Genomic DNA, 402,774 nt, shown 5'->3' with positions numbered 1-402,774 from the left:
GGGGGTGTGACGAAGGGAGGGCGTAGCCCGACCGGAGTTACACTCCCGCCGCGGCGCAATTTTTAGGCGTCTCATGATCGCGGTCGGCCCGCTACGGTGGCGGTTTTCTGGAATGGAGAACCACCTTTGTGCCGGGTCGCCATGTAACCGATCATCAGATGAGATTATTCATGAAGTATCGACAAACGCATTCTGTTGAGGTCGCCGCCGCGAAGGCGTCGATCAGCCGGGCGACGGCGTTCCGTGTGGAGAAAGAGCAACGGCTTCCGTCGCAAAWCAAGCCGCCGCGCGGTCGGCGTCGCCCCGATCCGCTTGCGCATATCTTTGATGCGGAGGTCGTTCCGCTCCTCAAAGCCGCTCCCGGCATTCGTGCGGTCGCCGTTTATGACGAGATGCTGCGGCGTCATCCGGAACTGCCCGAAAGCATTCGCCGCACACTTGAGCGGCGCATTCGGTCATGGCGGGCCGTTCACGGTGAGGCACAGGAGGTGATCTTTCGCCAGACGCACGAACCCGGCCGGTTGGGGCTGTCGGATTTTACCGACATGGGCAGCCTCAGCGTGACGATCGCCGGCCAGCCGCTCGACCATCTGCTTTATCACTTCCGGCTGGTTTGGTCGGGCTTCGAACACGCCCATGTCATCCTTGGCGGCGAAAGCTTCGTCGCCTTGGCGGAGGGCCTGCAGAACGCCCTGTGGTCGGTCGGCGGTTCGCCGCTCTATCACCGCAGCGACAGCCTGTCGGCCGCCTTCCGCAACCTCGATGCCGATGCCMAGGTCGATCTCACCAACCGCTATGAGGACCTGTGCGCTCATTACCGGATGACGCCAACCCGTAACAACAAGGGCATCGCCCACGAGAACGGTTCGATCGAAAGTTCCCACGGCCATCTCAAGARCGCCGTCCGCGATGCACTCCTGATGCGCGGCACCCGAGACTTCAACGATCTCCGCTCCTACCGCRCCTTCATCGACGAGATCGTCAGCCGCCGCAATGCCGCGCATGGCAAGCGCATCGATGCCGAGCGCCCGCATCTGCAGGCACTTCCCGCTCGCCGCACCACCGACTTCGAGGAGGTGGTCGTCACCGTGTCGCGCACCGGCGGCTTCGCCTTGCGCAARGTCTTCTACACCGTCCCCTCCCRTTTGATCGGCCAYCGGCTGCGTGTGCGTTTGTTYGACGATCGYCTCGACGTCTTCATCGGCGGCACGCATCTGCTGACGTTGCCGCGAGGTCGCGCCCATGCGAGCGGCAAGCACGATCAGGTCGTCAACTATCACCACGTCATTCATTCCCTGCGCAAAAAGCCGATGGCGCTTCTCAACCTGGTCTATCGCGACAAGCTCTTCCCTCGGCCGGAATACCGAAGGGCTTTCGACACTCTCATCGAGCAACTGCCTGACCGGCAGGCTTGCAAGGTCACCGTCGAACTGCTGGCCCTGGCTCATGATCGYGGWTGCGAGCGTGAACTGGCCGAGGAGCTTGCCAGAACGCTCGACGCCCGCAAACTGCCCGACCTGATGGCCTTGAGAGCCATCTTCGGYCCGGACCCGGATCAGTTGCCGACTGTGCATGTGCAGCTCGCATCGCTCAATAGCTATGAAGCCCTGATGGGGCCTGCTTAKGCGGGAGAGGCCGCATGAAAAATGTCCACAACACCATCGACGAAGCCCGCCTCGGCATCATGCTCAATGACCTGAGGCTGCCGACGATCAAAACGCYGTGGCCGCAATTTGCCGAACAGGCCGATCGTGAAGGGTGGCCTGCGGCGCGTTTCCTTTCGGCCATCGCCGAGCATGAACTGGCTGAACGGGCGCATCGCAGGATCGAACGTCACCTCGCCGAGGCGCATCTGCCGCCCGGAAAGACGCTCGAGAGCTTCGCCTTCGACGCCGTGCCCATGGTCTCCAAGGCCCAGGTTATGGCCATTGCCGCCGGCGATAGCTGGCTCGCCAAGGGTGCCAATATCCTGTTGTTCGGCCCGCCCGGCGGCGGAAAGAGCCATCTCGCCGCCGCCATCGGCCTCGCGCTGATCGAAAACGGTTGGCGAGTGCTGTTCACGCGCACGACCGACCTCGTTCAGAAGCTTCAGGTCGCACGGCGTGAACTCCAGCTCGAATCCGCCATCGCCAAGCTCGACAAGTTCGATCTGCTCATCCTCGACGATCTGGCCTACGTCACCAAGGACCAGGCCGAAACCAGCGTGCTCTTCGAACTCATCTCCGCAAGATATGAGCGGCGTTCCATCATGATCACCGCCAATCAGCCCTTCGGAGAATGGAACCGCGTCTTTCCGGACCCGGCCATGACGCTTGCGGCGGTGGACCGACTTGTTCATCACGCAACGATCTTCGAAATGAACGTCGAAAGCTACCGGCGACGTTCCGCCATGGAAGCCAAACGCCAGCGCGGCAGACCTGCCGCCTTCGCGACAATTAAAAGTGCTTCCCAGATTGTCGCGGAGCGGCAATCAGAACACGACGAGACTCTTGCCAGCGACAATCAGCATGATACTTTCATCCCGACCGCGACATAAGAGTCTCATCCAGATTGTCGCCGCCGTCTCATCCTGATCGCCGCGCTATANCTTCGCGACAATTAAAAGTGCTTCCCAGATTGTCGCGGAGAGGCAATCAGAACACGACGAGACTCTTGCCAGCGACAATCAGCATGATACTTTCATCCCGACCGCGACATAAGAGTCTCATCCAGATTGTCGCCGCCGTCTCATCCTGATCGCCGCGCTATAGACCACCCAGCCCCAGGCGCCGGACTTGCCCCTGGAGAGCTTGCCGGTGGCGTAGCCTTGCTTGGTGAGCGTCGCGTAACTCTCGGCCTGTGCAATACCGGGAACAAAGGCAAGAGCTACCACGGCGACCACCGCCAGGCGTTTGAAAGAAATAGACATCGAGATTCACCCCTCTGAAGAAACAATAACGCAGCCTTCTAGGCGGGCGCCAACGGTCTATGCAACCATAACATGCAGTCGTCCTTAACGGCATCCGGACGGCCAGACACTCTGCCAGCCAGACAGGTGGAACGCAGGAATGAATGTTGACATCATCACGCTCTGCATCTGAAGTTCGTCCGATGGATAGGGAGCTGCCTTGCACGACACAGCCGATTGAAATCTGCGATTGGTCCTCCGATTGGGCGGAGCGGTTTGCCACCAAGGCGAAGACGATCCGCCAGGTTTTGGGCGATCATGCCTTGCGTATCGACCATATCGGCTCCACCGCAATCCGTGGTCTGGCTGCCAAGCCGATCATCGATGTTCAGATTTCCGTTGCCGATCTGGAGTCCCTCGACGTGCTGGCGGAAAAAATGGCGGCGATCGGCTACCTGTGGCGGCCGCAGAATACCGATCTGGCGAAACGCTACTTTCGTGAGCGCCCTGGCGACGAACGCACGCACATCCACGTGCGCCGAGCGGGAAGCTGGCAGGAACAATGGTCGCTGCTGTTTCGCGACTACATGCGCGCCCATGCCGAGGAACACGGCCCATACGTCGAGCTGAAGCGGGCATTGGCAAGCCGACATCGCCACGACCGGGCAGCCTATACCGAGGGCAAGTCGGAACACTTATGGCAGGTCATTCGACGCGCGGATCGGTGGGCTGCGGCAAGCGGCTGGAGACCAGGTCCTTCCGATGCGTAGGCCGGTCTTCCGCTGCCCGGCACAGCCTTAATCCGAGATCGGTGCGGTGGCCAATGATCGGCCGAATACGGTAGCTGCTGTCTGCATCGCAAGCCTGTCCTGCGAGCGACTGGTGTTTAGCCGCCTGCCCTTCGCCAAAGGAATGCGTGAAGCATCGCGAACTTGCTGCAGGTCCGGCCAAATTCCTCGCCCAAGGTCAACGGTGTCGGGATGCACGGTGGCAAACGAAAAAGGCCCCGGACGAACCGGGGCCTTTTTCGTTGGGTCTTGGTCGTACCGGCCTGAGCCGGAGCCGATCAATGTTCCTTGTTGGCGTAGACCGACTTCTTGGTGAGGTACACCAGGCCGGTGAAGATCAGCAGGAACACCATGACCATGAAGCCGGTGCGCTTGCGCTCTTCGAGGTGCGGCTCGGCGGCCCACATCAGGAACGCCGAAACGTCCTTTGCGTACTGGTCGACCGTCTGCGGCGTGCCATCGTCATAGGTGACCTGGTCGGCGGAGATCGGCTGAGCCATCGCCAGCGCGGCAGCGTTGGCGAAGTACGGGTTGTAGTGCGTGCCTTCAGCCACTTCGACGCCCTGCGGCGGATCCTGGTAGCCGGTCAGCAGCGCGTGGATGTAGTCCGGGCCGCCTTCCTGGTAGGGCCAGAACATGTCGAAGATGAACTGCGGGAAGCCGCGCTCGATGCCGCGAGCCTTGGCGATCAGCGAGAAGTCCGGTGGAGCTGCACCGTTGTTCGATGCGGCAGCCGCTTCCTTGTTCGCGTAAGGCGACGGGAAGTGGTCGGAGGCGACAGCCTTGCGGGTGAACATCTCGCCGTCGGCGTTCGGGCCGTCCTGAACTTCGTAGTTCGCCGCAAAGGCCTTTACCTGGCCTTCCGAATAGCCCAGGCCTTCCAGCGTGCGGAAGGACACCAGGTTCATCGAGTGGCAGGCAGAACAGACTTCGGCGTAGACCTTCAGGCCGCGCTGAAGCTGACCCTTGTCGTAGTGACCGAAGGGACCGGCAAAGCTCCAGTCCTGCTGTTCCGGCTTGTGGATCGGATAGTGGGGCGTACCGCCGCCATGCTCCTCGCCGCCCTTCGCCTCTTCGGCAACAGCCGTACCGAGACCGAGACCAGCGACGACAGCGAGTGACAGAATGCCTGTAACAAGCTTTTTCATTGTTGTGGGTTCCTTATCAATCGCTGTTCTGATCAGGCGCGCGCGGCAGCCGGCTGCGCCTTGGCATTCTGCTTTTCCAGCACCGCTTCGGTGATGGAGTTCGGAATGCGCTTCGGCGTCTCGATCAGACCGAGGACCGGCAAGATGACGAGGAAGAAGCCGAAGTAGTACAGCGTGCCGATCTGCGACATCACGACGTACAGGCCTTCCGCCGGACGCGAGCCGAGCCAGCCGAGCAGGATGGCGTTGGCCACGAAGACCCAGAAGAACAGCTTGTACCACGGACGGTAGACGGCCGAGCGGACCTTGGACGTGTCGAGCCAGGGCAGGAAGAACAGGATGATGATCGAGCCGAACATCACCAGAACGCCGCCGAGCTTGGAGTCGATCGGGCCGACATTGAAGGTGATGGCGCGCAGCATCGCGTAGAACGGCAGGTAGTACCATTCCGGAACGATGTGAGCGGGCGTCTTCAGCGCGTCAGCCGGAATGTAGTTGTCCGGGTGGCCGAGGAAGTTCGGCTGGTAGAAGACGAACCAGGCATAGATGATCAGGAAGACGGAAACGCCGAGCGCATCCTTCAGCGTCGCATAGGGCGTGAAGGGCACGGTGTCGGTCTTGGACTTGACTTCAACGCCGGTCGGGTTGGTCTGACCCGTTACGTGCAGCGCCCAGATGTGCAGGACGACGACGCCGGCGATCATGAAGGGCAGCAGGTAGTGCAGCGAGAAGAAGCGGTTCAGCGTCGGCTGATCAACGGCGAAGCCGCCGAGCAGGAACTGCTGGATCCACTCACCCACCAGCGGGAAGGCGGTGAAGAAGCCGGTGATAACGGTCGCGCCCCAGAAGGACATCTGACCCCAGGGCAGAACGTAGCCCATGAAGCCGGTCGCCATCATCAGGAGGTAGATGACCACGCCGAGGATCCAGAGGATTTCGCGCGGAGCCTTGTACGAGCCGTAGTAGAGACCACGGGCGATGTGCAGGTAGACGGCGATGAAGAAGAAGGATGCGCCGTTGGCGTGCATGTAGCGCAGCAGCCATCCGTGATTGACGTCGCGCATGATCTTCTCGACCGAGTTAAAGGCGACGGTCGTTTCAGCGGCGTAGTGCATGGCCAGCACGATACCGGTCAGGATCTGTACGATCAGCATGACCGAGAGCATGGCACCGAAGGTGTAGGCGTAGTTCAGGTTCCGGGGAACCGGGTAGCTGATGAAGCTATCGTGAACGAGACGCGGCAACGGCAGACGGGAATCAACCCATTTCTCAATGCCAGTCGTCGGCGTGTAGGTTGAATGTTCAGCACTCATTATCAGTAGTCCCCTCAACCGATCTTGATAACTGTGTCGGATACGAACGAGAAGGTCGGCACGTGAAGGTTCTCCGGCGCCGGACCCTTACGGATGCGGCCGGCCGTATCGTAGTGCGAACCGTGGCAGGGACAGAACCAGCCACCGAAATCACCGGCCTGGCCAAGCGGCACGCAACCGAGATGGGTGCAGGAACCGATCATGACGATCCAGTTTTCCTTGCCTTCGCCGGCGGAACGATCGAGGTCGCTCGCGGAAGCGTCGGCCGGAAGGTTGGCGTTGCGCGCAACCTGGTCCTTAAGCTCGTCCAGCTTGACGGCCTTTGCCTCCTCGACTTCCTTCTCCGTACGGTTGCGGATGAAGATCGGCTTGCCGCGCCATTTCGCCGTCAGCGACATACCGGGCTGAAGGCTCGATACGTCAACCTCGATCGAGGCGAGCGCGAGCGTCGATGCGTCCGGACGCATCTGGTCGATGAACGGCCAGGCGACGGCACCAGCGCCGACGACGCCTGCCATACCGGTAGCCAGATAAAGGAAGTCGCGGCGAGTGGGCTCGCCCAAGGCCTCGCTTGAAGTGTCGTGTTCGCTCACGGCTAAACCATCCTCTCACGCAATATTGCGGAAACCGCATCCGCCCCCGGCGAAATTCCTGCCCCTTGCGGTTTGATCCAGGTCAAGGAACCACGCCCTATTCATAGTGCTGTCGCCCCATCGCCTTGCGGTTGCAAATGCGACATCGGCACAGAATCCGAAAAGAATCGGCGCGCGCACAGCACGCAGAATCCCCGTCAATCCGGCGCGTTCTATGCTTGATCGCAAATTATGTCCAGCCTTGACAAGGGCATGTGGGCAGATTGTCGCGGGGAAAAGCGCGGCCAATTGGCACAAGGACTTGACGGCCATCAGTTGGGCGGAATTTACGCCCGCCGGATGGGCTTGAAGGCGTCCGTAAAGCGCCCTACTCCGCCGCCTCTTCCCGGGCGAGAAATCCGCCGGACTGGCGTGACCAGAGCCCGGCGTAAAGCCCGCCGCGGGCGACAAGTTCGGCGTGCGTTCCCTGTTCGACGATCCGCCCCTTGTCCATCACCACCAGCCGGTCGAGCGCGGCGATCGTCGACAGCCGATGCGCGATCGCGAGCACCGTCTTGCCCTGCATCAGGCGGTCGAGATTGGACTGGATCGCCGCTTCGACTTCGGAATCGAGCGCCGAGGTCGCCTCGTCGAGCACGAGGATCGGCGCATCCTTCAGCATCACCCGGGCGATCGCGATGCGCTGCCGCTGTCCGCCCGAAAGCTTGACGCCGCGCTCGCCCACATGGGCGTCGAGCCCCTTGTGGCCGCGCTGGTCCTGAAGGTCGGCGATGAAGTCGTAGGCTTCGGCTTTCCGCGCCGCAGCGATCAGTTGCTCCTCGTTCGCGTCGGGACGGCCGAAGAGGATGTTGTCGCGGATCGAGCGATGCAGAAGTGAAGTATCCTGGCTGACCATGCCGACCTGGGCGCGCAGCGACTCTTGCCTGACGGACGCGATATCCTGGCCGTCGATCAGGATGCGCCCGCTTTCAAGATCGTAGAAGCGCAGCAGCAGGTTGACGAGCGTCGACTTGCCGGCGCCCGAGCGACCGACGATGCCCACCTTCTCGCCCGGGCGCACCACGAGCGAGAAATCGTCGATGACGCGGTCGCCCTTGCCGTAGTGGAAGCGGACGTGCTCGAAGCGGATTTCCGGCTTGCTCACGGCCAGTTCCGTCGCGTCGGGCCGATCGACGAGACCGATCGGCTGAGAGACCAGTTCGGCCGAGTTCTGGATCGTGCCGATGTTGCGCATGATCGAGTTGAACTGCGTCATCATGCGGCCAAGCAGCATGTTGAGCCGGAGCACCAGTGCCAGCGTGAAGGCGACCGCGCCGGAACTGATCGAGCCTGCGAGCCAGAGATGGATGGCGTAGACCGCGATCGCCGTGATCATCAGGCCGGAAAGCAGTGCCAGCGAGGCGCGCACGGCCGTCAAGAGCCGCGTGAACGGGATGACCGCGCGCTGGAACCGGTCGAAGCCGCCGCGGATATAGCGGTCGTTCTCCTCGTCGCGCCCGAAGAGCTTCAATGTCTGGATGTTGGAATAGGCATCGACCATGCGGCCGTTCAGCATCGACGCCATTTCGGCGGTATCGCGGGCGTGCTTGCGGATGCGTGGAACGAAAAAGCGCGCCAGCACCAGGAAGACGACGATCCAGAAGCCGACCATCGCGGCCAGACGCCAGTCGAGCTGCGCCACCAGCGCCATGGTGGACGCCGTGTAGATGACGATGAACCAGACGACCTGCAGCAGCGAGACGAGCAGGTCGCTCGTTGCTTGAGCGCCGGCCCAGACCTTGGTGACGATGCGGCCGGAAAAGTCGTTCTGAAAGAAGGTCAGCGACTGCCTGGCGACGTGCACGTAGGATTGCCAACGCACCAGGTTCAAAAAGCCTGTCGTGATCGCCTGTTCTTCGACGAGCGCCGCCAACGACACCGCGATGAAACGGAAGACCATGACTGTCAGGAGCATGAACAGAAGCTCCGGGCCATTGGCGGCGATCAACCCGCTCCAGCCAGCTTCCGGCTTCACGGTGTCGAGCAGATCGACGAGCCGCCCGACGAAGTAGAATAGACCCGCCTCCAGCATGGCGACGAGGCCGCCCAAGACGGCCATAGCGATGAACGGTCCCTTGGCCTGTCTGGCGTAGAACCAGGCAAACCCCCAGAGCGATTTCGGCGGCTGCAGGCGCTCGCGCGGTGCGAAGGGCTTGATCCAGTTCTCGAAGAGGCTGACGATGGCGCTGAGCATGGTTCCGATATAGGCGGTTCGGCAGGAACAGCAATCGGTTTCGACACAATTGCAGATTACAAATGCGTAACGTCTAACAAAGAGGCCCGCCGCTCTTTCGAACGGCGGGCCTCAGGTTGCTTACTCTGCGGCCTCTTCCTTCTCGACGTCGTCGGCGATGAAGCCGCCCGACTGGCGAGACCAGAGGTCAGCGTAGAGACCGCCATGGGCAACGAGCTCGGCATGCGAGCCGGTCTCGACGATGCGGCCGGCCTCGAGGATCACCAGCCGGTCCATCTCCGTCAGCGTCGACAGGCGGTGGGCGATCGCGATCACCGTCTTGCCGGCCATCAGCGCGAACAGGTTCTCCTGGATCGCCTGTTCGACTTCGGAATCGAGCGCCGAGGTCGCCTCGTCGAGGATCAGGATCGGCGCGTCCTTCAAGAACACGCGCGCGATCGCGATACGCTGGCGCTGGCCGCCGGAGAGCTTGACGCCGCGTTCCCCGACCTGCGCGTCCAGGCCCTTGCGGCCCTGGTTATCCTCGAGCCCCTGGACGAAGTCCCAGGCGTTCGCCTTCTTGGCCGCCGCAATGATCGCCTCGTCGTCCGCTTCCGGATGGCCATAGGCGATGTTGTCGCGAATGGAGCGGTGCAAGAGCGAGGTGTCTTGCGTCACGACGCCGATCTGCGAGCGCAGGCTGTCCTGCGTGACGGTGGAGATATCCTTGCCGTCGATCCGGATCGCACCGTCCTCCAGGTCGTAGAAGCGCAACAGCAGGTTCATCAGCGTCGTCTTGCCCGCACCCGAGCGACCGACGAGGCCGATCTTCTCACCCGGCTTGATATCGAGCGACAGGTGATCGATGACACCCTTGGCCTTGCCGTAGTGGAAGCGGATGTTGTCGAAGGCAATCGCCCCCTTGTCCGCTGTCAGCGTCTTGGCGTCCGGCTCGTCGACGATGTCGTGCGCCTTGGTCATCATGCCGATGCCGTCATAGACCGTGCCGATATTCTCGAACAGCGCCGAGACTTCCCACATGATCCACTGCGACATGCCGTTGATGCGCATCGCAAGGCCGACGGCGATCGCGATCGCGCCGACGGAGATCGCACTCGTCAGCCACAGATGGATGCCAAGCGCTGCGATCGCAAAGAGCGCGATACTGTTGTTGGCATAGACCAGCACGTGGAACAGCGTCACCTTGCGCATCTGGCGATGCACGGTGTCGAGGAAGCCGTCCATGCCGTCGCGCGCATAGCCTTCCTCGCGGCCGGCATGCGAGAACAGCTTGACCGTACCGATATTGGTGTAGCTGTCGACGATCCGGCCGGTCATCATCGAGCGCGCGTCCGCCTGCTCCTTGGAGATCTTCTGCAGCCGCGGCACAAAATAGCTGACGATGCAGATGTAGATCGCCAGCCAGATGCCGAGCGGGATCACCAGCCGCCAGTCGGCGGTGGCGACGACGGCGAGCATCGTGACGAAGTAGCTGACGACATAGACGAAGACGTCGAGGATCTTCATCACGGTTTCGCGCACGGCTAGTGACGTCTGCATGACTTTCGTTGCCACGCGTCCGGCGAACTCGTTGGCAAAGAAGGTCATGCTCTGGCGCAGCAGGTAGCGGTGCATCTGCCAGCGGGCGATCATCGGATAGTTGCCGAGCAGCACCTGATGCATGATCAGCGAATCGATCGCCACGAGGCCCGGCAGGCCGATGAGGACGAGCGCACCCATCCAGAACAGCCGTCCGCTTTCGGCGGCGAGGAAGCTCTCGCGGTCGGCGCTCGACAGCCAGTCCACCATGTTGCCGAGGAACTGGAACAGCGCCACTTCGCCAATGGCGATCAGCGCCGTACAGACGGACATGATGATGAGCCACGGCGCAGCCGGCTTGGAGTAGTGCCAGCAGAAGCCGAACAGAGTCTTCGGCGGAACCGTCGGCTCCTCCGGCGGATAGGGATTGAGGCGGGATTCAAACCAGCCAAACATAACATTGCTCCTTCAGAGTATTTTGAAGGAAAGCGGGATTTCGCCCCGCATTCTTATGATGAAAAAGTCAGTCCGGAAATGCAGCCCGCAAAGGGCTTCGTCTTCCGGAGTCCCGGAAGCGCGTCGATCTCGGTTAAAAGATAGGTCGCGGAACCGGTCAGGCCAAACGGTGGCCCACTACTCCAGGAAGGCGTGTCAACATCAATACATTCATGTTTGCCTCCGTCGGTTCGCGTTGAAGAGGTCCGATCTCTACCCTTATTCGCGCTCGCATGCCAGATTGTCGCAGGCACTTTCTTGCCCAATTTTTCATCGCTCCGACCGCTGTTGCCGTTTCGGCACAGATTAGCGCAGGCAATATGAGCGACCTCAAAAGCAAGCAGCGCCGGACGTTTCGCGGCGGAGAACAAGGATGATCGCTTCATCGGACACGCCTCCTGACCTTCAAAGTGTCGGCTTTCTCCTGCGGCGCCCCCGCGAGGGTGACGCAGACGTGCGCCTGAGGCTCGGCCGCCATCCGGATATCTACCGGATGTTCGGTGCGGGCAGGTCGTTTCCCGGCCTCTTCGGCCACGGTGAAGCGGACGCCTGGGTAACGCGCATCGCCGAACATCCGGCCGCCTGGATCATCGATCAGGACGGCCTCGTCGGCGAAGTGCGGCTCGACAACATCAACCGCGCCGATCGCCGCGCGAACTTCGCCATCGGCATTTTCGATCCGGATCGCCTTGGCAAGGGTCTTGGCACGGCGGTCATCAAGCGGGTATTGGCCTATGCCTTCGACGAACTTGCCCTTCATCGGGTCTCGCTGAGGGTCCTCGCCTTCAACGAGCGGGCGATTGCGGCCTATCTCAAGTCCGGTTTCTCGATCGAGGGCCGCGAACGCGAATCGGCGCTGATCGACGGTGAGTGGCACGACGACATCATGATGGGCATCCTGGCTGCGGATTTCGATACGCGGCGCAACGCCCCCGGAAACGAGTAACCTGACGTGAGCAATCTGCGCATCGCCCTCTACCAGCCCGATATTCCCGGCAATACCGGCACGATCCTGCGCATGGCCGCCTGTCTCGGGCTTTCGGTCGATGTGATCGAGCCGGCCGGCTTCGACCTCTCCGACCGAAACCTGAAGCGCGCCGGCATGGACTACATCGCGTCGGTGGCGCTCACTCGTCACGTCAACTGGGAGCGCTTCGAAGAGTGGCGCTCGGCGAGCGGACGTCGGCTGGTGCTCGCCTCCACCAAGGCTGCCCTGCCCTATACGCGCTATGATTTCCGCCCAGACGACATCCTGCTTTTCGGGCGGGAAAGCGCCGGCGTGCCCGATCACGTGCACGAGCGCGCCGATGGCCGCATCCTCATTCCGATGGCCGACGGCCAGCGCTCGCTGAACATCGCGATCTCCGCCGCGATGATTGCGGGCGAAGCGATCCGGCAGGTTTCGCCGATTTGATACCGTCTGCATAGCCGTCTCCTTGGCGGCAGGCCGAGCTCTTTGAGAGCCCGGCCGAGAGCCCTCGTTTCCAACGTTACGCCGCGACTTCGTTGTAAGGTTTGCTCTTGCGCGCCTGCTTCAGCACCCGCGCCCACCAGGTCAGGCGATCCATCATCAAAAACAGCGGCGCGCGGAGCTCCTCCGGTTTATAGAGGTTGCCGGCAGCATCGAACTTCGACCACGCCTTCGGGAAGGCCACGCCGTCGCGCAGTGTCACCGTGTGCAACTCTCCAAACACCTGGCGCAATTGCTCGACCGCGCGAATGCCGCCCGAGGCGCCGCCGTAAGAGACGAAGGCGACCGGCTTTGCGTGCCAGGGCTCGTAGACAGAGTCGATCAGTTCCTTCAGCGCCGCCGGGTAGCCGTGGTTGTATTCGGGTGTAACGACGATGAAGGCATCCGCCTCGGCGATCTTGCGCTCCAGCCATTCGCCCGGATTGACCGCCGCGCCAAGGCCGCGCGACGTTCTGAGCCGCGCCGGGTCGATGATCGTCAGGGAGAAGGTGTCGGAAGCCGATAGTTCCCGGATCAGCCAATTGGCGACTGTGTCGCAGAAGCGACCCTGCCGCGCGCTGCCATAGATCACGGCGAGGGTCATTTTCTCAGTCATGGGGATCAAGCTCCTGTTGTCTCAGTCATGGAGCCAATGCTATAAAACCTCAAGATTAGTTGAGGTCAATAGCCGTTATGACGATTGTGAAACAAAGCGAATTGCGCCGCGAACTGACCGTGGGCGAAGTGGCGGAGCGCAGCGGCGTCGCCGTCTCCACCCTGCATTTCTACGAGGCCAAGGGGCTGATCCGCAGCAACCGCACCCGCGGCAACCAGCGCCGCTATCCGCGCGGCGTGCTCAGGCGCGTCGCCGTCATCAAGGTGGCGCAGCGCACCGGCATTCCATTGTCGGAAATCCAGGACGCTTTGTCGGTTTTGCCGGACGATCGTCCGCTGACGGTCGAGGATTGGGGCAGATTGTCCGAAAACTGGCGCGAACAGCTGAACGAACGCATCGCCAGCCTGATGGCGTTGCGCGACCATCTGACGAGCTGCATCGGCTGCGGCTGCCTGTCGCTGCGCGAATGTCCTCTGCGCAATCCGCACGACGTGCTGTCGATGGAAGGCGCCGGCCCAAGGCTCATGGATGAAGACAGCCACCCTTGAGCGGCCGCCACGACCAAAGGTGCCTACGCATGGTCATTGTGCGGAAAAGAAGATGAAGTCAGAACTAAGAGGCCGAGTTGCGATAGTCCTTCCTCTTCTCGCTCTCATCCTGTTCTCATGGTTCTATTATCTTGACGATCGCGCATGCGCCGCAGGGGATCAGCAATGCGCCGTCAATACATTCCTGGCGCTTGCCCTGGGGACCGTGATACTCGGGCTGGTAGCCATCATTAATCTATTGATTCTTCTCGGAAAAACTCTGATTTATATTCAGGATCGAAATCGAGGTTGAGCGCTGTGCTACCTTGGCTCGCAGGGAATCTGGCGCGTTTGTTGACGTGACCGGTGATCTCAGAAAAAGCGGCAGGGGCGATGGATCAATCCGCGGTCGGCAGGCGGCGCATCGTAAACTCGATCTCGTCGCCCTCGAGCTGGCGCCAGCTTTCCACCTCGGTCCAGTAGGCGGCCTTCGGCCAGGTGTCGAACCATTCCCGCGCTTTTGCACGGGCAGCACTGCGGTCGAGCCGAAAGGTTTCCCGCACGAAAAGGCCGTCGCCTCGTGTCGGATTTTCCCGGCGATGCCGGGCGATCTGCCGCCGCAATCCATCGAGCGGCGGGCCTGCAGGTATTCTTGCCATGGGCTATACCTCTGGATTGTAAGATAGTGAGGCAAGCCTGCCTTTGCCAGAGCTTTGTGTAGGCGGGTTTCGCCGGGGCCAAGGACACGCCGCGACCGAGTGGCCGAAGCGCTGGACCGCCGTTGCCATCAGCGCCAAAGTGTGAACTGTGGCGACTTCAATCGAATCGGCGGCATCTCATCGGGAAATCCCGCCAACAGGACGTAATTTCATGGAACGACCGCAGCTACCCCAGGGGCTCCCCGCAGACATCGAAGATAAGAAGGCGGAGGCGCGTGCATGGTTCGAAGGGCTGCGCGACACCATCTGCGCCGCCTTCGAGGCGGTGGAGGATGAGCTGACCGGGCCGCTATCTGACCGCGCCCCCGGCCGCTTCGTTGCCAAGGACTGGAGCCGTGAGGATGGCAAGGGCGGCGGTGGCCGCATGTCGATGATGGAAGGCCGCGTCTTCGAAAAGGTCGGCGCGCACACCTCGACCGTCTACGGCGAGTTCTCGCCCGAATTCCGCAGCCAGATCCCGGGTGCAGCCGAAGATCCCCGTTTCTGGGCTTCGGGCATTTCGCTGATCGCCCATCCGGTCAATCCCAACGTGCCGGCCGTTCACATGAACACCCGCATGGTGGTGACGACCAGCAACTGGTTCGGCGGCGGCGCCGACCTCACTCCGGTGCTCGATCGCCGTCGCGTCATGACGGATCCCGACACGCAGCTCTTCCACCGCGCGATGGAGATCACTTGCGGGCGCCATGCGGTCGCCGACCATGCCAAGTTCAAGAAGTGGTGTGACGACTACTTCTTCCTGCCCCATCGCAACGAGGCGCGCGGAACCGGTGGCATCTTCTACGACTGGCTGCATTCCTCGGAAGAGCAAGGCGGCTGGGACGCCGATTTCGCCTTCACCCGTGATGTCGGCAAGGCGTTCGCCATCGTCTATCCGAAGATCGTGCGCACCAATTTCAATGCGCCCTGGACCGAAAACGACCGCGACGAACAGCTGGTGCGCCGCGGCCGCTATGTCGAGTTCAACCTGCTCTACGATCGCGGCACCATCTTCGGCCTGAAGACCGGCGGCAATGTCGAGTCGATCCTGTCGTCCCTGCCCCCGGTCGTGCGCTGGCCGTAAACTCAGCAGCTTAGACAGGCAGAGAGAAGCGCTCGCACCGCGCAGATGCGCTTCTTCTCCGGGACCGCGTCATAGCGCGATCGAGCCGATGAATGGCCCGCTGACCAATGCCGTCGCGGGCCGCTTCGGAATTCCTGACGTCACTTGCAGATCCGCACCTTCTTCCAGAAGACCTTACCGTCGGCGCCATAAGCCCGTTCGGTTTTGACGACGCAGCTCGGTTTGCAGCCGTAGCTATAGTTCGCGGCCTTCGCCGGCATGGCCAAGGCAAGTGCCATCGTCGTCGCCAGAGCCATGGCGAAGCAAGAACTGCGCATTTTGTATATCCCCGTGTAATCCGACCGCGACGGAGCCGCCCGTCGCCTGAAACGAGCCATCGCACGGATCAGTCCCACCCCGCTGTTTCGAATGAAACAGGCGAACAAAGCCCGCTATCAGGCGTTTCACCTTCGTCGAGCGAGGTGAAAACAATGATCTTCAAGAAACGGACATTTTACGGCGATGAACCGGAGCGGCAGGTGGCCGATCACCCGGCCGAACTGGAGCGCCGCGTCGCCCATCTCCTGGCTGTCACGCCCGGCCTCGATGCAGCCGATGTCACTGTTACCGCCAAAGGCAACACCATTGTGCTTGCCGGTTTCGTGGCGACCGAAGGCGAGGTTTTCCGCGCCGAAGAGGCGGCAAAACAGGTGCAAGGCGTCGCGGAAGTGATCAACCGGATCGAGACGGTCGCCGCAAGATAGAAGCGTTCTCGGTTCCTCAGATGGAGCCGAGCGTCCAGCTGACGATTTCTGCCGAAACATTGGCGAAGGCCTGATCCATGGCCTTGATGAAGGCCGTGTTGCCCGTGCCCCTGACCGCGGCCGTGGCGCGAAACGCCTTTTGCGCCAGCACCGTGCCGTTGCGATCGTTGAGGATCTTGGCGAAGATTTCGACATTGGCCGTGTCGGCGCCCTCGGTCGAAATCTCGAAGGCGCGGATTTCGGTGATGACCTGGTAGTCGATCGCCAGGCCCTGGCCGGGCTTGCCGACGCCGCCGATCTTGCCTGTGTCCTCGAAGGCCTGCACGAGCTTCGCCTGTACCAGCTTCGGCAGGCGGTCGCTCCACTGAGCCTTGGCGAGATATTGCAGTTCCGCGCCGGAGAGGCGGATGACGACCTGATCGCTGTCGAGTGCCTTCAGAGCCGTCGGCTCCGGCACGAGGATCTGCTTGCCGGTCGATGCGCGACCTTCGACGGCCGGCCTTGCCGAAAGACTGTAGGTGTCGTTGACCGCTTTGGTACCGCAGCCAGCAAGTCCTGCTGCCAGCATGATCATCAGGGCGGAGCGCCACGCTCCCGCTACTCGCACGCCCACCAGCCCTGGAAAACTCATACTGCCGTTACCTTTGTCCCACACAACTTCGGCGCATTCCCGATCGAAACACACCACCCGGCCCCACGCCGGCTGTGCCCACCGACTCAGCGTCGGGTGCGGCCATCATATTGCTTTACCGTCTCGCCGCCAAAGAGAAGGCGTTGCGGATCCTTGTCGAACGTCGAGATCGTGTTCTCGAGGCTCTGCACCGTGCGGCGCGTATCTGTGACGAGCGCCTCGACGTCGCGCAGCCCCGAATTCGAGAAGCGCTTGAGGTTCTCCGCAATCGGGCCGATCTGGGCGTTCAGGTTGTCCGCCATCTTGCGGAACGAGGCGAGCGTCGCGCGGGCGTCAGCCGAAAGCGACGGCGCGTCCGCATCGCCGAGGAAACCGTCGACCTTGACGAGAATGCTGTCGACCCGGTTGGCCGAAGCGTTCAACTTGCTTGCCAGCTGCGTGACGTCGGTGATCGTGCGGTCGATGTCCTGCTGGCGCGCCGTGATCTTGTCGGCGAACTGCGAGATGTTGGCCACCGTCTTGCGGGCGTCCGCCGTCGCCGCTGTGATGTCGTTGACGACGAGCTCCACCTTCTGCTTGTCGACCGAGGCGACCAGCGTATCGACCCGCTCCAGCGTCTTCTGGGCGTTCTTGCCGAATTGCTCGTAGGTTTCGACCGTGCGCCGGAAGGCAGCGATGGTTTCGGAAACGCCGCCCGACGCAGCCTTCAGGTCGGTGCTGATCTGCTCGACGTTCGAGACGATCTGATCGATCTTCTTCGGATCCACCGATTTCACCAGAGTTTCGGCAGATTCCAGAGTCGAATCGAGCTTCTTGGACGCAGCACTCACCGAACCGGAGAGTTCCGTCACGCTCTTCAGGAAGTCATCGATCGCGCCGGAATTGTTCGCGAGCGCATTCGAAAACGTCTCGGCATTGCCGATCGTCTTGGTCAGCGGACCGCGCACGTCAGTGACGAAGCCCTGGATGTCGGTGATGGCGCTGTTGGCGCGGTCCATAATCTGGTCGGCCGTCGCGAGCAGGCTGGTGACGCTCGACTGGTCCGCAAGGATACGCGCCTGCGTACCCTTCTCGATCGCAGTCTTCAGGATGTTTTCGTCGCCCTTGTGGCCACCGCTGAGTTCGATATAGGCCGCACCGGTCAGGCCTTGCACTTCCAGCGTCGCCTTGGTCGACTTGAGCACCGGCGCGTCGACCGAAACCTCGGTCAGCGCGATCGAATAACGCGGATCGTTGGCATCGATCGCGAGGTTGCGAACCGTGCCGACGGGAATGCCGTTGAAGCGCACCGGAGAGCCGACCGAAAGGCCGTTGGCCGACCCCGGAATGTTGATCACCAGCTCGATCATCTCGCCGCTACGGCCATACTGCGACATCCAGTAGACGAAGCCGAATGCGGCTGCGACCACGAACACCGTGAAGAAACCGACAATGGCGTAGTTCGCTTTCGTTTCCATTCGTACCGACTACCTTCGTGGCCGCTTCACCGGCTCTACCTCCGATCTCGACGCCTGGGCATCAAAATCGGCTTCTCAAGATTCATTGATCGTTCCGCACGATCGATCGTGCCCGCTTGCCACGGAAATAGGACTGCACCCACGAATCGTCGCAGGCCAGCATGTCTTCCACCGTGCCTTCGACCAGGACCTTCTTCTTGCCGAGAACCGCGATGCGGTCGCAGACCGAAAAGAGGCTGTCGAGGTCGTGAGTCACCATATACACGGTCAATCCCAGCGTGTCGCGCAGCTTGGCGATCAACTCGTCGAACTCCGCCGCCCCGATCGGATCGAGCCCCGAGGTCGGCTCGTCGAGGAAGACCAGGTCCGGATCGAGCGCCAGCGCGCGCGCAAGTGCGGCGCGCTTGATCATGCCGCCCGAAAGCTCCGACGGGTACTTTTCCGCCGCCTCCGGCGCAAGGCCGACCAGCTCGATCTTCACCCGCGCCAGCTCGTCCATGAGGCTCTGCGGCAGGTCGAGATATTCGCGCATGGGCACCTGGATGTTCTCGCGCACCGTCAGCGCCGAAAACAGCGCTCCGTGCTGGAAGAGAACGCCAAGACGCATGTCGAGCGCGATGCGTTCGCCCTCGGTGATGTTGTCGTAGTCCGCGCCGAGGATTTCGATCTTGCCGGACCGCTTCGCAAGCAACCTCAGAACCGTGCGCATCAGCACCGACTTGCCGGTGCCGGACGCTCCGACGAAGCCGAGGATTTCGCCGCGGTAGATCTCGAGGTTCAGCTTGTCGAGCACGATGTTGGAGCCGAAACCGACCGTCAGGTCGCGAACGGAAAGCACGGCCTCGCGCCCGTTCGCCTCGGTCGGCTGGTACCCCTCGTGACTCTTTTCGATTGGGTTCACGCTGTTCTCCGCATCAGAAATCAATGGCCGCGTAGAACATGGCGAAGAGCCCGTCGATCAGGATCACGACGAAGATCGACTTGACCACCGAAGACGTCACGTGGCGGCCGAGCGACTCCGCGCTGCCGCCAACCTTCAAGCCCTCGACGGCTGCCACGACCCCGATGATGAGCGCCATGAAAGGCGCCTTGATCATGCCGGCGGCGATCGACGAAAAATCGATGGCTTCCTGCAATCGGGCGAGGAAGGTTGGGATCGTGATGCCGGAATAGCCCCAGGCAACGAGCGCCGCACCGACGAGCGCCGCGAAGTTTGCGATGATCGTCAAGAGCGGCAGCGCGACGGTCAGCGCCACGAGGCGCGGAAATACGAGTACGCCGACCGGGCTCAGCCCCATCACCTTCAGCGCATCCACCTCTTCACGCATCTTCATCGAGCCGATTTCGGCGGTGATCGCGCTGCCGGAGCGGCCAGCGATCATGATCGCGGTCAGCAGCACCCCGATTTCACGGAGCTGCAGGATGCCGACGAGATCGACGACGAAGACCTCGGCGCCGAAATAGCGCAGCTGGAACGCGCCCTGCTGGGCGATGATGGCGCCGATCAGGAACGACATCAGCGTGATGATCGGTACGGCTTTCACGCCCATGCGGTCGATCTGGTGGACAATCGCCGCCGGCGAGACGCCGCTGTGCCGTCCAAGCTTAAGCTGGGCGCCGCGCACCGCGGACCCCAGGATGTACATCGCAGCGACGATATCTTCCCACGTCGCCGCCATGACCTCGCCGACCGGGGCGAAGATGCGCTGAAACAGCGGCAGCCGTTCGCCGTTCTTTTCCGGCGAACGCAGTTCAGCCGGCAGGGCGTCGATCAGCTCGACATAGCGCTGTCCGCCTTCGGCGAAATGAACGTTGTCGCGCGACGGGCCGACGACACGGGTCATGAAGCGGCGGATGATCCAGGCGCCTGCGGTATCCATCGCCGCCACGCCGGACAGATCGAACTGCGCGGCCCCGTCGCCCTTGCGCGCAAGGCCGTCGAGCTTTGCCGCCATCGCTTCGGCCGTCTCGTGCCGCCAGGTGCCGGTAAAGACATAGCTTCGCCCGCCGCCACTCTCGGACAGCGCGACATCGGCGGTCATCTTGCGGGCGGCTTGCGACACGTGTCTTCTGTTATCCCGATTTGCCTCTGCAAAACTCGTCCAATCTCGATAGATTTGAGGACAAGATTGTGCAGCAGACCTAAAGTGTTACCACGTCTGTTGCGCGTCCGACCGGAGGCAACGACTGTGTAAAGATTCGTAAATCCTTCCACCGTCATAACGGCTCGCACCTTTGCTGTCACCCGAACGTTGCGGCGCTATGACGCCGGGCCAACAGATTACCTGCCGGAGACGCTTTCATGTCACTTTCCCTCGATGCCACCGTGGAACATTTCCCGATTGCGGGCACGTTTACGATCTCGCGCGGCTCCAAGACGACGGCAAGCGTCGTCACTTGCCGCATCGGAGACGGTGTCCATACGGGCTCCGGCGAATGCGTTCCCTACGGCCGCTACGGCGAGACGATCGACACGGTGCTCGCCGAAATCGCCGCCATCCGCCACCACATCGAGGCCGGGCTCAGCCGCGCCGATCTGCAGCGCGCGATGAAGCCGGGTGCTGCCCGCAACGCCGTCGATTGCGCGCTGTGGGATCTGGAAGCAAAGCAGAAAAACAAGTCGGCCCATGTTCTTGCCGGCATTTCTTCACCGGAAGCATTGACCACGGCCTATACGCTTTCGCTTGCCGAGCCCGACGCGATGCGCGAGCAGGCCGCCAAATATGCCCACCGCGCGCTCCTCAAGGTCAAGGTCGGCACGTCGGATGATGCTGCCCGCATCCGTGCGGTGCGCGCCGGCGCACCGGAAAGCCGCATCATCCTCGACGCCAACGAGGGCTGGACGCCCGAAACGCTTGCCTATCACTTTGCGATCTGCGCCGAGGAACGGATCGACCTGATCGAGCAGCCGCTTCCCGCCGGCCGCGACGAGGCGTTGGCAACGATCGCCCGTCCCGTTCCGATCTGCGCTGATGAAAGCGTGCACGCGACCGGCGACCTCGCTGCTCTCGTCGGGCGTTACGACGCCGTCAACATCAAGCTCGACAAGACCGGCGGCCTGACCGAGGCACTGCGCATGCGCGATGAGGCGGTCTCGCTCGGGCTCAAGGTCATGGTCGGCTGCATGGTCGGCAGTTCGCTCGCGATGGCGCCGGCGATCCTGGTGGCGCAAGGCGCGGATTTCGTCGATCTCGACGGGCCGCTGCTGCTGGCGCAGGATCGCGAGCCCGGCCTGCGCTACGAGGCCTCGCTTGTCTTCCCGCCGGAGCCGCGCCTCTGGGGTTGAAGATACCAGGCGGTGACGGCAAAGCAGCAGCCGGCAAAGGCGACGACCGACATTGAATAGAAGCCGTTCACCCCGTACCAGGCGTAGAAATAGCCGGACAGGAACGTGAAGATCGCGGTGAAGATACCGGTATAGAAGAAGTAGAGCCCCTGCGCCGACGCTTCCTGTGATTCCACCACCCGCTCGACCAGCTTGTGCTGCATGCCGGTGTGCATGATCGCATAGGTGAAAGCGTGGAAGCACTGCAGGATGAAATAGCCGCTGAAGCCGATATCCATCGGGAAGATGATCCAGCGCACCACGGCGAGAAAGCAGCCGGACAGGATCATCACCCAGACGCTGAAACGGCGGCTGATCGCCTTGGCGAAGATGAACATCGTCACTTCCGCCGCGACGCCCGCGCTCCAGAGCAGGCCGATCTCGGTGCCGCTGTAGCCGATGTGCTGCCAATAGATCGCCGAGAAGGCAAAGAGCATCGCGTGGCTGGCGTTGACCAGCGTCACCCCGATCAGCAGCAACTGCAGGTCGAGCTGCCGCAGCGACTTCGGCGGCGGCTCCGTCAATGCCGTGATCGGTGACGGCCGCCGCGGCTTGCCGACTCGTGGCGCGGCATAGGCCATGATGATCGTCAGGCCGAAGCCGATCGCCATCGCCGGCAGCACCATGTCGCTGCCGAAGATGCCCACCATCCAGCCGCCGAGCATCGTCGCGCCGATGAAGGCGACCGAGCCCCAGAGCCGCATATGGGCGTAGTCGAAGCCCCAGCGCCGCACGCCTGAAAGCGCGATCGCCTCAACGATCGGCACATAGGGAGAATAGACGGCCGACTGCAGCGTATAGATCACGAGCACCGGCCAGAATTCGCGGAAATAGAACAGAACCACGGCCGTTGCGAGCGACAGGAAACCGGACCAGATCAGGACGATCGCCCGCTCGCCGAGCCTATCGGCAATGACGCCGGCGATCGGCGCCGTGATGACGCGCACGAACATCGGCAACGCCAGAACGACGCCGATCTCGAAGTCGCTCATCGACAGCGTGCTCAGCCACATCGGGAAATATGGCATCGCGAAGCCGTTGACGATCAGCGGCGCACAGAAGAGCAAAGCAATGCGAAGCGCAAAATGGCGCGGCGGAGGGCCCACATAGGCGGGCGCTTGGAAGGGAATCATCGTCTGACCTGATGGCTGTGCCCAATCTCTAGCACGAGCCGGGCGCCCCTCGCCATAACCTAGTTTTCGCGACAGGAATATCGCTGCGCCGCGAAGGTCAGGCCGCGCGCTGGGTCAGCAGTTGGGCGAGCAGTTTGTCCGCTTCGCCAGAGGCTTCGCCTTCGCTGGCGCCACCGCGCATCTGGTGCCAGGTGATCAGTTCCATCGTGCCGTCGTGGTGCTCGGCAATCGCCGTGCAGCTTTCCACCCAGTCGCCGGTGTTGATGTAGCGGATGTCGCCGATCTCCTCGATGACAGCATGGTGGATATGACCACAGATCACGCCCTGCGCATCGTGACGGCGCGCCTCCTCGGCGACCACCTTCTGGAACTCGCCGATGAAGTTGACGGCGTGCTTGACCTGGAGCTTCGCCCAGGACGAGAACGACCAATAGGGCATGCCGAGACGTCGGCGGACCGCAGCAAGCCCGATATTGATGGCGATCGCCGTGTCGTAGGCCCAATCGCCGAGATAGGCGAGCACGCGGGCGTTGCGCACGACGACGTCGAATTCGTCGCCGTGCAGCACGAGATATTTACGGCCGTCGGCCCCCTCGTGCATGTAGCGTTGCGCCACCTCGATGCCGCCGAAATGCACGCCCGGAAAGTCGCGCAGGAATTCATCGTGATTGCCGGGGATGTAAACGATGCGGGCGCCCTTGCGCGCCTTGCGCAGGAGCTTTTGCACCACGTCGTTGCAGTTCTGCGGCCAGTACCAGCTGCGCTTCAGCCGCCAGCCGTCGACGATGTCGCCGACCAGAACGATCGTCTCCGCTTCATGATGCCGCAGGAAGTCGAGCAGGTAGTCGGTCTTGGCGGCCTTCGAGCCGAGATGGACGTCCGAGATGAACAACGTCCTGAGCTTTCGTACGGAGTTGTCTTGCTGCGCCGCCATCATGCGAGCCTCGTCTTCAGGTTATGCTTTCTGCCTTCGTGAAACCAGACTCGTGTTTCAGGAAGATGACATCAACATTGCGTCACCGGTCCCCCCGCTGAAATCAGCACTGCAAAACTGTACCTCGCTTCGAATTCATGCCAAAAGGCACGACCACGAATGAGGAATGTGAGAGCATGAATACGGGCGACAAGACGAAATCCCATACCGGTCCGGCCAGCGGCGACATCGACCAGCAGGCCCTTTTCTTCCACCGTTACCCACGCCCGGGAAAGCTCGAAATCCAGCCCACCAAGCCGCTCGGCAACCAGCGCGACCTGGCGCTTGCCTATTCGCCAGGGGTTGCAGCCCCCTGCATCGCCATTCGTGACAATCCGGAAACAGCCGCCGATTACACAGCGCGCGCCAACCTGGTCGCGGTCATCTCCAACGGCACGGCCGTCCTCGGTCTCGGCAATATCGGTCCGCTGGCTTCCAAGCCCGTCATGGAGGGCAAGGCCGTCCTCTTCAAGAAATTTGCCGGCATCGACGTCTTCGACATCGAAATCGACGCGTCGAGCATCGAGCGCATGGTCGACGTAATCTCGGCGCTCGAGCCGACCTTCGGCGGCATCAACCTTGAAGACATCAAGGCGCCCGAATGTTTCGAGGTGGAGCGGCGCCTGCGTGAAAAGATGCAGATCCCGGTCTTCCACGACGACCAGCACGGAACTGCGATCATCGTCGCCGCCGCCATCCTCAACGGCCTCGAACTCGCCGGCAAGGACATCGCGACCGCCAAGATCGTCACCTCGGGCGCAGGTGCCGCCGCACTCGCCTGTCTCAACCTTCTCGTGACGCTCGGCGCCAAGCGCGAAAACATCTGGGTCCATGACCTCGAAGGCCTCGTCTACAAGGGCCGCGAGGTACTGATGGACGAATGGAAGTCCGTCTACGAGCAGGATAGCAGCAACCGCGTGCTTGCCGACAGCATCGGCGGCGCTGACGTCTTCCTCGGCCTTTCCGCCGCCGGCGTCCTGAAGCCGGAACTGCTGGCGCAGATGGCCGAAAAGCCGCTGATCATGGCGCTCGCCAATCCGACGCCGGAAATCATGCCGGAAGCCGCCCGCCAAGCCCGTCCGGACGCGATGATCTGCACCGGCCGCTCGGACTTCCCGAACCAGGTCAACAACGTTCTCTGCTTCCCGCATATCTTCCGCGGCGCGCTCGACTGCGGCGCAAGCACGATCAACGAAGAAATGAAGATGGCGGCCGTACGCGCCATCGCCGGTCTTGCCCGCGAAGAGCCTTCCGATGTTGCCGCCCGCGCCTATTCCGGCGAGACCCCGGTCTTCGGCCCGGACTACCTGATCCCCTCGCCGTTCGATCAGCGCCTTATCCTGCGTATCGCGCCGGCGGTTGCGAAGGCAGCCGAGGAAAGCGGCGTCGCCACCCGTCCGATCCAGGACTATGACGCCTATCTCGACAAGCTGAACCGCTTCGTCTTCCGCTCGGGCTTCATCATGAAGCCCGTCTTTGCCGCCGCCAAGAACGCCCAGAAGAACCGGGTTATCTTTGCCGAAGGCGAAGACGAACGCGTGCTGCGCGCCGCCCAGGTGTTGCTCGAAGAAGGCACGGCCCGCCCGATCCTGATCGGCCGTCCGCAGATCATCGAGACGCGCCTGCGTCGCTATGGCCTGCGCATCCGTCCGGATGTCGATTTCGAGGTGGTCAACCCCGAAGGCGATCCGCGCTACCGCGACTATGTCGAGGACTATTTTGCCCTCGTCGGCCGTCTCGGCGTCATCCCGGAAGCCGCCCGCACGATCGTGCGCACCAACACGACCGTCATCGGCGCGCTCTCGGTCAAGCGCGGCGAAGCCGATGCGTTGATCTGCGGCGTCGAAGGGCGCTACAGCAAGCACCTGCGCGACGTATCGCAGATCATCGGCAAGCGCGACGGCGTGCTCGATTTCTCGGCCTTGAGCCTGCTGATCTCGCAGCGCGGCGCAACTTTCTTCACCGACACCTATGTGAGCTACTGCCCGAGCGCCGAAGAGATCGCCCAGACGACGGTCATGGCGGCACAGGAAATCCGCCGCTTCGGCATCACCCCGCGCGCCGCCCTCGTCTCGCATTCGAACTTCGGTTCGCGTGATTCGGAGAGCGCCACCAAGATGCGCACGGCGCTGCAGCTCGTGCGGGAACTCGCGCCCGATCTCGAGGTCGACGGCGAAATGCACGGCGATGCGGCGATCTCGGAAGCGTTGCGCCAGCGCGTCATGCCGGACAGCAGCCTGTCGAGCGAAGCCAACCTGCTGGTCTTCCCCAATCTCGATGCCGCCAACATCACGCTCGGTGTCGTCAAGACCATGACCGACAGCCTGCATGTCGGCCCGATCCTGCTCGGCTCGGCGCTTCCCGCCCATATCCTGTCGCCGTCCGTCACCTCACGCGGCGTCGTCAACATGGCGGCTCTGGCGGTGGTCGAAGCCAGCCATCCGGGTTGAGATGGCAACGCGGAGATCGCCACCGGTCTTCGCTGCATTCGGGCGCCATGCCGGCGCCGGCAAAACCGTATCCGGATGTCGCGCCTGCTTCAGGCGCGGCATCGCTGGTTTTGCAGATCACCCGCGAATCAGCCCCTGTCACGCGGCCGATCGACGACTACAATCAAGGCGTGCACAATTGGTATTACACACCAATCGGGAAAGTTTGCGCTGGACAAAAGGTGAACCTCTAACCATGCTGGGGCCTCGGACGAGATTCGGTGTTGTGGCATGACTGAGCAGCAGGCTGCCCTCGACATGCTGGAAATCCTGGAATGTGGCGGCTGTGTCGAGCCCGCTCATTTCTTCACATTGATGCGTCGAACCTTCCGCATTGCCCATCTTCTCTATCTCGAAGCGGAGCCCTATGCGGACGAGCTCAAGGTTTGCCGGCTGCATCACACCTTCGGCGCCTACGCTGCCGAGATCTACCATGCCCGCAGCCTTCACCGGATCGATCCGATCCTGAAGCTGGCGCTTGGCGGCGTGCGGCCGGTGGAATGGACGATGGCACGGCATCGCTTCCCGGAATGCGAACCGTTGTTCCAGGCAGCCCAGGAAATCGGCATATCCACTGAGGGCGTCGCCTTGCCATTGCCCTCGCCCGCCGGGCGCATGGCGTTGCTCGCAATCAACGTCAACATGACAGCCGGCGAATGGACGACCTATCGCCGCCATCACCTGCGCGATTTCCAGCTGGCCGCCAATCTCTTCCATGCCGCCATGCTGGAGCACGGCGCCATGGCCGGCAGCATTTCGACCCGAGAGATGCGGTTGACCGGCCGCGAGACCGAGGTCCTGACCTGGGCCGCCGCCGGCAAGAGCTATTGGGAAATCGCCACGATCCTCGGCATTTCCGAGCGCACCGTGCGCTTCTTCATGACCAATGCGCGACGCAAGCTGAATGTCGTTTCCAACACTCAGGCTGTGGCACAGGCCGTACGACACGCTCTGATACCCTCCGTTTGACACCCGACAATACGCCTCCACCGAAACCCCTCGAAATCTAGTGGCAAATATCGCGCATTTGAACTGTCGCTAGCGACAGTTACGCAACCGCCGCGAGCCTGACAGCATCGCCCCATCCCCAAACTCGGATGGAGAAAACGATGATCAGGATCCTGAACGGAAAGACCCGCGCACAACACCCGGCGGCCGTCGACGACATGTTCCGGTTGCGCAAGCGCGTCTTCCACGACTTCCTGAAATGGGACGTGCAGACCGAAGGCGACTGGGAAATCGACAACTACGACCAGGCAAACCCGCTCTACGTCCTGTCCTATGCGCCCGATACCGGCCGGCTGCGCGGCGCGCTTCGCCTCCTGCCGACACTCGGCCCAAACATGCTGGACGATACCTTCCCGATCCTGCTTGGCGATAATCCGGAAATCCGCAGCGCTTCGGTCTGGGAATCCAGCCGCTTCTGCATCGAGCCCGAGATCTCGCAGGACCGCGCCTCGAACCAGGTGACGGTCGCGGCCGCCGAACTGATGTGCGGCGTCGGCGAGCTGGGCCTTGCTTCCGGCATCAGCCACATCGTCACGGTGACGGATGTGTTCCTGGAGCGCATGTTCCGGCGCATGGGATGCCCGGGCGAGCGTATCGCCGAACCGCATCGCATCGGCTCCGTTTTCGCGGTTGCCGTCGCCTGGGAAGTAACGCCGGATCTGCTCACGCGGATGAAGGCGGTCGCTGCCATCGAAGGTACCGTGCTCGAACGTCCGATGTCGCTGGAAACCGCCCGCGCCGCCTAAGCGCGTCAGTCGATCTGCGCTGTTAACGCAAACCGTCGCTTGTCGTTGCACGATCACCGACAAGCTCTATGATGGAGGCGAAACAGGAATGCCGCTGGCAGCCACCCGCAGAAGGTCGGCGCCGACCTGGCAACAGGAAGAGACTTTCGCCCGTGTTCACGCGCATGAAACACGTCGCTGCGGCCCTTGTGCCTCTGGTTCTGATCGGTGCCGGTCCGTCACTGGCATCGACGGCCTGCGACCGACTGAACGCGCGGCTCGCGCAACTGCCTGACTACGTCGCCAGCAATGCCGATGCGCGCGACTACGCAAGCGCGATCTCGCGGCAGAATATCGAGCTGCGGCGGGCAAAGAACGACCGCCGCCGCGCGGGTTGCGGTGGCGGCAACGCCATTGGCTTCGACGGCGGCGACCCCGACACCTGCTACGGCCTCAACAGCCTGATCGCCGAGATGGAAGACAATCTGCGCATGCTGAAGTCCGAGCGCGAGCAGATCGTCGCCGGCGGCAGCGACGACAGCCGGCGCCGCATCCTCGCCGCGCTGGAGATCAACGGTTGCTATGGTGACCGCGAGGAGTTCGCAAGCGTGGAACCGGACGTGCCGGAAAGCCACCGCAACATCGTTGCCGACCTGCCGCCGGAAGACGCCTACGGCCCGATGCTCGGCCGAGGCGAAGACGGCTACGCACCGCAGGAGCGCTACTATAGCGGCACGCTCAGAACCATGTGCGTGCGTACCTGCGACGGCGCCTTTTTCCCGGTTTCTTCAGATGCGACGCCGGCCGATTTCCCGCGCGACGAGCAGGCCTGTCGGGCGCGCTGTCCGGGGGCTGAGACCGAGCTCTATTTTCACGACCTCAACACGGAAGAGAGCGACAAGATGGTCTCGGCCGTGACCGGCCGTCCCTATACCGAAATGCCCAACGCCTTTGCCTATCGCACCCGCGCTGTCGGAAAACCCGGCCAGTGCGGCTGCCAGATACCGCAGACCGCCTCGACCACACCGAAGGCAAACGGAACGAAGATCGGTGACGACCAGTCGTCGATCATCGTCATCGAGACCAAGAAGCCGGAAGCGGCGAGCAATACCGCCAAGGCGCCGGCCGAAGAGCGGCCTTATGATCCGTCGAAGAACAAGGTTCGCGTCGTCGGCCCGACCTACCTGCCGCAGGAAGAAACCGCCATCGACCTCAAGCATCCGAAGGGACCGGCCTATCAGCCGGTCCAGAATTGATCGGACGAGGCCTTACGCCTTCTCCTTGCTGCGTCCCCATCCGTCTTCGAAAACCAGCTCGTCGAGCGGCAGGCGCTGGCGCCAGCCCTTCACAGCGAGTTCCGGCTGCTGATAGAGGCGATCGACATAGCCGAGGCAGAGCCAGGCAACGATCTCGATATGATCTGGGATGCCGAGAATCGCCTTGATCTCGGCCTCGTGGAAAATGCTCACCCAGCCGACGCCCACCCCTTCGGCCCGCGCAGCAAGCCAGAGGTTTTGCACGGCGCAGACGGTGGAATAGACGTCCATCTGCGGATTGTGGGTGCGCCCGAGTACGACGGCACCGCCGCGCGTGCGGTCGCAGGTGACACAGATGCTGAGCGGCGCCTTGCGGATGCCTTCCAGCTTCAGCGCACGGTACTTGGCCTGTTGTTCCGCCTCGAACATCAGCGCGGCCTCGTCATTGGCGCGGCGAAACGCATGCCAGACGCGCTCACGCGTTTCTTCCGCCCGCACCAGCACGAAGTTCCACGGCTGCATGAAGCCCACGGACGGGGCGCTGTGCGCAGCGGCCAGCAGGCGCCCGATCAGATCTTCCGGCAATGGCGCGGGCAGGAATTCATCGCGCACGTCGCGACGTGTCTCGATGGCACGGTAGACGGCCTCCCGCTCTGGCAACGAAAAGGCGCCGGCAGCCGCAAGGCCGCCCTTCGGTTCAGTCAGCATCGTTCGATCCCCAACAATGCGAAACCTCCCGCCGTCCACGCGGGGTTCGGTCTATCTCGCCAGGCCGGTCTTCTGACTTCGGTTCAACCGATCACCTCGCCTTCCCAGATCGATTGAAGATCCAGTGGCAAAACCTTGAATCAATTCAAGGCTCTCTTAGACGCGATCGTCCCCGTCACAGCGTTGGGCACGTTCCGGAATGACACCGGATTCCCGATTCTCCCGCTTTCGCGGGCACCTGACGACGGCACTAAGTGCACAGCCGTTTGAGAAAGACAAGCGGCGCCAACCCGGTCGAGACATGGCGCGCCACTTTCCGCCGGCTACTGTCGAGCTTAGTCGTTTGCCTCCGCCTCAAAGCGGAGCGACCGGATGCGGCGAGCCGTCATAGGCGCCCCAGACCGACTGATCGAAGCAAATCACCGATCCGGTCATCAGCCCGGACTCGGCCGACGACAGATAGGCGCAGGCCCGCGCCACTTCGGCCGGATCGACGAGCCGACCGAAAGGCTGGCCGGCCGCCGCCTTTTCAAGCCAATCGGCAGCCGCGCCATGAAACTCGCGCTGGATGCGGTCTTCGCCTTCGGACGCCATCCAGCCGATATTCAGGCCGTTGACGCGAATGCGGTTGCGAAGAAGCGCATAAGCCGTGTTTTTGGTCAGCGTTTCGAGGGCGCCTTTCGACGAACAATAGGCGGCAATGAACGGCTGGCCGGCCATCGCCGACATCGAGCCGATGTTGACGATCGTGCCCTCGGTCTTCTCCCGCCGCATGATCTTCACCGCCTCCTGCATCAGGAAGAACGGCGCGCGCACATTGATCGCGAACATGCGGTCGAAGAGTTCGGGCGTGGTGTCGAGGATCGTGCCACGGTCGGTGATAGCTGCGGCGTTGACCAGCGCATCGACCCGGCCGAATTCCGCGTCGCAAGCGGCGACCACCTTGCGGGCGTCCTCTACTTTTTCAAGATCGGCCTCGACATAGACGACTTTCGCGCCGCTTGCCTTGCCGATCTGCTCGGCCTTCGCCCGCCCCTTGGCGGCGTTGCGGCCGCAGATGACGATGCCTTCAGCGCCGCGCTCGGCGAAAAGGCCAGCAATCGTCGCGCCCAGTCCCTGCGTACCACCGGTGACGATGGCGATCTTGCCTTGCAATTGTCCACTCATCGAATTCCTCCCTTGGAAATGATCGTTTGAAACGGCTGCGGCTCCCGGCTGAAACACACCGGGAGCCTGTCAAATTGTAACTCGCTCGTCAGCTCAGCTTGCGCTTCGCCTGCGCCTCCAGCACCGAGAGAAACTCTTGTTCGCCCGTCCCCGCAGTGAGAGCCTCGCGCATCAACTGCGCCTGCGTCTTCGGCGCCAACCCGCCGAGTGGCGGATCCCGGTCGAGATTGGTGGGGAACGAATAGCCCTCGGCACAGGAGGAGATCGCGTTGGCCGCTTCCGCCTGCGTCAGCGTCCCGCCCGCCAGCAAGGCCCGCAAGGCCGGATAGAGCGTCGCGCTCATGGTCAGTCGGTCAACGGTTTCCATTGCGCGACCGAAGGCCGAAGACACCTGCAGCAGGTTGGCCACGCGGCGGATATCCCGGGAGCGGTTGGTGCCGGCGGCATGGAAGAGCGCCGGGTTGAAGAAGACAACGTCGCCCTTTTCGAGCGGAAGCTGCACATGGTGTGCGTCGAAATAGGCGCGGAATTCCGGCCGGTTGAGCGCCAGATAGCCCGGCACATAGGTTTGGCTATAGGGCAAGAACAGCGTCGGTCCGCTTTCGAGCGGCATGTCGCGATGGGCAACCGCCCCCTGCAGCGTCAGCACCGGTGAAAGCCTGTGCACATGCGCCGGATACTGCTCGATCACGGCCGCGGTCTGGAAGCCGAGGTGATAATCCCGGTGCGCCGATTGCGCCGCACCGCCAGGATTGACGCGATTGACCTGCGCCGTCATCTGGTAGTTCGGCCCGAGCCAAGCCTCGCTGACGAGCGCTATGACGGCATTGCCGTAATAGGAGGCGAAATTCTCCGGCGCGTTCAGGCAGTGCTTTTCCAGCGAGTTCCAGATGCGGTCATTGGCACCGGGTTTGGCGAAGTGATCGCCGCCGCCGCTGTTGCTTCGATGTTGCTCTTCGATGATGGCGTCAAAGACCCCGCTTGCGACGTCGATTGCTGTCGTATCGGCAAAGGCGCGCTTGAAGACCGCCACGCCAGGCCCGGTCGCCAGTACCTCGCAGATCTCCGCCAGAACAGAACGCCGCGCCTCGGCATCGCCGCACGCCGCAATCAGCGCGGCGCTGTCATATATCAGGATATTCTTTTCGCAGCCGGAAGCATGGGGGTAGTCGGACAGACTGGTTTGGCGTTCGACTTCCGCCCGGAACGCTTCGAGATCGCATGCCTCTTCGGTGAGCCAGACGCGGTCGATTCGCTGGCGCGCTTTGTTGTCGGTCTTCATCGCGTTTCCTCCTCTGGAACATCCTGATGAACACGACTATAGGCGGCGGCAAAACATGATATAGAGCAAGAATCCATCAAAAATCCATCAGGAGAGCAAGGCGATGGCCCATCCGTTTCTGGTCAAGGACATCGCCTTTCAGGCCGGGCTCAGCACCGCGACCGTCGATCGCGTGCTCAACGAGCGGCCGGGCGTGCGCCGCCAGACGGAGGCCCGGGTTCGCGCAGCCATCGAGGAATTGGAGAAGCAGCAGGCCGGCCTCGACATCCAGGGGCGCAAGTTTGCGATCGATATCGTCATGGAGTCGCCACAGCGCTTCACCGATGCGGTGCGTCGCGCCTTCGAGAGCGAGGCGATGACCTTCGCGCCCACCGTCTTTCGCTGCCGGTTCCACTTCGCCGAGACGATGCGCCCGCAGGAGATCGTGCAACTGCTCGACCGAATCCGGCTGCGCGGGACCGACGGCCTGGTGTTGAAGGCGCCGGACGTGCCCGAGATCGTCGCCGCAGTCGCCCGTTTCGAGATGGGCGGTACGCCCGTCGTGACGCTGGTAACCGACCTGCCCCATTCCCAGCGGACGGCCTATGCCGGCGCCGACAACCGGGCGGCGGGCGAAACGGCCGCCTACCTCCTCGGGGAGCGCTTTTCCGGCGCGCCGGCAACTGTGCTGGTGACCCTTTCGAGCGGCCGCTTTCGTGGTGAGGAGGAACGCGAGATCGGCTTTCGCCGGGTGTTGCGCGAGCGCTATCCGGCAATCCGGATCGTCGAGATCAGCGAAGGCCACGGCCGCGACAGCGAAACCGGCCGCCTGGCTCACGCGGCGCTCTCGGCCAATCCCGATATCAACGCGGCCTATTCGATCGGTGGCGGCAACCGCTCCGTCCTTGCAGCCTTCGAGCGCCTCGAACGTCACTGCGCGCTCTACATCGCCCATGATCTCGACGAGGACAATCTGGCGCTGTTGCGGGAACGGCGCATTCACTTCGTGCTGCATCACGACCTCAGGACCGATGCGCGCACCGCCTTTCGCACGATGATGCTGCGGCCCGGCGCCCAGGCGCCGGCAATCGGCCCGCAGCTTTCCGCCGTGGTGGTGATCACGCCCTACAATGTTCCGGAGTAACGCTGCTGACGATCAGCGGGTAACGTTCAGGCCGCCGACTGGCCGTCGTTCTTTTCGGCTGGCAACACCATGTCGTCCGCCGTCTCGAAGCGGTTGCGACCGCGCCGCTTGGCCAGATAGAGCGCTTCGTCCGCAGCCAGCAGCAACTGGCGTGCCGTCAGGCCATGCCGCGGCGCAAAGGCGATGCCGGCGCTGCCGCCGACAACGAGCATTTGGCCGTCGAAAGCGACCGGCGTCTGCGCGTCGGCGATCAGGCCGGCCGTCAGGCTGCGGGCGTCGGCCTCGCTGCAATCGCCGAGAATGACCGCGAATTCGTCACCCCCAAGCCGCGCGACCGTGCCCTTCGGGCCAGCCCGGTTGCGAAAGCGCTCGGCCATGGCCACCAGCACGGCATCGCCGGCGGCGTGGCCGTGGCGATCGTTGACCTCCTTGAATTCATCGAGGTCGGCATAGACGAGCGTGAACGGATGCGTCGATGCCCGCAACAGGGCTGCCGCCAGCATGTCGTCGAAGCCGCTGCGGTTCATCAGCCCCGTCAGGCGATCGTGCTTGGCAAGATGCCGGTTCAGCGCCTCGCTCTGCTGCAGAGCGGCAAAGAGCGTCGAGAACCGCAGCGCCACGAAGGCCATCAGCAGTGCTGCGACGATCGCCATGATAATGACGCTCGGCAACAGCTCCGCGCGGACGAACCCACCGGGCGATTTCGGCACCCAGGCGGCCACGAGACAGGACGAATCGGAGCAGCGCCCGACAGACGCATAGGCACTGCCTGCAGGCCGCTCGTTGAGCGGAACAAAGGCCAGCCCGCGAATACCCAGCCGTGCCGCGATCTCGCGCGTCATTTTCGGCGTGACCGGCCGAACGGCGACCATCAGCACCGGATCGCGCCGTCCCGCCGGAACCACCAATGTCTCGGGGATGACCGCCTGCACCACGGCAACGCTCATGCGCCCGCCGATCTCGCGCAGGTCCACCGCGTGGATGCCGGGCACGGCCGGCATCACGGACTGCGCATCCGGCGTCGTGACATCGAGATTGTAGGTGCCGTCGTTGTTCCTGAGCGCATTGTCGTAGCGGCGCTTGGCTTCGTCTACGAGATCGTCGACCTCGTCGAGCGGCACGCGGGCCACCTCTGCCGGAACCGATGCGCCGTCCTTGAGCGCCGTCGAGACGGTGCGGGCCGGATCCGTGAAGATGATCCAGGAGAAGCCGTAGTCTTCCCAAAGCCAGCCCGAAAGCTCGTCGGCGACGAAACTGTCGCTGACATGCCCCGTCGCCAGCTCCTCGTAGGTCTTGTCCCAGAAGGACACCTGCGCCTGGAACTGAACGACCGCATCCATCTGGTGGCGCAGCTCGTTTGCGACAAGCCGACGCTCGGCCGAAAGGCCGAAGCGATCGGCCTCCGTGACGGATCGGTCGAGGACATAGATGAGGCTTGCAATGATCAGGACCGCGACCAAGGTACAGGCGGCATGGATCGCCCAGACCGTCTTGTCCCGTTTTGCCTGCCGCAACGCCTTTTCCACCACGCCAGTCCCCCTCGTCCGTACCGGCCCTGCCGGGCATACTAGCACTTGTGGAGGTGCGATGCGCAACGATGGCAGCCGATACTGCCGGCACCCTAGCGACCAAAATCGAAGTTTGGCTTAAATAAGCTGGTGATAAAATACTTAACGATTTCAACCGACTGAATCGCCCGACAATCAGCGGTCGCAGCGGGGATCAGGAGAACGCGGGCGACTGCCCGCGCCTCCCTCTGCGTATCCTATTGCGGGGCGGCCGCCGAAGCGCGCAGCAAGGCGACGATCTCCGCATTGCCCTGCTCCAGGGCAAGATCGCGTATCGACGGGCCGGCGGCGCCATCGCGCACGCGTGCATTCGCGCCCCTTTCGAGAAGCAGCCGCACCGTTCCCGCCTGCCCGTTGATCACGGCAAAGGCAAGCGGTGTCATCCAGTCGTGCTGTGGCTCCGGCCTGCCGCGCCCGCGGAACGTGCCGAACGGCGTTTCGATCAGATCCGGCTGCCGGTCGAGGATGTCGGAGAGGCGCGCGGCCACGCCAAAGGACGCAGCTGCGAAGATGTCGAGCGGCTGATCCTTCAGGAAAGTGACCATCGCGTCCTTGCCGTTGTATTTGGCCCAGCCGATCGGCGGTGCATGATGGTAGGGGTCGCGGGCCAAGGGATCGGCGCCGTGATCGAGCAGGCGCCTCGCCATCGCGACATGCCCATGCAGCGCCGCCTCGTGCAACGGCGTGCGCGAGGTCATGCGGTTGACGTCGAAGCCGAGCGCGAGCATCAGCGCCACGGCGTCATGCCGGTCCTCACCCGCCGCCTCGTGCAGGATGGCGGGGTGTGCAGCCTGGGTTCGAGCGACAAGTGTCGGATCCCTATCGACAAGTTCCCTCGCCTCGTCGGCCTTCACTTCCCCAACGGCACGGGCCAGCCGGTCGACATCCTCCAGCGGTGCTTCGGTCGCGCCGCGCGACACGAGGTATTGTGCCAGTGCCGGATCGCCGCCGAGCTCCGCCCATTGATAGGGCGTGCGCCCCTTGATCGGGCGATTGACGTCGGCGCCGTGCGCAACAAGCAGCCGGACGCGATCGGACATGCGTTTTTCCAGTGCCCAGGCAAGCTGATAGTCGAAGACGCGTTCGCCATTTTCGACCAGGCCGCCATCGTTGCGCACCAGCCAGTTGTTGCGGTCGTCGGCATTGAGGCCATGGTCGAGAAGCAGCTGGAGGCAGGAATTGTCCGGTTCGAACATCCGGTTGTAGAGCGCCTGGCTGTCATTGACTCGGGCACCGGCATTAAGCAGCAGCCGCGCAAAGGCAAGGCAATCCGGGTGCGGTGGCTGCCGCTCCGGCCCCGCCTCGCCCTCGCCGAAGACGCCGGTCAAAGCCGTGAAACGATACTGGCCGTCGTCGAGCCAGTAAGCGTTCGGATCGGCCCCGCGCGCAATCAGGCGGGCGCCCGCCGGCAGCGACGAGCGGCCGGGAACGCGGGCATATGCGGCGTAGAGCAACGGCTCCCAGTCGAACGGACCGCCGCGCTTCTCTGCGAGTTTCGGGTCGCGATCGAGAAAGCGGTCGATCGCCGCGGCGTCGCCGAGCGCAGCGGCCACGTGAATGTTGTCCCCGGCAATCTCAGGATGGTCCTTGAGAAGGTCGAGTGCCTGAGCGAACCGCTCGGGATCGGCAGCGACGTCGCCGAAATAGGAGACTGTCGCCAGAGCGAGAAAGCGGTTTGCGACCTGTTCGGTCGACGGCGTGCCGGCCTCGGCTTTCTCCAGATGCCGCTTCAGCCGCGTCCAGCTGGCAAAGCCGAATTCGCGGGCAAGCACCAGCTGGGCATCCTGAAGGCCCATTGCGGTCGGTTCGGAGAAATAGGGAAGCGCCCGCTGTCTTGCACTGGCATCGCCAGCCTTGACGGCCTTCAAAAAGGCCTTGGCCTGCTTGCGGATCGTATCGAGGGTAATATTCGCGGAAAGATCGCGCGTGATCATGAAAGACCTCCTTTCATTCACGTCCGGTATCCGCGCCCACAGACTGAAAAGAGGTGTGGCAACCAAGTTCAGTGAGACAGGTGGGCCTTGCCCTTCCCGCGGATCGGATGCGCCCTGCGAACGACCTCATCGCTAGCATGGCCTCGATATACTTGTCCAGCGCGGTCAGCTTTCCCGTTCGTAGCGGACGAAGGCGAAACGATCGCCCGTGGGCGCCCAGTTGGGAACGTTGATCGTCCCCTGCCCGCCGAAGAGCTCGAACAGGATGCGGGCATTGCCCCCGTCCAGGTCCATCAGCCTCAACCGGACATCGAGATCCCTCGGATGATCGAAGACGTCGCCGTCATAGGAAAGCACAAGCAGATGCTTACCGTCAGGCGACGGATGCGGAAACCAGTCGCCATAGGGGCTGTCGGTGATGCGCGTGACGTCGCTACCGTCCGGGCGGATCCGCCAGATCTGCATCTGGCCGGTACGGCTCGAGTTGAAATAGATCCATTCGCCGTCTGCCGACCAATCGGGCCCGTCGTTGCGGCCCTCCCCATGGGTGAGCCGCCGCTCCTCGCCGCCGTCGACGGAGATCGTATAGATGTCGAAGACCTGGTCGCGGATGCCGCAATAGGTCACCGTGTTCCCGTCGGGCGACCAGCCGTGCCAATAGGAAGGCAGGTTGCGGGTGACGAGCCGCGGCGTGCCGCCTTCGGCCGGCAGCAGGTAGATCGCCGATTTCCCGAACTCGGTCTTGTCGCTGATCGCGATCGTCGTGCCATCCGGGGAGAGGCCGTGGTCGTTGTTGCAGAGCGTCGCAAAACCGGTATCGATCTCCACCGGTTCGGAACCATCGAGGCCAAGCCGATAGAGCCTGCCGTCACCGTTGATGATCAGATGTGAGCCGTCCCGCGACCAGTTCGGTGCCTCGACCAGCCGGTCCGTCTGCCAGACAACCCGCGTTTCACCTGTTGCGATGTCATGGATTTCGACGGAACTGCGCATGCTCTTCTCTCCCGGACGAGGCCGCTATTTCTTGTCTTCACCCGCCGGCAGGGTCGCCAGAACCTTGGAACAGACCGATTGCATCAGAACGGAATTGCGTCGGTCCCGCCAGTCGGTGACCAGACCCCAGGCCAGCAGGAGCAGGATACAGATGAAGGCAACGCCGACGACGGTGAGGCTTCCGGTCGCAAGGCCATAGACCCCAAAGATCGCAGGCGTCGCGAAATAGCCGATCTGCGCCGATAGCTGCCGGCCGGCGGAAACGTCGCTTGCCGACCACAGTCGCAGGAGCCGGATTTCCTCGTCCGTAAAATCTGGACGGCCCTGTCGGCCGTCCGTCTCTTCGGAGAGGATATCCATCGCCTAGCCCCGGTCGCGGAAGCGGTTGGTGATCGGGTAGCGGCGGTCGCGTCCGAAGTTCTTCTTGGTGATCTTGACGCCCGGCGCCGATTGCCGGCGCTTGTATTCGGCGATGTAGAGCAGATGCTCGACCCGGTGTACGGTCACCTCGTCATGGCCGCGGGCGACGATCTCGTCCGTCCCCATTTCCTTTTCCACCAGGCATTCGAGAATGTCGTCGAGCACCGGATAGGGCGGCAGCGAATCCTGGTCCGTCTGGTTGGGACGAAGCTCGGCCGAAGGCGCCTTGTCGATAATGTTCTGCGGAATGACGATGCCGGAAGGACCAAGCGCGCCCGGAGGAACCGTGGTATTGCGCCAGCTCGAGATGGCATAGACCTGCATCTTGTAGAGGTCCTTGATCGGGTTGAAGCCGCCGTTCATGTCGCCATAGAGCGTGGCATAGCCGACCGACATCTCCGACTTGTTGCCCGTGGTCACAACCATCGAGCCGAACTTGTTGGAGATCGCCATCAGGATCGTGCCGCGGGTGCGGCTCTGCAGGTTCTCCTCGGTGATGCCTGATTCCGTGCCTTCGAACGTATCGGAGAGTGCGCTGAGGAACCCTTCGACCGGCTCGGAGATCGGCACGATGTCGTAACGGCAGCCGAGGGCCTCGGCGCATTCCTTGGCGTCCTTCAGCGATTCCTGCGAGGTGTAGCGGTAGGGCAGCATGACCGTGCGCACCCGCTCCTCGCCGAGCGCATCGACGGCGAGCGCTGCGCAAATGGCGGAATCGATACCGCCGGAGAGGCCAAGCACGACATTCTTGAAGCCGTTCTTGTTCACATAGTCGCGGAAGCCGAGCATGCAGGCGCGGTAATCCGCCTCCTCCCGCTCCGGCAGGCGCGACTTCAGGCCGTGCTCGCAATGCCAGCCGCTCTCGCCCTTCTTCCACTCCACGATCGAGATAGCCTCTTCGAACTGGCTCATCTGGAAGGCGAGCGACTTGTCGGTGTTGAAGGCGAAGCTGGCGCCGTCGAAGACCAATTCGTCCTGGCCGCCGAGCTGGTTGGCATAGATCATCGGCAGGCCGGTCTCGATCACCTGCTTCAGCACGACCTGATGGCGCACGTCGACCTTGCCGCGATAATAGGGCGAACCATTCGGCGACAGCAGGATTTCAGCACCGCTTTCGGCCAGCGTCTCGCAGACGCCGAGATCGCCCCAGATGTCCTCGCAGATCGGAATGCCGATGCGCACACCGCGGAAATTGACCGGTCCCGGCATCTCGCCCGGATCGAAGACGCGCTTCTCGTCGAACTCGCCATAGTTCGGCAGATCGACCTTGTCGCGGATCGCGATCACCTTGCCATCGTCGAGTACTGCCACGGCGTTATGTCGGCCGGTCTTCGACAGGCGCGGGAAGCCGATGATGACGCCCGGGCCGCCATCGGCCGTCTCGGCGGCCAGCTTTTCGACGGCCTGGAGGCAGGCCTTGAGAAAGGCCGGCTTCAGAACAAGGTCTTCCGGCGGATAGCCCGAAATGAACAGCTCCGTCAAAAGCAGGAGATCGGCGCCCTGTCGCGCCGCATCGGCGCGCGCCTCACGCGCCTTGGCCAGGTTTCCGGCGATGTCGCCCACGGTCGGATTGAGCTGGGCTACGGCGATACGAAGGAGCGAGGGGGCGTTTTTATGGGCGGTCATGAGCGGGCCTGTCGGTCTGTCCTGAACGATTGCATCTGACTTTCGCAATGTTCTTTAGCGCAATCTGCGGAAAAATACCCACAGCCAATCGCAGCCACGCGAAAAAAACCGAAAACTTCTGTTTTTCCCGGTCCTTATACTGGGCCGTTCGTGCGGCTTCACGCCACGAAAAGCCACCCTCCATTCCCGTTAAGAAACCATTCATCCCCTGTTCAAAATGACGGGCGTATGACAGTTACACGACGCATTTATGAAATTGGAGAATATGTTGGCCAGTATCGATTCCGCTGTCGCGCGAGGCTCACGTGTCTATGCCGATCGACCCGGCTTCGCCGCACGGCACGCCAAGACGCTCGCTTCCACGCGCAGCGCCCTGTTCTCCCTGTTCGTTGCAACTGCCCTTGTCTTCGCCGTTGAACTGATCGTCCGTCAGTCGCTGACCGATACCCTATCCTATGTCCTCGACCCGACGCGCCCGGCGCTGACGACCATCGGCATATTCTTTCTCATTCTGCTCGCTGTCGACGGTATTTTCGGCCGCGAGCACAAGTCCGCCGTGGTGATCGCGCCGCTGGCACTTCTGCCGGCCGTCATCTGCCAGCAGAAGCAGGTGTTCCTGTCCGATCCGCTCTATCCGACCGACTTCCTGTTCGGCCGCCAGATCATGGAGCTGATGCCCGTGCTGGTAAAGGACCGTCCGTGGACGGCGGTCGGCATCGCGGTCGGCCTGGTTGCCACCGTCGTCGCCATCGCCCTCCTGTTGCGCTTTGCCTGGCGGACCTTCCCGAAGCTGACGACCCGCGAGCGTGTCGCCCGCCTCGCCTTCGCGCTGCCGCTGCTCGTCGCCTTCTGGAACATCATGGATTACAACCAGTTCTCCTGGATCCGTGATCGCCTGAAGGTCATCCCGATCATGTGGGACCAGACCGAGAACTATAAGCACAACGGCTTTGCGCTCGCCTTTGCGATCAACCTGCCGATGGCCAATGTCAGCGCGCCCGCCGGCTACATGGCCGACGCGATCGACCGCATTCCGGTGAAGCCGCTTCCCGCCGGCACCTCGCACCGCGGCAAGCCCGACGTCATCGTGCTGATGAGCGAATCCTTCTGGGATCCGACCCGCCTGCCGAACGTCAAGCTGTCGCCCGATCCGATGCCGACGATCCGCGAAATGCAGTCGGGCAACGTCTTCTCGCCGGAGTTCGGCGGCATGACCGCCAATGTCGAGTTCGAGGCGCTGACCGGCTTCTCGAACGCGTTCCTGCCCTACGGCAGCATCCCGTACCAGCAGTACATCCGCAATCCGATCCCGTCGCTTGCCACCTTCTTCCGTGGCGAAGGTTACGTCTCGCGCGCCATCCATCCGTTCCAGAGCTGGTTCTGGAACCGCACCGCCGTCTACAAGGCATTCGGCTTCGACATGTTCAAGTCGGAAGAGAACATGCCGCCGATGCAGAAGCGCGGGATCTTCGCCTCGGACGACTCGCTGACCAACGAGATCATCCGCCAGGCCGACGCGATGGACGACCCGTTCTTCTTCTTCGCCGTCACACTCCAGGGCCATGGCCCCTATGAGGCCAACCGCTACGCCAACAACACCATCAAGGTCGAAGGCGACCTGCCCGAGGCCGACCGCCAGGTGCTTGCCACCTACGCGCAGGGCATCAAGGAGGCTGACGACAGCCTGAAGAAGCTGATGGACTGGGCCAAGAACCGCGATCGCGAAACGGTTATCGTGCTTTTTGGCGACCATCTGCCGCCGCTTAACACCGTCTATACCAGCACCGGTTTCATGAAGGGTGTGACGGCGGAGCGCAAAGGTTCGAAGGAGCAGATGAAGGCGCAGCATGAAACGCCGCTCGTCGTCTGGTCGAACAAGACTGGCCCGAAGAAGAACGTCGGCACCATCAGCCCGGCCTTCCTCTCCTACCAGATCCTCAAGCAGTCCGGTTACGAGCATCCCTACTACACCGGCTTCCTCGGCAAGGTGTATGACCAGTACCGCGTCGTCGACCGCTACATGCTGATCCGCAAGAATGGCAAGGAAGTCGCCGAGTGGTCGCGCCAGCCGAAGGTGCCGGCACTCCTGCGTGACTACCGCTTCCTGCAACACGACATGATGTTCGGCGACCGCTTCTCGACCGACCGGTTCTTCAAGTCACACGCTGATCTCTTCGCCAGCGTCGAAACCCACTGATCGAAGACCGGAGCGGCCAGCAACCGCTCCGGTCCTTGCGGCATTTTCGCGTACCGCCTGATTTCCTTGCGGCGCTGACGCGCTAGATTGTCTCCGGCCAACTCCGGAGATCGCCATGCCGCACTTCAATGACATATCGAAACAGCTTTTCGGCAAGCCGCTCAGCGAGCTCGGAGAGATCGAGCGCCGCATTCTTACCCATGCCCGGGACCGACGCACGCTCGCCACCGATTCACATGCCGCCTTCACGGCACGGCTCTCCTTCGGCGACAGGCTCGCAGACAACATCGCCCGCGTCGGCGGCTCCTGGAGCTTCATCATCGGCTTCTGCGGCTTTCTCGTCTTCTGGGTTTTGCTGAACACCATTCTGCTCGCCACCGGCGCCTTCGATCCCTACCCCTATATCTTCCTCAACCTGATGCTTTCGATGCTCGCCGCGCTGCAGGCGCCGGTCATCATGATGTCGCAGAACCGCCAGGCGGAGCGCGACCGCTTCGCTGCCTCGAAGGACTACGAAGTCAATCTCAAGTCGGAAGTCGAATTGATCGCACTGCATCACAAGGTCGACGACGTGTTGCTGCGCGAGATCTCCGAATTGCGCGCGGACCTGGCGACGCTCAACCGGCAGCTCGAACGCTATCGCACGCCCCCCGGACAGGAGTGACCGGACCCCGGCCGAACCGGGACGATGCGCTGACGATAGGCAAGCCGGCCCTCGCGCAGATTTCGGCGCCCGGACGCGGACGCGCGCAGCCGCCGCGACAGGGCGAAAACTAGCTCATTATCATAAATACTAATTCAACTGTGAATACACATTTTGCAACATTCGCGAAATGCATTGGGATTCAACAACTTATCGGAGTATGAAAAAATTAATATTTGAGGATCACGTTATGGGTGCAGGGACATTCGAGAAATACAGCAACGTGGGTACGCGGAGATGCTGCAATGTCCAACTTCAAGCGCCTGTTAGGCGGCCGGGACGGGGCCGCTGCGATCGAATTTGCAATAATAGCACCACTCTTCTTCATGTGCGTGCTGACCCTGATCGCCTATGGCGTCTATCTCAGTGCCGCCCATTCCATTCAGCAGATTGCTGCCGATGCCGCCCGCACAGCCATCGCCGGCCTCTCCCAAACCGAGCGTGAACGGCTCGCGACCGACTATATCCGTCGCACGACGATGGATCAGGCCTTCATCAAGTCGTCGCGCATGACCGTCACCGTCAGGGACGACGCCAACAACGCAAACCAGTTCACCGTCCGGATCAAATACGACGCCGGCGACCTGCCGATCTTCAACCTGTTCACATTCGCCATGCCGAGCGAACAGATCGAGCGCTTCGCAACCATCCGCATCGGAGGGGTCTGATATGCTGTGGAAACCCATGCGCTCCCTCGCCCGAGCCCGTAGCGGCAATATCGGTATCTCGGCCGCCCTGGCCATGCCGTTGGTGATCACGTCCATGGCCCTTGCGATCGACTACGGCTACCTGACCGTCCAGAAGCGTGAAATGCAGTCTTCGGTCGATCTCGCTGCGATCGCGGCAGCGGCCAACGTCTCCGCCGCCGAGAAGGCCGTGCTCAACCACTTCGCCAACAATGGCCTGAACTACGGCGTATCGACGCCGAACGGTTTGTTGACCATCGACGGCAAGACCCTGCCGCCCGGTGACATCAGCACCGCCAAGCTTGATGGCGTCGCGACCGTAGCGCGCGGGCGCTACGTCCCCGATCCGTCGGTCGATGCCGGCCAGCGCTTTATCAAGGACGCCACGCCCACGGACGCCGTGCAGGTGATGCTCGAAAGGAAGGGCGACATCTTCCTCGCCTCGATCTTCAGCGCCCCGCCGGACCTCAGCGTCTACGGCACGGCGGCGAGTTCGAAAATCGCGGCCTTCTCCGTCGGCTCCCGTCTTGCAAGCCTCAATGATGGGCTGCTCAACTCCATCCTCGGGCAGATGCTCGGAACGACGATCTCGCTCAAGATCATGGATTACCAGGCGCTCATCGACGCCGACATCGATATCCAGCCGTTCCTGAAGATCATTGCGACCAGGCTCAACCTGACGGCGGCGTCCTATGAAGACGTACTCAAGGCAAACCTGACGATGCCGCAGCTGCTTGCCTCCATGCGGCTCGTCCAGGGCCTGTCCGGAACGGTCACGGCCGCACTCAAGAGCATCGAGCTTTCGACCTCGAACGACAAGCGCACCTTCACCTTGGCGCAAATCCTCAACCTCGATCCGAAGAAGAGCCTGCAGGTCGACGCTGGCTCCGATTGGGCGATGCGCGTAAGCGCGCTGCAGATCGTGTCGGCGGCTGCAGCCATCGCCAATGGCGAAAACCAGATCGCCCTCAATGCCGTGGCCGGCCTTCCGGGGATCGCATCTGCCAAGGTCAAGCTTGCGATCGGCGAGCCGCCCGTCGAAACGCCAAGCCACCGCCTCGGCACGCCTGGCGCAGCAATACGCACCGCCCAGACCCGCCTTGCCGTCGAAGTCAACGTCGATGGCCTGGCCGCCCTTGCCGGCATTCGCATCCGACTGCCGATCTATGTCGAACTCGCCTATGCGGAAGCCAAGCTCGCCGACATCAGGTGCTATGGCGGCACGCCCGAAAATGCTTCGGTCAGCGTCGATGCCGTGCCCGGCATTGCCGAAATCGCCATCGGCGACGTCGATCCGGCGGTCCTGTCCAACTTCTCGTCAGACGCGCGGGTACAAAGAGCCAAACTCGTGGACGCCCTGGTGGTCAAGATCGATGCGCTGGCCCATGTCGAGGCGCAAAACCTCAAGCCGACGCGCCTGAGCTTCAGCCCGTCCGAGGTCGCGGCCCGGTCGATCAAGACGGTCTCGACCAAGGACATCCTGACCTCGACGACGCAAACGCTCCTCAACAATCTCGACCTGAACATACAGGTCCTGTTCCTGACGCTCGGCAGCCCGACCATCGTGCAGCAGGCATTGGCCCAAACGCTCGGAGCCGTCACCAAGCCGGTCGACGATCTGCTCTACAACCTTTTGCTGCTCGTCGGCGTACGGGTCGGCGAGGCCGATGTCCGCGTCACCGGCGTCAAGTGCCAGTCTCCGGTCCTCGTGCAGTAGACCCGTTCAAACGGGGCGTTCGACGGCCACCGTCAACGCCCCGTTGAACAAATTCGGTTGCTGACACGTTATGCACAAGGTAGCCCTAGTAAAAGGAATGCAGCTGAGCGCGGCTGGCCGGCGGGGCACCGAGAGTGCCCTTCACTTGGCGGGCCGCGCAAGCATTGGGGGTATGCGCAGCAGATGCATGTGATGGCAGAGCAGGAAGGCGCAGCGCGGGATGGCTCGCTCGCCTTCACCGCGGAAGGTTTTCTTTGTCATCCGGAGTTACGCAACGTGCTCCAGGCGAGCGCGCGCGATCTGATGGCGGCCTACGACATGTTTCCCCGCATCGCTCGCCTTGTCGCCTCCCACCAGAAATGGACGCTCAGCCAGGCCGTCTACGCCCTGCACCTCGAGCGTGAGCCCGGCAACCCCGAAACGGGAGTTACGACCGCCCGCCTTCTCAAGTTCATCCATGAGACCGGCGGCGCCAGCCGCAATACCGCCGCTGCCTTCATCGCCGAACTGCTGACCTACAAGCTTTTGCGCGACGCGGAGGGCGGCCGGGGTCGCAAGAAGATCCGTCCGCTAGAGCCGACCGAAATCAGCGAAGGCGCCATGCTGCGCTGGTTCATGAGCCAGATGGGAACGCTCGATCGCTTCGACGGCCAAGGCCGTGTCGCCCGCGTCGAAGCCGACCGCACGGTTTTCGAACGGGCTCAGCCGATCGCCGCCCGCCTGCTGCTTTCGGATCGCCGGTGGACCCAGCCGCCGGAAGGTGTCGCGGCTTTCGTCTGGACCGAGTGCGGTGGCCTCCTGCTCGACGATCTCATGGCGCGGCCGAAGAGCCTTGAGCCTGTTAATGGTAAAGTCTGGCTGGAGGCGAACCTCTCGGATCTCGCCACGCATTACATGATCTCGAACACCCATATCCGGCGCATCTTCACGCGGGCCCAGGATCTCGGCTTGCTTGGAAGAGCCGATGAGGGGCAGCGCGGCCTGTTCTGGTTGAGTGAGCGGCTGATCGAGGAATATTGCCAATGGCAGGCAGTTAAGCTTGCCGGCCTTGCCAACGGCTTCGAGCAGGCCGAGCGACAGGCGGCAAACCCGCCGGCCTGAACCTCAGACGCGGCCGGCTGCGAATTTCGGCAGGTCGTCCTTGATCTCGTAGAAATCGCCCTGATCTTCGCAGAAGATATGGTAGCCCGGCTTCAGCACCGTCGGCTTGTCAAAGGCGCCCGCGAGGATCGACGTGTAATCCGAACCGTCCGCCTTCCAGAACAGCGCTGACCCGCATTGCCGGCAAAAGCCCCGGCTGGCGCTGTCACTGGCCCTGTACCAGGTTACGTTTTCCGCGCCCTTCAGCTCGAAGTCCTGGTCCTGCACGTTGGTGGCGGCGTAATAGAGCCCGGTCTGCTTCCGGCATTGGCTGCAGTGGCAGAAGATCAGCTCGCGCAGCTCGCCGCGCGCTTTGAAGCGAATGGTGCCACAAAGGCAGCCCCCGTGATGAATGTCCTGCATTGCCCCTCCCCAAGTTCATGACCCCTCGATCCTGCCATGGAGCGTGCCGACGCAAGCCACAGCCCGCGCCGCGCCCTGCTCCAGACACGAAAATGCCGGGCCAGCTTCCAGAGCCGGCCCGGCATTGTCAAATTCAAAGCATCCAAGCGACGTTCAGAAAACCTGAACAATGCCAGAGATTTAGATCAGCCGTTGACGACCATCTTCTTCTCGTCGCGGCCGCCCTTCATGCGTTCGGCGAGCAGGAAGGCGAGTTCCAGCGCCTGGTCCGCGTTGAGGCGCGGATCGCAATGGGTGTGGTAACGGTCGGCGAGATCGTCGCCCGAAAGCGCACGCGCACCGCCGGTGCATTCCGTCACGTCGTTGCCGGTCATCTCGATATGGATGCCGCCCGGGTGCGAACCCTCGGCGCGGTGGATCTGGAAGAAGCTCTCCACTTCCGACAGGATCCGCTCGAACGGACGGGTCTTGTAGTTGTTGAGCGTGATCGTGTTGCCGTGCATCGGGTCGCAGGACCAGACCACCTTCTTGCCTTCGCGCTCGACCGCACGGATGAGGCGCGGCAGATGCTCGGCCACCTTGTCATGGCCGAAACGGCAGATGAGCGTCAGGCGGCCGGCTTCGTTGGCCGGGTTCAGAAGGTCGATCAGCTCCAGCAGGCCATCGGCCGTCAGCGACGGACCGCACTTGAGGCCGAGCGGGTTCTTGATGCCGCGGCAGTATTCGATATGCGCATGGTCAGGCTGGCGGGTACGGTCGCCGATCCAGATCATGTGGCCGGACGTGGCGTACCAGTCGCCCGAGGTCGAGTCGACGCGCGTCAACGCCTGCTCGTAGCCGAGCAGCAGCGCCTCGTGGCTGGTGAAGAAATCGGTCTCGCGCAGGCTCGGGTGGTTTTCCGAGGTGATGCCGATCGCCTTCATGAAGTCCATGGTCTCGGAGATGCGGTCCGCAAGCTTGCGGTAGCGTTCCGCCTGCGGGCTGTCCTTGACGAAGCCGAGCATCCACTGGTGCACGTTGTCGAGGTTGGCATAGCCGCCCATCGCAAACGCGCGCAGAAGGTTCAGCGTCGCAGCCGACTGGCGGTAAGCCATGATCTGGCGCTCCGGGTTCGGAATGCGCGCTTCCTCGGTGAACTCGATGCCGTTGATGATGTCGCCGCGGTAGGACGGAAGCGTCACGTCACCCTGCTTCTCGATACCCGAGGAGCGGGGCTTGGCGAACTGGCCGGCGATACGGCCGACCTTGACCACCGGCTGCTGTGCACCGAACGTCAGAACGACGGCCATCTGCAGGAAGGCGCGGAAAAAGTCGCGGATCGTGTCAGCGCCGTGCTCGGCAAAGCTCTCGGCGCAGTCGCCGCCCTGCAGCAGGAAGCCGCGGCCTTCGGCGACATTGGCGAGGGCACTCTTCAGACGACGGGCTTCGCCCGCAAACACCAGCGGCGGATACTTCGCGAGGCGCGCTTCGGTCGCCTCAAGCGCTGCCAGGTCCGGATATTCCGGCACCTGCTGGATGGGTTTCTGCCGCCAGCTGTTTGGAGTCCAAGTCTGTGCCATTTCGATCACCTGTTGTCTGCCGCGGATCCAACCGCGCGGGTCACGCCCTGACGGCCAATGGCGGCCGCCCGGTATTCTGAAATTTCACTCAACATCCGCTCGCCCTGCCCCGGTCACTTGGCCAAGCCTCGTGCCCGCCCAGCCGGAAACGCCGCGGAATGCGGGCTTATAGACGTTAAGGAAACGCTTGGAAAGCCATCCTACCAGAATTCATTGCTTTGCAGGGCGCCCGGGGCGCAACGATATTTCCGCGGAGCGCACGATCCCGAAAGTCCTGCTCCCTATATCGAAAGAACGCTGCGCAGTTTCAATGGGATAGTGGCATCCCTGATGCTACAGCCGCCGCCAAGATAGGCGACAGATTGTTCAGCGATCGTGCCCGGCGGCTTGCGGCCGGCAATGGCTGGCCCTCACGTCCCAGCGCGCGCGTGTGCGTTCGGTGAGTGGCGCATCGGAACGCGTCAAGCGCGCGTCCGATCTGCGCCGGTTAAGCAGAAAAGAGAAGGCCGGCAGCACCCAGTGCAGGCCACGCCACTCCGGTCCGTCGAGCGGATCATCCAAGCCGTTGCGTGACCCGCGGCGACGTTCACGCTGCAGAACCGTCCACATGACCGCCCAATGTTCAAACATGGTCTCGCCTCCTTTGCCTTGAGACAATCGGAGACCTAATGTCTTCGCCGGCAGCGTTGTAGGCGCACCGTTGAAAGACGTCTTTCATCCGCGAACGGAAGTCAGGGCGGACGACCCGCGCTACTACGAGACAATGACCGCCATGGAGTGCTTATGGCCGAGGCAGCCTGGGACGATTTGAAACTCTTTTATCACGTTGCGACCGAGGGTGGCTTGAGCGGGGCTGCCACGCGAACGGGGTTGAGCGCGCCGACCATCGGCCGCCGCATGCTCGCGCTCGAGCGAGCGACCGGCAGGGCACTCTTCATCCGCAGCCAGCAAGGCTACCGCCTCGCCCACGATGGCCAGATCCTGCTCGAACATGTCCGTGCCATGCGGAATGCCGCCGCAAATATCTCCGATTGGCACCGCGACGCCTTCGCGCTGCCGATCGTCTCAGTCGCAAGCGACGCCTGGGTCGCGGGCTTCGTGGCCGATCATTCAACCGACATCCGCGGCTCGGGCGACGGCTTTCGCTTTTGCTGCAAACATGCGCACCGCGGCCTCGACCTGACCTTCAGAGAGGCCGATGTGGCCGTCCTGTACGAACAGCCCCGCTCCGGCAACGTGGCAGTGCGCCGCTCGGTGAACATCGCCTATGCCGTCTATCGCGCTGGCAACATGCCGGAGCGCGAGGACTTTCCCTGGATATCGATTGGCACCGAAGTTGCCAGCTCGCCGGCTGAAAAATGGGTCTTTGAAAACCGCGAGCAGCAGATCCATACGTGGACCGACAGTGCCGCTCTTCTCGTGCGGCTGATCCGCAATGGCGCCGGCCGCGGCGTCCTGCCCGCCTTCGTCGGCGAAGGTGATCCATTCCTGAAGCGCGAAGGCGAATTGATCGAGGGCCTGACGCATCCGTTGTGGATCGCGGCAAACGACGACGACCGGCGCCGTCCGGAGGTCCGGACGGTCATCGATCGTCTCGCCGATCTTTTCAAACGCGAGGAGGCGCGGTTTGCAGGAGCTTCCGCCTGAGGCGGCTCAGACCCGCTCGCCCTTGCGGATGCGATAGGACGGCGAATACATCGTTACCAATTCTTCCGCCGCCGTCGGGTGCACCGCCATCGTCCGGTCGAAATCGTCCTTGGTGCAGCCGGCCTTCAGCGAAATGCCGAGCAGCTGCGCCATTTCGCCGGCGTCGTGACCGAGGATATGGGCGCCGAGCACCTTGCGGTCGGCGGCATTGACGATCAGTTTCATGATCATCTTTTCCTTGCGGCCCGAAAGCGTCGCCTTCATCGGCCTGAACTCGGCGCGGTAGACTTCGAGTTCGTCGAACCGGCGCGTCGCTTCCTCTTCGGTCAGGCCGACGGTACCGATTTCCGGCTGCGAGAAGACGGCAGTTGCGATCAAGTCGTGGTCCGGCGACACCGGATTGTTCTTGTACTCGGTCTCGATGAAGCACATCGCCTCATGGATCGCGACCGGCGTCAGCTGAACGCGGTCCGTCACATCGCCAAGCGCATAGATGCCGGGCGCGCTGGTGCGCGAGAAGGCGTCGACGATGATGGCGCCGCGCTCGTCCGTCTTGACGCCGGCGGCCTCCAGGCCGAGACCTCTGGTGTTCGGCACACGCCCGAGCGCCAGCATGACCTGGTCGGCGACGATGTCGCCGTGCTTCATCGTGTGCGCGACGCGCTTGCCGTCGGCGTCGAGCGCAACGGACTGGATGATGTCCTCGCAAAGGATGCGGATGCCCTTCTCCTCCATCGCGACGTGCAGCCCGCGGCGCAGGTCATGGTCGAACCGCGAGAGAATTTCCTTGCCGCGATAGATCAGCGTCGTCTCGACGCCGAGGCCGTGGAAGACATTGGCGAACTCGACGGCGATGTAGCCGCCGCCGGCGATCAGGATCGACTTCGGCAGTTCCGCAAGGTCGAAGGCTTCGTTGGAGGAAATGCAGTGCTCGTGGCCGGGCAGCGCGTCATGCGGGGTCGGATGACCTCCGACGGCAATGACGATGCGTTCGGCCGTTACCGTCCTGCCGCTGTCGAGCAGGCGAACCGTGTTCGGGCCGACGAGCTCGGCGCGCGTATGCAGGATTTCGGCGCCCGCATTGTTGAGGCCCTTCTGGTAGAGCCCTTCGAGCCGGGTGATTTCCTGCTCCTTGGCGGCGACCAGCTTCTTCCAGTCGAACGTGCTTTCGCCGACCGTCCAGCCGAAGCCCGCTGCATCTTCGAAGTGCTCGGAAAACTGCGACGCGTAGACATAAAGCTTCTTCGGAACGCAGCCGCGGATAACGCAGGTGCCGCCATAGCGAAACTCTTCCGCGATCGCGACCTTCTTGCCGAGGCTTGCTGCAAGGCGCCCGCTGCGCACGCCGCCCGAACCGCCGCCGATTACGAAAAGGTCATAGTCGAAAGCGGGCATGGGCAGTCTCCTGAAAGCAAGCGGGCCGAAATGGCGATCTGAAAAGCGCGCCGAACGATCCTGGGCCGACACGCAACCGGGCGCAGCCGATGGCCGCGTCGCAGGCACATATAGTGGAGCCTCCGGGCAAAAGAAAAGCCCGGATCGCTCCGGGCTCCTCGAAACGTGATGAAGGCGCTCGGCGCCGCAGCTTATTGTGCCGGCGCCTGAACTGCACCTTCGGCTGCTGCCGGCTGGGTGGAGCCGACCTTCTCGTCGAGCGACTTGGTCGCTTCCTGGGTCAGGTCGCGCGATACGCCCGATGCCCAGATGTCGGCGGCCTTCAGGAGTTCGCGGGACGCGATCGGGCCGTCGTTCAGGAGCTTCTTGCCGGCGGCGGAGTTGTAGAACTCGGTGATCGCGTTCAGCTCTTCGAGCGAAAAGGTCTTGGCGTAGATCGTCGCGGCTTCGTTCTCGAGATCGGCGCGGCGGGCGGCAAGGCTCAGCGCCTTATCGTCGACGGTCGCGGTGATCAGTTCCTGATGGTTCGGCGATGCCTGGATCAGCGTGTTCTTCAGGCGCTCGGCAAGGTTCGGCAGAATGTTGTCGAAGCTGTTGGTTACGCCGAGAGCAGCGATCGTCGCGCGCGCCGCCTTGATCTGGTCTTCGGAGACGTCCTGGGCCTTAACCGCCGGAACGGACGCAGACAGCAGAACCGCGGTGGCAGCGAAAGTGCGGACAAGACCTGCGAGTTTGTTCATTTTTACCCTTGCTCCTGTGTTTGTCGCATGCTGCCCGGGCGATTGCCGCCGCCAGGCCCGCATGTATGGAAACCTGTTGTCTTCACCGCTCCTGCCCCTGACGGGGCAGCGAAGCCGGCTCAGGACGCAGTCAGCGTGCGTGCCCCTTGCGGCCCGGCAATGATTGCCAGCGAAGCGATGCCGATGAAAAGCCCGTGCTCGACGACGCCGGGAATGGCATTCAGCTCCCCGGCGAGCGCATCTGCATCAGGAATACGGCCAAAAGATGCATCGAGAATGAGGTGCCCGCCGTCCGTCAGAAAGGCGCCGTCATGGGACTGGCGGACAGTGATGTCGCCGGAAAGTCCGAGGCGCGAGGCAACCTTTTCGATCGCGATCCGGGTTGCCACCTGACCGAAAGGATTGACCTCGATCGGAAGCTTGAAGGCGCCGAGAACGTCGACCACTTTCGTCTCGTCGGCAATCACGATCATGCGCTTGGACGCAGCCGCAACGATCTTTTCGCGCAGCAGCGCGCCGCCGCCGCCCTTAATCAGACGCAGCTGACCATCGACCTCGTCGGCGCCGTCGATCGTCAGGTCCAGTTCGGGCAGCTCGTCGAGCGACTTCAGCGAAACACCGAGTTCGAGGCAGAGCCGCGCCGTGCGCTCCGAGGTGGGAACGCCTTCGATGCGAAAGCCCGCTGCAACCTTCTCGGCCAGGAGCCGCACAAACTCCTCGGCCGTGGAACCCGTGCCGATGCCGAGACGCATGCCGTCTTCGACATATTCCAGCGCCGCGGCCGCGGCTTTGATCTTCATTTCGCGGGCGTCCATGCGCCGGTCGCTCCCTTGTGATTCGCACGGGCAGCAGGCCGCAATCAGCGAACGGCCGCCCGTTTTTCCGCTGTGACACTTACACGCCCGACGACGCAAACAAAAGTCAAAATGAAATCGGCACTCAGGATTCCGTGTGCTTGCCGGCACCGCTTGCCATTGCAATCGCCGATGAGTTCGCCTACCCGATCAACAACGGTTTTCAGCGCCAAGAGGTTTTCTCCTTGTCTTCTCCCATTGTCGTCTTCGACCTCGACGGAACGCTCGTCGACACGGCCCCAGACCTGGTCGCCAGCCTCAACCATGCGGTTACCCAGGCCGGCGTCGAGCCGGTCACCTACGGCGACCTCACCCATCTCGTCGGCCACGGTGCCCGCGCCATGATCGAGCGCACCTTTGCGATGCGGCAAAAGCCGCTGGCCGAAGACATGCTGGAATGGCAGCTGAAGGAGTTCGTCGATTTCTACCACGGCTCGATGCCGGGCGATTCGCTGCCCTATCCGGGCCTGGTCGACGCGCTCGACCGCCTATCCGGCGCCGGCTTCAAGCTCGCGGTCTGCACCAACAAGCCGGAAAAGCTCGCCACGCGTCTGCTCGAACGGCTCGGCCTGATCGAGCGCTTCGCCGCGATATCGGGCGGCGATACCTTCGAAGTGCGCAAACCGGATGCTGCCCACCTGCTGCGCACGGTCTCCAATGCCGGGGGCCTGGCAACCCGCGCCGTGATGGTCGGCGACAGCCTCAACGACTTCCTCGTCGCCCGCAATGCTCAGGTGCCCTCGATCGCCGTTCCCTTCGGCTATTCCGATGTGCCGGTCGAAAGCCTCGACCCCACCGTTGTCATCAGCCACTTCGACGAACTGACCCCGGATCTGGTCTCGGGCCTGTTTTCCAAATAGAAGACAAGAAAAAGGCCGCTCGAAGCGGCCTTTTTCTTGCTTATCCTTCCGCCCGGCGTGCGCCGCGCGTCGCCTCGAAGGCCCGGTTCATATACATGTCGCGCTCATAGACGTCGTTGAAGTACTCGACCACGCCGTCCTTGTTCGGCCAAGCCGTGAAGTAGGCGACGTAGACGGGAACCTTCACCGGGACCTGCAGCGCCTTGTTGCGGCCGCCGGCGATCTCCTTGCCGACATCGTCGACGCTCGTGCCGAGCACGGCTGCCGCCATCAGGCGAGGATCGGCAAGCCGCACGCAGCCATGGCTGAGCGCGCGATTGTCACGCTTGAAGAAGCTCTTCGACGGCGTGTCGTGCATGTAGATCGCGTGACTGTTGGGGAACAGGATCTTCAACTCGCCAAGCGCATTGTCGCTGCTCGGCGGCTGACGCACGGCAACCGATGCGGTCGAGCCGTTCCAGTTGACCGATGCGGACGGGACCGGGCGACCGCCGACCTCGACCTGGTAGCCCATCCGGTCGAGATAGTTCGGGTCGCTCCTGAGCTTCGGCAGCATCTCGTTGACGATGATCGACTGCGGCACGCCCCAGTAGGGGTTGACCTCGACCGTCTGGATCTCGTCCTGGAAGAAGTAGGTCTGGTTCGCCTTGGACCCGACGACGACGCGCATGGAGAACTGCTCGGCGCCCTTGTCGGCGTAGGTGGCGGTAAAGGCCGGCTGGTTGATGAAGACGTAGCGGTCGCCGAGACCATCCGGCAGCCAGCGCGCCTGCTCCATGGCGATTTCGAGCTTGTTGATCTTGGAGGCGACCGTGTCGCCGCCCGTCAGGATGCGAAGCGACGCCTGGCCGACGACACCGTCGGCCTTGAGCCCGTGCTCCTGCTGAAAGGCCTCCACCACAGCAACCAGCTCCGGCGTGTATTCCGGCGTGCCCTGGTAGGCGGCAAGAACCGTGGCATGATCGGCCTTCAGCTTCTCCGAGCCCTTGAGGCGGATACCTGCGATGACGTTGGCGAGCTCGGGATTGCTCTGCCCCGGCTTCAGCAGCGTGCCGGGCGCGATTTCGACGCGCTGCTCGACGCTCTGCTCGGAGCGCAGCTTCACCAGTTCGGCAGAAAGAGCGGCAAATTGCGCGCTCTTCGGGTTCTGCTCATTGAGAAGCGCGGTCATGTCGCTGCTTGCCGACATCTTGTCGAGAAGCGGTAGCAGATCCACCGTCTTGCGCTTGAAGTCGTGATAGCCGGAGATCTTGTTCGGGTCGATGCGACCGCGCACCGTGTCCTGCACGTAGCTGAGCGTCGCTGCCGAAAGCGCGATCTCGAACTGCACGAGCTCTTTCTCGCGGGCGATCATGTCGCCGCGATCGAACGTATCGGAGGGCACGCTGACGGCATAATCCTGCGGATCGAGGCCGACCTTGGCGGCGTCGGCAAGAACGGCAACCGCCGCCTTCGCCTTGGCGTTGACGCCTTCGGCGCCAATCCAGATGTAATCCATGCGGGCGCCGTAATGGGCTTCGACCGCCTTTGCGACGTCACCCGAGGCGCGCACATTGATGCCGGGAAGGAACTGCCGCGCGTCAGCCAGCGGCATGCGCAGCACCGGCGGCAGCGCGTCGTTGCGCACGGAGCCGGTGACCAAGGGATCGAGCAGCTTGTCGGTTGCGATCCGACGCAGCGGCTCCGCCTTGTAGGTATAGTATTTCGGGCCGGTGATCTTCGGCAGCGGCTTGGCCGCCTGCTGCGGGTCAGCCATCGTGCCGACGCCGGGGAGCGGCTGGGTCGGTTGCACCTGCTGCGCCTCGGGCTTCTTTCTGCCTGCCCGAATGAAATCGCCGAACGTGAAGGCCGAAGCCGGCCGCGCGTCCATGGTCGCGATCGCACAGCCGCTCATGAGCGCCACGATCGCTGCCGTCTTAAGAACTCTCATATGAAACTACGTCCCCGTATCGCGTTGTCGCCGAATTCGGCTGAAGCCAGATTCTCGCCACGCCCTCGTGCGCTAAAAGTTATAGAAAAGGATGGTGAATGAAAAGGAAACGCGCCGATAACGATCGTCCTCGAACCTCCGTTTAGAATCTCCCCAACGCCTCATTTGCAGGACGTTCAGCGAGCGATAAAAATTTGATCCCACTGGATTTTATTTCGGTGCGCGCGTTGGCACGGGCGGCGGCCGGCGATCGGCGCTGGAAAAGAAGATGGCGTCTGTGACCGAAACATCACAACGCCGCCAAACGCCCGGCAAGGACCGAATCACGGTGACGCGACATGCACCCGCCACGCCCAAGGGGTTTCAAACGATTGTAGCATGGCCAGCCATGGACCGCCCCTTTACAAGCTCCAGCCGTCGGGGCAGAGAGAGGCCCGGCACCCTGGAGAGATCGGCCACACGGCCCCTCGCCCAGGCTTGATGAACCGCATGATCAAGGCAGGTATCACGATGACATCGACGCGCACGGAAACAGATACGTTCGGCCCCATCGAAGTGGCAAATGACCGCTATTGGGGCGCCCAGGCCCAGCGTTCGCTCGGCAACTTCAAGATCGGCTGGGAAAAACAGCCGGCCTCGATCGTCCGGGCGCTCGGCATCGTCAAGCAGGCGGCCGCCCGCACCAACCAGGCGCTCGGCCGGCTGGATTCGACCGTCGCCGACGCCATCGTCAAGGCTTCGCAGGAAGTGATCGACGGCAAGCTCAACGACCACTTCCCGCTCGTCGTCTGGCAGACCGGCTCCGGCACGCAGTCGAACATGAACGCCAACGAGGTGATCTCGAACCGAGCCATCGAACTGCTCGGCGGCGTCATGGGCTCGAAGAAGCCGGTGCATCCGAACGACCACGTCAATATGAGCCAGTCGTCGAACGACACCTATCCGACGGCCATGCACATCGCCTGCGCCGAGCGCGTCATCCATGACCTGCTGCCGGCGCTGAAGCACCTGCACAAGGCGCTCGAAGCCAAGGTCAAGGCGTTCGACCACATCATCAAGATCGGCCGCACCCACACCCAGGACGCAACGCCGCTGACGCTCGGCCAGGAGTTCTCCGGCTACGCGGCGCAGGTCGCCTCCTCGATCAAGCGCATCGAAATGACGCTGCCGGGCCTTTGCGAACTCGCCCAGGGCGGCACGGCCGTCGGTACCGGCCTCAATGCGCCTGTCGGCTTTGCCGAAAAGGTCGCTGAAGAGATCGCCAAGATCACCGGGATCGCGTTTACCTCGGCGCCGAACAAGTTCGAAGCGCTCGCCGCCCATGATTCCATGGTCTTCAGCCATGGCGCGATCAATGCGACAGCCGCCGCCCTCTTCAAGATCGCCAACGACATCCGCTTCCTCGGCTCCGGCCCGCGCTCGGGTCTTGGCGAACTGTCGCTGCCCGAAAACGAGCCTGGCTCGTCGATCATGCCCGGCAAGGTCAACCCGACCCAGTGCGAAGCCCTGACCCAGGTCTGCGTCCAGGTGTTCGGCAACCACGCCGCACTCACCTTCGCCGGCAGCCAGGGCCATTTCGAGCTCAACGTCTTCAACCCGCTGATGGCCTACAACTTCCTGCAGTCGGTACAGCTGCTGGCCGATGCGGCCGTATCCTTCACCGACAATTGCGTCGTCGGCATCGAGGCACGCGAAGACAACATCAAGGCGGCACTCGACCGCTCGCTGATGCTGGTGACGGCGCTTGCTCCGAAGATCGGCTACGACAACGCCGCCAAGATCGCCAAGACCGCCCACAAGAACGGCACGACGCTGCGCGAAGAAGCAGTCGGCGGCGGCTATGTGACGAACGAAGAGTTCGACGCGGTCGTTCGTCCGGAAACAATGATCAGCCCGGCCTGATCCATTTTGATACACCACGGCGCCTCCAAGGCGCCGTGGCTTTGATGTCGCGAACGCACTGTCGATCGGCAAAATCTGCCGTGATCGGTCATGATGCGGCGGCGCGACGGCGGCAAATATTAAGACTTCGCAAATCATTTGCCCCTAAAAATAATGACCGATAAGCAGCGTTTCATATTAGGGGGTTTGCAGATGCAAACGGCAAGCTCGGGCAAGGCTCAGACGCCCGATATCGCAGCGCAGGTAACCCATGCGATGCGCATGATGGGCGTGGCGCCCATCCCCCGCAACTACGAGCTCTATTACGAAGCCTATCTCGGCTCCAACCCGCAATTGTCGAAGGAGCTGGCAGCGCTCGGCAGCCGCGCGACCCAGGAAGAACTGGATGCAATCGGCGCGCAGTACTTCAGCCACATCCATCGCTCCACCGGCATCGAACGCGCCCACACCACGCTTGCGGCCAAGCTTGCCGAACTCGTCACCCTGTTGCGCGACGAGCAATATGCGCTCGAGAACTACAACAAGGTTCTCGACGAGGCCTATGTCAACATCGTCAGCAAGAGCGCGTCGAGCGCCGATATCCTGCGCCACGCAATCGGCATCCTGACCGACGCCACGGCCGAGACGATGAGCCAGGGCAAGGAACGCGTCGAGACTGTCGTGCAGAAGTCCTTCGAGATGGAGGTCATTCGGCAGGAACTCGACGAGTACAAGCGTATCGCCAACACCGACTCGCTGACGCGGCTCGCCAACCGCCGTGCCTTCGACGACAATCTGGCGGCCGTCTACAACAACGAGCACCTGCGAAACTTCACCGGCCTGCTCGTTGCCGACATCGACCATTTCAAGAAGGTCAACGACACCTTCGGCCATCCGGTCGGCGACAAGATCCTTGCGACCGTCGGCGGCGTGCTGCGCGCCAACCTGCGCCGCGAAGCCTTCGTCGCGCGCACCGGCGGTGAGGAGTTCGCCATCATCCTCGGCGACAGCAGCCAGGAAGAATGCCTCCAGATCGCCGACCGCATCCGCACTGTGCTGGCCGCAACGCCCTTCCGCAACTCCAAGACCGGCGTCAATTACGGCCCGATCACGCTGTCCGTCGGCGTCTGCATGGCGACGGCCGCCGAAGACCCGGTCGACCTCTACAACAAGGCCGACATCGCGCTCTACTCGGCCAAGAACGCCGGCCGCAACAAGACGGTTCTCTTCGAAGACGGCATGCGCAAGGAATCCGGCCGCAACTGGCTGATCTACCGCCGCTGAGACAGCAGCGCCTACCTGAAACGAAACCGACAACGGGCGCCTTCACGGGCGCCTTTTGCGTTTCATGGGCAACGAGCCCGCTTTCCGCTCAAATGCGTTACCGGCGGCAGGAATCGGCGCCTGCGGCGCGAGCGATTGCGATGATCTCCGGCCGGTACTCGAAGTGCATCGTGTCGAAGTGATACCAGCGGCCGCCCCAGATGAAGCCGTGTTTCTCGAAGGCTTGGACGATGTCCAGCGGATAGCGGTTGCGATAGCCGCCCCTGGCTTTTCCCGCCCAACGCCAATAGTCGGCAAAGCGCGTGTTGATATCGATGGCCGCACCGAAGCTGTGGACCGACAGCGTCGCAGCGCCGGCAATTGGCCGCCAGTTGAAGGTACCGGCACTCGGGCTGAGATAGCGCTTGAGTTCGGCTTGCCGCGAAAGGTCAGCAGCAACAGCCTTCAGCGCCGCCGCCATCCCGTGCTTCCTCGTCACTTGCAGCCATTCGCCGAACCAGTCCACGCTCACGAGATCCCGCCGGACGGCTGCAGCGCTGCCGCCATAGAGCCGTTTCAGCAGCGCTTCGCTGCGGATGCGCCCCGGGTCGAAATCGACCGCCGGTGGCGTCGCACAGGCGCCGAGCGGATAGATCTGCGACAGGCTGTCCTCGACGTCTCCTGCCGCGAGTTTCTCGGCATGGCTTTTCGCTCGGCCGTCGTCGATGATGATCGGCGGTCCGCCATCCCTGAGGACCAGGGCATTATTCTCGATGCGCTCGATGGCATCAGGGTAGCGGGCTGCCAGCAGCCTGAGCTTCTCCGACAGCAACGGCTCGGTGGCAGACGCCTTGCCGATTAGGAGAGCGAGCAGGAGTGCACCTGTCATAGCTTGCCGCAGCACCCTCGCCTCCAGCCTCTGTGCTTGGCCAATCGTGCCGATCAGCCGGGACGCAGCCTACCACATGGTCTTGGCGGCGCGCTCCGGCCATTCTCGGTCATAGGTGTCACGGTCGAAATCCGCCTTGGCGGCCTTCAGAAGCGTGCCAGGCGTCGGCAGCGATGCCGGATCGAGGAAGCGGTCTGGGTTCCAGAGCTGGGCGCGCATGACGGCGCGGGCGCATTGGAAATAGACCTCACCGATCGTCACGACGATAACGCTGCGCGGATGTTTGCCGTCGACCTCGAAGCTTTCCGTCAAGCCAGGATCGACACTGAGGACCGCCGTGCCGTTGATGCGCATCGTCGTGTTCGAGCCGGGGATCAGGAACATCAGCGCCACGCGCGGATCGCGCACGATATTGGCGAGCGAATCGACGCGGTTGTTGCCGCGCCAGTCCGGAATCAGCACCGTCCTGTCGTCGGCGATCCGCACGACGCAATCATCGTCCCCGCGCGGCGAGCAATCCAGGCCCTCCGGACCGACGGTCGCGAGCGCGCAGAAAGGCGATGCCTCGATCATCAGCCGGTATTCAGCCGTCAGCGTCTTGGTGACCTTGGCCACCGATGCTTCGCTGACGCCGCCATAGAGCGCGTTGAGTTCCTCGACCGAGGCGATGATCGACATACCGTCCCCCAATGCTGCCAGATTTCCCCGGGGAACGATCAGGGCGCTGATCTGCGCGCCGAATCCCGGGCCAGTGACCCTTCGGCCGATAGCATGACAGACTGATGACGAGGTCAACGAAAAATAGTCAGGCGACGGCTTTTTGATCTTCCGCGTGTATGAAGGCGTTGATCCGCGCAATCACCGGTGCGGCCGAAACAATGCGCCTGTGGCCAAAACCGTTTGCCCAGTGCATCTCGACATTCGGCCCGGCCGCCGCATAACGGCGCGCATGGTCGGCGGAGACTTCCTTGTCGTCTTCCGCATGGATGATGAGCGTCGGCACGGCACGCGCCTGGATCACGCGCGCGGCATCGAAATCATCAAGGCGCCGTCCGGACAGACGCTCGACCACGCCTTCGAAAGCCGCCTGCGCCTTTGGCGACAGGCGAAGGATTTTTCCGAACCCTTTGAAAAGCCAGGTCATCTCGCTCGGCGCGCCGATCAGCACCAGCTTTCTCGGCATATGGCTGTGCACGTCGCAGACGATGCCGCCGGCCGCACAGGCCAGGCTGCCGCCGCCGAAGGAATGGCCGACACAGACGTCGAAATTGCCGAAATGCCGCCAGGCCGCGTCGATCGCTCGAACCGCCGCCGGCATCGTCAGCGTGCGCCCCGGCGAAGCGCCGTGCCCTGGCCAATCGAGCGTCACCACCTCGGCGCCGCCCTTGACCAGGCCGTCGATCATCGCCGCCAGATAGTCGCTGCGCGATCCCCAGCCGTGCACGAGGAGAATGCGCTTGGTGTTGGCAGCCTCGCGCGGTGCGGCGAACTTGCGCGCCAGCACCCAGCCACCGGCATAGGAGAGCGTCACCGGCTGCCCCCTGGCGATCACCGGGGCTGCAGCCGCAAGCGCCGCCCTTTCCTTGGCATTCTTCGGCCTTCTGCCGGGCGTGAGGGTGAACAGCCTGAAAGCGAGCCGCCCGGCCGCCTCGGGTGAAAACGCGTCGACGCCTTTCAGCGCGTTGCGGATGACCTTGATCGCAAAGGATGCCATAGTGGGAATCTCTAAAAATGTTCAATGCTGAACATAATTGTACAACGATGAACAAAAATCAAGTGACCACAGAACATCATTTTCCCTGGGACCACCCCCGCTTCCGCAGCTGGATCGCGGTTGCCCGTGCCTGCCAATTGATGCAGCAGACGGTAACCCGCGAGATCGCCCATCTCGATATCAAGCCCCCGCATCTCGACATCCTGATCAATCTCTACCGGTTCGACGGCATCTCGCAGCAGGAACTGGCACGCAAGCTGCTGGTCGGCCGCTCCAACATGAGCATGCTGCTGCCGCATCTGGAAAAACGCGGCCTGATCCTGCGTCGCGGTGACGAGAAGGACAAACGGGTGCTCAGGCTATCGCTGACGCCCGAGGGCCGCACGCTGACGGAGGCCGCGATGGAGATCCACACGGCGCTGATCGAAAGATTGCTCGACGATGAGTCGATCGATGACTGCTTGGTGGTCACCCGCTCCATGGAGCGGCTGATCGGCCTGCTCTTGCGGGAGGAAGGCGAATTGGCCTGAGGTGGGCGCCACGCGGGCGCCGCATGCATGAAACCACGCGAGAGCGCACGGCCGTCGTCAGCGCGGCTTCTCGGCCTTGTCCCGTGACATGCCCTTCTCCACGAGCTCCTGCTCGTAGCCGGCAAACAGCTCCGCACCCTTTTCGCCGAGTTCGCGCAGGTAGTTCCAGGTGAAGATGCCGGTGTCGTGGAAGTCGTCAAAGCCGATGCGCACCGCATAGTTGCCGGTCGGCTGCACCGAAATGATCTGCACGTTGCGCTTGCCGGGCACGGTCACCCGCTGACCGGGACCATGGCCCTGCACTTCGGCCGACGGCGAAAGCACCCGCAGCATCTCGGCCGAGAGATCGAAGGAGGCTCCGTCGTTGAACGTCACCACAAGCCGGTGGCGATCCTTCGACACTCGCAATTCCGTCGGCCAGACTTCGCTCATTTCGCTGCTTCCTTTCGCGTACGACAAACCGGATGCCGGCCATTCGCCGTAACCTGCGTCCCCCGATGCGGCATTGCTCTGAAGGACAACAATGCACTAGCGCAGAAATCGGCGCGCGAGAATTACCCGTCTCTTCCGATCAACACTTTGCGACAGTATGCGCCTTGACGCGACGATCTTCGACGACGACATTGAAGGGGCTGGGAGAAAGACGCTTGAACACAGCAACGATAGACAGATCTGGCGCTCTGCCGCTGGAGCAGAAGACAGCCCCGATGATCGACCCCTTCGGCCGGGCGATCACCTATCTGCGCGTGTCCGTTACCGACCGCTGCGATTTCCGCTGCACCTATTGCATGGCCGAGCACATGACCTTCCTGCCGAAGAAGGATCTGCTGACGCTCGAAGAATTGCAGCGTCTCTGTTCCGCCTTCATCGAGAAGGGTGTCCGCAAGCTCAGGCTCACCGGCGGCGAGCCGCTGGTGCGCAAGAACATCATGTTTCTGGTGCGCGAACTCGGTCGCGAGATCGAGGCCGGCCGGCTCGACGAGCTGACGCTGACGACCAACGGCTCGCAGCTTGCGAAATATGCCGCCGAGCTTGCAGACTGCGGCGTCAAGCGCATCAACGTCTCGCTCGACACGCTCGACCCGGCAAAGTTTCATCAGATCACCCGCTGGGGCGATCTCTCCAAGGTTCTGGAAGGCATCGACGCAGCCCAGGCCGCCGGCCTGAAGATCAAGATCAATGCCGTTGCGTTGAAAGGCTTCAACGACGCAGAGATTCCCGATCTCATGCGCTGGGCCCATGGCCGCGGCATGGACCTGACCTTGATCGAGACCATGCCGATGGGCGAGATCGAAGAAGACCGGACCGACCACTACATGCCGCTGTCGGAAATGCGCCGGCAACTGGAAGAGCAGTTCACCTTCTCGGAGATTCCCTATCGCACCGGCGGCCCTGCCCGTTACCTCGAGGTGGCGGAAACCGGCGGAAGGCTCGGCCTGATCACGCCGATGACGCATAATTTCTGCGAGAGCTGCAACCGCGTCCGTCTCACCTGCACCGGCACGCTCTATATGTGCCTCGGGCAGAACGACGCGGCCGACCTGCGCACAGCGCTGCGCGCTTCCGAAGACGATGCCTATCTCAGCCAGGTGATCGACGAGGCGATCGGCCGCAAGCCGAAGGGCCACGACTTCATCATCGACCGCGAGCACAACCGCCCGGCGGTTGCCCGCCACATGAGCGTCACCGGCGGCTGATCTTTCATCAGGATACCAATTTGGAAGAACAACCGGCAGGCGGCCCCTCAACCGCCTGCCGGCACCTTCTCCGCGCAGGTGGGGAGAAGGGAATGTGGGGCACATCTTCGTGTCCCCACGTATTCCGCGTGTAAGTGGATAGCGCCTGTATGGGCGCGCTTGACCGTCCGGCACGTTCCCTCGCCCCGCCTGCGGGGAGAGGTTTGGTCAGCGGGTGCCCAAGCCGCCCGCCCGGACACTCAAGCCGCGTAGCTTCGATGCCCCTGTCCGCGGGCGCCGATACCGTCCGTCCCGGTACGGAAGCGTTCGATCTTGTCGTTGAGCGCTTCCACCTGCCGGCGCAGGCCATGGATCTCGGCGGTGTTTTCCTCGACCATCGCGGCGTTCTGCTGGGTGATCATCTCGACCTGATGCACCGCCGAGTTCACCTCGTTGAGACCGGTGTACTGGTCGGCGGCCGAAGCCTCGATGTTGCTGACGAGGTCGTGGATCGTGCCTATGTGGCTGTTGATCACTGTCAGCGCGTCGCCGGTTTCCTGGACGAGAGCGACGCCGCTTCTCACCTGTGCCGAGCTTTCGGAAATCAGCCCCTTGATCTCGCGGGCAGCCCCGGCACAGCGCTGGGCGAGTTCGCGCACCTCCTGCGCCACCACCGCAAAGCCGCGGCCCGCCTCGCCTGCCCGCGCCGCCTCGACGCCGGCGTTGAGCGCAAGCAGGTTCGTTTGGAACGCGATCTCGTCGATGACGCCGATGATCGTGCTGATCTTCTCCGAGGAGCGGTTGATCTCGGCCATGGCATCGATCGCCTTGGCGACCACTTCGCCGGAATGCTTGGCGTAGGAGTTGGTTTCACCGACCGAAACCGTTGTCTTGCGGGCGCTTTCGGCCGTCGCGCGGACGATATCGGTCAATTGACGCAGGGCCCGCGAGCTTTCCTCGAGGGCTGCCGCCTGCTGCTCGGTCCGGCGCGCCAGATCGTCAGCCGACGCGGCGAGATTGCCGGTGCCGCCGGTGATCTCGCCGGTGACAACGCGCACGTCGGCAAGCGTCGCCCGCAGCGCCTCGACCGCATTGTTGTAGGTGCGGGCCATGATCACGTAATCGGCGGGCAGATCCTCGGACATGCCCTCTTCGAGATCGCCATCGGCAAGTGCTGCGAGCACGTCGGAGAGCGCGTTCAGCGCCTGCATCTGCTCGGCCTCGATGCGGGCGCGCTCAGCAGCCCGGCGCGTTTCCTCTTCTGCAGAAAGCGCGCGCGCGGCCTCGGCCTCACGACCAAGCCGGACATTCTCGACCGCATTGTCGCGGAAGACGGCAACCGAGCGCACCATGTCGCCGATCTCGTCGCCGCGGTTGCGGCCTTCGATGGCAACGTCGAGGTCACCATTGGCAAGCCGCGTCATCGTTTCGGTCACGCGCTTCAGCGGACCGCGCAGCGTCTCGACCAGCATCAGGCCACCGATGATGGCGAGCAGCGTGCCGGCGATCATCGCCACGATCGAAACGTCGGCCGAACGCTGGCTGTCGACCTTGCCGGCCTCCTGGGCGCTGCTGACGAAGCTTTCGAGCGTCGTGCTGGCGGCTGCGACCATCGTCGCCGCTTCGCTCTTTGCCGTTTGCCAGCGGCCGCCGACGTCGATCAATGCAGCGGTGTCCTTGTCGATGTTGTCGAGCGACGGGCCGAGCTTACCCGGAAGGTCGCGAAGGGCAGCGTTCTTGCCGCCGAGTTCGCCGAGCTTGGCTGAGGTTTCGCGAACCGCCAGGATGTCGGCCATGACCGGCTCGCGGCCGGCGGCATCGAGCTTGCGATGCAGTTCGCTGATGTGCAGCCGCGTGCTGTCGAGGCCCTTGAAGGTGTCGCCCATCAGCGCGATCAGGGTCTTCAGCTGCGAGATCTCGGCATCCATGCCGACGAAGCGCTTGGCGGCCGTGTCGGAATTCTTTGCGGCCTCCTTGGCAAAGTCCGCTTCGTATTTCGAGAACTTGCTGAGGATCGGCACCAGCGCGTTCTTCTTCGCCTCGTTGTCATCGCCGCCGGCAAGGGTCGCCTGCACCTTCGTTGCCTGATCCTTCAGTTCGGCAATCGGCGCCTGCACCTTTTCCGAGGCGATCTTTTCCGCCTCTTCGATCTGCTTCATGAGATGCGGCAGAAGCTTGTTCGCCTGGTCGATCTTGGCGTCGGGGTTGACGGCCATGGTTACCGGCAGGCGGAATTTCTTGATGCGCTCCGCAAGGCCCTGATAGGCGGCGGCATCGAACAGCAACGCCTTGGCAAAAGCTTCCTTCTCACCCGATTCCTTGCGGATGATGTCGATCTGCTTGTAGGCGCCATTGCCCTGTTCGGTCATGTCGGCAAGCGCCTTGTCGAGTGACGCTGTTACCTGGTCGCGCTCGAGCTTGGTCGCCCAGAGCTTGTCCGTCTGGCTGCGCATGGCTTGACCAAGCGTAAGCACCGAAGCGATTTCCGCCTTGTCCTCGGCACGGGTCAACAGGCCGTCGAGCGTCTTCACGCCGCTTTCCTGTTCGTCGATCTGGGCCGACAGTGCCGTGCGCGTCTCCTCGCTCGGCGCATCAGCAAAAGCCTGCAGCGCGCCGCGCAGCGCCTGGAAATCCGAGAGATTGTTGATGGTTTCCCGCGTCACGGTCATATGGCCGTTGAGCGTGCGGGCAGTGAAGAAGCCGATGAGACCAATGCCGGCGATAAGCGCCACGAGCGGAACCACGAAAAGCAGCACCTTGGTGACGATACGCAGCCGTTGCAGCAAGCGATCGATGAAAGACATTGCGCACCCCTGATTATTCTTATGGGAAGCAGGCCCGCGCGGCGGTTTTTCTTGGTGGAAACACCGATGGGCCATCGGCCGGAGGCTCTCCCAAGCCTCAAGCAAACGTCCCTGGAATGGCCACCCTGCAAGGTTTATTGCGGCGCCACCCCGCCGATCGCGTCATGCGAATGGATGCGGAATTGCCGCGACGATAGGCAGCGAAACTTAAGATTCCGCGAATAAGCTTATGTTCGAGCACACCGGCTTTACCGGCATGCGACAGTCTTTCCGGCAATGGTTCTCCCTCGAAGGCAATCCTTCTACTTGTCGGACAAGAAAAGTCGGAGCGGCATGCGATCCCGTTTGCACAACCCGGCAGCCAATGCTTAAACATTAGGCGATCCATTCACGGATTCGCCTCCCCATCCGCCGGCAGCGCAGGCCGCTTGCCCGGCGTCGCAGGACAGCCAGCATGCAAGCCTCCACCAATTTCCGCGGCATTCTTTTCATGTGCCTGGCGATGGTCACGTTCTCGTGCAACGACGCGCTCGTCAAATCCGTCACCGGCGCAATGAATGTGGGGCAGATCATCTTCGTGCGCGGTTTGCTGACGACGCTGATGGTCGTGCTCGCGGCCTGGCATTTTCGCGCCTTCCGGCCGATCGGAACGCTGATGCGGCCGGTGATCCTCTTGCGCATCGCCATGGAGGCGCTGGCCTCGGTCACCTATATCTCGGCCCTCGGCCAGATCCCGCTCGCCAACGCCTCGGCAATCATGCAGGCGCTTCCCCTGGCCGTCACGCTCGGCGCCGCGCTCTTCCTCGGCGAACCGGTCGGCTGGCGCCGCTGGACCGCGATCATCGCCGGCTTCATCGGCGTGCTGATCGTGCTCCGGCCGGGCCCCGAGGGCTTCACGCCGGCGGCGCTGACCGTGGTTGGGTGCGTCTTCGTCACCGCCACCCGCGACCTCTGTACCCGCCGCATCGGCCACGACGTGCCGGCGCTCTACATCACCGTATCGACTTCGCTCGTCACCACCCTCGTCGGCGCCTTGCTCATCCAGCCGATGGGCGGCTGGCAGCCGATGTCGACGACGACCATCAGCCATATCGCTGCGGCAAGCGTTCTGCTGATGCTCGGCTACCAGACGATCGTGCTGGCGATGCGGGCCGGCGACATTTCGGTGATCGCCCCCTTCCGCTACACCAGCCTGATCTGGTCGATTGCGATCGGCATCTTCTTCTTTGCCGAGGTGCCGGATCACTGGATGCTGGTCGGCGTCGCGATCATCATCGGTTCGGGTCTCTACACCTTCTATCGCGAGACGCTGCGCGGTCGCAAAGCCGTCGCCCAGCGCTCGCTGACCGGCCCACTGGAATAGGAGCCGACAATGCCCGGAAGCCGTCCCTCGCCCCTGATCAGCGCACCCCTGCCCGCCGTCGTGCTTGGCGGCGGATTGTCGCGCCGTATGGGCAGCCCGAAGTTCGGCCTTCAGCTGGGCGGCCAGACGATGTTGACGCGCATCGTCGTCCGGCTCCGGCCTCAGGTGACGAGCGTCGCCGTCAACCTCAACGTCGATCCGGCCGGCGCCATCGACAGAGGCGTGCTCGTCATCGCCGACACAGTCCCCGGTTTTCTCGGCCCGCTTGCCGGCGTGCTGACAGCCATGCGCCATGTCGCGGCGACCAATCCGGCAGCAAGCCACGTCGTCGTTGTTCCGACCGATACGCCGTTCTTTCCGGATGATCTCGTCACCCGAATGATTGCCGGCCTGACAGAGCACCAGCAGATTGCCGTTGCGGCATCCAACGGGCAGATGCATCCGTTGTTCGGGCTCTGGCCGGTCGCCCTTGCGGACGAGCTTGAGACCTTTCTGACAAGTGACCCGAAGCGCCGCGTCCGCGCCTTCATCGAACGCCACCCTTCGGTAACGGTCGATTTTCCGCTTATCGCGACGGCAGAAGGCGCATTCGATACGTTCTTCAACGTCAACACGCCCGAGGATCTGACCGACGCGGAGCAATGGTTGCGTTTCTTCGAGGATGACAAAACATGAGCGCCATGAAGATCTTCGGCATCGCCGGCTGGAAGAATTCGGGCAAGACCGGCCTGATGGTACGGCTCGTCACCGAGCTAACGCGGCGCGGCTACATCGTCTCCACCGTCAAGCACGCCCACCACGACTTCGATATCGACAAGGTCGGGGCCGACAGCTACCGTCACCGCGAGGCCGGCGCCCATGAGGTGACGATCGTCTCCGGCACGCGATTTGCCATCATGCACGAATTGCGCGGCGCCCCGGAGCCAAGCTTCAAGGAGATCCTGGCGCGGCTCGCGCCTTGCGATCTCGTCCTCATCGAAGGCTACAAGCGCGAACCGATCCCGAAGGTCGAGGCTCGTCGTCTGGAGTCAGCGAACCGCGAGCCGCTGGCGCCCACCGACCCCCACATCTGCGCAATCGCTGCCGATCATCCGGTAGAAGGCTCCGATCTGCCAGTGTTCGAGCTCGACGACACGGCGGCAATTGCCGATTTCGTCGAGAAGGTCACAGGGCTACAGCGCAAAGGCGTCTGAAATGCGCGAAGGCGCTGCAGGCTCAACGCTGTGAGGCACGGCGATACTCTTCAGGCAGCTTCGCCAGCAACTCCTGCGCTTTCTGCATCCCTTGCGCGGCCGCCTTGGCATACCACTCGGCCGCGGCTGAAAGATCCTGCTCCACCCCATCGCCTCTCGCATAGGCGATACCGAGAAAGAATTGGGCGTCCGCATTTCCTTGCTCCGCCGCCTTGCGGAACCACCTGACGGCAGCCGGAGCGTCAATCTCCACGCCGATGCCATTGAGATAGGCGATGGCGAGATTGAACTGCGCCAAGGCATAACCCTGGTCAGCCGAAAGCTTGTAGAGCCGCGCCGCCTCCTTCGCGTTCTTCTCGATACCTTGGCCATTCGCATACATGACCGCCAGGTTGAATTGCCCTTTGGGATCTCCGCGATCGGCAAGCATCAGGAACCAGCGGTGCGCCTCGGCGTAGTTTTCATCGACGCCGGCACCCGTCAGGTACATGGCGCCGACATTCATCTGCGCTTGCGGGTTTCCCTGTTCTGCCGCCTTCAGGAACAGCTCGAATGCCTGAGCCTCGTCCTTCTCGACACCGCGACCCAGCATGTAGAAGATTGCCAGATCCACCTGCGCCGAGACCATGCCCCGGTCCGCCGCCATCCGGCACCACTTCACCGCCTCCCGATCGTCGCGCCCGACGCCGAAGGCGCGCACGTAGATCGTGCAGAGGAGATTTTGTGCCTGCCCGTTTCCGGCATTCGCAGCAAGCCGCAGCCAGCGATCACCCTCCTTGGTATCGACCCGCCCCGCCTCGCTGTTGAAATAGAGCCTGCCGGCATTCACCTGCCCTTCGATGTTTCCCTGCTCGGCTGCTCGCACATACCAGTTGAGCGCCTCGGGAACGCTGCGTTCGACACCGGTGCCTCTCTCATACATAACGCCGAGATTGTACTGGGCGCGGGGTTCCCCGCCGATCGCGGCGCGCGACTCCCAGCGATAGGCCTCCGCGTCATTCCTCAGCGTACCGTTGCCCCGCAAATAGGCGACGGCAAGATTGTGCATGGCCGCAACCAGCCCCTGGTCCGCAGCCTTCCGATACCATTCGAAGGCCGCGGCCGGATCGCGCGTCGTTCCGCGCCCCTCCTGAAACATGTAGCCGAAATTGTATTGGGCCGCGGCATAGCCCTGCTCCGCTGCCAGCCGGTAGTAGGCAACGGCCTGCGCGTCATCCTTGGCGACACCCAATCCCTGTTCGTAGTGAACGCCGATATTGTACTGGGCGGCCGGCGTCTTCTGATCGGCTGAAAGCCGAAACCAGCGAAGCGCCTCGACATAGTTCTGCTTCACACCTTCGGCACCGTTGAAGTAGATCGAGCCGAGCAGGAACTGGGCTTTCGCGTTGCCCTTCGCTGCAGCCCTCCCGTACCAGCCGATGGCTTTCATGACATCGTGGGCAACACCTTCGCCGGTCTGGTAGCGCATGCCGAGATCGACCTCGGCCTCAACGTCACCGGCCTCGGCGCGCTCCAGCACCTGCTCGAATGGTGGCAGAGCCGTGCCTGCGCCATAGGCACGCGTAGGCAAGGAAGCCTCCACGAGCAGTGCGATAACGAGCCCGAAGACGACACGTTTCATCCCACCCCTCCAGAACCAGTCGCATAGGGAGAGAAGCCTAGGGGGAGGAACCGGCAACGGAAAACGGATTTCGACGGGCCGCTACTTTGCGTCGAGCAGCGGCCTCGTGGCCGACGAGACATGAACCGCCGCGGAGGGCGCGCCGCATTCACGGCCCACACTTGCGGCTTACGCCAACGGCCTCGGCGTGCGGATATTTTCCGGTATCAGCCGTTGCTGGCGGTCAGTTCGTCGCGCCGACGGTCATTTCGTCCGGAGTGTCGTTCAGTCGCACGAAGCTGTAGCCCTTCGCCTTGAGGTCGAGGATGCCGCGGGCAACGCCGGCGCCGGCGGAATGGGTCGGTTGGTTGATATGGGCGATGATGACGTCGCCGTCCTTGGCGGCGCGAATGCGCTTCTCCGCCATCGCCGCACCCAGCAGCGAGCCACCATCACCGTTCACCGAGTAGCCGGCGATGCGGTAGCCCATGGCGCGGATCTGGCTCATCGACGAATGGGTGTATTTGGCCGTCGCGCCGCGAAACCACTTCGGCGCCGGCAGGCCATGCGCCTTGATTGCGACAGCACCGCCATCGACTTCGGCGGCGACTGCCGCCTCGGAGCCGGCTGCCGCGATGCCATAGACGGAAATCTTCACGTCGATCGGCGGCACGTGCATGGCGCCGTGGTCCTCGATCTCGAATAGATCCGGATGCGCCTTCATCACCTCGACGACGAGGCCGTTGCGCTTCAGCCAGCGCGCGGTGACGAAGATCGTGGCGGGGATGCGGTTTTCGATCAGTGTGCCGAGGATGCGCATGTCGGTGGCGCCGCTGCAGGCGTCAAGCGTCAGCGCCACCCGCGGCGCTCCGCCCTTTCCCTCGGGATTGGCGGGCAGACGCAGATCCGGCTCGACGAGCCCGGGCGCGGCGATGGCCGAATGGGCGAGCGTGGTGGCGGCAACAAGCGCGAGAACGAAGGCTTTCATGGCAATCCGAGGAAGAAAAATCTGGGAAGGAATGTCAAACGACAGAAACCCGCCTTTTGCGAGGCGGGTTTCCTGCTCTTATCCGGGCAGTCCTGCCCGAAGCTTGATCCGCGCAGCGCCAATCATTTTGGCGCTGCGCGCGCCTTGTTAGCGCTGCGCGAAGCCCTGTTAGCGCTGTGCGACCGGGCGAACCAGCGGGGTCACACGGCGAATGGTGACGCGACGGTTCTGCTGTTCGGCGTCCTGGGTGCGAACCTTCAGGAAGCGCTCGCCATAGCCCTGGGTCGCCAGGTTTTCCGGCGGAATGCCGTAGACCTCGGTCAGCAGCGAGGCAACCGATTCGGCGCGCTTGTCGGAGAGCACCAGGTTTGAGCGGTCCGAGCCGACGGCATCGGTGTGGCCTTCGATGAAGAAGGTTTCACCCGGATCCTTGGCGAGGATCTTCTCCATCGCGGCTGCGACCTTGCGCATGGTCTTGGCCTGCGACATCGACACTTCGGCGCTGCCCGTCGGGAAGGTGATCGTGTCGAGGTCGACGCGGCGCACCTTGTCACGCAGGCGGGCGGAGTGGCGGACTTCGTCCATGGTGTAGACGCGCTCGACACGCTCGACCGGCGGCTCGGCCAGGAACTCGTAGTAGTCGCGATCCGGATCGTCGGAAACGTCGGCGATGTAGTCACGAACCGGGATGCGCAGGCGCATCGGCGGCAGTTCGTAGCCGACGTCGATGATCGCCGGACGCGGACCCTCGTCACGCTCGGGCGCATAGATCATCAGGTATTCGTTGCCGTCGCGGTCGACACGCGAGCGCTGCAGGATGTCGCCGTAACGGTTGTAGACGGTGACGATCCGGTAGCCGCCCGGACGCACGATGGTTTCGCGGGTACGACCGCGCGGAAGCTGATCGTAGTAAGTCTCTTCCGCATCGTAACGCAGGCGCGGACGGTCGTCGCCACGCACGAAGATCTGGTCGCCGACACCGAGGATCACCCGGTTGTCGACCTGCTCGACGATCTTTACCTCGGTGATGTTGTTGGTGATGTTGTTGACCGTCGTGTTGTTGTTGATCACCGTGTTGTTGATAACAGTGTTGTTGACGATGTTGGTCGTCTCCGGAACCACGAAGACCGGAGCCTCATCGACGCGCGTCCCCTTTTCGTTGAGGTTCGCTTCGATCTTCTGCGGTAGGTCGGCCGGCATCTCGGCAGCAATCGCAGCCTGCGCTGCGGCATCGTCGGCCGGCGGAGGGGCGTCCTCTTCCTTGGCGCGCAGTTCCTCACGCAGCTTCTGGCGCTCTTCGCGCGCCTGGTTGCCGCCGGCATTGTCGGCGTCCTTGTCGCTGTCGAGCACGGCAGCACCGTTTTCGACCGGCAGCACGACGGTTTCGTCGGTCGCGGCCGGATCATCGGCGATCTTCACCTTCTCTTCTTCCGTGCGGGTGTCGACCACTTCCGGAGCCGGCTGCTGCACCTGTGGCTGCTCGGCCGTTACCGGCTGCTCCGTGCCGGGCACGGGCTGACCTTCGCCGGTCTGCGGCTGCTCGGTACCCGGGACCGGCTGTCCCTCGCCCGTCTGTGGCTGTTCGGCACCAGGCACCGGCTGTCCCTCGCCCGTCTGCGGCTGTTCTGCACCAGGCACCGGCTGGCCCTCGCCAGTCTGCGGCTGCGGCTCGACGGCGGGAGCGGTTTCGCCACCAGCCTTCGGCTCTTCGGCAGCCTTCTGCTCTTCGGCAGCCTTCTGCTCGTCAGCAGCCTTCTGCTCGTCAGCGGCCTTCTGTTCGTCAGCAGCCTTCTGTTCGTCAGCGGCCTTCTGCTCTTCAGCGGCCTTCTGCTCGTCGGCGGCCTTCTGCTCTTCAGCGGCCTTCTGCTCTTCAGCGGCCTTCTGCTCTTCGGCGGCCTTCTGCTCTTCGGCAGCCTTCTGTTCGTCAGCGGCCTTCTGCTCGTCGGCGGCCTTCTGTTCCTCTGCAGCCTTCTGCTCTTCGGCCGCCTTCTGCTCTTCAGCAGCCTTGCGGGCAGCCTCTTCCTCAGCAGCCTTCTGCTGCTCGGCAGCCTGACGTGCCGCTTCTTCTTCAGCAGCCTTCTGCTGTTCGGCAGCTTGGCGTGCGGCTTCTTCTTCAGCAGCCTTCTGCTGTTCGGCAGCCTGGCGCGCAGCTTCTTCCTCAGCGGCCTTCTGCTGCTCGGCGGCCTGGCGCGCTGCCTCTTCTTCAGCGGCACGCTGCTGCTCGGCGGCCTGACGGGCAGCCTCTTCCTCAGCAGCACGCTGCTGCTCGGCAGCTTGGCGTGCAGCTTCTTCTTCAGCGGCGCGCTGCTGTTCGGCAGCCTGGCGCGCGGCTTCTTCTTCCGCCTGGCGCTGCTTCTGCAGCAGCAGTTCCTCGTCGGATTGGCCACCGCCCTCCTGTGCAACCTCGAATGGCTTCATCAGGCTGTCGGCCACCGCGGGCGGAACCGCCACGGACACCGACAGCACCGGCAGCGCGACGGTCGCGAACAGCTTGGATCGAATCGACATTTTGTCTTCCTTCCTCTTCCTGGGAGGTCCTGGCCCGCATCCTCTCGTCAACCTGTGACACGCTGAAGAAGAGAATGCGAACACGAATACTTACGGGGCCTTGACCCAAGGTTTCGGCTTTTTTGTGTTGGCCGCGAGACGCGCGGTCCAATGCAACGCCCAAACCGCGAACCGGTTCCTTGACAAGGGCTAGCGGAGGCAAGATTAACCGCCGCTGAACGCCCCGTTCATGTTTCTCCCGCGCGGAAAACCACAATCATCGGTCGAAACTTGATTCCCGTTGAGCGCCTTCGCTTTCCTGTTGATTTTTAGTGGAAAAGAGTACGAATATCGCCACAACCGGCGGCAGACGCCCCGGCTGAAATTGGCATCCGCGAAAAACAACAATGCCGGATGTCGACCAACAGAGAGGACTATCATGCGTATTTCCAAGCGGCTGGCAGCCGCCGCATCGGCTGCCGTTTTCGTGCTCATGGCAGGCTCGGCCATGGCCGACGGCGAAAAGGTCGTGATCGGCACGGAAGGCGCTTACCCGCCCTTCAACAACCTGGAAGCGGACGGCACGCTGACGGGCTTCGACATCGACATCGCCAAGGCGCTGTGCGTGGAAATGAAGGCCGAGTGCACTTTCGTGACGCAGGACTGGGACGGCATCATTCCGGCGCTCATCGCGAAGAAGTTCGACGCCATCATCGCGTCCATGTCGATCACCGCCGAGCGCAAGGAAAAGGTCGACTTCACCAACAAGTACTACAACACCCCGCCGGCAATCGTCGTGCCGAAGGATTCGCCGATCACCGAGGCAACCGCAGCCGCCCTTCAGGGCAAGGCGCTCGGCGCGCAAGGCTCGACCACCCATTCCAACTATGCCGAAGCGCATATGAAGGGTGCCGAAATCAAGCTTTATCCGACGGCTGATGAGTACAAGCTCGACATCGCCAACGGCCGTATCGATGCGGTCATCGACGACGTCGTCGTGCTCTCGGAATGGCTGAAGACCGCTGACGGCGCCTGCTGCAAGCTGCTCGGCACCTTGCCGATCGACCCTGTCATCAACGGCGACGGCGCCGGTATCGCGGTCCGCAAGGGCGACGATGCGCTGCGCGAGAAGTTCAACAAGGCGATCGAAGCGATCCGCGCCAACGGCAAGTACAAGGAAATCAACGAAAAGTACTTCCCATTCGACGTTTATGGCAGCTGATTGACGGTTTCCGGTGCGATTTCCTAGTGAATCATGCCGGAAAAACGTCGGTTGATGCGAAAATTGCAACGGCGGATGGCTTGCCCTTCCGCCGTTTTTGTTTGACAAGTGCCTAAAACAAAGCGCGATCGATACGCATAAAAACAGCGCAAAAGGGGAAATCTCTGACATGAGCGGGTTGTTTGCCGGCTTCTATTCCATCCTCTCCTGGATCGGATCGATCGTCGATCCATTCTGCGGCCCGGTCGGGGTCTTTACCTGGCTCGCACCTGGCACGCTTCTCGCCTGCGGTGACACCGGATGGGGCGACGATATCGCCCACGGCTTCGTCATTACCGCGAGCCTTGCCATCGCAACGCTGCCCGTCGGCCTGTTGATCGGCTTCTTCATCGCGCTGGGCAAGCAGTCCGAAGAGCGCACGGTTCGGCTCGCGTCGAACATTTACACGACGATCTTCCGCGGCCTGCCCGAACTGCTGACGCTCTTCATCGTCTATTACGGCTTGCAGATCCTCGTTCAACAACTGCTGGCATCGCTCGGCTACGACGGTCCGGTCGAGATCAATGCCTTCTTCGCCGGCATGATCGCACTCGGCGTCGTCTTCTCCGCCTATTGCTCGGAAGTGCTGCTGTCAGCCTTCAAGGCCATCCCGCATGGACAATACGAAGCCGGTGACGCCCTTGGCTTGCATCGCGGCCGCACCATGCGCCTCATCATCCTGCCGCAGCTCGTGCGCATCGCCCTGCCCGGTCTCGGCAATCTCTGGATGGCGCTGCTCAAGGATACTGCCCTCGTTTCGGTCGTCGGCCTGACCGACATCCTGCGCCAGACCGGCATTGCCGCCCGCGTGACCAAGCAGGCCTTCGAATTCTACGGTGTTGCCTGCGTGCTCTTCCTGATCCTCGCGATGATTTCCTCGATCGTCTTCTCCTACATTGAACGGCGAACCAAACGTGCGGAGATGGGCCGATGAGTGTCGTTGCAACGATGATCCCGCCGCAGGCGCCGCCGCCGGTTCCGCCGAAGCCCTACACGCTCACCCGCTTCGTCGGCAGCGTTGCGCTCGGCATCTGGCTGGCACTCGGCGTCGGTATCTTCCTGACCGTGGTCGGCGGCTGGGATCCGGACAAGTTTGCCAAATACGGCCCGCGCTTCATCAACGGCCTCGGCGTCACGTTGATGCTGGTCGGCCTTTCGATCGTCATGGGCGCCATCCTGTCGCTGCCGATCGCGTTTGCCCGCATGTCGATGAACAAGGTCCTGTCGTGGTTCGCCTACGGATACGTCTACTTCTTCCGCGGCACGCCGCTTCTGGCACAGCTCTTCCTCATCTACTACGGCCTCGGCAGCTTTCGCCCGCAGCTGGAAGCGGTCGGCCTGTGGTGGTTCTTCCGCGACGCGTGGAACTGCGCGATCTTCGCTTTCACGCTCAACACTGCGGCCTACCAGGCGGAAATCCTGCGCGGCGCGATCGAGAGCGTGCCGCGCGGCCAGCGCGAAGGCGCTGACGCGCTTGGCCTTCCCCAGCGCGTCGCCTTCTGGAAGATCATCCTGCCGCAGGCAATGATCGTGGCGCTGCGCCCCTACGGCAACGAGATCATCCTGATGATCAAGGGCTCGGCGATCGTCGCGATCGTCACCGTCTTCGATCTCATGGGCGAAACCCGCTATGCCTTCTCGCGTACCTTCGACTTCCAGATGTATATCTGGGCAGCCATTCTCTACCTCATCATGGTCGAGATCCTGCGCAACATCTGGAGCCTGCTGGAAGCGCGGCTGACCCGCCATCTGAAGCGATAGGGTTTCTACGTCGGTTTCGAACAAGCTTGGCAGCACTCCCTAAGAGAGGCTGCCAAGCTTTTGTTATTTCACGAGAAAGTTTCACTTCGGGACAAATATTAGCCCTTGATTAACAAATCAGGCGTTTCATCATAGGGACCAACCTTTGCGAGAAGTGAGGTCCACATGACGAACGAGATGGAACTTCAGCTCAAGGGCTACGGACTGACGACGGCGCAGATCCTCTATCACCTGCCCGACCATCCGGCCTTCCTGCAAACCTATATCTGGCAGCACTACGACATTGCGCCGGACTTCCCCGAAATGCGCAGCTTCCTGAAATTCTGGGAAGAGAAACTGGACGGGCCGCTGCATTCGGTGCGCTACGTGCACCGCAAGCTGATCTCGGCCACCGAATGGCGCGCACTGAAGGGCGAGCTCATTCTGCACTGAGAGCCGCCGACGGCGACCGCTCTCTGTCACCAGGAACCCTGGATCGGCGTGACGCCCGGCGCCCTCAGACATGCACCTCCCCATGCGCGAGTTCGCCTTCGCGCGGCTCCTTGTGCAGCGAGCCGTAGAGCACCAGCCCGTAAAACACGATGACACCAACAATCACCGGCCAGCCGGGCAAGGGACCGAGGGCCGCATTCTGGGCGACGTCCATCCAGGAGCGCACGTGGCCGAAGGGCTCGCCATTGGTGGAGATCTTCGGCGAGGAAATCTTCAGCGCCCAGGCAAGCAGCAGGATCAGGTACATCCAGCAGTAATTGCGCTGCAGCCGGCGGCAAAGCGCCTCGCGGTAGCTCATCAGGAAAGCGGGCTTGCGCAGGCTCTTGGCGATCGACGCCGCCCAATTGAGGTTCGGCGTGCCATCGGGCGCCAGGATCTGGGCGAAGTAGCCGCGCTCCAATTGCCGTACCCGGGCGCGATAGACGTCGAAGAAGCGATAGCGCCGGGCTTCGATCAGGAGCAAGAGCGTAATCAGCAGCATGGCGAAGAGCAGCACGCCATGATGCGACGACGGTGTGGACAGCGAGACCGAGAGCAGCGCCGCAACGACGGTGATTGCCCAGTTGGAGGTCCGGTCGATGCGGTCGCGCCAGCCGGCCATGCGCCCCATTTCGCCGCGATAATAGTGTACCACCGCGTTGATCTGCTCCTGCGACGTCTGCGGCAAGGGCGGGCCTTTCGGCTCCTTCGTTTCGGCGCTCAAGATCAGCGGCCCAAGCTCGGCGGACATCGGCATTCCTCCCGTCTTTTCTTATGCTTGCGATGATGACTCCTTTCCTGTCGCCGATAAATCCCGATGGCGCCGCATGGCGACGTTTTTCGTCCGGAAGGCCAAGGAAATCCTGCCACTGACCGCCAAAACGCCAGATCCACGCCCGCAAACCTTTCGCCGACGGCGATTGCCAAAAACCGGCTGCGGACGTAAGAAGCGCCCATGACCCAGAAAAGCACGAAAATCGACGAGGAAGCGCTGGCCGAGGCCTATAACCGCGCCCTCTCCCTGGAAAAGTCCGGCAAGTTCGATGCCGCGGCGCAAGCCTATGCCGAAGTGCTGGCGCTCGATCCGGAAGACCACGGCGGCGCTGCCGTGCGACTGGCTTCGATGGGACGCGGCGAAACGCCGGTGAAGGCGCCCGATGCCTATGTCGCCACGCTCTTCGACCAGCATGCCGAAGTCTTCGACAACGTGCTCGTCGACCAGCTCGGCTACTGCGTGCCGCTCCTCGTCCGCCAGCGCCTGCAGGCGCTTGAACTCGGGCCCTTCGACCGGGTGCTGGATCTCGGCTGTGGCACGGGCCTGACCGGCGGCGCGCTCCGCGACATGGCTGAAGACATCACCGGCGTCGACCTCTCCGAAAACATGGTCGAGATCGCCCACGAAAAAGACCTCTACGAGACGCTTTATGTTGCAGAGGCGGTCGACTTTCTCGACGACAATGACGACGAGCCCTTCGACCTGATCGTCGCCACCGACGTGCTTCCCTATATGGGCGCGCTCGAAGCGCTGTTTTTCGGCGCGGTCGACAACCTCGTCCCGGGCGGCCTGCTGATCTTCTCCAGCGAAACCCTGCCCGCAGAGACCTTCGCCGGCCGCAATTTCATGGTCGGCCCGCACCAGCGCTTTGCCCATGCCGAGAGCTACCTGCGCGACCGTCTCGCCGCCACCGGCTTCGAGATCGTCGAAGTCGGCGACATCACGGTGCGCCTGGAAGAAGGTGAGCCGATCGCCGGACATCTGGTGGTCGCACGCTTCAAGCCCTGATCGGGCCATGACAGCATCATGAGAAGGGAGCATCGCACGATGCTCCCTTCTCTCTTTTCCGCACCCGCGCCATCGGCTACACCAAGGCGAAAGCAATGGGAGTATTCGGAAAATGGCAAAGGTTGCATTCATCGGTCTCGGCGTCATGGGCTACCCCATGGCCGGTCACCTCAAGGTCCGCGGCGGTCACGAGCTGACGGTCTATAACCGCACCTTCGCCAAGGCCGAAAAGTGGGCGGCCGAGTTCGGTGGTCGCGCGGCGCGTACCCCGGCAGAGGCCGCCGATGGCGCCGATTTCGTCTTCTGCTGCGTCGGCAACGACGACGACCTGCGCTCTGTAACGACGGCCAAGGACGGCGCCTTCGAAAAGCTGGAGGCCAACGCCGTCTTCATCGACAACACCACGGCCTCCGCTGAGGTCGCCCGCGAACTCTACGAAGCGGCCAAGGCCCGCAATGCCCACTTCGTCGATGCCCCGGTCTCCGGCGGCCAGGCAGGCGCCGAAAACGGCGTTCTGACGGTGATGTGCGGCGGCGACGAAGCCGCCTTCGATCGCGCCAAGCCGGTCATTGAAGCCTTTGCCCGCATGGTCGGCCTGATGGGTCCGGCCGGTGCCGGCCAGATCACCAAGATGATCAACCAGATCTGCATTGCCGGCCTCGTCCAGGGGCTCGCCGAAGGCATCCACTTCGGCAAGAAGGCGGGTCTCGACATCGAGAAGGTCGTCGACGTCATCTCCAAGGGGGCAGCCGGCTCCTGGCAGATGGAAAACCGTCACAAGACGATGAATGCCGGCAAGTACGACTTCGGCTTCGCCGTCGACTGGATGCGCAAGGACCTCGACATCGTGCTCGCCGAAGCCCGCCGCAACGGCGCCAAGCTGCCGGTGACCGCGCTGGTCGACCAGTTCTACGGCGATGTGCAGGAAATGGGCGGCAACCGTTGGGATACGTCCTCGCTGCTCGCCCGCCTCGAAAAGTGAGCCTTAGCCCGTCCTCGACCGCGGGCGAGATCATCGCTCACCTGCGGTCTCTCGGCTCTGAAGACAATCTCGCCGGCATGGCGCGTTTCGGTATCGTCACCGACGCCGCCATCGGGCTTTCCAACGTCGAGCTTCACAAGATCACCCGGCTGGTGAAGACCGATCACCGCCGGGCGCTGGCGCTCTGGCAAACCGGCATTCGCGAGGCGCGCATCCTGGCCGCCTTCACCGCCGATCCGAAAGTACTGACGCTCGACGAGGCGCGCCTTTGGGCGGAAGATTGCAATTCCTGGGAAGTGGTCGATACCGTCGCCGACCTTTTTATTGCCGCGCGCTTCGAGCGCGAACTGATTCCGGAATTTGCCGCCGACGAACGGGAATTCGTCCGCCGCATCGCCTTTGCGATGATCGCGACGGCTGCGGTTCACCTGAAGAAAGAACCGGACGCAGCGCTTCTCGGCTGGCTGCCGTTGATCGAGCAGCATTCCGGCGACGAGCGCAACTTCGTGAAGAAAGCGGTCAACTGGGCGCTCCGGCAGATCGGCAAGCGCAACGCCGCCTGCCACGGCCCGGCCCTTGCGCTTGCGAAGCGACTGGCGGAAAGCTCGAACCGCGCCGCCCGCTGGACGGGCAAGGACGCGGTTCGCGAACTGTCGAACGACAAGATCCTGGCAAGGCTTGGCCTCGCCTGAGTCTGCTAGCTGAGGTCAGTCCTCGCTGGACTTCGCCTGGTCGATCATCATGTAGTCGAGCGGCAGCTCGGTCGTATACTTGATCTGCTCCATGGCGAAGACGGAGGAAACGTCGCGGATCTCGATCTTGGCGATCATGCGCTTGTAGAAGGCGTCATAAGCGGCGATGTCAGGCACGACGACACGCAGCAGATAGTCCACGTCGCCACTCATGCGGTAGAACTCGACGACTTCCGGAAATTCGGACACGACCTCGGAGAAGCGGCGCAACCACTCCATCGAATGGGAGTTCGTACGGATCGACACGAAGACCGTGACCTTGGTGTTGATCTTCACCGGATCGAGCAGCGCGACGCGGCGGCGGATGACGCCGTCCTCTTCCATCTTCTGGATACGCCGCCAGCACGGCGTGGTCGAAAGCCCGACCTTCTTGGCAAGGTCGGCAACGGCCAGCGTGGAATCCTCCTGCAGCAGGCGCAGGATTTTGCGGTCTAGGCGATCCATAAAAGTCCCTCTCGAATTATTTTTCCCTCTATAGCGCGAAATTGATGAAGATAAAGAAAATTGTTTCAGTTCGTGAGAACGAAAACACGTTCGCGCAAGAAGGGCAGTACGTCCGCTTCGAACCAGGGATTTCGCTTCAGCCAGCCGGTGTTGCGCCAGCTCGGATGCGGCAACGGCAGGATCGCCGGCACGGCGTTGCGCATCGCGTAGCGCCGCCAGTTCTTCACCGTCTCGGTCATCGATTTCGGACAGTCCGGGCCGATATGCCAGCGTTGCGCATAGTGGCCGATCGCCAGCACCAGCTCCACCTGCGGCATCTGCTCCATCACCCGGTGGCGCCAAAGCGGCGCGCATTCGCGCCGCGGAGGCAAGTCGCTGCCATGCGCGTCATAGCCCGGAAAGCAAAAACCCATCGGCACGATCGCGAATTTCTCCGGATCGTAGAAGCTCTCGCGATCGACAGCCAGCCATTGCCGCAGCCGATCGCCGGACGCATCGTTGAACGGCAGACCGCTGTCATGCACGCGCAGTCCGGGCGCCTGCCCGGCGATCAGGATGCGCGCCGCGGTGGAGATCACCGCCACCGGCCGCGGCTCGTGCGGCAGCCGGTCGGCCTCGCCACGCAGCGGGCTGTCGCGACAGATGCGACAGGCCGCAATTTCCGCCCGCAACCGTTCGAGGTGAGCAATGCGGTCGTCAGGCATCGGCGATACCGGAAAAAAGTGCGGTCAGGCGTTCGAGCAGCCAGCTGCGGATCGCCGCAAGCCAGCCATCGATGAGGTGCGGCCCCTCGTCGGGATGACCGTTCGTCCGGCGCCACTCCTGCGGTTTCACGAACTCGCCGGCCCAGAGCCCGCGCTGCTCCCGTTCTGCCCTTGCCTCCTCAGCCTCATAGCGCCCGTAGCTCACCGCATAGCCCGAAAGCACCATCTCGCGCCCGACATCGCGGTGGGCAGCATCGCAAACGCCGAGCTCGCGGCCGTATTTGTCCCGGCCGTGAAACCGACAGCGCACATCACCTGCCGAGACGAGCGCCCGCAATCTGTCGCGCGCCTCGCGGCCGCAGTCCCAGGCGACGCCGTCGCGCCTGCAGGTCTGGTCGAGCTCCGGCGCGTCGATACCCTCGATGCGGACGCGTTTACCGTCGATCCGCAGGCTGTCGCCGTCGCTCGCGATCGCCGCGCCCCGTGCCGAACCGGTCGCAGATCGCTCTCCGACGGGCAGCCTGTCGGCGACAAAGGCGCCGATCGCCAAGAGGATGAGAATGATCCATCCGCCGGCCATGCCGCCACGTCCGCCGGACGGCGCATGACCGCGGGACCTGCCGCGGCCCTTGGGAAACCGATATGTCGTCCGTCCGAATTTCACGCCTGCCCTAACCTCGATTGCCGCGGGACTGCCTCGCAGACCAGCGCGTCATAAACATGGTCGATTCCAAAAGATTAGAGAAGGAACCTCACACGCAGCGCGATCCATCACGACCTGAACACGGCTGCGCCACAATGGTTGTCGAATCCTTCACGCACCGCAGCAACTTCTTAAGGATTGCTCACTAGACTGCAACGCAATCGCAACCGTCGCATATGAGCATGAGTATCGCTGCCAGCACATCGACCGATAAGATTATCGTCGACAAATCGCGTAGCCATCGAAACAAGGCCGTTTCGAGGACGGTCCGCGCGACGCGTGAGCGGCTGCAGACAGGCTCGTCGGTGCCCTCGGGCTTCGAGCGCGAGATGCTCAATCTCTACATCGACAGTGCTCTGCATGGCGCGATCGCCATTCCGGTGCTTGTTACGCTGATTGCGGCGGTCGGCATCTATCTCTCCGGCAATCTCGGTTTCGTCCTCTGGGCGGTCATGACGCTCTCGGCCCATGCCGTCACGCTCTTCTTTGCGCGCAAGGCACGCCGGGAAGACATCAGCGCCGAGAAGGTTCCGGTCTGGCGCCGCCGCTTCCTGCTCGGCCAGGTGCTGATGGGCCTCTGCTGGGCGACCTTCGTCACACAGGATTGCGCGAGCTGCGGCAACGTGCGCTTCGGCTTCTTCGAGGGCACGGTGCTGCTGGTCGCGCTTGCTGCGACCGCCATGGGCACGTTCCTGCTGCGCAATGCGCTCCTTTACACTTTCGCCCCGGTCGTGGCAGCCCTCGCCTTTGCATCGCTCACGACCGGCGACGTGATCTATATGGGGCTCACCGGCGTCATCTCGCTGTCGCTGCTCTTTCTGGTGCTGATGACGGATCGCATGAACCGCGCAAGCGTGCACATCCTCTCCGTTCAATCGGAAAAGGACGACCTGATCGCGGAACTCGAAGTTGCAAAGTCGATGTCCGACGAAGCCCGCCGGCGTGCCGAAGAGGCAAACCTCGCCAAGTCGCGCTTCCTCGCATCCATGTCGCACGAGCTGCGCACGCCGCTGAACGCCATTCTCGGCTTCTCCGAGGTGATGTCGACAGAGGTTCTGGGCCCGCTCAGCAACCCGACCTACAAGGAATACACCAACGACATCCACCGCTCTGGCGAGCACCTGCTGAACCTCATCAACGAGATCCTCGACCTGTCGCGCATCGAGGCCGGCCGCTACGACCTCAACGAGGATTCGGTCAGCCTGGTCGATATTGCCGAGGATTGCATCGGCATGGTGCAACTGAAGGCCCGCGCCAAGAACATCACCATCCACCAGCAGTTCGAACACGGCATGCCCTCGGTCTGGATCGACGAAAAGTCGATGCGCCAGGTCATTCTCAATCTGCTGTCGAATGCCGTGAAGTTCACCAATACCGGCGGCGAAGTCACCTTCAAGGTCGGCTGGACCGCGGGCGGCGGCCAGTATCTCTCGATCAAGGACAACGGCCCCGGCATTCCCGAGGAAGAAATCCCGATCGTGCTCTCGGCCTTCGGCCAGGGCTCGATCGCCATCAAGAGTGCCGAACAGGGCACGGGCCTCGGCCTGCCGATCGTCCAGGCCATCCTCGCCAAGCACAATGGCGAATTCATCCTGCGCTCGAAGCTGCGCGAAGGTACAGAGGCGATCGCCATCCTGCCGGCGCGCCGCGTGCTCGAAAGCCTGCCGGCGATCGAGGATGTCGCAGCCCCGGTTCGCCGCCGCAAGAGCTTCGCCTGATCCATGCACATCGAAACGCAGCGCCTCAGGCTTCGGGCCTGGGAAGGACGCGATATCGCGCCTTTCGCTCTTGCCAATGCCGATCCCGAAGTCCGGCGCTACTATTATCCGGCCATTCTGACGCGCAACGAAACGGCAACGATGATTGCCGACTGCGCCCGCCATCTCGCCGATCGCGGATTCGGCTTCCTCGCCGTTGAACGCAAATCCGATGGTGCGCTGATCGGCGGTCTCGGCCTTTCTGAGGCTGGAGACGAAATCCCCGGCGGACCGCATGTCGAAATCGGCTGGATCCTTGCCCGCCCGTACTGGCGGCAAGGATACGCGCTGGAAGCGGCGAGCGCCTGCCTGGACCATGCATGGCGCACACTCGGCCTTGCCGAGGTTATCGGCTATACCTCGCGCATCAACCAGCCTTCGCGGGCGCTGATGGAAAGATTGGGCATGCGCTCGGATCCGGCTGATGATTTCGACGACGTCACGGTACCCGGGGGCAACCCGCTGCGTCCGCATGTGCTTTATCGGGTGAAGGCGCCGGCCCGCTAGCCGGTCAGTTCATGAAGCCGTCGAAGATCACGACATAGGCGGCATAGACACCGTTGGCGACAATCAGGCAGAGGCAGGCGAAGGAGCCGAGATCCTTGGCGTTCTTACCCATTTCCGAGATTTCGGGAGAAACGCGATCGACAATTTCCTCGATTGCCGTGTTGATCGCCTCGAAGGCCATCATCAGCAGGAACAGGATCGCCATCGCCACATATTGGAAGAAGGTTGCGCCGACGATGATGAAAGCGATCATCGCGGCGGCAAAGGCGATCAGCTCGTGGCGAAAGGCAGCCTCGCCGATCAGCCGCTTGGCGCCGCCGAGCGAATAGCTCGCAGCGGCAAAGAGATGCCGAATGCCGGTCTGCTTCTCGACAGGACCCGTCTGTCCAATGCGGTGCGTGGTGTTCTTGGCGTCCATTTCGTCTCGACAGGGCTTGAAACTGTGCTTGCTTCGACATCGTGATTGAGGCGAATGCAAGGCGGTCTCGGTTGCAGGCACCCAAGACTATAGCTAGGGCGCGCATTTGCGCTTTGGATAGGCGAGAAGGACGCATCCATCAAGGCCCGGCACGCGACAGCTTCGCGCCCGTGACAGGCCTTGGACAGAAACCGGCCGGCCTTCCTGCAAAGCCCGGCCGGAACTTCACTATTCCTTGTTGCTGACGCCGGCCTGGGCAAAGGTCGCCATGCCGCTGTGGCAAGCGGCCGCCGCCTTGACGATACCGGCGGCAAGGGCCGCGCCCGTGCCTTCGCCAAGCCGCATGCCGAGTGCCAGCAGCGGCGTCTTGCCGAGCTTCTCGATCGCGCGCAGATGCCCCGGTTCGCCCGAAACATGGCCGATCAGGCAATGGTCGAGGGCCGACGGGTTGGCCGCCTTCAGGATCGAAGCCGCAGCGGTCGCCACGTAGCCGTCGATGATGACAGGTACCTTCTGGACGCGGGCGGCCAGGATGGCGCCAGCCATGGCCGCGATCTCACGACCGCCGAGGCGACGCATCAGTTCGAGCGGATCGGACAGGTGATCGCGATGCAGCGCCACGGCCTTTTCGACCGCGGCGATCTTGCGCTTCAGCACCTCGCCCTCGGAGCCGGTACCCGGACCGACCCATTCTTCGGCCGTGCCACCATAAAGGCCGAGATTGATCGCGGCCGCGATCGTGGTGTTGCCGATGCCCATTTCGCCGATGCACAGAAGATCCGTGCCGCCGGCAATCGCCTCCATGCCAAAGGCCATGGTCGCGGCGCAATCGCGCTCGGACAGCGCGGCTTCCTCGGTGATATCACCGGTCGGGTATTCGAGTGCGAGGTCGAAGACCTTCAGCCCGAGGTCGTGGCTGACGCAGATCTGGTTGATCGCAGCGCCACCGGCGGCAAAATTCTCGACCATCTGTGCGGTGACGGATGACGGGAACGGGGTCACCCCCTGGCGGGTGACGCCGTGGTTGCCGGCAAAGATCGCCACCAGCGGCCGGTTGACCACCGGCGCCTTGCCCGTCCAGGCGGCGAGCCAGAAGGCGATTTCCTCGAGGCGGCCGAGCGCGCCCGGCGGCTTCGTCAGCTGGGCGTCCCGCTCCCGCGCGGCAACGAGGGCTGCCGCATCCGGGCCCGGCAGGTTGCGCAACAATTCGCGAAAATCATCAAACGGCAGGCCGCTGGCACTCATGGGAGGAATCCTTGCATCATCGTGAAGCTCTATCTACGCCCCTCATAGAGGGCGCCGAAAATTCGGGCAACGACATTTGCGCCAATCGGCGTCGCCGTCTCGATCCGCGAGCGGTCGCAGACGGCCTATGAAAGGTCTGGGAAAAGTGTGCGCGGCCCTCGCGGGTGCGCCCGCCCGGCTTGCGAGACTCGCCGCAGTCGGCGAGTTTGGCAGCGGCCGGGTCAATGGCCGCAACCTTGGAGGAGCCATGGGCTTCGTTGGCGATTTCTGTGACGATGTGGCGCGGTCGATCGGCTTTCTCAGCCGCATCCCGATGCCTGCGCGTCATTTCGAAGGTTATGACGGGCGCTTGAGCCGTGCCGTGCGCGCCTTCCCGTTCGCCGGCCTGGCGATCGCACTGCCATCGGCGGCCGTCGCCATGGCCCTCATGGCGCTGCAGGTGAGCTCGCTCTTTGCCGCCTTTGTCGTCGTCGCCATCCAGGCGCTTGTCACCGGCGCACTGCACGAAGACGGGCTTGGCGACACGGCCGATGGCTTTGGCGGCGGTCGCGACCGCGAAGCGGCGCTTGCGATCATGAAGGACAGCCGCATCGGCACCTATGCGGCCGTCGCCCTCATCCTCTCCTTCGGCCTGCGCGTCTCGGCGTTCGCCTCGATCCTGCCGCTCTTTTCGCCGCTGGGCGCCGCCATGGCGATCCTTGGCGCAGCGTGCCTCAGCCGCGCCGCCATGGTCTGGCACTGGTCGTCGCTTCCGCCGGCGCGCAGCAGCGGCGTCGCGGCCTCGGCTGGCGAGCCGGAACCGGCGGCCACGCGCTTCGCGCTTGCCTTCGGACTTCTTGTCGCAATGCTGCTCTTCTATCTCGCGCAGGTCCCGGCGCTCGGCGTCATCGCGGCGCTCGTCGCATTCCTTGCCACGGTCAAGGGCTTCGCTCGGCTGGCGATGCGCAAGATCGGCGGACAAACGGGCGACACGATCGGGGCGACGCAGCAACTGACCGAAATCGCCGTGCTCGGTGCCCTTGCGCTGACGGTTTGAAACATCGATATATCAAGGGAAAACTGAGCACGCCCATGGAATCTCCCTGCATTCTCGTCTGTTCGATCGATGACAAGACCGGCTACTGTTTCGGCTGCGGCCGTACCCGCGACGAAGTCGGACGCTGGACGCTCTATACCGATGCCGAACGCCGCGCGATCATGAGCGCGTTGCCTGCACGGCTTGAGACCGTCGAACGCAAGCCGCGGCGCGAAACCCGACGCACGCGCATGGCGAGGGAACGCGGCGAAGCATGACCCGTCTTGCCATCCTGCTCTCGATCCTGGCCATCGGCCTCATCCTGCTGATCATCAACCACGACACCGGCCGCACCATGGGGCTTGCCAATGACCAGTTCGGGCAACTGGTCTCGCTCGGCGCCATCGCCACGCTGATCGGCGCCGGCATCCTGCAGAGCCGCCACCGCTTCGGCGAAGGCCTGCGTCAGATCGCCATCTGGCTCTTCGTCGTTCTGGCGCTGGTCTCGGCCTATGTCTACCGCTTCGAGTTGGAGGGCTTCGGTAACCGCCTGCTCGCCGGCCTCATCCCCGGCCGCGCCACCATCATCACTGACAGCGAGGGACAGCAGGAAGTGGTGCTGCAGAAGATGCTGAACGGTCATTTCGAGACCACTGCGACGGTCGACGGCAAGGACATCAGCATGCTGGTCGATACCGGCGCCAGCAACATCGCGCTCACCTATGAAGATGCGGAAAAGATCGGCCTCGACCCGGCCAACCTCAACTTTATCGTCACGGTCATGACAGCCAATGGCCGGGCCCAGGCAGCCCCCGTGATGCTTCAGGAGATCTCGATCGGCCCGATCACCCGCCGCAACATCGGCGCAACGGTCGCAGCCAAGGGCAAGCTCGATCAGAGCCTGCTCGGCATGAGCTTCCTGTCGACGCTGGAGATGCTGCAGATGCGTACCGACGAGCTGCGTCTGCGCGACTGACCGGCATCGGCCCCGGCGCGCGGTCGTGCCACGCATAGAAGCAAGGGGAGCACGGCATGGATTTCATGCGACTGCTGAAGTCGATCGAGGAACTGCTCTATGAGCTCGTCTGCTGGCTGCTGTTTTATCCGCTCACCCTGTGGCGCACGCTGCGCCACCCGCAGGCGATGATGCGCTATGCCGACGTCGAGCTCGGCGACGACCTGCCGGAGCAGTACTCGGATGCGCTGAGCCCGCCGCTTTTTCTGCTGATCACGCTGCTCTTGGCGCATGGGCTGGAGCTCGGCCTCGTCAGCCGCGCAGTTCCCTGGGCGCCGACGTCGCTGCTTGCCTCCGACTCCAACCTGCTGATGTTTCGGGCTGTCGCCTTCAGTATTCTGCCTCTGCTGATGGCCGTGAAGCTCTTGCGCAACAAGGGTGCCAAGCTGACACGCGAGACGCTGCGTCCGCCCTTCTTCAGCCAGTGCTACGTCACGGCACCCTTCGCTTTTGCCATCAGCCTCGGTGGCCAATTGCTCTTGGCCGGGCACAACGCCTTCACCACCGTCGGCGCCGCCTTCGTGGTCGCTTCGATCGTCTGGTACATCGTTGCCGAAACGCGCTGGTTCATGGCCGACCTCGGGCTCTCCGCCGTGCGGTCGCTCCTCCACGTCGTGGTCACGATTCTTCAGGCGCTGCTCGCGATGGCCGTCGCCAGCACGATCATCGCCTATGCCAGCGGAGCCGTGCCGGCGCTAGTACCCTGACGACCGATGGAAGTCAGTTACGCAGGCGGTAGCCGGTGCGGAAGATCCAGGCGAGCACCGACATGCAGACAGTCAGGAAGGCAATGATGATCACCGCGCTGAAGATCGGGTTGACGTCCGACACCTCGAAGAAGCTCCAGCGGAAACCGCTGATGAGGTACAGCACCGGGTTGAAATGGCTGACGGCCTGCCAGAAGGGCGGCAGCATCTTCACCGAATAGAAGCTGCCGCCGAGGAAGACGAGCGGCGGGATCACCAGCATGGGGATCAGGTTCAGTTGCTCGAAATCCTTGGCCCAGATGCCGATGATGAAGCCGAACAGGCTGAAGGAAATCGCCGTCAGCACGAAGAAGAAGACCATGACGAAGGGATGAGCGATCGTCAGATCGACGAAGAGCGATGCCGTCAGGAGAATGATCGTGCCGATCATCATCCCCTTGGTCGCCGCGGCGCCGACATAGCCGAGCACGATCTCCACCATCGAGACCGGCGAGGAAAGCACCTCGTAGATCGTGCCGGTGAATTTCGGGAAATAGATGCCGAAGGACCCGTTGCCGATGCACTGGGTCAGAAGCGTCAGCATCATCAGGCCGGGCGTGATGAAGGCGCCATAGGAAACGCCGTCGATCTCCTGGATGCGGCCGCCGATCGCCGCGCCGAAGACGATGAAATAGAGCGACGTGGAGATAACGGGCGACACCACGCTCTGCAGAAGTGTGCGGCGTGTGCGGGCCATCTCGAAGAAATAAATCGATTTGATCGCTTCGATGTTCATCGCCCTGCCCCCACGATTTCGACGAAAATGTCTTCCAACGAGCTCTGTCGCGTGGAAATGTCCTTGAGCCTGATGCCGGCTTCGGCCAAGGCGGCGAGCAAGGTGGTGATCCCGGTCCGCTCGGCGCTGGTGTCATAATCGTAGATCAGACAATGGCCGTCGCCTTCGAGCGTCAGGTTGTAACCCGAGAGCACGTCAGGCACGCCGTCCAGCGGATGGGCGAGATCGACGCGCAACTGCTTGCGCCCGAGCTTCGACATCAGCGCCGCCTTGTCTTCGACCAGCAGGATCTCGCCGCCGTTGATGACGCCGATGCGGTCGGCGATTTCTTCCGCCTCTTCGATGTAGTGCGTCGTCAGGATGATCGTCACGCCCGAGGCGCGCAGCCGCTCGACCACGTCCCACATGCTCTTGCGCAGGTTGACGTCGACGCCGGCCGTCGGCTCGTCGAGGAAGAGGACCCGCGGCTCATGCGACAGCGCCTTGGCGATCAGCACGCGCCGCTTCATGCCGCCCGAAAGCTCGCGCAGCATGTTGTCCTTCTTGTCCCAGAGCGACAGGTCCTTCAGCACCTTTTCGATATGGGCGGGGTTCGGCTTCTTGCCGTGCAGCCCGCGGGAGAAGGTGACCGTGTTCCAGACGGTTTCGAAAGCGTCGGTGGTCAGCTCCTGCGGCACGAGCCCGATCATCGCGCGGGTCTCGCGGAAATCGCGCACCACGTCGTGCCCCCCGACCATCACCGTTCCGCCGCTCGGATTGACGATGCCGCAGATGATCGAGATCAGCGTCGTCTTGCCGGCGCCGTTCGGCCCGAGCAACGCCAGGATCTCGCCTTCCTCGATATCGAGGCTGACGCCCTTCAGCGCCTTGAAGCCGGAGGCATAAGTCTTCGACAGATTGGAAACGGAAACGATTGGCGCCATGAAAACTGATCCGGAAGGAGGGGCAGAGTCTTGAGGTCCCGCCCTATATGGGACAATTCATTCCGATTTGCAGCCGGCTGGAATGAAAAAACAAGATGACTGTGCGTCAACGAGGCTGAGACAGTCGCGTATCGGCGCCCGCTCCGGCCGATGTCTGCCTCGGGAGCTTGCGGTCAACCAGCCGGTCATGGACCAGCATACCGGCCAGCATTGCCACCACGAAGAGGACCGTTGCCGGCAAGCCAAGCGACAGCGAGGCGAGCGCCGGGCCCGGGCAAAGCCCGACCAACCCCCAGCCGACGCCGAAGATCGCCGAGCCGACGATCAGTCGCCGGTCGATGACCTGATTGTTGGGCAGATGAAAGGCCCCGTCGAACAGCGGATGTTTCAACCGGCGCGTCGCCAGAACTCCGAGCGCCGAAACGAAGACAGCGCCGCCGAGCACGACGGCAAGGCTTGGGTTCCAGTTGCCGGTTATGTCAAGAAAAGCCCGCACGCGGGCCGGATCGAGCATTCCCGACAGCGAAAGACCGAACCCGAATACGACGCCGGAGACGAGCGTCGCGGCAAGGCGGAGCAAGGCGCTGTTCATGCGAAGAAACCCGCAAGGAAGACCGTGACGATCGCCGCTCCCATGAAAGTGGCGACCGCGGCGATCGAGCGGCGCGACAGCCTTGCAAGCCCGACAACGCCATGACCGCTGGTGCAGCCCGAGCCCATGCGCGAACCGAAGCCCACCAGCAGGCCCCCAACCACGAGAAGCGGCCAGGAGGCCGTCACAGTCACCGACGGCCAGGCATCGAAAATGAGGCGGTACAACGCCGGTCCGGCAATCAGCCCCAGTACGAACAATGCGCCCGACGAAGCCTGTACGCCCTGCAGCAGCCGCCCTGCGATGCCACTGATGCCGGCCACCCGGCCATTGGCCACCATCAGGATCGCCGCCGACAGGCCAATCAACAGCCCGCCTACCAGCGCATTCCCGTATTCATTCATGCTTTTGAACCATCCCGACAGAAAATCTGATAGAGCGAGCCGACGAGGCGCGCCACCTTGTCGTGGCTGAGCCGATAGAAAACCTGCTTGGCCTGCCGACGGGTCGCGACAATGCCGGCATCCCGCAACACCGTCAATTGCTGTGAAAGCGTGGGCTGGCGAATGCCCAGCATTTCCTCGAGCGCCGCGACAGAATGCTCGCCTTCGAGCAGCGCGCTCACGATCAGCAACCTGTTGCGGTTGGCAAGTGTCCTGAGGATTTTAGAAACTTCGGCGGCATGCACAGCCATATCGCTGCGCATCCCCGGAAATTGCATGACCGTTCCCATTTCGTCCTCCTGTGGCGTCAAGGAGTGAGTAGGGCCCCCAATGCTTGTAGCGGCCAACCAGACACTATCCAAGATTGTTATACGAAATAATATAATATCGTATTACTTATTACAAAACCAGACGAAACGGAGAGATCGGCACGGCCTCGCCAACCCGAGGTTTTCTCATATGCAGAAAAACATATAGAAAATTCAGTCTGTTACAATTGGATCCGAAAATGCCGGGAATCGCCATATTTGGGGCAACCGTTCGGAACGCGACCCGGACGAGTAAAACCTAAAGTATAATACTACTTATTTACGGAATCAGGTCGATTTGCAGATCTTCGCCGACAGCCGGCCAGGAACGCACTCGAACGAAAGCCGGCGCAGGATTTGCTCGGCCGACCACAGCAATTACGCCCAGTTGTCACGAAACCGTGACGCTCTTCGATCAGTTTGCAACGCGCGGGCCGCAACATCGCCCTTTGATTTGCGCTCGTGATTTGCAGGCCGGAGCCTCCCCCTTTTGCTCCGGTCGTTGGGCCGGCCTCCCCGCCGGCCTCTTTTTTTTGCCGGCTTCCGAGCTTCGATAGCCGGCATCTGGAAACCACAGGTGCCAACCGGCTGAACACCTAATCGCAGTGCCGATAACCGGTCTTGCGCGTCCTCAGGTCGAAGTGGAAATGGTCCTTGTGGAACGGGTCGCTGCCCGGGCCGAGTACGGTGTTGAAGTACTTGCAGCTGTCGGAACGCACGGCCTTCAGCAACGCCTTCTCGCGGAAGGCGAAGAAGCCCTTCTTGCGCACGTCGATTTCCTTGCCGTTCTTCAGCACGAACTTGCCGACATCGATGGCGTTGCCGCGCGCATGTTCCGACATCGGATTGCCGCGACGCGAATTCATCGTACGGCAGGAGTAGCCGCCAAGCGGTTTGATCGTCTTGATGCCGGACCAGTAGCGGTAGCGTGACGACGGGGCGAGTTCGTACTTCACCCACTTCGCGAAAGCCTCGGTCACCTCGCAATTGAGCTTGACCGCCGGCTTCACACCGATGCCGCCGGACAGCCCGCTGAGTTCGATCGGATAGTCGATGCCGCAGGACGGACCGTTGCTGATGCGCGGAATGTCGCGGAAGGTGACGCCGAGCTTTTTCAGGCGCTGGCGGCAAGCAATCTCGGAACCGGGCATCGCGCCGGTATATTCGGGCGTCGACATCGGATTGTTGGCGCGCGGCAGGAAGGCGACCTGCTGCGGCTCCTGCGTGCGCTGAAGGCGCTGCTGTTCCATGGCGCGGGCGCGCTGCGCCTGTTCGGCGGCCATCTTGTCCGGCGACAGCGGCGGCAGATCCGGGTCATAGCCAAGGTTCGCTTCGGCCGGCGCGGCGCTGTTTGCGCCGCCGAGTTGGCGCACATTCTCGTCACCAATGCCGCCGACCACCGGCTGGCTGGCATTGCCCTCGGCAATGTCGTTGCTCTGCTCCTCCGCAAGCCCCACCACCGGCTGCTCCACGCCGAGCATCGCATCCATGTTGACGCCCTCTTGGGGAATAGCGCTCGAGCCGGCGCTTGCCGGCTGCGCGCCCGTCGCCACCGCCTCGTCGCTATCGAGCATCGGAAGCGCGCGGCGCGTCTGCTGAGGCGCCGCGTGCTGCGGATTGGTCTGGAAGGTCGAACGCTGCGTGGCGGCCGGATAGGCGGCCACCTCCTGTGCCGGCACGGCATCGACAGGAACCGGCCCGATCGACCCGACCCGCGCCCCGCCATCGATGCGGCCGGGCGGCGAAAGCGCGTCATCGGTCGAGCAGGTGACGAGCGAAAACGAAAGAACGAGCGCCGTCAGCGGGCGATGGAGACGAGTAACATAGGCCATACCGAACTGCGCCTTCCTCCAGGCGGCCCGAAAAAGACCACCGTCATCGCCCCGCTGCCCCTGCCGCCGCCACCGCGTTCAATTGGCACGCAATGGTTGCTACAGCACCTGCAATTGCTGCCTTTTGCCTGTGTCGCAAACCGGGCACAGCGGACAAAAAGCCTGATTTGCCTGGCATTTTATTCAAATACGGTAAACGAAGGCTTGCGCGCCAACCGCTGGAAATGGGGTGTCCGCGCTGCGAATGGTCCATCCATACCGACAAAAAAAGAGCCCGCGTCCTCGTCGGACGCGGGCTCGCATGCTGAAGGCTTGATCGCTTAGGCCTTAGCGGCACTCGCCGCGATGGACGATCTGGAAACCGGCACCACCCGCCTCGCAGGCGTTGGAGAAGGTTTCGATGCGGCTGCCACGCTGGCCGCAGACCGGGGCATATTCGCGGGTGCAGAACTGGCCCTCGGATGGACGGTCGTCCTCCCTGCGGCATTCGCCGCGGCCGATCACCTGGAAGCCCTCGGAACGCGCCTGGCAGGCGTTCGAGAAGGTCTGCGTGCGGCGGCCGCGCTGGCCACACACCGGATTGTATTCCATCGTGCAGGCCTGCGGCTCGCGATCCGGCGGGCGATAGTCCGGACGGCACTCGCCGCGGTGGATGACGTTGAAGCCGTCGGCGCGCGCCTGGCAGGAGTTCGGGAAGCTGCGCATACGATTGCCGCGCTCGCCACAAACCGGCGCATATTCCATCGTGCAGGCCTGCGGGCGCGTGGGCCTCGGCCCCGGCCGCGGCTCGTCGACGACGACGGTACAGGCGGAAAGAAACCCGAGCGCCAGCATCATGAGCGCGATCGGCCGGGTCAGAAGTAGTTTGAGAAGTGCCATGGTGTCCCCTCTGGTGCAGCGGCCGGCAACCGGAGCGACGCCCCGTCGAACACCTCCCGCTTCTCGCGTATCTATCCCCGGCGGTGCTGAGGTCAAGACGGAGAATGTCTCCGTGCACGACAACCGGTGTGACGACGGCGGCACCTAAACGCGTATCCTTGCGACAGCATTGCGGCCGACCCCGAATGAAAAACCCGCGCGGCGTAGCGCGCGGGTCGCAATCGATAAACCTGTGGCGTCAGGCGGCGCGGCCGTAACCCGCGTGCGAGCCTGAAGGCTGCAGCCGGAACTTCGTCAGCAGCGACTTCAGCTCGCGGCTTTCGGCCGCCAGCGTCTGGCTCGCCGCCGTGGTTTCCTCCACCATCGCCGCGTTCTGCTGGGTCATCTGGTCCATGCTGTTGACGGCGACATTGACCTCCTGCAGCCCGGTCGCCTGCTCCCGCGCGGCCGTGGCGATCGAGGCCACCTGCTCGTTGACCCGGTTGACCTGCGCCTCGATCTCCGCGAGCGCCTCGCCTGTGGAGCGAACCAGATCGACGCCGGCGCCGACCTCGCGCACCGAGGCGCCGATCAGTTCCTTGATCTCCTTGGCGGCTCCGGCCGAACGCTGCGCCAACTCGCGCACTTCCTGTGCGACGACGGCAAAGCCGCGGCCCGCCTCGCCGGCGCGCGCTGCCTCGACCCCGGCGTTGAGCGCCAGCAGATTCGTTTGGAAGGCGATCTCGTCGATGACGCCGATGATCTGGCCGATGCGACCGGACGAGCTTTCGATCCGCCCCATGGCGTCGATGGCATTGCGCACGATGCCGCCGGACTTTGCGGCGCTGGTCCTGGTCCGGTCGACCATCTCACGCGCTTCGTTTGCCCGTTCGGAGGCATGGCGAACCGTCGAGGTGATTTCGTCCAATGCCGCGGCCGTCTCTTCAAGGGCGGCTGCCTGCTGCTCCGTCCGGCGGGAAAGATTGTTTGCCGCTTCGGAAATATCGCCGGCGCTGGCGGTGACGATCTCGGTCGAATGCGAGATCGAGCCGATGACATCACGAAGGGCTGCGACGGCCGTGTTGAAGTCGTCCCGCAGCTTGCCGTATTCCGGCGCGATATGGCTGATCTCGGCGGTGAGGTCGCCACTCGCCAGGAGTTCGAGCGCCGCACCAACGGTTTCCATCGTCTCGGCCTGCGCCTCAGCCGTCGCCCGCTGGCGCTGCTCGTTGCCGCGCCGCTCGGAACTCAGTCGCTCCTGCTGTTCTGCCTCACGCGAGCGCAACACCAGCCGTTCGCGCACCGAGTCACGCAGGACAACGAGGACCTTGGCCATCTGGCCGATCTCGTCGCCACGGTCGGTTTCCGGCACCTCCGAAGACAGATCTTCGTCGGCGATCGCCCGCATCGAGGCCTTCAGCTTTTCGACCGGCTTGACGACGCTGCGCACGATCGCCAGTGCCGCCATCAGGATGGCAAGAGCGGCGGCGGCAAGAATGCCGGCAACCTGCCAGGCGCGGTCGCGGAACATCGCCGCCAGGTCGTCGGCATAGACGCCGGTCCCGACCACCCAGCCCCAGGGCTTGAAGCCGGCAACGTGCGAATACTTCAGCACCGGCGCGTCGGCACCGGGCTTCGGCCAGTAATAGTCGACGAAACCCTGGCCGCTCTTTTCGACGGTCTTTACGAACTCTACGAAGAGCTGCTTGCCGTTGGGATCCTTGTTTTCGGTGAGGTCCTTGCCGTCGAGCTCCGGCTTGATCGGATGCATGATCATGGTCGGATGCATGTCGTTGACCCAGAAATAGCCGCTGCCCTGGTAGCGCATCGCCTTGATCGCTTCGAGCGCGCGCTTCTGCGCCTCCTCGCGCGGCAGCGTGCCGGCCACTTCCAGCTTGTGATAGGCGTCGAACACGGCGATCGCGTTCTCGTCCATCGCCGCAAGCATCGCCTTTCGTTCGCCGACGAGCTTTTCCTGCGCCTGGAACAGACCGAAGGTCAGCGCCGCCGCCATGGTCAAAAGCGCGAATGCCACCAGCGCGTAGAGACGCGCCGAAATCCTGAATTTCTTCATTGCCAATCCCCTGCCCCTCGGCGCTCCCCGCGCCGCCCCAAATCCTGGCGCCGCGGCATAGCCGGCAGGCACTCCCAGAGCCTGCAGGTTAGGATGAGGTCTTTGCAAAGCTCCTAACGAGGAACCCCTAAATTTGGCATTCCTCATTCACCCCCTTCGAAAGTATAACGAGCCGGCACCTCAAGGACGTTGCCGGCATTTGTGCGGCAGCGGGGTCTTCCCTCCACAAGTGCGCTCGGGTTACATCTTGTCTCCAACAGGGAGACAGGCTGCATGACCGAACAGACGAGACCGACCGGCGAACTCACCTTGCGCACGCTCGCCATGCCGGGCGATGCCAATGCGGCGGGCGACATCTTCGGCGGCTGGGTGATGGCGCAGATGGACCTGTCCTGCGGCATCCGCGCGGCAGAACGCGCCCGCGGCCGCGTCGTGACGGCGGCTGTCAAGGAAATGGCCTTCGCGCTGCCCGTCAAGATCGGCGACACGCTCTGCATCTATACGGACGTGCTCAAGGTTGGCCGCACCTCGATGACGCTCAAGGTCGAAGCCTGGGCGCAGCGTTATCTCTCGCATCTGATGGAAAAGGTGACGGACGCGATCTTCGTGATGGTCGCGCTCGACGAGAACGGCAAACCGAAGCCGGTGCCGGCGGAAGAATAGGAGCGCGGCGTATGGAGCCTGCCCATACCGACCCGGAGATCTTCTCGCATATCCGCGTCGTCATGGGCATGATCGTCAGCCTGAGCCTCGCTCGGCTCTTGAGCGGCATTGCACTCTTCGTCCAGCATCCCGGCAAGACGCGCGTCTACTGGATCCACCTCGGCTGGGTCCTGTTCATGTTCGTCTTCCTCGTGCACTTCTGGTGGTGGGAGTTCCACCTGCATTCGCTGGCGGTGATCGATGTCAGCGTCTACCTCTTCGTCGTCCTCTATTGCTGCGTCTTCTTCTTTCTCTGCGTCATGCTGTTTCCAACGACGCTCGACGACTACAGCGACTACGAACACTATTTCATGTCGCGCCGGGCCTGGTTCTTTGGTGCCCTGGCGCTTGCCTTTGCCGTCGATCTCGTCGACACCGCGTTGAAGGGAAAGGCCTATTTCGCGTCCTACGGCTTTGAGTACCCGGCGCGCAACACCGCCTACATCCTGCTCTGCATTGCCGCCGCCTGGACCCCGAACCGCCGTTTTCACGCGGTCTTCGTCGTCGCAGCCGTCGCCTACCAGCTCGTCTGGATGTACCGGGCTTTCGATCTTCTCGATTGAGACGCGGCAGGGCCGTCGTTGAGGATTTCCGTCCATTGGTCTTGATCCAGCGGCACGGCAGTGCTTTATCCGTTAGTCATATCTATATCTCGCATATGCAGGTCGGGGGACTGTTGCATCATGGAAATCTTTACCGCTGCCGGCCTGGCGGCGCTTCTTCAAGTCATCGTCATTGACCTCGTTCTCGCCGGCGACAACGCCGTCGTGATTGGTCTTGCCGCCGCTGGCCTGCCGACGGACCAACGCAAGAAGGTCATTCTCGTCGGCATCATCGCCGCCACGGTGCTGCGCATCGCGCTCGCCAGCGTCACGGTGCAACTGCTCGAAATCATCGGCCTGCTGCTCGCCGGCGGCATCCTGCTGCTTTGGGTCTGCTGGAAGATGTGGCGAGAAATTCGCGAACAGCAGGCAGCAAACGCTGCGGGCGAAAGCGGACAAGGCTCCGAGGCGCCCAGGAAAACCTTCATGCAGGCGGCCATCCAGATAGTCGTCGCCGACGTCTCGATGTCGCTCGACAACGTGCTCGCTGTTGCCGGCGCTGCCCGCGAACATCCGACGATCCTGGTAATCGGCCTTGCGCTTTCGATCGCCATGATGGGCATCGCCGCCGGCTTTATCGCCCGGCTGCTCAACCGCTATCACTGGATCGCCTATATCGGTCTCGTGATCATCCTCTATGTCGCGCTCGACATGATCTATCGCGGCGCAGTCGAGGTCTGGCCGCATCTGGCCCCGGCCGTGGCGGCGGTGATGTAGTTACCGCAACGCCGACGACAAACCGCTTTTCGCTGAAAAGGCAGGGTTTACGCCCTGCCTTTTTCTTTGTGTCCGTTGGGGGTGCGTCAGCCCTTGAAGATGAAGGAAGCACCGGCCGCGATCAGCGCGAAGCCGACCAGATGGTTCCAGCCGATCGACTCCTTCAGCCAGAAGACGGAGAAGGCTGCAAAGACGATCAGCGTGATCACCTCCTGCATCGTCTTCAACTGGGCCGCCGAATAGACCTGGTGGCCGATGCGGTTTGCCGGCACCGCCAGGCAATATTCGAAGAAGGCAATGCCCCAGCTGGCGACGATCGCCATGTAAAGCGGCGACGACGTGTACTTCAGGTGCCCGTACCAGGCAAAGGTCATGAAGACGTTGGAGATCAGGAGCAGAAGAACGGGCCAGAGATAGGCCGGAGAAAGGGTGAACGACATGAAGAACCTCGGCGTGCGAATCACGTTGAGACGATGCGCCGCCGCCCCGTAAGCGCGCAAGTGCCGCCGCTTCTCCGGCGTAAAGACCTGCCTTGGAAGGCACCGACCCACTATTTTTTTGATGTCTGACGCGGCGAATCGCCGTTTCGCATCAGCTATTTCGGCGATTAGCAATCCCTGCCCTAATATTTTACGGGTTTTGCCACAATTTTGCACCGGCGCATGGTGAATGAAGCTTTGCTGCCCGACGGGGCAGACAGGGGAATACCACACTTCGAAACGGCAGTTGCCGTGAAGCTGGCTCCGCGTTCTGCCGCGGTTCGCCGGCGTGCCTGATGCGGCGTTTTCAACGCCTGCACGCGCGCGTCCGCTGATATCTCCCCGCCCAACATTGGAAACCGTTGAGCAACCGGGTGCCATGCCGGCGATTGCCAGGCCGCCCCGACCGTTCGCACCAAGCAACTTGTCAAGGAGACCTGACCATGAAGGTCCTGGCGTTTCTTGCGGCTGCCTATGTCGCGCTACTGACACCTGATTTCGCCAATGCGGGCATGCTTGCCCAGGCGCAGCAATACAAGGGCCTGCACGAGGTCAAGAACAACAAGACCCTTCGTGCAGCGCTCGGCATCAACCCGGCCCGCACCCCCTGGTGCGGCCACTTCATGGGCATGGTCGCCCGCAAGGCCGGGCGCAGTCCGCCGCAGAGCTTCGGCATCGCCCGTTCCTGGCTGCGTTTTGGCGCGCCCGTGAAGCTCTCCTATGCCCGTCCCGGCGACGTCGTCGTCGTGCGCACCGGCCGCGGCTATCACGTCGGCATCCTGTCCATGCTGTCGAAATCGACGGCCCAGCTGATCGGCGGCAACCAGTCCGGCGGCGTCAGGGTCTCGCAGTTCGCACGCGGCCAGGTGGTCGCCATCAGACGGTAGCGCGGCCACAACCGCGCCCGAGCGAGCTTCTTTCAGCGCCGGCTTTCCGGAATGCTGGCTTGCGCCCTCAAGCGAGCTTCAGCCGCATGGCACAGCGCCGCTCTGCCGGCAGCCCGTGCGCCGCCTCGTTGGCAAGGATTTCGGCAAGACGCGGATCGAGTTCGCCCGCATCGAGCGTCACAAAGCCGAGCTTGCAATAGAAGTGCTCGTTCCAGGCAAGATCGCGGAACGTCGTCAGCGTGACGGCGGCGCGTGACGTCACGCGCGCATGCGCGATTGCCGCCAGCATCAGCGTGCGCCCAAGCCCCTGCCCCTGACGTTCCGCCTCGACGGCAAGCTGCCAGATGTGCATGGCATCGTCGGCAACCGTAGCGCAAAGAAAAGCGATCGGCCGATCGGAGGCGTCGACCATTACCACCGATAGTCCGGTGCGCAGGAATTCGCGATGAGCTTCTGCCGATTGCACGTCGTCATCGGCAATCCAGGCAAGCTCGGGGACGGTGCGGAACACCTCGCCCGAGGAGCGCTCGATGGCGGGCAGAAGAGAAAGGTCGCTTTCGCGTGTGGGTCGAATCAGCGGCATGATGGCGCCATCCTACCGCCGCACTGCGCCGCGTCGACCCCGCTGCGTGTTCCCTGGCTGACCACCACGCCGCTTAAAGCGGCAACGCCATCAACATCTCGTCGAAATAGGCATCGTCAACCCGCAGCGCGCGCTGTTCCAGGCCGTATTCGACAAATCCCGCCTTCCGGTAGAGGTTGAGGGCAGCAGCGTTCGACGAGACGACAGTCAGCAACAGCCGCTCCACCTTGCCCCGCGCTTCGGCGATAATCCCGTCGACGAGCAAACGCGATAGCCCGGTTCCTCGTGCCTCTGGCAAGACATACATGCCCCAGAGGGTCCCCTTGTGCTTTGCCTTTGTCGCCGTCTGGATCGCGAGGCCAGCAACACCCATGAGCTTTTCATCGCTATCGAAGGCGCCGAGGACGAAGCCGCTATCAAGCCGTTCCGCTGTGACCTCGATCGGCCGGCTGGCCTCATCCTCGTAAGATGAACCGAAGGCTTCAGGATGCTTCAGCAGGCCGTCTAGCCGAACTGCCCGATAGGCCTCGGCATCACTGGAGGTGAGCCGGCGAATGGAAAAAGGCGCCATCACTGTTGATCCCGAGCGCGATAGAGGTTGCCGGCCTGAACCAAGCGCGGCGGCATGAAGGCCGCGAACCTTGCACAATCGGCCGCTCCGCGGAAGCACCGGCGAGTACAATCTCGCGTAGAAGCCGCGTGGAGCATTTTTACGCTTTGAGCAGCGTCTTCAGGCCCGATCAGGGCGATTTACGCTTCTCGGACTTTCTAATTTAAGTTACGCTTAATTTCCTTCTGACCAGATGCCGCAGGAGGGGCCCGCCGCCTTGGAACGGAAGCTCGCCGTGATCCTTGCTGCCGATGTCGCTGGTTACAGTCGCCTTGTCGCGACCGACGAGGAAGGCACGCTTGCGACCCTGGCCACCTACTGCGAGACGATTTCCGGCCTTGCTGCGGAGCACGGGGGCCGCGTCTTCGGCGCGGCCGGCGACAGCTTGGTCGCGGAATTCCAGAGCGCCGTGCAGGCCGTGCGGGCGGCGGTCGCCATCCAGCGAACCCTTCAGCGCCGCAATGCCGACCTACCGCCAGAAAGGCGCATGGAGTTCCGCATCGGCCTCAATCTCGGCGACGTGGTTGTCAACGGCGGCAATCTGCTCGGCGACGGGGTCAATGTCGCCGCCCGGCTCCAGCAGGTGGCGCAGCCGAACGACATCTGCATTTCCGGCGCGCTCCACGACCAGATCGAAGGCAAGCTCGAGTTTCCGATGCAGCGCCTCGGCGAGCGCGCGCTGAAGAACATACCGCGTCCGGTCCTGGTCCACCGCGTCGAGTGGCGCGAGAACCCGGCGGGCGGCGACTTGCCCGGCATGCCGCTTTCCCTGCCCGACAAGCCATCGATTGCGGTGCTGCCCTTCGTCAACATGTCCGGCGATCCCGAGCAGGATTTCTTCGCCGACGGACTGACTGAGGACATCATCACCGCACTGTCGCTTTACCGCTGGTTCTTCGTCATCGCGCGCAACTCTTCCTTCGCCTACAAGGGCCGCGCCGTCGACGTCAAACAGATCGGCCGGGATCTCGGCGTGCGCTACATCGTCGAAGGCAGCGTGCGCCGGTCCGGCTCGCGGGTGCGCGTTACCGGCCAGCTGATCGAGGCCGAGACCGGCAACCACCTCTGGGCGCAGCGCTACGAGCGTGAATTCGCCGACCTCTTCGCCATTCAGGACGAAATCACCCAGCATGTGGTCGCGGCAATCGAGCCGGAGATCCTGATCGGCGAAAACCGGCGCGCGCAATTGCGGGGCACCGACAATCTCGGCGCCTATGAATGCCACATGCGCGGCACCCTGCTGCACAACGCGCAGGATTCCGCCGTGCATTTCGACGAGGCGATCGAATGGCAGCGCCGCGCCATCGCCCTCGATCCGGAATTCGGCCGCGCGCACATGATGCTCGCCCGCTCGCTGTTTGCCCGCTGCTTCTTCGGCTTCAGCAAGGACATCGACCGCGACAGCGCCGAGTTGCAGGCGGAGGCCGCGCGCGCGGTGGTGATCGACGATCACGACCCCTATTGTCACTATGTCATGTGTCTCGCCAACTTCGCGGCCCAGCGGCCGCACGCCGCGGTCGAGGAAGCGCAACAGGCGATCGACATCAACTCCAACTTCGCGCTCGCCCACATGGCGCTCGGCTGGGCGCGCATCTATATCGGCCGCTTCGCCGAGTCGCTGGACCCGCTGCACAAGGCGCTGCGGCTGAGCCCGCACGATCCGCTCACCTATCTCTTCCTCAACCGCATGGCGCTCGCCCACTACCATCTCGGCAACTACGACGAAGCCCTGCGCTGCGCCGAACGGGCGCTGCTCTTGCGCCGCACCTATTTCAACCTGGTGATGCTGATCACCTGTCTCGGCCAGCTCGACCGCATCGATGAGGCGCGCAAGCTTCTTCCGGAAGCGATCGCCAACGCACCGAGCGACGTGCCGCGCTACTGGCGCTTCTTTACCGCCTATGTCGATCCTGCCGACCACGCGCATTTCAACGACGGGCTCGTCAAGGCGGGCCTGCCCATGGTTCCGTAGGCCGCCATGACACGATCGCAACTGTTCGGGGTTCTGATCGGCATGACGGTGGTGGCGTTCTTCACCATTCTGCGCGCCCAAGATCCGCAGTTGCTGCGCCAGGCGCGCGACGTCACCTTCGACGAATACCAGCGCATTGCGCCGCGCCGCTTCGAGCCCATGCCGGTCAAGATTATCGACATCGACGAGGCGTCGCTGCGCGAGCTCGGCCAATGGCCCTGGCCGCGCGATCGGCTGGCGAAGCTGACCGACCGCTTGAGCGAGATGGGTGCGGCCGCGATCGCCTTCGACGTGCTCTTTGCCGAGCCGGACAGATTGTCGCCGCGCACGGTGGTGCGCGATGTCGGCGGCGTCGATCCGTCCTTCCTTGCCGCCCTGCCGGACAATGACGAGATCTTCGCCGAGGCGATCCGCGACAAGCCCGTGGTTCTCGGCTTCGGCCTGACCAACGAGGGCAGCTACCTGCCGCCGGTCAAGGCCGGCTTTGCCCTGACCGGCGAAAGCGCCAACGAAGCGCCGCCGCGCCTGCGGGCCGCGACGCCGCTCAGGCCGCAGCTCGAGGCCAATGCCGCCGGCCTCGGCCACATCAGCCTCAATCCCGGCTCGTCCTCGGCGGTGGTGCGCACCGCCCCGCTATTCCTGAGCGACGGCCAGCAGTTCTATCCGAGCCTGGCCATGGAGGCCCTGCGGGTGGCCCAGGGTGCTTCGACCTATGTCCTGGCGGCCGCACCAGACGTCGCCAACACGCTGACCGCCGTCAAGATCGGCGACTTCGTCGTACCGCTGATGTCGACCGGCGAGGTCTGGCTCTTTGTCACGCCGGACACGACGGAACGCTATATCTCGGCGCGCCGCATTCTCGCCGACGGCGAGCCTTCGCCGGATATCCGCGCCGGCATCGAAGGCAGCATCGTCTTTATCGGCACTTCGGCGGCCGGACTGCAGGATGTGCGCACCACCGCGCTCGGCCAGAACGTGCCCGGTGTTTCGATCCACGCGCAGATCGTCGAGCAGATCCTGTCGGGTCGCTATCTTTCGCGCCCGGATTGGGCGAACGGGCTCGAAATCCTCTCGATCGCGCTCGCCGGAACGTTGCTGGTGCTGCTCACCACCTTCGTCAGCCCCGTGGTCGCACTCGTCTGCGGCATGGCAGTGACGGCGCTGGCGCTGGTCGCCTCCTGGATCGCCTTCTACTATGGCGGACGGCTTTTCGATCCGCTGGCGCCGATCCTCGCCGCCTCGATCACCCATTTCGCGGCCACTGCCTACCGCTTCCTGGTGACCGATCGCGAACGCCGCGAGGTGCGGCAGGCCTTCGGCCGCTATCTCTCGCCGTCGCTGCTCTACCGCATCGAGCATACGCGCAATGCCCTCAGCCTCGGCGGCGACGATCGCGAGCTCACCGTGATGTTCGTCGACGTGCGCAGCTTCACCGAAATGAGCGAGCGCATGACGCCGACCGAGGTCGTCGCCTTTCTCAACACGCTGCTCGATGCGCTGAGCCGGCATGTGCTGGCCAACGAGGGCACGCTCGACAAGTTCATCGGCGATTCGATCATGGCCTTCTGGAATGCGCCGGTCGACGTCGCCAACCATCCGCAAAAGGCAGTGCGTGCAGCGCTTGGCATGCGCGAGACGCTGGCGCGGCTGAACGCCGACAATGCCTTCGGCTTCGGCGCCGATCAGGAAGTGCGCATCGGCATCGGCATCCATACCGGGCTTGCCTGCGTCGGCAACATGGGCGCCGAGACGCGGTTCAACTATTCCGCCGTCGGCGACACCGTGAACATCGCCGCGCGCATCGAAGCGGCCTGCAAGGACGTCAACATCGACATTCTGGTGTCCGAGGCGACCGCCCAGGCTCTGCCGGACCATGCCATGCTCGACGCCGGCTCCCTCGGGCTCAAGGGCAAGACGACGCGAACGCGGGTCTATGCCGTCGCCGGCGACGAAAACCTCGCTGCCTCGCCCGCCTTCGCGGATCTGCGCGGCCTGCACGATCGGCTGGTCGCCGCACTCGGCGCTCGGACGCAGACCAGCCGCAGCATCGTCAACGCCGCCAAGCTGAAGGCAGCGGCGCTGACGCCGGCACTCGCCGGTTTCTACGCCCGGATCGGCCGCCGCGCCGACCATTTCGCGCAGACCACCGACGAGAATACCAAGCGTCCTGCCGAATGATCTTGCCCACGGCAGCCGAAAGCCACCTCGCAGAGCACATGCGGAAACGACCGCAGCCTACTGATTTAGTGCAGTTTTCAAGAAACACGGCTCGCCAGAGGAAGGCGGCAAGGCGCACCGGCTCGGCTTTGAGATCAGGCGCGCGCCAGCAAAGCCTTCGCCGCCCCTTCAATCGTGGCTTGGGGCCTGATCCTGCGTCCCCTGATCCTGGCTCGGTTGATCGCCGCCACCGCCGTCTTGCGGTCCTGGGTCGCCGGGGTTGTTCGGCTGCGGCCCGGGATCACCCGGGTTTTGCGGCTGCGGCCCGGGATCACCCGGGTTTTGCGGCTGCGGGCCGGGATCGCCCGGGTTCTGGGGCTGCGGTCCGGGATCGCCGGGGTTCTCCGGCTGCGGGCCCGGATCCCGGGGCTTTTCTTCCGGCGGCGGCTTCTCTTCACGCGGCTTTTCTTCGACGCGAGCCGGTTGCTCTGGGATGGTACGGGTGGTGCCCTCGAACTGCGCCGCGCGCAGCCCGCAACCGCCGCCCACCCAGCCGATCGCTCCGGACAGGCGTTGACCTCCGGAGAGGAACGGCAGCGCCTGGGCATTGCCGAGGGATTTCAACGTCGTGCGGCTTACCCGTTTCGGTTCGGTGGCCCTCCGGCCAGGCTTGGCGACGACGCAATCGCAGCGCTGCGTCAGCTGCCGGCAGCCGCCTGGACCGCAGAAATCCGCCGCGCCGCTGAGCAGCACCACGGCGGTGGTGCCATCCGGGCCGACAAAGAAGTCGAAGGCGGTGCCGCGCACCCCGATGGTGCCGGCCGGCGTGACGATTTCATAGGCGGAATGGCCGGATTTGCCGCTGATCCAGCGGAACGTGCCCTTGGCGGCCATGATGGTCAGCTTCTTCACCGACTTCTTGTCGTCATAGACGAACTTGTCGATGACGACGGAAGACCCCCAGCCGACGGCAAGCTTGGTGCCGTCCTCGAAGACGAACTGCCCGAGCCCGGACTTCGATGTCGATATCCGTTCGTTCTTGTAGACAGGGTCTCTGACCGCAATCGCACCCCGCGCACCGTTGACCGCTGTCCGGATCTCCACTGCCTTGCCGACCGGTTCGGCGGCAAACAGGGACATCGGACCAAGGACCACGGCACAAAGCCCAAGTGCGGCACCACGCAAGCAGAACATGGCACCCTCCAAAGAACTATTGTTATCACGCGGCAGGCTTGGCTGTCTTCTCGCCCAATCGGGGTAACGCTGCGTCAGGCCCGCAACCGTAAGGGTTACAATGCGACAGGAATCCGACCCGCCTTGGTTGAAGCCCGCGATTCAAGGCGCAAACGGCGCCGGAATCGACTTCGGCAACCGGGGCGAAATGTTGCCCTTTTGTACTCCCTCGCCCCTTCACTTTCGGCCGGACTCTCTCCATATTCCCCGCCATGACCAAAGCTCCGAAGAATGCCCCGCCGAAGCCCTCCACCCCGTCCGGTTTCGAAGAAGCGCCGCAGGCGCCTTTGTCAGGCACGCCGCTTTCCGGCAATGTTTCCGACTGGGTGAAGCAGCTTGAGGCGGACGCGGAAGCCTCGGCCTTCGAAACCCAACGCCAGATCGCCTCCAAGGCCGGCAAGCACCGCAAGACGGTGGAGATCGCCGCCTCCAAGGCGGCGCGCAAGGCAGCGGGCGCCGATGACGAGGCGCAGCCGAAGAAGGCGGGCAAGAAAGGCAAGGTCGAGATCGTTGGCAGCAAGTCGGCGCGCGGCACCTCCATGGGCGGTTCGACCGACCCGAAGACCCGCGCCGCCGCCGGCCTCAATCCGGTGGCCGGCCTCGACGTCTCGCTGGAAGATGCCGCCAAGCTGACCTCCACCTCGGGCGTCACCGCCACCGTCGAGGCGCTTTCGGCGCTGATCGAGAGCGGCAACCCGCTGTTCAAGGACGGCAAGCTCTGGACGCCGCATCGCCCTGCCCGCCCACCGAAATCCGAGGGCGGCGTCGAAATCCGCATGGCGTCGGACTACCAGCCGGCCGGCGACCAGCCAACGGCGATCGCCGATCTGGTCGAGGGCCTGAACTCCGGCGAGCGCAGCCAGGTGCTGCTCGGCGTCACCGGCTCGGGCAAGACCTTCACCATGGCCAAGGTGATCGAGGCGACGCAGCGCCCCGCCGTGATCCTCGCGCCCAACAAGACGCTCGCCGCCCAGCTCTATTCCGAGTTCAAGAACTTCTTCCCGGACAACGCGGTCGAGTACTTCGTCTCCTACTACGACTATTACCAGCCGGAAGCCTACGTGCCGCGCTCGGACACGTTTATCGAGAAGGAATCCTCGATCAACGAACAGATCGACCGCATGCGCCACTCGGCCACCCGCTCGCTGCTGGAGCGCGACGACTGCATCATCGTCGCCTCGGTCTCCTGCATCTACGGTATCGGCTCGGTCGAGACCTACACCGCCATGACCTTCCAGATGAGCGTCGGCGACCGGCTCGACCAGCGCCAGCTTCTCGCCGACCTGGTGGCGCAGCAGTACAAGCGCCGCGACATGGACTTCCAGCGCGGCTCGTTTCGGGTGCGCGGGGATACGATCGAGATCTTCCCGGCCCACCTGGAGGATGCCGCCTGGCGCATCTCCATGTTCGGCGACGAGATCGACGCCATCACCGAGTTCGATCCGCTCACCGGCCAGAAGACCGGCGACCTGAAGTCGGTGAAAATCTACGCCAACTCGCACTATGTCACCCCGCGCCCGACGCTGAACGGCGCCATCAAGGCGATCAAGGAAGAGTTGGTGCATCGCCTCGCGGAACTCGAAAAAGGCGGCCGCCTGCTCGAAGCCCAGCGACTGGAGCAACGCACCCGCTACGACATCGAGATGCTCGAGGCGACAGGCTCCTGCGCCGGCATCGAGAACTATTCGCGTTACCTCACCGGCCGCAATCCCGGCGAGCCGCCGCCGACGCTGTTCGAATATATCCCCGACAATGCGCTGCTGTTCATCGACGAGAGCCACGTCTCCGTGAGCCAGATCGGCGGCATGTATCGAGGCGACTTCCGCCGCAAGGCGACGCTTGCCGAATACGGCTTCCGCCTGCCCTCCTGCATGGACAATCGCCCCTTGCGCTTCGAGGAATGGGACGCGATGCGCCCCGACACGATCGCCGTTTCGGCGACGCCCGGCAGCTGGGAGTTGGAGCAATCCGGCGGCGTCTTTGCCGAACAGGTCATCCGCCCGACCGGCCTGATCGATCCGCCGGTGGAAGTGCGCTCGGCGAAAACCCAGGTCGACGACGTGCTCGGCGAAATCCGCGAGACGGCCGCCGCCGGCTACCGCACGCTCGTTACCGTGCTCACCAAGCGCATGGCAGAAGACCTCACCGAATACCTGCACGAACAGGGCATTCGCGTGCGCTACATGCACTCCGACATCGACACGCTGGAGCGCATCGAGATCATCCGCGACCTGCGTCTCGGCGCATTCGACGTGCTCGTCGGCATCAACCTTCTGCGCGAAGGCCTCGACATCCCCGAATGCGGCTTCGTCGCCATTCTCGACGCCGACAAGGAAGGCTTCCTGCGCTCCGAGACCTCGCTGGTGCAGACCATCGGCCGCGCCGCCCGCAACGTCGACGGCAAGGTCATCCTCTATGCCGACCAGATCACCGGCTCCATGCAGCGCGCCATGGACGAAACCAGCCGCCGCCGCGAAAAGCAGATGGCCTATAACGAGGCCAACGGCATCACCCCGGAATCGGTGAAGGCGAAGATCTCCGACATCCTCGATAGCGTCTACGAGAAGGACCACGTCCGCGCCGACATTTCCGGCGTCGCCGGCAAGGGTTTCGCCGACGGCGGCCACCTCGTCGGCAACAACCTGCAGGCGCACCTCAACGCGCTGGAAAAACAGATGCGCGACGCCGCCGGCGACCTCGACTTCGAAAAGGCCGCGCGCCTGCGCGACGAGATCAAACGCCTCAAGGCCGCCGAACTCGCCGCGATGGACGACCCGATGGCGCGGGAAGAGGCACGGTCGCAGGAGGGTGGCAAGCGGTCCGGCTCCTCGACGTCATCTTCGGGCTCGACCCGAGGATCCAAATCCACCGACGACAAATCCCTATTTCAGAAGCCGTCCCTCGACGACATGGGCCCAGGCACGGACACGGAGACCCCACTGTTCCGCAAGCCCGACCTCGACGAAATGGGCCGCGACGTCGCGACACCCGCCGGCGCGGACAAATCGCTGTTCCGCCGGAACACGCTGGACGAAATGACCGTCGGCCGCACCGAAAAGCCAGTCATCGGCCACGTCCCGGAAAAACCGATCGTCACGCGGGCGAAACCGGGTGTCGGCTCCTATGAGGATCCGGTGGATCAGAAGCGGCAGAAGGGGCGGACGAAGGGCAAGACGGGGCGGCCGGGGCGGTGAGGTAGAACTTCGATGGAGTGGTTTGCATGACGAACGCTGAGCAAGCCGGATCAATCTCCGCGAACTGATCGATGGGGAAGCGCCGCTGCCGTTGTCGGCATGTTGTCAATCGGGCCAGTCTTCGCCGGCATTGTGATATCGCGTTTCATTGCAGGTGAACTGCCCGGCCACCACACGCTTACCGTCGCCGAACACCAAATCCTGTTTTATTTGATAATCTCGGCGCTAGGTTATGGCGCCTTCAAGACGATGCAGCTCAGCCTGTTGTTCGTTGTCGCTCACTTCGGCGGCCGGTGGAAGCTTTAGAAAAAGTTGATTGAGATGACGGTCGGCCGGGCACAATAGTCCGCGATCTTCAAAACTCTCGGAGAGCGCCCCGGCCAACTCCGACGTACTCGCGGTGGCGCAGGGAACCTTGGCCTTGCCGCCTCCCCCATTCCCCGCTACAACCACCCTCATGATCAAGACCGCGCTCATCGCTGCCAACTATTATGCGACGTCTCCATAGGGAGCGGCGCGTTTCGATCATGCCTTGAAACAAGCCGCCGTCAGGCGGCTTTGTTTTGTTCAGTGCTCCCTGGCGGCATAGCCATGGAGAGTACCGATGACCCATTCCGACAATCCAACCGATGCCTTTGAGCCGCGTTCCGCGATCACCTGGACGCTGGTTGAGCGCGGTTATGTCAACCAGGTGACCGATCTTGCGGGCGTCGACGGCGCCTTTGCGGCCGGCGTCGTGCCTGTCTATGCCGGTTTCGATGCGACGGCGGACAGTCTGCATGTCGGCCATCTCATGCCGATCATGGCGCTTCGGCGTCTGCAGCAGGCCGGCCACAAGCCGATCGTTCTGATTGGCGGCGGCACCACCCGGATCGGCGATCCCAGCTTCCGTTCGGCGGCACGGCCGATGCTGTCAGAAGACGAGATTGCGGCCAATGTCGCCGGCATCCGCAAAGTGTTCGAGCGGCTGCTGACCTTTGGCGACGGGCCGTCCGACGCGGTCATGGTCAACAATGCCGACTGGCTGGACCGGATGGCCTGGATCGACATGCTCCGGGACGTCGGCAAACATTTCTCTGTCAACCGCATGCTTTCCTTTGACAGCGTGAAAACGCGGCTGGAGCAACAGGAGAACCTGAGCTTCCTCGAATTCAACTACATGATCCTGCAGGCGGTCGATTTCCTCGAGCTGTTTCGCCGCACCGGTTGCCGGCTGCAGCTCGGTGGCGGCGACCAGTGGGGCAATATCGTCGGCGGCGTCGATCTCTTGCGCCGGATCGAGGGCGCGGAAGTCTTCGGCATGACCACGCCGCTCCTGACCACCGCCTCGGGCGTCAAGATGGGCAAGACAGCGGCCGGCGCGGTCTGGGTCAACGAAGACCGCCTGTCGCCCTACGACTACTGGCAGTTCTGGCGCAACGCCGAGGATGCCGACGTGGTGCGCTTCCTCAAACTCTTCACCGAACTGCCGATCGACGAGATCGAAAGGCTCGGTCGCGCCGAGGGTGCGGAACTGAATGCGGTGAAGGAGCGGCTTGCCAACGAGGCGACGGCACTGGTGCATGGGCGGCAAGCGGCCGATCATGCACAGCAGACGGCGCGGCAGGCTTTCGGGCAAGGCGAAGCCGCCGCGGGCTTGCCGACCGTCGAACTCGACGACGCCGAGCGCACTGCCGGCGTGATGCTGATCGACCTGCTCGTCCGGGCCGGGCTGGCGGCATCGAAGAGCGAAGCGCGGCGGGCGATCTCAGGGCGCGGCGTCCGCATCGACGGCGAGGTCGTCGAGGATGGCGACGGACTGCTGACCGTCGCCGGGCGCCCGCTGCGGCTCTCGCTCGGCAAGAAGCGCCATGTGGTGGTGAAGTAGCGGTTCTCCGCTACGACCACAGCCTCACCGCCCTCGACCCGGCGCTTGTTTTGGACCCTCCTCGCGCCACATCTGCGGCGCGGGGGATGCGTCGGCAAACCAAAGCGCCTGTGTGCGCTGGCTCGGCATCTCCTGCCGCGCCGACGCGCGGCAGCTGGATCTCTGTGACGCGCACAGAGATGAGGGTGGAGATGATGCAGCCGCAGAAATCGTGGCTTGGGCGTGACGACGGTAACCGGCGGCGCTCTTATGAAATCGGCTCGCAGCGAACCACCTTGGCCGAAGAAGTGCCGGGATTACCCGACCGCCCTCATTCCTGTGCCTGTCACAGGAGTCCAGCAGCGCCGCGTCTGCGGCGCGAAGGGCCTACTGCCAAAAAGTTTGCCGGAACGAGCCGCCGCAGTTTTCCGCCGTGCGGCCGCATTGGTACGGGATCCCTGTGACGAGCAGAGATGGACGGGGCTGCAGCCGCCAAGATCGCGGCTCCAACGGCCCGGACAACACATCGGGGCTGTGGCGGGCGGCATCGTGGCGCCAACGCCGCTCGAAAGTGAGCCCGCCCACGGCCACGCCGACGTCGCGGCGACCAGCCCACCGCAACCGCCCTCGCCTCGACCTGCCCTGCGTCGTCGCCAAACTCCTCGCCCCACTTGCAGAGCGCATCCGCCGCCACGTTCAGCGCGGCACCGCGTTTGGTCAACGAATAGACCACCTTTGGCGGCGTTTCCGGATAGGTGGTGCGGCTGACGAGGCCATCGGCTTCCAGTTCGCGCAGTTGCTGCGCCAGCATCTTCTCGCTGATGGCGGGCATCGCCTGACGCAGGCGGCCGAAGCGGCGCGCGGCCTTGCCGAGTTCGCAGAGAATATCGACCTTCCACTTGCCCTCGATCGCCCGCAGCGCGGTCATGAAACCGCAGTTTTCCATGGCATCCGTCACGTCATCCTCCCTTACGCCGGGGTAACCACTTACCCGCGCGTGCGTATTGCGACCCGATTGTCCCGTCTTACGTCTCAGCCGCGACGACAAATGCGTCGCCTCGAACAAGCGAAGCGGGATGCGCGTAGCGAGCGCCGATCCCGCACCAAGGATATGGAGACTGGATATGCAACCTGCAATCAGCGTTTTGGGAATGGGGCGGATGGGGTCGGCATTGGCGCATGCGCTGCTCAAGGCCGGGCACCCGACGACGGTGTGGAACCGTACGCCGGCAAAGGCCGCGCCGCTCGCCGCAGCCGGAGCCGAAGTGGCGGCCAGCGTACGCAACGCCGTCGCAGCCTCCGACATCGTCATCGTCAATGTCAGCGACTACCAGGCGACGCAGAGCCTGCTGCGCGACCCTGACGTCACTGGCACCCTCAAGGGCAAGCTGATCATCGAGCTGACCTCCGGCACGCCCGATGGCGCCCGCGAGGTGCAGGCTTGGGCCGGGCGGCATGGCATCCGCTACCTCGACGGTGCGATCCTGGCGACGCCCGATTTCATCGGCACCGAAGCGGGCACGCTGCTCATCTCCGGCCCGGCCGCGGCGTTTGAGGAAAGCCGCGCAGTGCTCGGCGCGCTCGCCGGCAATGTGCAGCATATCGGCGCTGATCCGGGCCTTGCCAACGCGCTCGACAGCGCGGTGCTCGCCCTGATGTGGGGCGCGCTGTTCGGCGCGCTGCAATCGATCGCCGTCTGCCGCGCCGAGGCGATCGATCTCGAAACGCTTGGCAAGCAATGGTCGGCGACGGCGCCTGTCATCAATGGCCTCGTCGCCGACCTGATCAAGCGCAGCGCCGCCGGGCGCTATGCGGCCGACGACAAGACGCTTTCCTCGGTCTCGCCGCACTATGGCGCCTTCCACCATCTGGTCGAGCTGATGGCCGCCCGCGGCATCGACCGGACGATCACCGACGGCTACGAGGCGATCTTCCGCCGTGCCATCGACGCCGGCCACCTGCACGACGATTTTGCATCGTTGTCGCTGTTCATGGGGCGTCCGTAACGCGTAGGTGACGGGGCGCGCGCCGTCCGCTGTGCCGCCCCGCGCCACAATCTTTCAGATTTGCGCTTTAAGCCTTTGATCCATCGCCGCGTTCTGCGCCTGCCGCGTCCTTGCTCCGCGTGCGGCGGTGCGCACTCACTTCGCGGCCTCCGCACCGCCCCCTTCGCCTGCCGGCTTGAGTACTCCGACCAAGGTCTTGCCGTCGGTGAAGTAAGGATCGCCGCCGCCGTTGCGACCCGATGTGGTGGCGCCGACGCCGGGGATCTCATAGGTCGATGCCACCTGCCCGGCCTTGTCGAGGTCGTCGATGACCAGATTGCGTTCGGCATCGAGATCGGGGCCGATGTGGTGGGTGATCTGGCCGGTATCGTGGCTGAGGCCGACGCCGCGGTCGAAGCTGGCCGAACCGAGCCAGAGCGGGCCGCTGCCCTCCACAGGCTTGGTCGTCTGCCAAAAGCGCACATGGTTGCGCTGGTCGGCGCTGTGGCCGACCGGCTTCTCGAAGGCCAGGTCCTGCTTGCGCCCCTCATAGAACAGCGGACTGACGGGCGCGTCGAGATCCGGCCGGTCGAGCACGACGCTGAGGCCGATATCGACCGAGGACCTGAGCGTCACCTTGTCGGCGGCGTCCCATCCGGCCGCGGCGAAGGCGCGGATGATCTGCTCCTTGGAGCCGACCAGCCCGACATTGATCGGGTCGCCGGGAATACCCTGCTCCGTGGACGTTACCATGGGATTGAGCGGAACCCTGCGCCTGGAATCACGGAAGACCCAGAGTTCCGGGACGAGAAAATAGCTGACCGCGAGATAGGCGGCGAGCATGGTCGCCAGCAGGAAAACGGCTGCACGCATGTGTGAGCGGCTCATGCCACTCTCCTTCGCTCCAGACGATGGCAGAGTCCCGGCTATCGGACACAGACGAAGACTATGGCACCGATGGAGGCGACTGCACAGCGGTGCCACAAAGGCGAACGTCGGTGATATCAACGCCGCCGATCGCGCCGGCCGACAGCCAGGTGTCCGGATCACGGGTGTCGTCGTCGTCCCGGCGTACTTACCACAGGCAAAGTCGAGACGGCGCCGCCTACTCCGCCGCGTGCGCCTTCACCTCCAGCGCCTCAAGCTCGTAGGAATACCCCTCCAGCATTTCATAGGCCTGCTCGATCGTCTTGATCTGCTCGTCGGTGCTCTTGATCGCCTCGGCGATCGAGCGCGAGCGGGCGCGCAGCATCGAGCCGAGCACGTCGGTCTCCGGCCGGCGGCCGAGGCGGTCGAGGTGCTTGCGCACGCGGGCCCGGTGGCGCTCGAGTTCGAGGATATGGAAGCGGCTCTTGACGATATCGTCCGAAAGCTTGCGCCGCATCGCGGCGACAGGATCGAAGCTGCCGGGCTCGCGCTCGTCGAGGATGAACTCGTTGACCAGCGTTTCCAGCATCATCAGGCCCTTGAGATCGCGCGCGTCGGCCAGCTGCGGATCGTAACCGGTGTCGTCATAGACCTTGCGGCGCACCGGATCCTTGAGCAGCTCATAGGCCACCTGCAGTCGCGCGAACTGTTCAGGATCGCCGCCGGAATCCGGATGCGCGGATTTCGCCGCCTTGCGATAGGCGTTGCGGATCGCCTGATTGTCGGCGTCGCGTTCCAGTCCAAGCAGTTCGTAAGGGTCGATCACGCTGTCCCTCTCCGTATGTCACTCTCGCCACCAGCAAGACCTGGCCGGCGCACTCTCACCAATTCAGCCCCGGCGATACTTCGCCCGCACGGCGATACTTCGTCCGTCCTCGCGGCCGCCCGTCTGCGCCACTGGCTACGCCATCGGCGGCCAAGACGGAACCAACCTTCAGTAAAACCTGCGCGTTATCCCGGGGATGCGCAAGTGTTATGGAGAGGTGCAAGCCTTCCCCCCGGCAGTCCGCCCCCAAAACGCAAACGCCCGTTGGCGGCGCGCACGTTCGGTCGCGGTCGGGACGAAATTGTGTCCGGAAACCGGCCGTCCCCGATTTTTCTCCCTGCCCGGAAAGCGACGGTCGAGAACGGGCCAAAGCCCTGCAAAGACAGAGGCTGGACGGCTTCCCGCGGCGCACAAGGCGCTTGCCTTTTTCTGCAAATCCTGTCACTTCTTGCCCCGTTCGGGCGATTTCTATCCCGGAGACTGGACTTTCAACTGCGCCCGGCCTTGTGTCGGGACCGCCGGCAGCGGCACCGTAGACGTCTTTTCCCCGATATCGTGACCACTCGACGCCTTTCCGCTTGCAAGCGGAAGACGAGATGCCCACATCCCCCAGGGGGCGCGGGCAACGCAAATTGACTGAAGGAAAAGGACTTCTTCCATGGCCACCAAGGGCATCGTAAAATTCTTCAACCAGGACAAGGGCTTCGGCTTCATCACGCCGGATGGCGGCGCGAAGGACGTGTTCGTACACATCTCCGCCGTTCAGGCCGCTGGCCTCGCTACGCTCAAGGACGGCCAGCAGGTCACCTTCGACACCGAGCCGGATCGCATGGGCAAGGGCCCGAAGGCCGTCAACATCCAGGCTGCCTAAGCCGGATCGTCCAGTCGGACATTCATTTGGAAACGGCGCTCCGCAAGGGGCGCCGTTTTCGTTTGGGGCTTGCGCTCGACCCGAGGAGAGGCGCTATCTTCTCCCGACGCAGCAAAGCCTGCGCCGAACGCGCGGCCCAATGAGCGCTCGGGCGAACTCGAGGACGACAAACCGAGAGGTCTGCGGCACTTACCCTCGAACGCCCCGCGGGCGCCCGCACACTCGGCGACCGCCTACTCCGCCGCCTGCTTCGCCGCCGTCGCCTCGAAGACCGCGTCGAAGGCCGCGTGGATTACGTCCGGCCCCGCGCCCTGGCGGGTCGCATCGGAGGACAGGATCTGGCGATAGCGTCGCGCACCCGCCCAGCCCTGGAACAGGCCGACCATGTGGCGGGTCACATGGATCAGCCGGCCGCCATTGGCGATATGCGCGGCGGCGTAATCGGCCATGGCGTCGCGGACCTCCGCCCAGAAATCAAGATCGAGACGATGGCCGCGCTCTGAGAAGGTGGCGCCGTCTTCGACGATTGGCTTGGCGCCAGTCAGCGGATGCGAGAAATGGCGATCGGCCGCTGTCAGCATGGCGCTGTCGTGATAGGCAGCGCGGCCGAGCATGACGCCGTCCAGATGCGGAAGCTGCTCACGCGCCTGATTCAGGGTCTGAAGACCGCCGTTGATACCGATGAAAAGATTGGGATTTTCCTGCTTCAGCCGATACACGAGGCCATAGTCGAGCGGCGGGACCTCGCGGTTCTCCTTGGGGCTCAGGCCCTGTAGCCAGGCTTTGCGGGCATGCACCCAGACGGCGTCCGTGCCGGCATCGATCACCTGCGCGACGAGCGTGCGCAACGCCACTTCCGGATCCTGGTCGTCCACCCCGATACGGCACTTGACCGTAACCGGGATTTTTACCGCCGCCTTCATCGCCGCCACGCAGGCGGCCACCGTTTGCGGCTCCTGCATCAGACAGGCGCCAAACGTGCCGGATTGCACCCGGTCCGACGGGCAGCCGACATTCATGTTGATCTCGTCATAGCCGAAGCCTTCGGCGATCCGTGCCGCCTCCGCCATCTTCGCCGGATCGTTACCGCCGAGCTGCAGCGCCACCGGATGCTCGGATACGTCAAAGCCGAGCAGCCTCTGCCTGTCCCCCCGCAGGATCGCCTCGGCGACGATCATTTCCGTATAGAGCAGCGCATGCTTCGATAGCTGCCGCGCGAAAAACCGATAGTGCCTGTCCGTCCAGTCGATCATGGGCGCAACGGCGAAGACCGGTGCGTTGAAATACGCCTTAGTGCGCGCAGCTTTTCCTGCGGTCTCAGTCATCTTTCGTGCGTCTCTTGTTCAATGGCCGCGGCAAGGGCAGCGCCGAAAATTCGCGCATGCCGCCAGCAGGCATTATCTAGTGTTGCCGGGCTTATATAACGCGACGCCGAAGAAAGCGAGCTTTAGACACCTACGGCAATGAGAGGCAACGAGGAGGCCTCAGCAACGCGACCCGTCACCCAAAGGGAACGGTCGTCCAGCGGTAGCGAATGCTGCGCAAGAGGAACGGCGGCAACGCCGCCACCTGCAGTGACAGTCGCTTGCACTCGCGCCAGAGCTTCTGATGTATCTTGAGCTTCAGCTTCACGCGAGCCGCTGCTCCGGCCGGCTTGCGGATCGTGCTTCCGTGCGCCGGGTCGGCGCTGTCGAGAAGCATGCCCTGGATGCAGACGGCCGGATAGAGCTGATGAATGCGGCAGTCGTCCGGCCGCGGCACCTCATCGTCGAACATGAAATGATCGACAGGGCATGGAAACGCCCCTTCCGAAAGCTCAAGCAGTCTTTTTGCATAGTCCCGAGAGATGACATAGCCGCCCGTGCCGACATGGCATCCCCGCAATGCATGGATCGTACGCCCGGCATCGGCGAGCACACGGGCACGGCTGAGAAACACCTTCTGCCGGAAAGTTTCGATCTTCAGCAGGCCCACTTCGGCCGGGATCCAATCCGATGACGACAGCGCCTGGGTTGCGCTCGGGGAAAAGAAGACATCGTCCTCGATTACCGCGCCATAGGCATCGCTCCCTTCCGCGATGATGGCCCAGCACTTCCGATGGCTCATGAAGCAGGCGATTTCAGCCTTGTTCATCCTCTTCCACTGCTTCGACACCGGCTGCATCGCCAACACGGCGTCATCGAGCTCTCGCCCGTCAACGGCAGCCACGCGCTCAAAATTCAGGCCGAAGGTGGAAAACTGGCTTCCGATGTGGATCAGTCGCTCAGGGGAACGGTCGAGATTGATCACCAGGCAGCGCATGGATACCCCTTGCTTCCTTCCATCTTGACGTGTGTGGGCCGAAAGCGCACGCCGCTTGGTCAGCCTATCGCGCCCGATCCAAGGAACTGCGAAAAAACGCTCCGAAATCAACGGCAGGGTAACCGAACGCATCATCGGGATTCGTACAACTGCGCGACGAGCTACCACGGATCGCACCGCGTCACAACGATCAGCGCTGTAGCGACAAGCGCCTGCGTTACAACAACTCCCCTGAACTCCTCGCGATACGGCACTAACGGGGCAACCAACAAGGTGCCGGCAACACGGCCTCCGCCGATAGCCTCCTGCCGACGGCGGCTCCGCGCCGGGCATGGTTTCCACTTTGTTAAGAAGAATCGCACATCTTGCCGCCTCGACTGGATCGTCATCGGAGCGAAACATGAGCTACGATTGGAGCGGCGAACGGCGCCGACGGACAATAGCGACCGTCATCGGCGCCGCATTTCTGCTGCTGGCGCTGGCGGCCACGGTCGCTGCCGCGGTTGGCACGAGCCTTTTTTGAGCGACAGGCGCTTTTTGCGCCTTCGTTTCACAAAGGACGAAACTCGCAATTGCCAACGGAAAGAAGGCAGATGATCAGCTCGCCTCAGCCCCGCCGCTACGCACAGCACGGGGTTGACGGCGACCGCGGACAGGACTAGGGCAGCGTTCCTGTATCGTTACCGGTCACAGGAATAAGGACAGACGGCATGAAACGCGCGATCGCGGCACTTCTCACGCTTCTCTTGGCCGGGTGCCAATCGATGGAGTTGGAGGCGCCTGAAATCGCGAAGCCCCGGCCGACCGCCCCGGCCGTTCCGACGCTTTCGGGCGATGCGCTCCAGGCCTTCCTCGTCGGCAAGACGCTGCGGTACAATCTCAACGGCGTCAACTCCACCTTCTTCCCCGACGGCCGCTACGGCTATCGCGACTACGAGGTGCGCGATGGCGGCAGCTACACGATCACCGGCGACGAGGTCTGCATCACCTTCGAGGATGGCGGCCGGCGCTGCGACCAGTATGCGCAGATCGGCTCCGACTATTACCGGATCGAGGAAGGCGGTCGCCGAACCAAGGTGGACCGCGTCGTCCCGGCGGCCTGACAATCCCGACGGCAACGGGCGTGCCCGTATAACCCCTCATTCCCGAGGGGTTCAATTCGCCGGCCTTCTGCCATAGTGCGCGCGGGAATGCGGCCTTGTGGGAGGGACGGGTGGCCCCATTGCGAGCGACACAATGCCTGGCGCTGTCGAAGGCCGACATGGAGCGGTTGCAGCGCGTCTTTGACGCGCTTTGCATCGAACAGGGCTGGGCGCGAGACGGTGAGCCTGCGCGGCGGCATGCCAGGATGCTGATCGACGACTATCTCGCAGGCAATACCAGCGAAGGACGCCTGCTTATTGCCGGTCGCGCCTTCGCCGAAAGCTTGCAGCGTGGCATCCCCAGATAACGCCAATCGCGGCACTCGCGCCAGGCGGAGCGGCCGCCGGCGGCAGCCTGTCCTGCCATAACCGAAAAGCTGCTTACAAAAGCGAACTCCTGCGCTACATTAGCAAGATCGACTGCCGACCTTCTCGAGAGGAGCCAGAGGCCGGCGGTCGCAAATGCCGATGTTCATTGAGATGATCTCGAGGAGGAGACGCATGCAATTAGTCTGGAAACAGCCGATCGAACTCGACTTCGTTAGCGGCGATTGCCGCACCGTCAAAGGCCCCTCAGACGCCCTCGCCTGCCTTGCAGACCATTGGCCTCGCCGCGGACCATTCTATGTGGCCGCCCGCAGTGCCTGCCGCGCCGCCATCGACGGCCGTCGCACCGCAGAAGAGGCCCGATCGCTGTTCATCTCGGCCGCCGAAGAAGCCGAGTTGCCTACGCACTAACCCGCCTACCGGCGCTGAACGAAAGGTGCCGCTGGAAGGCGGCGAGCGTTTGCCATCGGGCAAGCGACACGATGACTTTTTTGATTGAAAGCTTCGGCCTTTGACGGCCGCGGACGATTATTCAGGCTCCGGGCATTCGCCCAGCAAACGCATCATTTCAGCACATTACTGCCCAATCTCGGGTGATTTTTCCAGAAATGGCCCGATTTCTGTCGTGAAGCATTCATTTCTTTCTACTATATTCTGAGGTGCCTCACAAAAACCAATTTCGGAGCGCCTTAGTCCCATTAAGGGAATTCAAGAAAAACGATATACGGGAGAGAACATATGAGCGAGAGCAATCTCTATCGCATCGTTGAAGTCACCGTGAAGCGTGAAGGTGGCCGTCGTGATCTCGGCATCATGACCGTGCGCCAGGCCCTTGAGCTTCCCCAGGTCCCCAGCCTCGAATACAGCCATCCTGAACTCAACTCGCGTTCGGACGGTCGGTTCCTGACCCGAGACCAGCTTCAGGCCTACGCTCATTGCGCCTGACTTTGCCGATGATGGCATCCTTTCGGATGCCGTGATCGCGCGCGCCCTGGTGGGCGCGCCTTAATCAAAATCTTCGTCCCCAATCCTTGTTCTTAATTTTTCTGCGGATCGATTCCGATTCGCGGATTTATGCAGTAACGTCCGGATTCTCTCTTGCCTCGCCTCAACCGAAATCGGCCAACGGCGAACGCCCAACAAACGCGCGGTGCTCTTCCTGTCGGTTGCGACAGGCGGACGCCCAAGACCGGACGATCATGGAAACAATCATCCCCCCACCGCTTCCCGTGCTGCTGCCGATTTCCGGCAGCCTCGTCGGCTTTCCGGTTCGCCGGGTCTATTGCGTCGGCCGCAACTATGCCGCCCACGCGATCGAAATGGGCCACGACCCGGACCGCGAGCCGCCGTTCTTCTTCCAGAAGAACCCGGACAACCTGCTTGCAGCCGGTAGCGCCTTCCCCTACCCGCCCTTGACCAACGACGTTCATCACGAGGTCGAACTGGTCGTCGCGCTGAAGCGTGGCGGCAGCAACATCGCCGTCGAGGACGCGCTCGATTGCGTCTACGGCTATGCCGTCGGCATCGATTTCACCCGCCGCGACCTGCAGGCGGAGGCGAAGAAGGCTGGCAAGCCCTGGGCTGCAGCCAAGGCGTTCGAGCATTCCGCCCCGCTCTCGGCGATCGCATCTGCCGAAACGATCGGCCATCCGCTCAACGGCAATATCTGGCTGAAGGTCAACGGCGAACTCCGCCAGCAGGGCGATCTCGACCAGATGATCTGGAAAGTGCCGGAGATCATCGCCGAACTCTCCAAACTCTTCACGCTGGCCCCCGGCGACGTCATCATGACCGGCACGCCCTCGGGCGTCGGACCGGTCGCGCGCGGTGACGAGGTCACCTGCGGCGTCGATGGGGTTGCGGCGCTCGCCGTCAGCGTCGTCTAACCTGCTCACTTCCGGCAGGCGGCCCGCCGCCTGCCGACCGGCCCCGATCGGCCATGTTGCGAAAGGACAGAATGGATGCCGCTTTACGCCCTTGGATCACTTCGCCCACAGACGCCGCCGAAGGGCAGCTATTGGGTGGCCCCGGACGCCAATGTCATCGGCCAGATCGAGATCGGCGAAGAGGTCGGCATCTGGTTCGGCGTAACCCTGCGCGGCGACAACGAGCCCATCCGGCTCGGGGCGCGCACCAACATCCAGGAAAACGTCGTCATCCATGTCGATCCCGGTTTCCCGGTGACGATCGGCGAAGGCTGCACCATCGGGCACGGCGCCATCATCCATGGCTGCACCATCGGCGAAAACTCGCTGATCGGCATGGGCGCGACCGTGCTTAACGGCGCCAAGATCGGCCGCAACTGCCTGGTCGGCGCCAATGCGCTCGTCACCGAAGGCAAGGAATTTCCGGATAATTCGTTGATCGTCGGCGCGCCGGCCAAGGCGATCCGCACGCTGGATGATGCGGCGGTCGAAGGCTTGAAACGCTCGGCAGCGCATTACGTCAAGAACTGGCGGCGTTACGCCGCCGACCTCACCCGGCTGGACTGAGCGCCAAACACCTCAAGGTAAGCTTTCCACGGGCCCTGAAGGAGTTGCCCTTATGCGCAGCTCTGGCAATGGCCGCGGATCTCGATCGTCGTCTTCTCGGTCTTGAAGTTCTGCGCCCGCGTCAGCGTCGAAAGCCGCTGCTCGATCGCCTCGTCATGAAACTCGGTCACCTGGCCACAGCCTTCGCAGATGGTGAAGGCGGTGACGCCGTGATCGTGTTCGTGGTCATGCGGGCAAGAACAGGCGACGAAGGCATTCAGGCTTTCCAGCCGATGCACGAGGCCATATTCGAGCAGTTTGTCGAGTGCGCGGTAAACCTGCAGCGGGGCGCGGAAGCCGTGATCGCGCAGCTTGTCGAGAATGGTGTAGGCGCTCATCGGCCCTTCGGAGTGGCTGAGCGCATCCATCACCAACGTCTGGTTCTTGGTCAGTTGCGGCGTAGCCATTAGTGGTGCCCTCCAGGCGTGGAATGATGCGCCGCCTCGAGCGGGCGGCGGCCGATCGGTAGCAGACTCAGAACGAAAAGCCCAACCGCGGCAACAACGATAGACGGTCCCGACGGGGTATCCCAGTGAAGCGAGCCGAAAAGTCCGCCGGTGACGGCGAGCGCGCCGATGACCGATGCGAGTACCGCCATCACTTCCGGCGAGGTCGAGAAGCGCCGTGCCGTTGCCGCCGGGATGATCAGCAGCGAGGTGATGAGCAGAATGCCGACGATCTTCATGGCGATCGCAATCACCAGCGCCATCAAGAGCATGAAAAAGAGCCGCGTGCGTTCGGGCTTCAGCCCCTCGGCTTCCGCCAGTTCCGGATTGACGGTGGAGGCCAAGAGCGGCCGCCAGAGATAGACAATCGCGAATATGACGAGGATGCCGCCACCCCAGATGATGTCGATGTCGGACTCGGAGACCGCCAGAATGTCGCCGAAGAGGAAGCCGACGAGATCGATGCGCACCCAGGTCATGAAGGCAACGATGACGAGGCCGAAGGAAAGTGCTGAATGGGAGAGGATGCCGAGCAGCGCATCCGTCGACAGCGCCCCGCGCCGCTGCAGGAAGAGAAGCAGTACCGAGACCACGGCCGCGACGATGAAGACGCTGAGCATCAGGTTGAGCTCGAGCAGCAGCGACAGCGCCACGCCGAGCAGCGCCGAATGGGCCATGGTGTCGCCGAAATAGGCCATGCGCCGCCAGATGACGAAGCAGCCGAGCGGCCCGGCCATGACGGCAATGCCGATGCCGGCGATCAGCGCGCGCACGAAGAAATCGTCAAGCATCGCGCTTCTCCTTCACGTCATAGCCGTGCAGTCGCGAATGATGGCCGCAGCCGCAATCCTCGCCGTGATCGTGCACGTTTTCCTCGTCGTCGTGGTGATGGCCGTCACCGGGGTAGCAATGTTCGGTGATCGAACCGTCCGCATGCAGCACCCGGCCGTCGGGCAAATGGGTGTGGTCGTGGTGGTGACTGTAGACCGCAAGCGTATTGGCGGCCCGCCTGCCGAAAAGCTTCTGGTATTCCGGGCTCTGGCTGACCGCCTGCGGCGTGCCGCGGCAGCAGACATGGCCGTTGAGACAAACGACCGTATCGGTCTCGGCCATGACGATATGTAGGTCGTGCGAGATCAGGAGAATGCCGCAGCCTGTGCGGTTGCGGATCTGCTTGATCAGTTCGTAGAGCGCAATCTCGCCGCTGAAATCGACGCCCTGCACCGGCTCGTCGAGCACCAGCAGGTCCGGCTTGCGGGCAATCGCGCGGGCGAGCAGCGCGCGCTGGAACTCGCCGCCGGAGAGATGCTGCACCTCGGATTTCGCCAGATGCAGCACGCCGGTCGCCGACAGCGCCTCCTCGATCTCCCGCCCCTTCAAGGGGCCGGTCAGCGTCATCAGTCGCTCGACCGTCAAAGGCAGCGTCCAGTCGACGGCAAGCTTCTGCGGCACGTAGCCTACTTTCAGGCCCGGCTTGCGCTCGACATAGCCCTCGTCCGGTTTCAGCACTCCGATCGCCGTCTTCGCGGTCGTCGATTTGCCCGAGCCGTTCGGGCCGATCAGCGTGACGATCTCGCCCGGGCTGATCGAGAATTCGACGCCACGCACCAGCCAGCGACCGTTGCGGCGCACGCCGGCATTGCTGAGATTGACCAGTGGCAGCGCTTCTGGGGAACGGAAATTCAGCATGAAAAAATTCCGGATTGCATGGTTGCCACTGGCTATCGCACACGTTATAGCATAACGCAATTGATGTAATAACATTACATGACGACTTCAAGGCCGGCAACGGCCCGTTGGAGTAACAGTTTTGCATGCCCGAAGCGCGCTTGGCCGATGTGGCAGGCACGCCAATCAAGCCCGGAGAACCCGATGAAATCGACATCCGCCCTGCTCTTTGCCTCTACCATGCTTCTTGCGGCACCCGCCGCAGCGGACAGTCCCAATGTGGTGGTTTCGATCAAGCCGATCCACTCCCTTGTCGCCTCGATCATGCAGGGTGTGGGCGAGCCGTCGCTAATCGTCGAGGGCGCCGCCTCGCCGCACACCTACAACATGAAGCCTTCGAACGCCTCGGCCCTGCAGGCGGCAAAGGTGGTCTTCTGGGTCGGTCCCGGCCTCGAAGCCTTCCTCGACAAGCCGCTCGACGCCTTGAGCAGCGGCGCAAAGGTGGTGGAGCTCAGCGAAGCGCCCGGCATCGAGAAGCTGAAATTCCGCGAAGGCGGTGCATTCGAGGCGCATGACCACGGCGACGAAGGCCACAGTGAAGAAGGCCAGAGCGAGGAAGGCCACAAGCATGCCGAGGGCGAAGCGGGGCACGATCACGGCCATGACCACGATCACGGCCACGGCGATGCCGATCTGCACATGTGGCTCGATCCCATGAATGCCAAGGCGATGGCCGCCGAGATCGAAAAGACGCTCACTGAGGCCGATCCTGCCAATGCGGGCGCCTACAAGGCCAATCTGGACGCCCTGAACAAGCGCCTGGATGCGCTTGACGCCAAGCTCACGGAAACCGTGGCACCGGTGAAGGACAAGCCCTTCGTCGTCTTCCACGACGCCTACCAGTATTTCGAGCACCGCTATAAGGTTCGCGTCGCCGGCTCGATCACCGTCAGCCCTGAGGTCCTGCCTGGCGCGGATCGGGTGTCGCAGATCCATGCCAAGATCAAGGAACTCGGTGCCACCTGCGTCTTTGCCGAGCCGCAGTTCGAGCCGAAGCTGATCAATGTGGTGATCGAGGGAACGCCGGCGAAATCCGGTACGCTGGACCCGGAAGCCGGCACGCTGGAGGCCGGCCCGGATCTCTATTTCCAGATGATGGAAGGGATCGGCACCTCGCTGAAGACCTGCCTCGCCTCGGCAAGCTGACCCGTCCTCCCAAGGCGGTATCGGTGGGCGCTCGCCTGGCTCGGCTATACGGGCGCCCGCCCCTCTCTATCATTCTCGGGAATGGCCATCCTCGGCGAGATGGTGCGGAACCGGGCCGCCTGCTGGAACCTCGGGTCAAGGGGGATTGACGGAAAGACTAGCCACAGGCGACCGAGAGATTGGAACGACGACCTGCCGGCAAGTTGGGTTCAGCCCAGAGGTCCGGTGCCAAACTTCGCACTCGTATCAGGCGAGCAATCGCGCTCGCCTTTCTTTCCGGCATTATTCGTAACGATATAACATACAGGAACCAATCGATGGAAAAGCTCCCTGTCACCGTTCTCTCCGGCTTTCTTGGCGCCGGCAAGACGACACTGCTCAACCACGTGCTTTCGAACCGCGACGGGCTGCGCGTCGCCGTCATCGTCAACGACATGAGTGAGGTCAACATCGATGCGGCACTGGTGCGTGATGGCGGTGCCGGTCTGTCGCGCACGGAAGAGCAACTGGTGGAAATGACCAATGGCTGCATCTGTTGCACGCTGCGCGACGATCTCCTGAAGGAAGTCCGCAACCTCGCCGAACAGAACCGCTTCGACTATCTGCTGATCGAATCGAGCGGCATTTCCGAGCCCCTGCCCGTCGCCACCACCTTCGATTTTCGCGACGAGGACGGTGAAAGCCTGGCCGATGTCGCGCGGCTCGACACGATGGTGACGGTGGTCGATGCCGCGAACCTGCTGGCCGACTATTCCTCGCTCGATTTCCTCGCCGACCGTGGCGAAACGGCGGGCGAAGGCGATACACGCACCCTCGTCGACCTCCTGGTCGAGCAGATCGAGTTCGCCGACGTGGTGGTCTTGAACAAGGTCGGCACTGCGACGCCCGAGCAGGTGGATGCCGCGCGCAAGATCATCGTCGGGCTCAATCCCGATGCGCGGCTGATCGAGACCGATTTCGGCAAGGTGAACCTGCGCGAGGTGCTTGGAACCGGCCGCTTCGATCTCGCCAAGGCCGAAGAACATCCGCTCTGGTACAAGGAACTGCACGGCTTCAAGGATCATATCCCGGAGACCGAGGAATACGGCATCCGCTCCTTCGTCTATCGCGCTCGACGTCCGCTCGATCCCATGCGCTTCCAGGCCTTCCTCAACCGTTCCTGGCCGGGCGTGCTTCGCGCCAAGGGCTTCTTCTGGCTCGCCACCCGACCGCATTATGTCGGCGAGATCAGCCAGGCCGGCCCGCTTGTGCGGACCGGCAAGATGGGGCTGTGGTGGTCGGCCGTGCCTCAGGAGCAATGGCCGCGCGAACCAGGTTTCCTGAAGGCGGTCGGTCCCTACCTGGACCCGGTCTGGGGTGATCGTCGCCAGGAGATCGTCTTCATCGGCGCCGACCCGATGGACGAGGCGGAGCTTCGTGCCGAACTCGATGCCTGCCTGATCGCCGACGAGCGCTTTCGTCCGGAACGTTGGCGCGATCTTGCCGACCCCTTCGCCAGCTGGTCGCCACGGGCCGCCTGATGGCAGACCCCGCGCGCGCACCGCGCCGACCACGCTTCACCTGCATGGCGCTCAACGCCGCCGGGCGGCCGGTGCCGATGTTCGATCCGTTTCTGGGAGATGAACCCGCAGATGAGGACGCGCCGGAAGCGGCAGGCGCTATCGAACTCCTGCTTTTTGGCGACCGGCAAAACCCATGCGCCGGTTACCGAAAAGGCGAAGGGGCGGCGTGAAAACGCCGCCCCTTCGCTGAACCCAGAGTGCCTTATCAGCGTGCTGCCGCCAGGCCGACAATGACGCCGGTGGCAAGGCTGATCAGCAGGAAGTCGTTGCCGGACCGTACCCATTGCTGGCCGCGCGGCGGCTGGCGAAGCTTGTAGTAACGGTAGTCGCGCACCTGCGCCATGTGGCGGCGCTCGGCCGGCGACAGGCGATGGCCGCGCGCCCAGCGCTCCTTCTTCTTGACGATCACCCGCTTTTCGATCGTGACGTGCTTGTCGACGTGACGATCCACGCGGCGGTCCATGTGACGATCGTAATCGCGATCGACGGGTCGACGCGAACGATCATAGTTCTGCGCCACCTCGAAGGATCCTGCCGGCTGGGCAAGGGCTGCGACCGGCGTAATCAGAACGGAGCTGGCGACGAGCGCGATCAGGAGACGTTTCATTCGGGTGTCCTTTCTTTGTCTGCACCCGAAAATTAGACCCCGCTTCCTGAACCGAATATGAAACTCTACATTACAAATGCGTAATGATATCCATCACTTATTCCATAATTCTAATGTTTACGGATCAACTTGCCGCAAGGCTGACGTAGCGGAAGCGGTCGAAATCGGCAGCCTTGCCCGCGCCTGAGGTGTCGAAGGCGAACATGCCGGCGAAGGCCCCGGTGAAGGATCCATGCTCGCCGCGGCCGCCCTCGTCGGAGACCACGCCCGCATCGAGAACCGGGCCGATCGGCTGCCAATCCACCGCTGCGTTCGCCCGCCAGAAGAGCTGCAGGTCATTGTCGCGAACGTCCATGGCAAGGTCGATCGGACCATCGGGAATGGCGATGCCGCTGCCGACGGGGAACTGCAGCCGGCCGTGCGGAAAATCGCCGGGGCATGAGAGGATCGTCAGCGCCCGGCCCAACGTTTCGTGCCAGGTGATGCCGAGCGCATGGAACTTGTGGCGATTGTAGTAATGCGTCACACCTGCAACCTGTTGGTAGGTTACGGCCGTGAAATCGACCGTCGTCTCGGCGCGGAAGGAATGATGCTCCTGCCGCCGCGCGACCAGCGCCTGCTCGAACCAGCTGCCGATGCTCTCTCTGCCGAACAGCCTGAGGTGGCCCGGCCGCCATTCGAGCGAGAAGATCCGCTCCGGTTCCGGCGTACGCAGCCATTGGAACTCGACGGGCAATGCCTGGCCGTCGAAATGCGTTTCCGTAACCACCGGTGTCGCCACCTGCCCCGCCGGTCCCGGCGCCGGCACGAGCACCTCCGGCACCGGGCCGCCGTTTTCGAGATAGAGCCAGCCATCATCGCGCCAGACACATTTTTGCAGGGCCGTCTCGCGACCGAGCGTACAGCGGCGTCCGGGAGGCAGCGGTCGGCCGGTCAGATGCGTATGATAGGCCTGCCCATCTGGCGTCTCGACATATTGGCCGTGGCCCGCGCGCTGCAACGGCGCTTCGGGGTGGTCCTTCGACGTGATCAGATAGATATCCGGATGCATCTCATAGGGGCCGTAGATCGCGCGTGAGCGGGCCATGGTGACGGCGTGGTCGTAGCCGGTTCCGCCTTCCGCCGTCGTCAGATAATACCAGCCGTTTCGCTTGAACAGATGCGGCCCCTCGACGAGGCCGAGTGGTGAGCCGGCAAAGATGTTCTTCACGGGGCCGACGAGCCTGCGTGTCCGTTCGTCCCATTCCTGCAGCAGGATGCCGTCAAAGGCCGGATGTTTCGGCGAGCCGCCGAAGCTTTCGGTGCGGTGGTTCCACTGCATATTGAGGAACCACTTGCGGCCGTCGTCATCATGGAAGAGCGACGGGTCGAAGCCGGAGGAATTGACGTAGACCGGATCCGACCAGGTCGCCTCGATCGCCTCAGCCGTGACGATGTAGTTGTGCGCGTCCTTGAAGTTGCCGTCGAAGCGCTTGACGTCGGTGTACACCAGCCAGAACAGACCATCGTCATAGGAAAGACACGGCGCCCATACGCCGCAGCTATCCGGGTTGCCGCGCATGTCGAGCTGGCTTGCCCGCTCCAGCGGCCGGCGGACGAGTCGCCAGTTCACCAGATCCCGCGAATGGTGGATCTGCACACCCGGGTACCATTCGAAGGTGGAGGTCGCGATGTAGTAGTCGTCTCCGACACGGCAGATCGAAGGGTCCGGGTTGAAGCCCGGCAGAATGGGGTTTCGGATCATGGCAGTCATGGTTCAGGCGTCCTCCCTTGGCGGCGCCATCCGACCTCAAAAATCATACAAATTCAAGCCTGCAACGTTGCAGTAATTCGCGCGTCGTATCGCCTGTGCCCGGCTTTCCGCATCGATTCGCTTGGCGATGTGCACCTTAAGGCGGCTGACGATCGCCGTGCCTCGCCGTCTGCAACCGGATTGCACAAACAATGGGCAAAGCGCTGGATCACCCTATTCTACTTTAGTCGGAGGCGGCCGAACTACACGGGAAAATCGCACCTCAGACTTGAACGTGCGCTTGAAATCGGCACTCTGGCTATGCTTGGCACAAGAACCATAAAAGCCATCGCGGGGAGGAAATCGATGAGAGCTTTGCTCGGCTTTAGCCGACTTATAGACACGATCACGGAATTTATCGGAAAGAGCGTTTCATGGCTGATCCTGGCCGCTGTTCTCGTCAGCGCCGGCAACGCAGTGATCCGCAAGATCTTCAACATGTCGTCGAATGCCTGGCTCGAGGCGCAATGGTATCTATTCGGCGCCGCGTTCATGTTTGCGGCCGCCTATACCCTGAGCCAGAACGAGCACATCCGCATCGACGTGGTCTACGGTCAGTTCTCGCGCCGCGTGCAGCATTGGATCGACCTTCTTGGGCACCTCCTCTTCCTGATGCCCTTCGTGCTGCTCGTGCTCTATTACCTCTTCCCCTATGTGAAGATGTCCTACGTCTCGGGCGAGGTCTCATCATCCGCCGGCGGCCTGATCATCTGGCCGGCCAAGGCCATCCTGCTCTTCGGCTTCCTGCTGCTGGCCTTCCAGGGCGTGTCGGAGATCATCAAGAAAATCGCGATCATGACCGGAAACATGGAAGACCCGACACCCTATGTGCCGACCCATGCGCCGCTTGACGATGTCGTGTCTCCGGAGACCCGTCCATGATCGAATTCATTGCTGAAAACCTGGCGCCGATCATGTTCGCGTCACTGATCGTGTTCCTGCTTTTGGGATACCCGGTCGCCTTCTCGCTCGCCGCCAACGGCCTGCTGTTCTTCATCATCGGCGTCGAACTTGCGCCGCTGTCGGATTCGATCAACCTCTCCTGGCCCCTGCTCAACGCGCTGCCTGACCGGTTCTGGGGGGTGATGTCGAACGACACATTGCTTGCCATCCCCTTCTTTACCTTCATGGGGATTGTGCTCGAGAAATCGGGCATGGCGGAAGACCTGCTCGACACGATCGGCCAGCTCTTCGGCCCGATCCGCGGCGGTCTTGCCTATGCGGTCATCTTCGTCGGCGCGCTGCTTGCAGCCACGACAGGCGTCGTTGCCGCCTCGGTCATCGCCATGGGCCTGATCTCGCTGCCGATCATGTTGCGCTACGGCTATGACCGGAAAGTCGCCTCGGGCGTCATCGCGGCTTCCGGCACGCTCGCCCAGATCATCCCGCCGTCACTCGTGCTCATCGTTCTTGCCGACCAGCTCGGCCGTTCGGTCGGCGACATGTATGCCGGCGCGCTGATCCCGGGCCTGGTGCTGACCGGACTGTACATGGTCTACATCCTGATCATGACGATCCTGAAGCGTGACTCCATGCCGGCCCTGCCGCTGGAAGCCCGCACGCTGGGCTCCGGCGTTACCTCGCTGTTCATCGCGCTCGCGGTCGCAGCCGGCATTGCCTATGCCGCCCACGTCTATCTCTACCCGACCCAGGGCGAGAACGCCGACATCCTCGGCGGCACAGTGGGCGTTGCCTTCATCTATATCGTCGCCCTGCTCGACCGCGGCCTGAAGATCAATGCGATGTCGAGGCTTGCCCAGCAGGTCATCATCGTGCTGATCCCGCCGCTGGCGCTGATCTTCCTCGTCCTCGGCACCATCTTCCTCGGCATCGCAACGCCGACCGAAGGCGGCGCCATGGGTGCAGTCGGCGCGCTGATCATGGCGGCCGCCAAGGGTCGTCTCAATCTGGACGTCGTGCGCGGCGCACTGACGGCAACGACAAGGCTTTCCGCCTTTGTGCTGTTCATCCTGATCGGTGCGCGCGTCTTCTCGCTCACCTTCTACGGCGTCAACGGCCATATCTGGGTCGAGCACCTGCTGACGGCGATGCCGGGCGGCGAGACCGGTTTCCTGATTGCCGTCAACCTGCTCGTCTTCTTCCTGGCGTTCTTCCTCGATTTCTTCGAGCTCGCCTTCATCATCGTGCCGCTGCTTGCGCCCGCTGCCGACAAGCTTGGCATCGACCTCATCTGGTTCGGCGTGCTCCTCGGCATCAACATGCAGACGAGCTTCATGCACCCGCCCTTCGGCTTCGCGCTCTTTTACCTGCGCTCGGTCGCGGCCAAGGTGCCCTATCTCGACAAGATCACCGGCAAGTCGATCCAGCCCGTTACGACCGGCCAGATCTACTGGGGTGCCGTACCCTTCGTCGGTATCCAGATCGTGATGGTGGGCCTGACGATCATGTTCCCGCAGATGGTCATGCACTACAAGGGAACCGGAACGGGCGTCGATCCGAACACCATCAAGATCGAGGTGCCCGGCTTCGGCGCCGGCGGTGGCGGTCTCGGCCTGCCCGGCGGCCTGCAGCTTCCAGGTGGTAGCCCGCTCGACCAAAAGCCGGCCGATCAGGGTGGCGCCCAGCCGCAGACCGCTCCGTCGAACGACCTCAGCCAGCCTCCGTCGTTTGGCAGCCCGGGTGCCCAGCCACAGCCGGCCCCCTCAAACGACCTCAGCCAGCCGCCGTCGTTCAAGTAGGACCGCTGGCAGACAGAAAAGCAAAGGGCGGCCGATAAGCCGCCCTTTCCATTTCTACAATCGCTGAGACGACGACCGAACTCGTTCAATCCAGCCGCTTGGCCGGATTGTCGCGGTACCAGTCGACGATCATCGGCATCGCCTCCTCGAATGGACCGCCGACATAAACGTTGAGCAGCCCGATGCGCGCTTCGCTCTCGTTCTTGAAGTCATGCATCGTCCCGCGCGGGATGACGAACAGCGAGCCCTTCGGCTTCTGGTGCCAGATGTCGCCGACGAGCACGCTCGCCGTGCCCTCGATCACGTAGAAGATCTCGTCGTTGTCGTCGTGCTTGTGGGCGCCCGGTCCCTCGTGCCTGGCCTCGAGCCACCATTCCGAGACCGAAAATCGACCAGCGGTTTCAGCGCCATCGGCTTTGAAGACGGCCTGGATGGCGCCCATGTCGTAGCGGCGGCCCTCGTCGGGACCGAGCACGACCGATTGGCCTTCGCTTGGCATAGTTCTTCCTCCGTCCTGTTGAGGCAGCAACCCTACCACGAAATGCGTTCAGTACGGCGCGCAGCAATACGCCGTGCGCGCGGCAACGAAAAAGCCGCCCGCAACGGATATCGCGAACGGCTCGTTTCAATCGGCAATGAGGGAAAAGCTTAGAGCTTGCCGCCGCGCTGCTGGATCATCATGAAGGTGTCGTAATTGTATTCGGCGATCTGGGCGTTGAGGTAGTACTCGCCGCGGAAAGCCTTGATCGAGTCCCAGATCTTCTTGAAGGTCGGGTTCGAGGCTTCCATCTCCGCGTAGACCTCGTTGGCCTTGTCGAAGCAGGCTGACAGGATTTCGGCGCTGAACGGGCTGAGCTTGGCACCCGAAGCCACCAGGCGCTTGATCGCCGAGGGGTTCAGGTAATCGTACTTCTGCAGCATGTTCGCGTCAGTGGCGTGGCAGGCGGTGCGCAGCAGCGACTGGTAGTTCTTCGGCAAGCCTTCGAAGGCCGCCTTGTTGAACATGGCGTGGACCGTCGGACCACCTTCCCACCAGCCGGGATAGTAGTAGTAGGGCGCAACCTTGTAGAAGCCAAGCTTCTCGTCGTCATAGGGGCCGACCCATTCGGCAGCGTCGATGGTGCCCTTTTCCAGCGCCGGGTAGATGTCGCCGCCGGCGATCTGCTGCGGCACGACGCCGAGCTTCTCGACGACCTTGCCGGCGAAACCACCGATGCGCATCTTCAGGCCCTGCATGTCGGCAACCGTCTTGATTTCCTTGCGAAACCAGCCGCCCATCTGCACACCGGTGTTGCCGCCCGGGAAGCCGACGAGGCCTTGCGTGCCGAGGAACTCGTTGAAGAGGTCGATACCGCCGCCATGGTAGTGCCAGGCGTTCATCCCGCGCGCGTTGAGCGCGAAGGGAACGGCTGCACCGAGCGCCCAGGTTGGGTCCTTGCCCCAGTAATAGTATGCGACCGTGTGGCAGGCTTCGACCGTACCGGCAGCAGCCGCGTCAGCGGCCTGCAGGCCTGGAACGATTTCGCCGGCAGCGAAGACCTGGATCTGGAAAGCACCGTCGGTTGCCTCCGAGACGTATTTCGACAGCACTTCGCCGCCGCCATAGATCGTGTCGAGCGACTTCGGGAACGACGACGCCAGGCGCCAGTTCACCTTCGGGTTTGCCTGCGCGATGGCCGGTGTCGCAAGCGCGGCTGCACCTGCGGCCGCCAAGCCGCCGAGGCTTGCGTTTTTAATGAATGAACGGCGATCCATGGTTCCTCCCCTAGTTCTCGCCAAAGGGCGGGCGCAGCGCGCCTCTACCCATCAATCCACCCTGCCCCTTCCCGGACAAACGGTGGCTCTCCTCCTCGTTACCCGCCGAAAGCGACTGAGATCAGCAGCGCAACCGGCAGGCATTGTCGCACCTTACAGAAACACCGGACCATGTCCAGAAGCCGCTTTCCGGCGTTTATTCGACTTTTGTCTAATACGCCGGAAAGCGATGTCCTTTGCCTAAAATGCAGGCAAATCAATATTTTCGGTCGAAATCAGAGCTCGGCCGACTTGGCCCAGAGGTTGATGTCCGCCTCGCGCGCATAGAGATCGATCTCGGCCAGTTCGTCGGCCGTGAACGTGTCGTTTTCGAGCGCCTTGACGCAATCGACGATCTGCTCGGAGCGGCTGGCGCCGATCAGTGCCGAGGTGATCCGGCCGTTGCGCAGCACCCAGGCAAGCGCCATCTGCGCCAGCGTCTGGCCGCGCTTTTCGGCGATACCGTTCAGCTTGCGGATGTTGTCGATGATCTCGGGGCGGATGAAGTCCTTCTTCAGGAAGTGGTTCTGCGCCGCGCGGCTATCAGACGGGATGCCGCCAAGATACTTCGTCGTCAGCATGCCCTGGGCGAGCGGCGAGAAAACGATCGAGCCGATGCCGAGATCTTCGAGCGTATGGATCAGCCCATCGTCCTCGATCCAGCGGTTGAGCATGGAGTAGCTCGGCTGGTGGATGAGGCAAGGCGTGCCGAGATCCTTAAGGATCGCGGCGGCTTCGCGGGTGCGCTGCGAGTTGTAGGAGGAAATCCCCACATAGAGCGCCCGGCCCGAACGCACGATATGGTCGAGCGCACCGCAGGTTTCTTCGAGCGGCGTCTCAGGGTCGAAACGGTGCGAATAGAAGATGTCGACATAGTCGAGGCCCATGCGCTTCAGGCTCTGGTCGCAGGATGCGATCATGTATTTGCGGCTGCCCCATTCGCCGTAAGGGCCGGCCCACATGTCGTAGCCAGCCTTGGACGAGATGATCAGTTCGTCGCGCAAGTGCGCGAAGTCCGTGCGCATGATTTCGCCGAAGGCAGTCTCGGCCGAGCCCGGAGGCGGGCCGTAATTGTTGGCGAGGTCGAAATGGGTGATGCCCAGATCGAACGCCGTGCGGCACATGTCGACCTTGCGGTCATGCGGTGTGTCGCCACCGAAATTGTGCCAAAGCCCCAGCGAGATCGCCGGCAGCTTCAGGCCGGAACGGCCGAGACGGTTATATTTCATGGTGTCGTAGCGGTTTTCCGCCGGTAGCCAGGTCATCGCACAATCCTCCGCGATCGATCTCCGGATGGCGAACTCGTCCGCCACCCTCAAAAATGAAACGGTTTCCGTAGCGGTTGGCCGCTACGGAAACCTCAGTTCACAAAGGTCTAAACCTCTCCGGTGTCGCTATGAAGCGGCAGCGACGCGATTTCCCGACATTTCTTCTTCGGTCTCGCGCAAGAGTGCCCGAGCTTCCTCGATGCCGAGGGCGGCCGGCTGGGTGCAGGTGGTGGAGAGTTCGACGAAACGTCCCTCCTCGCCAGATTTCAGGATCGACACCATGACGTCGACGCCGTGCAGCGCGCGGTCGAGCGAGCAGCGGGCATCGCGGCCTTCGAGGATGGCGAGCGCCATGTCGGCAAGGCCGGCGGTGCGGTAATTCGCCATCGGCCCCTGCGGATGCTCCTGGTTGGCAACACCGAAAGGATGATCCCAGGGCTCCAGCGGCTCGATTTTCTTGTCGCGGCCGCTTGCTTCCACCGTGCCGCCGAAGAAGTTCGGGTCGGGCACGTAGAGCGAGCCTTCGGTGCCGTAAAGCTCCATGTTGGCATGGCGGTGCGACCAGACATCCCAGCTGGCCGACAGCGTGATCGTCGCGCCGTTCTCAAATTCGAGCAGCGCGTGGATGTTGGTGGGCGTCCTGACCGGGATCACCTCGCCCTTGCGCGGTTCGCTGGTGATCGTGCGGGTCGGGTTGGCCATGGTGGCGAGCGCCGCCACGCGCTTCACCGGACCGATCAGGTTGATCAGGTTGGCGATGTAGTAGGGACCGAGATCGAGGATCGGGCCGCCGCCGGGCAGGAAGAAGAAGTCCGGGTTCGGATGCCACATCTCCATGCCCGGGTTCATGACGTGGCAGGTGCCCGAGGTCACCCGGCCGATCTTGCCCGCGTCAACATAGCTACGGGCAAGCTGATGCGCGCCGCCGAGGAAGGTGTCCGGCGCGCAGCCGACGGAAAGGCCCTTCGCCTTGGCGATCGCCCTCAACTCCTCGCCCTGCTCCAGGGAGAGCACCAGCGGCTTTTCCGAATAGACGTGTTTGCCGGCTTCGAGGATTGCCTTGGAGACCGGATAGTGCGCGTCCGGAATGGTCAGGTTGACGACGATGTCGACATCGGGATTGGCGAGCAGCGCCTCGATGCTCTCAGCTTTAACGCCGTATTCGGCCGCCCGCGCCTCGGCTGCCGCCGGGTTGATGTCGGCGCAGGCGACAACCTTGATGCCCCGGAAAAGCGGGGCAAGCTTGAAGTAGGTGGTGGAGATGTTGCCGCATCCGATGATGCCGACGCCAAGTTCCTTGGTCATGGATAAACCTGCTTCTCAATAGGATTGGATGGAGGCGAGCGAACGCTTGGCGAAGCGCTTGAAATCACTCGGGTTGTCGTGCTCGGCGATGAAGTAGCGGGCCTTCGTGCCGGAAAGTGCCGCAAACAGGCCTTTCCAGTCGACCGTGCCCTCGCCGACATCGGCCCAGCCGTCCTCGTCCTTCTTCTCGCCTGTCGGCGCGATGTCCTTCACATGCACGGCGGTGATGCGGTCGCCATACTTCTTGATCCAGGCGATCGGATCGGCGCCGCCGCGGATGATCCAGGCGATATCGGCCTCCCAGGAGAGATCCGGTCCGCCCGCAAAGATCAGGTCCTGCGGAATACTGCCATCCGGAAGGGCCGCGAACTCGAAGTCGTGGTTGTGCCAGCCGAAGATCAGCCCGGCATCACGATAGGGCTTGCCGGCCTTCTGCAGCCGCTCGCCGAAGGCGCGCCAGCCGGCGGCATCGGTCGGGCGCTGGTCGGGCATCAGGTAGGGGCAATAGATCGCCTTGATGCCGAGCGCCTTGGCGATTTCGAGCACGCGGGCCGGATCGCTTTCGAGCATGTCCAGGCCAAAGTGCGCGGTCGGCATGGCGAGGCCATTGTCGTCGAGACCTTCCTTGAAGCTGGCGATCTCGGCGTCGCTGAGCGCTGCGTAAAGCGCGCCGTAACCTTCGACCTGGCTGTAGCCGGCGTCGCCGAGTGCTTTCAGCACATTGGCGAAAGGCGGGAAATTGCGAGCGCTATAAAGCTGGAAACTGACGTCCTTCATGAAATCCTCCTCGATTTCGTCCTGGGGGTCTTGGGATAGTGGGATCTTGGGGTTGTTGGGGTCTCGGTATCACCTGAGCCAGGTATCGTAGTCCGACACCAAGAGGTGGGCGGGGCCTGCGTCCTCCTCGATCGCCGAGAAGCGACCGACCGGCTCGCGGAAATAGTTGTCGGTGAGATCGTCGTTGACGGTCGATACTTCGCCCATCAGCACGTCGGCGCCCTCGGCCCAGAAGGCGTGCCAGTTGCCAGGGAGAAGCGTGACGCTTTCACCGGCCTTGAGCTTCAGCAGGTCGCCAGCTTTCAGCGTGCGCAGCCGTGCATCGGTCGCGACAACGACGTCGCTCTCCTCGTCAACCGAGCCGTCCGGTTTGGAATTGTACATCTGCAGCACCAGCGAACCGCCGCCACGGTTGATGATGTCCTCGGTCTTGACCGCGTGACGGTGCAGCGGGTTGACCTGGTCCTTGGCGGTGATCATCAGCTTCTCGGCGTAAACCATGCCCTGCCCGGTCTTCAGATTGGCGGCATTGCCGTTGCGCAGCGTGAAGAGCACCAGCCCGAACTCCTCGAAGCGGCCCTTGCCATAGTCGGTAATGTCCCAGCCGAGCCGGGCATCAAAGATCGTCGGACTGTCGGAAGCGACGCGCGCCTTCAGTTGCTCCGGCGACCAGTAGGCAAAGGGTGGCAGGGTGAAGCCGAAGCTCTTCATGAAGGCATCGCTCTCGGCGATGATGTCGTTGACGTGGCTGCGTTTCATGGCGGTCAACCCTTTCCCTGGCAGGATTCGAGATCGAAGGCGGAAAAGCGCGGCAGCTCACCTGCGTCAAACGGCACCTTCGGGGTAAAACGGATGACCTTCGTCTCGCCGGCCAAGAGGTCGAAGGCGTTGTCGGAATAGCGCCCGGCCACATCCGCCTCGATCATCACATGCAGCGCCAAGCCGCTCGCCTTGACCGTGACGTCGAAGGCGCCTTCGCCTGCGGGCGCGACATCGAGTGTCAGGCCGGACGGCTTGAGGTCGAGCGCCTTGTAGGTGCCGTTGACGTGGTGCCCCTCACCGCGCATGCCGTTCGATGCCTCGAACGACCAGAACAGCAGGTCGCCTTCCGGAATGTCGAAAGCCGCGATCGTCGCCAGCGTTGCCGCCCGGTCCGGGCTGCAGGTACCGGCGACCGCCGCGAGCGGCGTGCGCTGGCCATCGAGCGAAACCAGGAAGGTCTGCAGCTCGACGGTCACCGGCTCTGCCGTATCGTTGACCATCGAGAAGGCGATTTCCTTTCCATCTGCCGATGGGATCGCTGCGACCGAGACCGGCTGGAAGAAGCGACGGACCATGTAGTGCATCGCCTTCCAGCTGCCGCCATAGTCGAGGCTCGACCAGGAGGCGACTGGCCAGGTGTCGTTGAGCTGCCAGTAGAGCGTGCCCATGCAATGGGGCTTCAGCGAGCGCCAGTAGTCGACGGCCGTGCGGATCGCCAGCCCCTGCTGCACCTGGCTGAGATAGACGAAGGCCGGAAAATCCTTGGGGAAGCGGAAGTAGCGGAACATCGTGCCGGCGATGCGCTCGTTGCCGCCGACATTCTTCTGGTGGCTCTCGATCACGGGCGACGCGATATTGAGGTCCTTCTCGGCCGAAAACTGCCGGATGACCGGCATCGACGTATAGGACTGGAAGCCGAACTCCGAGCAGAAGCGCGGCCGCACGGTGCGGTAATTGTCGAAGGACTTGTTTTCGTGCCAGACCGACCAGTAGTGCATGTCGCCGGAACCATCGGCATGCCAGGCGTCGCCGAAGTCGAGATATCCCGACGCCGGGCTCGACGGCCACCAGATCGCTTCGGGCAGCGCCGCCTTCAGCGCCACCTCGATGGTGCGGTTCAGCCGGTCATAGGAGACGAGATAACGGTCGCGATCCTTGCGCGGCTCATCGAACCAGGTGAGCGCGCCGACGAGCTCGTTGTCGCCACACCAGACCGCGATCGACGGATGCGACGACAGGCGCTTGGCCTGGTAGTCCACCTCGGCTGCGACATTCTCCAGGAAATCCGGCGTCGAAGGATAGAGGTTGCAGGCGAACATGAAGTCCTGCCAGACCATGAGGCCCAGTCGGTCGCACAGATCGTAGAACCAGTCCGGCTCGTAGAAGCCGCCGCCCCAGACGCGGATCATGTTCATGTTGGCATCGACAGCCGAGGTCAAAAGGTCTTCGACGCCTTCGCGCGTCACCCGCGACGCCAGCGCATCGGCCGGGATCCAGTTGGCGCCCTTGCAGAAGATCTCGCGGCCGTTGACGCGGAAGGCGAAGCGGCTGCCGGCCTCGTCCTTGTCGGTCAGAAGCTCGACGGTGCGGAAACCGATCTGACGCGTCACCTGCTCCTGCGGCACCTCGACGGTCAGCCGCGACAGATGCTGCTCGCCGCTTCCAGCCGGCCACCAGCGCTTGGGCTCGCTCATGGTGAAGACATGGGTGATGCGGGTCTCGCCCTTGCCGACGGCGCAATCGAGCCGTTCGCGGTCCTCATCGAGCGAGAAGTGCACCGGCACAATGCCCGGCCCATCGGCAAAGAGCGTCAGCGTCACCACCAGATCGACGCTGCCATCCTCCAGCCAGACCTGCTTGCTCGTCACATGCTCGATGCGGGCGATCTCCAGCCGGCAAAGGGCGATCTCTCCGTAGACGCCGAGCGGCGCGATCGCGAGGTTCCAGTCCCAGCCGAAATGGCACTGGGGTTTGCGCAGCATATTGCCGTTGGCGATCGGTGAATTGCCAGGGTGATAGGGCACGTAGAAGGGCTGCTCCGCCTGCCGCCGCGCGCCTTCGGCAATCGAGGAATGCAACACGATGCGGATGCGGTTCTCGCCTGCAACCAGCGTCTTCGAGACATCCGGGCGATAGCGGCGGAAGCAATTCTCCGCTTCAAGCACCAGCTTGTCATTGACGAACACCGAGGCAACCGTGTCGAGGTATTCAAGGTCGAGATACCAGTAGCCGGCAATGTCGTCGGCACCGACCGTGACCGTGCGCTCGATCACCCAGTCCTTGTGCGCCACCCACTGCACGTCGTTCTCGTTGCGCCCCACATACGGGTCGTCGATCACGCCGGCCTTCAGCAGCGCCGAATGCACATCGCCCGGCAACTCCATTGCCAGCGCATGGCTATTGTCGACGGAAGAAAGTTGCCAATCCCCTGCGAGATCGAGACGAATGGCGGTGCGGGTGAAATCCTCAGAGAGCATGCGCATGGTTCCATAGATCGACCGGCCACGCCGGCACAGTCATTGCTGGGAGGTGCCGGGCAGCGGTGGCCGCCCCGCATCCCCTTATTTCAGAGTCGGTTCTCGCTTGTCGCATCGAAGATCGAGGCGACGCCCATGTCGAAGGAAAGCGTGACCGCCGTGCCCGGCGCGTAGCGCCGCTGGCCGGCGATACGAACCGACATCGACTGTCCGGCAAGCTTCAGCCACAGCAGATTGTCGGCGCCCATCGGCTCCTCGATATCGACGACCGCCCGGTGCGAGGCCGGCGCGCCACTTGCCGCTTCGTCGACGCGCACATGCTCGGGCCTCAAGCCCAGCACCACCTTCTGGCCATGCACGAAGGGCGCGCGCGACGGATAGGCCGACACGTCGAAATCGACGCCGTTGGCGTGGACGTAGGCGCGCTGGTCGCGCAGCTGCAGTTCGCCGCGAAAGAAGTTCATCGACGGCGAGCCGATGAAGCCGGCGACGAACAGGTTTTCCGGCGCGTTGTAGATCGTCATCGGATCGGCAAGCTGCTGGATCACGCCGCTCTTCATGACCGCGATGCGGTCGGCAAGCGTCAAGGCCTCGATCTGGTCATGGGTGACGTAGATCATCGTGTTCTTCAGCGACTGGTGCAGCCGCTTGATCTCGACGCGCAGTTCCGAGCGCAGCTTGGCGTCGAGGTTGGAGAGCGGCTCGTCGAACAGGAACACGTCGACATCGCGCACCAGCGCCCGGCCGATCGCCACACGCTGGCGCTGGCCGCCCGAGAGTTCCGAAGGCTTGCGCTTCAAGAGCGGCTGGATCTGCAGGATCTCGGCGGCGCGGCTGACGCGCTTGTCGATCTCTTCCTTCGGCACCTTGGCGACCTGCAGGCCGAAGGAGAGGTTCTTCTCCACCGACATCTGCGGATAGAGCGCGTAGGACTGGAACACCATGCCGATGCCGCGGTCCTTGGGCTCCTCCCAGGTGACGTTCTTGTTCTTGATGAAGATCTGCCCGTCGCTGACATCGAGCAGCCCGGCGATGCAGTTCAGCAAGGTCGATTTGCCGCAGCCGGACGAGCCGAGCAGCACCAGGAACTCGCCGTCCTTGATGTCGAGGTTGAGCGTGTCGAGCACAGTGACGGCACCGAAGCTCAACGACAGGTCTTTGACCGATACGCTGACGTTTTGCATGTTGTTACCCTTTCACTGCGCCGGCGGCGATGCCGCGGACAAAAAGCCGTCCGGAGACGAAGTAGACGAAGAGCGGAACCGCCCCGGTCAGGATCGTCGCCGCCATGTTGACGTTGTATTCCTTCACGCCCTGGACCGAATTGACGATGTTGTTGAGCTGAACCGTCATCGGGTAGTATTCCGGCCGGGTGAACACGACGCCGAACAGGAAGTCGTTCCAGATGCCGGTGACCTGCAGGATCATCGCCACGACGAAGATCGGCAGTGACATCGGCAGCATGATCTTGAAATAGATCGTCCAGAAGCCGGCGCCATCGACGCGCGCGGCCTTGAACAGTTCCTCCGGCAGGCCGGCGAAATAGTTGCGGAAGAGCAGCGTCAGGATCGGCATGCCGAAGATGGTGTGCACGAGGATGAGGCCGGTGAGCGTGCCGTAGATGCCCATTTCCCGCAGTACGATGACGATCGGATAGATCATCACCTGATAGGGAATGAAGGCGCCGACGATCAGGATGGTGAAGAACAGCTCCGCCCCCTTGAAGCGCCAGTTGGCGAGCGCATAACCGTTGACCGAGGCGATCGCGATCGAGACGATCGTCGAAGGAACGGTGATGCGCACCGAGTTCCAAAAGCCGCGCGAAAGGCCGTCGCAGTTGAGCCCCGTGCAGGCGCTCGCCCAGGCCTTTGCCCAAGGCTCGAAGGTGATTTCAACCGGCGGGGCAAAGATGTTGCCGAGCCGGATTTCCGGCATGCCCTTGAGCGAAGTCATGACCATCACGTAGAGCGGCAGCAGGTAGTACAGCGCCACGACAATCAGCGTGCCGTAGATCATGATGTTGCGGCCAGACAACGCCCGGCGGGGCTTGGCGCCGCGGGGGCCGGCGACGACCCGGTTTGTCTGCGCCTGCAGTGCGGCCTCTTCAGTCACCGAATTGAAAGCAACGATATCAGACACGCTTGCGCCCTCCCCCGAATTCCAGATAGGCCCAAGGCACGATGATGATGGCGACGGTGATGAGCATCATCGTCGAGGCGGCAAAGCCCTGACCGAGGTTCTGCGCCTGGAACATGTAGTCGTAGACATATTTTGCAGGCACTTCCGACGCGATGCCGGGACCGCCGCTCGTCTGCGCCACCACCAGGTCGTAAACCTTGACGATGCCGCTGGCGATGATCACCAGCGTGGTGATGAAGACGCCGCGCATCATCGGAATGACGACGAAGATGTAGGTCTTCCACATGGGTATGCCGTCGACGCGCGCGGCCTTCCAGATGTCCTCGTCGATGCCGCGAAGACCTGCGAGCATCAGGCACATGACGAGCCCGGTGCCCTGCCAGAGGGCTGCGATCAGGATGCCGTAGATAACGATGTCGGCATTATAGAGCGGGTCGAAGGTGAAGCTTTCCCAGCCGAGCGAGCGCACCACCGACTGGATGCCGAATTCCGGATTGAGCAGCCATTGCCAGACCAAGCCCGTCACGATGAAGGACAGGGCGAAGGGATAGAGCATGATGGTGCGGAAGGTATTTTCGAAGCGGATCTTCTGGTCCATCAATGCGGCCAGCACGAAGCCGATCAGCAGGCTGAAGATCAGCGAGAAGATGCCGTAGATTGCCAGATTCTGCACCGAAATCAGCCAGCGCGGCGCCGCCCAGAGGCGCTCGTACTGATCGAGGCCGACGAATGAGAGCCGCGGCAACAGCTTGGAATTGGTGAAGGAATAGACGACCGTCCAGATCGTGCCGCCGAGGAAGATCACCACGGCCGTCAGAATCATCGGGACGGAGGCAATCTTCGCGTTCAGGTTCCGCAGCCACTGGTTCGGTCGGCCCGAACCTTGTGTGTAACCCGCCATGTTTCGTTCCTCCGGAACTGCATTGGGTTTCGGACGATGGGCAGCCCCGCGCACTCAGCGCGCAGCGCTCTGCCACATCAGGGCGACAACCACTCCCATGGGGCCCGCAAACGCATCACGCGCGGACGACCGGCACATCCTGCCGAATGGGAGGCTTTGACCGGCCTCGTTTTCAAAGAGGCCGGCCAAGGCAGTTGCGGTTATTCCGCGTTCGCGATGATGTCGGCGAAGCGCTTCTGCGCGTCTTCCGGCGTGATCGACGGGTTGGCGAAGAATTCGGAGAACAGGTCTTCCTTCTGCTTCTGGCTGTCGGCCGAAAGCAGCTGGTCGGTACCCTGGATCACGTTGCCCTTGGCAAGAATGTCCAGCCCCTTCTTCATGCAGTCGTTGGCAGCCGCCAGATCGACGTCGCCGCGCACCGGCAGCGAACCCTTCTTGAGGTTGAAGGCGACCTGCGTCTTCGGATCGAGCAGCGTCGAGGCCAGCGCTTCCTGCGCCTTCGACTTTTCCTCGTCCTTCAGAAGCGGGAAGTAGAAGGCGTCGCCACCGGTCGAGATGATCTCGTTGACGCCGAGGCCCGGCAGGCAGGTGTAGTCGGTTCCGGCCTTCTGGCCGGCAAGCGCGAATTCACCCTGCGCCCAGTCGCCCATGATCTGGCCGCCGGCCTTGCCGGTGATGACCATATTGGTCGCCTGGTTCCAGTCCTGGACGTTGGAGCCCTTCGACATGCGGCGGGCATCGTCGGCAGCCTTGAAGACCTTGGCGATCTCGGGGCCTGCGGCCACTTCCTCGTCCTTGTCGCCGAACACCTTCTGGAAGGTGTCCTTGCCGGCGATCGCCACCATCAGCACGTCGAAGGCGCCGGCTGCCTGCCACGGCTGACCGCCGACGGCGAGCGGCACGATGCCTGCCTTTTCGAGCGCGGGCGCCGCGGCTACGAATTCATCCCAGTTCTTCGGAACCTCGACGCCGGCCGTCTTGAAGGCCGCATTCGACAGCCACAGCCACTGCCAGGAGTGGATGTTGACCGGGGCGCAATAGATCTTGCCGTCGATCGTGCAGGAATCGAGCAGGCTCACCGGCTTGATGATGTCCTTCCACTTCTCGCGGGTTGCGACATCGGTGAGATCACGCATCAGCCCGGCCTGAACCAGTTCCTCGGCCTGGCGACCATGGTTGAACTGCGTGGCGCCCATCGGGTCGCCACCGGTGATGCGGCTGATCATGATCGGACGGGCGGTGCCGCCAGAACCGGCGATCGCGCCGTCGACCCAGTGATTGCCCGTCGCATCGAAGGCCTTGGCGAGTTCCGCGACCGCGGCAGCTTCGCCGCCCGAGGTCCACCAATGGGTCACTTCAAGATCGACAGCGTTGGCTGCGCTGAGCGGCAGGGCCACGGCGGCTGAAAGCACGGCGGCGAAAGAACGTAAATTCATGAGTCTCCTCCCTCACTGTAACGTTACCGTAAAAAACTTAGTGCAATCGATTACAGGACGCAACACCCACCACAATCGATTTAAACAGAATCTTAAAAAACACCCATTGCGTGCATACGGCAGCCGCGTTCCAAAGCGCTTTGTGCGCAATGGCGGCACCCACGCGGCCAGCAGGAATCCCTTTCATCGCGCTGAAATACATATATTTTCCGCAACAATGGCGCACCGGCATCGGAGGCGCCATCTCGCAAGCGCAAAAAACATGCGCCAAAACTTCCGATTCAACCAGTCCGCTCCATCTTTCGCAGCGCAGCAACGAAAACGCTCGACATCGCAACTGTATCGTTACAGATTTGAAGCAATTTGATCCATCCAAAGCAGCATAGCCGCCACCGACTTTTCGTATATAACGCGATGACGTGACAGGGCGACGGCGCGGCGGATGGAACTGAACCGACGCGTTTCGCTGCCGGATGGGCAATCTGGCGGCGGGCGGCAAGAGAGTGGGCGGGTGACGGCAATGGACAACAAGACGAAAAACAGGCCGCAGAGACTGCCGGATGGAGCCCGTCCGACACTGAAGACGATCGCCTTCATGACCGGGCTCGGCATCACTACGGTTTCGCGGGCGTTGAAGGATGCGCCCGATATCGGTGCGGAAACCAAGGAGCGTGTGCGGCTCGTCGCCAAACAGATCGGCTACCAGCCGAACCGCGCCGGCGTGCGCCTGAGAACCGGCAAGACCAATGTCATCAGTCTCGTATTGACGCTGGAAGAAGAGATCATGGGCATCACCAGCCCGATGGTCGTCGGCATCACCGAGATCCTTGCCGGCACGCCCTACCACCTGGTCGTCACCCCCTATAGCGCCGTCAAGGACGCGCTGGCGCCGATCCGCTATATCCTCGACACGGGTGCCGCAGACGGCGTGATCATTTCGCGCACCGAGCCGCACGATCCGCGCGTGGCGCTGCTCACCGAACGCGGACTGCCCTTCGTCACGCACGGCCGCACCGAAATGGGGATCGTTCACCCCTATCACGACTTCGACAACGAGCGTTTCGCCTACGAGGCGGTACGCAAACTGGTGGCGCGCGGCCGGCGGAAGCTGGTGCTGCTCGAGCCGCCGCCGCACCTCACCTTCTATTCACACATGCGCGCCGGTTTCGAGCGTGGGCTTCGCGATTTCCAGGCGGATGCAGTCGGCTTCCACCAGACCAACATTGACCATTCGCTGGTCGAGATCCGCGACGCCTTCGAGCCCCTGATGCGCTCGGCGGACGCGCCCGACGGCATCGTTTCGGGCAGCGGCTCCGGTGCGATCGCTTTGATTGCCGGCCTGGAAATGGCCAAGAAGAAGCTCGGCGAAGACTGCGACATGGTCTCGAAGTCACCGAGCGACTTCCTGCGCTGGCTGCGCCCGGAAGTCATGACCATGTACGAGGACATCCGCGTGGCCGGTCGGGAACTGGCCAAGGCAGTCATCGGCCACATCGACGGCCAGCCGCCAGAAACGCTGCAGAGCCTCAGCCAGCCCGAGTTCCAGCCGCCGATCACGCGTGGCTTGCGCGCCTAGGAACGGCTGAAAACAGCCCTCAAGTCTTGCTTGTGACGCAGAAACCTGCGACAGGCCGGGGCAACAATTGGGCGCGACTGCGCCCCGCTCCTCCCTTCAGGCTACCGCAGACATGATCCGTATCGAAAACATCAGCAAGCAGCTCAGCCACCGCATCCTTTTCATCGAAGCCTCCGCCGCGCTTAACCGCGGTGAAAAGGTCGGCCTCGTCGGCCCGAACGGCGCCGGCAAGTCCTCGCTCTTTCGCATGATCACCGGCGAGGAAATACCGGACGAAGGCCAGGTCGCCGTCGATAAGGGCGTCACCATCGGCTACTTCAACCAGGACGTCGGCGAGATGTCCGGCAACAGCGCTGTTTCCGAAGTGATGAACGGCGCCGGACCGGTGAGCGAAGTCGCCGCCGAGCTGCGCGAGCTCGAAGCCGCCATGGTCGATCCGGATCGCCTCGACGAGATGGACGCGATCATCGAGCGCTACGGCGAGGTGCAGGCACGCTATGAAGAGCTTGACGGCTACGCGCTGGAAGGCCGCGCCCGCGAAGTGCTGGCGGGCCTGAGCTTTTCCCAGGAAATGATGGACGGTGACGTCGGCAAGCTCTCGGGCGGCTGGAAGATGCGCGTGGCGCTTGCCCGCATTCTCCTGATGCGGCCGGACGTGATGCTGCTCGACGAACCGAGCAACCACCTGGATCTCGAAAGCCTGATCTGGCTCGAAGACTTCCTCAAGAACTATGACGGCGCGCTGATGATGACCTCGCACGACCGCGAGTTCATGAACCGCATCATCACCAAGATCATCGAGATCGACGGCGGTCAGCTCAATGCCTACTCGGGCGACTACGGCTTCTACGAGCAGCAGCGCGCTCAGAACGAGAAGCAGCAGCAGGCGCAGTTCGAGCGCCAGCAGGCGATGCTCGCCAAGGAAATCAAGTTCATCGAGCGCTTCAAGGCGCGCGCCTCGCACGCCTCCCAGGTGCAGAGCCGGGTAAAGAAGCTCGAAAAGATCGACCGGGTCGAGCCGCCGAAGCGCCGCCAGACCGTCGCCTTCGAATTCCGCCCGGCGCCGCGTTCCGGCGAAGACGTCATCAACATCAAAGGCGTGCACAAGAAATACGGCAGCCGCAGCATCTATGAAGGTCTCGACTTCATGGTGCGCCGCCGCGAGCGCTGGTGCATCATGGGCATCAATGGTGCCGGCAAGTCGACGCTTCTGAAGCTCGTCGCCGGTTCCACCGAGCCGGACGAAGGCAATGTCGCGCTCGGCGCCAGCGTCAAGATGGGCTACTTCGCCCAGCACGCCATGGACGTGCTCGATGGCGACCGCACGGTGCTGCAGCAGCTCGAAGACACCTTCCCGCAGGCGGGCCAGGCGCCGCTGCGCGCGCTTGCCGGCTGCTTCGGCTTTTCCGGGGACGATGTCGAGAAGAAGTGCCGGGTGCTTTCCGGCGGCGAGAAGGCGCGCCTGGTGATGGCGATCATGCTGTTCGACCCGCCGAATTTGCTTGTTCTCGACGAACCGACCAACCACCTCGACCTCGACACCAAGGAAATGCTGATCAAGGCGCTCGCGGACTACGAAGGCACGATGCTGTTCGTTTCGCACGACCGCCACTTCCTCGCAGCCCTTTCCAACCGTGTGCTGGAGCTGACGCCCGAGGGCATCCATCAGTATGGCGGCGGTTACACGGAATATGTCGAGCGGACCGGCCAGGAAGCGCCGGGTCTTCGCAGCTGAAGCAAAGCAAGCTGGGCGTCGCGCGCCGGCGCCCAGCATTTCGCAGTCACCGCCTTCCTCGGCGGGACCGAGGACCTGCAAGCAGAACCCAAACGCATAACGCGACCCTGCTCTAAATCGGTACTGAAAAAACTAGGTTCTTGTGGCGCTGCCGTGGCAACGCCCACCGATCCTAACTTATCGCGCCGTGAAATCGATGGGACTTTGGTCCGACTCTTGCTGCCAAAGGTCTGAGTGTCATTGCCGCGCCATGCACCGGTCACATATTGCACGGGCTGGGGCGCCATCGCAGCAAACAAAAAAGCTGCCAATCACTTCAGACAGGTGATGTTCGGCATGACATCGAGAATTGCATGGAAAGACAGGCTGACTGACCGCGCGTGGGCCTTCCTGTCCAATCCCTTGACCATCGGCATCTATCTTGCGTTCGCCATGCTTTGCGCCTTCGTCGGCAGCGCAACGACCGGTGTCCCGGCCTATCTGCTTATGGCCATCGGCTTTCTGCTGGTGATCTTTGTCGATCCGCCAATGAGGCTGGGTAGGCTGCGGCAACGGCGCCGCAGCTCGTCACCGGCAAACACGGTTACGCCATTCCCGCGTCGAGCGGATGAGCGCGAAACGATGCGGGGTTCGCAGCGCCCTGGCGAACGCAGCCGAATCCGCGACGACCGCCACGCTTCTCGGCGCTAGCCGCGCCCGCCAGGGGTCTTTAGGACAACTGGCGTCACGCGGTGCACAAGCCTCAGCCCGCAACAATCGGCCCTTTCGGCCGCTTTCCGTCTGACGTACATTCCCATGAACGGACGCATGACGTCCACGGTGCAGCCAAGCCATCCAGCATGAGATGGCGATGAAAGCGCGTGGGCACGATGAAGACGAAACACTACGTGCTGCAAATCTTTCGCGCCGCCTTCACCGACAGGCTGGTGCTGATCATCGTTGTGCTGATGATTGCCTCGCTTTTCACCGTCCTGCCGATCAAGTCCTGTTCCAATCCCACCGCGTCAGGCGGCGGGGGAACCACAGAACGATCTGTACCCGTCTCGATGACAGGCTAGCACCCCGTCCACGCAAAACGAGGCCCAAACGAAAACGGGGCGACCCGAAGGCCGCCCCGCATTGATCTGATTACCCGAACGGTCAGGCGTTGAGGCCGCTGCCCCACGGGCCATGATGGCTGTCGGCACCGTCGACGCGGTCAAAGCCATGGGCGCCGAAGAAGTCGCGCTGCGCCTGGATGACATTGGCCGTGCCGCGGCCGCGGCGGTAGCTGTCGAAGTAGCCGAGTGCGGAAGCGAGTGCCGGAACCGGCAGACCGCCGAGTACTGCGGCCGAGACGACGCGGCGCAGTGCCCCGTCGGTGTCCTTCACCATGGCGGCAAAGGCCGGCGTCACGATCAGGTTGGCGGCGTCAGGCGCCTTGGTGAAGGCGGTGGTGATCTCGTCCAGGAACTGCGAACGGATGATGCAGCCGGCGCGCCAGATCTTGGCGATCGTCGGCATCGGCAGGTTCCAGTTGAACTCCTTGGACGCCGCCGACATCACGGCAAAGCCTTGCGCATAGGCGCCGATCTTGGCGGCAAGCAGCGCGCTTTCGAGATCCTTGATGAAGGCTGCCTTGTCGGCGACCTTGAACTCGCCGACTTGGGGAAGGCCAAGGATCTTTTCGGCCGCTTCGCGCTCGTCCTTCATCGAGGAGATGCTGCGGGCTGCAACCGCCGCCTCGATGCCGGTTGCCGGCACGCCCATGTTCTGCGCCTCGATCACCGACCACTTGCCGGTGCCCTTCTGGCCAGCCTTGTCGAGGATCAGGTCGACGATCGGCTTGCCGGTCAAAGGATCGGCAGCCTTCAGCACCTTCTCGGTGATCTCGATCAGGTAGGAGTTGAGGCGGCCCTTGTTCCAGGTGCCGAAGACTTCGCCAATCTCGCTCGCCGACATCTTCAAGCCGTCGCGCAGGATGCCGTAGATTTCGGCGATCATCTGCATGTCGGCATATTCGATGCCGTTGTGGATGGTCTTGACGAAGTGGCCGGCGCCGTTTTCGCCGAGCCAGGCGACGCAAGGCACGTTGTCATACTTGGCGGCGATCGAGGTCAGCACGGTCTCGACGCGCTTCCAGGACTCTTCCTTGCCGCCGACCATGATCGACGGACCGTGGCGCGCACCTTCCTCACCGCCGGAAACACCCATGCCGATGAAGGTAAGACCCGAATCCTTCAGCGCCTCGAAGCGGCGCATCGTGTCGCGGAAGTTGGCGTTGCCGGCATCGATCATGATGTCGCCCTTGGCGAGATACGGCTTCAGGATTTCCATCTGCTGGTCGACCGGCTCACCGGCCTTGATCATGATGATGATCGGGCGCGGCGGGCGGATGGCGGCGACAAACTCTTCAATGGTGTCGCAGGGCACGATCTGGCCCTGGAGGTCGCCGGCCTCCGCGTAGAATTTGTGCGTCGCTTCGACGGTGCGGTTGAACACCGCGATCTTGTTGCCTTTTTCAGCGATGTTGAGCGCCAGGTTCGAGCCCATGACGCCGAGACCGATTAGGCCGATTTCCGCCTGTGACACGTGATTGCCTCCATTGGACAGAAGTGCCGGGCGCGATCGGGATAAACGCGTCTGTGCCGGCCCTTCGAATTGAACTTCGCCCCCTCGCGCGGGGCTCTGTCGAAGGCCCAGGCGCGAGAAGCGACGGCGGAGGTTGTTTTGGCATTCAAATCGATTAAGGACAAGTGATTACTGACGAAATCACTTCTTTTCAGGCTTGCCATCGCCATCGTCGAGCACCCGCCAGGAGGCGCCTTCGAGGTCTTCGTATTGGCCGCTCTTCAGTGCCCAAAGGAAGGCGGCGAGGCCAATCCCACCGAGAAACAGCGCTATGGGAATGAGATAGATCAGCGTGTTCATGAGGCGCTCCCGACCGGCCGCAGCGTGACAGGTGCCTTCTGTTCGGCGACCTCCGTGACATTGCCGGTCGCCGCGCGCAGGCGCAAGGCGTTGGCAACGACGATCACCGACGAGGTCGACATGGCGACGGCCGCGATCAGCGGCGTGGCATAGCCGAGGATCGCGATCGGGACGGCGATGACGTTGTAGCCGATCGCCAGGGCAAAGTTCTGGCGGATCAGCCGCCCGGCCCGGCGCGACGTATCGATCGCCATCGGCACGGCGTTCAGCCCCTGGTGCAGGAAGACGAAGTCTGCCGCCTGGCGGCCAACATCGGCGGCCGTTGCCGGCGCCATCGAGACGTGCGCGGCGCGCAGCGCCGGCGCGTCGTTGATGCCGTCGCCGACCATCAGCACCCGGTGACCGCCCTCAGCGGCGGCCGCACATTCATCGACCTTGCCGCGCGGCGTCAGTTCCGCCTTGAAGCGCTCGATGCCGGCCCGCTTGGCGAGGGCGGAGACGACCGGCGCCCGGTCGCCCGAAAGAATGCCCGTCGAAAGACCGAGCCGTCCAAGTTCCTCGATGCTCTCGCGGGCGAACGGCCTGAGCCGGTCCTCGAAGCGGAAGCAGGCGAGTTCGCGGCCATCGAGCGACAGGATCACTTCCGACTGGCCGGTCGCCTCGCCGGCATCGCCGCAGGCAAAGGCGCGGCTGCCAAGCCGGTAGAGACCGGCTTGCGTCTGAGCTTCAATGCCGGCACCGGGGATTTCGCGGATGTCGCCATTGACGACGGGCGCGATCGCCGCCGCATCATGAATGGCCATCGCCAGCGGATGGCGCGAATGCACGGCGAGCCCCGCCGCCGTCGCGAGGATCGATGGCTGAATGTCCCCGCCATTGACGAGCCGCGGCTCGCCAACCGTGAGTGTTCCGGTCTTGTCGAGCAGCACCGTATCGATCTCGGCAAGCCGCTCCATCGCCGAGCCGTCCTTGACCATGACGCCGTTCTGGAAGAGCCGTCCGGCGGCAATCACCTGCACGACAGGTACCGCAAGCCCGAGTGCGCAGGGGCAGGTGATGATCAGCACCGCGACGGCGACCAGCATCGCATGATGGAAATCGCCGTTGACGAACATCCAGCCGATGAAGCTGACCAGAGCCAGCAAATGCACCGCCGGCGAATAATATTGTGCCGCGCGGTCGGCGATGCGGCGGTAGCGCGCCCTGCCCCCTTCGGCGGCTTCCATCAGCCCCATGATCTCGGCAAGCAGCGAGTCGCGTGCCGCCGCCATCGCCTCGATCGTCAGCGGTCCGGTGAGGTTGAGCGTACCCGCCTCGACGGCGTCGCCGACCTTGACCGGCGCCGGCGCGCTCTCCCCATTGACGATCGAGCGATCGAGATCGCTGGTGCCCATGAGGATGCGGCCATCAACGGGGATGCGCTCGCCGGCAGCGATCGCCAGTTTCTCGCCTGGCTTGATCTCGTCGACAGGGCGATACTCGCGTCCGCCGTCAGCATCCACCACCATGGCGCCGCGCGGCGAAAGCCTCGCCAGGCTGCTGATCGCCGAGCGGGCGCGCCCGCGCATCATGTGGTCGAGCGTGCGGCCGATCAGCAGGAAGAAGAGCAGCATCACCGTGCCGTCGAACCAGGCATGGGTGCCGTGAGTGATCGTCTCGTAGAGCGAGATCGAATAGGAGAGCGTTATCGCCAGCGCAATCGGCACGTCCATGTTGGTACGGCCGTGCTTCAGCGCGTTCCAGGCGGACGCATAGAAGAAGCGTCCGGCATAGATCAGCGTCGGGGCGGCAATCAGCGCCGAGATCCAGTGAAAGAGATCGCGGGTCGCCGCCTCCGCCCCCGACCACACCGAGACCGAAAGCAGCATGATGTTGGCCGAGGCAAAACCCGAGACGGCAACGGCGCGCACGAGCTTCTTCAGCGTCTGATCGCCGTCTTCCTCGCCCGGCGCGAAAAGATGGGTCTCGTAGCCGCGCGAACGGATGGCCCGCGCCAGTTCCCGCGGATCGGTACGGGCGCCATTTACCTCTTCCTTCCAGATGATCGACACGCGCCGGGACGAAAGGTTCACGCGCGCCCGGTCAACCTCCGGCCGTGTCTTCAAAGCGCCCTCGAGCGTAGTAATGCAGGCGCCGCAATGCACGCCGGGCACGCTCAAATCCGTCTGGCGCAGGCCGCCGCCGAGCGACCGGCTCATCAACCACAGCTCTTCCGTTGTCGGCAGTCCCTGCCCGGCCCTGTCGACCTCCAGAGCCATTTCGGTTCCGGGAGCACAGCAGCTCATTTCGCAGCTCCCGGCACCATGAAGCGGATGGCCTGGCGGTAGACGACGGTCTCGCCGGAGGTTGCGGTGATATCGGCGATCCACTGGCCGCGCTTCAGCGCGGTTGCGGCAACGAAGACGCCCTCGCCCTGATGCGCCATCTCGACCGTGACGTCCTCATGCTCCTCGACCGGGCGTTTCAGCACAGCCACCACCTTGTCGGCAGTCATCTCCGGGTTGCCCCGGCGCGTCAACGTGTAGCGCAGCGCCTCGTTTTCGACGCTGAGCTTGCCGTCGAGGCCATCGGCGACAAAGGCCTTCGCTTCCTTCACCTTGCCGTTGAACTGCTGGCTCGCGACATAGGTGTTTTGCACCACCAATCCGCTCCAGCTATGGCTGGCGTTCCAGGCCATGATCAGATTGACGGTGATGATCGTGCCGAAGAACAGCACCATGACGCCGAGCATGTGCCAGCCGGTGAAGGGCCGCGGTGCCTTTGCCTGTTTTGCCCCTGCCTGGTTTATCGTCATTTTGCGGCTCCCGGGCTGTTGAAGTTGGCCTTGTAGACATCGCGCTCATGGCTCGACGGATCCTCGACGATCAGGCTGAAACCGTCGTCCGCCTCGCCGAGCTTGTCCTTTGGCAGCGTCACGAACACCTTGACTGCCGTCACCTTGTCCGGATCGACGCCGAGGGCGAAGGTCCGGCCGTCGCCCGCCGCCTGGCCGGCGATGCGCATGGTCGCAGAGGGCATCCCGTCGATTGCGAGCGTGATCGTGCGTTGTTCGGGGATCATGTTCAAGAGCTTGACCATGTAGCCGTTGCGCACCGAACCATCGGATTCGACGACGAACTGCGGGTTGCGGTCGTGCAGCACGTTGAGTTCCAGCCGGTCGCGCGACAGGAGCGCATAGAGCAGACCGATACCGACCAGCGTCCAGACGCCGAGATAGACGAGCACACGGGGCCGGAAGACGATCTTCCAGTTGAAGTGGCGAACCTTGTCCGAAAATGCGCCGTCGGCGTTGCGCACCCGACCCGGATCGATCGCCGCCGTACCGCCATTGGTGGCCAGCGCCATGTTGGCGGCATAGTCGTTGAGCGTCGCATAGGAAATCAGCCCGCGTTCACGGCCGAGCTTGTCCATGACACCGTCGCAGGCATCGATGCAGAGCGCGCAGGTGATGCATTCGAGTTGCTGGCCGTCGCGAATGTCGATGCCCATCGGACAGACGACGACGCAGGCGTTGCAATCGACGCAATCGCCGACGGCCTCCCCGGCAGCGACGGCCTTTTTCTGGTGGCGCGAGCGCGGCTCGCCGCGCCAGTCGTTATAGGTCACGACCAGCGAGTTTTCGTCGAGCATTGCCGCCTGGATGCGCGGCCACGGGCACATATAGGTGCAGACCTGCTCGCGCATCAGTCCACCGAAGACATAGGTCGTCGCCGTGAGAATCGCGACGGTCATGTAGGCGACCATGGGCGCTTCCAGCGAAACGAAGCTTTTCAAAAGCGTCGGCGCATCGGCGAAATAAAAGATCCAGGCGCCGCCCGTGGCGATGCCGATCATGATCCAGATCGAGTGCTTCGACACCCGCTTGACGATCTTGTCGAACGTCCAGGGACCGGCATCGAGCTTCATGCGGGCATTGCGGTCGCCTTCGATATAGCGTTCGACCACCAGGAAGAGATCGACCCATACCGTCTGCGGACAGGTATAGCCGCACCAGGCGCGGCCGACGGCAGACGTCACCAGGAACAGGCCGAAGCCGGCCATGACGAGCAGGCCTGCGACGAAGAAGAACTCCTGCGGCCAGATCTCGATGAAGAAGAAATAGAAGCGCCGGGCGGCGATATCGACGAGCACAGCCTGGTCCGGCGCATGCTCGCCACGGTCCCAGCGGATCCAGGGCGTCAGGTAGTAGATGCCGAGGGTCACCAGCATCACCAGCCACTTGAAGCGGCGGAAGCTGCCTTCGGCACGCTTCGGGAAGATCTTCTTGCGCTTTTCGTAGAGCGGCTTGCGCACATGCGCCGCATTGACCGGTTCGGCCTCGTGACGTTCGACGGAGGCTGGATTTGCGGCGGATTGTGGGCTCATTTGTGGGAAATCCCCGGATATGTCATGTATTGCACCACGTTTTGCCTGATTTGGCGGCCGAAAACGTTGATCTGTGTCAAGTTTGCGGGCTAAAGCGCCAGCATGCGGCGAAAGGTCCAGGCGCTCGAAAGAGATGCCAGGCTCAAAAGTAGTAAACGGCCTTTCCCATTCGATCCGCACCGCGGTTCGCCACATCACCACACCTTGCAATACCAATGAGGAACCGCATGGACACGATCATCGGCTTTCTGAACACGATCTTTTGGGGCTACGTGCTGATCTACGGCCTGCTCGCCGTCGGCATCTACTTCACCCTGCGGCTCGGCTTTCCACAGATCGTGCATTTCGGCGAGATGTTCCGGGTCTTAAGCAGCGGCGGCTCGAAGGATGCGGCCGGTATCAGCCCGTTCCAGGCGCTGACCGTCAGCCTCGCCTCGCGCGTCGGCACCGGCAACCTCGCCGGCGTTGCCGTTGCGCTCTATCTCGGTGGTCCCGGTGCCACCTTCTGGATGTGGATGGTGGCGCTCGTCGGCATGGCGACGGCCTATGCGGAAAGCGCGCTGGCGCAGCTCTACAAGGTGCGCAACGAAAACGGTCAATATCGCGGCGGTCCCGCCTTCTACATCGCCCGCGGCCTCAACGCGCCCTGGGCGGCGACGATCTTCTCCGTCTGCCTGATCCTCTCCTTCGGCCTCGTCTTCAACGCCGTGCAGGCCAATTCCATCGCGGACGCCGTCCAGGGTGCGTTCGGTGTGCCCAAGATCGCCGTCGGTATCGCGGTTGCGACCATCTCCGGCATCGTCATCTTCGGCGGCATCCGCCAGATCGCCCGCGTCGCCGAAATCGTCGTGCCCTTCATGGCGATCGCCTATCTCCTGACCGCGATCTACGTGCTCGTCGTCAACGCGTCGATCGTGCCGAGCGTGCTGTGGACGATCATCTCCAGCGCCTTTGGCCTGCAGGAAGCGGCAGGCGGTGTCGCCGGCGGCGTCACGGCTGCGATGATGAACGGCGTCAAGCGTGGCTTGTTTTCCAACGAAGCCGGGATGGGCTCGGCCCCGAACATCGCGGCCGTCGCCACGCCCGTGCCGCATCACCCGGCATCGCAAGGCTTTGTGCAGTCGCTCGGCGTCTTCATCGATACGATCCTGATCTGCACCGCGACCTCGGTCATGATCCTGCTGTCGGGCACCTTGGAACCCGGTTCCGGCGTCACCGGAACGCAGCTGACGCAAGCGGCCATGAACGTGCATATCGGCTGGGGCGGCAGCTACTTCATCGCCGTCGCGATCTTCTTCTTCGCCTTCACCTCGATCATCGGCAACTATTCCTATGCGGAGAATGCGCTCACCTATCTCGGCGGCGCCAATCGCGTCGGCGTTCTGGTCATGCGCTGCGCCGTGCTCGTCATGGTCGTCTGGGGCGCGTCCGAAAGCATCACCACCGTGTTCGACGCGGCAGACGCCTCGATGGGGCTGATGGCAACGATCAACCTCATTGCCATCGTGCTCCTCTCCGGTACCATTGCCAAACTGACGAAGGACTATTTCGCCCAGCGCCGGCAGGGTCTCGACCCGGTGTTCCATGCGGCCGACTATCCGGAGCTGCAGGGCCAGATCGACGGCGAGATCTGGTCGCGCCAAGAGGCGGCCGGCACGGTCCGAAGCGTGGAGGACAAGGCATGGACGGCGCCCACGGGCCGCTGAGACAGACGGAGCCGGCTCCGGCAGAGCCGACACTGGCCAAGCGGCGCGGTATCTATCGAGAGTATGCCGCGCCCGGCGCACTCGTCGGCCATGTCGAATGCCTCTGGCGCCACCAATTGCCGGAGGGGACGGCCGCACCCATCGCGGTCGTGCCCGACGGCTGTGTCGATATCCTCTGGTCCAGGCACGGCCTGGCGGTTGCCGGGCCTGACCGGGTGGCCGCTTTCCCCGTCTTCGCGCCGGGCACCGACATCATCGGCCTGCGCTTCCGCCCGGGCATCGCGGCATCCTTCCTGCACACATCGCTTTCGCAGATCATCGGCGCGGTCGTTCCGCTCGACGCCTTCTGGGGTCCAGCCGCGCGCAAACTCGAAACCAGGATTGAGGACGCGCCCGATGCGGTCCACCGCGCCGAGATGCTCACGGAAGCGGTGCTTGAGCGCCTGCCGGCCGTCTCGCCGCCATCAGGCGATATCGCCGCCACCCTCGCCCATCTGCGGCAGAGCCATGGCTCGTCCGACAACAACCCCATCCGCGCCCTCGCTACCATCACCGGCACCAGTGAAAGGACGCTGAGGCGCCGCTGCCACGAGCATTTCGGCTACGGCGCCAAGACGCTCGACCGCATCCTGCGCCTGCAGCGCTTCCTCGGGGCTTGCCAAAGGGACCCCTCCGCCACGCTCGGCCTGCTTGCGCTCGATGCCGGCTATGCCCACCAGGCGCATCTGTCGCGCGAGGCCAGGCAGCTGACCTCGCTCTCACCCGCCGAAATCCGCCGCCAGCTCGTCGGTGACCGGCGGGCGGCCTGACTGGCCGTTTCGTTCAAGACCGGTCGGGCGACCCGTGCTACTCCGTCATGCAGGAGAACAAAGCATGTCAACACTTGAAGCAAAGATCGTTCACACCACCATCGACCGCGACTGGCGCGACGTCTATGCCTTCATGGCAAAGCCCGAGAACATGCCGCGCTGGGCGTCCGGCCTGTCGTCGGGCTTGACCCGCGAGGGTGATCACTGGCTGGCGCCGGGTCCGCTCGGTAATGCCCGCGTGCGCTTTGCGCCTGACAACGCCTTCGGCGTCACCGATCATCTCGTCACGCTGGAAGACGGCACAGAGGTCCACAATGCGCTGCGCGTCGTGCCGAACGGCGACGGCGCGGAGGTGATGTTCACGCTGCTGCGGCAGCCGGGCATGAGCGCCGAACAATTTGCCGGCGATGCCGGCTGGGTGGCGAAGGATCTCGCCACCTTGAAATCGATCATGGAATCCGGAGAAGACAGGTAGAAAAATGGGTAACAAGGGCAACGACAGCCGCATCGACTATGTCGAGTTCAATGTCTCCGACATCGCCGCCACCAAGGCCTTCTACGGCAGCGCCTTCGGCTGGACCTTCACCGACTACGGCCCGGAATATTGCGAATTCCAGGACGGCCGACTGACCGGCGGCTTTACCACCACCGGCCCCGTCGGCAGCGGCGGACCGCTGATCATCCTCTATGCCGACAAGCTCGAGGATATGCTCGCCCGCGTCGAAAAGGCCGGAGGCAGGATCGTCAAGCCGATCTTCACCTTCCCTGGCGGAAGGCGCTTTCATTTCGCCGACCCGGATGGTTACGAACTGGCGGTCTGGTCTGCGCAGTAAGCAGGCCCATGAAGGCGCGGCACTGAAACGACCCTTAGACACTGGCGAACGGCCGCTCCCCTCTCGTCCCTCATCTCTGTGCTCGTCACAGAGATCAAGCGGCCGTGCGTCTGCAGGGCAGAGATGCCAAATAAAAATGCCGGCACCCGCCCTTCTCGCGCCGCCGACGCGGCGCGACCGGATTTCTGTGACGAGCACAGAAATGAGGGAGATGTTGGTGAGGCCGTCACATTGGCTGACCAGCAGCTAGTCGGTCCATTGCAACCGCACCGATTCCCTGTGGACACGCGCTCCCGCTTTACGCCGGTTTAATCTCTACACGTCAGAATTGCGCGCGACGAACACGAGGGCGCGCAAGAGCATGGCCGACACGCATGATTTTCTGAAGAACTCGGTCATCATCGGCGCCCATCCCGATGACGAGTTGCTGTGGTTCACCTCGATCCTCCGAAAAGTCGACGAGGTGATCATCCTTTACCGCGATATCTGGTCGGAGCCGCAGATGGGCGACGCACGCGCCGCTGCGATCAAGGCCTACCCCCGCGGCAACGTGCGCTTTCTGGAAATGGAAGAAACCGGCTCCTTCGATTGCGCCGACTGGACGAACCCGAAGCCCGGTCCCTTCGGAATGGAGTTCGGCACCGAAGGCACACGCCGCGAAGCCAAGCGCATCGTCAAGAAATCGCTGTCGCAGATCATGCCCGGCAGCTTCCGCCACTCCACCCGGCCGATCGCCCAGGCTTACCGGGACAATTACGAAACGCTCTATCGCACGCTGCTGCCGCTCCTGAAGCCCGACATGAACGTCTTCACCCACAATCCCTGGGGCGAATACGGCCATGAGGATCACGTCCAGGTCTTCCGGGTGCTGGACCGGCTGCGCGACGAGATCGGCTTCAAGCTCTGGATGTCGAACTATTGCACCGAGCGCTCCATGCCGCTCGCCATGCAGTATTTCAGCCGCAGGCCGCAAGACTATATCCGTCTGCCCGCCGACAAGGGCTTCGCCGAGCAGGTGGCAAACATTTATCGCCAGCACGGCTGCTGGACCTGGCGCGACGACTGGATCTGGTTCGACGACGAATGCTTCATGGAAGCGCCGTCGAGCAAGCCGGAAAGCGGCGGTTTTCACCTCCTGCCGATGAACCTTTTCAACTTCGGCACGGTCGTGAGAAAGCCGGTCAACACCTCGCTGCTGCTCGGCACGGCGCTATCGAGCGTCGTGGTCGGCGCCACCATCGCCGCAGCCCTCGAATAAGAAGGCCCGGCGCCTGCTGCTTCGGGCGTCGCCGTCAGGCAAGCGCCGGTTCGGCGAAGTAAACCACCATCCGCAGATGCCGGTGCTCGTCCACAACCAACGTCTCGTGGCGGAAACGCAGGCGCCCGCTCCCGGCATCGATCAGGGACCCGATCCCGCGACGGACCTCGTCAATGCCAGGCGCTGCCCACCAGCGCCTGAAATCGGCCGACAGGTCCTTCAGGCTTTCGACCAGGGCCAGCATCGACGGATCATCCGGCGCCACGGCAAAATCGTATCGGAACTGGGCAAGCAGCTTCGGCGCGTCCTCGCGCCAGGCGGGCATGCGCCTCCGTATCTCGGGATCGGCAAACACCATTTGCAGGATATTGCCAAGCTCCGGCTGCCGGGCGCTAAAGCCGAACAGAGCGTCTGCCGCAGCGTTCCAGGCAACGACATCCCAGCGCAGGTTGATCACATGGGCCGGCCGGACCGTGAGCTCGTCCAGCAACGTCTGGATCAGCGGCGAAACGGTGACGCGATGATGTGCCTCCGGCGGTGGCGGCCGCTTGTGGGCAAGCAGGAACAGATGGCTGCATTCGGCGTCGTCGAGCTTCAGCGCTCGCGCCACATTCAGCAGGAACGCCTCCGACACTTTGATGTCGCGCCCTTGCTCGAACCACGTGTACCAGGTGAGCCCGACACCGGCGAGCGCTGCCACCTCCTCCCGCCTGAGGCCCGGGGTGCGCCGCCGCCCGGTGAAGGCAAGGCCGGCATCGGCCGGCGTCAGCTTCGCCCTGTGTCTCGTCAAAAACTCCGACAGCTCGTTCTTGCTTCGCTCAAGACTTCGTTCGTTCACGCTATTGCTCTCAGTAATAGGATAACTACTTAAATTGTAACAGGATGACTGTGCCCTGAAGATGTGGTCTCCGCAACCAGCCCAAGCGAAGACGGAGGCCACTTTTGACAATTCTCAGCGACCGACCATCCCACCTCACCGACCATGCCGATCCGGGTGAAACGCGCGCGGGCCTGCGAGAATGGGCCGGGCTCGCCCTGCTCGCGCTCCCCACCATCCTGCTCGGGCTCGACCTGACGCTGCTGCATCTCGCTTTGCCGGCGCTCGCGGCGGATCTGAAGCCCACCAGCACCCAGGCGCTCTGGATCGTCGACGCCTACGGCTTCATGATCGCGGGCTTTCTGATCATGATGGGAACGCTCGGCGATCGCATCGGTCGCCGCAAGCTCCTGATGCTGGGCGCGGCCGCCTTCGGCGTCGCCTCGGTGCTTTCGGCCTATTCCACCAGCGCCACCATGCTGATCAGTGCACGCGCGGCACTCGGCGTTGCCGGCGCAACGCTGATGCCGCCGACCCTGGCGCTGATCAGCAACATGTTCCTGAACCCGCACCAGCGCGCGCTTGCGATCGGCGTCTGGGCGACCATGTTCGCGCTCGGCATGGCCGCGGGGCCGATCGTCGGCGGCATCCTGCTCGAACGTTACTGGTGGGGGGCTGCCTTCCTCGTCGCACTGCCGATCGTCGGGCTGCTGCTCATCGTCGCGCCGTTTCTGCTGCCGGAATATCGTGCCCCGCAATCGGACCGCCTGGACATGGCCAGTGTGGCGCTGTCGCTGGCGGGGCTGCTGCCCATCGTCTACGGCATCAAGCAGATCGCCAAGGATGGCCTTGGGCTCGGCGCCACCCTCGGCCTGACCGTCGGCCTCGTCGCCACGCTCCTCTTCATCCGGCGACAACGCCGGCTTCGAAGCCCGCTGATCGACCTCGAGCTCTTCTCCGACCGCGCCTTCCGCACCGCGCTGTTGATCCTCCTGATCGGCCTGACGGCTGTCGGCGGCACGATGCTGCTCATCACCCAGTATCTGCAGCTTGTCGTCGGGCTTTCTCCGCTGTCGGCGGGCCTGAGAATGGGCCCCTCGGCGCTCGCCATGCTTTTGGCCGGCATCACCGCACCGCTCATCGCCAGGCGCTTCGGCCCCGGCCCCGTGATCGCAGCGGCGCTGGCGCTCTCCGTGGTCGGCTACCTCCTGCTCGCCCAGCTCGGCCATACGCCATACGGGGTCGGGCTGGTAACCGCCGCATTTGCGCTCGTCTATCTCGGCCTTGGAACCATTGCCGCGCTTGGCACCGATCTCGTCGTCAGCGCAGCGCCCGCCGAAAAGGCCGGAACGGCCTCGGCCCTCTCCGAAGTGGTGCAGGAACTCGGCCTTGCCGTCGGCATCGCCACGCTCGGCAGCCTGACCACCGCCGTCTACCGCATCGAAATGGCCGGCCAGACGCTGATCCCCGGCGAGATCGGCGACAGGCTGTCGGACAGCCTCGCCGGCGCCGTATCCGTCGCGACCGAGCTACCGGCGGGCATGCTGGAGCAAGCCCAGGCCGCCTTCATGACCGGCTTCAACGCAGCCGCCGCCGTTTGCGCCGTCGCCATCGCGATCATGGCGACGCTTGCCGTGGTTTCGTTGCGAAGGCGTGTCGGCGAAAAGGCGAGATCTTGAGAGGACACGTCGGCCAATTCATTGACATCTTCCCTCAATGACGAAACGCTCCAGATGAAAAAGGCCGCGCCATTTGGCGCGGCCTTCTCGACTGGATGGATGAGAGCTGCCCCTCACTGTCCTGCCGGACATCTCTCCCCGCCTGGCGGGGAGAGAAACGCTGGGGCACCCGCCCGGCATCAAGCCTGAAAAGCCTGAGCGGTAGCCCACTCAAGAACGTGATGGGCGGCTCCATCGCCAACCTTACGTTTAACCTGGCGAGGCCAGCGCGGCTTACGCCCTTCTCCCCGCCCGGCGGGGAGAAGGGCCAGCAGGCGAATGAGGGGCGCCACCATCACCTACGGATGAGTGGCAGGTCCGCAAGCCCCTCGTTCCTCTTACTCGCCGCCACCCAGCGAATGCACGAAGATGGCGAGCTGCTTGACGGTGGTGTCGCCGAGGCGTGGTAGCCAGGCGGGCATGACGCCGTGCTTGGGCGCCTTCATCTGGGCGACGATCGCCTGTTCGCTCGAGCCGTTGAGCCACAGCGCATCGGCAAGGTTGGGCGCGCCGAACTCGCGGTTGCCCTTGGCGTCGGCACCGTGGCAGGAGGCGCAGTTTGCCTCAAACAGCGCCTTGCCCGGCTCTACCATGGAGGCATCCGACGGCGTGCCGGTGAGGCTGACGACATAGGCCGCCGTCTGCTTGATCTCTTCCGGCTGCAGGATTTCCGCGAAGGACGGCATTTCCGAGACGCGGGTGTCGTCGTCGCCGTTATAGCGGATGCCGTGGGCGATCGTCTGGTAGATCTCTTCGGGCTTCCCACCCCAGAGCCAGTCGTCGTCGTTCAGGTTCGGGAAGCCGGCAGAACCGGCCGCACCCGAGCCGTGGCACTGGGCGCAGTTGACCTTGAAGGCCGAGGCACCGCCGGAAACGGCGAAGTGCTGCAGCTGCGGATCGGCCATGATGTCGGCGAGCGAGCTCGACGCGATCTTCTCGATGTTGCCGGCCTGCGCTGCCTTGGCGCTGGCAAGCTCCGCACTCACCTCGGCGCGGCTCGAATAGCCGAGCACGCCCTTGGTGGCGTCGGTCAGAAGCGGCACGGCCGGATAGACGATCATGTAGCCGACCGCCCAGACGATGGTCGCGTAGAAGGTATAGACCCACCAGCGCGGCATCGGATTGTTAAGCTCGCGGATACCGTCCCATTCGTGGCCGGTGGTCTCGACGCCGCTGATTTCGTCGACGTGTTTGTCCGCCATTCTATTAATCCTCCTTCAGGGGGATGGCTGCGGCATCATCGGCGGCCTTCTTGGCGCCGGGCCGGAAGATGAAGGCGACGACGCCCAGGAAAAAGAGCGTCATGGCAAGGAGCGCCCAGCTATCGGCGAACTGGCGCATGGCCGTGTAGGTTTCCATGGTGCGGTCTCCTTAGCGATAGCCGGTGGTGTCGTCATAGGTGGAGAAGTCGACCAGCGTGCCGAGCATCTGCAGATAAGCGATGAGCGCGTCCATCTCCGTCAGCTTCTGCGGATCGCCGTCGAAGTCGCCGAGCTTGGCCTTCGGATAGCGGCCCTCGACGCCGGACGTGTCGGCGTTCGGATCTGCCTGCGCCTTGATGTCGGCAAGCGCGTTGTCGATCATCTCGTCCGTGTAGGGCACGCCGACCGCCTTGTTGGCCTTGAGGTTCGCGGCGATGTTGTTCACATCGAGCGGCGTCGCCTTGAGGAAGGCGTAGCTCGGCATCACCGATTCCGGCACCACCGAGCGCGGCTCGATCATGTGCTGCACGTGCCACTCGTTGGAGTAGCGGTCGCCGACGCGCGCCAGGTCCGGCCCAGTGCGCTTGGAGCCCCACTGGAACGGATGGTCGTACATGGATTCCGCCGCCAGCGAGTAGTGACCGTAGCGCTCCACTTCGTCGCGGAACGGGCGGATCATCTGGCTGTGACAGACATAGCAGCCTTCACGCACATAGATGTCGCGGCCGGCAAGCTCCAGCGGCGAATAGGGACGCATGCCCTCCACCTTCTCGATGGTGTTTTCGAGGTAGAAGAGCGGCGCGATTTCCACGATGCCGCCGACAGAGACGACGAGCAGCGAGCCGACGAGCAGCAGGGTCGCGTTGCGTTCGAGCGTCGCGTGTTTGTCGAGAATGGACATTCTCTATGCCCTCCTATTCCGCAGCCTTGAGCGCGGGCGTCGCACCGAAGATCGGGGCTTCATCGCGCACGCGGCCGAGGATGGTCATGGTTACGTTGAAGGCCATGAGCAGAGCTCCGGCGAGGAAGAGTGCGCCGCCAAGGGCACGCAGCACGTAGTAGGGAACCATGGCCGCGACCGATTCCGCGAAGGAATAGACGAGGAAGCCCTGGTCGTCGTACTCGCGCCACATCAGGCCCTGCTGGATGCCGGCAACCCACATGACCGCCGCGTAGACGACGATGCCGAGGGTGGCGAGCCAGAAGTGCCAGTTGACCATGCGCACGCTGTAGAGGCGCTCGCGGTTCCACAGCTTCGGAACGAGATAGTAGATCGCGCCGAAGGTGATGAGGCCGTTCCAGCCGAGCGCGCCGGAATGCACGTGGCCGATGGTCCAGTCGGTGTAGTGGCTGAGCGAGTTGACCGTCTTGATCGACATCATCGGACCTTCGAAGGTCGCCATGCCGTAGAAGGCAACGGCCATGACCATCATGCGGATGATCGGGTCGGTACGGATCTTGTCCCAGGCGCCCGAAAGCGTCATCAGGCCGTTGATCATGCCGCCCCAGGAGGGCATCCAGAGCATGACCGAGAACACCATGCCGAGCGTCTGCGCCCAGTCGGGCAGCGCGGTGTAGTGGAGGTGGTGCGGACCCGCCCAGATGTACATGAAGATCAGCGACCAGAAGTGGATGATCGACAGGCGGTAGGAGTAAACAGGGCGATTGGCCTGCTTCGGAATGAAGTAATACATCATGCCGAGGAAGCCGGCCGTCAGGAAGAAGCCGACGGCATTATGCCCGTACCACCATTGCGTCAGCGCATCCTGCACCCCGGCAAAGGCCGAGTAGCTCTTGGAGCCGAGGAAGGAGACCGGAACCGCCAGGTTGTTGACGATGTGCAGCATCGCGATCGTGACGATGAAGGCGAGGTAGAACCAGTTGGCCACATAGATATGCGGCTCCTTGCGCGTCAGCAGCGTGCCGAGAAAGACGGCGAGATAGGCGACCCAGACGATCGTCAGCCACAGGTCCACATACCATTCCGGCTCCGCGTATTCCTTCGACTGGGTGATGCCCAGCAGATAGCCGGTGGCGGCCATGATGATGAAGAGCTGGTAGCCCCAGAACACGAACCAGCCGAGATTGCCGCCGAAGAGGCGGGCACGGCTGGTGCGCTGGACGATGTAGAAGGACGTTGCGATCAGCGCGTTGCCGCCGAAGGCGAAGATGACCGCCGAGGTGTGCAACGGCCGCATGCGGCCGAAGTTGAACCAGGGCTCGATGTTGAGGTCCGGGAAGGCAAGCTGGAGTGCAACCACGACACCGACGAGAAAGCCGACGACGCCCCAAAAGACGGTGGCGATCACGCCGTACTTGACCACCTCGTCAAAATACTCCGACTGGGGTGGCGGCGGTGACGCCCTGCCCGCGGAAGCCGGGCTGAACTCGATGCGGCGCATCAGGAGGATGGTGCCGGCAAGAAGCGTGAAGAACAGCACCCACATATGGGCTTCGAAGTGCCGGTCCTGGGCAAACCCGGCGCCGACAAGCGCCAGGAATGCACCGACCCCGAGCAGGATCATCTCGAATGTGTATTTCATGGTTGGGTCCCCAACTTTATCCGAACGCACGCGACAACACCCCGAAACGAGGGGTGTCACCGCAGCTTGCCCGAAAGTGTCAGAATCGGGGCAGCCCGGCCTTGATTCAGATCAAGGCTTTGTCACCTCGTTTGGATCATCCTCGGCAAACAATAGGGAGCGCCGTGGGAGCTGGCGTCTGAAGCCGATGAAAAAGACTTTTGAAGACGGACGAATCCGCAGCCGGCTGGACCCGGCCCCCCGGCGGGAGTCCGTGGCCGAGCCGTTTGCCTGGCTTGCCCGCGCCCACGAGGAGCAGCTTGCGCTCTGCAATTGCCTGGAGGAAATCGCCGACAGCCTGCCTGCGGAAATCGACCGGCAGAAATGCCTCTATGCCGCAAAGGTGCTGGAGCCGCTGATCCGCGAGATGCACTCGGGCGAAGAAAACCTCGTCTTCTCCTGGATCGAACGCACCTACCGCGGCGATCCGACGCTCGGCGCGACGCTGGAGCGGCTGAAATACGAACATTGCGAGGACGAGTGCTTCGCCGAGGAGCTGACCGAAATGCTGGAGCGCCTCGGCGCTGCCGACCAGACGGTCAATGCCGAGACCGCCGGCTACATGCTGCGCGGCTTCTTCACGAGCCTCAGGCGGCACGTCGGCTTCGAGCAGGAATGTCTGCGCAGCATCACCGCGCCGGTCGGGTGAACCGGCCTTCGCGGCAGGTGGACATGCAAGGCGGCCGTTACCCGGCCGCGCTCCCCTCATGCATTTTCGATTGATACCGCCGGAACCGGCGCCTCAGGCCGCGATCGCGCGGCGGCGGTCGGCATGTTCCTGGATCACTAGAATAGCGCCGATGAGCTTGCCGGTGCTCGACATGCACGGCGTCAGCCGGCAGCGCACGACGACCGTGCGCGCGTCGACCGTCTTGGCGAAGGTGTAGTCCACCACTTCGCCGGCGAAACACCGGTCGAGATAGGATTTCACCCGGAGCTCGAACCGCTGGATGCCGATGAACTCGACGATATGCCGGCCGATCAGGTCCATCGGGCGGCTTTCCAGATGCTCGGCATTGCGCGGATTGGTGTAAAGATAGCGGTAGTCGGGCGTGATCACCGCAAGCCGGTCCGGGAAGCTGTCGAGGATCGCCTCGTTGAGCAATCCTTCGTCCGCCCTGCCCTTGTTCGGCTGCGCCGGCAGGCGCTCCAGTTGCAGGTCGGCGAGGTTCTCCGCACCGGTCGCCGCGAAGTAGCGATTGATCAGCGATTGCAGCAACTGCGAATGGCGCAGCACGCAGGAAATGTCGTCGGCTTCGACGCGCAGAATGTCGATCAGGAACTGAAACTGAAGCCGGGCATCTTCGACGCTCACCGCCTTCTCGTCGTAGACGGATCTCAAGATCGGATCCAATTCGCGATCCAGAATGCTGATCAAATGCTCGTCTGCCGTACGAACGGCATACTGCAGCTGCGAATATTTGAACCAGAACAGCTCAATCAGTTCGTTCAATTCGAAACCCCAATTCCCCCACGGCAAAACCGCTTCGATGCACTTACAAAACAGGCGTAGATGCTCAGGACACTGATCTGGTTCTTGACGTTTCCCCCACCACTTCCGCGTAAAACCGCACTGCTCGGGTCATCCAAAGCGCTTGCAGGCATTTTCTCACGCGACAGGCATAAGTTTACACTCATTGCGATAGCGTTCAACAGCAGAAAGAAAAACTTAACGTTTACGCACGTTTTCGAGGGAAGATCGGCGCCGATGCCCCCGCGTACTTGGCAAAACGCAAAGCCCGGCACACGGGGTGCCGGGCTTGCAGGAAGATCAAGCCTGCTTGCGCAAGACGCAATCTGGCTGGGGTCGCGGGCGAAGGAGAATCAGTCTTTCAGGTAGCGCTTGATGTGCCAGCGGTCGTGATACCAGAGCCATTGGCCGGGATACTCCCTCACCCAGCTTTCCACCTTGTCGTTCAGAACCTGCGCCGTAGCGGTCACGTCGACGCTGCCGTCGGCCTTGCGTGGGATGGCGATCGCCGGTTCGATCTCCAGGCGGAAACGGCCACCCGGCAAGCGGATGCAGCGGGCCGGATAGACCTCGCAGTTGAACTGGCGGACGAGCTTGGCGAGCAGCGGGTTGGTCTGCACATCCTGGCCGAAGAACTTGGTCTTTAGACCCTTGCGGAATTTCTGGTCGACGAGAACCCCGACGCCCTGGCCGCGCTCCAGCTGGCGGGCGAGCGCAAAGGACGAGCCCGCATGCGACGGCACGAGCTTGCCCATGCGTTCTGCGCGGAAGTTGAAGACCTTCTCGGCCACGTATGGGTTGTTCGGCGGCCGGAACAGCACCGTCACGTCGAGCCCGAAGGCTGAGCCGGCGACCGGCAGCATTTCGAAATTGCCGCTATGCGCGGTAAAGACGATGAAGGGGCGCGGATTGTCGCGAAGCTCGAGGAACAAGGGAATGCCCGAGACTTCGATGCGCCCGGGCGTCGTGCGCTCCGGGTCGAAATCGAAGAGACGGTCGAGGAACACGTATTCGGCCGCCATGCGGCCCATGTTGCCCCAACTTTCGAGCGCGATCTGCTCGATCTCCGCTTCGCTCTTTTCCGGGAATGCATTGCGCAGGTTCGTCAGCGTCAGCTTCTGACGGCTGGTCTTCGGGCCGATGAACCGCAGGGCGCGATCCATGAAGTTGATCGCGCCGTCAGCGGGAAACATCTTCAGGATCGTCAGAAGCAGAAACACGAACTGCGCAATCAGCCACTGGCGGAAACGATCCGCCGCCAGCACCAGCCGTGTGATCAGCATGCGCACGTCGATCAATCCATCTTCAGGATGATCTTGCCGAAGATCTGGCGCGATTCCATGCGCTCCAGCGCGCGGTCGATCTCGTCGAGGCCGATTTCGGTGTCGATGACCGGATGTACGAGGCCGCGCGCCATCTTCTGCATGGCGTTCGCCATGTTTTCCATGCGGCAGCCGAAGGAGCCGAGCAGCTTCAGCTGCTGCTGGAACAGCATCATCAGGTTCATGTCGGTGGACACGCCCGAGGTCGAGCCGCAGGTGACCAAGCGGCCGCCGCGCTTCATGCAGAGCATCGAGCCCGCCCAGGTGTCCTTGCCGACGTGTTCGAACACGACGTCGACGCCCTTCTTCTTGGTAAGCTTGCGCACCACGCCCTCGAAGCGGTCGGTGCGGTAGTTGATGACGTGATCGGCGCCGAGCGCCTTGGCCTTCTCGATCTTGTCGTCGGAGCCGACGGTGGTGATCACGGTGCAGCCGATCTTCTTGGCAAGCTGGATCGCCGCCGAGCCGATGCCGGAACCGCCAGCATGCACGAGGATGGTTTCGCCGGGCTCAAGCTTGGCGTTGTCGAACAGCATGTGCTCGACGGTACCGAAGGTGACCGGAGCAAGGGCTGCAGCGACCGCGTCGACGCCCGGAGGTGCCGGTACCAGCAGGCGCGCCGGCAGGTTGATCTTTTCCTGCGCGAAGCCGTCGAGGTGGAAGCCGTGAACGCCGCCGACATGTTCGCAGAGGTTGTCGCGGCCTTCCTTGCACGGACGGCAGAGGCCGCAGGTGCGCGCGCCGTAGATCGAGACGAGCTGGCCCGGAAGCACGCTTGAAACACCGGGACCGATGCTGTCGACGACGCCTGCTGCCTCGGCGCCGATGACGAGCGGCATCTTGCGCTTGGCGAATGCCATGCCGCGCCAGCCCCAGACGTCGATATGGTTGAGCGCAACCGCCTTGACGCGCAACGTCACCTCGCCCGGGCCGGGTGCTTCCGGTTCCGGAATGTCGGTGATTTCGAGCTTGCGGTCATCGAGCAGTTGCAGGGCGCGCATGGTTCTTCCTTTAAATGTTCAGATCGACAGGCGGCATATACACGTCTTGTGGGCATGTCGCCATTCTACAGAGAGCGGCGCGTTAGCCCCCTCTGCCCTGCCGGGCATCTCCTCCACAAGGGGGGAGATTGGATGTGGCACCCCTTTGCCCTTCACGAAAAGCACCGAAATCGGGCCTTGTTATTGGAGCGATCGGCCGGCCGCGCGTCGATCTCCCCCTTGTTGGGGGAGATGGCCGGCAGGCCAGAGGGGGGTATTTCGTTTCACCAGGTCCGGCTCAAGCCGGCTCGGCCGTCATCACCAGGCTGGCGTTCTGGCCGCCGAAACCGAAGGAGTTCGACAGCACCGCAGACACCTGCTGGCTGCGTTTCACGTTCGGCACCACGTCGAGCACGATCGCCGGATCGGGGTTCTGGTAGTTGATCGTCGGCGGCAGCGTGCCCGTCAGCATCGTCAGAATCGAGAACACCGCCTCGACCGCGCCGGCGGCCGTCAGGGTGTGGCCGATCATCGACTTGTTCGACGAGACCGGGATCGACGGCAGATGCTCACCGAAGACGGCAGACATCGACAGATATTCCATCTTGTCGTTCTCGGGCGTCGAGGTGCCGTGCGCGTTGATGTAGCCGATGCCGCCTTCGTCGATGCCGGCGTCGGCAAGGGCCGCGCGGATCGTCGCAATCGCCGGGCCGCCGTCGGGCGACGAGCGCGTGCGGTGGAAGAGATCGGCCTTCTCGCCGCAGCCCTTCAGGATGCCGTAGACACGGGCGCCGCGGGCAACGGCAGATTCAAGCGATTCCAGGACCAGGGTCGCAGCGCCTTCGGCGATGACGAAGCCGTCCCGATCCTTTGTGAAGGGCTTGGAGGCCTTCTCCGGCGGATCGTTCTGGGTGGAGAGCGCGGAAAGCAGCGCAAAGCGGATGAGTGCTTCGGCGCTGACCGAACCATCGGTCGCTACCGTCAGCGCACGATCGGTGCGGCCCTGGCGGATCGCCTCGACGCCGAGCTGGATCGCGGTCGCGCCCGAGGCACAGGCCGTCGAGAGCGTCACCGGCAGGCCGCGCGTGCCGAAGCGATCGGCAAGGCGCTCGGAGATCGAGCCGAAGAGCACGGCCTCATGGAACACCGGATCGGCCTTCTGGCGCATCGCGGCGAGGAAACGGTTGTACGCATCGCCCGGCTGTTCGGAAGGCGGCGAGCGGTCGGCAAGCTCGAAGCGCGCGCTCCATTCAGGCTCGATCGGCGGGGCGGCCAGAAACAGCGGACCGTTGAAGTCGCCGGAAAGCCCCGCCTGCGCCAGCGCTTCCAGCGTCGTCTCGCGCGCCATGGCGTAGGAGCGCTCGACGGAGTTGGCCGCCGGCACCTCGATGAAATCGACCATGCCGGAGATGCGGGTGTTGAGACCCTCCGTCGGGAAACGGGTGATCTTGCGGATGCCGGAGACGCCGCCGGTCAGCGCCGACCAGTTGTCCTCGAGCCCCTGGCCGAGCGAGGTGATGACGCCCATGCCAGTGACGGCGACGATCGGACGACCGAGATGATCCTTGTAAGCGTTGCTCATCAATCGTTCCTCTTATTCGGCCGAAAGGACCGCGACGCCTTCGCCGCGTGAATGACCGACGGTGGTCACGACCGCCGACCGGGCAGCCGCCGTCATCGGCTTTTCGAAGCTGCCGTCGAAGGCCGGTACCTTGGCGCCGTGGCCGAGCGTGAGTGCAGCAAGCGCGAGGCCCGCCGGAAACTGCGCCTCGATGCTGTGCCCGACGATGCCGCCATAGGCACGCACCGGCGCGCCGGCCAGATTGGCCTGCAGGAACGCCTTTTCGCTGGCGACGAGATCATGAAAGCCTGACGTGCCGGAAAAGACCACGGTGCCTGCAGGGTCGAGCTTTTCGGCCGGTTTCGCAAGGTCCGCAAGGCGGGCTTCGAGCTTGCCGTCAGCGCGGCTGCCGCGGTCGCTGCCGATCGCGTCGATCGTCGCATAGATACGGGCGCCACGGGCTTCGGCGTACTCGCGTGATTCCAGCACCAGGAAGGCTCCGACCGACCCGGGGATCATGCCGCCGCCGTTGTCGCGGCTGCGCGACCAGATCGGGTGCCAGTCACCGGTCGCCTGGCCCTGGATCGCCTCGATCATCAGCATGATGTCCAGGCGCTCGGCCGAAAACGCGCCGCCGACGAGCGTATGCGTCGACTGGCCGGCCTTGATCCGGGCAAAGGCGGTTTCGATCGCCGAGATGCCGGCCGCTTCCTCGCCCATGAAGGTGCGCGACGAACCGGTGACCTTGTGCACGATCGAGATGTTGCCGGCGAGCAGGTTCGAAAGCTGGGCCAGGAACAGCGTCGGGCGCAGTTCGGTCGTCAGCTTTTCATTGAGGAGCTGTTCGCGGTCGTTGCGCTTCAGCGCCTCGTCGACGATCAGCGAATCGACGTTGATGTCACGCTCGCCGCCGCCGGCAGCGACGATCATGTCCATGCTGCCGCAGGCTTCGAGATTGTCCTTGAGACCGGCGTCATCGAGCGCCAGGCCCGCGGAAAAAACGCCGAGACGCTGCCAGTTTTCCATCTGCCGCTGGTCGCCACGCTTGGCGATCTGCTGCGACCAGTCGATCTCCGGCAGCGGGTGCACCGGATAGGGGCTGAACTTTTCGGTCTCGACGCGCACGGCCGGCGACGTGCCGGCGGTAAGCAGCGCCAGATGCGGCTCGACGCCGACGCCCTGGCTGGTGACGATACCGACGCCGGTAATGACAACGTCGTTTGCAGATTTGCTCATCTTACTTCTCCGAACCGGCTGCCGCCGAAAGCGCCGCCATCAGACCCACTTCTCCAGCCCGCTTGCGCACGATATCGCCGAGCGGAACCTGATCGAACGGCATCGTTCTCAGTTTCAGCTGGGCATCGCAGACCTTCTTGCCGCCAGAGGTGATCTTCGCCTTGGTGACGGCAAAGCCCGAACCTTCATGCTCGAGGAAAGCCTCGATCTCGAGTTCGGCCGAGGGCTCGACGAAGGTCCGCATCTTGGCGCCGTCGACCGACATCAGGAAGGGCATGGCGGCGAAATTGGTGGCGGCGAGCACCAGGAAACCGGAGGCCTGCGCCATGGTCTCGATCAGAAGCACGCCGGGCACCAGCGGGTAGCCTGGGAAATGGCCTTCGAACACCGGGCTCTTCTCCGGCACGACGGACCGCGCCGTCAGCCGGCCAGCCGAAAGATCGACCGTTTCGACACGGTCGATCATCTGGAAGTATTCAAGGAGCATTGAGGCTCACCCTGTTGGTTTCGGGCTCAAGTAAAAACGCCAATGCCGCCTGTCAAGCGCGGGGCGCGACGGGCGGCATTGGAAATCGAGTGGCAAGGCTCGGGCGAAAGCCCGATCAGCCCTTGGCAGCCCGCAGTTCGTCGATCTTGGCGCAGAGGTTCTTCAGAACGAAGTATTCTTCGGTCGAAACCTTGCCTTCGTTGACTTCCTGCGTCCACTGCTCGAGCGGAATCTTGATGCCGAATTCCTTGTCGATCGCAAACACGATGTCGAGGAAGTCCAGGCTGTCGATGCCGAGATCGTCGATCGTGTGGCTTTCCGGCGTAATCGTCTCGCGATCGATCTCGCTCGTTTCCGCGATAATGTCGGCAACCTTGTCGAATGTAGCTGTCACGCGCATACCTCTAATATTTTAAGTCGAGTCTCGGCGATCCTATAGGTAAATGCGCCGCAAAAGCCAATGGCCTTGATGGCAAAGGCTTTCGAATTGGAAAACGGTGTTGCGACAGAGCATGGGGTCAGACGGCCACCGAATGCCGGCCCCGGCCGTTGCCGAGATAGGCGTCGAAGGTGGCTGCAACCGAGCGGGCAAAGGGCCTGCCGCGTTCAGTCAGGCGGAAAACCCCGTTTTCGATCGTCGTCAGCCCATCCACGTCGCGCGCCCGAAACAGCCGTGCCTCCTCGATCACAGCCCCTGCCAGCCCGGGAAACGCTTCCTCAACCTCAGCAAAGGAGAAGGCAAAACGGCACATGACGTCGGCAATCACTTTTGCTCTCAAAGTGTCGTCCGGTGTGAAGCGATAACCGCGGACCGCAGCGAGCCCCGTGTTTTCAACATGGCGCAGATACTCACCGGTCGCCGGCATGTTCTGGACATAACCTTGACGAAACTGGCCGATCGCGGAGGCGCCAAGCCCGACGAGCGTTTCGGCGGCATCGTCGGTATAGCCCTGGAAATTGCGACGGAGACGCCCTTCCCGGCTGGCCCGCGCCAGGCTGTCGTCGGGCTTCGCGAAATGGTCGATGCCGATGGACTCGTAGCCGGCGGCAGCCAGCATTTCGGCCGCGCGGCTCATCTGCGCGAAGCGCTCGACGATGCCGGGCAGGCTTTCGTCCGGGATCATCTTCTGATGCGTCTTCATCCACGGCACATGGGCGTAGCCGAAGAGTGCGACGCGATCGGGGTCGAGCGAAAGCACTGCCTCCATGGTGCGCTCAAGCGACTGGAGGCTCTGATAGGGCAAACCATAGAGCACGTCGCAATTGACCGAATGCACGCCCCTTACCCGTGATGCCTCGATCGCGTCACGCGTCTGCTCGAAGGTCTGGATGCGGTTGATCGCCTTCTGCACGACGGGGTCGAAATCCTGGATGCCGAAGCTCGCCCGCGTCATACCGATCCCCGCCAGCGCATCATGGCGCGCTTCGTCGAGATCGTTCGGATCCATCTCGACGCTGATCTCGCAATCAGCCGCGAAGGTGAAGTGATCGGTAAAGGCGCGTTTCAGCGCGATCAGGTCGTCGGGCCTGACGAGCGTCGGCGAGCCGCCGCCGAAATGCAGGGCCGTTACCTTGGCTTCGCGGCTCACCCGCCCGCCGATCTCTGCAATCTCCCGATGCAGGCCCGTGAGGTAGGTTGCCACCGGATCATACCGCAGCGTCTGCTTGGTATGGCAAGCACAGAACCAACAGAGCCGGTCGCAATAGGGCACGTGAGCATAGAGCGAGATCGCCTCATCCGGACCGATCGCCCCGAGCCAGCTTTGATAGTCAACCGGCCCCACCGCTTCGGAAAAATGCGGCGCGGTCGGGTAGCTGGTGTAGCGTGGCACGGGGTTCGCATGCTTGAGGATTAGCGCGTCGTCCATCAGTCTCTCCGCTGTCATGAAAACGGCTTAGGACGGATCGGCAATGAGGCCTTTGATTTTGATCAAGTCGGCGAATTAACACGTTAAAATTGACAATGCTCAAGCCAGCATGAGACATTGTTTCGCGCTTTCGGAATTAGCACCTGTCAACTCTTGATTTAACGACCCGCATCCTCTTTGGTCATCCAGGGAGCAATGGAATGCAGGTAGAAAGAATTGCAGATCGTGAACGAACATCGCCGCAAGGATATCCATAATTCGGACGTTCCAGCCGTCTGCTCCGCCTGCGAGGCGCGCCATGGCGGCGTTTGCGGTACGCTCTCTCCGGATCAGCTTCTCGACCTCAGCCGTCACTCCACCCGCCGCAGCATCGAGCCCGGCCGCGAGGTCATCGGCCAGGGAGAAACCACCGACAGCTACGCAAATATCATCTCCGGCGTCGTCAAGCTCAGCAAGGTGCTGGCCGACGGCCGCCAGCAGATCGTCGGCCTGCAGTTCGCCCCTGATTTCATGGGCCGGCCCTTCACCCGCGAAAGCGCGCTGACGGCGGAAGCGGCTGTCGACACCGACATCTGTTGCTTCCCGCGCAACGTCATCGAGCGGCTGGTCTCCGAGGCTCCCGGGCTGGAACACCGGCTGCACGAGCAGGCGCTGAAGGAACTGGACGAAGCGCGCGACTGGATGCTCACCCTTGGCCGCAAGACCGCGCAGGAGAAGGTCGCAAGCTTCCTCTACATCATCGCAACTCACATCGACCCGGAAAACGGCACCTCGAACGTGTTCGACCTGCCGCTGTCGCGCGCCGACATCGCCGACTATCTCGGCCTGACCATCGAGACCGTCAGCCGCCAGATCACCAAGCTCCGCAAGGAGAATGTCATCCGCATCGAAAACAGCCGCCACGTCACCGTGCCGAGCCTCGACCGGCTGATGCATGTGGCAGGCATCGACTGACGGTCGCCAGCGGCTCTTAGCTGCCTCATCAAGTGCCCGACAGAATTGCCCTCTCCTCGGGTTTACCCCGAGGAAAGCCAAGCAGTCACGTTGAAGATGGGGACGCGCATTCTACCGTTCACTTCTTACGAAACGGTCGAAGATGAAGCGGAAACGGTGCCTCGGATCTTCTCCCCTTCAAAACAGAGAGAAGGTCCCGGCAGGGGGATGAGGGGCTGGCTAGGCAGGCGTCACCGCGTAATTACGATCCGCGTGTTCTTCAGCCCATGTTCCCGCGTCAGCGCAAAAAACTCCGCCGCGTTGTTTGGATGGAGCCGCACGCAGCCGTGCGATGCCGGGCGGCCGAGGCGTTTGATGTCGTAGGTGGCGTGGATGGCGTAGCCGCCGTTGAAGAACACGGCATATGGCATCGGCGCGTCGTCGTATTTGCGTGAACGGTGATTGCGAGAGAGCCATTTGGCGCTCCAGCTGCCGCGTGGCGTCACATAGCCCTTGCGCGCCGTCGACACCTTCCAGCGATACATGACGACGCCGTATTGCCGCACGGTCATCGTCTGCGACGACAGGCTGATATCGGCAATGAGATTGGCGGCGTTCGCGGGTTGAACGGCAAACTGCAGCAGAGCGGCAATCAGCGCAGTCAGAAAGCTTTTGCGCATGCTTCTCTCTCCGGGAAGACGAACACGTACCGGTGGAACCAAACGTTCCAGGAGAATAACTGATCGAATATGATACGATCTTAATACATATGGAAAGCAGAGTCTTAATGCGAAGGTCAACTTCCGCGATCAAATCATTGCGATTGCAAGAACAAACCCGGCCATGACCGTACAGGCGCCATAAAATACAGCAATACCGGCGTCGATGTCTTCGCTTGTTGCAACCGCTCGGCCCGGACCGTTGATCATAGGTTCGCTGACCTTGACGCCGCCATAGATCCGCGGACCGGCAAGCTGCAGATCGAGCGCGCCGGCCATGGCCGCTTCCGGCCAGCCGGAGTTCGGCGAGCGGTGCAGGCCATGGTCGCGAAGGGCCACGGTCAGCGCATCCTTGGCGGCGCTGGCGCCACGATGGATCAGCGCACCGGCTGAGATCAAAAGGATCGAGAGCCTCGCTGCCGGCAGGTTGGCGAGATCGTCGAGTCGGGCCGAGGCCCAGCCGAAGTGCAGATATTTCGGCGACTTGTGGCCGATCATCGAATCGGCGGTGTTCAGCATCTTGTAGGCAAGAAGCCCCGGCAGGCCGGCAACCGCGTACCAGAAGGCCGGCGCCACGACGCCGTCGGAGAAATTCTCGGCAAGGCTTTCGATCGCGGCACGGCAGACCGCCGGCTCGTCGAGCGTCTTTGGATCGCGACCAACGATCATCGACACGGCGGCACGCCCGCCTTCCAGCCCGCCCTGTCGCAAGCCCCCGGCCACGCGACGCACGTGATCGGCGAGGCTCTTCTGTGCCAGGAAGACCGCGACCAGAACCGCCTCGAGCAGAAAGCCGAGCGGTCCGAGGACGGCGAACAGGCGATGCAGCAGATGGCCGAACCAGGCGCTGATGCCAAGCAACAAAAGGATCGCGACGACGCCACGAAATTTGCGCGCGCTATCCTCGAGGTCCTCCCGGTTCAGCCGCGCGTCGAAAAAGCCGATGGCCTTGCCGAAAAACACGACCGGATGCGGCACGCGCGCCCAGAGCCAGTCCGGATCGCCGACAACGCGGTCGATCACCAGCGCCAGCGCGAGAATGAGCAGGATCGTCTCCGACACCTCAGAGCTCCATGCGGGCAAGCGCGTCCGCCAGCCGTCGGTCACCAGCCGCGTCAGGCGCAAGACCGACCCTGAGCCAGGTCGGGGCATAGTCGAACTTGCGCGTGAGAATATGGGCCTCGCAGAGCCGCTCCTGCAGCAGAGCTGCCCTGGGATGCTCGACCAGCACGAATAGCCCCGTGCCGCCGATACGGTTGAGCCCTGCCCCATCGAGAGCCGCATCGAGGCCGGCGCGACGCTCGAGGATGCCCGCCGCGATCGCCTTCGTATCGCCCTGCATCAGCGCTTTCGAGATCGTCAACGCCGGGCCGGAGACAGCCCAGGGACCGAGCCAATCGGCAAAGGATGCAAGCACTGGCTCGGTCGCAACGACGAAGCCGAGGCGCAGGCCCGCAAGGCCGAAGAACTTGCCGAAGGAGCGGAAGACGATGAGGTTGCCTTGCCCTGACGCGTGACCAGCGACACTCAGTTGCGGCTCAAGATCGCCGAAGGCCTCATCGACCAGCAGCAGTCCGCCGCTCGCCTTCTGCCTTGCGGCGATCGCCAGAAGCTCCGCCGGCGCCAAGGCGCGGCCGGTCGGGTTGTTGGGGTTGACGACGATGACAAGCCCATGTTCGGCCGTGAGCGCGTCGGCATCCGCGACGCGATCGACAGCAAAGCCGGCCGCTTCAAGCACGCGGGCATACTCGCCATAGGTCGGCCCGAAAATCGCGACGTGCCTGTTGGCCGGAGCAAGACGTGGCAGGAGCTGGATCACCGACTGGGTGCCCGGCACCGGCAAAGGCAGCACGCCGTTGGTGCGGTAGTAGTCGGCGGCGGCGCTCCGCGCATCATCTACCGTCTGCCGATCCGGCAGCCGGTGCCAGGCGCGCTCAGGGACCGCGGGCAAGGCGACGGGGCATGGATTGATGCCGGTCGACAGATCGAGCCAGTCTTCAGGCCGGCCGCCATAGCGCGCTGCGGCCTCGGTGATGCCGCCACCATGAACGATCGGTGCGCTCATGCAGCACCTGCGACGTCGATCAGATGCATGAAGGAACCGGCGACAGGGCCGCGCCGGAGGCCCGCCTGGCCGAGATCCTCGCCGGCGGCGTCGCTGACCGCAAACAGCCGATCGGCCGCCCCTTCGGCGACGATGGTCGCATAGTGGAATTCGTGCGCCGTCATGGGTCCATCGAAGAAGGCGTTGTCGACAGGCACGACGCGGCGATAGCCGAGGTGCCGCCTGCGCTCGGCAAAACTGGTTACGAGCGGCAGCAGGCCGAGCATGTCGTAGCGTGTGCCATCGGCAGCGACAAGCCCTTCGCCGAGCACCATATAGCCGCCGCACTCGCCGAAGATGCGGGCGCCGCGTTCCGCCGCGGAATGCATGCCGGAACGGAATCGGGCGGCGGCGCTCAGCTGCCCCGCATGCAGCTCCGGATAACCCCCCGGAAGATAGACGGCATCGGCTGCCGCATCCGGCCCCTCGTCGGCGAGCGGCGAGAAGAAGGAAATCTCCGCGCCGCCTTGCCGCCAGCCGTAAAGCAGGTGCTCGTAGCAGAAGGCAAAGGCGATATCGCGCGCGACCGCGATGCGCTGACCGAGCGGCCGCAAACGCTCGGCATCGGCCGCCGCGGGCACCTGCGGGAAAATCGTCGCGATCAGGCGGATGGCGTCGAGATCGCAGGCAGCCTCGACCCGCGCGGCCGCCGCCTCGATGAAGCCCTCAAGCGCTGAGTGTTCGCCCGCCTGCACGAGCCCGAGATGGCGCTCCGGCAGTTGCAATGCGCTGTCCTGCCGGAGCACGCCGAAGACAGGCATGCGCACCTTGCCGAGCGCATCGCGCAGCATCATTTCATGCCGATCGCTGCCGACCTTGTTGAGGATGACGCCAACCACCCGGATATCGTCGCGATGATCCGCATAGCCGCGCACGAGGGCGGCAACCGACTGGGACATGCGGGCGCAATCGACCACCAGAATGACCGCAAGGTTCAGCGTCGCGGCGAGGTCCGCTGGCGTTCCCGAGCCGTCGGCAGCACCGTCATGCAGTCCCATCATCGCCTCGACGATCAATGTGCGCCCGCCGGAGGCCACATGCGACGCATTGGCAAGCAGCAGTTCCGGGCGCATCGCCCAGGGGTCGTAGTTGAAGCAGGGCTCGCCGGTCGCTGCCGCGTGGAAAGCGGGATCGATATAGTCCGGCCCCGCCTTGCCGGGCGCGATCGCCACGCCGCGCCTCTTCAGGGCGCGCATCAGCCCGAGCGTCACCGTCGTCTTGCCGGAGCCGGACGCGGGTGCGGCAATCAGCAATCCGCTCATGCCGGGTTCCTGAGAATGCGATTGGCGAACGGGTCGGCGGCAAGCTTGCGCCCGTCCAGCGCGCCGATCCAGTCGAGCGCTGCGCGCAGCCGCACCACCTCGCCGACGACGACGATCGCCGGCGGCTCCAGCCCTGCCGCCGCAACATCGGCCTCTGCACGCGCAAGCGTCGTTTCCAGCACCGCCTGCTGCGGCGTCGCGGCGTTGCAGACGAAGGCGACCGGTTCGTCCGGCGAGCGGCCGCCGGCAATGAGGTTGGCGGTGATCGCGCCGATATGTTTCATCGCCATGTACATGACGATGACAGGCGAGCCGCTGGCGATGCCCTGCCAGTTGATGCGATCCGGCACCAGGCCGGAGGAATCATGGCCAGTCAGGAAAGTGACCGCGTGGTTGACCTCGCGATGGGTCACGGGAATGCCGGCATAGGCAAGCCCGCCGATACCGGCGGTGATGCCGGGCACGATTCGGAACGGCACCTGGTGTTCGACCAGCGTCAGCGCCTCCTCGCCACCGCGACCGAAGACGAAGGGATCGCCGCCTTTGAGGCGCAGCACCCGGTTGCCGGCGCGCGCGAGTTCGACGAGGCGAAGCGAGATGTCGCGCTGCTTCGGCGACGGCTTGCCGCCACGCTTGCCCGCAAACTCCAGCACGGCGCCCGGCCGCGCGAGCTTCAGGCAATCCTCGTTGACCAGCGCATCATGCACGATCACATCCGCCTGGCGCAGCGCATTGGCCGCATGCAGCGTCAACAGGCCGGGATCGCCGGGGCCGGCGCCGACCAGCCAGACCGAACCTTTTTCGAGCGCCGGCAATCCGGCAAAGAGGTCGTCGATCATGCGTGCTGTCCCACCTGTATTTCGGCGCCACCCAACGGCACGCCTGACGCGCTCTCTAAAGAACCGGATTCCACTTGAGAGAAACCCCGGGCAAAAGATTGATTCAATTCAACAACATAAGAATGCATCAGACAGCCTCCGCCGCCTGGATGCGCTTTTCGGCGCGCAAGGTCGCCGGCCCGGCAAGTGCGGCCGTCGCATGGGCGGAGACGATCTTCTGCACAATCAGCACGGCTTCGCGACCGGCGCCGACGAGCGCTGCACCCTCGGCAACGCCATGACAACCCGTGTAGGCAAAGACGATCTCGGACGGGTTGGCGAGCCGGGAAGCTTCGGCTTCGAGCGTGGCGGCATCGTAGAACGCGGCCGGAACCGCGAAATGCTGAGCGGCCGCCAGGATCGCCGGCTCCTCGGCGCGAGCATCGAGCGAGGCGACCAGCCGCAGATCGCCGGGCGCAACACCGGCATCGGCAAGCGCACGCTCGGCAAGGGCGATCACCTCTTCGGCCGGCGTGCGACGCTCGCAGCCGAGCCCGAGCACCAGCCCGGCTCCTGCTTTCGTCGTCTGTGCAGAGTGTTGGCCCGATGGCATCGGCGGCCGGCTCCCTTCGTTGTTCTCCTTAACGAAGCGCCGGCTGGGACGATCCGTCCCGGCCGATCTGGACAGCACCGGCTGATGGCCCCCTGACTGGGTCGGCCGCACCGGACGCTCTTTCAGTCCGCCAAAGCGGACGCCGTCGCATATCCTTCATTTTTACCGGAGCGCGGAAGGCCGGTCAAACCGGATTGCGCCATCGCCATGTCGCGTTTGAGGAAGATCGTCATCCGCCTACCGTATCGCAAGGACAGCCCTTCTTCGGCACCATGCGGGCGAGAGCGCCTCCATCCAGAAAGACAGCGAGCTGGAACAAGGCTTTGAATCTTTGTCGGTTTTTCAATTTCGACACCTGCATGGACAGCAACACCGCGACAGAAGGCTTTGCAAATCGCGCCGGGCTCTGACACAAGGCGGAAAATCCCGCCTGACAGCTCTCCTCTCGAGTCCCCGCCGTGCAAGATCTCGCCTTCCACCTGCTCGCCTTCCTGTTCGTCGCCGCCTTCATCGCAGGCTTCATCGATTCGATCGCCGGCGGCGGTGGCATGATCACCATTCCGGCCATGCTCATTGCGGGCATCCCGCCCTTGCAGACGCTCGGCACCAACAAGCTGCAGGGATTGTTCGGCTCCGGCTCGGCCACGCTGTCCTATGCCCGGCGCGGCCACGTGAACCTGAAAGAGCAGCTGCCGATGGCGCTGATGTCGGCCGCCGGCGCCGTGCTCGGCGCCCTGCTCGCAACCATCGTTCCCGGCGACGTGCTGAAGGCGATCCTGCCCTTTCTGCTGATCGCCATTGCGCTTTATTTCGGCCTGAAGCCGAACATGGGCGACGTCGACCAGCACAGCCGCGTCACCCCCTTCGTCTTCACGCTGACACTGGTGCCGCTAATCGGCTTTTATGACGGCGTCTTCGGCCCCGGCACCGGCTCGTTCTTCATGCTCGGCTTCGTTACCCTCGCCGGCTTCGGCGTGTTGAAGGCGACGGCGCACACGAAGTTCCTCAACTTTGGCTCCAACGTCGGCGCCTTCGGCGTCTTCCTCTTCTTCGGCGCCGTTCTCTGGAAGGTCGGCCTGTTGATGGGCCTCGGCCAGTTCCTCGGCGCCCAGGTCGGCTCGCGCTATGCCATGGCCAAGGGCGCCAAGATCATCAAGCCGCTGCTCGTCATCGTCTCGATCGCGCTCGCGATCCGGCTGCTCGCAGATCCGACGCATCCCTTGCGGATCTGGCTGGGGCATTGAGGCGCGGCGCGGTCGGCAAATTCTGCGCTGTCCTAACGGCCGCAACCGCGCAGCCTGTGAGGCGTGGCTGGGCCACACCGGCGGGCAAAACCGCAAATGCATGTCCGTTCTGCGATCTTGGATGACCGGTTGACCGGGTCGACATGGCGCAGACATGCTTGCCGATAAACGGCGGCACTCTCATTCCGGCGCTAATGCACGGGCCTTTGCGAGAAGGGTCTCGTCGCCGTCGCCCAAGACCTCCAGCAAGCGTTTCATCTCGGCGCCGAACACTTTCCAGAAATTCGGATCGCCGGCTTTGATCGCTATCGCATTGTCGATCAGGTCGGCGAGCTTGACGGTTTTCGCCGCGGCGGGCGCCGATGCGAGGTGCTGGCGATCCAGTTCCTTGCGCACCTGTCGGTTGCCGTGGAACGGAGTGGATATGTCGGTGAGCCACGCAACCAGTGTTGCGACCTTGGGGCCGAACGCTTCCTTGATCTCCAGCAGCGTCGCGTCGGTATCTTCGACCGTATCGTGAAGCAGCGCTGCGGCGATCATTTCGGGCGTATGGGGCACGCTTCGAACAATCTCCGCCACCGCAATCGGATGAACGATATAGGGCCGACCGTCATACTTACGCTTCTGTTCGCCGTGTGCTCGGGTTGCAAACTGGAGCGCGCTGTTCTCGAGATCGATCATTATTTTGCGTTCAACGCCGGCTTCCATCACCTAAACCCAATCCCAAGCTTTCAGAACGAACCAGGCGACCCGTGATTTCTATCGCGTCAGGCGTCGCTTCGAGCGACGCACGCTTGCCTGCCCGCGCGAAGGTCGCGGGCGGTCAACGCCTGACAGTTATGCCAAGATCAGGCGCACCGGATTTCGACCAGCACGAGCACTGCTCTCCGACCGGACCTGCGCCATAGCTGCATTCGCTCTCCCGCGTCTTGCAAATCCGTGGACGGCGCGCTTCGGCGAGCGCCTTGGCCTTGGCTTCATCCGCAGCCCTTTGCTTGCGCGTCGTTTTAGTTTTCGGTTTCGCCTTCTGGGTGGTCGTCGTTTCTTGAGCTCGTGACGCCCCGCTCTTCACGGTTTGCGCCTGCCCCGCCACACCTGATGACAAGAACAGCAAGACCGATGCGACACCAACCGCAGCTCTGAGAGTATTCTTCAAGGTTCACCCGTATTTAGCCTGTCGACGGTCTAACATGGGTGCGGCCTCCTGCCTATGCAATCGCTCGACGGAAGGAGCAGCCGTCAAGAGACGAATTTTGCCGACCTTCCGACACGGCGGGGGCGACGATGACAGCCTCCAACGCTTGGCAATAAGATCCGGTAACCACGACGAAAGTCGGACAGGTCCGACGCTTGAACCTCTAGTTACTAGAGATTGCAAGGTGATCAGAATGCTTCGCCGGGTAGACGCTCATATGGGCCGCCTACCCGTCGTGCGCTCCTGTCTTGTCAGCTCGCTCCAGAGGTTTCCATGTCCACCACCCTTCCCACCATCCTGATGCTCGTCGTGGGATTGTCCACGCTCGCGCTGGCGATCCTCCGCCGCGTGCAATCCGGCCGCTCGCCGGTCGTGCTAACCTATGGCGACGATGCGGAAGGGTTTGCGGGCAGGCTTTTCCGCCTGATCGTCGCAGCGCTGGTGATCCACCTGCTGGCGGTCGCCATGCTCCCGGCCTCCGTCGATGCTGCCCTCGGCCGGATCCCGGCGCTCGACACGCCCATCCTTCACGCCGTCGGCCTGGCGCTGATGACGCTCGGCGGCGGGCTGACGATGCTGTCGCAATGGGCGATGCGTCATTCCTGGAAGATCGGCATCCCTGAAAAGCAGGACGCGCCGCTTGTGACCTCAGGCCTCTATGCCTTCTCGCGCAACCCGATCTATGTCGGCATGGTGACCGCGCTGATCGGCACGGTGATGGCGGTGCCCAACGTCATCTCGGTGGCGCTGGCGCTCTCCGCCTGGATCTCGATTTCCTACCAGATCCGCATGGAGGAAACCCACCTCGCCAAGGTCTTCGGCGACGCCTACGGTGCCTATTGCAGGCGTGTCCGCCGGTGGGTCTGAAGCAGGGCTCACCCTCAGGCTGCGACGCTTCCAGCGTCTGCCGAACTGCGCGACGTGGCCCGACGGATCAGGAAGGCGCTCGCTCCAATTGCCTTCAATCTGCATGCCGTCCTCCCGCTCGTCACAACCACTGCATGTGTCGGGATTACGGATTGATTGAGGCGAGCATTCAGTGAACAGGCACCAGAGCAGGCGCGCTCAAAACACCGCCAGCAACAGCGCCCCGGCGGCAATGAAGGCGACGCCGAGCCAGTTCATCAGGTTGAGCTTTTCACCGAGGAAGAGCACGCCGAAGATCGCGACCATGACGATCGAGAGCTTGTCGAGCGGCGCCACGCGGGCGGCGTCGCCGAGCTTCAGCGCGCGGAAATAGGCAAGCCAGGAAGCGCCAGTCGCAAGCCCTGACAGCGCCAGGAACAGCCAGGTGCGGCCCGGGATTTCCGATGGCTTCTGCCACTGCCCTGTCGCCGCCACGATGGCGGCGATCACGCAGAGGATGACGACGGTGCGGATCAGCGTTGCGAAGTCGGAGTTGATCTGCGCAACCCCGACCTTGGCAAACACCGCCGTGAGCGCAGCGAAGGCGGCCGAAAGCAGCGCCCAGAACTGCCAGCTCTGGCTCATCAGAACTCCACGCCCTGCTGCGCCTTGATGCCGGAACGGAACGGATGCTTGATCAGCTCCATCTCAGTGACGAGATCGGCGACTTCGATCAGGTCTTCTTTCGCGTTGCGGCCGGTGAGCACCACATGCGTCATGTGCGGCTTTTCTTCCTTCAGGAAGCGCACCACTTCGGCGACGTCGATGTAGTCGTAGCGCAGAGCAATGTTGATCTCGTCGAGCAGCACCATCGAGTTGCGCTCGTCACGGATCAGTTCCTTCGCCTTCTCCCAGGCCTTTTCAGCCATCGCAACATCGCGGGCGCGATCCTGCGTTTCCCAGGTGAAGCCCTCGCCGAGCGTGTAGAACTGGCAGACATCGCCGAAATGCTTCTCGATCAACTCGCGCTCGCCGGTTGCCATCGCACCCTTGATGAACTGCACGACGGCGCAGGGCATGCCGTGGGCGATATGGCGGAAGATCATGCCGAAGCCGGCGGTCGACTTGCCCTTGCCTTTGCCGGTGTTGACGATGATCAGACCCTTCTCGTCGGTCTTCGTCGCCATGATCTTTTCGCGTGCTGCCTTCTTCTTCGCCATCTTCATGGCGTGGCGGGCATCGTCCTTCTCGGCCGGGGCTTCGCCGCCTACTGTCGTCTCGTCGCTCATGATCACTCCCTCAGTTCTCAAGTTCGGGATGGGCAGACGCCCTCGTCCCGCTTCGGTTCCTTTTCGCACTTCACTGAGCAGCGAAACGGAACCAGGTCTTTGTTTCCAAGCAATTCCGGACGGATAACCGCCAGCCCGGAACCGCTCTATTCATTGCCGGCACGAAGCCGGGTTGCTGCCGTGCCGATGCCGGCAAGTTCAAACCGCGCCGAATTCGAGCGCGGCGTCCAGAGATTGCGGTCGATTGCTTCAAGCAGGCGTTCGGCAAGCTCGGCAAAGGCGGCCGGGTTCTTGTCGCGCATGAAGTCAGCCACGCGCTCGTCGACAATGAACGCCTGATAAGCGGCCTCGAAATGATGGTCGCGCACCGCACCCGTGGTCGCGGCAAAGGCGAACATGTAGTCGACCGTGGCAGCGATCTCGAAGGCGCCCTTGTATCCGTGGCGCATGACGCCATCGATCCACTTGGGATTGACGACGCGGGCCCGGACCACGCGGCCGATCTCTTCTTCGAGCGACCGGATCACAGGCTTTTCCGGACGGGAATGGTCGTTGTGGTAGATCGCCGGACGGTGACCGCCGAGCTGTTCGGCGGCAGCGCTCATGCCGCCTTCGAACTGGTAGTAGTCGTCGCTGTCGAGCAGATCGTGCTCGCGGTTGTCCTGGTTCTGCACCACCGCCTCTATCGTGCGCAGGCGCTCCTCGAAAAGATCGCGCTCGGCCTTGCCCTCCTCGCCGGCGCCATAGGCATAGGCGCCCCAGGTAAGATAGGCCTCGGCGAGATCTGCTTTGGTTTCCCAGCCCTTCTCGTCGATCAGCGCCTGCAGGCCGGCGCCATAGGCACCGGGCTTTGCGCCAAAGACGCGGTAGGAGGCGCGACGCGCGGCCTCGGCGGCTTCCACGCCTTCGGCCTCCAGCCGCCGGCTTTCCGCCCGCATGCGTGCGGCGATCATGTTGTCGGCATCGTCTTCCTCCAGCGCGCCGACGGCGCGGATCGCCTTGTCGAAGAGCGCGATCTGGTCCGGGAAGGCATCGCGGAAGAAGCCGGAAATGCGCAAGGTCACGTCGACGCGTGGGCGGCCGAGGACTGCGAGCGGCACGATCTCGTAGCCCATCACCCGGCGAGAGACCATGTCCCAGGTGGGCTTGGCGCCGATCAGCGCCAGGGCCTGGGCGATGTCGTCGCCGCCGGTGCGCATGTTCGCCGTGCCCCAGGCGGTCAGGCCAAAGGAGGACGGCCATTCGCCATGGTCCTGCAGGTAGCGGCGGATCAGAAGCTCGGCCGATTTCTTGCCAAGCTCGTAAGCCGCCGGCGTCGGCACGGCGCGGCTGTCGACCGAGTAGAAATTGCGCCCCGTCGGCAACACATCCGGCCGGCCGCGCGTCGGCGCGCCCGATGGACCGGGGGCGACGAAGCGGCCGCTGAGACCGGTGAGGAAGCCGGTCATCTCGGCGGCACCCGAGTTTGAAATCGACGGCTTCAGGCGCGTTTCGATTTCGCCGAGCACGGCGCGGGTGTTGGCCCAGTGGTCCGGGCAAGCCAGTTCACCCGACACGAGATTTGCGGCAAGCAACTCGATGCGCTCGACCGTATCGCCGGCGGTGCGCCAGGGGGCGTCCGAGAGGTCAGCGAGGATGGACGGTTTCGGGCCTGTCCAGGTGTCGGACATGACGCAGTCGAGCGGGTCGAAGGGTTGGGCGTCGCGTGCGGGGTTGCCCCCCGCCGAGGTGGGAATAGCAAACCCACGCAGCCCCGCATCCGCTGCGATCGCCCGCTGCAGGCTCTGGTCGCCGCCCTCGCCGAGACCTCGGGGCACGCGCGCCAGCGCTACGGTGAGGTCCGTCAACAACCGCCCTTCCGGCGCAACGCCGAAGATGTGCAGGCCGTCGCGGATCTGCATTTCCTTGAGGTCGCAGAGATAGGCGTCGAGCTTTTCCAGCGCCTTGTCGTCGCTGTCGCCCCTGTCGATGCCTGCGTCGCTGTCGAGGCCGATGTCGCGCACGAGATCGAGGATCTGGCGGCTGAGCAGCCTGAGGCGGCGCGGATCACCGCCGGCGGCGTCGTAATATTCGTCGACGAGCGCTTCCAGATCCTTGAGCGGGCCGTAGGATTCGGCGCGCGTCAAGGGCGGGGTCAGGTGGTCGATGATGACGGCGCTGGTGCGGCGCTTGGCCTGCGTACCTTCGCCCGGATCGTTGACGATGAAGGGATAGATGTGCGGCAGCGGCCCGAAGATCGCTTCGGGATAGCAGGTTTCCGACAGCGCCAGCGCCTTGCCCGGCAGCCATTCGAGATTGCCGTGCTTGCCCATGTGGACGATCGCCTGCGCTCCGAACTGCTGGCGCAGGAAGGCGTAGAAGGCGAGATAGCCATGCGGCGGCACGAGGTCCGGGGAATGGTAGCTTTCCTTCGGATCGATGTTGTAGCCGCGCGCCGGTTGGATGCCGACGATCACCTCGCCGAAGCGGGCGAGCGGCAGCGCGAAGGCGCCATCGAGGAAAAAGGGATCGGCCTCCGGCACGCCCCAGCGACCGGCAACTTCATCCTTTATCTGTTTCGGAAGCGAATCGAAGAACGTTTTGTAATCGTTCAGCGAAATACGCTCGCGGATTTCACGGTCATGGCTCGCCGCATTGGTCGGCCCGGCCATCAGAAAGCGGATCAGCGCGTCGCCATCGGCGGGAACCTCACCGACCGCATAGCCTTCCCGCGCCATGGCGCTAAGCACCTCGACGGTACCGGCCGGCGTGTCGAGCCCGACACCGTTGCCGAGGCGACCGTCGCGGTTCGGATAGTTGGCCATGACGATGGCAATACGGCGCTCGGCGGGCTCTGCCCGGCGCAGCTTCGCCCAGTTGACGGCAAGATCAGCGGCAAAGCGCACCCGGCCTTCGAGCGGCTCATGGCCGACGATATTGGCCTCCACCTTGGCGTCATAGATCGACGCCGCCTTGAAGGAGACGGCGCGCGCAAGGATGCGGCCATCGACTTCGGGGAGTGCCACGTTCATGGCGAGGTCGCGCGCCATCAGCCCCTGCGGCGACGTTTCCCATTGCGCCCGCGACGAGCCGGAGAAAATCACCTGCAGCACCGGCGCACCGGTCGATTCCAGCACCGTCGGCTGACGGTCGGCACCGGGCGACGAGACCGCAAAGCCAGTGGCGTTCATCACCACGTCGGGTGCGGCCTCGGAAAAAATCGCCTGCAGCGTGCCGACGGAAACGGCATCCTTGAGGCTTGAGACAAACACCGGCAGTGCCCGCACACCTTCAGCCTCCAGCGCATCGATCAGCGCCTCCACAGGCCGTGTCTCGCCACTCTGCACGAGCGCGCGGTAAAAGCAGATCCCGACCGTCGGGGGTTCGAATCCCTCCCTCGCTACCATCCGTCCCTGAACAAGGGACTGCCATTCGCTGACGCCGATCACACCAGCACCCGGCCACCAGATGCCGGCCTTCAACAGGGGCTTTGCCGGCTGCGGCTTCTCCGCACCTGTGACCAGTGCGGCCGCATAGTCGAGAAACAGCCCGGCATTGTCCGAGCCGCCTTCGGTGAAGTAAGCCCAAAGGCGCTGGCGGTCGTCGGCTGCGACGGTGGAGAAAGGCTCCAGCCCCGGATCCGGCTTGTCGTCACCCGGCAGAACCGCGATCTCGAAACGATGGGTGACGGCAGCCGCATGCAGGGCTTCCAGCAGATAACGGAAATAGCTGGCGCCACCGAGCGGCCGGACGACGATCAGCTTGGCGTGACGCGCCGTGCGCTCGACGTAAGTGTCGACCGACATCGGGTGCATCAGGCTCATCAGGCTGGCGATGCGCAGGCTCAAGCCTCCGTCGCGTCGGCCGTGAGCCGCGGCGATCGAGGAGAGCTCGGTGTCGGCGGCCGATAGGAAAAGGATATCGGCCGGCGTTTGCCCAAGGTCGATCGCCTCGTTGCCGTCGGCGATCGTTCCTTTCTGGGCGAGAAGCAGATGCATTCGTCTTGTCCGTTGGGGCAATTCCGAACGAAAACGCTAAAAGCGTTCTCCATCCGGAACTGCATCATTTCAATGCGTTAGATCATTTCATTCAAAGAACGATCTACACGAGCGCGGTGATCGCGGCGCGCACCGCCGCCTCGTCCATGTCGTGCAGGCCGATGACGACGAGGCGCGTACCGCGCTTTTCGCCAGCGCCCCAGGCGCGGTCGTAATATTGGTCGATGCGGGCGCCGACCGCCTGGATCAGGAGGCGCATCGGCTTGCCGGGCACGTCTGCAAAACCCTTGAGGCGCAGAACGTCGTGCTCCGCGATTACGCCCTTCAGGCGATCGATGAAGGCGGCCGGATCGGCGATCGAACCGAGCTCGACGACGAAGCTGTCGAACTCGTCGTGATCGTGCTCCTCACCTGCCTCGTGCTCCATCTCGTGATGCGACTTGCGGTTGGCGATATCGCTTTCCGTGCCGACACCGAGGCCAAGCAGGATGGCAGCGGCGACTTCGCCGTTTTTCGCCTCGATCATCGTGGGCTTGCGGCTGGTGCGCGAAGACACCTCGTCGCGCACGGCCTTGAGGCCGGAGGCATCGATCAGATCGGTCTTGTTGAGAACGATGAGATCGGCAGCCGTCAGTTGATCCTCGAACAGCTCCTCGATCGGGCTTTCGTGATCGAGATTGTCGTCCTCGACGCGCAGCGCATCGACCTTGTCGTGGTCGTCGGCAAAGCGGCCAGCGGCAACGGCGGCGCTGTCGACCACGGTGACGACGCCATCGACGGTCACTTCGCTGCGGATATCCGGCCAGTTGAAAGCGGCGATCAGCGGCTGCGGCAGGGCAAGGCCCGAGGTTTCGATGATGATGTGGTCAGGACGGTTTTCACGCTCGAGCAGCTTCGTCATGGTCGGGATGAAATCGTCAGCCACGGTGCAGCAGATGCAGCCATTGGTGAGCTCGATGATGTCGTCCTCGGTGCAGGCCTCGGCACCGCAGCCCTTCAAGACATCGCCGTCGACGCCAAGATCGCCGAACTCGTTGATGATCAGCGCGATGCGCTTGCCGTCGGCGTTCTGCAGCAGGTTGCGGATCATCGTCGTCTTGCCGGCGCCGAGGAAGCCGGTGATGACGGTCGCCGGGATCTTGCCCTGGTTGGCTCTCGCAGTGGTCATGGATCAACCCTTCATTTTCAGCGGCAAACCGGCCGCGACAAAGTAAACTTCAGCGGATTTCTCCGCAACGATCTGGTGAAGCCGGCCGGCATGGTCGCGAAACTCGCGGGCCATGCGGTTCTCGGGCACGATGCCGAGGCCGACCTCATTGGAAACAAAGACGAGGCGCGCCCGCGCCTCGGGCAGATACGCAACAAGGGCGGCGAACTCCGCCGTCATGTCGCGCTCTTCCAGCATGAGATTGGTGACCCATAGCGTCAGGCAGTCGATCAGGACCACATGGCTGGGATCATCGATGCGTCTGAGGATGCCGACGAGATCGAGCGGCTCCTCATGCGTCGTCCAGCCCTCGCCGCGGCGCGTCCGGTGATGGTCGATGCGCTCGCGCATTTCGTCGTCCCAGGCGCGGCCCGTGGCGACATAATGCATGGTGAAGCCGGACGCTTCGACGAGCCTCTCGGAAAAGCTGGACTTGCCGGAACGGGCGCCGCCAAGGACCAGCACGGGCCCGGCGCTGAGACTGCTCATCGTGGCTGCCTCAACATTCCCAAATCAGCCGTCGGTGGCAAAAGCCATCGGACGCGCCACGGGCGCGTTCTTGAAAACATCTGCGAGCCAAAACAACCTCCGTGATGGCGTTGGAGACAAAAGTCCCCTCGGGCGGAATGCCCATGCCGGATGGCAGGTCTCCTGGCTCACGGCGTCACGGGCCGAACATCGCCTCGCCCTTAAACGGCAAGGTTCCGATGTCAGGGCCCGAGCGGCCCGCCTCACCTTCCCGGCGTCTTTCCGGTGCCACAGCGAACCTTTGCGCGTCGTCTCCGACGCATGGGCGCTGTGAGGGACATCGTGAAAGGCGGACGATTCGTAGAAGAAGAGGCGTCCAAACCCGGCTGATCACGATGCCACGCCAGTGGCTTTTCCGGCTTGATCCCCGACCTGCCCCGATTGCCCATGCAACCGGCCGACAGCCCGGCACCAATCCCGATGGCGAACCCTGACCGTTCTACAGTCGCGGGGTCGGCTGCGATAAGGATGCCCGATTTGGGTCCATCCGTCACATTCCCAATTATTCCCCCAGATCGCCACGACAAGGGGGAACCATCCAACACCTGATGATTAGGAAGCGGGCAGCCCAAAGTCAATCGACGCATGCGACGCCTCCCCGGCCGAGTTGCGCCACGCGACGATTTGTCGGGCGTCAGGCACGACGGCAGTGTGAACGGAACCGATGTCGAAACCTAGTGCTATGGATAGCAAACTGCTGCTAACACCTGTGCCAAAGTGCCGAGGGCGAATCTCGCCAAAAAAAGTGCCGAGGGCGAATCTCGCCAGAAAGGGAACCTTTCGAGTGGATACCGACCTGCGCCGCGTCGTCCTCATCGTCTCCCTGTTGAACCTTGGCTATTTCGGGGTCGAACTCCTTGTCGCGCTTTCGATCGGCTCGGTGTCCCTCATGGCCGACAGCGTCGACTTCCTCGAAGACGCCTCCGTCAACATGCTGATTTTCTTTGCTCTGGCCTGGACGGCGCGAACCCGCGCGCGGGTCGGCATGGCGATGGCGTTCATTCTACTGGTACCGGCGCTGGCCTTCCTTTGGACGGCCTGGGCGAAGTTCATGGATCCGGTCCCGCCAGAGCCCTTTGCCCTGTCCCTGACCGGACTTGGGGCGCTGGTGGTCAACCTCTTCTGCGCCTATCTGCTCGTCGCCTACCGTCACACGAGCGGCAGCCTCACGCGGGCAGCATTTCTCTCGGCCCGCAACGATGCCTTCGCCAATGTGGCCATCATCGCCGCGGGTCTGGCGACAGCCTATCTGTGGCAGTCGGCCTGGCCGGACCTGATCGTCGGCCTGGGGATTGCCCTGATGAACCTGGATGCCGCGCGGGAAGTCTGGGAAGCCGCAAGCGAGGAGCACGATGTCGCAGCGTAGTTCCGTCGGATAAGCTCGTTGCTCCTGTTGGGCCCGACGTACCGGACCTGCTGGCTGACCGTTGCCGCGTCCCTAGTGCCTGAGCAACTCGTCCAGCCAGCGACGATCGAGCACAGCCTCCAGTTCGTTCGCGACATCGTCGAGCGCCGCATCGACCGATTGGCGGTAGTTGTTGGCGCCGCCTTCGATGCCGAAACTCTTGAGCAGCGCGCCGCGATAGGCGTCGCTGGTGAAGAGCCCATGCAGGTAGGTGCCCATCACGCGGCCATCGGCCGAAAGGGCGCCGTCGGCGCGATTGTCGATGCGCACCGACGGCCGGCCACAGTCCGCACCTTGCGTCTTGCCAAGATGGATTTCGTAGCCTTCGAGCACCACATCATGCTCCAGCGACCAGGCGCGGCTGTTGCGCACCGTCTTTTCCGGCGCCATCTCGGTCTCGACCTCGAGCAGCCCGAGGCCCTCGACCGCACGTTCGCCGCCCTCGATGCCGAGCGGATCGGTGACGCGCCGGCCGAGCATCTGGTAGCCGCCGCAGATGCCGATGACCCGGCCGCCCCGGCGCACATGACGTTCGAGGTCACGGTCCCACCCTTGCGCACGGAAATCGATGAGGTCGCCGATGGTCGATTTCGACCCGGGAATGACGACGAGGCCAGCGTCGACCGGAATGGGACTGCCAGGCCGCACGAAGACGAGATCAATCTCCGGTTCGGCGGCGAGCGGATCGAGGTCGTCGAAATTGGCGATGCGCGACAGTACCGGGACGGCAACCTTCAGCGCCCGCCCCTCGCCGCGCGTCAGCTTCTCCAGCACGACGGAATCTTCCGCCGGCAGGCGTGCCGCCGCCTTCAGCCACGGCACGACGCCGAAGCAGGGCCAGCCGGTGTAGCGGTTGACGGCAGCAATGCCGTCGTCGAACAGCGTGACGTCGCCGCGGAACTTGTTGATGAGATAGCCGGTCACCATGCGCCGGTCTTCCTCGGGCAGGATCGCATGCGTGCCGACCAGCGAGGCGATCACCCCCCCGCGGTCGATGTCGCCGACCAGCACGACCGGCACATTGGCCCGTGTCGCAAAGCCCATATTGGCGATGTCGCCGGGCCTGAGGTTGATTTCGGCCGGCGAGCCGGCGCCTTCGACCACCACGAGATCGGCACCGGCCGATATTTGTTCGAAACTCTCCATGACGGCGCCCAGCAGCTTGGGCTTGAGCGCCTGATATTCCCGCCCCCTGGCCTGCCCGGCGACCTTGCCCTGAACGACGATCTGGCTGCCCACGTCCGACTGCGGCTTCAGGAGCACCGGGTTCATGTGCACCGACGACGGCACGCGCGCGGCCAGCGCCTGCAGCCATTGCGCGCGGCCGATCTCGCCGCCGTCGTCGGAAACGGCGGCGTTGTTCGACATGTTCTGCGGCTTGAACGGCCGGACCTTCAGGCCCTGATTGGCGGCAAGCCGGCAGAGCCCCGCCACCAATACCGATTTTCCGACATCCGAGCCGGTTCCCTGCAACATGATCCTGCGTGTCATGCGGCCATCGGTAACACTGAAACGGGCAGCGGCAAAGGTCTGTTTCGACACGATTTCGCCGCAATTGACAAAGCCCTTTCACGCATTGTTTCGCGCTTTCGCAAGGCTTGTCGAAAATGTCGCGGCCGATAGCCAGAATGCGACATGGCGTGGCGAGTTTGGCATTCAATTTTTTGCAGCGCACACCTATATCAGCGGCATAGCAACACGCCCCGGAGGATAGGCCTCCGGCCTCTCAAGGTTCATGTCCATGCTGTATATTTTCAGCAAGCCCAATTTCGTTCAGATCGCCTGGAACTCGAAGGTTCCGTCCAGCCAGTCGCGCGTACGCAACCTCGTCGTCGACGCGCCCTTCGGCCCGCTCGGCGTCATCCGCACGTCGAACGTCGGCTAACGCCAGCGATCGGGGCGGAAGCCCCTTCGAGCTCTCCTCCCAGAGCCTCCTCCACCGCCCCTTCGGGGCGGTTTTTTTTATGTCCGGCATTGGCCCTGAAATGCGAAGGCCGCATCAACCTCTTCAAGAGGGATGCGGCCGCCAAAAAACGCCTGGTCACTTCGGAAAAACACACCGAAGGTTCGCTCAAAGTCCGGGACGCACAAACCTGATCCGGACCGGCGGCAGTCCCCCGCCGCGAGAAGAACAATTAGCTGGACATCGTTACCGGATGGTTATTGAGGATTTAACCAAAGATGAATTCCGGACTTTTTTGTAAATTTTTCGCGACATGCGCGCCATTTGGCGTGACGCAATCACGACAGGAAACGTCAGGATCTCGACAGGGTTCTGAGGTCCGTGGCGCCCAGCGCCATTTTTTGCGGCAAGAATTGTCGCTATTGCTTAAATTCGGGGTCTCTCACGCACAAAATACGCGCTTCGGCGATGTCGCAGACAGAACGCACGAGACCCCGTCCTTCCCGGTCAACCGATTGAAGAGGTTGATTTCTCAGCGAGAAACCTTAGGCTTGGTTTGCGGTATAAGAGGAGATTGGCTGGCGACAGGGTTCCGCGGCCAGGGCTGAATACGAACTCCCGCACCGTCCGCAGCAAGGGTGAACCTTGGCTTGTTTGATGCCGAACCCCCGGCTGCATCGTTGTTTCGGGTGACGGAGGATGTCGCGTCCGCCGTGGATTCCCGTTTGGATCTTGGCTGCAAAATAAGACTGGGAGGTCTTGCAACATGAAGAAACTCCTCGCTTCCACCATTCTCGCCGCTGGCCTCTATGCGATGGCGGGTTCCGCGCAGGCCGCGGAATGCGGTGAAGTCAGCATTGCCGAAATGAACTGGGCTTCTGCCGGCGTCGCCGCCCAGGTGGACAAGTTCATTCTGGAGAACGGCTACGGCTGCACGGTGACGCTGGTCACCGGCGACACCATGCCGACCTTCGCTTCCATGAATGAAAAGGCGCAGCCCGACATGGCGCCGGAACTCTGGGTCAACGCCGTGCGCACGCCGCTCGACGCTGCGATCAAGGAAGGCCGTCTCATCGAAGCCGCCAAGATCCTGAGCGAAGGCGGCGTCGAAGGATGGTGGATCCCGAAATTCCTCGCCGACGCGCACCCGGACATCAAGACGGTGCAGGACGCGCTGAAGCACCCGGAACTCTTCCCGGCACCGGAAGACTCGTCGAAGGCCGCCGTTCACAATTGCCCGTCCGGCTGGAACTGCCAGGTCTCGACCGCCAATCTCTATCGCGCGCTGAACGCGGAGAAGGACGGCTTCCTGCTGGTTGATACCGGCTCGGCTGCCGGCCTCGACGGCTCGATCGCCAACGCGTTCGAAAAGAAGACCGGCTGGCTCGGCTACTACTGGGCACCGACCGCCATCCTCGGCAAATACGAGATGACCCGCCTCTCCTTCGGCGTCGATCACGACAAGGCCGATTGGGACGCCTGCACCGCCGTGCCGGATTGCCCGAGCCCGAAAGTCAATTCCTACCCGGTTTCCGACGTTTACACCGTCGTGACCAAGTCCTTCGCCGACAAGGCGAGCGTCGCCATGGACTACGTCAAGGCGCGCAAGTGGGACAATGGCACCGTCAACAAGGTTCTCGCCTGGATGGACCAGAACCAGGGCACCAACGAGGACGGCGCCAAGCACTTCCTCGCCGAGTTCCCGGATATGTGGACACAGTGGGTGAGCCCGGAAGTGGCCGAAAAGGTCAAGGCAGCGCTCTGACCGAAAATGACGGCAGGCGGACCGTGGAATCGGCCGCCTGCCCGTTCCGGTTTTAATGCCGGGACAGGGAACGATGGGGCGTCCTTGCGGGTTTCGTTGAACGTTCATCGTCTCAGAGGCGGCGAACCGGGAGCCTTCGCGTCGCTATCAGGTAAGCGGGCGACACATTTCGCTGCCACAGTTTAAGTGCCGGGACCCAAAGAGGTCACCCAAGTGTGCGCCGTCATCGAGCCTTTCGATGCCGAGACGCGGCCGGCTTAAAAAAAACTTCCGGCCAAGAAGGGGAAACAAATGGCCTCCATCTGCAGTGTCTTGCCAGCGTTACTCTGCAAGTTCCCTGCCATTGACGAGAGCACGATCCGGCTCGCCCGCAAGGCTGTCGATGATAGCTTCAAGGGCTTCGTGCGATCCTATGGTAACGCCATCGACACGGTGGTCCAGCCGCTTCAATGGTTCCTGAACTACCTCGAAAGCCTGTTCGTCGGCTCCCCCTGGATCGTGATCCTGGCGGCGATGACCGCGATCGTCTATTTCGGCAGCCGCAACATCAACGTCACCATCGGCACCGCGCTGTCGATGATCGCCATCGGTCTTGTCGGGCTTTGGAATGACACCATGGTCACGCTCGCCATGGTCACCGTCTGCACACTGATCTCCATCCTCATCGGCATTCCGATCGGTATCCTGATGGCGCGCTCGGACCGGGTGCAGTCCTTCGTCAATCCGATCCTCGACGTCATGCAGACGATGCCGAGCTTCGTCTACCTGATCCCGGTCGTCATGATCTTCGGCATCGGCAAGGTGCCGGGGCTGATCGCCGTCGTCATCTACGCGGTGCCGCCGATGATCAGGCTCACCAATCTCGGCATCCGCCTCGTCGACAAGGAAGTGCTGGAAGCGGCCGACGCCTTCGGCTCCTCGACCTGGCAGAAGCTGAAGAACGTGCAGATGCCGCTGGCGTTGCCGACCATCATGGCCGGCATCAACCAGACGATCATGATGTCGCTGGCGATGGTCGTCGTCGCATCGATGATCGGCGTCGGCGGCCTCGGCAAGAACGTGCTGCAGGCGATCGCCAACCAGTTCTTCACCGTCGGCTTCCTCAACGGCTTTGCCCTTGTCGGTATCGCCATCATTTTCGACCGTACCAGCCAGGCCTTCGGCAAGCGGCTGCAAAAGCACTCGGAGGTTATCCATGGCTAGTCACGCGATCGAGGTGAAGAACCTCTACAAGATCTTCGGCCCCCGCGGCGTCGACTTCGTCGATGCAGTCAAGAAAGGCATGGGCAAGGCCGAGCTCAACGAGCAGCACGGCCACGTGCTCGGCCTGCAGGACATCAACATTTCCATGCCCGCCGGCAGCGTCATGGTGGTCATGGGTCTCTCTGGCTCCGGCAAGTCGACGCTGATCCGCCACATCAACCGGCTGATCGACCCGACCGCCGGCGAAGTGCTCTATGACGGCGTCGACGTCTGCAAGATGAACGACAACGATCTGCGCGAATTCCGCCGCCACAAGACGGCGATGGTGTTCCAGAAGTTCGCGCTGCTGCCGCACCGCACCGTGCTCGACAACACGGTCTACGGTCTCGAAATTCAGGGTGTGGAACGCAAGGAGAGCGAGAAGCGCGCCCGCGGCTGGATCGAGCGCGTCGGTCTCAAGGGCTTCGAGAACCACTATCCGAACCAGCTGTCGGGCGGCATGCAGCAGCGCGTCGGTCTCGCCCGCGCGCTGACCAACGATGCCGACATTCTCTTGATGGACGAAGCCTATTCGGCGCTCGACCCGCTGATCCGCGTCGACATGCAGACGGTGCTTCTCGACCTGCAGAAGGAACTGAAGAAGACCGTCGTCTTCATCACCCACGACCTCGACGAGGCGCTGCGCCTCGGCGACAAGATCGCGATCCTGCGCGATGGCCGCGTGGTGCAGCAGGGTACCGGCCAGGAAATCGTGCTGTCGCCGGCCGACGACTACATCACCGCCTTCGTCAAGGAAGTGAACCGCGGCCGGGTGATCAATGTCGAGACCATCATGCGGCCGATCTCCGGCAATGCCGAAGGCGTGGCGCTTGCAACCGGCACGGTACTGGAATCGGCGGCGCGCACGATGACCGCCGCCCGTGTGGGAACCGCCCACGTGGTCGATGAAAACGGCCGCCCGATCGGCGCCCTCGACCTTTCGACGGTCATCGCCGCGATGGTCACGCCGGTCAGCCACGAGGATCGCGCTGCGGCTTGAGACAAGCGATGATTGGGGCAGCGACCGACGCGGCCCCTCATCCGCCTACCGGCACCTTCTCCCCGCCCGCGGGGAGAAGGTATTTGCGGCGATGCCACGCTCCCAATCTCTGACAGGCCTGCCCGGCGGTCAGTGCCCGACGACATCCTATCGTTTTCCCGACCTCATTATGGCCGCCTCTGGCGGCGGCCAAGCAACGGACGGCGAACGTCAGCCCTCGTCCCCTCGCCCCGCCTGCGGGGAGAGGGTTAGGGTGAGGGGCAAACCTCAGAAAGTGGTCGGAGAGATCAGTTCGTGGTGGTCGTCGCCGCTGAAGCAGCCGGTTCAGTGACGCTGGCAGCGCTTGCGTCTTCCTTCGGCGGCAGGAACTTGTCGAGCAGCGCGATCATGTCGTCGTCGCGCGACTGCGCCGTCTTGCCACCCATGACGACGGCGACGAGGCGGGTGTCGCCGCGCTTGGCCGAGGTCACGAGATTGTAGCCGGAGGCGTCGGTGTAGCCGGTCTTGATGCCGTCGACGCCTTCGTAGCGCTTCATCACGCCGTTGTGGCCGCGCAGCTTCATGCCGCGAAACTCGATCGTCTTGTTGGCGAAGAGCTGGAATTCCTGCGGAAAGTCGCGCATCAGCGCGAGGCCGAGCGTCGCCATGTCGCGCGCCGTGGTTACCTGGGCCGGGTCCGGCAGGCCGTTGGCGTTCTTGAACACGGTGCTGGTCATGCCGAGTGTCCTCGCCTTGCGGGTCATCATCTGGCCAAAGGCGGTCTCGTTGCCGGCGAGCGTCTCACCGATAACGACGGCTGCGTCATTGGCCGAAAGCACGACCATGCCCATGACCGCTTCGCGCACGGTGATCTGGCGACCGGCGCCGACGGCAAGCTTGAACGGCTCCAGGCTGTTGGCGTGCTCGGAAACCGTCAGCTTCTGGTCCCATTGCAGGGTGCCGCTGCGCAGCGCTTCGAAGGCGAGATAGATCGTCATCATCTTCGTCAGCGACGCCGGGAAGTTCAGCTCGTCGGCATTGTCGGCCTCCAGGATCGAGCCGGTGTCGGCGTTGACGACAAAATGAGCCTGCCCGGCGGCGGCAAAGGATGCGCTGCCAAGCAGCAGGCTGACGGAGACCGCCGCGGACGCGACCATACGGATAAGGGACTGCATATCGTGTTTTCTCGTTTCAACGCTATCGAACGACCTCGGAACGAAAATCGAGATCGAATTATGGAAGACGGACCGCGAAATACGGCAAGGGCCGCGATTTCCACACGGCCAATATACCCTAGCCTTTTAAGGGCATGGCGACCGGGCGGCAAGCACCTGCGGCAATCGGCGCGCAAATATCGGGACCGGTAATGCCGCGCCTGCCGATCCCGCCCGGGCGGCCCGTCCACCGTTTCACCGAGGTTTAACCTGATTGCGCCAAGGTGCGGATCTCCCAAGGCCGGCCCTGTCCGAACGGCAGGACCGCCCGGGGTCATGATCACCGATGCCGAACAGCGTCCCAGTCATTCGTTTTTTAAGCCGCCATGCACCCGAACACAGCCACGGCAGACACCTCCACCGCGCGCCAGCGCGTGCCGGAGGCGTTCGATGCCGGGCTGGCGGAACTCGTCAATGGCCTTGCCGCGCTGCTTTCGGGCCTTGGTCTGTTCCTCATCGTCTTCACGCTGATCCCGTTTCAGGGCGCGGTGACGACGGATCCGAACGCGGCGAACGAAGGCAACATCATCAACCAGGTCGGCTACCTGGTGCTCGGCGCGGTCTATCTCTTCGCCATGCTGCTCACCGTCGACCGGCGGGTGCTCGCCCGCCTCGTCTCTCCGGCCTGGATCGCGATCTTCGCCATCGCCTACCTCTCCTGCCTGCAGTCCTATGACCCGGCCGCCTCCGCCCGCGGCCTGACGCTGAGCCTCGTCGCCATGATCATGGTGGCGGGCGTGCTGGTGCTGCCGAAGAGCGAGAAGGACTTCGTCAACGCCGGCGCCAATGCGATCCTACTTCTGATCCTGATCGACTACGCCGCTCTCTTCGTGGCACCCGACCGCGCCATCCATTCGGCCTTCGGCGACGAGCCCTGGCATGCCGGTTTCTGGCGCGGCCACCTCCTGCACAAGAACGTCTCGGCGCCGGTCTTTTCCATCCTCTGCATGTTCGGCATTTATTGCCTGCGCGCCGGCGCGCCGCTTCGCGGCTGGGCGATCACGCTGCTGGCGGCCAATTTCGTGCTGCACACGGGATCGAAGACGACGATCGGATTCCTGCCGATCGCGATCGGCCTCGTCTTTGCCGGCCGCGCGGTGCGCAGCCCCGGGCTGATGATCCTTGCCCATCTCGCCATGTCAGTGCTGGTCTTCGGCCTGACGCTCGGTACCATCTATTCCGACACGCTGCTTTCGATCACCAAGGGGCTGATCGACGATGCGACCTTCACGGGCCGCGACGACATCTGGAAATTCGCGAGCGCCAGCATCGCCGAGCGCCCCTGGCTCGGCCAGGGCTATGCGAGTTTCTGGCTGTCGCCCGTGATCATGGGCATGGAGGCGAATTTCGAGGCGAGCTGGGACGTGCGCGGCATCGTCACCGGCCACAACAGCTATCTCGACGCGGTGCTGATGTTCGGCCTGCCCGGCGGCATCCTCATGACCACCCTGCTTTTCGTCAAACCGCTCTTCGACTACGCACGGGCCTATCGCCGACCGCAGGGCCGCATCTTCGCCGATTTCTGCGTCATGGTGGTGATCTTCATGACCTACAACGCCATGCTCGAAAGCTTCTTCCTCAATCGCGCCGATCCGATGTGGCTGCTGACGGCACTTGCCGTCTTCGGCCTTGGGCTCGCCGGCCGCATGAGCATGCGCGCCGAACCGGAAGCCTCCCGTCGCTGAACGCTTGCCAAGACATAAAGATATCTTTATATCTTGTTGCAATCTATTCTAGCCGGGAAAAACCGATGACCGCAGCCTCCAATGCCCTCTCCGCTCTCATCGCCGAAAAAGGCGTTCTTCTCGCCGACGGCGCCACCGGCACATCGCTCTTCGCCATGGGCCTCGAAGCAGGCGAAGCGCCGGAACTCTGGAACGAAACGAAGCCGGAGAACATCACCAAGCTGCACCAGGATTTCGTCGACGCCGGCGCCGACATCATCCTCACCAACACCTTTGGCGGCACCCGTCACCGGCTGAAACTGCACCAGGCCGACGACCGCGTGCATGCGCTGAACAAGCGCGCCGCCGAGATCGCCCGTGCGGTTGCCGACAAGGCATCGCGCAAGGTCATCACCGCCGGCTCCGTCGGCCCGACCGGCGAACTGCTGATCCCCCTTGGCGCACTTTCCTATGAAGATGCAGTTACCGCCTTCGTCGAGCAGATCGAGGGGCTGAAGGCGGGCGGCGCCGAAGTCGCCTGGATCGAGACCATGTCCTCGCCGGACGAGATCCGTGCGGCCGCCGAAGCGGCCGCCAAGGTCGGCCTTCCCTACGTCTATACCGGCTCGTTCGATACCGCCGGCAAGACGATGATGGGGCTGCACCCGAAGGATATCCATGGCGTTGCCACCGAGTTCGGCGACGGCCCGGTCGCCGTTGGCGCCAATTGCGGCGTAGGTGCTTCCGACATTCTCTCCTCGCTGCTCGACATGACGGAGGCAGCACCCGAGGCAACGGTGATCGTCAAGGGCAATTGCGGCATCCCGGAATTCCGCGGCTCGGAGATTCACTATTCCGGCACGCCGCCGCTGATGGCCGAATATGTGCGCCTTGCGGCCGATGCCGGCGCCAAGATCATCGGCGGCTGCTGCGGCACCACCTGCGACCACCTCGCCGCCATGCGCGTCGCACTCGACGAACATGTGCGCCGCGAACGCCCGACGCTCGACCTGATCATCGAAAAGATCGGCCCGCTGCGCAACAAGACCGCCAACGAAACGGCGGCCGCGCCTGCCCGCGAGCGCCGCAGCCGCCGCGCCTGATCAAGCCAGGCAAGGCAAATCGACAAGCAAACGCCCCGGCATCGAAAGATCCGGGGCGTTTTCGTTTATGCGTCGATGTGGCGGCTGTCTTAAAGCGCGGCGTTGTCGAAGGCCTTGGCGTCCGTCGCCCGCTCAGCCACGGGCCTGCCCTTCGCCGCCTCGATGAAAGCTCGGTAGAAATCGAAGGCGCGTCCCATCTGGCGGGACCCTTCCTTGGAGAAGTGCCCGAAGTCCTCGAAGAGCGCGACGCCCTTGTCCTCGATCTTGCAGCTGTCGTCGTCGCAGAGATAGTCCATGAAGCTGACGACGGGATACTCGTCGGCGATATCCGCAACCACGTTCAGGACATCGCGGTCATATTCGCGAACGGTCTTTAGCACCGGCTCGCAGTGCCGGTCCGGCAGGCCGAGCAGACGCGCTCTTGCAACGCAGAGCCCGGTATCGCGGCCATCATGCGGCGTCGGCGCGACGAAGACGGGTTCGAAGCCGTTCGAGCGCAGCCAGGCAAAGGTTGCCCGCAGGCCGTCGATGAGAAGCTTCGTCTCGGTCGTCACCTCGCTGCGGCCATCGACCAGCACCTTCTCCTCCTTCAGGTACTGGCTGAGCTGCGAGGACAGAACGACGTAGCGGATCGACCGGTTGGCAAGCAGGAAACGGCGGACCTCTTCGTTGTAGCGGGCGCAATCGTCGGACCAGTCGCGACCGAGCCGCGGCATGATCGGCGACAGGTTCAAAAACGGCCCGCAATTATTCTTGGCAAGCTGCACCAGTCGCACGTCCGGCTTCGACGCGATAATGCCGTCGACGAGGTGCCGGGCGAAGGAATCCCCCCAGACCGCGACCTCGGGTTTCGGGTTAGAGGCGCAGCGCAGGTCGGCGACGGCATCGCATTTCTTGCCGAGGCCGACGCTCGGCTCCGAAAGCTGCGCAAGCTCGCGGTTCCGGGCGGCGAGACCGTCCGAACCGTCGAGCGTGAAGCCGAATGCGATCGCCGCCGATCCGGCAGCGAGCGTGGCGCCAAACACCGCGCGACGGCTGAAGCGGCCCGGCTTGCGAAAGGGCTGCTCGACGAGACGCCAACTGAGATAGGCGAGTACGAAGCAGAGCGCGATCAGGAGCGCGTAGCCTTCGGCCGGAATGTCCTCGATCGACCGCAAGCGCGCGAAGGCAAAGACCGGCTGATGCCAGAGGTAGAGGCTGTAGCTGATGAGCCCGATCGCGACCAGCGGCTTCAGCGACAGCAGCCGGCCGACGACGGTATCGCTGCGACCGAAGGCGAGAACCAGCGCCGTGCCCAGCACCACCGGCACGGTCGTCCAGCCGGGATAGAAGGCCGATTCCACCACGAACAAATAACTCGCGACGATCGCCAGCAGACCGAGGGCTGACAGAAGCTCGCGGCTGCCTTTCGAAAGATCGAGCTTTTCGACGCCGACGAGCGCAAGCAGCGCACCGACGCCGAGTTCCCAGAACCGGCTTGGCAGCAGGTAGAAATTCGCGGCCGGGTCCAGGTTCGCAAAGACCTGGGTCGCCGCAAAACTCAGGAGCACGAGCGCCGCCACCACCCTCAACAGGGTTGCCCGCGAGAAGCGGTGAAGCAGCAAAAGCAGCAGCGGGAAGACCAGATAGAACTGTTCTTCGACCGCCAGCGACCAGGTGTGCAGCAGCGGCAGCAGCGCCGTGCTCGGCGCGAAATAGCCGGTCTGGTCCCAGAAGAAGAAGTTCGAGGCGAACAGGTTCACCGAATAGAGGCTCTTGCCGAAGCTGTTGAGCTCCTCCGGCAGCATCCACATCAGCGCGAAGGGAATAGAGACGGCGCAGACCAGGAGCAGCGCCGGTGCGAGCCGACGGGCACGCCGCTCGTAGAAGTGCACGATGCTGAAGTTCCCGTCGCTGATCTCGCGGTGGATGATCGCGGTGATGAGGTAGCCGCTGATGACGAAGAAGACATCGACGCCGGCAAAGCCGCCAGAGACAAGGCCGAAACCGGCATGGAACAGGAGGACCGGGACGACGGCAAGCGCGCGCAGTCCATCGATTTCGGGTCTATATTGCATCAGCAGAGGAAACACTCGGTGGCGGGGGCCGCTCGTTAACACAATCTTGACAATGGAACCATTGTCGCGCGGTCCGTATCCACATGCGTGCGTTCCAAGGCTCCCGGGGCATACGCCCGGGAGCGGGACCTGCGGGTAACTAGCAGGCCGAAGATGGCGACACTGGGGCTATCGCCGAATATGCCGGCGCCAGGCATCGAGCCCGACCTCGATATCCTTGCGGCCGAAACCGACGCGGAAGCGATCGGTGGCGACCGGCAGCAGATCGGATACAAAGAGGCTCGACGGCAAGAGCAGCACGCCAGCCTCCTCCACCAGCCCCCGGCAATGGCTCTCGACGCCATCGGCACCGAGATAGCGGGCAAAGCCGACGCAGCCCCCGTCAGGTGCCCGCCACTCATAGAGATCCGGGAATTCCGCAAAGAAGGCGCCGAGCCTCTCGAGATTGGCGGCAACGAGCGCCCGGTTGCGATCGAGGATAACGGCACGCCCCTTGAGCGCGATTGTCGCCAGCACTTCCGACGGCCGCGAATTGCAGATCGACAGATAGTGCTTCATCTTCTCCATGCGTTCGAGAAGCGCATGGTCGCGGCAGGCGATCCAGCCGATCCTCAGGCCCGGCAGGCCATAGGCCTTGGACATGACATTCAGCGAGATTCCACGGTCAAAAAGTTCGGCCGCCTGCGGCAGGCGCAGCGAGGCGTCACGCTCCAGCCCGCGATAGACCTCGTCGCTGAAGAGATGAATGCCGCGCTCCGCGCAGAGCTTGGCGAGCGCCGCGAAGGCTTCCTGGTCGGCAATGGCGCCGGTCGGATTGTTGGGGAAATTCACACAGATCAGCTTCGTGTTGGGTTTCAACGCCGCGCGCACGTCGGCGATATCCAGCCGCCAATTGTTTTCGGGGCGAAGCGGCACGCCGGTCACCGCGCCGGCGATCGTCACCGGCAGGGTCTCCATCGACTGGTAGTTCGGCACCGTCACGATCGCGTGGTCGGCCGGCCCGAGCAGCGCCAGCATGGCGCAATAAAGCCCCTCCTCCGCGCCGGCAAAGCAGAGGATATCGGCAGCCGTCAGCCCTTCATAGGTCGCAGCGATCGCTGCCCTCAGCGCCGGTGCGCCATAGGTCTCGGTATAGCCGAGCGTGATGTTGTCCCAGGCGGCGCGGTCCTCCGCGTCGGCAAGCGCCAGAAGATCGCTCATGCTGGTCGTCTGGCTGTCGCTTGCGGTCATATGGTGGCGGGCGCTGAACTCCCAGCGGGAGAAATGGGTTTCGAGCCGGAAATCGGGCAAGGTCGTCATGGATATTTCCTCCTCTCGCGGCTGAGGCGCACGCGAACGGTTATGGGTCAGGCAAATCCGAAGAGCCGCGAAGCGGTCTCTGTCCGAAATATTGCGCGCAGCAATCAGGGCGCCTCGCCGCGGGCCGCAGCGAGATAGTTGTAGATCGACGCGCGCGAGGCGCCGATGAGGCTGGCAAGGTGATCGACCGCGTTGCGCGTCTGGAAGAGACCGCGTTCGTCGAGCGCTGCCACCAGCGCCACGCGATCGCCGCGCTTGAGCGCCGAGAGCGCCAGCCCCCGCTCCTTCAGCCAGCCATGCAGGGTCGCGTTGATCTCCTCGCGCCAGTCGCGCGAAAACAGCGCCTGCGGCTTCGGCTGCTCGGCGCCGGCGAAAGCCGAGAGCAGCTTCACCGCCTGATCGATCATCGACATGTCGAGATTGATGCAAAGCAGGCCGACCGCGTCGCCCGTCCCGTCGCGCAGAACGGCTGAGATCGACTTGAAGCGCCGGCCATCCGCACCGGTCTTCTCATAGGGCCCGAGCACCGCTTCAGTGCTGCCGAGGGCTGAAAATTCCTCTTCGATCAGCGAATCTTCGCCGACCGCGCGACCGGAGAAACAGTTCCAGATCCCCGCGATCGTACCGGTTCGGAGATCATGCAGCACAACCTCCCCATGCGGATAAAGAAGCGCGCTGATCGCAGCCGCCGTCGGCGCGTGCGTTGCAAGGATCGAGGTGAAGGCGGGTGCTATGGTCATGGCTCGCATATGCCCATAGTTGGATTAATTGTCAATATTGGACTATATGTTCAATATCTGCATATTCGCCACCGCTTGCGCACCCGTGACCGCTGGCCTATCCCCGATGAAAGAGAGATTCGCTGCTTTGCAGCGGTTCAACGTGCCACACCGCGCCTTTGCGTCCCGCAGAACGCACCGCGCGGCCGCAGACGGGAGACAGTGACATGAACGCCGGCCCAGCCTCCTTTCCCGACCGGGACACGGTCGCCGAAAAATTCGGGAGTTTCAGCGAAGCCGACCAGTCCTTCCTGCGCCTGCTGATGGAAAACCCCGAGCAGGACGAGCGCCTGATGGACGGCCTCTACCGCCACCTCGACATCGCCTCGGAGGCGAAGTTCCTGAATTCGCTGAAACTCGAAAAGCTCGGCCAGTGGCTCGGCAGCCATGCACCGGCGCGGCTGCAAATGCGCCTGATGGAAGCCGGCCGCTCCAGCCAGCATGCGGCCTACCAGGCGTTCAAGGCGGGCCTGTCGAAGGCGGGTGGGCTGGAACGCGCCTTTCCGAAGGCTTGAGGCGACAGGGGATCGACGCTCGCGCGTGACGGGTGCCCCCTCACTGTCCTGCCGGACATCTCTCCCCGCAGGCGGGGAGAGAGCCGCTAGGCGCACCCTCCGGTGCCAGGCCTCAACGTCAGCGACAATCTCAGCCTTCACGATGGGCGAAACGGTTGCCACTTGTTCGCCTCTCCCCGTCATAACGGGGAGAGGTGCCGGCAGGCGGATGAGGGGCAAACCCTGACCACGCGCGGATGAGGGGCATCCTCACCGCGTAGATGAGGGGCACCCCCTCACCGCGCGGATGAGGGCTGCCCCCCGTCGACATCACTTGCCGGAACCGCCGAGCCCCTTGGAGAGCCGCACCAGATTGACGAATTCGCTGCGATAGCCGAACGGATCGGCGCCCTTGGCGGCTGCGGCGAGATCGATGACTGCGTCATAGGAATAGTCGCCGAGCGCCGTCACGCCTGCAAGCTTCTGCCCGAAGGCCGCCACTGCCACCGAGAAGCGCACGTCATTGGACGCCTCGGCGAGCGACGGCACCGCATTCGACTCGGTCACCGGCGTGGTGATCAACTCGCTCTTGTCGCCGTCCGGCTTCTTGTAGCGGATCTTCAGGAAGGCAAGTTCGCCGCTGTTCGGGCTTGCCTCTGCCACCGACTTTTCCGCCTCTGCATAGCGCAGGTCGTCGTTGAGCACCGCCGGGCTGCCCTTCGGCGTCACCTCGTAGATCGCCGTCACGCTGTGACCGGAACCGATGTCGCCGGCGTCCACCTTGTCGTTGTTGAAGTCCTCGCGCTTCAAGGCGCGTGTCTCGTAGCCGATCAGCCGGTATTCGGCGATCGCGGCCGGATTGAACTCCACCTGCAGCTTGACGTCCTTGGCGATCGGGAAGAGCGAGGACCCCGCCTCCTCCACCAGCGTCTTCTGCGCCTCGGCCAGAGTATCGATATAGGCGGCCGTGCCGTTGCCGTTCTGGGCGATCGTCTGCATCAGCGCGTCGTTATAATTGCCGCGGCCGAAGCCGAGCACGGAGAGGAAGATGCCGCTCTTGCGCTTCTCCTCGATCAGCCGCTTCAGGTCCTCGTCGCTCGACGGGCCGACATTGAAGTCACCATCCGTCGCCAGCATGATGCGGTTGACCCCGCCCTTGACGAAGGCCTTCTCGGCAAGCCCGTAGGCCGCGTCGATCCCTTCCGCACCGGCGGTCGAGCCGCCGGGCTGCAAGGTGTCAATCGCCTGGAGGATCTTCGCCTTGTCCTTGACCGATGTCGGCTCCAGTACTGTTCCGGCGTTGCCGGCATAGGTGACGATCGAGACCGTATCCTCGGGCTTCAGCTTCTCGACCAGCAGCCGGAAAGCGCCTTTCAAGAGCGGCAGCTTGTCGGGCTCGTCCATCGAGCCCGATACGTCGATCAGGAAGACGAGGTTCGCCTTCGGCGCTTCCGCCGGCACGACGTCGTAACCCTTGATCGCCACATGCATCAGCCGCGTGCCACCATTCCACGGCGTCGGCGTCAGCGTCACCGTCGCCTTGAAGGGTTCGGCAGCGCTTGCCGGCCTCGGCCAGTCATAGGGAAAGTAGTTGACCATCTCCTCGACCCGCACGGCGTCGCGCTCGGGCATCTGCCCTTCCATCAACGAACGGCGCACGAAAGCATAGGATGCCGTGTCGACGTCGACCGAGAAGGTCGAGACCGGATCGGTCGCAACGCTCTTCACCGGATTGCTGTCGGCCTTGCCGAAGCGCTCGCGGTTTTCCACGGGTGCCGGCTGCATCTCATCCTGAATCGTGGGCGCTGGCAGGTATGTCATCTGCGGCTGCGCACCGCCGACGGCCGAGAGCGGAGCGACGCTGTCGCGCGCAACACTGTTGGCCATCGCATCGGCCTGCGCGGCAGGAGCCGCAGCCTCGCTCTCGGCCTCTACGGTCGCGGGCACCTCCACGGTTTTCGCTTCCTGCTGGCGCGCGCGTTCGTCGGCGGCCGCCTTCCTGGCGGCGACCTGGGGCTCCGGCTTTTGCCGCGCCTCTTCCTTGGTGAGTTCACCCTTCAGCGCAACCTCCTGCGCCCGCTCGCCGAAGGGCGCACCGTCGCGCGTGAGTTCAAACGTCAGGAAAGCGGCGGCGGGCACGACGAAAAGGGTTGCCAGTGCCGATCCTGCAAGCAGTTTCCGGTTCATGATGGGGCTCCATATCCGGTTGAAGATGGAGCTTTGACGAACCGGCCGAACCGATCCTTGGGTGGCATTCGAATTTTCTTGCGGCTCGTCGAAGGCCTGCATGGCCAAGGCGAGCGCACGGGCGCGCGCTTCCGCAGAAGCCTTCGGCGGGTTCATCCGGCCAAGCTTTTCGAAATCGTCGCTCATGGTCACACTGCCTCCTTGCCGAGCAATGTCTTCAGGCGCTTGCGCGCTTCATGCACATGCCAGGATATGGTTGCCTCCGAACAGCCAAGCACGTCGGCGGCCGCCGCATGGCTCAAGCCTTCGGCATAAACGAGCAGCACCGCATCGCACTGCTTTTCCGGCAGTTCCCGGACCGCGGCCCAGAGCGCCTCGCGCTGCTCTTCGTCGGGATCCTGAGGGGGCGCTGCCGTCGCCTGCTCGCTGGCATAGGCCTGCAGGCGGCTGTTATCGCGTACCTGCCGCCGCCTATGGTCGCGCGCGGCGTTCAACGTCAGCGTATAGAGCCAGGTGCGAAACCGGCTGGTGCCGCGAAAGCCGCGAATGGCGGCACCCAGCCTCAGGCAGACATCCTGGGCGATGTCCTCTGCGTCAGAGACGTTTCCGGACCATCGCCAGGCGACCGCATGGACAAAATCATAGTGTCGCTCGACCAGCTGGCCAAAAGCCTGTCGGTCTCCATCCACCGCCTTTTCGACGAGTTCAGCGTCCAAATCCGTGCCCGCCCTCACCTCATTTGAACCTTAGACGTTGCAGGCTGCCCGTTCCTTGGGTGGGCGGCACATTTTTTTCGGGGGAGGAGGAAAAGTGTGCGGTTTTCCGCCCGAATCCCGCGCCCAAGGAAAGTCAGCGTGGAAATTTTCCGACGACGGCGATGATCGGCCCCATCGGAAACAGCCGATCGTGGCGGTTGATATCAGGCGCATAGACGCTCGAAATCGTGCCGTCGAGGAAGAGCGCATTGGGGCAATCCAATGTATCGCGAAACAGCGTCGCGAAATCGTGGAACCGCACCGGCCGCTTCGAGACGACGAAAACCACCTCGCCCTCGGCCGTCACGCCGACGCCGTTGCGGGTCTTGTAACTGGTGCTGTCGGGCAGGAAGCGCGGATGCAGCTTGCCGTCGATGACCAGCATCGGCCCGGATTGCGTGGCAAATCGCGGCGTGAGCCTGGCGTCGCGATAGGCGTCCGCCGCCATTACCCCCGCTTTGCCGTCGTCGACATAAAACACCCCGTTCGGCAAAAGGTGGAAATTGCCCCAGCCGGAATTGGTGTTGAGCGGCGCCTGCTCGCGCCCCTCCTCGATATGCAGGCCGACCGGCGACAGATCGTCGTGATACATGCCGCCGTTCATGGCGAAGCTCATGTATTCTTCGCGATGGCGCAGTTCGAGCGACAGCGCCCGGAAGGAGCGGAAGGGCACGCCCGCCTGGTCCTTGTTGTAGAGGCGGATATCGGTTGTCGCCGGATCGAAGCTGCAGGCGACATAGTCCTGGCCAAGATGGCTGACATCGCGGCAGGCGGCGAGCGCAGGCCCGGCAAGACCGGCCGAAAGAACGGCACCGACGAGAAAGGGTTTTGGAAAAAGCGGCATGGCGAAAGGTCCAATCGAATCAGCCGCCAAGCATGCCTGAGATTGCGGCTTATTCTGGCGCGGGCACAGGCGAAATTATACGCTTGGCGACTAGCCGCCGACGATCGCCGCCATGGTGGTGACGAGACCGGCGATGCCGGCGAGACTTGCAAGGCCGAAGATCGCGCAAAGGCAGGCAAAGCCGCCGACGCCTGCAAGCAGATAGGATTTGGGATCGCGGTTCAGCACATCCTGCGACAGCGACAAAAGCAGCCGCTTCTCTCTGAGCGTCGTTGCCACCTTCACCGCATGGCGCCTCGCTTCTTTCTGGACCTCGCCGTAATTGTTGCCGATCGCCCAGAACGTGAGGAACAGGCCGAGCGCGCTGACGGTCAGCGCAAATTTTCTGAGGATGTCGATGGCATCGGGCAGAAGATCGCCGGTGAGAACCGAGCGGTCCACCAGCGCATCGAAGCCGGCAATGCAGGCGGTGATGACGGCCGCATGGCCGGCGCCGATCGCCAGCAGGCGCTTGAAAGCGTCCCCCAAAACCTGGCTGTTGGCCGCGTGAATACTGTCAAGCCGAGATATCTGCGCTTGCACGTCCTCGCGCGACAGGTGCGGAGGATAGTTGCTCACGGATACGACTGGGCTACCTCTCATACGATGGACTCCAACGCCACGCCGTCCAGATCGTTATAAATTCGATAATATTACCTTTCCACGACACCTCCAATTTTAGTCATTTTGGAGATTTGCACCATCTTTGCGCGCCAGAGTGGAGACCGGCGCTCACACTTCAAGCGCAGACATATGGAAGCGCAACTGCTCGGGCGGGTAGCGATATTGGCTCCCGACGGGACAGGCAGCGCGCGACAGACAGCCATTCGCAAGGCAGCCCGCCCTGCCCGCGTCCGTGCGCAGGTGGCCGCGACAACGCCCGACATCGAAGCGTTCCCCTGCAAGCGCCGACGCCGGACAGCCCGAGATGCACGGCTTTTCGAGACAGTGGTCGCAAGGGTGGCTGGCGCTCGCTTCACCTGTCTCGCCAAGCGGGATACCGAAAGCAAGTGCGCCGCGGTAACCGTGCCACAGGCCGAAACGCGAATGGATGAGAATGCCCAGCGGCGACGGTTTCAGGCCTTCGGCCCTCATCGCCCACTGCTGGAACGGCTGCCACGGGGGATCCGACGGAAAGAAGGCGGTCGCCCCCTGCTCGCCGGCGACCGGATTGATGACGGCCTTCGACCAATTGTCGAGCGGATCGGCGCCGCCGCCATCCGACCGGGCTTGCCGCCACGCGCTGAACGGCTGCCACAGCGAACCGCCGATATTGCCAATCAGCACCACGCTTGCCGCCAGGCGGCCATCGACGAGCAGCGGTGCGACCTCACCGGAGGCGAAATTCACGGTTCCGCGCAAAAAAAGACCGTGCGGCGCCAGCGCCGCACGGATCGTTTCGATTGTCTTGTCCGCTGTCGCGGAGGGCGCCGTCATTTCGGTTTCGGCCCCTGGTGTTCGTAATGCGGGCGCCAGACCTCCTTCTGGATCATGTCGGCCACCTGCGCCGCGCCGCCTTGCTCCCTGGCTCGCTCGGGACCCTTTCAGGTGAAAGCGTCCGGCATCGAGTCCTTGCGGCTGGCGATGAACGCCTTCAGCTTTTCGTCGATCTCGGGATCGAGGTAAGGCGCCTCGTAATGCTCCAGCCAACTGCGGCAAAGCGCATTGGCGCGCTGCTCGATGCGCTTTTCGCCTTCCACCTCCCACTGTTCGAAGGAATTGTTGTCGGCAAGCGGCGAACGGTAGAAGGCCGTCTGGAAGTTGGCCTGGGTGTGGGCGCAGCCGAGATAGTGGCTGCCCGGGCCGACTTCGCGGATCGCGTCGAGCGCCTGGGCGTTTTCCGAGAGGTCAACGCCTTCGGCCATCTTCTGCATCATGCCGAGCTGGTCCTGGTCGATCATGAACTTCTCGTAGGACGAGATCAGACCGCCTTCGAGCCAGCCTGCCGCATGCAGCACGAAATTGGTGCCGGCAAGAAGCGTCATGTTCAGCGTATTGGCCGATTCGTGCGCTGCCTGGGCGTCCGGAACCTTGGAGCCGCAGAGCGAGCCGCCGGTGCGGAAGGGAAGCTTCAGGCGACGGGCGAGCTGGGCGGCACCGTAGGAGACCAGCGACGGCTCCGGCGTACCGAAGGTCGGCGCGCCCGACTGCATCGAGATCGAGGCGGCGAAGGTGCCGAACAGCACCGGCGCGCCCTTGCGGATCAGCTGGGTGAAGGAGGCGCCGGCGAGAACTTCGGCGAGAATCTGCGTCAGCGTGCCGGCAACCGTCACCGGGCTCATGGCGCCCGACAGGATGAAGGGCGAGAGCACGCAGGCCTGGTTATGGCGCGCATAGACCTTCAGCGCCCCCACCATCGTCTCGTCGAAGACCATCGGCGAGTTGGCGTTGATGAGGTTCAGCGTAACGCAGTTGTTTTCGACGAAGTCGTCGCCGAAGACGATCTTCGCCATGGCGATCGTGTCTTCCGCCCGCTCCGGCGCCGTCACCGAGCCCATGAAGGGTTTGTCGGAATATTTGATATGGCTGTAGACCATATCGAGGTGGCGCTTGTTGACGGGGATGTCGACCGGCTCGCAGACCGTGCCGCCGGACGAGTGCATCGACGGCGCCATATAGGCGAGCTTCACGAAGTTGCGGAAATCCTCGATCGTCGCATAGCGGCGGTTGCCTTCCAGATCGCGCACGAAGGGCGGGCCGTAGACCGGCGCGAAGATCGTCGCCTTGCCGCCGACCTGGGCGCTGCGCTCCGGGTTGCGGGCATGCCAGGTGAATTCGGAGGGTGCCGTTTTCAGAAGCTCGCGGCAGAGACCCTTGGGGAAATGCACGCGCTGGCCGCGCACGTCGGCGCCGGCCTGCTTCCAGAGTTCGAGCGCCTCGGCGTCGTCACGGAACTCGATGCCGATTTCCTCGAGGATCGTATCGGCATTGCGCTCGATCAGCTGCAGGCCTTCCTCGTCGAGCACCTCGTATTCGCGAATCTTGCGCTGGATATAGGGCAAAGACGGCCCCGGGCCGCCGCCGGTGCGCGATGCGCGCCTTGCTGCTGCTCCCCGTCCCTCGCCGCGTGCGCGGCGACCGCCGCCTTCAACCGCGCCCTGATCTGTCACGTCGCTCATTCGCTTTTCCTCTCCCGCGCATCACTTTTTGCGCCTTCAAGCATCATTTGACCTTAATGCTACCAAGCATCGGGGGCCTTGCGGGTCTCAATGCGCCAAGGCATGGCGCAACTCGAACACTGCCGAGCGGCGACAAGGGGGCGCAAAAACCGCGTGGCGCGAATATATTGTTTTTGTTAAGAATATACAGGCGGCAAAAGAAGCCGCCCTCCCGTCGCTTTTTGTCATATGCGACGTCGCTTTCGAAAACAGATTTTTAGACATCGACCGCTATGGATTGATGGACGCGTCCGAAAATTTCGCGCGACCGTGCCAGGAACCGAGGAACCCCAATATGGCAGACGATGAAATCATTCTCGAGGACCTTTCCGACGAAGAACTCGTGCAGCAGATGCACGACGACCTCTATGACGGCCTGAAGGAGGAAATCGAGGACGGGACCAACATCCTGCTCAAGCGCGGCTGGACGCCTTACGACGTCCTGACCCAGGCGCTGGTCGAAGGCATGCGCATCGTCGGCATCGACTTCCGCGATGGCATCCTGTTCGTGCCGGAAGTGCTGCTCTCGGCCAACGCCATGAAGGCCGGCATGACCATCCTGCGCCCGCTTCTCGCCGAAACCGGCGCGCCGAAGCTCGGCAAGATGGTGATCGGCACCGTCAAGGGCGACATTCACGACATCGGCAAGAACCTCGTCGGCATGATGATGGAAGGTGCGGGCTTCGACGTCGTCGACCTCGGCATCAACAACCCGGTCGAAAACTATCTCGAAGCGATCGAGCGCGAGCAGCCGGATATTCTCGGCATGTCCGCGCTTCTGACCACCACCATGCCCTACATGAAGGTCGTCATCGACACGCTCAAGGAAAAGGGCCTGCGCGACGACTACGTCGTTCTCGTCGGCGGTGCGCCGCTGAACGAGGAATTCGGCAAGGCCGTCGGTGCCGATGCCTATTGCCGCGATGCGGCGATTGCGGTCGAAACCGCCAAGGACTTCATGAAGCGCAAGCACAACCGCCTGGCCGGCTGAGCTTTGGACAGTCCGAAATGACAAAGCCGGCCGCGTGGGTGAAATCCGCGGCCGGCTTTCCTATGTCTGGCGAGCGTGCCTGGCAGGTTTGCCGGGTTAGTTGACGGAGTTTGCCACCTTCTTGCCGGCCGACTGTGTCGCGTTGACCGTGTTTGCGGTATCCTGTCCGATCCCGCGGATGGTGTTGCCGCAGGCGGTAAGCGTCGAAAGGGCGACGAGAACGGCGCCGACGGTTGCAAGGGTCTTTACTGTCATGGTCAGGGTCCTTCCCGCTGATAGCCACATGGAATCAAGATGGAAAAAGTATCGCCCGCAATAGAACGTGCACAACCGGAAAAAGTTCACGTGATCGGTTGCGGCGCCATCGCCCGCGAAATCCTGGCGATCTGCGAGGCGAACGGGCTTGGCCATATCGACCTCAACTGTCTGCCCGCCATCTGGCACAACACGCCCGACAAGATCACCCCGGGAATTCGCGACGCCATTGCCAAGGCCCGCGCCGAAGGCTTCGAGCGCATCTTCGTCGCCTATGCCGACTGCGGCACCGGCGGCCAGCTCGACCGACTTCTGGAGGAGGAAAAGGTCGAGCGTATCCCCGGTCCGCACTGTTACTCCTTCTTTGCCGGCAACGATGATTTCGCCCGCCGTTGGGACGACGACCTCACCGCCTTCTTCCTCACCGACTTTCTCGCCCGCCAGTTCGAGGCCTTCGTCATCGAACCGCTCGGCCTCAACCGGCACCCGGAGCTCCGGGACATGTATTTCGGCCACTACCGCAAGCTCGTCTATCTCTCGCAGCAGGAGGATGAAGGCTTGCAGGAGAAGGCGAGGAAGGCCGCCGAGCGGCTCGGGCTCGAATACGAATATCGCTTTACCGGTTACGGCGATCTGACGGGGTCGCTGCTGACGGCGTGAATTAGCGACATCATCAAGCTGAAATCGCAGACCCGAAACAGAGACTTTACGTCGAATCCAATATAGGGTACCCCCCTATATAATATTGGAGGCATCGACATGGGCAATCACGACCGCGACCATCATCACCACCACGGACACCACGGGCATTCGCATGACGACGCGCGCGTGCTCGCGGCCAGCCATGATCACGTCTTCCTCGGCGGCAATCACGAGCGCAACGAGCGGCGGACCTGGATTGTCATCGCGGTGACCGCAACGATGATGGTGATCGAGATCGCAGCAGGTCAGATCTTCGGCTCGATGGCGCTGGTTGCCGATGGCTGGCACATGTCGACCCATGCGGCCGCGATGCTGATCGCAGCGCTTGCCTATCTCTATGCACGCAAGCATTCGAACAATCGCCGCTTTACCTTCGGCACGGGAAAGCTCGGGGACCTCGCCGGCTTTTCGAGCGCCATCGTGCTGGCCCTGATCGCGCTTCTGATCGGCTGGGAGAGCCTGCGCCGCCTCCACGCTCCGGTGACGATCGATTTCAGCGAGGCGATCCTCGTCGCTGTTGCCGGCCTCATCGTCAATCTCGTCTGCGCCTGGCTCTTGAAGGACGATCACGGCCATCATCACCACGATCATCACCGCCACCACCATGGGCACCATGGTGGGCAGGATCGTAACCTGCGCGCCGCCTATCTACACGTGCTTGCCGACGCGCTGACCTCGGTCCTCGCCATCGTCGCCCTTGGTCTCGGCGCAATCTATGGCTGGCTGTGGCTCGATCCCGCCATGGGCATCGTCGGCGCACTTGTCATTGCGCGCTGGTCCTTCGGCCTCATTCGCGATACAGGCGCGACATTGCTCGACTATATCCCCGATGGCGAAGACCTGCCGGACGAGATCGGCGAGATCGTCGCCAGGGAAGACGCCGAGATCGTCGATCTGCACGTCTGGCAACTCGGGCCCGGCCACCACGGTGCAATCGTCTCGCTCGTCGCCGACAACCCGCGGGCACCGTCCTATTATCGCGAAAAGCTTGCCGCCATTCACGATTTGTCGCATGTGACCGTGGAGGTGGAACCACGGGCCGCATAGCGGCGGCGCCCGAAACCGGAGTTTGCGATGACCCATACCATCCGCGAGAAGCAGAAGCTCATCAACAGGGTACGGCGCCTGCGCGGCCAGATGGAGGCGGTCGAGCGGATGCTGGAGGAGGAGAAGGGCTGCGCCGAGGTCATGCAGGTGATCGCCGGCATACGCGGCGCGGTCAACGGGCTGATGGCGGAAGTGGTCGAAGACCATATCCACATGCATGTCGCCGCAGCCGAGCTGTCGCAGAAGGACCGGGAGGAAGCGGCGGCCGAACTGGTGGATGTGGTGCGCGCCTACCTGAAATAGCGTCGCTGCCGCGCACTTTGCCAAGGTCACCGTTGCCGCCGAGAACCATGCTGTGCTCGGCGATGGCGACCGGTCATGCTTTCTGCCAGCTCACAGATTGACCGCGAAGTCCTGCCGGCCGCACGCTTCCGGCGGCAACTGATCGTCGGTGATCACGTTCCGTCAGAGGCCGACGATCCGGCTTCCGCCCGGGCCCCCTCATTGCCAGCAGGTCCCCTCCTTCGCCGTCTGAACTCTCAATTTGAAACCATGTTCGCGCCAGCCCGTTTAGCTGGCGTGACTCATCCCTGACGCTTCCTCAGCCGCCTGACAATTGGCCGTCTTTGCGCCAAGCACGGAGCCAGAACGCGGGAGCGTCCCATGACCAAGAATTTTACGCACGACAAAAAGAGACTGCTTCATGGCTGGGATGCGGTCTACGATCTCGAAGAATTCATTCTGGCCTATCACTTGGCACCGCTGGCAGCGCGCGACATCTTCGCAAAAGTCGGCCCGCGCAGGCTCGATCTGGCGCATGCGACGGATGCGCAAAGCACAGCGACGGGCGACGGGCGACGAAGCGAAACGCGCGCTCGGCCAAAACAACCTCCCGGTGCTTGAGTGAAGTTCGTTGCGCTGGCGCGACAACGCGTGCAGGGTGCTTTATCGACGGCGATTGAAGCGGGCGCCGTCGCCTACGGGCCTTCGTGCCTGGGCCCCAACCAAAGGAGGACGCAATGTCTTCCAGCAATCCAGAACATTATCTTCACTCCGACGACCTCAGCCTTCTGGTCGAGGTACTCGCCGCTGCCGGCTACTACGGAACGACCACGACGGCAGACCCGGGCGGACGGCTTGCCGCCACGCGCTTCCTGATTGCGGCACTTGAAAGCGGCGTCGACAGCCACGCCACTCCGGAGGCGGCGCTGGCCGAGCCGGGCACTGCCGCGGAGTTTCCGAGGGCCCCTTCCCGTCCGGCGCCTTATGAGCAATTCAGACAGGCTGCAGTTGATCGAAAGACCGGCAGCGTGCCCCGCTGAGCCACCATCGTGGGTTTCCAGCCCACCCATCTAACCCCTATCTTCCGGCGGCCGGGGCGGAAGCTGGATCGTGCCCCTGCGTATGCGGTCTTTGAGATTGAGAATATCGAGAAGATCATCCGCTTCGTCGCGCGGCAAGTTGGACATCAGATAACCGTCAACAACAACCGGTTGCCCGGTGAAGACATCGACAACCGCCCAAACATTGTTGGCTTCGACCTTGAGACCGTACCTTAGTGTTGTCATCAGCCCAGTCCGTAATCGGGGTTTACCGCCTGCCCTTGCTCAGCCACATGCGGCATGGCGGGGCGATCGCTCGCATTGCCCTGAGGTGGCCTGAAGGCCCAGACAAGAAAAACCGACAGGGCGACCAGAAACAGTGAGAAGACCAAACGGGAGGACATCGCGCCTCTCCTTCATCGAATGAGGCCATCGCGGCTGGGGGGTGTCACGCGGCTGGGGAAAGAAAGCGCGCAATAACCTTCTGCAGGGTCTCGGCAGCCGCTCGGTTCAGCGCGACCTCGATCTGGCCGTCGTCGCATTCCAGGCAGAGAGTGCCGATCAGCGGCGCCTTGTGCAGGGTGATGATTTCGCTCTGGTAGAGTTTGTTCGGCTCGGACATGACAGTCTCCAGTTCCAAGCGACGAGCTTAACACATCCTCGATCGGCACGTGGCTTTTATCACGCGAGCAGCGAGGAACTCGGGAGAAACACCGGCGTCGCGCCAAAAACACTTTAAATCTGCGCCGGCCGACACACGCGCCTCAATTGAAACTCAATCGACGCGCAATAGTATATCCAAGTAAATTTGGCCGATGTGGCTTTCGCGGTATCAGAATTTCTAACCGCACCTATTCTCCTAAATTTTCGAACGACACGCAAGCTTCGGATCCAGTGCTTGGTCCATGCTTCGCCTCGAAGCACATCGCGCATTGTAACGTCTGTTCGTTCCCCGAACCTTGGTTGATCGGTCGATAACCGGCTCATCGCAGCCGACCGACCGTGCCTGCCCACACCTAAAAGGACTGAGACCACTATGAACGCTTTATCTTTTACGAAACGCATCATCCGCGGCCCCCGCGACCAGTCGCCGGTTCACCGCTTCCAGGTCGGCCAGCTTGTTCGCTCGAAGGGAGCGCTGACCAGAGAGTCGACCATCGGGGACACCTACCGCATAACCGCCACGCTCCCCATCCGCGACAATGCGCTCCAGTACCGCATACGCAGCAGCGACGAATGCCATGAGCGCGTGACCGATGAAGGCAATCTCGAACTGATTCGTCCCGCCGATGAGCGAATGGCCCTGGCCGAACGGGCCTTCAAGTCCAGACACGCCCTTTAGATCCAAACCATCTTCCTAACAGATCAGCTGCAGGAGGCGATCATGAAGTACCACATACCGGCTCAGATCTATCTATTCGACTACCGCGGCCTGCTTGCCTGGATCGCCCTTTCGCTGGCGGTCGCCGTCGTCGTGACCACGATCCTTTTCGGGCGGATCCTGTGACGGCCCGTCTCTGGCCGGCCTGGCTTACCGCCAAAAGGATTACGACCATGCCGCTGACCTTTCCGAACCCATGCCGAAGCTTCGATGAAGCGCGCAAGGCCGTACGTTTCCTTGGCCACGATGGCATGTTCGAAGTGCCCTTCTACGTTGAGGCGGCCGCCCTCTCCCGTGGCGCGCCCACCCGGACGACCGAAGCAGCCTGCTTGCTGGCCTTCGATGCCGCGCGCAACGCAATCCACGAGGCCGCGACGGCAGCCTATGCCAAGGGGCGCCGGACGATCTATGTCCTCACCGCCGATGACTTTCGCTAGGTCCCGGGCCAAAACGCAGCACCCGTTCGACTAACACCCCTTGGCCTAGCAGGGGTCTCCGCCTTATGCGCAACGCGCCCCGCAGCGGCCGAAAGGGCGTGGCAATCTCAACCGCACTGTTGAAATGCGTCCTGCTCTCCTGTGGGCGACGCCATGGCGAGCGCTTGTCGCCGGCGCCTTTGCTATTATTATTCCGCCAATTCCAAACCCGTACCCGTGCATGCCACACCCGGCAGTTTCACGGACCTTCTGAAATCACCAGGCGACAGAACTTTCATGAAACTTGGATTCATCGGCACCGGCGCACTCTCCTCGGCGATCGTCACCGGCCTCAAGACGCTTCCCGGCGAGATCACCACCGTCGTCCTTTCGCCGCGCAACGAAGAGATCGCTGCGGGCCTTGCCGCCCGCTTTCCTGACGTGACTGTCGCTGCCGACAATCAGGCGGTGCTCGACGCCTCAGACACGGTCATGCTCGGCGTCCGCCCGCAGATCGCCCGCGACGTGCTGCCGACCCTGCGCTTTCGCCCGGATCACCACGTCGTCAGCCTGATTGCGACCTTCTCCTGCGCCGAGATCGCCGCCATGGTCGGCCAAGTGAAGCGCGTGACCAAGGCCTTGCCGATGCCGATGATCGCGATCCGCCAGGGCCCGACGATCATCTTCCCGCCGGATCCGGATATGGCGGCGTTTTTCGGCCGGCTCGGCACGGCGATCGAAGTAACAAGCGAGAGCGAATTCGATGCGCTAAGTGTGGCGACCGCCACCTATGCCAGCTACTTCAAGTACCTGGAAACGATCCATAGCTGGCTAAAGGACAATGGCGTCGACGAAGCCAAGGGCCGCGCCTATATCGCCAGCCTGTTTGGTGCGCTCGGCCAGGCGCCGGAAACGACCCCGGACGCGAGCTTCGCCCATCTGGCGCAGGACTACGCGACACGCGGCGGCATCAATGAGCAGGTGCTGCGGGAGTTGACGGAGCACGGCACCTTCGAAAAATTCAGGGAAAGTCTCGGCGGCATCCACCGGCGGATTACCGCAGCGTCGTGAGCCACTGGCGCAACGGAAAAGCCCCTCATCCGGCCTGCCGGCCACCTTTCTCCCCGCAAGCGGGGCGGAGGAAATTCGCGGCACCCACTCCGCCAACAATAAACACCACGATTTCCGCCTCGCTGCGGCTCCGCTCGGCGAAACTAAGATCGGGCCACGTCCCCTCTCCCCGCCTGCGTGGAGAGGGTTAGGGTGAGGGGCAATCCGGTTTGCAAGAACTCCGGCTAGCCTCGTCCACCGATGCTGACCGAAGCGCAGCGGCTTACGTGAGCGCTCGCTCCGACAACGAAAAATAAGCTCTTCCTAATCCCTATATCTGCGCTACCCTGCGTTACATCTCAGTGCGCGACTGCTGCGTCTTGGGACGGGAGGCGCCAGTGAAAATCCTCGACTATCTGCCCTACGCCATCGGCTGCGCCGCCGGGCTGCTGCTGTCGCTGGTCGTCGGCGCGGTCTGCAGCCTCTCGGATGACGTGAAGATGGTCGAATCCGTCGCCCTCGTCGTGCTCGGTGGCGGTGTCGCCGAATGGTACTGGAACCAGTTAAGCCGGCGGTAACGGGCAAGCCTTCATAACTCGGCCCTGTTCATCCGCGGGGCCGCCATGACCGACATCGCCAGCCAAAATCAAGCCGCAGGCGGACGCCCCGGCCGCGTCGTCGTGGTGACCGCGGGCGGCGAGAACCCCTGGATCATGATCAACGCGTTCTCCGCGCATTTCGCCGACGTTGCAGTCGTCGAGGAGCAGCCGGAATCGAAGGGCCTGTTCCTGCGCCGCCGCGCACGCAAGCTCGGCTGGCTGACGGCGCTGGGGCAGCTTGCGACCATGATCGCCTCGCGCTTCGGCAAGCGTTTTACCCGCAAGCGCGCGGACGAGATCTTCGCGACCTACAAAGTCTCGGGAAAACCCGATCCGTCGATCCCGGTCAAATCCATCGCCTCCATCAACGACACGGACGCCATCGCCCAAGTGCGCGCGCTCAAACCCGATGTCGTCTTCCTCATCAGCTGCCGCATGCTGAAGGCCGAAACGCTGGCCGCCTTCCCCTGCCCGGTCCTCAACTTCCACGCCGGCATCAACCCGGCCTATCGCGGCCTGATGGGCGGTTACTGGGCGCAGGTCAACAACGACCTCGAAAACTTCGGAGCGACCGTGCATCTGGTCGATGCGGGCGTCGATACCGGCGGCGTGCTCTACCAGTCGCGCCAGAAGCCTGCCCCTCACGATACGATGCACACCTATCCGCTGCTGCAGACGGCGGCTTCCACGGACATTGCGATTGCCGCCGTCGGCGATGCGCTCGCCGGAAAGCTGCAGGTCATCGATGTCGCAGGCCCGTCACGGCAATGGTATCATCCGCCGATCTGGACCTGGATATGGAACGGCCTGAAGCGCGGCATCTGGTAGGCTGACAAGCCGCCCTTACCTCCTTCCGACATCGGCTAAAAGCCTGAAACTGCGGGTAATCCTTGCCGATGGTTCCTGGCTGCAAGAAGCGCCTCAACTGCGACTTGCGCATCACCGCCAAGACGTCTGATATGGCATCCGCGCCAGCGTCGTTTTTGGACATATCCGACGTCGTGGCGAGATGAGCCCGGACGCCGGTACATGCGCATTGTCGCAGAACGAGGAGAACAACACCCCATGGCAGATCGCATTATCGTCTACTGGCGCGACATTCCGGCCCAGGTCATCATCAAGAAGGGCCGTACGACGGCGAAGCGCGAGCTGTCTCTGCGCTTCACCGAAGCGATCGACATGTGCGCCATGCGCACCGGTGCGGCTGAAACCGACGACTACCTCGCCGAATGGCGCAAGGCCGATCCGGTGCCGGTCTCCGACAATCTGGAAACGGAAGCCGACCAGGCCGCCGCCGAGCTCGAAGCCGCCTATGACCGCGAACGCCTCGTCGCCCTCGTCAAAGCCGGAGGCCGCGACAATGGCTGACGCCAAACCGCCGAGCGAGCCGAAGGTGATGAAGGGCAACGCCGCCCCGGCCGCCAAGGCCGCAACCGGCGCGTTTACGCCGTCTGGCGTTTCGCCGAGCCGCCGCTCGCGCCACAAATATACGGTCCGCCTCTGGGCGGTCCGCAACTCCCGCTTCCTCGAATGGTTCTACCACCGCTTCGCCGATCTGTTCCTGCTGCTTCACCCGCTGTGGAACGCCATCGGTTATGGCCGGGTCGAGCGTCCGGTGACCTTCGTCGAGCGCCACGTGAAAGGCTTCCTCTTCGACTGTCGCATGTGCGGCCAGTGCGCGCTGTCGTCGACGGGCATGTCCTGCCCGATGAACTGTCCGAAGCAGCTACGCAACGGCCCCTGCGGCGGCGTGCGCGCCAACGGCAATTGCGAGGTCGAGCCGGACATGCCCTGCGTCTGGGTGCAGGCCTGGAAGGGCTCGCAGAACATGGAGAAGGGCAACGCCATCATGAACGTGCAGAAGCCGGTCAACCAGTCGCTGCGCGAAACCTCGTCCTGGCTGCGCGTGACGGCGGAAGCCGCAGCGCGCCGTGAAGCGGCATCCAAGGAAGGCCAGGCATGAGCCCCGACATCAATCCCTTCGATCCCGGCGCGCCGCTCGAGCCCCTGCCCGGCCATTCCTCCCGCGGCCGTCTTGAGCGGGTTTTGCGCCGCGGCGAGTTCGCCGTCACCGCCGAACTCAACCCGCCTGACAGCGCAAACCCGCAGGATGTCTACGAGCGCGCCGCGATCTTCGACGGCTGGGTCGACGGCATCAACGCGGTCGATGCCTCCGGCGCCAACTGCCACATGTCCTCGGTCGGCATCTGCGCGCTTTTGACCCGCATGGGCTACGCCCCGATTATGCAGATCGCCTGCCGCGACAAGAACCGCATCGCCATCCAGGGCGACGTGCTCGGCGCCTCTGCCATGGGCGTTCAGAACATCATGTGCCTGACCGGCGACGGCGTGCAGGCCGGCGACCAGCCAGGCGCCAAGCCCGTCTTCGACCTCGACTGCATGTCGCTGCTCGAAACCGTCCGCATCATGCGCGACAACTCGAAGTTCCTCTCGGGCCGCAAGCTGACGACACCACCGCAGGTATTCCTCGGCGCTGCGATCAACCCCTTTGCGCCGCCCTATGATTTCCGCCCCTATCGTCTCGCCAAGAAGATCGAGGCCGGCGCCCAGTTCGTGCAGAGCCAGTACTGCTTCGACGTGCCGATGTTCCGCGAATACATGAAGAAGGTGCGCGACCTCGGTCTGCACGAGAAGTGCTATATCCTTGTCGGCGTCGGGCCGATGGCATCGGCCAAGACCGCCCGCTGGATCCGCTCCAACGTGCCGGGCATCCATATTCCGGACAGCGTGATTACCCGCCTTGAGGGCGCGCAGGACCAGAAGAAGGAAGGCAAGCAGCTCTGCATCGACATCATCAACGAGGTGAAGGAGATCGAAGGCGTCTCCGGCATTCACGTCATGGCCTACCGCCAGGAAGAATATGTCGCAGAAATCGTGCATGAATCGGGCGTCCTGAAGGGCCGCCGCCCCTGGAAGCACGAGACGCTGCCGGAGGATGCGATGGTTGCCGAGCGCCTGGAGCACATTCGCGAGGGCAAGGAAGAGAACCAGCAACAGATGGCCGAAGCCGCGGCCCATCACCCGCACTGACCGCAGACAAAACTGGCGCCGGCCACAAGGCGCCTATCATCGACTTCACGGGCGTGATTACATAGACGCCAAATGACAAAGGACCCTGCATGACCCGGACCATCGTCGCTTCCGCCACCCGCGAGATCATCATCGGCTTCGACCAGCCGTTCTGCGTCATCGGCGAACGCATCAACCCGACCGGCCGCAAGAAGCTGGCCGCCGAAATGATCGAGGGCAACTTCGACACCGTCATCAAGGATGCGCTGGAACAGGTCGCCGCCGGGGCGACGATGCTCGACGTCAACGCCGGCGTGACCGCCGTCAATCCGAACGAGACCGAGCCGCCGCTCTTGGTCAAGACACTCGAAATCGTCCAGGGCCTCGTCGACGTGCCGCTGTCGATCGACAGTTCGGTGACGGCCGCGATCGAGGCGGCACTGCGCGTCGCCAAGGGCCGCCCGCTGGTCAACTCCGTGACCGGCGAAGAGGAAAAGCTCGAAGCGATCCTGCCGCTCTGCAAGAAGTATGACGTTCCGGTCGTTGCCATCTCCAACGACGAAACCGGCATTTCCGAAGATCCGGATGTGCGTTTTGCCGTCGCCAAGAAGATCGTCGAGCGCGCCGCCGACTTCGGCATCAAGCCGCACGACATCGTCGTCGACCCGCTGGTCATGCCGATCGGCGCCATGGGCACCGCCGGCCAGCAGGTCTTCGCACTTCTGCGGCGTCTGCGCGAAGAGTTGAAGGTCAACACCACCTGCGGCCTGTCCAACATCTCCTTCGGCCTGCCGCACCGCCACGGCATCAATGCCGGCTTCATTCCGATGGTCATCGGCGCCGGCATGACGTCGGCAATCATGAACCCCTGCCGCCCGCAGGAAATGGAAGCCGTGCGTGCGGCAAACGTGCTGAACGGCACCGACCCGAACTGCACCCACTGGATCAAGACCTACCGCGACCACAAGCCGGCCGAAGGTGGCCATGTGGTTGCGGCAGCACCAGTGGCAGCCGCCGGTGGCGGACGTCGCGGTGGCCGCGCGGCCCGCACGGGTGGTGCGGCTGCCAGCGAGTAGTTCCTGGATCGGCGCTGATGCGCTCGAGGGAGAAGGACGATGAGAAGCCAGTTGCGCCTCCTTGCCGTCGTTCTCCCTCTGGTCGTTATCGCCAGGTACACACTGTTTGACGATGCGGCCGAGTTTCAGCGGTTCTACGCCGCGCTCCGCACCTATGGTGCGCCCGTGATCATCGTGACGGCTGCCGTACTTGGAACAATAATGATCGCCACCGTCACCAGGAAGGTCTATCTCGGTCCGCAGGAGCAGGTGATCAAGGCTTGCCTCTGGGGCAGCTCGGCCGTGCTGGCCGCGACTCTTGCCTATACATTCGCAGTCGTAAAACTTGCCGGGGCGCCGTAGCAACGCACGTCGGTTCATCCATCCGCCAACGCAAAGTGGAGATCACCATGACACGCAGCCTACGCCTGGATGCCGCCACCCTCTGGTTCGAGGCCCCCTTCGTCATCGCCGTCCGACTGCAGGAGATGCAGATGGCGGCGCTCACCGGCAAGACCCAGGACGTGACCGAGCTTCATCGCATGGTCTCCGAGAAGATCGCCGCCACGGCCGAAAGCGTCATGGCCGTGAACATGGCCATCTGGAAGGCCGCCTTCGACAACACCTTGCGCCTGATGACCGGCGGCACGGCGTCTGGCCACGGAACGGCGATTGCGTCCGCAGCCCTCAGGCCCTATGGCAAGCGCGTGCGCAGCAACGCCCGGCGGCTGTCGCGCAAGTAAGCCTGACGCGCCGCCGTGCCCCACACCTAACTGTTTGAAACAGAAGCTTCCATGTCGGGATTGGACAACTATCGGGCGCCGTTCCGGTGCAGTCTGAAACCGTTTACCCGTGCTTCGCTTGACCCATTGAAGCGGACCTGACGAAAGACCACAGAGCATGCGCATTGAAGGTACCTCCGAGATCGAGACCAACATGACCGAAGCCGCGCAAAAGGACCCTCTCGTGCTGTTCATGCCTTCGGGCAAGCGCGGCCGCTTCCCGGTCGGCACGCCGGTTCTCGATGCGGCGCGCAAGCTCGGCGTCTATGTCGAAAGCGTGTGCGGCGGGCGCGCCACCTGCGGACGCTGTCAGATCGTGGTGCAAGAAGGCAACTTCGCCAAGCACAAGATCGTCTCGTCCAACGACCACATTTCTGAAAAGGGCGCCAAGGAAGATCGCTACGAGAAGATCCGCGGCCTGCCCGACGGCCGCCGCCTCTCCTGTTCCGCCCAGATCCTCGGCGATCTCGTCATCGACGTGCCGCAGGATACCGTCATCAACGCCCAGGTCGTGCGCAAGGCCGCAACCGACCGGGTGATCGAGCGCAATGCCGCCGTTCAGCTCTGCTATGTCGAGGTGGACGAGCCCGACATGCACAAGCCGCTCGGCGATCTCGACCGGCTGAAGGTGATGCTGGAGAAGGACTGGGGCTGGAAGGATCTGCTGATTGCGCCGCACCTGATCCCGCAGGTGCAAGGCATCCTGCGCAAGGGCAACTGGGCCGTCACCGCCGCCATCCACCGCGACATGGATAGTTCGCGCCCCTTCATCGTCGGCCTGTGGCCGGGCCTCAAGAACGAGGCCTACGGCGTTGCCTGCGACATCGGCTCGACGACGATCGCCATGCATCTCGTGTCGCTGCTCTCGGGTCGTATCGCCGCCTCGTCCGGCGCCTCCAACCCGCAGATCCGCTTCGGCGAAGACCTGATGAGCCGCGTCTCCTATGTGATGATGAATCCTGATGGCCGCGAGGCGATGACCAAGGCCGTGCGCGAGGCGGTCAATGGTCTCATCGGCAAGGTCTGCGCCGAGGGTGAAGTCGACCGCCACGACATTCTCGACATGGTCTTCGTCGCGAACCCGATCATGCACCACCTCTTCCTCGGCATCGACCCGACGGAACTCGGCCAGGCGCCGTTCGCGCTCGCCGTGTCAGGCGCGCTGCAATATTGGGCGCATGAGATCGATATCGACGTCAATCGCGGCGCGCGCCTCTACATGCTGCCCTGCATCGCCGGCCATGTGGGCGCCGATGCGGCGGGCGCAACCCTCGCCGAAGGGCCCTATCGCCAGGACAAGATGATGCTGCTCGTCGATGTCGGCACCAATGCCGAAATCGTGCTCGGCAACAAGGACCGCGTCGTCGCCGCTTCCTCGCCCACGGGCCCGGCCTTCGAAGGTGCGGAAATTTCGTCGGGCCAGCGCGCCGCCCCCGGCGCGATCGAGCGCGTGCGCATCGATCCCGTAACGCTGGAGCCGCGCTTCCGCGTCATCGGCGTCGAAAAGTGGTCTGACGAGGAAGGCTTTGCCGAGGCGGCCGCATCAGTCGGCGTCACCGGCATCTGCGGCTCGGCGATCATCGAGATCGTCGCCGAGATGTATCTTTCCGGCATCATCTCCGAGGACGGTGTCGTCGATGGTGCCATGGCGGCAAAAAGCCCGCGCATCATCCCGAACGGCCGCACCTTCTCCTACCTCCTGCACGAGGGTGAGCAGCGCATCACCGTGACGCAGAACGACATCCGCGCCATCCAGCTCGCCAAGGCAGCGCTCTATGCCGGCATCAAGCTGCTCATGGAAAAGCAGGGCGTCGACCACGTCGACACCATCCGCTTTGCCGGCGCCTTCGGCTCCTTCATCGATCCCAAGTATGCGATGGTGCTGGGCCTCATCCCGGACTGCGATCTCGACGACGTAAAGGCCGTCGGCAACGCCGCCGGTACCGGCGCGCTGATGGCGCTCTTGAACCGCGGCCACCGCCGCGAGATCGAGCAAACTGTCAGCAAAATCGAGAAGATAGAGACGGCGCTTGAATCAAAATTTCAGGAGCATTTCGTCAACGCCATGGCGATGCCGAACAAGGTCGACAGCTTCCCGAAGCTTTCGACCGTGGTCACCTTGCCGGAGCGCAAGGTGAGTAGCGATGACGGTGAAGGCGGCGGACGGCGGAGGAGGAGGAGCCGGGAGTAGTCCGGTAACCATTCCGAGCTCTCACAAGTCTCTGCCGTGTCGAAATACGACAACCGCCGTATGTCTTCGTTCTCACAGCAGGTCTACGCCGAGGTTGGCGCGCTTTTGCGCGTGCTTTGCACCAAGGAGAGACCAATGAAAATCATCATCGCAGTCGCGGCATCGCTTGCATTTGCCGGCTCCGCCTTCGCAGTGAGTTCGCTGGGGGCCGCTGAAAATCAGCCGGCTGCCAAAGCCATTGAAGCAATCGAGTTGGCGGGCGGTAGCGGGAAACCCAACACGACGCCAGGCACGGGCAGGTCCAACCTCACGCGCGGCAAAACCTCGTACTTTGGTTGACGCAAACGAAGGGCGGCACCAGCCGCCCTCTCGCCATGAACGTGGCGGCCGACCGCACAGGCGAAAGTCCTCGTTTGGTCGCGCATCGGGCTATTATGCTGTTTGGTGAATGTGGACACCGGAGATTTCAGCTTGCCTTAATTCCGGCGGCGGGCGACGGTCTGATGAAACCTATTCCTTAAACTGGCATCCAGAACCCATGAACGACAAAATTCTCGATACCCTGACCGGCATGTACTTCACCGTCGACGATCCCGATGGCACCTATGGCACCGGTCAGATCATCCGGCTTGCCGCCGAGGGGATCTACTTCATTCGCTACGACGGCAACGAGGTGGAATTGCCGATGGAGCTCGTTTCGATCGGCGAAATGCTGCAGACCACCGAAGAAGACTACAAGCTCTGGCGGTTCTTCGACACGACCGAGGAACGGGACAAGTGGATCGAGTGGCTGGACGCCCCCTCGAAGCCGCGCGTCGTCTCGCTGGTGCGGCCGACGCCTGCTCCGACGAAATAGGGCATCGTTGGAAGGTGACCGGGGCGGCTTTGCCGCGCCGGATTGGGCTTGGCGCGGTGGCTGCCGCGCCTCCCTCAAGGCTGGATCGAGGAAGGCTTTTCCTTAAGCCGTTCCATGAACCGACCATAGTCCGGCCGGAACAGGGCATAGGCGGTGGCTGCGGCATCGAACCAGTTTCTGGTCCCGACTTCAGCGGCCACCGGAAGCCTCCTTCTCCTGACGATGGGGGCGGCCTTCAGGCGGCTCGCGAACCCTTCCCGCTCCAGCGCCGCCCCGAGCGCCTGTAGCACCGCAAGAACCGGATATCCGATTTCCAGCTCGAGGCACCGGATCGCCAGGAATGTCATCTGCCGGTGCGGCTCCAGAGTTGTCAGGAGGGCGACGCCCTTTTTCGTCAGCCGCAGGCCGGTCTTCCTGCCGTCGTCGGGGCCGCGCCGGGCAAGGAGCCCGCCCTTCAGCATCAGGCTGACCGTCTGGCTGATCGCGCCCTGGGTGAGACTGCTGTTGCTGGTGATCTCGGTGACGGTCTCGGCGCCGGCGGCAAGCGCGCGCAACAGGGGCGTATAGCGCGGCCTGTAGTCGATCTTCAGGGTTTCAGATCGCTCGGCGGCACCCCGATCGACGCGTTCGCCGACATATCGCAGGAGTTCGCCGAGGTGCCGAGGTCTGGCACTGGCAAACACCCAGGGGCTCTCCCTCACCGAAATGGCCTAACCCATTTGGATCATGACGAAATCAGCGAATGATCCTATAGGCCTAGACGGCCGTTCACCGCCCTTTGTGTTATGCTTTAAGGGAGGGAGTAGATCCATGGCACCCACACGATCCGATGTTTCCGAACGCGTAAAGGCGATCCTCGTCGAGCTGCTCGGCGTGAAGGCTTCCGAAGTGAAAGACGATGCCGAGATCGAAGAGGATCTGGGCGCCGACTCGCTCGAAGTGTCTCAATTGGCGATGTTGGTGGAGGAAGAGTTCGAGATCTATCTGACCGACGACTCTGTCGAAAAGCTCGTCACGGTCGGCGACCTGATCGACTTTGTGCTCGCGTCGAAAACGCTGAAGTGATCATCCGGCAATAAAAAAGGCCGGGGCGAAACCGCACCGACCTTCCTCATCATCGCTCTTACACCAGTGCCAGTACATCCGTGGTCAAAAGTCTAAAGCGACGCGACAGTTGCGAGCGGCGAACACATTCAGCGCTCATAAGCAAATGTCGACAGATGGGCTTATACGAAGCGATTGTGTTCGAAAGATGTCCACACGCGCTGCGCGTCGCTATTAAATAAACAGCCCTGCCAACCGCCTCGCAAGCGCGCGAGGAAGCGCGGGGCATTCCAAACACAGAAAACACCGCGCGTTCGACGGAACGCGCGGTGCTTTGGTTGAGAGGGCGAACCGACCCGGATTACTGCGGCGTCAGGTCGAAGCCGAACCACTTCTCCGACAGGCGCTTGATGGTACCATCGGCCTTGGCAGCGGCAATTGCGTCGTCGAACAGCGCCTTCAATTCGGGGTCGCTCTTGCGCAGGCCAACGGAGCTGCCGGCGCCGAGGAAGCCACCCTGGAAGCGGGGGCCGGTGATGACCATGTCGCTGTTGGCGGGCTTTTCGACGGTCGTCTTCAGGTAGCCCATGGACGCCATGACGAAATCGACGCGGCCGGCGACGAGATCGAGATCGTGCTGCTCGGTCGTCTTGTATTCGCGCACCTCGACGACGTCCTTCAGATATTCGTCGATGAAGCGCGCCGCGATCGAGGCGGTCTGGACGCCGATGGTCTTGCCTTCGATCAGCGGCTTCAGCTCGTCGACCGCCTTGCGCGCGCCGGCCTCGTTTGAGGCAAGCGAGAAGAGCTCGCCCTTCATCGGCAGGGTTTCGAGATCACCGCCCTTCAGCGTCGCGAAGGCCTGGCCGGTGCTGCCGTAGGACATCGAGAAGTCGATGACTTCCTTGCGCTTCTCGGTGGCCGACATGCCGGCCATGATCGCGTCGAACTTGCCGGCGTTGAGCGCTGGGATCATGCCATCGAAGGACTGCGCGATGACGGTGCATTCGACCTTCATGTGGTCGCAGAGGATCTTGCTGAGCTCGATCTCGTAGCCGTCGAGCGTGCCGTCCGCCTTGGTCAGGTTATAGGGCGGAAAGGCACCTTCGGTGGCGATCGTCACCTTCGTCCACTTCTTGTCTTCGGCCTGCGCCGGCATGGACATCAGCCCCGCGGCAACGGCAAGCGCCGATGCCATGATTGCGGTGGTCTTTTTCATTGCAGCATTCCCCTTTTGTGGATGTTGATTGCTTTGTTTTTCGGCCCGCCGATCACGACAGGCTTCAACTCTTGATGAACTGGCGGAAGCGTTCGGACTTCGAATGGGTGAAGACCTCGTGCGGCGGCCCCTCCTCCTCGATCGTGCCCTTGTGTACGAAGACGACGCGGCTCGAGACGTCGCGGGCAAAGCCCATCTCGTGGGTGACGACCAGCATGGTGCGCCCCTCCTCCGCCAGACCGCGCATGACGCGCAGCACCTCGCCGACCAGTTCCGGGTCGAGCGCCGAGGTCGGTTCGTCGAAGAGCATCGCCTTCGGGCGCATGGCAAGCGCACGGGCGATCGCGGCGCGCTGCTGCTGGCCGCCGGAGAGATGCGAGGGATAATGGTTGCGCTTGTCGGCGATGCCGACCTTGGCAAGCAGGGCTTCGGCCTCCTCGATCGCCTCGACGCGCGGGCGCTTCAGCACATGCACCGGCGCCTCGATGACGTTTTCAAGCACGGTCTTGTGGGACCAGAGATTGAAGCTCTGAAACACCATGCCGAGTTCGGAGCGGATGCGGTCCACCTGTTTCTGGTCGGCCGGGCGGCTGCGCCCATCGTTCGATGTCTTCAGCCGGATCGCCTCGCCGGCGACCTCGATCGTGCCCGAATTCGGAACCTCCAGCATGTTGATGCAGCGAAGCAGCGTCGACTTGCCGGAGCCGGAGGATCCGAGGATGGAAATCACCTCACCCTCGCGCGCGTCGAGCGACACGCCTTTCAGCACCTCGACCGGGCCGAAACTCTTGTGAAGGTCGTGCACGCGGATCGCGACCGGTGCGGTGACGGCGGCGGACATGTTCAATGGGCTTCTCCCTTGAGTTCGGCGGAGATCGGCAATGGCGCGCGCAGCTGCGGGTTAAACCGGTGTTCGGCAAACGCAACGAGCCGGGTCAGCGCGAAGTTGATGGCGAGATAGATGAGACCGGCGACGACGAAGACCTCGATCACCCGGTAGCTCTCCGAGATCAGCTTGGCGGCGACGCCGGTGATTTCCATCAGCGTGATGATCGAGGCGAGCGAGGTCGCCTTGACCATGGAGATCATCTCGTTGCCGTAACCGGGCAATGCCTGGCGCAGCGCCTGCGGCATGACGATGCGCCGAAAGATCATGACGCGCCCCATGCCGCAGGCCCGCGCTGCCTCGACCTGGCCGTGCGGAACCGAAAGGAGGCCGCCGCGGATGATTTCGCTCGCATAGGCGGCCGTGTTCAGCATCAGCGCCAGCACGGCGCACCAGTAGGGTTCGCGCAGAAGCGGCCAGAAGATGCTGTGGCGAACGGCGGGAAACTGGCTGAGGCCGTAATAGATCAGGAAGATCTGCACGAGCAGCGGCGTTCCGCGAAACAGGAACACGTAAGTGCGGGCAAAGAGATCGAGCGCAAGAATGCCCGACAGACGGGAGAGCGCCAGCCCAAGAGCCAGCACCGAACCAAGCGCGATCGATGTCGCGGCAAGCTCCAGCGTCAGCGGCAGCGCCGTCGCCAAGCTCCAGAAGGTTTCGAGGGCAAATTTGATATCCATCAGCCCCTCCTGACGCCGCGCGAGAACCGGCGCTCGGTAACCTGAAGAACCAGGCCCGACACGGTCGAAATCGCGAGATAGATCATGGCTGCAATGAAGAAGAAGTCGAAGGGACGGCTGGTCGATCCGGCGCCGATCTGAGCCTGACGCAAGAGTTCGACGACACCCGTGACCGAGACCAGTGCTGACTCCTTCAACACCACCTGCCAGACATTGCCGAGACCGGGCAGCGCATAACGCAGCGTCAAGGGTGCAATGATGCGGCGAGACTTGAGGAGCCGGCCCATGCCGCAGGCGGTTGCCGCCTCCAACTCGCCCGGATGCACGGCGCGGAAGGCGCCGCGATAGACCTCGGTCTGCTGGGCGCCTGAGGTGATGCCGACCGCAAGCGCACCGGCGATGAAGCCGGGGAAGCTGACGAAACCCTCCGCACCGAACAATTGGCCGACGGCCGTCACCACGGCGCTGCCGCCGAAATAGAAGAGATAGATGACCAGGAGGTCGGGAATGCCGCGAAGGACCGTCGTGTAGGCCTCGGCGCAGCCACGGACGACCGGGCCGCCGGAGATCTTCGCCCAGGCGCCGAAGGTGCCGATGAGGCCGCCGATCGCAAAACCGGCAATCGCGATCAGGATCGTCATCCAGGCGCCGGCGGCAAGCGCCGGGCCCCAGCCGTCCGGCCCGAAGCTGATGATGTCGAGGAAACCGGGCTCAGTCATCGCAGCGCCTCCCTTCGCTTGTCGATCGATGACTTAACCATGGCTCACCCCGGGGATCGGCGGGTCGACATCGTCAGGAATGGGATTGACGAAGGGCGTGCCCTCGAGCCTTACGGCATGGTCGGCCTTGGCGGCGGCAATGAGCGCGGGATCGAGGATCAGCTCCACCGCCGTGCTCGCCATCACCTTGGCCGCGTGCTCCATGCCCTTGTGGGCGGCCGGCAGCTTGCCTTGCGCCACCAGCTGCCAGGAATGGCCGGGCGTGCCGATCGCGTAGGTCGCGCCGCGCATCTGCACGGTCGGCACCACCCAGCTCACCGTTCCGACATCGGTGGAGCCGACAAGCGTGCCGGCGCCGTTTTCCGGCGGAAAGATCGTGTCGCAGAGCGAAACGCCCCGTCGCAGCTTGAGCCCGAAACGCTCGAAGGCAGAGGCGATATCCTCGCCGGTAAAGGTCTCCTGGAACTTTGCCGCCGTCCGCCGATCGTCCTCGTCGAACTGCGGCGGTCCCAGATGCTCAAGCTGGCGGTGCATCAGCGCTTCGAGCGGGGTGTTTCCGACGAGGTTGGCGTCGCCGCTGACGATCTCGTCCGTGACCGTGGTGCCGGTCATCAGCGCCGCGCCCTTGGCAACGCTGCGGACACGTTCCACGAGATCGAGCAGTTCCGGCAGGCTGCGGGCGCGCACGAGATAGCGCGCCTTGGCGCGGGCCTGCACCACGTTCGGCGCGTTGCCGCCGGTGTCCGTCACCGCATAGTGGATGCGCGCCGACGATGGCATGTGTTCGCGAAGATAGTTGACGCCGACATTCATCAGTTCGAGCGCATCGAGCGCGCTGCGGCCGAGATGGGGGGCAGCCGATGCATGCGACGCCCGGCCGCTGAAGCGGAAGTCGAGCTCGTTGCAGGCAAGCGAAATGGGGTTGTTGACGCCGGCAAAGGGTGCGGGGTGCCAGGAAATCGCGATATCTACATCGTCGAACACGCCAGCGCGCACCATGAAGCCCTTGGACGAGCCGCCCTCTTCCGCCGGGCACCCGTAATAGCGCACCCGCCCCTTGATGCCGCTGGCCGCGAGGTAATCCTTGACGGCGGTCGCCGCCATCATCGCGCCGGCGCCGAGCAGATTGTGGCCGCAGCCATGGCCATTGCCGCCGTCGACCAGAGGCCGTTCCTCGGCAATGCCGGCCTCCTGGCTGAGGCCCGGCAGCGCATCGAACTCGCCGAGAATGGCAATGACCGGTCCGCCCTCGCCCGCCTCGCCCATGACCGCCGTCGGCATGCCGGCGATGCCGCGCGACACACGGAAACCTTCGGCCTCCAGCAGCGCGGCGTGTTCGGCCGACGAGGAAAACTCCTCGTAATTGGTTTCCGGCGTATCCCAGACCCGGTCGCTGAGCACGAAGAACCGTTCGCGCTTGGCTTCGAGGAGGTCCCAGACGGCATCGGCATTTTTCATCGTTTCTTGACTTCCGCAACAATAGTAACCAGAATTGGCGCCAATTTATGATAACATTTTTGGATACACAAGAGGGTCCTGAAACATTTCGAGCGATGTGCACAACGGCGAGAGGCAGGCAGGCAACGCCGCTCTCCCGCATTGAATTGTTCACGACAGCATCATAGTTTCTCCAAAAATGGAGCCAATTCCGCTGCGGCGGGCGACGCGAGGCACGCGCCGGGGACTTGGGACATGCACCAGCAACGTGCGTCAGAGGCCGGTGACAGGCGGAAAGAGAGTGTAAGGCAGGAATGAGCGACGATCTGACGGAAATGCTGGCGCCCGAGGAAAAGCCCGAGGACAAGAAGGACGTTACCGACCTCCTGCTGCACGACATCCTGACCGGGACCCTGCCGGCCGGCGCCTGGCTGAAGCAGATCGACCTGGAGCGCCGCTACGACTGCACGCGGCCGGAGGTGCGCCGGGCGCTCGACCGGCTGTCGCAGCGCAGGCTGGTGCAGCACAATCCCAACCGCGGCTACCAGGTCTATGAACTCGACGACCAGCGCACGCAGGAAATCAGCGATATCCGCGTGATTCTCGAAACCGGCGTCGCCGACCGCATGGTTGCCAATGCAACGCCCGCCACCATCGCCGAACTGCGGCAACTCGCCCGGCAGTTCGACGAGATGTCGTTTCGCGGCTCCATCATGGAGCACTATGACGCCAACCTCGCCTTCCACCGCGCGCTTCTCATGCTCTCGGGCAATTCCGAACTCGTCGACGTCGTTGCCGAAATCCGCCAGCGCACCGTATCGGCCCCGGTATCGCAATGGCGCACCCGCGCCCGCATCGAGCAATCGGCCCGCGAGCACCACCTGATGGTCGACGCGCTGGAAGCCCGGGATCTGCCCGAACTGAAACGGCTGATCGAAATCCACATCCGCCAGGCACCGATCAAGGTGTGAGCGAACCCTCGTCGCTCAAGGGCGAAAGTTATCCGCCAAAGAGGATCGTCACCGCCACCAGAACCGCGCCGATCGCAGCCATCGCAAAGGCCATCGGCCAGGGGCTTCGGCCCATGTAGCGGCCGAGGCGCGCGCCGATGACGAAGAGCATGACGAGCGCAATGGCGTTGGAGGCGCGCATGGCGAGCGCGACATTGTCCGTCAGCAGGAAGGGAATGCTTGGCGGCAACGTCGAGGCGACGACCAGCAGGAAGATCGCGACGGCTGCCTTAAGGTCGTGCGCAGTCACCACCCTGTGCCTGGGATCGGCGGAAAGGGCCCTCACCCGGACAAGCAGCGCTTCCGTTTCCTTGGGCGAAGAGACGCGGCGCACATCGTCCGGCAGGCTTTCGAGAAACAGTTCGCGGGCGCGATCGAGCCGCTCAGACCTGAGCCTGTCGAGAAAACCGCGCCGTCGCACGCGCTCCACCACCGTCGTCAGCACATACATGACGCCGTCGACGATGCCCCAGGCGATGTTGCAGCCGAGGGCGGCGACGAGCACGGCATTGACACCGCCCTCGCCGGCCGTGACCGTGCTCATGGTTCCCGTGAAGGACAGCGCCATCAAGAGGCCGAAGATGATCTCCGACAGGCGGTCGATCGGATCGAGAACGCGCGACCGTTCGCTCATGGCCGGGCACTCGACGAAAGTGGCCAGGACGACAGGAAGGCGGTGGGCAGCGACCGGGAAGAGCGCAACCGCGATATCTCCCCTTACTGGACCTGCAGATCGGCGAACGCGTCGCGCACATGGTCGGCGACCGCCAGTACAGGCGCCGGCGCATCGCTGATCACCTGCAGGCCGATATTGTAGTGGCCGAGATCCGGCAGGCCGTCGCGCTCGCCGAGTTGCACCATTTCCCCCTGGACGAGGTAACGCGGCAGCGGCGCGATCGCGAGACCGGCAAGCACGGCGGCGCGCTGCCCGGTGGTATAGGCGCTGAGGAACGCAATGCGGAACTTGCGGCCGGCGCGCGCGAGTTTCTCTACCGCATCCGCCCGCCAGACGCAGCCGTCCTCCCACATCGACACCGGCAGCGGATCCTTCAGATGCGCGCTGCCGCACTTTGCGCCGGCCCAGACCAGCTTTTCCTGCATCAGAATTTCGCCATTGCGGGGCGTTCCCTCGGTCAGGCTGTTGAAGATGGCGATATCGAGCCGGTGCTCGTCCACCTTCTTGCGCATGGCGTTGCTCATGCCGATCGACACATCGACCGTGACGTTCGGATAGGATTCGGCGAAACGCTTCAGCACCTCGGGCAGGATGCGCTCGCCAACGTCCTCAGGCGCGCCGACGCGCACGACGCCGTTCATATCCGGCAAGAGAAAGCGGGAAACCGTTTCGTTGTTGAGCGACAGCAGGCGGCGGGCAAAGCCGAGCAGCAACTCGCCCTTCGGCGTCAAGGTGACCGAGCGGGCGTCTCGCAGGAACAGCGTACAGCCGAGCATCTCTTCGAGCTTCTTGATCTGCATCGAGACAGCCGACGGCGTGCGGTAGACGGTTTCGGCGGCGGTGGTGAAGTTGCCGGTCTCGGCAATCGCGATGAAAGTCTTCAGCACGTCCATTTCGAGAAGCGGAAGCGCATGGCGCATCAGCATGTTCATGGCGTCAACCTCATTCAAAAAAACTGAAAGATAGCTTCACTTCATTTCGTTTGATTGAACATCAGCAATGGCCGATAGTCAAGCTCAAGGACGACGCAGGAAGGAGAAACGCATGTCCACCGCAGCCCTTGTTATCGCCGCTTCGAAGAGTTCCCTCCGTAACAGCCGCCTGCCGCAGGCAGTGGTAAAAAAAGAGCATAGCAGGAGCAACGACATGGTCCTCAACGCCCTCAATCAAATGATCGCCGTCCTCGACGGTGTTGCAAGGCAACGACGCGAAAAACAGATCGCGCGGAATCGGGTGGAAGCCCGGCGCGAACTCGCCAAACTGCCACAGAGAGTCCGTGACGACGTGATGTTTGCGGACCCGCTAATCAATCACCATGTTTGATGAAAGGCATCAAACATATTCGTTGGAATGATAAGTCAGGTTAGGCCATAAATACCATCATGGTCGCGACCGGCTGAGACACTCAGAAGGAGCCATGAAATGTCCAACACTCAGTTTTCATCGGCCTCGGAACGGGCATCCTCCCACTCGTCCCTTCCGGGTCTCTTCAATCTGCAGGTTCGTGCCTGGGCAGTATGGAAGCGTTATCGCCAGGAACGGGCCCTCGAGAACCTGTCCTATGACACGCTGAAGGACATCGGCTTCCCGTCGGTGGACGATGCGGTGCATAAGACCGAACAATGAATGACGGCGTGATCTGTCCCTTCTGAGGGCGTCACGATCCGGATGAATCGAAGGGCATCGCCGACAAGGCGGTGCCCTTTTCCTTTGCGTTCGAACGTGTCGTCGCGCAATCCGAAACGCAATGCGGCCTAGGTCAGCAACTCTGCGAGAAGCGACGGCCGACTGAGGAAACAGCCGGCGACAAGCCCCACGAACCCGAGCGCCAACGACCCCACGATGCCGTGGCCCAACCATCCGGCGTGGGCACCGATGGCGGTTGTCGCGACGATGACCGAAACAGTCCACAGGGCCTTCAGCAGCGAAACGGCGCGCCTCAGAGCTGTTGGCTGATTCTGCCCCACGCAAAGTACCCTTCCAAAGAGACCGCCGCATCGCATGTAATGTCGAAAGCACGCGCCGCCAATGGTGTGTGATCATCGGCCGATTTGGCTCGCACCTCTACTCGCAGTGCCGTTAATCAGGCTAGCGATCGATCCCACGAGGTCCACTTGTCTTTTACCGACACCCGCACCAGCCGTGTGAAGCGTCGCAATCGGCAAACACAACCCTGGAGAGCGCTTTGCGAATGTTGCGTATCTCTGGCAGTTCTTGTCCGATAGCGTCAACAGCGCTGTAAAAACTGCCGCTTTCCTTACAAAAGCCTGAAAGCGGGGCCGAGCCGCCTTTCACCGCGCGATGTCGCAATGCGAAATCTCTTTGCGGTCGCTGCTATCCATGCGAATGTCGCAAACAGACAAGCCGAAGAGTATCTTCCAAGCGACGAATATACCGCATCGCCAAGCATGGGAAGCCTCATGAACAAGCCACTGACCAAAAAGCGTTCTCTCGTCTTCTTCCTGGTGCCGAACTTTTCCATGCTGCCCTTTTCGGCGGCGATCGAAACGCTCCGCATCGCCAACCGCATGCTCGGCTACGAGGCCTATTCCTGGCGCCTCGCATCGTCCGACGGCGAAAAGGTCCTGTCGTCGAGCGGTATCGCGCTCGAGGTCAACTCGTCGCTTGCAGACGAGCGCAAGTTTCTCGGCGGCGAAAACCGCCCCTCGATGGTGCTGGTCTGTTCCGGCATCTATGTCGAGGACTTCAACAACAAGTCGGTCAATGCCTGGCTGCGCGAGGTCTACAATCGCGGCGTCGCCGTCGGCAGCCTCTGTACCGGCGCCCATGTGCTGGCGTCGGCCGGTCTTCTGACCGGCAAGCGCTGCGCCATCCACTGGGAAAACCTGCCGGGCTTTTCCGAAAGCTTCCCGCAGGTCGACGTCTATGCCGACCTCTACGAAATCGACAGCAACATCTACACCTGCGCCGGCGGCACCGCCTCGCTCGACATGATGCTGAACCTGATCGACCAGGATTTCGGCGAGAGCCTCGTCAACCGCGTCTGCGAACAGGCGCTGACCGATCGCGTGCGCGGGCCCCATGACCGCCAGCGCCTGCCGCTGCGCGCCCGTCTCGGCGTGCAGAACGCCAAGGTGCTGTCCATCATCGAACTGATGGAGGCAAACCTCGCCGAGCCGCTTTCGCTGCTCGAAATCGCCGAGGGCGCCGATCTCTCCCGCCGCCAGATCGAGCGCCTCTTCCGCCAGGAAATGGGCCGCTCGCCTGCACGCTACTATCTCGAAATCCGCCTCGATCGCGCAAGGCACCTCTTGATCCAGTCGTCGATGCCGGTGGTCGAAGTGGCCGTAGCCTGCGGCTTCGTCTCCGCCTCGCACTTCTCCAAGTGTTATCGCGAACTCTACAACCGCTCGCCGCAGCAGGAGCGCGCCGACCGCAAGCTGACGCTGCAGATGGCGCGATAAGCGGCAGATCAGATGGATCAGACAAGGGCGGAGCTTCTCCGCCCTTTTTCGTTGGTGACACTTTCCGCTTGTGCCGTCCTGGCGCTTGCACGCGCCGCTGTTTTGGATTGAATGGTCGGCGTTTCAGGAGAGCGAGGAGCACGCCAAACGATGGCCCCCGTGGAGATCGATCCCGCCAAGGTTCATGAATTCAAGGACTTCCAGAGCTTTTACGACTGGCTCGCCACCCACCACCAGAGCGAAACCGAAGTGTGGATCAAGACCCACAAGGTCAGCTCCGGCCTCGCCTCGGTCACGCCCAAGGAGGCGATCGACGCGGTGCTCTGCTGGGGTTGGATCGACGGCGTGCGCAAGGGGCACGACGACAGGAGTTTCCTCCAGCGCTATTCGCCGCGCGGCAAGAAGAGCATCTGGAGCCAGATCAATGTCGACAATGTCTCGCGCCTGATTGCCGAGGGCCGTATGACCGAGCACGGGCTCAAACAGGTCGATGCCGCCAAGGCCGACGGCCGCTGGGACCGCGCCTATGCCAGCGGCAAGGACATGCAGATCCCCGACGACCTGCAGGCGGCGATCGACGCTGAGCCCGAAGCCCGCGAAATGCTTGGCAAGCTCAGCGCACAGAACCGCTTCGCGCTCGCCTTCCGCACCCACAACATGAAGACCGAAGCCGGGCGCAAAAAGAAGATCGAGACCTTCGTCGAGATGCTGAAGCGCGGCGAAACGATCTATCCGCAGAAGAGCAAGTAAAGCGATTGAGGGGCACGACCGAAAGGTCGGCCTTCGTCCTGGCGGACCGGCATAGCCCGAGACCGATCCGGCACCGGCAAGGCTCGACGCCCGACGGCCGGGGGCCCAAAGCTGTTTGCACGCTCAATCTTGGCAATATCCGGCTTGATCATGCCCGGCATCGCCACCGTCACGCGCTTGGCACGTGCAGGGGCGAAAAATGAACGCCGAAGGCGACACTCGTTCTGTCGGACGCACACAAACGTCGCCTTAGCCCTTTGACTTACAGCCCGGCGTCACTGACCGGCGCGGCCGAAGCGCGCGGCACCACCTCCGACGAAGCGTAGGACCGGCGGACCAAAGCGGTTGTCACCCTCCTCGCTCGCGAGGTAGCCCAACATGACGAGGCCCAAGAGCGGCCCGACGACCGGGACGAACAGCGCAAGGTTCCACCACCCGGAACGGCCATGGTCGTGCCAGCGCTCGGTGTTGACCGTGAAGCCGAAATAGAAACTCGCGGCGATGATGAGGATGACAAGCATATGCATAAGGCTGAAGCCCGCGGCATAATTGTCGACGCCCGAAAGCGCCAACAACGCCCCGCCGGCGAACATCGCGGCTATCGCCGCAATGCAGATAACGATCTGCGCCAACCACCAGGCCTGACGTCCGATACGGCCATCAACACTCGTAAACATCTGTAAATTCACGTCGTCTCCCCCCAACAGCCAGTGCGCTTCCAAGTGCCCCCGCGCCGGCCAGCCTTGTCATCCGATAAAAGGTTCCCTCATAAACGGGTAGATGTCTTCGCGCCAAAAAGCGCCCCATGGTTGCACAGGCAGGCGGCCTTGTGCCTGGCATCTCGAGCGTCGCTGGAGGCGGGGCATGGCCCGCCTGCCGCTTCCATAACTTGCGGGTCCTGCACCCACGAGACAACCGGCTTCTAGCCGTGAAACGCCCGCTCCAGTTCGGCGATATCGAGCTTGATCATACCGAGCATCGCCTCCGTGACGCGCTTGGCGCGCGCACGGTCGGAATGGGCGACCATGTCGCCGAGCACCCTTGGCACGATCTGCCAGCACAACCCCCAGCGGTCGCGGATCCAGCCGCATTGTTCGATCTGTCCACCGTTTTCGCTGATCGCGTTCCAAATCCGGTCGATCTCCTCCTGGGTATCGCACTGGATCATGATCGAGAAGGAATGGTTGAACGGATCGAGGGGCCCGGCTTCGAGCGCCAGGAATTCCTGGTTGCCGAGCGTGAACTCGATGGTCGTCACGCTGCCGGGCGGTCCGCTCGGGCTTTCCGCCGGCAAGGTGGTGACGCGGATGATTGCCGAATTGGGAACGAGCGAAACATAGAAGTCGACGGCCTGGCGCGCCTCCTTCGCAAACCAGAGATTTGAAACGACATTGGTCATGATTTGGTCCTCCTCGTGCCGCCTGATCATGGGCGGTAACCGAAGGACGATCGACTTCGTTCCAAGCCGACAGGTGACGGATCATTATTTCCGAGGGTGGGCCTGCCGGTCTGGCCCGGCAGTTTACGAGGCCAGCGCGTCGAGCAGCGCCAACTCGGAAATCACCCGGTTCCGGCCGGCATGCTTGGCCATGTAGAGAAACTGGTCGGCGGCATGCAGGTAGTTCTCGAAGGCCTCCGAGGTCTCGATCGTGGCAAGCCCGATCGAGACGGTAATCGTCAGCTCCTCGTCGTCGGCGACGATGCGGGATTTTGCGAGTTCCAGGCGCAGCGCGTCGCAAAAGGCGAAGGCGCGCCGCACGTCGCAGCCGTTGAAGAGGATGCCGAACTCCTCGCCGCCGAGGCGGGCGAGCAGATGGTCCTCGCCAACGAGCACGGAGAGGCGCTTGGCCACATGCTTCAGCACGATGTCGCCGATCTCGTGGCCATAGGTGTCGTTGAGGCGCTTGAAATGATCGATATCAAGCACGGCGATCGCCGTCGGCTCGCCGCGCCTGAGGCACTGCTCGACCAGCCGCGGCCCCGCCACGAAGAAGTGTCGGCGGTTGTAGAGGTCGGTGAGGTAGTCGCTGGCCGCCTGCCGCTGCAGCGTCTGCAGCCGCTTCTGCACGCCGGCCGCCTGCGCAATGCGCCCATTGAACTCCGCTTCGAGGAAGGGCTTCTGAATGAAATCCGTACCGCCCGCTTCGAGGAAACGGGCGCCGGCACGCCGGTCGCCGCTGTCGGAGAGACCGATGACCGGCACCGCACCGTCGCCCCGCCGCCGTTCCACCTCGGCAAGCAGCGCTGCGCCGGACATGTCGGAGAGATCAAGGTCGGTGACGACGAGATCGACGGCCTCGCCGCTGTCGAGCACCTGCAGCGCATCGGCGGCAGATGCGACCTCGCAGACGGAAATCCGCTTGCGCCTCAAGATGCCGGCCAGTTCGCTGCGCGAGGCGGCATCGGAATCAGCAAGCAACACCGTCGTCTTGCCGTTGGTCAGCGCCCGATCAACGGCGCCAATCAAGAGATTGATCGATTCCGGCTGGTGCTTGATGACACAATCGAGCGCGCCGCGCCTGAGGATTTCCTCGCGCGTATGGTCGTTGAAGGCCGCGGTGAAGACGACGGCCGGCACCTGGTTGTCGAGGATGAATTCGAGCGCCTCGCAATTGGGCGCATCCGGCAGGTTGAGATCGAGAACGGCGAGCGAGAAGCTCTCCGGCGCCTGCTCCAGCGCTTCCTTCAGCGCCGCCAGCGAGTTGCAATGGGTAACGCGAATGCCGTGGACGGACTCAAGCCCGTACTTCAGCGCCGTCGCAAACATCCGGGAATCTTCGACAAGCAGCATGCGCTTGTCACTGTGCTTCTGCACAGAATTCACCCGGCCTGGCGTGCGGCGCAATCTCACGTCCCTGCAACCCCTCTCGAGCCACAGGCGTGCTTCCCTCAAGGGGTGACGCTGGCTCCCGAAATCTTCAACCCGGCCACTTGCCGCGCCTGGCCTTTCGGCCGGCGTGATCCGTGTGACCGGGTTCCCCGCTCCTGCTGCGGCGGATTGAAGACCGTTCGGATTGCAATTTCGTTAATACGGCAACCTGTGCGCGGCGTTTTTGGTGCACCCACCCAATAATTCTTAGGGGTTTTTACCCATCCTGCTTTGATGGTTAAGCAGGAACCCTAACTTTTTCACTGAGTGTGCGGATCTTGGTCAGCGTATCCAGGTTCTGGTTGACGCGGCAGTAGAATTCCTCGTTGACGAAGGGACGAACGACGAAGTCGTTGCCGCCGGCCTTGAGGAAGCGCGCCGACAGAAGGCGGTTGGTCGACGACGAAACACCGATGATGCGCAGCTGGTGCGGCCCGTAGGAACTGCGAATGCGCCGCGTCAGCTCGAAGCCGTCGATATCAGGCATGTTGTAGTCGGTGATGACGAGGCCGATGTCCGGATTGTTCTTGAGGAGCTCCAGCGCCATCGCGCCGTTTTCGGCCGAGCTGGTGCGGAAGTTGTAGCGCTTGAGCTGCGTCGTCAGCAGCGCGCGTGCGGTCGGACTGTCGTCGACGATCAGCACATGGTGCTTGTGGTTGGTGAGGAACCGGCAGACCGATTCTGCCAGCATGTCGACGGCAAAGACGCTGTCCTTGATGACGTAGTCGACGATCTCCTTGGCCAGAATCTTCTCGCGCGTCGATTCCTGGAACGAGCCGGTGAAGACGACCGTCGGCACGCTCATCTCGATCAGGTAGTTGAGCGCCTCGCCGTTTTCCGCCCCCGGCAGGTTGATGTTGGAGATGGCGAGCGAGGCCGGGAATGTCGCGTTTTCGACGGCGAACTGCAGATCGTCATAGTCACGGCAGACGATGACATCGATGTCGAACAGCTCTTTCAGCCGCTTCGAGACCATCGAGGAAAAGAGGTTGGAGTCCTCGGCAAGCACGATGCGGTGCTCGGCAAGGGATTCGCCGGAATAATACATTCCGGAAACGCCAAAAAATGACATTGAACGCCTATGTGAAAGAGTGTCCCCCTACAGCTCCGCGCGTTCTTCATGCCCGCCTAGTCGCTGTAACTTGCAGGCGCCATGCTAGAGGAGAAAGGCTTTCTTCGGTGTTAATAAGCGGCCGGCGAATTAACGAGACCGGCGTGCCGGCTTGAGACGTCCGGCCGCCGTGACGCCGGCTTTTCTCATGCCTCCGGGGCTCGGCCACGCCGCGTCTCGGCGGTCCGGCGGATGACCTCGGCGATCTCCGGATTGCTGCTCGACAGCATCTGGAAATCCTCCGAATAGAGCGACAGCAAAGAGACTTCTGTGGCAGCCGTGACGGTCGCAGAGCGCGGCTCACCCGATATCAGCGCCATCTCGCCGAAGAAGCTGCCGGGGCCGAGCTCGACCGGCGTCGGTGACGGCGTTGCAATCGTCACGCGCCCCTCGACGATGAAGTACATCTGGTCGCCCGGCTCGCCCTTGCGGCAGATGATGCTACCTGCCGGCACCGCCCGCGGCCGCAATGCCCTGACGATCTCGACGAAGGCGGCCGAGCCGAGCTTTTCGAACAGCGGCACCGCCGCGACCAGCTGCCAGTTGCGCACGAAATCCTGGCGGCGCACTTCTTCGAAAAACCCGGTGGCGAGAATGCCAGCCCAGAGCGCAAAGATGCCGATACCGCTCATCATCACCAGACCGGCAAGCACCCGGCCGGCCAGCGTCTGCGGGATCTCGTCGCCATAGCCGGTGGTCGACAGCGTCACCACCGCCCACCACATGGCCTGCGGAATGCTGCCAAACTTGTCCGGCTGGATGTCGCGCTCGATCAGATAGGCGACCAGCGATGCGCCGAAGAGCACGATGCCGAAGAGCGAGGTGACGCCGACGAGATTGGGCGCGGCGCGCGCCACCACCCGGCCGAGCAGCCGGAAGAAGGTGGAATGGCGCAAGGGCTTCAAGAGCCAGACTCCGCAATAAAGGCTCTGGTCGCGCGGATCGGCGAACAGGAAGGCGGCCAGCGGAACGACGACGGCCACCATATCAATGACGAGATGCGGCATCAGCGCGCGACGATCCGCCGTGGGCCAGGCGGCGAGCGTATCGGCCAGCTGCAGCACATAGAAAAGCCAGAGGCCGCCAAGCACCAGCTCCAGCGAGAGCCGCGCCGTCGCGCCGATATTGCGCGTGGTCAGCGCCGCGACGGCGGCAAGGCCGAGCGCTGCCAGCAGTCCGTTGAGCGGCGTGGAAATTCGTAAGGAAGGCCGTGCCGACATTCACTCCCCCAGCGTCCGCTCGCCGACGACGCCTCGGCCGGACGGGGGCGGCAACGCTTTGATCTAAAGCACAATTCACTGCATGAATCGATGCTCATTTAAGGGGATTCGAATTTGTAGCGAAACAGGCCTAGTAGCGGGTGTCGGACGGCTCCTCGTCGCCTGTGCGTTCGCGATCTTCCTGGTACTGCGCGGCACCCTCCACTGGCCGCAGCCAAGGCTCCCGGCGCTTGACCCAGAGTTCGTAGCTCGGCTTCAGCGTCGTCGGCGCCTGGGACAGGATGCCGAGCTTGACCTCCGCCTCGCGCGCGTCGACTGAAAAGACACGCGAGCCGCAATGCGAACAGAAGCACCGGCCCTGGAAATCCGAAATTTCGCCCGAATATTCAAACTGTTCCGCGGGCCAGATGCCATAGAAGGTGAAGGCGGATCCGCTCTCCTTGCGGCAGTCCATGCAATGGCAGATGCCGACCCGGATCGGTTCGCCGCGCACCGAGAGCGCGACCCGACCGCAAAGGCATTTTCCCGATAGCGCCGTCATGTTCCTACCCCCTGTCCCAACCGTGATGCCAGACCAGGGAAACGACGTGGTCGGTTGTTCGGTTCCCACGCTTGTTGCCGGCATCAAGATGCGCTCTGAGATCGCCTGAACCCGACTGTCTTGGCGGAACCTTTCGCGGTTTGACGCCTTCTGCCGGTATGCCAAACGGAGGTACGAACCATGGCACATGCCGACGAACAGGAGATTATCGACCTCGAACAGGAATTCTGGCGAACCATTCTGGAGAAGGACACCGAGGCATCCGTGGCCATGCTGCCCGAACGCTCGATTGTCGTCGGCGCGCAAGGCGCAGCGGTGCTCACGCCGGACGACTATCGCAGAATGGCAGAACAGGCCGAGCGTTCCTGGAAGCTCAAGTCGTTCCGCCTCGACGACGTCAGCGTGGTCTTTCCGCGCGAGGACGTCGCCGTCATCGCCTATACGGTGACGGAAGAGATGGATGTGGACGGGCAGCCTTTGACACTGAAAGCCGCCGACGCCACCACCTGGATACGCGAGAACAGCGGTTGGCAGGCCTGTCTGCACACGGAGTCCGTGCTTGGCGATCCCTTCGGTCGCGACCGCAAGGTAGCCTGAGGAGTGCTGGCGAGGTAGAGCGTAGCGAATGACGGGAAGGCGGTCGGCCGCTTTCCCCTCGACCAATCCTCACCGATAAACCGTCTGCCCCGGCGCCCGTTTTCGGTGTAGGATGCCGGCATGAGTGAAGCCCAGCCTCTGTTCGATATGCTGCGCCAGACCGTGCAGCCTGAAATCGCCGGCGTATTGGAGCGATTTGTCCGGGAAGCGCCGGACCGCAAACTCGGCCGCATCAACGCACTCGCCTTTGCCGCCGAGCACGGGCTCGACGAGGAGAAGGCGATCGCCGCCTTCCTGCATGCTTCCCGCCTCGGGCTTTTCGAGCTTTCCTGGAATGTGCTTTGCCCCGGCTGCGGCGGCGTACTCGATGCCAACACCTCGCTGAAGACCGTGCAGAGCGACACCTATACCTGCTCTCTCTGCGCCGCCGGCTATGAGCCGACGCTGGACGAGATGGTGGAGGTGACCTTCACCGTGAACCCGCGCATACGCCACATCGAGGCCCACAGCCCGCATGAACTGACGCCGCTCGAATATTTCCGGCAGATCTACTGGGGCTCCGGCATTGAGTTGCCCGAGGAGGGCTACGAGGCCCAGGTCGACGATTTCATGATCGAGGCACTGGAATTGCCGCCCGGCGAAAAGGCGGTGATCTCGCTGCAGATGCCGGCGGAATTCATCATCATCTTCGAGCCGGTGACCCATGCTGCGCAGTTCATCGACGTCAAGGGCGAGCCGACCAAGGAGCGGCGCACGCTGTCGCTCGTCTTCGACCGCGGCCATCGCCACGACGAAGCGCTGACCATGCAACCCGGTCCCTTGCGCATCCAGGTGGAAAACCACACGGATGTCCGCACCCTGCCCTCGGTCTGCATCGCCAACGACGCGCTGCACGATATCCTCGGCCGCCGCCGGCCGTTCCTGACCGCCAAGCGGCTGCTCTCCAACCAGACCTTCCGCGACATCTACCGCACCGACACGATCGACGTAGACCAGCGGCTGAAGATCACCAGCCTCACCTTTCTCTTCTCCGACCTGCGCGGCTCGACCGAGCTCTACGAGCGGGTCGGCGACCTCGCCGCCTTCGATCTGGTGAAGACCCATTTTAGTGTCGTCAACGAGATCGTCGCGGCGGAGGCCGGCGCGGTGGTCAAGACGATCGGCGACGCCGTCATGGCCACCTTCCCGACGCCGGACCGGGCGGTTGCGGCCGCCATGCGCATGCGAGACGCCATGCGACAGCTGAACGAGGACCGCGGCTCGGAAGACCTGCTGCTGAAAATCGGCATCCACGAGGGACCGTGCATCGCCGTCAGCCTCAACGAGCGGCAGGACTATTTCGGCCAGACGGTCAACATCGCCTCTCGGGTCCAACACCTCGCCAGCTCGCGCGAAATCTTTGCGACCGGTTCGGTGCTCGACGATCCTCGCGCCTCGAGCCTGCTCAGCGATCGCGGCCTCAACCCGCAATCGCACAATGTCGCGCTCAGAGGCATCACGAACGAGATCAGCATTTTCTCGATCCCGTGAGGCTGGCCGGGAACGGAACGCCCATATCCCGCGAGCGGCGATCAGCGTTCGGGCAAGCCGGCTTGCCGTAGCGCCTCGGCCATCTGATGCTGCCACTGCGGTATCCTCTGAAACCAGGGCAGTGCCCGATACCGCTCGATCGTGAACCCCGGCTCTGCTGCCAGCAGCTTCTGCGCCGCCCATCGGGCGGTCTCCATGTCCCCGGTCATCGCCGACCAGGCCGCGAGGTGGCGATAGGACCAGGTCACGTCAGGATAGTTGTTGACGACGTCCTGGGCGATCGCGATGGCTTCGGAGAGAGCCCCTTGCATGGCCATGGAAAAAGCCATCCCCAGTTTCATGTTGAATGCGAGCGGGTCTCTCGGGCTCAGCGTCATCCCACGCCGGAACCGCTCCGTTGCGCGTGCGGGATCGTCCGTGAAGATCGCGATCCAGCCGAGCCGAGCCCATGCCCAGGCATTGTTCGGATCAAGCGCCAGCGCCTTTTCGATAAAGGTGGCGGCGCGATCCTGATCGCCGCAGATGCTCATTGCCGCGCCAGCCGCAGTCAAAGCGGTCGGATCGTCGCTGATCGAGCCTGCACCTTCGATCGCTGAACGCGCCTGATCCAGTTCCTGCTCCGGCCGGTCGGTCCATAGGTAGGAGGCGCTCGAGGCATGGCACCACGCCAGAAGCGCATGCGCGCGGCCGTAGCCGGGATCGACCAGGATCGCCTGCCGAAGCAGTTCGATCGCCTGGTTGTTGCTATCCCTGCGGCGCCCCCATAGATTGGGGAAGGCGCGCATGACGAAATCATAGGCGCGCAGACTGGCCGGCGGCTTGCGCTTGGCAAGCTCGATCTCGGCATCGCGGATGGCCGGATGAATGGCGCCTGCCACCTGCGCGGCGATCCGATCCTGGAACTCGAAAATATCCTCGATTGCGCCCTCGTAGCGATCCGACCAGGATTGGGTCCGCGTCTCGGCACGGAAATGCGCAGCCGGTCGCCACCGCGGCGCACGGTGCCTTCAACCACATAGGTGACACCGAGCTCCCTGCCGACGTCACGCACGTCGACGAAGCGCCCCTTGTAGGTGAAGGCGGACTGGCGCGCGATGACGAAGAAATCCCGGACGCGCGAGAGCGCTGCAGTGATCTCCTCCACGACACCGTCGACGAAGTACTCGTCGCCTGGACCGCTCAGATTGTCGAAGGGCATGACGACGAGCGACGGCTGGTCCTTGCTGCGACCGGCCAGCGGCGCCCCGTTGAGGACGCCACCTCCGACAGCGATCTCGTCTTGCCAGTCGACCCGGAAAACCAGAATGGGCCGGGGGATGTTCTTCAGGTTCCGCTCTCCGAGGCTGGTCAGCGCGAAGGGCACCTTGCCGTCGAGATGTTCGCGCACCGCCCCGGAAATACAGATGCCCGACGGGACGGCGATCTCCTGCAGGCGCGCGGCGATATTGACTCCGTCGCCAAGCAGATCGTCTCCCGACACGACGATGTCGCCGAGATTGACACCGATGCGAAACTGCAGGTGACGTTCGGGGGGCAGTTCCTGCGCATCGAGAAGACCGCGCTGGATTTCCACCGCGCAGCGGACGGCCTGAACAGCGCTTGGAAACTCGGCGACGAGACCATCGCCGGCACTGCCGAAGATGCGGCCGCCATGGTCATCCACCAATTCGGCAATCCGCCCCCGGCAAAGGTCGAGCGCGCGAAGCGTGTTCTCTTCGTCGAGCGCTGCGAGGCGACTGAAGCCGGCGACATCGGCCGCAAGGATGGCTGCGAGCTTTCGATCCACAACGGTGACCGCTCCTGCGGCGGAGGATTTCGTTGTGTTTAATATGCGCGAATTTTCGAATATTCACAGATACCTGTGGCAAGCGAGAGCGGATCAAGACCGCAGCCGGTCAAGAAGGGCCCCCGGCAGCCGTGCCGCGTAACAGCTTGTCTGCTGCGACCTGTCGGCCGCCTAGACCACGGGCGGTATCAAGGTCAACACGTCGCCATCATCCGGAATGAGCAGCCTGGGCAAGGCGATGCCGTGGGCGCTGGCGGCGGCGCGGAGATCACCTCGGCTGACCGTCGCATGGTCGAGCGCCTCCATGTGCGTTGCAACCACGATGCTCTTCTTGGAGGCCTCGCAGACCGCGATCGTCTGCGCCGCATCCATCACGATCAGGGCGCCGTCCCAGCGTGCGCCGCAGGAATGGGTGACGATCACATCCGGCTTCGTATCGTGGATGGTCTTTTCGATGGCCGGATAGAGCACCGTGTCGCCGGCCCAGTAAACCGTCGGCTCGCCCTTGGCCTCAAGGCTGAAACCCATGACCGGCCCCATGTCCTGAACGACAGGACCAAGGCCGTGGCTGCCGTCACGTCGGGTGAGCTTCAGGCCCTGCCACTGCGCCTTGCCGAGAAGGGGCGTGACGTCGCGAAAACCAGCGCCACGGATCGCCTCCTCGTCGCCCGGCTGGCAGAAGATCGGCAGCCCCTTCGGCAAGCGATGCTTGGCGGTGTCGTCGAAGTGGTCCTCGTGCAGATGCGAGATAATGACGAGTTCGACCCCGGCAAGAATGGTATCGGTGTCGAACGGCAGCCCGACCAGCGGATTGGGCGCCCGCCCCGCAAAGGACGGCAGGCTGTCCTTCGGCCCGAGAAAGGGATCGATCAGCACCGTGTGACCGGCATAGTCGAGCTTGAGTGTCGCATTGCGGATAAGCTGGAGCTTCATGGGGTGTCCTCCCTTGCCGGAACCGGCCTTGACCATCGCGGCGATCCTTGCGCATGCGGCAGCGAAATCAAGCCCTGAAATGACGCGCGAGGGTTGAGAAACGCCGCCGCCCTTCACGCCAACCCCGTTCGATGGCGCCAGCATGCGCTGTCCGCTTTACCGCCAGCCGCAATCCCACGGCTGGCCCCTTGCGGTGCGATGACAGGCAAAGGCCCGGCCGCAGGAATGGGTGGCGGAAATCGTCATGCGGCCCCGGCCCGAGCCGCGGGCAAACATCTGCCGGAACGCGACATCGGCATTTGCGGGGCAATTGGCAAAGCTCTTTTTCTGCAGTTCGGCCGGTGGGCTGATCGCGCGGGTGCCGGTGTTTTTCTGCGGTGCCTTGATCGTGCCTTGCGTCTCGCCTGGTTGCGGTAGCTTCGCCTCGCGCCGGATCGTGACGCAGCGCCCGTCCTTCGCCTCTTCGTTACGGCCGCAAGCAAGCGGGCAGATCCGCACCTTCTCCGACTTCAGGCGACCGAGCACGTCGCTGGAGGGTTCGAGCGTCGCAAGGTCGACCTTTGCGAACTTGCCGAAAGCTTCGAGCGCCTTGCGACTGCCGGCACCCCAGACGCCATCCTCGCTGCCGGCGCGACAGCCCAGCCGGTTGAGCTCAACCTGTACGGAACGGGCCAATGTCGTGTCGTCGGCATTGGGCGCGGCCAGCGCCGGATCGATGGCCGCCACGGCCTGGCCACCCGATCCGCCGGGCACGCCTTCGGATGTAGGCACTGAAGCCCGCTCGATGATCTTGATCTTTGCCTTGGCGAGCGATGCGAACGCACCGTCGGGATATTGCTGCAGATAGGCGTCGAAGAGGTCGCGGTCGGTCGCATCCTTGATCGTTTCCCAATAGGCAAGCTCGGCGGCCTCACCCGTCGCGGGCGCCTCGGCCGGCGCCGGCTTGCCGTCAACGGCGGGCTTCAGCACCACTTCGCCGGTCAGCGAGGAATTGTCCCAGGGCACCTGCTTGCCGCCGGTTGCCGCCAGCACGTCGCGGCGCACGTCGATCAGTTCGCGGGTGATGTCGCGCCCCGGCTGGCCGAGATGTTTCAAGAGCGCCGATGTGAACGGCGAATTGCGCCCCGATCCGTCGAGGGCAACATTGCCGGGCTGGGTGGAGAAAGCGATCAGCGTGCCGATGCCGGTGCCGACCTTGGCCAGGCCGCGGCCGACCGAGGCGGAGCGCGTGCCCATCGAGCGGGCGAGATTGACCGCTAGCGGATTGTCGCGGCAGGCGTCGAGCAGGATGATATTGACCCGCGTACTGCGCTCCATCGCCGACAGGATCAGGTTCATCGGCACTGCCTCGAATTCGAGATCGACAGAGGAAGCGAGCGTGGCATCGACGGGGGCGAGATAGTTTTCGCCGTTCACCTGCAGGCCGTGGCCGGCATAGAAGAACAGCGCGAGGTCGGCGCCGTCGAGCCGGCCGACGAAGTCCCGCACCGCCCGGCGCACACCCGAGAGGTCGAGATCAGCGCCGGTCACCACCTCGAAGCCCAGCCCTTCGAGCTTTGCCGCCATGTCGCGCGCGTCATTGCCGGGATTGGGCAAGGTGGCCACATGCTGATAGGCGGAATTGCCGATGACCAGCGCCACACGCTTTTCGGCCAGCGCCTCCGATGCGAAAAGCACCAGCAGAACGGACAAGGCGATGCGAAGGAATGGCATGGCTCCCCCCGGCAATGCGCGGATGATCGCGACCACGCGCGTCACCCCAACGCCCAAGCGTGCTACCGGCAATGCAGCCTGTCAATGCAAGGAGAGTGTCCGGCAGGCCCGACGCGGGCTTGCCCGCCCGAACGAATGAGAGCTTCGGCGCCCTCGCCCATCCCTTGGGATTAGGCTTCGAGCGAAGAGAGCACCGCGACCGTTACTAAAGGGGCTGCCGGCGCCATCAGCGACGGCACCTGCCGACCTATCGAGCGAATGGAGTGCCGCCCGACAGCGGCGCGCCTGCCGCACCGCCGTCGCGGAATGAAAGGTTACTTGACGACGACGTTGCCGTTGACGATCTCGACGTTCTCGTCGCCCTGCAGGCCGATGCGGTCACCGCTCGGCGCGGTGACGAAACAGCCGCTGGGGCAGATCATTTCGGTCGCTCCGGATGCGATCGCCACTTCCACACGGCTTTCACCCTCGACGACGATCAGAACGGCGGTCTCGCTGTCCTTGTTCGTGACAGTCGCGGCACTGGCAGCACCGGCCATCGGCGCGCCTGCCATCAGCAAACCGGAAAGCAAAGCAATCACAAATTTCTTCATCGCCCATCGACGCCAGACGCGCCGCCCTCTTGCCGAGCCGGCCGCCCCGTCGGTTACGCGACGCTGCGCCGGCCACCTCTTCAGCCGATGACCAGCGTAGTCGGTCACCAGAAGAATTGCATGCTTTTTATGGCAGGCCGGCTGAATAGTGGCTGAACGGTCCGTTTATCAGCGGTTTGGGTTTGCCCGGCGGCTGGCGCTCCGGCGGCTGCTTGCCCCCTCCACTTCGCGCTCCTCATCGAGCGGCGCCGCAGCGGCAGTTTTCTTGTCCGAAGCGGCAGACTTGGCTGCGGCCCTTTCCTCGGCGGAGGTGGCGCCCTTCGGCTCGCCGACCTCTTCCGGGTGGTGGCTTTCGATGCCGGTCTGGTCCTCGACCGGCACGTCCTCGATCTTGACCGGGAACGGCGCACCGATGCCCTCGTCGCGGAAGCGTTCGTAGATCGAGACACGCAGGTCGTTGCGCACGCCGCCGCCGGTCAGGACGTCGGCCACGTAGATGCGCAATTCGAAGGTCATGCGGTCATCGCCAAAGGCGGTGAAGCCGACGCTCGGCGACGGGTTCTTCAAGACCATGGGATGGGCGGCCGCGATCTCGGCGAGCAGCTCCATGATCCGGCGCGGCTCGCTGGCATAGGTGACGGTGATGGCGATTTCGGAGCGGCCGAGCTTGTTGCGGTGCGTCCAGTTGCCGACCGAGGCGTTGATGAGCAGCGAGTTCGGCATCATGATCGACTGGTGCTGGAAGGTCTCGATCTCGGTCGCGCGGACAGAGATGCGCTTGACGAAACCTTCGGTCGTGCCGCTGACGATCCAATCCCCCACTTTGAACGGGCGCTCGACGAGCAGGATGAGCCCCGAAACGAAGTTCGAGACGATGTTCTGCAGGCCGAAACCGACACCGAGCGAGAGAGCACCGGCAACGAGCGCGAGGTTGGAGAGGTCGATGCCGGCCGCCGACAGGCCGATCAGCCCCGCAAGCCCGACGCCGGTATAGCCGATGCCGGTGCGGATCGAGTTGCGCACGCCCGCATCGACCCGGCTGCGTGCCATGATGTTGCCGTCGATCCAGCGCTGCACGAAACGGGTGACGGCGTAGCCGAGCGCGAAGAACAGGATGCCGGCGAGGATGCCAACCAGCGAAATCGTGATCGAGCCGATCTTGATCTCGGTCACCATCCGGTAGGCCCAGGACTCGATGTCGGCGACCTGGAAGCCCCACTGCAAGAGGATCAGCGGGATGAAGAACATCACGACCAGCGCGTAGATGCTGAGGCCCGCGGCAAGGCCGATCTGGTCGAGCGCCACCTGTTCGAGATTATAGCGCCGCTCGAGATAACGCCCGGCGGCGGTCTCCGCAAAGGCGCCCTGCTTGGCAACCGCCCGGCCGGTGAGGATGCCGATATACATCGTGACAAGGATCGCGCCCGTAATGATGATCTGCGTGGCGATGAAGCGGGCAAGACCGACATAGCCCGACACAGCGGCAATGATGAGCAAGGCGCCGGTCGCGAGCAGCGCGAAAGACACCACCCGCGGCCAGGCGCGGCCATGGGCGTCGAAGGATTCATCCTTCCTGAGCGTCGGCTTGATCCAGGCCGAAGCCATGATGATCAGGCCGATGACGATGGAGGCAATGTAGCTCTTGACGACGGTCAGGACGACAGGCGAACCGAGCGCCTCGCTGACGCCGCCGAAGAGGTAGTCGAGGCCGTTGACCAGCGCCATGGCGAAGATCGCGATCATCAGCATCCGCGCGCCGCGATCGGAAACCCGGACGAGCCGCCAGCGCGAATCGCGCGGCGACAACACGGCCTGAGCGAGCCTCGTCACGAAGAAGACGACGACGGCGACCCCGAGCGTGATTGCAATGATCGGTGCGATATCGGAACGCAGCACGTTGAAGCCGCGCAGGAACAGGAAGCTCGAGACCGCGAAGGCTGCCGACGCGATGGTCGGGATCAGTGTCGACCAGAATGCGACGGAGAGCCGCCGGAAGTAGCTCGGCTCCTCATCGGTAATGTCATGCTCGATCAGCGGGCGAAAGAGCCTGCGGCTGCCGGAAAGGAACACGAGCGCCGCCAGCAGCGACAGGAATAGCGCCGTCAGGAGCGGCACGCGCTTGTAGTTCCAGGCAAAGCTCAGCCAGCTCCCGACGCTGCGCGACAGCACCCGGGTCTCGTCCGCCGTCGCCGTCAGCGCGTCGTCGAACATTCCGGTCGACACTTCGGTATTCTTCAGGAGCGTATTGGAAAACAGCGCGCGCCTTGTCGCGGTAATGGCGTTGGACAGCTTCGTCGCCTGCACCGACAGGCCTTCGGCCTCGCCGGTCAGCGCGTTGATCGCGCCGCGCTCGGCCATCAGCCGCTTGCGCTCGGCGGTCACGATGTCGGCTTCCGGCGGCTGTCCCTCGGCCGGCGGATCGCCAAGTTCGGTCAACCGCGCCTTGATCTCGTCGAGGCGCGGGCGGGTCGAGACCGAGACGCCGATGATCTGCTTGGCGAGCGCATCTACCTGCACCTTCAGTTCGGCAAGCGCTATGTCGTCGTCCTTGGCCTTCGCGACCTGGTCCGTCAGCCTATTCAGTTCCACGCCGGCCTTGGCAAGCTGCTCCGCCGTCTGGTTTTCGGCCGGCGGCGTCGCCTCGGCCTGAGCGGCATCCTGCGCCGGGGCCGGCGTGCCCTGTGCCGGTTGGGTTGCGGTTGCCGCCGGTGCGGCGGAATCCGGCGTCGTGCCGGCAGCAGCTGGCTGAGCGCCCTCCTCGGTCACCGGCTTGCCAGCCGGCTGAGAGGGGGTCTGGGTCGATTGCGCTGGCTGCGCGGACGGCCCCGACTTCTGACCCGGCTGGGCTCCATTCTGCGCGGTCGCCTGTGTCGGCTGCGCCGCCTTCTGGGCCATGACCGGGCCGCCCACGGCAAGCGCCAGCAGGCAGACGAGAATGGCGGGCAGTTTTCCGACAGAACGCAATTTCATGATCCTTGCAGATTGAGACCGTGGTCCGGAATCGCTCCGGCCGTCTTCACGTTTCGATGTGAATACGAAAGACGGCGGAAAGATGCAAAGAACGGCGATAAATCCCCGTCAGCGCCCGCTTTCCCGTTAAAAACCGGCGCCGGGCTGCGCCAGATAGGCAAGTTCGGCCTCCGTCGACGGCCGCGCCAGGAAGGCGTTGCGATGCGGGAAACGACCGAACTGCTCGATCACCTCGCGGTGCCGTATGGCATAGTCGAGATAATCGGCATCGCCGAGCTCGGTAAAGAGCTTCACCGACATGGTCTGGTCGGTAAGGTTTTCCGAATGCTCGAAGGGCAGATAGACGAAGGCGCGCCATTCCGGCTTGATCGCCATGTCGGCACCGGCGCCAACGGCGAGCTTGGCCTCGTGCAGTGCCAGGCAATCGGTGGCAAAGGCGAGCGGCGTGCCGCGAAACATGTTGCGCGGCATCTGGTCCAAAAGCACGATCGCCGCCAGCCGGTTTTCCGGGCTCGCGCGCCAGATCTCGTCGACACCACGCGCCAGCGCCAGGTGCGACGCCTGGAAGCGGCGGATACAGGCCTGGTCGAGTTCGTGGCTCGTCCCGAACCAGTCGTCATAGGTGAGTTCGCCAAACCAGAAATTCAGAACGTCCTGCGGCGTGCAGATGTCAGCTTCGTTCGCCATATGCTCCTCATGCGGGCCAATCGCCGATCCCTCGGCTGCGCTAACACATAGGCCGGAACCGGCCCTTGTCCATAACGTGTTCCTACCCGCCTTACGCGCGTCGCTTCAGGATGGCAATGAAGGCGATGCCGCCGACGAGCCCGGTGACGACGCCGATCGGCATGTCCTCCGGCGCCATGATGACGCGGGCGGCCAGATCCGCAAGGATGAGCGTCAGCGCCCCGAAGAAGGCCGAGAGCGGAATGACCCGCACGTTGTCGCTGCCGGCCAGAAGCCGCACGAAATGCGGCACCATCAGCCCGACGAAACCGATCGCGCCGGAAAAGGCGACCATCACCCCGGTCAAAAGTGCGGTGACGACGAACAGCGTCAGCCGGAAGCGGCGCACGGGAATGCCGAGCGTCATCGCGGTTTCGTCGCCCATGGCGAGCGCATTGATTTCGCGCGCCCGGATCATCAGCCAGCCGAGGGACGCGAAAAGCACCACGCCGGGATAGACGAGCTGCGACCATTGCGCCAGGCCAAGACCGCCGAGCATCCAGAAGATGACCGTATGGGTCGCCCTCGGGTCCCCAAGGAAAATCATGAGGTTGCCGACGGATGTCAAGACGAAGGCGACCGCGACGCCGGCCAGCACGAGACGGTCGGCGCTGCTCCCGAGCACGCGGGAGACGAAGGCGACGAGCACGGTTGCGAGCAGCGCGCCGGCAAAGGCAAAGAGCGGCACCGTGGCAAGACCGAGGATCATGCCGGTGTGCAGCAGCGCCACGATCGCGCCGAGCGCGCCGCCGGAGGAAACGCCGAGCAGATGCGGATCGGCAAGTGGATTGCGCGTGACCGCCTGCAGCACGGCGCCAGTCAGCCCCAGCCCGGCGCCGACGAGGCCCGCCAGCATGACGCGCGGCAGGCGCACGTCCCAGACGATGCTCTCGCGCCCCGCCGACCAGAAAGCCTCGACGCTGCCCAGAGAAATCTTGCTGGCGATGATCGACCAGACGGTCGCAACCGGGATCGGCGCCGAGCCGAGCGATACGCCGGCCGTGACGGTCAAGGCCAGCAGCAAAAGCGCCGCCATGAGACCGGCACCCGCCTTCAGCGCCCGTGCCGGCGCTAGGCGTGAAACGGCGACGGGACCAGGCGACGCATCCTCAGCCAGCATCGCTTACAGGCCCTCGCCCTGAAAGGCCTTGGCAAGCCTGGCAATGGCGTCGATGTTGCGCGGGCCTGGCGTCGCTTCGACATAATCGAGCACGACGAAGCGATCGTTCTTGACGGCATCGACATTCTTGAAGGCCGCATTGTTCTTCATGAAGGCGATCTTGTCCTCGGCCTTCACCTCGCCGTAGTTGACGATGACCACCACTTCCGGGTTGCGCTCGATCACCGGTTCCCAGGAGATTTCCACCCAGCTCTTTTCCACGTCGTCCATGATGTTGGCGCCGCCGGCGGCCTCGATCATCGCCGTCGGAATGCCGAAGCGACCGGAAGTAAACGGCTTCTCCTCGCCGGAATCATAGACGAAGACCCGCGTCGGGTTAGCCTTGCCGGCGTTCGCCTTGGTGATCTCGGCAAGCTGGCGGCGATAGCCGTCAACCAGCGTCTCGGCGCGATCCTCGACGCCGAAGATGCGGCCGAGATTGAGAAGATCGACGAACATGTCGTTCATATCAGGCTTCTGCTTGGCCATCACGTGGATGCAGGATTCGGTCAGCTCGTAGACGCCGATCTTGAAGGGCGCCAATGTCTCGGGCGTGACCTCGCCGCCGACCTTCATGCCGTAGTTCCAGCCGGCAAAGAGGAAATCGGCATCGGCGTTGAGCAGCACTTCCTTGGTCGGATATTTCTCCGAAAGCTCCGGCAGTTCCTTGACGCCTTCGCGCAGCTTCTCGTCCAGCGTCTTCCAGCCGGAAACGCCGGTATAGCCGACCATGCGGTCCTGGAGCCTCAGCGCCAGCATCATCTCCACCAGGTTGACGTCGTTGGCGATCGCCCGCTTCGGCGCCGCGTCGAAGGTCACCTCGCGGTTGCAGCTCTTGACGGTGACCGGATAGGCGAGCGCCGGCGTGGCGGCGGCAAGCACGAAAAGAAGGGAAAATGGGGCAATATTGATCTTCATGAAATCGATCCCTGTCGAGGAAGTGAAAAGGAAAAGCGGGCGCCGCCGGCAGCGGCATTGTGAACGGTGGCGGTGACGCCGAAGGCGGCCGAAAGCTCGCTGGGGCTGAGCACCTCTTCGGGCGGGCCGAAGGCCGTCAGCCGCCCGGCGGTCAAGATCGCGACATCTGTCGCAAACTCGGCGGCGAGGTTGATGTCGTGCAGCGTCGAGACGATTGTCAGTTTCAGCGTTTGCAAGAGCTCGAGGATTTCGAGCTGGTGGCGGATGTCGAGATGGTTCGTCGGCTCGTCGAGGATGATGATGCGCGGTTCCTGTGCCAGCGCGCGGGCGATCAGCACCCGCTGCTTCTCACCGCCCGAAAGCGTCGAGAACTGGCGACCGGCAAGATGGGCGAGATCGAGATGCGCGAGCGCGTGCTGCACCCGCTCGCGGTCGAAATCGTTCCAGCCGCTCAAGCCCTCCCGCCGCGGAATGCGTCCCATCATCACGACGTCGCGCACGCTGAAGGGAAAATCGCCGGGCATCTCCTGCAAGACGACGGCGATTGTCCTTGCCGCCTCGCGGGCCGAGATCGACCAGAGATCGACGCCATCGACCGAAACACGGCCGGCATTCGGCTGCACCGCCCGGTAGAGGCAGCGCAGAAGCGAGGTCTTGCCGGCGCCATTCGGCCCGAGGATCGCAAGCCGGCTGCCGGCCGCGATCGCAAAGCCGATGTCGTTGACCAGCGTCAGGCCCGAACGCGGCCCCCAGCGAAGGCCCTCGACCGTGAGGGCTGCACCCGTTGCGTTGCAGCTCATGGGTTCGTTCCTCTGCGCGACCTCATTGGAAGTGCCCGCCGAGATCTTCGGAGACGAGCATCGCCGCGGGAATGCGGGCAAGCGTCTTGCCTTTCAGCCCGCGCGGCCGTTCCGCCGCCCGCGTCATGCCATCGCCACGCTCGGCATAGGTTGTGGCAAAGCGCACGAGATCGTCGATGTCCTCTTCCGGCGAGACGTCGCCGAAGAGATAGGTCGCCTTCCCCGTCGCCTGGAAGGCGATGGTGCAGGGCCGCGTGCAGGCCGCCATGCAGACCGTTCCGGCGATCGAGAAATCGCGATCGAGCGGTGCGCCGAGCGCTGCGATGCTCAGGTTGAGCCGCTTGATCAGCTCGGCACCGGGCACGCATGGGCCGCCGGTGAAGCGGCAATCGGTGCAGACCGTTATCTTGTGCTGTCGGAAATTCGGCTCAGCCATTCCTGCCCTCCGCCGGACTGACGGCAAGAGATGGCGAAACGGCAAGAGGACGGAAAACCGTCGTATGAAAGCCAGTTCTTTTCCATCGGAACACCCCGTCCGTTGTGGTTGATCGGTTCGATGGCAGGTCTCCTGGCTCGCGGGTCGTGGCGCATCCACGTCTTCCCGGTCTTCGACCAGTGACATGGTGTGAATGCGCTTTCCGCTCACAGTTGCGGGGGCAGCCACGGTCTCGGCCCCATCAGGGTCGTCCGTTCCGTGTTCCCTTTTCAGCCGCTTCCGCATTGTCGCGGACGCAGCACCATCAACGCCTTCCTCGCATGAATCGGCGGATGAGACAACCGCACGACACAGGCGGGAGGGATCTATCAACATGCGGCGTTTCGTCATGCGAGATTTGTTATAAAATAACATTACGTAGCGCAAGTCGAAAATTGGGCGCCGGACACAATCCGACGCCCGCGATAGCGACCACGCTAAAAGACGTGCCGTGCTACCTCAGAACTCCGGCGGCAAGAGTTCGGCCGTCAGCGTCACCGCGACAGAGGCGTTGCCCGGCAGGTTGCGCACGCCGCAGACGGAGCGAACATGGCCAGCCCTTTCGCCAAAGGCGGCCGCCAGAAGCTCGGAAGCACCGTCGAGTACCTTCGGGTGCTCCAGGAAATCCTCAGTGCAGGCGACATGTCCCTCCAGCCGGACGATCTGGCGAATACGCTCGAAACGGCCGAGATGCTCATGGATCTGCGCCAGCGCGTTGAGCACTGCCAACTCTGCGGCCTTGCGCCCCTCGTCGATGGTCACATCGCGCCCGAGCAGCCCCGTATGCACGAAGCGCCCGTCCAGCAATGGCCCCTGCATCGAAACATGAAGCATCTCACCCGCCTCGATCACCGCGCGATAGGCGCCGAGCGGCCTCGGCGGCGTCGGGAGCTGAACGCCAAGTGCGCCGAGCCTTCGGATAACCTCGTCCATCATTGCTTCCCCTCCTCGTCACCTTACGAACCGGCCGCCTTGCGGAGACGACACCGCTTTTTTCTCAAGCCCACGAAATTCTGCCGCCCCTATCGCAAGCAGCAAGACGCGCCGTTCCGTGCCCAGCAACTTTTCCAAGCATAACCAAGAGAAAACGCCTCATGCCTCACGTTGGGAGATAACGTTACGAATTACAACACCAGAGTTGAAGTGCCATCGCGATCCGGGCCAGTGCCGCGGTCTTGCGATCGAATGCGACCGACACATCGCGGCGGCCTCGATCCCCAACCCCAAGTAAAAACGCTGAAATGTAACATACGTTACGCTCACGTAACCCTATGCCCGTTGAGAATTTCGACAACCGAAGCGACAATTGCCGGGATTAAGATTGGGCATCGACAAGCCTCGGAAACAAGCTCAACTTAGCCGCGCAGATCCCGAAATGAAGTGACGGCAACTCAACTTTCAGAAGGGAATAGCATCAGTGAATCCCATTGATTTCTTCGTCGACACGCTTCGGACCTATCCGCCTGTCGCCGTCTTCCTCGCCCTCGGCATCGGCTTCCTCATCGGTCCGATCAAGGTCGCGGGGTTCAACCTTGGAAATGTCACCGCCACGCTGCTTGCGGGCGTTCTCATCGGACAGCTGGGTATCCAGGTTTCCGGCGACCTGAAATCCACCCTGTTTTTGATTTTCCTCTTCGCCGTCGGCTACGGCGTCGGGCCGCAATTCGTGCGGGGCTTGAGCACCGATGGACCGAAACAGATCGCCTTTGCGCTCTCCGTGCTGGTGCTGTGCCTCGTCGTTCCCTATCTCTGCGCGCTGATTGCCGGGCTGCCGCTCGGCTATGGCGCCGGCATGTATGCCGGCTCGCAGACGATCTCGGCTGCAATCGGGGTTGCGACCGACCAGATCAATTCGCTCGGGCTGACGCCGGAGCAGGCCAAGACCTTTGCCGACCAGATCCCGATCGCCTATGCGGTGACCTATATCTGGGGCACGATCGGCTCGGCGATCATCCTCGCCCAGCTCGGTCCCAAGCTTCTTGGCATCGACCTTCCGGCGGCCTGCCGCGAATACGAGGCCAAGCTCGGCGGTGGCAGCGAAAGCAGCGAGCCCGGCATTACCCGCGCCTATCACGACTTCGGCCTCCGGGCCTATCGCGTCGACGCGGCAAGCGGGCTCACCGGAAAACCGGTCAAGGACATCCTTCCCGGGATCCGCGTCTTCGTCGAGCGCCTGCGGCGCGGCGACCAGATCATCGAGGCCGATGGCAACACCGTGCTGCAGCCGGGCGACGTCGTCGCCTTTTCGGGCCGGCGTTCGCTGCTCGTCGAAAACCTCGACAACAAGCTGCTCGAGGTCGAGGACAAGGAGCTGCTCAACGCGGAAGCCGAAGTCCTCGATGTCTACGTGACCAGCAAGGCGCTCGCCGGCAAGACGCTGGCGGAAGTCAGCACCATGGATTGGGCGCGCGGCGTCTATGCTCGCAAGATCATCCGCTCGCTGGTTGAGATCCCGGTGCTGCCCGGGACGACGGTCGAGCGCGGCGACATCGTCACCATCGGTGGCGCGAAACGCCATGTCGAAGCGGCGATCAAGGCGCTCGGCTTTGCCGACCGGCCTGTCGAGACGACCGACATCGCCTTTCTCGGCTGGGGGCTTTTCATCGGCGCGATGATCGGTGCGCTGACGATCACGATCGGCGGCATCCCGATCGGCCTTTCGACCTCCGGCGGCGCGCTTCTGGCGGGCCTCGTGCTCGGCTGGCTGCGCACCACCTACCCCGCCTTCGGCCGCATCCCGTCACCGGCGCTGTGGCTGATGAACACGCTCGGCCTCAACATCTTCATCGCCGTCGTCGGGATCGGCGCCGGCCCGGGCTTTGTCGCAGGCCTGCAGGAGGTCGGCATTTCGCTGTTCATCTGGGGCGTGGTCGCCACATCGATCCCGATGATCGCCTCGGTGCTCCTCGGCCACTATGTCTTCAAGTTCCACCCGGCGATCCTGTTTGGCGCCTGCGCCGGTGTGCGAACGACGACGGCAGCGCTCGGCATGATCCAGGAGGCGGCCAAGAGCAAGGTGCCGGCGCTCGGCTACGGCATGCCCTACGCCATCGGAAACACGCTGCTGACCATCTTCGGCCTCGTCATCGTCATCATGCTCGCCTGAGGCGAACGGGCGAAGCCGACCATCGTTCAAAATGCATAGATCACAGGGAGTGTGGACCATGTTGGACAGAAATTTCTACGACAGCCTTTCCGATCTCAGCCCGTTCGAAATCAAGGACGAACTGATCAAGCTCGCCAAGTCGAGCTCACAGAAATCCGCCAAGGCTTTCCTCAATGCCGGCCGCGGCAACCCGAACTGGACGGCGACACGCGCTCGCGAAGCCTTCTTCCTGCTCGGCCAGTTTGCGCTGACGGAAGCCAAGCGCGCCTATTACGACCCGAAGGCCGGTGTGGCCGGCATGCCGCCGAAGGACGGCGCCCACGCGCGGTTCGAAAAGTGGACGAAGAAGCTGCTGCAAAACACGGCCGACTGGGACGAAGAGGATGAAGGCATCCCGCCGGCAAAGACGCTTTCCGACGCCGTCAACTACGCCATCACCACCTTCCGCTTCGATGCGGACGCCTTCGTGCACGAGCTCACGGACTCGATCATCGGCGACAACTATCCGGTTCCCGATCGGGCGCTGCACCACAACGAGATCATCACCCACGAATACCTGATGTGGGCGATGTGCGCCGGCCACCGACCGAAGGCAAAGTTCGACCTTTACCCGGTCGAAGGCGGCACCGCCGCCATGTGCTACATCTTCAAGGCACTGAAGAACGCCCGCCTGCTTAACGCCGGCGACACGATCGCGCTCGGAACGCCGATCTTCACGCCCTATCTCGAAATGCCGGAGCTGGAGGACTACGATCTCAAGACCATCAACGTCAGCGCCGAGCAGGAGGACCGGTTCCAGTTCACCGACGAAGACATCAAGGCGCTGGAGAACCCCAAGGTGAAGGCGTTGTTCCTGGTCAACCCTGGCAACCCGTCCGCAGTGGCGATGGATCCGGATTCGATCAAGCGCCTTGTCGACCTCGTCAACGAGAAGCGCCCCGACCTGATCGTGCTGACGGACGACGTCTACGGCACCTTCGTTCCGGGCTTCCAGTCGCTGCTTGGGCATCTGCCGCGCAACACGATCGGCGTCTACTCCTATTCGAAGTACTTCGGCTGCACCGGCTGGCGCCTCGGCGTCATTGCCGTCGCCGAGGACAACATCTTCGACGAGAAGATCAAGGCCCATGGCGAACCGATCCAGAAGCTCCTCGAAAAACGCTACAAGGCGATGACGCCGAAGCCGCGCGAGGTGAAGTTCATCGACCGCATCGTCGCCGACAGCCGCGACGTGGCGCTGAACCACACCGCCGGCCTGTCGCTGCCCCAGCAGGTGATGATGACGCTCTTCGGCCTGGTCGAGCTGATGGACGTCGAGAAGGCTTACCAGAAGGCCTGCATCGCCATCTGCACCAAGCGCTTCTGGAACCTGATCGAGGGCATGGGGGTCGAGTCCAATCCGGGCATCTATTTCGACCACTATTACGGCATCATCGACTTCGAGTTCTGGCTGCGCAAATATGTCGGCGAGGATGTCGTCACCTGGGTGAAGGACAACATCCACCCGCTCGACATTCCCTTCCGGCTTGCCGAGGACCACGGCATCGTGCTGCTCAACGGCTCGGGTTTCGATGCGCCGAGCTGGTCGGCACGCGTCTCCTTCGCCAACCTCAATGACGAAGCCTATTCGCAGATCGGCCGCGCCGTGCGCTCGGTGGCGCGCGGTTACGTCCAGACCTACCAGGCCGCCAAAGGCCTGAAGATCAGCTAGCCGATCGGGCGGCCGGCAGCCATGCCGGCCGCCCTTCCCCAACGCCTGGCCAGTGTTTCCCTCGGCCGACAAGCATCCCCGCATCTCCGGCTGGCGACTTTCTTTCCGCCGGCTCAGCGACCAGCGCATCATCCAGCTGAAGCGGCTTTCTTCGGCTTGGCACCGGGAGGAACCGCCGCGTGATCGACCACCTGTTCAGCATCCTGCGGGCGCATCCGGAGCTTGCCCTGTTCCTCGCGCTCGGCATCGGCTACGCGGTCGGCAAGATCACCATCTTCGGCGTCACCATCGGCGCCGTCACCGGCTGCCTGCTGGCGGGCGTGCTGATCGGCCAGACCGGTGCTGTGCTCTCCAACGACGTCAAGCAGGCGTTCTTCCTGCTCTTCCTCTTTGCTATCGGCTACCGCACCGGCCCGCAATTCTTCCAGAGCCTCAACGCCGACGCGCTGCCGCAGATCGCCGTCACCGTCACGCTCTGCGTCGTCGCGCTTGCCGTTGCGATCGTGCTCTCGATGCTCTTCGGCTTCGATCTTGGAACGGCAGCCGGGGTGCTCGCCGGCGGCGCGACGGAATCGGCGACCGTCGGCGTGGCGATCGACACCTTCCGCAAGACGGCACCGACGCCGGAAGCGGCGAGCCAGTTCGAATCCGCCGTGGCGACCGGCTTTGCCGTCGCCTATCTCGTCGGTGTCGTGACCGCCATCCTCGTCCAGTCGCAACTGGCGCCGCGGATGTTTGGCCGCAGCCTCAAGGAGGCCTGCGCCGAGCTAGAAGCCGAACTGAAGATCGCGCCGCAGACGAGCGGCGACACCGCACGGCGCGAAATCGAGGCGCGCGCCTTCGTCATCGCCGACGCCCTCGTGGGGCTGACGGTCGCGGAAGCCGAAGCGCGCGTTCCCGAAAACCAGAAGGCCTATATCGAGCAGATCCGCCGGGGCGAGGAGATCATCACCCCAACGCCCAAGGAGCGCCTGCAGGCTGGAGACATCATCGCCGTTGCCGGTCTTCGCGGCTTCCTCGTCGAATATTCCAGTCGGATCGGCACCGAGATCGACGACCGCACGCTGCTCGATATCCCGGTTGAAGTGCTCGATATCGTGGTGACGAACAAGGAGGTTGCGGGAAAACGCCTGTGGCAGCTGAGGCAGCAGCCGGAAGCGCGCTCGGTGTTCCTGCGCGGCATCCTGCGCGCCGGCCAGCCGATCCCGATCTTTCCTGGCCTCACCGTCCGCCGTGGCGACGTGATGTCGATTGCCGGCGCCAGACGCCATGTCGAGGAGGTGGCGAAGCTGCTCGGCTATGCCGACCGTGAGACCACCGCAACCGACATGGTCTTTGTCGGCGTCTTCATCTTCCTCGGCGGCCTCATCGGCATCCCTGCCCTGAAACTCGGCGCGCTCGAAATCGGCCTCGGCGTCGCCGTCGGCGTGCTGATCGCTGGCCTTTGCGCCGGCTGGCTGCGCTCGGTCCGGCGCACCTTCGGTTTCGTGCCGGAGGCAACCCTCTGGTTCTTCGACAGCGTCGGGCTGTGCGCCTTCATCGCCTGCGTCGGAATCTCGGCCGGCCCGAGCTTTGTCGCCGGCCTCGTCCAGTCCGGCCCGGCGCTGGTCATCGCCAGTCTGCTGATCTGCCTGATCTCGCATCTGGCCGCACTTGCGCTCGGCCGCTGGGTCTTCGGCATGAACGAAGGCGTGCTCGCCGGCACCTGCTGTGGGGCAGGAACCTCAGCCCCGGCGCTTGCCGCCGTGCAGGAGGCGGCCGGAAGCAAGGTCCCGACACTCGGCTACGGTCTCGGCTACGCGATCGGCAACGTGCTGCTGGCGCTCTGGGGCGCCGTGCTCGTCACCGTTCTGGCGTAGCGCAGCGAGGCTCCGCTCGGTGTCGAACTGCGAGAAGGTGCGGTTGCGAGGGGGCCAGCCGACCGGACAACCCCGCCGCGGCGCGCCCTCTCGTTACGACACAAGAACGCGCGGCCCACAGCGGCAGCGCCCGCAAATTGTTTCGAACGCGCCCGTCCGACTGACGACCTCCAGGGGCTAGACGCCTTCCAGAAAGTGCGCTTTCTGCGCCGGATAATAGTCTGAAAATGACGGCAAAGCCTTGCCGGCGCGCGCGGCGACCAGCATATCGAGGTAATATTCCCAGCCCGGCCCGACGTCGCCTGCGAGTTTCGGGTCGCTCAGATGTTGAACCAGGCGCAGCTCCGTCGTGTCGCCCGTCTGCGTAAACGTCAACGCGATGCGCCACTCGCCGGCGTCATCCTTCATCACCACGACCAGGCGGTGCGGCGCGGCGCACTCCTCGATCAGGACATCCGTCCATGGCTGGCTTTTCTCATGGAGCAGTTGCAGCCGCACGGTCTTGCCGGGCCCCGCTACGCCTTCCCAGCGGCCGAACCAGAGCGCGGTGCTCTCGGACTTTGTCACGCTCGTCCAGACGTCGGCGACGGGTGCATGAAACGTGCGCGTCAGGATCAGGTCATTGCCACTGACGTGGCCGGTGGGCTTGGGGCTCATGCCATCTTCTCCCTGTTGTCGCTCACGGATAGGCAAATCTGTGGCGGGCGCTACCGCGCGTCTACCTGTACACGGTAGCGGCTATTTATGCGAGCATCCCTGCCGGCGAGGCGCCACTCGCACCACACCTAGCGCAGCGGCCACACCAGCATCAGTGTCGGGATGCTGACGATCACGATCACCACCGACAGCGGAAGGCCGAGGCGCGGATAGTCGCTGAACTTGTAGCCGCCCGGCCCCATGACCAGCGTGTTGCACTGGTGGCCGATGGGCGTGAGGAAATCGCAGCCGGCGCCGATGGCAACTGCCATCAGGAAGGCTTCCGGCTTGTAGCCGAGCGCGCCGGCGAAACTCGCGGCGATCGGCGCCATAACGAGCACGGTGGCGGCATTGTTGAGGAACGGCGTCACCGCCATGGCGGCAAGCAGGATGATCGTCAGCGCGCCGGCCGGCGGCAGGCCTGCGGCAACCGTGCCGAGCCAGGCCGCAATGACATCGGTGCCCCCGGTCGTGCGCAAGGAATCGCTCACCGGGATCAGCGCCGCCAGCATCACCAGGATCGGCCCATCGACCGAGCGATAAAAATCGCGCAAGGGGATGATGCGGAAGACGACCATGGCGAGGGCCGCCGCGAAAAAGGCGATCGGCACCGGCACAAGTCCAACTGCCGTTGAGCCCATCGCGGCCGCCAGAACCAGAAGCGGCAGCGGTGCCTTTCGCGTCGTGCCAAGCAGGATCTCGCGCTGCGCCAGCGGCAGGCAGCCGAACTCCTGCAGGAAGAGCGTCAGTTCGCGCCGCGCGCCCTGCAGCACAATGATGTCGCCTGCCCTCAAGCGAATGCTGCCGAGCCGCTGCTTCAGCCTCTCGCCCTGGCGGCTGACGGCGAGCAGGTTGATGTTGTGGGTGTTGAACAGCGCCAGGCGCTGTGCCGACATGCCCTCGAGCGGCGAACCGCTGCCGACGACAGCTTCGATCGCCTCGATCTCGTCCCCGGCCTTTTCCCGCCCATGCGGCGCGCGGTCGCCGGCAATCTTCAGCTTGCCTTGCGAGACGATGCGATCGAGCGCTCCCGGACCGCCTTCAAAAATCAGGATGTCCTCGGCTTCGAGGGTAACGTCGGGAAGCGGCGCCAGATGCAGGCCGCGGCGAAAGATGGCGATGACGACGGCGCCGCCGTCGCCCAGTTTCACCAGATTGCTGAGCGCCTTGCCGATCGCCGGCGAACCGGCGGCAACAACCGCCTCGGACGTATAATCGGTGATCTCGATCGCCGAATGGACGGAGACCTGGCTGCTGGAGCGCTGCGGCACCAGCTTGTAGGCAAAGAGCAGGAAGATGCAGCCGACCAGCGCCAGCGTCGCGCCGACGGGCGTGAAGTCGAACATCGTGAAGCTCTCGCCGGTCAGCTCCTGGCGCACCCGTGAGACGACGATGTTCGGCGACGTGCCGACCTGGGTCATCAGCCCACCGATCAACGAGCCGAAGGCCATCGGCATCAGGAAGACCGAAGGCTGGACATTCGACCGCCGGGCAAACTGGAAGGCGACCGGCAGCATGATTGCCAGCGCCCCGATGTTCTTGATGAAGGCGGAAAGCACTGTCACCGTGATGACCAGCAGTGCGAGCTGGGCCCGGACCGACGAGATGTTCGGCAGGAACCGCTGGATGGCGGCGTCGACGATCCCCGAGCGCGCCACCCCGGCGCTGACGATCAGGGCGCTGCCGACGATGATGACGATGTCGTCGCTGAAACCATCGAAGGCATGATCGTAAGGCACGATGCCGACGGCGACCGCCAGCATCAGCGCCGAACAGGCGATCACGTCGTATCGAAACCGCCCCCAGATAAAGAAGACCATCATGGCGCCGATGACGAGAAACGCGAGAGACTGTTCGGCGGTCATGCAATATCCGGGTTCAGCAAAGAGACTGGGCGGGACGGAACGTGCGGCCGACACAAGCCGAAACGCGCAATCCGCGCAGAAGTTCACACAAGACGTAACCCATGTTTCGGCAAATCGGAATTCATCTCAGCGACAAATCTGGGCATGAGTGCGAAGCGCATGGACCGCCGGCCGCGCCCGGCGGCGAGGCGACAGCCCCTGCCGCCCGCTACTCGATGGTCCCGAATACGGCCGTCTTCAGCGTATCGATCGCCTCGCCCCGCTTCTTGCCCTTCATCAGAAATCTAACCATCCGCCAGGCGTCTCGCCCGCGCAGCGCAATGGTTATCTCGGCGGTGGCGTCCGGTTCCTTGAGCGACTTCATCGCCAGGCGCCCCTTGGCCGTTGATCATAACCGGCGTCCAGTCCGCGCTCGCCTCGTATCCCGCCCTCGCCTGCAGTTCGGCGAGCACCTCGGCATATGGCCGTTCGTTCATTGTTGCCGGGACCTGCTCGTGCCCGCCGCTTGCTTGGTCCGCGCTGATCGCGAAGAGCATGTTGTCGCGCGCGGGATCCTCGACGTGCCAGGCGGCCTCGAACGTCGTCTGCCAGCTTATCACCGGTTTGACGAAGGTCTGCATCGGGGGCGGCGGGCCACCAAGGCAGCCGGTATGTAAAGCAGCAGCATGTCGAAAATGCGCGCCAGAAAACGGGGCCATGGCCGGGCAAGCGGATATCCGGGCACTGGCGGCGGCACGTCGGCGGACGGTCCGGGTCCTGGCGTCGCGCGGCGGAGGCCGCTTTGATTTAGGCCATGTCGCAGGCCGGGATCCGCTCCCCGTGTCCCTGCCGCCAAACCAGCAGGTGAAAGCTCGTCCCGCGCGATCATCACCAGCAAAATGTTGTCGCTCACGGGCCCGTGTCGCTCGACCCGATCACATAGTGCCACGCTGCCATTTCGCCCCCAAAGGCGCGTCCAAAAAAGCTCGGAACGCACCCGAACGCTGGGTTGCGCACAAGCCCGCCGCAACTGTCGCGATCAGGCATTCCACAACTGGGACAAGCCGTGAACATTTGCAAGCATTGCTTGCCGGAATCCGCATGACAGAACTTGGAAATTTCCGTTTAAGCGCTACACTTTAGAAGAGAGTGCTGGACCGCACCGGCAACGATCGTCCAAGGCGTTTCCGCCTGACGCTTGACGCCGTGTGGGCCAGGCTCAGCCATTCTGAGGATCGCCGACATGAAACACGCTTTTGCCGCCCTCTCCGTCGTGCTGCTGCTCAGTGGCTGCACGGCGACCACCGGCCCCGACATCAGCTACGGTTACTCGCCGAACATGCAACCGATTCCTGGCAGCATCACCTATGGCGGGCAACCGCGCACCAAGCTGAAGAAGGCACCCGTCGGCAGCATCGTCCCGCACCAGTTCATCGATTCCTACGGCCGCAAGGTCTACGAGACCTATATCATCGAGCCTGACCGTTCGTTGCGCCTCACCAGTCGCCGTTGGGCGCCGGACTTCCTCGGCTTCGACGACTGAACGAGATCACCTCACAGATCAGGCATCGCCGCTGAACTGCGCGTGCACCCAATCGCGAAGCACGCGGGTCGCTGGCCGGTCCGCCATGCGCGGACTGTAGACCAGGTCGTATCGGTCGCTTTCCAGCGTCAGGTCGAACGGCTGGACGAGAATGCCGGAGGCAAGCTCCTCGGCGACCAGCGTGAGGCTCAAGAGGGCAATTCCCTGCCCGGCGATGGCCGACTGCACGGCATGGATCTCGTCGGTAAAGGAAAGCCCCGCGCCGGCCTCGACATCGGTGGCGCCAGCCCGTTCCAGCCATTGCCGCCAGACCGGCGCGCGCGCATCGTGGCGGCGCAGCGTGCCCCAATCGTAGTGGATGAGCGTCGCGTGCTTGAGGTCCGCGGCACTGGCCGGCGCCAGTCGCGGCACGCAAACCGGGGCGAAACGATCGGCGAACAGCGGTTCGGTGACGAGGCCCGGATAATCACCGCCGCCAAGGCGGATCGCAGCATCCGCATCCACCTCCAGATCGACCATCCGGTGGGAGGCGTCCAGCCTCAGCGTCCACTCGGGATAGGCTTCGCGGAAGGAACCGGCAAGCGGCGCCAGGCGCTTGGCGACGAAGGCGACGGTGGACGTCAACCGCGCCACCTTGCTCGCCTCCTGCCGGCGCATGTCGGCGATCGCCTGCTCGAAACGGTCGAGGCCATCACGCAGCACCGGAAAGAGCACCTGTCCCGCAGTGGTCAGCCGGACCTGCCGCGTCCCTCGTTCGAAGAGCTTGGTCTCCAGCATCTCCTCCAGCTGGCGGATCTGGTGGCTGACGGCAGTGGCCGAGACGTTCAGTTCCTCGGCCGCCAGCTTGAAGCTCATCCGCCGGGCGGCCGCTTCAAAGACCCTGAGTGCGCCGAGCGGCGGCAACTTCCTCATGATTTCCTCAATGGATGAACTCAGCTCATCTGTCGGCTGAGAAATCACTCTTTGTCAGCCGCCGAATGGCCCAGCATATTGAGATCAACAGTGAAGGCAACAGCGCCAAGCTGAGAAAATCTAAAGCATGAAAGGACATCTTATGTCTCTCGAACAGGTCGTCACCCAGCCGGATCCCTACGCGCCCTTCCTGCTTTCCCAGGCGATCAAGGCCAATGGCTTCGTCTTCGTCTCCGGTCAGGCGGCAATCGGCGACGACGGCAAGCTCGTCGGCGTCGGTGACTTCGACCGCCAGGCCGAACAGGCGTTCCGCAATCTCGAGCGGGCGCTCAAGGCGGCGGACTCTGGGTTAGACAAGATCGTCAAGGTCACGATCTTCCTGCGCTCCATGGAGAATTTCGCCAAGATCATCGAGCTGCGCCGCACGTGGTTTTCCGCCCCCTATCCCGCCGACAGCATCATCGAGGTCTCCTCGCTCTATTCGCCAGACGCGCTGATCGAGATCGAAGCGATCGCGCTCGATGGAGGCAAGTGACATGAACGCACCGTTTGGCATCGCGTCCCCCGCCTTCACCGGCACCCGTCTCAAGGGGCTTGATTTCGCCAATCGCCTGTCCGTGGCGCCGATGACCCGCATCAGCGCCACGGCGGCCGGCGCGCCCGGCGAGCGCATGCAGCACTATTACCAGCGCTTCGCCCGCGGCGGCTTCAGCCTGATCACGACCGAGGGCATCTACACCGACAAGGCCTATTCCCAAACCTACAAGGACCAGCCGGGCCTGACCGATCGGGAACAGGCTCTCGCCTGGCGACCGATCGTCGAGGCCGTTCATGCGGAAGGCGGGCGCATCTTCGCGCAGCTCATGCATGGCGGCGCGCTGGCGCAGGGTAACCCGCACAGGCCCGAGACGGTAGGCCCCTCCGCCGTCCGGCCGAAGGGCAGCCAGTTGACCGGTTATCACGGCGACGGCCCCTATGCCCTGCCGCGCGAGATCAGCGATGCCGAAATCGCCGAGGCGATCGAAGGCTTCGCCTGTGCCGCCCGGCTTGCAATCGAGGTTGCCGGTTTCGACGGCATCGAGATCCACGGCGCCAACGGCTATCTGCTCGATCAGTTCTTCACGGACTTTTCGAACCGGCGGGCGGATCGCTGGGGTGGAGATATCGTTGAGCGGCTCGGCCTGTCACTCGAAGTGCTGAAGGCAGTGCGCGTGGCGATCGGCCCCGACGTCCCGTTGGGGCTGCGGCTCTCCCAGAGTAAGGTCAACGACTTCAGGCACAAATGGGCAGAACGCGAACAAGGTGCAGCCCGCGTGTTCGAGGCGCTCGCCGAAAGCCCGGCAGACTTCGTGCACGTGACCGAGTTCGAAGCCTGGAAGCCGGCCTTCGAGGGCGGCGACGCCTCGCTCGTTTCCCTCGCCCGCCGCCACGCGCCGCGCCTGTTCATCATCGCCAACGGCAGCCTGCACGATCTTGACCGCGCCGAGGAGGTGATGGAAGCCGGTGCCGACATGATCGCGCTTGGCCGCGGCGCGCTCGTCAATCCCGACTGGCCACAGCTCACCGCGAAACGCACCGCTCTGCGTCCGTTCGACCTGCCGTTCCTTGCGCCGATCAGCGATATCAAGGACAGCGAACTGGCTCGGGCGCGCCCCGCAGGAGGCGCGCCCGTCAACTGTCCTAGTGATTGCCGGCTCCAGGCGGTCACCCCGCCGCCACGAAGCGATAGGCCGCCCCGTTGCGCTCCGCCCGCCCGATCCCCGGATAGGCCCAATGATAGCCAAGCAGCGCCAGCCGCTCCGACGCGGCCCGGTCGATCAGGGCCTTGCGGTTCTTCAAGGCCAGCTCCGCATCCGTGTCGAAGCCGAAATGCCAGTCGGGGTGCTCAAAGAAGACGATGTTGCTGGTGACCGCATCGCCCGTGATCACCAAGCCCTCATGTCCGGCGCCGTCACCGCCGGAAAGCTGAAGCGAGATATGACCGGGTGTGTGGCCCCGCGTGTCGAGCACCTGCATGCCGCTGACGATTTCGTCGCCGGGCTTCACCAGGGTCAGCCGGTCCTTGACCGCAAAGAGATCGCGCTGCGCACCCTTGGCAAAGCCATGAAGCACCTGCGGCATGGTCTTTTCGAAGTTGGGATCGGTCCAGAACCGCCATTCCCCCTCCGAAACGAAGTACTGCGCATTCGGAAAGGCGAGCGTGCCGTCGGCGCCAACGGTGCCGCCCGCATGGTCAGGATGGGCATGCGTCAGCACCACCTTCGTCACCGCACTCGGGTCGATGCCGGCCGCAAGCAGATTGGCGTGAAGCTTGCCGGCGCTCTCCTGGAAACGTGTGCCCGAGCCGTCGTCGACCACGATCAGATCGTCGCCAGTGCGAATGACCGGAATATTGGTGTGAAACGGCGCCTTTTCGGGAGTGCCGCCAAGCCGGCGCATGATCTCCGGCCGCTCTTCCGCCGTTGCATCCGGCAGCACGATGCTGACCGGCAGCATGATGAAGCCGTCGCTGACGACGGAAATATCGAAGCCGCCATGCCGGAAACGTTTGATATCTGCGGCATAGGCACCTTTCGGCAGCAGGGCGGAGGCTGCAAGCGCACTGGTGCCTGCAAGGAATTCACGACGGCCGGGGCCGGAGACGTCGGTGGGATTGTGGGAAGAGGTCATGGCTCTGATCCTTGGCTGAAGCGTTTGACATAGGGTGCCGGCGCCACCTGTGAGGTGGCACCGGCGAACAACCATCAGGCCTTGGCGAAGGCGAGCAGGTCGGCGTTGAGCTGGTCCTTGTGGGTGTCGGTGATGCCGTGCGGTGCGCCGGCATAGACCTTGAGCTCCGCATGCGGCACCAGCGTCTTCGAGGCCCGTGCAGCCGCATCGATCGGCACGATCTGGTCGTCGTCGCCATGGATGATCAGCGTCGGCACGTCGAACTTCTTCAGGTCCTCGGTAAAGTCGGTCTGCGAGAAGGCGACGATCGAGTCATAGGTGTTCTTGTGTCCCCCCATCATGCCCTGCAGCCAGAAGCTGTCGATCATGCCCTGAGAGGCGACCGCGCCCGGGCGGTTGAAGCCGAAGAACGGACCGGACGCGATGTCGCGGTAGAGCTTCGAGCGATCCTTCAGGCTTGCCGCCTGCAGGCCATCGAAGACTTCCTTCGGCAGGCCGCCGGGGTTCTTGTCGGTCTTGACCATCAGCGGCGGCACGGCCGAGATCAAACCGGCCCTGGCGATCCGGCTGGTGCCGTGGCGGCCGATATAGCGGCTGATCTCACCGCCGCCAGTCGAAAACCCGGCAAGGAAGATCCCCTTCAGATCGAGCGCGTTGATCAGATCCGCGAGGTCGTCGGCATAGTGGTCCATGTCGTTGCCGTCCCAGGGCTGCGACGAGCGGCCGTGGCCGCGGCGGTCATGGGTGACGACGCGGAAGCCGTTGGCGGCAAGGTGGAAGGCCTGCGCCTCCCAGCTGTCTGACGACAGCGGCCAGCCGTGGCTGAGCACGACGACCGGGCCATCCTTCGGACCCCAGTCCTTGTAATAGATCTCGACGCCATCGCGGGTGATGATGCGGCTGCCCATGGTGTTTTNGGACGACAGCGGCCAGCCGTGGCTGAGCACGACGACCGGGCCATCCTTCGGACCCCAGTCCTTGTAATAGATCTCGACGCCATCGCGGGTGATGATGCGGCTGCCCATGGTGTTTGCTCCCTTAGTGCCGGACGCGCCGGCGGTTGTTGCGGTGTTGGATGCGGCCTTGGCCGGCGTGTTCATGGCATTGACCGCGGCTACCGTCGCGGCAGCGCCAAAGGCGGCCGAGAGAACCGTGCGGCGGGAGATGCCGTTGGAAACGCTTGCGGAAACTGCTTTTGCCTGTGTCATTGTCCTCACCTCTTTGATCTCTGTTGCTCGGGCTTCCATTCGGCGGAAGCGATGGTTGAATTGATAAATCGGTGGGCCTAACCTCTCGACCGGCAAAGCTGACAACGATGGGGGCAGAAGTGACAAAACGACCCGAAAACGAGCCGGCGGAGATCGGCATCGTCGTCTATCCCCGCGCCCTGATGTCGGCGATCCATGGGCTGACCGACATGTTCCAGGTGGCGAGCATGCAGTCGGTGGAGCAAAGCGGCAGAGACGCGCCGCAAATCCGCATCAGCCACTGGAAACTTCAGGAAGATGGCTCGGTGTCGAAATCGCGCGACACCCACGAAGGCCCCTCCTCGGGCCTTGTGGCCCTGATCCTGCCGCCGACGCTCTCCGATCTGCCGGTCGGCGATCGCATCGGTGCCCTGCCCGCCTTCGTGCGCGAACAGCATCAACGCGGCGCGACGATCTGCTCCGTCTGCGGCGGCGCCTATCTGCTGGCAGAGTCCGGCCTCGCCACCGGTCGCACCATCACCACCCATTGGTCGCATCAGGACCTGATCTCCAACCGCTACAGCGACATCCGCGTCGACACCGACAGGCTGCTGATCGACGAAGGCGACATCATCACCGCCGGCGGCATGATGGCCTGGATCGACCTCGGCCTGAAACTCGTCGACCGGTTCCTCGGAACCGACGTCATGCTGGCAACCGCACGCTACATGATCATCGACCCCGGCGCGCGCGAGCAGAGCTATTACAGCGTCTTCGCCCCGAAGCTCGATCACGGCGACACGATCATCCTGAAGATCCAGCACTGGCTGCACGGCGCCAACACCAAGGGCGTGACGCTGCAGATGATGGCCGACCGCGCCGGTCTCGGCGACCGCACCTTCCTGCGCCGTTTCCAGAAGGCGACCGGCTTCAACCCGACCGAATATTGCCAGCGGCTACGGATCGCCAAATCCCGCGATCTGCTGGAGCGCTCACATCTCTCGATCGAGCAGGTTGCCTGGCAAAGCGGCTATGACGACACCAACGCCTATCGCAAGATCTTCCGCAAGATCCTGGGTCTCTCACCGAAGGAGTATCGCCTTCGCTTCTCGGTTTCGGAGAGCGTCCGCACTTTGGGCGCTCCGGCAAATCCGATACCGGCCGTGTGATCATCGACGGGCGAAACCCTTTAGAGCACCAAACGCAAAAAGCGCCGCGCACCCTTTCGGGTGCGCGGCGCTTTGATTAAAAGACGTAGGTCAAGCAGCCCTGAGCGCTAGGCTCTTCCGGCAATCACGAACACGATCCGCCGGATCGCTTCGGCAAAACTGACACCGAGAGCCATCGCAGCAATTCCCGTCACTCCTAGTGCGCCAATACCCATGAGCTTCCACCGCCTGACGTCATCGGTCACCGGCTTCATATCGGAGATTTCGGCACCGATAGCGGAAGCCGACGCTTCCAGTTCGTTGACCCGCTCAGCGAGTTCATCCATGCGCCGGTGAACGCTGGCTTGACTGGCGGCAGATTTATCCTCCGCCCGCCTCGCGCCATCCTCGATCCGATGAATGGACTCCTGCAGGCCGCGCATGCCGGCAACCAGTTCTCCCAACTGGCGATGAACAACGATATCGATTTCAGCCAGCGACATGATGGCCTCCCCCGTGCTTCGCGCATTCGGCCTTCGTCCAGATATCCGCGGCACAAAGGCCGACGACCGTGCGATCGATCCGGCGCTGATCCGCTGGCGATGCTCCGCGCGCGCCGACAAGATCAGTTCCGACCACGGCGCGCAGCCCGGGAGCACTGGCCGGACGCGAAGTCCCACACCCTGCCAGCATCAAGGCAGGAATCGTAATCAAGGCGCTTCCCACGAGCGCGGCTATGAGCGTCATTGTTCTGCCTTTCGATGGCATTGGCGTAGGATCGTGCGCCGTCTGCGCGGATTTCATGAATGAGCCAGACGAGACCCGAGACGATGAGGCCGGCGATGAGAAGCTTCGGCCAGGCAAACATCATTTCGCCCAACCAAGGCGTCGCGCCAGCACGTACCAGCACTCCGAGAGAATGCCCGCACCAAGGCCGATACCCACCTCCATCAGCATCTGCACGTCGGGATCATCGGCAAGCACCAGCCCCGCCTCCGGCGCCAGCAGCCCTTTAGCCACGAGCAGCCCCGCGCCGTAGCGCAGCAGGATACGGATGACGACAGCACTCATTTCGTCCACCGCGCAAGAAACCCGGCAACCGCCTCAATGAGACGGCGCAGGCGATTGAATTTGGCCCCGTGCGAAGCGTTGACGCTTTCCATGTCGGGCGCCCTTTCGACCGAGCCTGGCCGCAGCACGACAACAACGGAGGGATCGGCCGAAGCGCTCTCGCGACCATATCCGGCCGCACGCAGCGCCGCCTCGAAGGCGCGGCCGTAGGCCTCGATCTTCGGCCCGTTCTGCCTGATATCGCCGTTGATAATCGCGCGTGAGGCGGCATAACGATAGCCGGTCGCCGCCGCCGAACGGCTATCGTCCGTGTCGAAATCAGTCAGTCGCTTGCCCGTGAAAAGCCCGTGCACCATGCCGTCGAAAAGAATGCGAATGGCCGTCGCCGGATCACAGGCACGATCCGGCATCTCCACCAGACCAAACTTGCCATAGTTCGCGCGACCGGTAATTTGCGCCAGCCCTCGCCCGCGAAAGACCCACCCGTCGTCGTCTTCGACATTGCCAAGCCGCCCGCCATAGACCCGGTTCGCAAGCTTGCGCGGATTGCCCGCGTAGGGTTCCGCGCTAGCAAGCGTCGGAAATCGCGCCGGCCATACTTGCATGAGCCGCCTTGCCGAGTAGTTCAGATTCTCCTCGACCGGCCGCATTGTGCCGCCGGTTTCGTGATGGACCTCGGCGAGAATTGCGGCCAGATGGCAGAGGCCTACCGCACGCCGGCGCCCCTCCAGGACGACCGCGTCCAGGCTTTCAAACTGCTTTGCAGAATAGGACTTGAATACACCCGACGCGGGATCGCGCAGGGCCGCGTAAAACGCTGCTCTGTTCATGGATTCACCTTTTGGAGATTTTCCGGTTAAAGCGCGGCGGCCGCCACCCACAGGGCATCGATCTGGGTGTCAGAAAGACCAAGCGCCGTACCAACCGTCCCGATCAGCGGGTGCAACCGGTTGAACGTGGTTGCATACTCCCACTCGATCTGAGCCTTGTCCTGATCCGAGCCAACGGGCATCCCCGCGATCGCTGCGGTCACGGTCGACGGCGAGATGTCGGCATTCACCAGTCCCAGGCGGAATTGGCGGGCGGTCAGACTGGGCATCCGCTGCCGCAATTCGTCTTCCGTCGGCGGATCGGGGGGGATGCATGGCTCGATCTGGAAGCCGGGATTATCGAGCAACCACTGGCGGATCAGGGGATTGACGCCGACGGTGTCATCCGGACGACTGCAGTAGTCGGTGTCGTAGGACGCGCCGAGATAATCCGTGATGTTGCAACGGATGTTGTAGACGTCAGCCTCTTGAGTAGCTCGAACGGCATAAACCATATTAAGTGACATCGATGTCATTATGCCGTCCTCACGAAGCAATAGGTCCATGCACCCGACCCGGGCGAATCGTAGCCGCCTCGAGCACGCCAAGTTCCAGCAAGTTGCGCCCCAGCCCCGCCAAAGGCGTAGCCGTAACTGGAACTAAGATAAATCGCATGGGCGGAATTCCTCTCTTTGATGTCCCCATTACCCGTTTCGACCAGGATGGTATGTCCGATTGGGAAATTGGTTTCATCGCGGTTTGAGCCGGTGTAGATGCCGGCCTTACCGTTCACGACGTTGCCGAGATAGTCCCCCCACATTGGCATGTACATATTGCCGTCCGACTGGATAAAGAAGCCACCGCCCCAGTATAGACGATCGCCGACGGAGCCGTTGACGCCGAGCTTGTTGCCTCCATAGCCGAACTGTATCCAACCGTTGGCCAAGTTGGTCTGACCGCGAACGGAGAGTGTGTCTGCTTGGTTGATGTCACCGAGCCACACATCGTCGCCGACCTTGATGGCTTGGCCATCACCATTCGCGGTTGCTATAAACCGAGGGGCATATACGTTGCTCGGGAACGTAGCTTCACTGATCCCGCTCCAAGAAAGCAGCGTCGGTGCATTTGATACGAAACGGTCGCTGGACCGTTGAATATACAAGCCGCCGTCGTTCACCCCAATCATACGATAGCTGTGACCGTTGTTGTTGGTGAGCAGTTGGATTTCGCCGGATGATCCGTTGCCTCCAAGTCGTGCGATGTGGCCAGACCACGAATAAAGACCAGTTTCGTGCCAACTCGCCAGCTGCTGAAACACACCGGAAGTGTTCCACACGCCGATCTGCATCGCAGCGTTCGCTTGGCTCGAAACGATCGTGCCGCGAGTTACCGACGCTGCCGACTGGAATGCAAGCACTCTATCGCTGTTGGACAAGATGTACATTGCGCCGCCGCCCCCCCCCGAAGCAACGAAATTGAGTGCCGACACGTTGCTTGAAAACGTCGCGCCTACGCCGATGATGCCACCAGTGAAGTAATGTCCACCATCCGCCTCTGGATGTCCTCGGGCGTCGGCTTGGTGAAGTAGAGGTCAGGCGATTTCAGCCCCGCCGCCTCCACGGTCTTGGCAATGCCGTTGTAGAGGTTGTCGGGCGAGACGTAAGGGTTGTCCGGCCCGAGCGTCGTCAGCAGCTTTTCCTGCAATTGCTGGATCATCTGGATCATCAGCATGTCGCGCTCGCGGGTGCCCGCACCGAGCCCGGTGTTGACGGTCGCATCCATGCCGGCGTTCCAGTGGCGCGGGTCGAAGGTCACCCATTTGCCGCGCAGACGCACCGCCCGCGGCCGGTCCTGATGCTTGATGGTAAGCCCGAGCACCCCCTTGAACACCCGCCTCAGCCCCTGCGCAAAGGTGCGCACCATCAGTTCCGTCTGGCCGATGCCCGCCTGTTCGACGAGTGCGGTCGCCTTCGCCGTCATGTTCTGCAGCGCATCCGGCGCCATGCCGCTCGACGCATCGGAAATCCCGGTCCGGTCAGTCGCCTCCTGGTCGAGATAGCCGAGCATGGAGAAGGATTCGCGCGCCACGAACGGCACCGCCGTATAGCCGACGGCGCCGCGCACATCGACGCCCTGGCCGACGCGGATCGGCTGGCCGAATTTTGGGTTCAGCACCGACTCCGGGTTCTGGATCATCCCTTCCTGCACAATCGGCTGCTGGTTGTTCTGCCAGTAGAGATTGTCGAGCGTCTGGCGCAGGAGCACGGTCTTCACCCGCTGGATCTCCGCCATGTCGTCGGTGATCGCATTGCCCTCGCGCTGGTGCGGCCGCCGCTCGGTGATGAGATCGGCAAAAGGCACCTCGTCCCATTCCGCATCCTCAAGCAGGTTGTCGGCCCCGGTGCCGCCGGCAAAGATCAGGCGGCGCAGCTCCGCAATGCCGTCATCGTCCGCATCCACCTTCACATAGAGCTCGTAGTAGTCGACCTCCTGCAGCGCCTTTGCCGTCTCCTCGCCATCGCCGAAGATGCCACGCCTTCGGGCAAATTCCTCGTCCTCGCCGTCGGTATTGCCGGCAAGGGCAAAGCCTTCGACGAGATCACGGTCATAGCCCATGGCGATCAGATCGGAGCGGCGCATCCGCCGCTTGATCCCGGCAATCGGGCTGTCGTCGATCGCGATCGCGTCCGGATGAACGAGGAATTCTTCGAGCGGCACGGCGGCCAGCCTTGTCGCCCCGCGCTCCGCCGTGCGGCGGATCTTCACGGCAAAGACCGGCTGCTCGACAGATCCCGTCGGCAGCTCGATCCGCTCGACCGATTGCGCCTGTTCCAGCACCTCCACCGTGTCGTCGGCAATGAGCTGCACCAGGGCTGCCTCGTCGAGCCCGCTATGGGTCGAAACCTCGACGCTTTTTCTCTTCTCGTACCACCAGCGGATCACCCCGTTGCCGAGCTTCAGCGCGTCGTGCGCGGCATCCTGCACCGCGTCGTAGCCGTCGCTTTCGGGAAAGACGATGTAGTTGATATAGTCGGTCGCCTGCTCGGCGCCGGCCTCGTCGCCCTGGTTGACCGGCTGGTATTCCACCACCTTGTCATTGCCGAGCACGGTGCGGATGAGCGAAGGCAGCACCTTCTTCACCGCCGCCCGCACATCGCGCGAAACCACCTTGGAGCGGTTTGCTTCCGCCGGCACGTCGGCCATCACGCCGTCGTAATATTCCATCGCCCTGATACGCGCCGCGGAAAGCTGGTCGCGATAATCCTCGCAATCCCTGACGAGCTGGCCCACGAGCTCCGTCAGTTCCGGTTTCGTCATCGCTGCCATCTGGAGAACCTTCCGATCGGTAAAGGCCCAGGCGGCATGAATGGCCTGCCCGGGCACAGCGTTCCGTCAATCGGCTCATAACGACCGAAAGAGCGTCATCACGTTGTTTTGCTTGTGAAATCAGGTGATCCGGATCGTGCCGATCTTGTAGCGCACGCCTTCGTCGGCCGTTATCACGACCGCGCTGTCACCGAGGATCGTCTTGTAGTTCTGATCCTGAGAGTTCGGATCGAAGACGCTGATGTAGTGGTTGCTGTGGTATTCGTTCGTGGCGCCGCCGCCGGCAAGGCTCACCAAACGGTGCCCGTTCGCCTCGAACTGCGGATTGGCGAGCGTATCCGAAACGCAGTAGCAGAAGCCGGGCGTCTGCAGGCCAGTGTAGCCGAACAGAACCCATTTCTGTGTGGGCACGTGGTAGCGGATGCTCTGCGCCATGCGGCCGTTCTGGTCATACATGGTGTAGGGGTTGTAGCCCGCCACCTTGAAGAAGATTTTCGGCTGCTGCGGCGCGATGTTGCCCTGGTAGTACTGGTGGTTCACCGTCTCCCACTGGTTGGCGTTGTTGTAGAACTGCCAGCCGACCGACGCGTCGAGGTTCGATGTTCGGATGATGGTGAAGCCGTTGTCGAGCAGCGTGGTGTTGCCCGGCAGATTGCGGACCTCGATGAAGGCATAATAGTAGTTGCCCTCTTGCACGATGTTCGACGGATGCAGGAAGCCATAGGCCGTGTCGATAGACTGGTAGGACCACGGCTCCGGGATCAGCACGCAGCGCACATTGTGATGGTTCTGGCCGAAATCCCCGGGATTGGGGACTGTCCAGGCCTGACCGTCATTGGTAGAGCGCACATAGCCGATGCCGTTGACCCAGCGGGTATTGAAGCCGTGGGCGTGGGAATTGAAGCCTTTGACCCCGCCGATCGTCGTCGACGATTGATAGAATTCGTGGTGGGTCAGGCCGACGACCAGAGAGCCGCGCGCGAACGGTGACACGATCCAGTGGCGGTTGGCATAGTGCCCTTCAACGGTGTCGCGCGGCGAGTTCCAGTGCCGGCCGGCATTCCAGTTGGTCCAGGTGTGGCCGTTGTGCCAATCGGAGAGGACGTTGTAGCGATACCCTTCGGAATGGCCGGTGATGAAGGTCGGCGTTCCATTGGCGTCGCGCCACGGATGCAAGGGACCGTCCACCCACAGGCCATAGGGCGTGTTACCGCCAACGTAGCCGTGCCACTGGTTCGTGCTGAAATCCATGCATGTCGTGTTTCCAGATGTGGTGACAACGCTGGTAACCATGACGACTCCTACTGTTGATATTGAAGGCAACGGGCCCCGTTCCACGGTCGTGGAAGCAGGCTCCTGGAAGGTCTGATCGATTTTCGTTCGCCGGCCCGCGGTTCGGGCCTCGAGGCCGCGACGGGCCTCGCTGGCGTTAGGTTTCACCACCGCGGCTAGAGAACCTTCCGATCGGTAAAGGCCCAGGCGGCGTTATCCGCCTTCACCCGGGCAAAGCGTTTCATCATCAGCGCGTAGCGGCTGGCCGAAATCACGTCGTCGCGTTCCTTGACGATCCGGCCGTCCTTGCGGTGGTAGAGCCTGAACTCCTCGAACCAGTCGCCACAGGTCGAAAACACCTTGAAGCGACCGGTCTGCATGCGCTGCAGCATGTCGGAGACCCCCGCCTCGACACCGTTGGTGCCGTCGTCGAAGGTCGCGCGCTCGGGCAGCATCACGAGCCCCTGCCCGCGATATTGCGCCGCAAGCTGCTCGCCCGAGCCCTTGTCGTGCTGCAGCCCGTCGTGCGGCCAGGCCCAGGGCAGCCAGGGTCCCCAGGGTTTCAGGCTTGCGGCATGGATGATCGGCGTCGCCTCGCGCTCGCGGTAGCAGCGGGTCACGTAAAAGACATCCGCATCGCGGTCCCAGGCGCAGAGCGCTGCGGCAAAGGGGTGATCCCAGCCGAAATCGAGCCCGCCGATCTGCACCCAGTGCCTGGGAACCTCGAATGGCTCGACCCGGATCTGCTCTTCCGTCACCGGGAAGATTCTTCCCGACCCGAGCGTCGGCACCCCCTTGGTGCGCGCTTCCTTCTCATGCGCGGGGTAGCTGGCGATGATCTTCGCGCGCTCCTGCGGCGTATAATGTTCGGCATCGTCGATCGTCATCGTCACCACGGTCCGGTCGTCTGATGGTTCCAGCAGATAGCGGCTGACGACCGAGCTCATGCCTTTCAGCGGCGTAAACGTCACGGCGACCGAGCCACCGGTCGCATTGGTGCGGGTGATGCCTTCGAAATAGACGTCTTCCGGCGGCTCCTCGTCGAACCAGAGATAGTCCACGGTGTTGGCCTGCCATTTCGCCCGGCCCTGCTCGTAAGCCTTCAAGAGCAGCGTCGAGGTGCCGCCCGAAGTGTGCCGCACGGTCACGCTGTCGAGCGCGCCGGAAGCGCTCGATCGTCGTGTCCAGCCGACAAGCGCCGCTTTCGGCAGATAGCCGGTGCCCCAGTCCTCCTCGCTCATTGGCGGGCCGACGAGCAGCCGCTGCACGCCATCGCGTGTCAGCTCGTGCGATTCCGAGCCGCCGATCATCGTGATCGGCCGGTCGAACCGTCGGCCCGCCCACCAAGAGGGATAGTCGCCTGTCAGATGCATCGCCGCTTCCGCGGCGCCGGCAAGCGTCTTGCCGAGCTGGTTACCGGCCATGAACAGCCGCTCGCGAAAGCTGGCCCCCGCCGCATGAAACTCGGTCTGTTTCGCATAGGGACGGTAATAGGCGAGCCTATTGGTTTTCTGCCGCCGCCCGATCTCCATCGTCAGTTCCATCCGCTCCCGAAGCAGCAAGGAAAGGCCTGATGGTCTGGTCGAGCTTGCGGATCCGCTCGAGGAGTTGTTCATCCGTCATCTCGCCCATCTGGTTTGGATTGATGGTCACGTCCTTCGGCATCAGCGCCGCTATCGTCTTCAGGAAGTCGTTTGGGTTCTTCTCGATCAGCGCGTGGATCGCGGCCGCCCCTCGGCTCTCCCAGGCCGAAAGCATGTCTTCGAGAAAGAGTTCGCCGAGCTTGGTGCGGACCGCCTTGCGCGTGCGCGTCCGGGGGACGGCCCCATCCCCTCCGGCGCGCGGCAGAAAGCGCCCGGTCTTCGGGTCCTTTGCGGGTTTCACTGTCATGGGATTTGCTCCGGGGCACGAGGCGATTGCTCCTCCTGCGCACGTTGGATCGGCCGCCGCTTGACCAAAAGTTGCATTCTGCCATCAAAGCCGACCGGTAGCGGCGGGATTTGGAGGCGATCGCAGGTGATCCGGCGTTTGTGGACGAAACTGCTTGGCATGTTCGCGAGGCCGGCTCCGGCCCTGGCCGAAGTCGACGAGCCGACATCTCCGAAGGTCTCGGCGCCCAAGCTGGGAACGCCAATGCCTGCGGGAGGCACCATCGTGTCGCCGCGGCTGTTCAAGCTAGCAAGCGTGACAGCCGATCACAGAAAAATGCGTGTGTCACGCCGGATGTCACGCTTGCAACCTTGACTTCAGGTTGCATTCGGTCATCAATACCGCTCACCGGGTTGCCCCACATCGGGTGCTTCTGGCGCAATGCATCGCAAGCGCTCCTGCTCTACCGGCAGTGGCCAGGGAAAAGTCGAATTAGTTCAAGATTTTAAGCAGTTTTTCAGCCTAGCAGTCCAGCCGCGGGAACCATGCAATGAATGCAACAGGTGCCAGATGATCCGCAACACGTTCAGCAAGTTGAAGACCATTTTCACCCCGCGGCCGTCCGCAACGAATATCTCGCCCAGGTTGCTTGAACTGGCGACGTCAGGAAATGTCGATGCCCAGGCGAAACTCGCCGAAATCTATTTCAACGATGGCGGCGCGGAACACTATGCCGCCTCGCTTCATTGGAACCGCCAGGCCGCCCGCCAGGGTCATCCGGCTGCCCAGGCCCGCCTCGTGACCATCTATCAGAGAGGCCTCGGCGTCGAGCGCGATCCGAAGGAAGCCTCGCGCTGGCTGCGCAGCATCGGGCAGCCCCGCCCGCGACATGAGACCGGCGCCTCCGTCACCGGCAAGATCGCCAAGCAGGAAGCCTAAGGCTTTTCGCGTAAAAGTGGGCAGCGGTATTGCCGCAACGACATGCATAAAAACAAGATCTTAAAGCCTGTCGCGTGAGCCCTTTCCACGCGACCAGCTTTAGGGCTTTCGCACCAGAACATGCGGCGATCTTGCGACAGCAGCATGCGGGCGCCGAAGACGTGAAGCCCAAGTTCGGATCCGAAAAATCGCGAAGCGCCGTGACGCCGTAGCGGCCGTCGTCACCCGCGTCTCAGCGGTCGCAGCCGGCGCCGGCGCGGATTTGACTTTTTTGGATATCGGCATCAGCGCCCAGGCAAGGCCGCGCCAATCCGCCGGAATCAAAAAGGCCGCTTCAATGACGAAACGGCCAGCCTGTAATATCCTTAGCCCGCTTCCGGTCGCTTGGCAAGCCCCTTTGCCAAAATTTGTTTCCGTTTTGTTCGTTTTTTCCTTTACCCCCGCCCCGCCTCTTTGCCAGCCCATGTGCGCGATCGGTGGTACAATCGCGAGCGCCATGCAAGGCCGCTGGCGCCATGTCTCCTTCCTCAACGGATCCGGGGCCGGCGGCGGCATGGTTGATCCGTTTCGATGCGGAAGCGGTTGATGCCGCTCCCACGACCACGGGAGATACCCATGACACGACAATACCTGATCGCCGCTCTTTGCGCGGCGCTTCTTGCGGCTGCCGGCTGCACCACCGACCAGGCGAGCCGCACCAGCACTCCTGCTCCGAGCCCCAGTTACCAGGGCATGCAAGGCGTCCAGGGCATGAGTCAGGGCGGCGGCGGTGCTGGCGGTTATTGAGGTCGCTGATGCTTCGTAGACGGCGAAGCTGGCGGGGCTCGACGTTGTCCAGATCGCCCGCCCGCAGTGTCGCTCCCGTGCAAAGCCTCGGCCGAACGCACCGCGCACCGAAGCCAATCGGATTGAACATCTTGGGCCGACATGCGTTGAGTAACCATGACGCGCATTCTCGCTGCCGCGCCATTTGTTTGCGCGCATTCTGTGTTAAGCTTCCCCTTGGGAGGAAAATGCCATGGAGAATTTCTTCGCACTCGCCGCCATCGTCGTCGGCTCCGCAATCCTGGGGCTCGCGCTCGCCTACGGGTTTCGTCGCAAGGACGCGCACCGCCCTCCCGAACATGACGACGCCCGGTTGAAGTTCTAGAAGACGTTGAAGTTCTAGAAGACCGGGCTTTTCCGACCTCGCCGGTCCGCGGCCGCTCCGCTTGTCTGCCTCTTCGCGGGGTTGCCGCAATGAGCGATTCCTAGCAGACGCCTCCCCTGCAAACGCGCGACGCGGCAGAGTTCGCCCCGATATCATCGACAGGATGTCTGGCTCGATAGCGCGTGCTTGGGATGCCGATTGCATCGCGGACCAAGACTTGGAAAACGACAGGAGCCGGATGCGATGTCCCCCAATCCGCACGGCCACGCCCCGTCATTGATCCACCTTCAATCTTGAGATCTTGAACGTCCAGACCGGAACCTTTTCCGCTCGCCTCGGCTTATTCCTGGCAAACCGCCAGCAAGGAGATGCGACGATGAACAAGGCAAACCCGAAATCCCGCGACCGAGAGACACCGGAAGACGTGCCCCCGTCTGGCGAAACACGCGCAGTGCCGATCGGTAAGATCCCGCCGCTCCCCGTCGACCAGCTTCCCGCGGGAGACCATCCGACGCCGGTCGATCAGGGTCGCGTGTCGCCCGTTCCGAGCCGCGACGAAGCCAATGTCGATCCGGACGATGCACTGCCTGACGACCGCGAAGAGAAAATCCTCGAGGATGATCCGGGGCGCGAGAAAACCCGCTTCGACGAGGAGATGCCGCGCAGCAGTCGATAGAGGCTGCGTTCCCACCCATGCCGGGCCGCGTTCCCTCAGCGCATGTGAATGCCAGAAAACAAAAAAGAGGCCCGCCGGTCAGCGACCGGCGGCCTCCTTAAAACACGCTCGCCTCAGAAGTAGGGCGAATAGCACTGCTGGCGCGGGCCACCATAGGGTTGGAACGAGTTGTCCCAGGCGCGGTAGGAGCGATAGCGCGCATAGCACCAGTCGGCATGGCGCGGGTTGACGCCGGTCTCGTAGCGACGCGCTGGCGGAGCGGCGATCGCGCCACCGATGATGACTCCGGTGCCGAAGGCCGCCAGCGGATACCACCAGCCGTCATTGTGGCGGCGATAGCCGTAGCGCTCGTAGCGATAGCCGCGGTGGCCGTTATAGTAGCCATAGCGGTAGCCGCCGTCCCAACCCGGACGCGGACGATAGCCGCCATGCCAGCCTGGCCGCGGGCGGTAACCGCCATCCCAGCCGGGGCGCGGGCGATAGCCGCCGTGCCAGCCCGGCGGACGCCGGCGATGGTGACCGCCGTTCCATTCCCGGTGCTGCACCAGTTGAACGTCGCTCTTCTGCACCCGCTCGATGGCAACAGCCGGCAGGGCGTTTGCCGGCGTGATGCCCGAAAGAGCCGTTATCGCCGCAAGCACGACGATGCCAATCTTCTTCATTTCATCACCTGTCCGTTTGTAACAGGTGCGAGTTTTGGCCGGGGCGACGTGAACCCACAATGAATGCGACAATCCTAATATGGACCGCAACTCATAGGTAGCATCGCAATACTCCAGGGTGACACTGCCGCCCGGCAAGCCCGCCATCCCCGGCGATGGCCTGCCATACCCGGGTTGCCCCTGTCATCCCCTCAGGTGCGCGCGCCCGCCTTGCCGCGCAGCTTCAGCGCATGGGCGATCAGCGTCTCCACCACCTGGCCGTAGGCGATGCCGTCGGCTGCCAGCGCCTTGGCATACATGCTGATATTGGTGAAGCCGGGAATGGTGTTGATTTCGTTGATCATGAGGCTTCCATCGGCGCGCAGGAAGAAGTCCACCCGCGCCATCCCCGCGCAGTCAAGCGCCCGGAATGCCCGCGCGGCCATGTCCTTGGCCTCTGCGATCACCTCCTCGGAGAGTTTGGCGGGCGCCTCGACGACTGCGCCGCCGGCATCGACATATTTGGCGTCGTAGCTGTAGAAGCCGTGGCTCGCAGCCGGAATGATTTCGCCCGGTCGCGAGACGGTGAGCTGTCCCTTCGCATCCTCCAGCACCGAGCACTCGATCTCGCGGGCCTGGACGAACTCCTCGATCAGCACCTTGTCGTCGTGCCGGAACGCCTCGTTAAGCGCCGCCTGAAGCGCGTCCAGACTGTCGACGCGGCTGACGCCGACGGAAGATCCCTGCCGCGCCGGCTTGACGAAAACCGGCAGTCCCAGGCTTTCGAGGATGGTCTCGCTTGAATAGGCGTCGCCCGCATGAAGGCCGATCGCCCGCGCAACGGCAATGCCTTCGGCGACCAGCAGGCGCTTGGCGAGCGCCTTGTCCATGGCGACCGCCGAAGCCGCGACACCGCAGCCGACATAGGCGACATCGGCAGTTTCCGCATAGCCTTGCACCGTCCCGTCTTCGCCGAAGGGACCATGCAGAACCGGAAAGATCAGGTCGATCGCCGGCAGCAACCCTTGGCGGCCGTCGGCCGCGATGGTGACCGCCCGCCCCCGTCCGCCGGGGATCAGCGCCACCTGCGTTCCCGACACGGGGATCGCCTTCGGCAGTTCCCCGTCTTCGAGATCGACCAGCATCCAGCGGCCATCCCTGGCGATCCCGATCGGCACGATCTCGTAGCGCGTCCGATCGAGCGCCGCGACGGCGTTGCGCGCCGACATCAGCGAAACCTCATGCTCCGCCGACCGGCCACCGAACAGCACGGCAATGCGCAACTTACCTGTCATGATCCTTTTCCCTCCAGAATCGTGGTGCATCGTGCGCAACCAAGCGAGCGAAGATGGCAAGAAAAGGTCGAGAGACGCGGCATCAGCGCGGGAGGAATATTTTCCTTAAGGGCAGCCTTGCCGCTTGAATTCCGCCGAACGAAATACAATTGATGCGCGAACACTGGTTTGAAGGAGAAGCTGCCGATGGCCGAAGTCCTCGTATTCCACCATGCCCAGGGGCTGACACCCGGCGTGCACGCTTTTGCCGACGACCTGCGCGCGGCCGGGCACGTCGTCCACCTGCCCGATCTCTTCGAAGGACGTACATTTGCGAGCATCGAGGAGGGCGTTGCCCATATCGAGGCGGTCGGCTTTGAAGAGATGCGCGAGCGCGGCGTGCGCCTCGCCGATGCCCTCCCCGAAAACCTCGTCTATGCCGGCTTCTCCTTCGGTGTCCTGCCGGCTCAGAAACTCGCCCAGACCCGCCCCGGCGCCCGCGGCGCCCTGCTCTTTTACTCCTGCATCCCGATCAGTGGCCAGTGGTCCTTCGGCCCCTGGCCGGCAGGCGTACCCGTTCAAATCCACGGCATGGACAACGACCCGATCTTCGTCGGCGAAGGCGATATCGACGCCGCCCGCGAGATCGTCGAGAAGGCAGAGGACGCCGAACTGTTCCTCTATCCGGGCGACCAGCACTACTTCGCCGACAGCTCGCTGCCCTCCTATGACGCGGCGGCAACTGCGCTGGCGATGAAACGGGTACTTGCCTTCCTCGAGCGGATCTGACCGGCGCCTCGAAAGCCCGACGGTCGAGCGGCGCTGCCGTGATCAGACAGCGCCGCTTCTCATTTTCCGGTTCAGTTGCCGGTCGGCATCGGCAGACTGAAGCCTTCCTTGCCGAGCTCATCGCGCAGCCACTGGAACTGCTGATACTTCGAGATTTCGATCGGACCGGTATAGGTCCCGCTTTGAAGCTTGCGCGGTGGATATTTGACGTAGGTCATCATCAATTGCTTGATGGAGTCGCTGATGGTCACCATCGTCCAGGTGCGCTCGGTGTAGTTGTTCATGAAGATGTCGTAGCGCTCCTGCGGGTCCTGCCAGAGGTCGAAGATCTGCGGCACCGTCGCCACATATTTGTTCGGACCCTTCCAGCCCTGATTGCTGTCGACGGCAAGGCCGCCGGTCGCCTGTCCATTGTCGCCACGCAGGTTGAACACCGCCTTGTAATTGCCGACGCGGGCAGCGCCGGGAGACAGTTCGTTCTCGGTGAAATAGAACCATGAGTTCCGTTCCGACTTGCCGGTTCCAAGCAGGACCGGCGACATGTCGAAGCTGTCGAAGATGATCGGCTGGCCCTCGCGGTCCTTGTCCGGCAGAGCGACACCGGCAACCGAAGCAAATGTCGCCATCAGGTCGAGGCCGCCGACGATGTCATGGTTCTTGGAGCCGGCCTTGATCTTGCCCGGCCAGACGGCGATGGCGGGAACGCGGTTGCCACCCTCGCGCACCGTGCCCTTGGTGCCACGAAACGGCGTATAGCCGGCGTCGGGATAGACATCCTGCCAGGCGCCATTGTCCGTCGTGTAGAAGACCAGCGTATTCTTGTCGAGGCCGGTCTCGCGCAGCTTGTCCATGATGCGGCCGATGCGGGTGTCCAGCTCCACGATGCTGTCGGCATATTTCGACTTCGACAGCGATTTATGCTCGAACTCGGGCGCCGGCATGTTCGGCTGGTGCACCTTCATGAAGTTGACGTCGATGAAGAACGGCTTGTCGGATTTCGCCGCGTCGTCGAGAAACTCGATGGCCGCCTTTTCGACGTAGCTGTCGAAATAGGGGATGCCGACGACCCCTGCCGCGCCATTGACCGTGGGCGTGTCGATATACTGGCCGTTGATCTTGAAGTCCTCGACCGCCGTTTCGCCGGCCTTACCGGAGAGCGCGCCCTTGGTGACCTTCTGGAACATGGCCCTGAGCTTGGGGTCCATATCCGGGAACCAGGTCGGGTCGGCGTAGGTGTAGGCGTTGAGGTGGTAAAGGCCGCAATACTTCATGACGTCGAAGCCATGGGCGTTCGGCAAGGCATAGTCCGCCTCGCCCAAATGCCATTTGCCGGTGAAATAGGTCTGGTACCCGCCGAGCTTCAAGACGGAGGCGAGCGTCCATTCGGCCGCCGGAAGACCGCCGCCTTCCCCCTGGAATGCAACCGTCGTCATGCCGCTGCGGTTGGGAATACGCCCGGTGATCATGGCGGCGCGACCCGGCGTGCAACTCGGCTGGGCATAGAAATCATAAAACAGCATGCCCTGTTCGGCCAGCTTGTCGATGTTGGGTGTCGGCATGCCTCGTCCTTCACCGCCGCCATAGGGGCCGAGGTCTCCGTAGCCGGTGTCATCGGAAACGATCAGAAGGATGTTGGGTTTTGGTGTTGCTTGCTGCGCACGCGCCGGGGTTGACAGGCCAGCGACAATGCTCAGCCCTGCCACGCACGACGCCAGAAGTTTCATCGGAAAAGTCCTCGACACGCAGCGGGACGAAGTTGAATGATCAGATGCCTTTATCATTGTCAGGTTCCTTCCTGCGATGAGCCATCGCGCGAAAAACTGATCTGGGAAGAAGCACGTCTCCATTGAGGTTCGACGCGCAAAGCCATGCCTGAATTTTCAAACAAATTTCGGCTGCCAAAACGGCAACTCACGACCGATTGCGAAAGGCCGTTGCCGTCTGCGCGGGCATGCTGCTCCTTTCGCGCGGGCAATCAAGTACGTAACTGTAACGAACGCCATAAACGTGGGCGCTCAACCGGTGGCGCAGTGACCGCATCGGGCCGAAATCGACCGGAAACGAGCCTCCCTTGAGCCGCGACCTCATTATTGGATTTGCCTTGCAGAAAGATCCAGGCACTGGAAATCTGATACAAATACGCAATACTGAAGAAATCCGAGGTGACCGCAAATCATTCTCGAACTTTCAAATAATATTGCTGCAAGAATTGAAATTGTTTTGGAGTAACCGTGCTGATCTACTCGGACGAAAATCTTGAAGTCATCCATCGACCGGGTTCATCCCCCTATCTGCTGGTGACCTTCAACGAGATGGAGATCCAGGCAAACGGCAGCCGCTACTGGGGCCAGCGCTTTTGCGAGAAGGCCGACATCTCAGCCCTCGGCTTCATCAGTAGGCGGCCCAACTGGTTTCCGGCGGCAAGCGTGGTCAAGGCGGTCGAAGCCGCAGCACCCATTCTGAATGCAGCTCCCGAGCGCATTCTGTACGGCCATTCGCAGGGTGGTTATGCGGCGCTTCGCTATCGCCGGCGCTTCAATGCCACCACGGCCATCGCCTTTTGCCCGCAGGTCTCGATCGACCCGAAATCCGTCCCCTACGACAATCGCTTCCTCCGGCATTTTTCGCCCGATCTGCACGCCAATATGGGCATTTCGGCCGATCAGGCCGCCGGCCGCGCCTTCATTTTTTATGATCCCTTCCACGCGATAGATCGCCGCCACGCCGAGCGCATCGCAGCACTTCAGGCCGAAACGCATCTCGTGCGCGTTCACATGACCGGCCACGGCACCGTCCGTGTCTTTACCGGCACCGAGCGTGCCCTTTCGCTGATCGCCGCCTGCAGAACCCATGACGTTTCGCGCCTACGGGGTCTTGCCCGCGCCGCCCGGGTCGATGCGCCCATGCGTCCCTATCAGGTCGCCGTCGCCGCCATGGCCCGGCATCCCGCCTGGTCCGACGCGCTCGACGCCCGCTTCGGCGACCGTTTTGCGCCAACGGAGCGGGTCAACTTCCTTTATCACCGCGCCAATCGCCACATCCGCGACGGCGATCTCGTCACCGCACGCAATATGCTGGCGAAGGCTCTCGCCCTCCTGCCCGGCGATCCCGCCCTCACGCACCGGCTGAAGGAACTCGACGCTCGCATCCTGCGCGAACGGAAGGTTGCGAGGAGCCTCGTAGGGTAGGATAGGCGATGTTATTCGGCCGGCTGCGCGTTGCTTAGCTTTCCTCGTGGGGCGGAGCGCGTCGGAGATAGACCTCATCGACGGCTGCCAGGAGAGAGCTTTCGGTTGAGGTAGACAAATTGAACTCGAACATAAGAAACCGGGCAAGATGTTCGGCGCAGCTTCCCTCCCGCGGTATCTGGTGCTCCGCGCAGGTCGCCTCGAACACACACCGCAGCAGCTCGATTTCCGCGACGCTCATCAAGACATTTCCATTCGCGTCAGACACGGGCGTTTACCTCGTCTTCTTCAGGCCCGCTGTGGTGCGTTGAGAAGCACAGCGGAGGCCAAATTGCTGGTCGAGGCCGGCCATAGTCCAGGAGCCGATATACAACCGCGCTCCCGTCCAGGACCCGTCACGTTCCACACGCCTGCCATATTGATCGAGTTCGCCCGTGTTGCCGGTTGCCCCACCGTTTCGCAGCCAAAGCGTAAGGCCAATCTGATGTGTGCGATGGAGCGGTTTCATCGGCGTCTATCTCCTTGTCTTGACGCAGATCAGTTGCTCTACAAAAGCCGGTGGCGCTCCTGCGTATCCCGGCTGCGCTTCAATATGCCGGAGCTGTCATGACGTTCCTGCGGCCTTTCGCGTGCCTTTTGACTGGCCGGCTTTGCGACTGTCAGCACAAGACCAACGTGACGGATTTCAGGTTTAACCCGGAATAGTCGCTTCAATGTTTCGACATAGCGCATGGCATTCCTCAGTGGCTGCGGGTCATTCCCCAGTCGATCGGTTCCAGATTGCTTTCAGCGCTGACCCGCTCCTGTCCGAGTTCATCGTTGCGAATTCGATATTGAGGGGCGTTGTCGCGTAGCGGCATCTTTGCGGTGATGCGATAGGTTTCGGCGGTTCTCGGTGAGAGGTTATGACGGTCTCGCAGGCGAACGGACAGCCCGACGGGATAGCGATGTTGGGACATGGTTTTATCCTCACTGTCCGGGCGCATCTGATATCTCGGCGCCGCTGAGCGCGACCAAACGCGCCAACTCGTCGGGTTCGATTTGTATCAACCGCATTCGGTAGTGGTTCTCGACTGTCGCGGGCAACTTGATGAAGGTGGCAACACGGCGGTAGGCGAGCCAGGAAAGCCCTTCGATCGGCACCTCGTCGTCATCGATTTCGTAGGCGCCGGCGACGATCGTCTCATCGACGCCCGGCAATCTGAACGGTCGGTCGAAATGGATTGTCCGGTGAATCGTTCGGTCGAACATGACATCTCCTCCCGATACCGGCAGTCGCCGGCACGCGATCTCGTTTGATACCGCTGCGTGCGGCAGCGCTACGACGCGGCGATCTAAGGGGGAAATGGCGGGTCGAGGTTCTGACGCCGCGAGAAGCCAAGCAGGCTTAAATCGATTTAATCAGGGTGCGCGTCAATTGAGGTCTATTCAAGGCCAAGATGAGGCAGACCCTTCGTGGCCTGGATACCCGGGCGCAGTCGGCTGGCGACCGCTGACGAAGCAATCGGCCGCATCAATGACCCGAAAGTCTGGCATGCGGTCAACGAAAAAGCCCGGGGCGAAATCGCACCGACCTTCCTCATCATCGCTCTTACACCAGTGCCAGTACATTCGTGGTCAAAAGTCTAAAGCGACACGGCAATTGCGAGCGGCGAAACGTTCAGCGCTCACCTGCATGATGTTTTCCTACGAACCGGAGGTGGCCGCCACGACCGAGGGAAGAGCCTTCCGCGGATAATCGTTACCGTGCCTGAGAGACCGCCGCGCGCCCCATCCACACGGCTCCGGTCGCGTCCGCCCGCCCCTCAGGCCGGTTCGAGCGTCGCGTGTTCAGCCGAACATGCGACGCTCGTCGCGGTGCGCAGCCGCGCTGACGCGAAGGCATTCGAACCCGCCATCGCGGCAAGCGGCGCGGCGAAGCGCGAGCCGGCTTGAAACCGCGCCACTGGCAGCGGCCGATCCGCGCCGCTCGCTTTCACGCCCCTTCCTTCTCCCGCGAAAGCCCCAGCTGCCAGTGCAGCTCCATCAGCCCGCGCTTCAGCCAGGCGAGCTGCGGTTCCGGCATGGTGCGTAGCATCTCGTAGTCCATGATGCAGACGTTGAAGACAGTGGTCTTCACCTGCGGCCCGTCCGGCAGTTTCAAGAGCACGCCTTCCAGCTCCATCATCCGGTTCGCCGCCTGGCGGGCGCCGCGGGCGCGCTCGGCGCTCGTCTCGCCGGCAAAACCCTTCACGTCGAACAGCGATTGGGCCCGCACGCTCGGGAAAGGAATGCCGGTGAGGCTGTAGTAACGCGCCATCTGCCGGCTGTATTCGTCGCCCGCCTCGCGCTCATGCGCCGTCAGCTTGCCGTCGAGGAACATGCGACCGAGCGTGTAGCCGGCAAAGGGGCTGGCAACATCGGCGTCGCGTCGGCCGGAAAAATGCATGCGCCGGCGCGCGTCCAGCGCCACGGAGCAGACCTCGCGCTCGCTTTCGCCATGCTTGATCTGCCCGCCCGGATAGCGCGCCACATTGGCCTTGCGCGGCCTGCCCGCCCGGCTGGCGCGCTTGATGCGGATGCGCTCTGCCTTGGATTTCATGGTCTCTTCTCCTTTTGCAATCTGCATGTGCCCTCGCCCGCTGCATGTGTCTGCGGCCGCGGGCGGGACTGAAATTCGTCGGAAAATCAAAATGCCGGCGCGCCGATCCCGTCGGCACCGGCATTCGCGGGCAAGCGGCCCGGCTGCTGGGTCCGTCCGCGCCGCCGCGCATTGCCGGGCTCGCGCTTGTTGACGGCGTGCAGCACCGAGGTGTGGTCGCGCCGAAAGATCCGCCCGAGCGCCGGCAGCGATAGATCCGGACGCTCGTCGTAAACAGCGGTCATGCAGCGGTGCCGCGGCTCGACCAGCCGTCGCTCGCGGCCAACCCCGATGATGTCCTCGAAGCTGATCCCAGGATAGGCGCCAAGCACCTCCTCGATGATCGCCCGCACCGGCCGGCGGTTGAACAGATCGCTGTTTGCCGCGGCCGTGGCACCGCAGATCAGCCGCGCCTGCGAGAGGATGCGCGCCTCGGCATCGGCGAGCGCCAGTTCCAACTCCTGGATCCGGCTCGCCTGCGCCCGCACCTGAACGGCGACGATGCCGACGAGATCGTCGAGCGTCGCCGGTTTTGCAGCCGCGCTCCCCGCTTCGTCCCCCGAGAGCATCCTTTCCGCCGACCCTTCCGCTGCGCGGCCCGGTGCCTGTCCTGTCGTCAATTCAGTGCCTTCAGACCGCATGGAAAGCCTCCCTCGAAACGGCTGGATTGAGATTTGCACGCTCGACGCCGGACACGAGCCAGTCGCGAAACGCATTCCGCGCCGCCGGATTTTGCGGGGCCGTATCATCCGGCTGCCTATCAGCTGCGCTTTCGGTCGGGACGTTCGCGCCTTGCGCCCGCCCGTCGGAGGAAACTGCATCCCGCCCGGCCTTCGCTGCCGCATGCGCCTGACGGAAGCTTTCGACCATCGCCCGCACCCGGCTGCGGCTTGCCGGCGATCGCCGATCGCGCGGCGTCAGCGCCGCAACCATCTCGCGTTTGCGGGCAAGATCCGCCCTGAGACCCAGCGCCTCCGCCTTGGCGAGCGCTGCCAGCACCGGCGGCTTGGGTATCGTGCCGAGAAGCACGTTGGGATTGGCGGCATAGTCGCCGCGGATCAGTTTCTGCGTCGCCGCCGAAAGCCCCGAGGCCGGCACGCCCGAAAGCGCGTAGTGGTAGACCGCAATGATCTTCCTCGGCTCGATCGTCGGGGGCATGGTCATGCCGGCCGTCTGCATCGCATCGAGGCTGCGCAGCACCGCCGCCTCGTTGACGCAAGCCAGCCGCTCAGTGAGCGCGGTAATCTCCCGGCCCAAGGTCGAAAGCCGGGCCTCCGCCGGCGAAATCATCATCTCTGAATAGGTCATTGTTCTCGTTTCCGTTCAGTTGGTTTTCGATTGTCTGCCTGCATTCCCGCTGATGGCGGGCAAAGGCGGTCTCGTGTGGCGGCGCTTGGGGGTGATGGCCGCGACGGGCCTGTCCGCCACCGCGCAACCCGCGGCCGCCGGCATTGCGCATCCAGTTTCGCCAGGTGGCGGCCCAGTCGAGCTTGGTCGCATCGCGTCCGGATTTGGCGCGCCAGTAGTCGCGGAACTTGTCGAACTCGACGCCGGCCTCGGCCCGGCCGAAGCCGAGGCCGGCGGCAAAGTCCCAGTCGGGCTCGAAATCTTCAGGCAGCCGCATCGCCCGGCCGCTCCCGTTGCGCCGCGAGCCTGCCGCATCCGGAACGGCTGCAGCCGGAACCGGCCGGTCGGCGTCCCCACCCGGATTCGGGTCGGGAGAGTTAGTTTCTTTAGGGGGTGTGGGGGAGCTTTCTTTATCAGAGAGGGCACCGTCGGCCGTCACCGTGACATCGCGTGACGTCACGCGGGCCCGACGGCGCTGCTGCCTTTCGCGGTCGCCCGCCCGGCGGCGCTCGATCTCGGATACGTGCCCCGCCTCGGCAGCGCGCACGGCAGAAAGGATTATCTCGGGCGACGCGCCCGATTGAACCAGGGCTTCGACGATTGCGGTAATGCGCATGCGCTCAAGCCCTCGCCGGCCGGGGGAAAGGAGAACGCACCACCTGGCGGGAGAAGACGCCCGCCACCCGGCTTGGACGACGAAGCCCGGCCTTGGAACCGACGTCCCCGGTCGCCAGCCGCCCCGGAGTTTCGCGCGTCGGCAAAACCCCGCGCCCTCCCGGCGCCTTCCCTGTCAAATCATTGTCAGCCATGCAGCTTCCCATGCCTTCCCCTTTGGCCGTGCCCATTGGCACGGCCATTCGTCGCGCCTGCCGCGCGCCCGCTTCCGATTGTTCTTCCCGTCACCGGCCAGTCGCCTCGCCGCCCACCGTCAGGCAAGCAGCCGGTCGCCTTCGCCGTCCCCTCCCGGTGTCAGGGGGGCCACGCCTCCGCCGAAGGAGGCACTGCAACGGCCGAAACCCGTGACCTTGGCGCCGCCGGCACGCACTGGCTGCGCGCCGGCTGCTCTCCACCGACGTGGCGCACGTCACCGACCACGGACCGTCATCGGCCCGCGTGGCAACCATGCGCCGGCGCGCCGGCATCGATTGGAAAAGCGAGAGGTCGCCGGGGAGGAAACGACGGCCTCTCGCCTGGACCACCGCACAAGATGCGGCGATCGATGCTGAATGCGCCCCCTGGTCGGCATCGGCTGAGACGGATCGATCATCCGCATCCAGTCCGCTTGCTGGCCCACTGGGCGCCGTGACGGTTGCTGCAGCGGTTTCTGCCGCTCATTTCCGTTGACATCCTATTCATAGTAGGATTTCTTATTGCCATCAAGAGGAAAAATCCTATTGGACGACGGAAACGGAATCTGGGATGCCAGTGCCATGGACGAATTGCGCCACCTCATCCGGGAAGCAGTCGACGCGAAGAAGACGACCTACAAGGATCTGTCGATCGCGATCGGGAAGAACCATGCCTATATCCAGCAGTTCGTGGAGCGGGAGACGCCGCGGGAACTGCGCGAGCGCGACGCCCGCGCGATCGTCGAGCTGATCCAGGGGGCTGCCGCCGCCGGCGAAGCCGCGCCCAGACGCGCGCCGGGTTTTGCGCCGCAGATCGTGCCCGGCGAGCAGCTCGTCGGCCATCGCGACCTGCCGATCTTTGCGGCCGCGCAAGGCGGCGACGGCCATGTGATCGTCACCTTCGATGCGGTCGAATATGTCAAGCGCCCGTCCGTGCTCGAGGGCGTCAAGGGCGCCTACGGTATCTACCTCACCGGCAGCTCGATGATCCCGGCCTATGAGCCGGGCGACATGGCGCTCGTCCACCCGCACCTGCCACCTACGCGCGACAAGGACGTGGTGCTCTACCACGTTCCCCCCGCCAACGATGCCGAGGCAATCATCAAGCGGCTCGTCTCGTTCAACGACCGCGAATGGACGCTGAGGCAATACAACCCCTTCCTGGAGTTCACCGAAAGCCGGGTCGAATGGTCCTTCTGCCACCGTGTCGTCGGCAAATACAGCGCGCGGTAAGCGGGGCGAGCACCACAAACAATCACAGGATTTTAAAGAGATTGAGCGGCAATCCGGTCGGGATCGCCGAGCAGCCGCCGCTTAGGTACGCCGCAATTTTTCAGCCCGCTCGTCGCGCTTTAAGTCTTTGATTTCTCGCCCATCGCCGCCGCAAACAGCACAAATAAGCGAGTTGCCTTAGTCGGAACACCGATCGACCAAGGCCTGAAAAGCAGCGTCAACCGCTGTCCGAGGGCTGGTTGCGACCACCCAGATCGGATCGGCCGCAGCGACGACCCTATCACCGGAACCACCAAGGTCAGCCGCCCGAACCGCCTCGAAAATGGCGCAGGCGCGCTTGCTCCTGCGATTGTACGCAAGCTCGAACATGGCCTCCGGAGGCCCGGCAGGATCGGCAAACACCTGCACGACATAGGCCCGAAATCCGCGCCTGTCGTCGCAAAAATTGATCTGTCGCAGGAGAACGGGGCTCAACTCGGCCTCGTCAACCGGAATGGGCGAAGACCAATATTGACCGGTAGACGGCTCGCCGCTTGCACGACTGTCGACGGACATCATTTCACGCCTCCCAACGTTGCGCGACGACATTACCACGGCGCACCCGGCTCGTAACCAATGAACATTGAGTGGCGCCCAAGCGGTGAGCGCCTTCTCGACCGCTCACGGATGTGACCGTTACGGGCCACCCCTGCCCGGCGACAGCCGTCACGCCGCCATCGCCTCCTCGATCTCCGTGGGCAGGTCGCCGATCGTAAAGAGCACCCTGGCATCCTCGAACTCACCGGTCGCCAGGTCGCCCGAGCGGCTGAAGGCAATCACCCCCACCTTGGTCGCCGCGAGCCTTTCGGCCAGCCGCTGGGCATGCTCGGGTCCGGTCGCCTGCACCGGATCGTCGGCGAGAAATGCGCCGCGGCTCCCCAGTGTGAAGCTCTGAACGACGAAGTAGGTGATCATCCCATGCTCCTTTTCCGCCACCTGGAATGGCGGCCCCACAGTGGCGCAATCACGCGAACAAAACAAGAACAAACAGGGCGTCATCGACAACTTGAACAAGGCAATTCCTGCCGGCAGTGTTTTTCCTATTGACTGGCAGATAGGATTTTTCCTATATCTACATCAGAAACACAGCCGGAGGGGCCGACAGGGAACCCGCGAAGGGTGTTCCAGTGCGCACCTCGAACAGACGAGGTGAACGATGTCGGATGCGATCTCCGTGGACGCCGCAACGGCGATGAGCGCAGCACCCTTTCTAAAGCGCCGAGAAATCATTCTCGCCATGATGACGCTCGGTGCCGGCACCTTCTGCAACGAGACCGACACGACGGGCACCACCTACCGAACCGCAGCCGACTGGCTCGATGTGCATGACGGCGAGCATGTGGAGCGGCTAATCCGCTTCGATCTCGACGCGCTTCACGGCGAAGATGTTACCGAGACCGTCGCCGATGCCTGGCTGAACGGTTTCGAGCAGAGCCCCGAGCAGGAACACAGACTGCCCGCTTTCGTGCGAACGTCGCAGGCATGGGAACGCTGGTGCGCCGATTTCAGCGCGCAGTGCGCGCCTTTCGGCCAAACCGCCCACGGCACCCTCAACCACCGCCAGCAGTTCGGAACCAGCCTGCGATGACCGTCACGCTCGACAGATCCGCCCTCTTTGCAGCCATCGAAGCCTTCTGGGAAACCGAAGGCGGCAACGATCGCGGCATCGAGGCGGCGATTTCGGCTTACCTGCAGCGCCAGGGGCTCACCACCTTCGACGGCATGGCGACGCGCAAACGCGCCACGCTCGCCGCCACCACCGCCCGGCCCGCCTGACCTTCGCCTGCCCGGACGCCCCCACACGCCCAATATTGGCAATCTCCAATCATTTGCGAACATGCTAATAGACAGCAAAGGCATCGCGGAGGAGACAGTCCATGCCAAGGCTTGCGCAACTCTATTTCAAGACCGCAATCATCTTTCTGATCATCGGCCTCTGCATGGGCCTGCACATGGCGATCAGCCAGGACCATGCAGCAACGCCGGCCCATGCCCATACGAACCTGCTCGGCTGGGTGACGATGGCGATCTTCGGCATCTATTACGCGCTCAACCCGGCCAAGGCCGAGCGGCGGCTCGCGCTGATCCAGTATTATGTCTACACGTCAGGCGTCGCGGTGCTCGTGCCCTCGCTCTATCTGATGACGACAGGCAGGCCCGAGATCGAGCCCATCGTTGCCGCCGCGTCGATCGTCGCCTTCCTCGGCGTGCTGCTATTTGCCGTGGTGATCTTCAGCAGCGCTGAAAGTCCCGCGCGCGCCAGCACCGCCCCATCGCGGTAGGTAGGCCGCTGCAGCCCGGGGCACCTCGTATCGCGTCACTTCGATGTCGATTTCAGCACGCGATGGGTCGCATCGTCCAGCGCATGGCCGGTTTCGACACCGTCCTGCCGAAAGCCGCGCGCCGTGTTGGCGCAAGCCGAAAGCACAAGCACCGCCAGGCACAGGAACGTCAGCATCGCCTTTGACATGATCGTCTCCGTCTTTTCCCCAATCGGAAATGAAGCTCCGACCGGCAAAGTCAATCGATAGCCTTGAAAACCGACCCGTGAAGCGACCACAGGGGCGCGCCTGCCCGCCCGTGCGCGGGCCACTTTATTTTGGCAACCGTACCAGAATCAGCGAATCCGGCCTTTCCCGCTCCGGCGGATGCACGTTAGCTTCCGTACCGCGCAGTACGTTCTTTCTGGACTGCGCTTCCCCGCACCCCGAGCCATTTTGGGTGCCTGCTTGCCCCGCCCTCGTGCGGGGCTCTTTCTTTCTAGGGGCCTGCCGGGTCGTTACCAACCGGTCTCAATCAACCTTGAACACTGCGTCGCCGACGAAGACGATGACATATTGTCCGCCCTCACCCTCACGCGCCCAGCCCTGCAGCACCGCTGCATAGGGTGCGCGCTTCCAGGCGTCCGGATGATCCGGATCGACGAGAACCGTGACCTGCGGTCCCTGACGATAGATCATCATATGCGAACGCGCCGGATCCCACGCCTCGCCCAACTTCTCGTCCGTACGCCAGAGACAGAGAAAGTCACGGCAAAGCTGCGGCCGGTCCTCATAGATCCGGCATCCCGCACCCGTGCAATGCCGACACCAGGCATTGGCCGGCTTCTCCAGCGCATCGATATCCGGCAGGCGGCAGCAGAGCGTGCAGGTGCCGCAGGCGCGCTCGGCGAGCGGGGTGGCGTTGAAATCGGAAAGTGCGGTCATGCGGCGAGGTCTATCACCGTGCCCGGCCGCAAGGAAACCCGCAAAACTTCGACGTTACCCGACCGCCGACGCCGAACGATTGCCGACGCCGGCCTATGTGAGAGAACGATCGCGATCGTCATGCGACCGCCCAGCCGTTATCCGATGCGCGGACAGCCGCTGCGGTTCGCCAGATAGATCCGGGCATATTGGCCGCGCCGGGTTTCGCCTTCAACGACGATCCGGTTGCGGCTCATGGCGGCAATTTCTGGATCGCGCAGCCCGGCGCGATAGGCCCGGCGCAACGCCTGACCGGTGCTGCAGCCGCGCGGGCGAACGTAATCTTCGTCGTCATAGCGCCGCTCGCGACGGAAGTCGTCGCCGTAATAATCCCGGTCCCGGCCGATATAGAGGTCGAGTGATTGCGCCGGCGAGACGGCCGGCATTGCAGTGACCGATCCCGCGGCCACCAGGGCCGCCATCAATAGCTTGCTCATCACGCTTGTCATGTCTGCCTCCTCCACTTCTTGGCGCATCAGCGCGAACGTGGATGAAGGAGAAACAGGATAGCGGCCAAAAAGTTTCGCAGAAAACGCTTTGACGTCAGGCTGCGCACCAGTGCCGACCCGCTTGAATGCCGCCTTTTGCGATTGAAGGATACCCGCAGAAACTGTAGCAGCCGGGCGCACTCCACGTGTGCGAGCCACTCGACACAGCGATTTTCGCTCCCCATATCCGTGCGATCGTATGGATTGCCACGCCTGTGCTTTTGATTTAGTCCGGGTTCATATTGTTTATGACAAATGTCGGAATGAGCATGACGGATATCGCGTATCCCTTCAAGAATCGATCCGATGCCGAGTCGATCACGGATCGAAGCTTGTTTGATCGCATCGCGACCTGGTACGAGACGACCAAGGTCGAGCGGCGCGAGCGCAGGATGAACCACGCGGTCGATCTGCGCTGCGTCAGCCCCCAAGGGCAGACGTCGCTCTATCCCGATGACCTGCCGCTGATCTTCCTGACCCGCAACGACGCCAAGCTCATGCCGGGCTTCCTCGCCCATTACCGGTCACTCGGGATCACCCGCTTCATCTGCGTCGACGATGCCTCGACCGACGGCACCCGCGAATATCTGCTCTGTCAGCCGGATGTCGACCTGTGGGCATCCTCGGTCCGCTACAAGGATGCGCGGCGCGGACGCGCCTGGAGAGAGTCGCTGTTCGCACTGTATGGTGGCGAACGCTGGTACGTGAACGTCGATTCCGACGAATTCCTGATCTATGACGATTGCGAAAACCGCACGCTCTGGTCGGTCATCCACGCGCTCGAGGGCCTGAAGATCTCGCGCCTCCCGGCACCGATGCTGGACATGTATCCGGTCGATCTCGGGGCCGCCGACATCGACCAGTTGCAGACCAGTGCCCCCTGGGAAGTCGCCGATCATTTCGACAGCCGCGGCTACACGCTGACGACGACGAAGCGGGCGATCACCATCAAGGGCGGCGCTCGCCACCGCGAGTTCGACTCGGACCTGGAAATGATCAAGTACCCGCTGATCTATTGGGACGAAGACTGTCGCTTCGGCCCTAGCATCCACCAGCCGCTCCCCTATCAGCGCAATTTCTCGTCTATTCTTGGCACGCTGCTGCACTTCAAGTTCTTTGCCGACTACCAGAAGGTCATCAACGACGCGGTGGCCGATGGGCAATATTTCGACGGCTCGGCGGCCTACGCCAAGATGACGGATGCACTCTCCAGCACTGGCGCCCTGCAGCTCTTTTCCGAGTCTTCGATGAAGTTCGACGGATCGAAGCAATTGCTGCGGCTCGGCTTCATTACCGCGGTCCCGAAGGCTCCCGACGAAGGCACCCGCTAAGGCGGGTTTGTCGGTTCGCGCTTTCGCTTAGCCGGCTGTCGATGGGGAAAACCACCCGGCTCATGTTTACACTTCAGGGACAGCCGCACACGTCGGGGCGGTCACAGCCGCCCCACGCCACGTTTGGCATGTGTTTTTCAACCGACCCGCGAACCGGCCCGTTGATAATTCGACCAACCGCTCCATTTACAGCTTCAAGGCACTTAACCTGAGGAGAAGCCTTGATGAATCGAAACACCATCATCGGTATCGTGGTTGTGGTCGTGCTCATTGTACTTGCTGTGATGTTCCTGAAACCGGGGGCGAACCAGCAGGCAACCGAGACAGCGCCGACAACGACGACGACACAGCCGGCAACGACCGAGCAGCCAGCAACGACCCAGCAGCCCGCAACGACAGACCAGTCGGCGACGCCGCCAGCAACAACCACGCAGCCGGCCACGACGCAGCCCGCGACGACCCCGTAAACGCCCGCGAGCACCCGGCGCCAAAAACGCAATCACCCACGGGCGTCGCCCGTGGGTGATCCTTCATCGGAATTTTAAAGGCGAAGCGGCGACGGACGTCGCCCAAGCCGCGGGCGGGCCCGCGCTATTTCCTCACCACGGCCTGGATATTGGAAGGCATCATCGAATCGATCTTGTGATCGTCGGTGTATTTCCACGTCGTATCGTACTGCTGGGTAATGAAGACGTCGAAGAACCGGGCCGAGCGCGCCATGAGTTCGATGAACGGGCGCGCCAGCGGAAACACGTCGCACTGCAGCAGAATGCGCTGCATCAGAATGCCGATCGTTTCGAACGGCATGCTCGAGCCACGCAGGTCCTCGATCTCGCTCCAGTCCTTGAACAGCATCTTGAAGGAGAAGGGCGTGAAGTGGAAATAGTTCTCGGGCCCCTCGTGGAAGGAGAACACCGCCGAGGCGGAGATGATCAGCTTGCCGTTCGGCTTCAGGATGCGGCGCATGTCGTCGATCAGCCGCTGCGGATCGGGAACATGTTCGAGCAGGCCGGTGCAGAGCACGATGTCGTAGCTTTCGCTCTCGATGGCATCGAGATGGTAATGCGTGTCGACGACGAGATCGGCCTTCTTGCGATCGGACTTCGAGACCAGGAACGAGTTCGGGAAAAACTCAGTATAGTCAACGTCTTCGGTGTGAACGATGATCGTGCGCTTGTTCGAAGCATTTTCCTGGCATAGCCGGACCAGGTTCTTCGTCGAAAGCTTGCCCCCGAAGTAGTTCTTTCGCGAGAGCTTTTGCCAGCGCGTGCGTTTCGCCCGCTGTTCCTTGCCGCTAAGTTCCGGGGAAGTCATTTCCGTCATGGATTACCCGCCTTTGTTTTGTGGCGCTGGCATATCTTATCGGCGGTAAGCATTGCAAGCGCCATGACTGTCAGTACTGGATTGGCGTAGCCGTAGGAGGTGAAGACCGACGCGCCTGCCGCGTAGAGGTTGTCGACCCCGTGCACCCGGCCATCGCGATCGATGACGGACATGTCGGCCGAGCGGCCCATACGCGTCGTGCCCATGAAATGGGAATGGATGCCGGTGATGTCCCAGGGCTTGCCTGCCGGCGGCAGCGTCGAGATCAGCTTGCCGATATTGTGGCGCAGCAGCAGCCCGGAAAGCTCGTCCAGAAATTCGCGGATCGACGCCTGGTCATCTTCTGTCAGCGACCAGCGCACGACGCCCTTCGGCAGCCCATGGGGATCGCGCGCCTCGCTCAACTCGACCCTGTGCTCGGCATTGGGATGTTGGTCGAAGAAGCCGCGCACCACGAGGATCGAGCCGCCCGGCCCGAGCAACCCCATCTTGCCGATGACGTTGAAGGCGACCTGGCCGACAACCGCCAGAGCCGAGGTCAGGCGACGACGCAAGGTCGATTGCGGGCGATCGCCGCCCTCGCCGGCAGCCACCACGTGCTGCGCATGTTCGAGGAGCTTGAGCCCGATTGATTCAAAGCGCGGCGAAAACTGAACATAATGGTTCAGCTGCTCTCTCTTCTGACCCTTGCGCACGCCGACACCGAAGCGCAGCGAGCTGCTGCCGCTCTTGTGATCGCTGAACAGCGGCCCTGCCGTCTTCACCGTCTTGAACAGGTGAATGCGCCCGACATTCGCCTTCGGATGGGTGGAAAAGAAGCGGCCGATATTGTCGTTTACCAAAAACCCGCCTTGGCGGCTGTTCAGCATGATGCGCGGGTTTTCGAGCCCCCCCGCGCAAAGCACGAATTCCGGGGCGGAAAGCTCCACGGTTCGCCCCTCGCCGATCGCCGCCCGCACCGCACCGACGCGATCGCCGGCGGCGGTCGGGATCACCTGCAGCACGCGGCAATTATAGACGATGGTGAGATCAGGGTTCTTGCCCGCAAGCGCCTTCAGATAATCCTGACCGTTGAAGGCCGGACGGCTCCACTGGAACCGCTTGACCGAGACGGCCGGGTCGGAGACAAAATCCCGCCAAGGCGCCGAGCCGCCGTCATAGGCTGGCACCTGGTCGATGGCGCCGATCGGCTTCAGCTGCAGGAGTTCGATCGCCTGCTGGTAATATCCATCGAGTTCAGCGCGCTCCAGCGGCCAGTCGTTGCCGGACGTCAGGTCGACATCTTCCAGCGGCGCGACACGCCCGGACCAAAGATTGGTCGCGCCGCCGATCTGGAATGAAAGCCCGAACGGCTCCTGGTTGGCGATCTCGAAGAAGGGCGAGCTGTCGGAGTTGACGAGGTTGTCGCCGGTTTCAAGCAACGTGACCTTCAAGCCCTCCGCCAAGAGCCGCGTCGCCATGGCGCAGGCCGCAGCCCCCGACCCAACAATCAGCACATCGGAACCGATCGCCTGCAGGGCCTCGTCGCTGCACGCACGCGCGTCAATAATATTCCTGGTGTCCGTCATCGCTACTGCACTTCCACCCGCGGTTTCAAATGCCGGATGTCCCGACCTCGTCACCGTCATAGCTAATTGAGCAAACCGGGCAAGCGCGCTCGTCGATATAATCAGGGAAAACCGGCCCGGGTAGCAGACGGGAGGCGGCGTTCACACGCCAGAATAGAAGGTTTGTGATCAGGACATGAGTGACGTTTTCGATACCCAGCCTTCCCGCAACCAGTGCTATGAATGAGCCCTTGCCCCCACGGAGCCCCGAATGCGCGTCGTCTTCCTCTCTTCGCTGCTCTTTCTTTCATCCTGCATACCGCACATCCCGGAGGACGTTCTCGACGCCGGCTGGTGCAGGGAGATGGCGGCAGCAAGGGCGAAGGCGACAGGCAAAGGGCGGGAAAACCTTGCCGCGGCGATGATCAAGCATGACTGCGCGGCCAAGCTCGCCGCGCCAGTCCCCCAGTGAGCCGATTGCCCTCTGAGCCGTTGTTCATCGGCCACCGGTTGCTGCGGGAAAAGAGGCCCGCTTGACGCGGGCCTCAGTTGTGTCTCGTCACCGGATAGCCGACCGGCATCTGCCAGAGCGAGATGTCGGCGATCTCCGGCTTCTTCACGCCCTCTCCCGTCTCTGCGCCGATATCGCGCAGCATACGGTCGGAGAGGTGGCTGAGCTGGTTGAGCGTCCGCTGACGCCTCCAGGCAGCAAGCAGGAAAGCGCCGACCGTGCGGCGGAAGCCGAACGTTCGAAAAAGGTCGTCCATGATCGCCGGCAAGGCGCCAGCGGTGGTCAGTTGCAATTCGCGCATGATTTTTCCCGCCGCGCAAAGCGGTCGGGTCCTCTAGATTATGGATGCGCGCGGACACGGAACTACGTTCCGGAAGCCGGTCACATCAAGTCAAAATGGAAGATACGAAAAGGCGGAACTCAGGACGCAATTATGCGCCGAAGTAATACACAGGATTACGGCACACTCGTCGTGACGGGTGAACCATTCCACCAGAGGCGCGCATCTGAACAAAATTGATATTCATCGTATGCCTCCTCTAGTTTGAGCTCCGATTTGGGGAAAATTACACAGGATTACTTTGTCGGCAAGAGGACAATCTGCAGACGCAGGATTGAAGATGCGCCTGTTGCATGACGGCAACACCAGCAATGCGGCGGGCTTTGTGAGCCTTTCGACCACCCCTGGTTCGGGCGTGACCGTCATCAACGGAAACGATCCCAATTGCACCGTCAATTGAACGGAGCCTGCTGATCTCGAAAACATAGGGGCGGCCGACGCCGAACGGTGCCGGCGGCACAACCGGCCGAGGGTCGGTCGCGCCGGCCGCGACGCCTTGTGGCCCGCACTTGAGGATCGGTGATCCAGCCCTTATGGAACAGACATCAATTCGGCTCAGACCAGACGGATGTTTCCATGAATTTCGACGTTCAGGACCTCAACGGCGCCTGCCACTGCAAAACGGTTCGCTTCAATGTTCGGCTGAAGAATGGCCTCCATACGGCCCGCCGCTGCACCTGCTCATACTGCCAGCTGAAGGGCGCGGTTGCCGTCTCGGCGGCCAAAGACGGCGTGACTGTGCTTTCGGGCGGCGAGGCGCTGACCAAGTATCAGTTCAACACAAATGCAGCAGAACACTTCTTTTGCTCGAAATGCGGCATCTACACCTTTCACAAGCCGCGCTCCAACCCCGATTTCTACGGCGTCAACGCAGCCTGTCTGGAGGGCGTGAGCCCCTTTGATTTTGAAGATTTGCCGGTCAACGACGGCATCAATCATCCGATGGACACCAAGGGCTCAACCGGCCCCCGGCTCGCCGGAACCCTGCGATATTTTCCGGCCAAGTGATTCACGAGCCCTGCAAGACACGGCGCGACGGCGGCCCGGCCGTCGCGCGTGCTTGGCGACTGATCGCCGGAAGACCGATCATGCTGGCCCAGCCCTGTCTTTGCGATCCTCATCCGCCGCCCGTCCCACGGGTCAGCGGAATGCGCGCCACCCACTGGGGTCGCAACATCGAAACGGTAGATTTTGCAACGGAAACGGGCCGTGACTTCTGCCCAGAAGCCCGGACACATGCGATCGACGTAAATATAGGAATTGTAATCTAATCAGCGCTTTAGGAGAAGTTTTGGTGGGTGATCACGGGCTCGAACCGTGGACCCGCTGATTAAGAGTCAGCTGCTCTACCAACTGAGCTAATCACCCATCCGCGACCGCTGCGGTGTGTCCCGCTGCTGTCGTGAGGGGGCGTATAAAGGCGTTCGGTTTGGTTGTCCAGCGCCTTTGTGAAAATCTTTTGAAAAATCTCGTGGGGCTAGAGCACCCCCTGTGGAGAACTCGCCCGCTATCAACCGGGCGCGTTCCGGCCACCCCTCGCGCCTCCCTTCGGGTACAGGCCACAGGGGAAACGCGACGAAAGACCCGTTTGACGCGAGGCGCATGCTCGGCATACTGCAGTGAAGCGGGCACACGAAACGAGCGATGATTGGAGAGGTATCCCCATGCGCAGCACGATCGCCACAGGAATGCTCGTCGGTATCCTTGCCGGCTTCGCCACCGAGGCGAAGGCCGAAGTGCCGTTCTTCAACGCCACCTGCCCCGGCCGTATCGAGGTCCACGCCGATCAGGGCGGTCCCGTCTTCATCAATGGCAGCCAGGCCCGTCTGAAGCGGTTCAGCAGCGATTATTACGAGGCGAGCCAGGGACGAACCACGATCTCGATCAGCGTCAACCGCGATGGTTCGCCTTCAATCAGCTATACGCGCCGGGGCGCCGGCAACGGCGTCTGCCGTGTCACGTCTGCCGGCGGCAACACACGGCCACGCCCGGAACGCCCGCCGCAATACGACGACACGCAGCAGCCGGATCGTGTCGACGCAAGAATGATGCCGCGCTTCTGCCAGGGCGAAGCGTCTGCCGCCTTCGGCGTGCGTCCCAACCGGATCACCGTCAATATGGCCTTCCGAAGCGGCCGCTACTATTGGGTGCAGGGCAACTACGATGGCGGCCGCGGCGTCACCTTCTTCAACTGCCGCTTCGACCTCAGGGGCAACTTCATCGACGTGCGCTGACGACGGGGATGATTGAAGGCAAGAATCTAGCCGTTTCTGACCGCTCCGGCGGAAACGGCTGTGAGTTTATCATTGCGAGATGCAAATACCCTCTTGAGTGTGATGAGGTCGTGCGCTAAAGCGACGCCACGGATGGGTGATTAGCTCAGTTGGTAGAGCAGCTGACTCTTAATCAGCGGGTCCACGGTTCGAGCCCGTGATCACCCACCAAAACTTCTCTTAAGACGCTGATTAAGCTGAATTTCCCAAGTCTTATGCCGACGCCTCAGACGTAGAGTTCGCCGGCCGCAATCTTCACCGCATGGCCGCCGATGCGGGCGTTGCTGATTTCGCCGCCCGAGATGTCGAGATGCAGATGGATGAAGGACGGCCGTCCCATTTCCACGCCCTGCTCGACCAGCACCGGATGATGGCCGTCGACGAACTGGTCGAAATAGTGGATCGCGCCGGAAAGGGCGGCAACGGCCGAGCCGGTTGCCGGATCCTCCAGATTGCCGGCACCAGGGCCGAACTTGCGGGCGTGAAAGCGCGCCGTGTGGTTCACGCCGCCGCGACAATAGACGTAAGCCGCGGCCAGCCGTCCCTCGGCCATCGGCGTCAGTTGCTCCCAGCGCAGCGAATCGAACTCGATCGACGAAGCCGCCGCCACATCATGCACCGGCACCATGACGAAGGGTGCGCCCGCGCTCCAGAACGACGGCACGTGATTCTCGAAACCGATCTGCGAGAGTTTCAGGCTTAGCGCATCGGCGATCGCCTGCCGGTCGAAGCGTGCGTCGAGCCTGACCGATTTTCGCGGCAGGTCGAATTCGGCAAAGCTCGCCTGCCCGGGCTTGAGCCGCACGGCGCAGCGCACCGGCCCAACCTTCTCCTCCAGCACCTGCACGAGGTCGAAGCCTTCCTCGGTCGCGCCACGCTGGGCCTCGGCGATCGCAATTGCCGCACCGACGGTCGGATGGCCGGCAAAGGGCAGTTCCTGGGCAGGCGTGAAGATCCGGAGCTTCGCCGTGTGCGCCGCACCGCCGGGCCTGCGGATAAACACCGTCTCCGACAGGTTGAATTCCTGCGCGATCGCCTGCATCGCTTCATCGTCGAGCCAGTCGGCACCGAAGACCACGGCCAGCGGATTGCCTTCCAGTCGCCTGTCGGTGAAGACGTCGTAGATCGCGTAGCTGAGCGCCATTCATGTCCCCTTGCGAATATGCGCGAACTTTGCAGCGTCGGGACGCGGGCGGCAAGGCTTAAAAGCGCCGGTACACAGCTCGGCGCGGATCACGTTTTCTTTAGCTCCGGCTCCGGCAGCACGCTTCGCCGCTCACGCGGCCAAAAACCCTCCCAGCCGTAACCGGCGCGCATCCGCCGCCGCGCGGCCGCGTGGCGACCCCCGCTAAAACGCACAAATACAAGGAGATGCGACGTCCCGTTGATTCGAAATCAGAGCGGTTTCTCGCGCCGAAACAGCCAGTCGAGGATCGGCGGTATGAAGGGTGGATAGTTGTGCGCCACGGGATCCGGGCCGAAAACCGCGATCGCCTCGTCAATCTCCGGCTCCGGGTCCGCGGCAATGTGCTCCGCCACGCGCGCAACCAGCGCTGCCGCCTTCTCCGGATAGCGATAGACGCGGATGAGCGTCACGGCGCGGCCCATATGCAGCAGGTGATAGCCGGGCTCCACCGTCGCGAGCGAAAGGTCTATGCCGGTTTCTTCCATCGCCTCGCGGCGGATATTGCCGTCGATGTCGCAGCCGCCATCGACGATATCCTCGGGCTCGAGCGAACCGGAGGGGCTGTAGACCCGGCCCGGATTGGCCGTGTGCCCGCCCATGCGCACGAGGATCAGCGCACCGTCGGAAGAAAGGATCGCCGGCATGGCAAAGAGATGAAAGGCACTCTTTGCTCGCGTCTTCCGCCACCAGAGAAAGGTCGAATAGGGCACCACATGCCCCTCGCCCCGCAGCCGGCCGTCCGCGATGCGAAGCGCCCTGAGCAACACCATCCGCCCGTCGAAGAGGTGCGGGTTGGCGGTAATCTCCCGTTGCCAGTTTTCCTGCGCGCGCTCCACCTGCTCCTGATGAAACGGATGCGCCGCGCCGGTGACGCGGACATCCACCGCATCGATCGGGATGATGACGCCTTCATCCGGCCAGGCGTCCGTGTTGCTTTCAAGCGCGCTCATGCTCACACATCCAGGGTGATGGCCACGGGGCAATGGTCGGACGCCTTCGGCCGGTCCCAGCCGGTGCGCGGATAGCGCTCCACCTCCAGATCAGGCGGAAAGATCGTGCGGAACGGCTGGCCGCCGCGAATGACCTCGGGCACCTGGTGCGCGTTGCGCTTGGCAAGCGCCGGCGAAAGCCAGATATAGTCGAGCTGGCAGAGATGCCGCTCCTGCGGCCCGCGGCTGTGGAACAGCGTCCAGCGATCCATCACCGGACGGCGCAGCATCGGGTTCTCGACAAAGCCGTCGCGGGTGAAGACGTCAAGCGAACTCGTCTCCTCCTCATGCGGCACGAACTGGTAGCCGGTGCGCCGGTCGCCGAGGATGTTCACCTTCTCCTGGTAATCGTTCATGTCGCCGCAGATCGCGAACATCTTGTCGGCCGTCTTCCCGCGGCCGAAGCGGCTTTCGATGATGTGGCGCACGGCCGAGGCTTCGGCCACGCGCAGCGGCATCGTCGCCTGCCGGCCGTCGAGCCCTTCGCGCGCCGGCCCCATCGACTTGAAATGCACCACGTAGAGCGTCAGCGGCCGCCCGCCGATCCTTAAGTCCAGCTCCAGGCAGTCGCGCTTGAAGATCCGGTCGGCCGGCCGGTTGGTAAGCGCTATTCTGTCGTTGAAGAGGTCGAGGTCCTCATAGGTCAGCCCCGCATGGCTCTTCACGTCGAGGCATTCGATCGGCTGGCCGTCGCGCGTCTCCTCGCGCATCAGCACGGCGACGTCGATCCCGCGCGAATCATTGCCCTCTATCAGGTACTTCTGGCGATAGCCGTTGCCGACCATGCGAAAAAGGTAGTTGTATTCGAAGGCCTGCAGCGAGGCCATGTTGTCGGCTTCCTGCAGGCAGAGGATATCGGCATCGCAATCGGCGATCGCCAGCGCCGACATCTGCCGCGTATCGTCCGTATGCGCAATCGTGCGCGCCTCCTCCAGCCGCTGGTACTCGGCTTCCGTCTTCACGTCGAAGAGCCGGAGCACGCGGTCCTGTTTCAGCTGGTTGCGAAAGCCGGAAAAATCGAAGCGGCTCAAAAGGTTTTCGATGTTGAAGGTGGCAAGGCGAAGCGACATTTATCAATTCCGTGGCATGAAATGCGGGGAGCTTAAGCAATTCCAGGAAAAGTGTGAAACGGTTTTCCGTTCGGAATTGCGTCATCTCAAAAAGCAATTCCAGGAAAAGTGTGAAACGGTTTTCCGTCCGGAATCGCGCCATCTCAAAAAGCAATTCCAGGAAAAGTGCGAAGCGGTTTTCCGTCCGGAATCGCGCCATCTCAAAAAGCAATTCCAGGAAAAGTGTGAAACGGTTTTCCGTTCGGAATTGCGCCATCTCAAAAAGCAATTCCAGGAAAAGTGCGAAGCGCTTGTCCGTCCGGAATCCATTGAAAACCCGTACACCCCGGCGGCCTTCAGCTTCGAGCGCGACCTATCGCGTGGGACCGCCGCCGCAAATATGATCCATGTCATCCAGAACACGAACCAATGTGCTCATATGGCATTATCGCGTTGTCTCTTGCACTTGTTGGAGGATGGGGTTGAACACGGAAATCGAAATCAAGCTCGAGCTTCTCCCTGAAGATCTCGATCGCTTCGCCGCATCCGGGCTTCTGGGTGAGCCGGCGCGCGTCGAAAGCCAGCGGTCGGTCTATTTCGATACGCGCGCCCGCGACCTGTTCCAGTCGGGTTTCACGCTGCGCATCCGCACGGTCGGTTCTGCCCGCACCCAGACGATCAAGGCGACGGGAGCGAGCGCCTCGGTTTTCGCCCGGCCGGAATGGGAGCAGCCGCTGGACAGCGACGAGCCGGTGGTCGACCACACCACGCCGCTTGCCGCCCAGTTCGACCTCGAGCCAGGCGATCTGCAGGCGCATTTTGCCGTCGATGTCGAGCGCACCACCTGGAAAGTGAAACAGGATGGCGCCGACGTCGAGGTCGTGCTCGACCGCGGCCTGATCACCGCGGGCACCCGCCAGACCGCGATCGGCGAGATCGAACTTGAGCTCAAGGACGGCGCGCCCGAGGCGCTCTTCACGCTCGCCCGCCGTATCGAGGCGATCGTTCCCATCCGCTTCGGCGTCATGTCCAAGGCGGAGCGCGGCTTCCGTCTCATCGATGCCGAGCAGATGGTCTTCAAGGCCGAGCCGGTCGAACTCGACCGCGAGATGCGGGTGGCAAAGAGCTTCCGCACGGTCGCCCTTGCCTGTCTTCGCCACCACCGCCTGAACGAAGACGTGCTGCGCGTGCGCCAGAACCCGGAGGCCCTGCACCAGGCTCGCGTTGCCCTTCGGCGCCTGCGATCGGCCTTCTCGCTCTACAGGGATTTGCTTCAGGACGACGAAAGTACGCGCCTGAAAGGCGAGCTGAAGTGGCTGGCGGGCGTCTTCGGCAAGGCCCGCGACGTCGACGTTCTCCTGGCCCGCGCATCCCAGCCGGAACTTGTCGAGTGGCTGAAGACGGCCCGCGCCGCCCGCTATCGGGAGGTGTTCGCGGCGCTCGATGACGGTCGCGGCCGCGCCCTCATGCTCGATCTCCACCAGTGGCTGCACTGCGGCGCCTATCTTTCATCGCCGCCCGCCGAACTTCACGATCGGCCCGTGACCGATTTTGCCGAGGCCGTGCTCGACCGCGAGCGCCGGAAGCTGAAGAAGCACGGCCGCGCGCTCGCCAAGATCAACGACGAGGAGCGGCACGAGGCCCGCAAGGACGCCAAGAAGCTGCGCTATGCCGCCGAATTCTTTGCGACACTGTTCGACGACAAGCGTGGCGCCAGGCGCCACAAGCGCTTCACGGCCGCAATGGCCGCACTGCAGGATGAACTCGGCACGCTCAACGATCTGGTTTCGGCGCCGAATGTGCTCGGCGAGATCGGCCTCGAAGATCACCCGGACGCCGGAACGCTCGTCGTTCAGGCCAACAAGGACAAGCTCATCGACCGCGCGCAGGCTGCGCTCGACGACGTGATCGACGTCAAGCGCTTCTGGCGTTGAGCAAGCCGGGCAAACCGACGTCGGTTTATCCCGGCACCTTGGCCCCCCTCATGCCGCAACCGTGATCTTCGGCGGCTGCCAGGTGCCGTCGAGGATCGCGTCCTTGCCCCAATAGGCGCGAATGTAGAGCGAGAAGATTCCGTGCGGCGCCGGCAGCCAGTTGCTGTCCTTTTCCCCGCCGGGGCGCTCGGCGCTCACGTAGAGCGTCAGCGAGCCGTCCGCATTGCGCTTCAGCCTGTCGCTCTTGGTGCCCAGCGAATAGCGCTTGAAGTCGTTGGTGTGGAAGAGGTGCTTGTCGTCATAAAGGGTCAGCGACCAGAAGCCGTTGACCGGCGGTTCCTGGCCGGGCGCAAAGGTGATCTCGTAGAGTTTCACGCCGGTCAGCTGGTCGCCGGCGCCGTCGAAGTCGGTATAGAAATACTGCGTCTCGCTCGGCCGGTTGTTGAACATGTTCGACTTGGCGGTGCCGGTCCGGTTGAAGTAGTCGATCCCCCATTGCGCATTGTTGACCGAGCGGTTCCAGCCATTGCCGGCCGGCAGCCCGTTGCGCTGCCATTCCAAGAAGGGGTGGATGACCTTGTTCTCGGTCTCGATCGCGGTGTCGACGAGCATGCCCCGAAGCTCGGGATCCCGCTCGGCCGCGTCGAGCAACAGGCGGAACTGGGCAAAAAGCGCCTCCTCCCCCGGCAGCGGATCGACCGCGGCGATGGCGTCGCCGAACTGGTCGAAGAACGTCTCCGGCGTCACCCATTTGGTTTCGGCGTCGGTCGCGCCGCCGTTTAAGGGCGGAGCCGGAATGTCGGTCAGCTTTGCCCATTCGATCGTCTTCGCCTCGCCGGTAAACTCTTTCAGCGGATAGAAAACCACCTGGTTGATCAGCGGCTGGACCGCCTGGTTGTCGTCGCTCACGTCGGTCTGGAAGATGCGGGGAATGGCGCTCGCAAGCGATGTCGGGGAGCGGATGATGTCGGTGATGCCGGCGGGCTTCAGCCCGTCCCAGTCGGGGCCGACAAGAAGATAGAAGCCGGGCCGCGTGCCATAGGGCTTGCCGAGCTGGCCGAACTGATCGGTGCGGGCATCGTAGAGCGAATAGAGCCAGAAGCGGTCGCCGAAGTCGGGCACCTGCGCGACGACGGGCTCATCGTCGAGCTCGAAGAAACCGAGGCCATAGACGACGTCCTGGTTGGGGCATGTGACGAAGGTTTCCGACGGCTCGATATAGTCGTGCAGCATGCCCACCTGGCCGCGCGGGGCCACCGGCGAAAGGCCACCGAGCAGACCCGCATAAGGCGCCTGGGTGACCTTGGCCCTGCGGTTCAGCATGTTGACGATCGGCCAGCCCCAGATATAGGCCATCTGCCCGATCGTACGGGCATAGCCTGGATGCATGGCAACGCCGGTCACCGGCAGCGTCGGCGCTCCCGGCCCGAGCGCTTGCTGCGCCTCGGCGGGCGTGGCCGAGGTAACGACCGAGGCGGCGGTCAAAGCCGCCGGAACGGCCGCGCCGGCACCGATCGCGGCAAGCGAGGCTGCTCCGATCCCGCCTTTCATCATGTCGCGTCGAGTGATTTCAAGATTGCTGCCGGATGTTTTCATCATCGTCTCCAGGCGTCCTGATCAATCAGCTTTCGAAAGGCACCCGCACAGGCGCCCCGTTTTTGGCACACCGTCCATCTCGCCCGGCTTCGTCCTCGCGCCGGAAAACCGGCCTTTCGCCCTCACCCGTGACGGTTCAGGACACGGATCGCTCGCAAGAATGGTTCTCTGTTTTTTTTCCTCAACTGCGGCATTTCAATGCCCAGCAGCACGGATCCGCACAGGGCCATCGGACACCGCGCGTGAGGACCGCTATCCTGCCGAAACAAGCCGTTCGGCGAAAGTACGTAACTGTTAAAATACGATGCAAACGATCACGTAAAGCAGGGCGATCTTCCTTTCACCGATCGCCCCGCCTTGAGGAACCGTCGCAGGCTCAGCGGCGGCCGTCCTGCGCCGCCATCGCCCTTTCGATCCTCAGCGCCAGGTCATCACTCACCGGCACCATCGGTAGGCGCATCTCCGGGCTGTCGATCAGCCCCGCGCGCCACAGCCAGTGCTTGATCGGTCCGGGGCTCGGCTCGGCAAAGAGCAGCCGCGGCAGGTCGGCAAGGCGCTGCCAGGCGGAAAGCGCCCCCGCCTGGTCGCCGGCAAGCAGCCTGTTGCGAACATCGGCGAAGGCTGCCGTCTGCACATGGGCGGACGCCGTGATCCCGCCTTCGGCCCCTTGCGTCAGCGCCGTGTAGAACAACGGGTCCTCGCCGGTCAGTACGGCGAAATCGCGCGGCTTGTGGCGCAGCAGATCGAAGGATTGCGTCGCATCCGCCGAACAATCCTTGACGCCGACGATGTTTCTCCGTTCCGCCAGTTGCAGCATCGTCTCGTTGCCGAGGTTGACGCCCGTCCGGTAGGGAATGTTGTAGATCAGGATCGGCCGGTCCGTGGCATCAGCAAGGGCCGAGAAATGCGCAAACAGCCCCCGCTGCGACGGCCGCGTGTAATAGGGGCAGGCAATCAGATAGCCATCGACGCCCCAAGCGGCCATCCGCTCCAGCGCCTTCACCGACTTCCGCGTATCGCTGCCGGAAAGCCCGAAATAGACCGGAATGCGCCGGCCGGATCCAGCCAGGGCCTGATTGGTGATCGCAACCACCCGCTCGCACTCCGCCTCGTCGAGCGCCATGCCCTCGCCCGTGGTCGCGCCGAGAATGAAGCCATCGATCGGCTCGGCCGCATAGTGGACGACCAGCCGGCGGAGTGAGCGCTCGTCCAGTTCACCATGGCGAAAGGGCGTGATCAGCGGCAGCCAGAGGCCGCCAAGGCCCGGCGATTGCGTTGAAGCTGTGCTTTCCATGAAATTCCATCTCCTTGAAAAAACCGGAGACGGAGAGCGCAAGCGAAAACCCCGTCCGAACCGGCGGGGTCGATCTGATCCTTGTGCTTGCTATGCTCTGCGCGCAACGACCGACAGCCCCGGGTGCGGGGCTTTTTTCACAGTCGTCAGTTTGGCGAGGCGGCAGGTCATGAGCGCGAAGGTCGAACAGTCCGGCTGCATTGTCAAGGAGGACCCGCTCCTAGCGACGACGTGCCTGCGCTCCCCGATCGTCGCAGCAACGCCTCGATCTTGCAATTTTCAGTTGTTTACAGTTACTTGGCCGCATCAAATCCAATCTTGCAGCAGGCCTGGCGAAGGCTGCTGAAGATTGCATGACGCCGTGCGCGGCACGCGCTTCGACAGGCTGATACAGCGCTCGCCGGCAATCCAATCCGCTTAGCCCAAACTTGAGCTTCCGCTCAGTCCGGACATGCGCTTGCGCTCAGTCCGGACATTCCGCGCCGGTATCCACCCAGGCTGTGATCAGCGCGGCGAACTCCGGTTGCGAACCGGGCGGCGCACTGCGGCCCTCACCCGGATGCCAGGCCCAGCCGACCAGGTGATCCTCGCCCATGTGCTTGCTGAGATCGGCATGGGAGCGGTTGCCGTTACGCTCGGTGTCCTTCACCTGTTCGCAGATCTCGCGAACGGTGAGGCCCTGCCAGGCCATGCTTTCGGGCGCCAGCTGCCAATGGGCGTTGCCGGGGATGGATTTCAGCCGGCTGCCGACGATCGCCCGGTTCTCCGCGCCGTGGCAGGTGCTGCAGGCAAGGCCGGCCGGCCCCATCGAACTGTCGGCGGCGATCATCAGTGGCACATGCGGGTGCATGTCCTCGCCCTGCGTCGGGCTGCGCGTTGCCGGGTGACAGTTGATGCAGCGCGGATGGGTGAGCACCCGGCTTGCCTCGGCAAAGATCGCCTTCGAGCGCTGGCGCGCGTCGGTGATCGAGGCAAAGTCGGCCGCGCCTTTCAAGGCGCCGCCGCTGGCGGTTTCGGCAAAACCGTTGACCGGCTCGAAAGTGGCGATGAGACCTGCGGCCACGAGCGCGGATGCAAGCGAGAGAGCAAGAGCGGGCCTGTTCATGGTCACACCCTCCTCAGGTCGCCCTGGTCGATCGGCAGGGTTCTGAGCCGCTTGCCGGTCGCCATGAAGATCGCGTTCAGAAGCGCCGGCGCCACGCCGGGCGTGCCCACCTCGCCGATGCCGCCGGGCGCCTCGGCGCTCGGCACGATATGCACCTCGATCGGCGGCGTCTCGTGAATGCGCAGGACAGGCGCATCGTCGAAATTCCCTTCGACCACCGCGCCGTTTTCGACGGTGATGCGCCCGTAAAGTGCCGCACTCAGGCCGTAGACGACGCCGCTCTGGATCTGCGCTTCGACCGTGTCCGGGTTGATCACCTGGCCGCAATCGACCGCGCAGACGATACGCTCGGTCTTGAACCTGCCGTTCCCGTCGAGGCTGACTTCGGCGACCATCGCCGCGAAGCTGCCGAAATCCTCGGCAACCGCGATACCCCGCCCCCTGCCCTTGGCAAGCGGGGTCGACCAGCCGGCCTTCTCGGCTGCAAGGTCGAGCGCGCCGAGCAGCCGCGGCTTGTGCTGCAGCAGCCGCCGCCGGTATTCGAGCGGATCGATGCCCGCCAGTTCCGCCAGTTCGTCGATTCCGCATTCGACCGGGGGAATGTTGCGGGTGGCGCCGACACCACGCCAGTTACCGGTGAGCATGCCATCCGGCGCCTCCTGGCGGGCAAAATCGGTCTGCCTGTTTTCGATCGCATAGGGCGTTTCGGCCCCCGCCATCTGGTCGAGGTCGACACCGTCCTTGGTAAAGCCCGGGAACCAGCGCGCCATGACCGACGGGCCGATGACCCGGTGCCGCCAGGAGACCGGCATGCCGTCGGCCCCGAGCGTCGCCGTCACCTTGCTGTAGTTGAGGTAACGATAGCAGTCGTGACGGATGTCCTCCTCCCGGCTCCAGGTCACTTTCACCGGGCCCTTCACCTGCTTGGCGATCTTCGTCGCGAGGATCACGCCGTCGACATCGAGCCTGCGGCCAAAGCCGCCGCCGAGCAAGTGGTTGTGCACCACCACCTTTTCGACCGGCAGGCCGGTAACGTCGGCCGCCGCCTGCCGTGCCCGGCTCATGATCTGCGTCCCCACCCAGACCTCGCAGCCATCGGGGCGCACATGCACGGTGCAATTCATCGGCTCCATGGCGGAATGGGTCAGGATCGGCATGCGGTAGACGAATTCGTGCACCGGCCCATGCTCGGCCTCGGCCTTGGCGACATCGCCTTCGCTGACATGCGGCAGGGCCTTGCCGTCGATCGCCGCATCCATGAGGTGCTCGAGTTCGGCTTGCGAAACCGAGGCGCTCGGCCCCGGATCCCATTCGATCGAAAGGGCCGCGAGCCCCTTCCGCGCAGCGCCGGTATTGTTGGCGACGACCGCGACGGCCTCCTCGATGCGGACCACCTGGCTGACGCCCTTGATCGCCATGGCCGGGGCCTCGTCGACTGAGCGCAGCTTGCCGTTGAAGTGCGGACAGATCGCGATCGCCGCATAGGAGACGCCATCCGGGCGGGCATCGATGCCGAATTTCGCCGTGCCGTTCACCTTCTCCGGGCTGTCGAGACGATGCATCGGCTTGCCGATCACCCGGTAGCTGGACGCCGGCTTCAGCGGCACCTCCTGCGGCGCGACTTCAGAGGCCGCAGCCGCAATCAGGCTGCCATAGGCGGCGCGCCGGCTGCCGGCGGTCTCGACCACATGTCCCGCCTCGGCCTTGCAGGCGTCCGGCGAAACGCCCCAGTCGCGCGCCGCAGCGCCGATGAGCATGATGCGGGCCGCCGCACCCGCCTTGCGCATCTGCTCGTAGACACCGCGGATCGCAAAGGAACCGCCGGTGATCTGGTCGCCCAGCAGCGGATTGGCATATTGCTTGGGGTCGGCCGGCGCATGTTCCAGCACCACCTGGTCGAGCCCGACCTCCAGCTCTTCGGCAAGCATCATCGCGACCGCCGTATAGATGCCCTGCCCCATTTCCACCGAGGGCATGACGAAGGTGATCTTGCCTTCCTGGGGAATGCGGATGAAGGCGTTCGGCGAAAAGGGCTCGCCCGCTGCGACGGCCGCCTGCGGCCTGAAGCCGATCACCAGCCCCGCGCCGGTCAGCGATGCGCCGATCAGAAGCTGGCGGCGCGATAAGGAAAGGTTCGTTCTGTCGAAGATGGACATGGCATCACCCCCGCGCCGCAAGCTTGATGGCTGCACGAATGCGCGGATAGGTGCCGCATCGACAGATGTTTCCGGCCATGACCGCATCGATGTCGTCGTCGGTCGGCGTGGGATTGGCGGCAATGAGCGCGGTCGCCGACATGATCTGCCCGGATTGACAGTAGCCGCACTGCACCACGTCGATGTCGAGCCAGGCCTGCTGCACCCGTTTGCCCTCTGGCGTGTCGCCGATGGCCTCGATCGTGGTGATCGGTTTCTCCGCCGCCTCTGACACCGGCATCACGCAGGAGCGCGCCGCCTGCCCGTCGACATGGACCGTGCAGGCGCCGCACATGGCGATGCCGCAGCCGAATTTGGTTCCGGTAAGCCCTATCGTGTCGCGCAGGACCCAGAGCAGAGGGATATCGCCGTCCACATCGACGGCATAGCTCTTTCCATTGACCGTGAGGTTGTAAGGCATGCGACCATCGGCCCCTCAGGGCCGCTCCCCTGTACATGCGAAGGCGCGAAAATACCAACAAGGCGGACGATCGGCCAAATTACATTCTTGTGAGGTCCCGTCGGGAAAATCCCTCCGCCGCCGCCGCCGGACGCCATGCGTAGAGGAACGAGCGCTGCTGAAACGAAATCGGGATGCGCCGCGGCTGGTGACCAGCTCAGGCACATCCCGGTGATATCAATAGGTTTTTTTAAGCCGAAATCAGAGGAGATTGGTCTCGACGTCGATGTTGCCGCGCACTGCCTTGGAGTAAGGGCAGATATCATGGGCGGCGTGGATGATGTCGTGCGCAACGTCGCGGTCGAGACCATCCAGGCGAACGTTCAGGCGGGCACGCAGGAAATAGGAGCCGTCGTTGACGTTGAGATCGATCTCGGTATCGACCTGCGGCCCGGCCGGGAGCTTCACCTTGCGCTGCAGCGCTGCGAGCTCGATCGCGCCCAGGTAACAGGCCGACCAGGCGGCGCCGAACAGGTTTTCCGCGGCCGGATGCGGCTGGGTGAGCTTGAGTTCCAAAGTGCCGTCTTGGCTGATGGTGCCGCCGTCGCGGCCGCTGGTGTTGTGGGTCTTGCCGGTGAAAAGAAGCTTCTCGGTCATGTCATTTCCTCTCTGTTTGATTTTTTATCGGATCCGATTTAATCGGATGCGATGTTTATAGATGAAGCGTGAAGTACCGTCAACACCATTGCGATTTAATCGGATACGATTTATATTAAGTGCAGACAACGAAAAGGAAAAAAGATTCCCATGTCCACGTCCAAGACTGCCAAGGACCCTGGCACTGCATCGGCCAAGGGCGGCAAGAAGCTTTCGAACTTCCTGTGCTTTGCGATCTACTCGGCAAATCTTGCCTTCGGCCGCGCCTATAAGCCCCTGCTCGACAAGCTGGGCCTCACCTATACCCAATACGTGACCCTCGTGGCGCTGTCGGAAGAGGACGACCAGACGGTGAGCACGCTTGGTGAAAAGCTCTTTCTGGAATCGAACACGCTGACGCCGATCCTGAAGAAGCTCGAGGCTGACGGTTACCTTCAGCGTCGCCGCGATCCCGCAGACGAACGCCAGGTGCGGCTGACGCTGACGCCGGCCGGCCAGGCGGTGGTGGATGCCGAGCCGGGTGCTGCGCTGACCGACGTGATCGGCCTCGGTGACGACTTTGAGACGGTGCAGCGGTCGGTGGCAAAGCTGCGCGACAACCTGCTAGGCGCTGGTCAGCCCGGAAACCGGAAATAGTGAAGGTCGCTGAAACGCCCGCCTGCCGCTGCCGCGATTATCGCTCGCGCAAAGGCCGGCACGGCGATTGGAGCGGCCAGCATCACGCGCAAGGGCGGCTCTCCGCCGCCCTTGCCGCTTGGCCGGATCAGGCACTCAAGCGCTCACGCGGCACCATCATTTCCGCCGCTTTGGCGTAACCGCCGTCCATGCCGTCGAGAAAATGCAAGTGCGCATCCGGTCGCGCCGACGGCACAAGGCAGGTCATCAGCGCGTGGCTCTGCCGGTGCAGCCCGAAGATCACCTCGCCGCGCGCCTTGGCGGCCGCAAGGATCGCCTCGATGCGGTCGATCTGCTCCGTCGTGCAATCCACCGTCAGGCGCAGGCCGTCGTCATATTTGCGAAAATCGGAACTGGCGGCCACTCCCGCCCAGCGCTCGGGCGCAACCCGCACCCGCGCGTCCTTCGGCACACCCATTTCCTCAGGCAGAGGATGCGACTGCCGCGGCCCTTGATCGAAGACAGCGATCACCGCGCGCGCCACGGCGGCAAAGCGCTCGGGCGTCACGTCGTCGGCGGGTTCGGCCAGCAGCGACAGGATCTGCCCCTGCCGGCTTGGAAACGGCCGCCATTCGCAGGCAAGGCCGGTCAGATCCGGTTCGGCTCCATGGCTTTCCGGCGAAAGCAGGTAACGCCCCTCTTTCAACTGCCGCTCCGCCCACTTAAGCCCACCGCCGGCAAACATCGCATAGGTCGCGTTTTCCGATGCGGCATAGCGGGCGATGCGCACATCCTGGCCATGGTCCCTGATATCCCGGACCGTCAGCAGGCCGACGCGCAAATCGAGACCAAACCGGTCCCTTGCGAAGGCGGCGAGCTGCCGCAGCGCCGAAGCTGCCATTGCCGCGCCACCGGGCGCCAGCGCAAAGGCCGCGCCATCGCCGCGAAACACGAAGGGAAAATCGAAATCGCCGCGCGCATTGCCGATGGCGGCAATCGCCGAAGCGCCGACATAGTTGACGTCCTCGTAGCGCCCGGCCCGGATCGCGCCGGTGGAATTCACGACGTCGGTGATGCCGATCAGCCAGTCATCCGGCAGCGGCTCGTAGACATCGGGATCGAGCACGCGGGAAAACTCGCGATAGGCGCGAACGGGCGTAGCGTCACCAGTGTTGTGCATGTCCATTCTCCGTACCGACGAACCGAGGAAACCTCTTGGCCGCCTGCCTCCGGCAAGCGCCTCCGATCATCCGGCACCGCCAAATTAGATCGGACGCGATATAAATACCGAGCAACAGCGGAATGTCAAGATGACACTATTAAATCGGATACGATAATAATGGCCACGAATCCACGCGATCAAGCCGAAACGCTAAAGGTCAGGAAATCGCCACGACCTCGAGCTCCTGGTCGCCGACCGTGACGAGGTCGCCCACTGCCTTGCCCATGAGGATGCGTGCCACCGGCGAGACATAGGAGATCGATCCCGCCTTGGGGTCTGCCTCGTCCTCGCCGACGATCCGGTATTTTTGTACCCGCCCGTCGTCCCGGCTGAAGGTCACCGTGCTGCCAAAGGCGACGATCTCGTTGGAGGCAGGTTCGGGCATCAGCTGTGCGGTGCGCAGCCGTTCGGAGAGATAGCGCACGTCCCGCAAGGGTCCCGCCTGCTGCCGCCGCTTTTCGTTCACGTCGTCGATCGTGGCTGCCGCTTCATAGGCGACCCGCGCCTCCTGCATCTGCGCCTCCAGCGCCGTCAGCCCCGCCTTTGTCACCAGGTTCGGATGCGACGAAACCGCCCGGTCCGGCAGCAACGTTTCGGCGGCGGTTTCGGCACTTTCTTCCTTGGTGAAGGCAACGCTCAATCTTCAAAACTCCGTATCGCGGGCAAGAGGCCGGCTTCATATCGGCCCCGGACCGGCCTATCAACACTATAAGCCGCTTGCCCGCCCGCCGGCCACCGGAATGTCCACCTGCTGCCGCGTGGCCGAAGCCGGGCCGCGATTGCACCACGCGTGCATCCTGCCCTCTCCTAGTCGCCGCCGGAGACCACCAGCTTTTGCTTCGCGCCGCCGCCCGAACGCGCGATCGCATCCACCACCCGCACACGGAACTCCGCGGGTTCGGCTTCCACCGCCTCGAGTGCCGCACGCACGCCCAGTTCGACGGCAGCGTGGACGGCGGCCGCATCGGCGCCTTCAAACACGGCGATCGCGATTTCCAGACCATCCGGCAGTTGCACGAACTGGAATTGCCGCACCCCGGCCGCACCCGTCAGCGGCGAGCGAAGCCGGTGGGCGTGCACATTGACCGTCCCACCACCACGCCTGGGCAGCCGCAGCGTCTCTTCCCTCCGCCCGGCAATCGACCCGATCCGCCAGAACGGCAGGCCGCAGCGGCACGGCTCGGTCGCCATCGCCACGATGTCGGAGATCTCGTAGCGCACCAGCGGCAGCGCGCGATTGGCAAGGGTCGTCACCAGCAGCTTCGCGCCCTCCACGCCGTCGGGTACCGGGCGGTCGTCTCCGTCCACCACCTCGAAGACGAAGCTGTCCTCGGCGAGATGCAGCCCGTCGCCAAGCAAGCATTCGTGGCCCATGGGTCCCGCCTCGGTGCAGACATAGCTGTCGGCGATGGCCGCCTGCCAGGTCTCGGCCGCAAGCTCGCGCACCTCCTCCGTCAGCGTCTCGGCGCTGGTTCGGAAAAGCCGCGGCCTGATCTTCAGCCGCCCCGCCTGCTGCTCGCCCACCAGGACACGCACGAAGGACGGATAGGTCGAGATCACCTCGGGCTGGTTCAGGTTGAGGCCCTCCACGATCTCCTCGATCGGCATCAGCACGTTGAACCGGGGCGCCGGCGGCCTCAACGCCCGAAGCTCCACGCCGATATGGTAGGAAATATGGACCGGCGACGAGGCGAATATGGCAACACTGCGCGTCGTCTCGTCGATGCCGACGATCGCCTGGAAACGCACCATGTTGGCGATGGCCGATAGCCAGGCTGCGGGATCGAAGACCGCGACCCCACGCTCGCCGGTCGTGCCGCCCGTGGCAACGGCTCTGTATTCACCAAGCAGAAGCGAGCCGGAAGACTGTCCGCCGAGATGCCCCTCGACCAGTTGCCGGCTCAGCCTCGGGTCGGTAACGATCCGGTCGAAATTCTCCATAAGCGCCCGCTTCGTCAGCACGGGCAGATCCTTGAGTGCGGCCCCCTGCGCCAAGCGGTCGCCAATGGTTTCGCGATAGTAGGGTGACGCATTGACCGCATGCTTCAGGGCGGATTGCAGCGCGCCGCCTTGAAACGATCGCAACTGCACCCGCGACCATTCCGAGCGCAGCAGACGCTCCTGTGCCGCCTTCAGCAGAAGGTCGCGATCGAGCGTCGGAGACGCGGCGGTGACTGGCGACATCGGATCAATCCTCGTGTCCTGCTTCAGCCTGGAACCGCGCCAACAGCAACCGGGCACGGTCAAAATGTCGGCATGCGGACGAACCGTCGCTCCGGCAGATGGAGCCGGAGCCCCTTGCCGCGGAAAGCGGAATCGGCCCGCCTGCCCGCTGCAACCGGGATTTGCGGCGAAACGTCCAATTGCACCTCAGGGCCTTGATTGTATCGCGAAAGCGGGGATCTATGCGGCTGCAACGCGAAAAAGCCGCCCCGCCCCAGTCTCGACGCAGGGCGACCAGGCTTCGGCCGGATTCGTCGCGGCGCGATCAGGAGGAGAAAAGCAATTGGCCGAGCCGTTTGTCGTCTACGGAGCCTCAGGCTCAGGATCGGTTCCGATCGAGGCCGTTTTGAGCCTCATCGGCGTGCCCTACCGCGTCGAGGAACACGCCCCCTGGGAAGGAAAGCAGGAGGCGGACAGGCTGGCGCGCATCAATCCCCTGCGCCAGGTTCCGGCCCTCGCACTCCCGACCGGCGAACTGATGACCGAAAGCGCCGCGATCCTGCTCTGGCTTGCCGACGCACACCCTCAGAGCCGTCTGGCCCCGGCGATAACCGACCCAAAACGGCCGGCGTTTCTCCGATGGATGACCTTCGTATCCGCCGCCATCTACGCGCTCTACTGGATCACCGACGACCCGTCCCGCATCGCCGAACGGGAAGAGGACCACGCAACCGTCAAGGCCCGCGTGTTCGACCGCGTCGCCCATTGCTGGCAGCGAATGGGCGCGGAACTGCAACCGGGCAAATACCTTCTCGGCGATGAACTGTCGGTCCTCGACCTCTACGTCGCCACCGCCTCGCGCTGGTCACCCGGCCGCCGCCGCTTCTACGAGGTCGCCCCGACCCTTGCCGACATCGTCCGCCGCGTCGATACCGATCCGAAGCTCGCGACGCTCTGGGCGGAACGCTTTCCGTTTACCGAGGGCTGGGAGCGTTGAGGGCAGGAAACCTCGTTGATGTCGTCGCTGCAGCCGCAGCGCGATGGACATCCGGCCGATCGCTCAGAGCGGCATTCTGCCCTCCACGATGGCCCTGAAATAGGCCACGCCGAAAGGAATGGCATCGTCATTGAAATCGAACCGCGCGTCATGCACCGACGCGCTGTCGCCATTACCGATCAGCATGATGTTGCCGGGGCGCGCTTCGAGCATGAAGGCAAAGTCCTCCGAGCCCATCAGCGGCTCCAGGGCGTCGTTGACGTGCGCGTCTCCGACCAGGGATCGCGCCACGCTGACGGCAAAGGCGGTCTCTCTTCCATGGTTCACGGTCGGCGGAAACATGCGTTTGTAGGTGACCGTGGCGCTGGCTCCGTAGGCCTCGGCAATCCGTTGCGCGATGGAGGTAACGCGCGCCTCTATCAGGTCTCTCGTGCCGGGATCGTAGGTCCTGGCCGTCCCGCCCATCTCGGCCGATTGGGGGATGACGTTGCCGGCCTTGCCTCCTGCCATCCAGCCGACCGTGACCACGGCGCACTGACGCGGATGGACGTTGCGGGAGACGATCGTCTGCAAGGCCAGAAGTACATTGGCGCCGACCACCAGCGGATCGACGCTGACGTGCGGGGAAGCGCCATGTGCGCCCTTGCCGTCGATCCTGATCCTAAAGCCATCGGCGGAAGCGGCCAGAGGTCCACAAGCGGTGGCAAACTGCCCGATCGGCAAACCGGGCTCCGTGTGCATGGCATAGATCTCGTTGATTCCGAAACGCTCCATAAGGCCATCGTCGACCATGGCCTTGCCACCGCCGCCGCCCTCTTCGGCCGGCTGAAAGACGACCACGGCCGTGCCGTCAAATGCTCGCGCCTCGGCCAATTCCCGCGCGGCCCCCAGCAACATCGCCGTGTGGCCGTCATGACCGCAGGCGTGCATGACGCCCGTTGTCCTTGACGCCCAGGCGGCCCCGGTCGCCTCCTCGATTGGCAAGGCATCCATATCCGCCCGCAGGCCAATCACCCTGCCGCTCGACCGCTTCTGGCCGTGGATAACGCCCACGACGCCCGTCCGACCGATGCCGGTCACGACCTCGTCGCATCCGAACGCGGCGAGTTTGGAACGCACGAACTCCGCCGTCCAACTCCGGATGGGCATGAATGTCGCGCCGCCAGGCAACGACATCGCCATAATCGGAACCGACGGCCGGCATGGAGCCTCCCTTTTCCTGAGTTTGCGGCTGCAAATGGCTCGGCGGTGAAAGATATGGCGTTTATGAAGGGATGCAACCTGCGCCCTCTATACAACCGATCGGCTTGTCACGTGGCGACCGCATGATATGCATTCGGCCTGTTCACCATGAGCACCCCATGACCGACGAAGCCCCACCACCGCTCCTGACCGAAGACGACCTGCGCCATATTACCCGCTGGGCGGTCCTGTGCGCCGCGCGCGCGCTGCCGGTCTTCGAGGCGGCGGTGCCGGGCGATACCCGGCCGCGCGAGGCGATCGCCGCGGCTGTCGCCTTTGCCGAGGGTGGTCCGCGCACGGCCGTCTTGCGCAAAGCCGCCTGGGGCGCCCAGGCAGCGACGCGCGCGGTTGACGATCCCGCCGCCAAGGCTGCCGCCCGCGCGGCCATTGCTGCGGCCGGTGCGCCCTATACCCACCCGATCGAGACGCCGCACCAGATCAACCATGTGCTCGGCCCCGCCGCCTACGCCATCCAGGCGCTGTCGATCGGAACAGCCGACGAGGCAGCCGCCACCGAAACGGAACTCCGGCAGCTGATCGCGCTCGCATCGACGGAAATCCGAGGCATCGTCGGCAAGTTGCCGGGACGAAAGCCCAGCAAAGGCGCGTTTCACGCCCTGCTCTACCGGCTCGACACGGCGCTGCGTCGCTGATCGCGGATCAGGAACCCTCGCTCCGCCACCCATTTGCAGGATCCCGATCGGTCGGGCCTCCCCGCTCCTTTTTCGCCTCGTCACTGAGCCAGGCGATCACAGTTTGAAGGCTGAGCGACTTTCGGTAGCGCGGCCAGACCAGATAGAAGTCCGAGGGCCCAGTCATCGAGCCCTCGAACAGCCGGATGAGCCGCCCTTCGGCGAGATCGCGCGCGACGAAATCGCGGTTGGCAAGAACGATCCCCTGGCCTGCCGTCGCCGCCTCGATCGCGTGCGAGGTCTGGTTGAAGCTGATGCCCTTGAACGAGGCCTGCCGGCTGCCGCCGAAATGCCGCTCGATGAACTCCGGCCAGAAATTATGGGCGTCGTGCAGCAGCGTGTAGCTGGCCAGTTCCTCGGCGGTTTTCGGCGCCGGCCGCCCGGCAAGCAGCATCGGGCTGCAGACCGCGACGATCTCCTGCTCGAACAGCAGTTCCACCGCAAGCCCCGGCCCGAAGGGTGGCCGCCCATAGCGCACGGCGAGATCAACGCCATCGGCCTGGAAGCTCGACATGCGGTCGGTCGCCAGAATATGCAGGTCGAGATCCGGATGCCGCGCGGTGAAATCCGGCAGGCGCGGGATCAGCCAGCGCGACGCGAAGGACGGCGTGGTGCTGATCGTCAGCCGCACCGGCTGGGGCTTCAGCCCGTCGGTCGCCCGCGCGATGATCTCCAGCGCCCGCCTGACATCGGCGATATAGGCGCGCCCCTCGCCGGTCAGCGCCAGCGCGCGCGGCAACCGCTCGAAGAGCTTGACCCCAAGCTCGGCCTCGAGCCCGCGGATCTGCTGGGCGACGGCCCCTTGCGTCACGCCCAGTTCCTCGGCTGCGAGGCGAAAGTTCAGGTGGCGCGCGGCCACCTCGAACACTTTCACCCCATTCAGCGAAGGGAGCTTTCCCGGTGCATCACTCATCGGATAGTTTTTCTACTGCCATATGAAAGCGAAATTGCTTCGTCGTCGCATGGAGGAGATGGTATTTCAATGGCAGCACCCGCGAAAGCGGCATTCCACGAATATGGATGAGGAGATTGGTAAAATGGCAGTCGAAAAAGTGGCCGTAATCACCGCCGGCGGCTCAGGCATGGGTGCCGAGAGCGCCAGGCGTCTGGCAGCCGACGGCTACAAGGTTGCGATCCTCTCCTCCTCCGGCAAGGGCGAGGCGCTCGCCGCCGAGCTCGGCGGCATCGGTATCACCGGCTCCAACCAGTCGAACGACGACCTGAAGCGTCTTGTCGATGCGGCCATGGAAAAATGGGGCCGGATCGACGTGCTGGTCAACAGCGCCGGCCATGGCCCGCGCGCCCAGATCCTCGAAATCACCGACGAGCAGTGGCACACCGGCCTCGACGTCTACCTGATGAACGTCATCCGCCCGGTCCGCCTCGTCACGCCGATCATGCAGAAGCAGAAGGCGGGCGCGATCATCAACATCTCCACCGCCTGGGCCTTCGAGCCCTCGCCGATGTTCCCGACCTCCGCCGTCTTCCGCGCCGGTCTTGCCTCCTACACCAAGATCTTCGCCGACACCTATGCGGCCGACAATGTGCGCATGAACAACGTTTTGCCCGGCTGGATCGACAGCCTGCCGGCGACCGAAGAGCGCCGCGATGCCGTGCCGATGAAGCGCTACGGCACCAGCGCCGAGATCGCCGCCACCGTCGCCTTCCTCGCCTCTGATGGTGCCGCCTACATCACCGGCCAGAACCTGAAGGTGGATGGCGGCCTGACGCGTTCGGTCTGAACGCGAGCCACCCCTGTTACTCCCGTCGCGCGCCTCCCAGGGGCGCGCGCCAGCCATTGTCGCACCCCGTTCAGGCCGTCACGGCCGGCGCGGCGTTGATGGCAGCATCGGCAAGCCGATCGGCGGCGGGTGCCCTCAACGGCATGGTCAGGGTCACGCGGAAATGGGCCGGGGAGACCGGTCCGGCGATGAGCGAACCGCCCTCGGGGAAGCGCGCCTTGACACGCTCTTCGACATTCGCAAGCCCCACACCGAGCCCGGATCGATTGACCATCGGCAGGACTTCGCCGGCATCGGACACGTTGTCGACCGAAAGCTGCAGCCGGTCCTCCTCCTGCGACGCGCTGATCGTGATCTTCAGATCGCCGGACGAGCGCCCGAGCCCATGCTTCACGGCATTCTCGACGAGCGGCTGCAGGATCAGGCTCGGCACCAGCGCCGTTCTCAGCTCCTGCGGAATGTCGAGCGTGACGCTGATGCGATCGGAGAACCGCTCTTTCTCGATCGCCAGATATTCCGATTGCAGCGCCAGCTCCTCCGAAAGCGCCAGATCCCGCAGAGGATCCATCTCCAGCGTCTTTCGCAGAAACGACGACAGCGAAAGCACCACGCGGCTCGCCTGAGAGGAGGCGCCCTCCTCGATCAGACCGACGATCGAGTTCAGCGTGTTGAACAGGAAGTGCGGATTGATCTGGTAGTAGAGCGCCTGCATCTTCGCGGTCAGCGCCTCTTCGCGCGAGATCGCCAGCCGGCGCTCCTGCGCGCTGACCTTCAGATTGTACATGTAGGCGATGAAGAAGCAGGACCAGCCGAAGAACAGCGAGACGCCGTAAAACAGCGTGTAGCAGAAGTTCTCGATTGTATAGTCGACACCGACTGCGGGCTTCACATAGGTGAACAGGTGATAGTCGATGGTGGTTGCAACCGTCGACGCCAGAATGGACAGGACGGCCGACACGAAAACCTGGGCTGCGATGTTCCGCGCGCGCATCATCGCCACGATGTGCGAAATCATCAGCGTGATCAGCACGCAAACCAGCGACACGACGAGCTTGATCGGCGCGTAGTCGACCGGATTGACGCCCAGCACCACCCAGAGCCCGCCGGTCATGAAGAACTCGGCCGCCCAGAAGGAGAGCACGAGCTTGATCACGCGTGAGAAGAACGCCGCGGCGCTCGTGTCCGAATGGTCCATGTCGAAGGTTTTTCGGTAGAAACTTCCAAGCACCATTATTCCGGCCACCATCCGCATTCGGTCATTCGCGTCGTTCAATCTATTTGCCTCAATTAGCGAAAATCAACCAATGCAGGCAAATCAACCTTTGTACGCCACAGGAATAGAAGGCGCTGCGGGCGCGCTGAGGTTCCCCTGCGCGGCCACACAGACGCCAGCATAGTGGTCAAATCGGCCCCCTCAGTCGCTTGGCCGGGCCACCCTCCGTGCGCATGTTCGTCGCTATCCCGTTGTCTTTCCTTGAGAAGCTCCTATTTCCCTGACGAAACCGCGAAAAAGGAGTTCCGCATGAACCGAAACGGCCTCTATCTCGTCATCGCCCTGCTTGCCGTCGCCGTCGTCGGCCTCGGCATCTATGTCTACCAGGAAGAGACGAAGCCGGGCGTCGAGATCAAGATCGGCCAGGACGGCGTTTCGGTTCAGGAAAACTAGGACGCAGGCAACAGGCGCGAACGACGAAGCGGGAACGGACCTCAACCGGCCGCCGCGTGAACGCGTTGCGCTACCAGAGCCGCCTGTTGACCATGGCAAAGGCCTGGCCCTATACCGAACCTGCTCGCCTGAACTGAGCAGAGGAATTGTCGATGCTGGAGCTTGTTCTCACCCACTGAGCGTCTCGATCGGTCGAGACGCGAAACCGCGCCACCGGCGAACGATATCCGTCGTTCGCGGTCGACAGCGCGCGACTGAAGGGTTTCAAGAACAGGTTTTTGACAATGACCACCATCGACATACGCTCCGAACGAGCGACTGACATCGCAACCATCCGGCAGATCACCAAGGCCGCTTTTGCGCCGATGGCCTATAGCAGCCAGACGGAGGCCGAAATCATCGACGCGCTGCGCAACGCCGGCGCCTTGACGATCTCGCTGGTCGCCCTCGACCAGGGCGAAATCATCGGTCACGTCGCCTTCTCCCCGGTCACGATCGACGGGAAGGACAAGGGCTGGTTCGGTCTCGGCCCCGTCTCCGTCAGGCCCGACCACCAGAAGAGCGGCACCGGCGGCAGGCTGATCCGCGAAGGCCTTGCGCGCCTTGCAAAGACCGGCGCCAAGGGCTGCGTCGTTCTCGGCGAGCCCGACTACTACAAACGCTTCGGCTTCGAGAACCACGCCGCCCTGCGCCTTGAAGGCGTTCCGGCCGAATACTTCATGGCAAAGGCGTTCGAAGGTCCGGTACCGTCAGGGCGCGTCAGCTTTCACGCGGGCTTTGATGCAAGCTGATTGACCTGACGACATGCCTCGGAGCGCGATGTGGAAGCACATCGCGCTCCGATACTCGCCTGCTTCCTCGTCGCCGAGAAGGGACGCCTGTTCGGCGACGCCAGCGTCAGAACCGCGCCGGCGCTGGACGCATGAGCATCTTGATTTTGCATCCCGAATGACTGTCCATGACGACAACCGTCGCGACTCGCTGCTGCCAGGCGATCACGAGAGACCGCGACATCCCGAAACGCCAAAGGTGCCGCGTTGCCTGCAAGCCTTTCCTTCACCGCCGCGCTGCTGCTTGTGGCCGCATCCGCCTCTGCGGCGATGGCAGGCGAGACGAGCACCGCGCCCTCGGGCACCTATTGCGGCCAGCTTTCCTCCGCCGGCGTGCTCTCGGACGCCGAGACGCATTTCGAAACCGCTGCCGATGGTACGGTCGTCGGCAAATACGTGTTTTCCGATCAGGGCCAGTCCGTCGACGGTGAACTCGCCGAAACCGGCGACGATGGCGACGGCAGCGATCTCACCCGAAGCTTCATGTGGCGCGACAAATACGGCTACGGCCAGCTGATCGTCACCTTCACGCCGGATTTCTCCGAATTCGACGGCAAGTGGAATGCCGGCGGATCCGAGTTCCTGCCGTGGAACGGCAGGCGGTGTCATCAGACGATCAGCTAGAGCGCGCCAACAAAGCGAGCCCAAACCGCATCGCCGCCTCACGCCGCAATCACCCCCCGCATCAGCCCCTCCAGCCAGTCGGCAAACACCTTGAGCCGGCGCGACAGATGCTGGCGGTGCGGGTAGAGCAAAGCCATCGGCATCGGCGCGGCGACGTGATGCGGCATCACCTCGACCAGCCGGCCCTCTCGGATGTGATCGATCACGTCATAGGCCGGGATCTGGATCAGGCCGAGGCCGGCGAGGCAGCAGGCGATGCTGCCTTCGGCGCTGTTGACGCTGACCCGGCCGGCAACCGAAACCGTGCGCGCCTCGCCGTTCTCCACCCATTCCCAGTCCTCCACCCGGCCGCTCGAGGGTGAAGCGTAGTTGACCGCGACGTGGGCGCTGAGATCGTCGGGCGTCTCCGGCGTGCCGTGGCGCTCGAGATAGTCGGGGCTTGCGACATTGATCAGCCTGAGCGTGCCGAACGGCCGGGCAATCAGGCTCGAATCCTCGCGCGGTCCGACACGCAGTGCGCAGTCGACGCTTTCCTCGATCAGGTGCACCGCCCGGTCGGTCATGCCGAGATCGATGTCGATGCCGGGGTACCGCGCCAGGAACTCCGGCAGCGCCGGCGCCACGATCAGCCGGCCGATGCGGCTCGGCAGGTCGACCCGCAGCCGTCCGGTCGGGCCGGAGGTGTCGCGGCGAAACAGGTTCTCCGCCTCGTCCATATCGGAAATCAGCCGCAGGCAGCGCTCGTAGAAGGCTGCCCCATCCTGCGTCGGCGCAACCTTGCGCGTGGTACGATGGAGAAGTCGCGTGCCGAGCCGTGTTTCGAGCGTCTGCACCGCCGCCGAAACCGAGGAGCGCGGCAGGCCCAGCGTGTCGGCCGCGCGGGTAAAACTCGCGCTTTCGACGACACGGGTGAAGATGCGGAAAAGCTCGATCCTGTCCATGCCGGCGCGCGACGCCTCACTCCCATTGTTCGTAATTCCTGACAAGTCATGTCACGTTCGGGGACTTTATGCCAGCAGCGCCGACGATATTCTCCTGGTCGCGATGCCGGTCGCATCACCGACCGCTCACGTCGGCGGCGATAAGGCCCGCACCCTATGAAGCAAGAGACACGACGTCCGCAACGAGCGGCGGTCGCACAGGCGGCCCGTACTGGAGAGCGGGGCGATCTCGGGCAAATGCGTAGCCCGGCCCGCCGAACGAAAGCATCCGCCATCAGGCGCACAACAGGAGAAACCCATGGCAGACCACAGCATCAACGGCAAAACCGCCCTCATCGCCGGCGGCGCGAAGAACCTCGGCGGCCTGCTCGCACGCGATCTTGCCGCACACGGCGCCCGTGGCGTCGCGATCCATTACAACAGCGCGGCAACGAAGGCGGCAGCCGATGAAACCGTGGCGGCGATCAAGGCGACCGGTGCCGCGGCCCACGCCTTCTCCGGCGATCTCACCAGCGCCGCCAATGTCGAAAAGCTCTTTGCCGACGCCAAGGCGGCGCTCGGCAGCATCGACATCGCCGTCAACACCGTCGGCAAGGTGCTGAAAAAGCCCTTCGTCGAGATCACCGAAGCCGAATACGACGAGATGAGCGCGGTCAATTCGAAGTCCGCATTCTTCTTCCTGCGCGAGGCCGGCAGGCATGTCAGCGACAACGGCAAGGTCTGCACGCTGGTCACCTCGCTGCTCGGCGCCTTCACGCCCTTCTATGCGGCCTATGCCGGCACCAAGGCGCCGGTGGAGCACTTCACCCGGGCAGCAGCCAAGGAGTTCGGCGCGCGCGGCATCTCCGTGACCGCGATTGGACCCGGCCCGATGGATACGCCCTTCTTCTACCCGGCCGAAGGCGCCGACGCCGTCGCCTATCACAAAACCGCATCGGCCCTTTCGGCCTTCTCCAGGACCGGCCTCACCGACATCGAGGACATCGTCCCCTACATCCGCTTCCTCGTCTCCGACGGCTGGTGGATGACCGGCCAGACGATCCTGGTGAATGGCGGCTACACGACGAAGTAGGCCGGAGGACCTGGCACCGGAGCGTCCGCCCAGCGTCTCTCTCCCCGCTTGGCGGGGAGAGATGTCCGGCAGGACAGTGAGGGGGCAGCTTCGGCGCAGGGCAACCCTTGGTGAGCGGCGGCCCTGGCGCGGCCCAGTCCCCATCCCGCCCCACAAAATTCGATTGGAATTTTAGAACGTTATGTAATGTGATGGACAAGGCCGCAGGGCGGACAACCGATTTTGATGGATGAATTTCATGCTGCGTTTCCACTTCTTCTGCCGCCATCTGCTGGCGGGCCTCGTTCTCGTCCTGACCCTCGCCCTGCCCGCACTCGCCGAGACGACGCCTCCGCCGGTCACCGTGATCCTTACACCCGGCCAGAGTGCTGCCGAGATCGAGGAGACCTTGCGCGCCGCCGCCAAGGCCGGCGGGTCGGTGACCGTCGAGTGGCGCGACGCTGCGGCGCAGGCCTCGGGCGAAACGACGACGCCCGCTGGCGCTGGCGTCGCGGCACCGGCGCCCGCGTCGGGGGGCGCGGCCACGCATCAGGCTGCACCCGCAACCACGACGCCTGAACCAACGTCCTCGCCCGATCAGCCGGACACGCTCGACACGCTTTCCGCTCGTTTTGTCAATGGCTTGCAGATGGGCGTTGCCGGTATGTCCGGCATCGCCGGGGTGATGGCTGACGTTGCGGCAGGCATCCGCGCCGAGGGCTGGTCGGTGGTTTCGGTAACAGCCGTGGCCCTGCTCGCCGTCGCAGCCGGCCTTGCCGCCGCCTTTGCCAGCCGGCTCCTCATCCACCGGCTGTTCGGCGCCTCGTTCGAAGTGGTCGATCTGCTCCACCGCATGCGCGCCTCGCTGATCCGGCTTGGCTTCGACATCGCCTATCTGGCGATCATCGCCGTGGCCGCGCATGCCGTTGCCCGCCTGTTCCTGACGCCGGCCACTGCCTCTGCCGAACTCGCCCACGCCCTCATCACCATCGCCCTCGCCTCCGTGGTCTATGCAGTCGGCGCCCGCTTCCTGTTTGCGCCGACGCGGCCCGAGATCCGCCTGCTCGATATCGCCCACCCGCGCTTCCACGCCAACATGCTGACCGCCTATGGGGCGATCGGCGCCATCCTCGGCGCCAGCCTGCGCTTTGCCCACCAGCGCGGACTGGAGAATGCTGCAACCGATGGCTGGCTGTTGATCGGCGTGACCCTGTTGACGCTGTTGAAACTCTATTGGTTCATCGCCGGCGCCGGCGATATCCGCACGGTGTTTGCCGGTGAAAACCCAGGCCCGGTGCGCCGCGCCATCGCCTTCGGCGTGCCCGAATTCTATGCGGCAAGCGCCATCGTGCTCTGGCTGATGAGCGTCATCGTTGCCGGCAGCCCGAACAGCGCCGCCTGGAGCTTTGCCGGCGGCACGACACAGATCATCCTGCTCGCGCTTCCGATCCTTGCCTTCGGCATCCATTCGCTGGCGGGGGCTGCCGCCGAGCGCCGGCGCACGCCGGCCTCCCACGCGCTGCACGCGGCGATTTCGGGCAGCGTCCAGACGGCGCTTGCCGGCGCCATCTGGCTGATCGGCCTGCATCTGATTATCACGCTCTGGCGCCCGGTGCTCGTCCAGCATGATACGGCCGGTGCCATCGGCTGGATCGTCATCCTCGAGCGCATCAGCCTTGCGGTGGTCGCGAGCTGGGTGATCTGCAGTTTCCTCTGGAAGAGCTTCGAGGCCTTCGCGCCCACCGCCCGCCTCGCTTTGCCCGGCGACAGCGAGGACGATACGGTGGTCCACCAGCAAAGCCGGATTTCGACCATCCTGCCGCTCGTCCGCAACCTAATCTTCGGCGGTATCTTCGCCGTCACCAGCCTCGTCATCCTTTCCGCACTCGGCATCAATATTGCGCCGCTGATCGCCGGCTTCGGCGTGCTGGGCCTCGCCCTTTCCTTCGGCTCGCAGACGCTGGTGAAGGACGTCGTCTCCGGCATCTTCTTCATCGCCGACGATGCCTTCCGCGTCGGCGAATATGTCGATACCGGCAAGCTCAAGGGCACGGTCGAGCGCATCTCGCTGCGCTCGCTCCGGCTGCGCCACCAGAACGGCCAGATCCACACGATCCCCTATGGCCAGCTTCAGGCGGTCACCAATTTCAGCCGCGACTGGAGCACGGTGAAGTTCGAGTTGAAATTCGAGCGCGATGCCGACCCCGAGAAAATCCGCAAGACCATCAAGAAGGTCGGCCTTGCCATGCTGGAGGATCCCGAGATCGGCGGCGAATTCCTGGTGCCCTTGAAGATGCAAGGTATCCAGGACGTCACCGAAAACTCGCTCGTCGTGCGCCTCAAGTTCACCGCCCGCCCCGGCAACCCCAGTATCCTGCAGCGCGAGTCGATGAAGCGCCTGCTGCCGGCGCTGCGCGAAGCCGGCCTCGACCTCGCCTCCAACGCCGTCACCGTGCGCTCCGGCGCTGCCGGTGCAGCCGAGGCGGAAGCGGCCGCCGCCAACCTGGCGCTGGCGAAAAAGCCGGCAGCGGCCGAAACGGCGGAGGCGGAGGGATAAGCAGGCAGTCGATGGCGACAGCGGCATGGACATGCCGTGTCCGCCAACGGCACGCGTCCTCCACCGATCTCGGTCCGGCGACGAGGACACGCAATCATCCAGGTGCCGCGACGACCTTTGCGTGTATGGTGGGTCGCGCGGGCGCGGCAGCAGCGCCTTTCGATGGAGCGTCAGGAATGGATAACGATCACCTCTGGTACTGTCTCGTCGGCACGAAGGACACCAACACCGGCATGGCCCGCTTCCTGCTGGCCGTCGGCGCATTCATCGTGCTGTTCGGCGTCGTCTTCTGGATCCTCGGCCACTAGAGCCGTTCGGCGGCCATCTCTTCAAATCGACATCGAAGGTCCAGAAGCCCGAGGAGATGCGAAGCGCTCCTCACGCGTCCGAATTCACACGGCTGCGCCGCTTCACCCGCCCGTTGAACTTCTCGGTGGCCGGCCGCAACTCCGATCCGTCGTTCTCGCGCTACCGCTTCAACACGGCGTGTAGCTCCCCGGGGAAATCTCCGGCCTAGGACGGGCTGGAGCACACCGAAAAGCTGCATTCCTCCGCGATTTCCCGCTGTCCCCACGGGAACAATAGTCGGCCCCGCCCATTTGCTAGAACAGGTTCAACAAAAGGCCGGAAGGCCTTTGACCGGAAAGCACAGGGCTTCCGGATCGATCACCGCCCGGCGCAACGAAGGATCAAGGCCAGGCAAGAAGGAAGTCGGAGCAACGCCATGCGCATCATCCTGGTAGCCCTTGTCGCCTCAGTCATGAGCATCCTGGTGTTCAAATATGCCGATCATTCGCTTGGCAACACGCAGATCGTTGCAACAGCCGAACAGCTGGCCGCCCTTTAAGAACCTCCCGCTGATCGCGCTGCCGGTAGCAGAACGATGCTCCGGCCCGGCGCGACACCTCTCCATTCTCCCCATCTCTGGCTGAAGACGGCACTCGCGCTCGAAGCGCCACCACAGGGATTGCCTTTGTCCAGTTGGCGCGAAGGACATCGGTCGTGGCCCGCCGACCGTTACCGTTTCCATCCCAGGCGTCTCTGGCAGCTGCCCCGCAGGCGCAGCGACATAGCCCCGCCACCGATCGTGCCCTGCCCGCCCGTCCCCGCTCCGGCTGAGGGCGCAATTGGGAGCGCCCAATTTCGCAACCTCTAATAGACACCGAACGATCGGAGAACGGTCCAAGCACGAAAGTGGTTTTCCCGTAGCCTCCTCCCCCAAATGGGGGAGGAACATTTCGTGAAACCACTCGACGCGTAAGCGCGCCTCTTGCTAACCGTTAAAGTTGTCTTACATAGGCATGAGCAACAATTTATACGATTGAATAAATGGACTTTCGTCTCGTCGCCGGCGGCATGTTTGTCGCTCTGCTGTGCGCAATCGCCATCGTCCTGTTCGCGCCGCGAACCGAGCAATATATGAGCTATTCCAAATATGAGTGGACGATCTCCGCGTTGCGCAAGCGCCCGGGCGCGCAGCGGCAATATGTAGAGGCATGCGTATCGGAGTACCTGCCCGACCTAAAGGACAATGCGCTTGAGGGAACGCCCTATTCCAGCCGGAAAGAAATGGCGGAGGACGTCTGCCGGCGCTACTTCAAAGTGTTCATCGATGGCAGGCTGAGCTTCGCCGAGTTCAACCGCTCGATGTACGAGGAGCTTCCATTCTCCGTGGTCGAGGAGGCTGAGCGCCGGGAGCCACGCCCTCCGCGCAGCAAGTGAAGGCCAAAGGCCTCGCCTCTGCACTCGCCGTAGCTGTTGGCTCACCCAGAACTTGGCCGTCAGCCCTGCGGGCGCCGGCGCTCGTGTTGAAGCGTCCCGGCGGTTCCTCGCAAACAGATCATGTCCCCACCCGCGCCCAAGGCATCGGAGGCGGCCATCCCACGAGCCGGCGCATTCACTGCGCGAGAAGACCAGGACGCCGGGCATCCGGCGGCGCCGTCCGACGGTCCCCGGCAAACAACGGCCCGCCATGCGGCGCCAGTTCCAGCTCGGCAAGCCGGATCAGCTCTGCTGCCTGTCCTGCGCCCGCGTGGCGCAATGCCGTGTCGAAGCTTTCGGCAAGCGACGCGTCCGCCCGGACGAGCAACCGCGGTAGCCATTTGCCGCGCCCAGACCATCGTCCGCGGCCAAGCAGCATCAGATCGGCGAGCGGCTTCGTCAGTTCGGCGGCAATGGCGCGGATCTCGGCGGCCGGGCGTGCATCGCGCAGATCATCCACCAGATCGGTGATCTGGTAGCGTAGTCGGTCGCGTATCTCAGGCGTCAGCGGCGCCGGCCCTCGTTCCAGGCGCTGTTGCGCCCCGGCCTGAAGCGCTTCGGCACGCGCCCGCTCAGGCCCGATAGCAACGCCGCCCGCCACCATGTCCGCAAGCACCGGGCAACCGCCCGCCATATCCTGGTCGACAAACCAGTTGAGCGTCTCGAAGTCGTGCACGAAGGCCTCGATCGGAAAATCGTCGAAATGGAAGCTTTCCCGCCAGGCGGCCGGCAGGGCCTCGTGCAGCACCACCAGGTCGATATCCGAGGTCTGCGTACCCTCGCCGCGCAGGATCGAGCCCGCGACGATCGCAAAGATCGCCTGCGGAAAGCGTTCCGCAAGCACCGCCTCAGCCGCCATCACCGCTCTCGCCGCACGGCCTGGTGCCGCTGGCGGGTGCTTTGCCGCCTCATCGGCGGGCACACCCTCGTCGCTCATTCGAGCCTCCAAACGCAAGGACCCTCCCGATATGGCGTCATCACATCGGGAGGGTCCTTGAAGCAGGCGATGGATGCGAATGCTATTGCAGCGTGCGGGTCGGTGCAGGTTCAGCCGCCGGCTGGCCGACGGCGGCACCGGCCGGGTTGGCGGATGAGCGCGCGCCGTCGAGGCCGGTCGCAACGACGGACACGCGGAAGGTACCGTCGAGCGTACGGTCGAAGATCGAACCGACGACGATGTCGGCTTCGTCATAGACCTCTTCGCGGATGCGGGTCGCGGCTTCGTCCACCTCGAACAGCGTCATGTCCATGCCGCCGGAGATCGAGATCAGCACGCCGCGGGCGCCGCGCATCGACACTTCGTCGAGCAGCGGGTTGGCGATGGCGGCTTCGGCCGCCTTCAGCGCGCGGCCCTCGCCGGTCGCCTCGCCGGTGCCCATCATCGCCCGGCCCATGCCCTTCATGACAGATTTCACGTCGGCGAAGTCGAGGTTGATCAGGCCTTCCTTGACGATCAGGTCGGTGATGCAGCCAACGCCCGAATAGAGCACCCGGTCGGCGATCACGAAGGCATCGGCAAAGGTGGTCTTGGCGTCAGCGATGCGGAAGAGGTTCTGGTTGGGGATGACAATGACGGTATCGGCCGCCTCGCGCAGCCGCTCGATGCCCTGCTCGGCCGTTTCCATGCGGCGCTTGCCTTCGAAGCTGAAGGGCTTGGTGACGACGCCGACCGTAAGGATGCCGGCCTTGCGTGCCGCCGCCGCAATTACTGGGGCCGCGCCCGTGCCGGTACCGCCGCCCATGCCGGCGGTGACGAAGCACATATGCGTGCCGCCGAGGTGATCCATGATCTCGTCGATCGATTCTTCCGCCGCCGCCCGGCCGACATCCGGCAGCGAGCCCGCGCCGAGGCCTTCGGTCACGGCGGCGCCGAGCTGGATGATGCGCGACGACTTCGACATGGCGAGCGCCTGCGCGTCGGTGTTGGCGACCACGAAATCGACGCCCTGAAGCCCTTCGTTGATCATGTTGTTGATGGCGTTGCCGCCACCGCCGCCGACCCCGATCACGGTGATCTTCGGGCGCATTTCGGTGATCGTGGGCTTCTTGAAATCGGTCATGGCTTGTCTCCTAGAGCCAGCGCCTTGCAGGCGCCCGGCAGCGGCGAATCGGGCAGCTTGTATTTTAGGAATTGAAAAAAGCCATGGAGAAGGCAAGCAAAAAGGGCGACGCGCCTATCCACATATGAATTTTAGCGGGGGCGCAGAGGCGAGAATTCGGTCGTTGGGTTTCGTCTGCAGAATGGGGAAATCTACAAAATAATCAATGCTATGGCGCATGCCATCCCCTCACCCTGACCCTCTCCCCGCCTGCAGGGAGAGGGAACGCGGACGACGGCCGGCTCCCAGGTCGAGACCTGCCGACGGGCAACGCGGCTGCCACATTGGCCGAAGGAACGAGCGGCCGCCACGTCCCACCTTCTCCCCGCGACAACGGGGAGAAGGTGGCCGGCAGGCCGCATGAGGGGCCGATCTCGCCACCCTAAGACTGCGCGAAACCGCCCCTGCCACAGGCTGTCCCTTAGGCCTCAAAACTCGGCCGCGAACGCACCCGCTCCAGCCAGCGCTGGACGTTTTTTGCGGAAGCCGGGATTTCCATGCCGAAGACCTCGCAGAGCCAGGCGGTGACCCCTGCGGTGATGTCGGCGATCGAGAATTCGTCGCCTGCCAGGAACGGCCTTCCATCCGAGAGCTCATCGTCGAGCCAGCCCCATTTCTGCGGCACCGCCGCCCGCTCGGTCTCGGCAAAGGCCGGAAACTGCGTCAGCCGCTCGGCAAAGAACGCGTCCGAATGCAGCGCCACATTGCCGACGGTGCCGAGGATCACCAGTTCGGCGCGCCGGTTCCACATCTCCACCTTGGCGCGGCTGACGGCGTCATGGCCGAAGAGTTGCGGCTCGCGCGTGGTCTCCTCGAGATAGCGGCAGATCGCGACGCTCTCGGTGATAACAGTGCCGTCGTCGAGTTCCAGCACCGGGATCTGACCGAGCGAATTGACCGCGAGAAACTCCGGCGCCTTGTGCTCGCCCTTGGCGAAATCGACATCCACCATCGGCAGCGAGATCCCCTTCTCCGCCATGAAGATGCGCACGCGATACGAATTCGGTCCCATGCCCTGATAAAGCTTCATCTTATCCTCCTGTCGATGAGGCGACCGCCCCGTTCCTCCTCAACCGCATAAAAGCGGAACACCGGTTGTTTATAACAACCAGTTTCATTTAACTCAATGGTTTATTTCAGTAGGCAAAAATTCTTTTTCGCGAGCGCTATCGGCTTGCCCTGCCGCTTCGCCGGTCGTCAGACAAGGTTTCGGGACAATAGTGTCCTATAGCGCTCGAAGGCGTCCCGCTCTCGCCGCCAGTGATCGAGATGCCCGTCCCGTTTCAGCCGCTCGGTCGCGGCCGCGCCGATCATTGCCAGCATCGCCGCCTCGTCGCCCATATGCCCGAGCACATCGGCGACCATCCCAAGCAACGCATCGTCCGAGGCAAGACCGTAGGTCGCGCACAGCCGTTTCAGCCGCCGGCTGCCATCATCGAGATCCGCCAGCGCCGCGGCCTTCAAGTCATCGGAATGGAAGGAAAGCGGCACGGTCCAATAGGCGAGATAGGCAAGGTCTCGCAGCCGCGGCCCGGGACCGGCGAGATCGAAGTCGATGATCCCCACCGGTTCGCCGGCCCGAAAAACGAGATTGTACGGCGCAAAATCATTGTGGCAAATGACCTCCCATCGACGCCGATCCGGATATCTAAAGGCCCAGCGATCCGCCGCGCCGAAGTCGAATTCGGCCGTCGCGTCATGATAGGCGCGAAGCAGCCGCCCTGCGGCAATCAGCGCATCCTCGCAAAGCCAGATGTCGGAAGAGACACCGGCATCGCCTTCAACAAAGCTCAGCATCTCTCGTCCCTGGCCGTCGAGGCCCAGGAACCGCGGCGATCCCGCAAAGCCCTTTGCCTCGAGACGGAGGAGCAGCCGGTGAACGGTCGCGCTCTCAGGGCGCGTGGCGCGGCGCACCGTATCGCCCACGCGTACGACGCCGGCATTGACGTTCCCGCCCGCAAGCGGCGTTTCCTGTATCGGCGTTTCGGATGTCATCGGACCGTTCGAGAGGCTGGAGGCGAAGCTGGCCGAGGATCGTCTTCGGATCACCCCCTGTCAACGAACCGTTCCCATCGACGGCCCGGCCGATCGCTGTCCTTGAATCTGCCGGGCGATCATGCTTGCCTCTTTCAAACAGGAGCTTGCCATGTTCGCCCGATCCGCCGTCGCCTGCCTCGTCCTCGTCCTTGCCACCGGTCAGGCCACTGCCGCCCTTGCGCCGAATTTTCAGCGTGCCCGCGAACTGAACGCGGTCATCAACGCGGTCGCCGTCGCCGTTCCCAAACACCCGATCGACAAGGTCATCAGCCAGGGCCGCGACCGTTATGCCGTCGTCGCCGGCAAATGCACGGTGATCGCAAGGATCGTCGGCCTGCCGGCAAAGCCGGGCGTTGTCGGCCCGCGCCAGTTCGAGGTCGAACTCGACAAACCCGATTGCGACTGACGCCAACCCGACCTAGAGCCGCCACCCCTGGCTCATCACGAAGCGCGCCGTGTCTCCCGGCATGATCGCCCTGTCGCCATAGGCCTTCAATGACTGACCGTCCGGCAAAGCCAAGGTCAGGGCAAAACGCTCGCCTTCGAACACGCATGAGACGACGCGGAGCGCCATGCCCTCGCCGTCGTGGCGCACATGTTCCGGGCGCACGAGGACGTCGCGCACGGCGCCATCGCCCGCGCCTTCCATGCGGACGCCGGCAAGCGCTGACCGCAGCAGCGACCATTCGAGCGCCCGTGGCGCGCCCTCCGGCACGGCGAGCTTGAGCACCGAGCCGCGGCCGATCAGGCCGCCGACGACGGCGCCTTCGGGTCTTGCGTAGATCTCGGCCGGCGGCGCCATCTGCATCAGCCGCCCCTCGGACATGACGGCGACATCGGTTGCGAGCGCCATGGCTTCCGCCTGGTCGTGCGTCACATAGATCATCGTCGCGCCCGAGCGCTCGTGGAAGATGCGGAAGGTCTCCTCCATCGACTTGCGTAAGTGCTGGTCGAGATTGGCGAGCGGCTCGTCGAGCAGCACGACATCCGGTGAGGTCACCAGGCAGCGGGCCAGCGCCACGCGCTGACGCTGGCCGCCGGAAAGGGCTGCCGGCCGGCGGTCGGCATAGTCGGTGAGCTTCACCAGCGCCAGAGCATCGGCGACGCTCCTTTGCCACGCCGAGCCCGAAATGCCGCGGACCTTCAGCGGATAGCCGACATTTTCGGCCACCGTCATATGCGGCCAGAGCGCATAGGACTGGAACACCATCGCCATGTTGCGCCGCTCCGGCGGCAGCGCCCGTGCAGCATCCGAAAGCCGTCTTTCGCCAAAATCGATCGATCCATCGCTGGGCTGCTCGAAGCCGGCGATCATGCGCAGCACCGTCGTCTTGCCGCAGCCGGAAGGCCCGAGCAGCGCCAGGAAGCCGCCTTCCCGCACGGTCAGCGACACATCGGAAACCGCCGGCCGGCCGCCGCCGAAATGCTTGGTGACGTGATTGAGGATCAGTTGCGCCACGGCAGCACGCCTTCCGGGAGATAGTTTGCGAGAGCCTCGAGCGCGGCCATCAGCATGACGACCATGACGACCACGAGCACGGAAAGGGCTGCGGCCAGGTCCGACGAGCCGCTGTCGTCGAGATTGAAGATGGCGACGCCGAGTGTCTGGGTGCCGGCCGACCAGAGCAGCGCCGAGACCGTCAGCTCATTGGCGGCAATCAGGAAGACGAGGATGATCGCCGCACCCGCGGCCGGCGCTACCAAGGGCAGGATCACGTCGGACATCCGCCTGAAGAAGCCAGCACCGGCGAGACGCGCCGCCTCTTCCAGCGATGGGTCCATCTGCAGGAAAGCACTCATCACCGGCTTGAGGCTGACGGCGAGGAACGAGGAGAAGTAGGCAACCAGGATGATCCAGATGGTGCCATAGAGCGAGACCTTGAGGATCGGCAGAGGTGCGGCAAAGGTAAGGATGAAGGCGACGGCCAACACGATGCCCGGCAGCGCATAGGGGATCTCGATGAGGATGCCGAGCGTATTGGCAAGCCACCCTTTGCGTCGCGTCATGAGATAGGCTGATGGCACCGAGACGGCGAGCAGGCCGAATGCGGCCGTTGCTGCAAGGAACATCGAATTGCCAAGCGCCTTCAGCGTCATCGACTGGCGGAAGAGAATTTCTTCGTAAGCGCGCAGCGACACCGTCTGAAGGTTAAGCGGCACGCCATAGGCCGGCACCAGCGAGCTCGCGACAAGAGCGGCGAGCGGTGCGACCAGCACGAGAAGCAAGATCGCCACGAGGACCAGCTCGACGACCGGGCGGAAGCGGCCGAGCGAAAAGGCGGCATTCGCCCCGGAAAGGCCGATGATGCGGTAATCCCTGCCGACAAGCGCCTTCTGCTGCAGGATCAGCCCGGCAGCCGCGATCATGGCGATGAGGCTGGAGAGCAGCGCGATCTCGCCGAAGGTGCCGGCGCCGAAGCTGGCGAGCCGCGTATAGATCAGGGTCGGCAGCACCTCGATGCCCGCGGGAATGCCGAGGATCGCCGGAATGCCAAAATTGCCGACGCCGGAGACGAAGGCAATCGCCGCACCGGCAATCAGTCCCGGCAACGACAGCGGCGCGACGATGTCGCGAAAGACACGGAATGGCGTGGCCCCGGCAAGCCGTGCCGCCTCCACCCCGTCGCGCGGCGTTGCGGAAAGCCCGGCTTTCAGCGCCAGGAAAACCAGCGGCGCATGCTGGACGCCGAGAAGCAGCGAAATGCCTGCCAGCGAATAGAGCGGCTGCGGGCTGCCGAGCGGCGGCGCGATCCCGAGCGTCTTTAACAGCGGGCTCGCCGGCCCGGTCATCTCCACCCAGGCAAGCGCCGTCACCTGCGGCGGGATCATCATCGGCAGCATGAAGGCAAAGCTGAGCGCAAGCTTGCCGCGCACATCCGTCAGCGCCACCGAGAAGGCGAAGAGCGCGCCGATGACAACGGAGACGACCATGCCGCCGGTCGCGGTTATCAGCGTGTTGCGGAGGGCGGCAAAGGTTGCAGGTTCCGTCAGCACGCCAATCGACCGGCCCGAAATAAGCCCGGCAAAGCCGGCCTTCGCCAGGCTGAAGAGCGGCAGCAGGCAGAGGAGAAACAGGCAGGCGAGAACGAAGGGCACCAGCCAGCGCGGCTCGGCGGCGGGGCTCGCCCCTGCCCGCACCTTGGGCGCGCCCATCGTCCGGCCGTGAAAGGAAAGGCGCAGCCAGCGGGGCCGGCTGCGCGCATCGTTGCGTTCAAGCATTCCCGGGATCAGTTCGTGCCGAAGATGCCGGAGAAGGTTTTGAGATCCGCGTCGGAGTTCTTCACGGCCTCGGCCGCATTGACCGGCAGCACCTTGATCGTCTCGCGGGCCGGATAGCCCGCAGGCAGCGCCACGCCGTTGCGGGCCGGGATATAGCCCATCTTCACCGCCGCCTTCTGGCCTTCCTCGGACAGCAGGAAGTCGACGAACTTCTTCGCCGCCTCGACGTTCTTGGCGGTCTTCAGGATGCCGACGGGCTCGGTCACGGCAGACACGCCCTCGGCCGGGAAGACGAATTCCACCGGCGCGCCCTTGGCCTTCTCGCGGATCGCCATGAAATCGACGAGCATGCCATAGGCCTTCTCGCCGGTCGCAACCGCCTTCAAGACGCCGCCATTGCCGCCGGCAGCCGTAGCACCGTTCTCCGCGAGCGCCTTGTAATAGTCCCAGCCGAGGCCATCAATGCCAGTCAGGGTCTGAGCGTGAATGAGAGCCGCACCCGAGGTCAGCGGGCTCGGCATGGTGACGAGGCCCTTGGCCTCCGGCTTGCTGAGATCCTGCCAGCCCTCAGGCTTCATGGCGGCGGAGGTGTTATAGACGATGCCGGTCGTGATCATCTTGGTGGAGTAATAGGCGCCGTCCGCATCATAGAGTGCCGCGTCGTAGCTTGCCGCTTCCGGCGACTTGTAGTCGGCGAGATGGCCTGCTTCCTTCAGCCGCTGCATGGTCACGGTGTCGGCGATGAGCAGCACGTCGGCCACCGGATTGCCGGCCTCGATCTCTGCCATCAGCTTGGCCATGATCTTGGTCGTGCCCTCGCGCACCCATTCCACCTCGATGCCGGGATTGGCGGCCTGGAACGCGTCGACCGTCGCCTGCGCATCCTCGTTCGGCTGGCTGGTATAGAGCACCAGGCTCTCGGCATAGGCCGCGGTCGAAAGCAGGCCTGCGACAACAGCGCCGGCAAGGACGGAGACAAACGATTTCATGGATACACCCTCGTGTTGAAACTGGCGCCGAGGGATAGGGCCACCCTTTTACAGGGGTATGACAGAACCGGGGGACGCGCGATCTGTGGGTCCCGATGCAGGTCGCGCAAATGTGCGCAGCGGTTTTGCGGCGACGACGTGCATAAAAACAAGAGCTTCACGCGATGAGCTTTAGCGCGCGCCCGTCGACATCTGGCTGCGGTGGAGCACATAGGCATTGGCCAGTGTGTAGAGGAACTCGCGGTCACTGTAGTGCGCATAGTGGTCCAGCCTGTAGACGCGCGCGAAATTTCGGGCAGCGACCTCGAACTCCGGTCCGAGCGCATTGTCGACATCACCAAAATAGAAGCCGATGGCCTTCAGGTATTTCTGAATGAGGCGAAGGTCGCCCTCCGCCGACTGGATGGTCAGCTTGTTGAATTCGTTGGTGGTGAAGATCGACAGGTCGTCATTGGTGTTGCGGTGCTCGAAGGTCATGACATAGCCGAGGTTCTCCGCAGCGATGAAGGCGTGCATCGTCTTCAGGATGACGTTGTACTCGACCGGCCGGCCGCTCAAGGGCGCCATGCCACGGTTGAAGAGCAGCATCATCGAGGCGATCCTCGACGTCATGGAAAAGGGACTGCTCGGCGAATAGCCGAGCACCTCGAAGACGCAGCCGGCGGCCTGATAGTCCTCGGCCGGATCGAGCACCCGGCGCAGATACTCGTTGTCCACACCGATAATCCGGTTGTCCTTGCCATAGTGAAGCCGGCCCTTGATGGGAGCGCCCTCTTGGGTCGCGGCCTGGCCCGCCTCGACGGCCAGCTCGCGAATGGCCATGCCGAGTCGGCCCATCAGCATTGTCGCGATTACCGCCTCGACAGCGGCCTTTTCCATGCCGTTTCGGGGAATGACCGCACTGCCGTGGCCGACATAGGCATCGAGCGCGCCGAAGCTTGCTGCGAATTCTCCCTGGAGCTGGCCATACCAGTTAGGCAAAAGCGCCTTCAGCGCAAAGCTTCGCCTCTCCAGCTTCCGCCACAGCGCCGCAAAGTCGTTAATGGTGATCTCGAAGACGTACGGAATATCGAGTGCGGCATTGAATTCGTCTGCCATTGAGTACCTCCCGAAGCACTCGGCACCACCACCTGCAATAAAGGATCCCCCAGGCTACACTCACATATCGGCCGAATGCGGCATAGTCATCCAAACGGGTTAGTGCGGCGCGGCATGCGCCGGCTCCGCACAAAACAATCCACACTGGAGTTTTCAAAAAAAATTCGCGGCCATGTCACACCGGCCGTCGCTCGCTCGTCATGGTATCGGAACCAACGAAAGGAAACGGAACCATGACTGCCAAGATCGACCTTTTCGCCGCTGCCCCGCAACTGATGAAGAGCTGGACCAGTGTCTCGATGGCCGTTGCCGCGAGCCTTGACGCCACTATTATCGAACTCGTGAAAATCCGCGCCTCGCAGATCAACGGCTGCGCCAACTGCATCAACATGCACACCCAGGAAGCCCGCGAAAAGGGCGAGACGGAACAGCGCATCTACCTGCTTTCCGCCTGGCGCGAAGCGCCCTGCTATTCCGATCGCGAGCGCGCCGCGCTAGGCTGGACAGAATCGCTGACGCGGCTTTCGGAAGGCCACGGCCATGAAGCGGCCTATCAGGCGCTGAAGGACCATTTCACCGAGGAGGAACAGGTGAAGCTCACGCTGATGATCAACGTCATCAACGGCTGGAACCGTCTGGCCGTCGGCTTCGGCCTCTGGGTCGATCCGGCAGCCGCCAAGGCCGCCGCCCAGGCTGCCGCCTGATGGTGGACAGCGCCCATGAGGACGCAGCGGCGGTTTTCGACCCGCTGCGTCCGAAGCTCGTCCGCGTCGCCTACCGCATGCTCGGCTCGGTCGCCGATGCGGAGGACATGGTGCAGGAGGCCTTCATCCGCTGGATGGGGGCCGACCGCACATCCGTGCGCGAGCCGGAGGCGTTTCTGCGCCGCACCGTCACGCGGCTCTGCCTCGACCAGTTGAAATCCGCGCGGCTGAAGCGCGAGACCTATGTCGGCCCCTGGCTTCCCGATCCGGTCGTCGAGGAGGAGCCGGAGGACGACGTCACCCTGCCCCTGATGCTGGCACTCGAACGGCTCTCGCCGCTGGAGCGCGCCGCCTTCCTGCTGCACGACGTCTTCGGCCAGAGCTTCGATGAGGTAGCGGCAACGATCGACCGCGACGCCGCCGCCTGCCGCCAGCTTGCGGCCCGGGCCCGCACCCATGTGCGCGAGGAACGCCCCCGCTTCCAGATCGAGCAGCAGCGCGGCCTGGAACTCGCCAACGCCTTCTTTGCCGCCTCCCGCCACGGCGATATGAAAACGCTCGGCTCCATGCTCGCAGCCGATGTCAGCGTACATTCCGACGGCGGCGGCAAGCGCCCGGCCGCCCTGCAGCCGATCCTCGGCTTCGACGCTGTGATGAAGGTGCACGCGCAACTGGCCGCCCTCTTTGCCAAGCACGGCTCGACGCTCGTGCGCGCCGGCTTCATCAACGGCCTGCCCGGCTTTGTCACCCGGGAGGCCGATGGCGAACTGCAGACGACTGCGCTAGAGATCGAGAACGGCAAGGTCGTGGCGATCTACGTCGTGCGCAACCCGGACAAGCTGGTGCATTTGCACTAGAACCCGGGTTGCCACGTTCCCAATGACCTACGCGGCCAGTTGGCCGGCCGGAATCCGCGCGATCACCTTGATCTCGAAATCGAAACCGGCGAGCCAGTTGACGCCGATGGCGGTCCAGTTGGGATAGGGCTTTTCGCTGAAGATCCGGTTCTTGACGGCCATGATCGTCTCGAACTGGTGTTCGGGGTCGGTGTGGAAGGTCGTCACATCGACGATGTCGTCGAAGCTGCAGCCGGCTGCCGCGAGCGTCGCTTCGAGATTGTCGAAGGCGCGTTCGACCTGGCGTTCGAAATCCGGCTCCGGGGTGCCATCCTCACGGCTCCCCACCTGCCCCGAGACGAACAGCAGGTCCTGTGACCGGATGGCCGCGGAGTAGCCGTGCGCCTCGTAGAGCGCATGACGATTTGCCGGAAAGATTGCGTTGCGTTTGGTCATCGGTCTGATCCTTCTCGTAAATTGAGGGCGCGCAAACGGGCGCGCCCTGCCGTTTCAGGCAGAACTTCACAAAACCCGCTTCATTTGATATACGGAACGTATCTGAAATAGCGAAATACGACGCGTATGTCAAATCCATATACGCGTCGTATCTGAATTTGAGGTCAAGAATGGCCAGAAGCCGCCAGGAAACGATGGAGGAAAACCGCGCGAAGCTGATTTCGGCCGGCCGAAAGGCCTTTGCCGAAAAGGGCTATGCGGCGGCCTCGATGGATGAGTTGACCGCCGATGTCGGGCTGACGCGCGGCGCGCTCTATCACAATTTCGGCGACAAGCGCGGGCTCCTGGCCGCGGTCGTAACGCAGATCGACGGCGAGATGGCCGCCCGCGCCAAGGCGATCGGCGCAGATGCGGCAGCCGGTGACCACTGGCAGGCGATGCTTGCCGAAGGGGCCGCCTATATCGAGATGGCGCTCGATCCCGAAGTCCAGCGCATCGTTCTGCTCGATGGCCCGGCCGTGCTCGGCGACCCCTCGAAATGGCCGAGCCAGAACAGTTGCCTGCTGGCGACCAAGCGCTCGGTAGAGCAACTGCTGGACAAGGGCGTGCTGAAGCCGGTCGATCCGGAAGCGGCCGCGCGGCTCTTGAGCGGTGCCGCCCTCAACGCTGCCCTCTGGGTCGCCGCCAGCGACGAGCCGAAAGCGGTCTTGCCGAAGGCGATCGACGCCTTCCGCGCCATGGCCACCGGCCTGCTGGCGGAGCGCTGATCCGCCCCGATGGGCGGTCGTAGCGGCGGCAAGGACTAACGGGCGTTCGCGCGCAAAAGCTCCCAGAGGTCGATGCCTCCCGAGCGCCCCTTCACGTGCACCATCCCCATCGCGCGGAAGTCGAAGAGGTCGGCAACCGCAGACTGCACCGCCCCGCTCACCAGGATCGACGTGTTGAACTCCTTGTTCAGCCCCTCGAGCCGCGAGGCGACGTTGATCGTGTCGCCCATGGCCGTGTATTGCTGCCGCGCGATCGCGCCGAAGCTGCCGACGACCGCCGGCCCCGTATGCACGCCAAAGCGCGTGAACAGCTCCGGCCGGCCGCCTTTGCGGTTGGTCTCGTTCAGGCGATCGACCGCCGCCTTCATCGCCAGCGCGCAATGACAGCCATTCTCGATGTGCTGCGGATCGGCAACCGGCGCGTTCCAGATGACGAAGATGCTGTCGCCGAGATACTGGATCACGGTCCCGTGGTACTGCTCGGCCACCGTGTTCAGCATCTCGAAATAGGCCGAGAGAATATCGACGACTTCCTCCGGCGAATGCTGTTCGGAGATGGTGGTGAAGTCGCGCACGTCGGTGAAAAGCGCCGTCACCTCCTGCCGCCTGCCCCGGACCGCCGCCCCGCCCTCAGGGTCGATGATCCGGCGCACCACCTCGCGCGGAACATAGAGCGCAAACTGGACGATAGCGCGCCGGCTGGCGGAAAGCGCGCCGCCAAGCGTATTGATCTCGGTGATCCAGGAATGCGGGGCGTCCGTGCCGGCAAAGTTCAGGTCACCGATCCGCCGCGCCTCGTCGGCGAGGTGATAGAGCTTGCGGCTGATCACGCGGGACAGCATGAGCGAGCCGACCACGCCGGCCACCAGCACGGCTGCGGCAATCATGAGGTTGCGCACCAGGAGCCGGTTTGCCTGCACCACCAGATCCTGCAGCGGCACGACGATCGCGACCGAGCTGCCCTTGAAGAGGCCGGATACGCTGACGGGTGCCATCTGGACCAGATAGCGCTCGCCGGCAAAATCGGCTTCGGCAAGACCACCGCCCGCATAGGCGGGATCCTTGCGCAGCCCGGCGACGACGTCGAGGCTGGGATCCAGGCTGCGCATGCCGGCGCCGCCACCACCCGACCAGGCGCCGAGGATTGTGCTCATGACCGCGGGATCGGAATGGGCGACGAGGTTGTTGTCGCTGCCGATGACATAGGACCGGGCCCGCGGTGAGATCTCGCGCGCATCGAGAAGGCGGCTGATGGTCTGAAGGTGGATGTTGGTGCCGACCACGATCCCCTCCTTGCCCTTCAGCGGAACGGCCAGCGCCAGCGTCGGAACCTTCAGCGTTCCGGTGACATAGGGCCCGACGGAAACCGGACCGCCGGCTCGCAACGCCGTCTGATACCAGGGGCTCTGCCGCGGGTCGAAATTGGTGCGCTCGAACGGACGCTCCCCGATCGTCTGCGCCGCAGCATCGAGGAACCGAAGGGTAGAGACGGTGCCCGCGTCCTTGGCATGCGCAAGCAACCGAACGGCAAAGGCGGTGCCTGCCGGTGCCGCCAGACTTTGGCGAACATAGTCCCGCCCCGTGTTGATCACCTGCAGGTAGGATCCATCAGGATAGCCGGCATAGACGCTCGTCGCGTTGGAAACGCTTCTGAGCACCTCCAGGAAGAACTGCTCCTTCGGCTGCAGGTCGCCCGGCGGCGCGACGGCCAGCTGCGGCACGGTGGACGCAAGCGCGACCGCCTCGTGGCCGCCCTCGAGCGCATTCCTGTAGCCCTCGATCAGCCTCAGGCTCATCTCGCGCATGTGCTTTTCGCCGGCAAGGATCGCCGCCTGCCGCCCCTGGCTGAACGCCATCCAGATGATCGGCGTCGCCGTTAAGATGAGCAGCGCCACGACGAGCACGCTGAGATGCACCCTGAGAGGCCTGGACCAGTTCACGCAATTCCCCCGAAACGCGACTGTATGGAGGCGACCCTAGCACCTGCCCTGGCGAGGAGGAATGCATATTCTTTCAAAGAAATAGGCCATTTCAATCTCTGATGAGAGAATGAAATGGCCCGGTACAGGTGACGGCTTTTCGAGCGTCAGTTCAGCGGAATGGCGTTGCCGTCCTTGCTGTCCTGATAGACGGAGGAGAGATCGTCGTATTTCGCCCGGATCGCCTCGGCGCGGGCCTTGAGTTCCTGGCGTTGCGGCTCGGGCAGAGCGTCGATCAGCGCGTGGATCGACTGGCCCTTCCAGAAGGCATTGGTGCGGTTGTAGCCGCCCGGCTCCAGCGTGAAGACCTCCTTCAGGATCTTCAGGTCATGCGGAATGGAGAAACTGTCGCGGGAATCCTCGTGGCTGAAGAAGTAGAAGAAATTGTCGAAACCCGCCCAGGTGATCGCCGAAAGGCACATCGAGCACGGCTCATGCGTCGAGAGGAAGATGAGGTCGCGGCTGTCCGGCCGCTTCTCGCCCTCGATCTCGTAGAACCGCTTCAGCGTGTGCACTTCGCCGTGCCAGAGCGGGTTTTCCGTCTCGTTGTTGGTTTCGACAAGCACGGTCGAAAGATCGGATTTGCGCATCAGCGCCGCGCCGAAGATCTTGTTGCCGGCGGCAACGCCCGCTTCCGTGGCCGGAATGATGCCCTTCTCCATCGTGTGAAGGAGCGCATCGAGCAGCGCGTAATTGTCGGTCTCACGTGTCATTCCCAATGTCCTTTTGTTGGGTTTTTCAATCAACGCCAGGAAAAACAGGAAGCGGTTTCCTGCCCGGAATGGCGGGTTTCACAAGCAACTCCAGAAAAAGTGCGAGCGGTTTTTCGTCTGGGATTGCGTGTCTCAAAGCAACTCCAGAAAAAGTGCGAAGCGGTTTTTCGTCCGGGATTGCGTAATTCAAAGCAACCCCAGGGAAAGCAGTCTGGGATTGCATCATTTCAGGGAGCTTGCCGGTTCAGTGCGCCTCCGCCGCAATCAGCGGCACCTCGGTGCCCTTGGCATCGTAGAGCTTGCCGTTGAGGAAGTAGTCGCCGTCGTGCAGCCTTGCGATGTCCTGGTAGCGGATCGTGCGTTCGGTTGCAGCCACGAAGACCGACTGCTGGTCGGAATTGCCTGCGGTGAAGTGATTGAACAGGAGGTTGAGCAGGATCGCCATGACGGCCGCCGACGAGATGCCCGAATGGAAGATCGTGGCGACCCAGGCCGGGAAATGCTCGTAGAAGCCGGGTGCCGCAATCGGGATCATGCCGAAGCCGATCGAGGTCGCGACGATCACCAGGTTCATGTTGTTATTGTACTCGACCTTGGACAGCGTGCGGATGCCGCTTGCCGCAACCGTGCCGAAAAGCACGATGCCGGCGCCACCAAGCACCGAGGTCGGCACCGAGGCGACGACGCGACCCATGATCGGCAAGAGGCCGAGCGTTACCAGGAACAGGCCGCCCGTTGCCACCACATAACGGCTCTTCACGCCCGTCACCGCCACGAGGCCGACATTCTGGGCAAAGGCGCTCTGGGTGAAGGAGCCGACGACCGGCGCGAGAATGCTCGACAGCATGTCGGCACGAAGGCCGTCACCAAGCCGGCGCGAATCCACCTTGGTTTCGACGATCTCACCGACGGCGAGAATGTCGGCCGAGGTCTCGACCAGCGTCACCATGATGACGATCAGCATCGAGATAACAGCCGCAAGCTCGAAGGTCGGATAGCCGAAATGGAAGATCCTCGGCAATGCGAAGACCGGGCCGTTTGCAACTTGCGAGAAATCGGTCATGCCGGCGACATAGGCAATGCCGGTACCGATAACGATCGACAGCAGGATCGAAAGCCTGGAGATCGAAGCGTTGCCGAGTTTGCTCAAGAGCAGCACGATGATGAGCGTGACCGCCGCAAGCTGGATATTGGCGGTGCTGCCGAAGTCCGGCGCCGCCTTGTTGCCGCCCATCGCCCAGAATGCCGCAACCGGCATCAGCGTCAGGCCGATGGTGGTAATGACGATGCCGGTGACGAGCGGCGGGAAGAAGCGGGTGATGCGCGAAAACACCGGCGTGATCAGAAGGCCGATCAATGAAGCCGCGATGACCGCACCAAGGATCGCCGGAATGCCGCCATTGCCGGAAATGGCGATCATCGTGGCGACACCCGAGAACGAGACGCCCTGCACCAGCGGCAGGCGGCTGCCGAAGAATGGCACGCCGATCGTCTGCAAGATGGTGGCGAGGCCACCGGCGAAAAGCGAGGCGGTGACGAGCAGGCCGACATCGCCGGAATTCAAGCCCGCCGCCTGGCCAAGGATCAGCGGAACGGCGACGATGCCGCCATACATGGTCAAGACGTGCTGCAGGCCATAGGCGAGGTTCGCGCCGATGCTCAGCCGTTCGTCTTCCGGATTTTGCGCCGGATTCTGGGTATGCGTAGTGTCCTCTGAAATGCTTGCCAAGGGTATCTCCTCCATACCTTCGCGATATGTCCCGTCTCCAGCGGGACAACCAAAAGGGTACTGAAGGTAGGCAAATCTCGCTTTCCTAAAAAAGGCGAAACACCTTTCGGGTTTTGGGCGGGAATGGTTGGGGCGGGAAATATCTGCCGCAATCGGCCTTTTTTAAGCGGTTTCCGACGCTTTCAACCGCAAGATCCGATCGCCAGGGGCAATCGGCTCCACCGATAGGCCATTCAAAGGAGAGCAGAGATCATCGCATTGCGCAATGGTCGCGGCGCTCTCGTACCGCTTTCCCCGCCGATCGAAGGGGCACAATGAAGCCGAGGCGGCCGCCGGCACCGCCCGTGTCACCGTTGCCTTCACTGCGAAAGTTCCAGCCCAGCACCAGTTGGACGCGACTGCCCCTAGAGGCTGCAGCCCGGATGCTTGTAGAGATCGGCCTGCGACAGATCCGGCGGGCATGGCGAGCTCTTGCCGCTCCCTTGGCCGCAAGCCGAGGGCTTGATCTGCGAGATCGCCGAGTAGTGTCCCTGGGAGACATGCACCCGGACGCAGGTCTTGGTGCCGGCATTCCACCAGGTATTGTTGCCGCCGACGTCGACATAGCCCCTGGACTGCATCTCGCTCTCGGCGCCAGGCGCGCGTGCGCCGACGAGATCGGCGATATCGGCCGGCGATTTGGCAAGGGTTGCTGTCGGAAGGGACATCAATGCTGCTGCTGCGATTGCGACTGTGAAACGCATCGGACGAATTCCTTCTGAGCAACAAGAGGCTGTTCGCATGCTAGCGCGACTGTATTAGCAGAGGAGAAAATGGATGGCGAGAACAATCACGCAACCTGCGAATGCGCGGCGACAACCACCGGCCGTCGCCGCCGCTCGACGGCAGGCAAAGGCCGCCGCTCAGCCTGATATCGGAGGCAACGCGGGCGCATCAAGCCCGCGGAACGGATCGCGCCAGGCGTCGATCGCCTCGAGCTGCCCGGCCCAGCGCGCAAGTGCCGGATAGTCCGCGAGCCGCAGCCTTGCCACATCATTGTATGGCAGGAATGTCGCCATGCGAAAATCGGCGTAGGAGACCGCCTCGCCGACCAGCCAGGCGTGAGCGGAGAGTTCGGCATCGAGCAGCCGGGCCGCCTTGTGGAACGCCTTCATCCCCTCCTCCACCATGGCCTCGTCACAAGTGCCGATGCCGTAGCGCAGCTTGGTGCCGCGCTCCCAATGCACCATGTCACAGGCCTTCACGAAGTTCTCCTTGCCCCAGCTGATCCAGCGGACCATCTCCGGCTCGTCGTCATCCCTTCGCCAGAGGTTGGAGCCGACCTGGCGAGAGAGAAAGCAGGCGATCGCATCCGCCTCCCACAGCGCCCGGCCGGGACGCTCCAGGATCGGCAAAAGCAGGTTGGGATTGAGCGGCCGATAGCGGTCCGCCTGCCCCGGCGCCAGCGGCTCGGCATATTCGAACGCGACCTCTGCCTTCAGAAATCGGGCCGTGGCGACCGCCAGGCGCGGATTGGGGTTGCGGCTGAAATAGAGCTTCATGCGGTGGCTCTCCGTTGGTGCACGTCGTGAAGACGAACCGAGGCGACGCTTGCCGACAGGCGCGAGAGAAAATCGACCGTTCCCTTCGACCGGTAGCACCACCCGCCCGCGCATCATGTCGTCCGGCTGAACGCGAGCAAAACGATATTGGATAAAATTGCCCAAACCAAATGCGCAAACGCTTGACCGTTTTCCGGTAACTCGTTGCGCAACCGGTGGGATCAAGACGGGAACAATCCACATCCTGGTTGCCGGAGATCGCCTGGATGAGCAGCCGCCGCCTGCGGCTGCGCGCGGAAGGTTGGATAGTCATGTGGCCATTCGAGAACGACGAATATCCCGAAGGGTATTTGCTGTCTACGGAGCAGAGCGGGCCGAATGAACCACGGAGCGATTATGGTCGGCGGCATGGCGTTGCCGTTCTCCACTATCGCTTCGGAATAGCTTTTGCCGCCGACCGCGTCCGCCTACCTGACGGAACACGCGGCCGGGCTCGCTCCGCGGATATCGGCCGACAACATTGGCGGCGGCCGCTCAATGACCGTGAGCGCGCTTGGTCCAGCGCGGCCGTGGCAATTCCGATCGACTGGCGTTGGGGGAAGCTGATCATCACGCCAGGCGATGTGATTTTTGAGGACGATCAATCGCTGCCGGAGGTCTACTTCACCGGCGACAACGAGCGCCTCGACCGCGATCTCTATCAAAGCCGGGAGATAAAAGACCTAGTGGTAACGATGGAAGGATGCAATGCGCTCTACCGTCTGCTCGTGTACGGATTTTGGCAGCGGGATCCCGACGATGAACCCTGTACATATATGCAGGATGATGCCGCAAGAACGCTTGCAACGATACGTGGTCTCGGCGAGAGACACTACGATCTGACAAATGCCGGCTGGCTAGGTTACGACGGCGGCGAAGACCATCTGATGCGCCGTCATCTCAAGCGGCTCGGCTGGCACGACGTTCGGGAGCAGCCTATTGACACCCTTTTTTCGGAAAGTCGGCCCAATGAGTCTTCCGAAACCTTGGAACTCATGCGGCGAATGGCGCTTTTCCTTGTCGCTTCTGTGGCGGCCCTTCATATCCTGCTTGCCATAGCTGCACTTGCGGGCGGATAACGCCCCCACAATGTCCCCGTCCCTATCCGAAAACTAGCCGGCGCCGGGCGTGTGACGTCCGCGCCAGAGCAAGACCGACAGCACCGCATGAACTGCGATCGCAGGCCACAGAAGGACGCCGGTGGAGCCATCCGTCAGTCCGAACCAGGCCAGATAGAGCGTGACGGCCGCACTGTAGATCAGCATGCCGATGAGGCTTGAGTTCTTCCAGCAGGCAACGCCGAGTGCGATCAGGGCAATTCCCGCCACCCGGGCCGTCGGGATCGCCGGCCCGGTGAGTAGCTCGCCAAGCAGCACCTGCCCCACGAGCGAAGGCGCCACCACCAGTGCGAGCCCTGTTGCCATCTCCCCGAAGGCGGCGAGATCAAGCACGCGTATCATCGGAACGCACCTCTGCCAGTCGTTTGTGTCCGGGCCTTGCGATGCAAGGTCGCCAGAGCGTCCCATGTGCGTTCACGTGAACGCACGGCGCTCTAGGGCGTTGCGTTTGGCTTCAATTCGAAAGTCAGTTTGTCGATCTTGCCCGTAAAGCGGAAGGGCGTGTCGTAGCGGTGTTCCAGAAGGGCGACGCCGGTGCGCGTGTCGAGACCGACGTCGAAGGTCTCATCCTCGGGGAAAGTGACCGGGATGCCATGATCGATGCTGTTCCTGGCGACCTCCTTGCCGTCCACCGACAGAACGCCGGTGCCCCCGGCGCCAAGTCCCTTTCCATCCGACTTGAAGTCGAAGACGATCCTGTGTTTGCCGGGTTCGAGTTCCGGTCCTTCCCACAGGGTGCGCTTGAGGTCGAGGAGATTGTAGAGGAACACGACCTTCCCACTGCCGACACCGAAGTCGCCCTGGCTGAGGAAGAGGCCGTAACCGCCAAAGCGGCCACCCTCGGTGACGATCATGCCTTGCGCACCGTCGTCGGGTATCTCGACATCGGCCGTAATCGTATAGGACTTGTTCAAGGTGCTCGGCGCAGCGCTGGCCGGCACACCACTCAGTTCGCCGCGGTAGGTGAATTCCGTACGGCCGGCCGTCAGGTTCGGCCGCGGGGCGTTCCAGCGTGCGAGCGTCGAATTGTCGAGCGGCAGCACGTTGTACTTCTTCGCCTCGGCATAGAAGAGGTCCTGCAATTCCTTGAGTTTGTCAGGCATTTTGGCGGCAAGATCGGTGAATTGCGTCGGGTCTTCATCGACGTTGTAGAGTTCCCAGTTGTAGCCGGTGATCACGTCGGGCGGCGTCTTGGTGCTGAGTTCCCACGGCAGCGTCGCGGGCGTCGTCGCGGCGACCCATCCGTCGTGGTAGATCGCGCGGTTTCCCAGCATCTCGAAGTACTGGGTCTTGTGTTCGGTCGGCGCAGCGGCATTCGCCTTGTCCCATGTATAGGCCATGCTGACGCCTTCGACCGGCTCCTGTTTGATGCCGTTGATCGTCTCCGGTTGCGGGATGCCTGTCGCCTCCAGGATCGTCGGCACGATGTCGATGAAGTGGTGAAACTGCGCGCGGACACCGCCAGCGTCGTTGATATGGCCGGGCCACGACATGACCATGCCCTGCGCCGTCCCGCCAAAGTGCGATGGCACCTGCTTGACCCACTTGAACGGTGTCCCCATCGCCCAGGCCCAGCCGGCTGCGAAATGCGGGAATGTCCGCTCCGAACCCCAGAACGGATACCAGAGAAACTGGTCCTTCACCGGAACGTCGACGCCGTTGAATGTGGTGAACTCATTCGGCGTGCCGTTGAGCATGCCCTCGGCGCTCGCGCCGTTGTCGCCGCCGATGTAGATGATCAGGGTGTTGTCGAGCTCGCCGATATCTTCCACCGCCTGGATGACGCGCCCGATCTCGTTGTCGGCATAGGCAAGGTAGGCGGCGTACACATCGGCCTGCCTGATGAACAGTTTCTTCGCCTCCAAACTGAGGGAATCCCATTGCGGCAACCCCTCCGGCCACGGCGTGAGCTTCGCGTTCTCAGGCATGATGCCGAGCCGCTTCTGATTGGCGAAGATCGTCTCGCGCACCTTGTTCCAGCCCTCGTCGAAGAGGTGCATGTCGCTGATCTTCTTGATCCATTCGGGCGTCGGGTGGTGTGGTGCATGGGTGGCACCGGGCACGTAGTAGACGAGCCAGGGCTTGCCCGGGGCGATCTCGCTCAACTGCCTGATGTGCTGGATCGCCTCGTCGGCCATGGCCGTTTCCAGGTTCCACTTGGGATTGCCTTCAAACGGATAGATGGCCGTGGTGTTGCGGAACAGGTTCGGCTGCCACTGGCTCGCATCGCCGCCGACGAAGCCATAGAAATAATCGAAGCCCATGCCCGTCGGCCACTGGTTGAAGGGGCCCGCCTGGCTCGATTGATAGGACGGCGTGTTGTGGTTCTTGCCGAACCACGCGGTGGCGTAGCCATTTTCCTTGAGGATCGTGCCAACAGTGCCTTTCTCGATCGGGATGATCGAATCGTAGCCCGGATATCCGGTCGCGATCTCCCCGACGACCCCGTAGCCAACCGAATGGTGATTGCGCCCGGTGATCAGCGCCGCACGAGACGGCGAGCAGAGCGATGTCGAGTGGAAGTTCGTGAAGCGCAACCCCTCCTTGGCGATGCGGTCCATGGCCGGTGTTGGAATGACCCCGCCAAAGGTGCTGGGCGCACCGAAGCCTTGATCGTCCGTCATGATCAGCAGCACATTGGGCGCGCCTTTCGGCGGCACGACCCGCGGAGCCCACCAGGGCGTCGATTCCGAGGCCTTTTCCTTGATTACACCGCCAAAAGCCGGACTTGGTGACGGAAGCTGCTTACCCGTAATTGTTGTCGTCGCTCCCGGGGCGCCGAGCGTCCCTGAAACCTGCTGTGCCCATGCGGACGTAAAACCAAGCGCGAAGAAGGCTGCACCCGCAAGCATGCTCTGGCCAATGGTCATGGCGAACACCCCTATTGCAGATCGTTGAATCTCCACCGATTTAGGCTAGTCTAATATACGCAAACCAGACCCGAGACGCGAGAAGTTTACGACCGGTGTTCTCCATCCGATCCGTCGCAGACGGTCTGCCCGATGGCTTCCCCGGAACACTTAACCAGTTATCCGGCTCCGAACATCGCATCTGTGAATTCGTTTCCCATATCCTGCGAAGCGTACCCCGCTACCGGGACTCCGCTCGCTGACCTATTTTTCCAAACAACGGCGATGCACCGCATCACCTGCCCCATCGATCAGCAAAGGACAGGACACATGACACTCAAGGATATTCTGCCCGGCAAGCTCGGTTTCGGCGCAGCCCCGCTCGGCAACATGTTCCGCGAAATCCCCGAAAAGGAAGCGCTTGCCACCGTCGAGGCCGCCTGGAACGACGGCATCCGCTATTTCGACAACGCCCCGTTCTACGGCGCCGGCCTTGCCGAGATCCGCATGGGCGAAGCGCTCGGCGGTCGCCCGCGTGACGAATACGTCATCAGCACCAAGGTCGGCCGGGTCATCCTCGACGAGATCGAGGACGTCAGCGCCCGCGACCTTGGGGAAAAGGGCGACGTCTTCCGCTATGGCCGCCCCAACAAGATCGTCAACGACTACTCCCATGACGCCACCCTGCGGTCGATCGAGGACAGCCTCAAGCGCCTGAAGACCGACCGGATCGAGATCGCCTTCGTTCACGACGTTGCCCAGGATTTCTACGGCGACGAATGGCTCGACGTTTTCGAGACGGCGCGCAAGGGCGCCTTCAGGGCGCTCGACCGGCTGCGCGACGAAGGCGTGATCAAGGCCTGGGGGCTCGGCGTCAACCGGGTGGAGCCGATCGAATTGCTGCTCGCGCTCGAGGGTCCGCGTCCCGATGGCTTCCTGCTTGCCGGCCGCTATACCCTGCTTGACCATGATCGCGCACTCCAGCGCGTCATGCCCGAGGTCACCAAGCGCGGCCTCGGCATCGTCGTCGGCGGCCCCTATAGCTCCGGCGCGCTCGTCGGTGGCCCGAACTTCGAGTATGCCCCGGCCACGCCGGCAATTCTCGACAAGGTCGCGCGTATCAAGTCGATCGCCGACCGTCACGGCATCTCGATGAAGGCGGCCGGCCTGCAGTTCTCGCTCGCCAACCCCGCAGTTGCCGCCGTCATCCCCGGCGCCAGCCAGCCGAGCCGCATCGCCGAAGACCGCGCCGCCCTGAACGAAGCCGTGCCGGCCGACTTCTGGCGGGACTTGAGGGCAGCCGGTCTCGTCAACCCGGAGGCGCCGCTACCGATTGCCGGTTAAGCAATTCCAGGAAAAGTGTGAAACGGTTTTCCGCCAGGAATTGCGACATTTGGCCAAGAAATTCCAGGAAAAGCGCGCAGCAATTTTCCGTCCGGAATTGCGAGAAACCGTCCTATCCTCGCCCGTCTTCCAGCGGGCGGGGCAGCCGGTGACACCCCGCCGCGCAGCCGATCAGAACGGATTGACGTAGTTGGTGATCGCGATCTGGCGCAAAAGCACCCGGCGGATCACATGCGCCGCCCTCACCCGGTCGGTGAAGATGGCCGCGTCCCCCGTGGCGCCGGCTGGCAGCCGTGCGGCGAAAGCCTGGTCGTCGAGTTTCACCCGCACGATGAAGGGCGCGGCGGAGACTGCCTCCGGGGTCACCGCCGTGCCGGACACGCGGGCTTGCCCGGAGGCGATCGCCTGCAGCACGCCCTCGACCTCACCGGTATAGGTCTCACCGGGCGCAAACTTGAAGGTCGCCTCCACCATCTGGCCGGGCTCTATGTAGCGCGCATCGATCTGGTTGATCTCGACCCCGATGATCGTCTCGGAGGTGTCGATAAAGGCCATGGCCGGCGACAGCGGCAGCGTCGTCACGCGCGCGCCCTTGCGCAGCGCAAGGTTGGTCACGTAGCCATCGGCAGGCGCCCGCACCGTCGTCTTGCCGAGTTCCCACTCGGCATTGCTGATCTGGGCTCTCAGATTGTCGACGTCCGCCTGGCGTTGCTGCACGTCGAATTCGGTTGCGGCATCGCGCGACTGCAGCTTCGTCATCTGCGCAAGCCGCAGCTCCTGCAGCGAAAGCTGCGCCTGCAACGCGTCTACCTTCGCCTGGTAGGGCACGGGGTCGATGCGGAAGAGCACGTCGCCGGCTTTCAGGGGGCTGTTGGAGGCGACCGGCACCTCCGTGACCTCGCCGGCGACATCGGGCACGATCGCCACCGAATTGCGCACCACCAGCGCCTTGCCCTGCGGCGCGCCCCAGTTCATCGGGATGAACAGACCGACGAGAAGCAGCAGGAACACGATCGCCGGCGAAATCTTCCAGAACAGGTTGAAAGGCACGATCCTGAATTTCACCAGGCAGAAGAGAATCGCCAGATAGACATTGAAGAGAAAGACGATCATGGCTGGCCCGCCTCGCTCGGATGAACCTCGCCCGCAGCGGTCGCCGCCGGATGCGCGCCGCTCGGGCGCGGCACGTCGACATAGGCCCAGACGAGCGCGATCGGCCACAGCGCGAAGCCGAGGAACAGCGTCACCCAGCCCGCGACATTGACCGCCTCGCTCCAGGGATGATTGCGCCTTTTTGCGATCGACCCCGGCAGCATGGCGAGAAAGATCAGCACGGCGACCGTGCTCACCACGAGCACGATCAGCACGATCCAGGCGAAGAGATCGATAAAACTCATGAAGTTGCGCTCCCCTTCACGACGGGGACGCTAGACCCAAAGCCGGGCGCTGCGGAAGTACGTAACGGTTACCGCGCCATACGGCTGCCCCTTTAGAGGGCGCAGGCATGAACCTTGGCCCGCGAACGGCAGCCCGCCTCAGCCGAGTTCGCCGTGATCCAGCGGATAGACCGGCCGCCGCACCCGCTGGAACTTGCGCGCGCCGATATTGGCACTACTGAGGCCCGTGCCGTCGATCTCGACGATCTCGGACGCGATCGGACCGAAGGCGGCGCGGAAATGCTGCTGCGACTTGACGACGACGATCTGATAGTCGGACGGCTCGATGCCGACGGCGCGGAAGAGGTTGCGATCGAGCATCTGCTGACGTTCGCTGCAGATGAGGATGTCGATGCCTTCGACATGAAAGCGCACGCTCGGCCCCATCGTCGCCGGCAGCCCTTGAAACATCGGCCCCTCGAAGACGATCCTGCCGTCCGAAATCGCCTCCACCCTGCCCTTGATCGTGATCGGCCCGCCGCCGACTTCAGGGTCGATCTTGCAGCCGAGCGTAACCTCGCGTGTCGCACCGATGCCGGCAGCGATCAACTCGGCCACGACTTCCGGATCGCAGAGCGCGCCGAAAGCCGCGTTTCGGACGCCGGTATCGAGCAGCCTGGCGAGCACGCAGGTGGAATCGCTGTAGGCACCGCAGCCGGGATTGTCGGAGAAGTCGGCAATGACCAACGGCCCGGCCCCATCTTTCGCAAGATGCGCCGCGACGATGCCGGGCAGCGCGTCGAGCGGCAGCTGCACATCCTGGTGCTCGCGCCGGTCCCAGATCTCGCGGCAGAGACGCTCGGCCTCGGCTTCCGCGTCTTCGGCCGCCACCCGGTTGCGGTCGTAGCAGATGACCGCCGATGGGCCGGTGTTGAAGATATCGGCATCGTAGAAGCCGGCATTGATCGAGGTCGCCAGCATGCCGTCGCGCGCCGCGATCCCGTCGGCAATTTCGAGCAGCTCGGTCATGGCGCAGGCATGGGTCGTGCGCCCGTCGTTGCAGCCGTTCAGCATCGGCGGCTGGCGGATGGCGAGCGCCGGCCGGATTTCGCCGCGCATGGCGCGCTCGAGCAGCGCGCCCGCCTTGTGGGCGCATTCGGCCATGTCCACATGCGGATAGGTGCGGAACGAGACGGCAATATCGAGCAGGCCGGCCATTTCGGGCGCCGAATTGGCGTGCAGGTCGAAGGTCGCGGCGATGGGAAGTTCCGAACCGACGATGCCACGCACCACCTCCAGAAGCTGGATCTGTGCATCGTCAGCCGTTTCCGTGCACATAGCCCCATGGAAGACGATAAACACGCCGTCGAGCCTTTCGCCGTCGAGCGCGCTTTGGAGATCCGCGACGAAGCGCTGCCGCATCGCCTCCTCGATCCTGCCGCCGGGTTCGGCCCGCGCCGCCACGGTATAGACCGGCTGCCAGCCGTACGTGTCGCAACAATCGATGAAGCCGCCGATCTCCGAATTGGTGCCGCGGCAATGGGTTTCTATCTCGGCGCCAACGAAATAGTGGCAGGCCTCGAAGTCCCTGAACCCGGTCTTGAGCTTCGAAAACGTGTTGGTTTCCTGGTTGAATTCGAGAACGGCGACCCGGAAGCTCATCCTATGCACTTTCATTTTGCTGACTGGAAAAATCGAGAAGACGGGCGCCGGGGAAAACGCGAAACCCCGACGCCGCGCCTGTTCTCCTGCCGCGCGATGCGTTGAACGCAGGGCGCGACAGGCGAATTCTGGATGGTTGGAGTTGAACCTTGGATCCGCGGCGGCCCCTCTCGGCACCTTTAGAAGAGACGCCCTCACGCATCTTTCGAGGAGTTGCCCCTCACCCTAACCTTCTCCCCGCAGGCGGGGAGACAGTGGCCGGCAGGCCGGATGAGGGGTAGAGCCACAAACCTCAGCGGAAATACTCGCTCGTGGTCTTCGGCTTCGCCATGATGTCGAAATCGAAATACTGCTTGCGGATCTTGTCGTAGGTGCCGTTTTCCATGATCGTCTTGAGGCCGGCATTGAGTTTGGAGAGCAGCGCCTCGTCGCCCTTGCGTACCGCCATGGCGTTGCCCTCGGCCGTGTCGAGCACGAAGCTCTCGCCGACAAAGGCGCAGCAGCCGCTTTCTTCCTTGGCCAGCCACTCGGTAAAGGCCATCTGCCCTTCGAGGATCAGGTCCAGCCGGCCGTTTTCCATGTCGAGAAACACTTCGCTCATCGTCGGATAGAGCTTCACTTCGCTATCGGGAAAAAACTCCTGCAGCGCCTCGACCGCGACCGAGCCGGACTGCGTGCCGATCACCTTGCCCTTCAGCGCCTCGGGCGAGATGTCCTTGAGGCCGAGATCCTTGCGGGCGACGAAGCGCATGGCGTTGAAATAGTAAGGGGTTGTGAAGTCGACCTGCGTCTTGCGATCCGGATTGATCGCCATCGAGGCGATCATCACGTCGAACTTCTTGGCCTGCAGGGCCGGGATGATGCCCGCCCACTCATTGGTGCTCCAGACACAGTCTACCTTGATTTCGGCGCAGACCGCCTGGCCGATATCGTAGTCGAAGCCTTTGATTTCGCCGGCTGCGGTCACATAGTTGAATGGCGCGTAATCGCCCTCGGTGCCGATCGCCAGCGTCTCGGCATTGGCGGTGCCGGCCGCAAACAGCGCGGCGATGACCGATGCGGTCATGAACTTCTTTTTCATCTCGTTCCCTCTGTCCTTCCTGTCGGCCACCCACGAAGTTCCGGTCGCAAGCGTGACCATTGGCCTGACCAAAGGAGCAACTTGCTTGAAACTATCTGGATTTTCGGCCGATTTCAGTTTTCGTTTTGCTTTATTATGCTTCGACAATGCGGGAGGTCTCCAGCCTTCGCAATGTGAAAGAAATCATTCCAGCTATCGAAAAAATTCATGTAGGCTGCAACCGATCCAGACCCGGAGCAACGGATGCGTGACCTGCCGAGCCTCAAATCCTTGCGCGCCTTCGAGGCGGCCGCGCGCAACGGCAGCCTGACGGCCGCCGCCGACGAGCTCTGCATCGGCCAGGGTGCGATCAGCCACCAGATCCGGAATCTGGAACTCAATCTCGGCCTTCGGGTCTTCGTCAGAAAACAGCACGGTGTCGAACTGACGCCGGAGGGCGGGCTGCTCTACGCCTCCTGCCAGCGCGCCTTCGACGATCTCGAAGGCGTGGTCCAGCACATCCGCCCACGCACGAGCGACAAGATCCTGCGCGTCCGGGTCGGCCCGTTCTTTTCGATGAAAGTGATCGCGCCGCGCATCTCCGAGTTTCTCGCCGCCAATCCCGGCGTGCAGATCCACCTCTCCCACCTCGAAACGATCACCGCCGGCACCGGCCCGGCCGACGTCACCATCGCCTATTGCCTGCAGCCGCCACCCGGACGCTTCACCCGCAAGCTCTTGCGCGAGCGCCTGGTTCCCGTCTGCGGCCGCGACCTCTGGCAGGGCGACAGGCAGGCACTGCTTTCCGGCAACCGGCTGCACTATCGCGGCCTTCAGGAGTGGCAAAGCTGGATCGCCTCCTCCGGCCTCGCCCTTCCGCGCAGCCGCCAGGACCTGATCTTCGACGACCAGCACATCATTCTCGAAGCGGTGAGAGAAGGCCAGGGCGTGGCGTTGATCGACCGCACCATGGTCGAACACGAACTCAAATCCGGTCAGATTCGCCTGGCCCACGACCATTTCTACGAGCCGCCCGAAACCTACCAGTTCGTCTGCCAGGAAGACCTCCTGCGCACCAAGCCGGTAACAAAGGCCTTTCTCAACTGGCTGATCGCCGAGATCGAGGAGCGCGAGCGGCAGAGCGCAGAGGCAGTGCAAACATCTGGCACAAGCTAGCCGTCGGCGGCCGGCGAGCGTCCCTCCTCCCCACCCAACACAAGAACCGGCCGCCGCACGCCCGTCGCGCACGGCGGTCGCACCCTTAGACGGCAGCTCCTTGCACAGCCCCGGCGAGCGGATCGAGCATGGCCGTTACATCATCGGGGAGGATGATGGACGCCGCCGCGACGTTCTCCTCAAGGCGGCTGCGCCTGCGTGTTCCGGGGATTGGCACCACCTTCGCATTCAACTTGCGGCCCTGCATGTGCAGCCAGGCTAGTGCCAGCTGGGCCGAGGTAATGCCGAGGCCACGCGCGGCTTCCTCGACCTTTGCCACCACCTGCATGTTCGCCTGGTGGTGCTGCGATGCAAAGCGCGGGAAATTCCTGCGTGCATCTCCCTCCGTCAGGGATTGGGCAAAGGCCTGGCCGGTCAGCATGCCACGTCCGAGCGGAGAGTAAGGCACGAGCGTCACGCCGAGTTCGAATGCAGCGGGAACGACATCTTCCTCGATCTCACGCGTGAAAACAGACCATTCCGACTGCAGCGCTGCAATCGGATGGATGGCATGCGCGGCCCGCAGCTCCGCCGCGGTCACCGCCGAGAGGCCGAGCCAACGGACCTTTCCGGCCGCGACCAAATCGGCCATCGCGCCAATGGATTCTTCGAGTGGTACGGCATCAGTGCGGCGATGCATGTAATACAGGTCGATGACATCGACACCCAGGCGCTTCAGCGAGCGGTCAGCGGCAGCACGAAGGAACTCGGGCCGGTTGTCTATGCTCCAGTCCTCTGGGCTTTGCGGCGTGCGCGCATAGCCGAACTTGGTGGCGATCAGGACCGCTTCACGATGCGTCCTGACGAAGGACGCAAGAAAGGCCTCGTTGGCGCCGATACCGTACATGTCCGCCGTGTCGAACAGGGTGACGCCGAGTTCGAGCGCCCGTTCCAGAGTGGCGCGAGATTCGGCCTCGTCCGTCGTGCCGTAGAACTCGCTCATGCCCATGCAGCCGAGGCCCTGGGCTCCGATCGGCGGGCCATCCGAGCCGAGTTGGACGCGGTGTAGAATCTTTTCCTTGCTTGTCATCATGGGTCTCCAATTCCAGACAAGCAGCTCTTATAAGTATTGACCATACTCTATGGTCAAGGGTTTGCTGCATGCTGATTTCGGAATTTGCGAAGGCCACGGAACTGCCGGTCGATACGATCCGCTTTTACATTTCCAAGGGGCTGCTGAAGCCGGAGCGCAGCGCCAAGGGCGGCTCTAATCCCTATCAGCTGTTCAGCCAGGAAGACGTTACCGCCGCGCGGATGATCCGGCTGCAACAGACGCTGGGTTACTCGCTGCGGGAGATTCAGGCCCTCAATGACGCCTATCGCGCCGGCGAAAATTCGCCCGCACGAACGGTCGAGATCCTGCAAACGCAGATCGCGCGACTAGAAGAGCGGAAGGCCGCGCTGGACGCGGCTCTCTCGTTCCTGCGCGGCAAGGTGGACTGGATCAAGGCAGGCAAGCCGGACACGGCGCCGCAACTGGAGGACTACCGGTGCTGACGGTCCGAAGCTCGTCCAGCCCCTGCTCCCGCGAGATGACAGGAACATAGCCCAGCGCCAGCTTTGCCTTGCCGATATCAAGCGAGATCTCGACGGCCGACGTCGCATAGGCCTGTGATGTCAGCGGAACGCTGATCCTCCCCCTGGAGAGGGCAGCGAGCACATCGCCGCCCCAGGCAACGGCTCTGACGACGGCGCGGGGAACGGATTTTTCCGGCGGGACGATCCCTTGCGTTTCCAGAAGCTGCGAGACGAACGTCCTGAACGGCACGGCATCGCCATCGGTGATGAAATAGACCTCCCCGCCCCGCCCGTTTGCAAGCGCAAGCGCCACGGCCTGGCACAGGTTGGCGATATGCGTGGTCGAGGTCAGGTAGGTGCCTCCCGCGATCCAAGCGAGCTTGCCGGAGCGGGCAGCCTCGACCAGTGCCGGCAACGCCGTGGTATCGTCACGCCCCCAGACGAAGCGCGGCCGAAGGGCAACGACCGGGAAAGCCGGACTGCTGGCCGCAAGGGCTACACGCTCGGCCGCCGCCTTGCTGCGCGAATAGCTGCCGGCCGGGCGGCGCGGAAACGGCGCCGTCTCGTCCACCTGCACCAGCGGGTGCCCATCGGCAAGCACGGATTCGGTGCTGATATGGATCGCCTTGCGGATACCGGCGGCGCGGGCCGCCTCCATGACGATCCGTGTGCCATCCTCGTTCACCCGGCGCTGCTGCGGCGTGCCTGGTCCATGATCGGTATCGGCCGCCGCATGGACAAGCGCGTCGCAGCCCGCCATTCCCGCGGCGATGTCTGGACTGAGCAGGTCGCCCATAAAGGCCGTCGCACCGAGTTGGCGGACGCGGTCGGCCGCCTTCTGGCTGCGCGCCAGAGCGACAACAGAAACGCCCGTCGTGACGAAATGGCGGATGAGGTTGCGGCCGACATAGCCGCTGCCACCGGTGATGAAGATGCGCCGGAACGGGGCGCGTTCGCCCGTGGCCACGGCGGATGTGGCATCGCATGCTTGGTTCATTTCACTGCACCTATGAGGTTTGGACGCTTAGCGCTCGTCCGGAAGATCGGCTGCCTGCGGGGTTGCAGTCACGAGCCAGTTGATTTCGCGCAGCACCTCGTCGCGGTCCGCACGCGCAAAATGGTGAAAGTCGAGATATTCGAGGAACTTGAGACCCTCGAGCGCGAGATAGGCAAGCAACGCCCCGCGCGGCGACTGGGAGTTCTGAAGAATTCTCGCGATCGTCGTATCCTGGCTTGCCTGCATCTTCCGGCGCAAACCGGCATCGAGCGTAAGCGCCGCGCTGAGGTTCAGTGCCACCGCCCGGAATTCCTCGGGCGGCGGTTCGGCCGCAGCAACGATGCGCCCCCTGACCGCTCGATCCTGAATGTCTCCGATCTTCTGCTCGACCTGCGCATGGTGTGCGTTGTCGCGCTCAAACGCCCGGTCGACGACGGCCTCGATCAGCGCCTGCTTGGACTTATAGTCATAAAGCACACTCGCCTTGCTGACGCCGGCTTCCCTGGCGACGGCATCGACAGTCAGGTTGGCAGCGCCATCACGACCGACGACCCGTTCGGCGGCATCCAGCACCTGCTGTTGATCAATTGCGCGTTTCCGGCCCATGGCTCCATCCGATTTATTTCCGACCAGATGGTTATAAATAATTTATCGGCGCCTTTGTCAAGCGCGTCGGATCCCTCAGAAAGCTGGATCGCCTCCTCCGGCCCCACCCCATGCGCGCAGCGCCACGACCTGATCTTCGATGACCAGCACACCATTCTGAAGTAGTGAAAACGCAGCCGAACCCAGGACCGATCAGCGGTTGCTCGCGGACTACCGCGCCGATCCGCCTTTACACGAAGTTGAGAGAGCGTGATGTCGGAGACTGCATCCGCAGAACGGCGATGCCGGGTTACGGCCTTGAAAACAACCTCACGGAAGGCGACCCGCGCACTTGACCTTGCCCGTCGGCGGTCCGGGCAATCGGCGAGACCTATCGATACGACAAATACGCTCCGTGATTGCGCGGCAATGAATTCGCCACCGAAGAGACGTTGATGCGCGACTAAAATTGCTCGGCGCGGTCATGGTGTATCGCGCCAAGCCGCTGCTCTCATAGACGATCACCCCGCCTGCTGCGTCCCATGCGCGTGGATTACCGCATCCGCCTCCTTGCCGTAGAGCTCCTCGAAATGGTCGAAGCTCTTGGAGAAGTAACCGATGCCTTGCGTCGCGGCCCTTAGTGTCCGGGCGAGATCGTCGAGCGCCGATCCCGGCACCAGGGCGCGAAAGATGTCCCAGCCCTTGGCCGTCTCGTCACGGTCGAAGCCGAGCACCTGGCCCTTGTAGGTGGAGACGATCGGCACCAGGCTGCCGGAATAGATCGAGGGGATGTGGATCTCGACGCGGATGACCGGCTGCATCAGAACGGCCGAGGCCTGCGACAGCGCCTGGCGCACGCCCATCTTGGCGGCCGCGCGGAAGGCGAAGTCGTTGCTGTCGACCGCATGGTGCTGACCGTCCGTCAGGGTCACGCCGACATCGATCACCTGAAAGCCGAGCGGCCCCTTCTCCATCGCTTCGCGCGCGCCGGCCTCGATCGCCGGGATGAAGTTGCGCGGCACCGCCCCGCCCTTCACTGTCTCGGCGAAAGAGAAGCCGGCGCCGCGCTCGTTCGGGTGCACGCTGAGCTTGACGTCGGCGAACTGCCCGGCACCGCCCGTCTGCTTGCGGTGGCGGTAGTGCACGTCGGAGGGTTTCAGCACGGTCTCGCGATAGGTCGGGCTCGGCGGCCTGTCGGTGACGCCGACATGGAAGACGTCGGCGAGCGTCTTGCAGAGGTCGCGCAGGTGCATCGGTCCCTGCACGCAGACGAGCTGCGCGCCGCTGCCTTCTTCCTGCATGACCGCGAGTGCGCGGTCGGTCTCGGCGAGCTTGGCAAGCGTGCCCGAGAGCTTGGTCTCGTCGCGCTCGCTGTCGGGCACCAATATGCGCACCAGCATCGGCGTCGGCGGCAGCGTCCAGTCCGGCGCCTCGGCGGTGCTGCTGGCGGCGAGCAGCGCCGGCACTGGCAGATGGTCGGCCTTGACAGCGGCAAAGATCGCGCCCGCCTCCGGCGTGGCATTCGGCAGCGGCTTGCCGGTCGCCGGGTCCTGCAGCGAGCCGAGGCTGCCGCCGCCGAGTGTCGCGCCCTGCTTGATACCGGATGTCAGCGCCCTGACCAGCACGGTCTTGCCGACATTCGCCTTGTGATAGGCGTGGAAGCTGACGGCCGAAAGCGCCGTCTCGGCGATCGGTCCGGCCTCAGCCAGTCTCTTTCGAAGCGCGTCGACCTGAGGCGCCTCGTGGCGCAGCGCCTTCATCAGCCGCAGAATGCCGTTGGCGTGGCTTGCAGCGCCCACCAGCACCGGGATGATGCGGTTTTCCTTCAAGAGCCGCGTGGAGATCGCATAGATCGTGTCGTTGGCCGGCGCCCGGTCCTCGATCAGCTCTTCGAGCAGCCAGTCGTCGAATTCCGAGAAATGCTCGAGTAGCTCGGCCCGCGCCTCCTTTTCCCGATCCATCACCGTGTCGGGGATTTCGATCAGCGCCGAGGTCTGTCCCTCGCGGTAGCGCCAGGCGCGCTCGGAGATCAGGTCGCAGGTGCCGACGATCTTGTCGCCTTCGCGGATCGGCACCTGGCGCAGGAGCAGCATGTGGCCGGAATAGTCCTGAAGCGCGGCGATCACGTCGCGCAGCCGCCCCTGCGGCTCGTCCATGCGGTTGATGAAGAGAATGCAGGGCGTGCCCGACGCCTCGATCGCCTTCAGATAGGGCGCGGCCAGCACCGCCTCCTCCGGCACCGGCGAAACGCAGAGCACGCAGGCGTCGCTGGCGATCAGCGCGTGCTGGGCGTGGCCCAGCGCCTCGGTGCCGCCGGGTGCGTCGAGCGCGCACCAGGCTTCGCCGCCAAATTCGAATTCCGTGAGGTTCAATCCGTAGGGTGAAGCAGCTTTTCTGGAGGCCCCCTCCAGACCGGCCAGCTTGTCTGCCAGCATGGTCTTTCCGGTCTGCGAGGGCCCAAGTACCGTGAAGCAGCGCATCGGCAATCCTCCCCTGTCGCGATGACGACGGGCGCCGAGCGTTGCGACGCCCTTGTTCTATTAATTCTAGGGCAGCTTTTGCGCTTTCAATGGTAGCCGGGCACGATGGCGGCAAGTCTTTACGCGTGCGCGTCCTTTTCCGGCGCTAACCGCTTGGAATCGATCAGCATGGCGTCCCCAAAAAAAGCGGCGCTTATCCGGCGCGGCTGCCGCCGTTCTGCGCCACGGGCCCCGATCTTTTGGCCATGAACCCCGAAAACCGATTGCGAAACAGGACCGGTTTTGCGATAAACGGGCACGTAAAGACCTGACGACCGATCCGCAAGCGTCCCTTCCGCACTGGAGAATACGCGCATGTCCCTTACGCTTTACCAGCATCCACTCGCTTCCTTCTGCCACAAGGTGCTCATCGCGCTTTACGAAAACGAGACCCCGTTCAAAAGCAGCCTGGTCGACCTGCTCGACCCGGAAGAAGCGGCCCGCTTCGCGGCGCTGTGGCCGGTCGGCAAGATGCCGGTCTTGACGGACAGCGCTCGCGACGTGGTGATGCCGGAGACGTCGATCATCATCGAATATCTCGACCGCCATTATCCGGGACGCCAGCGGCTGATCCCCGATGACCCCGATATGGCTCTGAAAGCCCGGCTCTGGGATCGCTTCTTCGACAACTACATCCACGTGCCGATGCAGAAGATCGTCACTGACACGCTGCGGGGCCCGGGCGAAAACGACCACCGCGGCGTTGCCGACGCCCGCGCCGCGCTTGGCTTGGCCTATGGCATGGCCGACGCGCACTTCGCCACGCATGAATTTGCCGCGGGCGATACGTTCAGCCTTGCCGATTGCGCCGCCACCCCGGCTCTCTTTTATGGCGGCATCGTCGAGCCCTTCGATGAGACCCATCCGCATCTTGCGGTCTATTTCGAACGGCTGCTCGAACGCGCGTCCGTCCGCCGGGTGCTCGCCGAGGCCCGTCCGTATTTCCATATGTTCCCCTACCGGAACCTGATGCCGGAGCGGTTCTTCGAGATGTAGAGAATGTCGCGCAAAAGGGCGCAGCGGGTTGCGATAGACAACTCAATCTGAAAATCGCGATGTGCTTCAGGCGCCGCCGGCGTCAATTGTCGGCGCGATGCCGCGTTGAACCACCCTGCTGCTCCAACCACATGGCGTTTTCGAACAGCACCCGCTCGTCGGCAATGCCCCTGCGGAACTGGCCCGTGATGTGGCGGGCCAGCCGGTCGGCACGTTTGCCGTAGCGCGGGATGTCGCACCAGATGCAGACCCGGTCGAAGGTGCGTTGCAGCATATCAAGATCGTCGGGGCCGATCGGGCCGTCCGGTTCGCGTGCAAACTCCTGCATTGAAACCTCCTGGCTGCCAAGGGCCGGCGCGCCGCTATCCGCGTACGCCGCCAACCGCGGGTCGAAACCAATTGTGCCTTTCAGGGCGGACGCTCTTACGAATGCCCGCCGGCTGCGGCGGAAGTGACGCGTGGCACTTGCTTCCGCTCAATCGCCGTTGCACGGACACCCGATCTCGGCGAAGGCCTGGTCGATCCGGTCCATTGCGTGCAGGAGAAGCGCCTGTGGCCTGGCCGTCCGAGACATTCCGCGACCGCCCGTATCGGGACGAAAACGCGAACGATCTTACAGCCGCCGGAGCCGCATCCTGCCCAGCGAAGGCGGCAGTATGCGCCGATCGGGAGATAAAGCAACGTCGCCGCACGCGAACCCTGCCGCGATCGGTCGTTTCCGGACGAAGGTCACGCGTCATCCATGCCTCCGCCGGCCGAAACGGCGCCGGCGGGGCATGCGAGGCTTGGCTCAAGCCTACTTCACCTGGGCCGGCGGCGTGCCGATCGGGAAGGCGATGGTGACGAAACCGGCCGTGCCTTCTGGCCGGTTCTTGGCGCCAAATTCCTGGAAGACCTTGAGCGTCAGCGATACCGGCGTCTCGGCCATCTTGAAATTGTAGCCCATGGTGCCGCCGATCGCGGCAATACGGCCCTTGAACGGGCCGAGCCTTGCGCCGGCGCCACTGTCGCCGGTCACCTGCTGGTAGAAGTAGCCTGCAACGCCGGCGGAGAACTCCTGGCCGAAGTGCTTGGTAACGGCCCATTCCGCGTGGAATTCCGTACCTGTGCGGTAGTCCGTCGCCGGGTTCTCGCCGTTGAAGGTGAAGCCCGCGGCGCCCGAGATGTCGAAGCCCGTTTCCGGATTGAACCAAGTGCCGGCGAGCGTGAAGTCGCCAGCCCAGCGGTTGAACGAGAGATTGGCGAGCTGCCCCTTCTGGTAGTCGCCGATCGGCACGTTGACCGAGGCGTTCGCCGTCCAGTGGAAATCGCCCTCGTGCCAGCCGAGAACCGCGCCCAACACGGGGTCGCCGATAGTGAAGATAGAATCGCTGACCGAGGCCGAGCGACCGGCCCTTGGCGCCGAAAGCGTAGCGTCGATATCCGGCCCCCCGAAGGGCACGATCGCGGTGAAGCCGAGATTGCCGCCGAGCACTTCTTCGGGCATCACCCAGAGGCCGGTGCCGAAGATGCCGATCAGCGTCGCATCGACCTCGCCGACGATCTCGCCACCGAGCGGAAGCTGCTTGTTGCCCTTGAGCTCGCCCACATAGAAGTAGGTGTCGTTCTGGAAATAGGTCCCGGGCGGCGCCAAAAGGCCGGCCATCGGGCCACGTGCGCCGAGCAGATAGAAGCCGGCACCGTTTTCGGCCGCATTCGCCGTCAAGGGCGCCGCAACGCAACACAGGCCCGCAACGGTTGCCGATGCGGACAACAGACGCTTTACAACGCTCATCGAGTGATTCCCCTTAATCTCTCGACGAAACGATAACATTTTGCCGTGTTCAAGCCAGCCCTAAGAAACCGGAGCTGCAACCACCGCAACATCCGATTGCAGAGTGTTGCAGGCCTGCACACTGGGCCCGCGCCGCGGACGCGGCCTCTTTGAGCGCCACTTGACCGCCGCTGTCGCCTTCGGCTTTCATCCGGTGAAGCTTGCGTTCCCGTTCCCCACCAGCAAAGGACCAGAGACCATGGAATACCGGCTGCTCGGCCGTTCCGGCCTGAAAATCTCTGTCATCACCATGGGCACAATGACGATCGGCGGCCGCGGCAAGTTCGCCGAGGTCGGCAATGTCGGGCTGAAGGAGGCGCGCCGCTATGTCGACCTCTGCCTCGATGCCGGCGTCAACCTGATCGACACGGCCGACATCTATTCGACCGGCCATTGCGAGGAGATCATCGGCGAGGTCCTCGGCGGCCAGCGCAAAGGCGGTGTGCTCGTCGCCACCAAGGCGCGCTTTTCGATGGGGCCGGGGCCGAACGACGGCGGGCTCTCGCGCCAGCACCTGATTGCCGCTTGCGAGGCGAGCCTGAAGCGGCTGAACACCGACGTCATAGATCTCTACCAGGTGCATGAATGGGACGGCCTAACACCGCTCGAAGAAACGATGGAGGCGCTCGACAGCCTCGTTCGCAGCGGCAAGGTCCGCTATATCGGCTGCTCCAACTATTCCGGCTGGCACATCATGAAGGCGCTCGGCGTCAGCGCGCTTGGAGGCCGCCAGCGCTTCATCAGCCAGCAAATCCACTACACGCTCGAGGCCCGCGAGGCTGAATACGAGCTGATGCCGATCGCCATCGACCAGGGGCTCGGCGTGCTCGTCTGGAGCCCGCTTGCCGGCGGACTTCTCTCCGGCAAGCACCGGCGAAACGAGACACCGGAAGGCACCCGCCAGCTTGCCGGCTGGAAGGAGCCGCCGATCCGCGACGAGGAGCGGCTCTGGAAGATCGTCGACATGCTCGTTGCCATCGCCGCCGAGCGCGGCGTGTCGCCGGCGCAAGTTGCGCTCGCCTGGCTGATCGGTCGCAGGGGCGTAACTTCCGTCATCATCGGCGGGCGGACCGAGGCGCAGTTCTCAGACAACCTCGCCGCCGCAAATCTGAAGCTCTCCGACGAGGAGCGCGAACTGCTCGACGCCGTCAGCCTACCGCCGGTGATCTACCCCTACTGGCACCAGCTCTGGACCGCCAGGGACAGGCTCGGCGAGGCCGACCTGTCGTTGCTCGGGCCGCATGTCTGACGCACGTGGGAACGGACCTGCGACCCGGGCCGAGTGTCCGGGCCGTCAGGATGAAACCAAGGCGTGTCCCTTGCGCGTTACGATAAGCTGAAAGCGCCCTATTTCGCAGCGAAGCAATAGAACAGCCCCGCGCCGCCGGTGCCCTTGAAGGCCTCGACGGTGCAGCCGCCCCGCGTCGCGTGCGAAGAGTTCCAGGATTTGGCCTCGGCGGAATCGTTCAATCCGGTGCGGTCGCTGTGGCCGACGATCGCCGCGCCGTCGGCGCCGCCCATCGTCCAGTTGCCGCAGGTGTCCGGTGCCGCCGTGCCATCGGCTTTCGAGCCCGTCAGAATGTCGTGGCGGTTGGGCGTATCGCCGCGCCCGTTGATCACCTCGCCCTTTTCATTGAGCGCCGTCTGCTTCGTCAGGTTGTTCTTGTCGCTGTGGAGCGATGCGACGTCATCGGCGATCTTCTCGCCCTTGGCGTTGTACCAGGGGCCTGCGCCGATCCGGTCCTTGGCGTTCTCAGCGTCGGTGGAAAGATAGGCCTTCCAGCTCTTGCCCGTCGCCCCCGCTGCCTTGGCGAGCGTATCGCAATAGGCGTCCGCCCCCGTGAGGCCGCCCAGATCGCCGCCCTTTCCGGGGTTCACGCTGGTGACGAAGAAACTCATGCTGGTGTCCTGCGCATAGGCCGCGCCGGAACAGGCCAAGGCGAATGCGATTGCTGCTAATGCGCGCTTCATGGCTTTCTCTCCCATCAACTGTGCCGAAAAGCCTATCGGCCGCCGCCAACCGAGTAAAATCGAATTGCCGTGATGGAGACCGCGCCATCTCAACGGGTGGCGACGCAACGCGCGGCGACCTCTGCGCCACGTCAGGTGAAGGGCGATCCAAGCGGCAAGAGCCCCGACCGGGGTGAGGATGGCCCCTTTGCAGCAAAAGCGCTGCCCCTCACCCCCTGCCGGGACCTTCTCCCCGTCACGACGGCGAGAAGGAGACGTGGTCACCCGCTCCCCCCACAGAAACCTGGCCTACCTTAGGTTTGTGAGATCAGCCGCCGAGTGACGGTGCCCCCGTCGTCCATGTCCCCTCTCCCCGCGTGGCGGGCAGAGCGTTAGGGTGAGGGGCAGAGCCGGGCGCGTTCGCTCGGCAGTGCAAACAGGCATCAGCCGGCTAACCCTTGACTTTCCGCCCAACATCGCCATTTCATATCATATGATACACTCAGTCACCGCATAGGAGACATTCATGGCCCTCGCGCAACCGGCTTTCGCACCCGCCCGGCAGGAAGAAGCTGTGATCGTAAAGGCGGTGGTGAAAGCCTGCGACCTCTGGAACCTCACCAATAGGGAGGCGGCCCAGCTCTTCGACGTGCCGATCGCCACCTGGAACCGCATGAAGGCCGGCGACTTCAAGGGCAGGCTCGACCAGGACAAGCGCATGCGCGCGAGCCTGATCGTCGGCATCTTCAAGGGCCTGCGGCTGTTCTTCAACGGGCCGCTTACCTATCAATGGCCGAAGGCGGTCAACACCGGCCCGCTGTTTTCCGGCCGCTCGCCGGTCGACCTGATGATCGAGGGCGGCATTCCCGTGATGATGAAGGTCAGGCGCTATCTCGACGGGTTGCGCGGCGGCCTATGATCGCGCTGCCGGAAATCGACTTCAACGAGCCGGCAACCGTCCGGCTGATCTCGACCGCCTATATCGGCGAGCCCGCGGTCAAGCCGCTCGCCGACGATGACGACGAGATCGAGATCCTCAACCGGCTGGAGGCGATGACCTCGGCGCGGCTGAGCCCGCTCGCTCTGCCCATCGGCGTCGATCCTGCCGAACTCCTGAACGAGACCTTCGGCTACGGCTGGTCGCTGATCAATGCCGCCTTCTGCCATGCCCGGCCTCCAGGCAACCGCTTCAACGGCGAGGAGCGCGGCGCCTGGTACTGTGCCTTCGGCCCGCGGGCACTCCAGACCTGCCAGGCGGAAATCGTCTATCACCGCACCCGGGCGCTTCGCGAGGCCGGCAGCTTTCACGACATCGGTCGCTACCGCGAACTGATCGCCGGCTTCACCTGCCGCTTCCATGACGTGCGCGGCGAAGTGGACGCCGCCTATCTCTCCCCCGACACCGCCGTCGCCTACCCCGCCGGCCAGGCGCTCGCCGCCACCATTCTTGCAGAAGGCGGCAACGGCCTGATCTATCCGTCGGCCCGTGATCCCGAGGGCACGTGCCTCGCCGTGTTCCGCCCCTCGGTCATCCAGAACGTCCGCCAGGGCCACACCATCACCTTTGAATGGACGGGCAAAGCAGAGCCACGCATCATCGAAGAAACCTGAGCGGCTGGCGCGAAGGCGTTTCTTTCTTGCCATCGCAATGTTGCGGTAATGCGCCCGTTGGAGAAGGGCTCGCTTTCCGGATTTCGGCGCCTCGAGCGGCCCGGCCGGTACGGCAGAAACTGAAAACGTATAAATCAGATTGTTATTGACGCTTTGCCAGGCTGGACGCGTGTCCCCGTCCCTCCGGTTCCTTGCCCCCAACTCCCTCGCCCGCTGATCGGGAAAGGGAACGGCAGCGGCCCGGCTCCGCCTACCCTTCGGTTCCCCTGCCCGCCCCGCAGAGGGAACCGCTCGCGCCCAGGCGCAGGATGTGGACGCCGAGAGCGCTGCAAGGTCCCTTCTCCCCGCTCGCCCCGCGGGGAGAAGGTGACCGCAGACGGGATTAGACAGAGACTGCCTCCCAGGCCACAGCGTCGACCACGAGGACCGAATGACGATTACACTCCTGCCCGTCGATACCGTCGATGCCGATGTCATCCGAAGGCTCGACGTTCACGAAAACCAGATGGATTTCATCGCCAGCAACGACGAATCTCTCGAAGAACTCGGCGAACGCCCCGAATGCGTCGGTTTTGCCGTGATGGCCGAAGGCGCGCCGGTGGGTTTCGCCATGTATGCGCTCGACCCCGATGACGGCAACCACTGGATCTACCGGCTGATGATCGATGCCCGCCACCAGGGCAAGGGCTATGGCGCCATGGCGCTCGCAGCCCTCCTGGACCACATGGCCAAGATCCCTGAATGCGGCGACATCTATCTCGGCGTCTACCCGGAAAACACCCGCGCCCACGCCCTCTACCACCGCTTCGGTTTCCGCGAGACCGGCATGGTCCTCGGCGAGGAAAAGGTCATGCGGCTCGACCGCAACTAGACGGTGGCGCGATCCGACCAAACAACCTTCCTCCGTCCAGGCGGGGGAAGGTCCATGAATTCGTTCCGGGTGCTACCATGACACCACCGTCAAGAACCCGGAGCAAGCCGCCGTGCCGCTGACCAGCCAGATTTCAGTCTATGATCCGCGATGGCCCGATCTGTTTCTCTCCGAGCAGCAGCGCATCCGCAGCGTATTCGCAAATGCGCTCGTCACGATCCACCATGTCGGCAGCACCGCCGTCCCCGGTCTCGCCGCGAAGCCGGAAATCGACCTTCTGGTCGAGGTGTCCGAGCATCGCGACGTGGGCGATGTGACGGAGCGGATGAAATCGCTTGGATATGTTCGCGGCACGGACCTTTCGCAGGACCACCACTTCTATCGGCGCGACGTCAATGGCGTTCGAACCCACAAGGTCCATGTGTGCCCGTCAGGACATTGGCAGATTGCAAGAATGCTGCGGTTTCGCGATCTTCTGCGGCAGGATCCGGACCTCAGCGCCCGCTATCAGGCGCTGAAGCTGCACCTCGAAGCCACGAACCAGCATGGCATCGGCGAGTACCTCGCCTCGAAGGCTCCCTTCATCGACGCTGTCTTGGCGCACAAGCGCGAGCGAGATTGATATCCGGCCCCGATTGCGGACATCCCGCCATCGGGGCACTATGCCGCCTCGGTACAAAAGCGGGAGCGGCTCATGCTTGACGGCTCATGTCACTGCGGCAATGCGAAGTGGACGCTCAAAGGCGACCCCGGCCCGATCACCGCCTGCAACTGCACGCTCTGCCACCGCTACGGCACGCTCTGGGCCTATGACTACGAAGGCGAGCGCATCGCAGTCAGCGGCGAACTCACCGCCTATACCCGCGCCGACGAGAAGGACCCGACGCTCGAAATCCTCTTCTGCCCGACCTGCGCCGGCGTCGTCGCCTGGCGCAGCCTCAACCTCGACGCACGAGGCCGCCGGCGCATCGCCGTCAATGTCAGACTGGCCGCGCTGGACCGGGTCGCAAACCTTCCCATCGACCATTTCGATGGCTTCGATACCTTCGAGGACCTGGCACCGGATGGCCGCTGCGTGCGCGATCTGTGGGCGTGACCAGTGAACACAAGCATCGGTTGAGGCGAACTGATACTCAATATCCGGGGATGAGGGTATACGAAGCATGGCGAGGCGCTGCTTTTCCGGATGACTTATTCCGGTGTGCTGCGTAGCCTGGAGAGCATGGGCTTGGGGAATTGGACAGATACGGAAAATGACGCGATCGTCGCGGCCTATTTTTCCATGCTTCGCGACGAACTTTCTGGTCAATCCTACAACAAGGCCTTGCACAACCGGGTTCTGCAAGAAGCGCTCGGAAGAAGTCGCGGCTCGATAGAATTCAAACATTGCAACATTTCGGCTGCTGCGAGAGGGTTTGGTCTTCCCACCCTCAGCGGTTACCAGCCGCGGTTCAATTTTCAGATGTCCTTGGCCGAGGCAATATCCCGTTGGTTAGCGCAGCATCCGCAATGGGACAGTGTCCTTGGTTCCGGTCCGACATTCGGCATGGCCGAGCCACTGGCGCTCTTCATCGGTGTCCCGCCCACTCTCCACAATGCCCCACCCCCCGACGAATTGACACAGATGCAGACGGTCGCACGGCGTTTCGATGTGGCCGGGCGGGACGAACGCAACCGTGCACTCGGCCGCGCTGGAGAAGAGCGCGTACTCCAGCACGAACGCGCGCAGCTACTCCAGAGCGGTCGTCAGGATCTGGCCCGCCAGATTCGGTGGGTGGCGCAGGAAGATGGCGATGGCGCGGGCTATGACATAGCAAGCTTCACGCCGGATGGGCGCGTGCGTTTGATCGAGGTAAAGACCACCAACGGCTGGGAACGAACGCCATTCCATATTTCGCGCAACGAACTTGAGGTGGCCCAGACGCGACGCGAGGAGTGGTGCCTCCTCCGTCTCTATGATTTCTCACGCCATCCACAGGCCTTCGAACTGCGACCGCCTCTTGACGCTCATGTCTCGCTCATCGCGACCAGCTATCAGGCAAGTTTCCACTGAGTAAGCTGAAGCGGTTCACCTCGACACTAGGGAAATCAGCAAACGCTTCACGTCGATCAATGTGTCGCGAGCACCCTCGCCTCGACCGGCTGGTCGATGCCTTTCAGGACCAGCAGCCGCGTGCCGGCGCCCGCCGTCAGCGTTGCCGCCTGAGCGGCCGTCTCCGGGGAAAGCAGAATCTCCCCCGCCTCGGCCTGGGATTCGAGCCTCGAGGCCAGGTTGACCGTGCCGCCGATCGCGGTGAAATCGCTGCGGAATGTCGAAAACTCGCCGATCTCGACCTCGCCCGAATGAATGCCGACGCCCACGCCGAGCGGCCGTTCGCCGAGGTCGTCGAGGTCGAGGCGGCCGAGTGCATCGGCGCAGAGACGCTGGATATCGCGTGCTGCCATGATCGCCGCTTGCGCATGGTCTTTCCGGATGATCGGAAAGTTGAAGATCGCCATCAGCCCGTCGCCCATCTGCTTGTTGACGATGCCGTCATGCGCCCAGATCGCCTGGGCGCAGCGATCCTGGAACAGGCTGACGATCTGGCTCAAGCGCACCCGCTCGATCCGCTCCGAAAGATGCGTGAATCCGCGGATGTCGGCAAACAGGATTGTGGCGCTTGCCGCAACGTGACTCTGCTTCTTCACGTAACGGAAGGAGCGCTCGCAGATCGTACAGATGTTCGGGTTCATCTTGCTGCGGGTAATACCGAAGGCGCGGAACGGCAGCGCCAAGGGCCCGCGGATCGGGATCGGCACATGCATCTGGTCCCAGCATCCCCGGCAGATGCGGGCGTCATGGCTGGCGGCAGGCTGAATGGAAGAGGCGTCTGTCATGGTGCGCATCTGCTCCGGCTCGCATGACCCGATGGCGTCAGCGAAGCTTCGGACATTTGCAGCACTTTAGCAACGGCTGGATCGACGCCGGGGGAACGTTCCGTGCCGCCCGGCCGTCACGCGGCAAACAGGTTCTCCGCCATGAAATCGACGAAGGCACGCACCTTTGGCGAAAGATAGCGATTGGTCGGCCAAAGCACGCGGAACGTGCCGGTTTCGCGAAGGTAATCTTCCAGCAGCGAGACCAGCTTGCCTTCCGCCAGTTCAGGCGACACGGCAAAGGGCGGCAGGCAGGTGATGCCGAAGGAGCGCTCCGCAAGAAAGATCAAGGGGTCAAGCGTACTCGCCACCGTGGTCACAGGCAGGTCCAGCTTCACCTCACGCCCGTCACGAACGAGTGGCCAGGGTTCAAGGCGGCCGGAATTGGCGTAGCGGTGATGAAGGCAGCGGTGCCCAAGCAGGTCCTCCGGCACCTCCGGCCGCCCATGAGCCGCGAGATATTCCGGCGAAGCGACGATCCGGTGCCGGAACGTCCCGAGCTTGCGGCTCATCAGGCGTGTATCCTTCACGTCGCCGGTGCGGATGACCGCATCGAAGCCCTCCTCGATCACATCGACCAGCCGATCGGTGAAATCGAGATCAAGATTGATCAGCGGATAGGCGCGCATGAAGTCCGATATGGTCGGCATCAGCAGCATGCCGGCGAGCGGCAGGCTGACGCGCAATTGCCCGCGCGGCGTCGCATGCGAGCGTGACAGTTGCGCCTGGGCCGTTTCGAATTCGGACTGGATGCGGCGGCAGGTGTCGAGAAAGAAGCTGCCGTCGTCGGTCAACGCCATGCTTCTCGTCGACCGGTTGAAGAGGCGCGCGCCCATCTCGTCTTCGAGCCGCGCGATCGCCTTGCCGACGGCCGAACCTGAAAGCCCTAGGCGATGCCCGGCGGCCACGAAGCTGCCCGCCTCTGCCACCTGAATGAAAATGCTGAGCGTTCCGAGCTTGTCCATCGCGCGTCGATTACGGAATTATTTTCCGAAGTGATGAGAATACGCGCTCGTTTATCCGCTATTTCTCTCCCGATATCCAGATGCCGTCGCGGTCGATACGCCGCGGCGTTTAAATGGAGAGAAGCATGACAACGATTCCTACCCCCACTTTCTCGGCGTCCCCCGTTCCGACGACCTTCGTCGTCAACGTCATCCACGCCCATCCCGGCAAGCAGGAAGAAGCCTTCGCCGTCATCCAGGACGTCGTGCACTACGTTGCCGAACGGAAGGAAGGTTTTCTGTGGAGCACCCTGTCGAAGAGCACGGACGGCGAGACCGTCGTCAATGTCGAGGCGATCCAGGGCACCGGAAATGTCGATGAGTTCTTCTCCGATCCGGTGTTCGCGGAGAAGTTCCGCAAGCTGGACGAAGTCTCCCGCAGCGAGTTTCACATCTATACGGTCGGCGATCTCGTGCTGCCGAAGCGCTGAGCCGCAGCCTGATCGCCACGCCCTGCGCCTTCACGCGAAGACGCAGGGACTCTTTCGCCTCTGTCATCCCGCCTTCTTCACTGGCGGGATGAGCCACGACCCGTCGAGAATGGAAGGCGGGCTGTCGTCGGGCCAATAGAGCCGCATCATCAGGATGAACTTGCCCTTCGGCGCCGGCAACCAGTTGTTTTCCTTGTCCTTGCCGGGTGATTCATTCTGGATGTAGATCTCCGTCGAACCGTCGGCATTGGCCTTGGGGCTGACGCGCGTGCTGATCGAATAGCGGTTGAGCGGATTGTCGACGAAGAAATAGTTCTCGTCGTACATGGTGATCGACCAGAAGCCGCGCACCGGCGGCAATTGCCCCTTGGGGAAGGTGACGACGTATTTGTTGGAGCCGTGATAGGCGCGGGAAACCAGGCCGTCCCTGGACTTCAGCGACGTCGGATAGATCGCATCCTGCGGACGATTGGCGCCAAGCCCGATCGCCGTGATCAGCGCCCGCTGCAGATAGTTGGTGCCGTAGATGCCGGTCTTGGTGGTGAAGCCCCAGCCGTTGACGTTCTGGATGTCACCATCGCTGAACTTGAAGTGCAGCATGATGCGATGGAACGCCATGATGGGGATGCGCGAGACGAAGGCGGCATCGAGCTTGCTCTTGTCGAAGTCCTGGCCCGGCACGATGCCGATTTCGGCAAATTTGGCGATCGCCTCGCCATCCGCTGCCGTCGGCGGATTGGTCTTCATCAACTCGCAAAGAAGCGTGAAATATTCGACCGCATCCATGCGATTGACCTGCTCGCGCACCGCCGTCTTCATGTCGATCGACGGATCGACCTTGCCGACCGGCGGCGTCCAGTCCTTGCCATAGGCGCTGAGCGGACAAAGCTTGCACTCGTCCTGAAGTGCATGCACCGCCGCATAGTCCTCCGGCGTGCCATCACAATAGATGCGCCCGAGGATCCAGACGATGCCGGTTGAGGATTTGTATTCGGTCACGCCGTCGGGAAGGCTTCCCTGCCAGCCCGGCCCGGTAATGGCATAGGCCTGCGCCCCGCCGCCGGTCGTGCGCTTGCCCGGCACCTGAAACACCGTCGTCCAGCCGTCGAGCATCGGAAACAGGAAGAAGCGATCCTTCATGTCGGGGATCGACAGCACCCACGGCTCCTTGCCCACATCGACGAAGGCTGTCGTGTACAGCGTATCGGCATTCGGCGCGGTGACATCCTTGAAGGATGCGTTCGGATATTCACGCAGCTTGATGACGTGGCCCATCGGCCCCTTGCTGCCTTCGGGCTTGGCCACATTGGTCACCACCCGGCGGGTCATTTCCGTCGTCACCAGTGGGTAGCCGTAGATATAGGCTTCCACCGCCAGCCAGAAATCATCAGCAGCCTCGACCGGATCGAAAAGCGGCGATTCCAGCGCGTTCGCAGGTAAGAACGATGCTGATGCAAGCAGGCCGGCGCCGCCCAAAGCGACGGCGCGACGGGTCATGTCCATGTTTGCCTCCCCCTTTTTCTTTGGTGGGAGGAAGTTAGCATATACTAATAAGCACGACCAGACATTGTGTTCGGCCTGTCCTCGCGTAACCGCCTGAAGGGAGCATCGCCATTTTTCGATGGCCCCGGCCACACCAGCAAATCTGCAACACCGCGTCGGAGTTGTCAGGCGGCGCTTGACGCCCTTCCTGTGGCGTCCTTAGATTTCACGAGCACCCTCGCCTGCCGTGGGTTGCGCGATCCGCAAGAAGCTCAAGTCTGGAGGCCCCGATGCGCCGAGTCACTTCTCAAGAAACCCAGATCCGAATTTTTGAGAAGCTGATGGGATATGCGCACATTGAATCTGGGCATCCTCGCCCACGTGGATGCAGGCAAGACTAGCCTTACGGAAAGACTCCTTTTTGACACCGGCGCGATCGACAGGCTCGGCAGCGTCGATAGCGGCAATACCCAGACCGACAGCCTTGAACTCGAACGGCAGCGTGGCATCACCATTGCCGCCTCCGTCGTGTCGTTCAGGCTTGGCGATCTGGTCGTAAACCTCATCGACACCCCCGGGCATCCGGACTTCATCGCCGAGGTCGAGCGCGTGCTGCAATCGCTCGATGCCGCCGTCGTGGTCGTCTCGGCGGTGGAAGGCGTGCAGGCGCAGACCCGCGTGCTGGTGCGCGCCTTGCGCCGCCTCGGCGTCCCCTTCCTGTTCTTCGTCAACAAGATCGATCGCCTGGGGGCGCGTCCCGCCGAAGTGGTCGAAGAGATCGCCAGCCAACTCTCGGTCCGCCCCGTCATCATGTCGGCGGCGGTCGAGGCCGGCAGCCGACACGCGAGAGCCGAGCCGAACGACTTTGCGCAGGAACCGCATTTTTCGGCACTTTCGGAGGCGCTTGCCGCCAATGATGAAGCCTTGCTCGACGATTATGTGCTGGCACCGGAGCGTCTGACTGTCGAGCGGCTGCGGAAGGCCTTGGCGACGCAGCTTGCCGAAGGCCTTCTGCACCCGGTCTATTGCGGCATCGCCATGACCGGCGTCGGCGTGCCGGGCCTGATCACCGCGATCGAGACGCTGTTGCCGGCGAAGGCGCCCGCCCCGGATGCACCGGTCGAAGGCCGGATCTTCAAGATCGAGCGCGGCTGGGGCGGTGAAAAACTCGCCTTTCTCAACCTGACGTCCGGCACCGTCGCCATGCGCGACTATCTCGTCCTTCCCGGCGGCGCGGCGAAGGTGACCAGCATCCAGCTCTTCGACCAGGGCCGGCTGGAAAAGGTGGACCAGGTGACAGCCGGCCGCATCGCCAAGGTGGGCGGGCTTGCCCATGCCCGCATCGGTGATTGGATCGGCGTCGGCGGAAAGCGTGCCGGAGCGTTTCACTTCGCCCCGCCGACGCTCGAAACCCTCGTGCGGCCGAGGCGCCCTTCGGACAACACGGCGCTGTGGCTTGCCCTTCAGCAACTGGCCGAACAGGACCCGTTCATCAACCTGCGCACCAGCGACGATGCCAGCGAGATGTTCGTTTCGCTCTATGGCGAGGTGCAGAAGGAGGTGATCGAGGCCACCCTGTCGGCCGATTTCGGGCTGGAGGCGCATTTCGAGCAAAGCACGGTCATCTGCGTCGAACGGCCCCTTGGCACCGGAACCGGCATCGAGATCCTCTTCCGCGAGCCGAACCCCTTCCTTGCGACCGTCGGCCTCAGGATCGAACCGCGGCCGGCGGCAGCGGGCAACAGTTTTGCCTTGGAAGTGGATGTCGGCCAGATGCCTGCGAGCTTTTACCGGGCGGTCGAAGAGGCCGTTGCCGAAACGCTGAAGGCCGGGCTCTTCGGCTGGCAGGTGATCGATTGCCACGTCGCCATGACAGCGGCGCGCCAGACCTCGCCGGCCAGCACCGCCGTCGATTTTCGCCGGCTGACGCCGCTGGTGCTCGCCGAGGCGTTGTCTTCGGCCGGAACGGTCGTCTGCGAGCCGATCGACAGCTTCCGCCTTGAAGCGCCCGCGTCCGTCCTGACGGCCATTCACACGCTGCTCGCCAAGTCAGGCGCGTCGACGACGGATTCGATCATCGAAGGCGGCGTCGCCCGGCTTGCCGGAACGATCGCATCGGCCAACGTCCAGGGCGTCCAGCGGCAGTTGCCGGGGCTCACCAGCGGCGCGGGCGTGCTCGAAAACAGCTTCGATCACTACGCGCCGATCGCAGGCACGCAGCCTTCCCGGCCCCGGTTGGGCGCGAACCCGTTCGATCGGGCCAATTATCTCCGGAGCCTGCGATAACATAAGAACACCGCGCGCCTCTTCAGACGCGCGGTGCCACCATGCTCTTGCTTGATGATTGTACCTGGCTGGCAGCGGCGCAAAATGCTGCCGCCTGCCAAGCCGATCAGAACGCCAGGCGATTGCTGGACCAGACCGGGCCGAGGCGCTCTTCTTCCTTGAGCGTCGTCGAACCGTAGGAGAAGCGCAGGCCACCGAAGAGGGTGCTGGTGTCGCCGGAAACCGAAGCGCTCAGCCCTGAAAGCTCTTCGTTGGTGTATTTGTAGCCGGCAAAGAGCGTGACGGGGAAAGCGTCCAGCCGGTAGTTGGCCGTCAGCTTGACGCTGCGCAGGTCGTAATCCAGGTCGTTTTCGCTCATGCGATGCAGCGAGCCGTCGACGTCGAAGCGCAGGTTGTCGGTCGCGTAGATGCGCGCGCCTAGCGAGCCCATGTAATGATCGGCATCGATGTCGTCGAAGTCTTCCACACTCGCCTGGCCGTAGCCGATCGCGCCATGCAGCGTCCAGGTATCAAGGAAGTAGGCCGCTTCGACGCCACCCATGTAATCGTTGAGGTCGAGGCCGATGCCCGGGTCGAGGCGTGCGCCTTGCACGAAGACGCCTGCCGCAAAGAGATCATTGCGGTAGTAGCCGTGCAGCGCGCCGTCATAGCTGTTCGTGTCGATATCCTCAAAGGAGGCGCGCGTGTAGCCGAGATCGACCTGCAGGTTGAAGCCGGCGCCGGCGTCGAAGTTCACCGCACCGCGCAGGTCCCATGCATCCGCATCGATATCGCCGGGCGAGTCCACGGCCGCGCCGTAGGACGTCTCGACGTAGCCGACGATGCCGCCCGACGCCTGCTCCACCGGCACCTCATAGGCGTCCTGCGGCCCCACCAACGGACCATCGATATCGGCAGCCGCCGCGATCGAAACACTTGAAAGAAGAAAAATGACGAAACTGCTCGTCCTGACCATGGCCCCACTCCGGTTCAAACCCCGGAAATAAGGTAAACGAACACGGTTAATACAATCTCTACGAGAAATATTTAACGCGATCGACGTATGCGAATAGCCGGTGATCGCCATATTACTGTGCATAATCGGCGCGATTGCAGATACAGCCGCACGCTTCCCTCTCTCAGAGCGGGAAAGAGAAGTATGAGAGGCTTAACCAGTCCTCCAATGGCGAGCGTCAAAGAGAGCGGTCGCTTATCGGGTAGCTTGGCAAGACACAACAAAGACCCCATAATTTTGCTCTACAGCGGTCGCTGCCACATCACAGTTTCGGCCTTCGCCAGTTACAATAGTGGCACTACCATGCGCACCCGGCGTCACCTGAAAGGTCTTATCACGATATCCAACGGTCGCTTTTAGCTCGTCGCCCGATCCCGATATCATGTCCAGTGTGAGGTGCAGGTCAGTTCCCGCAAACAAGTGGCTTCCGCCCTGCGATATCCTCACCACTTGGGGCGAACGGTTATTCTCTTCAATGATGCGATTAACGTTGTCGAGCTCGGATTGAAGGCGGGCGATAGTGTCGTTCGCCTCCGCGAATTTTTTATCCGCTATCGCTAGCGCGGCCTTCGAAGCGGCGTTGGCTTTATCCGCTGCGGTAGTTGCATCCGCCACATTCTTGCGTGCGGTTTCAAGCCGCTTTTCGACTTCCTCAAGTTTCGTTGCAGGAACCGTCTTCCCAGTAACTAGCTCAATAAGCGGCAGCGCGGCATTTCCGGCGAAAAACCCACCCACCGCCGCGATGATCGCCAGGATAATCTGTAAGCTCTTCGTCGAATTGTTTTCAGTCGTCATTGCGGAACCCTACGTAGCAAATATTGACGAGACTCACTTCATAACCCGCCATTCTTGCTAAATCGTAAGTCTTCACAATCCTTTAGCATCTACGGAAGCAACCTAGGGCGGAGTCCTACTCCCGCCCTAGCGCCACAAGGTAATTGGTGCCGTTTGCCCTCACCCCTTGGCGATCTTCTCGCGCAGGCGCTCGTCCTGGGCGGCGATCTCCGGCGTCACCAAGTCGCCGAAATCTTCCATCTCGAAGACCGGGCGGATTTCGATTTCGCTCGGGCCCGGCATCGGGTTCGGGCAGCGCTTCACCCAGGCGATTGCCTCGGCCATGTCCTTGACGGTCCAGATCCAGAAGCCGGCGACCAGTTCCTTGGTCTCGGCAAAGGGGCCATCGATGACCATGCGGTCGGCGCCGTCGAAGGCGACGCGGGCGCCACGCGACGAGGGATGCAGCCCCTCGCCCGCCTGCATGATGCCGGCATTGACCAGTTCCTCGTTGTACTTGCCCATGGCTTCCAGCAGCTCGGTCGAGGGCATGTTGCCCGCTTCGCTGTCCTTGGTCGCCTTTACAAAAACCACTACGCGCATTGTCCATTCTCCTCTGTCACGCCAGTCCCGGTCCTCGTGACCTCTGGGGGTGCCGGCGTGGTGAAACCCAAATAGTGAGAGCAAGCTGCGGGCGAAAGACCCGCGCGGATTTTTTTCCTATCCCGCTCCGGTGGAGGAAGCCAGATTGCCTCCCTGCCTAAATGACGAACGGGAAATGGCGGCGCCGACAGCGGTGTCGAATTTTTTCCGAAAAAAGATTGGCGCGGGGAAATGAAGCGAGAAAAGCGCTGTTCGACAAGACCATCGCCGCAGATCCGAATGTGCGCCGTTGGCTCAAGAACCCCCAAGCCACTCCCCTCATCTGGCGGCTTGGCACGAGGCCGGCCCCCACCCACCCTCATCTCTGTGCTCGTCACAGGAATCCAGCAGCCGTGCGTCGGCACGGCGGGAAGTATGGTCCAGGAATGAAGGACGCACTGCCCAAGAACCGTAAAAAAGAGGGCCACACCGCACCGGCATGGCCCTGGAGAATTCAATGCGGCTCAGGCGGGCCGGCGCGTCTTACTGCGCCTGCATATGCAGATCCGCCATCGCCTGCCTCAGATCGTCGATCGGCGTCTGATTGGCCATCTTCTTGCCCTCCAGTTCCGGCGGCATCTTCCAGCCTGGATCGATGCCTTCCATGTTGGGCAGCTCGTGGGCGATGCCCTTATGGCAATCGATGCAGGTGGCCTTGCCCGAGAGCAGATAGCGGGTGTGGATCTCGGCCGCCCGCTGCGTCTGCTTCTGCAGGTCCATGGCGACGGAGGAATGGCAGTTGCGGCATTCAAGGCTGTCATTGGCCTTCATGCGCGCCCATTCGTGCTGCGCCAGTTCCAGCCGCTTCTCGAGGAATTTCGGCCTGGTATTGATCGTGCCGAAGATCTTGCCCCAGACTTCCTTCGAAGCCTGCATCTTGCGGGCGATCTTGTCGGTCCATTCATGCGGCACGTGGCAGTCCGGGCAACTGGCGCGCACGCCCGAGCGGTTGGAGAAGTGAATGGTGCGCGTCAGCTCCTGATAGACGTTGTCGTGCATCTCATGGCACGAGGTGCAGAACTTTTCGGTGTTGGTGAGTTCCAGCGCCGTGTTGAATGCACCCCAGAACATGACGCCGCCGATGAAGCCGCCGAGCGTGAGGAAGCCAAGGCCGAGCGTGCCGGCCGGCGTCTTCATGATGCCCCAGGCCCAAAGGATGATTTTCCTGATCCATGCGATCATGTCGTCACTCGCTTCCGGCCGGCTTGAAGCCCAGTTCGCTCATGTCCTTGAAATTGCTCGGCACCAGCGGGCTGGTATCGGCCTGCGGCACGTGGCAGGCGGTGCAGAAGTAACGCCGGGGCGAAACGTCGGCGATCATCTGCCCATCGCGCGTCATGTAGTGGGTGACGCTGATCATCGGCGCACCCGAATCCTGCGTGAACTCGCGCTTGTGACAGGACAGGCATCGGTTGGCATTGACCGAAAGCTCATAGCCCTCGATCGAATGCGGAATGACCGGAGGCTGGTCGGGATAGGCGCGCATCTTGCGCTTGTCATCGACCACCCATTTCGGCAGCGGTGCCGCCGCTTCCGTCGCCATCTGCGGCGTCGGCCCTTCGAGCTGCGGCACCAGTTTTTCCGCCACTTGGGCGACGGCCGCCGTCGTGACGAACATCAGAAGGCCAGCCGCAAGGGCCATCCATGCGGGCCGTTTGGCAACGGCCCGAACCAGCCGTGACCACCCTAGAGGGTGACGGGAAGAATCTTGACCGCGCATTTTTTGAAATCCGTCTGTTTGGAGATGGGATCGGTAGCGTCGAGCGTAACCTTGTTGATCAGCTGGCTGGCGTCGAACCAGGGAACGAAGACGACGCCGGGCGGCATGCGGTTGCGGCCGCGGATGTCGACGCGCGAGCGGATCTCGCCGCGGCGCGAGACGATGCGCACTTCCATGCCCTGGTTGATGCCGCGCTTGCGGGCATCCTCCGCGTTCATGAAGACGCGCGCGCCCGGAAACGCCTTGTAGAGTTCCGGCACCCGCATGGTCATCGAGCCCGAGTGCCAGTGTTCCAGCACGCGGCCGGTCACCAGCCAGGTATCGTATTCGTCGTCGGGGGATTCGGCCGGCGGCTCGTAGGGCACCGCAAGGATGATCGCCTTGCCGTCCTTGTTGCCATAGAACTTCACGCCCTCGCCCGGCTTCACATAGGGGTCGAAGCCCTCGCGGTAGCGCCAGCGCGTCTCCTGGCCGTTGACCACAGGCCAGCGCAGCCCGCGCACCTCGTGATAGGTGTCGTAGGGCGCCAGATCATGACCATGGCCGCGTCCGAAAATGGCATATTCCTCGAACAGCCCCTTCTGGATGTAGAAGCCGAAATCCTTGGCTTCGTTGTTGTCGTATTCGGCACTGACATCGGTCAGCGGGAAACGATCGACTTCGCCGTTCTTGAACAGAACCTCGAACAGCGTCTTGCCGCGATATTCGGGGCTGGCGTCGAGGATCTCCTTCGGCCACACCTCGTCGGTGGTGAAGCGCTTGGAAAACTCCACCATCTGCCAGAGGTCCGAGCGCGCTTCGCCGCCCGCTTGCACCAGCTGGTGCCAGACATGGGTGCGCCGCTCGGCATTGCCGTAGGCCCCTTCCTTCTCCACCCACATGGCGGCGGGCAGGATCAGGTCGGCGCTCATCGCCGTGATCGTCGGATAGGCATCGGAAACGACGATGAAATTGTCCGGGTTGCGATAGCCCTGCCAGGTCTCGTTGGCGGTGTTCGGCCCCGCCTGGACGTTGTTGTTGACCTGCACCCAGTAGAAATTGAGCTTGCCGTCCTTCAGCATCCGGTCCTGCTGCACGGCGTGGTAGCCGGGCTTTTCCGGAATGATACCGTGCGGAATGCGCCAGATTTCTTCGGCGTGCTTGCGGTGCTCGGGATTGGTCACCACCATGTCGGCAGGCAGGCGATGGGCGAAGGTGCCGACCTCGCGCGCCGTGCCGCAGGCAGACGGCTGCCCGGTCAGCGAGAACGGGCTGTTGCCGGGCTCGGAGATCTTTCCGGTCAGAAGATGCAGATTGTAGACCATCTGGTTGGCCCACACACCGCGCACATGCTGGTTGAAGCCCATGGTCCAGAGCGACATGACCTTGCGGCTCGGGTCGGCATAAAGCTCGGCCAGCTGCTCCAGGAACTCCGGATCGACGCCGGTCATCTCGGCGGTCTTCTTCAGCGTATATTCGGAAACGAACTCCTTGAACGCCTCGAAATCCATCGGCTCGGTCTTGCCGGGGTCCTTGGAGTTGGCGGCATTCACCTCGACCGGGTTGTCGGGCCGGAGACCATAGCCAATGTCGGTGACCCCGCGAGCAAACTTCGTGTGCTTGTTGACGAAGTCCTCGTTGACCTTGCCGGTCGTGATGATGTGGTTGGCGATGTAGTTGAGGATGACGAGGTCGGTGCCTGGCTTGAAGACGATCGGGATATCGGCCAGGTCCATGCTGCGATGGGTGAAGGTCGAAAGCACCGCGACGCGCACATGCGGCTGGCCGAGACGCCGGTCGGCGACACGGGTCCAGAGGATCGGGTGCATCTCCGCCATGTTCGAGCCCCAGAGCACGAAGGCATCGGCGTTCTCGAAGTCGTCGTAGCAGCCCATCGGCTCGTCCATGCCGAAGGTGCGCATGAAGGCGACGGCGGCGGACGCCATGCAGTGGCGGGCATTGGGATCGAGATTGTTGGAGCGGAAACCCGCCCGCATCAGTTTGGTCGCCGCATAACCCTCGAAGATCGTCCATTGACCGGAGCCGAACATGCCGACGGCCGTCGGGCCTTTCTCCTTCAGCACCTTCTTTGCCTGCTCGGCCATGACGTTGAAGGCTTCGTCCCAGCTGACGGGCTCGAACTCGCCGTCCTTGGCGTAAGTGCCGCCGCGCTTCCTCAAGAGCGGCGTCGTCAGGCGGTCGTTGCCGTACATGATCTTGGAAAGGAAATAGCCCTTGATGCAGTTGAGACCGCGGTTGACCTCGGCCTGCATGTCGCCGTGGGTGGCGACAACCTGGCCTTCCTTCACGCCCACCATCACGCCGCAGCCCGTGCCGCAGAAGCGACACGGCGCCTTGGACCACTTGATTTCCAGCGCGTTGACGCCGCCCGGCACCGGCTGTGCGGCGGCAGGCAGCGCAATGCCGGCCGTGGCGGCGGCGATGCCGGCCGCATGGGCCTTCAGAATGTCACGCCGCGTCAGTTCTCCGCTCATGGCTCCTGCCCTTCCTCTTCCATTTCCACATGCTCGAAAACCATGTTGGCCGAGATCACCCCGTCGAGCAGCGAGATCTGAGTCAGCCGTTCGCCGAGCGCGCCCGTGCTTCTGCCTTCGATGACGACGACGATCTTGCCGCCGCCATGGCCATGGATTTCGACGTTTTCCATTCCCGCGAGCGTCGCCAGGATCGCTTCGGTGCTCTGTGGCATCGTGGCGACCACGGCGCTCGAAATGTGATAGGGCGTACCCGCCTTTGCCGCTGCGGCCTCAGACATGCGCCACCTCCACTTCCAATGCCTTCACTGCAATCGCACTCACCGGGCAGCCACTGAGGCAGGCGCCGCAGCCGGTGCATCGGTCTTCGTTGATCTCAGGCAGAAACGGCCCGCCGATACGCGGGCGAAAACGGATCGCCTGCTCCGGACAGCTTTCGCCGCAGGACTGGCAGGCAATGTAACGGCGCGCGAGACAGGTATCGGTGACCGCGGCGACATGCGGGAAACGGCGCACGGCCTTCTCGGTGAATACCGGCTCGGGACAGGCTTCCTCGCAGGCACCACAGAAGGTGCATTCGCCGCCCGAAAAGTCGACGAAGGGAAGACCGTCAGAAAGACGGATTATGGCGGTGGGACATCGCTCCGCACAGGCGCCGCAACCGGTGCAGGCGGCAAGGCTGAGTTCCGAAACGCCCGGCGGGCGGATGCGGACGGGCTTTGCGGCAGCGCGGCCGGTAAAAAACTCACGGCGTGAGAGAGGTTCGACCTTCATGGCTCGACCTCAATGCCCGGGCGGGCCCGGCGGGCCAAAGATGATCTGCAGCATCCAGACGAGGAAACCATAGCCGCCGACAATGCCGACGGCGACGATCGGCCAGATGCCGAAGGCGAGCACGAAGAAGGTAATCAGCTCCGCGCGTCGCGAGCGCGGCGGCTTTTCGATCGGCTGTGCCTGAACGACTTCCGGCATTCCTGCGTCCCCCAACACAATCCAAGGTAAGATGCGCCACCGGAAATAAAAATCAATCCCGTGACCGGCCGATGACAGCTTTTCACCGTGCCTCAGAGTAAATGCCGAACAGAAGGGGTCATTGATCTGTGTCAAATTGACAGAAAACTGGCACCGGAATTCCCGAGAAATTCTCACGCGTCGTTCCGGCATAACTTGCGGACGCCAATCAGTTTTTGCGAATATCGATATATTTCTAGAAATACATCGCCTCATGCCCGCTCGGCCGAACCGACCGGACATGCGGATACGGGACCAATCCTGCCGGCGGCGAGCGCAACCTGCCCCGACGGCAGAACCCGAGGCAACAGCCCTTGCAACCCTGGGCTTTGCAGCCTACTTCTTGGCGCATGACACAGCTGATCGAAATCGGAACCGCGCGCGTGCTGCAATGCGCTGTCGA

General features: G+C 63.2%; 407 protein-coding genes, 2 tRNA genes, 3 pseudogenes and 3 riboswitches (1 of these 415 running past the window's edge). Of the genes and pseudogenes, 171 read left to right on the top strand and 241 right to left on the bottom strand.

What is annotated here, in order from left to right; translation table 11 throughout:
- Positions 1-128 precede the first annotated feature (128 nt).
- A complete protein-coding gene (istA, locus tag ASD01_RS03930) occupies positions 129-1,643 on the top strand; it encodes an IS21 family transposase (RefSeq protein ID WP_060643559.1) in 1,515 nt (504 codons plus the stop codon).
- Positions 1,640-2,536, top strand: a complete 897-nt coding sequence (istB, locus tag ASD01_RS03925; RefSeq protein WP_060643558.1) for an IS21-like element helper ATPase IstB — start codon at positions 1,640-1,642, stop codon at positions 2,534-2,536. Before istA ends, istB begins: the two co-directional genes overlap by 4 nt.
- 168 nt (positions 2,537-2,704) lie before the next feature.
- Here the strand turns inward: istB and ASD01_RS03920 are convergent, their stop codons facing one another.
- On the bottom strand, positions 2,705-2,908 hold the full coding sequence (locus ASD01_RS03920; protein ID WP_060643557.1) for a hypothetical protein: 204 nt from the start codon (positions 2,906-2,908) through the stop codon (positions 2,705-2,707).
- Positions 2,909-3,090: 182 nt separating this feature from the next.
- On the opposite strand from ASD01_RS03920, the gene ASD01_RS03915 reads away from it, so the two are divergent.
- Positions 3,091-3,657: a GrpB family protein gene (locus ASD01_RS03915; protein ID WP_034794983.1), complete on the top strand. Its 567-nt coding sequence runs from the start codon at positions 3,091-3,093 to the stop codon at positions 3,655-3,657.
- A 296-nt stretch (positions 3,658-3,953) separates the two neighbouring features.
- Here ASD01_RS03915 and ASD01_RS03910 read toward each other — a convergent pair whose 3' ends face one another.
- The 5 genes from ASD01_RS03910 to ASD01_RS03890 form a co-directional block, all read right to left on the bottom strand.
- Complete coding sequence (locus tag ASD01_RS03910; protein WP_034794986.1) at positions 3,954-4,823, bottom strand: cytochrome c1; 870 nt, start codon at positions 4,821-4,823, stop codon at positions 3,954-3,956.
- Positions 4,824-4,855: 32 nt separating this feature from the next.
- On the bottom strand, positions 4,856-6,136 hold the full coding sequence (locus ASD01_RS03905; RefSeq protein ID WP_034794990.1) for a cytochrome b: 1,281 nt from the start codon (positions 6,134-6,136) through the stop codon (positions 4,856-4,858).
- 14 nt (positions 6,137-6,150) lie between these two features.
- Entirely contained in the window at positions 6,151-6,729 is a 579-nt protein-coding gene (petA, locus tag ASD01_RS03900) for a ubiquinol-cytochrome c reductase iron-sulfur subunit (protein ID WP_034794992.1), read from the bottom strand.
- Between the two features lie 367 nt (positions 6,730-7,096).
- Positions 7,097-8,962, bottom strand: a complete 1,866-nt coding sequence (locus ASD01_RS03895) for an ABC transporter ATP-binding protein (RefSeq protein WP_034794995.1) — start codon at positions 8,960-8,962, stop codon at positions 7,097-7,099.
- A gap of 120 nt (positions 8,963-9,082) precedes the next feature.
- Positions 9,083-10,936 carry an ABC transporter ATP-binding protein gene (locus tag ASD01_RS03890; RefSeq protein WP_034795000.1) on the bottom strand — a complete coding sequence of 618 codons (1,854 nt, stop codon included), beginning with the start codon at positions 10,934-10,936 and terminating at the stop codon, positions 9,083-9,085.
- 412 nt (positions 10,937-11,348) lie between these two features.
- On the opposite strand from ASD01_RS03890, the gene ASD01_RS03885 reads away from it, so the two are divergent.
- Entirely contained in the window at positions 11,349-11,921 is a 573-nt protein-coding gene (locus tag ASD01_RS03885; protein WP_051659327.1) for a GNAT family N-acetyltransferase, read from the top strand.
- Between the two features lie 6 nt (positions 11,922-11,927).
- Entirely contained in the window at positions 11,928-12,389 is a 462-nt protein-coding gene (locus ASD01_RS03880) for a tRNA (cytidine(34)-2'-O)-methyltransferase (RefSeq protein WP_034795003.1), read from the top strand.
- Positions 12,390-12,465: 76 nt separating this feature from the next.
- Here ASD01_RS03880 and ASD01_RS03875 read toward each other — a convergent pair whose 3' ends face one another.
- Positions 12,466-13,041 (bottom strand): NADPH-dependent FMN reductase, encoded by a 576-nt coding sequence (locus ASD01_RS03875; protein WP_034795007.1) that lies wholly within the window; start codon positions 13,039-13,041, stop codon positions 12,466-12,468.
- 77 nt (positions 13,042-13,118) lie between these two features.
- Between ASD01_RS03875 and soxR the strand changes: the two genes are divergently transcribed.
- Positions 13,119-13,589, top strand: coding sequence for a redox-sensitive transcriptional activator SoxR (gene soxR, locus ASD01_RS03870; protein WP_034795010.1), 471 nt, complete (start codon positions 13,119-13,121; stop codon positions 13,587-13,589).
- 52 nt (positions 13,590-13,641) lie between these two features.
- Positions 13,642-13,881 carry a hypothetical protein gene (locus ASD01_RS03865; RefSeq protein WP_034795013.1) on the top strand — a complete coding sequence of 80 codons (240 nt, stop codon included), beginning with the start codon at positions 13,642-13,644 and terminating at the stop codon, positions 13,879-13,881.
- An 85-nt stretch (positions 13,882-13,966) separates the two neighbouring features.
- Here ASD01_RS03865 and ASD01_RS03860 read toward each other — a convergent pair whose 3' ends face one another.
- Complete coding sequence (locus ASD01_RS03860) at positions 13,967-14,227, bottom strand: hypothetical protein (protein ID WP_034795016.1); 261 nt, start codon at positions 14,225-14,227, stop codon at positions 13,967-13,969.
- 211 nt (positions 14,228-14,438) lie between these two features.
- Here ASD01_RS03860 and hemF point away from each other — a divergent pair, with 211 nt between their 5' ends.
- Positions 14,439-15,350, top strand: coding sequence for an oxygen-dependent coproporphyrinogen oxidase (gene hemF, locus ASD01_RS03855; protein ID WP_034795020.1), 912 nt, complete (start codon positions 14,439-14,441; stop codon positions 15,348-15,350).
- 140 nt (positions 15,351-15,490) lie between these two features.
- On the opposite strand, the gene ASD01_RS35315 is transcribed toward hemF, so the two are convergent.
- Positions 15,491-15,667 (bottom strand): hypothetical protein, encoded by a 177-nt coding sequence (locus tag ASD01_RS35315; protein WP_156400740.1) that lies wholly within the window; start codon positions 15,665-15,667, stop codon positions 15,491-15,493.
- A 153-nt stretch (positions 15,668-15,820) separates the two neighbouring features.
- On the opposite strand from ASD01_RS35315, the gene ASD01_RS03850 reads away from it, so the two are divergent.
- Entirely contained in the window at positions 15,821-16,093 is a 273-nt protein-coding gene (locus ASD01_RS03850; RefSeq protein WP_034795022.1) for a BON domain-containing protein, read from the top strand.
- A 16-nt stretch (positions 16,094-16,109) separates the two neighbouring features.
- Here ASD01_RS03850 and ASD01_RS03845 read toward each other — a convergent pair whose 3' ends face one another.
- From ASD01_RS03845 to ASD01_RS03830, 4 genes are all read right to left on the bottom strand, one after another.
- Positions 16,110-16,724 carry an ABC-type transport auxiliary lipoprotein family protein gene (locus ASD01_RS03845; RefSeq protein WP_034795038.1) on the bottom strand — a complete coding sequence of 205 codons (615 nt, stop codon included), beginning with the start codon at positions 16,722-16,724 and terminating at the stop codon, positions 16,110-16,112.
- Positions 16,725-16,810: 86 nt separating this feature from the next.
- On the bottom strand, positions 16,811-18,181 hold the full coding sequence (locus tag ASD01_RS03840; protein WP_060643556.1) for an MlaD family protein: 1,371 nt from the start codon (positions 18,179-18,181) through the stop codon (positions 16,811-16,813).
- Positions 18,182-18,263: 82 nt separating this feature from the next.
- Positions 18,264-19,073 (bottom strand): ABC transporter ATP-binding protein, encoded by an 810-nt coding sequence (locus ASD01_RS03835; RefSeq protein ID WP_034795281.1) that lies wholly within the window; start codon positions 19,071-19,073, stop codon positions 18,264-18,266.
- A gap of 22 nt (positions 19,074-19,095) precedes the next feature.
- Positions 19,096-20,223: an ABC transporter permease gene (locus ASD01_RS03830; RefSeq protein ID WP_060643566.1), complete on the bottom strand. Its 1,128-nt coding sequence runs from the start codon at positions 20,221-20,223 to the stop codon at positions 19,096-19,098.
- A 260-nt stretch (positions 20,224-20,483) separates the two neighbouring features.
- On the opposite strand from ASD01_RS03830, the gene dgcA reads away from it, so the two are divergent.
- Positions 20,484-21,467 (top strand): N-acetyl-D-Glu racemase DgcA, encoded by a 984-nt coding sequence (gene dgcA, locus ASD01_RS03825; protein ID WP_034795044.1) that lies wholly within the window; start codon positions 20,484-20,486, stop codon positions 21,465-21,467.
- Here the strand turns inward: dgcA and ASD01_RS03820 are convergent.
- Positions 21,419-22,639: an MFS transporter gene (locus ASD01_RS03820; RefSeq protein WP_034795045.1), complete on the bottom strand. Its 1,221-nt coding sequence runs from the start codon at positions 22,637-22,639 to the stop codon at positions 21,419-21,421. The two genes, dgcA and ASD01_RS03820, sit on opposite strands and share 49 nt — an antisense overlap.
- A 97-nt stretch (positions 22,640-22,736) precedes the next feature.
- A complete protein-coding gene (locus tag ASD01_RS03815) occupies positions 22,737-23,576 on the bottom strand; it encodes a UDP-2,3-diacylglucosamine diphosphatase (protein ID WP_034795046.1) in 840 nt (279 codons plus the stop codon).
- 173 nt (positions 23,577-23,749) lie between these two features.
- Between ASD01_RS03815 and ASD01_RS03810 the strand changes: the two genes are divergently transcribed.
- The 4 genes from ASD01_RS03810 (at position 23,750) to ASD01_RS03795 (ending at position 29,090) form a co-directional block, all read left to right on the top strand.
- Entirely contained in the window at positions 23,750-26,062 is a 2,313-nt protein-coding gene (locus ASD01_RS03810) for an NADP-dependent malic enzyme (RefSeq protein WP_034795048.1), read from the top strand.
- 270 nt (positions 26,063-26,332) lie between these two features.
- Positions 26,333-27,070, top strand: a complete 738-nt coding sequence (locus ASD01_RS03805) for a helix-turn-helix transcriptional regulator (protein ID WP_060643555.1) — start codon at positions 26,333-26,335, stop codon at positions 27,068-27,070.
- 140 nt (positions 27,071-27,210) lie between these two features.
- Entirely contained in the window at positions 27,211-27,855 is a 645-nt protein-coding gene (locus ASD01_RS03800) for an acyl-homoserine-lactone synthase (RefSeq protein WP_034795052.1), read from the top strand.
- 164 nt (positions 27,856-28,019) lie between these two features.
- A complete protein-coding gene (locus tag ASD01_RS03795; protein WP_034795054.1) occupies positions 28,020-29,090 on the top strand; it encodes a DUF2865 domain-containing protein in 1,071 nt (356 codons plus the stop codon).
- A gap of 12 nt (positions 29,091-29,102) precedes the next feature.
- On the opposite strand, the gene bluB is transcribed toward ASD01_RS03795, so the two are convergent.
- The 3 genes from bluB to ASD01_RS03780 all read right to left on the bottom strand — a co-directional run bounded on the left by bluB (position 29,103) and on the right by ASD01_RS03780 (position 32,247).
- Complete coding sequence (bluB, locus tag ASD01_RS03790) at positions 29,103-29,798, bottom strand: 5,6-dimethylbenzimidazole synthase (RefSeq protein WP_034795057.1); 696 nt, start codon at positions 29,796-29,798, stop codon at positions 29,103-29,105.
- A gap of 45 nt (positions 29,799-29,843) precedes the next feature.
- Positions 29,844-30,055: riboswitch (cobalamin riboswitch) on the bottom strand.
- 97 nt (positions 30,056-30,152) lie between these two features.
- Positions 30,153-30,965: an SDR family oxidoreductase gene (locus tag ASD01_RS03785; protein WP_060528794.1), complete on the bottom strand. Its 813-nt coding sequence runs from the start codon at positions 30,963-30,965 to the stop codon at positions 30,153-30,155.
- 88 nt (positions 30,966-31,053) lie between these two features.
- Positions 31,054-32,247, bottom strand: coding sequence for a phytanoyl-CoA dioxygenase family protein (locus ASD01_RS03780; RefSeq protein WP_034795060.1), 1,194 nt, complete (start codon positions 32,245-32,247; stop codon positions 31,054-31,056).
- 103 nt (positions 32,248-32,350) lie between these two features.
- Between ASD01_RS03780 and ASD01_RS03775 the strand changes: the two genes are divergently transcribed.
- On the top strand, positions 32,351-33,370 hold the full coding sequence (locus tag ASD01_RS03775) for a LacI family DNA-binding transcriptional regulator (RefSeq protein ID WP_034795061.1): 1,020 nt from the start codon (positions 32,351-32,353) through the stop codon (positions 33,368-33,370).
- A 26-nt stretch (positions 33,371-33,396) separates the two neighbouring features.
- Here the strand turns inward: ASD01_RS03775 and ASD01_RS03770 are convergent, their stop codons facing one another.
- The 5 genes from ASD01_RS03770 to ASD01_RS03750 all read right to left on the bottom strand — a co-directional run bounded on the left by ASD01_RS03770 (position 33,397) and on the right by ASD01_RS03750 (position 39,911).
- Complete coding sequence (locus ASD01_RS03770) at positions 33,397-34,899, bottom strand: diguanylate cyclase domain-containing protein (protein ID WP_060643554.1); 1,503 nt, start codon at positions 34,897-34,899, stop codon at positions 33,397-33,399.
- Positions 34,900-35,135: 236 nt separating this feature from the next.
- A complete protein-coding gene (locus tag ASD01_RS03765; RefSeq protein WP_034795064.1) occupies positions 35,136-36,872 on the bottom strand; it encodes an ankyrin repeat domain-containing protein in 1,737 nt (578 codons plus the stop codon).
- A gap of 165 nt (positions 36,873-37,037) precedes the next feature.
- A complete protein-coding gene (locus tag ASD01_RS03760) occupies positions 37,038-37,865 on the bottom strand; it encodes a TolB family protein (RefSeq protein WP_034795067.1) in 828 nt (275 codons plus the stop codon).
- A 24-nt stretch (positions 37,866-37,889) separates the two neighbouring features.
- Positions 37,890-38,225, bottom strand: coding sequence for a hypothetical protein (locus tag ASD01_RS03755; RefSeq protein WP_034795070.1), 336 nt, complete (start codon positions 38,223-38,225; stop codon positions 37,890-37,892).
- Between the two features lie 3 nt (positions 38,226-38,228).
- Entirely contained in the window at positions 38,229-39,911 is a 1,683-nt protein-coding gene (locus ASD01_RS03750) for an NAD+ synthase (RefSeq protein WP_034795073.1), read from the bottom strand.
- Between the two features lie 268 nt (positions 39,912-40,179).
- Between ASD01_RS03750 and ASD01_RS03745 the strand changes: the two genes are divergently transcribed.
- From ASD01_RS03745 to ASD01_RS03725, 5 genes are all read left to right on the top strand, one after another.
- On the top strand, positions 40,180-42,108 hold the full coding sequence (locus ASD01_RS03745) for an LTA synthase family protein (protein WP_082572785.1): 1,929 nt from the start codon (positions 40,180-40,182) through the stop codon (positions 42,106-42,108).
- Positions 42,109-42,223: 115 nt separating this feature from the next.
- On the top strand, positions 42,224-42,772 hold the full coding sequence (locus tag ASD01_RS03740; protein ID WP_034795080.1) for a DUF1003 domain-containing protein: 549 nt from the start codon (positions 42,224-42,226) through the stop codon (positions 42,770-42,772).
- A gap of 284 nt (positions 42,773-43,056) precedes the next feature.
- Positions 43,057-43,479, top strand: a complete 423-nt coding sequence (locus tag ASD01_RS03735; protein WP_034795083.1) for a TadE/TadG family type IV pilus assembly protein — start codon at positions 43,057-43,059, stop codon at positions 43,477-43,479.
- 1 nt (position 43,480) lies between these two features.
- Positions 43,481-45,214 carry a TadG family pilus assembly protein gene (locus ASD01_RS03730; RefSeq protein WP_234798739.1) on the top strand — a complete coding sequence of 578 codons (1,734 nt, stop codon included), beginning with the start codon at positions 43,481-43,483 and terminating at the stop codon, positions 45,212-45,214.
- Between the two features lie 183 nt (positions 45,215-45,397).
- Positions 45,398-46,315 carry a hypothetical protein gene (locus ASD01_RS03725; RefSeq protein ID WP_060528792.1) on the top strand — a complete coding sequence of 306 codons (918 nt, stop codon included), beginning with the start codon at positions 45,398-45,400 and terminating at the stop codon, positions 46,313-46,315.
- 3 nt (positions 46,316-46,318) lie between these two features.
- Here the strand turns inward: ASD01_RS03725 and ASD01_RS03720 are convergent, their stop codons facing one another.
- The 3 genes from ASD01_RS03720 to ASD01_RS03710 form a co-directional block, all read right to left on the bottom strand.
- Positions 46,319-46,717: a GFA family protein gene (locus ASD01_RS03720; RefSeq protein WP_060520690.1), complete on the bottom strand. Its 399-nt coding sequence runs from the start codon at positions 46,715-46,717 to the stop codon at positions 46,319-46,321.
- Positions 46,718-46,902: 185 nt separating this feature from the next.
- Positions 46,903-48,276, bottom strand: coding sequence for a class II 3-deoxy-7-phosphoheptulonate synthase (locus ASD01_RS03715; protein ID WP_034795289.1), 1,374 nt, complete (start codon positions 48,274-48,276; stop codon positions 46,903-46,905).
- A gap of 366 nt (positions 48,277-48,642) precedes the next feature.
- A complete protein-coding gene (locus ASD01_RS03710; RefSeq protein ID WP_034795092.1) occupies positions 48,643-48,906 on the bottom strand; it encodes a hypothetical protein in 264 nt (87 codons plus the stop codon).
- A 153-nt stretch (positions 48,907-49,059) separates the two neighbouring features.
- Between ASD01_RS03710 and ASD01_RS03705 the strand changes: the two genes are divergently transcribed.
- The gene (locus ASD01_RS03705; protein ID WP_060520688.1) at positions 49,060-49,923 is read left to right on the top strand and encodes a LysR family transcriptional regulator; all 864 of its coding nucleotides are present in this window, start codon (positions 49,060-49,062) and stop codon (positions 49,921-49,923) included.
- A 6-nt stretch (positions 49,924-49,929) separates the two neighbouring features.
- Here the strand turns inward: ASD01_RS03705 and gor are convergent, their stop codons facing one another.
- From gor to ASD01_RS35310, 4 genes are all read right to left on the bottom strand, one after another.
- On the bottom strand, positions 49,930-51,318 hold the full coding sequence (gene gor, locus ASD01_RS03700; RefSeq protein WP_060643553.1) for a glutathione-disulfide reductase: 1,389 nt from the start codon (positions 51,316-51,318) through the stop codon (positions 49,930-49,932).
- A 191-nt stretch (positions 51,319-51,509) separates the two neighbouring features.
- Positions 51,510-52,058: a DUF2059 domain-containing protein gene (locus ASD01_RS03695; RefSeq protein ID WP_034795099.1), complete on the bottom strand. Its 549-nt coding sequence runs from the start codon at positions 52,056-52,058 to the stop codon at positions 51,510-51,512.
- 119 nt (positions 52,059-52,177) lie between these two features.
- Positions 52,178-52,873, bottom strand: a complete 696-nt coding sequence (rpiA, locus tag ASD01_RS03690) for a ribose-5-phosphate isomerase RpiA (protein ID WP_034795102.1) — start codon at positions 52,871-52,873, stop codon at positions 52,178-52,180.
- Between the two features lie 44 nt (positions 52,874-52,917).
- Positions 52,918-53,085, bottom strand: coding sequence for a hypothetical protein (locus ASD01_RS35310; RefSeq protein ID WP_156552961.1), 168 nt, complete (start codon positions 53,083-53,085; stop codon positions 52,918-52,920).
- Between the two features lie 12 nt (positions 53,086-53,097).
- On the opposite strand from ASD01_RS35310, the gene ASD01_RS03685 reads away from it, so the two are divergent.
- Positions 53,098-53,772, top strand: coding sequence for an HAD family hydrolase (locus tag ASD01_RS03685; protein ID WP_034795292.1), 675 nt, complete (start codon positions 53,098-53,100; stop codon positions 53,770-53,772).
- A gap of 40 nt (positions 53,773-53,812) precedes the next feature.
- Here ASD01_RS03685 and ASD01_RS03680 read toward each other — a convergent pair whose 3' ends face one another.
- Positions 53,813-55,702 carry a L,D-transpeptidase family protein gene (locus ASD01_RS03680; protein WP_034795105.1) on the bottom strand — a complete coding sequence of 630 codons (1,890 nt, stop codon included), beginning with the start codon at positions 55,700-55,702 and terminating at the stop codon, positions 53,813-53,815.
- Positions 55,703-56,212: 510 nt separating this feature from the next.
- Here ASD01_RS03680 and fumC point away from each other — a divergent pair.
- Both fumC and ASD01_RS03670 read left to right on the top strand, forming a co-directional pair.
- Positions 56,213-57,604: a class II fumarate hydratase gene (gene fumC / locus ASD01_RS03675; protein WP_034795294.1), complete on the top strand. Its 1,392-nt coding sequence runs from the start codon at positions 56,213-56,215 to the stop codon at positions 57,602-57,604.
- Between the two features lie 192 nt (positions 57,605-57,796).
- Positions 57,797-58,867, top strand: a complete 1,071-nt coding sequence (locus tag ASD01_RS03670) for a GGDEF domain-containing protein (RefSeq protein WP_034795108.1) — start codon at positions 57,797-57,799, stop codon at positions 58,865-58,867.
- Positions 58,868-58,964: 97 nt separating this feature from the next.
- On the opposite strand, the gene ASD01_RS03665 is transcribed toward ASD01_RS03670, so the two are convergent.
- The 3 genes from ASD01_RS03665 to ASD01_RS03655 all read right to left on the bottom strand — a co-directional run bounded on the left by ASD01_RS03665 (position 58,965) and on the right by ASD01_RS03655 (position 61,449).
- Complete coding sequence (locus ASD01_RS03665; RefSeq protein ID WP_244495182.1) at positions 58,965-59,750, bottom strand: M15 family metallopeptidase; 786 nt, start codon at positions 59,748-59,750, stop codon at positions 58,965-58,967.
- A 54-nt stretch (positions 59,751-59,804) separates the two neighbouring features.
- Positions 59,805-60,413, bottom strand: a complete 609-nt coding sequence (locus ASD01_RS03660) for a pyridoxamine 5'-phosphate oxidase family protein (protein WP_034795114.1) — start codon at positions 60,411-60,413, stop codon at positions 59,805-59,807.
- 127 nt (positions 60,414-60,540) lie between these two features.
- Complete coding sequence (locus ASD01_RS03655) at positions 60,541-61,449, bottom strand: alpha/beta fold hydrolase (RefSeq protein ID WP_034795117.1); 909 nt, start codon at positions 61,447-61,449, stop codon at positions 60,541-60,543.
- 47 nt (positions 61,450-61,496) lie between these two features.
- On the opposite strand from ASD01_RS03655, the gene ASD01_RS03650 reads away from it, so the two are divergent.
- On the top strand, positions 61,497-61,979 hold the full coding sequence (locus ASD01_RS03650; RefSeq protein ID WP_034795119.1) for a MarR family winged helix-turn-helix transcriptional regulator: 483 nt from the start codon (positions 61,497-61,499) through the stop codon (positions 61,977-61,979).
- A 57-nt stretch (positions 61,980-62,036) separates the two neighbouring features.
- On the opposite strand, the gene ASD01_RS03645 is transcribed toward ASD01_RS03650, so the two are convergent.
- A complete protein-coding gene (locus ASD01_RS03645) occupies positions 62,037-62,411 on the bottom strand; it encodes a gamma-butyrobetaine hydroxylase family protein (protein ID WP_034795121.1) in 375 nt (124 codons plus the stop codon).
- Positions 62,412-62,626: 215 nt separating this feature from the next.
- Here ASD01_RS03645 and moaA point away from each other — a divergent pair, with 215 nt between their 5' ends.
- On the top strand, positions 62,627-63,676 hold the full coding sequence (moaA, locus tag ASD01_RS03640; protein WP_082572764.1) for a GTP 3',8-cyclase MoaA: 1,050 nt from the start codon (positions 62,627-62,629) through the stop codon (positions 63,674-63,676).
- Between the two features lie 239 nt (positions 63,677-63,915).
- Here moaA and ASD01_RS03635 read toward each other — a convergent pair whose 3' ends face one another.
- Complete coding sequence (locus tag ASD01_RS03635) at positions 63,916-66,459, bottom strand: methyl-accepting chemotaxis protein (protein WP_034795123.1); 2,544 nt, start codon at positions 66,457-66,459, stop codon at positions 63,916-63,918.
- Positions 66,460-66,913: 454 nt separating this feature from the next.
- On the opposite strand from ASD01_RS03635, the gene ASD01_RS03630 reads away from it, so the two are divergent.
- The 3 genes from ASD01_RS03630 to mobB are packed head-to-tail and all read left to right on the top strand — an operon-like array spanning position 66,914 to position 69,015.
- Positions 66,914-67,822 carry a DMT family transporter gene (locus ASD01_RS03630; protein ID WP_060528791.1) on the top strand — a complete coding sequence of 303 codons (909 nt, stop codon included), beginning with the start codon at positions 66,914-66,916 and terminating at the stop codon, positions 67,820-67,822.
- Between the two features lie 9 nt (positions 67,823-67,831).
- Positions 67,832-68,497 (top strand): molybdenum cofactor guanylyltransferase MobA, encoded by a 666-nt coding sequence (mobA, locus tag ASD01_RS03625; RefSeq protein ID WP_034795129.1) that lies wholly within the window; start codon positions 67,832-67,834, stop codon positions 68,495-68,497.
- Positions 68,494-69,015: a molybdopterin-guanine dinucleotide biosynthesis protein B gene (gene mobB, locus ASD01_RS03620; RefSeq protein ID WP_034795131.1), complete on the top strand. Its 522-nt coding sequence runs from the start codon at positions 68,494-68,496 to the stop codon at positions 69,013-69,015. Before mobA ends, mobB begins: the two co-directional genes overlap by 4 nt.
- Before the next feature lie 22 nt (positions 69,016-69,037).
- Here the strand turns inward: mobB and ASD01_RS03615 are convergent, their stop codons facing one another.
- The 3 genes from ASD01_RS03615 to ASD01_RS03605 form a co-directional block, all read right to left on the bottom strand.
- Positions 69,038-70,636 carry a tetratricopeptide repeat protein gene (locus ASD01_RS03615; protein WP_051659330.1) on the bottom strand — a complete coding sequence of 533 codons (1,599 nt, stop codon included), beginning with the start codon at positions 70,634-70,636 and terminating at the stop codon, positions 69,038-69,040.
- Positions 70,637-70,859: 223 nt separating this feature from the next.
- Positions 70,860-71,603: a polysaccharide deacetylase family protein gene (locus ASD01_RS03610; RefSeq protein ID WP_034795134.1), complete on the bottom strand. Its 744-nt coding sequence runs from the start codon at positions 71,601-71,603 to the stop codon at positions 70,860-70,862.
- Positions 71,604-71,771: 168 nt separating this feature from the next.
- Positions 71,772-74,111, bottom strand: coding sequence for an OmpA family protein (locus ASD01_RS03605; protein WP_034795137.1), 2,340 nt, complete (start codon positions 74,109-74,111; stop codon positions 71,772-71,774).
- Positions 74,112-74,529: 418 nt separating this feature from the next.
- Between ASD01_RS03605 and ASD01_RS03600 the strand changes: the two genes are divergently transcribed.
- From ASD01_RS03600 to ASD01_RS03585, 4 genes are all read left to right on the top strand, one after another.
- Complete coding sequence (locus tag ASD01_RS03600; protein WP_034795139.1) at positions 74,530-75,312, top strand: ABC transporter substrate-binding protein; 783 nt, start codon at positions 74,530-74,532, stop codon at positions 75,310-75,312.
- A 169-nt stretch (positions 75,313-75,481) separates the two neighbouring features.
- On the top strand, positions 75,482-76,285 hold the full coding sequence (locus tag ASD01_RS03595; RefSeq protein WP_034795142.1) for an ABC transporter permease: 804 nt from the start codon (positions 75,482-75,484) through the stop codon (positions 76,283-76,285).
- Positions 76,282-77,112 carry an ABC transporter permease gene (locus ASD01_RS03590; RefSeq protein WP_034795145.1) on the top strand — a complete coding sequence of 277 codons (831 nt, stop codon included), beginning with the start codon at positions 76,282-76,284 and terminating at the stop codon, positions 77,110-77,112. The genes ASD01_RS03595 and ASD01_RS03590 overlap by 4 nt, the downstream gene beginning before the upstream one ends.
- A gap of 165 nt (positions 77,113-77,277) precedes the next feature.
- Positions 77,278-77,544: an usg protein gene (locus ASD01_RS03585; protein WP_034795148.1), complete on the top strand. Its 267-nt coding sequence runs from the start codon at positions 77,278-77,280 to the stop codon at positions 77,542-77,544.
- Between the two features lie 64 nt (positions 77,545-77,608).
- On the opposite strand, the gene ASD01_RS03580 is transcribed toward ASD01_RS03585, so the two are convergent.
- Complete coding sequence (locus ASD01_RS03580; RefSeq protein WP_034795151.1) at positions 77,609-78,334, bottom strand: DUF2270 domain-containing protein; 726 nt, start codon at positions 78,332-78,334, stop codon at positions 77,609-77,611.
- Between the two features lie 204 nt (positions 78,335-78,538).
- Here ASD01_RS03580 and ASD01_RS03575 point away from each other — a divergent pair, with 204 nt between their 5' ends.
- The 3 genes from ASD01_RS03575 to ASD01_RS03565 all read left to right on the top strand — a co-directional run bounded on the left by ASD01_RS03575 (position 78,539) and on the right by ASD01_RS03565 (position 81,040).
- Complete coding sequence (locus ASD01_RS03575; protein ID WP_034795154.1) at positions 78,539-79,366, top strand: class I SAM-dependent DNA methyltransferase; 828 nt, start codon at positions 78,539-78,541, stop codon at positions 79,364-79,366.
- Between the two features lie 112 nt (positions 79,367-79,478).
- Positions 79,479-80,348 carry an NAD(P)-dependent oxidoreductase gene (locus tag ASD01_RS03570; RefSeq protein WP_034795156.1) on the top strand — a complete coding sequence of 290 codons (870 nt, stop codon included), beginning with the start codon at positions 79,479-79,481 and terminating at the stop codon, positions 80,346-80,348.
- On the top strand, positions 80,345-81,040 hold the full coding sequence (locus ASD01_RS03565) for a DNA alkylation repair protein (RefSeq protein ID WP_034795159.1): 696 nt from the start codon (positions 80,345-80,347) through the stop codon (positions 81,038-81,040). The genes ASD01_RS03570 and ASD01_RS03565 overlap by 4 nt, the downstream gene beginning before the upstream one ends.
- 15 nt (positions 81,041-81,055) lie before the next feature.
- On the opposite strand, the gene ASD01_RS03560 is transcribed toward ASD01_RS03565, so the two are convergent.
- The 3 genes from ASD01_RS03560 to ASD01_RS03550 all read right to left on the bottom strand — a co-directional run bounded on the left by ASD01_RS03560 (position 81,056) and on the right by ASD01_RS03550 (position 82,828).
- The gene (locus ASD01_RS03560; RefSeq protein WP_034795162.1) at positions 81,056-81,544 is read right to left on the bottom strand and encodes an Lrp/AsnC family transcriptional regulator; all 489 of its coding nucleotides are present in this window, start codon (positions 81,542-81,544) and stop codon (positions 81,056-81,058) included.
- Positions 81,545-81,609: 65 nt separating this feature from the next.
- Positions 81,610-82,248, bottom strand: a complete 639-nt coding sequence (locus tag ASD01_RS03555; RefSeq protein ID WP_034795165.1) for a uracil-DNA glycosylase family protein — start codon at positions 82,246-82,248, stop codon at positions 81,610-81,612.
- A complete protein-coding gene (locus ASD01_RS03550; protein ID WP_034795169.1) occupies positions 82,241-82,828 on the bottom strand; it encodes a thermonuclease family protein in 588 nt (195 codons plus the stop codon). The genes ASD01_RS03555 and ASD01_RS03550 overlap by 8 nt, the downstream gene beginning before the upstream one ends.
- A 305-nt stretch (positions 82,829-83,133) precedes the next feature.
- Between ASD01_RS03550 and ASD01_RS03545 the strand changes: the two genes are divergently transcribed.
- Together ASD01_RS03545 and ASD01_RS03540 are read left to right on the top strand one after the other, a co-directional pair.
- Complete coding sequence (locus ASD01_RS03545; RefSeq protein WP_034795304.1) at positions 83,134-84,669, top strand: sensor histidine kinase; 1,536 nt, start codon at positions 83,134-83,136, stop codon at positions 84,667-84,669.
- Between the two features lie 3 nt (positions 84,670-84,672).
- Complete coding sequence (locus ASD01_RS03540) at positions 84,673-85,215, top strand: GNAT family N-acetyltransferase (RefSeq protein WP_034795172.1); 543 nt, start codon at positions 84,673-84,675, stop codon at positions 85,213-85,215.
- Between the two features lie 4 nt (positions 85,216-85,219).
- Here ASD01_RS03540 and ASD01_RS03535 read toward each other — a convergent pair whose 3' ends face one another.
- Positions 85,220-85,633, bottom strand: coding sequence for a diacylglycerol kinase (locus tag ASD01_RS03535; protein ID WP_034795175.1), 414 nt, complete (start codon positions 85,631-85,633; stop codon positions 85,220-85,222).
- A gap of 228 nt (positions 85,634-85,861) precedes the next feature.
- Entirely contained in the window at positions 85,862-86,878 is a 1,017-nt protein-coding gene (gene cobT / locus ASD01_RS03530) for a nicotinate-nucleotide--dimethylbenzimidazole phosphoribosyltransferase (RefSeq protein ID WP_034795180.1), read from the bottom strand.
- A gap of 247 nt (positions 86,879-87,125) precedes the next feature.
- Between cobT and ASD01_RS03525 the strand changes: the two genes are divergently transcribed.
- The 4 genes from ASD01_RS03525 to ASD01_RS03510 are packed head-to-tail and all read left to right on the top strand — an operon-like array spanning position 87,126 to position 89,615.
- On the top strand, positions 87,126-87,914 hold the full coding sequence (locus ASD01_RS03525) for an adenosylcobinamide-GDP ribazoletransferase (protein ID WP_034795183.1): 789 nt from the start codon (positions 87,126-87,128) through the stop codon (positions 87,912-87,914).
- Positions 87,915-87,949: 35 nt separating this feature from the next.
- Positions 87,950-88,171 (top strand): DUF1289 domain-containing protein, encoded by a 222-nt coding sequence (locus tag ASD01_RS03520; protein ID WP_034795186.1) that lies wholly within the window; start codon positions 87,950-87,952, stop codon positions 88,169-88,171.
- On the top strand, positions 88,168-88,869 hold the full coding sequence (locus ASD01_RS03515; RefSeq protein WP_034795190.1) for a retropepsin-like aspartic protease family protein: 702 nt from the start codon (positions 88,168-88,170) through the stop codon (positions 88,867-88,869). The genes ASD01_RS03520 and ASD01_RS03515 overlap by 4 nt, the downstream gene beginning before the upstream one ends.
- A 56-nt stretch (positions 88,870-88,925) precedes the next feature.
- On the top strand, positions 88,926-89,615 hold the full coding sequence (locus ASD01_RS03510) for a hypothetical protein (protein ID WP_034795206.1): 690 nt from the start codon (positions 88,926-88,928) through the stop codon (positions 89,613-89,615).
- A gap of 13 nt (positions 89,616-89,628) precedes the next feature.
- On the opposite strand, the gene ASD01_RS03505 is transcribed toward ASD01_RS03510, so the two are convergent.
- The 8 genes from ASD01_RS03505 to ASD01_RS03470 all read right to left on the bottom strand — a co-directional run bounded on the left by ASD01_RS03505 (position 89,629) and on the right by ASD01_RS03470 (position 97,420).
- Complete coding sequence (locus tag ASD01_RS03505) at positions 89,629-90,390, bottom strand: ABC transporter permease (RefSeq protein WP_034795209.1); 762 nt, start codon at positions 90,388-90,390, stop codon at positions 89,629-89,631.
- Positions 90,387-91,313 (bottom strand): ABC transporter ATP-binding protein, encoded by a 927-nt coding sequence (locus ASD01_RS03500; protein ID WP_034795212.1) that lies wholly within the window; start codon positions 91,311-91,313, stop codon positions 90,387-90,389. The genes ASD01_RS03505 and ASD01_RS03500 overlap by 4 nt, the downstream gene beginning before the upstream one ends.
- A 106-nt stretch (positions 91,314-91,419) precedes the next feature.
- Positions 91,420-91,905, bottom strand: a complete 486-nt coding sequence (locus ASD01_RS03495) for a YeeE/YedE family protein (protein ID WP_034795216.1) — start codon at positions 91,903-91,905, stop codon at positions 91,420-91,422.
- On the bottom strand, positions 91,902-92,309 hold the full coding sequence (locus tag ASD01_RS03490; RefSeq protein ID WP_034795219.1) for a YeeE/YedE family protein: 408 nt from the start codon (positions 92,307-92,309) through the stop codon (positions 91,902-91,904). Before ASD01_RS03490 ends, ASD01_RS03495 begins: the two co-directional genes overlap by 4 nt.
- Entirely contained in the window at positions 92,306-92,638 is a 333-nt protein-coding gene (locus ASD01_RS03485) for an ArsR/SmtB family transcription factor (RefSeq protein WP_034795232.1), read from the bottom strand. Before ASD01_RS03485 ends, ASD01_RS03490 begins: the two co-directional genes overlap by 4 nt.
- A gap of 614 nt (positions 92,639-93,252) precedes the next feature.
- The gene (locus tag ASD01_RS03480) at positions 93,253-94,488 is read right to left on the bottom strand and encodes an extensin-like domain-containing protein (protein WP_060643552.1); all 1,236 of its coding nucleotides are present in this window, start codon (positions 94,486-94,488) and stop codon (positions 93,253-93,255) included.
- A 327-nt stretch (positions 94,489-94,815) separates the two neighbouring features.
- Complete coding sequence (locus ASD01_RS03475; protein ID WP_034795236.1) at positions 94,816-95,367, bottom strand: Kazal-type serine protease inhibitor family protein; 552 nt, start codon at positions 95,365-95,367, stop codon at positions 94,816-94,818.
- Positions 95,368-95,605: 238 nt separating this feature from the next.
- On the bottom strand, positions 95,606-97,420 hold the full coding sequence (locus ASD01_RS03470; RefSeq protein ID WP_060528788.1) for a methyl-accepting chemotaxis protein: 1,815 nt from the start codon (positions 97,418-97,420) through the stop codon (positions 95,606-95,608).
- A 273-nt stretch (positions 97,421-97,693) separates the two neighbouring features.
- Between ASD01_RS03470 and ASD01_RS03465 the strand changes: the two genes are divergently transcribed.
- From ASD01_RS03465 to ASD01_RS03455, 3 genes are all read left to right on the top strand, one after another.
- A complete protein-coding gene (locus tag ASD01_RS03465) occupies positions 97,694-98,083 on the top strand; it encodes an acyl-CoA thioesterase (RefSeq protein ID WP_034795240.1) in 390 nt (129 codons plus the stop codon).
- A gap of 11 nt (positions 98,084-98,094) precedes the next feature.
- On the top strand, positions 98,095-98,685 hold the full coding sequence (locus ASD01_RS03460; protein WP_034795242.1) for a hypothetical protein: 591 nt from the start codon (positions 98,095-98,097) through the stop codon (positions 98,683-98,685).
- 120 nt (positions 98,686-98,805) lie between these two features.
- Positions 98,806-99,441 (top strand): TerC family protein, encoded by a 636-nt coding sequence (locus tag ASD01_RS03455; protein ID WP_034795244.1) that lies wholly within the window; start codon positions 98,806-98,808, stop codon positions 99,439-99,441.
- An 86-nt stretch (positions 99,442-99,527) separates the two neighbouring features.
- Here ASD01_RS03455 and ASD01_RS03450 read toward each other — a convergent pair whose 3' ends face one another.
- Entirely contained in the window at positions 99,528-99,881 is a 354-nt protein-coding gene (locus ASD01_RS03450; protein WP_034795307.1) for a DMT family protein, read from the bottom strand.
- Between the two features lie 482 nt (positions 99,882-100,363).
- Between ASD01_RS03450 and ASD01_RS03445 the strand changes: the two genes are divergently transcribed.
- A complete protein-coding gene (locus ASD01_RS03445; RefSeq protein WP_034795245.1) occupies positions 100,364-100,807 on the top strand; it encodes a TIGR02594 family protein in 444 nt (147 codons plus the stop codon).
- A gap of 67 nt (positions 100,808-100,874) precedes the next feature.
- On the opposite strand, the gene ASD01_RS03440 is transcribed toward ASD01_RS03445, so the two are convergent.
- Both ASD01_RS03440 and ASD01_RS03435 read right to left on the bottom strand, forming a co-directional pair.
- Entirely contained in the window at positions 100,875-101,390 is a 516-nt protein-coding gene (locus tag ASD01_RS03440) for a GNAT family N-acetyltransferase (protein ID WP_034795249.1), read from the bottom strand.
- 73 nt (positions 101,391-101,463) lie between these two features.
- A complete protein-coding gene (locus ASD01_RS03435) occupies positions 101,464-101,961 on the bottom strand; it encodes a GNAT family N-acetyltransferase (protein WP_034795266.1) in 498 nt (165 codons plus the stop codon).
- 256 nt (positions 101,962-102,217) lie between these two features.
- Between ASD01_RS03435 and ASD01_RS03430 the strand changes: the two genes are divergently transcribed.
- Positions 102,218-103,972, top strand: a complete 1,755-nt coding sequence (locus ASD01_RS03430; RefSeq protein WP_034795269.1) for an adenylate/guanylate cyclase domain-containing protein — start codon at positions 102,218-102,220, stop codon at positions 103,970-103,972.
- A 6-nt stretch (positions 103,973-103,978) separates the two neighbouring features.
- Positions 103,979-106,150 (top strand): CHASE2 domain-containing protein, encoded by a 2,172-nt coding sequence (locus ASD01_RS03425; RefSeq protein ID WP_034795272.1) that lies wholly within the window; start codon positions 103,979-103,981, stop codon positions 106,148-106,150.
- Positions 106,151-106,318: 168 nt separating this feature from the next.
- Here the strand turns inward: ASD01_RS03425 and ASD01_RS34370 are convergent, their stop codons facing one another.
- Complete coding sequence (locus ASD01_RS34370) at positions 106,319-107,323, bottom strand: FecR domain-containing protein (protein WP_082566463.1); 1,005 nt, start codon at positions 107,321-107,323, stop codon at positions 106,319-106,321.
- 251 nt (positions 107,324-107,574) lie between these two features.
- Here ASD01_RS34370 and uvrB point away from each other — a divergent pair, with 251 nt between their 5' ends.
- Together uvrB and tyrS are read left to right on the top strand one after the other, a co-directional pair.
- A complete protein-coding gene (gene uvrB / locus ASD01_RS03415; RefSeq protein ID WP_034788499.1) occupies positions 107,575-110,556 on the top strand; it encodes an excinuclease ABC subunit UvrB in 2,982 nt (993 codons plus the stop codon).
- 604 nt (positions 110,557-111,160) lie between these two features.
- Entirely contained in the window at positions 111,161-112,423 is a 1,263-nt protein-coding gene (gene tyrS, locus ASD01_RS03405) for a tyrosine--tRNA ligase (RefSeq protein WP_051659136.1), read from the top strand.
- 325 nt (positions 112,424-112,748) lie between these two features.
- On the opposite strand, the gene ASD01_RS34365 is transcribed toward tyrS, so the two are convergent.
- Entirely contained in the window at positions 112,749-113,360 is a 612-nt protein-coding gene (locus ASD01_RS34365; RefSeq protein WP_234798741.1) for a winged helix-turn-helix transcriptional regulator, read from the bottom strand.
- A 166-nt stretch (positions 113,361-113,526) separates the two neighbouring features.
- Between ASD01_RS34365 and ASD01_RS03395 the strand changes: the two genes are divergently transcribed.
- Positions 113,527-114,408, top strand: a complete 882-nt coding sequence (locus ASD01_RS03395) for an NAD(P)-dependent oxidoreductase (protein WP_060643551.1) — start codon at positions 113,527-113,529, stop codon at positions 114,406-114,408.
- Between the two features lie 135 nt (positions 114,409-114,543).
- Here ASD01_RS03395 and ASD01_RS03390 read toward each other — a convergent pair whose 3' ends face one another.
- Together ASD01_RS03390 and ASD01_RS03385 are read right to left on the bottom strand one after the other, a co-directional pair.
- Positions 114,544-115,275: an LssY C-terminal domain-containing protein gene (locus ASD01_RS03390; protein ID WP_051659135.1), complete on the bottom strand. Its 732-nt coding sequence runs from the start codon at positions 115,273-115,275 to the stop codon at positions 114,544-114,546.
- 217 nt (positions 115,276-115,492) lie between these two features.
- The gene (locus tag ASD01_RS03385) at positions 115,493-116,080 is read right to left on the bottom strand and encodes a J domain-containing protein (RefSeq protein ID WP_034788490.1); all 588 of its coding nucleotides are present in this window, start codon (positions 116,078-116,080) and stop codon (positions 115,493-115,495) included.
- 658 nt (positions 116,081-116,738) lie between these two features.
- On the opposite strand from ASD01_RS03385, the gene ASD01_RS03380 reads away from it, so the two are divergent.
- Positions 116,739-116,951 carry a cold-shock protein gene (locus ASD01_RS03380; RefSeq protein WP_034788487.1) on the top strand — a complete coding sequence of 71 codons (213 nt, stop codon included), beginning with the start codon at positions 116,739-116,741 and terminating at the stop codon, positions 116,949-116,951.
- A gap of 233 nt (positions 116,952-117,184) precedes the next feature.
- On the opposite strand, the gene dusA is transcribed toward ASD01_RS03380, so the two are convergent.
- Positions 117,185-118,276, bottom strand: coding sequence for a tRNA dihydrouridine(20/20a) synthase DusA (gene dusA, locus ASD01_RS03375; RefSeq protein WP_034788485.1), 1,092 nt, complete (start codon positions 118,274-118,276; stop codon positions 117,185-117,187).
- 175 nt (positions 118,277-118,451) lie between these two features.
- Positions 118,452-119,252, bottom strand: a complete 801-nt coding sequence (locus tag ASD01_RS03370; protein ID WP_051659134.1) for a glycosyltransferase family 25 protein — start codon at positions 119,250-119,252, stop codon at positions 118,452-118,454.
- A 400-nt stretch (positions 119,253-119,652) separates the two neighbouring features.
- Here ASD01_RS03370 and ASD01_RS37180 point away from each other — a divergent pair, with 400 nt between their 5' ends.
- The 7 genes from ASD01_RS37180 (at position 119,653) to ASD01_RS03340 (ending at position 123,213) form a co-directional block, all read left to right on the top strand.
- Complete coding sequence (locus ASD01_RS37180; protein ID WP_256385285.1) at positions 119,653-119,775, top strand: hypothetical protein; 123 nt, start codon at positions 119,653-119,655, stop codon at positions 119,773-119,775.
- Positions 119,776-119,962: 187 nt separating this feature from the next.
- Entirely contained in the window at positions 119,963-120,355 is a 393-nt protein-coding gene (locus tag ASD01_RS03365) for a hypothetical protein (protein WP_034788482.1), read from the top strand.
- A 110-nt stretch (positions 120,356-120,465) separates the two neighbouring features.
- A complete protein-coding gene (locus ASD01_RS03360) occupies positions 120,466-120,702 on the top strand; it encodes a hypothetical protein (protein ID WP_234798742.1) in 237 nt (78 codons plus the stop codon).
- Between the two features lie 193 nt (positions 120,703-120,895).
- Complete coding sequence (locus ASD01_RS03355; protein WP_082566472.1) at positions 120,896-121,132, top strand: DUF982 domain-containing protein; 237 nt, start codon at positions 120,896-120,898, stop codon at positions 121,130-121,132.
- Positions 121,133-121,459: 327 nt separating this feature from the next.
- Positions 121,460-121,666: a hypothetical protein gene (locus ASD01_RS03350; RefSeq protein ID WP_034788476.1), complete on the top strand. Its 207-nt coding sequence runs from the start codon at positions 121,460-121,462 to the stop codon at positions 121,664-121,666.
- Between the two features lie 254 nt (positions 121,667-121,920).
- Entirely contained in the window at positions 121,921-122,607 is a 687-nt protein-coding gene (locus tag ASD01_RS03345; protein ID WP_034788473.1) for a fumarylacetoacetate hydrolase family protein, read from the top strand.
- Between the two features lie 75 nt (positions 122,608-122,682).
- Entirely contained in the window at positions 122,683-123,213 is a 531-nt protein-coding gene (locus ASD01_RS03340; RefSeq protein WP_034788469.1) for a gamma carbonic anhydrase family protein, read from the top strand.
- A gap of 50 nt (positions 123,214-123,263) precedes the next feature.
- On the opposite strand, the gene ASD01_RS03335 is transcribed toward ASD01_RS03340, so the two are convergent.
- The 3 genes from ASD01_RS03335 to ASD01_RS03325 are packed head-to-tail and all read right to left on the bottom strand — an operon-like array spanning position 123,264 to position 125,387.
- Positions 123,264-123,659: a Fur family transcriptional regulator gene (locus ASD01_RS03335; RefSeq protein ID WP_034788467.1), complete on the bottom strand. Its 396-nt coding sequence runs from the start codon at positions 123,657-123,659 to the stop codon at positions 123,264-123,266.
- A complete protein-coding gene (gene znuB / locus ASD01_RS03330; RefSeq protein WP_034788464.1) occupies positions 123,659-124,489 on the bottom strand; it encodes a zinc ABC transporter permease subunit ZnuB in 831 nt (276 codons plus the stop codon). Before znuB ends, ASD01_RS03335 begins: the two co-directional genes overlap by 1 nt.
- On the bottom strand, positions 124,482-125,387 hold the full coding sequence (locus tag ASD01_RS03325; protein ID WP_034788461.1) for an ATP-binding cassette domain-containing protein: 906 nt from the start codon (positions 125,385-125,387) through the stop codon (positions 124,482-124,484). The genes znuB and ASD01_RS03325 overlap by 8 nt, the downstream gene beginning before the upstream one ends.
- A gap of 183 nt (positions 125,388-125,570) precedes the next feature.
- Here ASD01_RS03325 and znuA point away from each other — a divergent pair, with 183 nt between their 5' ends.
- The 3 genes from znuA (at position 125,571) to ASD01_RS03310 (ending at position 128,304) form a co-directional block, all read left to right on the top strand.
- Positions 125,571-126,572 (top strand): zinc ABC transporter substrate-binding protein ZnuA, encoded by a 1,002-nt coding sequence (gene znuA, locus ASD01_RS03320; protein WP_034788457.1) that lies wholly within the window; start codon positions 125,571-125,573, stop codon positions 126,570-126,572.
- Positions 126,573-126,889: 317 nt separating this feature from the next.
- A complete protein-coding gene (locus ASD01_RS03315) occupies positions 126,890-128,092 on the top strand; it encodes a GTP-binding protein (protein ID WP_034788454.1) in 1,203 nt (400 codons plus the stop codon).
- 44 nt (positions 128,093-128,136) lie between these two features.
- Positions 128,137-128,304, top strand: a complete 168-nt coding sequence (locus ASD01_RS03310) for a hypothetical protein (RefSeq protein ID WP_156552963.1) — start codon at positions 128,137-128,139, stop codon at positions 128,302-128,304.
- A 35-nt stretch (positions 128,305-128,339) separates the two neighbouring features.
- Here the strand turns inward: ASD01_RS03310 and ASD01_RS03305 are convergent, their stop codons facing one another.
- The gene (locus ASD01_RS03305) at positions 128,340-128,741 is read right to left on the bottom strand and encodes an RcnB family protein (RefSeq protein WP_034788451.1); all 402 of its coding nucleotides are present in this window, start codon (positions 128,739-128,741) and stop codon (positions 128,340-128,342) included.
- 124 nt (positions 128,742-128,865) lie between these two features.
- Positions 128,866-130,485: a glycoside hydrolase family 43 protein gene (locus ASD01_RS03300; RefSeq protein ID WP_458574486.1), complete on the bottom strand. Its 1,620-nt coding sequence runs from the start codon at positions 130,483-130,485 to the stop codon at positions 128,866-128,868.
- 354 nt (positions 130,486-130,839) lie between these two features.
- Between ASD01_RS03300 and ASD01_RS03295 the strand changes: the two genes are divergently transcribed.
- Together ASD01_RS03295 and ASD01_RS03290 are read left to right on the top strand one after the other, a co-directional pair.
- A complete protein-coding gene (locus ASD01_RS03295) occupies positions 130,840-131,415 on the top strand; it encodes a TRAP transporter small permease subunit (protein WP_034788445.1) in 576 nt (191 codons plus the stop codon).
- Positions 131,412-133,232 carry a TRAP transporter large permease gene (locus ASD01_RS03290; protein WP_034788443.1) on the top strand — a complete coding sequence of 607 codons (1,821 nt, stop codon included), beginning with the start codon at positions 131,412-131,414 and terminating at the stop codon, positions 133,230-133,232. The genes ASD01_RS03295 and ASD01_RS03290 overlap by 4 nt, the downstream gene beginning before the upstream one ends.
- An 85-nt stretch (positions 133,233-133,317) precedes the next feature.
- Here the strand turns inward: ASD01_RS03290 and ASD01_RS03285 are convergent, their stop codons facing one another.
- The 11 genes from ASD01_RS03285 to ASD01_RS03235 form a co-directional block, all read right to left on the bottom strand.
- The gene (locus ASD01_RS03285; RefSeq protein WP_034788438.1) at positions 133,318-133,731 is read right to left on the bottom strand and encodes a cupin domain-containing protein; all 414 of its coding nucleotides are present in this window, start codon (positions 133,729-133,731) and stop codon (positions 133,318-133,320) included.
- Positions 133,732-133,880: 149 nt separating this feature from the next.
- Positions 133,881-134,987 (bottom strand): TRAP transporter substrate-binding protein, encoded by a 1,107-nt coding sequence (locus ASD01_RS03280; RefSeq protein ID WP_034788435.1) that lies wholly within the window; start codon positions 134,985-134,987, stop codon positions 133,881-133,883.
- Positions 134,988-135,262: 275 nt separating this feature from the next.
- Positions 135,263-136,291 carry an L-glyceraldehyde 3-phosphate reductase gene (gene mgrA, locus ASD01_RS03275; RefSeq protein ID WP_034788432.1) on the bottom strand — a complete coding sequence of 343 codons (1,029 nt, stop codon included), beginning with the start codon at positions 136,289-136,291 and terminating at the stop codon, positions 135,263-135,265.
- Between the two features lie 129 nt (positions 136,292-136,420).
- The gene (locus ASD01_RS03270; protein ID WP_051659132.1) at positions 136,421-137,599 is read right to left on the bottom strand and encodes a Gfo/Idh/MocA family protein; all 1,179 of its coding nucleotides are present in this window, start codon (positions 137,597-137,599) and stop codon (positions 136,421-136,423) included.
- A gap of 15 nt (positions 137,600-137,614) precedes the next feature.
- The gene (locus ASD01_RS03265) at positions 137,615-138,376 is read right to left on the bottom strand and encodes a sugar phosphate isomerase/epimerase family protein (RefSeq protein ID WP_034788429.1); all 762 of its coding nucleotides are present in this window, start codon (positions 138,374-138,376) and stop codon (positions 137,615-137,617) included.
- A gap of 69 nt (positions 138,377-138,445) precedes the next feature.
- Positions 138,446-139,135: a D-lyxose/D-mannose family sugar isomerase gene (locus ASD01_RS03260; protein WP_034788426.1), complete on the bottom strand. Its 690-nt coding sequence runs from the start codon at positions 139,133-139,135 to the stop codon at positions 138,446-138,448.
- Between the two features lie 5 nt (positions 139,136-139,140).
- The gene (locus ASD01_RS03255) at positions 139,141-141,615 is read right to left on the bottom strand and encodes a beta-mannosidase (RefSeq protein ID WP_034788423.1); all 2,475 of its coding nucleotides are present in this window, start codon (positions 141,613-141,615) and stop codon (positions 139,141-139,143) included.
- A gap of 89 nt (positions 141,616-141,704) precedes the next feature.
- Complete coding sequence (locus ASD01_RS03250) at positions 141,705-142,799, bottom strand: ABC transporter ATP-binding protein (protein ID WP_034788421.1); 1,095 nt, start codon at positions 142,797-142,799, stop codon at positions 141,705-141,707.
- Between the two features lie 4 nt (positions 142,800-142,803).
- Positions 142,804-143,631 (bottom strand): carbohydrate ABC transporter permease, encoded by an 828-nt coding sequence (locus ASD01_RS03245; protein ID WP_370689664.1) that lies wholly within the window; start codon positions 143,629-143,631, stop codon positions 142,804-142,806.
- Positions 143,632-143,746: 115 nt separating this feature from the next.
- Positions 143,747-144,655 (bottom strand): carbohydrate ABC transporter permease, encoded by a 909-nt coding sequence (locus ASD01_RS03240; RefSeq protein WP_034788417.1) that lies wholly within the window; start codon positions 144,653-144,655, stop codon positions 143,747-143,749.
- A 200-nt stretch (positions 144,656-144,855) separates the two neighbouring features.
- The gene (locus ASD01_RS03235; RefSeq protein WP_060643548.1) at positions 144,856-146,091 is read right to left on the bottom strand and encodes an ABC transporter substrate-binding protein; all 1,236 of its coding nucleotides are present in this window, start codon (positions 146,089-146,091) and stop codon (positions 144,856-144,858) included.
- A 520-nt stretch (positions 146,092-146,611) separates the two neighbouring features.
- On the opposite strand from ASD01_RS03235, the gene ASD01_RS03230 reads away from it, so the two are divergent.
- From ASD01_RS03230 to ASD01_RS03215, 4 genes are all read left to right on the top strand, one after another.
- On the top strand, positions 146,612-147,667 hold the full coding sequence (locus ASD01_RS03230) for a LacI family transcriptional regulator (RefSeq protein WP_034788411.1): 1,056 nt from the start codon (positions 146,612-146,614) through the stop codon (positions 147,665-147,667).
- Positions 147,668-147,779: 112 nt separating this feature from the next.
- Entirely contained in the window at positions 147,780-149,402 is a 1,623-nt protein-coding gene (locus ASD01_RS03225; RefSeq protein ID WP_034788408.1) for an ABC-F family ATP-binding cassette domain-containing protein, read from the top strand.
- A gap of 234 nt (positions 149,403-149,636) precedes the next feature.
- Positions 149,637-150,092, top strand: coding sequence for a hypothetical protein (locus ASD01_RS03220; protein ID WP_127889099.1), 456 nt, complete (start codon positions 149,637-149,639; stop codon positions 150,090-150,092).
- 170 nt (positions 150,093-150,262) lie between these two features.
- Positions 150,263-150,460 carry a hypothetical protein gene (locus ASD01_RS03215; protein WP_064816996.1) on the top strand — a complete coding sequence of 66 codons (198 nt, stop codon included), beginning with the start codon at positions 150,263-150,265 and terminating at the stop codon, positions 150,458-150,460.
- An 82-nt stretch (positions 150,461-150,542) separates the two neighbouring features.
- Here ASD01_RS03215 and gndA read toward each other — a convergent pair whose 3' ends face one another.
- From gndA to ccoG, 5 genes are all read right to left on the bottom strand, one after another.
- The gene (gene gndA / locus ASD01_RS03210) at positions 150,543-151,973 is read right to left on the bottom strand and encodes an NADP-dependent phosphogluconate dehydrogenase (RefSeq protein ID WP_034788404.1); all 1,431 of its coding nucleotides are present in this window, start codon (positions 151,971-151,973) and stop codon (positions 150,543-150,545) included.
- A 180-nt stretch (positions 151,974-152,153) separates the two neighbouring features.
- The gene (gene ccoS, locus ASD01_RS03205) at positions 152,154-152,312 is read right to left on the bottom strand and encodes a cbb3-type cytochrome oxidase assembly protein CcoS (RefSeq protein ID WP_034788403.1); all 159 of its coding nucleotides are present in this window, start codon (positions 152,310-152,312) and stop codon (positions 152,154-152,156) included.
- The gene (locus ASD01_RS03200) at positions 152,309-154,597 is read right to left on the bottom strand and encodes a cation-translocating P-type ATPase (protein WP_034788401.1); all 2,289 of its coding nucleotides are present in this window, start codon (positions 154,595-154,597) and stop codon (positions 152,309-152,311) included. Before ASD01_RS03200 ends, ccoS begins: the two co-directional genes overlap by 4 nt.
- The gene (locus tag ASD01_RS03195) at positions 154,594-155,106 is read right to left on the bottom strand and encodes a FixH family protein (RefSeq protein ID WP_034788399.1); all 513 of its coding nucleotides are present in this window, start codon (positions 155,104-155,106) and stop codon (positions 154,594-154,596) included. The genes ASD01_RS03200 and ASD01_RS03195 overlap by 4 nt, the downstream gene beginning before the upstream one ends.
- Complete coding sequence (gene ccoG, locus ASD01_RS03190; RefSeq protein WP_034788396.1) at positions 155,103-156,677, bottom strand: cytochrome c oxidase accessory protein CcoG; 1,575 nt, start codon at positions 156,675-156,677, stop codon at positions 155,103-155,105. Before ccoG ends, ASD01_RS03195 begins: the two co-directional genes overlap by 4 nt.
- Before the next feature lie 227 nt (positions 156,678-156,904).
- On the opposite strand from ccoG, the gene ASD01_RS03185 reads away from it, so the two are divergent.
- From ASD01_RS03185 to ASD01_RS03165, 5 genes are all read left to right on the top strand, one after another.
- Positions 156,905-158,383: an alanine/glycine:cation symporter family protein gene (locus ASD01_RS03185; RefSeq protein ID WP_090425676.1), complete on the top strand. Its 1,479-nt coding sequence runs from the start codon at positions 156,905-156,907 to the stop codon at positions 158,381-158,383.
- A complete protein-coding gene (locus ASD01_RS35300) occupies positions 158,359-159,192 on the top strand; it encodes a helix-turn-helix domain-containing protein (RefSeq protein WP_244495181.1) in 834 nt (277 codons plus the stop codon). The genes ASD01_RS03185 and ASD01_RS35300 overlap by 25 nt, the downstream gene beginning before the upstream one ends.
- 64 nt (positions 159,193-159,256) lie before the next feature.
- Positions 159,257-159,667: an SRPBCC family protein gene (locus ASD01_RS03175; RefSeq protein ID WP_034788394.1), complete on the top strand. Its 411-nt coding sequence runs from the start codon at positions 159,257-159,259 to the stop codon at positions 159,665-159,667.
- Between the two features lie 4 nt (positions 159,668-159,671).
- Positions 159,672-160,025, top strand: coding sequence for a VOC family protein (locus ASD01_RS03170; protein ID WP_034788390.1), 354 nt, complete (start codon positions 159,672-159,674; stop codon positions 160,023-160,025).
- Between the two features lie 361 nt (positions 160,026-160,386).
- The gene (locus ASD01_RS03165) at positions 160,387-161,283 is read left to right on the top strand and encodes a hypothetical protein (protein WP_060520627.1); all 897 of its coding nucleotides are present in this window, start codon (positions 160,387-160,389) and stop codon (positions 161,281-161,283) included.
- A gap of 34 nt (positions 161,284-161,317) precedes the next feature.
- Here the strand turns inward: ASD01_RS03165 and ASD01_RS03160 are convergent, their stop codons facing one another.
- On the bottom strand, positions 161,318-162,121 hold the full coding sequence (locus ASD01_RS03160) for a helix-turn-helix transcriptional regulator (protein ID WP_034788385.1): 804 nt from the start codon (positions 162,119-162,121) through the stop codon (positions 161,318-161,320).
- A gap of 104 nt (positions 162,122-162,225) precedes the next feature.
- Here ASD01_RS03160 and ASD01_RS03155 point away from each other — a divergent pair, with 104 nt between their 5' ends.
- On the top strand, positions 162,226-163,779 hold the full coding sequence (locus ASD01_RS03155) for an MFS transporter (protein WP_082572762.1): 1,554 nt from the start codon (positions 162,226-162,228) through the stop codon (positions 163,777-163,779).
- Between the two features lie 377 nt (positions 163,780-164,156).
- Here ASD01_RS03155 and ccoP read toward each other — a convergent pair whose 3' ends face one another.
- From ccoP to ccoN, 4 genes are read right to left on the bottom strand one after another with little or no spacing between them, the layout of a single operon-like run.
- Positions 164,157-165,020, bottom strand: coding sequence for a cytochrome-c oxidase, cbb3-type subunit III (gene ccoP / locus ASD01_RS03150; RefSeq protein ID WP_034788383.1), 864 nt, complete (start codon positions 165,018-165,020; stop codon positions 164,157-164,159).
- Between the two features lie 4 nt (positions 165,021-165,024).
- Positions 165,025-165,177, bottom strand: coding sequence for a CcoQ/FixQ family Cbb3-type cytochrome c oxidase assembly chaperone (locus tag ASD01_RS03145; protein ID WP_034788377.1), 153 nt, complete (start codon positions 165,175-165,177; stop codon positions 165,025-165,027).
- Positions 165,178-165,189: 12 nt separating this feature from the next.
- Complete coding sequence (ccoO, locus tag ASD01_RS03140) at positions 165,190-165,921, bottom strand: cytochrome-c oxidase, cbb3-type subunit II (protein ID WP_034788367.1); 732 nt, start codon at positions 165,919-165,921, stop codon at positions 165,190-165,192.
- A gap of 13 nt (positions 165,922-165,934) precedes the next feature.
- On the bottom strand, positions 165,935-167,563 hold the full coding sequence (gene ccoN, locus ASD01_RS03135) for a cytochrome-c oxidase, cbb3-type subunit I (RefSeq protein WP_034788365.1): 1,629 nt from the start codon (positions 167,561-167,563) through the stop codon (positions 165,935-165,937).
- Positions 167,564-167,816: 253 nt separating this feature from the next.
- On the opposite strand from ccoN, the gene ASD01_RS03130 reads away from it, so the two are divergent.
- Complete coding sequence (locus ASD01_RS03130; protein WP_234852497.1) at positions 167,817-168,251, top strand: hemerythrin domain-containing protein; 435 nt, start codon at positions 167,817-167,819, stop codon at positions 168,249-168,251.
- A 93-nt stretch (positions 168,252-168,344) separates the two neighbouring features.
- Here the strand turns inward: ASD01_RS03130 and ASD01_RS03125 are convergent, their stop codons facing one another.
- From ASD01_RS03125 to hemN, 8 genes are all read right to left on the bottom strand, one after another.
- Positions 168,345-169,055 (bottom strand): PAS domain-containing protein, encoded by a 711-nt coding sequence (locus ASD01_RS03125; protein WP_060643547.1) that lies wholly within the window; start codon positions 169,053-169,055, stop codon positions 168,345-168,347.
- A gap of 371 nt (positions 169,056-169,426) precedes the next feature.
- Complete coding sequence (locus ASD01_RS03120; RefSeq protein WP_034788563.1) at positions 169,427-170,356, bottom strand: lipid A biosynthesis lauroyl acyltransferase; 930 nt, start codon at positions 170,354-170,356, stop codon at positions 169,427-169,429.
- A gap of 11 nt (positions 170,357-170,367) precedes the next feature.
- Positions 170,368-171,396, bottom strand: coding sequence for a zinc-binding dehydrogenase (locus ASD01_RS03115; RefSeq protein WP_034788322.1), 1,029 nt, complete (start codon positions 171,394-171,396; stop codon positions 170,368-170,370).
- A 277-nt stretch (positions 171,397-171,673) separates the two neighbouring features.
- Positions 171,674-172,957 carry a beta-ketoacyl-ACP synthase gene (locus tag ASD01_RS03110; protein ID WP_034788320.1) on the bottom strand — a complete coding sequence of 428 codons (1,284 nt, stop codon included), beginning with the start codon at positions 172,955-172,957 and terminating at the stop codon, positions 171,674-171,676.
- Between the two features lie 12 nt (positions 172,958-172,969).
- Positions 172,970-174,172 carry a beta-ketoacyl-ACP synthase gene (locus ASD01_RS03105; protein WP_034788318.1) on the bottom strand — a complete coding sequence of 401 codons (1,203 nt, stop codon included), beginning with the start codon at positions 174,170-174,172 and terminating at the stop codon, positions 172,970-172,972.
- A 1-nt stretch (position 174,173) separates the two neighbouring features.
- Positions 174,174-174,659 carry a 3-hydroxyacyl-ACP dehydratase FabZ family protein gene (locus tag ASD01_RS03100; RefSeq protein WP_034788315.1) on the bottom strand — a complete coding sequence of 162 codons (486 nt, stop codon included), beginning with the start codon at positions 174,657-174,659 and terminating at the stop codon, positions 174,174-174,176.
- A gap of 115 nt (positions 174,660-174,774) precedes the next feature.
- Positions 174,775-175,059: an acyl carrier protein gene (locus tag ASD01_RS03095; protein WP_089044188.1), complete on the bottom strand. Its 285-nt coding sequence runs from the start codon at positions 175,057-175,059 to the stop codon at positions 174,775-174,777.
- A 118-nt stretch (positions 175,060-175,177) separates the two neighbouring features.
- A complete protein-coding gene (gene hemN, locus ASD01_RS03090) occupies positions 175,178-176,527 on the bottom strand; it encodes an oxygen-independent coproporphyrinogen III oxidase (protein WP_034788311.1) in 1,350 nt (449 codons plus the stop codon).
- Between the two features lie 216 nt (positions 176,528-176,743).
- Here hemN and ASD01_RS03085 point away from each other — a divergent pair, with 216 nt between their 5' ends.
- Positions 176,744-177,481 (top strand): Crp/Fnr family transcriptional regulator, encoded by a 738-nt coding sequence (locus ASD01_RS03085; protein ID WP_051659129.1) that lies wholly within the window; start codon positions 176,744-176,746, stop codon positions 177,479-177,481.
- A 230-nt stretch (positions 177,482-177,711) separates the two neighbouring features.
- Here the strand turns inward: ASD01_RS03085 and ASD01_RS03080 are convergent, their stop codons facing one another.
- The 6 genes from ASD01_RS03080 to ASD01_RS03055 all read right to left on the bottom strand — a co-directional run bounded on the left by ASD01_RS03080 (position 177,712) and on the right by ASD01_RS03055 (position 182,976).
- Positions 177,712-178,140: a L,D-transpeptidase gene (locus tag ASD01_RS03080; RefSeq protein WP_034788308.1), complete on the bottom strand. Its 429-nt coding sequence runs from the start codon at positions 178,138-178,140 to the stop codon at positions 177,712-177,714.
- 129 nt (positions 178,141-178,269) lie between these two features.
- Positions 178,270-179,241 carry an adenosylcobinamide-phosphate synthase CbiB gene (gene cbiB, locus ASD01_RS03075; protein WP_034788304.1) on the bottom strand — a complete coding sequence of 324 codons (972 nt, stop codon included), beginning with the start codon at positions 179,239-179,241 and terminating at the stop codon, positions 178,270-178,272.
- A gap of 1 nt (position 179,242) precedes the next feature.
- Positions 179,243-180,244, bottom strand: a complete 1,002-nt coding sequence (cobD, locus tag ASD01_RS03070; RefSeq protein WP_034788299.1) for a threonine-phosphate decarboxylase CobD — start codon at positions 180,242-180,244, stop codon at positions 179,243-179,245.
- Entirely contained in the window at positions 180,241-181,545 is a 1,305-nt protein-coding gene (locus ASD01_RS03065) for a cobyrinate a,c-diamide synthase (protein ID WP_034788296.1), read from the bottom strand. Before ASD01_RS03065 ends, cobD begins: the two co-directional genes overlap by 4 nt.
- Complete coding sequence (gene cobA, locus ASD01_RS03060; RefSeq protein ID WP_176960267.1) at positions 181,542-182,381, bottom strand: uroporphyrinogen-III C-methyltransferase; 840 nt, start codon at positions 182,379-182,381, stop codon at positions 181,542-181,544. The genes ASD01_RS03065 and cobA overlap by 4 nt, the downstream gene beginning before the upstream one ends.
- A 130-nt stretch (positions 182,382-182,511) precedes the next feature.
- Positions 182,512-182,976, bottom strand: a complete 465-nt coding sequence (locus ASD01_RS03055; RefSeq protein ID WP_034788287.1) for a cobalamin biosynthesis protein — start codon at positions 182,974-182,976, stop codon at positions 182,512-182,514.
- Between the two features lie 458 nt (positions 182,977-183,434).
- Between ASD01_RS03055 and ASD01_RS03050 the strand changes: the two genes are divergently transcribed.
- On the top strand, positions 183,435-184,220 hold the full coding sequence (locus ASD01_RS03050) for a TSUP family transporter (protein WP_034788283.1): 786 nt from the start codon (positions 183,435-183,437) through the stop codon (positions 184,218-184,220).
- A gap of 180 nt (positions 184,221-184,400) precedes the next feature.
- Here ASD01_RS03050 and ASD01_RS03045 read toward each other — a convergent pair whose 3' ends face one another.
- On the bottom strand, positions 184,401-184,928 hold the full coding sequence (locus tag ASD01_RS03045) for an HD domain-containing protein (RefSeq protein ID WP_051659128.1): 528 nt from the start codon (positions 184,926-184,928) through the stop codon (positions 184,401-184,403).
- Positions 184,929-185,688: 760 nt separating this feature from the next.
- Here ASD01_RS03045 and ASD01_RS03040 point away from each other — a divergent pair.
- Positions 185,689-186,282, top strand: coding sequence for a methyltransferase family protein (locus ASD01_RS03040; protein ID WP_034788278.1), 594 nt, complete (start codon positions 185,689-185,691; stop codon positions 186,280-186,282).
- A 198-nt stretch (positions 186,283-186,480) separates the two neighbouring features.
- Here ASD01_RS03040 and ASD01_RS03035 read toward each other — a convergent pair whose 3' ends face one another.
- From ASD01_RS03035 to cobU, 5 genes are all read right to left on the bottom strand, one after another.
- Positions 186,481-186,906, bottom strand: a complete 426-nt coding sequence (locus tag ASD01_RS03035) for an EamA family transporter (protein ID WP_034788274.1) — start codon at positions 186,904-186,906, stop codon at positions 186,481-186,483.
- Positions 186,906-187,550, bottom strand: coding sequence for a cob(I)yrinic acid a,c-diamide adenosyltransferase (cobO, locus tag ASD01_RS03030; protein ID WP_034788552.1), 645 nt, complete (start codon positions 187,548-187,550; stop codon positions 186,906-186,908). The genes ASD01_RS03035 and cobO overlap by 1 nt, the downstream gene beginning before the upstream one ends.
- A gap of 146 nt (positions 187,551-187,696) precedes the next feature.
- The gene (gene cobN / locus ASD01_RS03025; RefSeq protein WP_034788270.1) at positions 187,697-191,527 is read right to left on the bottom strand and encodes a cobaltochelatase subunit CobN; all 3,831 of its coding nucleotides are present in this window, start codon (positions 191,525-191,527) and stop codon (positions 187,697-187,699) included.
- A 103-nt stretch (positions 191,528-191,630) separates the two neighbouring features.
- The gene (cobW, locus tag ASD01_RS03020) at positions 191,631-192,695 is read right to left on the bottom strand and encodes a cobalamin biosynthesis protein CobW (RefSeq protein ID WP_034788267.1); all 1,065 of its coding nucleotides are present in this window, start codon (positions 192,693-192,695) and stop codon (positions 191,631-191,633) included.
- 3 nt (positions 192,696-192,698) lie between these two features.
- Positions 192,699-193,223, bottom strand: a complete 525-nt coding sequence (gene cobU, locus ASD01_RS03015) for a bifunctional adenosylcobinamide kinase/adenosylcobinamide-phosphate guanylyltransferase (protein ID WP_034788264.1) — start codon at positions 193,221-193,223, stop codon at positions 192,699-192,701.
- A 371-nt stretch (positions 193,224-193,594) separates the two neighbouring features.
- A riboswitch (cobalamin riboswitch) is annotated at positions 193,595-193,816 on the bottom strand.
- Positions 193,817-194,046: 230 nt separating this feature from the next.
- On the opposite strand from cobU, the gene ASD01_RS03010 reads away from it, so the two are divergent.
- Complete coding sequence (locus ASD01_RS03010) at positions 194,047-194,628, top strand: cation transporter (protein ID WP_034788257.1); 582 nt, start codon at positions 194,047-194,049, stop codon at positions 194,626-194,628.
- A 72-nt stretch (positions 194,629-194,700) separates the two neighbouring features.
- On the opposite strand, the gene ASD01_RS03005 is transcribed toward ASD01_RS03010, so the two are convergent.
- The gene (locus tag ASD01_RS03005; protein WP_034788549.1) at positions 194,701-196,158 is read right to left on the bottom strand and encodes a cobyric acid synthase; all 1,458 of its coding nucleotides are present in this window, start codon (positions 196,156-196,158) and stop codon (positions 194,701-194,703) included.
- 250 nt (positions 196,159-196,408) lie between these two features.
- Here ASD01_RS03005 and ASD01_RS36105 point away from each other — a divergent pair, with 250 nt between their 5' ends.
- The 4 genes from ASD01_RS36105 (at position 196,409) to ASD01_RS02990 (ending at position 200,577) form a co-directional block, all read left to right on the top strand.
- Positions 196,409-196,552: a hypothetical protein gene (locus ASD01_RS36105; protein ID WP_089044242.1), complete on the top strand. Its 144-nt coding sequence runs from the start codon at positions 196,409-196,411 to the stop codon at positions 196,550-196,552.
- Between the two features lie 784 nt (positions 196,553-197,336).
- Complete coding sequence (locus ASD01_RS03000; RefSeq protein WP_034788254.1) at positions 197,337-198,335, top strand: ABC transporter substrate-binding protein; 999 nt, start codon at positions 197,337-197,339, stop codon at positions 198,333-198,335.
- Between the two features lie 291 nt (positions 198,336-198,626).
- Positions 198,627-199,538 (top strand): ABC transporter permease, encoded by a 912-nt coding sequence (locus tag ASD01_RS02995; RefSeq protein WP_034788251.1) that lies wholly within the window; start codon positions 198,627-198,629, stop codon positions 199,536-199,538.
- Positions 199,531-200,577, top strand: a complete 1,047-nt coding sequence (locus ASD01_RS02990) for a quaternary amine ABC transporter ATP-binding protein (protein ID WP_034788248.1) — start codon at positions 199,531-199,533, stop codon at positions 200,575-200,577. Before ASD01_RS02995 ends, ASD01_RS02990 begins: the two co-directional genes overlap by 8 nt.
- A gap of 287 nt (positions 200,578-200,864) precedes the next feature.
- Here ASD01_RS02990 and ASD01_RS02985 read toward each other — a convergent pair whose 3' ends face one another.
- Entirely contained in the window at positions 200,865-201,731 is an 867-nt protein-coding gene (locus ASD01_RS02985) for a D-alanyl-D-alanine carboxypeptidase family protein (protein WP_034788245.1), read from the bottom strand.
- Positions 201,732-202,096: 365 nt separating this feature from the next.
- Here ASD01_RS02985 and ASD01_RS02980 point away from each other — a divergent pair, with 365 nt between their 5' ends.
- On the top strand, positions 202,097-203,455 hold the full coding sequence (locus ASD01_RS02980) for an O-antigen ligase family protein (protein WP_034788241.1): 1,359 nt from the start codon (positions 202,097-202,099) through the stop codon (positions 203,453-203,455).
- Positions 203,456-203,520: 65 nt separating this feature from the next.
- Positions 203,521-204,537, top strand: a complete 1,017-nt coding sequence (bmt, locus tag ASD01_RS02975) for a betaine--homocysteine S-methyltransferase (RefSeq protein ID WP_034788237.1) — start codon at positions 203,521-203,523, stop codon at positions 204,535-204,537.
- A gap of 89 nt (positions 204,538-204,626) precedes the next feature.
- Here the strand turns inward: bmt and ASD01_RS02970 are convergent, their stop codons facing one another.
- The 3 genes from ASD01_RS02970 to ASD01_RS02960 all read right to left on the bottom strand — a co-directional run bounded on the left by ASD01_RS02970 (position 204,627) and on the right by ASD01_RS02960 (position 208,633).
- Positions 204,627-206,594, bottom strand: coding sequence for an acyltransferase family protein (locus tag ASD01_RS02970; protein WP_034788236.1), 1,968 nt, complete (start codon positions 206,592-206,594; stop codon positions 204,627-204,629).
- Between the two features lie 168 nt (positions 206,595-206,762).
- Complete coding sequence (locus ASD01_RS02965; RefSeq protein WP_034788233.1) at positions 206,763-207,893, bottom strand: aminotransferase class I/II-fold pyridoxal phosphate-dependent enzyme; 1,131 nt, start codon at positions 207,891-207,893, stop codon at positions 206,763-206,765.
- Positions 207,894-207,997: 104 nt separating this feature from the next.
- Complete coding sequence (locus tag ASD01_RS02960; protein ID WP_034788230.1) at positions 207,998-208,633, bottom strand: helix-turn-helix transcriptional regulator; 636 nt, start codon at positions 208,631-208,633, stop codon at positions 207,998-208,000.
- Between the two features lie 206 nt (positions 208,634-208,839).
- Here ASD01_RS02960 and ASD01_RS02955 point away from each other — a divergent pair, with 206 nt between their 5' ends.
- Complete coding sequence (locus ASD01_RS02955) at positions 208,840-209,187, top strand: hypothetical protein (protein WP_034788228.1); 348 nt, start codon at positions 208,840-208,842, stop codon at positions 209,185-209,187.
- Between the two features lie 309 nt (positions 209,188-209,496).
- Here the strand turns inward: ASD01_RS02955 and ASD01_RS02950 are convergent, their stop codons facing one another.
- From ASD01_RS02950 to ASD01_RS02925, 6 genes are all read right to left on the bottom strand, one after another.
- Complete coding sequence (locus ASD01_RS02950; protein WP_210339005.1) at positions 209,497-211,539, bottom strand: vWA domain-containing protein; 2,043 nt, start codon at positions 211,537-211,539, stop codon at positions 209,497-209,499.
- 2 nt (positions 211,540-211,541) lie between these two features.
- Positions 211,542-212,069 (bottom strand): RNA polymerase sigma factor, encoded by a 528-nt coding sequence (locus tag ASD01_RS02945; protein WP_034788223.1) that lies wholly within the window; start codon positions 212,067-212,069, stop codon positions 211,542-211,544.
- Positions 212,070-212,202: 133 nt separating this feature from the next.
- Positions 212,203-212,952, bottom strand: a complete 750-nt coding sequence (locus tag ASD01_RS02940; protein WP_034788220.1) for a phosphodiester glycosidase family protein — start codon at positions 212,950-212,952, stop codon at positions 212,203-212,205.
- 90 nt (positions 212,953-213,042) lie between these two features.
- On the bottom strand, positions 213,043-213,594 hold the full coding sequence (locus tag ASD01_RS02935; protein WP_134886575.1) for a hypothetical protein: 552 nt from the start codon (positions 213,592-213,594) through the stop codon (positions 213,043-213,045).
- 129 nt (positions 213,595-213,723) lie between these two features.
- Positions 213,724-214,428, bottom strand: a complete 705-nt coding sequence (locus ASD01_RS02930; RefSeq protein ID WP_034788214.1) for a 4Fe-4S dicluster domain-containing protein — start codon at positions 214,426-214,428, stop codon at positions 213,724-213,726.
- A gap of 107 nt (positions 214,429-214,535) precedes the next feature.
- Positions 214,536-216,110, bottom strand: coding sequence for a trimethylamine methyltransferase family protein (locus ASD01_RS02925; protein WP_034788211.1), 1,575 nt, complete (start codon positions 216,108-216,110; stop codon positions 214,536-214,538).
- Positions 216,111-216,444: 334 nt separating this feature from the next.
- On the opposite strand from ASD01_RS02925, the gene ASD01_RS02920 reads away from it, so the two are divergent.
- Complete coding sequence (locus tag ASD01_RS02920; protein WP_034788208.1) at positions 216,445-217,140, top strand: corrinoid protein; 696 nt, start codon at positions 216,445-216,447, stop codon at positions 217,138-217,140.
- 96 nt (positions 217,141-217,236) lie between these two features.
- On the opposite strand, the gene ASD01_RS02915 is transcribed toward ASD01_RS02920, so the two are convergent.
- Entirely contained in the window at positions 217,237-217,395 is a 159-nt protein-coding gene (locus ASD01_RS02915; protein WP_034788206.1) for an entericidin domain-containing protein, read from the bottom strand.
- A gap of 39 nt (positions 217,396-217,434) precedes the next feature.
- Here ASD01_RS02915 and ASD01_RS02910 point away from each other — a divergent pair, with 39 nt between their 5' ends.
- From ASD01_RS02910 to ASD01_RS02890, 5 genes are all read left to right on the top strand, one after another.
- Complete coding sequence (locus tag ASD01_RS02910; protein WP_034788203.1) at positions 217,435-218,055, top strand: DUF1638 domain-containing protein; 621 nt, start codon at positions 217,435-217,437, stop codon at positions 218,053-218,055.
- Positions 218,056-218,154: 99 nt separating this feature from the next.
- Positions 218,155-219,144, top strand: a complete 990-nt coding sequence (gene dmeF, locus ASD01_RS02905; RefSeq protein WP_082572759.1) for a CDF family Co(II)/Ni(II) efflux transporter DmeF — start codon at positions 218,155-218,157, stop codon at positions 219,142-219,144.
- Between the two features lie 27 nt (positions 219,145-219,171).
- Positions 219,172-219,447 (top strand): metal/formaldehyde-sensitive transcriptional repressor, encoded by a 276-nt coding sequence (locus ASD01_RS02900; RefSeq protein WP_034788200.1) that lies wholly within the window; start codon positions 219,172-219,174, stop codon positions 219,445-219,447.
- Between the two features lie 360 nt (positions 219,448-219,807).
- The gene (locus ASD01_RS02895; protein ID WP_034788197.1) at positions 219,808-220,047 is read left to right on the top strand and encodes a hypothetical protein; all 240 of its coding nucleotides are present in this window, start codon (positions 219,808-219,810) and stop codon (positions 220,045-220,047) included.
- A 116-nt stretch (positions 220,048-220,163) separates the two neighbouring features.
- Positions 220,164-220,466: a hypothetical protein gene (locus tag ASD01_RS02890; RefSeq protein ID WP_034788544.1), complete on the top strand. Its 303-nt coding sequence runs from the start codon at positions 220,164-220,166 to the stop codon at positions 220,464-220,466.
- A gap of 30 nt (positions 220,467-220,496) precedes the next feature.
- Here the strand turns inward: ASD01_RS02890 and ASD01_RS02885 are convergent, their stop codons facing one another.
- Genes ASD01_RS02885 through ASD01_RS35285 form a run of 3 tightly spaced genes read right to left on the bottom strand, consistent with a single transcriptional unit; the run spans position 220,497 to position 221,088 of the window.
- The gene (locus tag ASD01_RS02885) at positions 220,497-220,712 is read right to left on the bottom strand and encodes a hypothetical protein (protein WP_034788194.1); all 216 of its coding nucleotides are present in this window, start codon (positions 220,710-220,712) and stop codon (positions 220,497-220,499) included.
- Entirely contained in the window at positions 220,712-220,870 is a 159-nt protein-coding gene (locus ASD01_RS35290) for a hypothetical protein (RefSeq protein WP_156400735.1), read from the bottom strand. The genes ASD01_RS02885 and ASD01_RS35290 overlap by 1 nt, the downstream gene beginning before the upstream one ends.
- Positions 220,871-220,914: 44 nt before the next feature.
- Positions 220,915-221,088, bottom strand: a complete 174-nt coding sequence (locus tag ASD01_RS35285) for a hypothetical protein (protein ID WP_156552966.1) — start codon at positions 221,086-221,088, stop codon at positions 220,915-220,917.
- 414 nt (positions 221,089-221,502) lie between these two features.
- Here ASD01_RS35285 and ASD01_RS34360 point away from each other — a divergent pair, with 414 nt between their 5' ends.
- From ASD01_RS34360 to ASD01_RS02815, 15 genes are all read left to right on the top strand, one after another.
- Positions 221,503-221,808: a hypothetical protein gene (locus ASD01_RS34360; RefSeq protein WP_034788191.1), complete on the top strand. Its 306-nt coding sequence runs from the start codon at positions 221,503-221,505 to the stop codon at positions 221,806-221,808.
- Between the two features lie 42 nt (positions 221,809-221,850).
- A complete protein-coding gene (locus tag ASD01_RS37175; protein ID WP_034788190.1) occupies positions 221,851-221,973 on the top strand; it encodes a hypothetical protein in 123 nt (40 codons plus the stop codon).
- Positions 221,974-222,020: 47 nt separating this feature from the next.
- The gene (locus ASD01_RS02875) at positions 222,021-222,284 is read left to right on the top strand and encodes a DUF1488 family protein (protein WP_034788542.1); all 264 of its coding nucleotides are present in this window, start codon (positions 222,021-222,023) and stop codon (positions 222,282-222,284) included.
- 276 nt (positions 222,285-222,560) lie between these two features.
- A complete protein-coding gene (locus ASD01_RS02870) occupies positions 222,561-223,334 on the top strand; it encodes a pyrroline-5-carboxylate reductase (RefSeq protein WP_034788187.1) in 774 nt (257 codons plus the stop codon).
- Positions 223,335-223,711: 377 nt separating this feature from the next.
- Positions 223,712-223,891 (top strand): hypothetical protein, encoded by a 180-nt coding sequence (locus ASD01_RS02865; RefSeq protein ID WP_034788185.1) that lies wholly within the window; start codon positions 223,712-223,714, stop codon positions 223,889-223,891.
- A gap of 45 nt (positions 223,892-223,936) precedes the next feature.
- Positions 223,937-224,740: a formyl transferase gene (locus ASD01_RS02860; protein ID WP_034788182.1), complete on the top strand. Its 804-nt coding sequence runs from the start codon at positions 223,937-223,939 to the stop codon at positions 224,738-224,740.
- 237 nt (positions 224,741-224,977) lie between these two features.
- On the top strand, positions 224,978-225,280 hold the full coding sequence (locus ASD01_RS02855) for a virulence factor (RefSeq protein WP_034788179.1): 303 nt from the start codon (positions 224,978-224,980) through the stop codon (positions 225,278-225,280).
- Positions 225,273-225,875, top strand: a complete 603-nt coding sequence (locus tag ASD01_RS02850) for a methylenetetrahydrofolate reductase C-terminal domain-containing protein (protein WP_034788176.1) — start codon at positions 225,273-225,275, stop codon at positions 225,873-225,875. Before ASD01_RS02855 ends, ASD01_RS02850 begins: the two co-directional genes overlap by 8 nt.
- Complete coding sequence (locus ASD01_RS02845; RefSeq protein ID WP_034788174.1) at positions 225,872-226,963, top strand: methylenetetrahydrofolate reductase; 1,092 nt, start codon at positions 225,872-225,874, stop codon at positions 226,961-226,963. Before ASD01_RS02850 ends, ASD01_RS02845 begins: the two co-directional genes overlap by 4 nt.
- Positions 226,964-227,052: 89 nt before the next feature.
- Positions 227,053-228,018 (top strand): methyltetrahydrofolate cobalamin methyltransferase, encoded by a 966-nt coding sequence (locus ASD01_RS02840; RefSeq protein ID WP_034788171.1) that lies wholly within the window; start codon positions 227,053-227,055, stop codon positions 228,016-228,018.
- 39 nt (positions 228,019-228,057) lie between these two features.
- Positions 228,058-228,360: a hypothetical protein gene (locus ASD01_RS02835; protein WP_034788169.1), complete on the top strand. Its 303-nt coding sequence runs from the start codon at positions 228,058-228,060 to the stop codon at positions 228,358-228,360.
- Positions 228,361-228,407: 47 nt separating this feature from the next.
- The gene (locus ASD01_RS02830) at positions 228,408-228,740 is read left to right on the top strand and encodes a hypothetical protein (RefSeq protein WP_034788166.1); all 333 of its coding nucleotides are present in this window, start codon (positions 228,408-228,410) and stop codon (positions 228,738-228,740) included.
- Positions 228,741-228,897: 157 nt separating this feature from the next.
- On the top strand, positions 228,898-230,970 hold the full coding sequence (locus tag ASD01_RS02825) for an ASKHA domain-containing protein (RefSeq protein ID WP_051659127.1): 2,073 nt from the start codon (positions 228,898-228,900) through the stop codon (positions 230,968-230,970).
- Positions 230,971-231,105: 135 nt separating this feature from the next.
- Complete coding sequence (locus ASD01_RS02820; RefSeq protein ID WP_034788163.1) at positions 231,106-231,309, top strand: hypothetical protein; 204 nt, start codon at positions 231,106-231,108, stop codon at positions 231,307-231,309.
- Positions 231,310-231,508: 199 nt separating this feature from the next.
- Positions 231,509-231,826 (top strand): hypothetical protein, encoded by a 318-nt coding sequence (locus ASD01_RS02815; RefSeq protein ID WP_034788160.1) that lies wholly within the window; start codon positions 231,509-231,511, stop codon positions 231,824-231,826.
- Between the two features lie 74 nt (positions 231,827-231,900).
- Here ASD01_RS02815 and ASD01_RS02810 read toward each other — a convergent pair whose 3' ends face one another.
- Positions 231,901-232,509 (bottom strand): helix-turn-helix domain-containing protein, encoded by a 609-nt coding sequence (locus ASD01_RS02810; protein WP_063979483.1) that lies wholly within the window; start codon positions 232,507-232,509, stop codon positions 231,901-231,903.
- A gap of 127 nt (positions 232,510-232,636) precedes the next feature.
- Here ASD01_RS02810 and ASD01_RS02805 point away from each other — a divergent pair, with 127 nt between their 5' ends.
- A complete protein-coding gene (locus ASD01_RS02805; RefSeq protein WP_034788158.1) occupies positions 232,637-232,891 on the top strand; it encodes an acyl carrier protein in 255 nt (84 codons plus the stop codon).
- Positions 232,892-233,231: 340 nt separating this feature from the next.
- On the opposite strand, the gene ASD01_RS02800 is transcribed toward ASD01_RS02805, so the two are convergent.
- The 5 genes from ASD01_RS02800 to ASD01_RS02780 all read right to left on the bottom strand — a co-directional run bounded on the left by ASD01_RS02800 (position 233,232) and on the right by ASD01_RS02780 (position 237,832).
- Complete coding sequence (locus ASD01_RS02800) at positions 233,232-234,089, bottom strand: transporter substrate-binding domain-containing protein (RefSeq protein ID WP_034788156.1); 858 nt, start codon at positions 234,087-234,089, stop codon at positions 233,232-233,234.
- A gap of 64 nt (positions 234,090-234,153) precedes the next feature.
- A complete protein-coding gene (locus ASD01_RS02795) occupies positions 234,154-234,930 on the bottom strand; it encodes an ABC transporter ATP-binding protein (protein ID WP_034788153.1) in 777 nt (258 codons plus the stop codon).
- A 2-nt stretch (positions 234,931-234,932) separates the two neighbouring features.
- A complete protein-coding gene (locus tag ASD01_RS02790) occupies positions 234,933-235,655 on the bottom strand; it encodes an ABC transporter permease (RefSeq protein WP_060528781.1) in 723 nt (240 codons plus the stop codon).
- Positions 235,655-236,374, bottom strand: coding sequence for an ABC transporter permease (locus tag ASD01_RS02785; RefSeq protein ID WP_034788148.1), 720 nt, complete (start codon positions 236,372-236,374; stop codon positions 235,655-235,657). The genes ASD01_RS02790 and ASD01_RS02785 overlap by 1 nt, the downstream gene beginning before the upstream one ends.
- Positions 236,375-236,407: 33 nt before the next feature.
- The gene (locus ASD01_RS02780) at positions 236,408-237,832 is read right to left on the bottom strand and encodes a M20 family metallopeptidase (protein ID WP_060528780.1); all 1,425 of its coding nucleotides are present in this window, start codon (positions 237,830-237,832) and stop codon (positions 236,408-236,410) included.
- Positions 237,833-238,125: 293 nt separating this feature from the next.
- Between ASD01_RS02780 and ASD01_RS02775 the strand changes: the two genes are divergently transcribed.
- A complete protein-coding gene (locus ASD01_RS02775; RefSeq protein WP_034788143.1) occupies positions 238,126-238,782 on the top strand; it encodes a GntR family transcriptional regulator in 657 nt (218 codons plus the stop codon).
- Between the two features lie 28 nt (positions 238,783-238,810).
- On the opposite strand, the gene ASD01_RS02770 is transcribed toward ASD01_RS02775, so the two are convergent.
- Both ASD01_RS02770 and ASD01_RS02765 read right to left on the bottom strand, forming a co-directional pair.
- Positions 238,811-239,455: a VIT1/CCC1 transporter family protein gene (locus ASD01_RS02770; protein WP_060520584.1), complete on the bottom strand. Its 645-nt coding sequence runs from the start codon at positions 239,453-239,455 to the stop codon at positions 238,811-238,813.
- Between the two features lie 83 nt (positions 239,456-239,538).
- A complete protein-coding gene (locus ASD01_RS02765; protein ID WP_034788138.1) occupies positions 239,539-240,429 on the bottom strand; it encodes a LysR substrate-binding domain-containing protein in 891 nt (296 codons plus the stop codon).
- Between the two features lie 112 nt (positions 240,430-240,541).
- On the opposite strand from ASD01_RS02765, the gene ASD01_RS02760 reads away from it, so the two are divergent.
- A complete protein-coding gene (locus tag ASD01_RS02760; RefSeq protein ID WP_051659126.1) occupies positions 240,542-240,820 on the top strand; it encodes a hypothetical protein in 279 nt (92 codons plus the stop codon).
- A gap of 99 nt (positions 240,821-240,919) precedes the next feature.
- Positions 240,920-241,123 carry a DUF1127 domain-containing protein gene (locus ASD01_RS02755; protein WP_034788135.1) on the top strand — a complete coding sequence of 68 codons (204 nt, stop codon included), beginning with the start codon at positions 240,920-240,922 and terminating at the stop codon, positions 241,121-241,123.
- A gap of 128 nt (positions 241,124-241,251) precedes the next feature.
- On the opposite strand, the gene ASD01_RS02750 is transcribed toward ASD01_RS02755, so the two are convergent.
- The gene (locus ASD01_RS02750) at positions 241,252-241,464 is read right to left on the bottom strand and encodes a hypothetical protein (RefSeq protein ID WP_034788132.1); all 213 of its coding nucleotides are present in this window, start codon (positions 241,462-241,464) and stop codon (positions 241,252-241,254) included.
- Between the two features lie 453 nt (positions 241,465-241,917).
- Between ASD01_RS02750 and ASD01_RS02745 the strand changes: the two genes are divergently transcribed.
- Together ASD01_RS02745 and ASD01_RS02740 are read left to right on the top strand one after the other, a co-directional pair.
- Positions 241,918-242,922 carry a GlxA family transcriptional regulator gene (locus tag ASD01_RS02745; protein ID WP_034788530.1) on the top strand — a complete coding sequence of 335 codons (1,005 nt, stop codon included), beginning with the start codon at positions 241,918-241,920 and terminating at the stop codon, positions 242,920-242,922.
- A gap of 150 nt (positions 242,923-243,072) precedes the next feature.
- A complete protein-coding gene (locus ASD01_RS02740) occupies positions 243,073-243,672 on the top strand; it encodes a YdeI/OmpD-associated family protein (RefSeq protein ID WP_034788129.1) in 600 nt (199 codons plus the stop codon).
- 275 nt (positions 243,673-243,947) lie between these two features.
- On the opposite strand, the gene ASD01_RS02735 is transcribed toward ASD01_RS02740, so the two are convergent.
- The 6 genes from ASD01_RS02735 to ASD01_RS02710 all read right to left on the bottom strand — a co-directional run bounded on the left by ASD01_RS02735 (position 243,948) and on the right by ASD01_RS02710 (position 249,413).
- A complete protein-coding gene (locus tag ASD01_RS02735) occupies positions 243,948-244,394 on the bottom strand; it encodes a DUF805 domain-containing protein (protein ID WP_127889108.1) in 447 nt (148 codons plus the stop codon).
- 200 nt (positions 244,395-244,594) lie between these two features.
- Complete coding sequence (locus tag ASD01_RS02730; protein WP_034788525.1) at positions 244,595-245,071, bottom strand: VOC family protein; 477 nt, start codon at positions 245,069-245,071, stop codon at positions 244,595-244,597.
- Between the two features lie 123 nt (positions 245,072-245,194).
- A complete protein-coding gene (locus ASD01_RS02725; protein ID WP_226020692.1) occupies positions 245,195-246,487 on the bottom strand; it encodes a GGDEF domain-containing protein in 1,293 nt (430 codons plus the stop codon).
- 292 nt (positions 246,488-246,779) lie between these two features.
- Positions 246,780-247,613 carry a response regulator gene (locus ASD01_RS02720; protein WP_034788121.1) on the bottom strand — a complete coding sequence of 278 codons (834 nt, stop codon included), beginning with the start codon at positions 247,611-247,613 and terminating at the stop codon, positions 246,780-246,782.
- Between the two features lie 185 nt (positions 247,614-247,798).
- The gene (locus tag ASD01_RS02715; RefSeq protein ID WP_034788119.1) at positions 247,799-248,872 is read right to left on the bottom strand and encodes a cyclic nucleotide-gated ion channel; all 1,074 of its coding nucleotides are present in this window, start codon (positions 248,870-248,872) and stop codon (positions 247,799-247,801) included.
- 130 nt (positions 248,873-249,002) lie between these two features.
- The gene (locus ASD01_RS02710) at positions 249,003-249,413 is read right to left on the bottom strand and encodes a GFA family protein (RefSeq protein WP_051659123.1); all 411 of its coding nucleotides are present in this window, start codon (positions 249,411-249,413) and stop codon (positions 249,003-249,005) included.
- Positions 249,414-249,593: 180 nt separating this feature from the next.
- Between ASD01_RS02710 and ASD01_RS02705 the strand changes: the two genes are divergently transcribed.
- The gene (locus ASD01_RS02705) at positions 249,594-250,010 is read left to right on the top strand and encodes a nuclear transport factor 2 family protein (protein WP_034788108.1); all 417 of its coding nucleotides are present in this window, start codon (positions 249,594-249,596) and stop codon (positions 250,008-250,010) included.
- Between the two features lie 120 nt (positions 250,011-250,130).
- Positions 250,131-251,540, top strand: a complete 1,410-nt coding sequence (locus ASD01_RS02700) for an adenylate/guanylate cyclase domain-containing protein (RefSeq protein ID WP_034788105.1) — start codon at positions 250,131-250,133, stop codon at positions 251,538-251,540.
- Positions 251,541-251,581: 41 nt separating this feature from the next.
- Here the strand turns inward: ASD01_RS02700 and ASD01_RS02695 are convergent.
- From ASD01_RS02695 to ASD01_RS02645, 11 genes and pseudogenes are all read right to left on the bottom strand, one after another.
- Positions 251,582-253,326, bottom strand: a pseudogene (locus ASD01_RS02695) (tetratricopeptide repeat protein).
- A gap of 171 nt (positions 253,327-253,497) precedes the next feature.
- Positions 253,498-254,259 (bottom strand): MBL fold metallo-hydrolase, encoded by a 762-nt coding sequence (locus tag ASD01_RS02690; protein ID WP_034788518.1) that lies wholly within the window; start codon positions 254,257-254,259, stop codon positions 253,498-253,500.
- A 156-nt stretch (positions 254,260-254,415) separates the two neighbouring features.
- On the bottom strand, positions 254,416-255,972 hold the full coding sequence (locus tag ASD01_RS02685) for a caspase family protein (protein WP_060528776.1): 1,557 nt from the start codon (positions 255,970-255,972) through the stop codon (positions 254,416-254,418).
- A gap of 314 nt (positions 255,973-256,286) precedes the next feature.
- Entirely contained in the window at positions 256,287-256,565 is a 279-nt protein-coding gene (locus ASD01_RS02680) for a hypothetical protein (protein ID WP_034788099.1), read from the bottom strand.
- A 168-nt stretch (positions 256,566-256,733) separates the two neighbouring features.
- The gene (locus ASD01_RS02675; protein WP_082572758.1) at positions 256,734-259,535 is read right to left on the bottom strand and encodes a mechanosensitive ion channel family protein; all 2,802 of its coding nucleotides are present in this window, start codon (positions 259,533-259,535) and stop codon (positions 256,734-256,736) included.
- Positions 259,536-259,661: 126 nt separating this feature from the next.
- On the bottom strand, positions 259,662-260,222 hold the full coding sequence (locus ASD01_RS02670; protein WP_034788096.1) for a DUF924 family protein: 561 nt from the start codon (positions 260,220-260,222) through the stop codon (positions 259,662-259,664).
- A 91-nt stretch (positions 260,223-260,313) separates the two neighbouring features.
- Positions 260,314-261,297, bottom strand: coding sequence for a FecCD family ABC transporter permease (locus ASD01_RS02665; RefSeq protein ID WP_034788510.1), 984 nt, complete (start codon positions 261,295-261,297; stop codon positions 260,314-260,316).
- A gap of 87 nt (positions 261,298-261,384) precedes the next feature.
- Complete coding sequence (locus ASD01_RS02660) at positions 261,385-262,338, bottom strand: ABC transporter substrate-binding protein (RefSeq protein WP_034788092.1); 954 nt, start codon at positions 262,336-262,338, stop codon at positions 261,385-261,387.
- Positions 262,335-263,138 (bottom strand): ABC transporter ATP-binding protein, encoded by an 804-nt coding sequence (locus ASD01_RS02655; RefSeq protein ID WP_034788088.1) that lies wholly within the window; start codon positions 263,136-263,138, stop codon positions 262,335-262,337. The genes ASD01_RS02660 and ASD01_RS02655 overlap by 4 nt, the downstream gene beginning before the upstream one ends.
- A 22-nt stretch (positions 263,139-263,160) precedes the next feature.
- A complete protein-coding gene (locus ASD01_RS02650; RefSeq protein ID WP_034788085.1) occupies positions 263,161-263,574 on the bottom strand; it encodes a DUF1636 family protein in 414 nt (137 codons plus the stop codon).
- A gap of 105 nt (positions 263,575-263,679) precedes the next feature.
- A riboswitch (cobalamin riboswitch) is annotated at positions 263,680-263,895 on the bottom strand.
- A gap of 177 nt (positions 263,896-264,072) precedes the next feature.
- Positions 264,073-264,549: a RidA family protein gene (locus tag ASD01_RS02645; RefSeq protein WP_200949942.1), complete on the bottom strand. Its 477-nt coding sequence runs from the start codon at positions 264,547-264,549 to the stop codon at positions 264,073-264,075.
- A 481-nt stretch (positions 264,550-265,030) separates the two neighbouring features.
- On the opposite strand from ASD01_RS02645, the gene aspT reads away from it, so the two are divergent.
- The 3 genes from aspT to ASD01_RS02630 all read left to right on the top strand — a co-directional run bounded on the left by aspT (position 265,031) and on the right by ASD01_RS02630 (position 270,289).
- Positions 265,031-266,719, top strand: a complete 1,689-nt coding sequence (gene aspT, locus ASD01_RS02640; RefSeq protein ID WP_226020693.1) for an aspartate-alanine antiporter — start codon at positions 265,031-265,033, stop codon at positions 266,717-266,719.
- Between the two features lie 58 nt (positions 266,720-266,777).
- The gene (locus ASD01_RS02635) at positions 266,778-268,430 is read left to right on the top strand and encodes a bifunctional aspartate transaminase/aspartate 4-decarboxylase (protein WP_060643544.1); all 1,653 of its coding nucleotides are present in this window, start codon (positions 266,778-266,780) and stop codon (positions 268,428-268,430) included.
- A gap of 179 nt (positions 268,431-268,609) precedes the next feature.
- Positions 268,610-270,289, top strand: coding sequence for an aspartate:alanine exchanger family transporter (locus ASD01_RS02630; RefSeq protein WP_051659120.1), 1,680 nt, complete (start codon positions 268,610-268,612; stop codon positions 270,287-270,289).
- Positions 270,290-270,466: 177 nt separating this feature from the next.
- On the opposite strand, the gene ASD01_RS02625 is transcribed toward ASD01_RS02630, so the two are convergent.
- From ASD01_RS02625 to ASD01_RS35280, 3 genes are all read right to left on the bottom strand, one after another.
- Positions 270,467-270,946: an SRPBCC family protein gene (locus ASD01_RS02625; RefSeq protein WP_034788082.1), complete on the bottom strand. Its 480-nt coding sequence runs from the start codon at positions 270,944-270,946 to the stop codon at positions 270,467-270,469.
- A 128-nt stretch (positions 270,947-271,074) separates the two neighbouring features.
- Positions 271,075-272,850 (bottom strand): SLC13 family permease, encoded by a 1,776-nt coding sequence (locus ASD01_RS02620; protein ID WP_034788081.1) that lies wholly within the window; start codon positions 272,848-272,850, stop codon positions 271,075-271,077.
- Positions 272,851-273,058: 208 nt separating this feature from the next.
- Positions 273,059-273,214, bottom strand: coding sequence for a hypothetical protein (locus ASD01_RS35280; protein WP_156552968.1), 156 nt, complete (start codon positions 273,212-273,214; stop codon positions 273,059-273,061).
- Between the two features lie 858 nt (positions 273,215-274,072).
- Between ASD01_RS35280 and ASD01_RS02610 the strand changes: the two genes are divergently transcribed.
- Positions 274,073-274,372 (top strand): putative periplasmic lipoprotein, encoded by a 300-nt coding sequence (locus ASD01_RS02610; protein WP_034788071.1) that lies wholly within the window; start codon positions 274,073-274,075, stop codon positions 274,370-274,372.
- An 18-nt stretch (positions 274,373-274,390) separates the two neighbouring features.
- Here ASD01_RS02610 and ASD01_RS02605 read toward each other — a convergent pair whose 3' ends face one another.
- The gene (locus ASD01_RS02605; protein ID WP_034788068.1) at positions 274,391-275,284 is read right to left on the bottom strand and encodes a LysR substrate-binding domain-containing protein; all 894 of its coding nucleotides are present in this window, start codon (positions 275,282-275,284) and stop codon (positions 274,391-274,393) included.
- A gap of 142 nt (positions 275,285-275,426) precedes the next feature.
- On the opposite strand from ASD01_RS02605, the gene ASD01_RS02600 reads away from it, so the two are divergent.
- Positions 275,427-275,819, top strand: a complete 393-nt coding sequence (locus tag ASD01_RS02600) for a RidA family protein (RefSeq protein ID WP_034788065.1) — start codon at positions 275,427-275,429, stop codon at positions 275,817-275,819.
- A 1-nt stretch (position 275,820) separates the two neighbouring features.
- Positions 275,821-276,927, top strand: a pseudogene (locus tag ASD01_RS02595) (NADH:flavin oxidoreductase); the annotation flags it as partial.
- Positions 276,928-276,988: 61 nt separating this feature from the next.
- Here ASD01_RS02595 and ASD01_RS02590 read toward each other — a convergent pair.
- The 3 genes from ASD01_RS02590 to ASD01_RS36375 all read right to left on the bottom strand — a co-directional run.
- Positions 276,989-277,954 (bottom strand): MBL fold metallo-hydrolase, encoded by a 966-nt coding sequence (locus ASD01_RS02590; RefSeq protein WP_034788060.1) that lies wholly within the window; start codon positions 277,952-277,954, stop codon positions 276,989-276,991.
- Positions 277,955-278,028: 74 nt separating this feature from the next.
- Positions 278,029-278,862 (bottom strand): alpha/beta fold hydrolase, encoded by an 834-nt coding sequence (locus ASD01_RS02585; RefSeq protein WP_156623609.1) that lies wholly within the window; start codon positions 278,860-278,862, stop codon positions 278,029-278,031.
- 9 nt (positions 278,863-278,871) lie between these two features.
- Positions 278,872-279,162 (bottom strand): alpha/beta fold hydrolase (locus ASD01_RS36375; RefSeq protein ID WP_458574485.1); only part of this gene is annotated, 291 nt, incomplete at its 3' end.
- 119 nt (positions 279,163-279,281) lie between these two features.
- On the opposite strand from ASD01_RS36375, the gene ASD01_RS02580 reads away from it, so the two are divergent.
- Positions 279,282-280,310, top strand: coding sequence for a GlxA family transcriptional regulator (locus tag ASD01_RS02580; RefSeq protein ID WP_034793840.1), 1,029 nt, complete (start codon positions 279,282-279,284; stop codon positions 280,308-280,310).
- Positions 280,311-280,417: 107 nt separating this feature from the next.
- Here the strand turns inward: ASD01_RS02580 and ASD01_RS02575 are convergent, their stop codons facing one another.
- The 10 genes from ASD01_RS02575 to ASD01_RS34350 form a co-directional block, all read right to left on the bottom strand.
- Entirely contained in the window at positions 280,418-280,792 is a 375-nt protein-coding gene (locus ASD01_RS02575; protein WP_034793518.1) for a DUF1515 family protein, read from the bottom strand.
- Positions 280,779-281,036, bottom strand: coding sequence for a hypothetical protein (locus ASD01_RS36430; RefSeq protein WP_082572756.1), 258 nt, complete (start codon positions 281,034-281,036; stop codon positions 280,779-280,781). The genes ASD01_RS02575 and ASD01_RS36430 overlap by 14 nt, the downstream gene beginning before the upstream one ends.
- A 120-nt stretch (positions 281,037-281,156) precedes the next feature.
- Entirely contained in the window at positions 281,157-281,360 is a 204-nt protein-coding gene (locus ASD01_RS02565; protein WP_034793500.1) for a hypothetical protein, read from the bottom strand.
- A complete protein-coding gene (locus ASD01_RS02560) occupies positions 281,357-282,241 on the bottom strand; it encodes a hypothetical protein (protein ID WP_177235700.1) in 885 nt (294 codons plus the stop codon). The genes ASD01_RS02565 and ASD01_RS02560 overlap by 4 nt, the downstream gene beginning before the upstream one ends.
- Positions 282,217-282,705, bottom strand: coding sequence for a hypothetical protein (locus tag ASD01_RS02555; protein ID WP_060643543.1), 489 nt, complete (start codon positions 282,703-282,705; stop codon positions 282,217-282,219). Before ASD01_RS02555 ends, ASD01_RS02560 begins: the two co-directional genes overlap by 25 nt.
- Positions 282,705-283,613, bottom strand: a complete 909-nt coding sequence (locus tag ASD01_RS35270) for a hypothetical protein (protein WP_034793487.1) — start codon at positions 283,611-283,613, stop codon at positions 282,705-282,707. The genes ASD01_RS02555 and ASD01_RS35270 overlap by 1 nt, the downstream gene beginning before the upstream one ends.
- A 65-nt stretch (positions 283,614-283,678) precedes the next feature.
- A complete protein-coding gene (locus ASD01_RS02545) occupies positions 283,679-285,496 on the bottom strand; it encodes a portal protein (RefSeq protein ID WP_234798744.1) in 1,818 nt (605 codons plus the stop codon).
- A 120-nt stretch (positions 285,497-285,616) separates the two neighbouring features.
- Positions 285,617-286,747 (bottom strand): hypothetical protein, encoded by a 1,131-nt coding sequence (locus ASD01_RS02540; protein WP_034793485.1) that lies wholly within the window; start codon positions 286,745-286,747, stop codon positions 285,617-285,619.
- Positions 286,748-286,944: 197 nt separating this feature from the next.
- The gene (locus ASD01_RS02535) at positions 286,945-288,384 is read right to left on the bottom strand and encodes a terminase large subunit domain-containing protein (protein ID WP_060528773.1); all 1,440 of its coding nucleotides are present in this window, start codon (positions 288,382-288,384) and stop codon (positions 286,945-286,947) included.
- Positions 288,269-288,658 carry a hypothetical protein gene (locus tag ASD01_RS34350; RefSeq protein WP_143106225.1) on the bottom strand — a complete coding sequence of 130 codons (390 nt, stop codon included), beginning with the start codon at positions 288,656-288,658 and terminating at the stop codon, positions 288,269-288,271. Before ASD01_RS34350 ends, ASD01_RS02535 begins: the two co-directional genes overlap by 116 nt.
- A 549-nt stretch (positions 288,659-289,207) precedes the next feature.
- On the opposite strand from ASD01_RS34350, the gene ASD01_RS02525 reads away from it, so the two are divergent.
- From ASD01_RS02525 to ASD01_RS02520, 4 genes are all read left to right on the top strand, one after another.
- Complete coding sequence (locus tag ASD01_RS02525; RefSeq protein WP_051659282.1) at positions 289,208-289,576, top strand: tetratricopeptide repeat protein; 369 nt, start codon at positions 289,208-289,210, stop codon at positions 289,574-289,576.
- Between the two features lie 615 nt (positions 289,577-290,191).
- The gene (locus ASD01_RS35265; RefSeq protein WP_156400691.1) at positions 290,192-290,362 is read left to right on the top strand and encodes a hypothetical protein; all 171 of its coding nucleotides are present in this window, start codon (positions 290,192-290,194) and stop codon (positions 290,360-290,362) included.
- 232 nt (positions 290,363-290,594) lie between these two features.
- A complete protein-coding gene (locus tag ASD01_RS37170; RefSeq protein WP_255380915.1) occupies positions 290,595-290,726 on the top strand; it encodes a hypothetical protein in 132 nt (43 codons plus the stop codon).
- Positions 290,727-291,102: 376 nt separating this feature from the next.
- Complete coding sequence (locus tag ASD01_RS02520; RefSeq protein WP_090425664.1) at positions 291,103-291,402, top strand: hypothetical protein; 300 nt, start codon at positions 291,103-291,105, stop codon at positions 291,400-291,402.
- Positions 291,403-291,515: 113 nt separating this feature from the next.
- On the opposite strand, the gene ASD01_RS02515 is transcribed toward ASD01_RS02520, so the two are convergent.
- Both ASD01_RS02515 and ASD01_RS02510 read right to left on the bottom strand, forming a co-directional pair.
- The gene (locus ASD01_RS02515; protein WP_034793472.1) at positions 291,516-292,064 is read right to left on the bottom strand and encodes a BA14K family protein; all 549 of its coding nucleotides are present in this window, start codon (positions 292,062-292,064) and stop codon (positions 291,516-291,518) included.
- A 191-nt stretch (positions 292,065-292,255) separates the two neighbouring features.
- Positions 292,256-293,338, bottom strand: coding sequence for a D-alanine--D-alanine ligase family protein (locus ASD01_RS02510; protein WP_034793469.1), 1,083 nt, complete (start codon positions 293,336-293,338; stop codon positions 292,256-292,258).
- A 186-nt stretch (positions 293,339-293,524) separates the two neighbouring features.
- Between ASD01_RS02510 and ASD01_RS02505 the strand changes: the two genes are divergently transcribed.
- Positions 293,525-294,106, top strand: a complete 582-nt coding sequence (locus ASD01_RS02505) for a dienelactone hydrolase family protein (protein WP_034793467.1) — start codon at positions 293,525-293,527, stop codon at positions 294,104-294,106.
- A 71-nt stretch (positions 294,107-294,177) separates the two neighbouring features.
- Here ASD01_RS02505 and ASD01_RS02500 read toward each other — a convergent pair whose 3' ends face one another.
- Positions 294,178-295,830: an arylsulfatase gene (locus tag ASD01_RS02500; protein WP_051659281.1), complete on the bottom strand. Its 1,653-nt coding sequence runs from the start codon at positions 295,828-295,830 to the stop codon at positions 294,178-294,180.
- 507 nt (positions 295,831-296,337) lie between these two features.
- Here ASD01_RS02500 and ASD01_RS02495 point away from each other — a divergent pair.
- A complete protein-coding gene (locus ASD01_RS02495; RefSeq protein WP_034793464.1) occupies positions 296,338-297,294 on the top strand; it encodes a hypothetical protein in 957 nt (318 codons plus the stop codon).
- Between the two features lie 34 nt (positions 297,295-297,328).
- Here the strand turns inward: ASD01_RS02495 and ASD01_RS02490 are convergent, their stop codons facing one another.
- From ASD01_RS02490 to ASD01_RS02460, 9 genes are all read right to left on the bottom strand, one after another.
- Positions 297,329-297,535: a hypothetical protein gene (locus ASD01_RS02490; RefSeq protein ID WP_034793461.1), complete on the bottom strand. Its 207-nt coding sequence runs from the start codon at positions 297,533-297,535 to the stop codon at positions 297,329-297,331.
- Between the two features lie 305 nt (positions 297,536-297,840).
- On the bottom strand, positions 297,841-298,026 hold the full coding sequence (locus tag ASD01_RS35260; protein ID WP_127889113.1) for a hypothetical protein: 186 nt from the start codon (positions 298,024-298,026) through the stop codon (positions 297,841-297,843).
- A gap of 8 nt (positions 298,027-298,034) precedes the next feature.
- Complete coding sequence (locus ASD01_RS02485; RefSeq protein ID WP_034793455.1) at positions 298,035-298,253, bottom strand: hypothetical protein; 219 nt, start codon at positions 298,251-298,253, stop codon at positions 298,035-298,037.
- Positions 298,254-298,263: 10 nt separating this feature from the next.
- The gene (locus ASD01_RS02480; RefSeq protein ID WP_034793452.1) at positions 298,264-298,545 is read right to left on the bottom strand and encodes a hypothetical protein; all 282 of its coding nucleotides are present in this window, start codon (positions 298,543-298,545) and stop codon (positions 298,264-298,266) included.
- Positions 298,546-299,099: 554 nt separating this feature from the next.
- Positions 299,100-299,273, bottom strand: coding sequence for a hypothetical protein (locus tag ASD01_RS35255; RefSeq protein WP_156552970.1), 174 nt, complete (start codon positions 299,271-299,273; stop codon positions 299,100-299,102).
- The gene (locus ASD01_RS02475) at positions 299,270-299,875 is read right to left on the bottom strand and encodes a hypothetical protein (RefSeq protein WP_034793449.1); all 606 of its coding nucleotides are present in this window, start codon (positions 299,873-299,875) and stop codon (positions 299,270-299,272) included. The genes ASD01_RS35255 and ASD01_RS02475 overlap by 4 nt, the downstream gene beginning before the upstream one ends.
- 86 nt (positions 299,876-299,961) lie before the next feature.
- Positions 299,962-300,555: a helix-turn-helix domain-containing protein gene (locus ASD01_RS02470; protein ID WP_060643541.1), complete on the bottom strand. Its 594-nt coding sequence runs from the start codon at positions 300,553-300,555 to the stop codon at positions 299,962-299,964.
- The gene (locus tag ASD01_RS35930) at positions 300,545-301,222 is read right to left on the bottom strand and encodes a hypothetical protein (RefSeq protein ID WP_159415454.1); all 678 of its coding nucleotides are present in this window, start codon (positions 301,220-301,222) and stop codon (positions 300,545-300,547) included. Before ASD01_RS35930 ends, ASD01_RS02470 begins: the two co-directional genes overlap by 11 nt.
- Positions 301,143-301,877, bottom strand: a complete 735-nt coding sequence (locus ASD01_RS02460; RefSeq protein ID WP_060643539.1) for a hypothetical protein — start codon at positions 301,875-301,877, stop codon at positions 301,143-301,145. Before ASD01_RS02460 ends, ASD01_RS35930 begins: the two co-directional genes overlap by 80 nt.
- Positions 301,878-302,691: 814 nt before the next feature.
- On the opposite strand from ASD01_RS02460, the gene ASD01_RS02455 reads away from it, so the two are divergent.
- Positions 302,692-303,342, top strand: a complete 651-nt coding sequence (locus tag ASD01_RS02455; protein ID WP_082566246.1) for a S24 family peptidase — start codon at positions 302,692-302,694, stop codon at positions 303,340-303,342.
- Between the two features lie 705 nt (positions 303,343-304,047).
- Here the strand turns inward: ASD01_RS02455 and ASD01_RS02445 are convergent.
- Positions 304,048-304,296, bottom strand: coding sequence for a hypothetical protein (locus tag ASD01_RS02445; protein WP_034793442.1), 249 nt, complete (start codon positions 304,294-304,296; stop codon positions 304,048-304,050).
- Positions 304,297-304,537: 241 nt separating this feature from the next.
- On the opposite strand from ASD01_RS02445, the gene ASD01_RS02440 reads away from it, so the two are divergent.
- From ASD01_RS02440 to ASD01_RS02430, 3 genes are all read left to right on the top strand, one after another.
- Positions 304,538-304,969, top strand: a complete 432-nt coding sequence (locus ASD01_RS02440) for a hypothetical protein (protein ID WP_034793413.1) — start codon at positions 304,538-304,540, stop codon at positions 304,967-304,969.
- Positions 304,966-305,157 carry a hypothetical protein gene (locus ASD01_RS02435; RefSeq protein WP_034793412.1) on the top strand — a complete coding sequence of 64 codons (192 nt, stop codon included), beginning with the start codon at positions 304,966-304,968 and terminating at the stop codon, positions 305,155-305,157. The genes ASD01_RS02440 and ASD01_RS02435 overlap by 4 nt, the downstream gene beginning before the upstream one ends.
- Before the next feature lie 101 nt (positions 305,158-305,258).
- Positions 305,259-305,663 (top strand): heme-copper oxidase family protein, encoded by a 405-nt coding sequence (locus tag ASD01_RS02430; protein ID WP_034793402.1) that lies wholly within the window; start codon positions 305,259-305,261, stop codon positions 305,661-305,663.
- A 35-nt stretch (positions 305,664-305,698) separates the two neighbouring features.
- Here the strand turns inward: ASD01_RS02430 and ASD01_RS02425 are convergent, their stop codons facing one another.
- From ASD01_RS02425 to ASD01_RS02415, 3 genes are all read right to left on the bottom strand, one after another.
- Positions 305,699-305,851, bottom strand: a complete 153-nt coding sequence (locus ASD01_RS02425) for a hypothetical protein (protein WP_034793400.1) — start codon at positions 305,849-305,851, stop codon at positions 305,699-305,701.
- A 322-nt stretch (positions 305,852-306,173) separates the two neighbouring features.
- Positions 306,174-306,587, bottom strand: a complete 414-nt coding sequence (locus ASD01_RS02420; protein WP_034793398.1) for a hypothetical protein — start codon at positions 306,585-306,587, stop codon at positions 306,174-306,176.
- 137 nt (positions 306,588-306,724) lie between these two features.
- Complete coding sequence (locus ASD01_RS02415) at positions 306,725-307,255, bottom strand: hypothetical protein (protein ID WP_234798745.1); 531 nt, start codon at positions 307,253-307,255, stop codon at positions 306,725-306,727.
- A gap of 203 nt (positions 307,256-307,458) precedes the next feature.
- Between ASD01_RS02415 and ASD01_RS02410 the strand changes: the two genes are divergently transcribed.
- Positions 307,459-308,445, top strand: coding sequence for a glycosyltransferase family 2 protein (locus tag ASD01_RS02410; RefSeq protein WP_034793796.1), 987 nt, complete (start codon positions 307,459-307,461; stop codon positions 308,443-308,445).
- A 224-nt stretch (positions 308,446-308,669) separates the two neighbouring features.
- The gene (locus tag ASD01_RS02405; RefSeq protein ID WP_034793396.1) at positions 308,670-308,912 is read left to right on the top strand and encodes a hypothetical protein; all 243 of its coding nucleotides are present in this window, start codon (positions 308,670-308,672) and stop codon (positions 308,910-308,912) included.
- Between the two features lie 124 nt (positions 308,913-309,036).
- Here ASD01_RS02405 and ASD01_RS02400 read toward each other — a convergent pair whose 3' ends face one another.
- Positions 309,037-309,768, bottom strand: a complete 732-nt coding sequence (locus tag ASD01_RS02400; protein ID WP_051659275.1) for a class I SAM-dependent methyltransferase — start codon at positions 309,766-309,768, stop codon at positions 309,037-309,039.
- Complete coding sequence (locus tag ASD01_RS02395) at positions 309,765-311,336, bottom strand: GMC oxidoreductase (protein WP_034793394.1); 1,572 nt, start codon at positions 311,334-311,336, stop codon at positions 309,765-309,767. Before ASD01_RS02395 ends, ASD01_RS02400 begins: the two co-directional genes overlap by 4 nt.
- Positions 311,337-311,586: 250 nt before the next feature.
- On the opposite strand from ASD01_RS02395, the gene ASD01_RS02390 reads away from it, so the two are divergent.
- Positions 311,587-311,787 carry a hypothetical protein gene (locus ASD01_RS02390; protein ID WP_034793392.1) on the top strand — a complete coding sequence of 67 codons (201 nt, stop codon included), beginning with the start codon at positions 311,587-311,589 and terminating at the stop codon, positions 311,785-311,787.
- Positions 311,788-311,860: 73 nt separating this feature from the next.
- On the opposite strand, the gene ASD01_RS02385 is transcribed toward ASD01_RS02390, so the two are convergent.
- On the bottom strand, positions 311,861-312,127 hold the full coding sequence (locus ASD01_RS02385; protein ID WP_034793390.1) for a DUF1127 domain-containing protein: 267 nt from the start codon (positions 312,125-312,127) through the stop codon (positions 311,861-311,863).
- A gap of 615 nt (positions 312,128-312,742) precedes the next feature.
- On the opposite strand from ASD01_RS02385, the gene ASD01_RS02380 reads away from it, so the two are divergent.
- Complete coding sequence (locus ASD01_RS02380; RefSeq protein ID WP_034793388.1) at positions 312,743-313,174, top strand: GFA family protein; 432 nt, start codon at positions 312,743-312,745, stop codon at positions 313,172-313,174.
- 284 nt (positions 313,175-313,458) lie between these two features.
- On the opposite strand, the gene ASD01_RS02375 is transcribed toward ASD01_RS02380, so the two are convergent.
- Positions 313,459-313,534: transfer RNA gene (locus tag ASD01_RS02375), tRNA-Lys, on the bottom strand.
- A 296-nt stretch (positions 313,535-313,830) separates the two neighbouring features.
- Between ASD01_RS02375 and ASD01_RS36100 the strand changes: the two genes are divergently transcribed.
- Together ASD01_RS36100 and ASD01_RS02365 are read left to right on the top strand one after the other, a co-directional pair.
- The gene (locus tag ASD01_RS36100) at positions 313,831-314,400 is read left to right on the top strand and encodes a hypothetical protein (protein WP_063979481.1); all 570 of its coding nucleotides are present in this window, start codon (positions 313,831-313,833) and stop codon (positions 314,398-314,400) included.
- Positions 314,401-314,534: 134 nt separating this feature from the next.
- Positions 314,535-314,610, top strand: a tRNA-Lys gene (locus tag ASD01_RS02365).
- Positions 314,611-314,665: 55 nt separating this feature from the next.
- Here ASD01_RS02365 and ASD01_RS02360 read toward each other — a convergent pair.
- From ASD01_RS02360 to ASD01_RS02350, 3 genes are all read right to left on the bottom strand, one after another.
- A complete protein-coding gene (locus ASD01_RS02360; protein ID WP_034793378.1) occupies positions 314,666-315,583 on the bottom strand; it encodes a PhzF family phenazine biosynthesis protein in 918 nt (305 codons plus the stop codon).
- A gap of 251 nt (positions 315,584-315,834) precedes the next feature.
- The gene (locus tag ASD01_RS02355) at positions 315,835-316,575 is read right to left on the bottom strand and encodes an NUDIX hydrolase (RefSeq protein ID WP_034793376.1); all 741 of its coding nucleotides are present in this window, start codon (positions 316,573-316,575) and stop codon (positions 315,835-315,837) included.
- A 2-nt stretch (positions 316,576-316,577) separates the two neighbouring features.
- The gene (locus ASD01_RS02350) at positions 316,578-317,684 is read right to left on the bottom strand and encodes an endonuclease/exonuclease/phosphatase family protein (RefSeq protein ID WP_034793373.1); all 1,107 of its coding nucleotides are present in this window, start codon (positions 317,682-317,684) and stop codon (positions 316,578-316,580) included.
- On the opposite strand from ASD01_RS02350, the gene ASD01_RS35250 reads away from it, so the two are divergent.
- A complete protein-coding gene (locus tag ASD01_RS35250; RefSeq protein ID WP_156552972.1) occupies positions 317,656-318,186 on the top strand; it encodes a hypothetical protein in 531 nt (176 codons plus the stop codon). The genes ASD01_RS02350 and ASD01_RS35250 overlap by 29 nt on opposite strands.
- A complete protein-coding gene (locus ASD01_RS02345; RefSeq protein ID WP_226020699.1) occupies positions 318,140-319,597 on the top strand; it encodes a CYTH and CHAD domain-containing protein in 1,458 nt (485 codons plus the stop codon). The genes ASD01_RS35250 and ASD01_RS02345 overlap by 47 nt, the downstream gene beginning before the upstream one ends.
- A 48-nt stretch (positions 319,598-319,645) precedes the next feature.
- Here ASD01_RS02345 and ASD01_RS02340 read toward each other — a convergent pair whose 3' ends face one another.
- The 6 genes from ASD01_RS02340 to ASD01_RS02315 form a co-directional block, all read right to left on the bottom strand.
- A complete protein-coding gene (locus ASD01_RS02340; RefSeq protein ID WP_082566244.1) occupies positions 319,646-321,193 on the bottom strand; it encodes a DUF1254 domain-containing protein in 1,548 nt (515 codons plus the stop codon).
- Between the two features lie 376 nt (positions 321,194-321,569).
- The gene (gene dapA / locus ASD01_RS02335; RefSeq protein WP_034793367.1) at positions 321,570-322,487 is read right to left on the bottom strand and encodes a 4-hydroxy-tetrahydrodipicolinate synthase; all 918 of its coding nucleotides are present in this window, start codon (positions 322,485-322,487) and stop codon (positions 321,570-321,572) included.
- A 463-nt stretch (positions 322,488-322,950) separates the two neighbouring features.
- Positions 322,951-323,592 carry a hypothetical protein gene (locus ASD01_RS02330; RefSeq protein ID WP_034793361.1) on the bottom strand — a complete coding sequence of 214 codons (642 nt, stop codon included), beginning with the start codon at positions 323,590-323,592 and terminating at the stop codon, positions 322,951-322,953.
- A gap of 2 nt (positions 323,593-323,594) precedes the next feature.
- Entirely contained in the window at positions 323,595-325,748 is a 2,154-nt protein-coding gene (locus ASD01_RS02325) for a xanthine dehydrogenase family protein molybdopterin-binding subunit (protein WP_034793358.1), read from the bottom strand.
- A gap of 4 nt (positions 325,749-325,752) precedes the next feature.
- The gene (locus ASD01_RS02320) at positions 325,753-326,208 is read right to left on the bottom strand and encodes a (2Fe-2S)-binding protein (RefSeq protein WP_034793355.1); all 456 of its coding nucleotides are present in this window, start codon (positions 326,206-326,208) and stop codon (positions 325,753-325,755) included.
- Positions 326,209-326,448: 240 nt separating this feature from the next.
- Positions 326,449-326,844, bottom strand: coding sequence for an Ohr family peroxiredoxin (locus tag ASD01_RS02315; protein WP_034793353.1), 396 nt, complete (start codon positions 326,842-326,844; stop codon positions 326,449-326,451).
- Positions 326,845-326,994: 150 nt separating this feature from the next.
- Here ASD01_RS02315 and ASD01_RS02310 point away from each other — a divergent pair, with 150 nt between their 5' ends.
- Entirely contained in the window at positions 326,995-327,480 is a 486-nt protein-coding gene (locus ASD01_RS02310) for a MarR family winged helix-turn-helix transcriptional regulator (protein WP_034793351.1), read from the top strand.
- Between the two features lie 127 nt (positions 327,481-327,607).
- On the opposite strand, the gene ASD01_RS02305 is transcribed toward ASD01_RS02310, so the two are convergent.
- From ASD01_RS02305 to ASD01_RS02295, 3 genes are all read right to left on the bottom strand, one after another.
- Positions 327,608-328,639 carry a DUF3095 family protein gene (locus ASD01_RS02305; protein WP_034793350.1) on the bottom strand — a complete coding sequence of 344 codons (1,032 nt, stop codon included), beginning with the start codon at positions 328,637-328,639 and terminating at the stop codon, positions 327,608-327,610.
- Positions 328,640-328,838: 199 nt separating this feature from the next.
- The gene (gene greA / locus ASD01_RS02300; RefSeq protein WP_034793328.1) at positions 328,839-329,321 is read right to left on the bottom strand and encodes a transcription elongation factor GreA; all 483 of its coding nucleotides are present in this window, start codon (positions 329,319-329,321) and stop codon (positions 328,839-328,841) included.
- A gap of 167 nt (positions 329,322-329,488) precedes the next feature.
- Positions 329,489-330,865, bottom strand: a complete 1,377-nt coding sequence (locus ASD01_RS02295; RefSeq protein WP_234798746.1) for a phenylacetate--CoA ligase family protein — start codon at positions 330,863-330,865, stop codon at positions 329,489-329,491.
- A 322-nt stretch (positions 330,866-331,187) separates the two neighbouring features.
- Between ASD01_RS02295 and ASD01_RS02290 the strand changes: the two genes are divergently transcribed.
- Entirely contained in the window at positions 331,188-331,841 is a 654-nt protein-coding gene (locus ASD01_RS02290; protein ID WP_034793325.1) for a glutathione S-transferase family protein, read from the top strand.
- Positions 331,842-331,904: 63 nt separating this feature from the next.
- Here ASD01_RS02290 and ASD01_RS02285 read toward each other — a convergent pair.
- Positions 331,905-333,045: pseudogene (locus ASD01_RS02285) on the bottom strand (amidohydrolase).
- A 157-nt stretch (positions 333,046-333,202) separates the two neighbouring features.
- On the opposite strand from ASD01_RS02285, the gene ASD01_RS02280 reads away from it, so the two are divergent.
- A complete protein-coding gene (locus ASD01_RS02280) occupies positions 333,203-333,736 on the top strand; it encodes a putative immunity protein (RefSeq protein WP_034793323.1) in 534 nt (177 codons plus the stop codon).
- A gap of 7 nt (positions 333,737-333,743) precedes the next feature.
- Here the strand turns inward: ASD01_RS02280 and gcvA are convergent, their stop codons facing one another.
- On the bottom strand, positions 333,744-334,688 hold the full coding sequence (gene gcvA, locus ASD01_RS02275) for a transcriptional regulator GcvA (protein WP_051659274.1): 945 nt from the start codon (positions 334,686-334,688) through the stop codon (positions 333,744-333,746).
- Between the two features lie 124 nt (positions 334,689-334,812).
- On the opposite strand from gcvA, the gene ASD01_RS02270 reads away from it, so the two are divergent.
- The gene (locus ASD01_RS02270; protein ID WP_034793321.1) at positions 334,813-335,517 is read left to right on the top strand and encodes an SDR family oxidoreductase; all 705 of its coding nucleotides are present in this window, start codon (positions 334,813-334,815) and stop codon (positions 335,515-335,517) included.
- Positions 335,518-335,587: 70 nt separating this feature from the next.
- Here the strand turns inward: ASD01_RS02270 and ASD01_RS02265 are convergent, their stop codons facing one another.
- On the bottom strand, positions 335,588-336,790 hold the full coding sequence (locus tag ASD01_RS02265; protein WP_082936511.1) for a sensor histidine kinase: 1,203 nt from the start codon (positions 336,788-336,790) through the stop codon (positions 335,588-335,590).
- A 249-nt stretch (positions 336,791-337,039) separates the two neighbouring features.
- Between ASD01_RS02265 and ASD01_RS36095 the strand changes: the two genes are divergently transcribed.
- The 3 genes from ASD01_RS36095 to ASD01_RS02255 all read left to right on the top strand — a co-directional run bounded on the left by ASD01_RS36095 (position 337,040) and on the right by ASD01_RS02255 (position 338,637).
- Positions 337,040-337,183 carry a hypothetical protein gene (locus tag ASD01_RS36095; RefSeq protein WP_034793319.1) on the top strand — a complete coding sequence of 48 codons (144 nt, stop codon included), beginning with the start codon at positions 337,040-337,042 and terminating at the stop codon, positions 337,181-337,183.
- A 293-nt stretch (positions 337,184-337,476) separates the two neighbouring features.
- Positions 337,477-337,974, top strand: a complete 498-nt coding sequence (locus ASD01_RS02260; RefSeq protein ID WP_034793767.1) for a GNAT family N-acetyltransferase — start codon at positions 337,477-337,479, stop codon at positions 337,972-337,974.
- A 246-nt stretch (positions 337,975-338,220) separates the two neighbouring features.
- Complete coding sequence (locus ASD01_RS02255; protein ID WP_034793318.1) at positions 338,221-338,637, top strand: hypothetical protein; 417 nt, start codon at positions 338,221-338,223, stop codon at positions 338,635-338,637.
- A gap of 38 nt (positions 338,638-338,675) precedes the next feature.
- On the opposite strand, the gene ASD01_RS02250 is transcribed toward ASD01_RS02255, so the two are convergent.
- Positions 338,676-339,578, bottom strand: a complete 903-nt coding sequence (locus ASD01_RS02250) for a LysR family transcriptional regulator (RefSeq protein WP_034793316.1) — start codon at positions 339,576-339,578, stop codon at positions 338,676-338,678.
- Between the two features lie 298 nt (positions 339,579-339,876).
- Between ASD01_RS02250 and ASD01_RS02245 the strand changes: the two genes are divergently transcribed.
- The 5 genes from ASD01_RS02245 to ASD01_RS02235 all read left to right on the top strand — a co-directional run bounded on the left by ASD01_RS02245 (position 339,877) and on the right by ASD01_RS02235 (position 344,908).
- Complete coding sequence (locus ASD01_RS02245; protein ID WP_034793314.1) at positions 339,877-340,650, top strand: SDR family oxidoreductase; 774 nt, start codon at positions 339,877-339,879, stop codon at positions 340,648-340,650.
- A gap of 238 nt (positions 340,651-340,888) precedes the next feature.
- Positions 340,889-343,186 carry a mechanosensitive ion channel family protein gene (locus ASD01_RS02240; RefSeq protein ID WP_143106223.1) on the top strand — a complete coding sequence of 766 codons (2,298 nt, stop codon included), beginning with the start codon at positions 340,889-340,891 and terminating at the stop codon, positions 343,184-343,186.
- Between the two features lie 176 nt (positions 343,187-343,362).
- The gene (locus ASD01_RS37165; protein ID WP_256385282.1) at positions 343,363-343,494 is read left to right on the top strand and encodes a hypothetical protein; all 132 of its coding nucleotides are present in this window, start codon (positions 343,363-343,365) and stop codon (positions 343,492-343,494) included.
- A 416-nt stretch (positions 343,495-343,910) separates the two neighbouring features.
- Positions 343,911-344,033 carry a hypothetical protein gene (locus tag ASD01_RS37160; RefSeq protein ID WP_255380501.1) on the top strand — a complete coding sequence of 41 codons (123 nt, stop codon included), beginning with the start codon at positions 343,911-343,913 and terminating at the stop codon, positions 344,031-344,033.
- A gap of 482 nt (positions 344,034-344,515) precedes the next feature.
- The gene (locus tag ASD01_RS02235; protein WP_034793299.1) at positions 344,516-344,908 is read left to right on the top strand and encodes a hypothetical protein; all 393 of its coding nucleotides are present in this window, start codon (positions 344,516-344,518) and stop codon (positions 344,906-344,908) included.
- A 175-nt stretch (positions 344,909-345,083) separates the two neighbouring features.
- Here ASD01_RS02235 and ASD01_RS02230 read toward each other — a convergent pair whose 3' ends face one another.
- From ASD01_RS02230 to ASD01_RS02215, 4 genes are all read right to left on the bottom strand, one after another.
- A complete protein-coding gene (locus ASD01_RS02230; protein ID WP_348272339.1) occupies positions 345,084-345,884 on the bottom strand; it encodes a nucleotidyltransferase domain-containing protein in 801 nt (266 codons plus the stop codon).
- Positions 345,885-345,966: 82 nt separating this feature from the next.
- On the bottom strand, positions 345,967-347,007 hold the full coding sequence (gene ftsZ / locus ASD01_RS02225; RefSeq protein WP_034793296.1) for a cell division protein FtsZ: 1,041 nt from the start codon (positions 347,005-347,007) through the stop codon (positions 345,967-345,969).
- Between the two features lie 460 nt (positions 347,008-347,467).
- Entirely contained in the window at positions 347,468-348,076 is a 609-nt protein-coding gene (locus tag ASD01_RS02220; protein WP_034793282.1) for a glutathione S-transferase family protein, read from the bottom strand.
- Positions 348,077-348,243: 167 nt separating this feature from the next.
- Complete coding sequence (locus tag ASD01_RS02215; RefSeq protein ID WP_034793279.1) at positions 348,244-349,041, bottom strand: aminoglycoside phosphotransferase family protein; 798 nt, start codon at positions 349,039-349,041, stop codon at positions 348,244-348,246.
- 151 nt (positions 349,042-349,192) lie between these two features.
- Between ASD01_RS02215 and ASD01_RS02210 the strand changes: the two genes are divergently transcribed.
- Entirely contained in the window at positions 349,193-349,489 is a 297-nt protein-coding gene (locus ASD01_RS02210) for a hypothetical protein (protein WP_034793757.1), read from the top strand.
- Between the two features lie 12 nt (positions 349,490-349,501).
- On the opposite strand, the gene ASD01_RS02205 is transcribed toward ASD01_RS02210, so the two are convergent.
- The 4 genes from ASD01_RS02205 to ASD01_RS02190 all read right to left on the bottom strand — a co-directional run bounded on the left by ASD01_RS02205 (position 349,502) and on the right by ASD01_RS02190 (position 354,389).
- Entirely contained in the window at positions 349,502-350,542 is a 1,041-nt protein-coding gene (locus ASD01_RS02205; RefSeq protein WP_034793276.1) for an ABC transporter ATP-binding protein, read from the bottom strand.
- Positions 350,530-352,236 (bottom strand): ABC transporter permease, encoded by a 1,707-nt coding sequence (locus tag ASD01_RS02200; RefSeq protein WP_060528871.1) that lies wholly within the window; start codon positions 352,234-352,236, stop codon positions 350,530-350,532. The genes ASD01_RS02205 and ASD01_RS02200 overlap by 13 nt, the downstream gene beginning before the upstream one ends.
- 74 nt (positions 352,237-352,310) lie before the next feature.
- The gene (locus ASD01_RS02195; RefSeq protein WP_034793273.1) at positions 352,311-353,291 is read right to left on the bottom strand and encodes an ABC transporter substrate-binding protein; all 981 of its coding nucleotides are present in this window, start codon (positions 353,289-353,291) and stop codon (positions 352,311-352,313) included.
- Positions 353,292-353,462: 171 nt separating this feature from the next.
- On the bottom strand, positions 353,463-354,389 hold the full coding sequence (locus ASD01_RS02190; protein WP_034793270.1) for a peptidoglycan-binding domain-containing protein: 927 nt from the start codon (positions 354,387-354,389) through the stop codon (positions 353,463-353,465).
- Between the two features lie 233 nt (positions 354,390-354,622).
- On the opposite strand from ASD01_RS02190, the gene ASD01_RS02185 reads away from it, so the two are divergent.
- Together ASD01_RS02185 and ASD01_RS02180 are read left to right on the top strand one after the other, a co-directional pair.
- On the top strand, positions 354,623-355,093 hold the full coding sequence (locus ASD01_RS02185; RefSeq protein WP_034793267.1) for a carboxymuconolactone decarboxylase family protein: 471 nt from the start codon (positions 354,623-354,625) through the stop codon (positions 355,091-355,093).
- Entirely contained in the window at positions 355,093-355,950 is an 858-nt protein-coding gene (locus tag ASD01_RS02180; protein ID WP_034793265.1) for a sigma-70 family RNA polymerase sigma factor, read from the top strand. The genes ASD01_RS02185 and ASD01_RS02180 overlap by 1 nt, the downstream gene beginning before the upstream one ends.
- A gap of 27 nt (positions 355,951-355,977) precedes the next feature.
- Here ASD01_RS02180 and ASD01_RS02175 read toward each other — a convergent pair whose 3' ends face one another.
- Complete coding sequence (locus tag ASD01_RS02175; protein WP_034793253.1) at positions 355,978-356,385, bottom strand: RidA family protein; 408 nt, start codon at positions 356,383-356,385, stop codon at positions 355,978-355,980.
- A gap of 170 nt (positions 356,386-356,555) precedes the next feature.
- Between ASD01_RS02175 and ASD01_RS02170 the strand changes: the two genes are divergently transcribed.
- A complete protein-coding gene (locus ASD01_RS02170; protein WP_034793250.1) occupies positions 356,556-357,152 on the top strand; it encodes a TetR/AcrR family transcriptional regulator in 597 nt (198 codons plus the stop codon).
- 35 nt (positions 357,153-357,187) lie between these two features.
- Here the strand turns inward: ASD01_RS02170 and ASD01_RS02165 are convergent, their stop codons facing one another.
- From ASD01_RS02165 to ASD01_RS02145, 5 genes are all read right to left on the bottom strand, one after another.
- The gene (locus ASD01_RS02165; protein ID WP_034793247.1) at positions 357,188-359,092 is read right to left on the bottom strand and encodes an adenylate/guanylate cyclase domain-containing protein; all 1,905 of its coding nucleotides are present in this window, start codon (positions 359,090-359,092) and stop codon (positions 357,188-357,190) included.
- 146 nt (positions 359,093-359,238) lie between these two features.
- Positions 359,239-359,844, bottom strand: coding sequence for a deaminase (locus tag ASD01_RS02160; protein ID WP_034793244.1), 606 nt, complete (start codon positions 359,842-359,844; stop codon positions 359,239-359,241).
- 244 nt (positions 359,845-360,088) lie between these two features.
- Positions 360,089-361,588 carry a nucleobase:cation symporter-2 family protein gene (locus ASD01_RS02155; RefSeq protein WP_371273165.1) on the bottom strand — a complete coding sequence of 500 codons (1,500 nt, stop codon included), beginning with the start codon at positions 361,586-361,588 and terminating at the stop codon, positions 360,089-360,091.
- A gap of 389 nt (positions 361,589-361,977) precedes the next feature.
- Positions 361,978-362,316 carry a hypothetical protein gene (locus ASD01_RS02150; RefSeq protein ID WP_034793239.1) on the bottom strand — a complete coding sequence of 113 codons (339 nt, stop codon included), beginning with the start codon at positions 362,314-362,316 and terminating at the stop codon, positions 361,978-361,980.
- Positions 362,317-362,475: 159 nt separating this feature from the next.
- The gene (locus ASD01_RS02145) at positions 362,476-363,114 is read right to left on the bottom strand and encodes a glutathione S-transferase family protein (protein ID WP_034793236.1); all 639 of its coding nucleotides are present in this window, start codon (positions 363,112-363,114) and stop codon (positions 362,476-362,478) included.
- A gap of 266 nt (positions 363,115-363,380) precedes the next feature.
- On the opposite strand from ASD01_RS02145, the gene ASD01_RS02140 reads away from it, so the two are divergent.
- Complete coding sequence (locus ASD01_RS02140; protein WP_060643535.1) at positions 363,381-364,232, top strand: hypothetical protein; 852 nt, start codon at positions 363,381-363,383, stop codon at positions 364,230-364,232.
- A 33-nt stretch (positions 364,233-364,265) separates the two neighbouring features.
- Here the strand turns inward: ASD01_RS02140 and ASD01_RS02135 are convergent, their stop codons facing one another.
- On the bottom strand, positions 364,266-364,613 hold the full coding sequence (locus ASD01_RS02135) for a hypothetical protein (RefSeq protein WP_034793228.1): 348 nt from the start codon (positions 364,611-364,613) through the stop codon (positions 364,266-364,268).
- Between the two features lie 92 nt (positions 364,614-364,705).
- Positions 364,706-367,141: an arylsulfatase gene (locus tag ASD01_RS02130; protein ID WP_156623606.1), complete on the bottom strand. Its 2,436-nt coding sequence runs from the start codon at positions 367,139-367,141 to the stop codon at positions 364,706-364,708.
- Between the two features lie 309 nt (positions 367,142-367,450).
- Between ASD01_RS02130 and ASD01_RS02125 the strand changes: the two genes are divergently transcribed.
- A complete protein-coding gene (locus ASD01_RS02125) occupies positions 367,451-368,464 on the top strand; it encodes an aldo/keto reductase (protein WP_034793226.1) in 1,014 nt (337 codons plus the stop codon).
- A gap of 171 nt (positions 368,465-368,635) precedes the next feature.
- On the opposite strand, the gene ASD01_RS02120 is transcribed toward ASD01_RS02125, so the two are convergent.
- The 4 genes from ASD01_RS02120 to ASD01_RS02105 form a co-directional block, all read right to left on the bottom strand.
- Positions 368,636-369,577 (bottom strand): HlyD family secretion protein, encoded by a 942-nt coding sequence (locus ASD01_RS02120; RefSeq protein ID WP_034793224.1) that lies wholly within the window; start codon positions 369,575-369,577, stop codon positions 368,636-368,638.
- The gene (locus tag ASD01_RS02115) at positions 369,574-369,861 is read right to left on the bottom strand and encodes a DUF3302 domain-containing protein (protein ID WP_051659270.1); all 288 of its coding nucleotides are present in this window, start codon (positions 369,859-369,861) and stop codon (positions 369,574-369,576) included. The genes ASD01_RS02120 and ASD01_RS02115 overlap by 4 nt, the downstream gene beginning before the upstream one ends.
- 138 nt (positions 369,862-369,999) lie before the next feature.
- Positions 370,000-371,502, bottom strand: coding sequence for a M81 family metallopeptidase (locus ASD01_RS02110; protein ID WP_034793222.1), 1,503 nt, complete (start codon positions 371,500-371,502; stop codon positions 370,000-370,002).
- A gap of 292 nt (positions 371,503-371,794) precedes the next feature.
- Positions 371,795-372,583, bottom strand: a complete 789-nt coding sequence (locus tag ASD01_RS02105) for a transporter substrate-binding domain-containing protein (RefSeq protein ID WP_034793219.1) — start codon at positions 372,581-372,583, stop codon at positions 371,795-371,797.
- 243 nt (positions 372,584-372,826) lie between these two features.
- Between ASD01_RS02105 and ASD01_RS02100 the strand changes: the two genes are divergently transcribed.
- Entirely contained in the window at positions 372,827-373,738 is a 912-nt protein-coding gene (locus ASD01_RS02100; RefSeq protein WP_051659269.1) for a LysR substrate-binding domain-containing protein, read from the top strand.
- 85 nt (positions 373,739-373,823) lie between these two features.
- On the opposite strand, the gene ASD01_RS02095 is transcribed toward ASD01_RS02100, so the two are convergent.
- Positions 373,824-374,807 (bottom strand): aldo/keto reductase, encoded by a 984-nt coding sequence (locus ASD01_RS02095; protein ID WP_034793732.1) that lies wholly within the window; start codon positions 374,805-374,807, stop codon positions 373,824-373,826.
- 71 nt (positions 374,808-374,878) lie between these two features.
- Between ASD01_RS02095 and ASD01_RS02090 the strand changes: the two genes are divergently transcribed.
- Positions 374,879-375,274: a MerR family transcriptional regulator gene (locus ASD01_RS02090; RefSeq protein ID WP_060528767.1), complete on the top strand. Its 396-nt coding sequence runs from the start codon at positions 374,879-374,881 to the stop codon at positions 375,272-375,274.
- Here ASD01_RS02090 and ASD01_RS02085 read toward each other — a convergent pair.
- From ASD01_RS02085 to ASD01_RS02075, 3 genes are all read right to left on the bottom strand, one after another.
- Positions 375,222-376,292, bottom strand: coding sequence for an NAD-dependent epimerase/dehydratase family protein (locus ASD01_RS02085; RefSeq protein ID WP_051659268.1), 1,071 nt, complete (start codon positions 376,290-376,292; stop codon positions 375,222-375,224). The two genes, ASD01_RS02090 and ASD01_RS02085, sit on opposite strands and share 53 nt — an antisense overlap.
- Before the next feature lie 27 nt (positions 376,293-376,319).
- Positions 376,320-376,898 carry a TetR/AcrR family transcriptional regulator gene (locus tag ASD01_RS02080; RefSeq protein ID WP_034793213.1) on the bottom strand — a complete coding sequence of 193 codons (579 nt, stop codon included), beginning with the start codon at positions 376,896-376,898 and terminating at the stop codon, positions 376,320-376,322.
- 500 nt (positions 376,899-377,398) lie between these two features.
- On the bottom strand, positions 377,399-379,357 hold the full coding sequence (locus ASD01_RS02075) for an elongation factor G (protein ID WP_034793211.1): 1,959 nt from the start codon (positions 379,355-379,357) through the stop codon (positions 377,399-377,401).
- Between the two features lie 354 nt (positions 379,358-379,711).
- Here ASD01_RS02075 and ASD01_RS02070 point away from each other — a divergent pair, with 354 nt between their 5' ends.
- The gene (locus ASD01_RS02070; protein ID WP_034793207.1) at positions 379,712-380,392 is read left to right on the top strand and encodes a glutathione S-transferase family protein; all 681 of its coding nucleotides are present in this window, start codon (positions 379,712-379,714) and stop codon (positions 380,390-380,392) included.
- A gap of 82 nt (positions 380,393-380,474) precedes the next feature.
- Here the strand turns inward: ASD01_RS02070 and ASD01_RS02065 are convergent, their stop codons facing one another.
- Both ASD01_RS02065 and ASD01_RS02060 read right to left on the bottom strand, forming a co-directional pair.
- Positions 380,475-380,720, bottom strand: a complete 246-nt coding sequence (locus tag ASD01_RS02065; RefSeq protein ID WP_034793196.1) for a hypothetical protein — start codon at positions 380,718-380,720, stop codon at positions 380,475-380,477.
- 468 nt (positions 380,721-381,188) lie between these two features.
- On the bottom strand, positions 381,189-382,166 hold the full coding sequence (locus ASD01_RS02060; protein ID WP_034793194.1) for a SphA family protein: 978 nt from the start codon (positions 382,164-382,166) through the stop codon (positions 381,189-381,191).
- Positions 382,167-382,404: 238 nt separating this feature from the next.
- Here ASD01_RS02060 and ASD01_RS02055 point away from each other — a divergent pair, with 238 nt between their 5' ends.
- Positions 382,405-383,454: an aldo/keto reductase gene (locus tag ASD01_RS02055; protein ID WP_034793721.1), complete on the top strand. Its 1,050-nt coding sequence runs from the start codon at positions 382,405-382,407 to the stop codon at positions 383,452-383,454.
- Between the two features lie 98 nt (positions 383,455-383,552).
- Here the strand turns inward: ASD01_RS02055 and ASD01_RS02050 are convergent, their stop codons facing one another.
- Complete coding sequence (locus ASD01_RS02050) at positions 383,553-384,176, bottom strand: hypothetical protein (RefSeq protein ID WP_034793192.1); 624 nt, start codon at positions 384,174-384,176, stop codon at positions 383,553-383,555.
- A 505-nt stretch (positions 384,177-384,681) separates the two neighbouring features.
- Between ASD01_RS02050 and ASD01_RS36425 the strand changes: the two genes are divergently transcribed.
- The 6 genes from ASD01_RS36425 to ASD01_RS02020 all read left to right on the top strand — a co-directional run bounded on the left by ASD01_RS36425 (position 384,682) and on the right by ASD01_RS02020 (position 388,690).
- Positions 384,682-385,074 carry an antitoxin Xre-like helix-turn-helix domain-containing protein gene (locus ASD01_RS36425; protein ID WP_034793180.1) on the top strand — a complete coding sequence of 131 codons (393 nt, stop codon included), beginning with the start codon at positions 384,682-384,684 and terminating at the stop codon, positions 385,072-385,074.
- Positions 385,071-385,766, top strand: coding sequence for an RES family NAD+ phosphorylase (locus ASD01_RS02040; RefSeq protein ID WP_051659267.1), 696 nt, complete (start codon positions 385,071-385,073; stop codon positions 385,764-385,766). Before ASD01_RS36425 ends, ASD01_RS02040 begins: the two co-directional genes overlap by 4 nt.
- Before the next feature lie 430 nt (positions 385,767-386,196).
- Positions 386,197-386,637 (top strand): GNAT family N-acetyltransferase, encoded by a 441-nt coding sequence (locus ASD01_RS02035; protein ID WP_060528766.1) that lies wholly within the window; start codon positions 386,197-386,199, stop codon positions 386,635-386,637.
- A gap of 112 nt (positions 386,638-386,749) precedes the next feature.
- On the top strand, positions 386,750-387,259 hold the full coding sequence (locus tag ASD01_RS02030; protein ID WP_034793174.1) for a GrpB family protein: 510 nt from the start codon (positions 386,750-386,752) through the stop codon (positions 387,257-387,259).
- Positions 387,260-387,331: 72 nt separating this feature from the next.
- Positions 387,332-387,733, top strand: a complete 402-nt coding sequence (locus tag ASD01_RS02025; protein ID WP_034793170.1) for a GFA family protein — start codon at positions 387,332-387,334, stop codon at positions 387,731-387,733.
- 90 nt (positions 387,734-387,823) lie between these two features.
- Positions 387,824-388,690 carry a protein NO VEIN domain-containing protein gene (locus ASD01_RS02020; protein ID WP_234798748.1) on the top strand — a complete coding sequence of 289 codons (867 nt, stop codon included), beginning with the start codon at positions 387,824-387,826 and terminating at the stop codon, positions 388,688-388,690.
- 56 nt (positions 388,691-388,746) lie between these two features.
- On the opposite strand, the gene ASD01_RS02015 is transcribed toward ASD01_RS02020, so the two are convergent.
- On the bottom strand, positions 388,747-389,514 hold the full coding sequence (locus ASD01_RS02015) for an adenylate/guanylate cyclase domain-containing protein (protein ID WP_034793718.1): 768 nt from the start codon (positions 389,512-389,514) through the stop codon (positions 388,747-388,749).
- A 116-nt stretch (positions 389,515-389,630) separates the two neighbouring features.
- On the bottom strand, positions 389,631-390,518 hold the full coding sequence (locus tag ASD01_RS02010) for a LysR family transcriptional regulator (protein WP_034793162.1): 888 nt from the start codon (positions 390,516-390,518) through the stop codon (positions 389,631-389,633).
- 125 nt (positions 390,519-390,643) lie between these two features.
- Between ASD01_RS02010 and ASD01_RS02005 the strand changes: the two genes are divergently transcribed.
- Positions 390,644-390,988 (top strand): antibiotic biosynthesis monooxygenase, encoded by a 345-nt coding sequence (locus ASD01_RS02005; RefSeq protein ID WP_034793159.1) that lies wholly within the window; start codon positions 390,644-390,646, stop codon positions 390,986-390,988.
- 63 nt (positions 390,989-391,051) lie between these two features.
- Here ASD01_RS02005 and ASD01_RS02000 read toward each other — a convergent pair whose 3' ends face one another.
- Positions 391,052-392,491, bottom strand: a complete 1,440-nt coding sequence (locus ASD01_RS02000; RefSeq protein ID WP_034793156.1) for a DUF1254 domain-containing protein — start codon at positions 392,489-392,491, stop codon at positions 391,052-391,054.
- A 327-nt stretch (positions 392,492-392,818) separates the two neighbouring features.
- On the opposite strand from ASD01_RS02000, the gene ASD01_RS01995 reads away from it, so the two are divergent.
- Positions 392,819-394,756 carry an elongation factor G gene (locus tag ASD01_RS01995; RefSeq protein ID WP_034793153.1) on the top strand — a complete coding sequence of 646 codons (1,938 nt, stop codon included), beginning with the start codon at positions 392,819-392,821 and terminating at the stop codon, positions 394,754-394,756.
- 106 nt (positions 394,757-394,862) lie between these two features.
- Here ASD01_RS01995 and ASD01_RS01990 read toward each other — a convergent pair whose 3' ends face one another.
- The 9 genes from ASD01_RS01990 to napE all read right to left on the bottom strand — a co-directional run bounded on the left by ASD01_RS01990 (position 394,863) and on the right by napE (position 402,332).
- Complete coding sequence (locus tag ASD01_RS01990; protein WP_034793150.1) at positions 394,863-395,711, bottom strand: hypothetical protein; 849 nt, start codon at positions 395,709-395,711, stop codon at positions 394,863-394,865.
- 234 nt (positions 395,712-395,945) lie between these two features.
- Entirely contained in the window at positions 395,946-396,545 is a 600-nt protein-coding gene (locus tag ASD01_RS01985) for a hypothetical protein (RefSeq protein ID WP_034793147.1), read from the bottom strand.
- 159 nt (positions 396,546-396,704) lie between these two features.
- A complete protein-coding gene (locus ASD01_RS01980) occupies positions 396,705-397,127 on the bottom strand; it encodes a YciI family protein (RefSeq protein WP_034793144.1) in 423 nt (140 codons plus the stop codon).
- Positions 397,128-397,649: 522 nt separating this feature from the next.
- Positions 397,650-398,348 (bottom strand): NapC/NirT family cytochrome c, encoded by a 699-nt coding sequence (locus ASD01_RS01975; protein WP_034793141.1) that lies wholly within the window; start codon positions 398,346-398,348, stop codon positions 397,650-397,652.
- Between the two features lie 4 nt (positions 398,349-398,352).
- Complete coding sequence (locus ASD01_RS01970) at positions 398,353-398,808, bottom strand: nitrate reductase cytochrome c-type subunit (protein WP_089043553.1); 456 nt, start codon at positions 398,806-398,808, stop codon at positions 398,353-398,355.
- 44 nt (positions 398,809-398,852) lie between these two features.
- A complete protein-coding gene (gene napA, locus ASD01_RS01965; RefSeq protein ID WP_034793137.1) occupies positions 398,853-401,360 on the bottom strand; it encodes a periplasmic nitrate reductase subunit alpha in 2,508 nt (835 codons plus the stop codon).
- Complete coding sequence (locus ASD01_RS01960) at positions 401,357-401,641, bottom strand: chaperone NapD (RefSeq protein ID WP_034793133.1); 285 nt, start codon at positions 401,639-401,641, stop codon at positions 401,357-401,359. Before ASD01_RS01960 ends, napA begins: the two co-directional genes overlap by 4 nt.
- Positions 401,634-402,134 carry a ferredoxin-type protein NapF gene (gene napF, locus ASD01_RS01955; protein WP_034793131.1) on the bottom strand — a complete coding sequence of 167 codons (501 nt, stop codon included), beginning with the start codon at positions 402,132-402,134 and terminating at the stop codon, positions 401,634-401,636. The genes ASD01_RS01960 and napF overlap by 8 nt, the downstream gene beginning before the upstream one ends.
- Before the next feature lie 9 nt (positions 402,135-402,143).
- Positions 402,144-402,332, bottom strand: a complete 189-nt coding sequence (gene napE / locus ASD01_RS01950; protein WP_034793129.1) for a periplasmic nitrate reductase, NapE protein — start codon at positions 402,330-402,332, stop codon at positions 402,144-402,146.
- A 389-nt stretch (positions 402,333-402,721) separates the two neighbouring features.
- On the opposite strand from napE, the gene ASD01_RS01945 reads away from it, so the two are divergent.
- Positions 402,722-402,774, top strand: the beginning of a protein-coding gene (locus ASD01_RS01945) for a DUF4180 domain-containing protein (protein WP_034793127.1). The gene runs 322 nt beyond the window's last position; only the first 53 of its 375 coding nucleotides appear in the window; it begins with the start codon at positions 402,722-402,724; its stop codon lies beyond the right edge, outside the window.

The sequence above is a fragment of the Ensifer sp. Root423 genome (genome assembly GCF_001426275.1).
Lineage (GTDB): Bacteria > Pseudomonadota > Alphaproteobacteria > Rhizobiales > Rhizobiaceae > Ensifer > Ensifer adhaerens.
The sequence above is the reverse complement of the archived record's forward strand: the minus strand, read 5'-3'. Positions and strand labels throughout refer to the sequence as shown.

Excerpts from the sequence above, each read along its gene's own strand:
- ASD01_RS02510 (WP_034793469.1), bottom strand. The coding sequence starts at position 293,338 with ATGACAGGTAAGTTGCGCATTGCCGTGCTGTTCGGTGGCCGGTCGGCG.
- cobW (WP_034788267.1), bottom strand. The coding sequence starts at position 192,695 with ATGACCACTGCGAGAGCCAACCAGGGCAAGATCCCGGCGACCGTCATC.
- ASD01_RS03560 (WP_034795162.1), bottom strand. The coding sequence starts at position 81,544 with ATGGATCGCCTAGACCGCAAAATCCTGCGCCTGCTGCAGGAGGATTCC.
- bluB (WP_034795057.1), bottom strand. The coding sequence starts at position 29,798 with ATGCTGACTGAACCGAAGGGCGGCCTTGCGGCTGCCGGCGCCTTTTCG.
- ASD01_RS02775 (WP_034788143.1), top strand. The coding sequence starts at position 238,126 with ATGAGCGACGATCTGACGGAAATGCTGGCGCCCGAGGAAAAGCCCGAG.
- ccoO (WP_034788367.1), bottom strand. The coding sequence starts at position 165,921 with ATGTCCATTCTCGACAAACACGCGACGCTCGAACGCAACGCGACCCTG.
- ASD01_RS03915 (WP_034794983.1), top strand. The coding sequence starts at position 3,091 with ATGGATAGGGAGCTGCCTTGCACGACACAGCCGATTGAAATCTGCGAT.
- ASD01_RS02795 (WP_034788153.1), bottom strand. The coding sequence starts at position 234,930 with ATGTCCGCCGCCGTCACCGCACCGGTCGCGATCCGCGTGCACGACCTT.
- ASD01_RS02715 (WP_034788119.1), bottom strand. The coding sequence starts at position 248,872 with ATGTCGGCACGGCCTTCCTTACGAATTTCCACGCCGCTCAACGGACTG.
- ASD01_RS03885 (WP_051659327.1), top strand. The coding sequence starts at position 11,349 with ATGATCGCTTCATCGGACACGCCTCCTGACCTTCAAAGTGTCGGCTTT.
- ASD01_RS02740 (WP_034788129.1), top strand. The coding sequence starts at position 243,073 with ATGGCCCCCGTGGAGATCGATCCCGCCAAGGTTCATGAATTCAAGGAC.
- dusA (WP_034788485.1), bottom strand. The coding sequence starts at position 118,276 with ATGACTGAGACCGCAGGAAAAGCTGCGCGCACTAAGGCGTATTTCAAC.
- ASD01_RS03650 (WP_034795119.1), top strand. The coding sequence starts at position 61,497 with ATGAACAAAAATCAAGTGACCACAGAACATCATTTTCCCTGGGACCAC.
- ASD01_RS02280 (WP_034793323.1), top strand. The coding sequence starts at position 333,203 with ATGACCGACGAAGCCCCACCACCGCTCCTGACCGAAGACGACCTGCGC.
- ASD01_RS03465 (WP_034795240.1), top strand. The coding sequence starts at position 97,694 with ATGACCGAACAGACGAGACCGACCGGCGAACTCACCTTGCGCACGCTC.
- ASD01_RS02605 (WP_034788068.1), bottom strand. The coding sequence starts at position 275,284 with ATGAGGAAGTTGCCGCCGCTCGGCGCACTCAGGGTCTTTGAAGCGGCC.
- ASD01_RS02270 (WP_034793321.1), top strand. The coding sequence starts at position 334,813 with ATGGCAGTCGAAAAAGTGGCCGTAATCACCGCCGGCGGCTCAGGCATG.
- ASD01_RS36100 (WP_063979481.1), top strand. The coding sequence starts at position 313,831 with ATGCGCAGCACGATCGCCACAGGAATGCTCGTCGGTATCCTTGCCGGC.
- ASD01_RS01980 (WP_034793144.1), bottom strand. The coding sequence starts at position 397,127 with ATGCGCGTAGTGGTTTTTGTAAAGGCGACCAAGGACAGCGAAGCGGGC.
- dmeF (WP_082572759.1), top strand. The coding sequence starts at position 218,155 with ATGGGCAATCACGACCGCGACCATCATCACCACCACGGACACCACGGG.
- ASD01_RS02820 (WP_034788163.1), top strand. The coding sequence starts at position 231,106 with ATGAAAATCATCATCGCAGTCGCGGCATCGCTTGCATTTGCCGGCTCC.
- ASD01_RS03460 (WP_034795242.1), top strand. The coding sequence starts at position 98,095 with ATGGAGCCTGCCCATACCGACCCGGAGATCTTCTCGCATATCCGCGTC.
- ASD01_RS03715 (WP_034795289.1), bottom strand. The coding sequence starts at position 48,276 with ATGGCACAGACTTGGACTCCAAACAGCTGGCGGCAGAAACCCATCCAG.
- ASD01_RS03645 (WP_034795121.1), bottom strand. The coding sequence starts at position 62,411 with ATGAGCGAAGTCTGGCCGACGGAATTGCGAGTGTCGAAGGATCGCCAC.
- ASD01_RS03780 (WP_034795060.1), bottom strand. The coding sequence starts at position 32,247 with ATGAAGACCGACAACAAAGCGCGCCAGCGAATCGACCGCGTCTGGCTC.
- ASD01_RS02800 (WP_034788156.1), bottom strand. The coding sequence starts at position 234,089 with ATGAAAAAGACCACCGCAATCATGGCATCGGCGCTTGCCGTTGCCGCG.
- ASD01_RS02135 (WP_034793228.1), bottom strand. The coding sequence starts at position 364,613 with ATGATACGCGTGCTTGATCTCGCCGCCTTCGGGGAGATGGCAACAGGG.
- ASD01_RS02785 (WP_034788148.1), bottom strand. The coding sequence starts at position 236,374 with ATGACTGAGCCCGGTTTCCTCGACATCATCAGCTTCGGGCCGGACGGC.
- ASD01_RS02755 (WP_034788135.1), top strand. The coding sequence starts at position 240,920 with ATGTCCAACACTCAGTTTTCATCGGCCTCGGAACGGGCATCCTCCCAC.
- ASD01_RS03605 (WP_034795137.1), bottom strand. The coding sequence starts at position 74,111 with ATGTCGATTCGATCCAAGCTGTTCGCGACCGTCGCGCTGCCGGTGCTG.
- ASD01_RS03295 (WP_034788445.1), top strand. The coding sequence starts at position 130,840 with ATGAGAGCTTTGCTCGGCTTTAGCCGACTTATAGACACGATCACGGAA.
- ASD01_RS02170 (WP_034793250.1), top strand. The coding sequence starts at position 356,556 with ATGGCCAGAAGCCGCCAGGAAACGATGGAGGAAAACCGCGCGAAGCTG.
- ftsZ (WP_034793296.1), bottom strand. The coding sequence starts at position 347,007 with ATGACCGATTTCAAGAAGCCCACGATCACCGAAATGCGCCCGAAGATC.
- ASD01_RS03765 (WP_034795064.1), bottom strand. The coding sequence starts at position 36,872 with ATGATCACGCGCGATCTTTCCGCGAATATTACCCTCGATACGATCCGC.
- ccoS (WP_034788403.1), bottom strand. The coding sequence starts at position 152,312 with ATGAACACGCTGATCTATCTCATTCCCATAGCGCTGTTTCTCGGTGGG.
- ASD01_RS02680 (WP_034788099.1), bottom strand. The coding sequence starts at position 256,565 with ATGAAGAAATTTGTGATTGCTTTGCTTTCCGGTTTGCTGATGGCAGGC.
- ASD01_RS03875 (WP_034795007.1), bottom strand. The coding sequence starts at position 13,041 with ATGACTGAGAAAATGACCCTCGCCGTGATCTATGGCAGCGCGCGGCAG.
- ASD01_RS03755 (WP_034795070.1), bottom strand. The coding sequence starts at position 38,225 with ATGGATATCCTCTCCGAAGAGACGGACGGCCGACAGGGCCGTCCAGAT.
- ASD01_RS03655 (WP_034795117.1), bottom strand. The coding sequence starts at position 61,449 with ATGGCATCCTTTGCGATCAAGGTCATCCGCAACGCGCTGAAAGGCGTC.
- ASD01_RS02565 (WP_034793500.1), bottom strand. The coding sequence starts at position 281,360 with ATGAGTGCTGTCGTCATCCGTATCCTGCTGCGCTACGGCGCGGGGCTG.
- ASD01_RS03735 (WP_034795083.1), top strand. The coding sequence starts at position 43,057 with ATGTCCAACTTCAAGCGCCTGTTAGGCGGCCGGGACGGGGCCGCTGCG.
- ASD01_RS02245 (WP_034793314.1), top strand. The coding sequence starts at position 339,877 with ATGGCAGACCACAGCATCAACGGCAAAACCGCCCTCATCGCCGGCGGC.
- ASD01_RS02925 (WP_034788211.1), bottom strand. The coding sequence starts at position 216,110 with ATGAGCGACGTGACAGATCAGGGCGCGGTTGAAGGCGGCGGTCGCCGC.
- znuB (WP_034788464.1), bottom strand. The coding sequence starts at position 124,489 with ATGCTTGACGATTTCTTCGTGCGCGCGCTGATCGCCGGCATCGGCATT.
- ASD01_RS03680 (WP_034795105.1), bottom strand. The coding sequence starts at position 55,702 with ATGAGAGTTCTTAAGACGGCAGCGATCGTGGCGCTCATGAGCGGCTGT.
- ASD01_RS02520 (WP_090425664.1), top strand. The coding sequence starts at position 291,103 with ATGAACAAGGCAAACCCGAAATCCCGCGACCGAGAGACACCGGAAGAC.
- ASD01_RS02830 (WP_034788166.1), top strand. The coding sequence starts at position 228,408 with ATGACACGCAGCCTACGCCTGGATGCCGCCACCCTCTGGTTCGAGGCC.
- ASD01_RS03045 (WP_051659128.1), bottom strand. The coding sequence starts at position 184,928 with ATGGAAGCCGGCGTTGAACGCAAAATAATGATCGATCTCGAGAACAGC.
- ASD01_RS02180 (WP_034793265.1), top strand. The coding sequence starts at position 355,093 with ATGGTGGACAGCGCCCATGAGGACGCAGCGGCGGTTTTCGACCCGCTG.
- ASD01_RS02885 (WP_034788194.1), bottom strand. The coding sequence starts at position 220,712 with ATGACAACACTAAGGTACGGTCTCAAGGTCGAAGCCAACAATGTTTGG.
- ASD01_RS01985 (WP_034793147.1), bottom strand. The coding sequence starts at position 396,545 with ATGACGACTGAAAACAATTCGACGAAGAGCTTACAGATTATCCTGGCG.
- ASD01_RS02015 (WP_034793718.1), bottom strand. The coding sequence starts at position 389,514 with ATGACAGACGCCTCTTCCATTCAGCCTGCCGCCAGCCATGACGCCCGC.
- ASD01_RS03240 (WP_034788417.1), bottom strand. The coding sequence starts at position 144,655 with ATGGCGGGTTACACACAAGGTTCGGGCCGACCGAACCAGTGGCTGCGG.
- ASD01_RS02890 (WP_034788544.1), top strand. The coding sequence starts at position 220,164 with ATGTCTTCCAGCAATCCAGAACATTATCTTCACTCCGACGACCTCAGC.
- ASD01_RS03710 (WP_034795092.1), bottom strand. The coding sequence starts at position 48,906 with ATGTTTGAACATTGGGCGGTCATGTGGACGGTTCTGCAGCGTGAACGT.
- ASD01_RS02100 (WP_051659269.1), top strand. The coding sequence starts at position 372,827 with ATGCGTGACCTGCCGAGCCTCAAATCCTTGCGCGCCTTCGAGGCGGCC.
- ASD01_RS34370 (WP_082566463.1), bottom strand. The coding sequence starts at position 107,323 with ATGTTCTGCTTGCGTGGTGCCGCACTTGGGCTTTGTGCCGTGGTCCTT.
- ASD01_RS02455 (WP_082566246.1), top strand. The coding sequence starts at position 302,692 with ATGGACGAATTGCGCCACCTCATCCGGGAAGCAGTCGACGCGAAGAAG.
- ASD01_RS03510 (WP_034795206.1), top strand. The coding sequence starts at position 88,926 with ATGGATTTCATGCGACTGCTGAAGTCGATCGAGGAACTGCTCTATGAG.
- ASD01_RS02670 (WP_034788096.1), bottom strand. The coding sequence starts at position 260,222 with ATGGCGAACGAAGCTGACATCTGCACGCCGCAGGACGTTCTGAATTTC.
- ASD01_RS02760 (WP_051659126.1), top strand. The coding sequence starts at position 240,542 with ATGTCCACCGCAGCCCTTGTTATCGCCGCTTCGAAGAGTTCCCTCCGT.
- ASD01_RS02815 (WP_034788160.1), top strand. The coding sequence starts at position 231,509 with ATGAACGACAAAATTCTCGATACCCTGACCGGCATGTACTTCACCGTC.
- ASD01_RS02345 (WP_226020699.1), top strand. The coding sequence starts at position 318,140 with ATGGGGTTGAACACGGAAATCGAAATCAAGCTCGAGCTTCTCCCTGAA.
- ASD01_RS02315 (WP_034793353.1), bottom strand. The coding sequence starts at position 326,844 with ATGACCGAGAAGCTTCTTTTCACCGGCAAGACCCACAACACCAGCGGC.
- ASD01_RS02845 (WP_034788174.1), top strand. The coding sequence starts at position 225,872 with ATGAGCCCCGACATCAATCCCTTCGATCCCGGCGCGCCGCTCGAGCCC.
- ASD01_RS02895 (WP_034788197.1), top strand. The coding sequence starts at position 219,808 with ATGACCAAGAATTTTACGCACGACAAAAAGAGACTGCTTCATGGCTGG.
- ASD01_RS03850 (WP_034795022.1), top strand. The coding sequence starts at position 15,821 with ATGATCTTCAAGAAACGGACATTTTACGGCGATGAACCGGAGCGGCAG.
- ASD01_RS03365 (WP_034788482.1), top strand. The coding sequence starts at position 119,963 with ATGAAACGCGCGATCGCGGCACTTCTCACGCTTCTCTTGGCCGGGTGC.
- ASD01_RS03425 (WP_034795272.1), top strand. The coding sequence starts at position 103,979 with ATGACACGATCGCAACTGTTCGGGGTTCTGATCGGCATGACGGTGGTG.
- hemF (WP_034795020.1), top strand. The coding sequence starts at position 14,439 with ATGGAACGACCGCAGCTACCCCAGGGGCTCCCCGCAGACATCGAAGAT.
- ASD01_RS03600 (WP_034795139.1), top strand. The coding sequence starts at position 74,530 with ATGCGTATTTCCAAGCGGCTGGCAGCCGCCGCATCGGCTGCCGTTTTC.
- ASD01_RS02955 (WP_034788228.1), top strand. The coding sequence starts at position 208,840 with ATGAACGCCGGCCCAGCCTCCTTTCCCGACCGGGACACGGTCGCCGAA.
- ASD01_RS02000 (WP_034793156.1), bottom strand. The coding sequence starts at position 392,491 with ATGGACATGACCCGTCGCGCCGTCGCTTTGGGCGGCGCCGGCCTGCTT.
- ASD01_RS02440 (WP_034793413.1), top strand. The coding sequence starts at position 304,538 with ATGTCGGATGCGATCTCCGTGGACGCCGCAACGGCGATGAGCGCAGCA.
- ASD01_RS03445 (WP_034795245.1), top strand. The coding sequence starts at position 100,364 with ATGAAGGTCCTGGCGTTTCTTGCGGCTGCCTATGTCGCGCTACTGACA.
- ASD01_RS03470 (WP_060528788.1), bottom strand. The coding sequence starts at position 97,420 with ATGAAGAAATTCAGGATTTCGGCGCGTCTCTACGCGCTGGTGGCATTC.
- tyrS (WP_051659136.1), top strand. The coding sequence starts at position 111,161 with ATGACCCATTCCGACAATCCAACCGATGCCTTTGAGCCGCGTTCCGCG.
- ASD01_RS02620 (WP_034788081.1), bottom strand. The coding sequence starts at position 272,850 with ATGACCGCCGAACAGTCTCTCGCGTTTCTCGTCATCGGCGCCATGATG.
- ASD01_RS03815 (WP_034795046.1), bottom strand. The coding sequence starts at position 23,576 with ATGATGGCGGCGCAGCAAGACAACTCCGTACGAAAGCTCAGGACGTTG.
- ASD01_RS37180 (WP_256385285.1), top strand. The coding sequence starts at position 119,653 with ATGAGCTACGATTGGAGCGGCGAACGGCGCCGACGGACAATAGCGACC.
- ASD01_RS03810 (WP_034795048.1), top strand. The coding sequence starts at position 23,750 with ATGAATACGGGCGACAAGACGAAATCCCATACCGGTCCGGCCAGCGGC.
- ASD01_RS02920 (WP_034788208.1), top strand. The coding sequence starts at position 216,445 with ATGGCAGACGATGAAATCATTCTCGAGGACCTTTCCGACGAAGAACTC.
- ASD01_RS03355 (WP_082566472.1), top strand. The coding sequence starts at position 120,896 with ATGCAATTAGTCTGGAAACAGCCGATCGAACTCGACTTCGTTAGCGGC.
- ASD01_RS01960 (WP_034793133.1), bottom strand. The coding sequence starts at position 401,641 with ATGTCTGAGGCCGCAGCGGCAAAGGCGGGTACGCCCTATCACATTTCG.
- ASD01_RS02220 (WP_034793282.1), bottom strand. The coding sequence starts at position 348,076 with ATGAAGCTTTATCAGGGCATGGGACCGAATTCGTATCGCGTGCGCATC.
- ASD01_RS02305 (WP_034793350.1), bottom strand. The coding sequence starts at position 328,639 with ATGCACAACACTGGTGACGCTACGCCCGTTCGCGCCTATCGCGAGTTT.
- ASD01_RS37165 (WP_256385282.1), top strand. The coding sequence starts at position 343,363 with ATGGATAACGATCACCTCTGGTACTGTCTCGTCGGCACGAAGGACACC.
- ASD01_RS03120 (WP_034788563.1), bottom strand. The coding sequence starts at position 170,356 with ATGCTGATCACACGGCTGGTGCTGGCGGCGGATCGTTTCCGCCAGTGG.
- ASD01_RS03260 (WP_034788426.1), bottom strand. The coding sequence starts at position 139,135 with ATGAAACGCAGCCACGTCAACGACATCATCGCCGAGAGCGATGCCTTC.
- ASD01_RS02505 (WP_034793467.1), top strand. The coding sequence starts at position 293,525 with ATGGCCGAAGTCCTCGTATTCCACCATGCCCAGGGGCTGACACCCGGC.
- ASD01_RS03785 (WP_060528794.1), bottom strand. The coding sequence starts at position 30,965 with ATGAGTGGACAATTGCAAGGCAAGATCGCCATCGTCACCGGTGGTACG.
- ASD01_RS03105 (WP_034788318.1), bottom strand. The coding sequence starts at position 174,172 with ATGAGCAAATCTGCAAACGACGTTGTCATTACCGGCGTCGGTATCGTC.
- ASD01_RS02825 (WP_051659127.1), top strand. The coding sequence starts at position 228,898 with ATGCGCATTGAAGGTACCTCCGAGATCGAGACCAACATGACCGAAGCC.
- ASD01_RS03845 (WP_034795038.1), bottom strand. The coding sequence starts at position 16,724 with ATGAGTTTTCCAGGGCTGGTGGGCGTGCGAGTAGCGGGAGCGTGGCGC.
- ASD01_RS02130 (WP_156623606.1), bottom strand. The coding sequence starts at position 367,141 with ATGACCATTGGCCAGAGCATGCTTGCGGGTGCAGCCTTCTTCGCGCTT.
- ASD01_RS03305 (WP_034788451.1), bottom strand. The coding sequence starts at position 128,741 with ATGAAACGTCTCCTGATCGCGCTCGTCGCCAGCTCCGTTCTGATTACG.
- ASD01_RS02910 (WP_034788203.1), top strand. The coding sequence starts at position 217,435 with ATGGAAAAAGTATCGCCCGCAATAGAACGTGCACAACCGGAAAAAGTT.
- gcvA (WP_051659274.1), bottom strand. The coding sequence starts at position 334,688 with ATGAGTGATGCACCGGGAAAGCTCCCTTCGCTGAATGGGGTGAAAGTG.
- ASD01_RS02035 (WP_060528766.1), top strand. The coding sequence starts at position 386,197 with ATGACGATTACACTCCTGCCCGTCGATACCGTCGATGCCGATGTCATC.
- ASD01_RS03585 (WP_034795148.1), top strand. The coding sequence starts at position 77,278 with ATGACGAACGAGATGGAACTTCAGCTCAAGGGCTACGGACTGACGACG.
- ASD01_RS03575 (WP_034795154.1), top strand. The coding sequence starts at position 78,539 with ATGACCCAGAAAAGCACGAAAATCGACGAGGAAGCGCTGGCCGAGGCC.
- ASD01_RS02355 (WP_034793376.1), bottom strand. The coding sequence starts at position 316,575 with ATGAGCGCGCTTGAAAGCAACACGGACGCCTGGCCGGATGAAGGCGTC.
- ASD01_RS03265 (WP_034788429.1), bottom strand. The coding sequence starts at position 138,376 with ATGAAGGACGTCAGTTTCCAGCTTTATAGCGCTCGCAATTTCCCGCCT.
- ASD01_RS02660 (WP_034788092.1), bottom strand. The coding sequence starts at position 262,338 with ATGAAGATCAATATTGCCCCATTTTCCCTTCTTTTCGTGCTTGCCGCC.
- ASD01_RS35300 (WP_244495181.1), top strand. The coding sequence starts at position 158,359 with ATGGACGGCGCCCACGGGCCGCTGAGACAGACGGAGCCGGCTCCGGCA.
- ASD01_RS02525 (WP_051659282.1), top strand. The coding sequence starts at position 289,208 with ATGATCCGCAACACGTTCAGCAAGTTGAAGACCATTTTCACCCCGCGG.
- ASD01_RS03380 (WP_034788487.1), top strand. The coding sequence starts at position 116,739 with ATGGCCACCAAGGGCATCGTAAAATTCTTCAACCAGGACAAGGGCTTC.
- cobT (WP_034795180.1), bottom strand. The coding sequence starts at position 86,878 with ATGAGTGCCAGCGGCCTGCCGTTTGATGATTTTCGCGAATTGTTGCGC.
- ASD01_RS03695 (WP_034795099.1), bottom strand. The coding sequence starts at position 52,058 with ATGAACAAACTCGCAGGTCTTGTCCGCACTTTCGCTGCCACCGCGGTT.
- ASD01_RS02700 (WP_034788105.1), top strand. The coding sequence starts at position 250,131 with ATGAGTGAAGCCCAGCCTCTGTTCGATATGCTGCGCCAGACCGTGCAG.
- ASD01_RS03335 (WP_034788467.1), bottom strand. The coding sequence starts at position 123,659 with ATGGCTACGCCGCAACTGACCAAGAACCAGACGTTGGTGATGGATGCG.
- ASD01_RS03580 (WP_034795151.1), bottom strand. The coding sequence starts at position 78,334 with ATGTCCGCCGAGCTTGGGCCGCTGATCTTGAGCGCCGAAACGAAGGAG.
- ASD01_RS03055 (WP_034788287.1), bottom strand. The coding sequence starts at position 182,976 with ATGCCATCGGGCCAACACTCTGCACAGACGACGAAAGCAGGAGCCGGG.
- ASD01_RS03760 (WP_034795067.1), bottom strand. The coding sequence starts at position 37,865 with ATGCGCAGTTCCGTCGAAATCCATGACATCGCAACAGGTGAAACGCGG.
- ASD01_RS02875 (WP_034788542.1), top strand. The coding sequence starts at position 222,021 with ATGCCGCTGACCTTTCCGAACCCATGCCGAAGCTTCGATGAAGCGCGC.
- ASD01_RS03340 (WP_034788469.1), top strand. The coding sequence starts at position 122,683 with ATGCCGCTTTACGCCCTTGGATCACTTCGCCCACAGACGCCGCCGAAG.
- ASD01_RS02780 (WP_060528780.1), bottom strand. The coding sequence starts at position 237,832 with ATGAAAAATGCCGATGCCGTCTGGGACCTCCTCGAAGCCAAGCGCGAA.
- ASD01_RS02435 (WP_034793412.1), top strand. The coding sequence starts at position 304,966 with ATGACCGTCACGCTCGACAGATCCGCCCTCTTTGCAGCCATCGAAGCC.
- ASD01_RS03820 (WP_034795045.1), bottom strand. The coding sequence starts at position 22,639 with ATGATTCCCTTCCAAGCGCCCGCCTATGTGGGCCCTCCGCCGCGCCAT.
- ASD01_RS37170 (WP_255380915.1), top strand. The coding sequence starts at position 290,595 with ATGGAGAATTTCTTCGCACTCGCCGCCATCGTCGTCGGCTCCGCAATC.
- ASD01_RS02395 (WP_034793394.1), bottom strand. The coding sequence starts at position 311,336 with ATGACGGACACCAGGAATATTATTGACGCGCGTGCGTGCAGCGACGAG.
- ASD01_RS02480 (WP_034793452.1), bottom strand. The coding sequence starts at position 298,545 with ATGTTCGACCGAACGATTCACCGGACAATCCATTTCGACCGACCGTTC.
- ASD01_RS02320 (WP_034793355.1), bottom strand. The coding sequence starts at position 326,208 with ATGCCTTACAACCTCACGGTCAATGGAAAGAGCTATGCCGTCGATGTG.
- ASD01_RS35250 (WP_156552972.1), top strand. The coding sequence starts at position 317,656 with ATGTTGAAGGTGGCAAGGCGAAGCGACATTTATCAATTCCGTGGCATG.
- ASD01_RS02720 (WP_034788121.1), bottom strand. The coding sequence starts at position 247,613 with ATGTCATTTTTTGGCGTTTCCGGAATGTATTATTCCGGCGAATCCCTT.
- ASD01_RS02585 (WP_156623609.1), bottom strand. The coding sequence starts at position 278,862 with ATGGGCAGCCGCATCATCACCCGCGATGGCGTCGAGATCTATTACAAG.
- ASD01_RS03370 (WP_051659134.1), bottom strand. The coding sequence starts at position 119,252 with ATGCGCTGCCTGGTGATCAATCTCGACCGTTCCCCTGAGCGACTGATC.
- ASD01_RS34360 (WP_034788191.1), top strand. The coding sequence starts at position 221,503 with ATGAACGCTTTATCTTTTACGAAACGCATCATCCGCGGCCCCCGCGAC.
- gor (WP_060643553.1), bottom strand. The coding sequence starts at position 51,318 with ATGCCCGCTTTCGACTATGACCTTTTCGTAATCGGCGGCGGTTCGGGC.
- ASD01_RS02195 (WP_034793273.1), bottom strand. The coding sequence starts at position 353,291 with ATGAAATCGTTTGTCTCCGTCCTTGCCGGCGCTGTTGTCGCAGGCCTG.
- ASD01_RS03350 (WP_034788476.1), top strand. The coding sequence starts at position 121,460 with ATGAGCGAGAGCAATCTCTATCGCATCGTTGAAGTCACCGTGAAGCGT.
- mgrA (WP_034788432.1), bottom strand. The coding sequence starts at position 136,291 with ATGACCTGGCTACCGGCGGAAAACCGCTACGACACCATGAAATATAAC.
- dapA (WP_034793367.1), bottom strand. The coding sequence starts at position 322,487 with ATGGAAAGCACAGCTTCAACGCAATCGCCGGGCCTTGGCGGCCTCTGG.
- ASD01_RS36095 (WP_034793319.1), top strand. The coding sequence starts at position 337,040 with ATGAACCGAAACGGCCTCTATCTCGTCATCGCCCTGCTTGCCGTCGCC.
- ASD01_RS02215 (WP_034793279.1), bottom strand. The coding sequence starts at position 349,041 with ATGACATCCGAAACGCCGATACAGGAAACGCCGCTTGCGGGCGGGAAC.
- ASD01_RS03905 (WP_034794990.1), bottom strand. The coding sequence starts at position 6,136 with ATGAGTGCTGAACATTCAACCTACACGCCGACGACTGGCATTGAGAAA.
- ASD01_RS03495 (WP_034795216.1), bottom strand. The coding sequence starts at position 91,905 with ATGAACAGCGCCTTGCTCCGCCTTGCCGCGACGCTCGTCTCCGGCGTC.
- ASD01_RS03515 (WP_034795190.1), top strand. The coding sequence starts at position 88,168 with ATGACCCGTCTTGCCATCCTGCTCTCGATCCTGGCCATCGGCCTCATC.
- ASD01_RS03540 (WP_034795172.1), top strand. The coding sequence starts at position 84,673 with ATGCACATCGAAACGCAGCGCCTCAGGCTTCGGGCCTGGGAAGGACGC.
- ASD01_RS02950 (WP_210339005.1), bottom strand. The coding sequence starts at position 211,539 with ATGAGCGACGATTTCGAAAAGCTTGGCCGGATGAACCCGCCGAAGGCT.
- ASD01_RS03290 (WP_034788443.1), top strand. The coding sequence starts at position 131,412 with ATGATCGAATTCATTGCTGAAAACCTGGCGCCGATCATGTTCGCGTCA.
- ASD01_RS02540 (WP_034793485.1), bottom strand. The coding sequence starts at position 286,747 with ATGGATTTCAGCACGAACCAGTGGCACGGCTACGTTGGCGGTAACACG.
- ASD01_RS03590 (WP_034795145.1), top strand. The coding sequence starts at position 76,282 with ATGAGTGTCGTTGCAACGATGATCCCGCCGCAGGCGCCGCCGCCGGTT.
- ASD01_RS02080 (WP_034793213.1), bottom strand. The coding sequence starts at position 376,898 with ATGGGCCGGAAACGCGCAATTGATCAACAGCAGGTGCTGGATGCCGCC.
- ASD01_RS03475 (WP_034795236.1), bottom strand. The coding sequence starts at position 95,367 with ATGGCACTTCTCAAACTACTTCTGACCCGGCCGATCGCGCTCATGATG.
- ASD01_RS35930 (WP_159415454.1), bottom strand. The coding sequence starts at position 301,222 with ATGACCTATTCAGAGATGATGATTTCGCCGGCGGAGGCCCGGCTTTCG.
- napE (WP_034793129.1), bottom strand. The coding sequence starts at position 402,332 with ATGCCGGAAGTCGTTCAGGCACAGCCGATCGAAAAGCCGCCGCGCTCG.
- ASD01_RS03750 (WP_034795073.1), bottom strand. The coding sequence starts at position 39,911 with ATGACCGCCCATAAAAACGCCCCCTCGCTCCTTCGTATCGCCGTAGCC.
- ASD01_RS01975 (WP_034793141.1), bottom strand. The coding sequence starts at position 398,348 with ATGATCGCATGGATCAGGAAAATCATCCTTTGGGCCTGGGGCATCATG.
- ASD01_RS03860 (WP_034795016.1), bottom strand. The coding sequence starts at position 14,227 with ATGGCAAGAATACCTGCAGGCCCGCCGCTCGATGGATTGCGGCGGCAG.
- ASD01_RS03235 (WP_060643548.1), bottom strand. The coding sequence starts at position 146,091 with ATGAATTTACGTTCTTTCGCCGCCGTGCTTTCAGCCGCCGTGGCCCTG.
- ASD01_RS35290 (WP_156400735.1), bottom strand. The coding sequence starts at position 220,870 with ATGTCCTCCCGTTTGGTCTTCTCACTGTTTCTGGTCGCCCTGTCGGTT.
- ASD01_RS02340 (WP_082566244.1), bottom strand. The coding sequence starts at position 321,193 with ATGAAAACATCCGGCAGCAATCTTGAAATCACTCGACGCGACATGATG.
- ASD01_RS02075 (WP_034793211.1), bottom strand. The coding sequence starts at position 379,357 with ATGCGCTGCTTCACGGTACTTGGGCCCTCGCAGACCGGAAAGACCATG.
- ASD01_RS36105 (WP_089044242.1), top strand. The coding sequence starts at position 196,409 with ATGCTGTATATTTTCAGCAAGCCCAATTTCGTTCAGATCGCCTGGAAC.
- ASD01_RS02310 (WP_034793351.1), top strand. The coding sequence starts at position 326,995 with ATGTCCACGTCCAAGACTGCCAAGGACCCTGGCACTGCATCGGCCAAG.
- ASD01_RS02040 (WP_051659267.1), top strand. The coding sequence starts at position 385,071 with ATGATCGCGCTGCCGGAAATCGACTTCAACGAGCCGGCAACCGTCCGG.
- ASD01_RS02050 (WP_034793192.1), bottom strand. The coding sequence starts at position 384,176 with ATGAAGCGCGCATTAGCAGCAATCGCATTCGCCTTGGCCTGTTCCGGC.
- ASD01_RS03805 (WP_060643555.1), top strand. The coding sequence starts at position 26,333 with ATGACTGAGCAGCAGGCTGCCCTCGACATGCTGGAAATCCTGGAATGT.
- ASD01_RS02770 (WP_060520584.1), bottom strand. The coding sequence starts at position 239,455 with ATGAGCGAACGGTCGCGCGTTCTCGATCCGATCGACCGCCTGTCGGAG.
- ASD01_RS02915 (WP_034788206.1), bottom strand. The coding sequence starts at position 217,395 with ATGACAGTAAAGACCCTTGCAACCGTCGGCGCCGTTCTCGTCGCCCTT.
- ASD01_RS03200 (WP_034788401.1), bottom strand. The coding sequence starts at position 154,597 with ATGAGCTGCTGTGCTCCCGGAACCGAAATGGCTCTGGAGGTCGACAGG.
- ASD01_RS02490 (WP_034793461.1), bottom strand. The coding sequence starts at position 297,535 with ATGAGCGTCGCGGAAATCGAGCTGCTGCGGTGTGTGTTCGAGGCGACC.
- ASD01_RS03080 (WP_034788308.1), bottom strand. The coding sequence starts at position 178,140 with ATGCGCAAAAGCTTTCTGACTGCGCTGATTGCCGCTCTGCTGCAGTTT.
- ASD01_RS03285 (WP_034788438.1), bottom strand. The coding sequence starts at position 133,731 with ATGCCAAGCGAAGGCCAATCGGTCGTGCTCGGTCCCGACGAGGGCCGC.
- hemN (WP_034788311.1), bottom strand. The coding sequence starts at position 176,527 with ATGGACGACGCGCTAATCCTCAAGCATGCGAACCCCGTGCCACGCTAC.
- ASD01_RS03145 (WP_034788377.1), bottom strand. The coding sequence starts at position 165,177 with ATGGAAACCTACACGGCCATGCGCCAGTTCGCCGATAGCTGGGCGCTC.
- ASD01_RS03660 (WP_034795114.1), bottom strand. The coding sequence starts at position 60,413 with ATGTCGATCATCGCCTCGGTCGAGGAACTCAACGCGCTCTATGGCGGC.
- ASD01_RS03455 (WP_034795244.1), top strand. The coding sequence starts at position 98,806 with ATGGAAATCTTTACCGCTGCCGGCCTGGCGGCGCTTCTTCAAGTCATC.
- ASD01_RS03865 (WP_034795013.1), top strand. The coding sequence starts at position 13,642 with ATGAAGTCAGAACTAAGAGGCCGAGTTGCGATAGTCCTTCCTCTTCTC.
- ASD01_RS02855 (WP_034788179.1), top strand. The coding sequence starts at position 224,978 with ATGGCAGATCGCATTATCGTCTACTGGCGCGACATTCCGGCCCAGGTC.
- ASD01_RS03830 (WP_060643566.1), bottom strand. The coding sequence starts at position 20,223 with ATGACCGCCGATGTCGCGCTGTCCGAGAGTGGCGGCGGGCGAAGCTAT.
- ASD01_RS37175 (WP_034788190.1), top strand. The coding sequence starts at position 221,851 with ATGAAGTACCACATACCGGCTCAGATCTATCTATTCGACTACCGCGGC.
- ASD01_RS03450 (WP_034795307.1), bottom strand. The coding sequence starts at position 99,881 with ATGTCGTTCACCCTTTCTCCGGCCTATCTCTGGCCCGTTCTTCTGCTC.
- cobU (WP_034788264.1), bottom strand. The coding sequence starts at position 193,223 with ATGAGCAGTCTCAGCGCCGGGCCCGTGCTGGTCCTTGGCGGCGCCCGT.
- ASD01_RS03175 (WP_034788394.1), top strand. The coding sequence starts at position 159,257 with ATGTCAACACTTGAAGCAAAGATCGTTCACACCACCATCGACCGCGAC.
- ASD01_RS03315 (WP_034788454.1), top strand. The coding sequence starts at position 126,890 with ATGGAAAAGCTCCCTGTCACCGTTCTCTCCGGCTTTCTTGGCGCCGGC.
- ccoN (WP_034788365.1), bottom strand. The coding sequence starts at position 167,563 with ATGAAATACACATTCGAGATGATCCTGCTCGGGGTCGGTGCATTCCTG.
- ASD01_RS02140 (WP_060643535.1), top strand. The coding sequence starts at position 363,381 with ATGAGCAGCCGCCGCCTGCGGCTGCGCGCGGAAGGTTGGATAGTCATG.
- dgcA (WP_034795044.1), top strand. The coding sequence starts at position 20,484 with ATGTCACTTTCCCTCGATGCCACCGTGGAACATTTCCCGATTGCGGGC.
- ASD01_RS36425 (WP_034793180.1), top strand. The coding sequence starts at position 384,682 with ATGGCCCTCGCGCAACCGGCTTTCGCACCCGCCCGGCAGGAAGAAGCT.
- ASD01_RS02210 (WP_034793757.1), top strand. The coding sequence starts at position 349,193 with ATGTTCGCCCGATCCGCCGTCGCCTGCCTCGTCCTCGTCCTTGCCACC.
- ASD01_RS03225 (WP_034788408.1), top strand. The coding sequence starts at position 147,780 with ATGATCCGTATCGAAAACATCAGCAAGCAGCTCAGCCACCGCATCCTT.
- ASD01_RS02575 (WP_034793518.1), bottom strand. The coding sequence starts at position 280,792 with ATGTCGCTGGCTGAAATCGATATCGTTGTTCATCGCCAGTTGGGAGAA.
- ASD01_RS02655 (WP_034788088.1), bottom strand. The coding sequence starts at position 263,138 with ATGAGCTGCAACGCAACGGGTGCAGCCCTCACGGTCGAGGGCCTTCGC.
- ASD01_RS03395 (WP_060643551.1), top strand. The coding sequence starts at position 113,527 with ATGCAACCTGCAATCAGCGTTTTGGGAATGGGGCGGATGGGGTCGGCA.
- ASD01_RS37160 (WP_255380501.1), top strand. The coding sequence starts at position 343,911 with ATGCGCATCATCCTGGTAGCCCTTGTCGCCTCAGTCATGAGCATCCTG.
- ASD01_RS03000 (WP_034788254.1), top strand. The coding sequence starts at position 197,337 with ATGAAGAAACTCCTCGCTTCCACCATTCTCGCCGCTGGCCTCTATGCG.
- ASD01_RS02970 (WP_034788236.1), bottom strand. The coding sequence starts at position 206,594 with ATGCAATATAGACCCGAAATCGATGGACTGCGCGCGCTTGCCGTCGTC.
- ASD01_RS02025 (WP_034793170.1), top strand. The coding sequence starts at position 387,332 with ATGCTTGACGGCTCATGTCACTGCGGCAATGCGAAGTGGACGCTCAAA.
- ASD01_RS02240 (WP_143106223.1), top strand. The coding sequence starts at position 340,889 with ATGCTGCGTTTCCACTTCTTCTGCCGCCATCTGCTGGCGGGCCTCGTT.
- ASD01_RS03800 (WP_034795052.1), top strand. The coding sequence starts at position 27,211 with ATGATCAGGATCCTGAACGGAAAGACCCGCGCACAACACCCGGCGGCC.
- ASD01_RS03570 (WP_034795156.1), top strand. The coding sequence starts at position 79,479 with ATGGCAAAGGTTGCATTCATCGGTCTCGGCGTCATGGGCTACCCCATG.
- ASD01_RS03485 (WP_034795232.1), bottom strand. The coding sequence starts at position 92,638 with ATGGGAACGGTCATGCAATTTCCGGGGATGCGCAGCGATATGGCTGTG.
- ASD01_RS02115 (WP_051659270.1), bottom strand. The coding sequence starts at position 369,861 with ATGAGTTTTATCGATCTCTTCGCCTGGATCGTGCTGATCGTGCTCGTG.
- ASD01_RS02400 (WP_051659275.1), bottom strand. The coding sequence starts at position 309,768 with ATGACGGAAATGACTTCCCCGGAACTTAGCGGCAAGGAACAGCGGGCG.
- ASD01_RS03165 (WP_060520627.1), top strand. The coding sequence starts at position 160,387 with ATGGCCGACACGCATGATTTTCTGAAGAACTCGGTCATCATCGGCGCC.
- ASD01_RS02010 (WP_034793162.1), bottom strand. The coding sequence starts at position 390,518 with ATGGACAAGCTCGGAACGCTCAGCATTTTCATTCAGGTGGCAGAGGCG.
- ASD01_RS03615 (WP_051659330.1), bottom strand. The coding sequence starts at position 70,636 with ATGAAACGTGTCGTCTTCGGGCTCGTTATCGCACTGCTCGTGGAGGCT.
- ASD01_RS03310 (WP_156552963.1), top strand. The coding sequence starts at position 128,137 with ATGGCGCTCAACGCCGCCGGGCGGCCGGTGCCGATGTTCGATCCGTTT.
- ASD01_RS35260 (WP_127889113.1), bottom strand. The coding sequence starts at position 298,026 with ATGCGCTATGTCGAAACATTGAAGCGACTATTCCGGGTTAAACCTGAA.
- ASD01_RS03345 (WP_034788473.1), top strand. The coding sequence starts at position 121,921 with ATGGAAACAATCATCCCCCCACCGCTTCCCGTGCTGCTGCCGATTTCC.
- ASD01_RS03300 (WP_458574486.1), bottom strand. The coding sequence starts at position 130,485 with ATGATCCGAAACCCCATTCTGCCGGGCTTCAACCCGGACCCTTCGATC.
- ASD01_RS02705 (WP_034788108.1), top strand. The coding sequence starts at position 249,594 with ATGGCACATGCCGACGAACAGGAGATTATCGACCTCGAACAGGAATTC.
- ASD01_RS02190 (WP_034793270.1), bottom strand. The coding sequence starts at position 354,389 with ATGGCAGACGAATTCAATGCCGCACTCGATATTCCGTACGTCTTCGAG.
- ASD01_RS03095 (WP_089044188.1), bottom strand. The coding sequence starts at position 175,059 with ATGCGCGTGACAGCTACATTCGACAAGGTTGCCGACATTATCGCGGAA.
- ASD01_RS02935 (WP_134886575.1), bottom strand. The coding sequence starts at position 213,594 with ATGAGAGGTAGCCCAGTCGTATCCGTGAGCAACTATCCTCCGCACCTG.
- ASD01_RS03705 (WP_060520688.1), top strand. The coding sequence starts at position 49,060 with ATGGCCGAGGCAGCCTGGGACGATTTGAAACTCTTTTATCACGTTGCG.
- ASD01_RS03040 (WP_034788278.1), top strand. The coding sequence starts at position 185,689 with ATGTCCACCACCCTTCCCACCATCCTGATGCTCGTCGTGGGATTGTCC.
- ASD01_RS03250 (WP_034788421.1), bottom strand. The coding sequence starts at position 142,799 with ATGCAAAACGTCAGCGTATCGGTCAAAGACCTGTCGTTGAGCTTCGGT.
- ASD01_RS03440 (WP_034795249.1), bottom strand. The coding sequence starts at position 101,390 with ATGCCGCTGATTCGACCCACACGCGAAAGCGACCTTTCTCTTCTGCCC.
- cobN (WP_034788270.1), bottom strand. The coding sequence starts at position 191,527 with ATGCATCTGCTTCTCGCCCAGAAAGGAACGATCGCCGACGGCAACGAG.
- ASD01_RS03910 (WP_034794986.1), bottom strand. The coding sequence starts at position 4,823 with ATGAAAAAGCTTGTTACAGGCATTCTGTCACTCGCTGTCGTCGCTGGT.
- ASD01_RS02515 (WP_034793472.1), bottom strand. The coding sequence starts at position 292,064 with ATGAAGAAGATTGGCATCGTCGTGCTTGCGGCGATAACGGCTCTTTCG.
- ASD01_RS02090 (WP_060528767.1), top strand. The coding sequence starts at position 374,879 with ATGCTGATTTCGGAATTTGCGAAGGCCACGGAACTGCCGGTCGATACG.
- ASD01_RS03535 (WP_034795175.1), bottom strand. The coding sequence starts at position 85,633 with ATGGACGCCAAGAACACCACGCACCGCATTGGACAGACGGGTCCTGTC.
- ASD01_RS02590 (WP_034788060.1), bottom strand. The coding sequence starts at position 277,954 with ATGACCTCTTCCCACAATCCCACCGACGTCTCCGGCCCCGGCCGTCGT.
- ASD01_RS03005 (WP_034788549.1), bottom strand. The coding sequence starts at position 196,158 with ATGACACGCAGGATCATGTTGCAGGGAACCGGCTCGGATGTCGGAAAA.
- napA (WP_034793137.1), bottom strand. The coding sequence starts at position 401,360 with ATGAGCGGAGAACTGACGCGGCGTGACATTCTGAAGGCCCATGCGGCC.
- ASD01_RS02850 (WP_034788176.1), top strand. The coding sequence starts at position 225,273 with ATGGCTGACGCCAAACCGCCGAGCGAGCCGAAGGTGATGAAGGGCAAC.
- ASD01_RS02380 (WP_034793388.1), top strand. The coding sequence starts at position 312,743 with ATGAATTTCGACGTTCAGGACCTCAACGGCGCCTGCCACTGCAAAACG.
- ASD01_RS35270 (WP_034793487.1), bottom strand. The coding sequence starts at position 283,613 with ATGTACATCTTGTCCAACAGCGATAGAGTGCTTGCATTCCAGTCGGCA.
- ASD01_RS02625 (WP_034788082.1), bottom strand. The coding sequence starts at position 270,946 with ATGAGCCCCAAGCCCACCGGCCACGTCAGTGGCAATGACCTGATCCTG.
- ASD01_RS02475 (WP_034793449.1), bottom strand. The coding sequence starts at position 299,875 with ATGAAATCCAAGGCAGAGCGCATCCGCATCAAGCGCGCCAGCCGGGCG.
- ASD01_RS02790 (WP_060528781.1), bottom strand. The coding sequence starts at position 235,655 with ATGGATATCAAATTTGCCCTCGAAACCTTCTGGAGCTTGGCGACGGCG.
- ASD01_RS34350 (WP_143106225.1), bottom strand. The coding sequence starts at position 288,658 with ATGACAGTGAAACCCGCAAAGGACCCGAAGACCGGGCGCTTTCTGCCG.
- ccoP (WP_034788383.1), bottom strand. The coding sequence starts at position 165,020 with ATGGCGGACAAACACGTCGACGAAATCAGCGGCGTCGAGACCACCGGC.
- fumC (WP_034795294.1), top strand. The coding sequence starts at position 56,213 with ATGACATCGACGCGCACGGAAACAGATACGTTCGGCCCCATCGAAGTG.
- ASD01_RS02610 (WP_034788071.1), top strand. The coding sequence starts at position 274,073 with ATGAAACACGCTTTTGCCGCCCTCTCCGTCGTGCTGCTGCTCAGTGGC.
- ASD01_RS02095 (WP_034793732.1), bottom strand. The coding sequence starts at position 374,807 with ATGACAAGCAAGGAAAAGATTCTACACCGCGTCCAACTCGGCTCGGAT.
- ASD01_RS03545 (WP_034795304.1), top strand. The coding sequence starts at position 83,134 with ATGAGTATCGCTGCCAGCACATCGACCGATAAGATTATCGTCGACAAA.
- ASD01_RS03115 (WP_034788322.1), bottom strand. The coding sequence starts at position 171,396 with ATGCGCGCCCTGCAACTGCTCGATGACCGCAAGCTCGAAATCACCGAC.
- ASD01_RS02745 (WP_034788530.1), top strand. The coding sequence starts at position 241,918 with ATGAACAAGCCACTGACCAAAAAGCGTTCTCTCGTCTTCTTCCTGGTG.
- ASD01_RS02965 (WP_034788233.1), bottom strand. The coding sequence starts at position 207,893 with ATGACGACCTTGCCCGATTTCCGGCTCGAAACCCATTTCTCCCGCTGG.
- ASD01_RS02005 (WP_034793159.1), top strand. The coding sequence starts at position 390,644 with ATGACAACGATTCCTACCCCCACTTTCTCGGCGTCCCCCGTTCCGACG.
- ASD01_RS02840 (WP_034788171.1), top strand. The coding sequence starts at position 227,053 with ATGACCCGGACCATCGTCGCTTCCGCCACCCGCGAGATCATCATCGGC.
- ASD01_RS02110 (WP_034793222.1), bottom strand. The coding sequence starts at position 371,502 with ATGAGCTTCCGGGTCGCCGTTCTCGAATTCAACCAGGAAACCAACACG.
- ASD01_RS02900 (WP_034788200.1), top strand. The coding sequence starts at position 219,172 with ATGACCCATACCATCCGCGAGAAGCAGAAGCTCATCAACAGGGTACGG.
- ASD01_RS03390 (WP_051659135.1), bottom strand. The coding sequence starts at position 115,275 with ATGAGCCGCTCACACATGCGTGCAGCCGTTTTCCTGCTGGCGACCATG.
- bmt (WP_034788237.1), top strand. The coding sequence starts at position 203,521 with ATGACCGCAGCCTCCAATGCCCTCTCCGCTCTCATCGCCGAAAAAGGC.
- ASD01_RS35280 (WP_156552968.1), bottom strand. The coding sequence starts at position 273,214 with ATGAAGTCGCTCAAGGAACCGGACGCCACCGCCGAGATAACCATTGCG.
- ASD01_RS02120 (WP_034793224.1), bottom strand. The coding sequence starts at position 369,577 with ATGATCGTCTTTCTCTTCAATGTCTATCTGGCGATTCTCTTCTGCCTG.
- ASD01_RS02230 (WP_348272339.1), bottom strand. The coding sequence starts at position 345,884 with ATGAGCGACGAGGGTGTGCCCGCCGATGAGGCGGCAAAGCACCCGCCA.
- ASD01_RS02710 (WP_051659123.1), bottom strand. The coding sequence starts at position 249,413 with ATGACGGCGCTATCGGGAAAATGCCTTTGCGGTCGGGTCGCGCTCTCG.
- ASD01_RS02645 (WP_200949942.1), bottom strand. The coding sequence starts at position 264,549 with ATGATGGACGAGGTTATCCGAAGGCTCGGCGCACTTGGCGTTCAGCTC.
- ASD01_RS02055 (WP_034793721.1), top strand. The coding sequence starts at position 382,405 with ATGGAATACCGGCTGCTCGGCCGTTCCGGCCTGAAAATCTCTGTCATC.
- ASD01_RS03065 (WP_034788296.1), bottom strand. The coding sequence starts at position 181,545 with ATGAGCGGATTGCTGATTGCCGCACCCGCGTCCGGCTCCGGCAAGACG.
- ASD01_RS02665 (WP_034788510.1), bottom strand. The coding sequence starts at position 261,297 with ATGGCGGCGCTTTTGCTGCTGGCCTTGACCGTCACGGCCGGCGTATCG.
- ASD01_RS02995 (WP_034788251.1), top strand. The coding sequence starts at position 198,627 with ATGGCCTCCATCTGCAGTGTCTTGCCAGCGTTACTCTGCAAGTTCCCT.
- ASD01_RS02675 (WP_082572758.1), bottom strand. The coding sequence starts at position 259,535 with ATGAAATTGCGTTCTGTCGGAAAACTGCCCGCCATTCTCGTCTGCCTG.
- cobO (WP_034788552.1), bottom strand. The coding sequence starts at position 187,550 with ATGAGCGACGAGACGACAGTAGGCGGCGAAGCCCCGGCCGAGAAGGAC.
- ASD01_RS03555 (WP_034795165.1), bottom strand. The coding sequence starts at position 82,248 with ATGCCTGACGACCGCATTGCTCACCTCGAACGGTTGCGGGCGGAAATT.
- ASD01_RS02020 (WP_234798748.1), top strand. The coding sequence starts at position 387,824 with ATGACTTATTCCGGTGTGCTGCGTAGCCTGGAGAGCATGGGCTTGGGG.
- ASD01_RS02835 (WP_034788169.1), top strand. The coding sequence starts at position 228,058 with ATGAGAAGCCAGTTGCGCCTCCTTGCCGTCGTTCTCCCTCTGGTCGTT.
- ASD01_RS02405 (WP_034793396.1), top strand. The coding sequence starts at position 308,670 with ATGAATCGAAACACCATCATCGGTATCGTGGTTGTGGTCGTGCTCATT.
- ASD01_RS03595 (WP_034795142.1), top strand. The coding sequence starts at position 75,482 with ATGAGCGGGTTGTTTGCCGGCTTCTATTCCATCCTCTCCTGGATCGGA.
- ASD01_RS01970 (WP_089043553.1), bottom strand. The coding sequence starts at position 398,808 with ATGGCCCTTGCGGCTGGCCTTCTGATGTTCGTCACGACGGCGGCCGTC.
- ASD01_RS03110 (WP_034788320.1), bottom strand. The coding sequence starts at position 172,957 with ATGAGCAACGCTTACAAGGATCATCTCGGTCGTCCGATCGTCGCCGTC.
- ASD01_RS02600 (WP_034788065.1), top strand. The coding sequence starts at position 275,427 with ATGTCTCTCGAACAGGTCGTCACCCAGCCGGATCCCTACGCGCCCTTC.
- ASD01_RS02990 (WP_034788248.1), top strand. The coding sequence starts at position 199,531 with ATGGCTAGTCACGCGATCGAGGTGAAGAACCTCTACAAGATCTTCGGC.
- ASD01_RS03630 (WP_060528791.1), top strand. The coding sequence starts at position 66,914 with ATGCAAGCCTCCACCAATTTCCGCGGCATTCTTTTCATGTGCCTGGCG.
- ASD01_RS03775 (WP_034795061.1), top strand. The coding sequence starts at position 32,351 with ATGGCCCATCCGTTTCTGGTCAAGGACATCGCCTTTCAGGCCGGGCTC.
- ASD01_RS03480 (WP_060643552.1), bottom strand. The coding sequence starts at position 94,488 with ATGGCCTATGTTACTCGTCTCCATCGCCCGCTGACGGCGCTCGTTCTT.
- ASD01_RS03670 (WP_034795108.1), top strand. The coding sequence starts at position 57,797 with ATGCAAACGGCAAGCTCGGGCAAGGCTCAGACGCCCGATATCGCAGCG.
- ASD01_RS02235 (WP_034793299.1), top strand. The coding sequence starts at position 344,516 with ATGGACTTTCGTCTCGTCGCCGGCGGCATGTTTGTCGCTCTGCTGTGC.
- ASD01_RS02730 (WP_034788525.1), bottom strand. The coding sequence starts at position 245,071 with ATGACCAATGTCGTTTCAAATCTCTGGTTTGCGAAGGAGGCGCGCCAG.
- ASD01_RS02125 (WP_034793226.1), top strand. The coding sequence starts at position 367,451 with ATGACACTCAAGGATATTCTGCCCGGCAAGCTCGGTTTCGGCGCAGCC.
- ASD01_RS03195 (WP_034788399.1), bottom strand. The coding sequence starts at position 155,106 with ATGACGATAAACCAGGCAGGGGCAAAACAGGCAAAGGCACCGCGGCCC.
- ASD01_RS02065 (WP_034793196.1), bottom strand. The coding sequence starts at position 380,720 with ATGCAGGAGTTTGCACGCGAACCGGACGGCCCGATCGGCCCCGACGAT.
- ASD01_RS02150 (WP_034793239.1), bottom strand. The coding sequence starts at position 362,316 with ATGCGTTTCACAGTCGCAATCGCAGCAGCAGCATTGATGTCCCTTCCG.
- ASD01_RS02980 (WP_034788241.1), top strand. The coding sequence starts at position 202,097 with ATGCACCCGAACACAGCCACGGCAGACACCTCCACCGCGCGCCAGCGC.
- ASD01_RS02690 (WP_034788518.1), bottom strand. The coding sequence starts at position 254,259 with ATGAAGCTCCAGCTTATCCGCAATGCGACACTCAAGCTCGACTATGCC.
- ASD01_RS02930 (WP_034788214.1), bottom strand. The coding sequence starts at position 214,428 with ATGACGGCGCCCTCCGCGACAGCGGACAAGACAATCGAAACGATCCGT.
- ASD01_RS02500 (WP_051659281.1), bottom strand. The coding sequence starts at position 295,830 with ATGAAACTTCTGGCGTCGTGCGTGGCAGGGCTGAGCATTGTCGCTGGC.
- ASD01_RS02765 (WP_034788138.1), bottom strand. The coding sequence starts at position 240,429 with ATGAACATGCTGATGCGCCATGCGCTTCCGCTTCTCGAAATGGACGTG.
- mobB (WP_034795131.1), top strand. The coding sequence starts at position 68,494 with ATGAGCGCCATGAAGATCTTCGGCATCGCCGGCTGGAAGAATTCGGGC.
- ASD01_RS35315 (WP_156400740.1), bottom strand. The coding sequence starts at position 15,667 with ATGCGCAGTTCTTGCTTCGCCATGGCTCTGGCGACGACGATGGCACTT.
- ASD01_RS03280 (WP_034788435.1), bottom strand. The coding sequence starts at position 134,987 with ATGGATCGCCGTTCATTCATTAAAAACGCAAGCCTCGGCGGCTTGGCG.
- ASD01_RS03270 (WP_051659132.1), bottom strand. The coding sequence starts at position 137,599 with ATGACCAAGGAACTTGGCGTCGGCATCATCGGATGCGGCAACATCTCC.
- ASD01_RS03610 (WP_034795134.1), bottom strand. The coding sequence starts at position 71,603 with ATGAAAGCCTTCGTTCTCGCGCTTGTTGCCGCCACCACGCTCGCCCAT.
- uvrB (WP_034788499.1), top strand. The coding sequence starts at position 107,575 with ATGACCAAAGCTCCGAAGAATGCCCCGCCGAAGCCCTCCACCCCGTCC.
- ASD01_RS03635 (WP_034795123.1), bottom strand. The coding sequence starts at position 66,459 with ATGTCTTTCATCGATCGCTTGCTGCAACGGCTGCGTATCGTCACCAAG.
- ASD01_RS02860 (WP_034788182.1), top strand. The coding sequence starts at position 223,937 with ATGACCGACATCGCCAGCCAAAATCAAGCCGCAGGCGGACGCCCCGGC.
- ASD01_RS03520 (WP_034795186.1), top strand. The coding sequence starts at position 87,950 with ATGGAATCTCCCTGCATTCTCGTCTGTTCGATCGATGACAAGACCGGC.
- ASD01_RS02460 (WP_060643539.1), bottom strand. The coding sequence starts at position 301,877 with ATGCGCATTACCGCAATCGTCGAAGCCCTGGTTCAATCGGGCGCGTCG.
- ASD01_RS35285 (WP_156552966.1), bottom strand. The coding sequence starts at position 221,088 with ATGTCCGAGCCGAACAAACTCTACCAGAGCGAAATCATCACCCTGCAC.
- ASD01_RS03525 (WP_034795183.1), top strand. The coding sequence starts at position 87,126 with ATGGGCTTCGTTGGCGATTTCTGTGACGATGTGGCGCGGTCGATCGGC.
- ASD01_RS01990 (WP_034793150.1), bottom strand. The coding sequence starts at position 395,711 with ATGGTCAGGACGAGCAGTTTCGTCATTTTTCTTCTTTCAAGTGTTTCG.
- ASD01_RS02940 (WP_034788220.1), bottom strand. The coding sequence starts at position 212,952 with ATGCCGCTTTTTCCAAAACCCTTTCTCGTCGGTGCCGTTCTTTCGGCC.
- ASD01_RS03725 (WP_060528792.1), top strand. The coding sequence starts at position 45,398 with ATGCATGTGATGGCAGAGCAGGAAGGCGCAGCGCGGGATGGCTCGCTC.
- ASD01_RS02545 (WP_234798744.1), bottom strand. The coding sequence starts at position 285,496 with ATGGCAGCGATGACGAAACCGGAACTGACGGAGCTCGTGGGCCAGCTC.
- ASD01_RS03325 (WP_034788461.1), bottom strand. The coding sequence starts at position 125,387 with ATGCTGAATTTCCGTTCCCCAGAAGCGCTGCCACTGGTCAATCTCAGC.
- ASD01_RS03920 (WP_060643557.1), bottom strand. The coding sequence starts at position 2,908 with ATGTCTATTTCTTTCAAACGCCTGGCGGTGGTCGCCGTGGTAGCTCTT.
- ASD01_RS02155 (WP_371273165.1), bottom strand. The coding sequence starts at position 361,588 with ATGGAGGAGATACCCTTGGCAAGCATTTCAGAGGACACTACGCATACC.
- ASD01_RS02105 (WP_034793219.1), bottom strand. The coding sequence starts at position 372,583 with ATGAAAAAGAAGTTCATGACCGCATCGGTCATCGCCGCGCTGTTTGCG.
- ASD01_RS03720 (WP_060520690.1), bottom strand. The coding sequence starts at position 46,717 with ATGCAGGACATTCATCACGGGGGCTGCCTTTGTGGCACCATTCGCTTC.
- ASD01_RS03230 (WP_034788411.1), top strand. The coding sequence starts at position 146,612 with ATGGACAACAAGACGAAAAACAGGCCGCAGAGACTGCCGGATGGAGCC.
- ASD01_RS03740 (WP_034795080.1), top strand. The coding sequence starts at position 42,224 with ATGCCGCACTTCAATGACATATCGAAACAGCTTTTCGGCAAGCCGCTC.
- ASD01_RS02555 (WP_060643543.1), bottom strand. The coding sequence starts at position 282,705 with ATGACATCGATGTCACTTAATATGGTTTATGCCGTTCGAGCTACTCAA.
- ASD01_RS36430 (WP_082572756.1), bottom strand. The coding sequence starts at position 281,036 with ATGACGCTCATAGCCGCGCTCGTGGGAAGCGCCTTGATTACGATTCCT.
- ASD01_RS02250 (WP_034793316.1), bottom strand. The coding sequence starts at position 339,578 with ATGGACAGGATCGAGCTTTTCCGCATCTTCACCCGTGTCGTCGAAAGC.
- ASD01_RS02145 (WP_034793236.1), bottom strand. The coding sequence starts at position 363,114 with ATGAAGCTCTATTTCAGCCGCAACCCCAATCCGCGCCTGGCGGTCGCC.
- ASD01_RS02175 (WP_034793253.1), bottom strand. The coding sequence starts at position 356,385 with ATGACCAAACGCAACGCAATCTTTCCGGCAAATCGTCATGCGCTCTAC.
- ASD01_RS03100 (WP_034788315.1), bottom strand. The coding sequence starts at position 174,659 with ATGCTCCTTGAATACTTCCAGATGATCGACCGTGTCGAAACGGTCGAT.
- ASD01_RS03500 (WP_034795212.1), bottom strand. The coding sequence starts at position 91,313 with ATGGCGCCAATCGTTTCCGTTTCCAATCTGTCGAAGACTTATGCCTCC.
- ASD01_RS02985 (WP_034788245.1), bottom strand. The coding sequence starts at position 201,731 with ATGCAGTCCCTTATCCGTATGGTCGCGTCCGCGGCGGTCTCCGTCAGC.
- ASD01_RS02685 (WP_060528776.1), bottom strand. The coding sequence starts at position 255,972 with ATGCCATTCCTTCGCATCGCCTTGTCCGTTCTGCTGGTGCTTTTCGCA.
- ASD01_RS03795 (WP_034795054.1), top strand. The coding sequence starts at position 28,020 with ATGAAACACGTCGCTGCGGCCCTTGTGCCTCTGGTTCTGATCGGTGCC.
- ASD01_RS03505 (WP_034795209.1), bottom strand. The coding sequence starts at position 90,390 with ATGAACATCGAAGCGATCAAATCGATTTATTTCTTCGAGATGGCCCGC.
- rpiA (WP_034795102.1), bottom strand. The coding sequence starts at position 52,873 with ATGGACGCCCGCGAAATGAAGATCAAAGCCGCGGCCGCGGCGCTGGAA.
- napF (WP_034793131.1), bottom strand. The coding sequence starts at position 402,134 with ATGAAGGTCGAACCTCTCTCACGCCGTGAGTTTTTTACCGGCCGCGCT.
- ASD01_RS02870 (WP_034788187.1), top strand. The coding sequence starts at position 222,561 with ATGAAACTTGGATTCATCGGCACCGGCGCACTCTCCTCGGCGATCGTC.
- ASD01_RS02425 (WP_034793400.1), bottom strand. The coding sequence starts at position 305,851 with ATGTCAAAGGCGATGCTGACGTTCCTGTGCCTGGCGGTGCTTGTGCTT.
- ASD01_RS03435 (WP_034795266.1), bottom strand. The coding sequence starts at position 101,961 with ATGGCGCCTTTTTCCATTCGCCGGCTCACCTCCAGTGATGCCGAGGCC.
- ASD01_RS02160 (WP_034793244.1), bottom strand. The coding sequence starts at position 359,844 with ATGACACGTGAGACCGACAATTACGCGCTGCTCGATGCGCTCCTTCAC.
- ASD01_RS02420 (WP_034793398.1), bottom strand. The coding sequence starts at position 306,587 with ATGACCGCACTTTCCGATTTCAACGCCACCCCGCTCGCCGAGCGCGCC.
- ASD01_RS02295 (WP_234798746.1), bottom strand. The coding sequence starts at position 330,865 with ATGTCGCCAGTCACCGCCGCGTCTCCGACGCTCGATCGCGACCTTCTG.
- ASD01_RS02385 (WP_034793390.1), bottom strand. The coding sequence starts at position 312,127 with ATGCGCGAATTGCAACTGACCACCGCTGGCGCCTTGCCGGCGATCATG.
- ASD01_RS02070 (WP_034793207.1), top strand. The coding sequence starts at position 379,712 with ATGTCCCTTACGCTTTACCAGCATCCACTCGCTTCCTTCTGCCACAAG.
- ASD01_RS02330 (WP_034793361.1), bottom strand. The coding sequence starts at position 323,592 with ATGAACAGGCCCGCTCTTGCTCTCTCGCTTGCATCCGCGCTCGTGGCC.
- ASD01_RS02470 (WP_060643541.1), bottom strand. The coding sequence starts at position 300,555 with ATGCGGTCTGAAGGCACTGAATTGACGACAGGACAGGCACCGGGCCGC.
- ASD01_RS02390 (WP_034793392.1), top strand. The coding sequence starts at position 311,587 with ATGCGCGTCGTCTTCCTCTCTTCGCTGCTCTTTCTTTCATCCTGCATA.
- ASD01_RS02430 (WP_034793402.1), top strand. The coding sequence starts at position 305,259 with ATGCCAAGGCTTGCGCAACTCTATTTCAAGACCGCAATCATCTTTCTG.
- ASD01_RS02350 (WP_034793373.1), bottom strand. The coding sequence starts at position 317,684 with ATGTCGCTTCGCCTTGCCACCTTCAACATCGAAAACCTTTTGAGCCGC.
- ASD01_RS02960 (WP_034788230.1), bottom strand. The coding sequence starts at position 208,633 with ATGACCATAGCACCCGCCTTCACCTCGATCCTTGCAACGCACGCGCCG.
- ASD01_RS03890 (WP_034795000.1), bottom strand. The coding sequence starts at position 10,936 with ATGTTTGGCTGGTTTGAATCCCGCCTCAATCCCTATCCGCCGGAGGAG.
- ASD01_RS02485 (WP_034793455.1), bottom strand. The coding sequence starts at position 298,253 with ATGTCCCAACATCGCTATCCCGTCGGGCTGTCCGTTCGCCTGCGAGAC.
- ASD01_RS02360 (WP_034793378.1), bottom strand. The coding sequence starts at position 315,583 with ATGGCGCTCAGCTACGCGATCTACGACGTCTTCACCGACAGGCGACTG.
- ASD01_RS02200 (WP_060528871.1), bottom strand. The coding sequence starts at position 352,236 with ATGGGCGCGCCCAAGGTGCGGGCAGGGGCGAGCCCCGCCGCCGAGCCG.
- ASD01_RS03185 (WP_090425676.1), top strand. The coding sequence starts at position 156,905 with ATGGACACGATCATCGGCTTTCTGAACACGATCTTTTGGGGCTACGTG.
- ccoG (WP_034788396.1), bottom strand. The coding sequence starts at position 156,677 with ATGAGCCCACAATCCGCCGCAAATCCAGCCTCCGTCGAACGTCACGAG.
- ASD01_RS02535 (WP_060528773.1), bottom strand. The coding sequence starts at position 288,384 with ATGAACAACTCCTCGAGCGGATCCGCAAGCTCGACCAGACCATCAGGC.
- cobD (WP_034788299.1), bottom strand. The coding sequence starts at position 180,244 with ATGAGCGCACCGATCGTTCATGGTGGCGGCATCACCGAGGCCGCAGCG.
- ASD01_RS35265 (WP_156400691.1), top strand. The coding sequence starts at position 290,192 with ATGACACGACAATACCTGATCGCCGCTCTTTGCGCGGCGCTTCTTGCG.
- ASD01_RS03245 (WP_370689664.1), bottom strand. The coding sequence starts at position 143,631 with ATGATCTACGGCACGCTGATTGTCGTGGCGCTGTACTACCTGCTGCCG.
- ASD01_RS03170 (WP_034788390.1), top strand. The coding sequence starts at position 159,672 with ATGGGTAACAAGGGCAACGACAGCCGCATCGACTATGTCGAGTTCAAT.
- ASD01_RS03840 (WP_060643556.1), bottom strand. The coding sequence starts at position 18,181 with ATGGAAACGAAAGCGAACTACGCCATTGTCGGTTTCTTCACGGTGTTC.
- ASD01_RS02805 (WP_034788158.1), top strand. The coding sequence starts at position 232,637 with ATGGCACCCACACGATCCGATGTTTCCGAACGCGTAAAGGCGATCCTC.
- ASD01_RS01995 (WP_034793153.1), top strand. The coding sequence starts at position 392,819 with ATGCGCACATTGAATCTGGGCATCCTCGCCCACGTGGATGCAGGCAAG.
- znuA (WP_034788457.1), top strand. The coding sequence starts at position 125,571 with ATGAAATCGACATCCGCCCTGCTCTTTGCCTCTACCATGCTTCTTGCG.
- soxR (WP_034795010.1), top strand. The coding sequence starts at position 13,119 with ATGACGATTGTGAAACAAAGCGAATTGCGCCGCGAACTGACCGTGGGC.
- ASD01_RS02650 (WP_034788085.1), bottom strand. The coding sequence starts at position 263,574 with ATGGCTGAGCCGAATTTCCGACAGCACAAGATAACGGTCTGCACCGAT.
- ASD01_RS03490 (WP_034795219.1), bottom strand. The coding sequence starts at position 92,309 with ATGAATGAATACGGGAATGCGCTGGTAGGCGGGCTGTTGATTGGCCTG.
- ASD01_RS02445 (WP_034793442.1), bottom strand. The coding sequence starts at position 304,296 with ATGATCACCTACTTCGTCGTTCAGAGCTTCACACTGGGGAGCCGCGGC.
- ASD01_RS02185 (WP_034793267.1), top strand. The coding sequence starts at position 354,623 with ATGACTGCCAAGATCGACCTTTTCGCCGCTGCCCCGCAACTGATGAAG.
- ASD01_RS03895 (WP_034794995.1), bottom strand. The coding sequence starts at position 8,962 with ATGCTCAGCGCCATCGTCAGCCTCTTCGAGAACTGGATCAAGCCCTTC.
- ASD01_RS03550 (WP_034795169.1), bottom strand. The coding sequence starts at position 82,828 with ATGGCCGGCGGATGGATCATTCTCATCCTCTTGGCGATCGGCGCCTTT.
- ASD01_RS03035 (WP_034788274.1), bottom strand. The coding sequence starts at position 186,906 with ATGAGCCAGAGCTGGCAGTTCTGGGCGCTGCTTTCGGCCGCCTTCGCT.
- ASD01_RS02325 (WP_034793358.1), bottom strand. The coding sequence starts at position 325,748 with ATGTCCATCTTCGACAGAACGAACCTTTCCTTATCGCGCCGCCAGCTT.
- ASD01_RS03730 (WP_234798739.1), top strand. The coding sequence starts at position 43,481 with ATGCTGTGGAAACCCATGCGCTCCCTCGCCCGAGCCCGTAGCGGCAAT.
- ASD01_RS03255 (WP_034788423.1), bottom strand. The coding sequence starts at position 141,615 with ATGCTCTCTGAGGATTTCACCCGCACCGCCATTCGTCTCGATCTCGCA.
- ASD01_RS02635 (WP_060643544.1), top strand. The coding sequence starts at position 266,778 with ATGTTGGACAGAAATTTCTACGACAGCCTTTCCGATCTCAGCCCGTTC.
- ASD01_RS02085 (WP_051659268.1), bottom strand. The coding sequence starts at position 376,292 with ATGAACCAAGCATGCGATGCCACATCCGCCGTGGCCACGGGCGAACGC.
- mobA (WP_034795129.1), top strand. The coding sequence starts at position 67,832 with ATGCCCGGAAGCCGTCCCTCGCCCCTGATCAGCGCACCCCTGCCCGCC.
- ASD01_RS02060 (WP_034793194.1), bottom strand. The coding sequence starts at position 382,166 with ATGAGCGTTGTAAAGCGTCTGTTGTCCGCATCGGCAACCGTTGCGGGC.